We start from the raw sequence: 461373 nt of genomic DNA, 5'->3' as shown, positions 1-461373 counted from the left end.
TCGTCTGGCAGTTCTTTACCTGCGGAAATATTGTCAAAGTTCATAATCTGTACTTTCCATTCTATTAAAAAGCTGGGCAGCAAATTATAGGAGCTTTGCCCCGCTAAAACCAATAAGGCGTCTGTCCGAGCTTAGAGACCGAGTTGCTTGGCGATAATCTCGTTCATGATTTCGGTGGAGCCGCCGCCAATGCTGAGTATGCGGGCGTCCCTGTACAGCCGCTCCACTACGGACTCGCGCATATAGCCCATGCCGCCATGAATCTGCACGGCTGCATCCGTTACCTCTTGGGCGGCCTGAGCACAAAAGTTCTTCGCCATGGCGACTTCTTTGATTGGGTTATCGCCGTTTTGTATGCGTTGAGCAATGTTTAATGTGTAGTTGCGAGCGATCTCCACCTGCGTCGCCATCTCGACCAGGCGATGCTTAATGACCTGGAACTTGGCTATTTTCCTACCGAATGCATCTCGCTGGCAGGCATAGTTCAAGGCTTGCTCGTAGGCGATTTGCGCGGTCATGTAAGCCATGATGGAAAGCGCGAGGCGCTCCATCAGAAAGTTGCTCATGATAGCGATGAAGCCGCTGTTTTCAGGACCGATGAGGTTTTCAGCCGGAACAAGGCAGTCATTAAAGAACAGCTCTGAGGTATCGCTCGCCCACCAACCCATCTTCTTCAGTGGTTGACCCGTGCTAAATCCTTCTCGCTCCCGCTCCACCAAAATCAGGCTGATACCTGCGTGGCCTTCGCCGCCGGTGCGTACGGCCACCGTGTAGAAGTCCGCCCGATGGCCGCTGGTGATGAAGGTCTTGGAGCCATTGATGCGGTAAAGATCTCCTTCCCGTACGGCGCGCGTTTTTAAATTGGCGACGTCAGAACCGCCGTCAGGTTCTGTGATGGCGAGGGCGGCGATTTTGTCTCCATTGAGTACGGGGGGAATGACTTTTTCTTGTAACGTCGGGCTGCCCCAGCGTGCGATGGGAGGCAGAGCGATATCCAATGACCCAAGGCTGGCGACAAATCCGCCAGAATTGCTGCGCATGAGCTCTTCGCTGACAGCGACTTTCATCAATATATCGCTTTCGCCGGAGCCTCCCCACTTTTCATTGAAACCAACGCCGAGCACGCCGGCCTCTCCCGCCAGACGATAGATCTCCCGAGGAAACGAGCCCGCTTCCTCCCATTCCTGAATATAAGGCGCGACATGTTGTTTGATGAATGCGGCGGTGGTGCGCCGCGCCATTTGATGAGTCTCGTTGAACATGCGCAAGTCCCATATCTAGTTGTTATCAGGGCTCAGCTTATCGATCAATTTAAAACCAAGCAAGCGCTTGTTTTTTGTGGGGGCTTGGATGATTTAAAAGGGGGGAGCGCTGTGGATACATCAAAGAAACAGGAGAGATCTGTAAACGAGACTGCAACAGAAGGGAGGGAGCGAATGGCGCGGCCCTGGCTAGATGGCGCGCGCCAGACTAAATCAGGCGTCAACCTTGATAGTTTTTACGCCTTCCTGTGATCCCAGCAGGAGTACGTCAGCAGGGCGCATGGCGAACAGGCCGTTGGTGACCACGCCAGTGATTTGATTGATCTGTTGCTCCAGTTTTACGGGCTCCAGAATACGCAGGTTGAACACGTCCAGAATAATATTGCCATTATCCGTCACACAGCCTTCGCGGTAGACCGGGTCGCCGCCCAGCTTAACCAACTCCCTTGCTACATAGCTGCGCGCCATGGGGATAACTTCTATTGGCAATGGGAAATCGCCAAGTACATCCACCCATTTAGATTCGTCGGCGATACAGATAAAGGTTTTGGCGTTGGCGGCGACAATTTTCTCTCGCGTCAACGCGGCGCCGCCGCCTTTGATCAACTCCAGGCGTGGGTTGGTTTCGTCTGCGCCGTCGATATAGAACTCCAGGCCGGAAACGGCGTTAAGTTCATAGACGGGAATATTGTGTTTCTTCAAACGTTCGGCGGAAGCCTCTGAGCTGGCGACCGCGCCCTCGAACTGAGTTCTTACTTCCGCCAAGGCGTCGATAAAATAGTTGGCCGTGGAGCCTGTCCCGATACCAAGAATGGTATCTGTCTGCAGATGGGGTTTGATGTATTCCAACGCCGCTTTTGCGACTGCCTGCTTTAGTTCGTCCTGGTTCATAAGCCCGCCCTCAAAAATTGGGGAATTATAGACTTCGCATCCTATCAATAGTAGACGTTGGGTCCGTAATGCCGATATTATTTGGCGCTTAATTCCGCTAGCGACTTAGTAAGTTCCCATCATGCCCCACCGATATATAAAAAAGATCCTGGACGCCAAAGTCTATGATGTTGCGATAGAGTCTCCTTTGGAGTCGGCCCACCTGCTGAGCCACAGGTTCAATAATCATATTTTATTGAAGCGTGAGGACCTGCAGCCTGTTTTCTCTTTCAAGTTGCGCGGCGCCTATAACAAGCTGGCCCAACTTTCAGCGATTGCTAAAGAAAAAGGCGTGATTGCGGCGTCTGCGGGCAACCACGCCCAAGGGCTGGCGCTGGCGGCGCAAAAGTTGGGCGTCAAAGCGACAATTGTGATGCCGCAAACCACGCCGGAAATCAAAGTAAATTCCGTGCGGGCGAAGGGCGCGAAAGTGGTGCTGAAAGGGGACGCCTTTGACGAAGCGGCGGCGCATGCGCAAACGCTGGTCAAAGAAAAAGGCTACATCTACATACCTCCCTATGACGACGAAGAGGTGATTGCGGGGCAGGGTACGGTGGGCATGGAGATTATGTGGCAACACACGTCTCCTATTCATGCGGTGTTCGTTCCCGTTGGCGGCGGCGGTTTAATCGCCGGCGTAGCGGCGTACATCAAATATCTGCGTCCCGATGTCAAAGTCATAGGCGTGGAGCCGGAAGACTCCAACTGCCTCCATGCTGCATTGAAGGCGGGCAAGCGGGTGACGTTGCCGGAAGTGGGCATCTTCGCCGATGGCGTCGCCGTCAAACAGATTGGCAAGGCTCCTTGGGAAGTTTGTCGTCAGTATGTGGATGAAGTCGTTCTTGTCTCCACAGATGAAATCTGCGCGGGCATTAAAGATGTCTTTGAGGATACCCGCTCTATCGCGGAGCCAGCTGGCGCATTGGCCATTGCCGGTTTGAAGAAGTACGTGGCGAGAGAAAAAATTCAGGATCAAAACCTGATCGCCATCGTAAGCGGCGCGAACATGAACTTCGACCGTCTGGGTTACATCACTGAGCGCACCGAAGTCGGTGAAGAGCGTGAGGCGATTCTGGCGGTGAGAATCCCAGAGCGCCCAGGCAGTTACAAGCGTTTCATTCAGGCGTTAAGCCGCCGTAATATCACCGAGTTTAACTATCGTTATTGTGATGCGACAGAAGCGCAAATCTTTGTAGGCGTTCAGATCAGCTCCGGTCTGGAAGAGCGCAAAGAGCTGGTTGGCGCGTTGGAGGAAAAAGGTTACTCGGTGCTTGATCTCACTGATAACGAAGTCGCCAAAATGCACATCCGCCATATGGTGGGCGGGCACTCGCCGGCGTTAACCAACGAGAAGGTTTTCCGTTTTGAGTTTCCAGAGCGTCCTGGAGCGTTGATGAAGTTCCTTATGGCGTTTGGCGCACGCTGGAATATCACCATGTTTCATTATCGTAATCATGGCGCCGCTTATAGTCGTGTTTTAATGGGCGCGCAAGTGAACGATGACGAAATGACGGAGTTCCGGAAAATGCTGGATACCGTTGGTTTCAGGTATTGGGAGGAAACCAATAACCCTGCCTACAAACTGTTTCTAGGCGCCTGATAATTAAGAGGTTTTAATGTAAAGGCAGAAACGGTCACACTATTGCGTTTTAAAGCTTTGATTTAAATCAGGCAGGAGTTACAATACTTTTCTATAATTTCAAGTTAAGACAATTACCTATTTGTCTGATTTATAAAATTAAAAAACGCCAATGAAAATTAGGGGGATGCATGAAGCGCAAGCCTGACGTCATGCTTACGCTTGTGATCGTATTTTGCCTTGGGTTGGTCGTCAGCGGCTTCACAACCTTTGGCCACAAGGAAGCACGTACGTCGCCCACATATGTTTCCGTCGCTGGCGAGGACGTTAATTAGTCCCTGTCTTCCCGACGATCCGAAATAGCCCTGTTAACGCAGGGCTTTTTTGTTTCTAAAGCGGAGTAATTGTTGGTCCGTGGCGACAGCAGAGAGTGGAATGTCCCAAGGTTCGTGAGGCAACTCTGGAAGCTGCTGGAAATGATGAGCGAACCCAATCAATTTCGGCCTTCTGATGATGACCCTGCGATCCGCGAAGGTGCGATCATAATAACCCCCTCCCATTCCCAATCGGTTCCCTTGTTTATCAAACGCGACTAATGGAAAGCACACCACATCCAATGACCAGGGCGGAACTCGTTTGGCTCCTCGCAGTACAGGTTCAGGGATGCCATATTTGTTGGGTTTGAGTTTGGCTCCGGGCTGATACCGAACGAACCATAGCCGGTTGTGGTAGAGCGGGTGTAACACGGGGAGGTAGCAGGCTTTTTTTCTACGCCACAGGCGCTGAATAGTTGGAAGCGGATTGATTTCCCCGTCGTTGGCGAGATATAGACCCCAACGGGCGCTACGACTGAGATGGACGGCTGAGTTAAGTGATTTTCGCAAGCCGGAGGCGGCGGTGCGTTGTTGGGCGGGTGTCAGCGCTCTGCGCTTTTTACGCATGGCGCGACGAATAGACGCTTTATTCATAGCAGAAAAAGTAAACTCCCCGAGACAGCCGCTGTCTGACGTGGCCCTTGAACCCTTTGGTTCAAGGAGGTAACCGCTGGAATGAATTAGGCTTTCCCTTCAAGAGGGACTTGCACACATCACTCGCAGGAGGTAACCAATAATAAAATTCATCGGCTCGAGGACGTATCTGACTGGCGAGCAGTTCAGGGAGCTTGGGTCCTATTATAACGAAAAATGTAAAAAAAGCAGTGGGGTGAACCAGGAATATTCAATATTTTTTTCTTTTTTGATTACGTAATTGTATGTTTTGTAAAGTTATTTATTTCTCAATGCGGCATCCAGCTTTTCATGAAGCGTGCTTAGGGTGGTAGAGACCTGCTCGGTCTTCTGCCCTTGCTGCATTAGATCATACGTCAGGTTCAGGGCGGCCATGACCGCAATTCTCTCGGTGCCGTAGACTTTTCCCGATGCACGGATTTCTTTCATTTTCTGATCCAGCGCCCGCGCAGCGTCTTCCAGTTGGCGTTGCGCTTCCGGAGGACAGGCGACCAAGTACTCCTTGTCCAGAATAGTGACGGTGGCGGTGTTGTTGGTGCGACTCATTAACGTTGCTCCAAAGCTTTCAAACGACTGATCATGGCCTCGATTTTGGAGCGGGCCAGATCGTTTTTCTGTAATAGTTGCATGCGTTCCTTTTGCCAGTCTTCCTGCAGCTGGCGTAGCGCCTGATTATCTGCTTCGAGCTGTTTGCACTTCTGTATCAGGCGGTCAATTTTATCGCTTAACTGCTGCAACTGAGAAACATCCATAAGTTTTTCCAGTGGTATTGCTAGGGTTCTTCAGGAAGAGTTTTCTAACATGACTCGACTTATGACGGACGCAAATCAAAGTGGAAAAATGTTAGAAAACCAAACTGTAGGCGCATGGGCGTCCAATTAAATATAAGTCGCCGATGTAAGGGGGTCAACGTGCGCACCCGCGTGGCGATGTAAGTGGGCGTCATGTTAGCATACACAGCATTATTCTGGCGTGAGTCGATCCTGATAAAGTTGACGTCAGAACCGTAAAAAACATGATGGCGAAAGCTTGAGCCGTCGCATATATATTCAATTGCGCCCGATGCGCTTTATTAAAGCAGAGCGGGCGTTTTTGCCAAATGAATTCTATTTAATAAGGTTACGCCATTCGCCGTTGCGAGTGATATTGGCTAAACCTTTGGAAGCGGGTGGTTTCCGCCCGACTGGAGAGTTAAACGAATGTCCCAACCCTACCATGCCCTGCAACAACTATTAAACCGCATCGACGCAGACGCCACTCCAGCAGGAGTTCACGGTCTCTGGTGTGGAAGAATGGCTGCGGGAGATCGGGCGCAGGATAATGACTGGTGGAGCTACACGCAGCGTTTCGCCGGCAGCGTCAATGCGATTGAAGAAAATCTGCAAGCGGCTTTCAAAGCCGTATACGGCTACGCGGAAGCGGCGCTGATGCAGGATAATATGAGCTTTCAGCCCTGGTTGCCGGAAGACGCTGTTGAATGTTCGCTGCGCGTTGCGGCGCTGGCGGACTGGTGCAGGGGCTTCGTCGAGGGGCTGACGTCTGTCTTGGGTAGCGGCTTGTCCTCCTGCTCGGCGGATGTTCAGGAAATTCTTCAGGATCTGGTGGATATCGGCGAAGTGGACCCAGAGGTGGATGGCGACGAGCAGGATGAAAGAGAACTGCTGGAGCTGACTGAATTTGTAAAAGTGGCTGCGTTGAATGTGTTGCAGGAACTTACCGCAGCCAAAAAGAACGCCGCCCCGGAAAAGAAAACGCTACATTAACGGCCCAAGGACAAGGCCCGCCGGCAGTTTGTACGGATGTGCGCCATATATGGATAACTAAAAGTTTAAGAGAGATAGACGTGCAAGCATTATCGATTCGTGAATATCAGAAACGTCGGCGCCACCTGCTTGATGTGATGACGCCCAACAGCATCGCCATTCTGCCCGCGGCGCCAATTCGCGTACGCAATCGTGATTCGGAATATCCCTACCGTCAGAACAGTGACTTTCATTATCTCAGCGGGTTTGCGGAACCGGATGCGGTAATGGTGCTGATCCCCGAGCGTGAGCACGGCGAATCCATTTTGTTCTGCAAGGAAAAGAACCCTGACTACGAACGCTGGAATGGCAAGTTGGCGGGACAGGAAGGGGCGATCGAACAGTATCTCTTCGATGACGCCTTCCCCATCGACGATGTTGATGAAATTCTACCTGGCTTGCTGGAAGGTAAGCAGCGGGTTTACTACTCCATGGGACTGGACGAAAAGTTTGATCGCAGGGTCATGGAATGGATCAATGTCATTCGCAGCAAAATCAAGAACGGCGCGCATCCGCCCGGAGAGTTCGTGGCGCTGGAACATACGTTGCATGATATGCGCCTGTTCAAGTCATCCGCTGAAGTCAAAATCATGAAGCAGGCGGCGCGTATCAGCGCTGAGGCGCATAACGAAGCCATGCGCATTTGTAAGCCGGGGATGTATGAGTATCAGCTTGAGGCCGCTATTCAGCACGTGTTTCTACGTGAAGGCTCGCGGGCGCAGGCGTACAACTGTATTGTCGGCGGCGGTGAGAATGCCTGTATTCTTCATTACGTCACCAATAACGACAAGCTGAAGAGCGGCGATCTGGTGTTGATCGACGCGGGTTGTGAACTGGACTGCTATGCATCTGATATCACCCGGACATTTCCGGTATCAGGCCAGTTCAGCGCGGAACAGCGCACCATCTATGAAATCGTACTGGCGTCTCAGGAAGCAGCCATTAAAGAAGTGCGTCCCGGTCGTCATTGGAATCAGCCGCACGAAGCGGCATTGAAAGTGATTACTGAAGGTCTGTGTGAAATCGGCCTGCTCAAAGGCGAATTGAGTGAGCTGATTGAAACCGAGGCCTACAAGAAATTCTTTATGCACCGCACGGGGCACTGGCTGGGCCTGGATGTCCATGATGTCGGCGATTACAAAGTTGGCGGCGAATGGCGGGTGTTAGAGCCCGGTATGGCGCTGACTGTCGAACCAGGTATTTATATTGCGCCGGAATTGGAAGATGTCGATCCTCGCTGGAAAGGCATTGGCGTTCGTATCGAAGACGATGTGATCGTGACCAAACAGGGCGGTGAGGTCATGACCTCGGGTACGCCGAAGAAAGTCGATGAAATTGAGGCCTTGATGCGGGGTAAATGATGACCCGTCACTACGATATCGTTATCGTCGGCGGAGGTCTGGTCGGCGCAACCCTGGCTTTGGCCTTACAGCAGTCTTCCCGGCGTCGCTTTCAGGTGGCGCTGGTGGAGGCGCACTCCTTGCGGACCTCGTCAGAGGGACCCTTTACACCCAGTTTCGATGCTCGCTCCACTGCGCTGTCTCACGGCTCTCGCCTCCTTTATGAGCGTATGGGAGTATGGTCCGCGATGGCGCCATACGCCGGAGGCATCAGCACTATCCATGTGTCCGAACAGGGCAAATGGGGCGCGACCCGCCTGCAGGCAAGCGAACAGGGCCTGGATGCTTTTGGCTATGTGGTTCCCAATGCGGCCATCGGACGCAGTCTCGTTGCCTCGTTAGAGGGATGGGCGGACTTGACCGTACTGGCGCCCGCCGAGGCGGTGTCTGCGCAGTGCTGTCCTGAGGGAATGACGGTGCGTCTGCGGGAAGGGGAACATGAGAGGGATATCGTCGGAAGATTGCTGGTGCTTGCCGACGGAGGACGCTCCAGTCTGGCGGAGGGCTTTGGCGTCGCCAGCCATCGCGTGGACTATGGCCAACATGCGCTGGTGGTCAACGTGGGCCTTTCCCGTTCACACGACAATATCGCGTATGAGCGCTTCATTGATGGCGGCGCCGTCGCCTTTTTGCCGCTGGCGTCTGTGCGTAATGATCGCATGGCGGTGGTCTGGACAGTTCCGAGCAATCGCCTGCAGGGGCTGCTATCTCTGGACAAGGTCGGTTTCGCTGAGGCGCTGCAATCTCAAATCGGCTACCGCATAGGTCGTATTGTCCAGGTCGGTGATATCAACCATTACCCGCTTACGCTGCAAACTGCCCAGGAACAGGTTCGAGAAGGACTGGTGTTGCTGGGTAACTCAGCGCATACGCTGCATCCTGTGGCGGGACAGGGATATAACCTGTCTTTGAGGGATGCGCTGCATCTGGCGGAAGCGTTGAATGAAGCGGTCACCAGTGAAGAATTAGGCGGACTGCCGATACTGAACAAGTACCTGGCGCGCCAGCAGGCGGATCAGAAGCGCACTGTGACGGCCAGTGATGGACTGATCAAGTTATTCGGTGAAAAGTCCGCCTGGCTGGAGAGCGTCAGGCAGTTTGGCCTGATCAGCCTGAATTTGGCGCCTGCAGCGAAACGCCGGTTCGCTGAGTATGCCATGGGCGTCGCCGAGCGCGCGCCGCAATGGCGTTGAATACTGATTATTCGAAATCTGCAAAGCAGAGGCTTCCTATTGTGAAGACACAATTTCCTGTCGCCGTCGTTGGCGGCGGCATGGTCGGCGCGGCAATCGCATTGGGCTTGTCTGCGCTGGATATAGAAGTGGCCCTGATCGATCCTGGTGGACTGAACACGGCGACGCCTCCCAAGTGCAATGACGCGCACAGCTTTGACCCCCGTGTCAGCGCTCTGACGCTGGCGAGTGAGAAGCTGCTGCGCGAGTTGAATGTCTGGGCGGAGATAGAGCCATATAGCCTGCGCTACACCGACATGGACGTTTGGGATAGCGCGGGGAGCGGACGGATAGTGTTTTCCTCGGCGGAAGTGTATGAAAGCAGCTTGGGGTTGATCGTCGAAAACCGTGTGGTGACCTCCGCTTTACATAAACGCATTGCTGAGCGCTCTAACATCCACGTCATCAAAGATCAGGTGCGTGCGTTGAAGCCGGATGCTTCTGGTTACTCCCTTGAAACCGGGAGCGGTGAGACGGTTTCCTGCCGAATGTTGGTTGGCGCGGACGGCGCTCTATCCCGTATTCGTCAGTGGTTGCACATCCCGACTCGGGAATGGGATTACGGACAGCAGGCGATTGTTGCGACGACTACAACTGCCCGCCCTCATGATTTCACAGCCCGGCAGCGTTTTCTGCCCACAGGCCCTTTAGCTCTGCTGCCTTTACTGGATCAGGATCAAAACTACCGTTGCTCGTCCATTGTCTGGTCGGCGGATTCTACGGAAGCGGACAGGTTAATGGAGCTGGACGACGCCAGCTTCAAAGCGACTCTATTCGACGCCTCCGAGCAGGCGTTGGGGGAAGTGGTCGATATCAGTCGACGCTTTGCTTTCCCGCTCAGGCAGCGACACGCTAAGCGTTACTTTGATGGCGGCGCGGTGCTTATTGGCGATGCGGCGCATACGATTCACCCCTTGGCGGGGCAGGGTGTCAATCTGGGATTTGAAGATGTCGCCGCCTTGCTGGATGAGGCGCGGCGCGCCTTGGGGCGGAGCATTCCTCTAGGGCACGAGGAGATGTTGCGACGCTATCAGCGGCGACGACAGGCTGGGAATCTTTCCATGATGACGTTGATGGAGGCGTTCAAGCGCGGCTTTGGACATCCTTCTCCCATGATTGCCGGAGTAAGGAATGCAGGACTAACGCTGGTGAATAAAACGCCGTTCATCAAAAAAGAACTGATTCGTCAGGCTATGGGCGTCTAACGCTAGAGGCGGTGGCGGGTCCATGGCGGCGAAGGCTTTCTGATAGCGCTCACCGCCGTGCGATTTACAGATATAGCTTGCCGATCAGCGCAGGAATAACCGTTTCTACGCGAAGTATGCGCTTACCCAGGGTGAAGCCCTTAAAACCGATTTCCTCCAACTTTTTCACTTCATAAGGCGTAAAACCGCCTTCGGGACCTACCGCCAAAGTCAGCGGCCCGTTGACTTGGGGCGACTGCGCCTCAGAGGTGGGATGCGCCACCCAGGCGTCGCTTCCAGCGATGATTTGCGACAGCTCGTCTTCCACAAAGGGTTTGAACAGTTTACGCATGTGGATTTCTGGAAGCACGGTATCCACTCCCTGCTCGAGACCCAGAAGACAGTTTTCCTTCAGTGAGGCGGCCTCCAGCCAAGGAGTTTGCCAATAGCTTTTTTCCACCTTGTAAGAGTTGATCAGGTAGATGCGCTTTACTCCCAGAGATACCGTGCTCTGAATCACTCTGCGCATCATCTTGGGGCGGGGTAGCGCCAGGATCAGGGTCAGGTCCAATGGCGGCGGCGCTTCGGCGTTCAGAGTCACTTCCAGGCGCGCGCGCTCTTCGTTGATATCAAGTAAGCGAGCGGTTCCCATCTCTCCATTGATCTGGCCAACGCGGATGTCGTCGCCGGCCTGGGCTTTCAATACTTTGCGCAAATGCTCCGCGCGTCTGTCGGTGAGCGAGAGCTGACCGGACGCGGAAAGCTCTTCTGCTGAGAACAACAGGATATTCATAACGTCTGAACTAAGTCGGGAATCAGGTGTTGATGGACTCTGAGTTGGAGTCCGCAGTTGGCTCCACCCAGCGGCTACATAAGACGCCGACTTCGAACAGCAGCCACATGGGCACCGCCAGTAAGGTCTGCGAAATAACGTCAGGGGGCGTCAACAACATGCCGATGATAAAGCAGATAACCACAATGTAAGGGCGTTTTTCCCGCAGGCTGGCTACGTTTGTTAAGCCGACCTTCACCATCAACACGGTGGCGATAGGGATTTCGAAGGCGAAGCCGAACGCGAAAAACAGCTTGAGGATGAAATCCAGGTATTTGTTGATGTCTGTCATCACCGTTACGCCTTCAGGGCTGGCGCTGGCGAAAAAGTTGAACGCCAGAGGAAACACCACGTAGTAGGCGAAGGCGACGCCCAGATAAAACAGAAGTACGCTGCTTACCAGAAGAGGGATCGCCAGCTTTTTCTCGTGCTTATACAGCGCGGGAGCGATGAACGACCAGATCTGATAAAGGATGAATGGGATCATGAGAAAGATCGCCAACACCATAGTCAGCTTGAAGGGCGCCAGAAACGGCGACGCCACTTCGGTTGCGATCATGGTGGCGCCTTCCGGCATCGCCGCGCGCAGCGGTTTGGCCAGGTAAGCGTAGATTTCATTGCGAAACGCATACAAGGGCAAGAATGCCACCAGCACCGCTAAAACGGAATGCAGCAAGCGGTTGCGCAGTTCAACCAAGTGATCAAATAACGGCAGTTCTTTATCTGCGTTGTCGTCGCGCGGAGTCATTTCAGGAGCGGTCATGCTGCTTGGGAGCGTCGTCGGATTGGGTGTGGGATTCTACCGGTTGTGAGTCTGACCTGGAAGACGGCGTTTGGGGCGGGCTGGCCTTGGAGGACATCGGCGTAGCCGGGTTCTTCTCAACCATGTCCTCATATTTCTTTGCTTCAGCCAGCGCATCGTTGACGGTTTGCTGGATTTTCTCCAAGCCAAGGGTATCGCCTTCTTTGCGCAGTCGTTCCCGCATTTCCTCAGCTTTTAATTGCCGGTCTATTTCAGAAGACATCTGACTGACCATACGGCGAATGCGGCCTACCCACAAGCCGGTTTTGCGCGCGGCGTAGGGCAAACGCTCCGGGCCGAGCACAAGCAGGCCAATGACAGCAACCAGCGCTAGCTCTGGAAATCCGATATCGAACATAAACTATAGTCGTCCGATATGGGTTAGCTGTGTTTGGATTCAGTCTTCGCGTCGTTGCGCTCTACGGAGCCTTCGATGGTGCGGCTCTCATTTTGCGACAGCTTCTTGGGTTCTTTGTCTTCCTCGGATTCGCCATCGCTCATGGCTTTTTTAAAGCCTTTCACCGCTCCGCCCAGATCGCCGCCAATGTTCTTCAGCTTTTTCGTACCGAATAGCAGCACGATGATTAACAGAACGATGAGTAGTTGCCACATGGATATGCCCATGATTGTGCTCCTTTGAAGTATTACTGCCTGATTACCAAATCCTACAAGTCCAGCGTTAGCGCCGGTGCGGACTGTCCGCGGTTATTTCTTGCCTCGCGAGGCTTTTTCCTCAAGCCCCGAAATGTCAAAGCGCCGGGCCAGCTCCTGCATGATTTCCTGTGGACCGATGTTCAGGTGACTCAACATCACCAGGCTGTGAAACCACAGGTCCGCCGTTTCATAAATTACATTATGCGTTGAACCGTCCAGTTCCGCATCTTTGGCGGCGAGGATGGTTTCGGTGCATTCTTCGCCGACTTTCTCCAGAATTTTATTCAATCCTTTCGCGTGCAGACTGGCGACGTAGGATGAATCCGGATCGGCCAGCTTGCGCTCTTCCAGTACTTTGCCGAGCTGGGTCAATATGTCGTTCATGTTGCGCTTTTCCAAGCCTCTGAAAGCAAATTGTCTAAATTTTTATATCGCCTGTCGGGTCGCTGCTTCGCCAATCAGTGTGATAGCGGGTGAAGCGGAGGGCGGGCGCCTATCCGTAGATATCTTTCGGATCTTTCTTCACCGGCGCGTTGACCTTCCACTCTTGTGCGTCAAGAGAACGGAAAAAACAGTTCTCACGCCCGGTATGACAAGCAATTCCGCCAATTTGTTCAACTTTCAGCAGCAATGTGTCGCCGTCACAGTCCAGTAGAATATCTTTTACTTTCTGTACGTGCCCGGAGGTCTCGCCTTTATGCCAGAGTTTTTCCCGGGAGCGGGACCAATACACCGCTTCCTGTTTGGCAATCGTTGCCGACAACGCGTCTTCATTCATCCACGCCATCATCAGCACGGTTCCGGTGTCGTTGTCCTGGGCGATGACGGGGATAAGGCCGTCGTTATTCCACTTTATCGCGAGGCGCCAATTCTGCTCTGTCATTGTTACCGTTTTATTTCTTAAATAGGAGGTTGTCACAAATTTGTAAACTGCACCCTTACTATCGCGCTATTTGGGGCGCATAAGCAAGTAAAGACCGGCGACAGCGAGCGTAACGGAGGGCCATGGCAGCTCCGTCAGGCGCAAGGGCTGATCGCCAATCGCCATCGCCGCAGCGGACGCGAGCACCAGGCCCGCGAGCCAGAAGTCGCGCCGTTGCTGCTTATCCTTTTCAAACGCGCGACTCAAACTCGCCAGACTGTCCTGATTAGCTTGATTGTAGCGATCCAGATGACGCAGTTGATCAAAGGCTTCGTACAGAATCTGCGGCAACTCCGGCGTTTGCTCAATCCAGTCCGGCGCATGCTGCTTAATAGCCTTTAGAAGTCCTGGCGGCGCGATGCGCTGTTTCATCCAGTTTTCCAGGAAAGGCTGCGCGGTGGACCACAGATCCAGGTCTGGATAAAGCTGGCGTCCCAGTCCTTCAATGTTCAACAAGGTCTTCTGCAACAACACCAATTGCGGCTGAACTTCCATATCGAAACGGCGCGCGGTCTGAAATAACCGCACTAGGAACTGCCCGAAAGAGATGTCTTTCAGCGGGCGTTCGAAGATCGGCTCACAGACCGTGCGAATAGCGGCTTCAAATTCATTGACGCGAGTATGTCCCGGAACCCAGCCGGAGGAAATATGCAGCACCGCCACCTGACGATAATCGCGGCGGAAAAAGGCCAGCAGGTTCCTGGCTAAATAAGACTGATCTTCTGGCGTTAGTGTGCCGACGATACCGCAATCGATGGCGATGTAGCGTGGATTGGCGGGATTGCTGACATCCACAAAAATGTTGCCGGGATGCATGTCTGCGTGGAAGAAACTGTCTCGGAACACCTGGGTGAAGAAAATTTCCACTCCACGCTCCGCCAATAACTTCATATTAACGTTGGCTTTGCGCAGCTGCTCTACGTCCGCGATGGGTACGCCGTAGATGCGCTCCATGACCAGAACGCGGGAGTGGGTCATTTCCCAGTAGACTTCCGGGATATAGATCAGCTCGGAGCCAGCGAAATTGCGCTTGAGCTGGGACGTATTGGCGGCTTCCCGCTGCAGGTCCAGCTCGTCCAGAATCGTGTGTTCGTAGTCACGCACAACCTCTATCGGATGCAGGCGCTTACCGTCTTCCCAGTAGTTTTCGACCAGGCGCGCCACCAGCAACATCAGCGCGATATCCAGGCGAATGGTCTTTTCTATATTGGGGCGGATAACTTTCACCACCACTTCCTTGCCGTTTTTCAAGGTGGCGGCATGCACTTGCGCGATGGAGGCGGACGCCATCGGGTAAGTCTGAAAATCGGCGAAGAGCTCTGAAATCGGGGACTTCAGCGACTCCTCGATGATTCGTACGGCTGAGTCGCTGGCGAAGGGAGGCACTTTGTCCTGCAGACGCTTGAGCTCGTCCGCCAGATCTTCCGGCAGCAGGTCTTTACGGGTGGAGAGTATCTGGCCGAATTTGACGAATATTGGCCCCAACTCCTCCAGCGCGCGTCTCAGGCGTTCGCCGCGGGGTATTTGCGGTTTGGGAAACAGACGCCAGGGCGCCAGCAAAAACAACAGACGCAGAGGCAGCGGCAATAAGGTCAACGGGGCGAACTCATCCAGCCGATAGCGGCAGATCACCCAGACGATTTGAATAAGGCGGTTGATTCTTCTCACTTATCAGTGTCTTTTACTGCGGGATTAAGGGCTTGTTGCAGGCGTTGCAGACGGGCTTCCAGACGATCGTAATCCATCCGGACGCGGTCGACTTCATCGGCCCAGTAGCTCATTTCATCTTTGCTTGGCGCGGTGCGCGCTTCATGGTGTACATACTCTTCCGCGTCACGGCGAAAGCTGTCGCCGACATGTTTCACCCAGCGACCGAAACCTCGCAATCGCGTACCCAGGAAGTGGGCGGGCATATCGCCAAGATGCTCGGCCAGTTTGGCTTCCCAGTCTACTTCCAGATTGTTGGCGATGGCGGCGATGCGTTGCGCCAGGCCCATATCGCCCTGGATGTGGATGTTCTGCGCGCCTCCTTTGTTCTGTAAATAACTCAGGAAGTCGCCAGGGGAGCCTTGGATGACGAGATCGACGTCGCCGCCGGCCTCATCTGCAAAGCGGGGACGCTCGCCCAACCTGACGTACAAGGACAGATTGAAGGGCGTTAACGACAGCTGGGCCCACTTGCCGTCCAGCTCCGCCAGACGCGCGGAGGACCCTGCGTCGTAGCGGAGTATCTCCGCCGCGATGCGCTCCGCCGTCGCATTGAGGGCGGTGAGGAGAAGCGGGTCGAAGGGGCTCATATCAGGCTTTGACGCCAGTATGCAGCGCGACTACGCCGCTGGTGAGATTGTAGTACTTGCACAAGCAGAGTCCGGCCTGCTCCATCATCGACTTGAGCGTCTCCTGGTCAGGGTGCATGCGGATAGACTCGGCAAGATAGCGATAACTCTCACTGTCCTGCGCGACGAGACTGCCCATCAGCGGTAAGGCGGAGAAGGAGTAGGCGTCGTAAGCTTTGGAGACAATAGGGTTGGTGGGCTTGGAGAACTCCAGCACCAGCAGGCGTCCGCCAGGACGCAGCACCCGTTGCATTTCCCGCAGCGCCTGATCTTTGTCCGTCACGTTACGCAGACCAAAGGCGATGCTGACGCAATCAAAACTATTGTCAGGGAAGGGCAGCGCCTCAGCGTTGGCCTGCACAAATTCGATATTGTCGCCGTAACCGTGATCCAATAGCTGGTTGCGGCCAACCTGCAGCATAGAAGCGTTAATGTCTGCGAGAACCACTTTGCCGGACGGACCGACCAGACGTGAGAACTTTTTGGTCAGGTCGCCGGTGCCGCCGGCGATGTCCAGAACCGATGCCCCGGCGCGGACGCCGCTTTTATCGATAGTGAAGCGTTTCCAGAGGCGGTGAATGCCCATCGACATGAGGTCGTTCATCAAGTCGTACTTGGCGGCGACCGAGTCGAACACTTTGGCCACATGGCTTTCTTTATCTGTGACCGGCACCTGTTTGTAACCGAAGTGGGTGGTGTCCCGCTCTGTCATTAGGTTGCTCCCGTAAAAATAATTGTGCGGTATTCTACCTGTGTCCCGGGGAAAGTCCTACCCGCGATTCGCAGCCCAAGGCGGGATTTTTTTGCTTGATTTACATGGCGAAAACCCATAAACAATAGCCTCCGCAATTAACCAAAGAGTTTTATAGATGTCAGTGATCGAACTCACCCGTGAACATAATCTTGATATGGATCATGCCGTACAGGCGGCGGACGAACTGGCGCAGAGCCTGTCCGAGCGGTTCAGCGTCGACTATGAGTGGGAGGATAAAGTTCTGCGCTTTCATCGCAGCGGAGTTAAGGGGCAGCTGGAAGTGGCGGAGAGCCAGATTCATCTGCACATGGAATTGGGCTTCTTATTCCGTCCCTTCAAAGACCGCATCGAGCAGGAAATTCACAGTCACTTGGACGGGCTGCTGAAGAAAGCCTGATAAATCCGGCTTACGTCTCGCTATAGTCAGGCGTAGGCGCGCAGATTATCCGGCAGGGTGAAGGGAGAGTCCGCGTTAACCTGGATTTGCTCCAGGATGTGGCTTTCCCTCTGCATGATCACGCGCAATAGCTGACTGACTCCGCCCATTTCCTTGAACGCCTTGAAGCCTCTGGACAGGAAACTGTGCAGCTGGTCCAGACCCGCCATTTCCGCCGGACCCTCGGTTATCTTCAGACTGAAGCTGATGAAGCGACTCTTCACATACTTTTCCAGTTCGTGGCCGGTTTTGTCGATCAGCGTGATCTGACGGCGTCGTGAGGCGAAGTTGTCGCAGCGCCTGAAGGCCTCCGCATAGTTGTCCTCAGTAATGCGTTCGACGCGCATCTCTCGTAAAACGGCGGCGATATGCTCATCCAGCTGCTGCGTGAGCAGATTTAATTCAACCAGATCGGCGATTGTGTGCAGCGCGGAATCGGGGAGCAGTTTCACCATCACCGGAAATACCCTTTCCAGGTCGGCGTCACGACGGGTGAACTCTTTTGGGGAATAGAGGTCTTTCAGCAGGAAGTCTAACGCTTCGTGATAACGCTGGTTGCTGTAAAGATCGTTATGGGTTCTTTTGAGGCGATCCGCCTGCCAGTCGCACAGTCGGTCAATGTCCTGCGCCAGGGGATGTTCGTCTCTCTGCAGCCGGTAATTATGGTAGTCCAGCAGTAACTGTTGCAGGCGTCGGGCGTTGGCGGTTCTTGCGTTGACGCTTAACAGTTTCTCTTTGGACATGAGTGATCCCCGCCATTTGGCTTCAGAAAACAGTCTTTTCGGCGTTAATGCGATGACTCATCGCAACCTATGAATGATTGGCGGCAAGTTTACTAAAGATAGATTAGAAAAGCCTACCTAACTTTTTGTCGCGTTCCCGCAGTTTGTGATTGGTTACTCAGTTGTGAGCGCTTGGAGGTGGTTAACCCGGCGCGTCCCTGGCCGGAGCGGGAAGATTGCGGAAGGTCAGGCGCCGGCGGCGGCCGCATTGGGAAGCAGGGATAAGGGCGGAACCCACTCCTGGCTATCCAGCGTGACAAAGTGGCTGGTGGCGCTGGTTTCAATGATGCGTATGGCGTTGGGGGAATTTTCGGCGCTTTGCAGCATGGCGTCCCGGTCCAGAATGCGGTCGATCTTGGGAATCAGGATGGTGCCGTGACGCATGTGCTCGTAAGCCGTCATGTCGCCTTTTTCCATCCAGGCCAGAATATTCTCGATATTGCGCACAATGGTGAGATGGTCTCGCGTGGATGAAAACAGACGATCCAACAACACCCGCTTGCGGGGATTCATTCTGCCGAAGAAGGTTTGACCGTAGGTGGTGGAAGGGGCGCTGTTGACCAGGCGGATCACCCAGGGCCACATGCCGTGGCTGACCGGGTCGAGCAATGCGCGGGCCAATGCGTGCAGCTTGCCTTGCGGCAATACCGGCGCTTCCAGCACCACATCCACATTGGCGTAGAGTTCGGGCCACTGCTTGATGGCTTCCAGAATAACTGCGCCGCCTCGAGAGTGACCATGCACCCGCACCCGATTGGTGCTGGGCATATTCTGCAGCACCTGATTAAGAATGGCGGCGTCGTATTCGATGGTCGCTTCAAGATATTTGATAGGCGTCTGCCAGGGGGCGGACTCCAATGTCGGCCCGCTGACGGGAATATGATAATTGCTGCAGGTGAGCAGGATCAGCTCCGTATCAGGAGCCTGATAGGTCTGGGTGAAGTAACAGTGATTTTCGAGGAATCCGTGGACGCCGATGACGGTGTTTTCCGCCGGAGCGCTATGATTGCGGAGGGATACCGCGCCTTTTCCCACGGAATAGACCTTACCGGAAAACATCTCGGTATAGGCCGGATCAATTGGTCGTAACAACTTACGGGCATGGACTGCTTTCATGGTAGTAACTCCCACCGTCGCGCCGCCCCGTTTTCCGCACGCTTGGAGACGCTCGCCTCCTGTGGCTGAAACTACAACGGGTTTATTATATTTGTATGTGCTCGCAACTGGACGACACTTTGGCTGTTTGCGCCTATAGGTTAATTATGGCGCCTATTTCGTAAGTCTGGAGGTAATCTTAAGTCTTATATATAAAGTGTCGCCTGATGCTCTATGGTTTCCCCATGGACACATCAGTTAAACTGCCAGGGCGCATTCCGCAAACTCGCCGGTTTCTGCTCGAAAAATCCGGCAAAATCCAACCAGGCAGTCAGGTTGTCGCACTTTGATTATAGGATTGCCGCTTTTGAGCCAGTGTTAAAATTTGTAATCGCTCTGTAAAGAAGTTTGCGATTTTCAGCCATTATGGCTAATGACCGAATTGTAGGGGGAGGTGCGGCGAAAGCTCATGTCAGATAATCACTTTGAGCCGGTAAGCGGCGTTGATTCAGCCTGGTTACGGTTGGATCGTCCGACAAACCTGATGGTGATCACCGCGATGGCGGTGGTGGAGCCGATTCCCTTCAACAAGCTGAAAGAACTCATCAACGCCCGGTTTCTGGCCTTTCCCCGCTTTCGGCAAAAGCCGGTTAATCATTCCGGATTCTATTTTTGGGAAGAAGATCCCTACTTCTCTCTGGATTACCACGTTCGCAAAGTCGCTCTGCCGCAGCCGGCGGATAAAGGCGCTTTGGAAAAATTCATTGGCGACCTGATGAGCACGCCCTTGGACCCGGGTAAGCCGTTGTGGCAGGTCTTCCTCATTGAAAATTATGGCGACCATCATGTCTGCGTGATGCGGGTGCATCACTGCTATGCGGACGGTTTGGCGCTGGTGGCGGTGTTTGGTTCGCTGTCCGACCAGTCTCCCAACATCAATCCATTTCCTCTGGACCCAGGCAAGCAGCGAGACGCGGGCGTCCGTGCGCGGCAGTCTTTCGTCATGGGCATGGAGACGCTGTCCCGGGCGGTGGAAAAGTGCACCAAGCTGCGCTATCGCATTGCGGAAGAGGGTAAAAGTATCCTACGGGAACCCGGTTATGCAGTGGAAGGCGTCAGACAGGGGCTGAACGGGGCCGCGGAGATTGCGCGTCTGGCGGCGCTGGAGGCGGACGATCCCACGCCTTTGCGTGGCGAGTTGGGCGTCATGAAATGCTGCACTTGGTCCGAATTGATTCCCCTGCATAAGTTCAAAGAAGTCGCTCAGGCGTTTGGGTGCAGCATTAACGACGTGTTGCTCAGTTGCGTCAGCGGCGGCTTGAGACGCTTGTTGCAGGAGCGCATGGATCAGGTGGACGGGGTGCGTTTGCACGCCACTTTGCCTGTCAACCTGCGGCCATTGGAGACTCGATTAGGCAGAGAACAGTTACAGGAATTGGGCAACCAGTTCGGTACAGTCTTCGTTCCGCTGGCGGCGGGCATTGGCAACCCCATTGAGCGTCTGTACAAGATCAAGCACGATATGGCGGCGCTGAAAGAATCGATGCAACCCAGTCTTTCCCATGCATTGCTCACTGCGATGGGACTGTTTCCCCAAGGCGTGCAACAACCGCTGCTGGAGTTGTTCAGTAATAAGACGTCGATGGTGCTCTCTAATGTGCCAGGCGCGCGTCGCGCTCGCTATCTGGCGGGCAGCCAAGTGAAAGAGCTGATGTTCTGGGTGCCGCAAACCGGCGATATCGGACTTGGCGTCAGCCTGCTGAGCTATAACCAGTCCGTGCAGATCGGCATCAATGCGGATCGGGCGCTACTGCCGGAACCCGCTGAATTGACCCGCGCAATGATCGATTCTCTGGAAGAATACTGCTCACTCACCGGTATGTCCTGGCAGGCGGCGGAAACCCGCTCCCATCGCAAAGCTTGAGCTCAGGCGGCGCTATGCGCCGCTTTTGCCAATTGCATCAATGAATTTATCTTTGTGTAACCTAAGATTGCAGTTGGTAACTCCCCACTGAGCTCATTGATTGCGATGAATAACAATAAATACAACCTGGGGCCTGTGCATTGGTCCCGAAGTGCGCTTATCGTCGTAGCGGTTGCAGTGACGCTGCAGGGCTGCGAAAAACTGGAAACTAAACCTAAAGACCCTACCGTACCAAGCCCGGACTTTGTTCTCAGTGGCTTGCAATATGCATCGGAAATCTCGCTGCAGCGCGATCAGGCGCGCGTCATGCGCTCTATCATCAGCGGCAACTCACGCGCAGGGTTGGGCGATCTGCTCGATAAAGGCGGCAATGGCGGTTACGCCAAGATCAACACGCCTAAATACAAATTTGACGACGCGGGTTTCATGAATGCCTCCGGATCGCGGTATGGGGGCATCAGTGCGGCAGGCGATCTTTTCTTCCTGACGGATGTCGCCGCCATCAGCACCACTTTCTACGCCGGCGTGAAGGTCGACGAAACCGCTACCGCCGAGAATCCGGACGGCGATATCGTCTATCAGAAACCAGACCTCACCCAGGGCGATTATCTCTGCATTGAAGAAACCTATTTCCCCAGCGGCGCTGACAACAAGCTCACCGTGCAGATTCATAAAGCTACCTTGGATACAGACGGAAACGGCGTCTTACAGCGCATCGGCAGCACCGGTGCGGGCGCAGGATCGGAAAGCAGGTCGATTGCTTACTCTTTTGACGACGAGGCTGTTCTAAGCTGGTCCGATCCGCCTTTGGACGAGGCGTTTGATGAGGTCGTTCAGAACGCAGGCTATACGTTGGACTGTCCTGTCGATAACGACGGCAACCCGGTATATGACCCCTGTCGCTGGAGCGTACGCACACTGGGAGGCGCCTCGCCTGATGGTCGGGTATTCCATTTTTCCAGGGTGGCCTGGAAAGAACAGGTTCCCGTTACGCCACCTGAAGATGATAGTCCAGGCAACGCGGAAGTCGGCGGCTGGCGACCCGTGGCAAGCTCCGCGATATGTCTGCGCACCGCCACGGATATGGCGAATAACGCTCTGCTGGGGGAATACTGGCTGGGCGTTGTGATTGAAGATCAGGACATCCCCCAGGCGACGTTCAGTCGTTTGACGCTGGATGGCGCGGGCGCAGGCGTTGACAGTCAGATACGCGCCTCGGCGGGGATTGCGACGCGAAATCTGAGCGTCTCCTATAACGTGGAGCCGAACGGCGAGCTGACTTACAGCGGCCGTATGGGAATTGCATCCGCCGATGGCGAGTTGCTGGTGTTTGACGCCAGTGATCCTGCAAACGGTAAGATCGGATTTGGCGTCGCCATGAAAAATCAGAAACCGGCGGGGCAGGAAGAGTAACTGGAACGATAAGGTTGGGACAGATAAAGAGAATAAAGGCCATCATGCCGATATATCTGCAATTTTCACGCAAGATTTCCGTCTGCAGGGATGTGTGAACGCGCAAAATACGCTAGGATTTTGCGCGTTTATATTCAGATTACCTGATGCCCGGAGAGCGCTCCTGCTTTTCGGGTCTTGCCGGAGATATCCTATGCCTACCCATGAAATCCGCCACCCCTTGGTCCGTCATAAAATCGGACTGATGCGGCGGGCTGAAATCAGCACCAAAAGCTTTCGCGAACTTGCTCAGGAAGTGGGAGCGCTGCTGACTTATGAAGCGAGTAAAGATTTCAATCTGGGCACGGAGGTGGTGCAAGGCTGGGCCGGGCCGGTGGAAGTGGAAAAGCTGAAAGGCAAGAAAGTGACGGTTGTGCCTATTCTGCGCGCAGGACTGGGTATGCTGGACGGAGTTTTATCTCTGATTCCCGCGGCTAAAGTCAGCGTAGTGGGCCAGGTTCGCAATGAAGAAACCCTGGAAGCGAAAACCTATCTGGAAAAGCTGGTGGGTGAGCTGGATCAGCGTCTGGCGTTGATCATCGACCCCATGTTGGCGACTGGCGGCTCCATGATTTCCACTATCGATCTGCTTAAGAAAGCAGGCTGCCCCGAAATCCGCGCATTAGTGCTGGTGGCGGCGCCGGAGGGCATTGCCGCTGTGGAGAAAGCCCATCCTGACGTGCACATCTACACCGCCGCCATTGATGAAAGGCTCAATGAGAAGGGGTATATCCTGCCTGGTCTGGGCGACGCCGGCGACCGCATTTTCGGCACCAAGCAGAAGAGCTGACGTTCGCGTTTTCTGCTTGGGAGAGGCCGGCTCTTAGAGCCGGTCCACCAGCGGAGTTGAGTAGTTCAGCTCCATGTCCCAGGGGAAGCGCATCCAGGTTTCCTGAGACACTTCTTTAATGCACAAGTCCACAAAAGGCCGTCCCAGCGGTTTTGCGTACAGCGTGGCGAAGAACGCGTTGGGTATCAGGTTGCGCACTACTTTGGCGGTTTTACCCGTATCCACCAGATCATCCACCAGCAGATAGCCTTCTCCATCGCCAATGACGGAAGCGTCAAAGCTCTTGATGACGTTGACGTCATCGGATTGCTTCTGCTCTTCATAACTGACGGCGCAAACGGTGTCGATGTAGCGAATGCCCAGTTCGCGGGCGATGATGCCGGCGGGGATCAAGCCTCCGCGGGTGATGGCGATAATGCCTTTCCAGCGGCCCATATCGATCAGCTTGCGGCATAACATCCGCGTGTCCCGATGAAGTTCTTCCCACGAAATAAAGATGGTTTGATGGTATCTACTGTCGCTCATAGTCTGCTTAGGTCACTTTCAGGCTGGCCTGCGACCCCGCCCGGGATCGCTGAGGCATATAAAGGGTTGCATATGCTAGCCGCGTTTTTTACCCAGGAACATTCTCCTTTGGATAAAAAACGCCGCCGGACTTATTCGGTTCCGCCGCCCTGTTTGATCCAGGCGCCCAATTGTTGGCGCTCTTCATCCGTCATTCCGGTCAGGTTGCCCAGAGGCATGTAGTTGGAATCCACCGCCACCTGCTGAATCTGTTGGAGGTGGCGCATAACGCCACTGGTGGTGTCCAGAAGTACGCCGGCAGGGGCCTCTGCAAATCCGGCCTGGGTTGGTTTGGCCGCATGACAGCTGGCGCAACGGTTGTGAATGATCGCCGCAGCCTGCATGAAGCCGACCTTATCCGCTGTGTCGGCGGCTTGCTCAGCGTCTGCGCTGTCTGCTTTCCCTGTGCTTTTGACGATCACCGCCAAACCGATGAACATCACCATGGCTATCACCAGAATAGCAGGTTGTTTTACGCCTCTGTGTTTGAGGTTGAAATAATGACGCGCAAAGGCGGTAATGACGACCAGCGCCGATAGAATGGCCCAGTTCCACTCGTGACCGTAGGTCATGGGATAGTGGTTGCTGATCATGATGAAGATCAGCGGCAGCGTCATGTAGTTGTTATGGGTGGAGCGCAGTTTGGCGTTTTCGCCCAGTCTGGGGTCTGGCGCTGCGCCAGCCTTGACGGCGTTCACCAGCGCTTTTTGGGACGGAATGATGATCATCAATACGTTCCCCGCCATCAGCGTACCCATCAGGGCGCCTACATGAATATAGGCGCCGCGGGCGCTGAAGACCTGGGTCAGGCCCCAGCTGGCCAGAATAGCGAGACCCAATAACAGACTGCCGAAGACGTAACCATTGCGAGAAAGGGGGGAGCGGCACAAGCCGTCGTACAGCGCCCAGCCCGCCACTAAAAGGCCGACGCCGATGCCGATAGCCTGCCATTGGCTAAGCTCCATCACGGACTTATCGATCAGGTAGGTCTCCGCCCCGAAGTAGTACATCAGGGACAACAGCATGAAACCGGTCAGCCAGGTAGTGTAAGCCTCCCATTTGAACCAGTGCAGCGTGGCCGGCATTTTTTCCGGCGCCAGCCGGTACTTGGCGACTTCATAAAAGCCGCCGCCATGAATGGCCCATAAATCGCCTTTGATTCCCTTTTCTTTTTTCCAGTCCGGCGGGTCCTGCAGGGAGTTGTCCAGCCAGACAAAGTAAAAGGAAGCGCCAATCCACGCCACGCCTGCGATAACGTGAAACCAGCGGATGAAAAGATTAATCCAGTCGATGTAATACGGGTCCATTCTGACCTCAAAGCAGAGTCTAATTGTTATTGGTCAACGAAGCCGCGTCCGCGGCTTCCAGTGTTTTTGTTCTTTATCCGACAGACAAATAGCGTCCGGCTATTCGTCTGTAAACGACAGAACCTGCACAGGTCAGGCCGTGTTATTGCTTCTTGTGCACGCAGCGTCCAGCGGCGTAAGTCGCACGTATGGCGCGATCGTCTCCCAGGATGCTGAAAGCGAAAAGTTGCTCGGCCAGACTGCGACAGTTTTCCATGCGCAGTTGCAGCAGCGGCGTGGCGCGTTTATCCAGCACCACGAAGTCCGCTTCTTTGCCGGCGGTGAAGCCGCCCAGGCAATGGTCCAGCTCCAGCGCTCTGGCGCCGCCCAGCGTAGCCAGATAGAAGCTCTTGAACGGCGTCAGCGCATGTCCGCGCAACTGCATGACTTTGTAAGCTTCGTTCAGAGTTTGCAGCAGGGAGAAGCTGGTGCCGCCGCCCACATCGGTACCCAAACCCACTTTGACTTTGTGTCGCTCGGCTTCTTCCAGCGCAAACAGGCCGCTGCCGAGGAACAGGTTGGACGTTGGGCAGAACGCCAGCGCGGAATCCGAGCTGTGCAGCCGTTTCCATTCGTCTTCGCATAAGTGAACGCCATGGGCCAGGACGGCGCGTTTGCCGAGCAGGCCGTAATGGTCATAAACATCCAGATAGTTGGCGCATTGCGGGAACAGTTCTTTCACCCAGTCGCACTCGGCGGGGTTCTCCGACAGATGCGTATGCATATAGGCGTCGGGATATTCCTCACGCAGACGGCCCGCCGCCGCCAGCTGCTCCGGCGTGCTGGTGGGGGCGAAACGCGGGGTCACGGCGTAGAGCAGCCGACCTTTGCCATGCCACTTCTCAAGCAGAGCCTTACTGTCCTGATAGCTGCTTTCCGCGGTATCGCAAAGATAATCGGGCGCATGGCGATCCATCATAACTTTGCCACAGATCATGCGCAGATTGCGTTCGAGAGCTTCCTCGAAAAACATGTCCACTGACTCGGGGTGCACAGTGCCGAACACCAACGCCGTGGTGGTGCCGTTTTTCAGCAGCTCATCCAGAAACACCCGCGCCACTCTGCGCGCATGTTGAGGGTCCTTAAAGTCGCGTTCGGTGGGAAAGGTGTAAGTATTCAGCCACTCCAGCAACTGCTTGCCGAAGGCGCCGATCATCTCGGTTTGCGGATAATGGATATGGGTGTCGATGAATCCCGGAACGATAAGGCTGTCGGGGTGCTCTTCGACCGCCGTTCCTTCTGGCAGCGTCGAAGCCACATCGCTATAGGCCCCTGCGGCGGTAATTTTGCCGTCTGCGACAGCAAGCAGGCCGTCTTCCCAGTACTGATAACTGGCTTCTTCGCCCACTTCAGCCGGATCGGCGATCATGTGGAAAAGCGGGCCGCGATGGGCGCTGATGGAGCTGGTCATGGTGTGTCAGGGTTCCTCATTTCGTATCAAAATCAACGGATTATAAATCAATTGTCCAAGGCGCGTCGGGCAGTTCGACTTCGTCGCAGTTATTACCCGGTCCTTTGCGGTCAATGACAAGAAAGTCACTGACGTCTTCCAGGGCCAGACAGAAGTGATGCCAGACGCCCTTGTGGTAGTTCACGCCTTGTCCCGGTTGCGCCAGAAAGGCTTTCACTTTGTCGGCGTCGAAGTCTCCGGGAGGCGCCACCACCACCAGATAAGGGCGGGGGCTTAGTGGGTAAAACGCCTGACTGCCCAGTGGGTGCCGCTCCATGATGCGGAGACTGATCGGTTGCGCTAAGGGCGTGGAACGAAACAGGCTGATAATGGGCGCGCCATCGGACTCCGCCGCATCTACCGTCGCCAGTTGGTGATAGCGCTCCGTCTGCCCGTAGTTAATGGTGAAATGCTCGCTGCCAGCGTCGGCGACGATAACGTCGCCATAGGGCGCGAAGGCTTCCCGGGTCAACGGCCGCGGATGCAGGCGACGCGCAGGCATGTTAGCTGCCCCGGTAAGTGGAGTAGCCATAGGGAGAGAGCAGCAAAGGAATATGGTAATGCTCGCCATCGCCGCTGATTTCAAAGACGACGTCCACATACGGGTAGAAACAGGTTTCAGCGCCGCGATAACCGGGTGTGTGCGTGAGCTTTTTGAAATATGCCGCGGTATCGAAGGCCATCAGATAACGGCCCGCGGGCAATACCACGTTTTCTTCCAACAGGTTAGGTAGACGGCCGTCGGCGTTGGTTTCGCCGCCGCCGATTTGTTCCCAGTCATCGTCGACAAAGGCGAAGAAGCGAATGGGAACGCCGGCGGCGGGCTTGCCCTGGGCGGTGTCCAAAACATGAGTGGTGATCTGGCTCATAGCAGTTTCTCCAGGCGGATGCGGGTGATTTTACGTTGCTCTTCCGCAGCGTTTTTAACTTCCTCGCTACGCGCGTTGGGGAGTCTCGCCTCCAGCAGCGACAGCATTTCCGCCGCACTTTTACCGGTGGCGCAGACAATGAAAATAAAGCCGAATTTCTCTTCGTAAGCCTGATTACCAGTGGCCAGGCGCTGTAGGGTGTCCTCGTCGGCGCTGTTGACGCCGGACTGTTCGCCGGCGGCCAGGGCCTTGGTGTGAGCGTACTTGGCGCGCAAAGAATTGACGTCGCCGATCTTGGGATGTCCTGAGAAGGCTTCCAGGTAGTCCTGTTCGGACAGTCCCGCCCAGATGCTGTCGGCCGTCTCGTAAACGGTCGCTACGTCGGCGAAAGGACGCGCCGCCGTCATGCCGCGCGCCCAGGCTTCGCTGGAGCAGCAGGTCAGGAAGGTCGCATGCGCCGTTTGCTCCGGCATGGCGTTGAGTTGATCCAGGGTGACTTGGCTCATTTGGGATACCCCAGCACGCGCAGACGGCTGACGCCGCCGTCAGGGTAAATATTCAGGCGCAGATGGGTGAACGCGGTGGCTTTGTCCAGGATTTCGTCCATGAACAGGTGCTCGCGGTGCGCATGCAGTTTGGTTTCAGCAATGACGACTTGCCAGTCCAGGGCTTTCAGGCTTTCTGCGTCCGTGCTGTTCGGGTCCGCCGCCACTGCGCCTTCCAGAGAAAAGCGGTCAGGGTAGTTGCCTTTGAAGTGGCAGGTGTCGACGATCACTTTCTGCAAGGCTCCCGGAGCGGCCAGACGCATGATCAGCCAGTCGTAGCCTGGGCCGCGACGTCGTTTGGTTTCCCAGCCGTCGCCCATATTGACGCCGCGTCCGGGCATCAGAAGATTTTGCATGTCGCTGAAGAACATATCACTGCACAACAGTGCGCGACCGCCATTGGCGATAGCGGCCAGATCCACCAGCTCGCCGGGCAGGGTGCGCGACCAGTCCACCTGGGGAGAGCCGTACACTCTCAGCCGCGCCACGCCGCCGTCAGGGTAGATATTCAAACGCACATGGGTCCAGTTTTCTGCGTTGTCCACTTTGATCAGGTTCTGGCTGTGAGCGCTGACATTGGTCTTTGGCAGAATCTCCGTCCACTGTGTGCCGGCGTCCGGCTCGCCCAGACAGTAGCAGGCGTCCAGCGACACTGACGCGGGCGCGTTGCCGCGGAAATGATTGGTATCAGCGTCGATAAAATCGATGCGGCCAGGCGCGCCCAAGCGCACTGTGCACCAGTCGTAACCGTCGTCGCGGCGACGCCGTGATTCCCAGCCATCCATCCATTTGCCGTTATCCGTGTATTTGTCGGCGATGAAAATGCCGCGTCCGGACTTGATCAGGTTGTCCTTGGAGGCGAAGAAATCGTCGCTGCAGGACAACACCTGGGTTCCCAGGCGTTCGGCCGCCAAGTTCAGGGCGCCAGGATAGGGCAGTTCAAAATCGATGGCGTGACTCATACAGAGAATTCCAAAATAAGTGTGGAGGTTAATCGTTGTTGTGTGTCGTTCATTGCGTCCGCGCTCAGCCTGCTTTGCTTTCTCTCAGCAGCGGCTGGCCTTTGGCGGCGCCGATAAACTGGTCGTCCTTGTAAATGCATTGTCCGCGCAGCCAGGTCTGGCGAATGGCGCCGGTGGCCTGCATGCCTTCATAAGGCGTAATTTTGTGGCGATGCTTGATCATGTCCTTGCTGATGGTGACCGCCTGATGGTCGTCAAACACCAGTACGTCCGCGTCATATCCTGGAGCCAGACGACCTTTGCGATGAGCCAAGCCGGCGAAGCGCGCGGTTTCCCAGCTCATCAGACGGGAAATAAAGGGCAGCGACAGTCCTCTTTGGTGGGCTTCATGCCATACCAGCGGCAGGCTGAACTGCAAGGCGGAGATGCCGCCCCAGGCCTTTTCAATGTCGCCGCTGTCGATCTCTTTCAGTTGCGGCGTACAGGGTGAGTGGTCGGACACCACGAAGTCGATCAGACGCTGCTCCAGGGCTTGCCATAAGTGCTCACGGTTATCGTTTTCACGAATGGGCGGGCAGCACTTGAACAGCGTTTTGCCGTCAGGGATAGCTTCGGCGAACAGGGTCAGATAGTGCGGGCAGGTCTCCACGGTAAAGGACAGGCCTTCTTCTTTGGCGGCGGCGATGGCGGCCAGGGCCTCTGCGGATGACAGGTGCACGATATGCACCTTGCAGTCCACGCCCTGGGCCTTGAAATCGCGGGCGGCGCCGATCATCAGATCAATGGCGTCGTTTTCCCAGGCTTTGGGGCGCGAGGCGAGAAAGCTTTGGTAGCTGGCGCCGATAGTGGGCGCTGGGCTGTGCTCTTTGTCCAGTTCGGCGTGGATCAGATAAGGAACGTTGTAACGCGCCAGTATCGGCATGGCGCGTTTGACGTCGCTCTCCGTCACTGGCGGAAATTCATCAATGCCGGAGTCGATCAGAAAAGACTTCACCCCCAGCACGCCTGCGTCCAGCAACGCCGGCAGGTCGTCGATATTCTGCGGGACAACGCCGCCCCAGAAGCCACAGTCGACCCAGAGTTTGTCGGACACGGCGTCCAGCTTGGTGCGAAAGGCGTCGGCGGTAGTGGTGACCGGTATACAGTTCAGCGGCATGTCCACCAGGGTAGTGATGCCGCCTGCGGCCGCCGCCTGGGTGGCGGTGTTGAAGCCTTCCCATTCGGTGCGGCCAGGCTCGTTGATATGGACATGGGTGTCCACCAGACCCGGCATCACCACGTCATTGCCGACATCCACCAGCTTGTAGTCGGCGTCTATCGACATATCATAAGGCTGCACTTCCACGATTTTGCCGCCGGCCATCAGCACCGTTGCAGGCTGCATGCCCTGATCGGTGATGACTCTGCGGCTGCGAATGGCGACGCCACTCATAAAGTCTCTCCTGAGGATGTTTGCGTTGACGTTGAAGCGTCCGTGTCGCTGGCGTCGCGCGGCTCTGCCTGATCGGCGGCCCAGCTTTTGATGTCTTTCCAGGCCACGCCCTGTTGCGTGGGGCTCTCGGAAGTGTGGTACAGGCCGATCAGTTCAGCGGCGATGGACACCGCCACTTCCATCGGCTGCTTGCCAGGGACGGCGGACAGGCCTACCGGACAGCTCACGCGCTCGACCTGACTGGAGTCCACGCCGCGATAGTCGAATCGCTGGCGGAAGCGCGCCCACTTGGTGGTGGAACCGATTAGGCCCAGATAGGCGAAGCGGTCCTGGCGCAGAATCTTTTCCGCCAGTTCGTAATCCAGCTGATGGTTATGGGTCAGGATCAGGTAATAAAAGTTGTCCGGCAGATCGTCGATCACATCGCAGGGATAGGCGTCTACGCGTTTTTGAGTATTGGCGGGAAGGGTTTCAGGAAACAGCTCTTCCCGGGAGTCGATCCAGGTTACTTGCACCGGCAGATCCGCCAGGATCGTCACCAGCGCTTTGGCGACATGGCCGGCGCCGAATAGTGCGATCTGCGTGGGGCAGGGCGCAAAGGCTTCGAACAGAACGGTGGCGCTGCCGCCGCAGCACTGGCCCAGGCTGGCGCCCAGAGGGAAGTTTTCCATGCGCTGACTGTAATCCTGCTTCGCCAACATCTCCCGCGCCATGGCGGTGGCCTTGAACTCCAGGTGACCGCCGCCGATGGTGTCGAAGGTGGCGTCGGCGGACACGACCATCTTGGTTCCACTGTCCCGGGGCGTAGAGCCGCGCGCGCCGATTAGCGTGATCAGCACAAAGGGCTGCCCGGAGCGGCTGAGCCGCTGGGTGACTTCGAACCATTGCTCCCTGTACATGGCTTATTCTCCCTTGGCGGCGCTCAATGTCGCCTCAACCGCCGCCAATACCCGTTCTGGCGTCGCCGGCGTATGCAGCGGCGCGTCAATGCGGTAATCGCTCAGGCTGGAAATCGCGTCTTTGAGGGCGCACCAGACTGACATCGCCAGCATGAACGGCGGCTCGCCCACCGCTTTGGAATGATAAATAGTTTCCTCTCGGTTGGGTTCGTCCGGCAATAGCTCAACGTTCAGGACTTCCGGCAGATCTCCCAGGGTGGGAATCTTGTAGTTCGCCGGGCTGTTGCTGAGCAGACGGCCATTGGCGTCCCAGCACACCTCTTCGGTGGTGAGCCAGCCCATGCCCTGAATAAAGCCGCCTTCAATCTGGCCGATGTCGATCGCCGGGTTCAGCGATTTGCCCACGTCATGCAGAATGTCCGCCCGCAGCACTTTGTACTCGCCGGTCAAGGTGTCGACCACCACTTCCGCCGCGGCGACGCCATTGGCGAAGTAAAAGAAGGGGCGGCCGGACGCGGTGTCGCGATCATAATGGATCTTCGGCGTTTTATAGAAGCCGGTGGCGGACAGAGACACACGGCCCATGTAAGCCTGCTGAATGAATTCAGCGAACGGAAATGTCCGCTCGCCCACATGGACGTGATTATCCGCGAAGTGAATCTGCTCCGGCGTGGCCTGATACTGCTCGCAGGCGAATTCGATCAGGCGGCCTTTGAGTTTTTGCGCGGCGTTCTGCGCCGCCTTGCCGTTCAGGTCTGTGCCTGAGGACGCTGCGGTCGGCGAGGTGTTGGGAACTTTATCCGTACGCGCGGCGGAAACAATGATGTGCTCCATATCGACCTGGAATTCCTGCGCCACGATCTGCGCCACCTTGGTGTACAGGCCCTGGCCCATTTCAGTGCCGCCATGGTTCAGGTGAATACTGCCGTCGGTATAGATATGAATCAGCGCGCCAGCCTGGTTAAGGTGCTGCACGGTGAAGGAGATGCCGAATTTCACCGGCGTCAGCGCCAGACCCTTTTTCAGGATCGGGCTGGATTTGTTAAAAGCGCGAATGGCATTTTTGCGAGCATGATAGTCCGCATCCGCCATCAACTTGCGAGTCATCAGCGGAATGAGGTTCTGCTCTACTTTCTGATGGTAGGGCGTGACGTCATAACCGCCCTGCTTGAAGTCATAGCGCTCATGATCTTCCCGGTAATAGTTCAACAGGCGTACTTCCGCTGGATCTTTACCGACGCGACGGGCGATCGCCTCGATCATGGCTTCCGCCGCCATCATGCCCTGCGGTCCGCCGAAGCCGCGAAACGCGGTGTTGGACACTGTGTGAGTCTTGCAGCGGTTGCCGATAATGTTGGCGTTAGCCAGGTAGTAAGCGTTATCCGCATGGAACATGGCGCGGTCGACGATAGCGTCGGACAGGTCCGGTGAGTACCCGCACAGGCCATTCACGGTAATATCGGCGGCGAGTATGCGGCCTTCGTCGTCAAAGCCCACATCGAAATGGTTATGGAAGTGATGGCGTTTGCCGGTCATCTCCATGTCGTCGCTACGGCTGAGGCGGAACTTGACCGGACGGCCGCTTTTACGCGCCAGCACCGCAGCGAGGCAGGCCCAGGGCGCGGCCTGCGTCTCTTTGCCGCCGAAACCGCCGCCCATACGCCGTACGTCGACGGTAATGCGATTGAAGGGGACGTCGAGCACTTCCGCCACCAGTTTCTGTACTTCCGAAGGGTGCTGGCTGGAGGAGAAAATCTGCATGCCGCCGTCTTCATCTGGAATCGCCAGGGAAATCTGACCTTCCAGATAAAAGTGTTCCTGTCCGCCAACCTCAATATCGCCGCTTAACCAGTTAGGCGCGCTGGCGAGCGCCGCTTCCGGTTCGCCCAGACGCATTTGATGAGGCGGACGCACAAACAGTTGTTGTTGCAGGGCGTCTTCAATAGTGAGGGTCGCTGGCAAGACTTCATAGTCAACTTCCGCCAGTTTAACGGCGCGGCGGGCGGCATTATGGCTTTCCGCGGCGACGGCGAACAGAGGCTGACCGACAAACTCCACCTTATCCTTGGCCAGCAGCATATCGCCAGGGAACACCGGACCGATATCCAGATGTCCGGGTATGTCGTCGGCGGTAATCACGCACAGGACGCCGGGCGCCGTGCGTACTTTGTCCAGATTCATGGAAAGGATGCGGGCGTGGGCGTGAGGGCTTTTGCCCACACAGCCATAGAGTTGACCCGCGTGAGAGAAGCGGTCGTCGATGTATTGGGCTTCGCCGGCTACGTGTTTATGCGCGCTGTCGTGCTTGGCGTTGCGCCCCGCTTTGGGAGTACCTTGGGTTTGTTCCAGATGCGTATCGGCAGTCGGTGCGCCGTCCAACTTCACCTCAAGTGGTTTGCCGAGCTTGTTCAACAGATCACGCATAGTGAAATACCCTCGTCGCCACCGCCCCATTGGCGCTTTCAATATACAACCGCTGCAACAGATTCGCAGCCACTTTACGCCGGTAATCAGCGCTGGCGCGGACATCGCTCAAAGGCGAAAACTCCTGTGTTATGGCCGCCTGAGCGGCGCTGATAGTGTCCGACGTCCAGGGTTGGCCAAGCATGGCCTGCTCGGTGAGCGTGGCCCGCTTGGGTATCGCCGCCATGCCGCCGACGCCAAGTCGGATGTTAGCCACTGAGCCGTTTTCGATTTGGATATAACACGCCAGGCACACGGCGGAAATATCATCCTCCAGACGTTTACTGACTTTATATAAATGCAGGCTGGCGTTTGCTTGAGCGCGGGGAATGCGGATAGATGCAATGAATTCGCCAGGCTGCAACGCCGTTTTCTTGTAGTCCAGGAAAAACTGATCAATAGGAAGCCGACGACTCTGGTCGCCTTTGCGCAGCGTCAATTCCGCATTTAACGCCAGCAGTACGGGCGGCATGTCGCCGATAGGGGAGGCGTTTCCGATGTTGCCGCCCAGGGTGCCCTGATTGCGCACCTGCATTGAGCCCAGGCGTTCCAGAAACGGCTCCATATCGGGATATTCCTGTGACAGCGCGGACATGGCGCGTTCATAGGTGACGGCCGCGCCGATTTCCAGCGTGTCTTCAGTCACTGTCAACGCGTTCATTTCGTCGACCGCGCCGACATAGATAATGTTGTCGAGTTGCTTCAATTGCTGAGTGACTTCCAGCGCCAGATCGGTGCCTCCCGCCAGCAGGCGGGCGCTTGGGGCCGCGTCGTAAAACTGGGCGAGCTGATCCAGATTCGTCGGCAGGTGAAAGTGCTTGGCGACGCCTTGGTCGTCACGAGTCACGGAACCAGGCCCCTGAGCTTTGATAGCGGCCAGTCTGGCGCAGATGGCGGCCTCATCTTCTTTGATTTGCGCCAGTTGCTCAGCAGAGGTGGCTTGCCGCGCGGCGTCCAGAATAGGCCGATAGCCGGTGCAGCGGCACAGATTGCCGGCCAGATAGGCCTCTCCTTCCTGACGTGAGCAGGCGCGCGTGTCCGCCTTCTGCTGTTTATGCTGATACAGGGCGTACAGGGACATGACGAAGCCCGGTGTGCAGAAACCGCATTGAGAACCGTGCTGATCCACCATCGCCTGCTGTACGGGATGCAGGTTTCCGCGCCGGTTAAGATATTCAACGGTGATGAGCTGTTTGCCGTGCAGTGCGCCCAGGAAGGTAATACAAGTATTGATGGAGCGGTAGGTTAATACGCCGTTCTCTTCTGTGGCGAGCACTGCAGTGCAGGCGCCGCAATCGCCGGATGCGCAGCCCTCCTTGGTTCCGGTTAGCCCCTTATTGGTGCGCAAGAACTCTAAAATGGTCAAATCCGGGTCAAAATTGTCGAGCTCTAAGGCGTCGTCGTTGAGTAAAAATCGAATCACCGTGGCGTACCTTGATCTTTTTATATACAGCTTACTAAAATTTTTTTGTTATAACGTCCACATGACGCCGCTTAATATTACACGCAGGCAGTCGCTGGTTTTTCACGCCTGTCCTTATAGCTTACGCCCTTTAAAAAACTTGTCTACATGGTCAGGTTATTATTTACATACAAATTCGGTCAACCTATAGTTCAAGTCAGATCTGATCGAACATTAGGCGATTAATGGCGATAATGTAAGGTTAGCAAATGTTTTGCCAAAGTTGATCAATTGGTCAAATAAGAAAAAACTGACCAATTGGCCAAAAATTTGCATTCGGAATGAACGCAAACCGGCATAAGGCGGTCTGAGCCCACTGAAATAGCGGGCTCGGGCGGTTGAAATTGCCGGGGTTTATGTTGATGATGCGGCCCCTGTTTGACCTGGGCCGGCGTCAGACCCCGGAGCCGGACAGAATAAAAACAGCAGAAATATTCCAAAGAGGCTTGGCAGCGCATGACAATCGATATTGATCTTCCTCCGCCGAGTAAGGACTACCGGCTGCAGCTACAGGGAATCACCAAGCAGTATCCTGGCTGCCTGGCCAATGATCGCGCTCATCTAAACATCCGTCCTGGCGAAGTGCACGCACTTCTTGGCGAAAACGGGGCGGGCAAAAGCACCTTAATGAAAATTATCTACGGGGTTACCCGGCCTGACGCCGGCGTCATTTATTGGGAAGGCGAGCCGGTGGAGATCGCCGATCCGGCGGCGGCGCGCAGATTGGGCATCGGCATGGTGTTCCAGCACTTCTCTCTGTTTGAAACGCTTACCGTCGCCGAGAACATTTCTCTCAGCCTGCCCAAAGAACAGGTGCGCGACCGCGCTGCTTTGTCCCGCCGCATTAGCGAGGTCTCCGACAAATACGGCATGGCGTTGAACCCGGACCGGCTGGTGCATACCTTATCTATCGGCGAACGTCAGCGGGTGGAAATCGTGCGCTGCCTGCTACAGGATATCAAGCTGCTGATCCTGGATGAGCCGACCTCAGTATTAACGCCTCAAGAAGTCGACCAGCTATTCGCCACTCTGCGCCAACTGTCCCGGGAAGGCTGCAGCATTCTATTTATAAGCCATAAGCTGAATGAAGTGCGCTCCCTGTGCGACAGCGCCACCATTTTGCGGGCGGGCAGAGTCAGCGGTCATTGCGTTCCGGCGGAGGAAACCAATCACAGCATCGCTCGTCTGATGGTGGGGGATGATACGCCGGTGCATGCGGAGCATGAGAAGACGACCGGCGGCGAAGACTATTTAATTGTAGAGAACCTGTCGGTGAAGACGGATGACCCTTTTGGCGTCAATCTGGAGTCCCTTAGCTTCACCGTGAAAGCCGGTGAAATTCTCGGTGTGGCGGGTGTGGCCGGCAATGGGCAGGAAGAATTGCTGGCGGCGCTGAGCGGGGAAACGGTGGTGGTGGACTCCCCCGCAGCGATTCGTCTGCTGACGCAGCCGGTGGCGGCGATGACGTCCGGGCAGCGCCGCAAACTGGGAGTGGGCTTTGTGCCGGAAGAGCGACTGGGCCGCGGCGCCGTGCCGGATATGAGCCTGAAAGAGAATGGACTGTTGACCGGTTATTTTCAGGGGTTGACCAAAGCGGGCCTGATCAGCATGCCGGCGGTGCGCAAATTCGCTGAAACCGTGCGTGCCCGCTTCAACGTCAAAGCGCCCAACACGGAAACGCATGCTAAATGCCTCTCCGGGGGCAACCTGCAAAAGTTCATCATTGGCCGCGAAATCCTGCAGAATCCTAAGCTTCTGATCGCCGCGCATCCGACATGGGGCGTGGATGTGGGCGCTGCGCTGGCGATTCACAAAGCGTTGATCGAACTCCGCGATCGTGGCGCTGCTATTCTGGTGGTGTCAGAAGATCTGGACGAGTTGTTCGCCATCAGCGACCGCATATGCGCTCTTTACGTGGGTAAGATCTCGCCGATTAAAGAGACCAGGGGAACAACCATCGCAGAAGTCGGGGGTTGGATGGGGGGCGACTTTCTGGAGTCGTCCCAGCCCGCGCCGCAACACGCGGTGGGGGCCTGAGGGATGAGAGAGCATAACGAAGCAGACGTGTTAGCGAAGGGGGCCGGGCAATGATTTTTAAACTGGAGCGTCGCGTAGACGACTCCCGCTGGATGGCGTATCTCTCTCCCATATTGGCGGGAACCTTGACGCTGATTACCGGCTCCATCTTGTTTTGGGCGTTGGGTAAAGACCCGCTGCAAACTTTATATACCTTCTTTATAGCGCCGGTATCGGACTTGTACGGCTGGACCGAGCTGGGAGTGAAAGCCGCGCCGATCATGCTGTGCGCCCTGGGGTTGGCGGTGTGTTATCGGGGTAAAGTCTGGAATATCGGGGCGGAAGGACAGCTCTTATTGGGCGCGTTGGCCGGCGGCGCCTTAGCGCTGCAGTTTCTGGAAAGCGATTCCGCACTCGCTCTGCCGCTGGTGTTGGTGGCGGGTGCGCTGGCGGGCATGGCGTGGGCGGCGATTCCCGCACTGTTGAAAACCCATTTCAACACCAATGAGATACTTACCACCATCATGCTGAACTATATCGCCCTGAATTTGCTTCTGTTCAGCGTGCATGGGCCTCTCAAAGACCCGGGCGGTTTCAATTTTCCCGAGTCCGCTCTATTCACTGAAGCCGTGACTTTGCCTTTGTTGCTGGAAGACAGCCGCATGCATATCGGTATTCTGTTCGCATTGTTCGCTCTGGTGGCGGTGTGGGTGCTGCTGAGCAAGACCTTCGTTGGATTTCAGATCAAAGTGCTGGGACTGGACACTCGCGCCGCTCACTTCGCCGGCTTTAAAGAACGCCGTCTGGTGTGGCTGGCGCTGCTGCTGAGCGGCGCTTTGGCCGGGCTGGCGGGCGTATGCGAAGTGACGGGGCCGATCGGGCAGCTGGTGCCTCAGGTATCGCCGGGCTACGGCTACGCAGCGATTATCGTCGCCTTTCTGGGGCGTTTGCATCCAGTAGGCATTCTTCTGGCGAGCATGTTGATGGCGCTGATCTATATCGGCGGCGAGCTGGTGCAGATTGAGTTGAACCTGCCGCTGGCGCTGACGGGCCTGTTCCAGGGCATGTTGCTGTTTTTCCTGCTGGCCTGCGATGTGCTGATCGCTTATCGCATACGCCTGAATCCGCGTTTCAACGCCATGCGCAAGCCGTCGTCCGCGGCTCTGGTGAACGGCGCTGACGCAAACCTCTCCACGCATTCACAATAACGGGGCGTCGTCATGGATTATGATCTGATAGTCAACATTCTGTACGCCACCGTGCGCACGGGCACGCCGTTGATCCTTGTCGCGCTGGGCGAGATGGTGTGTGAAAAGTCCGGTGTGCTCAATCTGGGCCAGGAAGGCATGATGCTGATGGGAGCGGTGATTGGCTTCATTGCCGCCCTGGAGACCGGCAATCTGTGGCTGGGCGTCACCTTCGCCATGGCGGCGGGACTGATGATGTCTCTGTTATTCGGCTTTATCGCGCTTAACTTAAGCGCCAACCAGGTCGCCACGGGGTTGGCTTTGACTATTTTCGGAACCGGTCTCAGCGCGTTTGTCGGCAGCGACTATGTCGGCACGCCGCTGGTTGGCATCGAGCCCTGGCATATTCCTTTACTCTCCGACATTCCTTTCGTTGGTCGCATTCTGTTCAGTCATGATCCGCTGGTCTATCTTTCATTCGGGCTTTTTGTCGGCGTTTACCTGTTTTTGAATCGCTCGCATGCCGGATTAGCGCTGAAAGCAGTGGGCGAGTCGCCGCAATCCGCCAAGGCTACGGGCCTGCCGGTGTTCAAGATTCGCTATCTGGCGGTGATGTTCGGCGGGGCCATGGCGGGACTCGCGGGCGCCTACTTATCGCTGGCCTATACCCCGTTGTGGGCGGAGAACATGACCGCCGGACGCGGCTGGATTGCTCTGGCGCTGGTGGTGTTCGCCAGTTGGAAAGCCGAGAGGGTATTGCTGGGGGCATACTTGTTTGGCGCTTTCAGCATCATGCATCTGGTCGCGCAGGGGCTGGGCTTTTCGGTGTCGCCGAATTTGCTGGCGATCATGCCGTACCTTGCGACCATCGTGGTATTGGTGCTGCTGTCCTCGGATAAAGCCAGGGTAAAACTCTACGCCCCGGTATCGCTGGGCAAACCGTTTCACCCGGCGGACTAACGGTCGATGGATTACGCGCCAGGCCCGGAAGGCCTGGGTCAGGCGATGCGCAAGGAGCTGCGGATAACTCAAAAACTATCCTGCTGAAGGGGTTACATTGTATGAAGCAAGAAATGAAATCGTTGGCGCAGCGCTTCGCCAAAGCCGCAGGCGTCGCACTGGCGCTGTTTATGTCGGCGCAGTCCGTGACGGCGGCGGAACCGGTGAAAGTCGGTTTCGTCTATGTCGGACCTACGGGCGACGCGGGCTGGACATACTCTCACGACAAGGCGCGCAAATACGTTGAAGAGCAGCTCGGCGACAAAGTGAAAACCACCTATGTCGAGAGCGTCGCGGAAGGCGCGGATGCGGAGCGCGTGATCCGTCAGTTGGCCAAGTCCGGCAACGATCTGATTTTCACCACCTCCTTCGGCTACATGAATCCAACCCTGAAAGTGGCCAAACAGTTTCCCAAAGTTAAATTCGAGCACGCCAGCGGTTACAAGCGCGCCAAGAATGTGGGCACTTACTTCGACCGTATTTATGAAGGCCGTTACCTGACCGGCGTTATCGCTGGCAAGATGACTAAGTCCAATGTTATTGGGTATGTCGGCTCTTTCCCGATTCCCGAGGTGGTGCGCGGCATCGACGCCTTCACGCAAGGTCTGCGCAGCGTCAATCCGAAAGCGGTAGTGAAAGTGGTTTGGGTCAGTTCCTGGTACGATCCGGCGAAAGAGCGGGAAGCGGCGGAAACATTGATTCTGCAAGGCGCGGATATCATTAACCAGCACACGGACTCCCCTGGACCTATACAGGCGGCGCAAGCCAAAGGCGTGTATGCGTTCGGCTATCACTCCGATATGTCTCTGTACGGCAAAGACGCGCATCTGACAGCGGCGACCCATAACTGGGGACCGGTCTATCTGGAGAAAGTGAAATCAGTGATGGACGGCTCCTGGACGTCAACCGACTTCTGGGGCGGCCTGGCGAGCGGGGCGACGGCGCTGGCGCCTTTAAACCCTGCGATTCCGGAAGATGTCGTCAAACTGGTGGAAGAGCGCAAGCAGGCGATCATCGACGGTAAACTGCACCCCTTCCAGGGACCGGTCAAAGATCAAAGCGGCGCAGTCAAAGTGCCTGCCGGCGAAGTGATGAGCGATGAGGATCTGCTCTCCCTGAACTGGTATGTGGAAGGCGTGGAAGGAGAGCTTCCCAAGTAGGCGCCCGTCCTGCTTTAAATTATGATGGCCCCGGCGCCGGTATTTCCGGCGTCTGGTAATCAGGGCGATCAAAATACGGGTGATCAGATGACGACTCTCTGGATAAAGAATCCACTGGCGATATACGGTCAGGAAGCGAACTGCGATGCAGGCGGCGGCGTGGTGACGCGCGGCTCGCAAATCGTTGAGCTGGTGGCCGCCGGCGGCGCGCCTTCTACTCCTTATGACGAAACCTTCGACGCCTCGCAGCATGTATTGCTGCCGGGGTTGATCAACACCCATCATCATTTCTATCAAACACTGACGCGGGCGTTGCCCGACGCCCTGAACAAGCCCTTGTTCCCCTGGCTGCAGAGCCTGTACAAAGTGTGGGCGCATCTGGATGCGGACATGGTGCGTCTGGCCACGGAGATGGCGTCAGCGGAACTCTTATTATCAGGCTGCACCACGGCGGCGGATCATCATTATCTGTTTCCCATGCAAATCGACAACGCCATCGATATTCAGGCGGAAGCGGTTCGCAGGATGGGCATTCGTGCGGTATTGACGCGGGGCTCCATGAGTCTTGGCGAAAAAGACGGCGGCTTGCCGCCCCAGTCAGTGGTGCAGGACGAGCAGTCGATCCTGGATGACAGCCTGCGTCTTATCCGCGCCTATCATGACGCCAATGACGGCTCCATGCTGCAGATCGCCCTGGCGCCTTGCTCGCCATTTTCCGTAACGCGCGAACTCATGCAGGAAACCAATCATCTGGCGTCTCGGGAAGGTGTTTTGCTGCACACCCATCTGGCGGAAACCGAGGATGAAAACGATTTTTGCATACGGGTATACGGGGTGCGGCCGGTAGAGTATCTGGCGGAAGTGGGCTGGATGCACGAAGGCGTCTGGCTGGCTCATGGCATTCACTTCACCGACGAAGAAATGGACGAACTCGGGCGGCGCGGCGTGGGCGTGGCGCATTGCCCCAGCTCCAATATGCTGCTTGGCTCCGGCGTATGTCAGACGCTGGACTTGCAACAACGAGGGGCGCCAGTGGGGCTGGCGGTGGACGGCTCCGCCTCCAATGATTGCTCCAACATGATTCAGGAAGTGCGTCAGGCGCTGCTGATACAGCGTTTGCGCTATGCGCCAGGCCAGATTACTCATCAATGGGCGCTGGACCTGGCCACCAAGGGCTCGGCGAAGCTGCTCAAACGTCCTGAGCTGGGCGTGCTGGGCGTTGGAAAGCAGGCGGATCTGGCGTTGTTCAAGCTGGATGAGAATCGCTTCTCCGGTTCCGGCGATCCGCTGGCGGCGCTGGTGCTGTGCGGCGCCCATCAGGCGGACGCCGTCATGGTTGCAGGGCGCTGGCGCGTCAAAAACAGTGAACTTATGGATGTGGATATGGCTCGATTGCGCGCGGAACATACCGCTGCGGCGCTGCGTTTGCGCCAAGCCGCTTGCAGTTGACGCCATAACATGAACAATACGTTAATTCAGTGAGTTAACCGTGGGCGTCGTCGCCGTTGTCGCGGCGGCCCGCGAACTGTTCACCCATTAAGCAGCAGGGGATGGTTAGGGCGACTATGGTATTGAAAACAAACCGTGTGGAGAATCCGGGCCGTATCAGGCAAAAGAATGAAATGCTTATCCTGCGGGCGGCGGAAATTGAATTCGCCCGCCACGGTTTCAAGGGCGCGACAGTTCAGCAGATTGCAGACACGGCGGGGCTGCCCAAGGCCAATGTTCATTATTACTTCAAGAGCAAGCACGACCTTTATCTGGCGGTGTTGAGCGACATTGTCGAACTCTGGAACTCCGCTTTTGACGCCATCCGCCCGGAAGACAGTCCGGCGGACGCCCTGGGACGTTATATCCGCTCCAAGGTGATGCTGGCGAAAACCCATCCACTGGCCTCCAAAATCTTCGCGACGGAGATCATCAGCGGGGCGCCCACGCTGGGCAAATACCTGAAATCCAATAACCGGCAGTGGGTCAGGGAAAAATCAGCGGTGATTCAGTCCTGGATCGACCAGGGCAAAATTGACCCCATTTCCCCGGAGCACCTGATTTTTCTGATCTGGAGCGCCACCCAGCATTACGCGGACTTCAGCACCCAGATTGAAGCGGTGCTGGGACGTAAAAAGCTGACCTCCAAGGATTTCGACTTCGCGGCGGACAATCTCATTCGCATCATCCTGAAAGGCTGCGGCGTCAAAACTCCCTGACATAACCTTTATGCGATAATTTGTTCGCTTTCAGGGAACTTCCTTCTTTTACCGGAGTCTAACCACGGCAGACGTGGTTAAGGCTTCGGGCCTCGCGTCCGAGCCGGTTTCCTCAGTTGATCATCGTAATCCCCGGGGAGAACCTGTATGAAGATACTGCTGTCCTTAATGCTGGCGCTGTTTCCCGCGCTGGCTTCTGCACAATTGGGCCCTCAGTCGGACTGGGGCGATATCTATCGGAACCGTTTCTATTCGCCGGATATGCCGGTAGTGATCTTTCACGCTAAATCTTCGAATGGCGTGGGTTCAAAGTTAATATTCGCCAAAGTGAACCAAGTCAGCCGTTTTGTCGGGGCGGATGGCGTGGAGTACCTGTATGGCGGGACCGCTGAAATCTGCAATAACTATGCAGTGACTGGCAGCCTGAGCGACAGCGACCGGGTTTGTCTGACGACGGAGACAGTAGAGCTGGTGCGGCCGCGCGCCTATCAGTTTGAGTTTTGCATTTTTCGCAGCGATGGCGTTTGCGCTGGCTATGCGACATCCGACAAGCAATACCCACTGACCTATGATGTAGCCGTCTACCGGAGGCTGAGTGAAAGCGACGCCTTTCACAGCGCTGCGCCGCCGGCATTCACCAAGCGCGTACAGGTGCTGGAGTGCGCGGATTGCGCCGGTCGACTACGCTAAGGCTCGATTCCAGAGCGATGTGCGGCCGCCTCGTTCAGGCGGCCCGCCAGTCGGGAAAGTCCAAAGGCAAGCCGTGCTTCGCCCTGGCTTTCAGGCAGCCCTCTGAGCCGGCTTCGAACTCTCGGCAGGGAGAAGGCCTTTGATCATAGATAGAGCAAGTCGTATAGCCGCCGATATCACCGCATAACGCGCTACAACGGGGCTGCGGCTGATTGGTGCCAGCCATCACACTACGCCAGGGATTCAGCTTCTCGGTAAATTCCAGCGGTACTACTCCGCCGGACTCAGCATCCGCCTCAGCCCAATAAAAAGACACGCGAAAACTGGCGCAACAGGCGCCACAGGACAAACAGGGGTTGTCCACACTCATTGCCACACACTCCGTGCACAACAACCAGCGCTAACTCTGGATGGTTTGATAGATGAATCTGCTTGGGCGACGACCGGGAAATCGGCATGGAAACCGTTCGGCCGCCGTAAATCGGAGGCCATTATCTGTTCAATTCCCCATTTTGGCAATATAGTCAGTAAATAGAGGTATAAACTGAGGGAGGAGGCAGTCGACTCCAGCTCGGGCATTCGGCCTAAGTGCAAGGCGGGATTACTATTTTTTTAGGATTATGCACAATCACACACCGGCTGAAGCCCGCCGTTAAGAGATCGCTGTTCGCTTGACGGTTAGGGGAAGACCGAGCAAATGGAAGTAAAGTGTAAATCGGGTCATCAACAGGAATGGCAATGAGAGTTTTTCATGGTTGGCGCTTTGAATAATCATTGGTGGTCAGCGCTTATCCTCTTCATGTTTACTGCGCCCCTGGCGGCGGCGCCTTCTGTTTCTCCCTATGGCCATAAAGGCGAGATTTCCGGGGAACATCAAGACAAAGACGGCTTGCGTCCCATGGCGTATTCCCTGCGCTGGGAGCTTTATCCGCTGTTGAGCGGACCCGCCGTGAGCGGCTCCATTAAATGGAAGGCGCAACCGGGGCTCGTTGACACAGAGTTGGGCGCGGGCATTCAGGGCGACAGCATTCCTCCGGAGGTCGCCGCCACTATCTTGCCTTACGATATCACTGTTTATTTGTGTGGACCCAGCAATGCTTTCAAACAGCCTGTGTGTATTGATGTGGACCCAGGCATGGCGAAACCGGGCGGCGGCGACTGGTCGCTTTCATTGCCACATCAGTTCAACTGGAGCAATCTGTTCTGGACGCCCGGCGAAGACGGCCGTCTCTGGTTGACGGAAGAGCAGGCCAAAGGTGTGGTGCGCAAAGGCTTCAAGCCGACCCGAGTGCGAATCGCCGAGATGAGTTGGGATTTGTCCGGCGTGCGTCGCTGGGCGGCGGAATTCTATCCATTTGAAGAAATTCGCACTCTGGAGACGCGTGTGTTCAGCCAGCTCGACGTCATCGCCCGAGCGCATCGCTTATCCCTGTCTCCTATCCGCGAAAAGCTGGATGCCTATAAAACCGCGCATACGCCCATTGTTTACCGGGATAAGCTGAAGGCGATTCTCGCCAGCTTTGACGCAGGACTGTTGGACCCCATGCTGGAGCCTGGACGTCGCGACGCGCTGTCAAAACAGGCGCTGCTGGTGCGTTCCGATATGGCGCGTGAAGACGTCGCTCACAGCAGAAGGGTGACGGAGCTGGACAAACAGGCGCGGGCCCAGAAACTGGAGTGGGAGCAGGCGTTGTATCGACGCGTATGGCGGGATGAAACCAATGAAGCACTGCGTCTTCAGGCTCAGTATGACTATCTGTTGCAGCAAACGGAGCGCTTCGGCGTGAAGTCGCCGGACGCCTTCGGCTGTGAAGAGTATCTGTTGGCGTTCGCGGAATCCGGCGAAGAAGAATTGCGTGAGCGACTGCAATGCGTACAGGAGTACGATAGCTACCTGCTCAACAAGCTGGCGCAAACGGAAGCATTGCTGGACCTGCACGACGCCACGGCGGCGAAGGGAAAATTGCGGGGTAAAATTGAAGAAGCCCACGAGCAAGTCAAGAAAGAGATCGCCGATAATTTACTGGCGATGGAACAATATTATGACCGCCTGAGCAGGGATAAGGGCCAAAAAGACGCTTTTTCCGCACAGCGCAAAGCGGAGCAGGAGCGCCTGTTCCGTCATTGGCTGGAGAAATACGCGAAAGGGGCGCTGGCGCAGGCGGAGCAGTCATTGAATAACCTGCGCCGGGTGCTGATGGCGGGGGGCATGACCCCAGACGCCGCTCCAGACGATGCCGCCAATCGCGCCGATAAGAAAACTCCGCCCCCGACATTATCCGGCGGAACCCTGTAAATCCATGCGTTCTGCCTGGGACGCGACTAAGATCAACGAGACCTTGTGCTGAACAAACGATAGGTGACGGCGGATTACGACGGAATGGAAAAAGCGCAGATCGAAGAATTTATAAAGTCCCGTGGAACGGTGGATGACATCCTGTCGCCATCGGCCTGGCGGGCGTTTTGGACGCGCTTGCAGAATGAACTGATCGGCAGGGCGATGAGCAACAACCGGGCGGCGGACTCGGAAGAGTTGCAGACGGCGATGGCGCAGGTGGAATCAGTCTGGCGCAAATTGGGCGAACAGTTGCAGGAGCGCCTGGGCGTAGTGTTGCTTGATGCGCCCGGCGGGCCGGACAAAGACAGCGGGATTCACGACGCCATTAACCAGGGGATTGTCGATAGCCTTTGCAGGCAGGGGCTGGAGCATAAGTTCTGGAACCTGCAGCTGAAAAAGTCTGCCCCTAAACCCAAGCCGCAACCGCAGCCTTCGCCTTTTAAAACCGGCAATGGCGTCGTTGCTGAACCCAAAGCGATGAACCGGGCAGTGCGGGTTGTGCGCCCGGACGTAAAAAAAACGCTTACCTCCCACCTTCGTTCACGGCGCTTTGTCTTCGCCGGCGTCGCCATCCTGGCGGCGATTGGCGTGTTGGCGTTGCCATTCGGCTGGGTGACGCCGACGGCTATTATATGGTGGCTGGCGTTCGCTGTATTTTGCGCAGTCGGTGTCATCCTTCCCAACCTGTACGGTCGGCGCACCACGCAGTTTTTTATCGTATTCGCGGTGACCCTCGGCCTGATCGGTTTACTGGGCAAGGCGGCGGAAACGCCACGCTGGAGCGGCCTCAAAACCGCTATCGTCGCCGTCACTTATCCTGCTTATAACCTGCTGGGACTACACAAAGTCATCGATATCAGTTCCGTGCGTCAGTTGATGGTGGACGGACGTACGCGTATCAGTGTTGATAAACGCCTGTACGACGAAGTCGTGGGGCAGGGCGAGCTGGTGGTGCAAGTGGAGAATCAAAGTCCCTGGCGGCTGTCTCCGAGGGGGCTGCGGGTCTTTGCGCCTGAGCAAGGCTGGCTGCGCCTGCGGGCGTTCGGCCTGGACGCGCCTGGATTGTGGCGGGGAGAACCGGTAGCGCCGTACAGCCGTGGCGAATGGCGCCTGCTTATCCCCTCGTCGGGAGAAAGCGCCGCTGCGCTGACGCAGGCCGGTTTGCAGGACAACGCCTCTCTCACAGAGGCGCAGAATGCCTTGGAATCACTACGTGGCCTGGCTCGTTACGGCGAGGACTTATCGAGCGCCCTGGAGCCTCAATATCAGATTTCCTATTATGATCGGCAGGCGGAACTGGAAAAAATGTTCGACCGCCTGCTCGCCAATTGAAAGAGTGCGGCGGAGCGCTTGATCAGAGCAGGTCCGTCAGCAACACGCCGATGCCGATGCGTTCCACTGACGCGTTATAGTCCATCAGGTTTTCGCCGTAACCATTAAAGTACTGCACGTAACCGCGCAGTCGCTTCCATAATGGGAAGGTGAACCCCAGTTCCACCGCGCCTTTGTTATCTTCGCGCAGGTTGTTGCGCAGCATGAGACTGGCTTCGTAGTTATCCCAGCGATAGGCGGTGGTGAACTCGAAGTGTCCCATGTAGTCGTCGATATCGGGATTGTCGTCGCCTTTGGGATCGAGCTTGTCCTTTTTCGGGTCTTCCGGAATTCTCCACCAGGGCTTCAGACTGAATACGAAGCGGCTATGCTCCCAGATGAAGTTGGCGTAGATACGATTCCAGCTCCGCGACAGCGGCTGCGAACGACCGTTGGACTGGTGGCTGAAGCCAACCGCCAGCAGACTGAAATCCGCGGTGGAAAAGGTCCAGTCCACCGGCGCGATCCAGAACACCTCCGGCTCATAATTGGTCTCCCGGAAGGGGGCTGAATAGTCGTGGTTGTATACCTGCCAGAAGGACTTGAGGGTGACGCCGAAAAATATCCCGTCCGAATCGATGAAGGTTCCCTGCGCCAGCGGCACTTTCAGGCTGATCTGAAATTTCGCCTCCAGATTGTCCAGCTCGGCGTCCTCTCCGAGGTCGTAAGCCTCGCGTAACGGTTCGCTGTTAGGGTTTTTCAGGTAAGACACCGGCATCAGGTAGTTGCGCATGTGGGGAGTAATCACGCTGCGACTGTTGCTGGAAAGCTGCTCCCGCATAATGCGTTCGGCAATAACGCTTTCTCCATTTTTCACCTTGGGGCTGGCGTCTTCAGGAATTTTGGGGATTTCTACGCCGCAACGGCTTTTCAGCTCGTCGATGGTCATATCTCCAGGGCCCAGGGTCAGCGCTTTGAAGACGCAGGTTTCGGTTTCATCCTGATCTTTTTCTTGCAACTGAGCCTGTGCGGACAGGGCGTTGGCGCCCAGCGCCAGGGCGCAGCAAAAGGTAATAGTATTCAGTCCATTAGGCGCTGATTTAGAAAATTTCATACTCTGGTAATATCCGCGTTGGGCAGGTTATGGAAGCATACGTGACAGAGAGCCGCGATTGTAAATCTAACCCGGATTTATGACAAAACCGCTCCCATCTCATAGGACGTTATAACTAAGGAAATTTTCAAACGCGCCGTCAGGTCGTGAGGCATGCGTTCGTCGTCGGCCCGTCTGCGCCCAGCGGAGGAATGATACATGTTGATGGGTAAAACCCTGAGTGGATTGAGATTATGTGTACTGGTCGCCAGCGTCGGCTGGGCGGCCGCCAGCGCCGCCGCGCTGCCTTTGGCCGACTCACAGGGGCAGCCCTTGCCCACCTTGGCGCCCATGCTCAAGGAAGTGAACCCCGCTGTCGTCAACATCGCGACCTACGCCAAGCAGGAATCCTACAGCCCCTTAATGCAAGACCCTTTCTTTCGTCACTTCTTCAATATTCCGGACAACCGTCGGCCTCGCGAGCAGCGTCGCCAACAAAGCGCCGGGTCAGGGGTCATCGTCGACAAAGATAACGGCACGGTGGTCACCAACTATCACGTCATCAAAGGCGCGGATGAGGTGCATGTGTCGTTGACGGATGGTCGCACCCTGAAGGCGGAAGTGTTGGGCGGCGATCCTGACGCCGATATCGCCGTTTTGAAAATTGAAGCGGACGACCTGAGCGAAGTGAAGATGGCGGATTCAGACAGACTGGAGGTTGGGGATTTCGTGGTCGCCATCGGCAACCCCTTCGCCCTGGGGCAGACCGTCACCACTGGAGTGGTCAGCGCATTGGGACGCACAGGACTTGGCATCGAAGGCTATGAAGACTTTATTCAGACCGACGCCTCCATTAACCCCGGCAACTCCGGCGGCGCTCTGGTCAACCTGCGTGGTGAGCTGATCGGCATCAACACCGCTATTCTGGCTCCGACCGGCGGTAATGTCGGCATCGGGTTTGCGATTCCTATCAATATGGCCAAGGCCAGCATCGATCAGATCGTAGAGCACGGTGAAGTAAAACGCGGGCAACTGGGCGTGGGGATTCAGGACATCACCCCGGATCTGCGCCAGGCCTTCAAGCTGCGTAACGGCCAGCGCGGCGTTCTGATCACCAGCGTCGGCAAGGATTCTGAAGCGGAGAAGGGTGGTTTGAAGACCGGAGACATCATTATCGCCGTTGACGACAAGCCCACTCGTAGCGCAGGTCATTTGCGCAGCCAGATTGGACAACGCAAAATCGGCGACAAACTGCGTGTGACTATTTTGCGTGAGGGCGACGAAGAAGTCGTGAAAGTGACCTTGCAGGAGCCGCCCAACAGCATCGCTGGCGACACTCGTATCCACAAGCTGCTGGAAGGCGCCTCGTTTGAGGATAATCCAGATGGTTCCGGCGTGGTGGTGACCGGGTTGGCGCCCAATTCAAACGCCGCATACAGCGGACTGCGTCCTGGCGATGTTATCATCGGCGCTAATAATCGCCGGGTAAATTCCGTTGGCGACCTGCAAAAAGTAGTGGACGTAGGGGAGACCAAATTGCTCCTGCTGGTGCAGCGGGGCGGCGGCGCGTTTTATCTGGTAATACGCTGATTTGATCTGAGAAAAAGGTTATGGCCGAAATAAATCGGCCATAATCTGCATGCATCGGGGCGTTGAGCTTAGTGTACTTTCATACTGTGAATGTGAAGTTTATAACCCCGATCATAACCCGATTCACTGACTTTCTTTTCCAGCTCTGCGGTAGCCTGTATGGCTACAGGCTCCTCTCGACCATCAACCGCTAGCCGCCCGGAAATATCAAAAGTGCAGGCGTGGCCTATCGAAACTTATTGACGATATATCTCAGCAATAAAAAGCATGTATTTCAGATTATATAACTAACGTAAAAAGGCAAGTCAGACTCCTTTCTGTACAAATAAAAATGTCCTTGCGCTTGTATATAAAGCAATGTGACGAGTGAGGCGAAAGTATAGTAACTCAGGACGACTGACAAGCCTGATTTGTCGTTTTTGCGATTATGATGTTCGGATCAGGTAATTGATTAGTATGAAAAATATATAATTGTGAGTATGATTCGCCTTCACCTGGACAGGTGAGGAGTACTTATTAAAAAGGAGAAGTCAGTATGACCAAAACACTAGCAGGGCTACTTTTAGCAATATCCACTACTGCATCCGCACAGTTTAATGTGGAAGAGAATATCTCTTATCTGTTTCGTCATAACCAGATTGTTGCAATAACTCCCGATCTAAAACTGGGAGAATCTATATACACAAACAAAGTTTCATTCTGCCGTGAACCTGATGGTTCGCTCTATGTTGGCGGCCAGAACTTTCAACGCTTTCAGACCCCAGAGACGCCTTATAAATTAACGTTAGTCAGTGAAAAGGGCGTTGCGTTGACTCATGCGTTAGAACCAAACGGGTTTATGCTGGATGGTCCCGCTGTTAAAACTCTGCATGCGCTTAAGTCGAATGAACTGATTAAATCCGAGAGCTGTAACATGGATAATATGGAGCATATGCTCGGAACAGTTTGGCAGCCCTACAAGGTTGAGACTTTATTTGGCCACGTTAGCTATATAGGGTTGGCGGAAGCTGTTAAGAGAGACCTGGAGACTCGATATGGTACTGACATTGCCTTTACTCTAATCGCTCGTACATTAGACGAGCAGCCTTCAGAGTAATCATCTATAGACGTCCGCTGCTCTCCTCGCCGGCGGGCGTTCCCTTCAATTCGTGACATTCTGTCTTACCCGGATAACTGCGGATTTTTCCTTGACCGGATACTGCGGTATCATGGCCGCCATTTCCATCAGTTTCAGCGGCGGACTCCCGTTGCTGTGAGTAACGAAGATCTTCCTATGAATCTGCAACAATTGCTTGAACAGAAAATCAGCGCAGCGCTGCATGCGGCGGGCGCTCCAGAAGGCTCCCCGGCGATCGTGAAGCCGTCCGGCAAGCCTCAATTCGGCGACTATCAGGCCAATGGCGTGATGGGCGTCGCCAAAGCGCTGAAAATGAACCCGCGCGAATTGGCCGCCAAAGTCCTGGACGTTCTGGATCTGGGCGACATGGCCGAGAAAGTTGAAATCGCCGGCCCTGGCTTTATCAATATTTTCCTGAGTAAAGACTGGATGAGTCAGAGCCTGCGTCAGGTGCTGGCCGATCCGCGCCTGACCATTCCTCTGGACAGCCCCAAACAGACCGTGGTGGTGGATTATTCCGCGCCTAACCTCGCGAAAGAGATGCACGTTGGCCATCTGCGTTCCACCATCATCGGCGACGCCGTCGTCAGAACACTGGAGTTTCTGGGGCACAGGGTGATTCGTCAGAACCACGTGGGCGACTGGGGCACTCAGTTCGGCATGTTGTTGGCCTACATGAACAAGTTGAAGACGGAAAACCAGCAGACCCTGTCCATGGAGCTGGCTGACCTGGAAAACTTCTATCGTCAGGCCAAGAAGTGTTTTGAGGAAGATCCTGAATTCAAGGATAGCGCGCGTCAGTATGTTGTTAAGCTGCAATCCGGCGATCAGGAATGCCTGTCGCTGTGGAAAACATTTATCGATATCTCTCTGCAGCATTGTGAAGACGTATATGAACGCTTGAATGTCAGCCTGACGCGGGCGGACGTGATGCCGGAAAGCGCTTATAACGAAGACCTGCCGAACGTTATCGATGATCTGCGCGCGAAAGGCCTGCTGACCAACAGTGACGGCGCTGAGTGTGTCTTCATGGACGAGTTCAAAGGCAAAGACGATGAGACTGTGCCGTTGATCGTGAAGAAGTCTGACGGCGGTTACCTGTACGCCACCACTGATCTGGCGGCTCTGCGTTACAGAGAGCGGGTTCTGAAGGCGAATCGGGTGCTTTATTTCGTCGATGCGCGGCAGTCATTGCACTTGAATCAGGTCTATGCAGCCGGTCGCAAGGCAGGCTTCGTCAGCCCTGATATGTCTCTGGAGCATATGGCGTTCGGCATGGTTCTGGGAACCGATGGCAAGCCCTTCAAGACTCGGGATGGCGGCACCGTTAAGCTGGCGGATCTGCTCACCGAGGCGCAAGGTCGGGCATACGCCGTCGTGAAAGAAAAGAATCCGGAAATGCCGGAAGAAGAGCTTAATCGCATTGCTCACGTCGTCGGTATGGCGGCGGTGAAGTACGCGGATCTGTCCAAGAACCGCTCCAGCGATTACATCTTCAGTTTCGACGCCATGCTCAGCCTGGAAGGCAACACCGCGCCATACGTACAGTACGCCTACAGCCGGGTTGTGAATGTCTTCAAGAAAGGCGAAGTCGGCAATCTGACCTTTGAAGGTGACCTGCAACTGGCGGAGCCCATTGAGCGTGCGCTGGCGGTCAGACTGTTGCAGTTCAATGAAATATTGCACTCTGTGGCGTCTGAAGGCTGTCCGCACATTCTGTGTGGCTATCTCTATGAATTGTCCAAAGAGTTCGCCAACTTCTATGAAGCTTGTCCGGTGCTGAAAGCGGAAGAACCTGTACGTAGCTCGCGTTTGATGCTTTCACTGCTCATTGCCAAGACCCTGAAACAAGGTCTGGATTTGCTGGGCATCGAAACCCTGGAGCGGATGTAATCCCTATCCGCTTTTTTCTGTCCCCCCAACGGAATTGCTCGTTGGGGACCAGTACGAATACAGAATTGCATTGACGCTATATTTGTCCCCTGAAATAATCGCGCGATGATTTACATCGATATTCATATTGTTTCCCGAATTGAGGGCGTTCCTGGTGGGGCGTCCGTAATTCGTGAGCAAATCTAAGTTCGCGTAATTGCGAAATCAGCCCCGCCGTATCAACGGACGGGGCTTCGTCACGCCTGTAGGAAGTTGTATCCCGTTCGTTGCCGGCATTTTTCAAACGGAGTACACACTAATGACACAAAATATTTACGACACCGATTCTTTCTTCGAAGGCTACAGCCAGTTGCCACGTTCCCTGAATGGGCTGGACGGAGCGCCGGAGTGGGCTTCGATTAAGGCATTGATGCCCCCGCTGGCGAACGCGAATGTTGCAGACCTGGGCTGCGGATTTGGTTGGTTCTGCCGCTGGGCGCGTGAGCAGTCCGCCGCCAACGTGCTGGGCGTCGACGTTTCCCAGAATATGCTGAGCAAAGCAGAGGAAATGACGTCGGACGCCCACATCCAGTATGCGCGTGAGGATCTGGAGACGCTGACCCTGCCGGTGAACAGTTACGACCTGGTATACAGTTCGCTGACGCTGCATTACATCGCCAATCTGCAAGGCTTGTTTGAACAGGCGTATAACAGTCTGAAACCCGGCGGCTGGCTGATCTTCTCTGCGGAGCATCCGATCTATACGGCGCCCAGGAATCCTGGCTGGGCGGAAGACCAGCGCAAAAACACGCTTTGGCCTATCAACCAGTATCTGGTGGAAGGGCCAAGAACCACTGACTGGTTAGCGGATGGCGTGGTTAAACAACACCGTACTCTGGGAACCTATCTGACGATGCTGATTAATACGGGCTTCACCCTGAAGCATCTGGAGGAGTGGCGACCCAGCGCAGAGCAAATCGAGGCATGTCCAGAACTGAAAGTCGAGCTGGAACGCCCGATGTTCTTTATTGTGGCGGCTCAACGCGTTGAATAACGTCTGATTAAAACGCGGCTCATCTAAATGAAAATCAAGGCGGCGATCTCTGTTTATGAGGCGCGGCCTTTTCTTTGCTTTTTTGCTCCGACGCATGGCGTCAGCCTGGCGGGTTGACATCCTTTTGTTCGGACGCATAATGTCCGGCATGATTACTTTCAACATCCATCCAAAGCATCTGCATCCACTGTCGCATCGTCGGCTGGGAGAGCTATTGCTTGGTTGAAAGTTAAGCCCGTTCACTGAGAAAGCCCTCCCAGCGTTGCTGCGAGGGCTTTTTTATTGTTTTTAATTCAGTGAATGGGAATTTGTTATGGAATATAAAATTGAAGGTCTGGCCAAAGGCGTAAGAATTATCAGTGGCGATACGGCGAAGAAGCGCAGGGCGTTGCTGAATCAGATGATTGCGCTGGCGGAAGCCAGTGGGTTTGAAGAAATGATTCTGCCTTCCATTGAACCTTCTCAGGTCTACATCGACAAGGCGGGAGAAGAGATACTTGGGCAGATGTATGTGTTTCCGGATAAGAAAGGCCGCTCTTTGTGTCTGCGTCCAGAAGGAACAGCGACGGTGCAACTGGTGGCGGACAAACACTTCAAGCGCAGAAAGAACGTGCGGCTTTGGTATTTTGAACGCTGCTGGCGCTATGAGCGTCCTCAGGAAGGCCGCTACCGGGAATTCTTTCAGTTCGGGGTTGAGGTCATTAATCCCACCTCCGCTGAGGTTCGGGAAGAACTGATCGCCCTGGCGGAAAACATGGTGGCTTTGCAAACCAGGGAGTACGAAGTGTTCAGCGCCGTGAAGCGCGGGCTAAGTTACTACATGGAGGATGGCTTCGAAATCTCAGTACCCAAGCTGGGTGCACAAAAGCAAGTGGTCGGAGGCGGCGCTTATAAGCAAGGAATTGGCTTCGCGATTGGCTTTGACCGCCTGATGCTTTGTTAGGTAACCCATCGACCAATCATCTGCGGTGCACTATGGATGGGGAATATCAGGCATCTTGAAATTCTACTCTTCGGCGTAGAATGCCCGTTCTGCATTCCCCCCGTTCGCCCTGAGCCTGTCGAAGGGCTTCCCAGAGCGACGAGGAAAAAATAGTCCACTTTCCTGATGTTGATTAAAGATCATTGCCTATGGATTAGCTCTCTGGAAGGCCCTTCGACAGGCTCAGGGCGAACGGAGTAGAGATAGACTGGGGAGAGAAGGAAAGGTCGTATTCGGATATGCCGGTTATTTCACGTATACACCAAAGGCCCTTTTGCGGGCCTCTGGTTGTCTATCTCTCTTAAATGAGGGGTATCTTATCCGGTTACCTTTTCACCAACTCAACCCGGCGATTTTTGGCTTTGCCTGCTTCGTTTTCGTTGGAGGCGACAGGGGCCGCCATACCGACGCCTAAGGCGGTCATGCGTTCAGCGCCAACCTTGTACTGACTCACCAGGGCGTCCATCACGGCTTTGGCGCGGTGCTCTGAAAGGCTGCGGTTGTAATCGAGCGCGCCAGCATTATCAGTGTGGCCGACAATTAAGACCTTTAGCGACGGCTGGGACTTCATAAGCTTGGCGATTTCCGCCAGGGTTTCCGCTGATTCCGGTTTGATATCCGCCTTGTCGGTGTCGAAGTAGGCGCCATACAACGCGATATGTCCCTCCGCATCCAGGCCTTTGGCCATGGCCTCTGCGTCCACCTTCACCATGCCGGATTGCATGGGCGCTGATTCCACCACCTGCGTATTCACGAACACCCGGTTTTTATCCTGTCCGCCGATGGAGTAAGCCTTGGTGATGTATACCGCCACATGCACGGTTTGATCTTCCCGGGTCAGGCGCGCCAGCAGGTAGCGTTGGTCCTTCTCATGAAACATCATTTTTACAGTGAGGTCTTTGGGCGTCACGATTTCGTTGAAGGGGCGCCCGGCGGGTTTACCGCCGCATTCTTCATTTTTGCAGCTGAACAGGATCTCGAAACCCGCTCCGCGTAGCGCTTCCTCGTAGTTACGATAAACTTCCAAGGTACTGCGCCCCTCGGGAATGCGGTAAGCCACGCGGGTCAATTTTCCTTCCAGCTCCAGAAACGCACCGGGATTTTTGTCCCTGCCGCCTCGCTGTTGGATCGGGGTCTGCGCCAGGGATATTTCAGTGAAAGCCTGTTTTTCGTATTTGATGATTTCCGCGCCGGCGTACCGGGACACCATGGGATGATCCTCTGAGCCGGGTATGTCGCCCGCCATCGCCAAGGACGTAATGAAGAGACAGAGCAGTGTCGCCGAGCGCCAGAATAAGCGAGCCGTCATAACGATAAGCCTCCACTATGAATAGAAGAAAGATAGCTCACATCGCCAAAATACTGCATGGGCGTTTCAAGATTACTGCGTATTTCGGGTTGCTGACCAGCTATTATTCAGGGATAACGAGTGCAATATTTCATTGACGTGCGGACGATATCCTGTGACGGCTGAACCATCCGGTACTCTCACTTTACTTCTTCTTGGCGGCGGGCATACCCACGCTTTGTTGCTGCTGGCGCTGGCGAAGGACCCTCTGCCGAACGTGCGGGTGGTTCTGGTCTCCGAGCGGCCGCTGAGTCCTTATTCAGGCATGTTGCCTGGGTTGGTGGCGGGGCACTATGACTATGCGGAGGCGCATATTGATTTGCTGGCTTTGTGCCGTCATTCGGGAGCGGAGTTTCTTGAGGGACGGGTGAAAGGGCTGGACTGCTTGGGGCGCATGGCGCTTCTGGAAAGTGGAGAAGCGCTGCGTTACGACTATCTATCCCTCAATATCGGCGCGGTTCCTGACTTGAGCACGCCAGGAGCGTCTGGCTATGCGATTCCCGTTAAACCCATCGCTGACTTCTGGCCCCGCTGGCGTGAGACCTATGCTAGCCTGCGCGCCGATCCGGCAGTGCGGAATATTGTCGTGGTGGGCGGCGGCGCGGGCGGAGTGGAATTGGCGTTCGCTATTGCTCATGCGTTGCAGTCGGCTCCTGTCGCCCATTGTGTGGCCCTTGTGGCGCGCAGCGAGCCGGTGGCGGATTATCCCCAACGTATGCGGCGTTGGCTGCAACGCCGCTTTGATCGCTATGGCGTGAAGACGCAGGCAGACTTCGATGTCGCGGAAGTGAGGTCGGAGAGCCTGGTGGATAAGACGGGGCGGACGCTGCCGGCGGATCATGTGTTCTGGTGTACGCAAGGCAAAGCGGCGCCCTGGTTGACCCAGACGGAGTTGCCTTTAACCTCCAAGGGCTTTATTCGCGTCACGCCCAGCCTGCAAAGCATCGCTTTTCCTGAGGTGTTCGCCGTCGGTGATTGCGCCTGGATTGATGCCTCCCCTACGCCCAGGGCGGGGGTGTATGCGGTGCGTCAGGCTCCTTTCTTACTCGATAACCTGCATCGCCTGCTGCGTGGCCTGCCGATGCGGGCCTATCGTCCACAGCGGCGCTTTTTGAGTTTGCTGGCCTGCGGCGGTCGTGATGCGGTGGGCGCGCGAGGATGCATCAGTCTGGCGGGGGAGTGGGTATGGCGTTGGAAAGACGTTATCGACAAGCGCTTTATGCGGCGTTTCCCTCGCGCCTGAGCATTTAGTCATCTGTGGAGTCACGGGCGTCATAGTCGCCGCGATAATAGGCGTCTTCCATTTCCTGATACCGACCGCTTGCGCGCAGGCGGCGCAAGCCTTCGTTGAACTGCAGGATAAATCTGGCGTTCATGGGTCGCTTGCGGGATAGCATAAGCCGGTATTCATGGCGATCGAACACGGCGGCGGAGTGAGTGATGAGCGCTTGCTCCTGAGGCGAAAAGTGCGCACGCAGTGCGCTGTAGCCTACTGCTTTGGCGAGCGGGAAGGCGTCTACCCGTCGTCGCAGCAACATATTCATCCCTACTTCGATGTCCCGCACTCCGAACTCCATCACCTGTCCGGACTCCACAGCCTCTTTCCAAACGCCGAGTTTGGAGCCCAGGGGGACGGCGATAGATTCGCCGTGTAGATCGGCGGGCGACTTTGGCTCTAAGGGTAGTACGCGCAGGTGAAACAGCACTTCATCCTGGGTGACCACCACATCGCTGAAATAAGCGAACTCACTCCTCTGTGGCGTTTGCGTCCAAAGCAGAGAACCGTCGATCTGTCCGCCTTCCACCATCGCTTCTGCGCGCGCCCAGGGATAAAACTGGTATTCCACCTGCACGCCTACCGCGGCGAACGCTTCCGTGACCAAGTGTGAGGCGAAGCCATAGTGGGGCAGGCGTTCGGAAAGAAAGGGCTCCCACTCCCCGTTGGCCAGAATCACCTGCTGGTCTTCTTCCGCCATAACGGTGGTGGCGCAAACCAGCAATAAAAAGAGACGAAGCCAATAGAGCATGGGGCGTAAAAGGGTTTGTGCGACGTACTTTTAACTATAGCTGAATCGTGGCCGGGGCTTATTGCAGGCATGTGACGACAGGGAAATACAGGGGATAGGAAGCGTTAGCAAAGGCCCGCACCAGACTTGGGCCTTTGCATTGAATGAACGGGTCAGGTTATTCCTGAGTTGGAGAACCGACTTCTCTCACCAGCTTTGAACTCCAGGGACACCAGATATTGCCAGGGAGAAAGGCTCCACCGACTTCATTCAGGTGTTCCTGCACGTATTGCATGGAGGCGTCGCACACTTCGATCGCAAATTCGAAGAAGCTGATGGTGTCTGTGTCCAGGTGGTATTGCCATCTGGGGTTGTAAGGCGCAGGAGAGGGAGTGACATAGCCCATAACGTGATAAAAGTCTTCCTGGCCGTTAGCCAGAATATCCCGCGCCTGCTGAATTTTTGCTTTATCCGTTAATTGGATGACAAAGGTCTGCTCTGGTTCGACGTCGGTGAATTCGAAATAGGCGACGTCTGCGGAAGCGCTCGCTGCGCAGAACGCCAGTGGGGCGACCCACATTTTTCTTAAATGCTTTTTGATGGACATAAGATACTTCCTTTTAATGTAAGACTTTCCGGTGATAACGCTCGTGATTGGTTCACGGGGCGGATTCTACTGCGTTTTATACGCCTTCAGTACCGTGCTTTTCCCAATATTTATCTCAATTTCGCACCGATAATGGGCGTCGTTAGCGGCGGCGCCCCATGAAGGCGCACAGCCTTATCGCATAAGCAGATGAAAGTTTTATGACGACCTAGTGAATCGGCGATAGGGGAGTGGCTGTGAGAGGTGGTGTTTTATCTGTAATTGCAATTATTAATAAAAAACGAGTCAAAAAATGATTAATCATTTTGATTCTTTTTTGAGGTGAAAATATAAATAAAAGTCAAAATATGTTGTCACTATTTTTTTGATAAAAATGGATCGCTGATAACACCCGTTAGATAAATCTTTTAAAACATAAAAGTAAGCCGTTTAAAATTTATAAAATACGTATAAATGCTTATTCTTTTTGGTCTATATTGTGGATGATTAAAAAACGCCCAAACTGCTGAATTAATAAAAGTTCTCTGGCATAGGAATTGCCATCCGTCTTCGTCATCACTCAGGACAACATTCAACTTGGAGAAGAAGTAAAATGACGGAGAAGTCGTCCATAGCATCCTTTAAGGCTATATCACTTAATTTATCTCGCGGGGCGCTGGTTTCTGTATTAACCATGGGTGCGGCCGCCAATCTTTATGCGGAAGAACCTGTCGATGCGGATGCCTCCACCGAGGCGGAAACCGAAAGCGCGCCGGTGGAAAAACTGGAAAAGATTCGCGTCACGGGTTCACGCATTATGCGGGCGGACATGGAAGGCGCCCAATCGGTGCAGGTCATCACGCGCGAGGATATTGATCGCACGGGCGAACTGAGCATTGCGGACGTGCTGCGCTCCGCCGCCGGCAACAGCTTTGGCTCGATCTCGGAGTCCTCAGGCTCTACGGCGCAATCGCAGTCGACCATCAGCCTGCGCGGCCTGGGCGAGGGCAGAACCCTGGTGCTGATTAACGGCATTCGCGTTCCGGTTTCTCCCAGCGGCTCAGACACCGGACCCGCCGGCGCCGTCAACTTGAATGCGATTCCCGCCGCTATTGTCGAGCGTGTTGAAATCACCGCCGATGGCGCATCTGCGATTTATGGTTCCGACGCCATCGCGGGCGTCGTTAACATCATCCTGAAGGAAGATCTGGACGGCGGCATCATCTCTTATGGCAAAGGCCTGCCGAAACATGAGGGTGGGGAAGAGGAATCCTATAACCTGGCGCTGGGAACGACGACAGAGAAAGGCAACCTGCTGTTCTCCTACGAGCATGACTCCAAAGGCATCGTCAATCTGCGTGACCGTGAGTACCTGAAAGCGACCGGCTTTGGCTCCGAATTCTTCTCCGACACCAGCGGACAAAGCTACTACGGACGCAACGTACTCGACCCCGCCAACGGCTACGCCATCAAGCCGTTGGCCGGTTCCCTGGATGGAGACGGCAACTGTAAAGGCCCTTTCCATGGTCCGTATCGGGATAGCAAAACCGATCCCAGTCAGTTGGTTTGCGCCTACGACTACACTGGCGAAGCCGCCAAAACCGCCTCCTTGAGCCGTGACTCGGTGATGCTGACGGGACGTCAGGAGCTGAAGGATAATCTGGACTTTGTGGCGCGGGTTATTTTCAACCAGAACAAAAGCTTCAGCCGCTTCGCGCCGGTTGCGGACCAGTTTGAGATAGACCAGAACACCTCCGGCGGCGCTGCGTTCTTTGCGGAAAACGGGCTGGACCCGGACACTAACGGCGATGGCGTGGTGAACGGCGATGACGATCCTGCCGTTGTGCTATACCGCTTCTCACCCATCGGACCTCGTGACGATAAAGTCTCCGACACGCAGTTGGATCTGGTTTTCGGTCTGGAAGGCGAAGTGGAGACACAATTGGTGGGCGATCTGAGCTGGAACGCCAACTATCACCATAACTACGCCAACAACACCAAGACATCCACCGGTTACGTGCTCAAGCCTCTGATTCAGCCCTTGCTGGATTCCGGTAAGTTCACCGGCGGCGAGTTTGACGCGGAAAGCATCCAGAGCCTGAAATACTCGCCGTTCTCGCAAGATCAGATGACGTTTGAACAGGCGACCGCCGGTGTGTCTTTTGACCTTGGCGAAATCGGCGGCAGATCGGTTTCCTGGGCCCTGGGTACGGAATACGCGAGCTGGGATTTCTCCTCCAAAGTGGATGACCAGTCGGAAGCCGGCAACGTGCTGGGCAGCTCCGGCAACTCTTCCGCAGGGGAACGAAACATGCGCGCGTTCTACATTGAAACCGTGGCGCCGATCACCGACCAGGTGGAACTGAATCTGGCCGGACGTTATGACCGTTACAGCGATTTCGGCTCCGCCTCCACCGGTAAAGCCACCGTCCGCTATCAACCGCTGGACAATCTGACGCTGCGCGCCACCTACGGCACCGGCTTCCGGGCGCCGACCTTGAGCGACCTGTACGCGGCGGATTCATTCTCGGCGGATTACGCGGTGGACTACGTCACTTGCGGCGGCGATTGCGATGAACGCCAGTACAACGTCACCCGTTCCTCCAACGAAGATCTGAAGGCGGAGGAATCCACCTCCTTCACTGCAGGGGCCGTGTGGAACATCACTGAATCCATGGACGTTTCCGTGGATTACTACTCCATCGAAATCGAAAACGTCATCCAGTTGCTGGAGCTGCAAAACTCCATCAACCAGGAAGTCGCCACTGGCGAATCCTCACCTTACATCACCCGCTCCGATTCCGGACGCATCCTGTCCGCCGTCGCGCCCATGGTTAACTTTGGCGTGAACAAAACCGAAGGTCTCGACGTCAAGTTCAACTGGGGTGAAGACTATGGTTTCGGCGCGCTGCGTTACGACTTCTCCGGCACCTATATCCTGAGCTTCGAGAAAGACGAGTTCCCCGGCGGACCTGTGAACGACTACGTGGGCCGTTGGGAATATCCCAGCTTCCGCTTCAACACGGGCGTTGGCTACACCACGCCTAACAACGCCCATGATGTTTACCTGAACGCCGAAGTCATCGGACCGCAGTCGGATTCCGCTATAAATGAGCGCGACGGGCACGTCGACTCCAACACCGTGTGGAACGTTCACTACAGCTACAACACGCCCTGGGACGCCACCATCGCTCTGGGCGTACGTAACCTCTTCGACGAAGAGCCTTCGTTCCGCGCCGATGGCGTCACCTACTCAGAAGAGCTGTACAGCATTCAGGGACGGGTCTCCTACTTCAAGTACACCCAGACCTTTTAGTAATGGATGAGCCGGCTAAGCCGTCCGTAAGGCGGCCTGGTCGGACTACAACGGTCGTTTTCCTGTAGTCGCCCCGCTTTCGGGCGGGGTCTTTTTCAGGAGTCGACGATGATAGTTTTTGCAAGATTATTGAAACTTATGAAGATCAGATCGATTTCCAAACTGCTAATTGCAGCGCCCCTGGCGGGACTGACGCTGTCCCTGCCAGTCTATGCCGATACTCTGGGCGAGTCCGTCGCCGCGCAAACCGCCATGGTTCAGTCCTCGCAGCAATCTCAGGCGCGGGTGGACAAACTGGCGGACCAGTCCGACGAATTGTTGTCCGAGTACAAGAACGTCATCCGCCAGATCGAAGGCCTGAAAGCCTATAACGATCAGAATGAGCGCATTGTCAGCTCGCAACAGGCGGAGTTGAGCTCTCTGAATACGCAGATTTCCGCCTTGGAGCAGACGCGTACGGAAGTGGTTCCGCTCATGCTGCGCATGGTGTCGGCGCTGGAGCAGTTCGTGGAAGCGGATGTGCCCTTCCAGATGGATGAACGGCGCAAGCGGGTGGCGGATCTGCGCGCCCTGATGGATCGCGCTGATGTGTCCACGTCAGAGAAATTCCGCAAAATTCTGGAAGCTTACGAGGTGGAGAACGAATACGGTCGCACCATCGAAGCCTACAAGGCCAGCCTCGGCGAAGGCGAGCAACTGAGAACCTACGAATTCCTGCGCATCGGCCGTATCGCGTTGATGTATCAAACGCCGGATGGCGCGGAAACCGGCCACTGGAACAAAGATAAAAAACAATGGGAAGCGCTGCCGGAAACCTACCGCTCCGCCGTGTCGCAAGGGCTGAAGATCGCCAAGAAACAGGCGCCGCCCGCGTTGATTAAATTACCTGTGCTGGCTGCGAGGGCGAAGTGATGAGAATACTCAAACATTTAACTGTCTCCAGTTGCATTCTGGCGGCGGCGTTGGCGACTACCGCTGTCAAAGCCGGCACCAATGAAGACCTACAGGCGCTGTTACAGCAGATCAAGGAAGACCGGGTCACCGAGTCCAAAGAAAACAAAAGCCGCGAAGCGAAATTCAAAGCGGAGAAAGATCAGCGTCAGGCGCTGCTGGCAAAGGCTCAGGCGGAATTGAAGGCGGAGCAGGCCCGTATGGACAACCTGAAAACCGCTTACGATGACAACGAAAAACAGCTGACCGAACTGAAGGAAACCCTGGAGCAGCGTAAAGGCTCCCTGGGCGAGATGTTCGGCCTGGTGCGGCAGACCGCCAACGACACCAAAGGCGTGTTTCAGGCGTCCATGGTCACGGCGCAATACCCGGAGCGCATGGCGCTGATGAGTTCATTGGCGGAGAGCACGGCGTTGCCATCTATCGATGAGCTGGAGAAGTTCTGGATTGAGCTTTATCAGGCCATGACCGCCTCGGGAGAAGTCACCCGTTTCGACGCCACCGTGGTGTACGGCGAGGGCGATCAGGCGGAGAAAAGCGTCACCCGCATCGGCACATTCAACGCCATCGCGGACGGCAAGTACCTCAACTATTCCGCCCAGACCGGCAAATTCGAGCAGCTCTCACGGCAGCCGGAAAGCGCCATGCTGGAACTGGCGGCGGGTCTGGAAAACGCCAATGACGGTTATCAGCCGTTTTTCATTGACCCCTCACGGGGCGTGATCCTGTCGCTGCTGGTGCAGAGTCCGAGTTTGGAAGAACGCGTTCAGCAGGGCGGCGCCGTAGGCTATGTGATTCTCGCGCTGGGCGCGGTGGGTCTGCTGCTGGCGTTGTTCGGTTACCTGCGCCTCAGCTACATCCAGTCCGGCGTGAAGAAACAGCTTAAGTCCAAGGACGTGATTCGCGGCAATCCCATGGGCGACATCATGCAAACCTATCAGGATAACAAAGACGCGGATGTGGAGACGCTGGAGCTGAAACTGGATGAAGTGATCATGAAAAACGCCCCCAAACTGGAGAAGGGCGTCGGCTTCATCAAGCTGTTCGCTTCTGTTGCTCCGCTGTTAGGGCTGCTGGGAACGGTCATCGGCATGATCGCCACGTTCCAGGCCATCACCCTGTTCGGCACCGGCGATCCCAAACTGATGGCGGGCGGTATTTCCGAAGCCCTGGTCACCACCATGTTGGGGCTGATTGTGGCGGTGCCCCTGGTTTTCGCCCACACCCTCGTCAACGGCAAGAGCCGCCGTCTGATTCAGACGCTGGAAGAACAGAGCGCAGGCTTTATCGCCTTGCATAAAGAAGCGGAAGCGGCGCGCTAGCCGGAGCTGGAATTATGGTTTGGTTCATTCTTGACGAAATTGAGTCCATCAAGCGCTTTCTGGGCCTGGGCGGCGACGTGCTGATCGCCATCTTCGTCCTGACCGTGCTGTTGTGGACGCTGATTCTGGAGCGTTACTTCTTCTTCGCCATGAGCTTTCCGGCTCAGGCGAAGAGCATTTTGCTGCAATGGAGCGAACGTGTTGAGGCCGCGGCCTGGAACAATCAGCAAGTGCGCCGCGCGTTGATCTCGCAGGCGTCCATTAGCGCGCATCAGTCACTGCCCTTGATCAAGACGCTAATCGCGCTCTGTCCTTTGTTGGGACTGTTGGGAACGGTGGTGGGGATGGTGCAGGTGTTCGACGTACTCGCCGTCACCGGCACCGGCAGCCCCAGGGCGATGGCGTCCGGCATTTCCAAGGCGACGATTCCCACCATGGCGGGAATGATGGCGGCGCTGTCCGGCATTTATTTCGCCGTGCAATTGGAAAAGCGCGCCCAGAAAGTGACCCGGGAGCTGACCGACAAATTACAGCATCACTAACGCCTGCGACGAATTGACGCAGCAAACAGACGCACACGCGGATATAGACTAGAGGCGGCCCGGCGGGGAGTCGGGCCAGGGGATAGAACAATGAGAAGAAGATATGCTTCCGCGGAGTCGGAAGACACCGCCATCGACATGACGCCGATGCTCGACATCGTATTCATCATGCTGATTTTCTTTATCGTCACCACGTCGTTCATCAAGGAAGCGGGCATTGACGTTAACCGCCCCAGCGCCAATACCGCGCAGACGGTGAAAAAGGGCAACATCATGATCGCCGTCGCGGATGATGGCGCGGTGTGGATCGACAAGCGCAAGGTGGAAGTGGCCCAGGTGCGTCCCAATGTGGAGCGTCTGCGCGCGGAAAACCCGGAAGGCGCGGTGGTGATTCAGGCGGATACGGAATCCCGTTCCGGCATCGTGGTGGAAGTGATGGATCAGGTGCGGATGGCGGGGGTGCAGAACATCTCCATCGCTGCAGTGAAAAAGTAGGCCTCGTTGAAAATCGTTATGAAATTCAGATTCGCAGCAGCATTAGGCCTGGCCTTGATCACCGTACTGGGGTTGTTTCGGCTGATGGATCAGCTCATCCACAATGACGGCAAGGAACTGGCGGACAAGGACGACATCGGTATGATCGATTTCGTGCGGGTGCAGAAGGAAGACCCGGTCAAGGAACGCAAACGGGAGCTGCCGAAACCGCCGCCTCCGAAGCGTCCGCCGCCTCCGCCGGAAATGAAGACCACGCAGAGCGCCTCGCGTCCGCAGACGCCGCAACTCAAAGTGGACATGCCCCGGGTTGACGCCAACCTGGGACTGGCTCTGGGACAGATGGGGCAGGTCGGGATGGCGGCCAGTTCCGCCGGAGACAGCGGCGTCATCGGTAAAGCCACCTTCCCGCCGGACTTTCCACGGGAAGCGGCGCGCGCCGGAATAGAAGGCTGGGTGGAAGTGGAATTCACCGTCAACGCGCAAGGTCGGGTGGAAGACATCAAAGTGGTGGCGTCGGAGCCGCGCAAGATATTCGACAAAGCCGCCAAGCAGTGTATTTCCAAATGGACTTTCAAGCCCGCCATGGTGGACGGCAAGCCCGTCGCCACCCGGGCTCGACAACGTATTGACTTCACTCTTTAGGAACGGGGACGCAGATGACAACACATATCCGTTCATATTCGATGAAACAAGCAGTCCGCACGGGCGTGCTGATCTGTCTGTCCGCATGGTTGCTGACCGCCGCCGCGCTGTGTAGCGCCGAAGGCATGGAAATCTCCCCGCAAACCTACAAAAAAGTGGTGAAAGCCAGGGAGTACATTTCCGAGGAAAAATACGGCGATGCGGAAGCATTGCTGCTGGAGCAGAAAGAACGCAGCAAGCGCAAAAAATTCGACCATATCGAAGTCTTGCGTACTTTGGGCTATCTCTACGCCGCCCGCAGCCAGTATGGGAAGGCCATGCAGGTGTTCGAGGAAGCCATGAAGGTGGAGGGATTGCCGCCTGAGCTGGCGCGGGAGCTGCGCTACAACCTGGCGCAGATGTATATGGCGCAGGACTTGTTCGCGAAAGCGGCGCCGCAGCTGGAGATCTATCTGCAGGAGAGCGAGCAGGCCAAGCAGAAGCCCGGCTCCGCCGTGTATCTGGCGCTGGCCAATTGCTACTCCCAGCAGAAGCAATACGCCAAGGTGATACCGGTGGTGCGCAAGGCCATTGCAACGGAAAGCAAGGCGCAGGAATCCTGGCTGCAACTGCTGCTGGCGGCCCATTATGAACTCAAGGAATATGATCAGGCCGTCAACGTGCTCAAGGAGTTGCTGCTTGCATATCCGGAGAAAAAGCAGTATTGGAAGCAGTTGTCCGGCGTGTATATGCAACTCAAAAAGGACGCCGCGGCGGTCGCCGTTCTCGAAATGGCCTACCGACGCGATATGCTGGAGGAGGAAAAAGAGTTCGTGAATCTCGCCAACTATCTCGCCTACCAGAATGCGCCCTTACGCGCCGGCAAAATCATGGAGGACGGCATGCAACGCGGCGTGGTCGTCAGCAACGGCGACAACCTGCGTAAGCTGGCCGGCTTCTGGCGTCAGGCGCGGGAACGCAAGCGCGCCATCGACGCTTACAAAGCCGCCCTGCAACAACAAGTCACCGGGGACACCCAACTGGATCTCGCTTATCAGCTGTATGAGAACGAAGACTATCGCGCGCTGGTTGATTTGCTCAACGCGCCCGCGACAGACATGAGCGAGGAGCAGAAAGGCCGGGCGTTGTTGTTGAAAGGGCAGGCCTATTACAACCTGGAGCAGTCCCAGGAGGCGTTGGCGACGATGCGAGAAGCATCGCGCTTTGACGCCAGCGCTCCTGCCGCGAAACGCTGGATCAGCTTTCTGACCGCGGGCGCGGAGCAGTAAAGGCGGCGCGGACTCCCGGGCGATTTAAGCAACGAGCGCCCCGTCCAGGTAGTCATGGGACGGGGACTGTATGAGTGAATGGAAACCAACGGATGTATAAAGCGAAGTTAAAACTGTATTCCTGCGTGCTGCTGTCCACCTTGAGCCTGGGCGGCGGCATTGTCACTAATGCGGCCTGGGCCGCGGAGACAGGGAGCGTACCCGCGATGGCGCAGACAGAAGCGTCGGATCAACAGGCGGAAGCCTTGTTCGACCGTATTTTTAAAGGCTGGGTGTCGCGCAGCCCCACCTTCCAGTCCTATCTGGGCATCAAAACTGACTACGACAAATGGGACGACATGAGCGAAGCGTTCGCCGAGGAATCGCTGCGTATCGCCAAGGCGGATTTACAGGATCTGCTGGCGCTGGACCCCTTGCGTCTCAATTCGTCGAACCAACTGAGCTATCAGTTGATGCAACAGCAACTGGAAGCGCAGATTGAAGACTACCGCTGGCGTCACTACGACTATCCGGTAAACCAGATGTTCGGGACCCATTCCGATACGCCTTCTCTATTGATCAATCAGCACAGCATTGACGACGTGAAGGATGCAGAGGCGTATATCAGTCGACTTAACGGCATTCCCGCTCTGTTCGATCAGCTTATTGAGCAGCTGGCGTTGCGGGCGGACGAGGGTGTGATTCCGCCGCGTTTTGTCTTTCCCAAAGTGATCCAGTCCAGCCGCAACATCATCAGCGGCAAGCCCTTCGGCGGCGAGGAAGAGAGCGCCCTGCTTGCGGACTTCTCTGCGAAAGTCGCTACGACGGACATTCCCGATGCGCGTAAAAAGGCTCTGATCGCGGAAGCCAATAAAGCGCTGCTGACGTCGGTGAAGCCGGCCTACGAAAAACTGATCGCCTATCTGGCTGACCTGGAAAAGCGCGCTGACGACAAAGCCGGGGTCTGGAAATTCCCCGATGGCGATGCGTTCTACGCCAACGCGCTGCGTCGCATCACCACCACGGATATGAGTGCGGAAGAGATTCATCAGCTAGGCCTCAAGGAAGTCGCCCGTATCCATGATGAAATGCGCGCCATCATGCAGCAGGTGAAATTCAAAGGCGACCTGCAGGCGTTTTTCGCCTTCATGCGTGAGGACAAGCAGTTCTATTACCCGGAAACGGAAGAGGGCAAACAGGCGTATCTGCAGAAGGCCACAGCGCTGATCGACGATATGAAAGCCAACCTGCCCAAACTGTTCCTGACGCTGCCCAAGGCGGACCTGAAGGTCAAAGCGGTGGAGCCGTTCCGAGAGCAGGAGGCGGGCAAGGCGTTTTATGAAGCGCCAGCGCTGGAAGGGGATCGCCCGGGTCTGTATTACGCCAACCTCTACAAGATGAGCGAAATGCCCATTTATGAGATGGATGCGTTGGCCTACCACGAAGGCATTCCTGGTCACCACATGCAGATCTCCATCTCCCAGGAGCTGGATAAGCTGCCCACCTTCCGCAAGTTTGGCGACTACACCGCCTACATCGAAGGCTGGGGACTGTACTCTGAACTGCTGCCGAAAGAGATGGGGTTCTACAAAGATCCCTATGCGGATTTTGGACGTTTGTCCATGGAACTGTGGCGCGCCTGCCGTCTGGTTGTCGACACTGGCATTCACGCCAAGCACTGGACGCGGGAGCAGGCGATCGACTATCTGGCGGAGAATACGCCTAACGCCCGCGGCGACGTGGTCCGGTCCATTGAGCGTTACATTGTCATGCCCGGGCAGGCCACTGCGTACAAGATCGGCATGCTTAAATTCCAGTCGCTAAGACAAAAAGCCAAGCAGGAATTAGGTGAGAAATTCGACATTCGCGAGTACCATGATATTGTATTGCGTGACGGAGCCGTTCCGTTAAATGTTTTGGATGGACTGGTGACCGATTGGATCGATCACAAAAAAAGGGATGTTCTCGCCAAAGAAAAAGATGCGCTTCAGGACGGGAAGTCATGAAGTCTCTGAATCTGTTTTTCTTCTTGTTGAAAACATTCACACGACATATCTGAGTCATCGTCCGTTCAGGAGCGGTTATACGTAAGCTTTCCGGCCACTCGCCGTTGGTTCCCCTGTGAGAGCAGGGGGCTGACGGCATAGTGCGTGGCGATGCGCGATGCAGCTAACCGTTCAGGAACAAAATAAATAGCTAAGGAGTTTGCGAGTATCTATGAAAACATTACACCTGTTTGCCGGCGCGACCATGTTGGCCGCTGCCTTTACCTTGTCAGGATGCGGCGGTTCCGGTGATGAACCGGTTTCCGTCGCGCCAAAAGCGGAAGCCGCCCAAGTCAGTCAGATGGAGACAAAGTCGGGGGCGAAGCAATCTGGGAGCGCAACAACGCGAATGCACCCGACGACAGGAGAGCCGTTGTCCGCGGAGCAGGTGCTGGTAAGGGGTAATGGTTCGGAGCCCGGCTCCATAGATCCTCAACTGGTGGATGACAGTGTCGGCGGCGCCGTCGTTAATGATTTGTTCGAAGGCTTGACCAGCAGTGGTCCCAACGGCCAGTTGCTGCCCGGAGTGGCGGAGAGCTGGAGCGCCAGCGAAGACTTCAAAACCTGGACCTTCAAGCTGCGCCACAACGCCAAATGGAGTGACGGCGAACCCGTCACCGCCAATGATTTTGTCTATTCCTGGAGACGCGCGGTTAATCCTGAAGTCGGCTCCAACTACGCTTACTACATGGAAGTCGCCGGCGTCGCCAACAGCACCGCCATCGTCAACGGCGAAAAACCGCTTACCGATCTGGGCGTGAAAGCGCTGGATGATTACACCCTGCAGGTGTCTCTGGAAGTGCCGGTGACCTATCTGCCCATCATGGTGTCCCACTACACCACTTTCCCTTCGCCACAGAGAGCCGTGGAAAAATACAAAGGCGACTGGACCAAGCCTGGCAACATCGTCTCCAACGGCGCCTACAAGCTGAAAGAATGGAGTGTCGGCGAAAAAATGGTCGCCGTACGCAATGAACACTACTGGGGCAATGAGAACACCATCATCAATGAAGTGGTGTACCTGCCCATCGACGACACCGTCGCCGAAATGCAGCGCTTTGAAGCCGGTGAGATGCACCACACCAACACGGTGCCGGTTTCCCAGATGGAGCGCATCAAGCAAGACATGAACGATGAGCTGATCTCCGTGCCAAAACTGGCGACTTACATGTATCAGTTCAATCTGCAGGAAAAACCCTTCGACGACGTGCGCGTACGTAAAGCGCTGAGCTATGCGATCGACCGCGACATCATCGTCAAATACATCACCAAAGGCGGGCAGACTCCCGCTTACAGCATCACCCCTCCAGAAGTGAACGGCTTCCATTATGTCGCGCCTGAAATCAGCAAAATGACCCAGGCGGAAAGAGACGCTGAAGCGGTTCGTCTGCTCAACGAAGCCGGCTATAACAAGGACAACCCCCTGGTGTTCGATCTGGTGTATAACACCAGCGAAGGCCACAAATCCATCGCCGTCGCCATCAGCCAGATGTGGAAGGAAAAACTGGGCGCCATCGTGACGCCGACCAACATGGAATGGAAAACCTTCCTGACCGAAAAAGCCGCCGGTAACTTCAAAGTGGCCCGCTACGGCTGGAACGGCGACTATAACGAAGCCTCCACCTTTCTGACCTTGATGTTGTCCAACAGCGGCAACAATGATGGCAAGTGGAGCAATGCAGAATTCGACAAACTGCTTGCAGACGCGCGCAACTCCACAGATCCTGCGCCTTTCTATGAGAAAGCGGAGCAGATCCTCAGCGAAGAAATGCCTGTGGCGCCCATCTACTTCTACCGCGGCCTGCGTATGGTCAGCCCTCAGCTCGGCGGATACGCCACTAATAATCCTCTGGACATCGCTTACGCCAAAGATATGTACATCAAGGCGCAATAAGTCAGTTTTAGCCGCCTGCGCACGCAGGCGGCTCTACTCTAGTGGGAAAATAAAAACATGCTGAGCTTCATCATCAGAAGATTGTTGGTGGCGATTCCTACGCTGCTGATACTCGTCACTATTTCATTTACGTTGATGCACGCCGCGCCCGGCGGACCTTTCACCAATGAACGCAAGGTCCCGGAAGCAGTGATGAAAAACATCGAAGCCAAATACCATTTAGACCAGCCACTGTGGAAACAGTATCTCTATTATCTTGGCGATCTGGCGCAAGGAGATTTGGGGCCTTCCTTCAAATACAAAGACCATACGGTCAATGAACTGATTTCATCGAGCTTTCCCAGATCCGCCTACATTGGGGTGCTCTCTTTCGTAATTGTCGTGTTTCTCGGCATCGGCATTGGGGTAGTGGCGGCGCTCAATCAGAACCGATGGCCTGACTACGCGGGAATGACCTTCGCCATGTCTGGAGTCATGCTGCCCAACTTCGTGCTGGCGCCGTTGTGCGTCATGATCTTTGCGGTGTACCTGAAATGGCTGCCCGCCGGCGGCTGGGAAGGCGGGCGCATCGAGTATCTGATTCTGCCTATCGTCGCCATGGCCACATCCTATGTGGCGCAGGTCGCCAGGATCACTCGCGGCAGCATGATCGAAACTATCAACAGCACCTTTATCCAGCGCGCCCGCGCCAAAGGGCTGCCGCGCAGTCATATTATTTTGCGACACGCCCTCAAGCCCGCGATGATTCCGGTCATTTCCTATTTAGGGCCGGCGTTCGTTGGCATCGTCACTGGCTCGGTGGTGGTCGATAAAGTGTTCTCCACTGGCGGCATTGGCCAGCACTTCGTCAACGGCGCGATTAATCGCGACTATTCCCTGATTCTCGGCGTCACCATTCTGGTGGGCGCGTTGACCATTTTCTTCAACGCGTTAGTGGACATCCTCTACACCGTGCTCGACCCGCGCATCCGCTACTGATAGCGGCGAACCTAGCGAATCGGATAACAAGGAATACGAATCATGCTGTTGATGGGCAAAGACAAAGGCGTGGCGGCGATGGCCGCCAACATGGGTAAATACAAAGGCCGCAGCCTGTGGGCGGACGCGGCCAGACGCTTCGCGCGCAACAAGGCGGCGTTGATCAGCCTGGGCGTGCTGGCGCTGCTGCTGGCGTTCTCTCTTTTGGGGCACTATGCCTCAGATTGGAGCAACGAAACCATTGATTGGGGGCGCCTGAGCAATATCTACGAACAAGGGCAGCCCAATTTGGAAAGCGGGCACTACTTCGGCCTCGATCATGTGGGGCGCGATCTGTATCAACGAGCAGTGCAGGGCAGCCGGATCTCATTGATGATCGGCGTGCTCGGCGCGTTTGTGGCGGTGGTCATCGGGGCCCTGTACGGCGCGGTATCCGGGTTTGTCGGCGGTAAAGTCGACAGCCTGATGATGCGGCTGGTGGACGTGCTCAGCGCGTTTCCGTTTATGTTCCTGGTCATCGTGTTGATGGCGATTTTCGGGCGCAATGTGCTGTTGATGTTCGTCGCCATCGGGGCGGTGAGCTGGCTGAACATGGCCCGTATCGTGCGCGGTCAGACCCTGAGTTTGAAGCGTAAGGAATTTATTGAGGCTGCGTTCACCGTTGGGGTGCATCCCATGGTGATTATCCTGCGACATGTCATTCCCAACCTGCTGGGCGTGGTTATCGTTTACGCCGCGCTGCTGGTGCCGGAAATGATCATGTTCGAATCATTCATTTCCTTCCTCGGCCTGGGCGTCTCCGAGCCGCAGACCTCCTGGGGCGCATTGATTTCTGAGGGCGCCGACAACATGCGCAGCACCCCCTGGATGCTGGCGTTTCCCATGACGCTGCTGATCGCCACGCTGTTCTGCTTTAACTTCATCGGCGATGGGTTGCGCGACGCATTGGATCCCAAGGGTAATTGAGGCGAAGGTTATGACATTGTTGCAAGTAGAAAATCTAAGCGTGTCCTTCAGCACTCCCGAAGGATCGGTCAAGGCGGTCAGCGGACTGAGCTACAGCGTCGAAAAAGGCGCAACCCTGGGCATTGTGGGGGAGTCCGGCTCCGGCAAAAGCCAGAGCGTGTTCGCCATTCTCGGGCTGCTGGCCAGCAACGCCCATGTGTCCGGCAGCATCAAATTCAATGGACGTGAACTGATTGGCCTGAGCGAGCAGGAGCTGAATCGCATCCGCTCGAAAGAAATCGGCATTATCTTTCAGGACCCGATGACTTCGCTGAACCCCTTTATGCGGGTCAGCGATCAGCTGACTGAAGTGCTGATGCACCATAAAGGGATGTCGAAAAAGGACGCGCTCAATGAAGCCATCCGTATGCTGGACGCCGTGCGCATCCCGCAGGCGCGGGAGCGGGTGAACATGTATCCCCATGAGTTTTCCGGGGGCATGCGGCAACGGGTGATGATCGCCATGTCGCTGCTGTGTAATCCGCAGATGCTGATCGCGGACGAACCGACCACGGCGTTGGACGTGACAGTTCAGGCCCAGATTATGCATCTAATGAGAGAGCTGCAGCGGGAACTCAGCATTTCGATCGTTCTAATCACTCATGACCTGGGCATTGTCGCCGGCGCCTGTGATCACACCATGATCATGTATGGCGGGCGTATGATGGAATACGGCTCTACTTTGGATATTTTCAAAACGCCGTCCCACCCCTATACCCAGGGACTGTTGAAAGCGATTCCCAGACCGGATGACGAGAGCGATGAGCTCTACTCCATTCCCGGCAATCCACCGAATCTGCTGAATCCGCCGACGGGATGCCCGTTTGCGGAGCGTTGCTGCGAGGCGAGCGAGCAGTGCGAGGCGCGCGTCCCTGCGCTGGAGGCGTTGTCCGGGTCGCGTTTGCGGGCCTGTCATAAGCCCTGGACGCCGCCGCACAGAAAAGAGCCGCCCGCCGCCGGCGCGCGTCTGGAGCTGGAGGCCGGCGTGCGCGGAGATGTGTTATGAAGAAGTTGCAATATAAGAACAAAGGTAATGCCGACATGATGATAGGAGCCGCCCAATGAGCAGCGCCAACCCGATATTGAGAGTTCAGGATCTCTGCGTTCGCTTCGATTTGCCGCGCGGCGGCGTCTGGCCTTGGCGGGGAGAGGCGTTGCAGCTGAAAGCGGTGAACCACATCAGTTTCGACCTGTATCCAGGGGAAATTCTCGGCATAGTAGGGGAGTCCGGCTGCGGCAAGTCCACCCTTGCGCGTGCGATTCTCGGCATGCTGCAGAACGTGCAGGGCAAAGTGGTGTGGCAGGGAGAGGACATGCTCGGACTCTCGCCTTCGCAGTTGCGCAAGCGGCGCCAGAAACTGCAAATGGTGTTTCAGGACCCCATCGCCTCGCTGTCGCCGCGCATGACTGTGGGGGAGATCATCGCCGAACCGTTGAAGACCCATTATCCAGAGATGTCTTCCGCGGAGCGGGAGGCGAAAGTAGTCAGCATCATGGAGACGGTCGGTCTGCACGCCAATCAGGTCAACCGTTATCCCCATGAGTTCTCTGGCGGACAATGTCAGCGTGTGGGCATCGCCCGCGCCCTGGTGCTGGAGCCGGACCTGATCATCTGCGACGAGCCGGTGTCCGCCCTGGACGTATCCATTCAGGCGCAGATCGTCAATCTGCTGAAAAAGCTGCAGCGGGAGCTGGGCCTGTCGCTGATTTTCATCGCCCATGACCTTAACCTGGTGAAGTACATCAGCGACCGGGTCATGGTGTTGTATCTGGGACATGTTATGGAAGTGGCGAACAGTCGCGATCTGTATCGGGAGCCGCTGCATCCTTACAGCAAAGCGTTGATCTCCGCGGTGCCGATTCCAGATCCGGAACTGGAGCGCGGCAAGGACGTACTGTTGCTGGAAGGGGATTTACCGTCGCCCATCAATCCCCCGCTGGGATGCCCCTTCGTCACCCGTTGCCCCATGGCGACGCAGGTCTGTGAAGAGACCAAACCGGAACTGCGTGAGGTAGCGGACGGCCAACGCCGCGTCGCCTGCCATCACGCGTGATCATAAGGACGTAATCGATTTTAGTTGTAGTAAGGAAGTGTCTATGTCGTTCGTAAAACAGGGTGTTGAGCCATCTATTCACTGTAGCTTCGTATTCTCATATCTCGCTTATTTACGAGAGAGCCGGCTTGATGAGCAGGCGTTGGTGGACGCGGTGAAGGGGTTAAGGGAGTTGTTGGACGAACGTTGCTGGGTTCCCGCGCGCATGCTCAACGAGCTGACCGCACGGGCGCTGTCGGAAACCCGCGATCCCTATATGGGGTTGAGGTTCGGGGCGGAAATCGACGCCTCGACCTATTCCATTCTGGGCTATATCGTCAGCTCAGCGCCTTCCGTAGAGGAGGCGTTGTCCGTGCTGCGCAAGGCGCAACGGGCGGTCAGCTCCATCGGAGAGTTGCAACTGGTGGTGGAGGAAGACGCCGTCACCTGCGTATTCAAAGACAACTGGCCGCGCAAACTCATGCTGGATCATCTGGTGGAGGCGTTTATCAGTTGCTGGAAAGCGCTGGGCAGCCGCATCTCCGGCATCAAGGCGCGAGCAACACTGGTCACCTTCAAGCATGCGCCCGTTGGCGATCCGGTGCAGTATGAAAAAGAGCTGGGCTGCCGGGTGAGCTTTCACAGCCCGGTGGATTCGGTGCGCTTTTCCCTGGAAGGCGCCAATCGCGACACCCTCTGCGTGGGTGACAGGCTTGTCTTCGAAGCGCTGAAAGAGCGTCTGCTGAAAATGCTTGGGCCGGGCTCCCGCAATGTCTCTGCGCAGGTTAACCGAGTGCTGGCGAATCTACCGGGAGAACTGTTTCCCAGTATGGAAATGGTGGCGTCGCGACTGGGCATGGAGCCGATTGAGCTGGGCAAACAACTGAAAAGCGAGCACGCCAGTTTCCGCATGTTGTTGGACCGCCGCAAGTTCATGCAAACCCTGGCGCTGATGCAAACCACAAAACTCGACCTCGCCGCGATTGCTGTGCAGGTCGGCTTCTCTGAGCAAAGCGCCTTGAGTCGCGCATTTCAACGCTGGACCGGCATGCCCCCGGCGCAATACCGGGAGATGTTGCAACGACAGGAACGCTGGTTGCGGCGTCAGCGCGGAGATTCTTCTCTGGGCTCGCTATCGCCGGAGCTGTCCTGGGCGCCTGCGCTGAACAACCGTAATCTGCCCACGCCGCGATCGTTTGTTCCCGAAGAAGCGTTCTCCCGCTGATCCAGACTGTGTAATCTCACCGCGCAGAACATTCTGCATGCTTCGTCTTTGGGGCAAATTGGGCGGATAGTCTATTGTTTAAGACGTTGCGGACGCATTAAGCGTCCGCGCGTCAGACTATTGGTCTTGATGGATATCCCCCAGCAGACGGAGTGGCTCATGAAGCTCAATTTCTTTCAGAAGCTTGTTTTACTGGTGGCGCCCGCCGCCGCCTGTCTCTTGATACTGGCCTATGTGATTATTTCCGAGTCTCTGCGCGAATACCGGCAAGCGGATGACCTTACCTACATGGTGGCGCTGGCGGGGAAAAGCAGTTATCTGACCCACGAACTGCAAAAAGAGCGCGGCGCCAGCGCCGGGTATCTGGGGTCGGGAGGCAAGTCATTCGGCGACACCCTCAAAGAACAGCGCACTTTGACCGATCAGCGCCGATCTGAATTATCCGACTTCCTGAAAATGCACCGCCACATGATCGTCAGGCCGCAACTGCTGGAACTGATGAAAACCGTGGATGATTTGTTAGCGCAAATGCCGCAGATTCGGCAACGGGTGGACAGTCTGAATATTCCCGCCGCCGAAGCCATTGGCTTTTACACCAAGGCAAACGCATTGCTGCTGTCCTCTGCGGCCACGGTCGCCGATGACGCGGTGACGCCCCAAATCAGCTCGGCGCTGATGGCTTACTATAACTTTCTACAGGGCAAGGAACGGGCGGGAATCGAACGCGCCGTGCTCAGCAATACCTTCGCCGCAGGAAAGTTCGCGCCTGGAAATTATGAGAAGTTCATTAGGCTGATCAGCGAGCAGAATGCCTATCTGGAAACCTTCGATCAATTCGCCCAACCCGAGCAAGTTGAATATCGTAAGCGCACCTTACAGGGAGGCGCGGTGGAACAGGTAGAGAAGTATCGCCGTTTCGCCCTGAGCGGTGAGTTGCAGCAGGATGCGGCGGACTGGTTCAAGCAGTCCACTGGTCGTATTAACCTGCTGAAAAACATTGAAGAAAAACTGACGAATGACGTCCTGGCGCTGGCGGAAAAGGTGAAGAACGATGACTTGAAGTTATTGTGGTGGCATTGCACGCTGACTCTGATTTCTCTGGCCATCGTCGGGGGCATGGCCGCCTTTCTGACTTATGGTGTGCACAAGCAGGTGAGCAGCTTGATGGAGACCATGCGCGCGGTGTCCATTCGCAAGGATCTGCGCAGTCGGGCGAAGATTCTGGCGGGAGATGAGCTGGGGGAAATCGCCAGCTTGTTGAACGACATGCTGGATAACTTCCGCGACGCGGTGCACCGGATTTCCGCCTGCAGCGGGCAATTGGCGTCGGTGGCGGAAGAGAGCGCCGTCACAGTGGCGACGACGGCGGACAGTCTGAGTACGCAGAAGCAGGATACGCTCATTGTCGCCTCCGCTATTGAGGAAATGAGCGCTTCTATCAAAGAGGTCGCGGAGAACACATCCAGCGCCTCTAGCGCGGCCGGCTCCGCGGATACGTTGGTGAGCAAAGCCAATCAGCTGAACTCGGAGGCGGCGACGACTATTGATACTGTCGCGGCGCAGGTCGGTGAGGCGTCGGCCAGCATTCGTAGTCTGCGCGATAGCAGCGAGCGCATTTTCCAGGTGGTGGACGTCATCAAAAGTATTGCGGAACAAACCAACCTGTTGGCGCTCAACGCCGCTATTGAGGCCGCGCGCGCGGGCGAACAGGGACGGGGGTTCGCCGTGGTGGCGGATGAAGTGCGCTCTCTGGCGCAACGCACTCAGAGTTCAACCACGGAAATTGAAGACATGATCCGCGCTTTCCAGGACGAGAGCGGCCGGGCGGTGTTGAAAGTGGAGGCAAGCAAGGACTCCGTCAGCAAGAGCGTGGTGGGCGCTGGTGAAGTGCGTAAGGTGTTGAACGACGTTCTGGAGGCGATTCATGATATCAACCAGCGCGCGTTGCAGATCGCGGCGGCGGTGGAGCAGCAGGCGCAGGCCAGCGGCGATATCGCCGCCAAGATGCAGTCGATTGGCGAAAAATCCCAGGTTGCTGCGGAAGCCGGGGATCAAATCTCCGCCGCCGCCGGCGAGCAAAGTCGTCTGGCGGATGAACTTAAAACCCTTTCCACCGCGTTTCAGGTGTGATTGTTCAGAATAAAAAAGCATAAGGGGTCTGGCCTCTTATGCCTGTCGCTTTGTTTTTCCTTTCTGTTCCACTCAATTAAATAACGCTTGCCCTAAGCGAAAATCAAATAAAACAAACTGTTGCGTATTGCCTTTCAGTCTTGGCGGCCACTCACTTCATCCGCCAAATAGCATAGAAAAAATACCTTTCTGGATGATACCAATTCGTGTACTAATATATACCATTGAGATACCAATAATAAGTAATCTCATGTGGTAGGTAGGTCCATTGATATAAGTGGTACGGTATAGGCGGTCCAATATAGCCCTAACGAGGCGTACAAGGCGCAGCCCAGTAAACCGGCTCGGGCCGCTTATTACAAAAATCCAATAAGGAGTCCCGTAAACGCCGGGACGTTTTGCCTCAAGGAAATAACTATGCGTACTCAATTCAGATTCGGAATGGGGATATTAGCCTCTGTATTCTGTCTATCCAGCGCAGTGGTCATGGCTGCTGTGCCGGAATGGAAAAACAACGCTGTTTATCAGGGCGGCGATCAAGCGCACACCGCCAATACGATTTTTCAGGCCCGCTACTGGACGCAGGGAGATGATCCCACCGCCTCAGGAGAGTGGGGCCCCTGGAAGCAAGTAGGACTTTGCGACGCCTCCTGCAGTGGTGGCGACAGCCCCGGCGATGGCGGCGATAATCCGGGAGATGGCGACGACAGCGCCAGCGATTTGCCGCAACCGCTGCCGGGCGGCGGCTACAGCATGAAAGCGTCTGCTCTGGACGCCGCGGAAGCAGGCCTCACCGATACGCCCCAGTTCAACAAAGTCAAAGACTCCGTCAAAACCCTGGATAACGCTCAAGTCGAAGCGATTGTTCCCGGCGCCGCTTCTAATCCGGCGAACGTCAAGCGCGTGGAGAGCATCATGTCTTCCACACAGTTCGAAGAGACCTTCCCGCAGCGTCATGAGTCCTACACCTACACCCGCTTTCTGAGGGCGGTCGGCAAGTTCAAAGGATTCTGCTCCACCTATGATGACGGCCGCGACAGCGACGCTATCTGCCGTAAATCCCTGGCGACCATGTTCGCTCACTTCACTCAGGAAACTGGCGGCCATGATGGTAATTCCTCTATTCCACAGTGGCGTCAGGGTCTGGTGTTCGTCAGAGAAGCCGGATGCGACGCGAATAACTCGGGGTGCGGTTACAACGCGGAATGCAGTCCGGACACCTGGCAGGGCAAAACCTGGCCTTGCGGGAAGGACGCCAGCGGCGACTATCTGAAATATTTCGGCCGTGGCGCCAAGCAGCTCAGTTATAACTACAACTATGGCCCCTTTTCCCAGGCCATGTACGGCGATGTGAGAGTGTTGTTGAACGATCCTGAAAAAGTCGCAGACACTTGGCTCAACCTGGCCTCCGCCGTGTTCTTCTTTGTGTATCCGGCGTCTCCGAAACCCAGCATGTTGCACGTGGTGGATGGAACCTGGACGCCTAACGCTCACGATGCGCAACTGGGCATCAAACCCGGCTTCGGCGCCACCACCAATATCATCAATGGCGGCATCGAATGCGGTCATGGCTATGAGAAGCCGCAATCCGTCAATCGCATCGACTATTACCGCAACCACGCCCAGGCGCTCAACGTCGCCATCGGCGCCAACGAAGAGTTGGGATGTAAAGATCAGAAAAGCTTCGACACCCAAGGCTCCGGCGCATTGCAGGTGTACTGGGATCAGGATTGGGGTTACTACCCGGACATGCCCGAAGGCAAATCTTTCGCCTGCAAGCTGGTCGGCTATCAGACCCCGTACTTCGCGCTGGCGCAAGGCGACTATCGCAGCTGCGTGGAGAACTTTTTCGACGTCACCGTCGTGACTGATGAAAAACAACAAACAGCGGGACAATGAAGCCCGCGACCGCAAAAGGACTATAAATTATGAAAATGAAATTGCTGACCGCCACCTTGATTGCTGCGGGAGCCCTCAGCCAATCGGCGTTCGCCTATGATTGCGCGGGCCTTTCCGACTGGGACAGCGGCGCCGTATATAACGGCGGCGCGAAAGTGAAGCACAAAAACAGCGCCTATCAGGCGGCCTACTGGTCGCAGGGCGCTGATCCTGAAACCCATTCCGGCGACTGGCAGGAGTGGAAGCCTTTGGGGCAATGCGATGATGGCGGTCCTGTCGACAACAAACCGCCCAGCGTGACGCTGACAGCGCCTAAGTCCGGCTCTGAATACGCCGTCGGCGACACTGTCGTGCTATCCGCAGACGCGTCCGATGAGGACGGCTCCGTCGCCAAAGTAACCTTTATGGTGGACGACAAAGTGGTCGGCGAAGACGACAGCGCGCCTTATTCCGTTGAGTGGAAGGCGGAGCTGGGCGCCCACACTGTCAGCGCCGCCGCTGTGGATGACGATAATGCGGACGCGACGACCGGCAAGGCCAGCATTAAAGTCACCGACGGTGATACGCCACCGGATAATCAAGCGCCTACGGCCAGCGTCACCTCACCCAAAGCGGGTGAAGAATTCAATGTGGACGACAACGTCAATATCAGCGTTGACGCCGCGGATGCGGACGGCTCTGTGAGCAAGGTGGAGTTCTATGTGGACAACGCCCTGATCGGCGAGGACGACGCTGCGCCTTACGAAATGGCTTGGAAAGCCAAGGCCGGCGGCCATAGCATCGCCGCCAAGGCGATAGACGATAAGGGGCTGAGCGGCATGGCGCCGGCGGTCGCCATCAAAGTGAACGGCGGAACCGATCCCGGCGGTGAAGACTGCCGTCCTGAAGGTCTGTATCAGACTCCCGGCGTCGATGTGCCCTACTGCAGCATCTATGACGAGAATGGCCGCGAAAAAATGGGCGCGGATCATCCCCGTCGCATCATCGGCTACTTCACGTCCTGGCGCACTGGTAAGAATGGCGCGCCGTCCTATCTGGCCAGCGATATTCCCTGGGAGAAGCTGACCCACATTAACTACGCCTTTGCTCATGTAGACGGAAACAACAAGATCTCCGTGGGCAATGTGAATAATCCGGACAACCCCGCCACCGGTCTCACTTGGGATGGCGTGGAAGGCGCGGAAATGGACCCGAGCTATTCCTATAAGGGCCATTTCAACCTGCTGAACAAGTTCAAGAAGCAGTATCCCAACGTGAAGACCCTGATCTCCGTTGGCGGCTGGGCGGAAACCGGCGGCTATTTCGACGATGACGGCAAGCGCGTCGACAGCGGCGGCTTCTACACCATGACCACCAATGCGGATAACAGCATCAACCAGCAGGGCATCAACACCTTCGCCGATTCGGTGGTGGCGTTCCTGCGTTCTTATGGCTTTGACGGGGTGGATATCGACTATGAATATCCCACCAGCATGAATGACGCCGGCAACCCGGATGATTTCGCCATCGCCAACGCCCGTCGCGCTGGTTTGATGGCCTCTTACGTGGAACTGATGAAAACTCTGCGTGAGAAGCTGGACGCCGCCTCAGCGGAAGACGGCAAGCACTACATGCTGACCATCGCTTCGCCTTCTTCAGGATATCTGCTGCGGGGCATGGAAGTGATGCAGATCACGCCGTATCTGGACTACGTCAACATCATGTCTTACGACCTGCACGGCGCCTGGAACCAGTTCGTTGGTCCCAACGCGGCCTTGTATGACACCGGCGAAGACGTGGAGTTGAAAGCCTGGAACTACTACAACACCTCTCAGTATCAGCGCATTGGTTATCTGAATACCGACTGGGCCTACAAGTATTTCCGTGGAACCATGCAGGCGGGGCGCATCAATATCGGCGTGCCTTATTACACCCGCGGCTGGCAGGGCGTGAACGGCGGCGACAACGGTCTGTGGGGCACGGCTTCCGCGCCGGATCAGAACAACTGTCCTCCCGGCACCGGCTCTGGCGATAAGAATGACTGCGGCCATGGCGCCGTGGGCATCGACAACATCTGGCATGACCTGGATAAACAGGGCAATGAGATGGGCGCCGGCTCCAACCCGCTGTGGCACGCCAAGAACCTGGCGGAAGGCGTGGCGGGCAGTTACATCGCGGACTACGGCCTTGATCCGGCCAATGATCCTACCGATGTGCTGACCGGTTCCTACAGTCGCCACTATGATTCGACCGCAGTGGCGCCTTGGTTGTGGAATGCTGAAAAACGCGTGTTCCTGTCCATCGAAGATGAAGAGTCTATTGGCGTTAAAGCCAAGTATGTCGCGGATAACGGCATTGGCGGCGTTATGTTCTGGGAACTGGCTGGCGACTACGACTGGAACGCGGACAAGGGTGAGTACTTCATGGGCGACACCCTGACTACGCAGTTCTATGACGCGTTCAAAAACGCGACGCCATACGGTGATCAGGTCGGCTCCGACGTGCCGGCGACCAGTCTGGACATCAAGTACAGCATCAGCGGCTTCAAACTGGGCGATCAGAACTATCCGATCAATCCCAAACTGAAGATCACCAACAACTCGGGTCAGACCATCCCTGGTGGAGCCACCTTTGAGTTCAACGTGCCTACGGCGATCCCTGACACTATCAGCGATCAGAGCGGCGTCGGTCTGAAAGTCATCGCCAGCGGCGCTAACAGCTCCGGCAACAACATCGGCGGTCTGGACAACGATCACCACAAGGTGGCGTTCACCCTGAAAAACTATCAGGCCCTGGCGGACGGCGAGAGCATGGACATCACGCTCAACTATCAGCTGCCCATGTCGACGCCTTCCAGCTGGAGAGTGAAAATCGGCGGCGCCACCTTCGCTCTGAAACAAGAGCACCCGGAACTGCCCGCAGGCTCTCTGGATGGCGGCGATAATGGCGACGGTGGAGACAACGGTGGCGATGATGGCGGTAACGACGGCGGCTCCTGCGCCGACGCCAACGTCGATCCCAGCAAAGTGAACGTCTATCCCAACTGGACCCAGAGCGACTGGCAAGGCAATCCCACCCATGCCGGCTCCGGCGACCTGATGTCCCACAACAAGGTCGTCTACCGCGCAGGCTGGTGGACCCAATCCACCCCAGGCAGCGACGGCAGCTGGACCCTGGTGTGCCGCTTCTAAACTAAACCCACCCAGTCCGCCCCTTTAACCGGGGGCGGACTCAGTACCATCCCGCCTTGTAGCTTAACGGCTTTTCCTTTTGAACCAGTTATTGGCGCTAATAGCTGGTGCGATTCCAAGTCAGTCTTCTGAGACTTATGGTTATCTTTTTCTGACAATTTGGTAGCTTTAGTGATCAGAAAGTTTCTTTGCTATATTCTTTTGTGGTTCCTATAATTATCAAAATAACACCTTTTGATAACTGTAGTGATCACTCTATATGCCTGGTGAAAAAAGAAGCGCTATTGTTTTTCCCAAGAACCAAAAGGTTCTCTCACAGTTAGGTGAGAACATAAAGTTGGCCAGAAAGCGTAGAAACTATACTCAGACTCTGATTTCCGAGCGGACTGGGCTCAGTCGGTTAACTATTCGCAGAATCGAGCAAGGAGACGCCAAAGTGTCTATGGGGCATTATGTGGCGGTATTAGGCGTACTAGGATTAGTAGAGGACTTGGCGAAAGTGGCTAGTGACGATGAATTGGGACGCAAACTACAGGATATTAAGCTTCTGAGTAAGCAAAAATGAACACTGAAGTCTTTGTATTTGCTGACTGGGAGGAATTCGATGAACCAGTTTTGGTTGGGAGACTCCGCTCTACTGTCACCAAGAATAGAGAGCATTTCAGCTTTCATTATGATGAGGGGTGGCTGAAGCTTCCCAGCGCACAGCAAATAGACCCTGACCTCCATTTGTTCTCCGGCGAGCAACATAGCTCAAACTCAAATAACTTTCGCGCATTTCTGGACTCTTGTCCTGATCGTTGGGGACGCTTGCTGATGAACCGTCGCGAAGCGATCTTAGCGCGTCAGCAGGAAAGGCGCCCCAAGGTGCTTCATGAGATGGACTATCTCCTCGGCGTCCATGATCTTTATCGCCAAGGCGCCTTGAGATTTAAACAGTCAATAGAGGGCGCCTTTCTTGATAACGACGAGCGACTGGCGGCCCCGCCCATATCCTCGTTAAGGGAGCTGGAGTACGCCGCCCAGCAAGTAGAAGACAGCAACAGTGATGATCCCGAGTATCTAAGATGGCTCTACATGTTGATGTCGCCAGGCTCATCACTAGGTGGCGCTCGCCCCAAGGCAAGCGTGGTGGATGAGGCGAATCACTTGTGGATCGCTAAATTTCCGAGTCGCCATGACGACCATGACATTGCTGCGTGGGAGTTTACGGCTTATCAATTGGCGTTGGCGGCGGGGATAGTGATGGCTCCGTGCAGAATTGAGAGATTCAATAGCCATCACCACACGTTTTTAACCCAGCGTTTTGATCGCACTGCTACGAGTCGCCTGCATTTCACCTCAGCATTAACGCAGCTTGGTTACTATGATGGCGACTACGACGCCAGTTACATCGAATTGGCGCAGTTTCTTACTGAGAGAGGCTCCAACACCAGAGATGATTTGGCGCAACTATGGCGTCGTATCATTTTTAACATTGCGATTTCCAATACGGATGATCACTTGCGTAACCATGGGTTTATCTATCAAAAGGGAGGATGGGTTTTATCTCCGGCTTACGATATTAATCCTGTTACACCCTCTAATGGGCTGCATTTGAATATTACTGATAATGACAATAGCCTGGACTACGATTTAGCGATGGATGTGATCGAGTTTTTTCAACTAGGCGTCAGTGAAGCGAATGCGATAAAGGATGAAGTGCTGCACAGTGTTAGCCAGTGGGAATCGGTGGCCAAAAGCGTCGGTATCAGCCGAGCTGATCGACAAATGATGGCTTCAGCATTCAATGTCGGATAAATGAATCGCGGTTCTCTATCCTGATTCAAGCCTACATTGCGCAGGCTTTTTCTGCTTCTCTCTTACAAAAGCTTCCGGCTCACATCACCCACAAATACACGCATAACGCCATCACTGGCCAGCCTACGTAGGGGCCCAGCGTCCAGCGCCAGATTGTCAGGCGCGGGACGTAGCCGACGCCGTGGACGAAGCCGGCGCTGACGCCCCACAGGCATAGCGTCAGCAGGCCGTGTTTGAGTTCCGCTGAGCTGGCGGCGATGAGCTGCGGCGCGGCGAACGCCATGGCGGCCAGCGCCAGGGCGCTCAGCAATGACAAGCCCCGCGCCCATCCAGCGTAAAGTGGCCCGTAAGCCATGTAGTCGACGGGATGGCTCATGGGTTAATCCTTGATGTCGGGTTCGCGGTCGAAGTTCTCGGTGACTTCCAGCCACAGGGCGTTGATCAGGCCGAATGAGCACGCCAACAATACGCCCAGAATCCAGGTGAAATACCACATATCCGGTTCTCCTCTAAATCGTAAATGCCGTTTCAGTTCGCCATTGCGGGCTCAATAAACGCCGTGTTTGTTGCTTTCGATAAAGTCCGTGCTCAGTCGTCCCCACATCTTGTAGTAACCCCAGAGGGTGTAGGACAGCACGATCGGCACGAAAATCATCGCCACCCAGAACATGATGTTCAGGGTTTTCTCACTGGATGTGACGTCCCACAGCGTCAGGCTGTGTCCCGGCATGAGGTTGGAGGGCATCACAAAGGGAAACAGACTGAAGCCGGCGGTGCAGATAATGCCGGTCAGCGCCAGGGAACTGCCCACAAAAGCCAGTCCGCTGCGCTGGGCGGCGGTCATGACCAGCGTCAGGAGCAAGCCTGTGTAGGCCAGAATAGGCGCCGCCAGAGTGATTGGATATTTGCCGTAATTGGCCAGCCAGGCGCCCTCTTTCAGTTCGACGGATTTCTGTAGAGGCGTCATGGCGGCGCCGACATCAGCGCTGGCGGTGACGACGTATCCTTCAATGCCGAAGTACAACCAGATTCCCGCCAGAGTGAAGCCGGCCGCCACCACCAAAGCCAGCAGACGCGTGTAACCACTGGCGCGTTGACGCAGCTCGCCCTCGGTGCGCATTTGCAGATATGCGGCGCCGTGCATGGCCAGCATGCTTAGACTGACGACCCCGCACAGAAGCGCGAACGGATTCAGCAACGCCCAGAACGAGCCAGTGTATTCGGAGCGCATCAACTCATCCAGTTTGAATGGCGTTCCCAGGAACAGGTTGCCGAAAGCGACGCCGAACACCAGCGCGGGCACGGCGCCGCCGGCGGTCAGTCCCCAGTCCCAGGCGTTGCGCCAGCGTGGATCTTCCATTTTGGAGCGGTACTCGAAGCCAACCGGACGGAAGAACATGGCGAACAACACCAGCAGCAACGCCCAGTACAGACCGGAAAATGCGACGGCGTAAACCACTGGCCAGGCCGCGAAAATGGCGCCGCCGGCGGTGATGAACCAGACTTGGTTGCCATCCCAGTGCGGGCCGACGGTATTCAGCAGCACCCGCCGCTCGTTGTCGTTTTTGCCGATGATGCGTAGCAGCGCGCCCACGCCCATATCGAAGCCGTCGGTCACCGCAAAGCCAATCAGCAATACGCCGACCAGCACCCACCAGGTAAGTTTCAGCGTTTCATAATCAAACATACATTGACTCCTGATATCCGTAAGGGCTTAGGCGTTGGCGGCTGCAGAGGCGGCCGGCTGTTCGAGGTCATAGCGCCCGGTGTGCAGACTGGAGGGCCCCAGACGCGCATAGCGAAACATCAGGTACATCTCCGCCACCAGCAGCAGGGTGTAGAATCCGATGAAACCGGCCAGACTCATGTACAAATCCGTCGCTGAGCGAGTGGAGGCGGACAAGTAAGTTGGCAGCACCTCACCGATGGACCAGGGTTGGCGCCCGAACTCGGCGACGAACCAGCCCATCTCTGAGGAGATCCAGGGCAGGGGAATGGCGAACAGCAGCGCCTTCAGCAGCCAGCGCTGACGCTCCACGTTATGTCGGGAGCTGTGATAGAACGCCAGTCCTATAAGGAAAAGCATGGCGAATCCCAGGCCGACCATGATACGGAACGTCCAGAACATGGGGCCTACGGAGGGAATGGTGCCTTGCGCCGCCTGCTTGATCTGCGCTTCGCTCGCATCCACCACATTGTCCGTGTACTTCTTCAGCAACAGGCCATAGCCCAGGTCTTTTTTCAGCGCATCGAAGGCCGACAGGGTTTCCGCAGACTGATCGCCGCCTTTGAGTTTTTGCAGTAGCGCATAGGCCTGCATGCCGCGGCGAATACGCTCTTCATGCTCGACGATCAGATCCTTGATGCCCGTGACTTCTTCATCAATGGAACGGGTCGCGATCAGGCCCAGGGCGCCAGGCACTTTGACTGCATAATCCGTCTTCATGTTTTCGCTGTCGGGAATGCCGAAAAGCGTAAAAGCCGCCGGCGGTTCAACCGTTTCCCACTCCGCTTCGATGGCGGCGAGCTTGGTGCGCTGTACGTCTCCTAATTCGTAACCTGACTCGTCGCCAAGCACGATGACGGAGAGTATGGACGCGAAGCCAAAACTGGCGGCGATGGCGAATGAGCGTCTTGCGAAAGGCAGGTCGCGCTTTTTCAACAGATAGTAGGAAGAAATTCCCAGCACGAACATGGCTCCAGTGACATAACCGGCGGAGACGGTGTGAACGAATTTCACCTGCGCCACCGGGTTGAAAATCAGTTCGCTGAAGCTGACCATTTCCATGCGCATGGTCTGATAATTGAATTCGGCGCCGACCGGGTTTTGCATCCAGCCGTTGGCGATGAGAATCCACAGTGCGGACAGGTTGGAGCCGATCGCCACCAGCCAGGTGACCGCCAGATGCTGGACCTTGCTGAGGCGATCCCAGCCGAAGAAAAATAAACCGATGAAGGTGGACTCCAGAAAGAACGCCATCAGTCCCTCAATGGCCAGCGGCGCGCCAAAGATATCGCCCACATAATGAGAGTAATAGGCCCAGTTGGTCCCGAATTGGAACTCCATCGTCAGGCCGGTGGTGACGCCGAGCGCGAAGTTGATGCCGAACAGCTTGCCCCAGAACTTGACCATGTCCTGATAGACCTGCCTGCCGGTCATCACATAAGCCGACTCCATGATGGCGAGAAGAAACGCCAGTCCCAGGGTTAAAGGCACGAACAGAAAATGGTAGAAGGCGGTGATCGCGAACTGGAGCCGCGACAGGTCCACCACGTTTTCACTGATCATAGTGATCCTCCGATTGAGTAGGAATAACGCCGAACTGCTTGGAAATGCTTTCCTCTGGATGGGATAAATCCACAGGATCAGAGAAGTAGGCCGCCTTGATGGCGAATATCAGAATCAGTTTGAGCAGCAGAAACAGACTGAGTTCGCGCACCAGAGGAATGGAAAAAATGGACTTGCGCTCAGGCATTGGGGAATCTCCCTGACGTCTCCCGCTCCGCAATCGCCTTTTCCTGGCCAAGGCTGGTGATGCGTTGTCCGCCGACGATGCGACCGGGGTAGATTATGGTGTCGTCCGCCAACTCCAGCAGGGACTGCAACAACGCGGGAGAAGGTTCCTTTACTGTTGTTAAGTAAAGCAGGGCGCCAGGAGAAAACCACTGGCCGGTGAAGGCGAATCCCTCGCAACGAAATCCGCAACACTCACCGCCTGCGTCAGGCAAGGTCCATAAAATGGTTTCCCCCAAAGGCAGACTCTGAGGCAATCGCTCCCCTGACGTCGGCGCAATGCGTAGTCCTGCAATATCAGAAACATCCGATGTTTCCGCGGTGGTATACAGCAGATATTGATTACTGAGCCCCTTGCTGGTCAGAAAGCTCCGATAGCTGTCCGAAAGGGCGGGAAGGGCGTCGATCAGAGCGCTGCGCCGTGAGATGGGCTCGAACAGCAGATAGCTGAGTCGCTCGCCGTAAATCCATTGTTTCACTCTGGCCATGATTAATCGTCGAATTTGCGGTAAAAGTTTTTGTGGTCTGTGACGAGGATTTAGCAAGCGACGGGCCAGAGGCGGGAATGTCCTGTATTCCGCGGAGATGGCGGCAAAAACAGGGGCTGCGCCGCTTTACTTTATGGTGATGGCGCGCCATATTTGTCATGAGTTATGACATAAATGACGGTCTGTTATGACAGAGTCCTCCTATCCCACACTCCCCGCTATCAGCTCCATGCTGGAAGCGATTCCTGCACCTGCTGTGTTGCTGGATCGCGACTACCGTATTCGCGCCGCCAATGACGCCTATCGCCGCACCTTTCAACAGGACGGCGCCTTGTTAAATCGCCATTGCTATGAAGTGTCCCACGGCTACTCCGTGCCTTGTGATCAGGCGGGGGAGACCTGCCCTTTGCGTCAGTGCCAGGAGAGCGGTCGACGACAGCGCATGCTGCATATTCACAACACGCCGAAGGGGCGCGAGCATGTGGATGTGGAGCTCAGTCCGATTCGCGACGAAGAAGGCGAAATTCGCTTCTATGTCGAGATCATGCAGCCGGCGCATCCTGGCCGCAGGGAGCGCAGCGAACGCCGCATGATCGGGTTCAGTAACGCGTACACGCATATGCTGGAGCTACTCAGCCGGGCTGCGCCAGCGGATATCAGCGTGTTGTTATTGGGGGAGTCGGGAACCGGCAAGGAGCTGGCGGCGGAATACCTGCATGAACGCAGCCCTCGCGCAAGCAAACCCTTCGTCACCGTGGAGTGCTCCGGGTTGACCGACAGCCTGTTTGAAAGTGAATTATTCGGGCATGAGAAGGGCGCTTTCACCGGCGCGACGCACCGCAAGATGGGACTGGTGGAGGCCGCAGCGGGCGGTACGCTGTTTCTGGATGAAGTGGGCGATATTCCTCTGAGCATGCAGGTTAAGCTGTTGCGTCTGCTGGAATCCGGCGCCTATCGTCCGGTGGGTGGGGTGACGCCCAAACAGGCGGACTTCCGCCTGGTTTGCGCCACGCATCAGCCGTTACAGGAACTGGTGCGGGAAGGGCGTTTTCGTCAGGATCTGTACTATCGCATCAGTCCTTTTCCTGTGCGCTTGCCGGCGTTGCGCGACCGCTGCGACGATGTGCTTCATCTGGCTCGGCATCTTCTCGACAGTCTTAGCAAACAACGTATTCTTAACTTCGCAGAAAATGCGGAGCATTGGCTGCGACAACAGTCCTTTCCCGGTAACATCCGGGAATTGCGGAACCGGATTGAAAGGGCGATTCTGCTCTGCGACGGCTCGAACATCGAAGCCTCTCACCTGCAACTTGCTGAAGAGGCGGCGACTGATGACCGCTCGCTTATCGAGGCTGCAGAAGAGAAGCTTCTGACCTTGGAAGAAGCCGAGCTTCGCTACTTGCAACAGGCGTTTGAGCGACATCAGGGCGATAATGCGTCTCTGGCCAGAGCACTGGGCGTTAGCGAAAGAACGTTATATCGGAAAATCAGGACATTGAAACAAGGGTCAGCCTCGCCCCACCGATAGCCTGTCGGCGTTTTTGGACCTGTGTGCGTCGTTGAAAAAGGGAGTATGAAAATGGGCGTTATTCTTCGAAGACTGTTTGCTTTCTTCGTGATTGTTCTGGGCGGAATTGTTTTTATGTGGGGGGCGTCAGACTTGTTCACGGTGAAGAGCATCATGGGCGATAAATTTGTCGCAGGCGGCAAAGATAGCGCAAGAGATGTCGTTATCATGCTTGCGGGGCTGGCGCTGATTGGTTATGGCGTTTTCGACATCAAGCTAACCGGTAATTAAAAGTCTGCTCTCTGCTGTACATTAATGAGAGGCGACGCCTCTCAATCCGCCGAAAAACCAAGTCGTTAAATTGCGTAAAAACTTTCCAGTCGTTTATAGGGGAAATTAATCCTCCTGTGCTAAGATGCCCCGGATTTTTTGGACGTTATACACGCGTTCGCTGCATTTTTTGATATATGGACGCTCAAGCCGAACATTTCCGAGCGTCATCGCCGGCGTTAAACCGGTCACTCTTCATCCAAAATACAAGGAGGTAACCCGACAAGACGGATATTTGTAACCCCTCATTTTTCTTGCATAAAAAATATACATACGACATTGGCTAACGTACAAAGAAATTAAAATGAAAAAGTTGAAATTAACTCTGGTTATGCTGGCGACCTTGATGCTGGCTCCATCTCTTTCCTACGCAAAAGGCATCCCCATGTTCTTCAACACGGGCGACGAGATTTTTGAAATCGAAGGCGCTCCGCAATATGAAGAAGGCTACTCGCTAGGTTACGCCTGTAAGCGTTTCGGCTTGTTTGGCGCGGATATCTGGACGTGGGACTGCAAGATGATGGCGGTGAACCTGAACTTGTTCTCCGTAGCGGATATCGACGAGTCCGATCTGACGGAGTTCTCCGCCAAATACTCCCTGAGCGACCGCAAACGTAACTTGTGGAATCACTATGGCATCGCGCTGTTGCTGGTAGTGATTGTCGCCTTCGGTCTGCTTAAGCGCAGAGCCTGATGGGTAATAGGGCGAAGGGAGGCGCGACTGAATGTGGCGCTTCCCTTCGCCGCTCATATTGGGCGTTCTAAAACCCTCTCTATCGTTTCTCTGATCTTACTGAACTCCATTTTCCCGCAAATAACCGCGGCGCCTGCTTCCTGAATTTTCGCGTTTCCTGGCGCATGAGATGAAACCGCGATGATTTTCAACTGGGGAAAGCGCACGCGAATCTCCCGCGTAACCTCATCGCCTTTGCAGTCGTCCAGATCAAAATCGATCAGCGCCAGGTCAAAGCGTTCCGCTTCCAATACCGCCATGGCGGACGCCTTATCCGGCGTCACAGTGACCTCACAGTCCGACAAAAAGACATCCTGCGCCGTAGCGGCGAAGACAGGGTGATTTTCGATATAAAGTATGCGGGTTTTCATTGCGTGTATTGTGTCGATGATGGGGGGGACGATGGTCTATCAGACTCGCTATTCAGCCTCTTTCTCATTTCTTCCAATAATAAGTTTCTTTTGCTCAACGTGGTTATCAACAGAAGCGCCAGGAAGCTCAATAGAAGCATGCTGATGATGGCGCTGACGTGATTGCTTACCGGGAAAAATAGGTTGATCAGCAGCCACATAAACGCAGCGCCAAGTATAAAACCTTTTATCCCTCCCGATGGAGATCCTGCAATCTTCAGTATGAGTTCGTCATTGCTCAGTGTATCGAGCGGCTTAGTGAGTCGCTCTATCCAGCGATCAATGAGAGTGCGGGGAAGAAGACTGGCTGGTTTGTTCTGCTGATTTGGGTGCTTGAATATGCGGGCGTAGAAAATAATAGTGACCAGATATATCAGATAGGCGACTAGCCCGTAGGCGATCAGCCGCTCGGAGTTCAATGTTTGTTCTGACGCCTGAAATATAAAATAAGCGCAGGCTTCCAATAACAGGCAATAGCCAGCGCCAAGCGCTGCAAAGGCGCCGAGTTCCACCTTGGCGAGAGGCTTTCCACTGACTTTGCAGTAATAGTGAGCGCTCAATACCGCGCTAACCATCGCGCAGGAAAGCAAACCGATTTCCACAAAGGCGTAGGAGAGCAGGGCAATGATCGGAGCTAACGCCAAAATGGAGAGTGCGAATAAAGCCAATGCACGAAGTAAGGGATAGGATTTCATTCTGACCACGCCTCAAAACAGAGCTTATGAAGAAACAGGGTAGTCATAGTTTTCAACGGCAACCAACCCTGTGCGCCTGCATCGGCGGCAGGAATTCGTCTGACTTTCTGACGATCATGCGCGTTTAACTGCGCAAATTCTCCGCCAAGTAATCAATAACGGCTTTGACGCGCTTTATCTTCGCTTTGTCCTTTGAGTAAACCAGATACATGCCATTTTCAAACCGGTTGGGCGTGATGGCGTAGTTTGGCATCAGGCGTATCAATTCGCCGCGTTTCACTGAATTTAATACGCCATGATCCGCCAGCAGGCCGATGCCGCCGTGGTTCAACGCGCAATGCAGGATGCTTTCGGTATTGTTGGTGAGTAGATAAGGGCTTTGCATGGCGATGCGCTGTTGCGATGCGCCATCATCAAAGATCCAGCTGCTGTGCGGCGATGTAAATCGGTATGCAAGCAAACGATGTTCATGCAGATCCTTGGGGTGTCGGGGCTCTCCGTATTTCTCAATATATTGGGGGGACGCTATCAACCAGAATTCGTAGGCGCCGAACTTTTTCGCCAGCAGGCGGGAGTCGTTCAGTCTGCCGAAGCGAACGTAGATATCATGTAACCCCTCGTTGGGGTCAATGACGCGGTCGTCGCAATCCAGAATCACCGTCAGGTCAGGGTAGTGGTCTCTCAACCCTGCGAGAGCCGGAGCGATGAAATAGGACGCGAACCACCAGGGAGCGGACAGACTCACTCTGCCTCCCACTTCCTCTTTTTGCTGGCGCAGGCAATCACTGACTTCATCCAAAGAGGTGACCAGCGGCGCCGCCTCTTCATACAGACGCTGGCCCTGTTGGGTTAACGCCACCATCCGCGTACTGCGGGTGAACAGCGCCACATTCAACTCTTTCTCCAACTCGGTTATCTGTCGGGACACGGACGATGCGGACAAATGCAGCTCGGCGGAAGCCTGGGCGAAGTTCAAATGTTTGGCGACGGACAGAAAAACGCGGAGGGCATGCAGGGATCGGATCATTGTTGCGAATATTCAAAGTATGAAAAAGATAATTCGAGATTAAACAATAATGCCCGCCTCGCTAATCTACAACCCGTTTATATAGCCAAGGCGCTACGAGTTATGAGTGGCGGCGCCGAATAACAGGAGCATGACGGATGAATAAGGTATTGATCGTAAACGGCGCGGAACCCAAATCCGGGGTGGCGGACGGAAGCTTCAATGAGGGACTGATCAGCGTGGCGAAACAGGCGCTGCAGCCGTTTGCAGAGGTGCGGACCAGCCGGGTTATGGACGGCTATGATATCGCCGAGGAGCAGCAAAAATATCAGTGGGCGGATTTGATTATTCTTCAGTTTCCCGTGTATTGGTTTTCCGCCCCGGCGGCGTTGAAACGCTACATCGACGATGTGTATGCCCATGGCGTTTTCTTCGCCGGCGCAGAGCGATACGGCGAAGGCGGATTACTCAAAGGCCGCCGCTATCTGCTTTCCACCACCTGGAACGCCGCTGAAAAAGCCTTCCATCCTGACGGCGGCGTACTGGCCGGACTGGCGGCGGATCAAGTGCTGACCTCCATGCATATCACCCAGCGATACGTTGGCCTCACCTCATTGGAGAGCTTCGCTGCGTTCAATGTTATCAACGAGCCGCGTTTCGATTACTGGGCGGAAAGATGGCGGGCGCACCTGAACTCTGTGGTGAGGCCGATCAGCGCAGTTAAGACGTTGGAGGCGGCGATCTAGAACTTTTTGAGTGGATGGTTATAGTGTTTTTGGTCTGCCTAAGTGAATGATTAACTGAGCTTGATCAGCGCATAAAACCAGAATTTGTCTCGACTAGTAGTTGTCTGTTGTGAGTATGTATTCGCCTTCGTCGTTACATACTCCCTCATCGATAAGCCTGATAGCTCTGATTAATATGTGTTTTCGATTATTATCAAAGCCTAGCTCAGCCCCTTCCTGAGAATCTTCTGATCCGAGACAACTAGCGATAGCCGTTTGTGTAATCCCACAAACTTCTCTTTGACCGCTTTCACTGTTTTCAACTCGGAACTTTAGTGTCTCTGTGGCGTGGTCCCACCATTCACTACCGGTAAAATCCCAGTTTTCCATAACGTATAAACCTCAATCGAAGCCAGTCGTAGTTTTAGTTTAGGTGGCTTTGGCGGAATGTTTAAACTTTGTGCTCTAGATCTCTTTTGATCTCAACAAAAAGAAGGTGACGCGGGTAATGGGTGAGGCCGCTATAATGTCTGTCGCGTTACGCAAAATATAACAACGAAGGTAAACAAATGACCCTGACCGGCGCTACCCGCAGTAAATTGTCCCGCAACTATTCTCTAATGTGCCCCGATTCCCACGTGCCGTTAAATCTGCCGCAGTGGAAAAACTGTCAGGTGATTTATACGGCGTCGCCGGAGATGGGAGCGAAGTTTTGTCAGTTTCTGGTGAATATGAAAGCCGGCGGTAGTTTTTGTTCGGAGAGTTCGTCAGATGAATTTCTGTTGTTGGTGCTGGAAGGAGAAATAGCGCTGAGTTTTAGTGGTGAGACTCATCATTTACAGCAGGACGGTTTCGCGCACTTGAAAGCGGGTGAACGTTTTGAATTGGCGAATCGAAGCGAGTCGTCGCGGCTGCTGGCGTTTCAGAAGAAATACGCGCCGATGCCGGATACGGGGGATGCGGTGACGTCATTTGTCAGCTCCCTGCCGCAAATCCCTGCGAAACCCTTTCTTGGCGATGATGGCGCGTTGCTACAGGCGCTGCTGCCGGATGCGCCTGCATGGGATTGGGGCGTCAATGTTTTTGAGTTTCAACCTGGCGCCACGCTGCCAATAGTGGAAATGCATTTCATGGAGCATGGTCTGTACTTTCTGCAAGGGCAGGGCGTCTACCGTCTGGGAAGCGACTGGCATCTGGTGGAGCAGGGCGATGCGATCTGGATGGGGCCTTATCTGGAACAATGGTTCGCCGCGACGGGGAAAGTCTCCAGCAAGTATATCTACTACAAGGAAATGAACCGGGCGCCAAGGTTGTAGCGCTGCTTGCAACCACTCGAACGAGTGGACACCTGTCCACAGCATGTCGTTTAGGCGACGATGCAGGCTCCACATCCCGGCGTGTGAGGCGAATAGTGATTCGCCCCTGACTGCTCACAGTCAGGTAACAAATCTAGAGCGCTGGTAGTGGTGTTCGCCTTTGTGATTCTTGGCGCGTAGTGCGGTTTAGTAATCGAAGAAGAAAAATAAGGCTCAGGCACATCCCTGTTAGCACAGTAGAAGAGGGCTCCGGCACTTGGAAATGTATGAGGCTTTCCACCTGGGCTTTGCCGGAAAAGTACGGCAGCGACTTGACATAATCAGTGTCCAAAAGCAGTCCGGCGGCCAATACTCGGTCTGAGGGGAGAAGTGAGCCGTCGAAGAATCGAATGTTGGGGGTTGTGGAGGCGTCACTGTTACTGACTTCCACTGTGTCGCCAATATTCAGTGTGAGTCCTTCAGACAGGAACGCTTCGGTATTGAAAAGAGGAACCAGATTAAGTCCAGTTTCCGTATCACTGAATGTAGGAATTGCAAAGGGCTCCAGGCCGGTAAGGCCGCCAATTCCCAGGTCCGCGATGTTGATAATAAGCTCTTTGCCTTTGTATTCTGTGATGATAACGCCGATATCCACATCTTCTTGCTCGGGAATCGTAAATCGTATGGCGCCGTCTCCATCGCGGTCGAAAATAGTCTGAATTACTTCCCCGTCATTTTTGTATTTCACGCCAATAGCCGCAGTTCCGCCAGGGTCGACGATGACATCAATGACGCCTGCGAATACAGGCTTGCATATGACCAGAAATGTTATAAGAACTCCAAGTAATGTGCGCATCATGCTGCTGTCCTTTTTCTTGAACGCTAATCCGGCAACCAAATCGCTTCCTTCTATTTGGCTGAAACGACAGGGCCTGCACCTGTCAGGCCTGTCTCTCGCGGCTTGTCGCCGCGCAGGCGCGTCCATGCGCCTGGTGATTAACATGCCAATATCATTGCCATGTTAATAATATTGCTGTATCGGCAAGAATAACTGCAGCGTCTGGCCAATGATTCCATACTGTTGGGGTTCCATTGGGGGAGTGCTGTTTTCTCTAACCGGCTCTTTAGTGGCTGAGCTGCTGGGGCGTTATAGGGAATGAGTGAAAGTAACCGCCGTGCAGACCTTGGAAAACGTCAAGGAATACGGCTGTCTGAAACCATCATACTCTCTGAATTGGAGTAAGATATTTAGGTTTTTTCCTGACCAAGTATGGGGCGATACTCTACTTTTCAGTTAAGGAGTAGTATTGTTGAGGCAGAAAATAATTTGTCATTCATGCAGTTATCGCCATCCCGGCGAAGAAACGCTCTCAGTTTTCGAGTAAGGTTGATGTTAAAAAAAGTGCTGTTTTTATTGGGTTGTTTACTCGTCATTGCGATCGCCTGGTGGGCGTTCAAATTGATCGGCAAGCTAGTGTTTTTCGCTGTGCTGGCCATTGGCGCTTACCTGCTGTGGACCAAGGTGATCAAGCCCAGTTCGGGCGGGTAAGGTCCTCAAGCAAGTGGCAGTCTAATCCAAATGCTATTAATCACGGGCTCTCCGCCGCGCAGGCGCTACTTGCCCGCGTCGGAGTTTTCCTCGTTGTTCGCTCCTACATTCGCATCAAACGCATAAAACAACTGCCAATAGCAATAAAGCGCTGCGCCGCTGGCGAGCATGCCCCACAGAGGTTCGCCGGTGGCCCATTCCAGCGTCGCCCAGAACAGGCAGAATACCGTGATGGCTACGCGTCTCCATACCGGGCGAAAGAATTCCAAATCTCGTTGCTGCATGGGCGCTGTCTCTGTGTTCCGGGTGGTGAGTTGACGCGACGTTTCGGGTAAACATCGACGGGACGGATAGTTTGCAGTATCCCGAACCGCTTGGCCAGTTCAGGATACTTAAAACTTATTGTCGCCAGAAAGCGTCTACTTCATCGTCGGCATGGAAAACTCGGCGCCGGCGCGGAGGCCTGTTGGCCAGCGGCTGGTGATGGTTTTCATGCGGGTGTAGAAGCGTACGCCGTCCGGGCCGTGCATGTGCAGGGGACCGAACAGGGAGCGTTTCCAGCCGCCGAAGCTGTGGAACGCCATGGGGACGGGAATGGGGACGTTGACGCCGACCATGCCGACCTGGATTTCTTCACAGAATTGACGGGCGGTGTCGCCGTCGCGGGTGAAGATCGCCGTGCCGTTGCCGTATTCGTGTTCATTGATCAGGCGAATGGCCTCCGCGTAGCTATCGACGCGCACCACGCACAACACCGGCCCGAAGATTTCCTCTTTGTAGATGCGCATGTTCGGCTTCACATGATCGAACAGCGTGGGACCGACGAAATATCCTTTCTCATTGCCGGCGCAGACGAAGTCGCGGCCATCGCGAATCAGCGCGGCGCCCTCTTCGATGCCTGAACCAATATAACTGCGCACCTTGGCGGCGTGCTCTTTTGACACCAGCGGTCCCATATGGGCTTCTTCCGGCAGGCCCAGGCCGGGGCCGACGCGCATGTTGTCGATTTCGCTTTGCAGGCGGCTGACCAGGGTGTCCGCGACCTCATCGCCCACACAGACCGCGACGGAAATCGCCATGCAGCGTTCACCCGCGGAACCATAGGCGGCGCCCACCAACGAGCCGACGACCTGCTCAGGATCGGCGTCCGGCATGACCACCATGTGATTTTTGGCGCCGCCGAGAGCCTGCACCCGCTTGCCATGCGCGGACGCGGTGGCGTAAATGTATTCGGCGATAGGCGTGGAGCCGACGAAGCTGACCGCCTGTACGCGCTCGTCGGTCAGCAGCACGTCGACGGCTTCTTTGTCGCCGTTCACTACATTGAAAACGCCGTCGGGCAGACCGGCTTCTTTCAGCAGTTCAGCCAGACGTAAAGGCACGGAAGGGTCTTTCTCGGACGGCTTCATCACAAAAGTATTACCGCAGGCGATCGCCACCGGGAACATCCACATGGGCACCATGGCCGGAAAGTTGAACGGGGAGATGCCGGCGCAAACCCCCAGAGGCTGCATCAGGCTGTAGCTGTCGACGCCGCGGCCCACGTTCAGGCTGTGCTCGCCTTTTTGCAGATGGGGAATGCCGCAGGCGAATTCCACCACTTCCAGACCCCGCACCAGTTCGCCCTGAGCGTCGGAGAACACTTTGCCGTGTTCCAGCGTGATTAACTCCGCCAGTTCGTCAGCGTGCTTCTCCATCAGCTCCTTGAATTTGAACAGGACGCGGGCGCGGCGCAGCGGCGTGACTTCCTTCCAGCTGGCGAACGCGGTTTGCGCTGCGGTGATGGCGGCGCGGGTCTCGTCAGCGCTGGACAGGGCGACGTTCAGGCGTTGCTCGCCGGTGGCGGGATTGAAAACCGGACCGACGCGGCCCGAGGCGCTGTCGCAACGAACGCCGTTGATGAAGTTACCAAGAGTTTGCATGTCGAATACCTTTTTCATTTGCTGCGGCGCACCTGCGCAGAGGCGCGCGTCATCGGAGATGCAGGGCCCATGCCGGGCCGGATTTTGCTATTTGTCTGCCTGATTAATAGGGGGTAGATGCTGGCGGTTATTCCGATAGCGTAATGCCCGCCTCGGCGCATAGCCGCTTCAGGTTGTTCGCGCCCAGGGTGGCGTAGGTCAGCGGATGGGCGACGGCGGGGTCCTGTTCCGCTTCCACCACCAGCCAGCCGCTGTAACCGCTGGCATGCAGGCCTTTGAACAGGGTCGCGTAGTCAATGCCGCCGTCGCCGGGAACCGTGAACACGCCGTTGAGCACCGCATCCAGAAAACTCAGATCCCGGTTTTTGGCGTCCGCCAGCACTTGCATGCGAATGTCCTTGCAGTGCACATGATTGATGCGGTCGGCGTGACGTTGCTGCACCGCAATGGGGTTGCCGCCCGCGTAGGTAAGATGCCCGGTGTCGAGCAGCAGGCCTACGGAGTCGCCGGTGTTGGCCATCAGCGCGTCGATCTCCTCTTCGGTTTCCACCACGGTGCCCATGTGATGGTGATAGGCGATCTTCACGCCTTGCTCCAGGCAGTAATCCGCCACTTGCGTCAGCTTGGCGCCGAAGGTCTCCCATTGATCTTCCGCCAAGCGCGGACGGTGGGACACCGGCGTGTTTTGATCTCCATGCACGCAACCGGTGACCTCGCAATACACCATCGCCGTGGCGCCCAGGGATTTCAGCAGATGCAGATGATCCTGAATGGCGGCGATTTCCGCTTCCACGCTGCGCTCCAGCAGTTGGCCGCTGAACCACCCGGACACCAGACGCAGTCCGTGATGGTCCAGAATCGGTCCCAGCACTTCCGGCTTGCGTGGGAATTTATGGCCCAGCTCAAAGCCGGCGAAGCCCGCTTGTTTACCCTCGCTGAGGCACACTTCCAGCGGCGTGTCGCCGCCCAGGGAGGGCAGGTCGTCGTTAGTCCAGGTCAGAGGGTTGATGCCGATACGTACGCTCATGAGATATCTCCAGATATTCCGCCAAAAGTGATTACAGATTTTTGAACTGACGAGCTTTGAAGCTCTCGTAACGGCGGCGGGCCTCTTCGACCTGCGGACGTTCGGACACTTCCGCGACCGCCACGTCCCACCAGGCCCCGCCGTCTTCAGTGACTTTCAGGGGATCAGTGTCGATGGCGATCAGATAACTGATGTCGGATGCCTTGGCGCGCTCCAGGGCGGCCTCCAGCTCCTTGATGTTGCGGACGCTTTCCGATTTCGCGCCCAACGCGGCGCCGTGTGCGGCGAAGTCGATTTTGGGCGCGCCGCCATCAGCGGTGAGGCAGTCGTCCAGCAAATTGTTGAAACCGGGGCCGCCGCAGGCCTGTTGCAGCCGATGAATGCAGCCGAAGCCACGGTTATCCAGCACTACGATAATGATTTTCTGGCCCAGCATGACCGAGGTGGCGATTTCGGAGTTGAGCATCAGGTAAGATCCGTCGCCGACCATGATGAACACATCGGAATCCGGCTTCGCCATCTTGACGCCGACGCCGCCGGCCAGCTCGTAGCCCATGCAGGAATAGCCATACTCCAGGTGATAGCCTCTGTCATAGCGGGTGCGCCAGAGCTTCTGTAGATCGCCGGGCAGGCCGCCGGCGGCGCAAACCACAATGTCTTTTTCCCCTGCAGCGCGATTGACCGCGCCGACCACTTCTGCATCCGTAGGCAGGTCCGCCTGATGGTCGGCGGTGGCGTTGTCTACGGACTGGCGCCACTGTGCGCGCAAGCGCTCGGCCTTTTCAATCCATTCGCCGTCAGGGCGCCAGTCGCCCAATGCGTCCTGCAATTGCGCCAACGTCAGTCTGGCGTCGCCCACCAAGGGCTGTCCCTTGTGTTTGACGGCGTCGAAAGAGGCGACGTTGATGCTTAGCAATCTGGCGTCGGGATCAATGATCGCGCGGGAACCGGAGGCGAAATCGCCCAGGCGCGTGCCGACGGCGATGATCAGGTCCGCCTCCGCAGCGAGCGCATTGGTGGACGCAGCGCCGGTGACGCCCAGCGAACCGATGTTTTGACGATGATCCCAGGGCAGGGCGCCTTTGCCGGCCTGGGTTTCTCCAACAGGCAATGCATAAGTAGAGGCCAGGCTGTCCAGCTCCGCCAGCGCGCCGGAGTAATGCACGCCACCGCCGGCGACCAGCAACGGCTTCTTCGAGGCTTTGATCATGGCGATGGCGTTAGCCAGCTCTGTGGCGTCCGGCGCCTGACGACGCAGGCGATGGACTTTCTCCGCAAAGAAATTTTCCGGGTAATCGAACGCCATGGTCTGCACATCCTGCGGCAGCGCCAACGTCACCGGACCGCACTCGACGGGGTCCGTTAAGACGCGCAACGCTTGCGGCAGTGACGCCAGTAATTGTTCGGGACGAGTGATGCGATCGAAGAAACGGCTCACCGGTTTGAAGCAATCATTGGAGGTCAGCGTGTAGTCGTGAAAATTCTCCACCTGTTGCAGCACCGGGTCGGGAATTCGGGTGGCGAAGGTGTCGCCGGGCAGAAACAGCACGGGAATGCGATTGACGTGCGCCACGGCGGCGGCGGTCACCATATTCACTGAACCGGGACCGGCGGAGGCGGTGCAGGCCATCATCTGGCGGCGGTTCTGGGTTTTGGCGTAGGCGATTGCGGCATGGGCCATACCCTGTTCATTGTGGGCGCGATAGGTGGGAAGCGCGTCGCGCACATGATGCAGCGCTTCCCCCAGACCGGCGACGTTGCCATGGCCGAAGATCGCCCACATCCCTGCGAATAAAGGTTTGATTTCGCCATCCACGTCGACCTTTTGCGCGATCATATATTTGATCACCGCCTGCGCCATGGTCAGTCTTATTGTTTTCATTCGGCTTAGCCTCTCGTCTTTGCTGATCCGGACCTTGGTCCGTTCGCCATCCCCACCTGTTTCATGCAGGGATGACCGGCTGTTATTAACATGGCCATGATATTGGCATGTTGATAATCAGACGCATGGATGCGCCTGCGCGGCGGCTGGCCGCGGGAGACAGGGTCTGACCTGTGCAGGACCTGTCGTTGCAGACAAATAGAAGGAAGCTATTTGTCTGCCTGGTTAATAAGTAAGTCGTTTAGGGCTGCAGACTGTTGCGTTGCTTCCAGCAGGCGACCAGCTCCAGATAATTGGCGGCGACCGCGTCGATCAGCTCCTGGTCATTGAACTCGCCGCGCAGCCACTTGCGACTGGGCGCGCTGAAAATCGTGCGACCTACGGCGAAGCCTTTACAGATATCGAAACCGGCGCTGTCCATGAAGCCTTTTTTCAGTTCTTCCGCCGGCGCGTCCAGCCCCAGCATCACCACGCCGCGGCAATGGGGCGAGCGTTGTGCGATCAGGTCGCTGATGCGGCGCCAGTTGGCGGGCGATTGCGGCGGCAGTTTCCACCAGTCCGGCTTGACGCCCAGGTTGTAGAAGCGCGCCATGGCGTCGATGTAAACATTGTCGGTGACGTTCTGGTCGCGGGGCGGAATCAGCTCCAGCAACATCTCATGGCCGGAGTCGCAGCAGGCTTTATACAGCTCGCGCACCTGACGCTCCTGCGCCATGCGCAGGTCGATGCAATCTTCCGGGTGATAGAACACCAGACATTTGACGATATGTTCTTTGGGCCAGGTTTTCAGACGCGCGCTGACGCTGCGGCCGCCTTCCAGCTCCAGTGGGCGGGAGCTGGGAAACTCCACCGGGCGACCAATCCACCACCCGCGCCCGCTGACGTCATTGAGCGCGTCCTGCCCATAGGTGTCGTCAACCAGGACGCCGACCTGACTGTCGCCGATGCCTTTGGCGCCCAACTCAGTCGCTTTTACCAACAAGCGTTTTAGCTGCTTGATGCGGGACAGGTCTGCGCCTTCTTCCCGCGCCATGTCGAACAGTTGCTTGCGATGATCGAAAGCCAGAATGCACAGGTCGCTCCACTGGGCGCTATTGCGCTGGGTGGTGACCCGATGCAGGTAATTGAGTCGCTCGTCCAGATCTGGGCGCGGAATGGACTGCGCCCGCGCCATATAGTCATCCAGCTCTTCCGCGCTGGGAATGGCCGGTGCGCAGCCATGCCGGGACACCACCAGGGCGCCGCAGGCGTTGGCGTAAGCGCAGCAACGCTCATAGGATTCGCCGCGCAGCCAGCCGCGCAGAAAACCGCTCATGAAGGCGTCGCCGGCGCCAAGTACATTCAGCACGTCTACACGCACGCCAGAATACACCTCGAAGGCCTCGGCGCTGGCGGGAATTTCGCCGTCAAGCACGGTGCAGCCCTGAGCGCCCAGTTTCAGAACAATAGTGGCGCCGGTCAGCGCGCGAATCGCCTGCAGGGCGGTAATCGTGTCCGTGCTGCCGCCGGCGATATGCACTTCTTCCTCAGTGCCCACAATCAAGTCGAAGTGGGGCAGGATGCTTTGCAAATGCCGGGTGACGCCTTCGCTGGAAATAAAGCGGGTTTCGCCGTCGCCAAGGCTGGTCAGTCCCCATAATACGGGGCGGTAATCGATATCGAGAATCCGTCTGGCGCCGGCGGCTTTCGCATATTCCAGCGCGGTCATGCTGGCGCGGTAAGTCTGATCGGTGGAGAAATGAGTTCCGGTGATCAATAAGGCTTTGGAGGAACTGATAAATTCGGGGGTGAAGTCACCGCTGTCCACCGCCATGTCGGCGCAGTCGTTGCGATAGAAAATCAGCGGGAATGTGTCTTTGTCCTTGATGCCGAGAAGCACTAAGCCGGTCAGACGTTCTTTGTCGGTGACCACATGGCTGACATCGACGCCGGCGCGGGCCAGTTCTTCGCGAACGAAACGTCCCATGTGCTCATCGCCGACCCGGGTCAGCATGGCGGATTTCAGGCCCAGGCGGGCGGTTCCATATGCGATGTTGCCGGAGGAGCCGCCAAGGTATTTGGCGAAGCTGCTCATGTCTTCCAGGCGGCTGCCGATTTGTTCGCCGTAAATGTCGACGGCGGCTCTGCCGAGGCAGATCAGGTCCAGAGTTTTGTCTGTACTCATATTATTGTTTATCTCCCGTGGCCGGGAACTGCGGCTCCCATAACCATACATCGAATTCCCCCGGCCTGTCTCCGTACTGACGCAGACATCGCCGACATTTCATTTTTTCAAAAGAATAGAATAAAAATTCCATAATGACAATAGATGGAAAATACTTTCTTTTTTACGAGGAGAATGGGCCGTAAGCCCTGACGCAGGCGGGGCAAAACTTAAGTAAGGCGATCTTGGGCGACATCGTGAAGAGGGACTTTTCATACTACTACGGGTGGAATAGGAAGGATTTTCAACGAACTGTGGAATAAATATTCCAATGGGAGCCTGGTTGTAGCATCGACGCTGGATGCTTATTGGCGGAGCGCCTGCCGGATATGCGCCATGCTCTCTTTCACGGCGTTGAGCGGATCTGCAAGACTCCACACCGTTTCGGAAAAGGGTTCGAAGGAGATGGGGCCGCGATAGCCGGCGACCAGCATTTGTTGTAGTTGCTCAATATTGCCCAGTCTGTCTTTAGGGCCAACCAATACGCGGTCGCCGTCCAGCATGTCGGTGAAGTTGAGAGACGGGTCTTCAACGCCGGATATATGCATCAGTCCAGTACGCTGGGGATACAGGCGCTGCTCGCCCGCGCTGCGATGATGGAAAGTGTCATGGAGCAACTGAAAGCAATCCACCCCATCTATGGCGTCAATGGCCGCCAATGCTTCCTGCTTAAAACGCAGAGAGGAAACGGGGAAGCCGAGCGGCTCGACGTAGCCCTGAAGCCCATGCGGCTCCAGGATTTCCTTTAACGCTTGCAGAGCCTGGCGAAGTTCTTTGTCTTTGCTGGCGCTGGGGTCCACCTGGGTTCCATCATTTAAGGGGCACAATACCAGCGCTTTAGCCCCGCAGGCGGCGGCCAGGTGCGCCAGCTCCTTCGCCTGTGCAACGCGTTCGTCATTCCAGATATTGAAAGGGTAGAGGGCGTTGACGCTAAGGACCTCGATGCCCATTGCCGCGGCCTTGGCGCTAACGGCTTTAGCCTGTTCAAGATGGGTGAGGCTGTTGTCGCCGATATCGTTGCGCAGCTCAACGGCGTCGACACATAGGGACGCGGCGGCGTCCAGCAACGCAAGCGGCGTCAGGGACGGGCATACCATGTGATTCAGCGCGAAACGCAGCAAATCGGGAGAGGGATGGGACATAGTCGGTCTACCTTGTTGTTGTTATCTGTGTGCGCCAGGGACGTCACGATTGTCGTATCTATCCCCTGTCGTCAGCGGAAATGTCGCATCGCGCATTTGCTGAGCGGGGCTCAAGATACGTGTGAAAAAACTAAATCGACTTTCCGTTTTGCGTCAATCAATCCCATCACCGAGCCATCAAATCACCTCAAAAAGCGTCATTTCTTGTTGCGGCCGGTTGCGCTGGTGAGGCAATCGCATCAAATCGAAGGCGGCGGAGATGGGATCGCCTTCAGGCAGTGGCGTTATTTTGCCCTTTCCGCTGCAGATAAAATTGTAATGAAATAAATATTCCGTTTATAGCGAGCCGTCGCCGCGGCCTTTATACGGCGGGGGCTGAGGGAAAACGTTTAGGGGTGCGGAAAAAGGGTTGACAAATTGGGGCGGCAGGTGCAAATTGGAATATATGTTCCATCGTATAAATATCTGGAATAAAAATCTCGATATCAAGGAGTCGGAACTGCACTGAGGCGAAACGGCGGCGGTTGGATCTGCGGCCTATGCGGACGCACAGAAATTGACCACAATACGCGTTGCGCCGATGTGATTCAAACCGGAACCAACAATAAAAAAGTGAGTGCAACGGGTACTCGAAATCAAAGAGGATAATTATAAGATGAAAAAGTTAGCCTTGAGTGTCTTGGCGTCAGCCATGTTTGCCGGCTCCGTTGCGGCCGCTGATCTTAAAATTGGCGTATCCATGGCCGTATTCGATGATAACTTCCTGACCGCTTTGCGTAACGGCATTGAAACCGCCGCTAAGGATAAAAGCGTAGATGTACAGATTGAGGACGGTAAGAACGAAGTCGGAACGCAGCTCAATCAGATTCAGAACTTTATTGCGTCAGGCGTGGACGCGATCATCGTCAACCCTGTCGATACCGACGCCACCGTGTCCATGAGCAGCGATGCGGAAGCCGCCGGGATTCCCCTCATTTATGTCAACCGTCAACCTATCAACGTTAACCAGCTCCCGGACAACCAGGCGTTTGTCGCCTCCAACGAAGAAGTATCCGGCACCCTGCAGGCGGAAGAAGTGTGTCGTCTGCTGGGAGGCAAAGGCAACGTGGTGGTCATGATGGGGGAACTCTCCAATCAGGCCGCTATTCAGCGTACCAAAGACGTGCATGACGTCATCAAGCGCAAAGAATGCTCCGGTATGAAAATCGTTGCGGAGCAGACCGCGGAATGGTCGCGTTTGAAAGGCAACGATCTGATGACCAACTGGCTGTCCGCAGGCCTGGAGTTTGACGCGGTTATCTCCAACAACGACGAAATGGCCATCGGCGCCCTGCAGGCCCTGAAAGCGGCGGGCCGCAAGATGGATTCCGTTGTCGTCGCAGGCATCGACGCCACCCCTGATGCGCTGGCTGCGATGAAGTCCGGCGATCTGGATGTGACCGTATTCCAGAGCGCCAAAGGTCAGGGCGCGGGTGCGGTAGACACCGCCGTTCGTCTCGCCAAAGGTGAAAATGTTGATCAGAAAGTTTGGGTGCCCTTTGAGCTGGTAACGCCGGCCAACCTGGATAAGTACCTGAGCAAGTAAGTCGATTTTCCACCTTAGGCAATGCGGAGGGATTGCGTTATGAGTAGCGCATCAGTAGTGGAGGCGGTGTCTGTGAACAGCGCAATTCCCCAAAATCGCAATTATGAATACGTGCTCGAAGTGGCCAATGTCCGTAAAGAGTTTCCAGGTGTGGTGGCTCTGGACAACGTCTCCCTCAGGATTCGCCCCGGGACGGTGCATGCGTTGATGGGGGAGAACGGCGCGGGCAAGTCGACGTTGATGAAAATCATCGCCGGCATTTATCAGCCCGACAAAGGACAAGTATTGCTGCGGGGCGAACCGGTGCGGCTGGAGAAGCCGCTGGACGCACAGGAAGCCGGCATCGCCATGATTCATCAGGAGTTGTTGCTGATGAATCCCATGACTGTGGCGGAAAACATCTGGATTCGCCGCGAACCCAAGGGGCGATTCGGGCTGATTGATCATGACGAGATGCGGCGGCGGACTCAGGACCTGTTCGACCGTCTCAATATCAGCCTTGATCCGGATGCGGAAATCAGCGAACTGTCGGTCGCCAACCGGCAAATGGCGGAGATCGCCAAAGCGGTGTCCTTCAATTCCGACGTGCTGATCATGGACGAGCCTACGTCGGCGATTACAGAAACCGAAGTCGCTCACCTTTTTGAGATTATTCGCGACCTGCGCGCCAAGGGCATCGGCATCGTCTACATCACCCACAAAATGAATGAGCTGTTCGAAATCGCCGATGAGTTTTCGGTGTTTCGCGACGGCCAGTACATCGGCACGCATCTGTCCTCCAACGTCACTCGCGACGACATCATTCGCATGATGGTGGGAAGGGAGGTATCGCAGATGTTCCCGAAAGAAGAGGTGGCGTTGGGCGATGTGGTGCTGTCCGTGAAGAACCTGAGCCGGGAAGGCGTATTCCGCAACGTGTCCTTTGATGTGCGGGCGGGCGAGATCGTCGGCTTTGCGGGACTGGTTGGCTCCGGCCGCTCCAATGTGGCGGAGGCCTTGTTCGGCGTGGCCCCGGCGGACGCCGGCGCAATTCAGATCAATGGGGAGTTTGTGCAGATCAAGTCGCCTAATGAAGCGATTCGATATGGCATGGCGTTTCTCACGGAAGACCGTAAGGAGACGGGCTGTTTTCTGCCTTTGACCATTCAGGAAAACATTCAGTCGGCGGTGCTGCATCAGAAATTCGTTAACAAGGGATTCGTGGCGGAAGCGGAACTGGCGAAAGAAGCGGTGGAAATCTGCAATAAGTTGCGGGTGAAAACGCCGGGTATGGATGAAGTGATCGAGAACCTGTCAGGGGGCAATCAGCAGAAAGTACTGATCGGCCGCTGGCTGTTGACCCATCCGAAAATCCTGATTCTGGATGAGCCTACGCGGGGCATCGACGTCGGCGCCAAAGCCGAGATACACAGCCTGATCACTCAGCTGGCCCACAAAGGCGTAGCGGTGGTGATGATCTCTTCCGAGCTGCCGGAAATACTCGGTATGAGCGATCGGGTCGTGGTTATGCATGAAGGGCGCGTCACCGGCATTCTGGACCGGGCGGAAGCGGATCAAGTGAAGATTATGGATCTGGCGGCGCAGTAAACCGCTGGTGACTAATATTGAGAGAGGTTGAAATGGCAACGACAACAACGAGTGGTCCCATGACGACGGATAACGGACGCCTGACGCCCACGTCGAAGAAGCGCATGCCGCCCGAGCTTAGCATCCTGATGGTGCTGTTCGGCATTGCGGCATTGTTTGAAGTGCTGGGCTGGTTCATCGTCGGGCAGAGCTTCCTGGCCAATATGAGCCGTCTGCAGATTATTATTCTTCAGGTGTCGGTGATCGGCATTATCGCCGTCGGCGTCACCCAGGTCATTATCACCGGCGGCATTGATCTGTCCTCTGGTTCGGTCGTGGCGATGACCGCCATGATCGCTGCGACGTTCGCCCAGGACAGCAACTGGCCCAAGATCATTTACCCGGCGCTGGTGGACATGCCCTTTGTCGTGCCGCTGGTGGTGGGATTGGCCCTCGGCGCCCTGGCTGGCTTCATCAATGGCTGGTTAATCACAAAAACCAAGATTCCTCCTTTCATCGCCACCCTGGGCATGATGGTCTCCGCTCGCGGCATCGCCCGCTGGTTTACGGACGGCAGCCCTGTGTCCGGTTTCACTGAGAGCTTCACGATGCTTGGCAGTGGTCTGGGACGCTGGGCGCCGGTAGTGGTGTTTCTTCTCGTCGCGGCGTTTTTCCATGTCGTCATGCGCTACACCCGCTTTGGCAAGTTCACCTATGCCATTGGCGCGAATCCCCAGGCGGCGCGGGTATCCGGCATCAATATCGACGCCCACCTGATCAAGGTCTACATGATTGCGGGACTGCTGGCGGGACTGGCGGCGATGGTGGCGATCGCCCGCATCAAAACTGCGCAGGCGGGCATGGGTCTGATGTACGAATTGGACGCTATCGCGGCGGCGGTAATCGGCGGCGTGTCGCTGTCCGGCGGACGCGGACGCATCACCGGAACGGTTATCGGCGCGTTGATACTGGGCGTCATGTTGTCTGGCTTCACTTTCCTGAGAGTGGACGCCTATTATCAGGACATTATCAAAGGCGCGATTATCGTGTGCGCGGTGGTGGTGGACCAGCATCGGCAGAACAAGCGCAAGAAGACCAGCTGACCTGTCGCAACAACTACTACACCTGCATGAAAAAGCCCGACGCGGAAAGCGTGCGGGCTTTTTCTTTTGATTCTGAAGACGCTATGGGCCCTGCCTGCGCTAAATGTTTTCCCGAATATGAAGTTCCGGCGCCAGCAATACCGGCGCAAAGCACTGTTCGCCTTTGGCGTTGAAGGCGCGCGCGAACAAGGCCAGGGTTTCAGCCGCCAGACGTTCCACCGGCGTGGCGATCACCATGTCCACCAGCCCCTCGTTCAGGGCCTCCCGGGTGCTGGGCGTCAGCTCGTTGCAGATAACCACTAAATCGCGGTCAGGGGCTTCGCTGCGCAGTGCGGAGATCATCCCCGCCATACCGCCGCCGGCGCTGTACAGCGCCACCAGATCAGGATGCGACGCCAGCAAATTAGCGGTGGCCTCGGCGGCGAGGCGGTCGTCGTCGAGATTGAGAATCGGATCAAGCAGACGGAAGCTGCGGCCCAGCTCGCGAAAGTAACTGATAAAGCTGATCTCGGATATTTCCTGATTCAGATAGCGATGACTGCCCAGCAGTATCCCAATGTCGCCCTCTTTTTTCGCCAGTCGGGAAATCGCCCAGGCGGCGCTGCGTCCGGCTTTGCGACTATCCAGACCGAGATGCCCGGCGCAGGCCTGAGAGGAGAGTTGCGACAGCAGGGTGATGACGGGTTTGCCCTGGGCGGCCAGTTGCTCGATAACCTGGTTGATCGAGTGATGGTCTAACGCCACCAGCGCCACCGCGTCCGACTCTTCCGCTACCTGCCGCAGGCGCTCCGCGATATAGGCGGGGGCGACTTCGTCCATGAAAATCAAATTCGTCTGGATCTGATAATCGCGCTGTCGCGCGGCGGCGTTGACCAGCGCGGCGCCCAACGCCTGATAAAAGGCTTCGGCGCTGCGTTGCAACAGCAGGGCGATGGTCTTGCGAGGCTTGGATTCCTGAAAGCGTTTTTTCAGTAATCCGGAGGCGTGATAGCCAATATCCTCCGCCGCCAACAGCACTCGTTGCGCCGTCGCTTCACGTACTTTGGAGCGGTTATTCAGCACCCGGTCCACGGTGGCCGGACTGACCCCCGCTGCCAGGGCGAGATCGGTGATCGTTGGGCGTCTGGACATGGCGCCGCGCCGCCTCAATCCGCCTTCAGCGCCACATAACGTCCGGTGAAGCGCACGGCTGTTTCGCCGTCCGCGAGAATCTCCGCCACCAGCTCCCGACGGGCTTTGCCCCGTTGCTGATAAACGCTGACGAATTCATCCACCTGCTGCGGCTCCGCAAAGGCGCAGCGCACCGCCAGACGCGCTGAGCGCAGCGGCTTGAGAAACTGGATCTGGCTGTCCTGAATCACGATGTCGCCCTTGAGGTCATGAGACTTCAAGGTCAGCGTCAGCAGACCCCAGCCGGACAATACGCACATGGAATACAGACTGCCGCCGAACGCCGTCGCTTTGTCGTTGATGTTGTTTTCCAAAGGCGCCGACAGCGCCAGCGCCTGTCCGTCATACTGATCGACGCGTAACGCCATCGCACGGGTAAGGGGAATCTCATCATCAAAAATACGTTGCAATTGCGCAGCTAAAGACGCGTCACTCATAGCTTTTCCTTGGCGTAGTTGGATGTAGGCTAGGAGGTATTATAATCAGAGCGAGCCCACAGGGACTTAGCCATTCGTCGGTGTCTGGCGGTATTCGTTTTGGGGCGCAGCGCCCTCACAACCCTTCTTCCCGCACTTCCTCGCTGACTAAACGGTATTGTCCTTCCCGGGACTCGCGCAGGTATTGCTCAATTTTGCCCTTTGCGTGCAGTTGCTGCAGGCCGGCGTTGAAGCGTCTGAGGCGGTCGAGACTTTCCGGTTTTTCCATGGAGAACAGGAGATGCATGGTGGTCAGCGGTTTTAGTGGGTGGGGGTGGTGCGTCACGCGGTTGGCTTGTTCCGCCGGGAACAGATCGCGTAGCTCGGCGTAGCCTGCTTCGACGTCCGAGGGAAAAATGTCGAGGCGTCCCGCCAGCAGTTTGCGCCAGTTCAGCTCGTCAGAGTGCACCCACTCAATCTCATACAGTCCGTCCTTTGATGCATTCACAAAGTCTTCGCCGTAGTTGTAGCTGTTGGTGCCGCCGACTCTCAGGTTGCGCAGATCGCTGAGTTCACGCCATTCAAACGTCGTGGTTTTGAGGTGGAAAAACACATATCCATATCTGCCGATGGAATCGCTGTAGTAATGATGGGCTTCCCGCTCCGGTTTGTGGCTCCAGGGAAATGAGGCGTCCGCCAGCCCTTCCTCCGACATCAGCAGCGTGCGTTTCCAGGGAAAGAACTGGAACACGACTTTATCTCCCGCCGCCTCAAAGGCTTCTTTGACGATGCGCGCAGTGACGCCATAGTGTTTTAGCTGCGGCGACACATAGGGAGGCCAGTCTCCGGTGGCCACGGTCAGGGTTTCCGAGGCGACCGGAGCGGCGATCAGAATCAGACTGTATAACGCGGCGAGAACAGTGAGGCATGGGCGGCCGGTGATGACGGGCGAGGACATGGGATGCACCTGCGACGTTAAAGCTGTCTTAGTAATTATAGGCGCTTCGGGCGGGATTACATTTCTTAACGGAATGATGTCTGGCGTTACCCGGTTTCGTGATGCAGAGACCGTTTCCCGCCCCTGCGTTAGCTATAGTCATCATGGAGCTATTTGTCTGCCTGGTTAATACTGTTGCAAGCGCAAAGGAATCGCCATGAAAACTTTAATATCTCTCCTTCTCGCGGCGACGCTGTTCCTGACGTCCGCCGTCTACGCGGCGCTGACGCCCATCAACGGCAAAATGGAAACCCCGCAAACCCTGAATGGTTTTGTTCACCTTCCCACTGATTATGATCCCCAGCGTGAGGAGGGTTATCCTCTCTTGATTTCCTTGCATGGACTGGGCGAGTGCGGTGACGCCACCGTGAGTAACGGTGATGGAACTTACTCTCTGAACATGCAAATCCTCAACAAGGTTTCGGGCGCAGGCGTTCCCAGAATGATACGGGACGGACTCTGGGAAGCATCGTCTCCGTTGATTGTGCTGGCGCCGCAGTTACCAGCCGGCGGATCGGGAATTTGCGGCATGCACAAAAGCCGTTATGAACAGATCTATAACCACGTGGTAGCCAATTACAACGTGGACCGGAATCGCGTCTACGTCACTGGTTATAGCCAGGGCGGCAATGGAACCTACAACGTGCTGCGGGACCGGCCGGACACCATCGCCGCAGCCGCCCCTGTCGCCGCCTGGTATCCACAGGAGTTTGACTGCGAAGCCATTCATCACATCGCCGTCTGGGCGTTTCATGGCGATGAAGACGCTGTTATCGGACATAACTCCGGTAAAAACGCCGTGGATAAAAAGCTGAACGGCTGCGGCGATCCGGATTACCCACCGATGTATCCCGCCAAACTGACCAGTTTCGCGGGCGTTGGGCATAACTCCTGGGATGGCGCTTATGGCCTGAAGCTGAATCACACGTTCAAAAACAGCGATGGCCAGGTTGTGGACAGCAAAAATTACTATCTGGAATTGGCCTACGACCACAATGATCCCAATGTCGACGCCGCCGGCGCCTATGGCGGCGACGGTTATTACTATCATTACAACGAATTTGGCCGTCATGTTCTGTTTCACTGGTTGCTGAGTTTCGCCAAGGACGCGGGCGCGCCTCCCGATCCAGACCCGCAGCCGGGAGAGGGAGATGGGCTGTATCTGCGCCTGCATGGAGACTATGTGCAATGGGATCAATTTCGCCTGTTTGAGAGCGCCCTGTGGAGCGGAGAATTCGACTTGCCCGCCATGGGGCTGGATAAGCTGTCGCTGTCCTTCAAGACGTTGAACGGCGTTGCGCCGTCGCAATGGTACGTGCAGTTGTGGGATACACAGGTGAGAAAAGACCTGGGTGTGTCGTTGAACGACTACCTTCGCGTCGGCCCGGTTTGGAGTACGGTGGATATTCCACTTGCTGATTTCGCCGCTCAGGGCGTGGACTTGCGCCATGTGCAATGCGTGCGTTTGTTCTTTGGCGCCTCGGCGCAGTTGGACCTGGGGCTGGATGAAGTGAAGTTCACCGGCGCTGGAGAGACCTTGGTATTTTTCGGCGCGCAGCATCAATCCTCTGCATACCGAGCCAATGGCGCGCTCTCAGTGGATCTGGTCTCCGGCGAAGATAGCGGTGGCTGATGCGCGTTGACGTCGATAAAAGAAGAGGACCGGCGATGGCTACGGTCCTCTGAACGCGCTTGCGCGCGGGGGTGGGTGGGAATATCAGGCTGCGGCGACGGTGTCGGCGCGTAGCTGTCTGGCGGCATTGACCATGTTCTGCAATGCCGGGCGCACTTCTTCCCAGTTGCGGGTCTTCAGGCCGCAGTCCGGGTTCACCCACAGGCGGTGGGCGGGTATACGTTCGGCGGCTTTACGCATCAATTGGACGATATGCGTTTCGCTTGGAATGTTCGGCGAATGGATGTCATACACGCCCGGGCCGATTTCATTCGGGTATTTGAAGTTATCGAAGGCGTCCAGCAACTCCATGTCGGAGCGAGAGGTTTCGATGGTGATGACGTCCGCGTCCATCCCGGCGATGGCCTCGATAATGTCGTTAAACTCGGAGTAGCACATGTGGGTGTGAATCTGAGTTTCGTCTCCCACGCCGTTGGCGGCGATGCGGAACGAGCTGACCGCCCATTGCAGGTATTCCCGCCATTGCGCGCGTCTTAACGGTAAGCCTTCCCGTAACGCCGCTTCATCGATCTGAATGACGCGAACGCCGGCGCGTTCCAGATCCTGCACCTCGGCGCGAATGGCCAGCGCCAGTTGATAGCAGGTGAGGGCGCGAGGCTGGTCGTCCCGTACGAAAGACCAGTTCAGAATGGTCACCGGACCTGTCAGCATGCCTTTCATCGGGCGGTCGGTGAGTGATTGCGCGTACTTGATCCATTCCACGGTCATCGCCTGCGGGCGGCTGATATCGCCAAAAATAATAGGCGGTTTGACGCAGCGGGAGCCGTAGGATTGCACCCAGCCGAACTGACTGAACACATAGCCGTCCAGCTGTTCGCCGAAATACTCCACCATGTCGTTGCGTTCCGCTTCGCCGTGCACCAGCACGTCCAGACCCAGACTTTCCTGTTCTCTTACGCAACGCTCGATTTCCTGTTGCATCAGCGTGCGATATTCGCTGTCCTGCAGCTCGCCCTGACGGTAACGGCGGCGCGCATTACGAATGTCCGCAGTTTGTGGGAACGATCCGATAGTGGTGGTCGGGAACGCGGGCAGTTGCAGCCTTTGCGCCTGTCTTGCTGCGCGGGTTTGATAATCGCTGCGACGATCGCCCATGTCTGCGGTAATCGCTTCCACGGCCTCTTTCACGGCGGGATTATGCACGCGAGAAGACCCTTTGCGGCTGTCCACGCAGGCCTGATTTTCCTGCAAGGCCTCTGCGACAGTGTTGCGGCCTTCGCTTAATGCTGTCGCAAGAATCTTCACTTCATCCAGCTTTTGCAGAGCGAACGCCAGCCAGGATTTGATCTCAGCATCCATCTTCTCTTCGCTGTCCAGATCCACTGGCGAGTGCAGCAGTGAGCAGGACGGCGCTAGCCACAGACGCGATTGCAGCTTGTCATAAACTGGTTGCAGCCAGTCCAGGGTTTGATTGAGATCGGTCTTCCAGATATTGCGTCCGTTCACTACGCCCAGAGACAACACTTTATGGCTTGGCAGCCAGTCGATCAGTTTGCCGATTTCCGCGCGGCCATTGATGGCGTCCACATGTAATCCGCCTACAGGCAGTTCGCAGGCCAGTTGCAGGTTGTCCTGCAGTTGTCCGAAATAGGTCGCCAACAGCAGTTTGGCTTTACTGGACTTGAGCGTGTGATAGGCGAGGTTGAGCGCATATCGCCAGTTAGCGTCCAGCTCGGTGACCAAAATGGGCTCGTCGATCTGCACCCACTCCACGCCCTGGCTCGCCAGCACGTCCAGCAGCGCGGCGTAGACCGGCAACAGGCGCTCCAGCAGGTCGAGCTTATTGGAGTTGTCTTTGCTTTTGCCCAGCCACAGATAGGTCACAGGCCCAATGATGACGGGTTTGATATTGGCGCCGGTTTGCTTCGCTTCCGCAATTTCCGCCAGTAAACGCGACGGATTGAGAGTGAATGCGGAGTCCGCAGTGAATTCCGGCACAATGTAGTGATAGTTGGTGTCGAACCACTTGGTCATTTCGCCGGCGTGAACGCAATGGCAGTCGCTGTCCTGCGCCGAACGGCCGCGGGCGACCCGGAAGTAGTTATCGAGTTCATCGCCTTGCAGACGGCTGACCCGTTCAGGGATGACGCCTAGGGTGAAACTCATATCCAAAACTTGATCGTAGAAGGAAAAATCGCCTGCCGGAACCAGGTCCAGTTGGGACTGATTACGCCAATGGCGCTGCCTCAGTTCCGCGCCCACTTTCAGCAGCTCTTCCTGGGGAATGCGTCCTTTCCAATAATCTTCCTGAGCGAATTTCAATTCCCGTTTTGCGCCAATGCGGGGGAACCCCAGGTTGTGAGTGGTAATCATGTCATGCCTCCTATGTCGATGACGTCATCATAGAGACTCAGAATTATGAAAAATAATGTTAAGATTTCATCTATCTATTAAATAAATTCATGAGTTGCTGACATGCTGGAACGTAATCATCTCGCCATCCTGCGGGAGGTGGACCGTTTAGGTTCGCTGACCGCCGCTGCGGAAAGCCTTTGTCTGACGCAATCCGCCCTTAGCCATGCGGTAAAGAAACTGGAGCAGCAATTGGACGCGGCGGTCTGGACCAAGGAAGGCCGCAATCTGCGCTTTACCCAGGCTGGAGAATACCTGTTGGCGTTGGCCAAACGGCTGCTGCCGCAATTCGAACACGCCGAACTGGTGATGAGTCAGTTCTCCCAGGGGCAGCGAGGCGCTCTGCGCATTGGCATGGAGTGCCATCCCTGTTATCAGTGGCTGCTGAAAGTGGTGGCGCCCTACCTGCAGCGCTGGCCGGATGTGGATGTGGACGTCAAACAGAAGTTTCAGTTTGGCGGTATCGGGGCGCTGATAGGGTATGAAATCGATGTGCTGGTGACGCCGGACCCGGTGCGTAAGGATGGATTATCCTTTCAACCGGTGTTTGATTACGAGCAGGTGCTGGTGGTGGGCGACAATCACCCTCTGGCTCAGACTGCCTTCGTCGAACCTGCTCATCTGTTGCAGGAGACTCTGATTTCTTATCCCGTGGATATCGACCGCCTGGATATCTACAACCAGTTCCTGCTGCCCGCCAATTGCTATCCCAGGCAACACAAGACGATTGAGACGACGGATATCATGCTGCAAATGGTGGCGGCGGGGCGTGGCGTGGCGGCTTTGCCGAAGTGGCTGGTGGCGGAGTATGCGCAGAAGATGCCAGTGCGTCCGGTGCGACTGGGGCCGCAGGGCATCGCCAAACAGATCTTTTTGGGCGTGCGCGAGGAGGACGCCGGCACGGACTACTTGGCGTCCTTCGTCGCCATGGCGCGGGATGCGGAGTGGAAGGGCTAGCCGTCGTCTGCTTAAACGCTCTGCTGGAGCGTTCAGGTGTCCTCGCGTCCAAAGGGGCGTCGGGTGGGGAAGCTGGAGGTTTCTTTCTGCTCGGCGCCGGTGTCTGCGCTATTGCGCTGAATATAGCGGCTGTATCGCTGCGCCAGCGGCGCGGCGGTGACGCCATGTAACAGTACACTGAGCAGGATGGTCAGCACGGCGACGCTGAAAAGCTGATCTTTCCCCGGCGCATGATCTTCCTGCATGACCAGCAACACATAAAGCAGGGAGGCCAGTCCCCGAGGCCCGAACCAGCCCAGAAACAGTTTGCTGGTGAACTGTAACTGGGTGCCAGTCAGGCTGACAATGACAGGGATAATGCGAATGACCGTCAGGCTCAGCAGCGCATAGAAAAAGTGCGTCCAGGTAAGGTCTGGCAGGGCGTGGGGAATCATGATGGCGCCGAACAGCAGAAAGTTGATCAGGCTTAACAACTGGCCTTCGGTTTCCGCAAAGCGATGCAGCGGCGCGCAGAAAACGTGGGTGCGCGTGCCTACCGCGGCGCCGGCGCAGAAAGCGGCGATGAAGCCATTGCCGCCGCACAGCTCCGCCAGACCGTATGAGGACATGGCGATAGCCAGCAGCCCCAGGCGCTGATAAGTCGGGCTTACCCAGCGTCGCTGTACGCCGACGTCCAGTGCGCGTCCCGCCGCCAGACCTACGGCGACGCCATAGATCGGCCCCAGCAACAGTTGCATCGACGCCAGTTCCAGCCAGTGACTTGCGCTGTGGTTTTCGCCAATCAGCCAGGACAGGCCGATAATCAGCAAAGGCAGCGCCATGCCGTCATTGAGTCCGCTTTCCACATTGAAGGCCTGACGGATGCGCACCGGTACGCGTTCGTTATTGATGACCGCCTGTCCCAACGCCGCATCCGTCGGCGCCAGGATCACCGCCAGGGTGAAAGCCCCCGCCCAACCCAGCTCGGGAAACATGGGATAGGCGACTAAAGCGCCAACGCCAATACACAACGGTAACCCGAGGCCAAGCAGACGCAGTGGAATATTGTGCCCTTCCTTGAGCTGACGCAGATTAATGCGCGACGCGTCGGTAAACAGCACCCACACCAAGGTCACCTCCGCCAACCAATGCGCCAGACTCCACTCAGGATCGGCGGCCAGCAGACCCAGACCGCGATCGCTGAGCAGCAATCCTGCCAGTGTGAAAAACAAGGGAGCTGTCATTGGCCCCTGCTGGGACCAACGGGAAATAAGCGCGAAGGCAATCACAGCAGCGCCGAACAACAGGAGCGTCAATTCAAAGTTCATGGATGCTTAGTCATATCCACCAGAGCGGACCAAAGATGAAAGTTTGCGGCTTCATGTCTTTTATTTTGTACATACGTCAGCGACTTAGCGCAACCCAACGCACCAGTTCCGCTCCTCATTCGCTTAATCCATGCAACAAAGTTGTGCGGATTTGGCCGTTTTTCTGCGCTTATTTGGAAATTATAGTGCTCCCATCAATTATTCATATGAGGAGTCACTGATCATGTTTCGCAAATTGCTTTTAGCCGCATCCATCGCTGTTTCATTTACTGCCGCTGTTGAAGCGAAAGAGCCGCTGCAATTGAAGGTTTACAACGCTGACGGCAACAGCTTCAACGTTACTTCCACCGTCATCAGCGGTGAGACCGAAGCGGTGGTAGTGGACGCTGGATTCACCCGCGCCGACGCCTATCGCATCGCCGCCAATGTGCTGGACTCCGGTAAAACGCTGAAAACTATTCTGGTCAGCAACGCCGATCCGGACTATTACTTTGGCGTGGAAGTGCTGAAGGAAATCTTTCCTAAAGCCGACGTCGTGGCGCCGCCTGCGGTGCTGGAGCACATCAAGGCCAAACTGCCGTTCAAAGTGGAATTCTGGGGCCCGAAAATGGGCGCTAATGCACCGCGCAACCCGGTTGTCCCGGCGGCGCTGAAAGGTAACTTCATCACTGTGGACGGAGAGAAACTGGAAGTGCGCGGCATGCAGGGCGAGCTGGCGCACCGTCCATACGTGTGGGTGCCTTCTTTGCAGGCGATTGTCGGCAACGTTGCTGTACTGGCGGACATGCATGTGTGGATGGCTGATACGCAGAAGCAAAGCGAACGCGACGCCTGGGTTGCGCAACTGGACGAAATGAAAGCGCTGCACCCGGCTATCGTGGTGCCCGGACACATGCTGCCGGATTCCGATATGGACGTGAGCGCCATCGATTTCACCCGCACGTACCTGAAGCGCTTTGAAGAAGAAGCCAAAGACGCCAAGAATGCGGACGCGCTGATGCAGGCGATGGAGCAGGCGTATCCGAAGCTGGAAACCGGCATTGCTCTGGAAATCAGCGCGAAAGTAGAGAAAGGTGAGATGAAGTGGTAGAACTCGACTACTTTTACGATCCGATCTGCGGGTGGTGCTACGCCGCCGCCCCGTTGATCCGCAAAGCGCGCGAGTTGATGCCGGTTAACCTGCGCGCTGGCGGGCTGATGATCGGCGCCAACAGACAGCCGGTGAATGAGTCGCTGCGCCGTTATGTCATGCCCCATGACCAACGGATTCAGGCGCTGACAGGTCAGCCTTTTGGAGACGCCTACTTCAATGGCCTGTTGCGGGATCAGGATGCGGTATTCGATTCGGAACCGCCGATTCGCGCTGTGCTGGCGGCGGAGAGCCTGGGCGGCGACGCACTGGCGATGTTGCACCGCCTGCAACAGGCGCATTATGTCGAAGGCGAGCGCATCGCCGACCTGGCGACCCTGACCCGTCTGGCGCAAAGCATCGGCCTCGACGGCGAACGTTTCACCGCGCAGATGTCCGTTAACGCCAGCTCCGCCGCCGCCCATATTCAGGCGACGCGACGGGAGATGACGCGCCTGAGCCTGCGCGGCTATCCCTCACTGGCGCTGATTATCGACGGCTCAGTGGTTCCGGTGACTGTCGGTCCCTATCTCGGCAAACCCGACGCCTTCGCCGCTCATCTGGAAGCGTTGATAGGAAGCAAGACGCAGAATGACGACACGGACGAGGCGCCTTTCTGTACACCTGACGGCTGCTCCTGAACTTTCATCTATCCGGGCAAGGACGCCCGGATTAATGAATCCCCGTATAACTTTGGCTTCAAGTCAGCCCGCGCCGCTTGCGTAGGAAGGGTAGTCCGTATATCCCGCCGCATCGCCGCCAAACAAGGTAGAGGGATCGGTGATGGCGTTCAGCTCCAGATTGTGTTGCAGGCGGTAGGGCAGGTCCGGATTGGCCAGGAACATGCGTCCGAAGGCGACATAATCGGCATGGCCTGCTTTGATGATCGCGTTGGCTTTGTCGGCGTTGTAATTGCCCGCCACGATCACCGCGCCGCTGAAGACTTCCCGCAGTTGGCGGCGGAAACTGTCCGGCACGGGCGGTGCGTCGTCCCAGTCCGCTTCCGCCAGATGAATGTAAGCCATGCCCAGTTCGTTGAACGTTCTTGCCGTCGTCAGGATGGCGACAGGCGCTTCTGGATCGTTCATGCCTCTTTGAGTGATGAACGGCGATAAGCGGATGCCGACCCGATGCGCGCCTATGGCGTCGCATACCGTACGCGCAACTTCCTGTACGAAACGGATACGGTTGTCGAGGCTGCCGCCATAGTCATCGTCGCGCTGGTTGGCGGTGGCGCGCAGGAACTGGTCGATCAAATAACCATTGGCGCCGTGAATCTCCACGCCGTCAAATCCCGCCTCCATCGCGTTAAGCGCCGCCTGACGGTAATCCCGAATAATCGCCTGGATGTCCGCCTGAGTGAGGGCGCGCGGGGTGGGGCAATCCAGCATCTGACCCACTCCGTCCTCGCCTACGATCCAGACTTTGGCCTCAGGGGCGATGGCGGAGGGCGCAACCGGCATGCCGTCTTCATGCAATGAAGCGTGCGACATTCTGCCGACATGCCAAAGCTGGCAAAAAATCCGTCCGCCAGCGGCGTGGACAGCGTCTGTGACTTTGCGCCAGCCGGCGATTTGTGCGTTGGTATAGATCCCGGGGGTGAAAGAGTAGCCTTTTCCCTGTGCGGAAATCTGCGTGGCTTCGCTGACGATCAATCCGGCTTGCGCCCGCTGGGCGTAATAGGTCGCCATGAGATCGCGTGGCGCGTCTTCAGGTTGAGCCGTACGGGCGCGGGTCATCGGCGCCATGACAATGCGGTTGGCGATGTCCAGTGCGCCAATTACACCCGGGTTAAACAGTAATGGATAATGCATGGGAATACTCCGCTCAAGAGGGATAAGGGGTTTTGTCTTCGGCGAACAGCAGTTCCAGCTTCAGTCCCTCTGGACCTTCCACAAAAACCTGATGTTCCCGTGAGGCGGGTACGGTGCGCTCGCTATAAGCCGCGCCGTGGCGCCGTAAACGGGTTAAGAGTTGCTCGTAGTCGGCGCCCGCCAGCGCGACATGATCAACGGCGCCGCGTCCTTCCAATGTGTTATCGCCAAGATAGGCGGCCTGCTCTTCATCCGACGCATCCGCGCCGACCAAATGAACGATGGGACGGCCGTCGCTGTACAGCCAGGCGCCGGGAAAGCGGAAGCCGGGACGATCGCCATTCCTGAGTCCGATGACCTCTACGAGAAACGTCGTCATGGCCGTCAGGTCTTTGCTGCGAATCAGAACATGATTGATATACATGGGAGTCACTCTGTTGACGGATGCTGATGTCATGCAGCCTAATGCTTATAGAAAAGGTTGATAATCGCCGTGTATATGTAATCTGTTTTCGTAAAAGCTGAATAATATGAGCAAGATTGACGACATTGAGCTGTTTGTCAGAGTGGTGCGCGCAGGCGGACTGGCGGCTGCCGGACGGGAAGTAGGTCTGTCGCCGGCGAGTATGACGGCGCGCATGAATGCGCTGGAGGCTCGTTATCAGACCCGGTTATTACAGCGCAGCACCCGCAGCACCGCATTGACCGAGGCGGGCGCGCGTTTTTACGAGGCTGGTCAGCGGGTTGTGGCGGAAATGGCGCAGGCGGAAGCGGCACTGCTGGAGAAAGAAGGGGAGCTGCGCGGCTCACTGCGCGTCACCGCCACTTCGGATTTTGGCCGGCAGTACGTGGCCCCGGCTCTGGCGCAGTTTGTCAGCCTGCATCCCCAGGTGCGACCCGCTTTGCATTTGCATGACGGGGTGGTGAATCTGATTGAAGAAGGTTTTGATCTCGCCATTCGTTACGGCAATCTGCCGGACAGCAATCTCATTGTGCGCCCTCTGGTGGCTGACAATCGTCGCGTGCTTTGCGCGTCGCCTGCGTATGTGGCGTCATTTGGACAGCCTCAGACGCCGGAAGACCTGCAGGCGCATCGTTGTCTGGTGATGACGCGTTTTGGCGAAATGTTGGCGGAGTGGCGCTTTCAATCCGATTCAGGCTGGCGAACGCTGACGGTGGAGGCCTTTCTGGCGAGCAACGATGGCGCGTTGATCCGTCAATGGGCGTTGGCGGGGCTGGGTATCGCGCTGAAATCCTGGTGCGATGTGAGTCGGGATATAACGGAAGGACGTCTGCTCCAACTGTTGCCGGATCAGGTCGTCGGCCTGCATGGCGCAGACACGGGCGCAGTGGGGCTGCAGATGATCTACCCCAGCCGCAAGTACACGCCAGCCTGCGTAAAGGCGTTTATGGATTATCTGGGCGAGTTCGTAAACAGTGAAGCCGGCCTGTGAGGCCGGCATATCGGTTAGCCGCGGGAGATAGGGCCTGATTAATACATCAGATTTCAATCAACTTGCGGTCATTTTGCCCCGGCAGTGTTTTATAACTGACGGAACGCGCGGCGGCCAGTTGGTAGGTCGGGCTCTTCACGGTGTCGACGAAACGCCAGTCCGCCCTGGCTTCGTCTGCGGTGAATGTCGTCAGCAGGTAGCCGCGCTGATTGACGTTCAGGTATCGCAAGTCGCTCACCAGCGTGGTCACGCCCAGTTCGGTCTGGGCAATCGTGGTCGCGTCATCGGGCAGGGAAAGGTAAGTTTCCAGGCCGGGAGAGGACACCGAGGCGGTGGCGAACTCCACGCCGACATGGTCGCCGGACAGGGTTTTCAGATCGCTGGCCCAGGCGTTGTGAGTGTCTCCCGCCAACGCCACCAGATTCTTGTTCATGGCTTTCGCTGTTTCGAACAAAACTTCCCGCTCTGCAGCGTAGCCGTCCCAGGCGTCCAGGTTGTAAGGCAGTACGGTTTCCACTCTTGCGCGTTCCGCATCCGTCACGCTGGGGTCGCCCATCAGGATACGGCCCTTGATATTCGCCAGCTCGGCGAAAGCAGGCAGGATGGTGTTGGGGTCTGGGTCCAGCAGTTGCGTCAGCAGTTCCGCTGGCAACAGCATGCGCCCCATCAGTATTTGCTGGCCCAGCACCTGCCAGGTGGCGTTAGAGGCGGCCATGGCGTTTTGCAGCCAGTCCCGTTGTTCCGCGCCCAGCAGCGTACGATTGGCGTCGCTGACGTCGGCGCTGAACTGAGGCGCGTTAAAGGCGCCGCTGACCGGGTCCAGATAGTCGAGATAATCCAGCTGTTTGTCGCGGGCGAGAACCCGGGTGTCGAGCATGTAGAGGGACACCAGATCGCCGAACTGAAACTGGCGATAGATGATCTCCTGGCTATCATCCACAACCGGTCGAATCGGCATCCACTCGAAGTAAGCCTGCAGCGCCGCTACTTTGCGGTCCTCAAACTCGCCTTCGCCCTCATTGTGGTTTTTAGCGCCGGACTTCCAGGTGTCGTCGGCAATCTCGTGGTCATCCCAGACGGTGATGAACGGCGTTTTACGATGCAGCGCCTGGAGATTGGCGTCGCTGCGATAGAGCGCATAGCGCTTACGGTAGTCTGCGAGGGTAAGGATTTCGTTGGCGTTGTTGTCCGGCAACGTGCGTCCGATGGCGGCGGCGTCTTCCGTCGCATAACCGCCGGCGCCATATTCGTAAATGTAGTCTCCCAGATGTATCACCGCGTCCAGGTCGTCATGCAATGCCGCTTCCGCGTACACGTTGAAGTGTCCGGCGGGATAGTTGGCGCAGGAAAACACGGCGAACTTCACCTGTTCCGGGCTGACCGTCGGTAAGGTTTTGGTGACCCCCGCCGGTGAGGTAGCGCCGTTTGAGGTGAAGCGGTAGTAGTAAGTCGCTCCAGGCTGCAGATTCAACACGTCCACTTTGACGGTGAAGTCCTGCGCGGCGGAAGTCTGTGTGCTTCCGGTGTGGAGCAGGTTAGTGAAGCCGGCGTCGTCCGCCACTTCCCAGGATACGGACACGTCAGCGCCGGTATCGTCGGGGAGGGCGCGGGTCCAGATGATCACCCGGTCGCTGAGCGGGTCGCCGCTGGCGACGCCATGACTGAAGGTCACCTGATAGGGCGCATTGCCGTCGTCATCGGAGCTGCATCCCATCAGACCAGTGGATATGGCCAACGCCCCCATGCCGGCGGCGGTGACTTTGATAAAGTCGCGTCTGCTTATTTTTTTCATTATTCCTTTCTCTGTCCTGCCTGTGAAAGTCGCGCGGAAGATAGAGGGATAATGTTACATAAATATTTAATTTCGCTAGAAAATGCGGTCTTATTTCAGAAACTTGTGGAGAATGTCACGAAATCAAATCCCAATAGGGCGGATCGCCAAAACGATCCTGCATGAACTTGACGAAGACGCGGACTCTGGCCGCCAAATGCCGGTTAGGCGGGTATAACAGGCTCAGATAAACCGGTGGCGCCTGATATTCCGGCAGCACGCTCACCAGACGCCCCGTCTGCAACTCCGGGCCAGCGATAAACGTGGGCAACAAGGCGACGCCAAGCCCCGCCACGGCGGCGTCGCGCAGGGCTTCCGCGTTATTGCAGCACAGCACCCCGTTCACCCGTACGCTGGTTTCCGCGGCGTCGCCGCGACGTAGTCGCCATGTGTAGCCGGAGGCGAGGTTGCCGTAATGCAGACAGGGGCGGCTGGCGAGTTCTTTGATCGTGCGGGGCCGACCATGCTGTTGCAGATATCCCGGCGACGCGCACAGCAAACGTTTTGCTTCCACGATGGTGTGCTCAATCAACGATGGCGCTTCGCGGGTTTCCGCCACTCTCACTGTAATGTCGAAGCCTTCCGAAACCGGATCGACGAAACGGTCGTCCAACACCAGGTGTACGCGGATGTTGGGGTAGCGTGTCATGAAGTCCGCCAGGGCGGAACTCAAATGCATCGTGCCGAAAGACATGGGCGCGTTGATTTTCAAATCGCCTTGAGGCTCCGCATGATCGGATTGAATGGCGGTTTCCGCTTCCTGCAGATCGTTAAGAATGGATTTGGCGCGCAGATAAAACGCCTGTCCGGTTGGAGTGAGGGAGACCTGACGCGTCGTGCGAGCCAGCAGGGTGACGCCTAGTTCGTCTTCCAGCGCAATCACCTGTCGATTCACCTGAGAGCGGGACAGTCCCATCTCGCGCGCCGCTTTGGCGAAGCTCTCTGCTTCGGCCACCTTTACGAAGGCTGTGAGCCCCGCCAGTTTGTCCATTGCTTCCTCTCAATCGCCGTTGATGTTTGCGGTTCAGCCTTTGTTTTGCGTGTACAAATACTGTTGTGCGTGCACAGATATTGGCTTGAGTGCTCAAAAATTGTCGCATATTTTGCGACACTATGGCTTATTTATGACTAATTGTTTACAGATTTGAAGCGCTTAAACTGTCTCCATGCAACGAATACAGGAGGAGACAGTATGAACATTCGTCGAGCACACGAGCGTGGCGTCGCCAACTTCGGTTGGCTGCACTCAAAACATACTTTTTCATTCGGACACTACTTCGATCCTGCACACATGGGCTTTGGTCCCTTGCGCGTGATCAATCAGGATCAAGTGACGCCTGGCGCAGGCTTCGATACGCATGGGCATAGCGATATGGAAATTATTTCCTATGTCGTTTCCGGCGCGTTGGAGCACAAAGACAGCATCGGCAACGGCTCTATTATCGTACCGGGTGAACTGCAACGGATGACCGCGGGAACCGGCATTCGCCATAGCGAATACAATCATTCGCGCACAGAAGGCGTGGAGTTCCTGCAAATCTGGATTCACCCGGAGCAAAAAGGGCTGAAACCGGGGTATGAACAGAAGGCGTTCGCGCAGGAATCCATGACCGGCGTCTTTCGTCTGATCGGCAGCCGCAATGGCGCGCAAGACTCGGTGACGATCCATCAGGACGTTAATCTGTACGCCGCCCGTCTTAATGGCGCAGAATCTGTCTCTCTCGATATCGATCCGCAGCGAGGCGTGTGGGTGCAGGTCGTCAAAGGGAGTGTGGAGCTGAACGGGGAAGCGCTGACGGGAGGCGATGGCGCGGCCCTGGAAAACGTCAGTCAGCTCACTTTCACCAACGCGGATAATGCGGAAGTGCTGGTGTTTGATATGAAAATGCAGGCGTAGGAGAGTAAGAGGCTCGATCCTTCAGGAAGAAACCCGCTAATATTCATGGGGTTGTCAAAAGCGAGTAAGGATAGGTGTCGATGCTGATTCCCTATGAATTAACCACGGCGAACGAGCGCCTGCTGTTACGGTGGATTAATCCCGACCGACTGGCGTTGCGGCCGGGATTTTTTCATGAGGCGGTGGAGGCGCTGCCGCAAGAGGAGCAGTGCGCCGGGCTGACCCCTTTTGATGAGCTGCTGATTGGGGAAGGCGTGGAAACTCAACCTGCGGGCTTGATCTTTCATACCAGTCGATGCGGCTCCACTTTAGTGTGTCAGATGTTGAAGCAGCATCCGCGAACACTGGTGTTGGGTGAGCCGTTTCTGCTCAACCAGATTGTGCGTCATCAACGGCTATCCCCCTCGCACAAGGTAGCAGCGCTGCGCCGTTGCGTTGGCCTTTGGGCGCAGTGGGCGGGGGAGACCGGGCGGCGTCTGGTGATCAAGTTGTCTTCCTGGAACCTGATGCATGTTGATCTTTATCAGCGCGCATTTAGTTGCCCGTCGCTTTGTCTTTATCGCGATTATTTATCCGTGTTGGAGTCATTGCTGCGGGGAACCCCCAAATGGCTCACCGCAGACTGGCCGCCACCGCCATTATTTACTGGCGCCAACGCTGAGCTACTACCGGATGCGTCTTTGTTGGCTCCGCAGCAATCAGAGGCGCAATCAGCGGATGTAAAATTGCTTGGCGCCGCGGCTGGGACGTACTTGGGATTCGCCCAGGCGATGTTGGCGGCGTTGGCGTCTGATGCGTCAGCGCGGGTGATGGGGTATGAATCCATCGCAGGCGCGTCAGCGGCGCTGGCGGAGCATTTCGGCTTGGAGCCGTATTCAGGTTTAGAGCAGGATATGCTGGCGGCGACCCAGCGCTATTCGAAAGGCGAGTCTACATACGCAGCGCGTGACGCAAAGGACGAGATAAAACGTCTGGATGCGCAGCTTGAGCAACACTATCCAGCCATGAGATTGGCCTTGCAGGAGATTTATTCACGCCTGCAATCACACCGACAATTACTCGGATGATAAAACGCGCGGCAGGTAGGTGGAAGCCTTCACATAGCTCTCGCTGTCCGCTCCGCCGGTAATGATGGCGTCATCGACTCTGAGCCAGGCATGGGCTTTCAAACTGCCGCTGGAACTGCTTTCTTTAAGAACGCCCAGGTGGATGACGTAAGGCGTCTTATAAAACCCCAGTAGCGTCCTGGCCATAATCGCTTGCGCCAGACACTTGCACTCCCACGGCGTATAGCGGGCGACCAAACGGCAGACGGCGCCGATGCGTCGCGCCAATAATTGCTGCTCCGCAGGGGCGTGAAACAGCGCCTCATGATTCGCAGTCACGCGCCCCAATATCCAGGCGAAACGTCGAAACGGTAAACTCCAAATCATCACACGCACCAGCGCGCTGTAAGGAAACAAAAACGCCAGCCACAGCTTCTCCTGACGCGGAAGTCGCCACGCGGTTTGGAGTTTATGGTAGATGCGCAGTATAGAACGAGTTGTCACGAGAATAGGCTCCAAGACAATCAACGACTATTTCCTATGACCTTTAGTGTAGTTGAAGAATGACGCTTATTAGCGGTTCCAGAAAAACGCGCCAACTTGCCCCCTGGAGTGTCGCTGTTTATGCTTTTTAGACAGAATAACCTCTGAAGAGTCTCAGTAGCTTATGGCGCGAACTCGTAGCGTAGTCCTGGCATTGTTGCTCATCCTCGCCGGGCATACCGCATCCGCCGCTGAGACGGCGCGCATCGCTATTGGCGAATGGCCGCCCTATCTCCCCGAAGAACTACGGCATTACGGCCTGGCGGCGCATATTGCGGAAGTCTGTTTCAATGCCGCGAATGTGGAGGTGGAAGTTGGCTTTTTCCCGTGGAACCGGGTGGCGTTGTTTGTGGAAAATGGACTTTGGGATACCTCTATTCTTTGGGTGAAAACCGAAGAACGGGAAAAAATTTACCTGTTTTCCGATGTGATCTTTGAAGGCTCCGCCGTGTTCTTTTACGCCAAAGCGCGGCCTATGCAGTGGCGTGACTACAAAGATCTTGTAGGACTCAAATTCGGCGGACTGATGAGCGCCAGCTACCCCTGGTTTGAAGCCGCCAAAGAGCAGGGAATTAATCTTGAAATGGAAGTCGTATCCGATGAGCGCCTCAATTTCGCCAAGCTGCTCAACGGCCGCATCAACGCCTTCTCCCTGGATAAATACGTCGGCCTGTATATCCTGCACAAAAACTTTCCCCAGGAATCCAATCTCATCACCTACCACCCGACCCCCATCGAATCCTGGCCTTATCGCCTTATCTTCACCAAAAATCCACGCGGAGAAAAAATGCGCAACGCCTTCAATAAGGGACTCAAAATAGTCCAGGAAAACGGCTTGCTGGAACAGCTGTTGGATGATGCGGCTAATGGGCGGTATGTTGCGCGTTAGGTGAGATAGAATGTCGACCTCATGTAGCAGTGGAGAATAGTGATTCTTTATCTTTTGGTGCGCCGGAAGTAATGAAAGATATTCGTGATAGGTATGATGGAAAAAATAAGCAACTTAAATGAATTTCCAGACTTCTTGCTTGAAAGAATAAGAAGAATTATGCGGGAAGATAAATTTTCAGCATACCGGTACTTGGAAAGTGTTGTTGATGAGAGCCAACGAAGATATTTGATGGCATTCTTTCGCGATGTTATCGGAGGAAAAGTGGAGGCTGCCGAATGGCGGCGCGCAAACTGCAGAGTGATATCCATATCAGTTGAAAGTATGTTGCGTACGCCTGTGAAGGAGTGGCCATTGATTGATAGAGGAGATGGGATATTTATTCAGATTATGCCTAACCTGTCATATGACGATGCAGATACTGTTGCTGGTTCTTTGGCTTTATATGATGAAAGTTTAAGCTACCGCTCGGAGAATGTTAGATTTACAATGCGTTATCGAGAATTCTCTCCCGTATTTGTCAACGACGTGGTGGCTTCATCCAGGCGATATATAGCATATAGGTTTTATAGATGCTTTTTAGTGGAGAATGATGCTTTCTTAAAAAGCGCAACAGTTGAAGATATGGTTGAATTGGCCTATCCAGGTTTCTCTATGGATAGTCTTTCAATAGATGCAAGAGTCGCTTTGACTGGGCTCCTTGCCGAGGTTAATAGCTCAGAATATAAAATTAACTATACTCCAGGGTTTTGGGGAAAAGATGAGGTTTATCAGTAATTTTATAAGCGAGGAAATAAAGATAATCGAGGGCTTTGATGATGGATACATTCTAGTGATAGAAGATGTTGGTGAGCGTATCGGAAAGGTTGTGATGGCAATTATACGCCTGACCGGCATGTCTACAGTGGAAGTTAAGAGCCTCTTGAAAGAGGAGCCTGTTGTAGTGTCGAAAGGTGGAAAGAGACAGCTTATATTAGACTCCATTATGCTTGAAAGTGCTGGCGCGGAAGTGGCGATAAGGCTTTACGCTGGAGTAAATGGCTCGTAAAAGTATTCTTTGAGAACTCATGTTGTTTCATTGGGTGGATAATGCTAAGAGTTTTAATCGATAAGCTAACCGAAAAAAATGGAATCCTTCTCTATAAACACGAAGTGTTCACCGGCGTTGCGTTTACCCGATTATCAGATGGACATGTGAGAGGGGATGTAGTAGTAAATGGGAAAGTGGAAGAAGAGTATAAAAATGTATATTGGTCTAATATTGCGTCATCAGACATATATCTGGATATGGCTTTTTTAGAAATTGATAAAGAGCCTGTTTCTTATAAAGGTAAGCCGCTGTCTGGTAATGTATTTGATTTTGATAGAGGTTTCTGCGTTGAAGAAAAATACTATAGTGAAGGAGTTCTTATTCATGAAGCTAACTGGACATTTTTGGGGGGCATAGAGTTTCTTATGCTCCAAGAAAATGACCTTTCACAAGAGTATGTGTGGCGGAATGGTGCGCCTGTTTCATTAGAGTTATATAGTGAGGATAATTTTAATTTTCGAATTGGGCTTGGTGATACTGGGAGAGTATACGCTATCCTAGCAAAAGGGAACTACTTCGAAAAAGCAAACTCTTTACAGGGGAGGGTTGGCTTTGATTTATGGAGGGGCCGGGAATGGTTTGAAATGCAAAGCATATCTGATCGCTTGGCGATTATGGGAGATGCTTCTGATGATAAACTGCTGCGCTACATTAAAAAAACTACCGGGTACGAAAATATATCTAGTCTGGTGCTAGATGATAGCTCTATTTCAGCAGAGAGTATTTTAAGCTTTTCGGAGTTGAAGCTTCTTGATTCTTTTGATGTTAGAGATGTTCGACCAGAAATTAGAGATGTGATGATCGCATTTAAAATAACGAATAAAGAATGTCGGGTGGTGTGCAATAGAGAGGTTATTGTCGAGCTGACGTTACACTAAGATTATAAAGTTAGGGAGCTTCTATAGTCGAAGTAATTTATGTATGAAAGAAAAGGGTCTTCACTGTCGATAAATGTAAACTCCGCTGAGCATCCGTCCAAGACGAGTATGCCCCATGAACCCTTAATAATTTTTTCCTTGGACGAGTCAAACTTGAAGTGCTCCAGCCCGATCAATATGTTGCCTGCAGGCCCTTCACAGGGTGGAATGACTTTGTGGTGGTGCCCAAAGATATGAATTTTAGGCTTTATCCTTTCCGTTAGTTCTGTCAAAAGAAGTGAACCTTCCGAAAGAGAAGCGCATTTAGGCCCTGCATGAGTTAATAGAATATCCAGCTTGTTTTCTTTATTGAAAGCTGTTCTAGCAAACTCTTCAGTGAAAAGCCTTGGATCATTCAACGACTTTAATTTTGACTTTTTATAGGTCTTCTTGCTCTTTTTTCCTCTTCGTTTTGTTTCAATAACAGGAGGGATTCCTCCAAATGCTCCAATTGTAGTGTGCGAAGCCAGATGTACCCAATGTCCATCAGGGATAAAGTTTATTTTTCCATATTTGTCTACATGTGCAGGAGACTTAAACTGTGATAGATAATCAAAGTCTTCGTGATTACCCCTGACAAAGTATGTTGGAGGAGAGTTAGCAGGCTTAAGGAACAGTTCTGCGTCTTGGCTGTGTGCACAGAACTGACTGAAGCCTAATTCATCAGGATCAACTTTTGCGTGCTGTCTGGTTGCGTCGTCGACATTAAGGGGATCTGGGAAAGCGCCCATATCGCCCACCTGCAGAATGCCTGTGAGCTGAATTCCCGTTTCTCTCTGCCATAATAGCGACGCGGCATACATTAACGCGACTCTTCCATGGACATCCCCGAAGACGGCAAAGTATTGCTTTGTATTTTTGCTCATTTGGATCGAATAATTTTGAGAATCTATTTGAGGTAGCAAACTTAGGTTAGGTGTAACGAACGACAAACTGTTAATTTTATTGCCTACAAACTCCACCCATACAGCGCCAACACTCCATCGCCTTCATTACAAACAAATTCTCTACTTCCCGGCAGATAGTTAACAGGAAGGTCGCAAGGAAATTCATATAGCAGTGCGCCGCTTTCCAGGTCCCAGATGGTGATGGCGTCGCCTTTTTCCGTGGTTGAGAACAGGTATTGGTCGTAGTAGAAGGCGTTTATGGTGGGGCCGGCGAACCATTTGATTTGGTCGCCGCTTTTGACGTCGAAGATGGCGGCGCTGGCGAGGGGGACGTCGTAGTCGGTATGCAGGTCCTGGCATCCCCAAATACAGATGCGGTCTTCGTCGATCCAGAAAAAGGGTGCGGACCAGAAGTAATCCCAGCTGGCGTACATGACTTTGGATTCGCCGATGTCCGGTTCCCAGGGGTTGTGGTTAAGCCAGTGCTGCAAGTCCCAGCTGTAGGCGACGCCAACAGGGTGCCATACCCAGCCGATCGTGGCGATGCGTTGGCCGTTCGGCGAGATAGCGAGGGCGCCGCTCCATTCACTCATAAAGGTAGCGTCTTCATCATGTTCTGGCGGCTTGTCGGAATGGCGTGGGGTTAGGCATTCTCCCGTTCTCGGGTCGAAGATATCCAGTTGATTCCAGTCGGTGGCGCAGACTAATAAGGTTTTCCCATCATGTTCGGAAAAAGCAACGGGGAAGTCCGCTTCTTCCATATGGTAGTCGCCAGCGTCAAGCTGCATGAGGATCTCGCCAGAGCTGAGGTCCAGCACTAAGCCTTTATTGGAAGAGCCTTCGTCTGCATGCCGATATAGCAAAGAGGTGATGGCCAGAAACTGATTGTCAGGACTGATCTTCAGGGTAATTGCCCCAGTGGGATGGATCTGCTCAGCAGGCAACGTTGCGACCTGGACGGATTCGCCATTCTGGAGATTCACGCGCCACAATCCGCCATCGTCGGTGAAAAGAATGGCGTCCGTGGGATGGTTCTTTAGCGGCTCAAGGTCAAGAAGGGTGCGTCCGTTTAGTAAGTCGAGATGAATTTCCCGCCGGGTAAAATGGAATTCTTTCGGTTCCCTTTTGATTTCCAGCATGCCTGCTATCGACCAATAACAATTGGCGTCCGCCGCCACAAAGCAGTCATCGCACCAATAGCAATGTTTAAAGTTTTCCGCATTGGCGCATTCCGCACAAAGATATTCCGCTTGCTCTCCAACTCCGATAAAGCGTTTAACGCCGCTTTTAACTGACATGTCGAAAACATGCGGGCAGACGCAAATGTGCGGGTTGTTGTGTGAACAGTGTTGAGTTGTCATTGTCATCCTTTGAGCAGACTGCGTTGAGGCAGGAGTCGATACGCTTTCGGATTTGTTTGGTCCGCCTGGGGCGAATAGCGTTAGTCTGGCTAAGCTATCGGTTGGAGCGTGTGGAGTCAATCACCGTTGAGTGCCGGGTGACTGCGTTCGCATTCGGCTAACCTTTGTGCGAAACCTGCATAATTTGTACGGATTTCTCCTTTCACATATCCACACAACCTGTGGATATCTCTTTGGAAAACACTGGAATCCCTTTATTTCGTAGGGCTTGCGCGGATTTTGGTATTTTATGATCAGGATGTTTTTTACACTGACATGACGGTATCGGGAAAAGTTTATTCGACGTAGGACTTCAACACTCTTTCGTAGGTTGAAAGTCCATCATCGCCAGGGTCATTTTTCAGCTGATCCAGGACATGCTGAAAGAGTTGGATCGTCTCCTCGGGCGTGTCTTTGTGGAAGGCGAAATAGAGGTCGCCTGCCGAGCCAAAACTCCAGACCGGTTCATAATCCTCCACCTTGGCGCCTTGTTGTTTGAGCAGCCACAGAGCGGTTCTTTGTCCATAGGACCACATGTGGATGCGGCGAAAAATCAGCATGCGGGCGGCAATATCCGGATGCGAGACAGTCTGACGGATATCTTTAGGAATATGGTAGGCGTCCAGCACTTGCTCTCCCATATCGCTGGCGACCGCGACGACGGAGAGGTCGCCCAGGTCCGATAACTGTTTTACTTCAAAATCCCGACGTTTTCTCGCCATCAGCACCACCGGCGATGTGGCGACCGGGCCGACCCAGCGGAACAAGTCTTCGCGGTCTGGATTACGACGGGTGCTGAACAGCATAGTATTGGGCTCATTCAAGACCATGCGATATCCCCGCGCCCAAGGATGCACCTGAATATCTTTGCGCGTCTGTTTTGAGCCGATAATTTGCAGCACCGCTTCCAGCAAGTCTACGGAGCTTCCTTTGAGCTGGCCATTTTCGGTGTAGTTATAGGGAGGCGACTCTTCGGTGATAAACCGAAGCCCGGCGGCGGGGTCCGCAGCAATGGTCAGGCTTGACTGCGCCAAGAGTGAGAATGTAAGGAGCAGGCTCCGCCACTTCAACGTCTTTGATCTGAACATCAGAACGCCACCTGCTTAGAAGGCGAACACCGACGCAAGGCCAGGATATCTGCGGCGCCGGCAGTAATTGCTTAAAGTATTGTATCGATATGGTGAAGCGTCAAACGGGCAGGGAAGAGGGGGCAGCATAGGATTAAAACGGACTTAACGGCGCTGACAACCTTTTCATTCAGCATATTCGCTCAGAGCGGCTTCCTTGGCCATAACCGAATACTCTCGTTTAGAAGTAAACGCTCGAACTTACCCCGAAGCACGTTTGATAAAACTTCGTTCGAATAGACCACAAGCTGCTTCTCAAATGTTTCGTATTACGGGATTCACCTACAAACTTATTGACTCCAATCAAATTAAATCTGCGTCAACAGTATTCCGTACCGATATTAATATAATGCGCGGGTATTAAAATGGCCTCGCCTTTTAGGGGATTGTAGCCATGAAAAGGTATTCATAAAAAATGGCTGTGATTTTTTGGAATAGAGTATTAAGTCCGTTGTATTGACTTAACTCAAAACAATGATGTCGCAGCTCTTTTTTTGCACGAAGAAAATAGGTGGCTTTTAATTTTGTTGATATTTTTCAAGTAATTACGTGAATTTTTGATGGCGTGAGATGCGGTGTTTCAAACGCTTGACCAAATGGCCTAATCCTGATAGATTGCCGCCCGGCTAACCTAGCCGGTAAAAGGATATGGAACGATCCGCATATAAGGAGATACGTTGTTTGGTCTGGCATAGGCTTATATTTATAAGTGGATGTATATGCCTGATCCCCGCCTTTTATACATATAAAAAATGGCTACGCACAATATCTGAACAGTTAAACGGAAAGATATAAATACTGATTTATTTAGGTTAAAAGGAGTTATAACCGTGAACAAAAACACGCTTAAACGGGCTATTACATTTTCTGTCTCCACTCTGGCGCTGAGCGTCTCGGCCGTCACCTTGGCCGACGTTTCCGGTCAGGACGCGCAATACGTTCGCGACTATCTGGAGCGTTTCCACGCCAACCCTGCCGCAGTCATGGACGAAGTGCCTGTCAAAGAAGCCGCCAACGGCGATCTGGCTATGCCAGTATTCAGCGACGAAGCAATTCTCTCCGGCGACTTCGTAGAAGATAAGGATGAACTGCGCAGAGACTTGTTGAATGGCTCCCGCAGCAATGGCTTCATGATGATGCGCTCCATGGAGCTCAGCAACGACAATGCTGCGCGTCTGGTGGACAATGGCGATCAACTGATCGGCAACGTTCACGCAATGGACAACGCGAACCTGACTAAAGCCTCCCTGGCCAGCCAGCCTTGGTCCGATGACTACTGGGGTCTTTACAAAGGCGCGCTGGGCATTCGCTACGCCGATCCCAAACTGAGTGAATCCTGGCCGTCCAACTGGTACGACCACTGGATTTTCGCCACCAGCACTCACAAGCCGCAAGAATATATCGACGCAGGCGAAATCGATAACCTGTCTCCGTCTGAAAAGTACGACTTGCTGGTGGGCGACTCCAACTTCACCCTGACTCAGAAAATGTGGGAGTCCGGTAAAGGCTACTGGGATCGTTACGGTTCCGTTGAAGCTTGGATGGGGCTGTGTCACGGTTGGGCGCCTGCCGCCTATATGTTGCCGCGTCCTTCCAGCTCCATCACTGTTAAGTCGGCAGAAGGCAAGGACATCAAGTTCTTCCCATCCGACATCAAAGCGTTGGGTACATTGTTGTGGGCGGAAGCGTCTCCAGGCGTACGTTTCATCGGCGGACGTTGTAACTCCAAAGATCCCGGCAAAGATGAAAACGGCCGTATCCTGGATCAAGCCTGTTTCGACAGCAACCCAGGCAGTTGGCACAAAGCGGTGGTCAACCAGATTGGCGTAAGCAAGCGCAGCTTCGTTATCGACGCGACATTCGACTATGAAGTATGGAACCAGCCAGTATTGAAGTACGAATATACTTACTTCAACCCGCAAACTGGCGCTTCCTACAACACTGCGCAAGAAGCGGTTATCGCCATGAGCGACTACACCCAGGACAAGTTCTCCAAGTATCGCGCTCAGGAAGCGAAGCAAGTCGTCGGCGTTCAGATGAAGCTGACTTACATCGTGGAAACCAGCCCGACTCACAGAGACAAAGACTATCCGTCATACGACCGTACTTACACCGTTCGTTACGTATATGACCTGGAGTTGGATTCCAACGGCGACATCATCGGCGGCGAGTGGTACAACAACCGTCACCCTGACTTCCTGTGGACGCCTGGACCTGGCGCGCACGCTGTCTCTTACTACAATCCGACTGGCTCCACCAGCGAGACCAAGACAGAGCAAAAAGCAGGCGTAATCGAGCAGAACAAGTGGGCGTTCTACGGTCCGTTCACCACTACTGGCTCCTTCAAAGTCACCATGACTGGCGACAGCGATGCCGACCTGTACGTGAACAAAGGCGCTCAGCCAAGCGATACCGCCTATCAGTGCCGTCCATACCTGGAAGGCTCTAGCGAGGAGTGTTCTGCAAACGAAGCTGGAACTTACTACGTTGGCGTTAAAGGCTACAACAACAGTTCCAACTACAACCTGAACATTCAATACACCCAGGGCGGCTCTGGCTGGACGAAAGGACAACCTATTCCTTCCAGCTGGAAAACCAACGCGAAAAATGCGGCAGGTTACAGCCAGCCTCTGACCACTATCGTTGAACAACTGTTCAACTGGTCTGCGGAGTAATTACGTACTCGCTACGTTATTCATGAATGCATGAGAGGGTCCGGTATTTAAGTCCGGGCTATTTTCCGGGGCGCAATTTTGCGCCCCTTTTTTTATGATTTTTACAGCGGTGTTGAGCTTTGATGACCGGCGCATTGCGGTTTTCATAAAGCTTGTCCATGTTTTGTGTTTTTGTTAGAAGTCCTAGGCAAAATTCGCTAGAGTGCTCTACTTTGGAGCAACCCCTCAGATCAACGTCGCCCCTGGCGGATACCGGGTTCACGGCGACTTCAACATATCTGTGTTCATTAATTAACTTCTTGTGTAATTCGCATGGCAAAGAAAACGCGTCGTCCTGCTGTGGTGGGAGTGGTCATTTTTGTTGTTTTGGCCGCTGTCGGCTGGAACGCCCAGAGTTGGTTCGAGCCTGAGCCCGTTGAATACGTCACTGCCCCTGTGGAAAAGCGGGATATAGAGCAAACGGTGCTGGCCACCGGCGTCCTGGAAGGCGCCAAGCAAGTGGCGGTGGGCGCTCAGGTTACCGGACAGTTGAAGTCAATGAATGTGTCCGTCGGCGATAGAGTGACCAAAGGTCAACTGCTGGCGGAAATCGATCCGGTTTTGCAGCGTAATGAGTTGAACCGCGCCATGGCGGAATTGAAAAACGCCAAGGCGTCGCGGCGCGCCCGTGAGGCCATGCTGCGTTACTACGAGCTGGAGTTTAAACGCCAGCGTGAAATGAACGCGCAGGCGGCGTCGTCCGTGTCCGAACTGGAAAACGCACGCGCCCAGCTGGAAAGCGCGAAGGCCGACATTGAAGCGCTGGAGGCCCAGATCAGTCAGGCGGAAATCCAGGTTGAAACCGCGAAGGCTAATCTCGGATTCACCAAGATCGTGGCGCCGATGGACGGCGTGGTGATCGCCACTAAATTCGAGCAGGGACAGACCCTGGTATCGACCCAGGAGGCGCCGACGCTGCTGATTCTCGCCAACCTGGATACGATGACGGTGAAGGCGCAAATATCCGAGGCGGACGTCACCAAAGTGAAGTCCGGTCAGGAAGCGAACTTCACGGTTCTGGGCGATCCAGATCGTCAATATAATGGCGTCCTGCGCACCATCAAGCTGGCCCCGGACAATATTTCCGATAACGGCTCCGTCAGTAATTCCACCACCGCCGTCTACTACAGTGGCGTGTTGGACGCGCCCAATCCTGATTACTCCCTGCGAGTAGCCATGACGGCGCAAGTGTCCATCATTATTAACAGGCAGCCACAAACGCTGAGCATTCCCATTTCGGCGTTAGATCCCGATCAAGAGATCAGCGGCGCGCAACATAAAGTACGTGTGCTGGTGAACGGCCAGCCGGAAGACAGAACGATTGAAACCGGCATCCGCGACAACGTATATGTGCAAGTGCTGTCTGGCCTGAATGATGGCGACAATGTGATCCTCGGCGACAGCCTGTCGGTTCCGGCTGATGGTGAAGCCTCTGTCGTAATTGGGGGCTGATGTCGCCGTATGAAGGAACCTTTGATTGAAATCAGCGCCCTGAACAGGATTTTCCAGGCAGGGGAGCAACAGGTCGCAGTGCTTAAGAACATCGACCTGAAAATTTATCCGGGGGAAATGGTCGCTATTATGGGGACGTCGGGCTCTGGAAAGTCCACGCTCATGAATATCCTGGGATGCCTGGATCGCCCCAGCAGCGGCAGCTACAGAATCAGCGGCCGTGAAACCCGGGAGCTGGATGACGACGAACTGGCGGCGCTGCGCCGCAATCACTTCGGGTTTATTTTTCAGCGCTATCATCTATTGTCCCATCTGGATGCGCTGGGCAATGCGGAACTGGCGGCGGTGTACGCCGGCGTTTCTAAAAGCTCGCGACGGGAGCGGGCGCATATGTTGTTGTCGCGCCTGGGACTGGAAGAGCGTTGCGAGCATAAGCCCAGCCAACTTTCCGGCGGTCAGCAACAGCGGGTGAGCATCGCCCGAGCCCTGATGAACGGCGGCGAAGTCATTCTGGCGGACGAGCCTACTGGCGCGTTGGATACGCGCAGTGGCCAGGAAGTCATGACGGTGTTGCGAGAGCTGCATCAGCAGGGGCACACCGTCATTATCGTGACGCATGATCCGCAAGTGGCGGCGAAAGCGGAACGCATCATTGAGATTCAGGACGGCGAAATTATCGCCGACCGGGTGAACCCTGCTTCGGAAATGGAAACGTCCGCGTCGACTGCGACGGATGCTGCTTCGGCGGTGGGCCGCAAAGAAGCGAGAGGCGCCTGGCTGGGGCGTTTCTCGGAAGCCTTCAAAATGGCGTGGGTCGCTATGACCTCTCACAGGTTGCGAACGCTGCTGACCATGCTCGGCATCATTATCGGCATCACCGCTGTCGTGAGTATTGTCGCCATCGGCGAAGGCGCCAAGCAGAAAGTCATCAGCGACATCAATTCCATCGGCGTCAACACGATCGAGATTTTTCCAGGCAAAGACTGGGGAGATGAGCGAGCCGCCGCCATTGATACGCTGGTCGCCGCTGACGTGGAAGCGTTGCAGGCGCAGCCTTTTGTCGACAGCGTCACCCCCAGCATCGCCAACAGCCAGCAATTGCGCTACCGCAATGTCGCCGTCAATGTGAACGTCAATGCCGTCGGTGAGCAGTATTTCCGGGTGAAAGGGCTGGTCGTTGCGGAAGGCCGGCCTCTGCTGCGGGAAGATGTTCGCACGCAGGCGCAGGTAGTGGTGATCGACAACAACACCCGCAAGAAACTGTTCGCCGGCAGTGATGATCCCATAGGAAAAGTGATTTTAATCGGCGCCTCGCCCTGGACCGTGATCGGTGTGGCGGAGGATAAAAGCGATATGTTCGGAGGCGGCGGCAATCTGTCAGTGTGGATGCCATACAGTTCCGCGACGACTCGTCTGATTGGCCGACAGAATTTCAGCTCCATTATTGTTCGCACGCCGGATGGGCTTTCCAGCGCGGTGGCGGAACAAGGCATCATTCGCCTGTTGACCGTACGCCATGGCGTGAAGGACTTTTTCACGTTCAGCACTGACAGTATTTTGAAGGCGGTTGAGAAAACCACCACGACCCTGACCTTATTGGTGTCCTCCATCGCGGTCATTTCCTTGATTGTCGGCGGCATCGGCGTCATGAATATCATGCTGGTTTCCGTCACCGAGCGCACTCGCGAGATTGGCATTCGTATGGCGGTTGGCGCCCGGCAGAGCGATATATTGCAACAGTTCCTGATTGAAGCGGTGATGGTATGTCTGATCGGCGGCGGCATTGGTATTTTGCTGTCTTTTGGCGTGGGCGGCCTGTTCTCGTTGCTGGTGCAGGATATGCAAATGTCATTTTCCGTCACGGCGATTGTCTCGGCGGTGGTCTGCTCCTCCCTGATTGGCGTGCTGTTCGGCTTTTTGCCTGCGCGAAATGCGGCCCGGCTTGATCCGATTGAAGCTTTGGCGCGGGAGTGATTGATGTACGGTAATCGCATGAAGTTTGGAGTAAAGCGAGTGAGTTCCATAAACGCGAGCGGAAAAAAACACATAGTTCTTTTGTTGCTGTCTTCCATGCTGTTAACGGGATGTGAAGGCTTGGCGCGCTCGCAATATACTCGGCCTCAATTGGATCTGCCCGCCTCTTGGAGCTATGCGCCGGTGAATGGGGAGCAGGCGTTGGCGTCAGGGCAATGGTGGCGGGCGTTTCAGGATCAGGAATTGAATAGCTTGATCGAACGGGCGCTGCAGAGTAACAGCGACATGGCGTTGGCGGCGTTGAAGGTGCGACAGGCCCGGCTGCGCGCAGGCATCGCAGACGGCAATCTGACGCCGGATGTCACGGCGCAGCTCAGCGCTTCCCGGGAGCGCAATATTGACGCTCATACCAACAGTAAATCCTTTGGCGCTTCTCTTGGATTGAGCTATGAAATTGATCTGTGGGGTAAGTTGTCCAGCGCGCGCGACACCGCCCATTGGGAAGCGATGGCGACCGAGCAGGACAGGGCGGGCGCCGCGTTGGCGTTGATCGGGACCACTGCGAATCTGTATTGGCGTTTGGCCTATCTGAATGAATCTATCGCTGCGAGCGAGGCGTCGTTGGAATACACGGCCAAAGCGTTGGAACTGGCTCAAGTGAAACATCGTAGCGGCGCGGTCTCCAATCTGGACTTGATCCAGGCCGAACAGAACCTGGCGAGCCAACGGGCCTCTTTGACCTCATTGCTACAGGAGAAGGTGGAAGCGAAAAACGCCCTGGCGATTCTTTTTGATCAGGCCCCGGAAAATTCCGTCCCCGATCCCCAAACTCTGCCTGCGATGGCGATGCCCACTTTGCCTTTGGCTACCCCCGCTGCGTTATTGGCGCGAAGACCGGATATGCAAGCGGCGGAGATGCGTTTGCGCAGCGCTCTGGCGGATACGGATCATAGTCGCGCCAGTTACTACCCGAGCTTCAGTCTCACTGGCTCCCTGGCTACCGGCGGTTCGGATCTGGCGGATATCTTGCGCAATCCTGTTGCATCTCTTGGCGCGGGGTTAAGTCTGCCTTTTATCCAGTGGCGACAGACGCAATTGAATATTCAGGTTTCCGAGGCGGCCTATGAGCAGGCGGTAATTGAGTTCAGGCAGAAACTCTATTCGTCGTTGGCGGAGGTGGAAAACAAACTTTCCGCCAGGTCACAACTGATGGCTCAGGAAGACGCATTGCGTACTTCGTTCAAGCTGGCCTCTGAAGCTGAGCGTCTGGCGGAGGTTCGTTATCGCTCCGGCGCCACTGGCGTGCAAGCCTGGCTGGATCAGCAGGAGACGCGACGCTCTGCGCAGCTGCAGCTCACGGCGAACCGTCTGGCGCAATTGCAGAATATGATGGCGTTGTATCAGGCGCTGGGCGGAGGCTTCGCAGAGGGACTGGATTAACTGGCGGACCGGGCTTTGGCCAGCGTTTGCAATTCTGCAAATGCGTCGACAAAGTGGCTGGCCAGTTTGTCCGGGTCGGGTATCAACCCCTGATCTACCGCGACGCCGAACTGAATTGCACTGTCATAGCTGATAATGCTGAGACTGACGCCCACCTCTCCCGATTGCGGCGCCCAAATCATGGGCGTCAGTAATTTACTGCCTGCCAGATATAGCGCTTGTCTGGGGCCGGGCACATTGGTGATCACTACAGATGCTTTTCTGCTTAGCATCTCCAATGCAGTCTGCTCCAGAAAGTCCGGGCCTTTGCCAAGCAACCCCAGTAATCCGTAAAACGCTTTCGCCTGTTGAGAATGCTTAAGCGCCAGCATATCGCGACGCACCGCTTCAAAACGTTCCTCCACGTCATGAATTCCGATCGGCAATGGCGCAATCACCAGGCCAAACTGGTTGCCCAGAGCGTTGGCCGGCTCTTCTAATGGGCGCAGGTTGAAGGGTACGGCGGCGTGAATTGTTTCCACATCCAGCTCAATGCAGCGTTCCACCAGATAACGCCGCAAAGCGCCGGTAGCCGCGCATAACAAGACATCATTAATGGTTGCCTTCAGCGCCTGCGCAGTCTGCTTTACTTGTGGAAAGTTTAATGGCTGCGCCCATGCGAGGCGCTTTCTCCCGCTCAGATCGCCTTTAAAACAGGTGGCTGGATCAGCCGGCAGTGCGGCGACGCGGGCGACCTCCGATCCCATTGCGACGCCTTGGCGCGCTATGGCCAAGAGTTGTTCTGGATGGCGCGCCAGAGACTTACCTTCTTCTATTATTTCCTGCCCGATATGCATGGCGTTATGCAAGGCCTTGGCGGCGACGCCACTCCAAGAGGCTGGCTTTGAAGTCGTGCTGACATGTTGAGACGCTGAGCAGCCTTCATTCTGATCCGCTAAGGACAGCAGGACTCGGATCAACGCAATTCCGTCCGCAATACAGTGATGAACTCGAATAATCATCGCGGAGCCGCTTTGGTAACGGTCAACCAAATGCACTTGCCAGAGTGGCTTGCTGAAATCCAGCGGCGTGCTGCTGATATCGCTGGCCAGATCTTGCAGATTCTGTTGACGACCTGCGCCGGGCAGTCCAACCAAATGCACATGATTGTCGATATTAAAGTTGGCCTCGTCGCGCCAGAAGCAACCATGCTCGGTTTTATGCACTGTCTGTCGGAAGCGGGGCAGGGGCAGTAATCGCTGGGTGAATAACTGCTTGAGTTCGCTGGCGTGGACTGGGGTCTCCATGACCAGCACGATACAAATCATCATCAGGTTAGCGGGACGCTCCATGCGCAACCAGGCGGTGTCTACCGCCGATATCGGCTCTCCATGTGATTTCATAGCCGCCTCGTCAAAGCTGTCTGTGACTAAATGAGGTTAGATTGGGCGTTATGCGTGGTTAACTAATTACAGGCGTGCGCAAACGCTTGCTTTGACGGGTAAGTATGGTAGGGGAGTGGCGTTAGCTCAACCCGATACAGCAATGAAGTGTGAGAAAGAAGAGAATCAGGATAAGAATGTCTTTCCTATCCTGACTGGGTCACTGCTTAACATGATCGCGGATAACGCGTTGTTTTTGACGATTCCAGTCGCGCTCTTTTTCGGTCTCACGCTTGTCGAAATCCTTTTTGCCTTTCACCAGGGCAATTTCGCATTTCACTTTATTGCCTTTCCAGTAAAGAGCCAAAGGCACGCAAGTGTGGCCCGTCTGCGACACGGCGCCGATCAGATTGTTGAGCTCACGACGATTCAACAGTAGTTTGCGAGTGCGAGTGGGATCTGCAATGACGTGAGTGGAGGCTTCCTTCAACGGTGTGATATGGGCGCCTAACAACCAGGCTTCACTGTCTTTCAGTAATACATAGGAATCCACTAACTGACACTTTCCGGCGCGTAGGCTTTTGACTTCCCAACCGGTCAGCGCGAGGCCTGCCTCGAACTTTTCAACGATGTGATAGTCGAAGCGGGCCTTCTTGTTCAGGGCGATGGTGGACCCGGTATTTTTGTTTTTGGCTTGACTCATATTTCCTTAAGATTCTCGGACAAAGTCGGCTATTGTAAATTAACCTGATCCATATGGCTAAGGTCTCCTGACTTGGGTCAGCATAATCCGCTACAATGCGCCATCGTCGTCGACGTAGAATTCCGTCGAATCTCTCAATTGCTGTGAATTAACGGATGTCTGAGTGCCTTTGAATTCTAAAGTTGGAATGTTGTTGCAGGGTCGTGACCGCTGGGTCAGGCAGCGCACGTTCGTCATGGCGGGCGTGGGCGCCGTCGTGGGGTTCGCCAACATCTGGACATTCCCCTCCCTGATGGCGGAATACGGCGGACTGGCTTTTCTTATCGCCTATGCGTTGGCGCTGCTGACCCTGACCTTGCCGCTGGCGGTATTGGAAATAGGTCTGGGGCGCTACGTGCGTCGCAACCCTGTCGACGTTTTGCAGAGCGTGGGTGGTCAAAGCTCAGGCTTCTCTCTGTGGCGCTGGACCGGAGCCCTTATGGTTATCGCCGCGTTGCTGACGGTGGTGATCTATTCATTAGTGGCGGGAATGGGGCTGTCTTACGCACTGAAATCAGCCTTCAGTGAGTTTCAAGGTATTGAGCCCGGCGCCATGCCGGCTGTATTGAGCGCTCTACAACAAAATACCACCGTTATGATCATCTGGCTAAGCGTGTTCATTGGTCTGGTGTTTCTCATTTCAGTTAAGGGCGTTTATCACGGTCTGGAAAAAGCGATGTTGTTCATCGTTCCTCTGATGTTCGTGATACTTGCGCTGATGCTGGTCTATAGCGCGCGTTATGGCGATTTGGGCGGGGCCCTTAGCTATCTGTTTTCATTCGAGTCGGTTTCTCTTTCCTGGGCGGGCGTGCTGGCCGCCTACAAATACGCCTTTTTCTCTTTGTCCATTGGCGCAGGCGTCATGATGGTGCTGGGCGCTTACATGCCTAATCACGGCAAAGTCGGGCGCTCAGTACTGATTATCTCTTTTGCTGATCTATTAGTTGGCGCTGTCGCTGGGCTGGTGGTGTTGTCCTGGCTGCTAAAAGCGGAACTGCCTCCTGATCAAGGATTCTCCCTGATCTTTCAATCGCTCCCACTGGCGTTGGGGCAATTGCCGATGGGGTCGGTGCTTGGCGTTTTATTCTTTATCTTTTTCACGCTGGCCGCCTGGAGTTCCGCCGTTTTCCTGATCGAACCCGGCGTCGCCTGGTTACAGGAACGGTACTCTTTATCTCGGGTGAACGCCGCGTCCATCACCCATGTTGCGTTATGGGGGCTGGGCGCATTGCTGGTTATGTCCATGGCGGGACATCGGCACTGGCAATTGGCGGGTATTCCGCTATTCAGTCTGCTGCAGTTCGTGGTGTCCACGATCTTGCTGCCGGTGGCGGGATGTCTGCTGACAGTATTATGCGGCTATGTGCTTCCCTATGAGCGGCTTGCACAGGCCTTGCGGCTAAGCCCCGAACAGCGACTGTTTCGTTGGGGCTATCCGCTACTGAGATACTTTTGTGTTCCTGTGTTGATTGTTATACAAATCTCCATGGTTTTTGACTTGCTGCTACATAGCTGTGAGTTCACCGCCCCGAAAAACGGCGGGCTTTGCTCGGAAGAAGTCGTGAGTAGCAGCAAGGAAGTCCTGGAAGAGGCCGAACCGGAAGAGGTGGATTTGGTGAAATCCGCTCCGGTGAACCCGGAAGTGAATGTTGAAAACGTTGAAGAGGAGAACGAGGTTGCCCCAGATTAGTCGTAGTGCGCTGGTCACATACTCTGCTGAGCGCATGTATGATCTGGTGAATGACGTGCGCGCCTACCCCGAATTCTTGCCCTGGTGCGGAATGACGGAAGTGATTCAAGAGAGTTCTGATGAAATGCTTGCGCGCATCCAGGTCAGTAAGGGCTCGGTAAGACACGCTTTTACTACCCGCAATAGTTTGGTGCGTCCTTCGGAAATTATCCTCACATTGGTGGATGGACCTTTTCGCAAGCTTCAGGGCCGCTGGAGTTTTCTGGCGCTGGACGAGGCAGCCTGCAAAGTAGCATTGGCGCTGGAGTATGAGCTGACTGGCGCATTAACCGGGATGGCGCTTGGCCCCGTATTTTCTCAGGCCGCCGGAACCATGGTTGATGCGTTCTGCAAGCGCGCGCAGGTGATATATCGCTAGGCCGCGCCTATTTTGCGTTATGAATCGAACTCTCTGATGAATGGCGAAAATGCTGATGTGTAGAAGTGAGCGTGAGCATGGATAAATTAAAAATTCAGGTGGAGGTGGCCTACGCCTTACCTGAGCAGCAGAAGATCATTCCCCTGGCTGTGGTGGAGGGAACGACTGCTTATGAGGCGGTCCAGATGTCTGGCGTCACTCACTTCTTTCCACAAATAGAGCTTGAGTCGGCGAAGATGGGGATATTTGGTAAGACCATTCCAGACCCCAAATCCCATGTATTGAGAGAGGGCGACCGAGTGGAGATATATCGGCCGCTCAAAATAGATCCGAAACAGGCACGACTAAATCGGGCTAAAAAGGGTTAGCCAAATTTAATCTAACCTGTTTTGCTTAACGCTTAGTTGGTCGTTTTGTAAACGTCAGTCTCTTCGACAGTCTCAGAAGGCTCAGCTTGGCCACGTAGTTTGTAAGCCTTGCCGGGGTTCGCCAAATCAGCTGGCAGCAGCTTTGCTTTGGCAATATTCACCAGAATGTCATTCTCATATTCCAGAGTGATGTTCTGACGATAAATCTTACCGCCCGACAGCTGGATAGAATAGAAGTAGGTGTCGTAGCTGGGGTCGAGCGTGCTCTCCAATACTGGGGAGCCTAATAGATATTGAACCTGACGACGGTTCATGCCGACCTTGAGTTGGTCCACAGCTTCTTTCTCCACGATGTTTCCCTGTTGGACATCTATTTTGTAGACGCCTGGGAAGGTGCAGGCTGTGAGAGTGTGTATAATAAGGAGGATTACAAGGGATCGTAACTTTTGCATCATGGATATTTTTAAACTATCTTGGCGTGACGTGGAATGATAACTGATTGCCAACGATACTGGTATTGGGTTTCCCGGTAAAATGACGAACGAAAACGTAGAACTGAAGAAAGCAGGCCTGAAAGTAACCCTTCCGCGGGTAAAGATTCTCAGTATTCTGGAAAACGCTGATAACCGGCACATGAGTGCGGAAGATGTTTATAAGGCGCTGCTGGAGGCGGGAGACGACGTAGGTTTGGCCACAGTCTACCGGGTTCTGACGCAATTTGAATCCGCAGGACTGATTCTTCGCCACAACTTCGAAGGCGCCCATGCGGTGTTCGAGCTCAATCATGATGAACATCACGATCACATGGTTTGTGCGGAAACCGGCGATGTGATCGAGTTCTTCGACCCGGTTATCGAAAAGCGCCAAAAGGAAATTGCGGAAGAGCACGGCTATGAAATTGTTGACCATAGCCTCACGCTGTACGTAAAGCCAAAGAAGAAATAACTTCCAGTTTTTTTTGGATAGCGCTGAGTAAACCCTGGAGCGCTATCCTGTCCTCTCATTGCTCCATCGCATTCCCGCATATCTCCCTAAATTTATCGAGCCTCCTTCTATATAGAAGGTAACAGAAGGTAGCCGTCAGACAGCTATACGGACCGCGCGGAAATAAAGCTATAAGCAGGTCCTTTTGACGTAGAGAGTCTTACTGGAGTTGGCTGGAAGTCAGCATTTCATGAGCGTGCGCCAGACTGTGCTCAGTAATATCCACGCCGCCCAGCATTCTGGCGATTTCGTGTATACGGTCGCTGCCTTCCAGTTTGAGTATGGCTGATTGTGTTTGGCCACTGCTTACATGCTTGGTTACGAAAAGGTGGTTATGAGCCTGGGAAGCCACCTGGGCTAAGTGAGTGACGCAGAGAATTTGCGCTTTCGCCCCGAGCTCTCTCAGCATGCGTCCAACGATTTCCGCCGTACCGCCGCCAATGCCGACATCCACCTCGTCAAATACTAATGTGGGCGTATCTGAGGATGCGGCAGCGACGACCTGTATCGCCAAACTGATTCGCGACAATTCACCGCCGGATGCGATCTTTTGCAAAGGCTTGGGTGGTTGGCCAGGGTTCATGCTGATTAACATTTCAGCTTCTTCGTCTCCCAGCGCAGACGGGGACTTCAGTGGCGAAAACTGGATGATGAACTCAGGGTTCAGCCCTAGTTTCACCAATTGCTTTTTCACTGCGCCTTGTAGCTTCTCTCCTGCTTTTGTTCTCATTGAGGTGAGCTTTTGCGCCGCCTCATTGTATTTCTGCTCCAGCTCTTTGGACTGGGCTTCAATCTTTTCCAGATTCTCTTCTCCATCAGTCAAACTGTTGAGTTCGCTCGCCAGCTCAACATGGCGCGTCATCAATTCTTCAGGAGCGACACGGTGCTTGCGTGCAAGGTCATAGATGGCGGTCAGTCTCGCTTCCACTTCTTGCAGGCGTTCAGGGTTAATTTCCACGCTGTCCAGTACATGGCGCAGCTCACCGTTGGCTTCATCAAGCTGGATCATGGCTTCGTTCAGCATCTGACGAGCAGTCTGCAGAGAGGCGTTGTTGAGATTAATTTCTTCCAGCAGATGAATGGCGCGCCGTAGTTGGTCAATGCAACCGCCATCAGCTTCCAGGCAACCTTCGCCGACCTGCTGAACTTTCATGATGATATTTTCTGCGTTGGCGAGCTGCTCCTGCTCTTGCTCCAATTGCTCAATCTCGCCTTCCAGCAGCGCCAGGGCGTCTAACTCCTCTACTTGATAAGTGAGTAGTTGCACGCGCGCTTCCTGTTCTTCGCTGTGGCTGAGTTTCTCTTTCAGTTTGGCGGCGACTCGACGCCAGGATTGAAAGTGGTCCCGTACCTGTTGAAGTTGCTGGGCGTGGCCTCCAAAGTCATCCACCATTTTCAGGTGAGTTTCCTTTTTTAACAGAGACTGGTGCTCATGCTGACTATGGATATCCATGAGCGTTTCGCCAAGCTCGCGAAGGTCTTGCATGGTGACGGGCTGCCCATTCAGGTAGCCACGAGATCGACCTTCGTTGGTGACAGTGCGGCGTAAGATGCATTCCGCGCCATTATCCAATTCTCTGGATTTCAGCCAGGCCAACGCCTCCGGCAGACGCCTTAAATCAAAGACTGCGCTTACCTCCGCCCGCTCGCAACCGTGCCTCACTATGTCCGCAGAACTTCGATCGCCAAGGGTCAGGCCCAGAGCGTCCAGAACAATGGATTTGCCTGCGCCAGTCTCCCCGCTGATAGCTGTCATGCCTTCAGCGAAGTCCAGTTCCAGATGGCTGGCGATGGCTAGGTTCCGTATCGACAAATGAGTGAGCATAGGGCGTTGTCCTATAAGTGCGACTGTTTATATATACAGTTATTTGTGCATTTATACAGTGAAATTCATGGCGCAACAAGAGGGCGAACAGGGTATTTTTTTGTGTGATTTGCGGTCATTTTCGATGTCTGCTGGAGTTAATGTCGGGTGACTTGCGTCATTTCCTGACGATTGTCGATATTTGGCTGGTTGAAACCGGTTTGATCGACCCCATATTGAGGGCAATTCAAAAGTATCGGATGGATTTTGGGAGATTCGATCTAATGGCTGAAGATTCTAAGAGTCAAGTAGAAGAACAAGTCGTCGCTGACGATCAGGCGCAAGCCGCAATGGCGGAGCAAGGTGAAACGGCTCAAGCGAGCGGCGAACCTGCTGACCGTGACGAGTTGATCGAGAGATTGCAGCAGGAGCTCGGCGAACAGAAAGAGCAAATGTTGCGTGTGCATGCTGAGATGCAGAATGTACGCCGTCGTGCTGAAAACGATGTTGAGAAGGCGCGTAAATTTGCTCTGGAGCGTTTTGTGAAAGAGCTTTTGCCGGTAGTGGACAGCCTGGAAAAAGCAGTGGAAGCCTGTGGCGCCACTGAGTCTGCTGAGCCCCAGGTCGCCACTTTGAAAGACGGCGTGGAAATGACGCTGTCTCTGTTCAACTCTGGTCTGAAAAAATTCGAAGTGGAAGTGGTTGATCCCATGGGACAGCCCTTCAACCCGGAATTTCATGAGGCCATGTCTATGGTGCCGCAAGCCGATGTAGAGCCGAATACCGTTATTGCGGTATTGCAGAAAGGCTATCTACTGAGCGGACGTTTGGTCCGGCCCGCCATGGTTATGGTGTCAAAAGGCGTCTGATCGCGCTTTACACGCGTTTAGCGCTGGTTGAAAACGTACAAAATCCCGCCAGCTGCGGGTTGAAAAATTGAGATCAACTCCAATATTAGCTGGTAATCAATTAGCGAGATTTTTTCAGGAGTAGAAATTATGGGTAAAATTATCGGGATCGACTTGGGGACTACAAACTCCTGTGTAGCGATTCTTGAAGGCGACAAGCCGCGCGTTATTGAAAACTCTGAAGGCGGACGCACTACGCCTTCCATCGTTGCTTACACTGACGATGAGACGCTGGTAGGTCAATCCGCCAAGCGTCAGGCGGTAACCAACCCCACGAATACTCTTTTCGCCATCAAACGTCTGATTGGTAGACGTTTTGAAGACGATGTAGTGCAAAAAGACATCAAAATGGTGCCTTACACTATCGCCAAGGCTGACAACGGCGACGCTTGGGTCGACGTGAAAGGCAAGAAAATGGCGCCCCCCCAGATTTCCGCCGAAGTTCTGAAAAAGATGAAGAAAACGGCGGAAGACTTCCTGGGCGAGAAGGTGACTGAAGCGGTTATTACTGTGCCGGCCTACTTCAACGACGCGCAGCGTCAGGCTACCAAAGATGCAGGCAGAATCGCCGGTCTGGAAGTTAAGCGTATTATCAACGAGCCGACTGCGGCGGCGTTGGCTTACGGTATGGACAAGAAGGGCGGCGACCGTAAAGTAGCCGTTTATGACTTGGGCGGCGGAACCTTCGATATCTCCATTATCGAAATTGCTGATGTAGATGGCGAGATGCAGTTTGAAGTGCTGGCCACCAACGGCGACACTTTCCTGGGTGGTGAAGACTTTGACTTGCGCTTGATCGACTATCTGGCGCAGGAATTCAAGAAAGATTCCGGTATCGACCTGAAAGGCGATCCGTTGGCGATGCAGCGTCTGAAAGAAGCTGCAGAGAAAGCTAAGATCGAGCTTTCCAGCAGTCAGCAGACGGATGTGAATCTTCCGTATATTACTGCTGATGCAAGTGGTCCTAAGCACCTTAACGTTAAAGTGACTCGCGCCAAACTGGAAAGTCTGGTGGAAGAACTGGTTGAGCGTAGCCTTGAGCCATGTCGCATCGCATTGAAAGATTCTGGCTGCAGCTCTTCAGAAATCGACGAAGTGATTCTGGTTGGCGGTCAGACTCGTATGCCTATGGTGCAGAGCAAAGTGGCCGACTTCTTTGGTAAAGAAGCGCGTAAAGACGTTAACCCTGATGAGGCGGTCGCTATCGGCGCAGCTATCCAGGGCGCGGTATTGTCTGGCGATGTGAAAGACGTACTGCTGCTGGACGTGACGCCGTTGTCTTTGAGTATCGAAACCATGGGCGGCGTTTCCACGCCGATCATTGAGAAGAACACGACTATTCCGACCAAGAAGTCGCAAGTGTTCTCTACTGCGGAAGACAATCAGACTGCTGTGACTATCCACGTTCTGCAGGGCGAGCGCAAGCAAGCGCAAATGAACAAGTCCTTAGGTCGTTTTGACTTGACTGGTCTGCCGCCCGCGCCTCGCGGAGTGCCTCAGGTTGAGGTGACGTTCGATATCGACGCCAACGGTATCATGCACGTATCTGCGAAGGATAAAGCGACTGGTAAAGAGCAGTCCATCGTTATCAAAGCCTCTTCTGGCTTGAGCGAAGACGAAATCGATAAGATGGTGCAGGATGCGGAAGCGCATGCGGCGGAAGATAAGAAGTTTGAAGAGTTGGCGTCCTCGCGCAACCAGGCTGACGCTCTGGTTCACGCTACTCAGAAAACGCTTAAAGATGCTGGCGATAAAGTGACTGCTGAAGAAAAAGTGGCTATTGAAGCAGCTATCAAAGAGCTGGAAGAAGCGATCAAAGGCGACGATAAAGAAGCTATTGAAAGCCGGATGCAGAAGCTGAGCGAAGCATCTTCTTCCATGGCGCAGAAGATGTATGCTGAGCAGGCCGCACAGCAAGGCGGAGACGCTGGCGCACAAGCTGAAGACGCCGCTGGCAAGCCAGCAGATGACGCAGTCGACGCCGAGTTTGAAGAAGTTAAGGACGGCGATAAGAAATAGTCCGGATTCTTGCATGCCTGAGGCAGTGCGGAATTTAACCGCACTGCCTTATTGTGTTTAGGTTATAATCCGGTTTTTTTGCAGTTGGCGCATAAGATTAAGTTATGGCAAAACGCGATTATTACGAAGTGTTGGGCGTTTCGCGGGACGTAGACGGTAAAGAGGTCAAGAAGGCTTACCGGCGTTTGGCGATGAAATATCACCCGGACAGAAACCCCGGAGACGCTTCGGCTGAAGAGATGTTCAAAGAGGCTACTGAAGCCTATGACGTGCTCTCGGACGATCAGAAAAGAGCGGCCTATGACCAGTTCGGTCACGCTGGAGTAGATGGCAATGCTGGAGCCGGCGGCTTTGGTGGTGGGGCCAGTTTCAGTGACATATTCGGCGACGTTTTCGGCGATATATTTGGCGGGGGCGGCGGAGGTCGTACTCGGGCGAATCGCGGCTCTGATTTAAGATATACCCTGGATCTCGATTTGGAAGAAGCGGTACGCGGCACAACCGTGAAGATTCGCGTTCCTTCTCAAGTAGAGTGTAACGGTTGCGGCGGAAGCGGCGCGGAAAAAGGCACGCAGCCTGAAACCTGCGGCACTTGTAACGGCGCTGGCCAGGTTCGCATGCAGCAGGGCTTCTTCTCTATACAGCAGACGTGTCCTCGCTGTCGCGGCGCTGGAAAAATTGTTCGCAACCCATGTCGCACCTGTCACGGCAGCGGCTATGTGGAAGAGCAGAAGACACTTTCGGTTAAAGTGCCTGCTGGTGTGGATACTGGCGATCGTATTCGTTTATCCGGTGAGGGCGAGCCAGGAGTAAATGGTGGGCCGCCGGGAGATTTGTATGTTCAGGTCGCTGTGCGTGAACATAAGATATTTACCCGCGATGGCAGAAATCTATATTGCGAAGTGCCAATCTCCTTTGTGGACGCGGCATTAGGTGGAGAGCTTGAGGTTCCCACGCTTGATGGGCGGGTGAAGCTCAAGATTCCAGAGGAAACGCAGACCGGCAGACTGTTCCGCCTGCGCGGAAAAGGCGTGACTCCGGTTCGCGGTGGCGCGCCAGGGGATTTGCTGTGTCGGGTGGTGGTGGAAACGCCTGTAAACCTGACGAAGAAACAGAAGGATTTGCTGCGCGAGTTTCAGACCTCAATGGAGGAAAGTGGTGGACAGCAAGCGCCAAAAAAGCATAGCTGGTTTGAAGGCGTTAAAAGCTTTTTTGACGATATGAAGTTCTAGCAGTCTGCATGTGCAACGAAAAACCGGCGAACGCCGGTTTTTTTGTATTGGGGCGGTGGCGGAACGCCTGTAACAGTAATATTCCAGAGAAAACAAAGGAATAAGCATGACCAGAGTAGCGATAGTGGGCGCTTCCGGGCGCATGGGTAAAGTGTTGGTTGAAGCGGTCTGCGATAACCCGGATGCTTCTTTGGGGGCTGCCTCTGTGCGAGTTGGCAGCTCTTTGGTTGGCGCTGATGCCGGAGAAATCGCTGGTATGGGTAAGAAGGGCGTGGCCTGTGTCGATGACTTGGCGCAAGTGCTGGACGACTTTGATGTGATTATCGATTTCACTTCGCCGGAGACCACGCTTGAGTTGCTGGCGCTTTGTCGTAAAGAAGGCAAAGCGATAGTGATTGGTACGACAGGATTCAGCGAGCCGCAAAAAGCGTTTCTGTCTGAGGCGGCGAAGGACTGTCCGGTAGTATTTGCCCCCAATATGAGCGTGGGTGTGAATTTGCTGTTGAATATTCTTGCGCTGACCGCGAAAACGCTCGGTGACGATTACGATGTGGAAGTAATCGAAGCGCACCATCGTTTTAAAAAGGATGCGCCGTCAGGTACTGCGTTGAGGTTGGGCGAGGTTGTCGCTGAAGCGCTGGGGCGCGACTTGAATGAGTGCGCAGTCTATGGTCGTGAAGGTATTACCGGAGAGAGGGATAAAAAGACCATCGGGTTTGAAACTATTCGCGCGGGGGACATCGTTGGCGACCATACGGTGATGTTTGCGACTATGGGTGAGCGTATAGAAATAACGCACAAGGCGAGTAGTCGAATGACGTTTGCAAAAGGCGCTGTTAAAGCTGCCTTATGGTTGCATGGCGTCGCTCCAGGGTTGTATGACATGCAGGATGTGCTGGGTCTGAAATAGGACAATCTGGCTTCACAGTGGGGCGCGCGCAGGGTTATGGACGTGCGGAACTCGGGAAAGAATAAAAGCGCCAGAGGAATTGGAAAATAAATAGACAACCCTGCTCAAATCCAATAGAATATTGGGGTTTGTGCGCAAGTTGCCCATACACATCGGACATCACTAAAAAGCGGGACGGAGTTTAAATCTCCCTCTCGCTTTTTTGCAAGTTGAGTCCACCTTCATAAGTGTTTGATTAGACGTTTTCAACTGGCGAGCTATGGAATTGACTACACCCGCAATACTAGCACTTGAAGACGGAAGCATATTTCATGGGATCTCTATCGGCGCAGCCGGCGAAACCACCGGCGAAGTGGTTTTCAACACTGCGATGACCGGATACCAGGAAATTCTTACCGATCCTTCCTACGCAAAACAAATTGTCACTCTCACCTACCCCCACATAGGCAACACCGGAATTAACGAAGAAGATGTCGAATCAGATCAAGTCTGGGCGGCAGGTCTGGTGATTCGCGATCTTTCCATGACAGTTAGCAACTGGCGCAGCCAAAAGAGTTTGTCGGAGTATCTCCGGGAAAACGGTATTGTCGCCATCGCTGATATCGACACCCGTCGCCTGACTCGTATTTTAAGGGAGAAAGGCGCGCAGAACGGATGCATCATGGCGGGCGAAGGGGCTTCGGCGGAGGCGGCGTTGGCTGCGGCTAAAGCCTTTCCCGGACTGAAAGGGATGGACCTCGCCAAAGAGGTGACTCGTACGGATGTTCTGAATTGGACAGAGTCGACTTGGGTTCTTGGAGAAGGGTATCAGACTCTAGGGGATGCCGAGTTTCATGTTGTCGCGTACGACTTTGGCGTGAAAAAGAACATTTTGCGCATGCTTGCTGAGCGTGGCTGCCGCGTAACTGTGGTGCCGGCGAAAACGTCTGCGCAGGATGTATTGGCGATGTTTCCCGACGGCGTATTCCTATCTAATGGACCAGGGGATCCTGAGCCTTGTGATTACGCTATCGAGGCAATTGCTGAGATTTTGAAGTCCCAGACCCCTGTCTTCGGTATCTGTTTGGGGCACCAGTTACTGGCGCTGGCCAGTGGGGCGCGCACAGAGAAGATGAAATTCGGACATCATGGCGCCAACCATCCGGTGCAGGACCTGCGCACGGGGCAAGTAATGATCACAAGTCAAAACCATGGTTTTGCGGTGGATGAGTCCTCCTTGCCCGCCAATCTGGAGACTACACATAAGTCTCTGTTTGACGGCTCATTGCAAGGAATTCGACGCACTGACGTCGCCGCCTTCAGTTTTCAGGGGCACCCTGAAGCGAGCCCGGGCCCGCACGATGTGGCTCCCTTATTTGACCAGTTCATTGACTCCATGCGGGAAGTCAAATACCGATCAGTCTAATTCTCGGATTTCAGCGTCGGCGCCCGACGGCGCCGCGTCTGAACCGAAACAGGCGTAATTCTGGGTGATGTCGGCGGCCTGCGGGGCGTCGCAAGATTCGAGCGAGTAGAAGAGCACACATGCCAAAACGTACAGACATCAATAGTATCCTGATTATTGGGGCCGGTCCTATCGTCATCGGACAAGCCTGTGAATTTGACTATTCCGGGGCGCAGGCGTGTAAAGCACTGAGAGAAGAGGGATACCGCGTTATCCTTGTGAACTCCAACCCCGCCACCATCATGACTGATCCGGCCATGGCCGATGCCACTTACATCGAGCCGATTAACTGGCGCACAGTCGCAAAAATCATTGAAAAAGAACGCCCGGACGCGCTATTGCCAACCATGGGCGGACAAACGGCTTTGAACTGTGCGCTCGACTTGGCTCGTGAAGGCGTCCTTGAACAGTATGGCGTAGAGATGATTGGCGCCACGCAGGACGCCATTGATAAAGCTGAAGATCGTGAGCGTTTTGACAAGGCTATGAAAGCCATTGGCCTGGCGACCCCTCGTTCAGCGATTGCGCATAGCATGGAAGAAGCTCTGCAGGTGCTGGATCAGATCGGCTTCCCAGCTATTATTCGTCCCTCCTTCACTATGGGAGGCTCTGGCGGGGGCATTGCTTATAACAAGGAAGAGTTTATTGAGATTTGCGAACGAGGTTTGGAGTTATCGCCAACTCGTGAGCTGCTGATCGATGAATCGTTAATCGGTTGGAAAGAGTACGAGATGGAGGTTGTTCGTGATAAGAAGGACAACTGCATTATCATCTGCGCAATAGAAAACTTTGACGCAATGGGCGTGCACACGGGTGATTCCATTACAGTCGCGCCAGCGCAGACGTTGACGGATAAAGAGTACCAAATCATGCGTAACGCCTCGGTGGCGGTGCTGCGTGAAATTGGTGTGGAAACGGGAGGGTCCAACGTTCAGTTTGGTATGGACCCCGAAACTGGTCGCATGGTGGTAATTGAGATGAACCCCCGTGTATCCCGTTCATCCGCGTTGGCGTCCAAGGCGACGGGATTCCCTATTGCTAAGGTTGCTGCAAAACTGGCGGTTGGATATACCCTGGATGAGCTGAGCAACGACATCACTGGCGGCGTCACGCCGGCTTCTTTTGAGCCGAGTATTGACTATGTGGTCACCAAGGTGCCGCGCTTCACATTCGAGAAGTTCCCGCAAGCCAATGCGACGCTGACAACGCAAATGAAGTCAGTGGGGGAGGTGATGGCGATTGGGCGTAACTTCCAAGAGTCTCTCCATAAAGCATTGCGTGGACTGGAAGTCGGTTCGGCGGGCTTTGAGCCCATAGTGGATCTTGGGTCTGAAGACGCTAGTGACGTTTTGACCCGCGGCTTGAAAGTTCCTGGCGCAGAACGGATTTGGTTTATTGGCGATGCGTTCAGGGCAGGAATGAGCGTTAAGGAAGTCTATGAGTACACCAAGGTTGACCCATGGTACTTGGTGCAGATCGAAGATTTGATCAAAGATGAAGTAGCGCTTGGCAATATGGCGTTGTCTGACTTGACTGCGGACCGTTTACGTCGACTGAAACGTAAAGGCTTCTCTGATCAGCGCCTTGCCGAGCTGCTGGGCATCAACGAAAAAGCCTTGCGTAAGCAGCGTTTGGAATACGGCATCAAGCCGGTATTCAAGCGTGTAGATACCTGCGCGGCGGAATTTGCTTCCTCTACAGCTTATATGTATTCCTCTTACGACGAAGAGTGTGAGGCGCAACCGAGCGATCGTGAAAAAATTATCGTGATCGGCGGTGGCCCTAACAGAATTGGCCAGGGGATTGAGTTCGATTACTGCTGTGTTCACGCCGCCTTTGCATTGCGCGATGACGGCTATGAAACCATCATGATCAACTGTAACCCTGAGACCGTTTCTACGGATTACGACACTTCTGACAGGTTGTATTTCGAGCCAATTACCCTGGAAGACGTTCTGGCTATTGTTCACTTGGAAAAGCCGCGTGGTGTAATTGTTCACTACGGCGGCCAGACTCCGCTTAAATTGGCGAGAGGGCTGGAAGAGGCGGGCGTACCAATTATCGGGACGACTCCCGACGCCATTGACCGTGCGGAAGACCGCGAGCGGTTCCAGCAGATGGTGGTTCGCTTGGGCTTGCGTCAGCCGCCGAATGCAACGGCTCGCAGCCAGGAAGACGCGCTGAGCAAGGCGAAGGAAATCGGTTACCCCTTGGTTGTTCGTCCTTCTTATGTATTGGGTGGGCGCGCCATGGAAATCGTCTACGACGAAGTCGAGCTGCAGCGCTATATGCGAGATGCGGTGCGTGTCTCCAACGACAGCCCTGTATTGCTGGATCACTTCCTGAATGCAGCGATCGAAGTCGATATCGACGCGGTTTCTGACGGCGAGAAAGTGGTGATTGGCGCTATTATGCAGCACATCGAACAGGCGGGTGTCCATTCTGGTGACTCGGCTTGTTCGCTGCCTCCGTACAGTTTGCCTGCGGATGTTCAGGACAAAATGCGCGAAACGGTCATCAAAATGGCCCTTGAACTGCAAGTTGTCGGCTTGATGAATGTGCAGTTGGCCTACCAGGATGGCGAAATTTATGTAATAGAGGTGAACCCCAGAGCCTCTCGTACCGTACCGTTTGTTTCCAAAGCGATAGGCGTGTCGCTCGCCAAGGTGGCTGCGTTGTGCATGGCGGGTAAATCTCTTGAAGCGCAGGGCTTTACTAAGGAAATCATTCCCAGCTTCTACAATGTCAAAGAATCGGTGTTCCCGTTTAACAAGTTCCCGGGCGTGGATCCGATACTTGGCCCGGAAATGAAGTCCACAGGCGAAGTTATGGGGGTTGGCAAAAGCTTTGATGAGGCCTTTGCCAAGGCTGCGGCGGCTGGCGGAGACTTTTTGCCAACAGGCGGAACTGTGTTTCTGAGCGTCAGGGATGCGGATAAAGCAGGAGCGGTGTCTTTAGCTAAAGAGTTAAATGCTGTAGGCTTCGAGATTATGGCGACTGCGGGAACTGCAAAAGCGATCGAAGAAGCGGGCATTCCCGTAAAACGGATCAATAAAGTGCGAGAAGGCAGACCTCATATCGTAGACGCCATAAAAAATGAAGAAGTAGATTTGATTATCAATACTACGGAAGGCCGGAAGGCGATTGCGGATTCTGCGGAAATTCGTAAGTCGGCCCTACAATACAAGGTGACCTATACCACCACCCTGACGGGAGGTGAGGCATTCTGCCGTGCTATCAAGGTTGGGCAGGATCACGCTGTGAATCGTCTTCAGGATATTCATGCAACCATTCAAGGCGACAAATGAGCAAAATACCTATGACAAAAGCAGGGGAGCAAGCCCTGCGCGAAGAGTTGAATCGTCTGAAGACTGTGGATCGGCCGCGAGTAATCACGGCCATCGCGGAAGCCAGAGAACACGGAGACTTAAAAGAGAACGCTGAATATCACGCTGCACGTGAACAACAGAGCTTTATCGAGGGCCGCATTGCGGAAATCGAAAGTAAGTTGTCAATGTCTCAGGTGATTGACGTTACCTCTATTGAGAATACAGGGAAGGTTATTTTTGGCGTAACCGTGAATATCATCAATCTGGATACAGATGACGTCAGCTCTTATCAGATCGTGGGTGATGATGAGGCGGATATTAAGAAAGGCAAAATCTCAGTGTCTTCGCCGATTGCGCGCGCATTGATTGGAAAAACTGTCGGCGACGTCGTCGTTGTGCAGGTGCCGAGCGGCATGGTTGAATATGAAATTGATGGCGTGCAGCACCTCTAATCAGGGCGGCGCGTAAATAAAAAGCCGGCGTCAGCCGGCTTTTTTAATTTACTTGCTTGCGCCAGATTGGTGGCGTAAAAGGTTTGAAAGCTTGGGATTGGGTCGGGGATTTTTGCGAAGCAATATCGCTGTACGCCCAATCACTTGAACTAATTCTGAGCGAGACATCTCGCAAAGCTCTTTGATAACCTCGGCTCTTTCTTCTTTTTCGCCGACAGCAATTTTAATTTTGATCAACTCATGGTCGTTCAATGCGCGCTCAAGCTCATTGATAACGCCTTCGGTAATGCCCGCGCCGGCAATAGTGACGATCGGCTTCAAGTGATGTGCAATAGCGCGGTACTGCTTGCGTTGCTCTATGGGTAGAGTCATGTCTGTGTGGAAACCTTCTTGCGTATGAAAAGCGTGTATAGTAGCGCATTATGGCGCACTTTCTGAACAAAAAAACACAGTATCAGCAAATGTGCCTATACTAAAATAATCGTGTCAGAGGCAATAAAGTGGGACGTTCTAAATCCAGCTCTCGGTGGCTGAATGAGCATCATAGCGATGTCTATGTAAAAAAATCCAAAGAGGACGGATTTCGTTCTAGAGCCAGCTACAAATTGATTGAGCTCGACCGGCAGGACAAATTGTTGAAGCCGGGAATGACCGTGATAGATCTCGGTGCGGCTCCTGGAGGTTGGTCTCAAGTCGTTGCTGACGTAGTGGGCGATCAGGGGAAAGTAATCGCGTGCGACCTGCTGCCAATGGACAGTATTGCTGGCGTGACGTTTTTTCAGGGGGACTTCACTGAGGAAGAAATGCTGGATGCGATCCTTAACGAAGTAAACGGTCGGCCCGTTGACCTTGTAATTTCCGATATGGCCCCCAATATGAGTGGGATGAAATCGGTCGATATACCGAAAGCGATGTATCTGGTTGAATTAGCGCTTGATTTGGCGTGTCGCGTTCTTAAGAAGAATGGATGCTTTGTCGCCAAGGTCTTCCAGGGGGAAGGCTTCGATCAGATTATGCAAGAGTCCAGGGGCAGGTTTAGTAGCGTAAATATACGCAAACCTGACGCGTCCCGTGCTCGGTCACGTGAGATTTACCTAGTTGCCAAAGGGTTTCGAGGATAAACTTTCGTAATCGTCCTGTTTGGTAAAATTAATGTAAATAGCGGCGATAATGGACATATAGTATGGTTTGGTGTTATCTAAACCCTGCGAATGCATAGAACCGAGCGACAAATTACTATTCGAGTCTGTAAGAAAAGAGGGATGGCCCTTGAACGATATGGCTAAAAATTTATTACTTTGGTTGATTATCGCAGCAGTGCTGCTGACGGTATTTAACAATTTCAATGTCCCCTCGTCCGCCCAAAAGCTCAATTACTCTGAATTTCTACAGATGGTCAACAGTGGCCAGGTGAAAAAAGTAGTCATAGACGGCGTGGCGATTGACGGGGAAAGACAAGATGGGTCTAGGTTCGCAACCATTCGCCCTGAAATTCCCGACCTGGGTTTAATTGGCGACCTTATGAAAAATGAGGTGGTCGTCGAGGGGCGCGAGCCAGAAACTCAAAGTATCTGGACTCAACTATTAGTCGCCTCGTTCCCGATATTGGTCATTATTGCGGTCTTTATGTTCTTCATGCGGCAGATGCAGGGGGGGGCTGGCGGCAAGGGCCCTATGTCATTTGGCAAGAGTAAAGCCCGGCTTATGGGCGAGGATCAGATCAAGACGACCTTTGCTGATGTGGCTGGTGTTGATGAAGCTAAAGAAGAAGTAAAGGAAATCGTAGACTTCTTGCGTGACCCTAGCAAATTCCAACGCCTTGGCGGAAGAATTCCCCGTGGCGTACTGATGGTAGGTAACCCCGGAACTGGTAAAACTTTGCTGGCGAAGGCCATTGCTGGTGAAGCGAAAGTTCCTTTCTTCTCAATTTCTGGCTCCGATTTCGTTGAGATGTTTGTTGGGGTTGGCGCCTCGCGTGTCAGAGATATGTTCGATCAGGCGAAGAAGCAGGCGCCTTGCATCATCTTTATCGATGAGATTGATGCTGTCGGTCGTCACCGTGGAGCAGGTCTGGGCGGCGGACATGACGAGCGAGAACAGACTTTGAACCAGTTATTGGTTGAAATGGACGGTTTTGAAGGTAATGAGGGTGTAATTGTAATCGCTGCGACCAACCGTCCTGATGTTCTCGACCCTGCGTTATTGCGTCCTGGTCGCTTTGACCGTCAGGTGGTCGTGGGGCTTCCAGATATTGTTGGGCGTGAACAGATTTTGAAAGTGCACCTCCGTAAAGTGCCGCTTGAAGATGATGTGAATGCTTCGGTTATTGCGCGTGGAACGCCAGGATTTTCCGGCGCCGACCTCGCAAACTTGGTCAACGAAGCTGCACTATTCTCGGCTCGCGCTAATAAGCGCACTGTAGGCATGCATGAAATGGAGTTGGCGAAAGACAAAATCATGATGGGCGCAGAGCGCAAGTCTATGGTTATGTCAGAGAAAGAGAAGCGTAATACGGCTTATCATGAAGCAGGCCATGCCATTGTTGGTAGGTTGGTGCCTGAGCACGACCCTGTTTATAAGGTAAGTATCATTCCGCGTGGTCGCGCTTTGGGTGTAACTATGTTTTTGCCGGAAGAAGATCGCTATAGTCATACTCGACAGTACCTTATTAGTAATATTTGCAGTTTATTTGGTGGTCGAATCGCTGAAGAGTTAACTTTGGGTGTTGATGGGGTAACCACAGGTGCCTCTGACGATATTAAACGCGCGACGGGGTTGGCTCGCAGTATGGTTACCAAATGGGGGCTATCGGAAAAGCTTGGGCCTCTTTTGTATGATGATGACAATGAGGAAGTCTTCCTCGGTCGCTCTGCCGGTCATGCGCAGAAAGTGTACTCTCCAGAGACGGCGCAGCGCATTGATGATGAGGTTAGAACATTAATTGATGACTGTTATGAGCACTCTCGTAAATTGCTAGTTGAGAATATGAGTAAGTTGCATATGATGGCTGACGCGTTGATGAAATACGAGACCATTGATGCGGAACAGATAGACGCTATTATGGCTGGGCAAGAGCCGCGGCCTCCGAAGGGGTGGGGGGATTCTAATCCGCCTGGCGGGGCTCAGCCTGTCAAAGATGTCGAGGCGAATGCGAATCCACCGAAAGGAGGTGAGATTGGCGGAGCAGCCGGATCTCATTAATTCAATAAGCATTTCAGTCTAGCTAAATGACCCGGTTTTACCGGGTCTTTTTATTTTGTATAACCCTCTCCAGATTTTGAATGAGATAACGAATGAAGCTGACACTTCCAAACTCTATATTGGACTTGAGCGCCCCTGTGGTAATGGGGGTATTGAATGTCACTCCTGATTCTTTTTCTGACGGGGGACGGTTTTTGTCCCCGGATGACGCTTTAAGCCAAGTTGAAAAGATGGTTTCTGAAGGCGCCGTCTTTATAGATATTGGGGGCGAGTCCACTAGGCCGGGCGCAGCTCCGGTGACGGTCAGTCAAGAGTTGGATAGAGTTTGTCCATTAGTTGAGGCTGTTCGCGCGCGCTTTGATGTAAATATTTCCGTAGACACCAGCACACCTGAAGTAATGAGTGAATCCGTGGCGCTCGGGGCGGATTTAATTAATGATGTGCGTGCATTGACTCGGGATGGTGCTTTGGAGGCGGCTGCATCTTCAAAGGCGGCTGTTTGTCTGATGCATATGAAAGGTGAGCCTGGGGCTATGCAGGATAATCCAACCTATACTGATATTGTTCAAGAAGTCTCATCATACTTAGATGTGAGGCGCTCGGCTGCTCTCGAAGCGGGAATCAATATAGATAGAATAATGTTGGATCCGGGGTTTGGTTTTGGCAAAACCTTGGAGCACAACCTCGCCTTAATGAAATATTTGCAAGCTTTTGTGGACATGGGGTCCCCTGTGTTGGTTGGAGTTTCACGCAAAAGCATGCTGGGAATGATAACCGGTAAAGCGGTGGAGGAACGCTTAATTGCAAGCATTTCCGCTGCGGCAGTCGCCATATATAACGGCGCTCGAATAATTAGAGCGCATGACGTCGGAGCCACTGTCGATGCAATTAAAGTGGCTGCAGCGATTAGAGGAGTCTAAACAGATATGAGTAAAGAGTATTTTGGTACCGATGGGATACGTGGAAGAGTAGGTGAAGGCCCAATTACCCCAGAATTTATGTTGAAACTAGGGTGGGCGGCTGGGCGTGTTTTCCGTCAGGAAGGGCGTCGTAACCGGGTCCTCATTGGTAAGGATACTCGTATATCTGGATACATTTTTGAGTCCGCGCTGGAGTCCGGGTTGGCGGCAGCTGGCGTGGATGTGGCGATGTTAGGGCCGATGCCAACGCCTGCGATTGCATACCTTACTCGTACATTTCGTGCTTGCGCAGGTATTGTCATCAGCGCTTCACATAACCCTTTCAATGACAACGGCGTTAAATTCTTCTCGGCTGAGGGAACCAAGCTTCCTGACTCAACAGAGGAGCAGATTGAGCACTTCATTCGGCAGCCCATGGAAATCGTGCCGTCAAGCCAGTTAGGTAAGGCTGCTCGATTTGAGGATGCAAAGGGTCGATATATAGAGTTCTGTAAGAGTACAGTCCCGTTTCATATGTCCTTTGCTGGGATGCGTGTTGTTCTGGACTGCGCGCAAGGCGCCACCTACCAGGTTGCGCCCAGCGTGTTTAAAGAACTTGGCGCTAAAGTGGAGACTATTGGCGTGACGCCTGATGGCTTGAACATTAATCATGAAATCGGTTCTACACACCCTGAGCAGTTGGCCGCCAAAGTTGTTGAAACTGGCGCAGACCTGGGGATTGCCTTCGACGGTGACGGGGATCGTGTTGTCATGGTTGACCACAAAGGTGAGATTGTTGATGGCGATGAGATTCTGTATATCATTGCGCGCGATAAGATGCGTAAGGGGCGTTTAAAAGGCGGGGTTGTTGGAACGCTAATGACGAACTTCGGGGCGGAGCTTGCGTTTGGTGAGTTGGGTATTCCCTTTGAGCGCGCTAATGTTGGCGATAGATATGTCATGGAGGCGTTGTTGCGTAACGATTGGTGCCTGGGTGGTGAAGGTTCCGGGCATATTGTTTGTTTGGATCGGACTACAACGGGAGATGGCGTCATTTCCTCTCTGCAGGTTTTGGCTGCGCTTTCTGACATGGGAATTACGCTCCACGAAGCTAAAAAAGGCATGAGTAAGCTGCCTCAGCATATGGTAAATGTGAGGGTGAGCCAGAAAGTGGATATAAAAGGGCATGAGACAATCCAGTCTGCAATTGCTAGTGCAGAAAAACAATTTGCAGGCAAGGGGAGGGTGTTACTGAGGTCATCAGGGACAGAGCCTGTTATTAGGGTAATGGCTGAAGGTGAAGATGAGGCGAAAGTCCGATCTATAGTTGCGGAGCTGGCCAAAATAGTTGAAGGGTCTGTGTGAAGACCTTCAGCGTATTGAGTAGTTAGATAATAACGGCGTGCTACTTGTAACTTATAGGGAGTTTGGTTAGTATGTGCGCCTCGCGCGAACTGGAGGGTTGAATGCGAAAAAAACTGATTGCCGGAAACTGGAAATCTAATGGAAGTCTTGAGCGTAATGCTGATCTATTAGACGGTATAGTTGGCGCAAAAGCGCTAGGCTCAGTGGATGTGGTGGTTTGTCCTCCTTTTCCGTATCTTTCGAGTGTTGGAAGTGCAATTTCTGGCTCTAAGATTGAGTTAGGGGCTCAGAATTGCTCTGCAACCGAGGATGGCGCATATACTGGTGAGGTTAGCGCAAGAATGTGCGCCGATATGGAGTGCTCTTGGGTTATATTGGGGCATTCGGAGCGCAGGGCGTTATACGCTGAAAGTGATGATGTCATCACTTGCAAAGTTAAGCGAGCCGTTGATTCAGGATTGAGACCGATACTGTGTGTTGGTGAAACGTTGGAAGAACGTGAATCGGGACAGGCTGAAGAGGTTGCGCTGAAGCAACTTAATGCTGTGTTTTTGTCTGTCCAGCCTGATGAATCATGGGTTGTAGCGTACGAGCCAGTATGGGCTATAGGCACAGGTAAGACTGCTTCGCCAGATGACGCGCAGAGTATGCATAAAGTATTGCGGGATAATATCCGCAAGCATTTTCCGCAGACTGCGGATAAAATTAGAATTTTGTATGGCGGCAGTGTTAAGTCGTCAAATGCGAAAGAACTGTTCTCAATGCCGGATGTAGATGGGGCGCTGGTTGGTGGGGCCTCGTTAGTCTCGGAAGAATTCGTCTCTATTATCGAGGCTGCGGTAGAGTAAGGTAGATTAAATGGAACTGTTTGAAACCCTGATTGTTATAGTTCATGTGATCGTTGCAGCTGGCGTTATTGGCTTGGTTTTGATTCAGCAGGGTAAAGGCGCTGATATGGGTGCTTCCTTTGGCGGTGGTGCATCTCAAACAGTTTTTGGGTCTGGTGGTAGTGGTTCTTTTTTGACGAAAATGACAACCACATTGGCCATTGTTTTCTTTCTGAGTAGTTTTGCATTAGCTTATGTTGCTAAGCAAAAAGCTGGTCAGGTCACTGCAAGTGGAGTTCCTGTTGTTGAAACGGTATCTGGCTCTTCCTCGGAGTCCGATAAAACTTCAGCTGATGCAGGTTCTGTCAGTGCTGGTGAGTCTCAGGGCGCTTCGGAAGCTGCTTCCGATAGCAAGCCTGAGTTAGAGTAAGGTTTATGCCGAAGTGGTGAAATTGGTAGACACGCTATCTTGAGGGGGTAGTAGCCTATGGCTGTGCCGGTTCAAGTCCGGCCTTCGGCACCATATTAAAGAGAGGCGAGCCCGTTGCTCGCCTTCTTTGCAGCAACTATAATTTTGCTGCCGTATTTTCTGGGATACGCGTTGTAGAACCCCTTTTCAGGGGTTTTTTATTAACTGCACTATGGTGTGGTCGGAGGATGGGCTTAGTGCCCATTTTTTGTTTGGCGACTTAGCGTAGGTCACGCTGGGTGTGCTCCCTATCGGAGATAATCTATTGGCTCGTAAAGACGATCTATACCAACTTCTCAAGCCCGTGGTAGAGGGAATGGGCTGCGACTTTTGGGGGGTGGATTTCATTGCCCAAGGGAAGCGAAGTTTGTTGCGAATCTATATCGACAAAGAGTCCGGGGTGTTGGTTGATGACTGTGAAAAAGTGAGTCGTCAAATTAGCGCTATTTTGGATGTTGAAGATCCGATAAAGGGGGAGTATACCCTGGAAGTTTCTTCGCCGGGGTGGGATCGGCCGCTCTTTAGCATTGAGCAATATAAAGCATATATAGGCTCTGTTATTGAGGTCAGGCTGCAAGCGCCTTTTAACGGGCGGCGTAAATTCAAGGGCCTTTTGGCGGCTGTTGAAAATGATGAAATAGTGCTCCAAGTGGACGCGGAAGAATTTATATTTCCTGTGGAAACGATAGATAAAGCGAATGTTGTGCCGCAGTATTGATGGGATTACGGGGTAAAGATGAACAAAGAAATCTTGTTGGTTGTGGAAGCGGTCTCCAACGAAAAAGGGGTAGATAAAGACGTCATTTTCGAAGCTATTGAATTAGCTTTGGCTACCGCTACTAAAAAGCGCTATGAAGACGAAGAGGCCGATATTCGAGTGGATATCGATAGAAAAACTGGTGAATACCAGGCATTTCGTCGTTGGCTGGTGGTAGATAATGATGCCGTTCCTGCTTTAGGAACCGAGCTTACTTTGGAAGAGGTGCATGAAAGCGGCCTTGACCTGAAGCCTGGCGACATCCATGAAGAGGAAGTTGAGGCGGTCGCTTTTGGGCGAATTGGCGCACAAGCAGCCAAACAGATCATTGTTCAAAAGGTGCGCGAGGCGGAGCGGACTAAAATCGTCGACAGTTATCGTGAAAAAGTTGGCGATTTGGTAAATGGCGTCGTCAAGAAAGTGACCCGAGATAACATAATTGTTGACTTGGGCGCCAACGCCGAAGCGCTGTTGCCAAAGGATCAATTAATCAGCAGAGAAACCTACCGTGTAGGCGACCGTGTTCGCGCGTTGCTGCTGGATATACGAATGGATAACCGAGGGCCTCAATTAATTTTGAGCCGTGCTTGCTCTCAAATGCTGATTGAGCTTTTCCGAATTGAAGTTCCTGAAATCGCGGAAGAAGTTATTGAGATCAAAGCCGCTGCACGTGATCCCGGCTCGCGGGCGAAGATTGCGGTTAAGACCAATGATGGACGTATAGATCCAGTTGGCGCCTGTGTAGGTATGCGAGGCTCGAGAGTACAGGCAGTTTCCAGTGAACTTGGTAATGAGCGTATCGATATTGTTCTGTGGGACGATAACCCCGCTCAGTTGGTTATCAACGCTATGGCTCCAGCCGAAGTGGCCTCCATTATTATTGACGAAGATAGTCATACGATGCAGGTGGCCGTCTCAGAAGATAACTTAGCGATGGCTATCGGTCGTAGTGGTCAGAATGTCAAGTTGGCCTCAGAAATGACAGGATGGGAAATCAATGTTTTGACTGAGGAACAGGCAGGGCAGCAGCAGGAAGAAGAGTTTAGACGTTATGTCGACTGTTTTATCGACCATCTGGGCGTAGAGGAAGATTTGGCTGAAGTGTTGGCTTCTGAAGGCTTTACGTCCTTGGAAGAAGTCGCCTACGTCCCGATGGAAGAGATGCTCGCTATCGAAGATTTTGACGAGGACCTGGTGTCTGAGCTACGCAAGCGTGCAAAAAACGTTCTGATTAATCAAGCTCTAGCGAGCGAAGAGCAACTGGAAAAATCGGAGCCTGCGGAAGACCTGTTAAACATGGAGGGGATGGACCGGCACTTGGCGTTTGTGCTCGCAAGCAAAGGTATTGTCACGATGGAAGACTTGGCCGAACAATCTGTTGATGACCTCCTCGATATAGATGAAGTTGATGAAGAACGAGCTGCGCAGCTAATCATGACGGCGCGTAAACCATGGTTTGAGGAACAACAGTAATTCGGGGGCAAACAGGAGACAAGCATGGCAGAAGTTACTATTAAGCAGCTTGCCGAAGACGTCGGGGCTCCCGTTGAGCGTCTGTTAAAGCAGATGGTTGACGCGGGTCTGGAAAAGCGCGGTGAAGGCGATATTGTTACTGACTCAGAGAAACAGAAACTATTGGCGTTTTTAAAGCAAAGCCATGGTGAATCATTTTCTGAGCCAAAGAAAATCACCTTGAAGCGTAAGACCACCACTACGCTGAAAGCGTCAGGAACAGGGGCCAATCGCTCTATTAACGTTGAAGTGCGTAAGAAGCGGACCTACATCAAGCGTAGTGATGCCGTCAACGATATAGACGCACAGAAACAACAGGATATACAGAAAGCTGCTGAAGAAGCAGCGAGAGAGCGAGAAACAGAGGTTGAAGCTGTGCTTCAGAATGAGCCGGTTGTAGAGGCTACTGCTGAAGTCGTTGAAAACGTGCAGCAGGAAGTGGCGAATTCAGCTGCTCAAGAAGCCGAGAGAGCGTCTGATGCTGCAGCCAATGAGGCAGCTGGCGTTGCAACTGCTGAAAGTGTGCAGGAGAAGGCTGGCGGAACGGCTGACCAGGAAGAGGATGACGATCAAAAGTCAGAAGCAAGAAAAACGTCTAAGCATAGACGTAACAAAGAAGACTCCGAGGTGCGCCGTGAGCCTGCCGACGCGGAAGACCTTAAGCGTCGAGAGAAGCATAAACCCAAGCCCGCGCCTCAACTCAAGTCTTCAAAAGTCATTGCAGTTGAAGAAGATGACTCAAGTGAAGATGCCCCTAGGCGGGCTCGTCAACGTAAAAAGAAGAGCAAGGTGGTTCAGGACCGTTCTGTCCAACCAATTGTTCGGGAGGTTGTGATTTCGGATACTATTACAGTCGCAGAACTAGCCCAAAAAATGTCCGTGAAAGGCGTAGAAGTTGTTAAACGCCTGATGGGTATGGGGATCATGGCGACTTTAAATCAGGCGATCGATCAAGATGTCGCTCAGCTGGTTGCTGAAGAAATGGGGCACAAAGTTAAGCTGCTTCAAGAGGATGCGGTAGAGACGGAAGTACTTGAGTCCATTTCTTTTGACGGTGAATCAAAATCGCGCGCACCAGTTGTTAGTGTCATGGGGCATGTGGACCATGGTAAGACCTCACTGCTCGATTACATTCGTCGCGCGAAGGTTGCGGCCCAAGAGTCTGGTGGGATTACTCAGCATATTGGCGCATATCATGTAGAAACACCTCGAGGGATGATCTCGTTTCTGGATACGCCCGGGCATGCCGCGTTCACCGCTATGCGTGCTCGCGGGGCGCAATGTACTGATATTGTTATACTTGTTGTCGCTGCGGACGATGGTGTCATGCCGCAAACGCAAGAAGCGGTTCAGCACGCGAAAGCTGCCGGTGTACCTCTGGTAGTGGCAGTCAACAAAATGGACAAAGAGCAAGCAGATCCTGATCGTGTTAAGAACGAGTTGTCTGCTCTTGATGTTATTCCTGAAGAGTGGGGTGGCGACGTTCAGTTTGTTCCCGTATCCGCACACACTGGCGATGGTATTGACGACCTTTTGGAAGCGGTGCTGCTACAGTCGGAGATGTTGGAGCTGACAGCGGTGCCTGATGCGCCAGGTAAAGGCGTGGTCATTGAGTCCAGTTTGGATCGTGGTCGCGGCTCGGTTGCTACCGTACTTGTTCAAAACGGAACTTTGCGCCATGGCGATATCGTTTTGGCTGGAGAGTACTATGGCCGAGTAAGAGCCATGGTGAACGAAAATGGTCAGAATGTTCAGGATGCCGGGCCTTCAATCCCTGTGGAAATTCTAGGGTTGAACGGCACTCCAGATGCGGGTGATGAGTTTATTGTTGTGCCTGACGAGAAAAAAGCGCGTGAAGTTGCCGAGTTTCGTCACAATAAAGAGCGCCAGACTCGCCTTCAGCGTCAGCAGGCTGCGAGTCTTGAAAACCTGTTTGAAAATATGGGTAAAGGCGGCGTAAAAGAGCTAAATATTGTATTAAAGACCGATGTGCGTGGCTCTTTGGAGGCGTTGATTGGCGCTCTGGCGGAAATTGGTAATGAAGAAGTTCAGGTCAAGATCGTAGCGAGCGGCGTTGGCGGCATTACTGAAACTGATGCTAACTTGGCGCTTTCTACTCAGGCGATCATAGTGGGCTTTAATGTGCGTGCAGATGCAAGCGCTCGTAAGATCGTTGAAAAAGAAGGCATAGAGCTCCGTTACTACAGTGTCATCTACAACATTATTGATGATGTTAAGAAGGCTCTAACTGGTATGTTGGCTCCTGAGTTCCGGGAAGATATCGTCGGTACTGCAGAAGTGCGCGATACGTTTAAGAGCCCGAAATTCGGACAAGTTGCTGGCTGTATGGTTCTGGAAGGCGCTGTATACCGCAACAAGCCTATTCGAGTTCTGCGCGACAACGTGGTTATTTTTGAGGGTGAGCTTGAATCTCTGCGCCGCTTCAAGGATGACGTAGCAGAGGTGCGTGCAGGTACCGAATGTGGTATTGGTGTTCGCAACTATGAAGTTAAAGTCGGCGATATTATCGAAGTATTCGACAAGATAAGGGTTGAGCGTTCTCTGTAACGCTCATCCATTTCTTGGATAGTCGCTGCATGCAATTAAGAGTAAAGATATAGATGGCTCGAGAGTTCAGTCGATTAGACAGAGTTGCGGAACAAATTCAAAAAGAGCTTGCGCAGCTGATCCAAAGGGAGTTGAAGGATCCCCGTTTGGGAATGGTTACTGTAAACAGCGTTAAAGTGAGCAAAGATCTCTCTTACGCTGATGTATACGTAACTGTTCTGAATTTGAAAGATGTGGAAGATGGCGATGCTTCCAAGGCTTCTCTGAAAGTTCTAGAGAGCGCTGCAGGGTTCTTGCGTTCCGAGTTGGGACGTGCAATCAAGCTTAGGGTCATGCCTCAACTACGTTTCCATTACGACGCTTCCGTTAGTAATGCTCAACGATTAGGAGCGCTGATTCAGAAAGCGCGCGCTAAAGATGGCGGCGCTCCTGACACTAAAGACGATAGTCTCAACTGAGGGTATCGTTGGCTGTGGCAAGGCGTAAGAAAGGCGTGCCTTTAGATGGCGTATTAGTTGTTGATAAACCGCAAGATTGGACTTCCAATGCAGTTTTGCAAAAGGTTAAGTATGCGCTGAATGCCCAGAAGGCAGGCCATACCGGCGCCTTGGATCCCCTTGCGACCGGGGTGCTTCCCTTGTGCTTCGGTGAGGCGACCAAGTTTAGCCAGCTGCTGCTGGACTCAGATAAAGAGTACGTGACCTGTGCTTACCTTGGGCGCACTACCACCACGTCTGACGCCGAGGGTGAGATCATTAGTGATTCGCCTGTTCCTGATCTGTCTATTTCCGAACTGGAAAATATCCTCGAGCAATTTCGAGGGAGTCTAAAGCAGATTCCCTCGATGTATTCCGCGCTTAAACACAAAGGAACCCCACTTTATAAGCTTGCCAGACAAGGTATTGAGGTCGAGCGGGAAGCGAGGGATATTGTGATCCATGAGCTTGAGCTTCTGGAATATACTCAACCATATTTACGCTTGCGGGTTCTCTGCAGTAAAGGGACCTATATTCGAAACCTTGTGGAAGATATTGGTGAAGTTATAGGATGTGGCGCGCATGTGACGGAATTGCGTCGTACTCGTTGCGGACCATTTACGCTGGAGGATGGCGTCAGCTTTGCGCCATTTGAGGACGAAAGCGGGCGTCAGGTTGCCGCAGAGGAATATCAGCAACGTTTGCTGTCTGTTGATTCATCGGTCCGGCAATTCCCTGAAATATTGCTGGATGAAGCTAATACAGGCTCGATTATCCAGGGGCAAACGGTTAAAATATCGCCTCTCTCAAGTGAGGGTAGGGTGCGTTTGTATTCATACGGACGTAGGTTTATCGGTTTGGGAGAAGTGATGAGTGACGGAACGTTAAAACCCGTTCGGTTACTGAATGTGAGCGCATTAAGCGCTGAATAAATGGGGCGGCTGTTAATATGCGCGGTCGTTTCCGCATTAATCGCATATTTGGAGAAAAATCATGGCATTATCTGCTACCGAAAAGTCGGCTATTGTTAAGGAATACCAAGTAAAGGAAGGTGATACTGGCTCTCCTGAGGTTCAAGTTGCTCTGTTGACTGCAAATATCAACAAACTGCAAGAACACTTCCAGGCGAACAAGCACGACCACCATTCACGTCGTGGGTTGATCCGTATGGTTAACCAGCGTCGTAAATTGCTTGATTACCTGAAAGGCAAAAATACCCAACGTTATGTTGACCTGATCCAGAAACTGGGTCTGCGTCGCTAAGAAGACAAAGGTATTGCTTTAGTATCCGGGGTATCAAATATTTGATACCCCGTTACTTTTTGAGGAACCTCCGATTTATTCGATACTTGATGATTTTTTGAAGGTGCTGAGCCGGATGAATTGAAGCAAGAGGGTCGGGCGCTGACGGAAATTTTCTGTACACACCTGCTCCTTAAGTGTTGGAGAAGTCTGCGATCTTGTTGAGAGATCGAATAAATCAAAGGTTCCTTTGTTGGGTATCTAAGGCTCGAATCGGTAAGTAGCAGCTGATTCCGGATTAAAACTTAAGCTTAAAAATTAAAAACACTCGTAAGGAGTCAAAGTGAACCCAGTTCGTAAAACATTTCAATACGGCAACTCAACAGTCACTCTGGAAACTGGCCGCATAGCTCGCCAGGCTACTGGAGCCGTGTTGGTGACAATGGACGATACTGTTGTTTTGGTCACCGCTGTTGCAGAGAAAGAAGCCGTTCCAGGTCGTGATTTCTTCCCTCTTTCTGTTCACTATCAAGAAAAAACCTATGCCGCTGGTCGTATTCCTGGCGGTTATTTCAAGCGTGAAGGACGCCCATCGGAGAAAGAAACTCTGACCTCCCGTCTGATCGACCGTCCTATTCGTCCGCTGTTTCCAAATGGTTTCATGAATGAAGTGCAAATCATCTGTACCGTTATGTCCGCGAACAAGGATGTCGATCCAGATATCGCATCCATTATTGGCGCTGCGGCGGCATTGGAAATATCCGGCGTTCCCTTCCAGGGCCCATTGGCGGCTGCGCGCGTTGGTTACTCTGAGGAAGACGGCTACCTGTTGAACCCTGGTTTTAAAGCAATTGAAAACTCCAGCTTGGATATGGTTGTCGCAGGTACTGAAGATGCGGTTCTGATGGTTGAATCTGAAGCGAAAGAGTTGACTGAAGACCAGATGCTTGGCGCAGTATTGTTCGCCCACCAGGAAATGCAAGTGGCTGTGCAGGCGATTAAAGAGTTCGCTCAGGAAGCTGGTAAGCCTAAGTGGGATTGGCAGGCTCCAGAGGTTAATGCTGAACTTTTAGATGCACTGAAGGCCAAATTTGCTGGCTCTATCAGCGAAGCATATGCCATCCGTGTTAAAGCGGATCGTTACGCCAAGTTGGGCGAGCTCCGTCAGCAGGCTGAAGAAGCGTTGGCAGGTGAAGAAGAAGGCAAATTCGAAGCCGAATTGGTCAAAAAGTATTTCAGCAAGCTTGAAAAGGCCTGTGTCCGTCAGAACATTCTGAAGGGCGAACCACGTATTGACGGCCGCGACACTAAAACTGTTCGTGACCTGAAAATTGAAGTTGGCGTACTGCCGAATACCCACGGTTCTGCACTGTTTACTCGCGGTGAGACTCAGGCTCTGGTGACGGCGACTCTGGGCACTATGCGTGATGTATTGATGGTGGACGCGTTGGAAGGCGAGAAGAAAGACTCGTTCATGTTCCACTATAACTTCCCTCCATACTCTGTGGGCGAAGCATCCCGAGTTGGCGGCGTAGGTCGTCGCGAGATCGGTCACGGTCGTTTGGCGCGTCGTGGCGTACAAGCGTTGATGCCGAATCTTGAGGAATTCCCCTACGCAATTCGCTGTGTTTCTGAGATCACGGAGTCGAATGGTTCTAGCTCAATGGCCAGCGTTTGTGGCAGCAGTTTGGCTCTGATGGATGCTGGTATTCCTGTGAAGGCTCCTGTTGCAGGTATTGCAATGGGCTTGGTTAAAGAAGGCGAAAGCTTTGCTGTATTGACCGATATCCTGGGTGATGAAGATCACTTGGGCGACATGGACTTTAAAGTGGCGGGAACCGAAAAGGGCGTCACTGCACTGCAGATGGATATCAAGATCAACGGCATTACTGACGAAATCATGGAAATTGCGTTAGAGCAAGCTCTGCATGCGCGACTCCATATCCTCGGTGAAATGAATAAAGTGATTTCCGCTCCACGTGACTCCGTTGCGGATAACGCGCCGAAGATGGAAACCATCAAGATTGATCCAGATAAAATCCGCGACGTTATTGGTAAGGGCGGCGCTACTATTCGTTCTATCTGTGAAGACACAGGCGCTTCTATCGATATCGACGACAGCGGCACTGTGCGTATCTACGCGGAGAGCAAACTGGCGGCGGACGAAGCAATTTATCGCATCACCGAGATTACTGCTGAAGCGGAAGTCGGTAAGCTGTACCGCGGTAAGGTTGAGCGCATCGTTGAGTTCGGCGCATTTGTGAACATCTTGCCCGGTAAAGACGGTCTGGTGCATATTTCTCAGATCGCGCAAGAGCGAGTAGAGAACGTCACTGATTATCTGAAAGAAGGCCAGGAAGTCGTTGTTAAAGTGTTGGATATTGACGCTCGCGGCCGTATCAAACTTTCTATCAAGGAAGTGACTGAAGACGAAAAAGCTTCAATGGCTGGTTAATTCCACTCTCCTCAAGAAAAAGCCGCATTATGCGGCTTTTTTTTATGCCTGTGACCCGTCCTGAATAGAGTTGGCGCCTACTTCAGAGCTAGATACAAACTTAAAGTGGCGATTGCTCGGGGTTGGCGAGAAAGTTCAGTAATACTTGGCGATATTCAGGAATACTAAAGGTGGCTGTGTGAGGCGTATCGGTGCTTAAGAAGTATTTTGGGTCGCCTGCACGCTGAAATACTCTCTCTCCATGGTGATAAGGAATGACTTGATCTGAGGTGCTGTGAATTATCAACAAAGGAATGGGTGAGATATTTCTAACGTAATCTACAGGGTCGTAATTCGCTGGAAGCATATAGGAAAAGGGATATTGAAAAGCCCAGGTCAGCCAACCAGCAGCAAGCTTCTCACGTGCTATATCTCTCAGTTCGCTAAAAGGAGCGTCGGCGATGACGGCGGTGGGTTTGACTGCATTGGGGGGAATCTGCCCCACAAAATCAATGCTGAGCACTGCGCCGATACTTTGTCCAAGTACAAAGAGGGGCGTGCTTGCACCTGAATATTGTTCTTTCAACCATTCATAACCGGTTTCAACATCGCTAAGAGCGCCAGCCATATCAGGCTTGCCGGAAGATAAACCAAAGCCCCGGTAGTCCAGGCAAAAGACGTCATAGCCCTGCTGAGGAAGCCATATCACGTTACCGCAGTGAGTACTGATATTCTCTGCATTGCCATGCAGGAAATAGACAACGCCTCGCAATGGCTTAGAAGCATGAAGCAGCCATCCATGAAGACGCTCGCCATCTGGCGTATCGAGAAATATGTTCTCATAACGAACTTGTGCTTGATCGGGTGTGCGGTAGATATGTTTGTCGGGGTAAAAAAGCAGTCCACTGCAAGCACTAAGAAATACCAGCGCCCCTAATAATCCGAGTTTGAAAACAGTTTTCATAAAAGTATTAAATTTATCTGATCTGACGTTCACAATTTGATCTGCCTGTATACCTGAACTAGGCTTACCTCGGGCCATGTGATGGCGCCGAGTCTGTACGCCCTGGTGAGAAATGACCAAGCGTTTCTGTTTCAGCATAGCTGTTTGATGTCTATTTCAGAAAGAGTTTGTCGCAACTCGTTTAAACGAGTTGGTTGGCGTTTGTTACCGGGATGGGCGCTGATACTTGCAAAAATGGTACACGACGAGAATAAGCTAACGTTGAAAGAGGAATCGTTATGAGAAAAATGATGCTCGCTGTTGGGTTTTTGTCGATGACTTCCGGTGCATTTGCCGAAGCTCCAGGGGGACCGGATTGTGGATGGGGTAATATGTTGTTCGCTGGGGAAAGCGGATTGCCTATCCATCTTTTGGCCACCATTACTAATGGCACTTCAGGTAATAACACATTCGGCATGACCTCAGGAACCAACGGATGTTCGGCTAATGGCGTGCTGACCTATGGTGGAACATCCCTGGTTAACCTCACGCCAATTATGGATGAGTTTTCTGAAGACGTGGCGAGAGGTCATGGTGATGCTCTGACCACTGTTGCTGTCGCCCTGGAAGTGAAGCAGGAAGACCGTGCACGTTTTAACCAGGTTATGCATGATAATTTTAATCAGCTATTCCCAAGTGAAAATGTAACGGCGGAACAAGTGATGCAGTCCGTCATTGATGTGATGAAGACAGACGCGAGGCTTTCCAAGTACGCCGCTTGAAGTCAGAATATGAAGCGACGCCCGGTGGTCCGGGCGTTGATTCCTATCTCTTACCCCATCTCAATTAAGAGCGCATGACGCCCTATGCGGTTGAAGCATTCTCTGTCCGTTTTCCTTGTTGCTGTGTTTCTTTTTATCAATCCTGTGTTTGCCGCTTTTTCTGAAGTCGCTCCAGATGGCTTGAAGGAGCGGCAATCGTTGCTGGAAACCTTGGCTTCTTCTTCTGAGTGGTTAGGATTGTTGCATTTTCGCACTGACTCCTTGAGCCCGAGCGGCTATTCAAGTTTCATCGATGATCCAAGCTTTTTTCTGGCGGAAACAGGAAAGGTTGATGCCGAGGCGGAACTTGAGGCGACTCTGGAATCAATGGTGAGCGAGAATGGAGATATAAGAGAAAGTATTGTCTGTCGTTTTCCTTTGCGTAAGAAATGGCTTGAGGCGCAGCTCCCGAATATTTCCGCCTTGCGCACGCCTTTGTCTTGTCCGGAATACCTTCAGTGGCGAGAGGAAGTAAATGCGGCCAAAGTCTCTCTGATCTTCCCGGCCGCATACTTGAATAGTCCATCGTCGATGTTCGGACATACTTTTCTAAGATTCGATCCTGCAAACGTTGAAGATGACTCGGAATGGTTGTCGTGGGCTTTGAACTTTGGGGCGACTATCAATGGTGACGACAACTCTATTTTCTTTGCTTATCGAGGACTTGCCGGCGGCTATCCTGGTCAGTTCAGCATGATGCGTTACTTTGAGAAGATCAAAGAATACAGCTATATGGAAAACCGGGACATGTGGGAATACCGCCTTAACCTGACTCCGGAGGAAGTAGAGCGTATGTTGATGCATTTATGGGAGCTGAAAGACGTGCGCTTTAAGTATTACTTTCTGGATGAAAACTGCGCCTTCCGTCTTCTTGAGTTGCTGGAGATAGCGCGTCCGTCTTCGCCTCTGACATCTAAGTTTCCTTTGACTGCAATCCCGGCCGACACTGTACGCGCGGTCATTGAAGGGCGTTATGTTGCGGAACGGCGTTATCGTCCCTCTGAGGCGATATTATTGAAGGAAAGAATACGCCGGCTGGCAGAGCCAGAAAGAGATTTGGCTTACCTGGTGGCGGAAAACCCTGAGATGATGGCGTCCATGGACTTCAGGGCTTTACCGCCTTCCCGACAAGGCGCGGTTGCGCAGACTGCATACAGCTATACTCGTTACGAGCAGAGAAAGACGCAAAGGAGCCCGGATCTGGCGCGCCGTAGCTTTAAACTACTACAACGGATAAGCCAACTGCCTGCGGACAGCATTGCGCCTGAAACCCCTGAGCCACCTGAAACTGGGCATGGCAGCACCATGATGAGTATTGGGGGCGGCAGTCGTGATGGGGATGCATTTACTCAGCTTCAATTCAGATACAGTTATCATGATTTACTGGACCGTCAGGAAGGCTATCCACGAGGCGCTCAAATAATTGCAGGCGACGCTCAGTTTCGCTTTTACGAGAACGACAATTGGGAGCTGCATCGTTTCGACATTATTAATATTATCTCGCAGTCTCCGGTTAATAAGTTTCTGCGTCCATTGTCGTGGAAAGTTCAGGCTGGCTTTGAGCGCGTCTGGAGTGACCTTGGTAGCGACAAGGCCTACCAGGTAAATGGCGGCGCTGGGCGCAGTTATGACGTGGCGGAAGGATTGAGTCTGTTTGGCTTTTTGACTGCGCGCTTGGAGCATGATCCGGAATATAAAACCTGGATCACTCCGGCTGCAGGAGTAAGTACAGGCTATTTATTGAGTTTTCCCTGGGGCTTTCAGTCCACAAGACTGGAGGGCGAGTACTTTAGTAGTGATGAAATACGCTATCGCGGCGTGTTGGAGCAAAACTTCGATTTGGCGCAGAATCATGCTTTCAGAGTGCATTTATCTCAAGAATGGAATCGCAGTGATGGCAGGTGGGAGGCCGGTATAGCCTACCGGTATTACTTTTAAGAAAAGAAGGCGGCGCTCAGGATTAGCCTGCTACGCCGCCGGAAGATGAGGCGGTGAAGTTTAGCCGCCCAGGTAAGCTTTGCGGACGTCCTCGTTTACCAACAGGTTTGCGCCAGTATCCTGAAGTACGACTTTGCCGTTTTCCAGTACATAACCGCGATCCGCCAAACGCAGCGCCTGATTGGCGTTCTGTTCCACCAGGAAGATAGTCATGCCTTCTTCTCGGAGCTTGCCGATGATCTCAAATATCTGGTTAATGATAATCGGGGCCAGACCTAAAGATGGTTCGTCCAGGAACAACATTTTAGGATGACTCATCAGGGCGCGCCCGATCGCCAGCATTTGCTGCTCACCGCCAGACATTGTGCCAGCGCGTTGGCTGTGGCGTTCGCGCAAGCGTGGGAACAGGTCATAGACGTATTCCAGCGTGCGCGCAAAGTCGCTCTTGTCAGAGAAAAACGCGCCCATCTGCAGGTTTTCGACTACCGTGAGGCCAGAAAAAACACGACGACCCTCAGGCACAATGGCTATGCCGCTGCGCATGATTTCGGAAGTGGGCGTTTCGGTGATGTCTTTGCCCATAAAGGTAATGCGGCCATCACTGGCTCTCGGGTCGCCACAGACCGTCATCAACAACGTGGTTTTACCTGCGCCGTTGGCGCCGATCAATGAGACGATTTCACCTTGATTGACTTTCAGACTGATGCCGTGCAGAGCTTCGATCTTGCCGTAGTGGGTGTAAACATTCTCGAGTGTAAGCATTAGTCTTCTCCCAAGTACGCCTTGATGACATCTGCGTTCGTTCTAATTTCATCAGGCGTGCCGTCGGCCAAAGGCGTGCCCTGGCTGACAACGTAGATGCGATCAGAAATGCCCATTACCAGTCCCATATCGTGCTCTATTAACAGAATGGAGACGTTGTAGTCGTGCTTTAGGCTGACTATCAGTTCGTCGAGATCCCGGGTTTCTTTCGGGTTCAAGCCGGCTGCGGGTTCGTCCAACATCAACAGATCTGGCCCTGTCACCATGCAGCGAGCAATTTCCAGACGGCGTTGTTGGCCATAAGCCAGGTTACCCGCTTCGCGGTTGGCGAGTGGCAGCAGATCGACTTTCTTGAGCCAATAGGCGGCTTTCTCCATGGCTTCGCTTTCTTTCTTGCGATAAGAAGGCGTTTTCAATAAACCGGAGAGGAGGTTCGTGTTGACATGGCGATGTTGCGCCACCAACAGATTCTCAATCACCGTCATGCGGTTGAATAGACGCACGTGTTGGAACGTGCGAACCATGCCAAGGCGGGAAATCTTAAAGTCAGGCAGCCCTTGTACCTGCTTACCTTTGAAGGTGATTTGCCCTGAGGTCGGCTTATAGAAGCCGGAGATGCAGTTAAAGACAGTCGTTTTACCTGCGCCGTTAGGGCCGATAATGGAAATGATTTCCCGTTCGTTGACGTCCAGCGATACGCCATTTACTGCGAGCAGGCCGCCGAACCTCATGGATAATTCGCGAACAGACAGCATTGTCCTACTCCTGTTTCAACTGCAGATGTGGGCGTTTCATCGGGATCAGGCCTTGCGGACACCAGATCATCATCAACACCATGACCATTCCGAAGGCGAGTAGACGATACTCGTCGAACTCCCGCGACAGTTCCTGAAGCAGCACCACCAGAACGGCTGCGACCATAACGCCGATTTGCGAGCCCATACCGCCAAGAACAACGATGGCGAGGATAATAACGGACTCGAAGAATATGAACGACTCAGGGCTGATATGGCCTTGGCGAGCGCCATACAGGGAGCCGGCAAAACCTGCGAATGCCGCGCCGATGGTGAAGGCGGACAGCTTGATAGCGGTGCGGTTCAAGCCCAGCGAGCGGCATGCGATCTCGTCTTCACGCAGGGCTTCCCATGCACGTCCTACAGGCATGCGAATCAGGCGGCGCACGATAAAGATCGTCACCAAAGCCAGCACTAGTGCGATGAGGTAAAGCACGACGACTTTCAAGGATGAGTCGTAAGGAACGCCAAAGAACTCATGGAATGCAACATTGCCTTCAGCGGCTCTGCGACTGAATTCCAGGTTCACGATGGAGAACTCAGGATCGAACTGCAGCATCGGGATAGTTGGCTTAGGAATGCCGCCAATACCGTTAGGCCCGCCGGTCAGGCTGGTCAGGTTGTTCAAGAGAATACGGATGATTTCCCCGAAACCTAAAGTCACGATGGCGAGATAGTCTCCACGTAATCTCAATACCGGGAAGCCCAGCAGGAAACCGAATGTCGCAGCAAGCAACGCTCCGATAGGCAGACACACCCAGAATGACAAACCAAAGTATTGCGATAACAGAGCGTAGCTATAAGCGCCGACAGCGTAGAAAGCGACGTAACCAAGGTCTAACAAGCCGGCCAGGCCCACTACGATATTCAGACCAAGGCCAAGAATAACGTAGATAAGCGCCAGAGTGGCTATGTCAGACCATATGCGTCCGGTATTGAAAGGAACCAGAACAGCGGCGATAAGCAGGACGACAAAAAAGATTTTGCCGGCCATGGCGCGCTTTTCTTCCGGCGGCATTAGCTTGGCCAGAATATTTCCTTTTGGCTTGACCGCTGCTTTGGCGGCATTTAGCTGCTCTCTAAACAGCTGGCTCAGGAAAACCACTGCTGCGGCGAGTAAAATGTACACGTAGGTGCTTTGCGTAGCGCCTTCGAGTACGAGTTTGGTGCCTTCATGAGTTAGCTTCAGGCCCAAAATAGGCAAGGACAGAACCAGAGTAATGACGGCCGTGAATAAAGCGAACGGCAGATTCTTGCGCATTAGATTTTCTCCACTTCCGGCTTGCCGAGTATGCCTGTCGGCTTAAACAACAAGATCAGCACCAATAGCGCAAAAGAGACAACGTCTTTGTACTCAGTGCTGAAATATGCGGCGGTCATGCTTTCGGTGACGCCGAGAATGATGCCGCCCAGCATTGCGCCAGGGATACTGCCGATGCCGCCAAGAACGGCTGCAGTAAAGGCTTTAAGACCGGCGATAAATCCGACGAATGCGTTCACGACGCCGTAGTACATGCCGAGCAGCGTGCCCGCAACCGCCGCTAGCGCAGCGCCGATGACGAAAGTGGAAGCAATTACGCGATTGGTGTCGATGCCCAGCAGGTTCGCCATTTTCAAGTCCTGTGCGACGGCGCGACAGGCTCTGCCCATTCTGGATCTGGAGATAAACAACGTCAGCACGGTCATGGAGATGATAGTGACAACGAAGATCAGAACCTGAATATAAGAAAGGGACGCCTGGAAGCCGTCTTCCGGACCGAAGCTCCAACCGCCGCTGATCTGAGATGACATGGCGATATCCCGTGAACCTTGCCCTAAACGAACATAGTTCTGCAGGAAAATGGACATCCCGATGGCCGAAATAAGAGGGATCAGACGGTTGCCGCCGCGCAGTGGGCGGTAGGCGATGCGTTCAATGGCCCAACCGAAGCTACTGGACACCAACATGCTTGAAAGCAGGGCGACCAGGAAGATTAATGGCAGAAACTCAATGCCCAGCATGGCCATACCAGAAATAGCCATGAACGCGACGTAAGTTCCTATCATGTAGACTTCGCCGTGAGCGAAGTTGATCATTCCTATGATGCCGTAGACCATGGTGTAGCCTATGGCGATGAGAGCATAAGTGCTCCCAATGGTAATTCCGTTAATTAATTGCTGAATGAAGTAAAGAATCACTTCTAGCATGGGTGTTACTCCGGAAGATTTGAACCGGCCTAGAAACTGACAGGCTTTGCTAATAAAAACACCCTCTTCCGGGGAACCGGAAAGAAGGTGTTGTTATGAAGCGATACGGTTTATTTTACTACGGTTTTGGAACCGTCAGCGTGCCAGGTATAGATTTCGAAATCGAAACCTTTCAAGTCGCCTTTTTCGTCAAACGCAATTTCACCCATGGGGGTTTTGAAGGAGTGGCTACGAAGGTAAGCTTGGATTGCATCAGTATCGGTAGAGCCTACGCCTTTGATTGAGTCAGCGATAGCCTGAACTGCTGCGTAGGAAGTCATTACGAATGCGCCGCTGGCGTCTTGGTTTTTCGCTTTGAACGCGTCAACCAGAGTTTTGTTTTCTGGTCTCTGATCGAAAGCGGGAGGCAGGGTCACGTACAGACCTTCGGAAGCTTTACCCGCGATCTGACTGATGTCTTTGTTACCCACGCCTTCAGGACCCATGAACTTGATGTCCAGGCCTTTCTCTGACGCTTGGCGCAGAATCTGGCCCAGCTCAGGGTGGTAGCCGCCGTAGTAAACAAAGTCTACGTTCTCTTTCTGCAGTTTTGCGATCAGAGGAGAGAAGTCTTTGTCGCCTTTGTTAACGCCTTCGAACAGAACGACGTTGACGTTCTTCTCTTCCAGAGTTTTCTTAACCGCAGTTGCGATGCCTTCACCGTACTGTTGCTTATCGTGAATAACTGCAACGCGCTTGGGCTTGACTACAGTCGCGATGAATTTGCCGGCAGTCGGACCCTGATGGCTATCAAGACCGATGGTGCGGAAGATCATCTGGTAGCCGCGCTCAGTGATGTCCGGGTTGGTGGAAGCCGGCGTGATAGTGATGATGCCTTCGTCTTCGTAGACGTCGGAAGCCGGTTGAGTGGAACTGGAGCACAAGTGGCCCACTACAAATTTAACGCCGTCATTAACGATTTTGTTGGCTACGGCCACCGCTTGCTTGGGTTCGCAGGCGTCGTCGTATCTAATCGCCTCAAGCTTGTCGCCGTTTACGCCGCCAGCAGCGTTGATCTGCTCAACAGCCATTTCCGCGCCGATTACCTGCATGTCGCCATACTGAGCAACGTCACCGGACTGCGGGCCGGCGATGGCGATTTTGATAGTCTCTGCGTTAGCCAGGTTCAAGCCGCCCATTAATAAAATTGAAGCGCCAACACCTAATACTTTCCGAGCGATCTGTTTCTTCATTATTGTCTTCCCGATTTAAGTTATTAGTTATCCCAGGTTCAGACGCCGCCGAGTAGAGTGAGCTCTGAGGCTCTTTTTCGGACGGGGCTTCATACTGGCATATTATGGTCTAATCGTTAATAGACTTTTATTTTAAGGCCATTGGCCTATTGACCAGTTGGAATACTAACCTCAAAGCGTCGCGGTGAAAAGATGCGCATTTGTCTTGGATATAAGGATTTCGCGCAGTTTTTTCGGAGGCAAAAATTTAAGGCAAAAAAAAAGGTGCTTGGAGAGCACCTCAAACGCTTTTCTATACTAGAAAGACAGGACAAAACATCATCACAACTGGTAAAGGTCAGTATAAAACTCCACCATAAAGCCGCATAATACGTGATTTCCGATACGGTATGCGGCCTAGGAATAATAGGCGCTCCAGCGCGTTATTTAGCATCCATTTCCAGGATGATGAAGTGAGATAACTGCTATCCAAACATGACTTTGTAGACGTCCTGGAATGTGCTGGCGAAATGCATCGTCAAACCGGAGCGAATGTGTTCCGGAAGTTCATCATAATCCCGACGATTGGCTTCGGGCAGAATGATTTCATTTACGCCGCTGCGTTTCGCCGCAATCACTTTTTCGCGAATGCCTCCTACCGGAAATACCTGGCCGGTCAGGGTTAACTCTCCCGTCATCGCAACATTGCTTTTGGGTGTTTGGTTGCGCGCCAGGGACAGCAACGCCGTCGCCATTGTAACGCCTGCGCTGGGGCCGTCTTTTGGCGTGGCGCCTTCCGGCACGTGGAGGTGGACGAAGGCGCGCTCAAAAAATTCGGGATCGCCTTTGAACTCTTTCAGGTGAGCGGAGACATAGCTGTAAGCGATTTCCGCAGACTCGCGCATGACATCGCCAAGCTTGCCGGTCAATTTGAAGCCCCGGTTACTGGAATGAATTAATTGGGCTTCAACCGGAAGCGTGGCGCCGCCCATCGCGGTCCAGGCCAGTCCGGTGACCACGCCAACGCCGCGCAGATTTTTCTCTTTGCGGAATAGTGGTTGACCAAGGAAGTCGACGAGGTTGTTAACGCCTATCCTTATCGGTTCTTCTGGTTGCTCCATCAGGCGAACGATGGATTTACGAATCAGTCGATGCAGTCTTTTTTCCAGATTGCGCACGCCGGCTTCTCTGGCGTAGCCGTCGATCAGTTGGCGCAGCGCTGCGTCAGTGATGGATACCTGTTTCTTTTTCAGCTTCATGCGCTTCAGAAGCTTCGGCCAAAGATGGTTCTTGGCGATGGCTATTTTTTCTTCCGTGATGTAACCGGACAGACGCAATACATCCATTCGATCCAATAACGGGCCTGGAATCGTATCTAACTGGTTAGCGGTGCAAACGAATAGCACTTTCGACAGGTCCAACCTGACATCCAGGTAGTGATCCAAGAACTCATTGTTTTGTTCCGGGTCCAGCGTTTCCAGCAAGGCGCTGGCTGGGTCGCCTTGGTAAGAAGCGCCAATTTTGTCGATTTCGTCGAGCATGATGACGGGATTGGCGGAGCCGACGTCTTTCAGCGCCTGCACCATTTTGCCCGGCATTGCGCCAATGTAAGTACGTCGGTGGCCTTTGATTTCCGCTTCATCGCGCATGCCGCCCAGGCTGAAGCGATAGAACTTTCTGCCCAGCGCCGCTGCGACGGATTTTCCGATAGAGGTTTTGCCGACGCCGGGTGGGCCGATCAGCAATAGAATCGAGCCGGATACCTCTCCTTTAAAAGAGCCTTCCGCAAGGAATTCGATAATTCTGTCTTTAACGTCATCCAGACCATCATGTTCTTTATCGAGAATTTCCCGGGCGCGGGCGATATCAAGTTTGTCCTCAGTGTGCACGCCCCAGGGGACCTGGGTAAGCCAATCAAGATAGTTGCGGGTGACGCCATACTCCGGCGAACCAGTCTCCAGCATGGACAGTTTTTTGATTTCTTCGTTGAAGCGTTTACGTACATCGTTCGGCGGATGACGTTCACTCATACGCTGCTGGAATTCCTCTACGTCCGCCGTTCGATCGTCTTTAGCAAGCCCGAGCTCTTTCTGGATAACCTTAAGTTGCTCGCGTAAAAAGAATTCGCGTTGACGCTCGTTGATCTTCTGGTTCACTTCAGCGCTGATCTGGGTCTGCAACTTGGCGACTTCCAGTTCCTGCTTCAGCAGAATCAATACTTTTTCCATCCGCCTGAGCAGCGGCACGGTATCGAGTACCTCCTGCAGTGCTGGACCTTCCGCCGTGGTGATGGCGGCGGCGAAGTCAGTGAGTGCGGAAGGTTCGTCAGGGCTGAAGCGGCTCAGATACTGTTTCAGCTCTTCGCTGTACAGCGGGTTAAGCGGCAGCAACTCTTTGATGGTGTTAATCAGGGCGATCGCATAAGCCTTGAGCTCCTTCTCCGACTCTTTCGCCGGCTCAGGGTATTCGACTTCAACCAGATAGGGCGGCGTACGACGCAGCCACTGCGTGATGCGGAAGCGCTGTAAACCCTGGGCGATAAACTGCAGTTTGCCGCGTTCGTTAACGACATTATGCGCTTTCACCACACAGCCGATATGGGCGAAGTCATTGGTATCAGGCGGTTCATCCGGGGAGGGGATTTTTTCTACGTAAGTCAGTCCCAGAATCTGGTGTTCGGTCTTGCCAACGCGTTTCAGGGTTTCTTCCCATAGGTTGGCGTTAATGACCAGTGGTTGAACTTGTGCAGGGAAGTAGGGCCGGTTGCTGATGGGAAGCAAATAAATGCGCTTGGGCATTACCTGACCGGGAAGCACCAGCGCGCCGCCAGGGCGGCTGTCTTCGGCTTCGTCCTTGCCTATGTATTCGGAATGCTTGGAATCGGAGTCAAAATTACTTTCTGTCATGTGCGGTGATCTTGTCAGTAATGAATAACCATTTGCTCATGGCGAAATAGATGGGGGACGAATAACGCGAGTTAAAGTGAGGCGCGCCAATAAAATAGGTGAGTAAGTTGTAATGCTGGCGGGGGAAATTAGTTGAGCGCCCGCAGCTCGGGCGCTCCGGCGACGTTAGTTATGCGCGCTGAAAGTGCCGTGGGGGCAGCTCTTCATCATCTCCATGAAATCATAGTGAGAGATGTGCACCAGTTCCTGATGATCGCCGCCTTCCAAGTAGAAATCCGGTTCATAAGCCAGTTGCTCATCCCAGATAGTCGGCATGCCGAACGCCTCTCCGACAGCGGGAATGGCGCCGGCGGAACAATCCCCGAACAGCTCACATAACTCCTCCTCACTGGCCAGAGCTAATTGACGTTTCATCGCCTGATTAATTTCGCGCAGATTGAGATGATTGGTGGAGGGAATGGCTGCGATGACGTAGCCTTTTTCATCTTTGAGGACGACTGCTTTCACCATTCTTTCCACGGGAACATGGGCTGTTTGCGCGCTGGCCATGGATGTTTCACTGTACGGATGGGTAATGACCTCATAAGTCACGTTATGACTGGTCAGAAATCGTTGGAGCGTATTGGAAATAGACATATTGTATCCTCCTCAGCATGACAGCCGCTCGTGGCGGCTTTGTTGCACATGTGGCGGTCTGGCCGTCGGATTCCGGCGTCGCCCTGCTGTACATCTGATGAAGCTGGTTAAATTATAGTCTCTTGGCGGCGATGGGGCTATGACGCCTTGTTTTTACAAGAGGCCGCCCTCACATTCTTAAGCATTGTTTCTTCCCGACAATTCAGGCGCATGAAGTCCTTCGTCGCGCCTGGCTTTTTTATAAACCGGAGTCATATCTGACATGGCCGAATCTCCCTATATCATCGAAGCGACCCTAGAAAACTTTCCGGCGGAAGTGCTGGAAAAATCCATGCAGGTTCCCGTATTGGTGGATTTCTGGGCGGACTGGTGCGCCCCTTGTAAGCAACTGATGCCGATTTTGGAAAAGCTGGCGACGGAGTATCAGGGCGCTTTTATTCTGGCCAAGGTGAATGCGGATCAGCAGCAGGAACTGGCGTCGCACCTGGGCGTGCGCAGTCTGCCTACGGTTAAGCTGGTTCATCAAGGCAAGTTGGCGGGGGAGTTCAGCGGAGCGCAGCCGGAATCCAAAGTGCGCGAGTTGTTGAGCCGCTATATCCAAAGCCCGGGCGCAGAATTGCGTGACCAGGCCCGTACTTTGGTCGAGCAAGGCCAGGCCGAGCAGGCCTTGGCGATGTTGACTCAGGCGAACCAGGCGGACCCTAACAACATGGAGATTCTGGTGGATATCGCCGCAGTAAAGGTCGCACTGGGAGAGAAGGACGAAGCCGCAGCGATTCTGTCCAGTTTACCGGCGGATATACAGGGGCGTCCGGACGTCAAACAATTGCTGGCGCGTATACGCTTTGTGGAAAAGGCCGGCGCTATTGCGCCATTGGCGGATATCCAACAACGTTTGCAGTCGAATGCGGCCGACTCCGAAGCGCGCTTTCAGCTCGCTTTGCACGCTATCATGAACAACAAGTTCGAGGATGCGGTGGAGGCCTTGTTGAACTTGATGCAGACGGATCGGAGTTATGGCGATGACGCCGCCAGGAAAACCCTGATCGAGCTCTTCGACATGCTGGGCGCTGCGCATCCTTTGGTGCGGACATATCGTCGCAAGCTGTACGCTTTACTTCACTGAGGTTGTACGACGCTGAAAGCAGATTCGAAAATGTTGGATTCAGAGCGGAATTATCCCCGTGATGTTGACGGCTGCCAGTTGTGCCGTCGTGAAGTATCATCTCTGACTCGCCATCATTTGATTCCCAAGACGCTGCACGGCAAGAAAAATATTCGCCGTCAGTATGATCGGGATTATCTCAACAAGGCCATTGTCTGGGTTTGCCGCTCCTGCCATAGCTTCATCCACGGATTGAAGTCTGAATCTGAGCTGGCGGCCCACTACAACAGTCTTGAAAGCCTGCGGGCGCTGCCTGAAGTGCAGGAGTTTACGCAGTGGCTTGGCTCCAAGCCCGCTGGTTTTTCGCCCAAGAAAAAGCTGCGTAAGAAAGGGGGCTGAGCCTGGAGAGCGTGACTGCTCGCCGGGCTTTGCTAAGCTTAAGGATAAACGCCACCTGCATTTCATGATGGGGCTCCGTTATGAAGTTGATCATTGTTGGAATCGCCTTTTTCGCCTGTCAGGTCGCATGGGCCGCCGGCCCGTTGAAAGTCATTTTTCCCGCTTCTGAATCTTTGCAGGACACCCGGTTTATCGATCTGGTGGAGATGTTGAAAGTCTCCCTGGATAAAACCGTGGAGCAATACGGGCCCTATTTGCTGGAGGAGACGCCACTGGCGATGAGCGAAGCCCGCTATCTGGCGGAATTGGATAGAGGGTCGTCCGTTCTAAATGTGGCCTGGAGTTCTACCTCGGAGGAGAAGGAACGTTTGATGCGCCCTATCCGCATTCCCTTACGCAAAGGGCTGCTTGGTTATCGCATCAGCCTGATCACGGAGGAAACTCAGGCCAAATTCGACGCCCTCGAAAACCTCTCCGATCTGCGCTTATTAAGCATCGGCCAGGGCCTGGGGTGGGGAGATATCCAGGTCTACGAGAAGAACGGTTTTCAGGTGGTGACGGCCAGTAGTTACGAAGGCTTGTTCAAGATGCTGGCGCAACGCCGGTTTGATCATTTTCCCCGGGGCGTGAACGAGATTTTCGCCGAGTATCTGGCCCGGCGGGATTATCTGTCACAGATTCAGATTGAGCAGCACACGCTGATTTATTATCCGTGGCCATACTATTTCTTTGTCTCCAAGCAGAACGCCAAGCTGGCTGAACGCATCGAGCGGGGGCTGAATATCATGATCGCCGATAAGACGTTTGATCAGGTTTTCCTCAAGCATCATGGCGACTCCATCAATAAAGCGCGTTTGTCCGAGCGCCGGGCTTTCGTCATCAAAAATCCGCTTTTGCCGAAAGAGACGCCAGTTCGTCGCAAAGAGCTCTGGTACGACCCGTTGAATCTGATGTCGCAGATTTAGCGGCGTTTACTCTGTTCTGAGCGCGTCGATAGGATTCAATCGCGAAGCTTGTAGCGCCGGGACGACGCCTGCGATAAGTCCAATCAGCGAAGACAGTAATAACGCAATCAACAGAAACGGGACGTGGGGACGGATAGGGAATTCGGGCGCGAACAGAAAAGCCAGTGTTGTAACGACTCCCATGAGCAGCAGCCCGCATATCCCGCCTATAGTCGAGAGCGTGACAGCCTCCGCCAGGAACAGACTGAGCACTTGCGCGCGGGTGGCGCCCAGCGCCCGTAGCAAACCGATTTCGCTGGTGCGCTCCCTCACGCTGGTGGTCATGGTGGTGAGAATGCCGACGCCGCCGACCAACAGGGAAATAGAGCCGAGCAAACCGACGGCAAGCGTCAACACCGATAAAATGCTGTTCAGACTAGTGAGCATTTGATCCTGTGTGATGAGTGTAAAGTCTTCGCGGCCATGGCGTTGAATCAGCATCTTTTTAATAAGGGCTGACATGTAGGTGGAGTCTGTGGCGGGGGAAAAAATAACGTCAATCTCCATCAAGCCTTCGCGGTTGAATAGGTCCAGCGCCAGATCGGCGGGAATGTAGGCGGTGTCGTCAAGGTCGAACCCCAGCATATCTCCCTTCGGCTCAATCACCCCAATCACGCGAAAACGCATGCCGCCGATTCGGATGAGCTGACCCAATGGGCTTTCGCCCTGAAACAGCTCCTGCTTGACCTTGTGTCCGATCACCGCATAAGGGCTGGAGCGCGCATCGTTGTTACGGGGCAAAAAACGACCCTGCGCCACGGCGAAACGCCAGGCCGCGGGCATATCCGCGCTGACGCCGAAGATATCCACATTGCGGGTGCGCTGTTTGTGCTCTATGGCTCCAGCCCCTTGCACCACCGGCACCACATATTCCACATAAGGCGCCTGACGCAGGGCTTCCGCGTCCTGTAACGATAGAGGACGCACGGTGCTGAGAATGCCTCCCATACCGCCAGTGACGTTTTTACCCGGGTTAATCGCGATGATACGCGCGCCAAACTGGGAAAACTCATCCATCACATAGCTGCGCACGCCTTCTCCGATAGAGGTGAGCAAAGCGACTGCGGCGATGCCGATGGTGATGCCGAGCGATGTGAGCACAGCGCGGGTGCGGCCAAAGCTGATGGTGCGGGTCACCATTTTTAGTAAGTCCGGCGCGTTCATATCAGGGACCTTGCTTGTGCGTCAGCGCTTCGACGGGCGCCAGGGCGGCGGCCTTGCGTGCGGGCAGATAGGCGAATAGCAGAGCGGTGACAATCGCAACGCCTACCGCCGCAATCTTCACCCATACTGGCGAGCCCAATGGAATCTGGTCGTAGAGCAGACGGCCCGCCGCCAACAAGGATTCGCTTATCAAGAGCCCGATCAGACTGCCGATTATCGCCAGCAATAGCGCCTCACTGAGAAATAACCGGCGGACGGTGGCGGCGCTGGCCCCAAGCGCTTTCAGCAGTCCTATTTCCGCTGTGCGTTGACTGACGCTGATCAGCATGACATTCATAATCAGCACACCCGCCACAGCCAGACTGATCCCGGCGATGCCGCCTACCGCCAACGTCAGTGTGCGCAGAATTTCATCGAAGGAAGACAGTAACGCGTCTTGCGTGATCAGTGTGATGTCTTCCTCGCCGTCGTGTCTTTCCTTGATGATGCTGAGAATGGTGTTGCGAGTAGGCGTCAATTCGCGTTCGGAGCGGACTTCCGCAAACAGTCGAAATAACCCTTCCTGGTTGAATAGCATCTGGGCGCTGGCGACGGGGATCAGCATGGCTTCATCAAAGTTCAGGCCCATGGCGACGCCTTTGCCTTCCAGAATGCCTATAACCCGAAAGCGACGATCGCCGGCGCGCACCCATTGGCCTAGAGCGGGCTCAGGGCCGAAGAGTTCTCGTTTAAGTGTTTGCCCCAGCACGCAGACTGCATCGGCGAAGGTCGGATTTCCCGGCGGCAACGCCCGTCCTTGCAACAGGCTCAGCTTGCGGATTGCAAAGAAGTCATGGGTGGTTCCCACCACAAAACTTTCCCGCAGTCGGCTTTGATAGGACAGCTCCGCCATACCTGCGATAAGCGGCGCCGCGTGGTTGATAGCGGAAAGCCGCGTCAGAGCCTGCATGTCCTCCAAAGTTAGATCCCGTGGGGCTTCACCTGTTATGGGAGGCATGCCGCCAGTGGTCTCTTTCTTGCCGGGCATGATGATCAGCGTATTTTTACCGAGAAAGCTGAACTCGCCCAAGACAAACAGGCGCGCGCCTTCTCCAAGCCCGGTCAGCAGGTTGACCGCCGCTACGCCAATGATGAGTGCGATCATCAGCATCAGTGTGCGGAAACGGTGTCCGACCATGACCTGGATGTTGAAGCGCGCTAGGTCCACGGCGCGCATGCTTAAGCGCCTGTGTTGCTTTGGCGCAGGTCGCTCTGAATGCGGCCGTCCACCATTCGCAGCTGACGTTTGGCGCGTTTGCCCAGCTCGACATCGTGAGTGACCACCACCAGAGTAATGCCCTGAGCGTTCAACTCTTCCAACAAAGTTACGACGTCAGCGCCGGACTGGGTGTCCAGGTTTCCTGTTGGCTCATCCGCGAGGAGCAGCTTGGGCTTCATGATGATGGCTCTGCCGATGGCGACCCGTTGTCGTTGCCCGCCGGACAACTGATTGGGCAGGTGATTGGCGCGAGCGGTCAGGCCCAGTCGTTCGAGCATCTCGGACACCATACGTGTGCGTTCTTTGGGCGCTGCGCCGGCGAGAACCAGTGGCAATTCAATATTTTCCCGTGCGCTCATGCGGGGGATAAGATGATAGGACTGAAACACGAATCCGATATTCTGTTGCCGCAAACGCGCCCGCTTTTCCTCGCTGAGATCCTGGGTGGGCTCTCCGTTCAACAAATAGGCGCCGGCGTCTGGTCGATCCAGTAATCCGAGTATATTCAACAGGGTCGACTTACCGGAGCCGGAAGGTCCCATGACGGAGACATAGTCTCCGGCCAGCAGTTCCAGACTGACTGCATCCAGAGCTTTGACGGTCTGTTCGCCAAGTTGGAAATGCCGATTGATCTCATGCAAGGCGACGACAGGCGCCGCCGACTTTGACTGGTCTGGGGGCGTTGACGAACGGTTCGCGACGCTCATGGTTGCGGGCGCACCTGCACGCCATCTTCCGCCCCTTCCTGATCGAGTGCGGAGAGGACGCGATCGCCTTCGTTCAGGCCGCTTACAACCTCTGTGTACACCCAGTTGCCGATGCCGCCCTGGAAGGCGACTTTATGCAGGCTGCGGTCGTTCGGGTCGAATTTCAGGACGGCGTCGCCTTCCAGAATCATCTCGGTAGGGATACGCAATGCGTTTTCCCGGCTATCGATGATGATCTCAATGTCCGCGCTGTAGCCCACCAGTAAATTCATGTCCTTGGGAAATTCGCTGATTTCCACTTCCACATCGACGGTGCGCGCCTGCTTTTCGTACTCCTGCACATAGGGCGCGACCCGCGTCACCACCGCCTGCAGCGCACGGCCGCGAAAGGCGTCCAGCGTCACGCGCGCAGGCATGCCGACCTTGATGCGCGCCGTGTCGACTTCATCTATGGGGGCGCGCACATACAGACAACTGTCGTCTATCAGGTCGACGGCGGGGGGAGTGGGAACGCCGGGTGGAGAAGGCGTTACGTATTCGCCAATTTCCCCATTGATTTCCGCAACGACGCCGCTGAACGGCGCCCGTAACGCGCTGCGCTCCAATTGGGCGGACTGCAGCGCTACGACAGCCTGGCTTTCTTCAATCTGCGCCGCGGCGGCCTTACAGGCGAGGGCGGACATTCCCGCCTGGGTGCGGGCGGCGTCCAGAATATCTTCGGAGGATAATTTCTTGCTGGCCAGGGTCTGTTGGCGTTGCAGCTCACGCTGGTCCCGCTCGGCGCCGAAACAGACCTCCGCCTTTTTCCGCTCGGCGACGGATAATCCGGCGCGGGCCTGATCATAGAGCGCGCGCAGATCCTTGTTCCAAAGCTCCAACAGCAGTTGCCCGGATTCGACTCTGTCCCCCGCCTTAACGTGGAGGGCGGATACCGCGCCGCCAGTCGGCATGGAGAGTTTGGAGCGCTGACAGGCGCGCACGGCGCCGGCGCGAGTATTGGCTACGGTGCTTTCCACTGAGCCTTTGCTGAGCGTATGCAAGGAAACAGGCAAAGGTTGCGGACGCCATTTCCAATAGCCCAGCCCGAGTATCAACGCCGCGGCAATCAGCGTTATCAAAGCCTTTTTCACTACTCCCCCTGTGTCGCTGGCGCGGATTCACCGATCAATGACGTAGGGGACATTGTGTCCGATCATCCGCGCGCTTAACCCGATACAAATCAAGTTAGCACTGAATTGGCGTTGGCGTAGGGTCTGCTAATCTTTAGTATATGCAGGCTCGATAAGAAAAGGCTAAGGCGCGACTCGGGGGCTGGAGCGACAGACCCGAGAATGGAGTTCATGCGCCGGTATTGCGACATCCCACTAAGCTGGCGAAACCGGAGAATGCGATGAGCGATGCTCCTGAGCATGATGGACGACGCAGTCCCAGGCGGAACGCGTCATGGCGAACGATAGTCAAAACCCCCGACAAAAAGATGTACATGGGCAAAATCGATAATGTCTCCGCCCATGGTTACCTGTTTGAGTTTCCTGTCCCCGTTCCCGTCGGGGCGACCTTAATCATGAAAGTCGAGATCGTGCATCACGCCAAACGTTGGGAAAGTATTGCGTCAGTGATCGTGCGACACGTCGTCGTGCGCACATCGTCCTATCTGGTTGGCGTGGAGATCACCGATATCGACGATGAAACCGCCCACTTCCTTAACGATTACGCCAATGGGCATGCGTAGTTTTACACCCTTGCCGCCCCCGCCAATTTTTCGCTGACTCTGTCCACCAGATAAACAATGCTGTGATAGTGCACTCCCGCATGCAGTGATAAGCCGATTTCGCAGCTACGGCTATTCGAGAAGCCTTCACCGCATCCTTTTTCCTGTACTTGCGCTTTCAGCGGCGCCAAGGCAGACGCGTTCAATTCGGGGTGACTGAAGCCCCTGTCGCCGGCGAATCCGCAGCAGGTGATATGTTCCGGCGTCACCACTTGATGACTGCAGCGTTTGGCGATCGCCAGGAGCTTGTCGCCAATCCCCATTCTTTGCGCGCTGCAGGTGACATGAATGGCGATGGGCGCATCTTCTTTTTGAATACTCAGGCGATCGAGCACGTAGTCGTGAATAAACTCGACGGAATCGTAAATCTTTAATTTCTTCCCGGCATCGGTTTGTTCAATCGCTTCCTTCAATTTCTGTGTGCATGGGCTGGCGTCGCAAAAGATAGGGAGTCGCCCGCCTTCACTGGACGCCAGCAGCGCTTGCGCCAACTCTTCGGCCTTATGCTGGGCGCTGTCGGGAAAACCTTTGCTGGCGAAGGGCAGGCCACAGCAAAGTTGGCCGATATTGGACGGGAAGCGAACCTGAAAGCCGGCTTTTTCCAACAAGCGCAAACAGGCTTCCGTGAGAGAGCGTGTTTCCGCATCGCCCCGGGCAGGGCCCATCGTACGGGAAGCGCAACTGCTGAAATACACTACGTCCGCCGCCTTTTCATCTGCCCGACATGAATGGGCGGCGGTGGGAAGGTAGGGGTGCCAGAGCGGTATCCGTTCGCCGCTTATTTTGCGCGCGGCCTCGCTTAACGTGGACATTGCTCCTGCGCCTAAAACCCGGTGCATGGCGTCAGCGCCGCCGAGCCCCAGGCGTGTGGCTTTAGTTAGCGTGGAAAAGTGTTCGGCGGCCCATTGGGCTTTACCAACTTGCGCGGCGTTTTTCTGTTTGCGATGCAGGCGGGTGAGATCGCCGGTGTTAATGCTCACAGGGCAACTTAGCGCGCATAGACCGCACGCGGCGCAAGTGTCGTCACCGGCGTAGTCATAAGCGTCCATTAATGTCCGTAATTGTTCGGCGTCTTCTCCGCTTGTCTGCAGGCGGGCGATTTCCCGGGAGGCGACGATGCGCTGGCGCGGCGTTAGGGTTAGTTCGCGAGAAGGGCAGGCGGGCTCGCAGAATCCACACTCGATACACTTATCTACCAGCGGGTCGGCGGCGGGTAGCGGCTTGAGATGGCGTAAATGCGCCTCCGGGTCGTCATTAATGATAACGCCGGGGTTGAGTATGCCTTTGGGGTCGAATAGTTCTTTGATGCGACGCATAACAGCATAGGCTTCCACGCCCCATTCCAGCTCAACAAACGGCGCCATATTACGGCCTGTGCCATGCTCAGCTTTCAGGGAGCCGCCAAAGCGCACCGCCACTAACTGCGCCACAGCATCCATCAGTCCACGATAACGTTCAATGGCGAGATCGGAGGAAAATTCCTGGGAAAACACAAAGTGCAGGTTCCCTTCCAGAGCGTGGCCAAAAATCAGCGCGTCAGGATAATCGTACTCGTTGAACAGGCGCTGCAACTCCAGGACGCCATCCGCCAAGTGCTCTATCGGAAAGGCGATGTCTTCGATGATAACCGTCGTACCAACGTCCCGGGCGGCCCCCAGTGCAGGAAACAGGCCTTTGCGCAGGTTCCACAATTGCGCGCAATGATGAGGGTCTTTGCTGAAAGGAACTTGGTTGAGCAGTGAAAACTCATTGAGCAGTTGCTGAATCTGCTGGATCTGGGTATCCAGCGTCAAAGCGTCAGCGGCGCGGGTTTCAATCAACAGCGCCGCCGCGCCAGGGGGCAGGTCGCTCACAAACTCCGGCGTGCCGGGCTTGCTCTGCACAGAGGCAAGGCCGCGTCGGTCAATCAGCTCCACCGCCGCCACGGGGGAGGTCTTTAACTTCGACACCGTCTGACATGCGATATGGATGTCTGGAAAAAACACCAGGGCGGTGGCTTTGTCAGGATGATCCGCCACGGTGTTGTAAGTAATGGATGAGATGAATCCCAGCGTCCCTTCGGAACCGATCAGCAAGTGCGCCAGAATATCCACCGGGTCGGTAAAGTCCAGAAGCGCATTGATGCCGTAACCGGTGGTATTTTTCAGACGATACTTGTGTCGGATTTTCGCCGCCAGCTCGGGCTTGGCGAGAATCTCCGCGCGCAGTTTCGATACGCCTCGCAACAGCGTTTCATGCGTCTGCGCAAATGCCTTGCGGGAGCCCTCGTCGGCAGTATCCAGGACAGTTCCGTCCGCCATCACGGCGCGAATATGCGCCAGGGTGTGATAACTATTTTGTTTGGTTCCACAGCACATGCCGCTGGCGTTGTTGGCGGCGATGCCGCCGATTTTCGCTGCATTAATAGACGCGGGGTCAGGGCCGATCTTGCGTTGAAAGGGCGCCAGATAGCGATTGGCGTGAGCGCCGATCACGCCGGGCTGCAGGCGAATGCGGTCGCCGTTATTTTCAATGTGATGCTCGCGCCAGCCCTGCAGCTGCACTAAGACAGAGTCCGTTACGGCCTGGCCCGACAGGCTGGTGCCCGCCGCTCTGAAGGTTAGCGCAATACGGTGCGTGTCAGCCTCCTGCAACAAGCGGACGACTTCGTCTTCGTTTTCCACCCGCAACACCAGTTGCGGAATCAACCGATAAAAGCTGGCGTCCGTCCCATAGGCGAGACGGCGCAGCGGATCGTCGATCACTCTGGCGGCGGGAATGAATTGGCGCACCGCCTGAGAGAAGCGGGTGAAGGACTCAGTCACGATCGCTTTCCTCCGCAACAATCAGAACGACGATAAGTCGCTTGGGACCATGGGCTCCGTAAGCCAGCGTCTGCTGAATGTCTGCGGTTTTGGAAGGGCCGGAGATAAGCAGCAGGTTTGTCGGCAACGCGGATTCGACTTGGGTTTGATGAAACGCTTCGGGTAGATCCGCATACAAGTCTTTGGCGTGGATAATCAGGCTGTGCGTGGAGGGAACCAAAGACAGAGCGCGAGGCTCATCGGGGCCGGTTTTCACCATCAGGGTTCCCGTCTCGGCGACGCCCGCCATGGCGGCGCCAAAGCCTCCCTGGATGTGGTTGAACAGCGCGTCTTTACAGTTCTCGATAGGGCTCTCATAGGCGTGAAGCTGTAGTTCGGGAAACCCGGGGGCCGCAGATTTCAGGCTGGCTCCATGTGGCGTGTTCGGGGAGTAAGTCACGCTATGAACGCCCGTTTCCCGCCACAGAGACAAAAGGCGCTGCGCCCAATCCTCTTGTGTCGCCGTGATCACTTCAGCGTGCGCCGCATGCAGGTTTTCGGTAAAAAGGCGCACTTTCTCCGCCATACTGAGCGCCGCCGATGCCGTGGCGGAGGCCCTGTCCTGCGCGGGCTGGGAAGGCTTGGGTTGACGATAAGTGCGTAAACGATTGAGGATGGCTTCGCGGCTACTCATTCCTACCGTGCTCCTGTGATGACGCGTTTGATTGAGAGCGCTGCGCCGCCAGTTCATGTAACGAGCGCGCGGCGGGTTTGGGAGCGCTGCGATAGAGGGTCCAGGGACCGATGTGTTTTGGCGTCAGCGCGCGCAGCCGGGTAGCGAGCAGTAGCGCCAGTTTGTACAGTCCGGGCTTGCGCGACAGCAGCGCCCATAACTTCCAGGTAACCGCTTCCGAGCGTTTGCGTAATGAGCCTTGGCCTCTTGGGGCGGGTACGGTCGTTGGTTCGTCGTTGTTGGATTCATAACGCAAGCGACGGATCAGGTCCGCTAATGGAATCTTGACTGGGCAGGCTTCGCCACAGGCGCCATTGAGGGAGCAGGCCTTGGTGATGGCGCCCGCCGTGTGCAACCCCCAAATCTGCGGCGAGACTACTTGGCCGATGGGGCCGGGATAAGTGGTTCCATACGCATGGCCGCCGATACGGGTATACACCGGACAGTGATTCATACAGGCGCCGCAACGAATGCAGCGCAGAGTCTCTTGCAGTTGCTTATCTGCATAGATGCGCGAACGTCCGTTATCCAGCAGTACGACATGCACCTCCTGCGGTCCGTCTTTTTCATCCGGTTTGCGTGGACCACTGATCATATTGAAATAAGTGGTGATGGCTTGCCCGGTTGCTGAACGGGTAAGCAGGCGCAACAGGGGAGGAATGTCCTGTAGCGACTCAACCACTTTTTCAATCCCGCAAAGCGCGATATGTACAGGCGGAATCGTGGTGGTCATGCGACCATTACCTTCGTTTTCCACCAGACAGAGCGTGCCGGTTTCCGCTACGGCGAAGTTCACGCCGGAAAGGCCCACCTCCGCCTCGAAAAACTTCTGCCTTAGCACATCGCGGCCAATGCCGATCAGGCGGTCGACGTCTTCACTATATTCCATGCCGTCTATTTTCTGGTTGAACAGGCGGGCGATCTGCTGTTTGTTCTTGTGAATGGCGGGCATGATGATGTGTGAGGGCGTTTCGTCCGCCAGTTGGACGATGTATTCGCCCATGTCGGTTTCCAGGCACTCGACGCCATGATCGGCCAGGAAATGATTGAGCCCAATCTCCTCCGACGCCATGGACTTGCCCTTCACCATTCGGGTGGCGTCATGCTTGTGCATGATCTCCAAAATGATGGCGTTGGCCTCCTGTGAAGTTTCCGCCCAATGCACCTGTATGCCGTTTTCCGTACAGCGTTGCTCGAATTGCTCCAGTAGCTCAGGCAGCTGGCTCAGACAACGATTGCGGATGGCTTCGCCTTGACTGCGTAAGGCTTCCAGGTCTTCTTTGTCAGGAAACATGGCGGCGCGTTTGCCCATCAGGAAGTCCATGGCGCCGCGGAAATTAGCGCGCAGTTCCTGGTCTCGCAGGGCGTCGTCGACGCGTTTGTCGAACTCAAGATTGACCGTGGCGGGCTCGAAGCGGCTCATTGCGTACGCTCCCATATAAAGGAAGCGATATGCTGCGCCGGGAGCTTATCTTTGCGCTTTTCCAGGGCTCCGCTGATATTCATCAGACAGCCGCAGTCGCCAGAAACCAGATCATTGGCGCCGGTGGCGAGCAGGTTGTCGCATTTGTCCTGCACCATCGCATTGGAAATGTCCGGCGCTTTCACGGCGAACGTACCGCCAAATCCGCAACATTCGGAGGCGCGCTCCTGTTGTACGATGGCTACGTTGCTCATCTGGCGCAGCAGGGAGATGGCGTCCTGCGCTGTCTTCGTACCGCGCTGGGCGCTGCAGGAATTATGGATGGCCACGGTGGCGGCAGGTCCATTATCCTCAAGGCGAATTTTACAGACATGCACCAGAAATTCGGTGAGTTCGTAGGTGCGCGCAGCCAATTCCAGCGCCTGTTTATGCAGGGGCGTATCGGCGAACAGGTCAGTATAGTGATGGCGGAACATATCCGCGCAAGAAGCAGAAGGGACTACAATTGGCAGTTCTTCTCCCAGACAGGCGATTTGCGCCGCCGCCACCTTGCGCGCCTCATTGTCGTACCCTGAGTTATAGGCGGGCTGGCCGCAGCAGGATTGCTGTTGCGGATAGACCACCTTGACGCCTTCGCGCTCCAGCAATTGAATGCCCGCCATACCCGCTTCGGGGTAGAACAGATCAATGAGGCAGGTGCCGAAAAAATACACCTGCTCGGGTTTTTCCGGATAGGCTCGTTGCATGTCTGATCTCTGCGTTGTCTTCCCCTGAGCTAAAGCTAACGGTCAGTATTGGCTGCCGTGGATTTTGTGCGAGGAATTGTGGTTTTAATAATTGGTAATACCAGTTTACCAAAAGTGTTGAGGCTAAAATAACGCGGGGCTCCCGCTGGTGTCAATTAGCGGCAATAAACCTCGTGCATGGCTAATAAATGTACTGGTTGGTAGGGTGTTAATACTTTGGTCTAAGCAATAATGCGTTTGCAGGACAGTTGTGTTAGCCTGCGCGTCGTTTGGATTGGTCATACCAGTTTGTTGGTCAAGCCGTCAGCGGCGAATCCGCCGCGGTTTCCAAAGAAACACCAGGATTATAGGCGGCGCGCGGGGCGCCGGGGCTATTGGAAAGTGGCCGCATACGCCTCCCGTGCTAAGCTTACTTGCGTACATCGCTGCGCGCATGCTCGGCCTTTCAAGCGCCTGCGGCTAAATGTCCTGACATCCGCCCGCGAGGAACTTGATTCCACAGACTGCGGGGTAAGGGAGCGTCGGAAAGTGAAACGTTTAGCGTCTGTCTGGAGCCACAACACCGTCTCGGTGACATTTTAATGCCTGTAATGAAGCCCCTCAAACAACCCAAGTTGTCGGATGTTATCGTCGATAGCCTGGAGCAAATGATATTGGAAGGCAGCCTGAAACCAGGTCAGCGGTTGCCTCCCGAGCGGTCGTTGGCGGTGCAGTTTGAAGTATCCAGGCCCTCTGTGCGAGAGGCTATCCAGAAATTGGAGGCCAAAGGGCTGGTGGTGAGGCGTCAGGGCGGGGGCAATTTTGTGTCCCAGGAACTGGGCGCCAGTTACACCGAACCGTTGTTCGCCCTGATCGGGCAGCATCCGGAAGCGCAGTATGACCTGTTGGAGTTCCGTCACGCGCTGGAAGGCGTGGCCGCTTACTACGCCGCGATTCGCGGGACGGGGGCGGATCGCAAAATTATTGAAAAACGCTACAATGACTGGCTGAACTATCACGAACAACGCGTCTCTGATCTAGAGGCGAAAGCGGATGCGGAGTTTCATCTGTCCATCGCAGAAGCGGCTCATAATGTGGTGCTGCTTCATACTATGCGCGCATTGTTCACCTTGTTGAAACAGAATATTGTTAGCAACCTACATTACCTCTACGAAGAAGAGGCGATGCGGCTGAAAATAAAAGAGCAACACTTTCGCCTGAAAGAAGCCGTACTGGCGAGAGATCCGAACGCCGCCCGAGCCGCGGCTCACGAGCATCTCGCATATGTGGAAGAAATCGTATTGGAAAAAGGCAAGGCCGATTCCAGAAACATGCGCTCCCTGCGGCGCCTGCAAAATCTGGATGAATAAAAAAATCCTGCCGCGCGACTACTTTTTAAAAGATCCTGATGTGGGTCGATGGGGACTCCGGAACATTTTTTTATGGTGCGTGGGCGCTCACGAGGCGTCGGCGCGTCCGGTAACACAATTACAATCAATCTAGCTCTACAGGAGTAACCTCTATGCATGATGATGCCGATCCTATTGAAACCCAGGAGTGGTTGGATTCGATGGAATCCGTCCTGGATACTGAAGGCGTCGAGCGTGCAACCTACCTGCTGACACGGTTGGCGGAGCGGGCGACGCGCGACGGGACGCAACTGCCTTATTCCATTACGACACCCTATCGCAACACTATTCCGCATACTAAAGAAGCGCGTATGCCTGGCGACCTGTTCATGGAGCGCCGCATTCGTTCATTGGTGCGCTGGAACGCTCTGGCGATGGTATTGCGTGCGAATAAGAAGCCTGGCGAGTTGGGCGGACATTTGTCCTCGTTCTCCTCCATCGCCACTCTATATGATGTAGGCTTCAACTATTTCTTCCACGCTGGCGACGACAAGCGCGAAGGCGATTTGGTTTACTTCCAGGGCCACACTTCCCCTGGCGTATACGCGCGTTCTTTCCTGGAAGGCCGCTTCTCTGAAGAGCAGATGGACAACTACCGCAGCGAAGTTGACGGTAACGGTCTGTCCTCTTATCCGCACCCTTGGCTGATGCCTGATTACTGGCAGTTCCCGACGGTATCCATGGGTCTGGGGCCGCTTCAGGCGATCTACCAGGCGCACGTCATGAAATACCTGCACAGCCGTGAGCTGACCAATATGGAAGGCCGCAAAGTGTGGTGTTTCGTTGGCGACGGTGAGTGCGACGAGCCTGAAACTCTGGGCGCCATCGGTTTGGCCGGCCGTGAGAAGCTGGACAACCTGATCTTCGTCATCAACTGTAACCTGCAGCGTCTGGATGGACCGGTGCGCGGCAACGGCAAGATCATCCAGGAACTGGAAGGCATCTTCCGCGGTGCGGGTTGGAACGTATTGAAAGTCGTATGGGGACGCCTGTGGGACCCTCTGTTCGAAAAAGACGACCACGGTCTTATGCAGAAGCGTATGGACGAAGCGGTCGACGGCGAAATGCAGAACTTCAAATCCAATGGCGGCGCTTACACCCGTAAGCACTTCTTTGGTAAGTACCCAGAACTGCAGAAAATGGTTGAGAACATGTCTGACGAGGACATTTACAAACTTAACCGCGGCGGTCACGACCCTTACAAAGTTTACGCAGCCTATCACAATGCGGTGAATCACAAAGGTCAGCCGACTGTAATTCTGGCGCATACCGTTAAGGGGTATGGTTTCGGCGAGCAGGGCGAAGCCCAGAACACCACGCACCAGTTGAAGAAACTGGATATGGAGACGGTCAAGAAATTCCGTGATCGTTTCGGCGTGCCGATCTCCGACGATGAGATCGAGAATCTGCCTTACTACCGTCCGGCGCCGGATTCTCCTGAAGCGCTGTACATGAAGAAAATGCGTGAAAGCCTGGGGGGCTTCCTGCCCAAGCGTCGCAAAGACAGCCAGCCGTTGCAGATTCCGGGTCTGGATGCGTTCGACGCTGTACTGAAAGGCAGCGAAGGTCGCGAGATCTCGTCCACCATGGCGTTCGTACGTGTGCTTAACGCACTGGTTAAAGACAAGCAGATCGGCGGTCGCGTTGTTCCGATCGTTCCTGACGAAGCCCGTACTTTCGGTATGGAAGGCATGTTCCGTCAGTTGGGTATTTATACTTCCGAAGGTCAGAAGTATGTGCCGAACGACCGCAATCAGATCATGTACTACAAGGAAGACAAGCAAGGTCAGATCCTTGAGGAAGGCATCAACGAGGCGGGCGCCATGTCCGCGTGGATTGCAGCGGCGACGTCCTACAGCACCAACGATTACCCGTTGATCCCGTTCTACATTTACTACTCCATGTTCGGTTTCCAGCGCGTTGGCGATCTGGCCTGGGCTGCTGGCGACATGCGCGCGCGCGGCTTCCTGCTGGGCGGCACGGCTGGCCGCACCACGCTGAACGGCGAAGGTTTGCAGCACCAGGATGGTCATAGCCACATTATCTCGGCGACCATCCCGAACTGTATTTCTTATGATCCGACTTACGGCTACGAAGTAGCGGTTATCGTTCGCGACGGTCTGCGTCGTATGTATGGCGAAAACGAAAACGTCTACTACTACCTGACGCTGATGAACGAGAACTACGAGCATCCCGCCATGCCGGAAGGCGCCGAAGAAGGCATCCTGAAAGGGATGTACCTGTTCGAAGAAGGCGCGAAAGACGGCAAGGCGCGAGTTCAGTTGCTGGGTTGCGGCGCTATTTTCAACGAAGTGCGTGAAGCGGCGAAACTGCTGAAGGACGACTTCAGCATCGACAGCGATATTTGGTCCGTCACCAGCTTCACCGAGCTGGCCCGCGAAGGCCATCACGTACGTCGCTGGAACATGCTGCATCCGGAAGAACCGCGTCGCGAGAGCTACGTGAAGCAGTGTCTGAAAGACCGCGAAGGTCCTGTTATCGCGTCTACCGATTACATGCGTTTGTTCGCCGATCAGGTGCGTCAGTTCATTCCACAGCAGACCGTACACGTACTGGGCACAGACGGGTTTGGCCGCAGCGACACTCGTGAGAAGCTGAGACAGCACTTCGAAGTCGACCGCTACTACGTTGCGGTGGCTGCGCTGGATTGTCTGGCTCGGGAAGACAAGATCGAACGTTCTGTGGTGACTGAAGCGATCCGCAAATACGGCATTGATCCTAACAAACCGAACCCAATCTACGCCTGATAGAAGGAGACTGACGTGAGTAATATCGAAGTCAAAGTTCCTGACATCGGCGGAGCGTCCGATGTTGAGGTTATTGAAGTCTGCGTTAAGCCTGGCGATGAGGTGAGCGCGGAAGACTCTCTGATTGTTCTGGAGTCTGATAAGGCCACTATGGATATCCCTTCTCCTCAGGCGGGTAAAATCGCCGAGTTGAAAATCAAGGTGGGGGATAAAGTATCCGAAGGCGACCTGATTCTATTGATGGCGGGCGAAGGCGCTGCGGAAGCGTCTGAACCTGCGCCGGCGCAGGAAGAGAAGCCAGCCCCGGCCCCAGCGCAAGAACCGGAACCCGCTGCGCCTGCAGCGGCTCCCGCGGCCTCCGGCGGCGTACAGACGATTCCTGTACCGGATATCGGCGGCGCGGAAGGCGTAACGGTTATCGAAATCTCCGTAAAGGAAGGCGATACCGTTAAGGTCGACGACCCTATTCTGGTGCTTGAATCAGACAAGGCGACGATGGAAGTGCCGTCTCCAGTCGCTGGCGTTATCAAGAAACTGCTGATCAAAGCCAACGATTCCGTCAACGAAGGCGACGCCATTGCGGAAATTGAAGTAGAGGGCGCCGCGCCTGCGGCGGCTCCTGCTGAGCAAGCTCCCGCGCAGTCTAAAGCGTCCGCGGAGCCTGCTAAAGCCGCTCCTGCGCCAGTGAGCGCGCCCGCGCAGCAAGAGTCCGCTCCTGCGACATCAGGCAAAGTGCACGCTGGTCCTGCTGTGCGTCGTTTGGCGCGTGAGTTCGGCGTTGATTTGGCCATGGTCAAAGGCACGGGTCCGAAAGGCCGTATCCTGAAGCAGGATCTGCAAACTTTCGTCAAGAACGGCATGCAGCAGCTTAAGGCTGGCGCTGCCGGCGGCGCAGTCAGCGCTGGCGTTGGCTTGCCGACGGTGAAATTGCCTGACTTCTCGCAATTCGGACAGATTGATCGTCTGCCGATGAGCAAGATCCATCAGGTGACCGCTGATAATATGGCGCGCAATTGGTTGGTGGTTCCCCATGTCACCCAGTTTGACGATGCGGACATCACCGATTTGGAAGACTTCCGCAAAGCGCAGAAGACGGCTGGGGAGAAGAAAGGCGTCAAGCTGACTCCGCTGCCCTTCCTGTTGAAGGCTTGCGCTTATGCGCTGGAAACTTATCCTCAGTTCAACGTGTCGTTGGATATGGATAAGAAAGAAGTCATTCAGAAGCATTACATCAACATCGGCGTGGCGGTGGACACTCCCGCGGGCCTGGTGGTGCCGGTTATTCGCGACGTCAACAAGAAGAGTCTGTGGGAACTGGCGCAAGAGTGTGCGGAAATGGCGGCCAAGGCCAAAGATCGTAAGCTCAAGCCGAACGAAATGCAGGGCGGCTGCTTCACTATCTCCAGCTTGGGCAGCTTGGGCGGCACTGCGTTCACGCCTATCGTGAATACGCCTGAAGTGGCGATTCTGGGCGTGTCCAAAGCGCAGATGAAGCCTGTGTATGAGAACGGCGGCTTCGTGCCCCGTTTGATGCTGCCGCTGAGCTTGTCCTACGACCACCGCGCCATTAACGGCGCCGACGCTGCGCGTTTCACCTCTTTGCTGGGTGAATTGCTGGGCGATATCCGTAAGTTGCTGCTGTAGTCCTTATAGCGCCAACAGTGTGGAAAAGGGCCGGGTTTACCCGGCCTTTTTGCGTTCTGGCGTCGCCTTTCTAGCGCGAAACTCTTCTCTTTAGTCTTCATTGAGCAATCCATCACAGCTTTAATGTCTGCGCGGAATTTCGCTTGTTCTGGCCAAACGGCTTTGCTAGTTTTTTCTGATCGTCGGCTGCGCGCGGTGATCTCAAGGCGGAGAAGCGGGCGCAACCTTAGGCGTTATCGAACAAGAAGTATAAAATTGCGTCACCTTGCCTGTTATCTACGAGGCGAGGGTGGCAAGGTCGTTTCTCGGGGACAAGACATGGTCAGACGAATCTTCAAGCTCATCACCACCGCAATCGCTGTTGTGCTGCTTTCTACTCAGGCGGCGTTCGCCGTCACTATGACGGAAGTGGCGGAGGCTATTAAGAAGAACGACATGGACAAAGCGTTCGATGGCCTGCAGGTGTTGGCGAATCAAAAACATCCTGACGCCCAGTTCCTGCTGGCGATGATGTACGAGAAAGGTCGCGGTACGGAAGTGAATCAGGAAAAGGCGGCGGAATGGTATAAAGCCGCGGCGGAACAGGGACACCCTTCAGCGCAGAATAATCTGGCGCAGCTCTATAATCAGGGGCGCGGCGTGCCTCAGGACTATAAAGAGGCGGTAAAGTGGTTCTCCAAAGCCGCTGACGCCGGCAACGCCACCGCCCAATATAATCTCGCGCTACGTTACGCCAAAGGCGAGGGGGTGGAAAAAGATTTGGGCAAGGCGTTTGAGCTTTATCGCAGTTCCGCCGAGCAGAACAATGTATTCGGCCAGTTTAATCTGGCGTATTCCTACGCCACTGGGGAAGGCACGGATAAAAACATGGTGGAGGCGCTACGCTGGGCTATGTTGAGCGCTGAGAAGAAGTTTCCTCGCGCCATTCAGTTCGTCTCTTTCCTGGGGTCAAAGATGTCGCAGGAAGAAATCTCCAAAGCGGAAAAGCTCGCCAACGAATGGCGTAAAGACAAGGGGATTGGCGCTCAATAAGGTTCAGCTTCCGTGGTAAGCGTCGGCTGTGTGGGCGCTTGCGGCGCCATCCGTATCGTTGTGCTGTTAAGGATTGGCGTACCACAATCTTGGATTATTCAGCGGCGTATCGGCAGGTAATAACGGATTCTCCAGGTCGATGACCGTACGTTCCTGCAAGCGGGCGCGCTCAATCGCCTGCAAATAAAATTCATTGAACAGGCGGGTGAACTCGCCGTTCGCCATCATTTTCTCCAGCCCGTCTTTGATCGCCTGGTACAGACTGGGATTACTGCGGCTGACAAAGTAATACACCGCCGCAGGATAGCGGATCAATAAGTGCGGCTCTGCGCGCAAACTGGAGTAAGTTTCCAATTCCGGCCAGATCTCGATCAGCGCTCGGGGGAAGGCGTCAACCCGCTCCATTTCGATCATTTTAAACATAGAGTGATAGTTGGCGTTGCTCTCGACCTGCAAACCGTTGTGCTGAAAAATATCCAGATCCGGCCAATCATGGCCTTGCACAAAGGTGATTGTCCGTAAGTCCTCCAGTGAATGGATGCGGGCAAACTTCTTGATATTGTTGGGATGGACAATACAAAGTCGCCAACCGATCAGGCCTTTATAAATCGGGATGCGTATGGGGGACAGTTCTGTTTCCCGCTCTTTGCTGGTCATGGCCCAGAGAACGTGAATGCCCTGGTTATTGCGGATCAGGTTGATGGCGCGGCCCTGCAGAATGATATCCTGGCTGGATTGTAGTTTGATGTCTGCGCCGCTGGTTTGCAGGGCATGCTCCAAGAGTTTTACAGGATATTCATTACGGTCATCGAACTGGGTATGGGAACGGGCGTAAACAGCGACCTCCTGCGCAGACGACCAGTTCGGCGTCAGCATCCAGAGTAGAAAGCCAAACAAGACCACCTTCTGTGCCATTACTCCGCAGACCTCGCTATTGAACCCACCACACCTACATAAAAAGTGTAGTTAATGCTGAGTCTTTGTCGTTAATTCGAGGCGCCTTGCAGCGCCAATGTGATTTCCTGATTCCATTTGGCGTATTACACTTCTCACATTGGTCGCTGCGGACAATGGCGCAGGAGCGTCCACTCGCTGACGTAACTGGGCGTATGAGTCATCTGGACGCATCATGGGATTGGTCATACGGCTGTGCTACGCCAGGGCCTGGAGCGATGTTCAAGGTGCGAACGCAAATCGTGAAGCCATTAATCGTTGCGATGATCATGCTTATATTCGCTACGCACAGGGCATGGGGGCAGGGTGCGACGGAGTTGTCTTTGCGCTACGGCGAAACTCTTCGCTACGAAGGTATGGAGTTTGAAGTCGCCTATATTATCGATACGCTGAGAGCGGATAAACGCGTCTCGGAGTACTTGATTGGGCTGCATATCGCCAACGACAGAGGGCGCGAACTGATAGAGCTATCGTCAGAGGAGCCTACTTATTGGCGTGAGTATGTGCTGCGATACAGCTACGCCGACCGTGAGCATGTCAGAGTTAATATCATGTCTGAGCTATCGCGATAGTTTGCGACGGAGGGAGCTTGCGCCCGCTATTCCCGAACAGGGTTTGGCGGAATCTGGATAGGGTGGAAGTGCGGCGATAGCGCCAACAGGATATGGAGAGCTGGGCGGCTCAGTCAAAGTAGAGGGATGCGGTAAACGCTATCCCTCGTTCTTGGAGAAGTAATGCAAATTAGTCACGGCGTTGTCCACCGCCAGGCGTCGCACTTCCTCCATTTGCTTGGAGTAAAGAGGGGAGCCTTGTTTGACTTCTCCATCGTTCAGGCGTAACTCATTTTTCAGACGGCCTTTGCGTTTTTGTAATTGCGCCATTTCTTCCGGTGGCAACCCCAGCTTATCGTCAAACGCTTCATAGGCCCGAATGGTCTCATAGGCGCGTTTATACTCTTTCTGGCTCTCCAGTAAGGCAGAGAGTTCGTTGACCGGGAAAATCACGCGACGCCAGTGATCCGCCAACGGGTTTTCAAAATGCAGATCGATAATGTCGTTGATGGCGTCCTGATAGAAAGCCAGTGCGATACTGGGCTGGCGCTTGCTGAAATGAGCCGCCTCTGTAATTTTGTAGGCGATTTCATTATCACGCTGGATGATCGGGTCGATCAGACTCCAGTCCAATCCATCCGGGCGCACCTCTATCAGGGCGGTTTTCAGCTGGCCTTTCTTGGCGGGTAGAAATGACAAGCCAGGACGGTTGATTATCTTGGCGCGGGCTTTTCCGCCAGCCTGCAGGTATTTGGCGATCAGCGTATTGCAGATCTGTCCCAGGCGCGCCCCGGTATCCAGGCGCGCTTCCAGCACATCAGAGCCTGCGCTGGCTTCCAGCGCGCGTTTGAATATGACGGCTTGTCCTTTACGCCAATCAGCGTCAGGGTTATCGATGACGACTGACAGCGTCAGCTTTTCTTCGACCCTAAAAGGGTCCACCGCCGTCGGCGGCTTACGGGTTGTATTCATTGCGGCGATCCTGCGAATTGTTCCGAATTGTTATTATTTTGTCAGTAAATGTTGGACCGCAGATCATACAATGAACTTATTTAAATTCGAATCATTTTTAACGAGCGGCGCTCAATTCTGTGAACGCCGCCAGCCCTCGCCATCAGGGGCTGTGCGGGTTGGCGGCGACTTCGCCGCGGGCGCGTAAAAACTTGCGGATTTTATCGACAGAGCCTTGCAAAATGAGATTGCCCGACAGTACTAGAATCAGCCCCGCGATATTCCACCCATCCCACTCGTATCCCTCGTAAACAGACGACAGACTTAGTGCAACTACCGGGAATAACACAGTGGCGTAGGCGGCGTTGTTGGCGCCAATGCGTGACACCAGCATCAAGTAAGCAGTGAACCCCACGATGCTGCCGGGAATAGCCAGATAGAGCAGACTGTAAAGATAGGCCGGCCGCTCATCCCAAACGATGGGGGTATCGGAAACACAGATAAGCGTCAAAAGAATAGCGGCGCCGTACAGCATGGCGAAGGCGTTGCTGGTCAAAGGCGTCAGCCCCTGACGGCTGTGCCGCACGCTGATCATATTACCCAGAGAGAAGAAGTAAGCGCCGACAGCCGCAAGCCCGAGGCCGGTCAGCGCCTCTATAGACAGTGTATTGACGCCCAGTTCGCGCCAGAACAACAAAGTCAGCCCCAATACGCCGACGGCCCCGGCCACATAAACCCGTCCGGCGGGCTTTTCTTTCCATATCATCCAGCTATTGAATGCGTTGTAGAGGGTGGCGGCGGAAAAAACAACCGAAATGACGCCGCTCGCCACATACTGAGCGGCGTTGTAAAAGCAGATGAAGTTCAGAGAAAACAGGCAGGCGCCCTGAAGCAGAAAAAACAGGTGGTCCACCGTTCGCGTAGGCTGTAGGCGGCGGCATAGCAGCAGGATTGGCAATAACAGGCTCCCCGCCAACGCAAAGCGGAAGAACACTGACGTCAAAACCGGCGTTGAACCCAGTTGCAAATGGATGGCGATCCAGGTGGTTCCCCAAATGAGGACGGTGGTCAGATAGAGCAGGGCGTTCATAGATGCTTCCCATCATGCATGACATTGATGCGTGAAAGGTTAATAAGCCCGAGAGATTGCGTCTTTTCTGAAATTGCTCTTTTTGCATAATCTTGCGCATTTCTGGCCGGTGTTGGCTTGCCAGTCAATCATCGACCGGTTAATTTCTGAGTTAACCCCATTTGTTGTCATGTTATGCGTAAATCCTTCACCAATAGCGTTGATCTCACCTTGAGTCGTTCGTCCGCAACACGACTGGATTATTTGCGCCTGAATGAGGATCTGGCGCTGGCGCGTTGGGCGAACCGGCAGGACCGGGTGCGCTATCAGATGGTGGGACATCACACGCTGAGCATCTATTTGCGTGGCGGGACGGAAACCTGCCGTATCGACGCGCCTGATCGTTGCGGCGGTCCGGGTAAAATCTGCCTGATGCCGGCGGAGCATGACTCTACATGGCAGGTCAGCGGTCCCCTCGAGTTTGCGCATCTCTATTTTTCCGAGGCCAGCTTCAAGCAGATGGCGCTGAGCTTATGGGATATGGACCCTCGTCGCGTAGAGCTGCCGGACCTGGCTTATGCGGACGATCCCGAGCTGACGAGACTGGGACATATCGCGGCTCTGCAGCCGGAAGGGCTGCTGGGCGCGGATAATCTGGCGTTGCAGCAAATCAGTTATGAGATGATGGCGCACGTGCTGCGTCGTTATGCGGTTTTTCGCAAGCCTGAAGCGGCTTACAAAGGCGGGTTGGCGCCAGCGACGAAAAGAAAGGTGCTGGAATATATGCAGGCGCATTTCGGCGAAGATCTATCGCTGGAGTGCTTGGCGTTGGTAGCGGGGCTCAGTCCTTTCCACTTCGCCCGGATGTTTAAAATCACTATGGCTGAGGCGCCGCATCAGTATCTGCGCCGGCTGCGCATCAATGCAGCAAGAGAGCTTCTGGCGCAAGGCGTGGATCTGGCGGAAGTGGCTTTGATATGCGGATTCGCCAATCAAAGCCACTTTACGCGGGCGTTCAAACAGATGGCGGGCGTCACGCCGGGGAGCTATCGTCGCCAGACGAGGCTCCCATGAGTCATGGCTTATGCGAAAGACTTGATATAGTCGCGCACTGACTGTGGTTTGCGCCCCAGGATACGTTCAATATCGCCGGATACCGCTGCATATTCATTCTGTTTGGTGGCGGCGAAAATACCCAGCAGCGCCTCCACCATGAATGGCGGCAAGCCAACTGACTGCAATATTTCACCAAATCCCGCCGGCTCCGCCTCAATAACCGTTACTTGTGCGCCCCGGGCTTCACTCAGGATGTCTGCGACATCGTACAGACTCAACGCCTCTGGACCGGTCAACTCGTAAGTGCGGCCTTCGTGTCCTGACTCCAGTAACACAGCGGCGATGGCTTCAGCGATATCTTCATGCGTGATAAACGCCACTTTGCCTGCGGCGCCAGGCTGCGCCAATTGATTGGTTTCTTTTGAGTGAGCCAGGCCTGAACTCAGGTTGGCGACATATTGATTGTTGCGCAGGATGCTGTACTGCAATCCAGATTCCTTCAGGTACTGTTCTGTGTCCTCATGGATACGGGCGAAAGTGAACTGGCTTTCTGCGGTTGGGTTGACGAAACTGGTGTAAACCACACGTTTGACCCCCGCTTTCCTGGCGGCGTCGATGGCGTTGCGGTGTTGACGAATACGCACATCCACTGGGGCGTCGCCGGAGATGATCAGCACGGTGTCGGCGCCGTTGAAAGCGATGAGTAAGGTCTCCGGCTGGTCGAAGTCCGCCTTGACTATTTCATTGCCCGGCGCAGCCAGTGCGGCGATTTTTTCAGGAGCGCGTGCGGAGAAGGTCAGCTGATCTGCGTCGCCTGCGCGCGCTATCAACGCTTTTGCGACCAGTGAGCCCAAGCGTCCGCTGGCGCCAGTGATAACGATTTTGCGGGTAGAAGGAATCGATGTGTTCATAGTCTGCTCCTCATATAGTCTTGTTACTAAGCGAAAGCCGGTTTGGCTAAAAGATGGACACACTATAATTTTCTTTATGCGTCCAATAAATGCAGTAAAATGACCTTCTTTGTTGCTTAATTTGAACAAATAAGATTTCTGTTCACATATCGGGGAGGCGCTGAAGATGGATAGACTGACGGCTATGAAAGTGTTCGCCGAGGTCGCGGCCCGCAAAAGTTTTACTGCGGCGGCGGACAACCTGGACATGTCGCGGGCGATGACCACCCGGTATGTGAATGAGCTTGAAAGCTGGCTGGGCGCGCGCCTGTTAAACCGTTCGACTCGGCGCATCTCTTTGACGGAAGCGGGAGAAAGCTGTCTGTTGCGCTGTCGACAGATTCTGGATCTGACAGACGATGTGGAAGCTGTCGCCGGTAAACGGGAGACTGAGCCCTACGGGCTGATCCGAATCACGACAAGCGTCGCCTTCGGACAAGTACATTTGGCGCCGGTGGTGGCGGAATACCTCAAGCGTTACCCGAAAACCCGCGTAGACATGCAATTGCTTGATCGTAGCGTCAATCTGATAGAAGAGCGTATTGATCTGGCCATACGCACCACGAACGATCTCGATCCCAACCTGATCGCCCGTAAGTTGACGGACTGCCGTTCCGTCATCTGCGCTTCCCCACAATATCTTAAAGAGCGGGGCGCGCCCAAAACCCCAAGAGAGTTAACGGAACACAACTGTCTGACTTATTCGCACTTTGGCAAAAGCCAATGGCGCTTTACGCACAAGAAGACCGGCGCCGTCGACGCCGCTGAAGTGACGGGCAATCTTAGCGCCAACGAAGTGCTGGCGTTGACCAACGCCTGTACGGCTGGCGCGGGGATCGCCATGTTGCCGACCTATATGGTGACGGATTATGTAAAGCGTGGAGAGCTGACTGCGTTATTAACTGATTGGGAGGCGCTGCGGTTGGGCATGTTTGGCGTTTATCAGTCTCGCAAGCATATGCCCGCCACCTTGCGTACGCTGCTGGATTTTCTGGTGGAGCGCTTTGGCGATACGCCGCCCTGGGACGACGACATTTTAGGCTAGCGGTACCGCCGCCAGGACTTCAAGGAGCAACTGATGTCTCTGCGAAAGCTATGGCGGTCAATGCCGGGAAGTTTGTCCAACACTGACTGTAAGCTCTCGTCGGAGAGTTCATTCTTTTTCTGTTCGACTTCTTCCATGAGCAAGTCGCGAGCGAAACGGCCGCCGCTGGCGTTAGAGCCTCCAATTTTCAAACGCTCTTCTTCTGAAACCGGACGATACTTGATCAACGAGTCCAACTCATCGCAGTCGATATTTTTGTCCTTCTCGCATTTTTCCGGCGCATTGAGCAGCCAGTCTCCAACGACGCCGCAGCTTTCTCTGTAATCCTTTTGACATTGTGTTTCCAGGGCCAGTTCATCGCAGTAAAAGCCGCTGTGTTGCAGGCAGTTCCAGTCCTTTTCGGAGACATTGGCGCGCAGCGGGAGTGAACGCCCGAGATCCCGCACGCCTACGACAGGGGGACGCCAATCGATAACAAAGCGCGCGTTGTCGCAACGATCAGTCGTACACATCTTTTGTAAGGCGCAAACCTTCCAGAGATACACCTCCTCGCAGGGTTTGCCGAACCTGAGCTTACAGACGCGGGTGTCTTCCTCGGTAAAGCAGTCTCCGTTGACGTCATCGCACAATATATCCTCGGTCTGTTTGGGGTCCTGTGCGCTTGCAACGGGGCGTGTCGAATTTGCGACGGGCGGACTTCCTGGTTCAGGTTCTGACGGATGGTTTTTGTAACGCGCTTTCGCCTCATCCGATAGCAATCTGACGCCGTCAATGGCGGATGTGGGGGTAATGACTTGCGCGTCGTTGTCAGCGGGGGCTGCGTCGGAATAGTGCACAGTGCCTTTGGCGTCGGTCCATTTGTAGATTTCAGCCCTGCCGACTGCAGAAAGCGTGAATAAGACGACGGGAATGAGCATCACTAAAACACGCGTCATTGATCGGAGAAGGGGCTGACGGCGTCCGAAAAATCCCATCGCAGTTTGAAGTGAATAACGCATATAAACAGTCCTGTGCGACATTGACTCAGCGATTTTGAAGCTGACGACTAACTGGCAATTAAGCTATGGAATGATAAGCTTTCTTTGATGCGTGAATAATAGTAAATGCCACGTTTTGTCTGGTCATAAATATCCGCTATATACGGGCTCTGTGCTGTGAAAACATAGTCTAACCCACGCTTGAAGGTGCTCGGTATATTCTCTAAATTGGAGATTCAATCTTTAATAATAAGGCCCCAATCAACTCACGGGGTCGTCGGACTTTCCTTCACCGCCTGAGAAGTCTCAATCCAGACATGATAGTCAGGGTTGCGAAGAGGTTTGCGTCAACGGACCTAACGCGTCGGTTTGATGTCCATCATGAAAGCAGACGCCCGCTTGCGCTATAAAGAGCCCGCTATTGCTGTGGCTCTTCTGAAACAGAGTACGTTGCGGAAAGAGCGATGACGCAAACCAGGAATTAAGGGAAATACGGAGAAGGACATGAGATACATTGCGACAATCGCCCTGGCGCTAATACCCGCACTGAGCCCCGCCTATGCTTTGCCCACTTTCAATAGCGCGCCTGCTTATGCGGATGTCGGCCACGATGAGGTGGTTGACGATCATCCGCCGTCATCAGATGAGTGGCTATATGCGCCCTTCGCCGGAAATATAACCCCACGTAATTTGATCCGCGCTGTGACGGACTCTGCCTTATCTGCGCCAGGGCTCTCAAGCTCGCACTTCTCATTCTCCAACTGGGCGGCTACGCGGGAGTTGTATTATGCATCCGGCGTTAACAGCGGTGCGGGTTGGTATGAAAAGTTGATCGTGATTCCAGAGCCAGCTACTAATACGCTCCTGCATACGGCGCTGCTTGTTATGTTGGGAATGAGGATGCGCAGGACTATTCCCAATGAGAAGCTGGTCGCACTATTCGCTGCGTTTTCTTGTAGAAACCGATCTTTGGGATGACGTTAACATGTTTGTAAAGTGACAAAATATCACCTGAAAACAATGCGTTGAATGTCTCTCAGCGATACATTATAGTGCTTGAAATAACAAAATAACTTATCGGCTGTAGAGCCCTCTACAAGCCAGTTCAACTTCTCTTCACGCCAATAAATAAATCCTGCGTCATTACGATGCAAGATACCGTCTCGCGCCAAATTTGGGTTGTATTGGCGTTGGCGATATTAACCCTCGTGAGTTTGCTTTTGACACCTTACGGAACGTCCAATGAGGGAGTGTCGGCATGTCTCACGATCATATGGAAGATCAATAGGATTGATAATGAAACTCTCCAGAACTTTACTATGCGCAGCGATGGCTGCGGGATTGGCCGGGCAAGCTAATGCAGCCCTGATTGAACTGGGCTTTGAAGGCGTTGTTGACACTGTGACGAATGGCGCTGGTAGCGCGCCATATTCTTATGCGGACTGGGTGACTGGAAAAATTCAGTTCGACTCAAACTCTCCTGACTTAGACCCCGTTGATGTAGTGGAAGGTCCTGTGGTAATCACACATGGCTTATATCTGAATGCGTTGACGGATATGAAGTTGAATATCAACGGTGATAACTTTGCGTTTGATGCTTCGAAAGAAAATCAAATCGAAGTGACAAGTGACACTAGCGCTGCGCTTAACTTTAACTTCGATGTTACAGCTTGGTTAACTGCAGAAAGCGGTATGAGTCTGAAGGTCTCCTTTAAAGCGCCGGATGCATTTAGAGGAATGATCGATTACCCGGAATACCCAGACTATATATTGGACGCCCTGCCAGAGAGTGGTTATGGCGGCTCTGGCGTATGGTTTACCGCCGAAGCATACGATGACGAAGATGAACTGCTATACACATTGTTTACTCCAGGCTTCGGCTATATGAATGCTACTGAGTTCAAAAAGGTTCCAGAGCCTTATACGGCGGCCATCTTGCTGATGGGCGCTGCTGGACTGGCGGCTCGACGCTTGAAGAAAGTCTAAAAGATGACGTATATGCCGCTTTGCGTTCAGCAAAGCGGTTTTCCCTCAAAAATATAATTTTGTTTTTCTTCACATAAGATCAATAGGAATGATAATGAAGCTTACTACTACTCTCTTATCCGCATCTGTATTTGCCAGTATGGCTTTTCAAGCCAATGCGGCTTTGGTTGAAATGGACTTTGAAGGTGTTTTTAGCGAAGTGGAATCTGGCGAATCTCCTTATGAAATATGGGGCGATATTTTTAATGTAACCATTCAATTTGATTCGCGCACGCCTGTTTCGGAATACAGTACTGAGTCTACTAATCACTCTGGCGATGTGTGGGTGGATTATTCAGGGAAGTACAATAATGCAATTACAGACTTTAGCTTTTTGGTCGGCGGAGACGAGTATCATCTTGATGACGCTGCTTCCAATGATGTGACGATTGCTGGGTATGTAACTTACGACGAAGAAGGAAATATGTCTGGATACAATTATTATACATTTTCCTTTTCTGCGTGGCTGGAGTCGGTTGATGGTAAAAAAGTGAAAATAAGCTATCTGGGGTCAGATGCATATAGAGAAGATGGTTCTGGTAGCGATGTTCTCTATGCTTTGCCTACCGGCGGATATGGTCCATCCAGTATGACTGGAATTGACTTCGAAGGGTACGATGCAGGCGGAAATATGACGTACAAAATCAAGTCGATATTCTCAGATAGCGCTAGTTATGAGTTCAAGAAAGTTCCAGAGCCCTATACTGCTGCAATGTTGCTAATGGGGGTTGCAGGATTAACCGCAAGACGGTTTATAAAGGCATAGTAACCTAATGACTTGCTGCCCTGGTATTTGCTGGCGCGACTTATTCTATTATTAATCAGGCAGACAAATAGCTTCCTTCTATTTGTCTGCAACGACAGGGCCTGCACATGTCAGGCCCTCTCTCCCGCGGCTTAACGCCGCGCAGGCGCGTCCATGCGCCTGATTATTAACATGCCAATATCATTGCCATGTTAATAATCAAAGAAAGTGGTTTTTGTGCCAGCGCCTGTATTATCAATTTTTCTTGGCCTGATTGGCTTAGTATTTAGAAAGTATAAATTTTAAATGGAGCAATCGATGAAATTAACTACAGTTTTTCTGACATCTGTCTGTGCTTTGGGCATTTCTTTTTCAGCGCATTCTGCTCTTATTGAAGCAGACTTAAATGGTGTCTTTGATACATTAGAGATTGGAAGCGGCCCATATCAGACTGGTGATGATATATTCTCTGGATTTTTTCAGTACAACTCAAACACACCCGTCTCTGAGTATAGCTACAAGGACGAAAAATATGATTTTAAGTATTATTCTGGCAGCTATGCTGATGCGTTTACTGAGTTTTCCTTTATGTTAGGAGGGGATCGTTATCATCTGAGTGATTATGGCCCTAATAGCATAACGATAAGTGGCTATGTTCAGTACGCGGAAGAGGATGGGACTGAGTTTCACTCCGAGTATTATGATATGTCATTTTCTGCATGGTTAGAAACAGATAGCGGCGATAAAGTAAAAATTGGCTTTCAAGCATATGATGGAATAAGGAATACTATTACCGGCCCATTGTTTTCTCTTCCAATTGATGGAAATGGCCCTAATTCAGGCAGTTATATGTATCTTGAAGGGTATAATGTGGATGGCGAGATGACTTACCGCTATGGATCAACCTATAACAGCGATTATTTTGTTTTCCGAGAGGTACCCGAGCCAGCAACATACGCGATGTTGTTGTTGGGCGGTTTGGGCCTGGTCGCGAGACGCCTGAAACGAGCCTGATTTTACCTTTTCTTATTAATAAAGAGGCCTAAGGCCTCTTTATTTGTTTTCAGCTCGGCCATTTGCAAGGCTTAATTTCTCAGCGGCGGCTAAAATAATTTGAATTCATACGCCAGTGAGCAGTTGTTATGCCCAAAGAATACCGCCTTCCCAATCAAGTCAATCGGCTGTTGAAGCGCTGTCTCCTGCACGCCTTTGTTTTGGTTGCGGTGTGGATGGCGTTATTCGGGCCATGGCGAAACAGAATCATTGATTGGCTTCCCTATTTGGAGAAGCATGGGACGGAGCTTTTCGTCGTTTTCATATTTATCTGGTCGGTGCAGTTGCTACGTTTTATACGCAGAGGCGCTATTTCGGCCATCGCGTTGCAAGACCATGCGGTTCGCTTGACTTATAGCGGTTATTTTTCTGATGAGCCTATTACTGAAAGAACGCTAGAGGCCAAAGATATTTATTACATTGGCAGGCGAGGTTTTAACCTGGCGCTGGTCACCTCTGAGGGGCGTGTTGAGCTGGGCGCCTCTGCAGTCGTGAATGAGTTTCTAAGAGATCTGCAAAATGCTTTCCTGCTGAACAAAATGCACTATCAAAGCCTGGATAAATCTCGCTTGTATGACATCTTTCAAGCATTGCCGGCGGGGGCGCAGGCGGAGTTGGTGGGAGAGGTCATTAACGAGAAAACAGAGGCCGAGGCGCTTGAGCGCCAGCGGGAGTACTTTACGGAAAGTGAAGAGAGCGAGTCTTTTGTTCAAGTTGGAAATGTTTATAAGCCTCGTCGTCTCAAAGCGCTGCCAGAACTTTCCGTTTCTGTTTGTCCCCGGTGTGCGAGCGAATCGATGTTAAGTGGTGAGTTGCGTCATGTGCATGCTGTTCCGCTTGAACTCGACGACGCGAAAGCGAAGGGTATACGCCAGAGACTAGCTAACACGCTTCCGCTGTTGGATACTCGAATACGCGCCTGCCTGTCATGTGGGCTGGTGGTAGGTCAAACGCCGTCTGCTAGTTTGCAGGCGCAGGTCAGGAAGTATGGTTCGGATGAGCTTCGAGCCAGACTGGAGGAAATATCCGACTCGGGGGACTTTACTTCGAATGTATCTGATCGCTCAGACGCATCGTGACTTTATCGATACCCTCGCCAAATCCGTCAATCTCTGATTTTTCTATCGCAAAGCCATAGCGGGCGAAGAAGCCTTGGGTGTGTTGTGATGTTTCAATCACAATCTCTTTTCCATGATGCAGGCGTGTTGCTTGCTCCAGCCGATGTTGTAACAGTTTTTCACCCAGCCCTGTTTTATGTTTTGTTCGGGTGAGCATGCCCCAGGATAAATAGACCGTATCCTGATAGAGGCGTAGTCCGCCGCATCCCACGAGCAGGCCATCCAATAGGGCGACGTAATACAGATTATCGTCAGCCTGGGTCACGCTATCGAGGAACTCATCGAATTGTTCTTTTTCATGAGGCGCGAAATATTTGTCGAGATTGCTGTCAAAAATACGGAGGCAATCTTGTTTGTGGATAACGGAATAAAGTTTGATTTCCATGGTGTGCGCCCCTGATTTTGTCACGTCCTGCCTGTTGGCCATACCGATCATAAGATTAAGTTGCAAGCTGCTGTTCTGCAAATGATTATTAGAGCCTGTCGGATTTGATTCCACGTTTGTCGAAAAGGACGTTAGGAATGATGTTGTCCGCTTTTCAAAAGAAGTCACTCAGCGAGGAGAATGATGGATATAAAGCTTTTTCAGGTTGACGCCTTTACCGATGAAGTCTTTGGCGGTAATTCCGCGGCTGTGTGTCCATTGGAGGCCTGGTTGCCTGACTCTGTGCTGTTGAAGATTGCACAGGAAAACGCTTTGGCGGAAACGGCCTTCTTTGTGCGGGAAGGGGATGCGTTTCATCTGCGTTGGTTTACGCCGGAAATAGAGATGGATTTATGCGGCCATGCCACCCTCGCATCCGCTCATGTTTTGACGACACATCTTGGTTATGAGCGTGACACCATAATATTCCGCTCCCTTAGCGGAGAATTGCGAGTGACCAGGAGAGATGGACGGTTGACCCTGGACTTTCCCGCCCGGCCGCCGAGCGTGGCGACAGCGCCGGTTGAGGTGCTGGAGTCGCTTAATATCCAGCCGCTGGAAGTCTTGCGCGCACGGGATATCGTGCTGGTTTACGCCGATGAGGGCGCGATTCGGGCGCTGCAACCAGATCGAATGTTGATGGATCGCATAAACCTGGACCCTGGTGGCGTAGTGGCGACGGCGCCGGGCAAAGAGGTTGATTTTGTCTCCCGGTTTTTTACGCCCCAGGCGCACATTTTCGAAGACCCGGTCACTGGGTCCGCGCATTGTTCTCTGGCTCCGTATTGGGCGGTCCGGTTCGGCAAAACTTCACTGAGCGCCGCGCAGTTATCCCAGCGCGGAGGTCGTCTGGATTGTGAAGTGGCTGGCGACAGGGTGCTGATGTCCGGGTCGGCAGTGACTTATCTGAGAGGCGTTATTTCGATCTGAACAAACTCGTTTTCGTCAGCTCTAAGAAGCGTTTTTCTTTTGCGCCGGTTATGCCATTATCCGACTCAGATTTTTGATTTTTGTTGAGATAGCGGCGTAGCGAATGACTCCTGGCGAATCAGAAAAACTGGTGCTTGAACATGATGCAGCTCGTTTGTTCATGCGGTGTTATGAGCGGCTGACGGGGACGCCAATCCGGCATATCTGGCACAACCAGCCGATCAAACCGGATGTTTCCTGCTTTCTGAACGGCGAGCGTCTGGATATGGAAATTGCGCATTTGTATGGCTCAGAAAAGGAGGCCATGCAATTACTGGGGCGCGACCTGGACCGCAATACGCTCCATGAACTGCAGATGCTGGAGGAATCGGACGCCGACGGACGTTTGCTGCGAGCGTTGAACCGCATACTCGCCAACAAAGCCTTGAAGACATACAAAAGCGAGCGGGTTTGGCTGGTCATCCGCAATGCCCATCCGGCATGGCGCGCCGATGAAATTCGCGGTTTGCAGCACTGTATTCAGGTGCCGGACAGTCATCCTTTTGAGCAGATATGGATGGTGGCGGATATGAAGGCGGAAAGCGGTATCGTACAGCTGTTTCCTTGAAGTGGAGACTGCGGCGCGATCGAATCGCCGCAGTCAAAGGCCCTTAGCTTTGCGTGTCGTCGTCCATGGCGGCGGTCTGGAATACGCCGGAATTTTTCTCCTGTTCGTATTTGAGCGCCGCTCCCGCGACGGGCGCGCTTTTTCCAGTGACCATCCATTGCTTGATGCGGTTGGCGTCGCCAATAGGCGTGCGTCTGCCATAGGAGTCCAACAGCACGATTGCTACAGGACGTTCGCCTACATCGGCCATCATCACCAGGCAACGACCGGCTTCATTGATAAATCCGGTTTTACTGAGTCTGATGCCCCACTCACCTTGGCGCACCAGAAGGTTGGTGTTGCGGTACTCCATTTCGTTTTCCGTTTCGCCGAGCTTGATCAGGTGGCTGGGGGTCGTGGTGTAATCACGGATGAGTTTATAGCGCGACGCGGCGGAGACCATTCTGACCAAGTCCGACGCGGTGGACACATTCTCCATGGACAATCCGCTGGGCTCGACAAAGCGGGTGTCGCGCATGTTCAGCGCTCTCGCCTTGTCATTCATGGCGTTGACGAAGGCGCTCATACCGCCGGGGTAGGAGCGTCCCAACGCCAGCGCAGCGCGGTTTTCCGAAGACATCAGTGCGAGTAGCAGAAGCTCGCTGCGGGGCAATACCGCGCCGATACGCATCCGCGAGTAAGTGTTTTTCCAAGTGTCGACGTCCTCTTCCGTAATCGTCACCATTTCATCAAGGGGCAATTCCGCATCCAGCACCACCATGGCGGTCATTAGCTTGCTGATGGATGCGATGGGCGCCACCGTTTCCGGATTTTTGGCGAATAACGTAACGCCGCTCTCCACATCCACCACCTTGGCGTTCACGGAACCCAAACTGATGTTGGACGTATCCAGGCTTTGCAGGTTTTCAGGGAGAGTGGTTTCAGAATCAGCGAGCACAACCGAGGAACAGAATAAAAGAGACAGAGCGATCAGGATGTTTTTCATAAATGGCGCAACGTTGTAGTCAGGTCTGAAAAGTATCTTGCCGCACGAACCCCGACCGTAAACGGGTGTAAGGCGTTAAACAGGGTCTATTGCTCTAGCATAGACCAATTGTGTGATTTTGCACCCATGGAGCGACAAAATTACACAATTCTATACCTTTTTAATCAAAAGATTATGGTCTTCTTTTAATGTGGTTTAGGTCAATGGGAAATCCGGTATAAAGCAAAGGTTTAGCGTGGATTAGGTCACGCCGGGCAGGGTTGTTTATTGGCTTCCATGAATACGGATATGTTGGATTTTTTCCGGTGGAAAACTGGCTATGTGGCAGAGAAAGTCCAGCCTCATACAGTTTTAACATTACTGGCTTTTGCTATTTGCTGATATCGACTTGAAAGGCGCGGTGGGACGCGCCTTATTGATGAAACAACCTACTTGCTGCGTTTCTTCGCTTTTTTAGGCGCTGGTTTTTCCTGACTGTAGCCAAGAATCATGGCCTCAAACGCCATGGATTGCGCCAGTAATAGCGCGGCGTTTTCATTCTGGACGGGGATCTGTCCCGCGCTCTTCAACTCCTCGTCCTCCATACAGGTGCGGAAGTAGAGATTGTGCACGCTGCACTCAAACATGACGCTGTCGCTGGTGGGGGTAATCGTCAGCGTGTAGATGGCTTCGTCATCGTCGGGGCCTTTAATAGGCTGCTTGAAACGGATGGTTTCGCCTTTGACTATTTCAAGCGCATTTGCATCGGGTATGGCGCGGCGGCGGGACAGGCGGCTGACGTCGAAAGTGTACAGTTCCGCCTTGTCTACACAGCGCTTAAGTTTCTTTAAGCTGCCATCTATGCGTTTATCGCCTTTGAACCGCGACAGGATCTGCGGCAGCCTGATCAGCGTCGGTTCTTCATCGCTCCAGTCCCCCAGGGGAAATGACAAGCGGTGTTCCATCGCTTGAGAGAGCGCACTGAGCAACGGCTCCGAATCCTGATTTTGATTAATGGCGATGGCGCGCGCGGCAATTACATCCAGCCAGGGTAGAAAACGGGGAGCTGGATGGGTGAGTTGCGCCAACAGCTCAGTTAAGTCTGCGCCGTATAACCACTCGCGTAAGCTGGCTTCAGGCTCCACGAAACGCATGGTGTAGAGAATTGTGTTGAAATGGTCCGTCGCCATATGCTCCAGTTGCAGGAGGCTCGCCAATGCAGGCTGTGCCTCAACTCCCTGAATGCGTAAGGCGCGCAGTCCTTCCCTTGCTTCGACTCTATCGGTGTCGTCAGCACTGTATTGCAACAGGTCTGTTAAATATTTGGATAAAGCAGGTATGGCTTCCGGAGAGACGTGGTTTTCCTTGTAGATGCGTTTGCATACATGGTCCGGATCGTGTCTCTCAGGATGACCCAGAGCGTCAGCGAGCTTGTCCACTTCGACATAACGGGCGAACTGGTCTTTCTTCCTTTGAGCAGGGGCCTCGATGCCATCTTTATTGAGCGCGCGATAACTGTCCCAAGCGATTTCTTTGAGCAGAACTTGTTCGGGAAATAAGTCATTGTGATCAGAATAAAGGTGATAACGGACGTCCTCCATCAGCGACGTCAGCTTAAGTTCCCCCGCTGCGCGCAGGGGGCCGCAAATGCGCGTGGCGTTACTGCGATTGCCCAGCAGCCGACGCGCCCAGCTCAATAATTCAGCGTTATCTTTATCATCCGCCAACAAGGCGTAGAGCTGCCCGGATTTGATTTCCAGGTCGAAATACGCACTCTCAGTTTTACGTTTAAATAGTTTTTTAGCGGTGGCTTTGGCCGCTTTGGGATCTAATTTGCACCAGGCGATGGCGGCCTCAATATAGTTCAGCAGTGTGAGGTCTTCGATGGTCATTTCAGTATCGTTAACTTCAATCGCTGCGACGCGCGTTACGTAATATTTAGCGAATTCCGCATGCTCTTTCAGGTTGTGGTTCCCGGCGAGCCTGAAGGCGTCTCCCAATATGTGCTTGAACAACCTGAAATGCTCACGGTTACCGAGAAGCTTTTCCGCGACCTGTAAGGCTTCGCTGGAGTTTTCCTGCAAAAATATATGCGCTGCCGTTAGATAATGGTTTTCCACATTGATCATATTATCCAGCGTCGGGCCTTCCTCTCTGCGCTGCTGGGCCTGCTCCTGCTGATTTTTCAACGCGACATCCAGAATATCGAACAGTCGCCAGGCGGCTTTGCCCATCATTTCGTTGCGACGGGGATGCTGGCTGTTCTGCAAGCATTGAATGACATATTCCAGGCGATCATCGTCCGGAGGCAGTTGTGATACTGCCGCTTCCAGCGCAGCCATTGCGTTGTCGTCGTCATACTTACCAAGAGTCAGGGTGATGCCTGAGTAAGCTTTTTTATGATCTGCGTCGTACTTCAACCCGGATTTAAACGCAGCGGCCAAAGGCAGTGACAAGCGCCTGTCTATAAGCTCTGGCTGTCGCTTGTAGGGCCACTCATTAAACGCGTCTTCAGTTCGCTCCTTGAAATAGGCGGTGACTATTTTATTGAATTCACTGTCTTGTTCTCCCAAGGCGGCCAGCGCTAAGTCATGTGTTGCGACGTCATCGGGGTATTCTTCTATCAGAGTAAGCGGGTCGACGCCACTGGCGAGACGCTGTTTGCACTCTTTGGGTTTTAGCCGTTTAAGCTGGGTCTCGCCTCTGGCTTCCAACAGGGCTGCGCGGCGCGCAGGTTCAAGATGCTCAGGTGAGCTATTGGCTTGAGTCTGGCTTATGAGGTCAGTTATTTTCTGATGATCAAGACGTCCGAATTGCGCTGAGTCCGGCTTGGTTTCCAAGGCGGTCAGTGTTTCATACAGGGCTTCCGCCAGCGCTTGCGTAATGCTTCCGAGGGCGTTGGCCTGTCTGACCAGATTAATCGTGTTGCGACAGGCGACATGATTGCCCAGAAAGAAATGCGCGAGCATCCAATAGTTCGCCAGCGCAGGTTCTTTATCGAGTAATGATTTCTCCCGCTCGTACACTTCAAACGTTGGGGCTTGATCCATTTTGGAGGCGAAGGCGTAAGTGGGGCGGCCGGAGGGATGGCCATGCAGCCAATCTGTGCGGCTGAATAATTGTTTGGGGTCGTGATAGTAAGGGCGTTGTTCTATTTCCGCTTCGGCGAAGGAGTTGAAGTCTTCAATGGCTTGTTTGGCGGCGTCGGAGTGTTTGCTGAACCATTCTTCTTCCTGGAAGTCTTCTTCGTACTCCTCCTCTTCATCTTCATCCTTATCATCCATGTCATCGTCGTCCGGCTCTCTAAGGCAGTCCTCCTCCCAACGGTCTGCGACGAAGTCGGCGATGGAGAAATACTCTTCGGAGGACGGCTCCCCGGTTTCGTGATCATAAACTATCACTCGGGCCGTACCGAGAGGAGAGGGGAGCATGTTGAGAAAGCAGGTATCGCCGCTGGGGTCCCGGCCGATAATTTCGAGCCCGGTGAGCAGGCGCATAATCAGTTCGAAGTCACGGAGAGAGGTAGCGATGTCTTTGGCGCTGACTTGGTCAGGCAGGCTCATCATTTCGCCAGCAAGCATCCAGACGTCTTGGGCGACGCCACTGTACCTGTCATAAGCGGTCATGCACTCTTCCGCTTCGATAACTTCAGCAGGGACGGGATAGCCGAAAAGCGCCTCTACACGTTTGGCTTTGTCCTCGAATTTACCTTTTTGCTTGCGGGCGATGTTTAAGAAGTCCTTTCTGTCCGCGTCCTGCTGCAGCATGTAGTAGCTCATGATTTCCGCCAGCTTGCCGCCCAGCAGATTGTCTCGCGTCAGTATGGGATTATTCATTCTTTCTTCCAGAAAATGCAGGTCTCATAAATGAATGGCGTGTTTGTTCTGAAAAACAGCATAACTCATATTTCGACATATCCCGAACCGACACCCGGGCCAGGAAGAATCCGTGGCGCTTGAACATCAGATAGGAACGGAACACGACGAAACTGATCGACTCCGAGGTGACTTGCGGGGTGATCTCGTCAGAGCCATGGCCAGTGTAGGCCTCGATTCCGGCCCAGTATGGCGAGTTGGCGCATACCAGCTCTCCCATATGATTGAGTTTGCAGAGTATTTCCGCCATGCCTCTGGTTTGCGACGGCGAGAAATGGCTGACGAATACGCCGTTTTGGATCAGCAGGTTGTTCAGGTCCGCAATGTCGCAGACTTCTTCTTCGATATTATCGTTGGCGTACACCAGCTTGAAGCGGGTGAGCCGGGCGATATCCTGATAGGTGGCGCGTTCCTCAAACTCGCTCACTGAATAAAGAGTGAGCTCCCAACCAACGCCACAGATTTTTCCCGCCACTTTTGTCATTGTCTTCTTCCAACTCCCTCAATCGGCTCGGTCAGCGTTGAGCGTCGCTATCGCATCCGGTCGGCGCCGGATGCAGAAACATAATAGACGCTCATAACCGCACGCCACCTGGGGTGTACCCTAGGCTGCGGTAAAGAAACGCTATGCAACGCCGGCTGACTTTGCCGATTCCCTGAAGAACTACGTTATATATGTACTGAATTTACAAAATTATCCCGATTTCATGGAAATTTTGTCAAAAAAGTATAATTTTTTCGATGGTAGGTATTAGAGTTGGAAACTGGATTGACGCATAGTAATTCTGCTTTAAGTCATTAAGGCCCCCTTTGAATATAAAAATAACACTTCTTCGGAGGTAACCTATGAAGTTTCTATCCCGCGCTGCGCTGGTTTCGGCGGCGACCATTTCCCTGGGGATCTCGTCTCTCGCGTCAGCGGTTGAGGAAATCACAATCGCTACCGTCAACAACGGCCACATGATCGAAATGCAGAAGCTGAGCAGCCATTTCGAAAAGGCCAATCCAGACATCAAATTGAAATGGGTGACGTTGGAAGAAGGCGTTTTGCGCCAGAACGTCACGCAGGACATCGCCAATAAGAGCGGCTTGTACGATGTGATGACCATCGGCATGTACGAGACGCCGATCTGGGGCAAACGCGGTTGGTTAAAGGAAATAAATACCGACGCGTCCTATGATGTGGACGATATTCTACCGGCGGTTCGTAAAGGACTGTCTGTCGACGGCAAACTCTATGCGGCGCCTTTTTACGGCGAAAGCTCCATGATCATGTACCGCAAGGACCTGGTCGAAAAAGCGGGCATGACCATCGAAGATCGACCCACCTGGGGGCATATCAGAGATGTGGCGGCGGCGCTGCACAAGCCTAAGGAAGGCGTCTACGGCATCTGCCTGCGCGGCAAATCCGGATGGGGCGACAACATGGCGTTCATCTCCACCATGGCCAACTCATTTGGCGCGCGCTGGTTTGATGAAAAATGGAAGCCGCAGCTGACCACGCCCGCCTGGACCCATGCCGTCAGCTTCTATGTTGATCTGCTGAAGAACTACGGCCCGCCGGGCTCCAGTTCTAACAGCTTCAACGAGATCCTGGCGCTATTCAACGAAGGCAAGTGCGGCATCTGGATCGACGCCACTATAGCGGCGTCATTCGTCAGCGATCCCAAACAGAGCAAAGTTGCAGACAAGGTCGCCTTTGCGCAATCCCCCGTCGCTGTGACCGATAAGGGCGCCAACTGGCTGTGGGCATGGTCGCTCGCCATTCCCGCCGCGACCAAGCATGCTGAAGCGGCGCAGAAGTTCGTCACCTGGGCCACTTCCAAGGACTACATCCAACTGGTGGCGGATACGCAGGGATGGGGCTCGGTTCCTACCGGTACGCGCACCAGCACCTACGAAAATCCTGAGTTCCTGAAAGCGGCGGTATTCGCATCAGCGGAGCTTAAGGCCATTAACTCCGCTAATCCAGAAGACAACACTCTGGAGCCGTCGCCCTATATCGGCGTGCAGTTCGCCGCCATTCCCGAATTTCAGGCGATTGGCATGGCGACCGGGCAGATGTTGACCGGGGCGTTGACGGGCAGCGTGTCCGTTGAAAAAGCGCTGCAGTCCGCCAATGTGTCGGCGGATCGTCAGATGCGTCAGTCCGGCTATTACTGATCCGCTCTTCGCGACATGAGATAAGCCGTCTGCGCCGCCGTGTTTATGGGCATTCACGGCGGGCTGCGGGCGGCGGTTCGAACCGCGAAGCCGTCTTCGGATCTTAAGAACCCAGTTACCAGAGAGTGTTTCGATGCAACGTGCTGTAACGCGAACGTTACTCGCTCCGTCCGTCATCTCACTGTTGTTGTGGATGATCGTGCCCCTGGCGATGACGATATATTTCTCCACCATCCGTTATAACCTGCTGTACCCCGGCGAGCATAACTTCACTGGCTTGCTGAACTACGAGTTTTTCGTCACCGACCCCGGCTTCTGGCCGGCGGTGAACAATACGCTGATCCTGCTGGGATCGGTGCTGGCTATCACTGTGGTGCTTGGCGTGGCGTTGTCCGCCCTGATTGATCAGCCTTTCTTTGGTCGCGGCGCGGTGCGGGTATTGTTGATCTCGCCGTTTTTCGTCATGCCTACGGTCAGCGCATTGATCTGGAAAAACATGATGATGAACCCGGTGTATGGGGTCTTCGCCTGGCTCTCGCAAATGGTCGGGATGGAGCCGATGGACTGGCTGGCGGACGTCCCCCTGTTTTCCATCATCATCATGGTGAGCTGGCAGTGGCTGCCGTTTGCGATTCTGGTGTTCGTCACTGCGTTGCAGTCCCAGGATACGGAGCAAAAAGAAGCGGCGCGGATGGACGGCGCCACCAGCTGGCATATTTTCCGCTATCTCACCATTCCCCATCTCGCTCGCCCGGTCGCTGTGGTGATCATGATCGAAACCATTTTTCTGCTGGTGGTGTTCGCTGAGATTTATGTTTCTACCGGCGGTGGCCCCGGCTATGACAGCACCAACCTGGCGTATCTGATCTATTCCCAGGCGCTATTGCAATTCGATGTGGGCATTGCGTCCGCAGGCGGTTTGTTTGCGGTGGTGTTGGCCAATATCGTGGCGTTTTTCCTGATTCGCGCCATCGGCAAGAACTTAACGGTGTGAGGCGGCTATGAATCTGAAGCAAAAATATAAAGTGCGTACCTGGATCGTAGGCGTTTCCGCCTGGGGAATCGCTTTGCTGCTGTTTTTTCCCATTCTGTGGATGTTTCTGACCTCATTCAAAACTGAGCTGCAGGCGATTTCCTCGCCGCCCACATTGGTGTTCGAACCGACTCTGGAGAACTTTTCTCTGGTGCAGGAGCGCAGCGATTACCTGAAGCACGCCATCAACTCGATTGTGACGTCCTTCGGCGCGACTATTCTGGCGCTGCTGATCGCCATTCCCGGCGCTTACGCCATGGCGTTTTATCCCGGAAAGCGCACCAAGGATCTGTTGCTGTGGATGTTGTCCACCAAAATGCTGCCCGCGGTGGGCGTACTGGTGCCGATTTACATTCTGTTCCGTGATTACGGGCTGCTCGATACGCGTATTGGTCTGATCATCATTTTCACCATGATGAACCTGCCCATCGTGGTGTGGATGCTGTTTTCCTACTTCAAAGACATTCCCAGGGAAATCCTGGAAGCCTGCAGAATGGATGGAGCCAGTCCCATGGGAGAGGTAGTGAAAATCGTCATGCCGCTGGCCTGGGGAGGCATCGCCTCCACTGGTCTGTTGTCCATCGTGCTGTGTTGGAACGAGTCATTCTGGTCTCTCAACCTGACCGCGGCGGACGCCGGCACGCTGACTTCCATGATCGCCTCATACTCCAGCCCGGAAGGCCTGTTCTGGGCCAAGCTTTCAGCGGCTTCCACACTGGCCTGCGCCCCCATCGTCGCGTTCGGCTGGTTATGTCAGAAGCAGTTGGTGCAGGGCCTGACGTTCGGCGCCGTGAAATAGTTTTCGAGGATTTATCCGATGAGTTATCTGAATATTAAAGATCTGCATAAACATTACGATCAGTACCATGCTATTCGCGGCGTCAATCTGGAAATCCAGGAAGGGGAGTTTATCGTTTTCGTCGGCCCGTCCGGGTGCGGTAAATCCACGTTGTTGCGTTTGATCGCGGGGCTTGAGCTGGTCTCTGAAGGCTCTATCCATCTGGACGGAAGGGATATCACCGAAGCGCCGTCTTCCAAGCGGGATCTGGCGATGGTGTTCCAGTCTTATGCGCTGTATCCGCATATGACCGTGGCGGAAAACCTTTCCTTCGCCTTGCGTCTGGCGAAACGGCCGCAGGCGGAAATTGATGAGAAAGTGCGTTCCGTCGCCGCCTCGTTGCAACTGGATAAGCTTTTGGCGCGCAAGCCGCGCGAGTTGTCCGGCGGACAGCGGCAGCGGGTCGCCATTGGTCGCGCTATCGTACGTCAGCCTAAAGTCTTCCTGTTTGATGAGCCGTTATCGAACCTGGACGCGGCTCTGCGGGTGCAGATGCGTCTTGAGCTGGCGCGTCTGCATAAACAGCTTGGCACGACGATGATTTACGTGACGCACGATCAAGTGGAGGCGATGACCCTGGCGGACCGGGTGGTCATCCTTAATCAGGGCCAGATCGAACAGTGCGGCTCTCCCATTGACCTATACCAACAGCCGGCGAATCGCTTTGTCGCGGAATTTATCGGCACGCCGAAGATGAATATGCTGGCCATCGATCAAGTGATTCAGGGCGGCGAAAGCGTCGAAGTGCGCGCCGCTGACGCCCATCTGCGTCTTCCTGCGCGGGTGTTGGCGGACAACGTAGGCGCTGGTTGGAGTCTGGGGGTGCGGCCTGAGCATATCCATATCGCTCCGATAGGCGATGGACCGGTGCAGGGGCGCATTGAACTGATTGAAAACCTGGGCTCGGAAGCCTATTGCCATGTGCAGGTGAACGGCTGCGGCAATCTGGTGGTGAAATCCGCTGCGCGCAGCGGTTTGATGGAAGGTCAGCAAGTGAGCCTGAATTTTGATGCGGAAGAGATGCGTTTATTCAATCCGCAAAATCAGGCGGTGTATGTGAATGGCGGGGAGACGGCTCATGTCTGATACGCGTTCTGGGGTGAACGACGCGACGTTGCTCAAGCTGTCTTATGATCGTTCGCAGGTTAGCTCATCGGTCGTCCATTTAGGCGTTGGCGCTTTCCATCGGGCGCATCAGGCTTATTACTTCAATGCGCTGCTGGCCTATGAGGACTGTCAGGACTGGGGCGTTACCGGCGTGAATCTCCGGCCCGCCGACAGCCCCGCGTTCGCTGCGCTGCAGGCGCAGTCCGGAAGCTATGTGCTGAAAACCGTTTCGCCTGAAGGTGAGGCGCGTTATGAAGAAATTGGCGCGCTGATTCGTCTGTTGGATGGCGCTGTGTCTCCGCAAAGCGTGGATCAATGCCTGGCGGATGCGCAAACGCAATTGGTCACCATCACGGTGACGGAGGGCGGCTACTATTTGCAGGAGGATGGTTTGCTGGATGTCGCCCATCCTGAAATCGCCGCAGATCTGCAGGGTAGTGGACGCAATACGCTATATGCGTTTCTGCATGCGGGTTTAAGAGCGAGAATGCAGTCCAGGCAAGGGCCCATCACTCTGCTGAGCTGCGACAACCTGCGTCATAATGGCGATACCCTGAAGACAGGCTTTACTCAATACCTGCAGCAGGTCGGCGATGCCGAGCTGTTGTCCTGGCTGCGTGATAACGCCAGTTTCCCCAACGCCATGGTGGACCGTATTACACCGCGTCTTGCTCCTGAACATTCCCGTGACGTAAGGGCGCGATTCGGCGTCGCCGACGCGTTGACGGTGATGGCGGAAGACTTCGTGCAGTGGGTGGTTGAGGATGATTTCGCCGGGCGGCGTCCGCCGTTGGAGCGCGTCGGCGTAACGCTGGTGGATCATGTGCAGCCTTATGAGGAAGCGAAAATCCGTATTCTCAATGGCGGCCACACCGCACTGTCTTATCTCGCCGCTCTGCGCGGATTCCCCACTTACGACGCAGCGGTGCATGATCCAGAGTTGAGAGCCTTTGTCGAGGCCTTTGAAGTGCAGGAGGCGATTCCGGCGTTAGGCGATTCGCCTCTGGATTTACACGCCTACTGGCGCAAAGTGCTGGCCCGATTCGGCAACCGCAATATCGGCGATCGTATTGAACGCATTTGTGCGGACGGCGGCAGCAAGTTCCCGATATTCATCCTGCCGACGTTGCAAGGCGGCTTCGCCGCCGGTCGCACGCCGGAGCGAACGCTGCAGGCCATTGCGTACTGGTATGTTTTCATGCAGCGAGTGCGCGCCGGGCAGGCTCCGGTTCCTTATTACGAGCCGGAATGGCCGCGGCTGGAAAAACTATTATCCGCCCCGGATGCTTTGGAGCGCTTTGTCTCCGACGCCAAGCTCTGGGGAGATCTGCCGCAGCGCTATCCCGCTTTCGGCGACTTGCTGCGACGTCATATCGAGTCGGCTTCCCGCGCCTTTAACGATATCCCCTCTTTTGAAAGGAAAGACATTGTGAGTTACCCAATCGAAAAACTGACCAACCTGCAGGGCAAAACCGCACTGGTGACCGGCGCTGGCGGCGGTATTGGCGCAGCGGTGGCGGAGGCGTATCTGGCCGCCGGCGCTTCTTGTGTGCTCTGCGACTTGCCTGCAACGCCGTCGAAAGAAGCTGCGGCAGTGTTGGAGCAGTACCCCGAAACTGCCTGTTATGTGCAGGCGGACGTGACGGATATGGCCTCTGTGGATCGCTTGCTGGCGCAGTCGGTCGAACGTTTCGGCGGCGTGGATATCCTGTTCAATAACGCGGCGGTATTTGATCTGGCGCCGCTGTTGGAATCCAATGAAGCCATGTATGAGCGGATATTTTCCGTAAACGTGAAAGGGGCTTTTTTCACGATGCAGAAAGTGGCGCAACACATGGTAGACTCGCAAAGGCAGGGCAAAATCATCAACCTGGCGTCCCAGGCCGGGCGTAGAGGTGAGGCGTTAGTGTCGCACTACTGTGCGAGCAAAGCGGCGATCATCAGCTATACGCAGTCGGCGGCGCTGGCGCTGGCCAAACACAATATCACTGTTAACGGGATCTCCCCCGGAGTGGTGGATACTCCCATGTGGGAGCAGGTGGACGCGTTGTTCGCCAAATATGAAAACCTGCCTCTGGGCGAGAAGAAAAGGCGGGTGGGATTGGATGTGCCGCTTGGACGCATGGGCGCGCCGGAGGATATCTGCGGGATGGCGCTGTTTCTGGCGTCGCCGGCCTCAAACTACATTACGGCGCAGACATTCAATGTGGATGGCGGCAACGTCATGAGCTGAGCAGTAGGTTAAGTCGATGCGGAAGATGAATAAAGGCGTGCCGGAAATCGAGTTGACGGACCGCAGCGCGGGCACCGTGCGTTATATCGAGCATGGATTTCCCAGCGATTTGATTCGCTGGCATGTGCACGAGGAGTACGAGTTGCACTTCATCGTCGCCACTACCGGCAAAGTCTTTATCGGCGATTATGTGGGGCTGTTCGGGCCGGGGCAGTTGATTCTGACCGGGCCCAGGCTGCCTCATAACTGGATCAGCAAGAATGACCCGGAGTCCGAGGTGGAGCTACGGGACATGTTGCTGCACTTTAATCACGACACGATCGAGCAGGGCATCAAGGTCATTCCCGAATTGAGCCAGCTGCTGCCGATGCTGGAACGCGCGCGCTCCGGCATCGAATTCATCGGCGTCGATCTTGATGAGGTGCGCAACCGCTTCGCTGAGATCCGCGACGCCTCCGGTCTGACCCGCATTGTGCTGTTTTTTGATTTCATGAATGAGCTGGCGGCCTGGCCGAATTACCGCATGCTCTCCACCATGCAGATCAACTCCAAAGCCAACGAGACCATGCAACGCAAGATCAACACGGTGGTCGAGTATGTGATCAACAATATTGAGTCGCCAATCAGCTTGCAGGAGGTGGCGGAACTGGTGGGGATGACGGACAGTCACTTCTCACGATTTTTCCGCAAGGCTACTGGTAATCGCTTTGTGGAGTTTCTCAATCGCATCCGCGTCAGCCGCGCGTGTTGTCTGCTGGCGGAAACCGATGAACAGGTGGCGAGCATCTGTTTTCAGGTGGGCTTCAATAATGTCGCCAACTTCAATCGGCGTTTTCAGGAATTGAAAGGGCTTACGCCCAGAGAGTACCGGCAGCAGGCGACTCAGCGTTTTTAATAAGGCTGGAGAGCGTTACTCGTTCTCCACTTTCGCCCTGACGGCCTGGATTTCATCCAGTTTGACTTTCAGTATGGCCTCCAGCTTGATGAGCTTTTCAAGCGTGTCGACGTCTTTTTGCCGTTCATACAGTTGTGTGAAAGTGCGGGTGATTTCATTAAGAATCGGATGCAGTTTTTCGAACTCCTCAGCCATGGCGTGCCCTCCTACATTCTGAATCAGCGCCTGATACAGTTTCGTACCCAATACTAATTTTATAGAAGCAGAATACTGCTTTCGCCAGCTTGCTGAGACTGTGCGCTATCGCGCAAGGAATGCCGCGTTAATGCAAACAGATGGACGTTAGCGCTGCGCGAGTCCGCAGGAGACAAGGCCTGGCATGCCCAGGCCCTGTCGTTTTCCGGCTCTTAGAAGGGCTTTATCTGTTCGCCGGACTAACTTACTTTCACTATTCTTACTATTCTCATGTCGGCGTTATTCACCCACCCGAAGGTTAAACATGTCTGTACATTTTAGAATGCCCTCGCTACTGAGGCGCGTAAGTCGCCGGCAGGCTTAAATCGCCGGAAGTCACATCCCATACATTGGTCACGCACAGTAACGGACTGTGCACATTGGCGTTGACCCGCAGGGCGGCGGTGACGCCGTCATACTGAAACGCTTCCGGAAACCCTATGTCTTTGAGAGGAACCCTGGCGCGAACCTGTTCTCCCTTCAGTTCAGGCTCATAACCTGGGCTGTCGATAAACAGGGGCAGTCCAGGCCAGGTTGCAGGCAGGTTGGGGTGGGCGTCAGCGGGAATGTCCTTCACCTTCAACGCGCCAGGGCCGCACTGCTCGTCCGGCGTCAGCACTACCCAGTGGCTGTGCCAGAGGTCGCCGTCATTATCGAACTTGCCGTCGGCGTTCTCGTCGAACTTCGGCGTGTCGTCAAAGTCTGGATGCGCCGTTAGCACGAAGGCGAGAATGCCCTGGGCCGCTGCAAACCCTACCGCACTGCTATTCAGAGAAGTCGGCCAGACATAGCTGAACACTTCACTACCCGCCAACTGGCCGATGGCGTTGGGTTTCAGCGCGCCTGCGCCATAGCGAACGCTGTGTTCAAAAACAGCATAAGGGCCATCACGGTAAACACGGGTTTGGATCAGATCGAACTCCCCTGGTATCGCCTTATTAGCCGCGGATTCAAACTTCGTGGGGGACGGCGTATGAGCGCAAGCGCCAACAGAGACCAGTAGAACGCTGCAAGCAAGTAATCGGGACGTAAACATAGAAACCTCTTTTTAGTATTGACTCGAAACGTATTTAATTTATCTCCACATAAAGTTTCGAGTCAATACTATATCTGGATCTATAGCGCCTAATTGTTCTTATCACCTTGATAGAAATTGCATATCAGATGGCTTGATCAGAAAATCGCGTTATCGGGGCGGTTGTGATTACAGTATTGTGTCGATAGTATTTGCGTATGCCTGATAATCTTATTTTTGAATTCATCGAACGTATCGGTTACGTCATCCGCACGGAGTGGCGCAAGGCGTTGCTGGAGTACGATCTGCAGCCAGTACATCTGGATGTGCTGCGTTATTTGGCGGCCTGCAACCGCTATTCGGATACGCCGCAAGGCGTTGCGGAATATCTAGAAATCACCAAAGGCACGATATCCCAGAGCATCAAGCAGCTTGAGTCCAAAGGCTTTGTGGAAAAGCAGGCGGACGCCTCAGATCGGCGCATGGTGCACCTGCATCTGACGGAAAAAGCGCAAGCGCTGCTGGATAAATTGACGCCACCGCCGGGGTTCGACGCCGCCATGCGCAACTTCTCCGGAACAGAAGAAGCCGCCTTACTTGGGAGCCTGCGCGATATCCTGGCGCAATGGCAGATAGCGCGTAAACGGCAGCGCTTTGGCGTGTGCCACACCTGTCGGCATTACCAATCCGGCGGCGCTGGGACAGGACAATGCGGACTGACGGGTGAAGGACTGTCTGCGGAAGATTCGCAAAAAATCTGTCGCGAGTTCACCTGATCCTTTAGCCCTGGCATGGGAATGGCTAGGCTAGGTCGGTCACCTATTCTTATGCGGAAACAAATAATGAAAGTTCTGATTGCTCCAGACTCGTTCAAAGAATGCCTGTCTTCCCGGGAAGTCGGCGCCGCGATCATGGAGGGCGTATTGCGAGCTGCGCCTCACGCTCATTGCGAAGCGATACAAATCTCCGATGGCGGCGAAGGGTTTGTCGCGGCGATTCTCGCCAATAAGGGAGGACATGAGCGCTACGCGACGGTGCGTAATCCACTGGGAGAGCCGGTCACCGCCATGTGGGGATTGCTGGAGGATGGCGCCACAGCGGTGATAGAAGTCGCGGCGGCGACGGGGCTGCATTTATTGACGCGGGAGCAGCGTAATCCCTTTTTGGCGGGCAGCTGGGGCAGTGGTGAAGTCATTCGCGATGCGCTGGACGCCGGCGCCAGGCGCTTCATGATCGGACTCGGCGGCAGCGCCAGCAATGATGGCGGAGTCGGGATGTTAATGGCGTTGGGCCTGCGCGCGCTCAATACGGCGGGCGAATCAATTGCTCCCTGCGCGCAGGGGCTAAAGGAGCTGGTCACGCTGGATTACAGCGGTCTGGACCCTCGCTTGCGCGAATGCGACATCACCATTGCGCTGGATGTGGATAATCCCCTGTGCGGGGAACAGGGCGCGTCAGCGGTTTTTGGTCCGCAAAAAGGCGCTACGTCCGCTGATGTGCAGGAACTCGATCGCTTGTTGTCTCATTGGCTGGCGTTGAATGAGCGGGCGCTGGGACGAGAGTTGCAGGCGATACCCGGCGGCGGTGCGGCGGGAGGATTAGGGATGGCGTTTGTCGGCGTGCTTGGCGCTCAAGGGCGCAAGGGCATTGATTTGGTGCTGGAGCTCAGTGGATTTGACGAAAAGCTGAAGGGAGCGGATCTGGTGTTTACCGGAGAAGGCTGTATGGACAGTCAAAGCCTGCGAGGCAAAGCGCCACTGGGGGTGGCGCAGAGAGCCCAAAGAGTTGGCGCGCCCACCATTGCGCTGGTTGGCGCGCTTTTAGGCGATGCGGCGGCGGCGCGAACAATGGGATTGACGGCTGTCTTTCCCATTGCGCCGGGCGTGGTCACTCTGGACCAGGCCCTGGCGGATGCCGCCGTCAACCTGCGTCGCAGCGCGGAAAATGCGACAGCCTGCTTCCTTGCTGGACGAGGCTGACGAACGCTTAAGCGGCGGCGACATCCGTTACAGCGGCGATCTGCTGCTGCGCGTCGGCCAGAATGGACTCCGGGTCAACCTTGATGCGGTCGGCGTTGATAAAGGTCACATCCTTGATGCCGATGAATCCCAGCACCTGACGCATATAGGCGGACACAAAGTCTGCCGCGCTGTTGACGGGCGTACCTCCGGTGACAGCCACTACATACGCCTTTTTATTTTCCAGCAGTCCAACCGGGCCCTGCTCTGTATAGCGGAACGTTACTTGCGCACGGCAAATTTGATCGATGTACGCTTTCAAGGTAGCGGGAATGCTGAAGTTATACATGGGCGCGGCGATAACCAGCGTGTCGGCCGCCTGTAGTTCCTCGATCAGGCTGTCTGACAGCGCCAGCGCCTGGTTTTGCGCTTCAGTGCGCTGATCCGCCGGGGTGTAACTGGCGCCGATCCATTCTTCTGTAACGAAAGGCAATCCGCCGGACACATCGCGGTTAACCACTTCCGCGCCAGGGTTGGCCGCCACCAGTTGTTCAGTAAGTTGTTGCGCCAGCTTGCGGCTCATTGAACTTTCCGCACGGGCGCTGCTATCGATTTTCAGAATGCGAGTAATTGATTGGGTCATGGAATATCTCCCGAAACTTGGCTGTCGTTTAGATGGGCTCACTATATTTGTTGAGATTAAAGGGATAAACATGGCTGTAATGAAAATTCTGTTGCTAAAATAAGAACAATTAAACGAAGCATATTTGGAGAGGGCGCATGAGTCGTTTTGAGGAAATGCAGATCTACGCCAAAGTGGTGGAGACTGGCAGCATCACCCGCGCGGCGCAGGTTCTGGACATCGCCAAGTCGGCAGTGAGCCGCCGGTTGGCGGAGCTGGAGGCCCGTCTGGGCGTGCAGTTGCTGGTGCGAACCACCCGCAAGTTGACCCTGACCGAAACAGGGCGCAGTTATTACGAGCGCTGTTTGCGACTGTTGGAGGATCTGGCGGAACTGGAAGAGGCGGTGACCAGCGAGCACAAGTCCCTCAGCGGCAAGCTGAAGATCGCTGCGCCGTTCACGTTCGGGATGATGCACTTGGGCTGTGTTTTCAATGACTTTATGCAAATGCACCCGAACCTGAATTTCGATATCAATTTTAATGACCGTCAGGTCGACATCGTGCAGGAAGGGTATGATCTGGCCATACGTATTGGACGCCTGGTGGACTCCACTTTGATCGCCCGCCCGATCTGCAAAATACACTCGGTGATCTGCGCCAGTCCCGCTTATCTGGAGAAGTTCGGCGAGCCCAAAACCCCGGAAGAATTAACGCAGCATCGAGTGATTCATTACTCCAATCTGCCCAACAGTATCTGGCGCTTCTGGAACAGCAAGGGCGAATGTATCGAGGTGAATGTGAATCCCTGGCTACAAGCCAACGCGGGCGATTATCTGCGGCAAGCGGCGGTGAACGATTATGGGATCGTGACGCAGCCTAATTTCATTTTGTATAAGGAAATCGCCAGCGGCGCCCTGAAGCCCATACTCACGGAATACCAACTGGTGGAGGCGAATGCGTATCTGATTTATCCCCATACCCGCCATCTTTCTCACCGGGTGCGCACCTTTGTGGATTACGTTCTGGAGCGCTTCAACGGGACGCCTTATTGGGATCTGCCCCTGAATGAGTTCTGCGAGAGCGCGGGCTGTCCGTCGCCTTCCGACTTCAAGCCGCGACCGGAGGACGGGGCGCCAACCATGAAATAAAGAACTCGGCCAGTCTTGAACTGCCGCGGGTCTGCGCCACGACGAAAATTTCCGGCAGCTCAGGGAGTCCTTCCTCTGGTCCCACCACCCGGGTTCCCGGCTGCAGCGCGTGCTGGGTGCGGGCGCTGACCGCCAGATTGCCCCGCACCGCAGACATCAATGCGTTGAGATTGTTGGTGGTGTACGCTTCCTGCCACACAATGCCAGCGGCCTTAAGCGCCTTTTCACTGATTGAGCGGAACTGGCAGGGCGTGGTGAAGTTGGCCATGCGCAACGGGACGCTGGGATCGAACTGAAACTTATCCGACGCCACCCAGACCATCTTTGCTTTGCTGAGCACTAACTCGTCTGCGGAAGGGTCCTGAGTCAGGCGAATAATGCAGTCAAACTCCTCTTGTTCGAATGCGTTATGCAAATGCATGCTGGATGCGGAGCGCACGTTAAGTTTTATCAGCGGATACTGCATGGCGAACTTGGACAGTTCATTAGTCAGGTCCCCGTCCACCAGAGAACGGGAAATGCCGATGGTCAGCTCGCCTTCAAACTGCACGCCCTGAATGGCCTTCAATGCTTCGTTCTGTAGATCCAGAATCTTGCGGGCGTAGATCAGCATGGTTTCGCCTTCCGGCGTCAGCTCTTTACGGCGTCCCACCGTTCGGAACAAGGCGACGCCGAGGCGCTCCTCCAGACGGCTGAGCTGCATGCTGACGGTGGATTGGGTTTTGAACAGACGTTCGCTGGCGCGTAGCACACCGCCGCTGTCCACGACCGTGACGAAGGTTTGCAGTAATTCCGTGGAAATATCAGGAAGCTTCATATATCAAATATCTTGAACTATACCATCGAAAAATATCGATTTTTATGAATCATAGAACGAACTAAGATGAATTAAAAGTTCAGTACAGATCCAAGAGGGTATGAATATGAAAGCTCTGACTATGGCGGAAGTGTTCCTGATGACGGAAACCGTTCGGGAAAATCCCGCGAAGAAAGCCCGTACAGTGGACTATCGAATAGAGGAGGATGGAAGCATCGACTATCACTACTACATCAATCGGGCTCATGAAATGCGAGCCGAGTATGCTAACTCTTTAGTGCGTAAGTTGTGGAGGAAGCTGCGTGGTTGAGCTGAGTTTCCAGTCTACGGGAACGTCTTCCATCGCCAGTCTGCCGTCTTTGTCGCTGGAATAGCGGATTTTGACAGCGCCGCCTTCCACGACAAAGCGGATCGGCCACTTAACGATTTTTCCTTCCTGACCGTACTCCACTGGCGATGAAGCCAGCGCTTTTTGTAAAGGTTGTCCGCAGGCGTCAAAGGACGCAGGAGGACTGAACAGAGAAATGCTTTCTATTCTGTCCGGCCAGCCGCTTACATGAAGATACAGCTCATAGACGTTATCGCCGACTTTCTGGCTTTCCAGCAATTCGTAAATATTGCCGAACAGGCACTCCTGCGAAGCCGCGTTACCGCGACTGTTAGCTTTGAAATACAAAGCGAGTCCCATCGCCGGCAATATGATCGCCAGCGCAGCAATTAATTTTGAATAGTTCGAAATCCCCATGCCTTCATCATGCGCCTTCACCGACTAGCGCTCGTATGTTAGCAGAAAGAATTAGGATGAGGCGTTTCCTCCGCATTAAACTGGGTTAACCTTTGACGTAGTATTGAGCATGAGCTTTCGGCCTTGTGGCCGCTCATATGGCGCCGTACTGTCGGCGTATATTTTGTAGAGGTCTGACCGGGCGTTATGGATTTGTTGAGAGTGTTGTTGTCGCTGGCGTTATTCGTTGGCGCGGTGATAGGCGTTGTAAGTCAGTTCACCCAGGGTTTTAATGGATGGATACTGGCGGCATCTATCGCGGGATTTATCCTCGCTCATTATGTCTGGCCAAGTAAAAAGCATCGCCACAGCGATAGCGGCTGGCTGGACGCACTGGATTGGCTGGAGTTCATCATTGATATCGGTTTTGAACTGGTCATGCTGCCTTTCCGTCTTATTCGCATGCTGTTCCGCGATGGAGATGTCGACATCGATTTGTAGGAAAGCTTCAGAAGAGGTGGTCGATCATGCAGGAAGCCTTTGTTTTCGATGTTAACGATGGGAAGCAATGTCATGCTGCGACCATTCAGGACGTAGAGGACGGCTTATTGCTGGCTTGCTTTGCAGGCCCTGGAGAAGGATCGCAGAAAACGGGGATTTGGGGCGCTGAGTATCGTGACGGACGCTGGCGCAACCAGCGCCTCCTGGTTGACCCCCTGCAGCCAAGCGGACGCCGTTACCCCTTATGGAATCCTGTTTTCTCAAGGTCTGGCGATGGTCGCTTGCTGCTGTACTATCAAGTGGGGCCAAGTCCTTCCCGCTGGTGGGGCGCCTATATCGAATCAGTGGATGAGGGCGCGACCTGGTCGCAGCCGCGCTTGCTTGATAGCGGCAGAATAGGGCCGGTGCGTGGGCGTCCAGTCGTGTTGCCTTCCGGCGCAATGCTTATCCCAACCAGCACAGAAAATGAGGTGTGGCGGATCTGCTTTGAGCGCAGTGAAGACAGGGGTAAAACTTGGAGCGCGCATGGACCGAAGGCCTCGTCTTTGCCTGCGATTCAGCCCGTACTGCTGATTCATGGGCAAGCCATTCAGAGCCTTTGCCGTACGACGGAAGGTTTCCTGGGTGAATGCTGGTCGTTTGATGAAGGCCGCAACTGGACCGATTTGCGTCTGACGCAAATACCTGCGCTGGACGCCGCCATTGATGTGGTGCGCGCCAACGATGGCCGGTTTCTCTTGTTGCATAACTCCGGCGCGGCAGGTCGCTCCGTGTTGATTATGTCCGCCTCAACGGATGGCGAGCAATGGCGACCTGTTCATGTGCTCGAAAACGGCGAGGGAGAGTTCTCTTACCCATGCGCCTGTTTGACTCGCTGTGGCGATCTCCATATCGCTTACACATGGCGGCGCAAAACGATCAAGCATGTCTCTTTCACCGCGGAGGAGTTACGCAGCCTGTTGGATGCGGTCTGATTCTGTCTGTATTGATAAGGCGGCGCTGATTGATTAAATCGCTGCCTCGCTGGCCAGAATCTCCTTTAGAAGCTTTTCCAGACTCTCCACTTGCAAAGGCTGACTGTCGATCACCTCGATGCGGCTGTCTGGCGCTTCGGTGACGGTATAAACGGTAACTCCGCCATTCTCCGCGTTGATCACCGCAGCGCCTTCCGCTGTGCGAAACACGCCTTTGCAGCGCTCCACATCCAGAGAGTAGACGAGATTCAGCACTTCCTTCAAATCGAAACAGTATTTGGGCGAGAAAACCCAGCCGCAACTGAAATAACCATCGCCGCGATTTTCTTTGCGTACGATATCCTGTTGGGGGGCGGGAGCAATGTCGATAAATGGCAGCTTGCTTTCCGGCGCCGCCGGAATGCTGTAGTCGCTGGGGGCGGAGGAGTGTTCCAGCCAGCCCGGGTTCACGCGCCCGTGATTGACCCAGCCAATGGCGTCTTCATGCAAGTCGGGTCTGGTGGTCTTTACCCATTCATAAAACACCCGCTTATCCTCGTCAGAGCATAAGTCGGTTTTATTGGCGACCAGGATGTCCGCGACCTGAACCTGTTTCCTGAAATTCTCATTCTCGTAATAACGTGGGTCTGTGATCTTTCTTGGGTCCAGCAGGGTCAGGGTCGCTTGAATACTAACGATATCCCGGTAGTGCTCGCCGTTAAGCGTTGCGATGATTTCATCGGGATGCCCAAGTCCGGTCGGTTCAATCAGCAAACGATCTGGCTTGCGCGCCAGCAGCATGTTCAGCCCGATTTGCATTGGCAACCCGTTCACGCAACACATACAACCGCCAGGAACTTCTTTCACTAACGCGCCCTTGCTGGAAAGAATGGCGCCGTCGATGCCGACTTCACCGAACTCATTCACCAAAACCGCCCAGGTCTCATTGGTGGGCTTATGGTCCAGAAGGTGAAGAATGGCGGTGGTTTTTCCGGCTCCCAGAAAGCCGGTGATAATACTGGTGGGGATTCTGTTAGGCACTGCTTTCTGTTCTTTGGTTGGCATTATGCGAGTCCCTTTGCGTCGTCGGTCCGTGGAAACGGGTGTTATATTATAACAAGTCTTTCCCTTGGGCCAGACGCAATCTACTCGTAAAGGCTTCGTTCGATGAAGCCCTACAGCTCCCCGGGAGTGGCGCCGAAGGCGCGCTTAAACGCGGTGACGAAATTGGAAGGATGGCGATAACCGGCTCTGTAAGCGGCTTCGCCAATGCTGAGTTCTTTCTTCAGCAACGCATCGCGGGCCGCCTCCAGTTTTCGTTGCCGTACGTATTCGAAGACCGTGCGTCCATAGGCGAGCTTGAAGCGACGCTGTAAGGTGCTGACGCTCATGCCCACGGCGGCGGCGGTTTCTTCCAGTGAATCAATGGTATCCAGATGAGCTTCAATAAACTCTCTGGCGGTTGCGATGCGGCGGCTTTCCTGAGGCTTCAGGGCGCCAGCGGTTTCCGTATGGGGCTTGCTGACATGTTTCGGCAGCATCAACATGCCGTCGCTGAGTAATTCCATTGCGCGACTTTCAATATAAAGGCTCATGAGCAGACGACTCAGGGGAGGGGGATTGAGGATTTGCTCCGCCAGCCCAATCAGGCGGGCGGACGCTGGCCACTTGGCGAACGCCACCTCCTCACTGAACAGCTCCTCCAGATCAAGAGCCGCGCCGCCTTCTTCCAGACTGCGACATTCCAGCCACTCGCGACTGACGGAGATATTCACCTTGGTGAGGCAGCGATTGGCGCGCAACCGGCGGTGGAAGGTTTGCTGTTTGGGAATGCATAAGGCGAAACATTCCGGACCTGCGCCACCGGCTTCAAAGCTGGCGTCTCCCAAAGCGAAATCCAGCTTGCCTCTCAGTATGACCGATAAGGTCAGCTTTGGCGGTAGCTCCATGCTGGTGGACAGCGTTTGCAGCTCTTTAAGGTCGCTAAGATGCACGGAAAGACCTGACGGATAACTGGTCAGCGCGAAGCGTCCTTCCATGATTGCGTCTTTACGATGGGACTCTGAATACTCGACCTGCTGCCGGTAGCCGGCGTCGTTTGCCAGTCTGATCAGCTCATCCGCGTTGATGCGCGGGCCGGTTGACTGAGCCGCGTTTGCCATTTGGCGATACCTCATAACGTTTCGACGATTTTGCATAAGCATTGAGCCTTAATCGCAGCTCATGTTAACGATAATATAATTGATAATAATTCTCATTAATATATTCCGGCGTCTAATATCGCATCCGGACGGCTTTTTGTTGTCTGGGGCGTTATTGCGCGTCGATCCGGCTGGTTCTTAATTAGAGGTATTGAAATGTCCTTTCATGTTGTCCGAAGGTTAGCGCGTTCCGCCCACGTTCCTTTCCCTCCCGCCAAGCTGCCGCTGGCATTGCGTTGTGCGTCTTTGGCTGTCGCCCTGGCGCCAGTGGCTGGCGTCGTTCAGGCGGAGGAGAGCACCAATCTGGCGCCGGTGACAGTCTGGGGGACGGAGGTTTCCAGCTCGTCCGTGTATCTGGGTGAAGAAGACATTTCCATCAAACAGGCGGACCACCTCAGCGACCTGTTACGAGACCAGCCCGGCGTAGAAGTAGGCGGCACTCACTCCGTCAATCAGCGCATCAATATTCGCGGTCTGGACGATACCGACCTGGACATCCGTATTGATGGGGCCAGCCAAAGCAATTTCATGTACCACCACATGGGCAATCTGCTGATCAACGCGGATATTTTGAAAGCGGTGGATATTCAGGTGGGAGCTAATTCCATCGTTCATGGTGGATTAGGCGGCGGCGTCAAATTCGAAACCAAAGATGCGAAAGACCTGCTGAAGCCAGGCCGCGACTTCGGCGGCAGAGTTTCTTTTTCACATTTCACCAATGACGCCACACAGGGCTCACTGACCGGCTACGGAAAATTGGGCGACAGCTTTGACTTCCTGGCCTATATGCTGGTGAACGACAGGGACAACCCGAAAGACGGCGATGGAGTGGAAAACGTCGGCAATGACGGCAAAATCAAAGACCACCTGATCAAGCTGGGTTATGACATTGGCGAGTATGATCGTCTGGAATTCGGCTATGGCGCATACCGGGACGAAGGCGACTACACCTATCGTCCGGATATGGGACCGGCGACAAACACCAATATCCCTGGTAGCTCATTGCCCTATCCAACGGAATATAACCGTGACACTTACACTCTGAACTACGACATGGATCGCGGCGATATGCTGAATTTGCGTCTGAGTCTGTCTCACAATGTACTGGACTTAAGGCGGGATGAATCCATCGTATCCGGCGGCATCATTGAAGGCGAGGCGATCAACTCAGGGGCGAACGCTACAGCGCAGACGTTGACCGAAGCGTTCGGTCTGGAACACTTGTTCACCTATGGCTCCGATATCCTGCGTCAACAGGGTGTTTCCAATAAAGACGGGGAGCAGCTGACGAAAGAGAAGGCGCTCAACATCGCTGTGTTTGCGGAAGACCGCGCCACCTTCGACAGCGGCCTCGCCATTACGCCTGGCGTCAGAGTTGATCGATATAACCTTGATTCTGTGAATGCGGACAAGACATATACGGAAGTATCCGGCGCGCTGGCGGCTGAGATGCCGGTGACTGATGCTCTGACGGTTCGTGTTTCAACCACTCAGACGTTTAAAGGTCCTGAATTGTCTGAGATTTTCAATAACGCAGGGGGAATAAAAACGCCTAATCCGGACATTAGACCTGAGGACGGTCATAACGAAGAGTTTGGCGTTAACTATTTCAAGCCTGACGTATGGGGGGCTAAGTCTATCGCTGGTGGGGTGACTTTATACCGCACCAAGATCCATGATGTGATTCAGGCTTCAGAGACCAGCGACATGGATGAAAATGTGGGAACCGCCGTTATCGATGGCTATGAAGCCAGCTTTAAGTACTCGTTGACGGATTTATCATTGATGCTGACCTATGCCTCCATGGACTCAGAAGTGCGTCGTCATGATGGTTCAACTACGCCCCTGGATCGGGAAATCGGAGACACTATAGGCGTTATCGTAACTTACTACGTACCCAGCTCTGATCTGACATTTGACTGGAACGCTCAATTCGTATCAGAGGAAGACAACGTAGCTGAAGGTTCGGAAAATAAAGACGGCTATCAAGTGCATAATGTGTCCATGCAATGGCAGCCGAAAGGTCAACTTGACGGTGTGGCGGTGACGTTTGGTATTGAAAACCTGTTTGATGAGCGATACACCGCCCACGCTTCACGCACAGGGAGAACCAATCACCCTGTATTTGGTGAGCTGTTGTTGAATGACTATGAGCCAGGCCGTAACTACAAATTGACGCTGGCGTATTCGTTCTGATGCTTGTGTAACAAGGACGCTTATCAGTGATTCCGGCCCCGGACGCGTTGCGATGAACTTCGAAAAGTAAGCTCCGGGCCGTCGGCTCTCTTCGTTGAGGGTCTTAACATAAAAAGGAAACACCAATGCTTAAATCTGTCGCGACTGTACCTACGGACTCTGCGAGCCTGTACCTCAACAAACTTTGCAAACACTTTCGCCACAAAGTGCCGGCGGAGTGGGACGATCATGAAGGTCGGGTGCAGTTCAAGCCCGGTACTTGCGTGATGAAAGCCGATCAGGCGACGCTGGAAATGGTTTGCGAAGCGGAGAACGAGGAAGCGCTTGGCGTGGTTCAATATATTCTTGACGATCACCTGGTGCGCTTCGCACGCAAGGAAGATATCCAGATTAACTGGCGTCGCGTCGATTAAGCCGGCAACGGTCTTAGCTGTATTACGCGTTCGTCCGACGTCTTCCGGGCGGCGCGTTTTTTCGTTTGTGGAGGCGTGCTTTTAACGCAGGCTGAAGCATTCGTTGGGGTGTGGTGGCGGAAAAGCGTAGCGGATGAATTAAAAAAGGAGCAACAGAGCGTTGCTCCAAGAGGGGGTACTAAATCGCTTGCGCAATAAAGTTCTTTAACTGCGCCATACCCACGGCGCCGCTGTGGTTAGCTACGGCCTTGCCATCCTTAAAGACAATCAGAGTCGGGATGCTGCGAATGCCCATGGCGCTGGCGATCGCCTGATTATCATCCACATTGACTTTGACGACCTGAATATCGTCCGCCATCTCTTCCGCTAATTCGTCCAGCACCGGCGCAATCGCCCGGCATGGTCCGCACCATTCAGCCCAGAAATCCACCAGCACTGGCTTGTCTGAATTGATGACGGCGTCTTTAAAATCTGCATCTGAAACATGCTTTACGAATGCGCTCATGGCTCACCTCGAATCTGAAAATGTGTAACTGAGGCAATAATGGGGACGAAACGCAAACAGGACTAATTGACCTTTTATATGGGGCTGATTAGTAAAGGTGATGATGGTTTGGGTTTGGGGCAGAGCGCTGGCTTAAGGTTTAAAGTGCGCCGCCAGCTCTTTTAGTCTTGCGGCCAATTGATGCAGGTTGCGCACGGTTTCCTCCACCTGTCGGATACCGCTGACATTACCTTGGCTCGCTTCCCGGATGCTTTCTATCGCCTGGGCGATTTGATCCATGCCGCTGATTTGCTGCTGACTGGTGGCGGCGATCTGTATCGCCATCTGGCTGGAGGTAGTGGCGTTGTCCATGAGCGCTTTGATTGCTTCGCCGCTGAATTGCGCCCGCTGGGTTCCAATCGCGACCGCTTTGTGGCCTTGTTCTGCGACTAATACCGTCTTGTTCATCGCCTTCTGAATATCCGTCAGAATAGCGCGCACCTGCTTGGTCGCGACTTTGGACTGCTCCGCCAGGGATTTAACCTCCTGCGCTACGACGGAGAAGCCGCGCCCGATTTCCCCGGCTTTAACCGCTTCAATAGAGGCGTTCACGCCCAACAGGTTCGACTGCTCCGCCAGATCGTTCACGGCGGCGACCACATCGCCGATGGTCTGGGTTTGATCGCACAGTTGCGTAATGCTTTCGCCAATGCCCTCCATCTGGGTGCGGATTTGCTGCATTCCCTGCAGCGCGTCATTCACTGCGGCGTGCCCTTCTTTGGCGACTTTACGGGTTTGTTCGGCGCTTTCGACGACCGTCTTGGCTTTACTGCCCGCCATCAATGCAGTCTGCTTTACCTCTTCAACTGTGGCGGCGATTTCACTGATGGCGGTGGCGGTGTCCTGGCTGCTTGTCACCGCCTGATTAACAGAGCACATGATTTCATCGTTGGCGGTTGCAAGCACGGAAATGACGTCATGCAGTTCTTTGCGTAGTTGGGAGGCCTTTTCGTCCGCCAGCTTGCGCTCGGAGATATCAAAAATACTCGCCAGCACCATCGGGCCTTCTTGTGACGCCATGGGATTCAAGCCAATCTCGACGGGGAACTCAGTTCCGTCTCGTTTGCGCCCGTATAGTTCGCGACCTGCGCCCATGCTGCGGGTGCTGGGATAGGCGAAAAAGGAGTTGATAAAGCTGGCGTGGCGACTGCGAAAACGCTCTGGAATAAGAGAGTCGACAGGCTTGCCAATCACTTCGCTCCTGGGATAGTCGAATATCTTTTCCATTTGCGCATTCACCAACATCACCTCGCCCTGTCTATTGACGACCACAATGGCGTTGGGAGCGGATTCGATGACCTGGCGAAAACGCTCCTCGGCGCGCTTGCGCTCAGTGATGTCGATAATGCTGGCCATCGCCAGCGTCTTGCCTCCCGAGGGAACAGGCGTCAGGCCGATCTCTATAGGGAATTCCGCGCCGTCTTTGCGCAATCCGAACAGGTCGCGCCCTGAGCCCATAGCGCGACGCTCAGGATGCGCAAAAAAACTGTTGCGTTGTACGGGGTGAGCGTTACGGAAACGGTGAGGAACCAGTATCTCAACCGGCTGACCAATCAATTCACTGCGTGAATATCCAAAACCCAGTTCGGTCTGCGCATTCACCATTTGAATGAGTCCGTCCTGGTCGATCAGTATGATGGCGTTAGGGGCGTACTCCACTACATTGTGCAACGTCTCCCGCTCGGCTTTGCCACGAAACAGGCCCGCTTTGAACTGCTCCCATAGAGTGTTCTTCATACGCATATTCCCAGCGACTATAGCTTTCCTCTAAGCAAGAATAGACAAGTTTTGCGGCAGTTGTTGGCATATACGTGATATCAGATTAGGTTTTTGTGGCGCCAACGGGAACCGGGTTTTTGGTAGGCCGCATGGACAGAAAAATACCTGATACGGTGATGATGGCCAGTAACGCTTGCAGGTCCTGAGCTTCATCCAGGAACGCCCAGGCCATCAGGCTGGCTGAGATGGGTGTGGTCATGCCAATGATATTGTGCAGGGTTGGGCTCAATTCCATGGAAGACAGGTTGTTCAGCAAGTTGGGCAGGAAGGTGGCGAGCAGTCCTAGTCCGATGATTAATATCAGGTTGTGCTGAGTGACTTGCGCCTCTCCTGGCTGAAGAAACAGGAACGGCAGTACAAGCGCGGCGCCCAAGCCAAGCGCAGAACCAAGTAATATATCTTTGATAGCGTAACCTTCCGCAGCATAGTCTTTGCCATAGAAATAGAACGCCAGACCGGCAAAGGCGACAAGAAATCCGACGAGTTCATTTTGATTGAACTCTCTCTGCAGGAAAAAGCGCAGAAGAAAAGTAAACAGCGGAGCGAGGGCGATCAACAGCGCGGCGACAGCGACAGGAGCGTAATAGAAAGAAAACGTCGCCAACACATAATAAAGCGTCATCATCAACGCCAATGGGAATTCTTGCGCCTGATAAGAGGAGCGCCCACTGCGCCTGAAAGACCTCGCTTTTAGTATTAACATGGCAATGATATTGGCATGTTAATCATCAGGCGCATGGACGCGCCTGCGCGGCGTTAAGCCGCGGGAGACAGGGCCTGACATGTGCAGGCCCTGTCGTTGCAGACAAATAGAAGGAAGCTATTTGTCTGCCTGATTAATAATACTGCGCCGAAAATGAAAGCGACTAAAAAGCGTCCCCAGATGATATGAAAAACGCTCATACCATCAATAAACTTAACGAAAATCCCTGTCGACGCCCATAAAGTAGCGCATAGAAATCTGTATAGCATCCTGTTTGCCCTGATAAGTCCTTAGAATGTGTAGGAAGTTAGGTTGAACGCTCTACATGCGTTGTTAGCTCAGCCCAATTGCTGGAGCAATTATGCGAAGCCCTATATAAACGAGTCAATTTCTGATTGGTCCGTGTGTAAATGCTAAATGGATTAATGGGAAGGTTAAGGCTGGCGGGATAGTGATGAATAAAAAAATGCGCGCCACCTCCTTTTTGCGGACAAGAAGTAAGTAGCGTAGAGGCCTATGAGGCCATTAATCTTATCGAGAAAGTTCGACCATTTATTTGCTATAAAGGATCTATGAAATGCAGTTAACTTGTCACTGTGGGAACGTCAGGCTATCAATTGAAAAGCTGCCGGCTGAGGTTGGTAAGTGCAATTGTTCGATATGCCGTAGGTATGCTGCTTTATGGGGATACTATTCTCCTGAAGAAGTAGAGATTGGATATGAGAAAGAAAAATCTGTCTTTTATATATGGGGAGACAGGGAATTGGAGTTCCATCGCTGCAATCTTTGCGGATGCGTTACCCACTATGTCACGACGCCTAAATGCCCGGGGGAAATCGTGGCGATTAATATGAACATGGCGCCTTTGGATGTGCTTGCGGCTATTCCTGTGCGTGAAATTGATGGCGCCGATTGATAGATATATATATGGGTACGGAAGTGAGTATGGATGTAGATAAAGATAAACAGATTATTTTTGACGTTATTGAAAGCGAGCATAGCGAGGGACTGGAAATCGTTGGCGTCCACTATGATTTGCAGTTTTTACGGGTCGACTTGGCGTCGCCGACGCTGGATGGCCGGATCAGCATGACTTTCGAGCGGCCTTCGGGATTCAGAGTGCTTGATGAGGGAGATCTGCTGGAGTTCTGGGGTAGTCTCACTTCGGAGCAGGGATGGGCGTTCAGGATTCACGCCGGCGGCTGGTTGGAACAGGAGTCGCAGCGGTCGGGGTTTGTTTCGCAGCACCATGAAGGTTTGCAGGAGTACCTGATCATTGGCGAAAACGACTGTATCAGTGTCCTGTCGCACTCTTATCCGACAATTGTCTTTCCTGAAGTCGCCTAGCAGCGTTGTCTCCCCCTGTGTTGGCGGGCGTTATTGGGTGGACGATTTTTGTTTATCCAAAGCGCCTGGGCTCGGAATATAATAGGGCGAATTAATACAACAAAAACCAACTACACCTCTTACTACATCCCTGACTTAAGGATTAACGAATGGCATTTGATTATGGCTCCATCGACCTGGGGCTGAAAAATCCTTTCAAACTCGAAGGCGCCGTGACGGCGGGCAGAGGCGCGATTCAGGTTTTGGTCGCTCTTTATCTTCTGGTGACGGCGGCGAGCGTGGTCAAAGGCGACGCCGCTTCAGGCTGGATTCTGATGGGCTTTGGCGTGCTCGTTCTGAGCATGGGCGTCATCGCCTTATCCTCGGGCGTCTATGCGATGCTGCGTTATTTTGTCGGGCGCAATCACCCCACATCACTGGCGATAAATCAGAGTAAATCCCAGGCCAGCACGGCGCAGGAAGAAAGGACTTACGTGGGATATGACCATCGGCAGCTGGAAGAAATGCTGATGGGGCGCAAGAACATCACTTTTGTGGAGCCGAAAGGTTTGCTGGCGCGTCTGATTCACAGTCTGGTTCCCAAACTGTTATTTATGCCGTATCCGGTCAGGAATATGTCGCAGCGCCTGTTCGGCGCCTGGGTCAATACAGTGGTGATGCTGGTCGCCTACGCTTTTGTCGCATTTGTGTCTCTGGCCGGTTTTGCGGGAGAGGCGGGAGAATTGGCCTTTCCCGTGTATACGGCGCTGTTGATGGCCTATTTGTTGTTTACCTGGAGAGCGGCGGGCAAACCACTGGACCGCAAAGCGGAGAAGCAGGTTGAATCGCTGGGCGGCGGTTCTCTCGCCAAGGTGATTGCACTCTCGTTCATTATTCCATTGATCGTTGGTCTGGCGCTGTCCTGGGCGATGTCACAGTGGAAGATCGCGCGGACGGACGTTGAAGGTTGGCTGGCGCAGCTGCCTGACTTGCATGCTGGGCTTTATATAGTAGGCACATTGCTGATCGCCGCCGCCTGCAGTGTGATTGTATTGCTGATGTTGAAGCGGCGCCTGAGCAGCGCTGAGCCTGTCGCCGAAGTGTCCGAGCTGCGGGAGAACTGGCAGGAATCTGTCCATCCCAAGGAAATTTTCATCAATCTCGACAACCTTGTCATGGCAAATCGCCGTTACAAAGAAGTCCCTAACCGCGTATATCGCGAACTCGATCCGAAACTGGACGAGCAGGTGGACGGTAAAGGCGGCTTCAGAGGGGAAATGATTCAGGAAGTGCAGCCCAAAGTCAGAACCCTGGAACTGGGCGAACTCTTCAAAAAGCTGCGTCTGGCGGCGCTGGTGGCGGGCAATATTCTATTCGTTGCTGCGACTGTCTATACCTTGATGCTGGCGTATGCGCTGGTGGATCTATACGCCTTTACCGCGCAGTCAGGTATTTCTTCATTGAAGCAAATTTGGGGGACGCCGCGTTTTGAGGAGTGGGCGGGGCTGCTGATGAGTTGTGCGCATATGTTTCTGATCGGCTTTCTGCTCAAGTCTTTCGCCAAGCTGCTCAGCGGCGCGGCGCACTTGTTCTTTGCGGAAATTCAGTTTGAATCGCTGCTGGTCTACTTCAAGTGCGAAGGCACCTTTACCGAGTCGAAAATCTCCACTGGCACAGGCATCCACGACAGCACCCGGTCAGAAAATACCTTGGTGCGCTGCAGCATTACGCCATGGGTCATCGTCTCGCGCATCGTCTCAACCACTTTCGCCGCCACCGGTATGAGAAACCTGGAGCATCCCAGACACATTCTGGAGATGCATCGGGATGAAGAGCAGTTGCAGGAGATCAAGCACGACGTGGTGGCGTTCTTGAAAGACAGAGAGTCCATTGCGGCGATCACCAGCGAGCGAGATCTGGGCAACGCGTCGCAGATACACCAGCTTAATCAGCAAACCCGGGCTATTCCGACCCAGCAAACCCTGGCGCATGATGAGGCGGCCGCTGGCTACCTCAGGCAGGAGTCACAACGGGACGATTCGCATTAGCCGTCAGGCGAAGCGAGGCCGCCATCTGCGGCGGCCTGGTTGATGTCTCTTCAATGAACCTGTGAGCAGCTCAGACTGCAAACCTGGTTACGGCCATTATTCTTGGCCTTGTATAGCAGCTCGTCCGCCACGGCCAACATGTGTTCAAAATGTTCGCCGTTGGTTTCATCACAGATGCCGAAGCTCATCGTGACAGTCAAGCCATCGGCGGTCTTTTCCCACGGATGTTGCTCAATGGTTTTGCGGATTCTCTCCATCATTTCCATCGCAGCTTTGGGAGAGGTGTTGGGCAGCGCCAGCACCATTTCTTCACCGCCGTAACGGGCCACGATGTCGCTGTTGCGGATGCTGTTCATGAGGATTTTCGACACCTGCTTCAGCACCTCGTCGCCAATGACATGGGAATAGCCGTCATTAATGCGTTTGAAGAAGTCGATATCTCCCAGCACCAGACAAAAGCCGTTGCCGTAGCGCAGCGCGTTGGCGTGAAGCACTTTGACTTCTTCATTGAAAAAGCGGCGGTTATAAAGCCCGGTGAGTTCATCGCGGATACTGAGTTCTCTTAGCTGTTCCGCCTGCTTGGCGACTTTGTTGCGAGAGTCCTCCAGGTTCTTGTAGGCCTCGCGCAACTGGTTGTTCATCAGGTTGAACGCCTTCGCCAGAACGCCGACTTCGTCTTCTGACTTGACCGGCACCTGCTGCTTAAAGTCTCCCTCCGCCATGCGGTTAACCGCGGATGTCAGGTGATTCAGCGTGCGCACGAGACGGCTGCCTTCCCAGATCCCAAATGGAATGATGAATACGATAGCGCCTAATGCGGAGAAGAACAGCGTTTCCCTCAGCGTATGCAAATAGGCGAGATCGGCTGTCGACAGATCTGGTTCGCCGCTGGAAAGCGCATAGGCCACAAGGCGGCCTTTCAACCACAGAGAATCAGCGCCTGAGAGCTCTTCTTCTGTGAGCTTCTGACCAATTTTATAATCCTTGCCTCCGTGCAGAATATGGCCCTGGGTGTCCGTCAGCACGAATGCGAAGGGGCGTTCATCTGAGGCATTGGGGTCAGGGCGCAGCATAGGCGGGGGGAGCCCGGAGAAATAGGGCGCGTCCCCCTGGCCCTGTGGCCTCATCGGCGGAGGATTACGAGGCGTGCGATGCAACTTGCGGTTATTCTCTTCCGCTATGGCGAAACGCAGCGCGTCTTTTTCCGTGTCCCAGGAATTATTCTCCCGGATATAGCGTTCAATAGCGGCTTGAAAGCGCCCATAATGCGCGTCCTTGGCATGCTCGACGAATTCGTGCTCCACCATAATGGGCGTCATAATGGCGATGATGATTACGACGAGGAGACTGGTGGAAATCAGGGCCAAAACGAGTTTTGCTTTTAATGAGGTCACGGCGCTCTCAAAAAGTGGACGTGGTGAATTATTGTAGCCTTTCTTGAATAGGTGTTCCTACTTATTATAGCCCGGCGTGATAACGCTGCTCAGGTATGGCCGGAAAGTGTAAGGCCAGCCTGGACTCTGCTGATTTAGTACCGCCGCTTAAAATTTAAGGACTGTCTGATATGAATTTTTTCTGTGTCCTCGAAGATCTTTTAAGTGCGAAAGGGTTTGAAAGAGAGAGAAAATGGAAAACTCAGTGAGCAGTTATCTTCAAAATAACTTCAAAGGGCTCGCGCTGGCGCCGCCCTTGTTTTACAGGTGGCCGATTGGAGTCCGCTTCGAGATCGGGGCGCCGGAAACAGGTGTCTGGAGCGATTTTGAAAACGGCGTTTTGAATACCCATTACTTTGAAAATGCGGTACGGCGAGCGCGCTCTATCTGTCATGCAGCCTTTTCAGAATCCGATGACGTGGACGTTGTATACGAAATCATTGGCCATCGTCGCCACAAGATAAAAAGGAAGAGTTATGTTTTACGTCAGATATCTGATTCGGCGCGTAAGAATGTAACCTTTGAGTCGGAAAAAGTGGACGGCAAGAGGGGCTTATATCGGAAAACTGCGTATGTGACCGGAGTAACCTCTGGAGAAGTGGACTACGCAAACATATTCTTATCCATTGTGAACACGGACTTTCCTCAACGGAGTCCGTCGTTGCGCGGGCGTTGTTACTTCGTAAACCGAACTAAAGACATGATCCTTCATATGTACGATGATCGTGGCATGGATGTTATTGCCACAGATCGAAGCGCTCTGAGGAATGTATACGTTCGCTGTAACGACTGGATTCTGGAACAGGATAAGCCGAGCATCGATGCGCTGTTCCTGAATGAGTCGCCACACCCCTAAGCGCTAATCCGCCTGCAATAGTCGCTTGGTTTGCAGCCTCCCACCCGAAAACTCACACTGACAGGCCAGCCGGAAGAACGGCGCCTGATGATTCAGGATGCTTACTCTGTCTGACGCGGCGCCGTCGCGCATCACAGTGAATCCCTCGGCCTCGGCTTCCTGAATGACGGTCTCCATTAACGCGCCTTGCGGGAGGTCATCGCAAAATGTCTGGATTGAATGCTCCAGACCCCATCGCAGGGCGATAACGGAGCAGATCAACGCCGCTACGATGGCGAGGGGGATGATGATTTCCCTGAACAGTTGAGATAGAAAGCCAGACATACTCATAAGCTGAAATATCCTCTAACCAGCGTCCTAACCTGCTTGTTGAAGCACGCAATAGGGCTGCCGTCCAGCCCATCCGTCATTAATTTGATCCCTGCAAAATAACTTTTACAAACATGACCTTATAACGTCACTTTGCACTTTTACGATGTACACTCCTTAGCTCAAGACAAAGGAATTCATGCAACAAAAGGAGGCATTGTGAAAACCATAACCCCATTCATTATAGGCGTGAGCACGGCGTTCGCCGGGCTGGCTGATGCGGCGCCGACGGTATCAGCGGACGCTTTCAACGGGTTGGGCGGACGCCAGGAACTGTACCGTGGCGGAGTGGAAGTGATTCCCTCCGACAACGGTGAGGTCACGCGGGAGTTTGCGGAAGGTCGGGTTTTTGAAGATCGAAATCGTAACGGTAAACTGGACCGCGGCGAACGCGGATTGCCGCGCGTGCGAGTGTCGAACGGATATGATGTGGCGCTGACGGATCATCGCGGTTATTACAAATTACCTGCGAAATCCCGCGGCTTGAATGCATTCACCTTGTTTGTCACCAAGCCGGCCGGTTTTGAGTTGCCGGTCAACGAAGACAACGTCCCGCAGTTTTCCTATCACCATATTCCCAACGGTTCGCCTGAACTGCGCTTTGGCGGATTGCCGGCCAGCGGACCGCAGCCGAAGGCGGTGAATTTCCCCATGGTGAGGGGCCCTTATAAGAAACGCTTCAAAATTGCTGTATCCGGCGACACGCAGCCTTATTCCAACAACGAAGTCGGCTACGTGCGCGACTCTCTGGCCGCAGAGCTGGCGGCGAGGGAGGATCTGGAGCTGGTGATGATTGAAGGCGACATCATTGGCGATGATCTGGGGCTGTATCCCCGTCTGAAGAAAACGATGAGCGTAGCCGGCGTGCCGGTTTATCTGACGCCGGGCAATCATGATATCGACAATGACGCCACCAGCGATAAGCACAGCCTGGATACGTTCAAGCGTGAGTGGGGCCCCGCCTACTACTCCTTTGAAGTCGGCGACGTGCATTTTGTGGTGCTGGATAATGTGCGCTATCCCTGTACGCCGGAGTCGGACAATGCTGACGGCAAGCACGACTATTGCGACAATCCGGCGACTGCTCCCACCTATAACGGCGTCATTGACGAAGCGCAGGTGGAATGGCTGGCCAATGATATAGCCGCGACGTCGGAACATAAGTTGATCGTGCTGAACATGCATATTCCGTTGGTGTCGTTCTCGGATATGGGCTCCACCAAGCATCAGACGGATAACGTCGCCTGGCTGTATGAACTGTTGCAGGGGCGTCCCGCGCTGGCGCTCGCGGGGCATACGCATAACCTGGAAAACATCGTCGCCGGCGAGTTCTATCAGGGCTGGGATGAAGCAGTAGGAGCGGGGCCAACGCCGATTCCGCACATTATTACCGGCGCCACGGCGGGCTCATGGTGGTCCGGCGACTTTGACGATAACAACCTGCCGATGTCCATCCAGCGCATGGGAGCGCCGCGCGGATATATGCTGTTTGAGTTTAAGGGCTCGCAATTCACCAGTACTTTCAAAGCCGCCGGTAAAGGTCCGCAGGAGCAAATGTCCGTGGACTTTTTGTCGCCGACCTTTATGAACTGGTATCAATCCCTGAAAGAGTGGGCGTTGACTCCCGAAGGGTCTCGTTCGCCAACGCCGCCATTGAATCTGAATGACTTACCGGACACCAGCATTTTGACCGACGCTGATTTCGCTGGCGGCGTCAGTGCGATTATCAATGTGTGGAACGGCTCCAAGAATACCCAGGTATGGACGCATATCGACGATGGTCCCCTGGTTGAAGCAGTGCGTACTCAGAGTGGGACTGGTGAAGGCAAGAGCAATAGTCTCGATCCTTTCGCCCTGAAGAAGCAGATGTATGTATACCGCTATGCCGCTAGGAGCGAGTCAGGAGAGGAGCGGGCGCAGGGATTTGAGTTGTTTAACGGCTCCCGTTTTGGCGTCGCCGATCCACAACCCTCCGGCGCGTCCATGTGGACGGAATCCTCTAATCATATCTGGAGCGTTGCTATTCCCGCGGACCTGGAGCAAGGCGCGCACATATTGAGAGTCATCGTGAGTGACGGCTACGGCCAGATCTTCACCAGCGTTAAAGCCTTTGAAGTGATGGACGAGCGGCCGGCGCCGTATTTCCGCAAGGAAGTGTTTGAGTAGACTGACATCAAGCTGTTAGCGCCACTGCCGGGATTGGACTCCGGCAGTGGCGAACGTCAGACTGGCCCTTTATACGACCTGTGCGCCTCGTTTACGCAATCCCGCCATACCGATCCACATCAGACCGCCGATAAACAGACTCTGCAATAGGCCGGGCTCCGCCACCACTGTTACATCGCCATTATTGACGGTCGCCGCAATAGGATTGCCGAGAGAATTTCCCAATGCGTTGACGACCACGGAGAAATAGCTGAATCCCGACGACAGGGCGGTGAAACTGAGAGACGCTAGCAGAAAGGAATTGTCCTGATGGGCGTCCAGGTCCGCCGGAATATCCAGAGATAGATCGAACAGGTTCAGCTCCCCGGGTGCGAGAAGCTCGGCGGACATGGGATTGAGCCCAAGTCCCAGAACATCCAACTGGCCGCCAGGGTCCAGCGAGACGCTGTCCATCACGCCATTGCCGTCCGCATCGGTGGCGTCGATAGCGACGGCGCCGGGATCAAAGTTTAAATTCAGATCAAAGGTGGATAGCGATGGCGCGCCGCCCGGCGCCAGGCCGCTGATAGAAATATCCACAGTAAACAGCTGGCCCGGCAGCACGGTGGAGGAGGAGGGCAGAACGGTAATGACTGCGGCCTGGGCCTGCATGCCGCAAAACACCAGTATGCCGAGAGTTAATAGAAGCGACGCCAGAACGCTTTTCAACACATGTGCGATAGACAAAAACCGAGAGGTGGACATAGATGCTCTCCCTGTGGGGTTGAGGCCGGAGCGGGCGGCTTGCGCCGTCGCTCCGGTTTCCGGTTAGTGCTTGTGAGTGAATATAAACGTCAAAACGACAGGGCGACGGCGCTCAGTGCGTCGCGCAGTACGGCCGGGTGCACAGTAGCCGCAGCTGGCGGGCGTCCAGACTGGTGATCATGCCGTCGCCATCCAGATCCCTGGGGTCATCACTGCCTGTCGCCGGTGTGTTACGGGCGGACACCACGGCGTCCAGATCATCCCGATCCACATCGCCGTCGCCATCAATATCGCCTTTGACCGGGCCGACAAAGCCCTCAAACTCGCTGGCGGCGTAACTCTTGGTCGTCGCTACACTGCTGGCCACCAGATTGCCGCCGCTGGAGCCGTACATCAGTAAGCCCCGCACGTAGTAAGGGCCGGCAATGCCGTTTTGGCCGATGGGAAGTCCGGCGAAATTGAATTCAATTTCTGAATCTCCCTTATTGAGCGCGCCGGTTTTGGCGTTAAAGCCGATCTCATTGCCCTTAACGTCCACCAGCCTTGCGCTCCAGGTGTAAACGTCGGACTTGGCGAGAGAGACGCCGACCTTGACGCGAAGCAAGTCAAAAAGCCCGTTGCCGTTGTTATCGACTCCGGCGTCGCTGGAAGCGCCGGTCAGCACGATGGCGCCAGGGGTTGATATAGGTTCAAAGTCGCTGTGGCTATAAGGTGCGGTTGCATCGCTGATGGCGACCTGGTCGATAATCTCCAGTGTATCGGGATGACGCAGCGTTACTCTGACGAAATAGGGGCCATCCAATTCCAACTGGTTAATCTCAGGGCCGGAGAAGTTCAGCGTGACGGTTTGTTCGCCGTGGCTGAAGGTCTTGACCTCATCCAGGTAGACCGCCAAAGGACCGGATGCGTTGCGCAACGCGGCGGACGCCAGGAAGGTTCCGGCCGCTCTCAGGTCTGCGTTGAACTGGATTTTCAGTTGCTCGAACAGTCCGTTGCCATTGGTGTCCACGCCCTGATCGGAAAAGGCGCCGGTGACGTCCAGTAATCCCTCGAACTCGCCATGGTGATACGCCTGAGTCATCGCGCCAATATCCGCCTGACGCTCTCCATCTGCATTGAACAGACCGACCACCAGCTCGTAGGGACCATCTTCGCCGGAACGGAATATGGTAGAGCCGAGGAAGCGCAGGGACAAACTGTGGGAGCCGTTGTCCAGGGAGAAGCGCTCTATGGTGTTGGCGACGGTTTTGCCTGCCTTCATCAGGGTTCCTTGCAGGACGTATTCGCCCGCTGTGGCGACTTTCGCCTGCACGATAGCTTCAAGATAGTCATAGCGGGCGTCGCCGTCGGTATCCACCGCCGTATCGGTCATATCAGTCAGATAGGAGCCTTTTTCGCCGAATTGAGTGTAGGCGTACGCGGGGGTGGGCAACATGGCCTGCACCGGCGTAGAGCCTTCCGCAAAGGCGATCACCTTGACGTCATAGGGCCCGTTTTTACCGGCGCGCAGGATCTGCTCGCCGGAAAACTTCAGCTCGGCGGTATACGTTCCCGGGGCGTTGCCAAGGGTGTCCTGGGTGAATTTCATCGACTCGAACTCAGGCATATTGGCGACGACTTCGCCGTCTTTGTTCAATGTCGCCATCACCAGATAGACGCCTGCGCGATTGACGTCCACACGCACATTGGCGATCAAGGCTTCATACGCCCCGTCGCTGTTGGAGTCCGGCGTCACGTAGTCGACATCGCCGGGGATACTGAGGTCAGGCTCTATCATCATTACTCCCTGATCGTTGTTGGCTGAGGCGAGCAAGGCCAGTGGCGCCGGCGCTTTGTATTTGTAATCCCCCCATGAATCGTAAGAGTGGGCGCCGGGAACCGGATACACCTTGGCGCCTTCGAAGGTTTCCAGATAACCGCCGTCGGCGTCATAGTCGACCGCGCCGTTATGGTTCCAGAGGATGAACTCATCCACGGCGGAATAAATGCCGTTAAAGGTGGCGTCGTAATAATCGGGAAAGAAAAAACCGCGACTGCGCAGGCTGTGACTGGAGAACTCATACTTGTCATAAGGCCCGCCGGCGAAGGGGCGGGCGCTGCCGGTAAAGGCGGGATCGAGCGACGGCGCGCCAGTAGTGACGAAGCCATTGCCGCGCCCGTCAGTGCGAACAGCGCTGAGGCCGCCGATTCCCAACGTGGCCGCCATGTTTTCAAACACATCGCTGAATACATAGCAGTCGGAGTAGTCGCAGGTAATCGGGTCGGCGCTGAGCTGGGTCCAATGGCACTTGGCGACGGCGCCGAAGCTGTAGCCGTAGCGCCAGTTCAAGCCGCCGTAGGCGTAACCGCCGCTGAGCAAGTGCTCCAGTACATCGGCCTCGTCAATCAAGCCGCTGGCCCAGTCAGTGGCGTGTTCGTACCAGGAAATACGGGGAGCGCCGACGGTGATTGGCGTGGTCTTGGTGACATAGAGTTTGCGGGTGACCGTAGGCAGGGCGTCGCCGTCGACCTTGTATTCGAACTCGACATCATAACTGCCGATGACGTTCGGCATGGTAAGCGTCATGTCGCCTTCCGGTCCCGACCAGACTTCCGTTCCGTGCAACGACGTGCCGACGATAGTCCATGAGGCTTCGACTTCCGCATCCGATGGCAGGCTGCCTGTGGGGCAGGCGTCCAGACGAGTGCGTATTTTAACCTCGCCGGAGCCGAACCAACCGGACTCCGCCGGACCTGAGAACGGGTAGTCGTCTTTCGGCCCAATCACTTCCGTCAGGTTGCAACTGGCGTCGCTGGTTTGCTGATAGATCACGTCAATCAAGTCATTAGAGGCGAGGTTATTGACGCGCACGGGGTTGGAGATAGTGGGCTCCAGCGTAAGCGCGACTTTCGGCTCCACCGGGAGAATCAGCGCAACCCAATCGACGGCGGTGCACCAGCGGCCGGTGCTGAGCGTATCGACATTAATTTGAATGCGGTTGGCGCGCGGGGTTGGCGGAGAGCCGGGCGCGGGCGGCGCCGGGAACTTGATGTTATCGATACTCACTGTGAAGGTGCTTAACTTCCAGACGTTGTTGTCGCCCGTCAATAGCCCCAGGCTGGTCCCGTTGAAAATCACCTCATCCCGCTCAGGAGGCGGTGAGCCGTTATAATCCACGTCGTAGCCGGGCATGATGATGTCCACGGTAGCGGGAATGATTCCCTGGGCGATAAGGGGAGCGGGATCGATCAAATAGCCGTCCCCGTCAACCGGCCCGACGGAGACGTCAATCATGACGTCGATCATGAGCGGATGCTCAGGGCTGGTATTGAACGTACATCCCGTATCCAGACCAGGGCCATCGTCCGCGACGAAACTGTCAGTGTCCGGAGGATCGAACGGTGAGCTGCGGGTCAATAGCATCGAGGGCGCGAGAAGCCCGTTCGGCGTGGGCCAGACGTCGCCATCTTCTTGTGCGAAGGATGTCTGAATTAACAGACAGCCAATCAGAAAAACAAAAACATGAACTGCAATATACAGGAAGGAGATCGTGCGCTTTTTGTCCACCATATATCCCTTCTCCTTGGTAGATCTTATCGGAGCAGCGCCTGGATACAGCGAGTGGCGCCCTGACTTTTATAATCACGTACTTCCACTGCTAATGTGATGAACTGTGACAAGCAGCAAGTCTTGAGCCAGTCAGGGGTATGGGCTTTATAAATCGAGTAATTGTCAGCTTTTGGGCGAGGTTGATCAGGGCTGGTTGTAAAGTAACCTGACGGGACTGTCTGGGAATTCGGAGGCTGGGAAAGATCCCATCAAAGAAAGATCAGCTTGCGGACCCTTGCAGATATGCATTTGGCGGGTGAGAAGGCGACTGCCAATTTTTTCGACGCGCCCAAATCAGGTCGCGGCGAGCGCGTAGAAGAACAGGTGAAGGTTGAGTGGAAGGCGCAGCTTAACTGCCGCGCTCAGGCCAGACGGGCTCATGGTCTTCGTCAAACACATAGCCGAGGTTAATGTGGGTCAGACGGCCGTCGTTGAACTGGAACTCTGTCCAGATACCGTGATAGGTGTGGCTTGCGAACGACAGGAACTCATCTATTTCAGACTTTCCTGCATGATGATTTTGGATCACTGTGAGGACCTCTCCCTGGGGTTCTCCGATCAGTGTTTGTCCAAACAAAACCGCCTTGGGGTTGTGACACTCAATCCACGACAGGCGCAGGTCGCTGTCATGGTCAAACCTCAGCGCCAGTTGTTTTTCGTGGTAATGCAGGAAGACGTCGTTGTAGTCGTTGACATGTTCTTTATCCGGCGCGCCCAGCAATTTTTCCACGTCTTCTCTGCCGAGGCCGAATATCAAATCGCCGATGCCAACGCCGGGTTGGATATGGAACTGTTTGTCGCTGTGCTCTGCTGTCATGAATATGTCCATCAATGTCAATGTCGGCCGTTTTGTTCAGACCTGGATCTTGCTGCGAAATTTAACCCTTGGCGTCATGAAAAATCACTCCCAGCGCGTAGCGCCTGCCTGAGCGCACCCGGCTGACGCCATGGCGCATGGTGACGCGATACACGCCTCGGACGCCTCGTACCGGGCGGTGATGCACTGCGAAGATTACCCCATCGCCCTGCCGCAGTGGAACCACTTCCGCGCGAGACTGCATGCGCGGCCGCTGTTCGGTCAGCACAAACTCACCACCGCTAAAGTCGCGCTCTGGCGCGGACAGCAACACCGCCAGTTGCAGTGGGAAGACATGTTCACCGTATAAATCCTGGTGCAGACAATTGTAGTCGCCTTTCTGATATTGAAGGATCAGCGGTGTGGGGCGCGTCTGCCCATCATTGTGGCAGCGCGCGATAAAGTCCTGGTGCGCTTCGGGGTAGCGGATGTCCAGATTCATGGCGGCGTTCCATTGGTTCGCCACAGGCGCAAGATAGGGATAAGCCAGGCCCCGCAGCTCCGAGACCAGATGGGGCAGGGGATATCGGAAGTATTGGTATTCGCCCTGTCCGAAGCCGTGACGCGCCATGATCACTTTGCTGCGATAGAGTTCCGCCTCATCGTACAGGGAGATCAGTGCCGCGCACTCCTGTTCCCTCAGCAATCCGCCAAGCAGGGTCGCGCCGCGTTGAGTTAACTCATGACTGGCTTGCTCCCAGTTGTAGCTGCTCAAACGCGCGGACAGGCTTTTAGCGGGCGTTGGCATCACTGCGGAGTCCGTAAAACCGTTCATTCCTGCGCCTCCCGCTCCAGCAGCGCCTGCTTGCGCTCGACGCCCCAGCGATAGCCCGACAGAGCGCCGTCACTGCGCACTACACGATGGCAGGGAATGGCCACGGCCAGCAGGTTGGCGGCGCAAGCCTGCGCCACGGCGCGAACGGATTTTGGAGAGCCGATGCGCTGGGCGATATCGGCGTAACTCGCCGTCGCGCCTGACGGAATCTCCTGTAAAGCGCGCCACACGCGCTGTTGAAAGGCGGTGCCGCGCACGTCAAGGGGAAGGTCGAGCCCGATCTGAGGCGCCTCCACAAATCCCACGACTTTGGCGATCAAGCGCTCGAAGTCGGCATCGTCGCCTATCAGTTGCGCTTTGGGAAAGCGATCCTGTAACTCATGCACAAGGGCTTCCGGTTCGTCTCCCAGTAAAATGGCGCAGACGCCGCGGACGCTTTGCGCCACCAGGATAGCTCCCAGGCCGCATTCGCCCACCGCGAAACGGATTTCCGCATTGGTCCCGCCCCGACGATAGTCACTTGGCGTCATGCCGAGAAAGTGATCCGATTCCCCATAAAAATGCCCATTGGAACTGTACCCGGCGTCATAAATGGCGTCCGTCACCGTCTCTGCATTCTGCAGGGCGCTGTTGAGGCGTTGCTGACGTTGTGCGGCGGCGTAGCCGCGCGGGGTGAGGCCGGTGATCTGTTTGAACAGTCGATGAAAGTGAAACTTGCTCATGCCTACGCTTTGGGCCAATTCATCCAGACTGGGGATGGCTTCTGCGTCAGCGATCAACCGGCAGGCTGCAGCAATTTTTTCCGCTTGCCGCGCGGCCAGTGAAGGCGCGTCAGGGCGGCAACGCCGGCAGGGACGGAAACCCGCTTGCTCCGCCTCCTCAATACTGTCGTAGAAGCATACATTCTCCGGGCGCGGCGTCCTGGCGGCGCAGGACGGACGACAATAAACGCCGGTGGTCTTCACTGAGTAATAGAAACTGCCGTCCGCCTGGGCGTCGCGCTCCAGCAGCGCGCGCCAGCGGGGATCATTTTCTGTGGCGATGGCTTTGGTTGGTGCGTTCATGGTGGCGCTCCTTGGTTAAGGTCTACCTGATGGCGGAAAATTTAGCAATGGACGTTTTTGCTCGCACTCTGAGGATTGCTTTCAAATTCGAATCGTCCACCAACGCGCCGGACCATAAGCCTGATTCAGTCCAGGCGTAGCTTTTTGCGGATGCGGCTGAGCGCCACGGGGGTAATGCCGATGTAGGAGGCGATGTATTGCAGGGGAATTTTGTCGCTCAGTTGAGGATTTTGTTCCAGGAAGTTGAGATAGCGTTGCTCCGCCGTCAGTTGCACAAAGCCATAGATACGTTCTTCTTTGCCAATGAACAGGGCTTCCAGCATTTTGGTGTAAGTGGCGAGCAGCCCGGGATGACGTTGCAGGCTCTGGCTGAAATGACTCCAGTCGAACTCCAGACAAAGTACGTCGTCCAGCGCTTCTATGCTGAATAACGCTGGGGCATTGAGCACCATGGCGCGGGTGGAGCCGGCGATATTGGGCGAGCAGGCGAAGGACTGAGTAAACTCTTTGCCTTCAGGGGAGACGCAGACATAGCGGGCGAAACCTTTGGCGAAGTAGTAAAGCTTGGGGGCGGGTCGACCTTGCTGAATCAGCAGGTCGCCCTTGCGGTAGCAATGCACTTCGCCCTGCAGATCCAAATCCGTCAGGTCGACGGCGTCAATCAGGTGGAATGATTGCTTGAGAAAATTCAGGAAACTCCGTTCGATTTCCCGCTGATTCATCGTGTCCCCTCATCTCTACATCAATTTGCCGGTGCGTCGCTAACATGGGGCTTACGCGCCGCTGGCGACCAGGCGCCGGAGATCAGCAGCAGGGCGAGCAGCGTCAGTGCCACGCCGGGCAGACTGTACCACAGCCCTGGGCCTTGCATGAAACCCTGTCCGATGGCGACGAATGTAGGGATGAGATAACTGAACGCCAGCAGACGGTTAGGGCCGACTTTCTGCACCAGATGCTGCTGCAGGTAAAAGGTGGCGATGGTGGCGAACAGCGTCAGATACAACAATACCCGCCAGAAGTCGAACTCGCCCCAGGCGACCTGCTCAATATCGCCGGCGACAATCATAACCGGCGCCATCAGGATTGCGCCCATCAGCATGATGTAGAAAGCGCCCTGAATGGGAGGCGTATTGGAGCCCCATTTCTTGACCAGCGTGACATGCAGCGCAAGGCTTGCGCAGGCGAGCAGGAATAGCGCGTCGCCGTCGTTCCAGGCGAGCGTTTCCGCGCTGTTTCCATGAGTGGCGAGCAAAACCCAGAGCGCGCCGCCGGCGCCGAGAACGAATCCACATAGCATAACGGCGTTGACGCCAGCTCCCAGAAATAGACGGCTGATCGCTACGCTCATCAGTGGAACCAACGTGTAGATCACGGAGGTATTCAGCGCGGTGGTGGTTTTCAGCGCTTCAAACAATCCGATAAAGAACAGCACCAGGAACAGGCTGATCATGCCGTAGCGCATGAGCAGGCCAAGGTCGCGGAACAAGGCGTAACGGGTCAGCGCCAACGGCGCCAGCAGCAGTGTCGCTAAAATAAAACGCAGCTCAGTACCGGCGATAGGGCTGGCGTATTGAGGCAGGTCGGCTGAAACCACGAAGGAGGACGCCATCAGCGCCACCCATAGCAACAGCGTCAGCGTATCTTTCGTGAGCGCGTGCATAAGTCGAATCCAATTGAATGAATAATGTCAGGGTAAAACGGGAGGTTCGCGCGCCGCGCGAGGGGCGTCCGCGGTTAAGCGGACTTTTCAGCGATAAACTTATTGAACAGGAATTCCGAGACGGCGGCGTCTACGTTCAACTCAAATGTCTGCGTCAGGTGGCGGTGCAGCGTTTCAATGTCGGCGACCGGTTCTACGGTGGTTTCACCCTGGCGCATGCGATGCAGCTCGCCATTACGCAGAGACTGCACGTCGTTGAAGTACTTGCGGCATACCACCAGATTGTGCAGAAACGCGGCGTTCGGGTGCTTGTGGGAGTAAAAATGTCCCGTCAGGCAATCCGCTTCGGTATAGCGTCCCAGATCAAAGGTGTACAGGGTGAAAAACACGCCGTCTTTAAGAATCTGGTAGCAATAATCCCCCCGCGCATTTTTGACGATGCGATAGATGGCGTCTCCCAGATCCTGTTCCAGACCTTCTTCAAGTTTGATAGGAAAGCGCGCGCCGAAGTGACCGAAGCCGGTGTCGACAATGTACTGAGCGTCATCCAGTGTGAGTAAGGTGATGCGATGAGTGCGGGGAACGTCGTTGTCGGTGTTATACACCACGCGCGCCAGCAGAATGCGTACATCCAGGTCCAGCGCGGAAAGCGCGTCGAATGTCAGTTTGTTGTGTTCGAAGCAATAGCCCCCGAAGCCCTGACGCACGATTTTGTTAAACACAGACTCACTGTCTATCTGGATGTCCTGGGACAACGCCACCGCCAGATTATTGAAGCTGTACTTGGCGATATGCCGACTCTGCATATCGCGGATCACTTCCAGGGGCGGAAGGTTTGGATTAACGTCCAGGTCAGTAAAATAGGCGTTGGAGATTTCGGTCAAAGTCATTGAATGTATCCTTCTTCAATCAATTTTCCCTAAGCCTACCCTGAACGCTGCAGTAAGTAATTAACCTGGGTTTAGTGGGCGCTCTCAGCCACGGCGGGTTTTTTGTTCGCATACCGACCGCTGGACTTCGGTTTTCCTGAGCGTCGGCCGGGCGACTTGTCATTACTGCGTCGTCTGCCGCCGGAGACGTTTTTGCCGTTACCAGACGCTTGCCAGCGACCATCCATTTCAAGTTCGATTTTGCGCTGCTCCAGATCAACGCGAACGACTCTTACCTGAATCGCGTCCCCAAGCCCGTAGCTTTTTTTACTGCGTTCGCCAGTCAGGCGCTGCTTGGCGGCGTCGAATTGATAATAGTCGCCCTCTAGCGCAGAGATATGAATCAAACCTTCGACCATCACGCCTTTCAGCTCCACGAACAGGCCGAAGTTGGTTACTCCGCAGATTGTGCCGGCGAAGGCGTCGCCAATGCGATCCTGCATGTATTCGCACTTCAGCCATGCTTCCACATCCCAACTGGCCATATCCGCCCGGCGGGATGCGAGAGAGCATTGCTCACCCAGCTTCAGCATCTCCTCCAGGTTGTAAGGATAACTTTGCGACGGCGATAAAGAGGCGGCGCTGTCGACGCGGCGAACGGGATCCACGCCCAATCCGGTGATCGACTTTAATGCGCGCTTTAGCTTGCCGCCGCTTTCATCCCCCCTGATCACCGAACGAATTGCGCGGTGCGTCAGAAGATCAGGATAACGCCGGATCGGCGATGTGAAATGGGCGTAAGCGCTGTAAGCCAGCCCGAAATGTCCTTGGTTATCCGGACTGTACGCTGCCTGGCTAAGCGATCTCAGCATAATGGATTGTATGACGTCCGCGTCAGGACGCTCGCTGATGCTGTTCAACAGGCGGCGATAGTGCGTGGCCGTCGGTTGCTTGCCGCCACCCAGAGACAATCCCAATTCCCCGAGGAACGCACGCAGGCTTTCCAGCTTTTTCTGCAGAGGTCCCTGGTGAACCCGATACAGCGCGGGAAGCTTGAGCTTCTGCAGGAAGCGCGCCGTCGCCACATTGGCGCATAGCATGCATTCTTCCACCAGCTTGTGAGCGTCATTGCGCACGACGGGGTCAATGCGGCGAATCTTGCGTTGAGCGTCGAATTGAAACTTGCTTTCTGTGGTTTCAAAGTCAATAGCGCCGCGTTTGCTGCGAGCCTGCCGTAGCGCGCCATACAACTGATGCAACGCCTGCAGGTGCGGAACCAGATCGCTGTAGCGCTGTTGGACCTGCTGACCAAGTCTGGATTCCGGTTGCTCCAGCAACGCGCCGACTTCTGTATAGGTCAGGCGGGCATGAGAACGCATGATCCCTTCGTAGAACTGGAACTTGCCGAGATTGCCAGCAGAGTCGATGAACATTTCGCAGACCATGGCCAGACGATCCACATTGGGATTCAGTGAGCACAGTCCATTGGACAGCGCCTCCGGCAACATGGGTTCTACGCGACCGGGAAAGTAAACGGATGTCCCGCGTTTCTGAGCTTCCAGGTCCAGCGGGCTGCCCGGCTTCACATAGTGAGAGACGTCTGCGATAGCGACAAACAAACGCCATCCGCCATTGCTGCGCGGCTGGCAGAAAAGCGCATCGTCAAAGTCCATGGAGTCTTCGCCATCAATCGTGACCAGGGGAACGCTGCGTAAGTCATACCGGTGTAGTTTGTCTTCTTCAGAGACCGTTGAGCCCAGTTTCTTCGCCGCCTGAATGGCTTCTTTGGGCCAGACAAAGGGGATGTCGTGATTACGGAGAGCTATGTCGATTTCCATGCCCGGAGCCATGGCGTCGCCAAGCACTTCAATCACTTCCGTCAGCATTGGCGAACGGTTTCTGGCGTACTTGGCGATGCTTACCACGACATACTGTCCGTCAACAGCGTCGCCAAGGCTTTCCGGCGCAACGATAATCTCGTTGCAGATGCGGTCATTGTCAGGAATCAGAGTATGAACGCCGGATTCGGTTTTCAGGCGACCCACCAACTGCGTGGTGTTGCGCTCCAGTACGTTGACGATCTGGGCCTCCTGTCGGCCTCGGTGATCGACGCCACTGATGCGAACCTGGACGCGATCGCCGTCCATCGCTTTGCGCATTTGGCTTTTGCCCAGAACCAGATCATCCCCCCCTTCATCCCGAGCCAGAAAACCGTGTCCTTCGCGGCGGCCGATGACGCGACCGCTAATCAGCTCATTCGGGTTGATTGGCGTGTAGTCTCCGCGATCGAAAAGGATCTGTCCGTCACGCTCCATTGCGCGCAGGCGACGTCGTAGCGCTTCCAGGTCCTGATCGCTGCTCAGCTTGAGGCGTTCAGCCAATTGTTCACGGTTGAGACGTCCGCCTTGCTGACTGAGCACATTGAGAATGAACTCGCGGTTGGGGATCGGATTATCGTATTTTTGCGCGTCTTGCGCGCTAATTGCAGTTATTGAGGCTGTGCTCATGGTGTTTCCTCTTTGGAAAAGACAGCCGATAACTTGCTCTGGATAATATATGAAGGAAGGCTTCAGTGTAGTTCAGATAAAACTCGACAAGATATATTGGCTGGTAATGCTTTAATTTATTAAGAAATAAGCGGCGGGCGCTTATAAAGATATGTTCGTGGAAGGCGATGGCGAAAGGCCGAGTAGCTTTTAGCGGATAAAAGCGGAACAAATTTAGTTTAAACTCATGCGGCCGGGGCGGCGATATATCCGCCCCGGTCTCGCATTGAGAAAAAGGGCTAACAAAAAGAATATTTTTGATAGCTCCGATTATTGCTGCTTATAAGCAAACAATGTTCTCAGCCTGCGGACCTTTTGGACCTTTGGCGACAGTGAACTCAACCTGCTGACCTTCCGTCAGGGTTTTGAATCCGTTGCCAGTGATTGCGCTGAAATGAGCGAAAACGTCTGGGCCGGATTCTTGTTGAATGAAACCAAAACCTTTAGTTTCGTTGAACCATTTAACAGTGCCTTTAACTGTATCGGACATAAAAATCTCCTGAAATAAATGAATAAAAATTTGCCTTGCGGGCGATTTAAAGTGGAAAAACAAGACTGGAATTTAAAACTACAGGACGAAGATTATGACTAAAACATCGAGCGGAGTGTTAAATAAAACTAGAGGCTTTCTTTCTACCTTTCCACGAGTCTATAGTTTTGATTCTGATTGTCAATGAATAAATTATTAAAAATATTATTAATGTCAGCGCCGTTATCTCAAATGTCGAAGGATATGCTTTGAATAGAACGGGTTGCGAGTAATCCGGCGGCGAAACTGGAGCGCGGGTGAGCGTGAGCAATCCAACATTGCATTCGATCATTGGCTCTGGAACCATGTTGTCGGTTTGGAAAAGGACTGAGTGATTGGTATCAGATGAAGCTGAATGAGCTGGTCATCCGCGCTGCAACGGCGGCGGATACGCCTGATTTGAGCAGGATATTTTTTGAGTCGCGCAAGGAGACGTTTTACTGGATTGAAGCTGATACGTTTTCGATTCATGACTTTTTGGGCAGCGTTCGGGACGAAGAGGTGTATGTCGCCGATCACGCAGGCGTGGCGGTGGGATTTATCTCTATCTGGAAGCCGGAAAGCTTCATTCACAACCTGTATGTAGACAAACCCTTTAAAAACAAAGGCGTTGGTACGGCGCTGCTGGAGTATTGTCGCCAGCGCTTTGACTCTCCCCTGCAACTGAAAGTCGCCGCCAAAAATGAGCCGGCAGTGGCCTTTTATCGCCATCGGGGCTGGCGCGAGATCGAACGCGGCGTGGATATGCCGACGGGCGAATATCTGTTGATGCACTTGACGTACGCCTGACTCGCCCCCACAAGAAGTGATCTGCGTCGTTACTTCAACTGCGTAAAAATGATCAGATGCGCTGCTGGCGATTGGCGCCCCCTGCGGCAAAATCGTTATGATGAAAACTATCTCCATAGTAAAGATGGAAACCCTATGAATCTGCAATTGATCGACCTGTTCTGGCTGACGCTTTGCGCCATCGCGCTCTGGGGATGGTGGGAAGCGCTAAAGGTGCGGGAGATCGCTCTTGGCGCCGCGAGGCGTCAATGTCAGGAGCTTGATCTGCAATTTCTCGACGGCAGCGTGGCCCTGCGTAAGCTGGGTTTGCGACGGGATACGCGGGGCTCCATGCGTCTGGCGCGAACCTATACGTTTGAGTTTTCCTCAACCGGGGAAGAACGCTACAACGGCGAAGTGGACACTTTGGGGCGCTGGGTCAAGGATGTGCGTCTGGATGCGCATCGCATCAGCTATCATTAGCCGCCAGCGAATATTTAGCTTACAGGTTCCAGTTCGCGGCGATATTGCCCCGGCGTTCGCCCGGTCCAGCGTTTGAACGCTCGCTGAAACGCGCTTTGATCCGCGAACCCGAGAAAGAACGTAATTTCCGACAGGTCCAGACGCTTATCGCTGATTTGCCTGAGCGCCAACTCCCGGCGCGTGTCGTCGAGAATCTGCTGATAGTTGCATCCCTCTTCCTGTAGCCGACGTTGCAGCGCCCTTTCAGAAAGCTCCAATGTCTGCGCCGTTTTCTTCAGACTGATATCGCCGGCCTGCAGCAGATCCGTCAGCGCAGCTTTCACTTTATCCCTGAAGTCCGCCTCCGGGTTGAGCTGCAAGAGCAGGCGGTCCGCGTATTCGTCCAGCAACACCAGCATGGCGGGGTCATGTTGGCGTAAGGGCAGATCCAGATAGGCGGCGGGAAAGCGCACTTCAATGCTGTCGCAGGAGAATTGCAGGGGGCAACGGAAAAGACGCTCGTGCTCCTGAATATCCTGTGGGCGCGAATGTTGAAAGCGGATGAGCGCAGGGGACACATCCGCGCCGGTAATCCAGCGGGCGAATGTGGTCCAGCTGGCGATATTCTCTTCCGCGATATGCCGCGACAGGTCTGGCGAACAACTGTCCCAACTTAGAATGACTTCATCGCCGGCGAGCCGGTAAGTGGTATGTCCGACATCACATACCAGTCGTTCGTAGCGCTCATGTCTTACGATTGCTTCTCGCAGGGTTTTACAGTTCATGACGCTGAGTCCGAGGACGCCGTACTGCCCAGGTTTGATCTGTTCGCCGACATGCAGCCCGATATTTTTGTCATTTAGCAAAGCGCCGGCGGCTTCCAGCATGGCCCCGAATAATCGGGTCGGCAGGCGTTGTTGTGGTTCGCCAATGGCCGCTTCGGAAATCTGGAAAGGCTTTAGAAATAAAGACGCATCCTGTCGTTTCAGAATGAGATAATCTACCAGGCCGCGGAGATAGGCGGCGGAAATCTGACTGTCTCGAATAATCATGGCGCGTCTTTGAGCTGCTTGTTGGAACGAGTTTGTGTTTTTATACGGTCACGGGCGAACTTATTCTAACCAACCTTCGCCCGTGAAGCGCAAATATGAATTATGAATGACGGCCCTATACAATTACCGCCGATTCTGTTTTAAATAAGCCGCCGCTCGTCACTAATCAACCACCCATACTGGAAAGTTGTAATTCGTGTCCTGGAATCAAGAACAAATTATCGCCATGGCGCCGGATAGCGCCTCAGTCAAAGCCGCACAGAAACTCACCAACACAAGTAAGTGGCCGTTATTGGAATATAACGATGAAGCCATTTGGGGACACTGTCAGGGAAGCGGATCGAAGCCTTATCTGTCCCGTATCGACCTGTCCGGTCCTGCATTCAAATGCTCCTGTCCGAGCCGTAAGTTTCCCTGTAAGCACGGGCTTGCGCTCTTTCTCCTGTATGCCCAGCAACAGAATGGCTTTACTCGCCAGCAAGACGCGCCCGATTGGGTCGCTGAATGGCTGGATAGCCGCGCCGACCGGGAACAGAAGAAAGTCGAGCGCGCCCAGAACAAGAAGCCGGTTGACGCCGCCGCGCAGGAAAAACGTAAAGAGCAGCGCGAGCAAAAAGTCAGTCGCGGGGTGGAAGAACTCACGCTCTGGGCTGAAGACGTAGCTCGTACCGGGTTGGCGGACTTGCAGAACAAGAATTACCAGTACTGGAAAAATCTGGAGTCGCGCATGGTGGATGCGCAGGCGCCGGGCTTGGCCAATCATGTGCGCCAGATGGCCTCTCTGGCTATTACCGGCGATCGCATGTCAGAGCTGGCGGCGTCGCTGAGCCGTTTGTATCTGCTGTTAAACGCCTACGGCAGAATGGAGCAATTGGCGGATGATCTGCAGGCGGACATCCGTACGCAAATAGGCTGGCCATGGAGCCAGGACGAGCTGTTGGCCACGCCTCCGGTGGAAGACGTCTGGCTGGCGTTGTCGCACAGTCAGACCCAGGAAGAGCGGCTGGTGATGCAGGTGATCCATCTGGTGGGACTGGACAGCGGGCGGATGGCCAAAGTGGTTAATTTCGCGCATGAAACGCAACGCGCCAGCCTGGTGATGGGATGGCGCGGCGGTCAGCTGATTCGGGGCAACGCTCACTTTTATCCCTCCGGTTCACCGTTGCGGGCGATATTTGCGGACGCTGCGACCCTGTCGCCGGAGCATGTCGGCGATACGCCGGCGACTCCAGCCGGAATAAGCCTGGACGCGATGTTCAACCAGTATGAGCAATTGCTCGCGCGGAATCCCTGGGTAGGTCCTTACCCCTTTATCGTCGACGCAGTCATTCCCTGGCGGCAGGATGACGCATTCTGGCTGGTTGACGCTGACGGTAAAGCCGTCCCGCTGGCCGAGCGCGCAGGGGATCTTTGGAAACTGCTGGCCGTCAGTGGCGGCCACCCGGTGCGCGTCGTAGGCGAGTGGTGCGGGGATCGTTTCAATCCCCTCGGCGTATGGGCCGAACACCAGTATTTCGATGTTACCTCGCGTCAGGCGCTCGCTGCTTAAGCGACGCCTGAGCCGTCGGATCTATTCAGAAATTATCATGTAGGTCAGGAATCATCATGCAGGAATGGAACGATAGCGTTAAGCGCCTGATATTGGGCTGCGACGCCCAGGATGCGCCCTGGACCGCGCCATCAGCGGAGTTGGGCGCGGCGCTGGATAAAATGGCCGCAGAGCCGGCGGAACGTCGCCTGCTGAAGGCCGCCGTTATGTTCAACTTTACGCGTTTGGTGGGACAGTCTCATCAGCGCGCTTTAGCGGTGGCGCCGGCTCAGAGTGACAGCGTTGAGCAATGCAGCGAACGTGCGGAAGAATTACTACGCGCCGCCTTGCGCGCCAAAGATACGCGTTTGCTGGCGGAGTATCTGACTACGCTGGCCGACGCCGGACGGGTGTCGCCTCCGGCGGCGTTGGCGGATCTGTTTGACGCGGCGCTTAACCAGCCGCGATTGCAGGTCAGTCTGCGCCACGTCATGGGTGAGCGCGGGCGCTGGCTATGCGGGCTCAATCTCAAGTGGGAGGCGTTGCGCAGCGACGCTCCCGCATCGGAGGAACTAGCTCACCTCAGCGGCGTGGCCCGAGTGGATGCGTTCCGTCGTCTGCGTGAGGCGGACCCGGCCGCAGCGCTGAATCAGTTGAGTGCGATTTGGAAAGATGAGCCCGCCAAGGAACGCGCCGCGTTACTGGAAGTGATGAAAGTCGGTCTGAACCCCAGCGACACTGTATTTCTGGCCGCCTGCGTTGATGATCGCAGCCTGCCTGTGCGATATCAGGCGACGCGGTTTTTAGCGCAGTTGGGCGATGCGTCCGTGTTGACGCCGTTACGGGAGTGGCTCGCCAGTTCTTTGCAGCTAAAGAAAGCTTTGCTGAAGAAGTCCCAACTGAACATCGAGCCTCCCAAGGAATTTGATAAAGCCTGGGAGAAGTGGGGCGTTAAAGAAGATCTGACGCATTTGCCCAACCGCACCAAGGTGGGCAAACGGGCGGGCTGGTTCTATCAAGTGCTGGCTTTGCTGCCCCCGCGTGTCAGCGCTGAGATTTTGCAAACGTCTTTAGAACAGACCATTGATCTGTATCGTCGCAGCGACTACGCGGAGGCGGCGCTGCTGGCCTTGTCCGAAGGCGCTATGTTGCACGGCGACGTGACTTATTTTGAAACGCTGTTTCCTGCGCTGACGGAAGTTGAACGTACCGAATATCTGGGTGGGTTGGCCGCCGGTTTCGCCGCCGAAAAGATCGAGCCGCTGATATTGCCCGCGCTGCAGGCGGCGATGAAGAAGGACAGCCAGTTCTGGCTGCCGGTGCTGTATCAGCTCAAAGCCTTCTCCCGTCTGACGCCCAAATTATCCGAAGCCATCGCAGAGATGATTCGCGCCAAGATCCTCGAAGGTGAGAGTTGGTATTACGACGCTCACCAGACTATTGATCAACTGGCTTACCAGTTCTCGTTGACGTCTTACGAAAAAATTCGCTCCCTGCTGGAGCCCCTGCAAGACGATCGAACCAACCCTTTGCTGGCGGTGTACAAGAACCGCGTTGATTTCCATAAGGAGCTACAGTCATGACCGAACAAGCCATTTTAAGACAGCACGCGGAGCAACTGTTCCAGCAGGAACTGGAGGCATTGCGTGAAGTGGACAAGCGTCAGCGCCCTGCTAACTGGGCGCTGTCCCCTTGGGCGGTCTGCACTTATTTGATGGGTGGCAAGCTGGATAACGGTTTTGAAGTAACGCCCAAGTACATCGGTTCGCGCAGGCTGATGGAAATCGCGGTGGCGACGCTGACTACCGATCGCGCGCTGCTGCTTTACGGTGTGCCCGGTACGGCCAAATCCTGGGTGTCCGAGCATCTGGCGGCGGCGGTGTCGGGCGACTCCACGCTGGTCGTGCAGGGCACCGCCGGCACCAGCGAAGAAGCCATGCGTTACGGCTGGAACTATGCGCAACTGTTGGCTCATGGCCCCAGCCGGGACGCACTGGTGGAATCGCCGCTGATGCGCGCCATGTCTCAAGGCAAGATCTGCCGTATCGAGGAATTGACGCGAATTCCGTCCGACGTGCAGGACACGCTCATCACAGTCCTGTCGGAAAAACACCTGCCTATCGCTGAGCTCAATGACGAAGTGCAGGCGGTGCGCGGCTTCAACGTTATCGCCACCGCCAATAACCGCGACCGTGGCGTCAACGAACTGTCCAGCGCCCTCAAGCGTCGCTTCAACACGGTGATTCTGCCTACGCCCGCCACCATCGAAGAAGAAGTGAGCATCGTCTCCAAACGCGTCAGTGATATGGGGCGCGCGCTGGAGTTGCCGGTGGAGGTCAACGCTATTGCGGAAATCCAGCGCGTGGTGACCATCTTCCGCGAACTGCGTGAAGGCAAAACCCTGGATGGCAAGGAAAAACTGAAGTCCCCCAGCGCTACGCTCAGCACTGCTGAAGCCATTTCTGTCATGAACAGCGGCATGAGTCTGGCCCATCACTTTGGCGACGGAAAGCTATCGGCTTCGGATCTCGCATCAGGTTTGATTGGAGCCGTGGTGAAAGATCCTGTGCAGGATGCAGTGGTTTGGCGTGAGTATCTGGAAACCGTGGTGAAAGAGCGCGACGGTTGGAAAGACGTATATCGCGCCTGTCGCGAACTGAGCTGAAACATCCGGTCTGACGAACGCGCGCCTTAGGCAATCGCTGCTATTTGCGGCGGGGCCATGACGGTTTGAAGGCGTGCGCCAATAAAGGGCGACAAGCGAAGCATGCTTATCAACGACAAGATTTTATACCTCGGTATCCGCCATCACGGGCCGGGCTCCACCGCCAGCATGCTGAAGGCGCTGGCGGATTTCCAGCCGGAGATTCTGCTGGTGGAGGGACCGCAGGAAGCGGAACCATTGTTGGAGCACCTGCACAATGATCAGTTGCAACCGCCGGTGGCGCAATTGATATACGCCAGCGATGACTATCGCGACAGCGTGTTTTATCCATTCACGGAATTTTCGCCGGAATGGCAGGCCATGCAGTTTGCGCGACGCAACAATCTGCCGCTGCGTTTTATAGACCTGCCGCAAATCCACAGTCTGGCGTTGGCGCGACAAGCTCGACAGGAAGCCGCGGCGGCTGTGGAAGCGGCCGAGCGGGAGATGGCGCAGGAACAGAACGCAGAAGCGTTGGATAAAAGTCCAGCGAGCCAGAATGAGACGGAAACTGATGCGCCTGCGGCGGAAGAGCTGACCGACGAGAATGTCTGCTCTGAACTAGACAGTGAGCCCAGTATTGATTCATTGGCCCTCAGCGGCGATCCCCTCGACGCGTTGGCGGCGGCGGCCGGTTTTTCCGATGGCGAGCGCTGGTGGGAGCATGTGGTGGAGCAGCACAGCCAGGGCGCTGAAGTGTTCGCTGCGATTGCGGACGCCATGGGCGCCTTGCGCGCGGAAGCCTCCGCACAGAAGCTTAGTGACCGGGAAGCGCGGCGTGAGGCCTGGATGCGCTCAATGGTGCGCAAAGCGGAGAAAGAGGGCTTTCAGCGCATTGCGGTTATTTGCGGCGCCTGGCACGTCCCGGCGCTGGTGAAAAAAGTTGCGATCAAAGACGACAACGCCCTGATCAAAGGCTTGCCCAAAATCAAGTTGAGCGCAACATGGATTCCCTGGACCTATGACCGGATCAGCTATCGCAGCGGTTATGGCGCAGGGGTGGACGCCCCAGGATGGTATGAGCATATCTGGCGCTACGCGGTGCGTAGCAGTGAAAACGGTGAGCCAGTGCGCGACGGTATTTCCGCTTCCTGGCTGACGCGGGCGGCGCGGGAGTTACGGGAGCAAGGTTTTGACGTAGCGCCCTCCAGCGTCATCGAAGCGGTGCGCATGGCGGATACGCTGGCGGCGTTGCGGGAAAAACCGCAGCCCAGCCTGGATGAGATGAATGAAACCATTCAGACCCTGTTTTGTTTCGGCGACGCCGCTCCTCTGACGTTATTGCAACGCAAGTTGCTGGTCGGCGACCGCATTGGAACCGTGCCGGAAAACCTGCCCAAGACGCCGCTGCAGGCGGACTTGCAGGCGCAACAGAAATCTCTGCGTCTGAAAGTCTCAACGGTGGAGGAGGACCTGGAGCTGGATCTGCGTAAGGACAACGGCAAGCTGCGCTCCGCTTTGTTCCATCGACTGAACCTGCTGGGGGTGAAGTGGGCGCGTCTGGTCAGCGATCGCAGCGGCAAAGGCACGTTCAAGGAGATCTGGCGTCTGCAGTGGCGGCCGGAGTTTGAACTCAACCTGATCGAACAAAGTCCGTGGGGCAATAACATCGCCACCGCCGCCATGGGATACGCATTGGAGCAGCTGCGCAACGCCAGCAAGTTAAGCGATATCACCGCCTGGGTGGATCGACTGCTGCTGGCGGATCTGCCAGACGCCATACAGGATGCGATTATCTTCCTGCAACAGCAGGCCGCCACGGTCAATGATGTGGATCAGTTAATGGCGGCGCTGCCGCGACTGGTGAACATCGTGCGTTACGGCGACGTGCGCGGCGCGGATACCTCAATATTGCATCATGTCATCGAAGGCTTCTGCGCCCGCATCAATATCGGACTGGTGTATCAGTGCCGCAATGTGGATGAGGACGCCGCCAAGGCGCACGCCAAGCTGATCGCAGACGTTTCGGACGCTCTCAAGCTCTATGCGGATGCAGAGCGTCTCACTGAGTGGTGGCGAGAGCTGTCTCGTCTGGCGCGGCAAACCGAAGTGAATGGCGTGATTCTGGGACGCTGTTACCGATTGCTGCTGGGGGCGGATCAGATCAGTGGCGAAGACGCTGCGAATGCACTGTCCTTTGCGCTGTCTGCGGCGGAGGAACCTTCTCACGCAGCGGCCTGGATCGAAGGGTTGCTGGAAGGCTCCGGGTTGCTGTTGATTCACGATGACCGTTTGTGGACTGTGCTGGACGCCTATTTATGCGCCCTGCCGGAAGAACGCTTCATGCTGTTGCTGCCGTTACTGCGGCGGACTTTCTCCAGCTTCGCCGATGGCGAGCGGGCCAACCTGAAACGCAAATCTCGCTCTGCTACGGCGACCGCCGCGGGGATTATTGCTGATCCTGATTTTGACTACACCAGGGTGAACGCCATGTTGCCTTTGCTGGAAACCCTGCTTGGCCTTGGGGCTAACAACGATACGGAGAACTCATCCTCATGACTCTGCTTTCCGAACGAGAAAGACGCTGGCGGTTGTTGCTCGGCGGCGATAATCAGGACAACGCGTCGATGAGCGCTGAGGATATGCAGCTGGATCAGATTCTCAACGCGCTGTATGGCTCTGATGATGAGCGCGGCGCGGATTTATCCTCCTCCGCGCCGAAGGTTGCGCGTTGGCTGGGAGATATTCGCGAGCGTTTCCCCAGCTCTGTTGTGCGGGTAATGCAGAAAGACGCTTTCGAGCGTCTGAATCTGGAGCGCATGTTGTTGGAGCCGGAGATGCTGGAAGCGGTGCAGCCGGATATCCATCTGGTGGCCAACCTTATGTCGCTGGGGCATCTGATTCCCGAGCGCTCCAAGGAAACTGCGCGGCAAGTGGTGCGCAAGATAGTCGAAGAGTTGATGCGCAAGTTGCAGAGCAATACTGAGCAAGCCATTCGCGGCAGCCTCAATCGCGCCATGCGCAAGCAACGTCCGCGTCACGCGGATATCGACTGGGCGCGCACCATTCGTGCGAATCTCAAGCACTATCAGCCGGAATATCGCACTATCGTGCCGGAACGTTTGATCGGATACGGCCGTAAACAGCCGAGCGCGCTGAAAGAAGTGATGCTGTGCGTGGACCAGTCAGGCTCCATGGCGTCGAGCGTGATCTACGCCAGTATTTTTGCGGCGGTGATGGCGTCCATTTCTGCATTGAAAACCCAGCTGGTGGTGTTCGACACCGCTGTGGTGGATCTGACGGAAAAACTGCAGGACCCGGTGGACGTCTTATTCGGCGTGCAACTGGGGGGCGGCACGGATATCAACAAAGCCGTCACCTATTGCCAGCAGCAAATCACCAAGCCGCAGGACACCTCGTTCATTCTGATCACGGACCTGTATGAAGGCGGCGACCAGAAGCAACTGGTGCAGCGCGTGGCGGAGCTGAAGCACGCCGGCGTTAACGTCATCACTTTGCTGGCGCTCAATGATGACGGCGCGCCGTACTTTGATAAACGTCTGGCGCAACAGTTCGCCAGTCTGGATGTCCCCACTTTCGCCTGTACGCCGGACCAGTTCCCGGATCTGATGGCGGTGGCTCTTGGCGGCGGCTCGGTCGCGGACTGGACGGCGAGTCAGGATATTGTGATGGAGCGGCAAGGGTAGCGCGCCCTTGCCGCGCGCTGCGCTCATCCAGTGCAGGCCATCACAACTTCTTGCTGTCGTCTCATGTCAATAATCCCGGCGTGAAACATCTATAATCAAACTGTCTCCGCAACAGAAAATGTCCACACTGGCGCAGGCCGGTTATGTATGGACTTAACGGAGTGTTCGGATGCAGTTTGAACTTCAATATTTGCTACTTGCGTTAGCGCCCGTATTTCTCGGCTTTATCGCCTGGGAAGCCTGGTATCTGCGAAGCAGAGGCGCACGCTTTCCGACCGCGCGCTATACCTGGCCGGATACGCTCAGCAACGCTGCGTTGGCGCTAATGCATGAGGGTTCCGAGGCGGTAGCCGCCATCGTGCTGATTTATGTTTACGATGCGGTTTTCTCGATACGCCTGTTTGATATTCCCGCTACCTGGTGGAGTTTCATCCTGTTGTTTGTGCTGCAGGATTTTTGTTACTACTGGTTTCACCGCGGAAGTCATCGCATTCGCTGGATGTGGGCGTCCCATGTGGTGCACCATTCTTCGGAATCGCTTAATCTCTCCACTGCGTTTCGGCAGAGTCTGACTTATCCTGTTTCCGGTATGTGGCTGTTCTGGCTGCCGGTAATACTGGTTGGGTTTACGCCACAGCAAGCCGTAACAATGGTGATGCTGAGTCTGGCGTTTCAGTTCTTTATTCATACCCAGGTGGTGAAGCGACTCGGCTGGCTGGAGGCAATTTTTAACACTCCTTCCCATCACCGCGTACACCATGCGCGCAATCCGGAGTATATCGACAAGAACTTCGCCGGCATTCTGATTATCTGGGACAAACTGTTCGGCACTTTTGTCGCGGAAAAAGATGAGTTGCCTTGCGAGTATGGAGTGGTGAAGCCGGTGCGCAGCCATAATCCGCTCTTGCTAACGTTTCATGAATGGCGGGATATGTGGCGTGACGCCTTTATGCCCGGACTTTCTCTGGGGAACAGATTAAGGGCGCTGTTCGGTCCGCCGGAGGCTGCGTCATCTGATGCGCAATCAGAGAGTCAGACTAAAACGCCGATGAACGCAGCCTCGACCTGAACGCATACTTTTTCGACTCCCTGTCCCTGAATCCACTATAGTTAAAGGACACACAGGCGACGTCCGCTATGCGTCGTAAAGAGTATGGGAATCAGAGGGTTGTAGCATGTTTGAAGCAGTGGAGCTGGGGCGCAAGCTGGACAAGAAGGACTACAAGAAGCAGGCCGCGTATTACAGGGACAAGCTGTTGTTCGCGCAGTTCGCCCTGGTCAATGCGGGCGTGCCTGTGTACATCTTGCTGGAAGGCGTCGACAACACATGCAAAGGTGAAGTCGTCAACCTGCTGAATCAATGGCTGGATACACGGGGGCTTGAGGTTACCGGCTTTGGTCCCAAAACGGATGAAGAGGCGGAACGGCCCCGTTTCTGGCGTTATTGGCGCACCTTTCCCGCCCGTGGACGCGTTGGCTTGTTCTATGGCTCCTGGTATACCGGGGAGTTGATCAAACGCTCCTTGGAAAAGCAAAGCAAGGTCGACTTCGACAGCCATATGCTGCGCATTAATCGTCTTGAAAGCATGCTGGCTCAGGACGGCGCGCTGATTCTGAAGTTCTGGCTGCACACCTCCAAGGCGTATCAGAAGCGCAAGTTTAAAGAACTGAAAAAGGATAAACACGGCCGTTGGCAGGTGTCGGAACTGGACGAGGCGCTGCACGAACGGTATTCCGATTACATCAAGGCCGCCGAACGCGCGGTGCGCCTGACCGACCAGCCTGAAACCCCATGGATCGTGGTGGAGTCCGAGGATGACTACTTCCGCAATATCATGGTGGCGAAAACGATTCTGCAGGCGTTGGAAAAGCGTCTGGCTGAGGAGAAGGAAGAGGTTGCAACAGTCAAGGCCGCCTCCAGCAAAAAGCCTCCCGGCGACTTTCCGACGGAAACTGTACTGAACCAGATCGACCTCTCTGCAGATCTGTCGCGGGAGGAGTACGAAGAGCGACTGGCGCTGGCGCAGACGCGGCTGAACAGTCTGAGCTGGCGCGCTTATCACCAGGGCGTCTCTACGGTCTTGTTGTTCGAAGGTTGGGATGCCGCGGGGAAGGGCGGCGCTATCCGGCGCATTATGGAGGCGGTCGATGCGCGCATCGCCAGAGTCATATCCATCGCCGCGCCGACGGATGAGGAGAAAGCGCATCACTATCTTTGGCGTTTCTGGCGGCATGTGCCGCGGGCGGGGCGCGCCACCCTCTATGATCGTAGCTGGTACGGGCGGGTGCTGGTCGAGCGTGTGGAAGGATTCGCCAGCGTAGACGAATGGCGTCGCGCTTATTCTGAGATTAATGATTTTGAAGAGCAGCTTTGCGATCACGGTAACGTGCTGCTGAAGTTCTGGCTACATATCGATCAGGAAGAGCAGCTAAGACGGTTTGAAGAGCGTAAGGCGACGCCTCGTAAGCGCTACAAAATCACGGATGAGGACTGGCGCAATAGAGAAAAATGGCCGGCTTATGAGCAGGCGGCTCACGAGATGATCATGCGCACCAGTACGGACTATGCGCCCTGGACGCTGGTTCCGGCCAACAGCAAACGACATGCCCGAGTAACTGTGCTTGAGACGTTGTGCGACAGGTTGGAGAAAGCGTTGCAGGAAAAGCGCGGGTAGCCAGGGCGGTCTGCGCCCTGACTCCTTCGATGATGACTCATTCCAGCCTAGATCGCCGGCGCGGGTGCGCTGGCTTCACGCTGAAACGTCGGCTCTGCGTCCCGCAGGAAGTCGGCGATGAGAGGGCAAACCTCCACGCCCTTGTCCTCGGGCAGGAAATGGCCAGCGTCATCGAAAGTCACCGCAGTGTGGTGATTGAGCAGCTGCATCCAGGTGCGCAACTCCCTCTCCTGAAAGGCGAAGTCTTTCATCCCCCATAATAACAACGCAGGAATGTTGGCGATGTTGGCGCGCTTTTCCCAGAGCTCTTCCAGCCACTCGTCCGCTTTGATGATCTGCTTGGGAAACACCCAGCAGCCTTTGCGCTCCGCAGGGTTTTTCAGCGGCTCCGAATAGTGTTTGTAGACATCTGCGCTCAGCTTTTGCTGCACCGCCTGCTTGAGCAAGACGCTGACGAAAACATTGAAGCGCTTGATCATAAAGCGCCCGAACAGTCCTCCCATCAAGGCGCTGAAGGTCTCATATTTGACGTCGCCGTGCGCGGACCACATCCAGGTGTTCATAATCACCAGCCGGCGCACGTTATGAGGGTTGTTCAGGGCGTAGGAAAGGCCGATTGGGCCGCCCCAGTCCTGCACCACCAGCGTGACGTCCTGCAGGTTCAGCCGCTCAATTAGCGTTTCCAGGTTTTTGGCGTGATCTTGCGGCAGATAAGACCAGTTGCGAGGCTTGTCGGATAAGCCGAAGCCGATATGATCCGGGACAATACAGCGATACTGTCCGGACAAGCCTTTGATCATGTTGCGATACAGAAAGGACCAGGTGGGATTGCCATGCAGCATGACAATAGGCTTGCCCTGACCTTCGTCGACGTAATGCATACGTCCCGGTCCGAGCTCAATATAGTGCGATGCGAAAGGGTATTCCTCTCTATTTATCCATTGATCGTCCATGGCGGCTCCATTTTTTCGGATTTCAGCCTGATTAAAGGAGTAATCTTCTTGAAAGCTATAGGATTAATAGTTATACGTACGGCGCTTATCCATCAGGTGAACAACTGCGCGCTTCACGGAAACTCCTTGTCGCCGGGAAGTCTGTGGGAGTGATGGAAAGCCTTTCTACTTTAAATGAGACCGCTGCTTGCGACCAGAGGAAAATTGCCGGGAAGGCGATGCCGAGGCGGGTGAGCAGTGGTCTGCGCGTGTCGATCTGGTGCGGTGAAAAATGATAGAGCGGAGTTTGGAAATAAAAGCGTCTCCCGAGATGCTGTTTGACCTCAGCCAGGACTACAGTCAACGCATGGCATGGGACCCGTTTCCAGAATCTTATCGTTTTTTAAATGGGAACCAGCCTGCAAAGGGATTGCAGCTTGAAATCGTAGCGAAAAACGGTTTCTCCATGACCGTGGAGTATGTTTCTTATAAACGACCATCCGTTGTCGCGATAAAAATGATGCGAGGTCCCTGGGCGTTCGCCAAATTCGCCGGCTCCTGGACATTTCAGCAAATATCCCCTGACAGCAGTAAAGTGACCTTCAAATATAACATCACTGGCGCGCCATCATGGTTGCGTTATATTGTGACGCCAGTAATTAACTTTGTATTTGGTCGTAGCGCTGAACGTAGACTGTCCGCGCTTAAACATTATGCTGAAGCTATCCAGTAATAATTCAAACAAATTAATCTTCCAAAGGACTAATATGTTAAGTGGTTTTTTTAAGCGCCGTGCGCTGAATAAATACTTGCGGGTGCTCCCGTCTGCGTTGCGTAAGGATTATGGCGGTGGACCTCAATATACAGTTGGACAGATTATGACAGCGATTTCTAAATACGGCTTGTCTGGCAAGTATACTCATTACGCCGTCGCGCTGTTTGCCGTTCAGGAAAATATTGAGGCGGCTTTCACAGAGCACTTTCCAGAATTGGAGTACGAGAGAGTTCGGAAAGAGTTGGCGGACAGGTTTTTCGCTGGCGATTTAGACTTTAAAGTGAATATCAGAAGGCTCTCCTCAGCTGGAAATGCCCCAGGAGGTACGCCCACCTGTGGCGGATCGGATTAAAAGCGTACGGGAAGTTTAATGAACAAAATCCACAATATGATATTGGCGCTCCTGATTGCCTTATCCATTCTATATGCGCAGTCTCAAGTATATTTGAATCTGCAGGGTTTCGATGTTTCTAACTCGACAGATATGTTATGGAGTTTTGTATTTGCAGCTTTAATCGCTCTTTGGGTATCGAAGAAGCGAAAGAGACAATTGTTTAAAGCGTCATTTGGGTTTCACGCCTTCATGCTTTTCTTATAGCTGGTTACTTTGCCTTACTATCTAATTAAAACTTGGGGCGGCATCGGTATCGTTCAGTATTTCGGGTCTCTTGGGATGAAGCTGCTTTCTTTTTTCTTGGACTGGCGGTTTACCTTTATTAAAAAAAACAGGAATCAACTTGAAGGTGTTGTGTGAGATGGGGCTTTGTGGGGCCTACATTAATGGACGCTGAACAGGGTTAAACTATAAGGTTTGCCTGCCAAGTTAACATTTGTTTAGAATGCAGGACGTGAGATTTGGTCGTTAAATTTTCCTCTCTCACTTATCCTTTAATTCAATGTGGATGAATTCCAAAATTTCCAGAGATATCAATATGAAAATCCAAACTTTGGCATGTAGTCTTCTTACGCTTTCCGTTTCTTTAGTCGGTTGCGGTGGTGGAGGCGGCGGTGGCTCCAGCAGTAATCAGCCAGCCAACACTCTGGTTATCAATGAAGATAACGCGCCGGCAGTGGCTGCGATTGTTGTGGCTTCCGATTTTACTGGAGGGATTGAAAGCGGATTCGATGGCGCTGCGGCAGTGTCCGCTATCCCTGAGCAAAAGAAATATTTTGAAGCGCTGGAGGCGGGACGGTCCGCCAATGCGACGGAGAGGTTTAACGAGACGTTCGCCTGCGACGTCAGCGGCACGTTGAATCTTGATATCACAGGTTCCTCTAATGATGGCGGCGATACGGTCAACTTTTCTGGTAAGTTCGGCTTCAATAACTGCTCCAATGATGGAGACTTTTTTATTAACGGTGTGTTGTCTACGTCTGGAAACCTATACGGAGGTGGCGACAGAGGCAATGTAAATATGGGTGGAAGCGTGAGTCTGAGAGAGGCGTCTTCCAGCAAAAGTGTTACTATCGGCGGCTTAAGTTTGAAAATGGACTTGGAATATGACGAGTATAGCTATACCCAGTCTTATTATGTGACGGGCTCTTTGGTTGAAGGCAATACTTTCAGTGTCATGACCAGTCGAAAAGTCACTGGCTATATAGGAGCTGCGCCCACCGACGGCGTATTGACAGTAAATGGCGCTGAAGGCTCCAGTATGACGATTGAGTTCGATTCAGGCGGCGCTGGTGTGTGGGTGAATGAAAACGACCATGGCAGGAGCTATTACAGCTACGAGGACCTGGATACGTTGAGTGAGGATTGATCTTCGGTCGAATTTCTTTTTGTAAACTTCTTGGACTTGAATTTTAGATGCATCAAAACCGACAAGCACTGGCGTTAGGATCTCTGATATTTTTGGCTGTCGCATTTGTGGCGTTCATTCTTCTGGCGTTATGGGGATGGCCAAAGTACAAAATCTACAAAATGGAGGCGGACGGATTAGCCGCGCTGCGGGAAGCGGAATGGACCAAGAAGATTCTGATAGAAGAAGCCAAAGCCAAGGAACAGGCGTCGCTTTTGCAGGCGAAAGCTCAAGTCACGTTGGCCGAAGCGGAAGGCAGGGCGACGATTGCGCGCGCCAAAGCCGAAGGGCAGGCGGATATTGAAAGAGCCAAAGCCGCCGCCGAAGCCAACAAAATAATCGGCGCGTCACTGAAAGACAATGAAGCCTATCTGCGCTACGTCTGGATTAAAGGCTTGCAGGACGGGAATGGCGAACGGATTTATATTCCCACTGAAGCCGGGCTGCCGATACTGGAAGCCGGTAAGGCCAAGTAGGGGCGCCGCTGGTTTATTATTGCCCACTTGAGCACGATGAAGCCCTGCGTCAGTGTAAGTAATGACGAACTTATTGCGCTTCATGACCGGCGCAGTGGCGATTGCCAAAACAATGCATGGAACACATGAAATCAAAGACCCCCATTCCACAAGAACGCAATGAAACGGTCAGGCGGGAACTGATGTCCGTGTTGCAGGATGGCGCTTTTACAGTCGGCTCTTTATCCAAGCTGATAGGAAAATCCGAAAAAGAAATTTATGGTCATCTGGAGCATTTGCAGAAGACTGGGTCTCTGAACATTGAACCTGCCCGTTGCGGCAAGTGCGACTACGTATTCGAAGACCGCTCCCGAGTCAAAAAGCCGGGCAAATGCCCCAAGTGCAAAGGCACGTTTATTGACGAGCCGGTATTCTCCGCAAAGTCCCGATAGGGCATAGATAAAACGTTTGGAGGCGACTCATGCAAAGCGAACAGGCGTTGCGCGAAACAATACAAAGCTATCGGCAAGCGCTGCGCGGGTATCTGCTGGACTTGATCGCAAAGATCAAGCAGTCGCCCTATAACGAAGATATCTACGCGTTCATTATCGATGTGCGCGTACATCACTATTACTGTGTGGTTGGCGTAAATAATCTGGCTGGCTATCAGTCTTTTACCGAAAGTGAGAGTCACTCCGCCGCAGATTTACTGGGTTTTAGCGGACGCAAATTCAATGTGGACGACTTTTCCATTCGGGCGGAAGGCAATGATGAGCTGGGAGAATTCAGCGTATTGCTTAATGAGCTCTGTCGTGACTATTTTGATGTGTCGGAAGACGAGGACGCAGGAACGGATGAGCGGGAAACCGCCGGACGTCTTCTCTCGCTCCTCCCTGATCTCTACCTGGAGGCGCACGTCGACGCTCTGAAAGAAGCAAGCGCGGAGTTGCGTACAATGAATACGGTCGATGATTTCGTGGCGTTTGTTGCAGCAAGTTGGGACCTGGATGAAGCGGAAAGTGTGGCTTTGGCTAAACAAACCATCGCCGATGACGTGTTCGATAAAGTGTTCGGACCTACTCAAGTTATCACCGTGGAAGAGCAGGACCTGTCCGACTTTGACGCATTGCTGCAAAAGGTCGCTGATTATTACCTGTATACCGGTTCAGACCGGCCGGTCCTGCATGCCGACCTGATTAGCAAATATGAAAGTGCGCTGGCGGACGCCCGACCGCAGATAGATGACGCATTGATCGGCCGAATCAACGATCTTCTCGTAGAGGCGAAAGCTAAGAGCAGGAATCAGGGCGAACCTTGCTTCATCAATTTGTTTGAAAAAGAGGGCGCCTTTCTGTCTGCTATCTGTGGTCTCTTTTTCGCTAATCCTGCGCCTTGCCAGGCAACGGAAAAGCGACTGCTGGAGCTGCTTGCCCTGGTTTGCGCAGAACCTTACCGCAATACCGGCGACACCATGTCCATCGCGCCTTCTCTTATAGCGGATGTCCTGCATGCGCTGAATGCAACGCGCTTTCCTCTATCGGACTCCTGCATCTCGACGTTCTATCTGCAAAACTACAAAGCCTACTTGTCGTAACCGTTCACACCATTGGCGTCGGTATGTTGTCGGAGGCGAGAAAAAACGATTAAGATCAATTCGATAGGCGCTATGGCCTGACAGTCTGTCTGATTGTCGATCCAGGCTGCGCCGAACAGCGCAGGAACCGCGCGCCCACTAAAATGGACTGGTTTGAAGATGTTGAAAGACGCCATTTATTTCACCTGTACAGAAATGTCACCCCTTATCCGTCGTTCTGATCCTGCGCACAAGTCCGCAGCACAGGGCGCAGTGGGGGTGAGATGGCCCTTACCTTGATTGCTCAGCGGAACCTGAGCGTTCGCAGCAAACTTATCCTGATCTGCCTCAGCCTGAGCGTGCTGCCGTTGTTGTTATTTGCGGCGATCCTCGCGTTTACTTTTTCGGAAAATATGACGGCGCAGGGATATGAACACCTGGCTTCCGTGCAGGACGTTAAGCGCAATCAGGTGTCGGAGCTGTTCAAAGAACGGGTGGCCACTGCGCAAGTGTTTGTGGGCGAAGCCCCCAGCCATGGGATGTCAGAAAATAACACGCCGGCTCTGCATTATCTGAAAGAGTTCAGTATTGGCGTCATGCATCTGACGCCTGATGACAGTGAACGCACGGCTATCCTGAAGTCCTTGTTCGCTGAACGGGCGGCGGCTTCCAGCGCGTCATCATTATCGACCTCTGCAGGCGGCCTCATTCGCCGCGCCTATTACGATAATATTCACGCCGATTTCCATACCCGGTTGCGTTCGTTCAGCGAACGCTTCGCCATTGACGATATGTATCTGATTGAGCGACGCGGCCGGGTAGTTTACTCGGTAAAGAAAGGCGCCTATTTCGGTGAAGACCTTAAATCAGGGCGTTACTCAACCGGTGTTGATGCCGGTTTGGCGAGCATGTTCGAGAAAGTGGCCACTCACACCGAAGCCCTCTCTACCGATAGCGTGTTCACCGGATTTTATCCCTATCCTGGCCGCAACCACTTCGTGAATTATGTCGCCAAGCCCTTGTTTGAATTCGGCGAGCTGGTGGGTGTAGTGGTTTTGCAATACAGCAATGAAAGCGTCTGTCGTCTGCTGGGCGGGTTTGCGCATCTGGCCGGCTTGAGCGAAACCTATCTGGTCGCGCCGGATCATCGACTGCATTCCGCCTTGACGCGAATAACCGAGCGCCCCGCCAGCATGGATAATCCGGCGGTTGCGTCCGCTTTGGCGGGACTGAGCGCGCGACAGACGTATTCGTCCTATGATGGCGCCCAGGTGCTCGCGGTTTCCACGCCGGTGGACGTCTATGGCGAAACCTGGGCGCTGGTGACGGAGATACCCAGTCAACCCATTTTCAATGAGATGTACGCCACTTTGGGCGTTGGGCTGGCTATCGTCATCGGCGTGATCTTTATCATTGGCGTCGTCGCCTGGCACTACTCGGGGGTGATCACTCGCCCGATAAAGCAGTTGACGCTGCTGGGAGACGAGTTGTTGGAGCAGCAGGGCGCGGGGGCGAAGGGCGACGAGCAGCAGGATGATATTCGCCGCATAGAGCGTTATTTTTACGCCATGCGGGAAGCGATGCTGTCGGAGGAAGCGTCCAATCAGGCGAAGTCCCGTTTTCTGGCGGCGGCCAGTCATGATCTGCGCCAGCCCTTGCACGCCATGGGACTGTTTATCTCTGCGCTGGAGCCTTATGTGGAGGACGCCACTGGCGCCAAGCATATGCGTCGACTCAAGTCCTCCCACGATTCTCTCACCAAACTGTTTAACGCCCTGATGGACATGGCGCGGCTCGAAGCCTGCGCAGTGACGGTGAATAAAGAGACGTTTTGCGTGGACTCCCTGCTCAGCACTTTGGAGGGCGAGTATCGCGCTCAGGCGAAAGCCCAGGGCGTACGGCTGCGCGTCGCGCATTGTGGCGTCTATATTCACACGGATTCTCTGCTGCTGGAGCGTATGCTGCGCAATCTCCTGACCAACGCCTTACGATATGCCGAGGGCGGCAAGGTGCTGATGGGATGTCGACGCCGGGGCGACAGGCTATTTATTCAGGTCTGTGACAACGGCGTGGGGATGACGCGAGAGCAGCAGCAGGAAGTATTCAAAGCGTTTGTGCAATTGGATAAGCGCAGCGATGGGTTAGGGCTGGGCTTATCCATCGTGGAGAAAACTGCGAAATTGCTGGAGCTTCCGTTGAGCCTGCAATCGGCATCAGGCAAAGGCTCTGTCTTCACTCTCGAAGCGCCGCGGGTCGCCAAACCGGACATGCCGCAAGTTGACGCGCAGACAGAGCTGGCGGCCGTCCCTGCGCGTCAATTGGTCATCGTATTGGATGATGACCAAGAGATACTGCAGGCGATGGAAGCGTTGCTGACAGGGTGGGGTTGTGACGTTGTGCTGGCGCGCAGCCTGATGGAATTAGGCGATAAACTGGATACGCTTTCCGGCGCGCCAGACTTGCTGCTTGCGGATGTGGAGCTGGCGAATGGCGAGAACGGCGTGGCTGCGATTGAACTTATGTCGCAGCGGCTGCAAACGCCGTTTACGCCAGCATTGATCACTGGAGACACTTCTGTGGCGCGCATGCAGGAAGCGGCGAAGATGGGATTGTTGATGTTGTACAAACCTGTCGCGCCAGCCCAGTTGCGCTCTTTGTTGATGCATGCGCAAAACCAGCGGCAGTCCGAAACGGTATGAGCGCCGCGTCAATGAACTCATTAGAGATAAGAAATGTCGTCGATGATCCGCCGATTCCTCTGCCAACGTTGGGATATCCTACATTTGCAGGATTGGAACCAAGAGGGGTTTTGACTAGGCTGCGCGCATTATTCCGGCTGGGGGTATCAGCTGGGCGGCTACCTGTTTGGTCTAATTTAAGGGACTATTGAGAACTTTCCTTATGATGGCTTCAAAAAAAATACTCATCGCCGAAGATCATGACTTGTATCGAGACGGCCTGCGGCACTTGGTTATGGAAATTTTTCCGGACGCCAAGATCGTGGAGGCGTCTGACTTTTATAGGGCGAGCGAGCAGCTCGTATTACATCCGGATCTGTCTCTGTTGATTCTGGATATCCAGCTACCCGGCACGCAACGCCTGGATGGCGTGAAGCAGTTGCGCGGCGCTTATCCGTTGTTGCCGATAGTGGTGGTGTCCGCGTTGGAAATGGGGCCTAACGTGCAGAACGTGATGGCGCTGGGCGTGAATGGATTTATCGCCAAATCCGCCAAAAAGCATGAAATGCAGGAAGGCTTATTGGCGATATTGCGCGGAGAGCTGGTGACCGTGACGCAATGTCATGATCAACTGCCATCGTTTTCGCCTCGGCATCTTGAGACCCTGGAGTACCTGACTCAGGGATTATCGAATAAAGAAATCGCCAGGAACCTCGGCATTTCTGATATTACCGTTCGGCAGTACGTCTCCGACATTATCGATCATCTTGGCGTGGAGAACCGCACGCAGGCGGTGATGGCGGCGAAAAAGCGCGGCATCATTATCGACTGAGAACCGCTTGGCCTTTTAACTCTCCCTCTTTTGACAACCTGTTTCCCGGCGCCTTACCCTTCCTTACCCGTATTTCTTTCTGTTGCGCGCACTTAACTGTCTGATTCGTATTGCAGAAAGCGGCGGATGTTGCTTCCGGAACCTTACTGGAAGCGTTGAGTTTAGACGGTCGATACACGTGGTCATGCAATGGATTTCGCCAACCGATGTCGCCATTTCCGGCGGCTGCTTTCCCTTACTGTTTTGCTCGCGCCGCTGTCATTCGCGCAAGGCGCTGAACTTCCTGCTGAAGCTGCAAGTCAGACCGGTCCGGCGACTAAGCCTCTGATTTTATACAGCGTGCTGTCGGAGTATCCGAATGTGGTGAGTTATGCATTCACCCGAAAAACGGGGATACCTGTGGAAATCATTGAGATGCGCGGCAGCGGCGCGGCGATGGCCAGACTGCAGTATGAGCGGCGTTCCGGTAATGGCGATATCTGGTTCGGCGGCAGTCTGGGGTCGCATATTCAGGCGGGCGCGGAAGGATATCTGGTCCCCTATGTCTCGCCGCAGACGACGAAGCTGGAGCCTTTGCTGGGCGGCCCTTTTATGGAGGGAACGGTGAATGGATTGTATGGCGGTATTCTGGGAATTGTCGTGAGTAAGCCGTTCCTGCAGGAGAGGGGCGCGCCGATTCCGCAAACATGGAAGGATCTTGCAGACCCTGTGTATCGCGACATGATCGGTATGAAAAGCCCTCTGGTTTCAGGTACGGCTTTTACCACCCTGATCAGTATGATCGCGTTGATGGGAGAAGACGCCGCCTTCGATTACTTCAAAGCACTGCATCAGAACGTGGAATATTACGGCAAAGGCCAGACTTATCGTGTTTCGACGGGACAGATCGGCATCGTCATTACCTTTTATCATGAGGTCGTGAAGTCCATCGAGGACGGCGATGTGGCGTTTATCGTCCCACCTGAAGGCGTGGGATATGAAATTGGCGGATTGAGCATCATCAAGCACGATGGCCAGGATGTGCAGAAAGCGCAGGCGTTTATTGACTTCGCGCTCTCCTGGGAAGGCCAGTCGTTAATAAAAAACGCGGGCAGCGATCGCATACCCACATACAGCAAGCTGTATAAAGAGCAAAACCAGCAGATTAAATTGCAGGATGTAAAACTGCTGCCATTGGATTTCGAGTGGGCGGGGATAAACCGACAACGCCTGTTGGATCGCTGGACGCAAGAAGTTGCATCGCAGGAGAAGAAAAGATAGTCCAAAAAAAGCGCCAATTAGCTCCACTGCAAGGCTGGCTCAAGGAGCTAATGGCGAATAAGGAGTTATGAAAACGTCTTAGTTGTTGAAATTACCGCCCCACTCAAAAATCTTCGTGATCGGATTTTTAGCCGTAAAGTTCTCGTTATTTTCAAACAGTCCGTCGTCTTGCCCGCAGTTCTGGATGGCTCTGCGGTTGCTCTCGCTCTCACTCGCTTTGTACTTGGTCGTGAATATCTGCATAAAGCTATCCTGATGGCTGGGATCGCTTGATCCGAAGATGACTTCAGGAACCTTTTGCAGCCAATGCACCTGAGCTTGTTCCGGCGTCATCGTGTGAGACTGGAAATAAGCGTTGTTCATAGGGCTGCCCATATCCCAGGCAGGATAAGGGTGATAGGAGTACTTGGAGTTATTGGGCAGCGTATCGGCGAATGGAATCACCAGGGAGCCGAACTGCGTGATATCCCAGAATGTGCTGGCCCCGTCCAGAAAGCTATGGTTGCCCGCCTGCGCATAAGCCTCATGAGTCCCCAGCGCGAGATAGACGCCAACGTGATGTTTTCCGCTCTGTCTCGCTGCGTCAAAGCCCACTTCTTTCAATGATGGCGTACTTGCGTTCAGGTTGGCGTCGTAAAAGGTCAGCCGGCCGTCGTTCGCCGCGAAATGCTCGCCGCCTGCGTGCGCAGAGAAATAGTACTCAGCAGGAATATATTTTCCGCCCTGATTCGTTAACTTGACGGAAATATGTCCCCAGTCAGCAAAGTGATTGCCTGCGATGGCGCTGCCAGGGTTGGTGGCGGAGGTGTCATTGTAGCCTGCGAAGAGGAAATATCTGATCCAGACTTCCCCGCTTTGGGTTTCGAGATAAGTGGCGTAGGTGGGCGCAGCCTGCGGCGCCATGGAAGAGACATTGACGTCGCTTCTGTCTCCCATTCTGTCCACGAAAATATTGGGCGTAATTCTGTTTTCGCCGGGTCTGACGGAATTTTGGGAACCGTTTTTGTCGTGATGACGCTTGTCCACCCACGCGCGCAGATTGTAGTAAACGCCGTCAGCGCGGCCGAACTTTACGTCTGCGGATAAATATTGCTGGAAGGCCTTCGGATAGTAATCCTCGGAACCGTGCAATATCCAGATGGGCAGGTTATCGCGAATCAGCGCCTGACGTTGCGCCAGGGGAAGCTGCGATACTCTCGCCACCGGCAAGTGTTGCGCAAGATACTCAGCCTTGTCGCCGTTTAGTTCCTGATACTGCTGATCCGTGGTGAGCTGTTCGATTCTTGTTTTTTCGCCGTAGCCCACTCTGTTTAGCAGGGACAAATATGTTTCTCCGCGTGCGACAAGGTCCTCGTCGCTGCGCTGTTGCAGGCTGGCGATATCGTCGGCGCTGCGATTGTACAGCTCCACGATCAAGGTATTGCGCTTGTCGCCTTCGGACATGTCATCCAGGTATTGATAAGTGCGCCATCCCGCTTTCAGGAGGATGTCTGACAAGGAGGAAGAGCAAGGCTTGTAGTTGATCGACTGAGTTGCGCCTCCAGGTGTGACGCAGACGTAGCGCGCGGCGCCGGCGGTTGTCATGGCGGAGCCTGCGCCAAACTGGGCCTGGCAGGCCAGGTTAAGGGCGTTATTGCCCGATACGTTATTGAACTGGCCCGTCACGCCGTTCCAACAGGCCTGCGACTCTCTGTTTTCCCGCAGACGCAATAACGTGCTGTGGCTGTAGTCGCCGGAAATCCACGCTTCGTTATTGCTGTTTACCGTCAACTTGCTATTGGGGGAGTTAAACGAGTTAAGCGTTTGGTCAGAGCCAAAGCAGAATGTGGCGTCTTCTTTGAATGGTTGTGAATTATCGCTCTGGGAAATACGTAATCTTGATCCGGTGTGACGGATGAAATGATTCGGATAGTTTTTGGATTCAAATGAGTAACAGTTACTCTCCGCCAAGCCTGCTCTCAAGACAAACGTAGCGTCCTGAATATCCAGCTCACTGGCGCCCACCGGCAAGGGATTTTGCCACAGCCAGTAACTGCTGTGCCTGAAAACGTTCTGGTTGGTGATGTCCACCAATTTCACTTCATCGCCTAACTCCGCCGCCATTGTTCCTGAAGCAATGGTAGCGCCGGCAATAAGCAGGCTAATGTTCCGTATTAGTTGCAACTTCTTGTTCTCCATCGTGGATTGTTATGGGAGGATCAGCCGCACCTGCAACTGATCCTCTTTTTGAGTGGGGCGGCCTTTATGCGTTAAAGCGGAACGTTAGTCTCGCCATCAGCATTTCTGCCCCAGCATTGGACGGTATTGTCAGAAGTAACGCCGCAAGTGTGTCTCATGCCGGCGTGAACTTCGGTGAAACTTTGATTGGGGGGCGTCGCCTGGCCGTCTTCATTTAGGCCCCAGCAATTAATTGCCCCATCGGCGCGAAGAGCGCATGCGTGACCCCAGCCCATGGATACGTCTACGAAGTTTCCTGCAGGGGAATTAGTCTGACCGTAGTTGTTCTGTCCCCAGCAGGTGACGTTTCCATCAAAGCTTACTGCGCAGTTTTGAGAGTAGTTCGTGCTGAGTTTGGAAAATTTACCGGCAGGAGGCGTTGCGGAACCGCTGAAGTTGCTTCCCCAGCATTGAATAGAGTCATCTAACATAATGGCGCAACTATGATAAGAGCCTAGTTTTAGCTGCTTCACCTTAGTTTTCTGTGGAGGCAGGTAACTTAATCTACCCCAGCAAACCGCTTCGTTATCGTTATTAATGCCGCAAGTCGCATAGTCTCCGCCGACAATATTTTTGTAGACGCCCTGAATGGGCTGGGTTTGACCGTTACCGTTGTAACCCCAGCATTGCACTTCGTCGTTTAATTTGATCCCGCAAGAGTGGAAGTTGCCGACAGTAACCTGCTTGAAGCTTTCCATAGGCGCGTCCGTTCCGCCGAATGAGTTACTTCCCCAGCACGAAACAGAGGCGTCATCCTTTAATTGACAGCTGTGGTAATGTTTGGCGGCTACTTTCTCAGGCGCTTCACTTTTAAGAGCGGCTATAACGGCAAGGCCTTTAAAAATGAGCTCTTTAACTTGGTTTTTGTAACATTTTTGAGTGCAGCTGGGGTCGGTCGTATTTGTATTGATGCTGACCTTATCCATCGTTGCCAGAGATACCTGAAATGAAGCGCCAGCATCGATATTCAACATCCCGAATGAATCGCTATCAAGACCACAGCTCAGTCTGAATCCATACTTATAGTTATAGTTCTGATTTAATTCGTTTACGGATTCATTGATATAAGCGTCATATTCATCTGTGTTCCCAGTCCAACATATATTGACGGGTTTGCGAGAAGCGCGGGGAGGGTTGGTTTCACCTGCGCCGAGCAGAAAGTCGGACAAACCTCCCGCATTTAATTTTCCTTTTCCTTTGGTGGCTTCCCAAAAGTTATTGAGTCTTTCAACTGCGCTATCGCCCAGTTTATCCGCGAATATACTGTCATCTCCGGGGTGACTGAACCAGCTTACCTGAGTGCTGACCTCTTCCCACTCTGACTGGGTTAGTGGACTGACCGTGGCGACAATGTGAATGGAGCGGAAGGATTTGCTGGCGCTTGATCCTGTAAATCCGTTGACGTTGCTGAACGCCAGTTCCTCTATGTCCTCAACAGAGTAAACGTGCTTGTCGGCATTGAAGGTAATGGCGTCGGCGCCAATAGATACATTGCGTGGATTTCTGTAGACATTAAGAGGGGAAACGGATGTCTTATCCATTATGCCCATCATGTACAACTCAAGGTCTGAGTACGGAATTGCGTTCGTTCCCCACTGGGTGTTAATGCTGGACCCGGCGTAGCGGTAGACGCCTGATGAGAATGTGAGTTTATCTGGATCGAAACCGCCAACTGCGCCATTAGCGTCTGATAGCCCCCAATGTCCGCCCACGGACTTGCCTTGCAGATCGTTGGCTTCAACGATGCGATTGGACCAAGTATGACCTATTTCATGCAGACTGGCGCCATAAGCGATGTTGCTGCGATTAGGGTAAAAGATTGTGGCGAGTTGAGTATTCGAATTTCCAAGTCGATGGTAGTTAGTCTGATTGGCTCCGTCGCTTACGCTTCTGTCCAAGTTTCTAATTACGTTCACAAAGTGAAAGTCGTCTTGAAAGCACTCGTATACTTTGTTGTTGATATTGGCAAGCACAGCCGCCCTCAAGTCCTTGGAAGCCAGCGAGCTAAAGTCGGAGGCGCTGACCTGGAGAGAAACCACGTTATCTGGAAGGTTGTGATCCTTTGAAAACTGAAAGTCACTGGCGCAGTTGGTCAAGGCCAGCGCATCGGGGCTGATGAGCGTCGGAAGCGAGAGGGCGAGCGCCTTGATGAGAGTATTATTGTTCATGATCTATACCCTATTTCCATATTGAATAATTTCCTGTTGGATGTCCTATCCCCTTCGTAAACGTCACTCATGCTAGTGCCTGTATGAAGACGAAGGAGCACGTATTCTCATCGACATCAGCCAATCTGATAATCCTACAGTTGTAGGATGCATAGAGGTTGCGAGGTCTGACCGGCTTATTGTTGCGGCGAGACTAAACCATCGTTTACCCATAACGCGGGATGCCTATTCTTAGGGCGCAGTCGTAGACTTTAAGTCAGGGGAAGCCTGTGAGCGATTTCGAATTTTATGCGAAACGGAGAGGCTGCTCCGCTGATATATCGTTGTGTGACTGATATACCGGTATGTAACCAAGATACAGTTTTGCGGCGCTCTCCGAATGTAACAGGGAAGCACGGCGTTAACAGGGAAATTGTTGATCTCGCTTCTTTTCCCGCTGAGTCCAATGCTTTTGGCAGGAGCGGCTGGGATTATGTTGAGTGTGCGAATCAACCGAATATTGTTGGCGGAGGAGAGTCCGGTTTTATGCGCCAGGCTGCGGCATACTCTGGCGCAAATGGCGCCTCATGCGGACATCCACGTTTCCGCATCGGTAGAGCAAACCCGCCGGGAATTACTGGAGTGGCGCCCGGTACTGGCGGTGATCAACTTCACGCTGGAAGGCGGCGGCGTCGCCTCCCTGCTTAATGATATAAGGTTATTTCCCGTCGCTCCCTTTGTCCTTGGCGTTACGTCCAACGGCTCACGGGCGGATACTGTCCTGGCGATGCGCTGTGGCTTTTCTTACGTTATCGATAAACCTTTTGATCTGGGTACATTTGAGCAAGCTGTGCTGCAGACGGTTTCCTCTCCTATGTCATTGGCTTCCAGCATCAACAGAATCGTCAGCCCGCTGTTATACAGCGATGATGATGAGCTGGACCTGAAAAAACTTACCGCGGAAATTGAGACGCTGATATTTAAGATGGCGATCGCCATCACCGGCTCCAAGAAGGGGCTGGGGCGTCTTTTGGGGATTTCCCGCCAGTTAGTCCAATACCACCTGAAAAAGCTTTGATAGGGTCTTGGCGAACGGTCTCAATCACTAAGGGGCGCCAAAATCTTTGCACTTTTCATGATTTGTACGTGAGTTATTATCACCTTTGAGGGCTTTCATGCCCTCTGCTAGTAACACCCACCTCATTTCTCTAAAAGGAGATTGGAAATGAAGAAATTACTCCTACATTCAGGTGCGGGTCTGTTGCTCCTTCCATTGCTCGCCGCATTGATGCTTGCGGCTACCGCGCAGGCGACGACGTTAATCTACAAAGACTTTAATTCGTTGGTCGCTGAGGCGCAGGGCATTGTGGTTGGAACGGTGAAGGAAGTGGTATCGCAACGGGCTGAAGACCGGCAGTTGTACACCTATGTCCGCCTGGCGGACGTTGAGACCCTGGCCGGGGTTTATCACGATAATGAACTTACGCTGATGATGAGCGGCGGTTATGACGGTCGTACTGGCCTGCACGTTGAAGGCAGCCCTGAGTTCAGCGCTGGCGAACGGGTCGTCTTGTTTGTCGAAGGCAACGGCCAGCGCATGGTGCCTCTGGTTGGCTGGGGGCAGGGCGTATTCCGCCTGCAGAATGATGAACGCGGCGCCGCTATCGTCACTGATGAGGTTGGCAATGAAGTATTTGGCGTCGGCAAGAAAGGCGAAATTCTGAAGTCGAACCGTCATGCTCAACGCGCGCAAATCGCCAGTTCGGCGCATCTGGCCAACGCCAGCAGCGCGCAAGGCAAAGCCAGCGCCGGTCGTTCTGACGGCGGCGCAGCGATGCTGGCGCCGCAGGAAGCTAAAGGCGAGCCGATGAGCGCCGAACGCTTTCTTGGCATGGTGCGGAGCCAGGCGCAATCGCGCGCGTTCGCTCAGGAGTTGCGCTCCGTGAAAGTGGGACAGGGGCTTGAACGTCAGGCCCGTGATGCAGGCTCCGCCGCCTCCGCCAACACCATGAGCGACGATTCCGCCGCCTCCGCATTGCCTCGTAGAACTCTCCAAGGGGCAAGGTCGTCCATGGATCGGGACTGATCATGCGCGTCAAGCGCAAACCAGTCACGAGCGGCTATTCGAAGACAGGTACGTTTAGAAGGAGGACTTTCTATGTATCGTCAAGCTATTCACACATTTCTATCGGGGCTGAGCGACGTCCGGCTGATTTTGCTGGCGACTCTCTGCCTGGCGGCGCCGTTCGCCGGAGCCTATACCTACCGCACTTGCGACGGCAATGCGATCAAGTGGAACGGCAACCAGACCACGATGTATATCAGCACTACCTCATTCCCGGCAGGCAGCACTTGGGATTCGCGGTTGCAGAACGCCATGTGGCATTGGAATAACGTTAAAGGCTCCCGCTTTCTTTACTATGTCAATCGCGATACGGATGGCAGTCATAACGATAATAACGGGCGTAATGAAGTCTATCTTGATAACAGCCTGGGAGGCAGCACCCTGGCGGTGACCCTGACCCGTTACCACTGTTACTGGCTGTTCGGCTATCAGTATGGCATTGACGAAACTGATATCGGTTTCAATAACAATATCAGTTGGAACCTGGGAGACCTGAATTACGCCAGTCTGGGATCGCCCTACAGCTTTGAAAGCGTCGCTCTGCACGAACTTGGGCATGCCCTGGGTTTACTGCATGAAAACCGCTGGATGGCCACTATGAACTCCTATTACCCGAATAGCGGCCCCCTGGGTCACTACAAGGAATGGGACCCCTTGGCGGATGATCGTCTTGGCTCACGGGTGATTTATCCAGACAGCACCACGGAGACCGACATCGCCGGCTCGGCATTTAAACGCACCGGCACAGGCACATCCGGATTGGTGTCCAGCCCTACCTACGCTTATCGCGGTACGAACGTCACTATCCAGTTCACGTTCAGCAATCAAAGTACGGCGACCAAGACATTCGATATCAACTTCTATCTGTCCACAAATAATTACATCAGTACAGGAGACACGTATCTAGGCTCCAACTACGGCGCCTGGGGCTCCGAGGGCGCGATGGGGACATTCAGTCGTACGTTGTATATCCCCACTACGGTGGCGCCGGGGACCTATTGGCTTGGGTTCATAGTCGACCCGAACAATGCGATATCAGAATCGGTTGAAAGCAATAACTATATGGAAATGCCCAGAAGCATCACGATCTATTAACAATGAAAAAACGTCGTATCCCTGGCTCCTGGGACGGACCTGACGAGGTCCGTCTTCAGCGCATTTTCTATTTTTCATGATCATGCGTGTAAGAATTACAAATCAGCCCCAGGAGGGGCGCATCAGGACTCGGCGGTATTCGCCGTGGACTTTTTCTTCTTGGACTTGTCTTTATCGTCTTCCTCATGCTGAGGCGGGCCGGAGTGATCCACTGGCGTGAAAGAGGGCGGATCGCTGGCGGGAAAGGACTGATCGGAGACTTCGTCTACGATGTCTGTTTCTGTGTTATCGGGTGTTTTATCCGTGTCTTTTTCCTTGGTTGGCTTGCTCATGGCGTTTCTCCCTATGGCTTGTATGAATGTGATGATCACTTAAGCTGCTACAAGCTTTATGCCAGGATGAAAACTCAGGCGGGAAGGTCTGTCAGCGCGTAGCGTTTGCGCAGTGCCTGCAGGCCGCCGGGAGTAAAACGGATCACCCGAGAATCCAGATCTTTCCGCGCCCAGCCCCGATTGAGAATGTCCCGTAAAACCCATTGCCCGAGCGAGCCCGCCAGGTGGTGTCGACGTTCGCTCCAATCCAAACAGTTTTTGCATACCGGTCGGCGCAGTTTCTCCAGATTGCCCACATCCGCGCCCAATGAATTAAACAGATCGCGACCGCTTGAGGTCAGCAGCAGTTGCTGATCCTGTTCGATCAATACGGCACTACTTTTGAGGGCGTCCAACAGGCTGACGCCAACTTCTCCCGCCAAGTGGTCGTAGCAGATGCGGGCATGCCGCAACGCTGGATCTTTTGGGCCAGTCAGCGTGCGGCTGTGCTCCATGGTGGCTGAAACATTCAGCAGCGTTTCCAGGAACTCGGCGATTACGCGACTGCGAAGTTGAAAGTATTTATGACGCCCTTGTTTTTGCGCGATCACCAGGTGGGCGTCTGTCAGCTTTTTCAGGTGACTGCTGGCGGTGGCGGCGGTGATGTCCGCTTCAGCAGCCAGCTCTGTCGCCGTCAGCGCTTTTCCGCCCAGCAGGGCGATGAGCATGTTAGCGCGAGCGGCGTCGCCGATAAGGGCTGCGACTTTTGTTATGTCCGGAGCCTGGTTTGGGTCTGGGCTGAAATGCGGTTCGTTCGGCATGAGAGGTTCAATGACAGTTCGATGAGCGTCGAAGCATGGCTTCCTGGTGCGGTTAGACTGCCGGAAAACCCAAACAGAGACAACGATGATGAATCTGATCTGCTTTATTGAATACAACATCGATCCTTTCCAGTTGGACGCATTCAGAACCTATGCGGGAAATTGGGGGCGTATTATTCCGGAGTGCGGCGGGGAACTGATCGGTTATTTCCTTCCTCATGAGGGAACTAACTATGTCGCCTACGGACTTATTGGTTTCGACAGCCTGGCCGCCTATGAAGCTTATCGGACCCGCCTGAAAAGCGATCCCGCCGGTCGGGAGAACTTTCAGTTCGCCCAGGCGCATAAATTCATTCTGCAGGAACGTCGCACGTTTCTCACTGCGGCGCCGGATACGTTATTGAAGTTGAGTGCTCAGGCGCTTGGGAAGGTAAGCTGATGTTTGCGGTTATCTTCGAGCTGGAGCCCAAGCCGGAGCGAAAAAACCAGTATTTGCGTCTAGCCGAGGACCTCAAGCCTCTGCTGGAAAACATCGACGGTTTTATTTCCATCGAGCGTTTTCAAAGCCTGAGTCAGCCGGAAAAACTGTTGTCCCTGTCTTTCTGGCGGGATGAAGAGGGGGCGAAAGTCTGGCGCAATCAGGTGGAGCACCGCATGGCGCAGCAGTGTGGCCGTGCGGATGTGTTCTCTGATTATCGGCTGCGTGTTGCTGCGGTGGTCAGAGACTATGGCATGACGGACCGGGCGCAGGCGCCGGAGGACAGCCGCGCTGTCCACCTGGATTGATTGAGACGGTTTATCTGTGAGACGCCATCAGGCCCACGCCCATCGCCATGAGGGCTCCGCCCAGGGCGCGGCCGATATGGCGTCCGCCTGCCCGCAATTTTTCCAACACGCGCTGGTGCGTAATGCTGATTGCCAGGATCGAGAACCACAGCCCGTGCGCCAGGCTGATGATCAGTCCATAGAGTAACTGCGCCGCCAATGAGGTGTCCGGTTTCACTACCTGGGTAAAAATACTCAGGTAGAAAAGGGTGGTTTTGGGATTCGTGGCGTTGGTGATGAAACCCTGGCGGAAATACGCCCAGTCTGATTTTGCGCTGTTCGAAAGCTCATGCTGTAGTGGGATTTCCAGGCGGCTTTTCCAGGTTTTCCAACCGATATAAACCAGATAAAGCCCGCCCATCCACTTCACCGCCGTAAATAGCCATACCGAACTCGCCATCAAGACGACCAGTCCGGCGAGGGTATACGCGGTATGCACCCAGGTGGCGCTGGCGACGCCGAGCGCCGCCGAGCGCCGCCATCAGGCCGGCGCGGCGCGAATAGAACAGGCTGTTGCGGGTGATCATAGCGAAGTCGGCGCCGGGGCTGATCGCCATAAACACCGCGATCATGCTGACCTGCACCAGTTCTGCGGAGAGCAGGGTATCGATCATGACTTACCCCTCCATGATTTTGGCGACGCCGCCGATCCATAGACGATGCGGCAAACCGTCTGTGATTTCCAGCTCCGCCTCGATCAGGCTGGGGGAGCGCGGCGTCATCAAACGGCCCTGCTCGATGAGGTAATGCTCGCTTCGCTGGCCCAGAACTTCATACAGGTATACCGAGGCGCAGCCGGCGCCCATGCCGGTGGCGGACTCTTCCTCTATGCCGTAATAGGGAGCGAACATACGGGCGCTGATGGTGCGTTCGCTGACTTCCGTCTCCGGGCTGATAACATAAAAGCCGATAAGATCGAGCGTTTCGCTTAAGGCGGCGATGCGTTGCATATCAGGTTTGATACGGCGTAGATCATCCATGGTGTGGAGCGCAATCACCAGAAAAGAGACGCCGACATTGACTACATGGGGCGCCGCCAGCGCGTTTAACTGCTCCGCTTCCAGTCCCAGGGCGTGGGCGGCGGCTTCCTGTTGCTCCGCCGTCAGCGGCGTCACATGGCGACGAATTTGCTCCAGATAGGCTTTGTCGCCTTCGATGCGGATATTGCGCAAACCATCGACAGTTTCTTTACTGTGACGGCCTTGAGCGACCTTACCCTGCTGCGCGAGCACGGAAAAGGCGGCGACCGTGGCGTGTCCGCAGTGGGGAATCCGCTTGGTGGGGGTAAAAAAATCCAATTTCACCGTGGCGACATCAGAGTGCGAGACGAATGCAGTTTCCGGATAGCCGGCTATGCTGGCCAGGCGTTGCATGTCCGTTTCCGTCATGCCGTCTGCTTCCAGCACGACTCCGGCTGGGTTACCGCCAATGCCATTATCGACGAAGGAACTTATTAGTTTGACTGAACGATTCATCGGTTCGCCTCCGCTATACAAGATGTAGTTAATAAAACATTTGCGCTTTATTGACAGGTTTTGAGAGGATTATGAGACGAACTGACCACCATATCGAACGATATACTTATTAGTATTGCTTATGAATTGTCGCGATGCTCATAAGTGGTGAATGGCGCTTTGATCAAACCTGAGATTCCTGACAGTGGATAGAAAACTTCTTGCCGACCTGCTTTACCTGGAGGCGATAGCGGAGCAGCAAAGCTTCACCGCCGCCGCATCCGCCATGGGCGTCAGCCAGAGCGCTATCAGTCAGAGCATCAAGCGCATGGAAGCCCAGCTCGGCTTTCCTCTGTTGGAGAGAACCACGCGACGCATGCGGTTTACGCCTCAGGGAGAGCGTTTGCTGTTAGGCGTGCGTAAAGCCCTGGGCGAGATCAAAGGCGCGTTGGATCAGATCCATAGCGAGCGGGAAGAGGGCGTGTTGCGGGTGGAGACTTTCGCTACCTTTGGAATGTACTGGCTATTGCCTCGCTTGCCTGAGTTTCACAAGCTGCATCCCGGCATTCGCGTGTATCTGAATACGGAAGAAAGTATTCGTCCCGCCGGGTCAAGCGACGCGGATGTGATGCTGCGTTTCGCATCCGCGCCGCCGAGCGGGTTTTACAGTCAGGCGCTGGGAACGGAACAGATTTTCCCTGTCTGCAGCCCGTTGTTATTACAGCAGTATTCCGATATGAACGGAGCTCAGGTGTTGCAGCAGGCCACCTTGCTGGCCACTGCCAACGATGGTTCCGATAACTGTATGAAAAGCTGGGAGCAATGGTCGCAGCGCGCAGGCGTCAATGTCAGCAAAGATATTATCTATTTCAGCCGGACTGAACTGGTGCTGCAAGCGGCCCAGGCGGGCCAGGGCATAGCGCTCGGCCGCACCTACATCGTCGCGGACGCCATCGCCAACGGCAGCCTCATCGCCCTGGATGCAGACCCGATCCCGGCCCCTTTCACCTACTACTTCGCCACTCCCTATGAACGGGCGGACTGGCCAAAAGTGAAGAAATTTCGGGACTGGTTGACGAGGTTGTTGGTGAGTTCATCGGACTAATATTGCGGAGCTCTGAGAAGAATATGCACTTGAACAAACGCAAGCGGCTGGATCAGGAAGCTATTGATCTGAATTATCTTCAAAAACTGATGCGCTCGTTATTCCCTAAAAACAATGACTGTGCGTCACAGTCGGACCTGAGCGAGGTCTTGGACGAACTGTTGCAGTTTGGCGTGCGTAGCAAAAAAGAGCTTCGGCTGCTGATGAAGAAATATCGACACTGCTTATTAGCGATAGATAAAGAGCCGCTTGATCGAATTCATCAACGGATTTACCGCGAAGATATGGGCGACGCCGCTTATTTGGACGCAATAAGGCGGCAATACTGGTTTGGCTACCCCGCTCTGGTCCGCATCGCCATGGAAAAGGAGTTTGGAGAGGCGTATGAACGTTACAGTGAAGCAAGGGATCATAGTGTCTGAACTTGCCTGACACAGTAGAGGTTTGTGCATGATAAAACGCTCTGTGAAGTGAGAATAATGCTCAAAAAACTATTCGAATCAGATGTCCCCCTGTTCATGATCATCATATTGCTAAGTGTGCATACTCTTCCCTTAGCATGGGCATGTAGAGTTGCCTGGGGGCTTGAGGACGCTGGCGATATACTTACCGTCGCAGTTTCTAATTTCCTGGTGGGTGTCGTTATTCTTCCCGCTTGCCTTGTGTTGGTTGGGCTGTTTCTCAAGTGGCTGGACCGGGAGTTTAAACTCGGCAATATGTATTTTCTGGGGGTGTTTATGACGGCGGCGGCTAAGTTTAATGGATCTTTGTAGCCGAGGTAGAAGGAGCGGCTGATGGAAATGCTTCCATGTCCAGAATGTGGCGCGAATATCGAAGTAAGGTGGTGGCGATTTATGTCCTTCCACTGCCCAGCTTGTAGTGCGCACCTTCGTATTGAAGGCAAGGTGGTTGATCAGTCTCAATACAATAAGCGCAGAATGGTTGTGCTGATATATTTAGTGACTATTCCCTGGCTTAATCTGGCTGCTGAGCAATTTATAGATAAGGTCTACCTGATCGTCATCTCTATCGGAATTGCTTTGTTTTTATTTTGGAGGATGGGGCCGAATAAAAGTGTCTCTGGGAAGGAGATAAAGTATGTCAAAAACACTGAGACGTCTGTAAAACATTGGGTTTCAGCAGTAGCTGTAATAGGGTTTATCGTCTTTATATTTTTCATGCTGCTATTACCCTGGCTTAAATAGCTTCGGTATCAGTTAGCTGAAGTATCTATGCGGCTCTCAGTGTCAAAGGGCAGTGATTGTCGGAAAGTTTCAACAAGGAGTTCGTACCTCATGTGCGGCAGATTCAACGCCACTGCATCCGCTGAAATCGTTGCGGCGATGGAAGGTTTTGGTTTTGACGCCACCGGGCTGCGCAAACGCTGGTTTGGCGATATGTTTAATATTGCGCCGACGGAAGCGGTGATGGTGGCGATTCAGGAGGGCGGCAAGCGCTATTTGCGGGAAATGCGCTGGTGGTTAACGCCGCATTGGGCGTCGGAAATTTCCAATAAGTTCAGCATGTTCAACGCCAGGGCGGAAACGTTGGAGAAAAGTCGCGCGTTCATTGGCCCTTTTAAATACCGGCGCGGCGTCATCCCTGCGTCAGGATTTATCGAGTGGCGCATCGAGAAGGGCGTTAAGCAGCCCTACTATCTCAAACCTGCCTCAGGGAATTGCTATTTCGCCGCGCTTTGGGATGTCTGGTTGAAAGAAGAGCATTATCTGGAGACCTGCGCCATTATCACTACCGAAGCCAGCGACTCCATCCGCTGGCTCCATGACAGAATGCCGGCGCTATTATCGCCGGATCAGTTCGACGCCTGGGTTGATCCTGCGACGCCGTTGAGTGAAGTCCGCGAGATATTGATCCCACGCGATTTGAGCGACTGGGAAGTCATACCTATTAATCCTTCAATCGGCTCCGCAACCAACAAAAGCAGCGACGCCATCCAGCCGATCAATACTGGCGTCAGAGACGTCAAGCTGAATCAGTTTGAGCAGGCAGAGCTGTTCTGATGATAGTAACCAGAGACCACTCAATCTACTTCCATCATATCCGCCGGCTCCCTCAGGTTGGCGATCACCTGTTTGCCGCCGTCCCATGAAAACAGATATTTGGTGTTATCGCCTTGATGCCGGTAAGGCTCTCCAAATCCGCCGTAGTTAAAGCGGGTTTCCTTCTGTCCCTGCGCGTTGACGATCATGGTCGCCGGACGGGCGGTGACATTCGCTATCACCCCGTGGTCCTGCTTCAGTGAGTTATGAAACTCCGCAGCGAAACTGTTGGCGGGGTCGAAGTTTGGCTGGGTGGCGTTGCCGGCGGCGTAACAGACGGTCAGACTGATTTTCTTGATTTGCTTCAGTCCCGGCGCGGCTTTATTGGCGATGAAAGTCGCTAGCGCTTTGCCATACTTCCCTGCGCAGGACACGCCATTCAAGTCGCCGTGTCCGACAAGCTGGATGCGTGAGTTCTCCGTCAGCGCGCCCAAGCCGGCGCTATTGATGACGACGTGGGTTTTGGTCGCCACGTCATACTCCACCAGTTCCGATTTGTCAGGGTGCTTTCGATAGAGATTGTTCCCAAAAGACCGCAGGTTATCCTTGGGCTCAGTTAACAACACAATAATCAGCTGTTTATCGTAGTTCATCCTTATCCTCTCCCTTGTTTGTCGCCCGTTTTTTGCGTGATGACCGCGCACTTCAGGCTAATTCTCCAGACGAAAATTAGATAGTTAAGGTTATTCAATGATCACTGTTGTTTGGATCAGGGAGTCGTTTGGAAGTTCAACTCTTTTAGTGCGGAGGGGCTGGGCGACTGACCATGCAGCAGAGCCCACAAGGGCCGCGCGGCCACATCCGTGTGGGAAAAGAGATAGCGTTCGCCATAGATCTGTTGCGCCAGCTGCTGTTGCTCCAGTATTTGTTTGTCCTGGACATAGAGCGTGTGAACGAAGGGCTTGAACAGCGCAAAACGCAGGGCGGCGGGTATCCAGGAACGGGGAGCGTATAGCCTGACGAAAATCCCGGTGTCGTCGGCGCTGTGGGGGACAAAGTAGAGGGCGGAGCGAAACAGCAGGCGTCCATTTTTGAGATAGTCCAGTTCCACCAAGCCGGGAAGTTTGAAGCGTGCGATGTTCTGATCCACCCCCGGATCGAACAGCCGGTTGATCCAGCCATTCTGCTTCTGCGTCAGTCTGTAATGGGTTGCAAAACCAGCGGCGTTGACGGTCTGCTCAATCTGCATTTGCTGAGGCCCCTGACTGCGTAACAGGCCCTGATGGATATAGGGGGTATGACAGGGGTCGAGAAAATTCTCAATGGTATGAAACAGGCTGCAGCGGATACGGCGATAAGCCTGAGTCCAGACATAACCGGGCAGCTCGGAAAAGCCAACCAGCGATTCGACTGGCGTAGGTTTCAGGCTGCCCCATATCAATCCATCCCGCTCCTGTAGAGCATAGCTTTGCAAGGTCGCACGCGCGCCGCACTCTGTGGCGCCAGGGGTGTGGCGCAGGCGTCCCGTCGCGTCGAATTCCCAACCGTGATAGCGGCAGGCCAGGCGATCATTGCAGATATTTCCTTGTGACAACGGGATCAAGCGATGAGGGCAACGGTCCTGAAACGCGCGGGCTTTGCCTTCCAGTCGCGCCAGGACCAATGCTTCCCCCAGCAAACTCGCCGCTACCGGCTTGTCGCGTAATTTCGCCGCAGGCAGCAAAGGAAACCAGCCGCCAGTGACGCCGGGATAAGGAAAAGCCTCCGGCGCGCTCATAACTCGAACTTCTCCAGAATAGGCCGGTAGAGCTTCTCCGTCAGCAGAGACAAGCCGCGCCAAACTGCGCGTTGGTAAGGCCCAAGATGAGCGACGTAGACATAACTGTACTCAATCGCCGCTTCAGCCCCTCGCAGCTTTTTGAAGTCCGGCGCGCCGGAGCTGAGGTTAAGCTGCAGATTGTTGTCCATGGCGTAGCGGATCACGAACGCCATGATGCGTCGGTATAGCGCCATTTTGGCGGGCAAGCGGGTGTCATAACCGACAACGGGCGCAGTCAGGGTCTGGTCGACGCCGAACAGGCCCGCCACGCCTAACAGCTCATCCCGATGAAACAGGCCGAACAACTTCAGCAAACCATTGCGACTGAATGCGCTCAGATAGGCGGCGCTAAAACGCACATTATGGAGACTGTACTTCTCCAGATATAGCTGGTTGTAGAGCTGTTCCGCCCGCGCCATCTGCGTTTCGTCATCCGGGTCCAACTCTTTGAATGACCAGTTCGGTTGACGCAGGAGACGATCATCCGCGCGGGTGTTGTTTCTGTTCCACCACTGCTCACGATCAAGAAACAGATATACCTGGCGACTGATGATCGGCAACCAGCCGTCCTCGCGCGCCTGTGCGATGATGTCAGGGTGCTGTCGGGCATTTAGCGAGCGTAACATCAGTGCGTGTTGGGGAAAGCGTGATAACGCCTGCTCGCGCAATTCGCGCAGACTTAGATCTCGCCAGTTGGCGCTGTAAAAATTAGTGGAGAGACATTGATTGTTGAGCACCTGCAATCGGTCCAGCCGCGCCAGCCTGAACGGCCACTCCAGCAAATGCGTAAGGCCAAAGCAGAAATAACGTAACAGCGCCGACTCCACTTTCGGCAACTCATCGCGGGCGTAATAGATAATCTGCGTCAGCGGCGAAACCACGTAACAGTTTTGCGGGTGGTAGTCATTGACGCTGGCGGGCGCCACCACGCCGTTTTGTTCGTAGGCGACAATATCCGTAGTGAGATTGCGGATCAGTCCGGGTTGCTGCATCAGCGCGACGAAGCGGCGATGCAGCTCATTGGCCTCTAGCATGAGGCGTCCTGCGCGGGATCTGCGTCGACGTTGACGTCAGGGCCGTCCCATTCAATGTCGAAGGTGCTGGCGTCGGTTAATGGACGCCTAAAGCGGGCGGAGCGATAAAACATCTCCGTCAACGCCAGCCATTGCGCTCGTTGCAATAAGGGCGTTTGCTCGTCGGCGAGGGCGTCCTGGGCGCGGCGGTAGTCATGCAGCAAACGGCCGAACTTGCCTTGCAGCAGGGACGGCGCGCCAAAAAACAGAGGCAGCGTGGCGCCGATTCGAAATGGTTGAGCCGGACCCGGCGTGTATGCAAATCGGCCCTGTTCATCAATGCGCAGGGTCTGCCGCAACAAGTGCAGGCCGCTGGTGGCGCGAGGGTTACACTCCAGAACATAAAGCCGCCCGTCTTCTTCAATGAAGTCGAAGGCGGCCTGTCCGTGATACCCCGTGCTTTGCCCAAACTGGCGGGCGAATTCTTCCAGACGTGGGTCCGTATAGGGCTCAAAATAACTGGCGGCGGCCTGATTGAAACAGTATTCCGGCAGATAGGCCTGATGCGCGATCAGCTTGCCCTGATCGAAAAGCGCGTAGTTGCAGATCGCCTGACCGACAATTTTGCGCTGCTGCACCCAGGGGCGGGCGGCGCTGATCTGCGAGGGCGTGAGTGCTGCTTGATGCGGACTGCGGATCACCTGACGACCGAAGCGGGAGTACACGGGTTTCAGGATAGTGTCAGGATTGTTCTCTATTTCATCGGGGCTGCATCGCAGATGGGTTTCCGGCGCTTGCACTTCCCCAAGACCATGCATGATCGACAGACTGTCCAGCTTACTGTGCAGGCGGAACAACAGCTCCGTTTCCGGCATGAACCAATGCGCGTCAGCCTGCACATGGGGACGCGCCTGGGCCAGATAAAAAATTTCTTCGCAGGTAGGGATCAGCAGATCGACCTTGTGTTTCCGCAGCAGATGCTCCAACGCGTGGGCGTAAGCGCTCAGGTCGCCTTTGGGCGGCGGCAGACGCAGGTAGCCCTGCACCCCTTGCAGGTAACGCCCCAATGGCCAACGCAGGTTATCCGCGAGCCAGACCTGATGACCGGATTTAATCGCGATGCGGGCCCAATCCAGCGCGACAGGCGCACGGGCTCCAGTGATCAGGACGACCATAAATTGATTACTCTGCGTTGTTTCTGTGAGGGCGTCCATTGTGGACGCGGACTGTGCTCAAAACTAAGGGCTTCGATTACGCCCAACTTTGTCAGCGCGGCGCGTATGGCCTGTTCGATATCACCGTGGCGGCGGTCGCTTTCAATGCGTAACCGCGTGGCCTCAATTTGGCTGATGCGGTAGTCCAAAGGCTCTGGGCAGGCCAGGGCGGCGGCGCGATACAATAAGTCGGGTAAAACCGTCACCGTCGAAGACGCCCCCGGCAGTTGCAGTACATCGCCCGTACGGCCGCCGATGCTGCGGAGGGCGCGAAACACGCCGGGCTCATCGCCGGCTTCGATCACGTCGTCCAACAGGTAACGAATAATCGGCTGGGTGCGGCGGCGGAAGTCGGTGACGATAGGGGAAAAGTGCGTCTTCTCCGGATTCAGCCAATGCGGCTCGATATGCACAAAATCTTCGTTCCATCGCAAGACGCCATCCTGTTGCGTGCAGGCGAGAAAGCCTTCGGTGCACTGATAAATCTCTTTGATGGGACAGGCGAACCGCTGTTGCAAAAGCGCTCTGTCGGAAGGCGTGAGCACCTCAGCGCCGGATATGATCAATTGCGGTTGCAGCCTGTCGCTATTCTGCGCGCACAGCTGCAACGCCTGGGCGCTGCCCACCAGCAGGGTGGGTTGAAACGCTTCCAGCGCCGCCAGCCATTGTTCCTGTGGTTGTGTCAGATCGGCATAGTGGAACTGGATGCGTCCTCGATTGACGGTCTGATACAGAGGACTGTCCGCTCGTAACAGCAAGGCTATGCGATGGCGTCCCAACAGGCTTGGCAAGAGCTTGGCGAAGATAACGCCGGCCCATTCCAGACGTTCCGCACGGGAGGCCAGAAACAGCCCGCGTCGGCCGGACGTACCGGAGGAGAGTCCCACGGTGACGTCGCCCAGCTGCGATCGGCTGAAGTCCCGACTTTGTTCCGCTTCAAGTGCGATATCGAACAGATGGTCCCGCTGTAAGCCGCGCGTGTTCAGCTGATCGAAGTTGTCCATCATCAGCGCTTTGGACATGATGGGAAAATCCTGAAGCGGCTTTCCCATATATCCCTGATAGAACGGCGCATTGCGGCACACCCAATCCAGATGGCGGCGCAGTCGCCGCGACTGCCAGGACTCCAGCTGCTCTCGTGACTGAAAGCGTCGATAGCGGCTGGCGAGAAAGTGGCGGAGGATGATGAGCTTTTCCATCAATGAGCCTTAACTAAGCCAGCCTTGCTGTATTAGTGCGCCTAGCGTGTCCTGGCAATGGGACGGCGCGAATATGACTTTGTCCGCCATGTCGCGATAGCAGCGACGCAGTTTTTCCAGCGTGTCGCGATAAGCCTTGCGGTCATCGCAGATAATGTTCGCCAGCCAATGCTGATCCACACCGTCGCGCAGGTTGTCCACCAGCCAGCAGGCGTCTGCGAGCAGAAACAGGAATTTGTCCTGCAAGCGAACGAGTAGTCCCATCTGGCCGGCGGCGTGGCCGGGCAGGGCGACAAGATACAGCGTCTGATCGCCGAACAGATCGCGAGCGCCCAGTCCCAGAGGTTGCGTCGGCATTTCCAGGATATCGGCCAGATCCAACGGAAAACTCTCCGTGAATGACAGGCGCGCTTCCGCCTGAGCGGGAAGTAAATCTCTCAGATAGCCTTTACGCAGACGACGCAGTCGTCCGGTTTGCGTCAGAAATCGGTGGCCAGCGGGATGGCAGTGCAGGGTCGCCTTTTCAAAGTCGCAGACGCCAGCGATGTGGTCGGCGTGAAAGTGGGACAGCACCACATGTCTGACCTGATCCGCGAGGATTTTCTGCGTCGCCAATTGCTCTTTCAGGCTTTCTCCGTGTTGCAGCGAGCAGGGCGTCGCCAGCGCATAAAAGCGCTCAGGATAATGCTGTGTGCATTGGGAAAAGCGCTGGTGGTAGCCAGTATCAAACAGCAGGACGCCTTCCTGGGGATGCTCGACCACGGCGACTCCGGCGGGGAACTTGCGCGGCGCCAGGCCTAACCCCGGTTTCACCATAAAGCCGGGGTGCACGCAATGGCCTGCCTCAAACAGCCTGACTTTGACGCCAGTGGACATAGCGCTCGATTCCTTCAGCAATGGATACGGCGGGCGCGTAGCCAAGCTGGGTGCGCGCTTTGGAAATATCCAGGGTTTGATGGTAGTGGAACAGGCCCGCGCTGTAGCGGGTCAGCTTGGGCTCAGGTCGTCCGGGCAGGTGCGTCCGCAGCCACTCTGCGCCGGCGATCACTGGCGCCAGCGCGCCATAGGGGAGCGTTTTAATCGGCGTAGGCCGCCCCATCGCGTTGAAAAGCTGGGTGAGCGCATCCAGCAACCGCACAGGCTCACCATTGCTGATGTTGAAGACGGAGCCGCGTTCCACTGGCTGTTGCAACGCCAGGATCGCCGCATCGGCGACATTATCGACGTAAGTGAGGTCAATTTCGGGATTGCGGGCGGAAGGCAACCAGAGAACGCCTTTGCGCACAGCGCTTATGATGCGGGGCAAAATGGCGTTGTCATGAGGGCCGAATATGCCTCGTGGCCGCAGGATAACCGTATGCAGCGGACTGGCGGTGACAAGATGCTCGGCACGGGCTTTGGTGGCGGCGTAGTCATTACAGAAACGAGGGCCAAGAGGCTGGGTTTCTGGAATATTCAGCGCATCGCGGAACTGAAAATACAGGCTGGGGGTGGAAATGTGCACGAACTTCTGCACCCCGTTAGCCTCCGCCGCTGCGAGGATATTAATGGTTCCGTCGACATTGGCGGCTTCGAACTCCTCGCGCGCTCCCCAGGGGCTCGATAGCGCCGCACAGTGGATGACCGCGTCTACGCCTTTGCAGGCTTGATGCAGAAGCGCCTGCTGCTGCAGGGCCGCTGGGGAAAATTCAGCGCCGGTCTCCGAGGCGATTCGCGCTCCCAGAGATTGATTCCGGCCCATAAAACGGATGTCGAAGCGATCCTGATACTTGCGCACGATAGACTGGCCTAACATACCGGTCCCGCCGGTCACCAGTATCTTCACAGACTTAGCACTCCCAACCCCAGCGACAGGCCCGCCGCTGAGCCGAACAACATCACTAGCTCACCGCGGGCGACGTGCTTGTTGCGCAGCAGGTGGTCCAATGCAATGGGCAGTGACGCGGCGACCTGGTTGCCCATGGTCGCAAACAAGTTAACCACTTTGTCCTCATCCAGACCGAGCCGGTGAACCAAGTGCGCGAGACCTGCGTGACTGGCTTGGTGAGGCACGATATGGGCGATATCGGATAGCGTGAGCTGTGCTTTTCCCAGGCCTTGGCGGATGAAGTCTGGCGCGAGTTTGGAGACCATTTTGTAGAGCGCTTTGCCATGCATTTCGAAGTAGCTGCCTTCCGCAACCGCGTCCATGGGATTACGCGTGGGATGCAAGCCGCTGCCGCCTGCGCGAATCTGACATAGGGAATATCCCTCCGGGTAAGTCTGAAACAGACTGGTCAGCAATCCCGCGCTATCCTTGGAGGCTTCCAGCACAAACGCGGCGGCGCCGTCTGCGAACAGGGTGGCTGTCTCGGGTTTGGTGTCCTGAACGCCAATCTTGGCCACTTCGCTGGAGACGATCATCACCCGGCGATAGCGGTCGCTGGCGATGGCGCAATGACTGAACTCAAGCGCCGCCAGGAACGACAGGCAACTGGCGTTGACGTCCATTGTGGCCAACGACTCTGCGATCTGCAGTTCCGCTAAGACGCCGGCGGCGTTGTAGGGAAGCGCCTGATGGGAGGTGCCGCTGGCGCACACCAGCAAGTCGATGTCCGCCCACTGTAATTCTGCTCTGTCCAGGGCGGCGCTGGCGGCTTCCGCTCCCATAAACAGCGCGGACTCGCCTGGGGAAGCGTAATGGCGGTAATCCACGCCGTAGCGTCTACGGCTGGTTCCAGGCTCCAGACTTAATCGTTGATCCAGTTCTTCCGCTGAAATCCTGCCCTGTGGGAGATAAGAGGCGCTGGACCGTATAACAAATGACATCTTAAATCTCGTGCAAAGTGTTTTGAGAAACCACGTACAAACACCTTTCTACCGAATCCGGTATTCCGCGTCAGTGTACCCTTTGTCTTTAAACTCCTGTTTCGGTGGCGACCACCCGCCATGCTTGGCCGATAGATCCTCATCCATACTTGATTTTTGCGAAACTGTCGAGAAATTAAGCGATATTGACGTTGAAGATGTTTTGTCAAAGCCCTGCGTCGCAACATGGAATGAGGCCTAAACCTGGACAGGCTGGCCGGTTTCAAACATTGCGACGGAGCGTGGCTCGGGCGGGCATATTAGTGGAAAACCGAGGGGACCGAAACAGCAAAATTGAGGCGAAAGTGTTAGGGTTTGTAGAGTCTGCTTTAGCTTTTGGTCAACGAGCAGGTCGCCCCTGATCTTAAGGCGGCCTGCTTGAGGTAGGCGAGCGGTTACTCGTTGAAGTAGTCCTTCATTTCCTCGTCGATTTCCTGACGCAGGCTCATCAGCTTCAAGGCGTAGTCGCGCAGCTTGACGTCTTTCTTGGTTTTCGGCTCCCAGGTTGGCACTTTCACCGGTTTACCATCACGATCAATGGCGACGAAGATCATGATGCAGTGCGTGGCTTTTTTGCGTTCTTGCTCAATAGGATCACGGCAATATACGTCGATAGCGAGGTGCAGACTGCTCTGGCCGGTGTAGATCACCTTGGCTTGCACTTCCACCAACATGCCGATATGGATAGGGCAAATAAAGCGGATGCCGCCCACATAAGCGGTCACGCAATAGCGTCCGCTCCATCCGGCTGCGCAGGCGTAACCGGCGAGGTCAATCCATTTCATCACCACGCCGCCGTGCACTTTGCCCCCGAAGTTGACGTCGGTGGGCTCCGCGAGAAACTGCAGCGTCAGTTGTCGTTTATCCGTCGTTTGCGATGACATGGCTTTACCTTGTTAACTGCTCAAAAACGTCAGGCAATGCGCTCTGTATATCAAAGTATTTGTCGCCTGATTAAATAATAGCTGTCGAAGCACTATAAAGCCCGCTAACTGTCTGGATAATTAGACATACGATCTAAGCATTAACCCTGTCGGACTAAAGGTTAAGTGAGCAGAGGGGAGCGGAGATTGATGATTGGGAGGAAGGAGAAACGGCGCACCATGCAATGCGCCGTTTGAAGTTACTTGTACTTCTCCATTTCCGCCAGAGTTTCTGGGGAATATTGGATGTGGAAGTGTTCGAGGAAGTCATCAATATAGCCATCCAGCATTTTGTCCACTTCCTCCTTCGGGGCTATATGGTCTTCTACAAATCCGGAAAGTATGATCGTAAAGTGAAGGCATAGATCACTGGTAATAGGCGTGTTTACCCAGTAATAAAGACGGTGAATATCCAGACTTCCAAATCGTCCTTTCAACCAAGGCATTCCGTCTTTTTTAAATGCCTTTAAATCACCGGTGTTGGTGGGCCGCCAAAAGGATGGACTGCCTTCGCCAGCACTTTGAAATACCGCTTCAAAATAGTTCAATAGCCACTTTTGGTAGTCTTGGGGGTCTAATAGGCTTTTCAAGTTATGCTGGTTGATATCTACTCTCCATAGATTCATGCCGAGCATGAAACTTCCAGCTAATAAATCACTATTTATGAAACGATATTCCCAGTTTGCATCTACAAGCTCTAGTGAAGAAAATCCGATGCTAGCGTGACTTTCAAAACCTGAATCGCACGACAAATCAATGTGAGACGCAATATACGGATTACTATTGGAAAGCTTTTCGGGCAGTCTAAACGTTACAGCTATATCCGATGCGTCAATAGTTGTTATTGGTGCATTCTTATAGTCTGGGCCTGAAATAGGGCCTAGGTTTACCATTTATACATTCCTGTTGCTTGTTTTACGATTTCATCAAAAGTGTAATGTCTTGGCAAGTGCATCGAGTTATGGGCTTTGCTAAAGGTTTTGCTTGCATCGTGCGTGTCGTTTAAGAACGATAGTGCGGCTCTACTATAGTCCTTATTTTGATTTTTACTGAGTTCTTGGATCTCACCAGATATGTTTTTTCTGGAAATTGCCATATTGATGGCGCTTGCGCGAGACATTTTGCTTGTTGCCAGGACTGGTTGATCGTCAAAATGTGCACCAAGCTTATTGAGTCTTCTTAGGACTAAGCTGGGGTCTGTACTAGGGTCTACTATCTGAAATTTATGCTGCTCAAGCAGATCCTTTCTTCCAGAAAGGCCTGCCGGAATGCTGTTTATAGCCATTTCAAGCAATTTAACTCCGTTGCCAATAATAAGCCAACTTAGCTTTTTACTTTTCCCCATAATCCGCCTGTGCTTTGCTGTATCTATGAATACATCTACTAGCTTCTTGGCTGCAGACTCAGGATCGTGGGTTTTTAAGGCCGGAGTTATCCAAACCCCAAGGTCGTTTACGAAGTGTGTTGGGTTGTAAAATAGGCTGAACCCTTGCTTATCTCCATAGTCTGTCTTTGGTATATGCGTTTTTAATATGTTGTTGGCGGCTGCTTCTATTCCTTCGCTTTCACCATTTATCGCCGCAAAATTATATTTGCTGTCTATGTAGCTGTTAGGGCAATGAGTTATGGATGCGCGAGATGATCCCGGTAGAGGGTTTACATTATATAGCCCGGATTGGTTGGTATCTTGAGTGTATGCTGGACGAATATTTGTAATGTAAACGCCAGCTTTGACAGGTCCATCCTGAATTATCTTGTAAAATATTTGGACGTGCTTGATTAGGATCATATGCTCAAATGCGCTTTTGAGATTACTGCAGCTTTGCAAGCCACCGGCTATTCCTTTAAGCGCGACTATTTGCTTAATAATTTCTGTGCCGTCAAAAGTGTCAGGATTAATAAGGGTCATGAATATTGGAATTAGACCTGTATTGATGAAAACCTTTCGGCCTGATTTTCCCTGAGTATCTTTGCTAAAGAATATGAACTCACCTTGCTGACCACCTTGTCTCAAGGGTTTTTGGGGAGCGAAAGGGGCGATGCCGAAGCGGGCTTGACTGTCAAAACTCATCTGCAAACATTCCTGTTAAGTATCAAAAAAACAAAAGATTAACAAGATGATGAGACAGCCGTGGGGGATTGCAGTAGTAGCTCTTGGCTGTGCAGGTTCGGCGCCTCATCCCTAAGGAAAATTGGATGAAATTTTATTCGATTCACCGATTTCTGAAACTGGGCATGGGGGTTAGGCTATATGGATTAATTCTCGTCTGACTTGTTTTTGGCTGGGGCGCGAACGAAAGTCGCTATGAGTGGATTCGGCTAGTATCATGGCGCTTTTGTATGGCCAAGGGGCACGGAAGTGGACGACCGCGTGTTGAGCGATTCAACTGACCTGTACATCAAGCATCTCTCTGAGCGAAAAATTCCCGGGTTTCCGGGGGTATGCTTCCAATGTGAGTTTTCTGTGGATCGCTATTCAGATGACATGGTGAACCATCTTCTTGGGACGGACTTGCCTGCCTCAATGGACAGGGCGGTGGTGAAACGCAGAGCTGAGTTTTTAGCAGGACGCTATTTGGCGCGGCGAGCGTTAATGTCGTTAGAGGCGACTGATCTTTCTGTCGGGATTGGCGAGAACCGTGCGCCTGTTTGGCCTGAGTCATTCACCGGATCAATCAGTCATGCGCAGGACATGGCTATTTGCGCTGTAGCTTGTAGTGATCGGGTAAAAAGCGTCGGCATTGATGTGGAGAATATGCTCAGCGAAAAAGTGGCTGCGGATATTGTTGGATCTATTCTCACCAAAGCGGAGCATGGGTTTGTTGGTAGTGCTGAACGCCCTGATCCTAAGGCGCTGACTTTGATTTTTTCGGCCAAAGAAAGTTTATTCAAAGCGCTCTATACAGAGGTTGGCTATTACTTTGGATTTGAAGCGGCGAAGATGCTCTCTATTGATTGGCGGTCGGGCATGTTTCGCTTGGAATTACTGCAAACGCTCACTGATGCGCTACCTTCCGGGAGTCAGTTTGAGGGACGTTTCGAGATTGATGAGCAGCGTGTTTTGACTGTCATCGTACGCAGCCATGAGTGAATTTTTCAGCTTATTCCGGTAAAGGAATAAACTCCTCCTCATCCCCTGGAACCTTCGGAAAACATCCGTTTTTCCAGTCTTGTTTAGCTTGTTCAATACGCTCATTGCGACTGGAAACGAAGTTCCAGTCGATGAAGCGTTTATGGAAGGATTCGCCGCCGATAAGAACGAGGCGAGTGTCCTGAGTTGCTTCCAGGGTGACGTTGGGTTCGTTGGAGAAGAACGCCATAGCGTATTGTGGAAGCAAGTTGTCCCTGGCTCTCAGTTCGCCCTGCGCCACATAAACGGCGCGTTCTTCCGTCTGTGGCAGTGTGAAGGTTTGTCCCGGTTGCAGGTGGGCTTCCAGGTATAAGGTTTCTGCAAAGACTTTGACCGGGGAGGCCACGCCGCATGCGCTGCCCATCATCACCCTCACGTCGACGCCGTCAACGGTGACCTGTGGAATGCTTGCGCCGGGGTAATGGTAAAAAGCCGGTTCGATTTCCTCCTGGTCTACTGGCAGCGCAAGCCAAAGTTGCAGTCCATGCACGCTGTGATCCTTATTGCGTATTTCCGGTCTTTCACGCTCTGAATGCACAATGCCTCGTCCTGCGACCATGAGATTTATATCTCCGGGCTGGATTGGCTGAACGCTTCCCAGAGAGTCCCGGTGCAGTATCTCGCCGTCAAACAGATAGGTCACAGTCGCGATGCCAATATGGGGGTGTGGGCGGACGTTAATGCCATCTCCTGTGGGGAAATGGGCTGGCCCCATATGATCGAAGAAGACCCATGGCCCCACCATTTTGCGTTTGGCGGTAGGCAATGTCCTGCGCACCGAAAAGCCGCCGAGATCTTTCACCCTGGGCTCGATAATCAGCTGGATTGCGCCGCAACAGTCTTTGACGTCACATTCATATTCGTTCTGTCTGGTCAGATTGCTCATCGTGTCTCCTGGGCGGCTGCTTCACATTGGTAATGCGGGGTGGATTCTATTCAGGATAGTTATTTTCGCGCCACTCCGCCCAGGCGTTTAGCCTTTGCTCTGTTTGTAAGCTTGATAGGTTTTCTGCGTAGGCATGACTTTGAGCGTCTCCCAGGCCGCCATGGCGTCTGCCCTTGTTGCGCTCATATTTGCTGGGTCCGCCAGGAAGTCGGTAATAAAGTTGTTGAAGCGAGTTGAGGGAATGCGCGGCAACTTTCCAGGCGTCGTCATTAACTGGAACAGCTTATCCACCAGATCCTGATAAGTGATGCGCTGGTTGGCGCCGATCTGCGCCTTGCGCCAGTCATTCAGCCAATACCACTGACCGGATTTGTCTTTCAGTTGCGGATCGCGCTTGGCGATTTCCTCACGCAAAAACGCTTTGGTGGCTTTATCGCTGACGTAGTTAACGACGAAGGAGTCCGCCGCCAGTTTATCGCGAGCGCCGCTGGCCTGCCGATTAGCGACGTTCTTTGGCAGCTCGCCCTGATCGACGCCGAACAAATGAGATTTAATATGCTGCTCAATTTCGTTCTTGCGTAACGAACCGGTTTTGATCCCCAGGGACTGGGCGAACTCTTTTAATTCCGTGGCGTAGAAATACCCGTTCTCGAATTCTTCCTGTGATATGCCTTTATGAAGTTTGGTCAAAACGGCTCCTTGCTAATTTTTTATTCCCTGCTAGGGGTCTCAAATTCAGCTTAACTTGATTTTCTACTAAAAATTCACTTTCTGCGCGCAGCTAAGTATACAGCTATGCAGGTTATGATCGATGTGACGAGAAAGAGTGATAATGTAACGCTCATTATATAGTCTGCGTTATCAGCTCGTTGTTCTTCATGCAAAAATGGAGTCGCCAGAAGGTTGTAGCTAAATATAAATATCAAAAAATTGGCAGCGAAGCTGAAGATAGAAATTGTGGCGGTAAATACGAGTTGTTTACGCACTATTTTAGCTCCCAAAACCATATTTCTTTACTTTTGTTTAGATCTGAGACGATGCCAAAGAACTCAATGACAGAACGGTATAGCATTGATCCTCCTGTTATCTCACTTTTATTCCATAGAAAGGGCTCCGTCTCGTATAACGAATCGACTTAAAGTAAAACATCTATGATTTACTGGCGCAATCAGATTTAGTTTGCCTATGTGGACTAGTCCGGGAGAGGTTTCTACAGAAATGGTTATGATATTGGAATGTGGCTCTTCGTCGTCTCGTCCGGATAAATTCCTTACAAGACAATAAAGATAAGGCGAGCGTAGTTTTATATCTTCTCGCCTTACTTTGATGGGACTAATAGGGACTAATTACTATCTCAAACCCCTATATCTTCGCCGACTTATAAATACTCCCCTTCATACTAAACAGGTAGAAGGCGTCTTCTTTGACGAGGGGGTCTGCGTAGATGAGTTCGTCCTGGGCGAAGTCTACGTTTTCCCGGACTTCGCCGCTTTTCATGTTGATGATGAGTACGCCGCCGGTGCGTTTGGCGTAGATGATTTCCTTGTCGTTATAGAATTGTAGAGAGGAGTAAGAGCCTTTTTTGATGTCTGACTCGATTTCCCACTCAAGTTTGTTGTTGATGGCGTTCCAGGCGTACAGATTGCCGTAGTAGTCATTGAAGTAGATGGTGTCGTTTTTAACGATAGGTTTGCCCACGACAGGGTAATTGATGACGAGAGAATGGGCTCTTTCTCCAGATTGGGTGAAGCAAGAAAGACCGCCGACATGGGTGTCGATATGAATTTCGCCCTGGATAAAACAGACATCATCCTTTACTTGAACGGGACCATACCAGGCGGATAAAGGCAGTTCTTTTTTCCAGACGATAGAACCGTCTTTCAGGTTCAATTTGTAAGCGAACGGTCTGTTGATGCTGAAGCCTTCTCTGGGAATGCCGCTGCCGATATAGACGTAGTCGCCCTGCACCAGCGCGAAGCCGTCCATGTGGCCGCCTTTGAACTGCCAGATCTCTTCCATAGTATCGGGATTAATAGCGTAAAGGCCATCATCTCCCGCTGTCTGCAGCAGGTAATCCTTGCCATCGGCATTAGTGAATACGGGAAATATTTCTGTGTGGCCGTTGGTCCTGAAGTGCGCAACAACCTGCTTTTTCTCCGGGTCGAACTTATACACGCCCATGCTGTGAGACTGATGCAAGCCTTCCCCAAAATATAGATACCCCTTATAAAGAGTGGGGCTGGGAGAGAGAAACTTGCCGAAGAACAGCTTGTTTTTGATCGTGCCAGTGTCGGCGTCGGCGACGTATAAGTAACCTTCATTGGTGCCGAAGAAAAGCTCGCCATCAACAATAGTCCCCCGCGCGAACACTCCTTCGTTTTCCAGGGACTGTTGCCAAAGCGTCCGGTCGCCCTGTTTGGCTTTCTGGTGATAGGTGGTGTCCGAGTTGGCGAACTTCTGCACCGCCTGCGGCACGGGGCCGTTTTTCACGTAATCAACGCCAAGGTAGCCGCCGTAAATCGCCAGATTCAGCGCCGCCGCGGCCAACAGCACTTTCGGCTTGAGCAGCAGCTCCAGCAGCTTTTTGGGGCCTTCGGCTTTCAGCTTCACGCCGAACATTCCGGCTATAAAGGTGGCTACCACACTAAGGGCGGTTCCCAAAAAGGCCAGGGGCAATAATACCGTTGGAACTATAGCGTATTGATAACCTTCGCTGAGGGTATTAGATGATGCGGATAGTTCCATCATTTCCGTCAAGCCAAACATTCTCTCCTCCTTTAAATTTGTTATGGCAGTTGATGATTCCACTGACAGCAGGAATTCCCATTTCTCTCGCAACAATGGCGCAGTGCGACAGCACGCCGCCTTTTGAAACAATAATGCCCTTGGCCTTGGTGAAGATCGGCGTCCAGCCTGGATCAGTGGATTCCGCCACTACAATCGGGTTCGCCGGCCATTTGATATTTTTCCATTTGTTTGGATCGTTGATGACCAGCACTTCTCCTTTGACCAGCCCGGGAGAGATGCCTTCGCCTTTCAGGTTATCGTTCTGTGGTTGCTGGTTATTCAGGACATTCTCAATTTCCTGAATGGAGGTGACGGCGGAAAAATTGAAATGCTTGAACAGCTTGGATTTGAGTTTGCGTTCTTCAATGCGCGATGCATACGCGGCTTTATCGAAGCGGATGATTTCTTCCGCGTTCAACCAGAAAATATCATTGGAAGGCAATTCATAGCGCTTGCCGAATTCCAGCAGGATGTAGCGGAAATGGGCGAAGGGTTTGAGGATCGCCATTTTCCATTTTTCCCGTAATTCCAGCAGCTCTTTCAGAAGCTGCCATTCTTCTAGAACCAGTGTTTTTTTGAAGGTTTTAAACTGGTTTATTTCTTCTTCGACATCAATAAAGGTGTGGTTGTTTTTGCCTTTTTCATATTCCTCCACGCTGAGATCGTAGAAGGCGTCCTCACCCAGTTCGATCCAGCGTTTGGATATCAGATCCAGTTCGCCAGGGCCGCGATGACCGTATTTTTCCAGAAACATGCCCCGTAACTCAGGCTTGGCGCAGGCCTTTTTGAAATAGCGGCCCATCTCAAAGGTTTCGGTTCTAATGCCGTTGCCGGTCCATTGCCGTATCAGTTCCGCGGCTTTCTGATCGTTAAAGATGTTCGCCAACAGTGAGTGCAGGGTTTGAATCGTGGTCTCGGTCAGGGAAATCAGAATGTATGGCCAGACCAGGGTATCTCGGGTGAAAACGATCATCTCTTTCAGCAGGCGGCCTTTTAGGTCGTCGTCGCTCCAGGTCTGGTAGTAGCTAAGATCATTTGGCCTGTCCATGATGGTGGAGAAACTTATCAGATCCTTGCTGGCGAGATTGATGAACTCTTTCCTGTGCGTGTTCACGCTCAGGCCCGCCGAGACCATTTTGAAGACGGTCTTGGGAGTGTAGAGAATGGTCTTCAGATTGATCTTGGAGACATGGAACTTCAGGTGAGGTCTGGGCAGCGGCTCGATGGAGTAGGGCATGGGCCCGAAATAGAGCGGCGCCAGTTGTGTGAGGTTGACGTAATTCTTGCCAAAGACGTTATCCAGAATCGACTCGCCTTCTTTCATGTCGCGAAAGCCCAGATAGCCGATTTTCTGCAGCGCTTTATCGAAGGCGGCGTTCTTCTTGAACGAGTCGCTCCAAAGCTCGGTGGAGAAAATGCTCGGGTTGATCGAAAGCTCGGCGAAGGTTTGTCCATCCCAGGTGGTGTCTTTGCTGTACTGGGTTTTCAGGCGCTCCAGCTCCTCCAGGCCGAATTTCTTGATCTGCGAGATGGAATTCTTGGCGGTGATGGGCCGGGCTTGCAACAGGTATACGATGTCCTTGTCGTCAATCGCCCACTCGATATCAAAGTCCTGGTTATATTTTTCTTCCAGTTGTCGCGACACGTTGACGATCTCATCAACCAGCTCCGGTTTGATGTCGTCGCTGTGGCTGTTTTCATGGATCTGCCTGGGCGTCTTTTTGCCGGAGACAAGGTCTTCTCCCACGCCGTTGATATATTCCAGCAGCCAGCCGTTGTCTTCATCTCTGGGATCTTTGGTGAAGAAAACCCCAGCGTATTTGGCGTCGATCATTTGCTGGATCACGACATTCATCGGGACGGCTTTGGCGGAACCGAGGAAGTGTTTGCGGTAGGTCGTGGAAGACTCCTTGAGAATAGAGTCAAAGCAGTTGTTAATAGCGTTGTTCAGGTCTTCCCGTGTTCTGATAAACAGGAACGTGGAATTTTGCCCGGCGAAGCTGTGTTCTTTGGAATCCTCTCCGGTTGCGGAACTGCGTACGGCGACGCAAAAGTTATCGCCTAATGTTTGGTAAATGGTTGCAAGCTCTTCCTGGCTGGGTTTGGCGTCCAAGATAAAACCATCGGGGACGCGTATTCCCATTTGCGTCATCATCGCCAGCATATAAGCCTTGCCGCCTACCTCTGTTTTTTCTTCTGGTAGTGACGAAAAAGAATAAATCACAATAACTCCCTTTAATTGCAAAATATATTTTAATTAAATTTTGTCGAGCTACAACATACCATGGCTGTTTTAAACTTCATCCGTATTAAATGCGGGTTGTTTGTTTTTTTGAGGTTATGATTTTTTAATTTTAAATTAATGTCTGGCAGGAAAGTGTTAACCCATTAGATGTGTGGGTTTTCTATTTGTTTGAAGTTGTTTTTCCTGACCAGGAATAAATTATAGGTAATGCTTTGGGGGAGGCGTATCTGTATTTTTCATTGTTATTTTTTCCTTAGTTGTATTACCCGGAAAGGTAGCACTGGCTTCCATTAAACGTCCTGATTTGGATCAGTTTTATTGGCGTGGTCCAAAGCGGTGTGGGATGTTTCATGTTAGAGCCACTTCATAGAAATTGGTGGGCAGGCTTCGCTGCTGGGAGGAATAAGTTTCATTGAGGACATTACATACTCAAATACTTGGCCAAAGTACGGCTCTTCAACATATTGCACCATATCCAACGCCACAAATTGCTCTCTAAGCTGGCTTGCGGCTATCCAGCGCCAGCGCTTTTCCCAATCTTGGGATTTCTTCTCTTTGAGTAAACACGCCCGGAAATCTCCTTGCTTGTAACACACTGCGCTTTCAGCGAGCCGGTTATACTCCGCCCCTGAGTGATTGAAGACAATTTCAGGGAGTGTTAGCTCTTGTGAGTGCATACAAGTCACTCTTATCTCCGCCAGAATTTTATCGTCCTGTGAAAAAGTGAAATATAGAGAGTTTGTCGACTCCATATGATTTTCCCGCCATTCGTCTGGAATGGACAGTGTTATGCCTGGCGTCGCGTCATGGTGAACACCCGCATTTTGGTCAAACTGTCTGGTAGGACGGAATGGCGGCTGTCCATCAAAATACCCCGTGTGCAGGGAAATTGCGCTTTTCAATTCCCTGTCGAACTCTGCGGAAACCAAGTAGCCGGCGATAAAGAGAATGACGCTAATTGAGCTGTGCACAAATATTGCTTTGGTGGCGAAGCGAGTGAATCCGATTACGACAATAAGAAGAAGAGGGATGAATAGGAGGGAATATTTTAGTACTGAGCTGCTTGCAGATGTTTCTGAGTAAAAGTGGATATAAGGAGAAACAGTAAAAAGCCATAATCCTAGTAGTGCGCCGATCATGGTGCGAGCGTGAGGGTTGTGGTTTTTATAGCCGACGTACGCCGCAAAAAATAAAAAAGGTATGAAGAATAAATCCATTTTATACAGTCTAAATTCGTTTCAGTGGTGAGGATAAATAATAAGTATAAAGACTGATCGTTGCTTTCACTATCATGCACATTGCATAGGCGACTGAATAATTTGTATATCTGAAAGCCAGAGCAAAATAGTGAGCAATGCTAAAGCCATAATTCGAAATTTATTTACCTCGCACAGGAATGCTGTGATCCATTTTTGTCTATTTTCTTTTGCTGAGCCTTATCCACCACATTCAAAATACGCAGAAAAGTAGGACATTCCAGATGGCTGGGCGCAGGACACTCTGCGGCGTGACGCAGGCCGTCGCGCATGACGGAAAGCCGCTGTATCTGCCTGTCAATTTCATCCGCTTTCGCAATGAGCCGCCTGCGGTCGATATCAACGCCTTTCGGTGTGAGCATGGCTGCGATTTCCTCCAGAGAAAATCCGGCGTTGCGTCCCAAGGAAATCAGCGCAAGTCTTTGCAGAATACCCGCGTCATATATCCTACGCAGGCCATTTCTCCCAATCGGCTGGATAAGCTGTTTCTCTTCGTAGAAACGCAAGGTGGAAGCGGGCAGTCCGGACAGTTTGACGACCTCGCCGATATCCATGGTTTTTCTGTCGGGCATTTATGCTTGACCTCAAGTCGACTTGAGCTTGTATGCTATCTCCACACATTCAGAGGAGCAACGCGCAGTCTTGTTAGATATCGGCGCGATGTCCCTTTATCGGCTACAAGAGGAATGATTATGGATGCAAATTTCTGGCATGAAAGATGGGCGGAAAACAATACTCCCTTCCACCAAAGCGATGCCAATCCACAGCTGGTCGCTAACTTTGACAGGCTTGATTTAGACGAAGGTAGTCGCGTTTTTGTACCTCTGTGCGGTAAAACCCTGGATATTTCCTGGCTGCTCTCAAAGGGCCATCCCGTGGTCGGTTGTGAGCTGAGCGAAATGGCCATCGAGCAGCTCTTCGAGGAACTGGGCGTGACGCCTGCAATATCAGAAATCGCCGCCGGCAAACACTACAGTGCAGAGAATCTGGATATTATCGTTGGCGACTTCTTCGATCTAACCGTTGAAACACTAGGACATGTCGACGCCACCTACGATCGCGCCGCCCTGGTGGCGCTACCAAAACCCATGCGGGACAGCTACGCCAAACACCTAGTGGCGCTCACCAATAACGCCCCCCAACTCATGCTCTGTTATCAGTACGATCAAACCCAAATGGACGGCCCTCCATTTTCGATAAGTGCCGAAGAAGTCCAACATCACTACGCCGACAGCTATGCGTTAACAGCACTTGCAACGGTTGGGGTGGAAGGCGGCTTGAGAGAACTGACTGAAGTGACGGAGACGGTTTGGTTGTTGGAGAGCAGGTGAGCTTCGACACCCAGAAGCACTCAGGGCTGACTCGTTCAAGTGTCAGCCCTATTCGTAAAAGTACCTCAGAGAATCACCAATCCGCCCATATCGGTACGGACGCGGGATTTGAACAGAATCTATCACCAAGCGTATCGACCAGGGAGATCACGTCAGGGCTGTTCTCATCCAGAGTCAGATTAGCCGCTGTTGCTTTGATGATGTACAGCGCGCCGCGACAGGGCTGGATTGCGTCATGAGCATCGATTCCGCGAGTAATGGCCAAATGCTTACCATCAGGTGACCATGCGGCCCCGTGGATATCGTGCTCTTCGTTGTTCACCATAACTCTAAGATTAGTTCCATCAACATTCATGACGTATAAATCGAAATATCCGCTGCCCCGCGTCATTGATGTTTGACTCATACTGAAAGCCACCTGCATTCCATTGGGACTGATCGATAGGGTGTCCCAGACATGGCTATCATTAAACTTTCTCACCAACTGCTTTTCTGGCCCAACCTGGAAATCAACCTTATAAATCGAGTCGTCCTCGGCAATATACAATACGCCGCTAGGTGACCAGTCAAAGGCTCTGATGTGGGAATGTTGATCCTCATAATAGCGGAGCGTGTCGCCATTTCTGTTCACTAAAACCAGCGCAGGTATACCCAGGTTTTCCGGTTCGTAATACATCGCGATAACGCTGCCATCTGGAGAGACTTTGGGATCAACGTCGAGCGTAAAACTACCTGGCTTGACGAATGATGAAATGACATTGCCATTACGATCCATGGTATGAGTGGTTACCCGAAAATTGACTCCGTCCCCCTCAACCTGAAAGTCATCTTCCACAAATATCAGGTTTTGTGACTCATCAACGCCTATTACGCCATCTAGTTCCAACACTTCCTTTGCTTCGTTAGTCGCCAAATCGTACTGATGAATCTTGTTGACCACTTTCTCAAAAATGAGCGTGCCTTCAAGCCCCGTCGAGCCCCCTGACGAACCATCGCCATCGCTGGAAGAGCTTTCACCGTTTGAAGAGCCTCCACCGCCGCCACAAGCGGCATTCAAAAACGCCAGGCTGCAGAGTATAAAAATCCTGTATAAGGATCGGGTTTTGGTAACTATAGGGTTATCTGACATATCCACATATCCTTCCAATATTCAGCCACCGCTCAGCCATCAGCACCCGCCTTCACAAATACAAAAAATCAGATCGCCTCGCTTACAAGACACTCCGCTTAACTGTTTGAGACTAGGCTGTTCTGAACGACGCTGTTAAATCTTTAGCGACTACCGTCATCGTGGTTTTGAAGAAATTAGAGACCAAGCCAACTACATGAGCGCCAGCGGAAAACAAGGCGAGAACACCGCGGACATGACTATCGGCGCCTTCCAAACGCTCTAACGAGATCATCGTCATCTCTAACGTATTATTTCTCAAAAGGACTTGAGATCCATCTAGGGGTAACCCTGTAGGGGGGGGAGATGTATTGATCGAGGCTTGCATTGAAGCTATGCGAAAAATGGCGACAGCCGCCTTTCATTGGAAAGAGGGGCTATTTCAAAGGATTAATATGCCAGAAAGAAGGCATGCAATGCTGTCTGTGCGAAATATATCTGCCCGATTTTTCAAGGGAAAATATTACCCAAGGGTATCCACTTAGGCTGCATGGCATAACCCCTCGGACGCCTTGTGTCTGTGGGAAGGCTTTGTTACTTTTAGTTTCAACTATAAGCAATAATCATTGCGCACAACTCAATGCTATTCGCCGCCACAACTCGCAGCCCTGGCTATAAGCCAATGGATTCCTCTGTCTATCTGTTTTGGTAGGGGGGCGTCCGGGCAATCAGCTACTTTTAACACTTAGGGATTAACTATGAATCAAGCTGTCAACATGACTGCTCAACGTATTGGTCAGCCCGGTACTGGAAAGAAGGTAATGGTTTCGGCTCAGCTCGTTTCCACGTACAACAAGCTTATTGATCTATCAAAGAAAGGCGACTATTGGGCGACATATATTGTAAAAGAAATTGGCCAACTTACTTCCGGCGTCAGCAGGGGGAAAAGTGTGTATGTACACGAAGACTTTAGTATAGCTGGGTATAAGTTATATCGAATGATGCTTCCCGGTTGTGTTGCCAACATAGTAGAAACGCCTAGTAGAGAGTATCAAATTGAAGCCTTGGATATAGACTTCAGTTTTTTTGAAAAGCAAGTTGACTTCAAAAAGCCAGGTTTGTTGTTTGCAAAACCTAAGAGAACCGGCGGTTGGAATGTGTCGCTCATTATGGACAAAGAGGTTCGAGGAACAGATGGGAAGGCTGGTAGAACGGGTTATGTCAAACCTCAATCAAAAAATAAAGAAGATTGGATAATTGTCGGTGTTGCGGACTTAAACCCTTCCCCTCATGATGCAGCCAGAGAAGTAGCCGCCCACATATCCGCTAGCCATTTTAAATCTGAAATAAGCAAACTTGGCTTTAATCTCATGTACACTCCAGGCGAGGGCTCTGTCGGAGGTTGGAGATTGGCTGAGGCGAATAACGCGCAAAAATCCGAACGCATTCATGAGAGTGCTCAGGTGCTGGCTGATGTAATGGTAAAAGCGCAGAAGCAGCGTAAACCTGTAGCATGGGTAACACAATATGGCGGCTCTGGCGTATTTACCCAGGCTCTTCAAATTGTTCGCGACAGGGGAGTTCGGCTGGATAGCCATACAGCCTTTTTGAGTGGAGCAACAACTAATACGGATAGAGCATTTGTTCTTTGTCGAGATCTGGGAATGCATGTCAGCCCAGATGATAGCTTCGCTAAAAATCAAGTGCTATCTGTAAGGCAAGCTCTGGGAGGCATGGCGTTAGGTTGGGCGCCAGTAAAAACGATGGTAAGACGTTTGCGCTCTCAGAAAGGTTACGGACTTAAGCAAGTAACTAGCGATGCATTAGGGCTATTCACAAATGGTAAGGACGTACAAGGGATAGGAACCGCAGTAACAACCATGGTTGCGGCGTTTGGGGCCGGTCCTTTGTATGGTGTTTGCGGCGCTATTGCCGCCAGTGCTCCTGTAATTTCTGCCGTAGCCACAAATATCCCAGCATTTGACAGGTACCCCAACTTACAGGCGGCCATTCAAAATACGGATCGCAAATTATGGTAACCTCCAAAAGGTCTCGATTAGAGAAGGAGAGCATATGAGGCTGCTAACGCTTAAATTGAGAACAGCGAAAAAGCCGTGTGTCCCGATTGGCCCAGATTTTGGCAAAGCTGAAGCTATTGAGCTGGATCTCTCTGGCGCCAAGATTAAGCTGCAGCTCAATCCACATCAACCGCCTAGCTCACATGAGGAAGAGATAGCTCCTGACGGCAGCTACAATCTTTATGATGACTCTCTCTATGAAGAAGATGAGACAGGGCTTTTCTGGTTTTTTAGGCCGCTAAAAAGATGTTGGGGGTTTCGTGGACCTATTTTTTCCGGCTATGTTGCGGAGTTGGGAGCAACATTGGTGGTCAAGCGCGTCAGGCCTGGTCGACAGGATTATTCTTTATTGAATGCCCAGGACTTTCAGCAGTTTATCACTGATTGTCTAACCGCTGACTATGGTGATGAAGTGTTGTTTGGCCGTAGCCTCTATGACGCTCCTGTTGACTGGACTCCGGCGAATTTAGGTGGCAATGTGCCTGCGGTTACTTTTGAAGTTCGTTCTGGTCCTGTTAGGGGAGGGTATAGAGAAAAAATTCTGGCATTTCCCATTGAGCACGACGTTTGTGTTTGGATTTATTTTCATTTTCACCAATACGCGCCGGGTAAGTTGGTAGAACAAGACAGTCTGATACCGCCCCGCCCCCTTGAAGAGCTATGCCAAAATATTATTGGGAGCGTTTGGCTAGAACTTACTCCTTCTGCTAAGCAAGACTTTGAAGAGATTCAAAGCAAGCATCCGGCGTTAAAGCTGAGTCACGTTGCTCCAATAAAGTGGACTACATCTGAGCAGGATGCTGAGTGGGAGGAGTACTGTAAGGACTTAGCGGAAAGGGAACGATTCTCCACTATGAAATAGTGGTGATTGCCCAAAGATAGGAGCATTCTACATTAGGGCTGCTCGACTTCGTCCCAGAAGTCCCGGTAACGGCCGTCGTTGTCAGAATAGTATCTGAGCGATGGCCTCTTTATACAATTCCCGCGCCTTAGAAACACCATATGCCAAAGCCAAGTCCTCACTCGCGCATACTACAATTGGCTCGCTGGGCAGATTAACTTTACTGATATCAATAGTATCAACAACCTGATCAAAGTTTTGAAAATGATCAGGCTTCGGCTTGAGCGGGGGCATTTACCGCCAGGAACCGGCAATATTTAAGTCTGAAGGGATAAATAATGACCCTAGATGTATTTTATGCTGATCAGTAAATGGTTTTCTTTTTCAAGAAATAGTAGTGAAGCTCATCCCAGAAAGGTCATAAGCCATGAGTTTGCTTACACTTAAGCTCCGAAAAAAGCGTCCTTGTATCCCAATAGGACCAGATTTTTCAAAGGCTGAAGCTATTCAGATTTCCTTGTCAGGAACTAAAGTCAGCTTTTTAATGAACCGCCATCTTCCTGATGGCTTCTATGAAGAATATATTTCTCCTTCTGGCGAATATAACTTATTTGACAGTAACCTATACGAAACTGACCGTAGAAAGATTGGTGAGGAAGCCTGCTATAAAGAACTAAGATATATAGTTCCTCTGCGGCGTTGCTGGGCTTTTCGAGGACAGGCGTTTACCGGCTATGCCGCCCAAGTGGACGCCACAGTCTCGGTTCAGAGAATTACCCCGTCAAGCAAAGATTTTTCGCTATTAAGGCCTGACCATTTCCAGCAGTTCATAACGGATGCTTTAACTACTGAATATGGCCACTTGGTTTCGAATGGACGCAGCAAATTTGATGCGCCGGTTAACTGGAAACCAGATAGTCGCCATCCAATACATGCTGTGTCATTTGAAGTGACGCCTGTGACCAGTGGCGATGACCGAAAGGTTATATATGCTTTCCCGGTTGATCATGAAGTCTGCGTCTTTATATATTTTCATCTTTTGCAATATGAGCCGGGAGAGCTCTCGAAGAAAGACGCAATGGTGTCGCCCAAACCGCTCTACGAGCTTGTAGAAAGCATCATATCCAGCGTTAAGATCGAGCTATCGGCCTCCGCACTTAATGAGTTGGAGCAAATTAAGTCCACTCACTCCAGCGCAAAAATCTCTAAAACTCTCAGTCCTTTGAAGTGGACGACACCAGAGCAAGACGCGGAGTGGGAGGAATATTGCAAGAACCTGGTTGAGCTACGCAGGCTTAGTTACTCAGACCAGCAAGTTCCTAAATCCGAGAAAGATAAACTCCTCAATAAAATGAACGCAGCCACGACCGAAGAGGAAATGCTTAAGTTAATGGAGCAGGCTGCTGAGATGGAGGCTAAACACTCTAGCCAAGGTAAAAAGAGTTAAATCAGCTATCGGATCAATACTGAAAACACCTTTGAGCTAACGCTCGGGTGTTTTCAGTACCTCTGTTCTCAGCAACTAAGCAGAGCAAACTAATCCCTTCGCAGACTCCCCACTTTCCAAGCGGTCAATGCAGACCATTCTCATATAGTCGCAATCCGGAACAGTGTAGGCCAACCTATCGGCGGCGGATAACCTGAACCTGACCACCGCCGCCGACTTTAACCAGGCCATCGCCCGTAACCGACAAGCGGCAATCCAAGGCGACGACAGCGCCACCGCGGGCGGCTCGCGCTCCGCAACGATCAGCGACAGCGACACGCAAACCTGCGCCAACAAAACTATAAACGTTCAAGGAAGCCATACCGATATCGCAAGCGCGGCCAGGAAGATTCAGGCGCAAATCATCGAACTGAAAGCCAGCGCAGCCGTGACCATCCAAGCGCCGGCCATCGCTATAGGCAGCGGTGGCGTGGACGTGTTGCAGGTGATTGCGGATCTGATTGGTGTGGTTCAGGAGTTGGCGGCTACAACGGCGAGCCACACCCACGGAGACGGAGGAAGCGGGACGCCATCAAGCAGTGGGAGCCATTGCAGCCAAGCGAGCCGCGCGGGCGTATTGAAAGGTCAGATTACTGGGGTGATGCCATAAGATCAAATAGCCACCTCCCGTAGCATATGCTGATGCGTGTGCTATCTTTTTATTCAATGTTAAATAGTGAATGACTGTTTTCGATCCAAAACGGACACTAAGGATGCCTGAATATAGTTGCGTTGCAACACTTTTGAATATGTAAAATGCCGACAAAAATATAAATACTATATAAATTATAGCGCACTTAAAAGTTACAAAATAATTGGTATTTTAATGCAAAAAATTATCAATATTGGCTCAAATACAAACATTGATTTTATATCAAAAAACTGGATCGCCGATAATTGTGATGAATTGGTCTTTGTGGTGTCAAAAACTTCTTCCTTTGCTTTGTTTGCTGAAGGGATAGCACTCGGTTATTTGCAGGAATTTCTTTTCTCTGGAAAAAGACTAATTATTAAATTTCATAATTTATCAAAGAAGATTTCTTTGTCTAGTCTGCGAAATAGGCACATTAATAGTTATGCGGACATTATTAATCTTGATATACCTGAGATTTTATGTGGGATATTTGGTCTCCAGCTTATATACAAATCTAGTGGTATATACGATGCTTTTAGCGATTTGAACGATCCTGTACAAGCCAGAGGACATATCGGTTCTGTTATATGGAAGGTGCTACAAAATAATAAAGGTCAACTAGGCGATGGAAAAAGCCAATATCTTATTTGTAGACATGACTACAGAATTCCTGCTGTTCTCAGAGGAAGGGATGCTCTAAGTTTTCCAGAATCAGATATTTTTAGAAATAAAATTTCTCCGATAATTAAAACAATAGGCGATGAAAAAGTTTCGTCTGTGGATGCCAAGACTCTTGTCGGCTCATGGATATATCATATTGCTGAAAATGCGTTTGAACATGGGTGCGTTGATACTAATGACAGCCTAATAAATGGTTATAGTGGAATACTTATACAAAAAATCACGACACCCAACGAAGCTGCAATTGACAAGCGTGAAGATCTAGATACCGATTCCAAGGCTTATCTTCATAGGCTATATAAAGATCACGGATTTTCAAGTAAAAATACACTTACTGTGGTTACAGTAATGGATTGTGGGCAAGGCATTCATAATACACTTCCTGAAAAATATACGACATTGAGTGATAAAGAAAGGTTGGAACATGCCTTTAAACGTGGAGTTACAAGACACAAAGTAAGCGAAGGGAAAAGTGGTTATGGTTTATTTGACTCAATAAGAGCCGCAAGAAAATTGAATGCACTTTTTGTTGTCTGCTCTGCCAACTTATATTCAGTTAAATCATTTAACGAGCTTGGCGGCGATGCTATCAAATTTAGTAAAAACGCAATTATCTTAACTAAGAATGTAGGCTCTAGCCTATCAATTATCTGGCCTTCCAAATCAAATTACTTGAGACCTTGAAATGGAACGCAACAAGAAGATAATTATAAAAAAAGTACCGGACAGCGGTATGTTTGCCGACCTGGACTCTCGACTAAAAAAAATAAACTGTAGCGGTGTAGAGTGTATAGTGTTCAAGGTTTCTTCTGAAATTATAGATCACCTAAAGTGTGATTTTAAAGACAGGGATCAAATTGTACGAAGGGCTGGAGATGGAGTTCCGGTATATCTTTTAGAATTAAATAACGAGTATAAAGACTACTATATTTATCTCGTTCAAAAAGAAGGCTGCTTGAAAATTGATGATAAAGAATTACTAAGAAAAATTAGACAGGCCGATTTCATTGATGTTTTAGAGCGCTCAGATGGAGAGTGCTTCCACATTGCTGACGATGGGTTACACTATCAAACTCCATCTGGAATGCATACTAAAGCCTTTTTAAGGCTTGCAGATGCCGTACACTCTTTTGGTCGTATGGATCGAATTAGTTATTGGATGTTGACTAGTATTAATCGCGCAGATGCAGTTTTATTTGACAATTGGAGCTTGGCCTCGCTAGTTCTTCATTCACAGAGTATTTTAGAAAAACGAATAAAGTTTGATTGTTTGCATCAACACATGAATTCCAATGCCGAGGATGCTCAAAAGGTTGCTGAAGGTTTATTAGGAAAATTAGAGCCTTCTAGCACGGCTCTAGTGCTTGTCAGTGTTAATGCAAGCGGTGGACACTTGAGTTCGCTCTTGGATATGTGTAAGCGTATCAGACCGGATATTTCGTTTCAAAGTGCAAGTATCTATCAGATGCCTTGTGACAAAGATACCACACCAGCAGATATCACCTTTTGCGAATTAAGTTCACAAGAAATGGTTTCATATGAAGAAAACAGTTGTCCCTATTGTGATCACAACGATGAAGTTATCTCAATAGACGAAAGATATTATTATCCAAAGCAACGGAAAGAAACCCCAGTAAGCCTTCCCGCTAGATACGTAGATAAAAATAGTGATATTCGGCCCTCTCTCGACATGCTTGGAAGTGTAGAGGGTGCGCTTTGTGTTCATAGAGATGATCCAAATGACGAAGAGAACCCGAGACATCACGCCTTTTATGTGGATGTTACGGAACTTGCCAAAAATGATGCTTTTATTTCTATCTTTACAGAAAGAATGAACTTGATTGAAGAGGAGTATGGTATTCCAGATGTAATTGTTTGCCCTCCTCATAGTGCCGCAAAAAGTATGCTAAATATAATTTCTCAGCGCTGGAAAATAAAAGCTATTGTAACGCACAATTTATTGAATATATCTGAAGAAGAAGAGAATATATTAAAATCCTCTAAACATATTTGCATTTTGGACGATGTAATAATAACGGGGTCTAGAATTGATCGGTATGTCAGAGCAATGCGTGAAAGACTCAGTCTTAACACTAATATTTTCAAGTCGCTTTCGATTTTTATTGCTGTTCTGAGGGGAGAAAATGAATCGTGTGTTAAAAAATTGAAAGATGGTGCCCTTAGCAGGAGAAATGGCTGGGCGTCAGGCCTATATTCGGTTGCTGAGATATATCTACCAAACTGGGGGGAGAAAGAATGCCCATGGTGTAAGGAGGCTAATATATGGGGTGAAGTTCCCCCGCCTTTTGATGAACCGGATTATTACAGATCTCGCATGACAGCTCTTAATTCAAGTTTTTCATCAGGGATTGTTGATAATCCGATAATTAAGATAGACCCCAGTTATCAGGTAACTCTCGGTTCTTCTTCACCTTTGGCAGATGCTGGTGCCAATGAAATGCATGTTTTATTTGTGGTGGCAGTAGCTCTCCAAAGAATGAGGTCTGATCCAGAAGGTAAGAATAGGTTAGTGCGAACCTTAGTTAACAATAACGCATTGGATGTTACAAATAACTCTTTGCCATGCGGAAAAGAAACTAATGTTTTTAAGAGATATAGTGAGCCTTTAATTCAGGCTTGCTTACTTCGGTGCGCCAAACCTTCTGAATGGTCGAGCGACATATTGAAACATGGCATTCCATTTCTTATTTCAAATTTAAAAGACAATGTCAGCAAGAAAATATTACTATTAGAAATTATTCTCTATTTGAAAAGACGTACTTATTGTTCTGCTGCTGCGCAGGATCTTGAAAAAGCTTATGAGCCATTTGCATTGGGATCAGATGATCCGGTTTTGGCTTTATTGAAAACTATGATTAAATAGCCTCCCTTTCACACCATCAATGTCAGCCCTTAGCCGAAAGGGGCCTGATACTAATCGATATTGACTAAAACAGTAGCACCTCCTCCTAACGTCTGCATTCGGCCTGGTATTGGGCATTGATGGCTACTCGAGCAGTTCAAGCACCTCTCTAATCCGTAAGCAGGCACCAAAGCTTCTGCATCGGCCAATATTTCTCACTAAAATCTGCAAGCCCTTACGTAACTAAAACTCACTCCTCCCCACGCCTGCGCGATTTGAGTTAATGCCAAGTTTATGAAATTGGGGTTAGGCCCTACGCCCCAAGGGGACAGGCTTTTGGAAAGATCAGGGCTTCAATTATTGAATAATTTGGAACTAAGTTGTAACAGTTAATCTGGTGTAAGACGTTGTGATGGGGACAGGTAATTTTTGTGTTTGTCTGTGTATAAATACAGTTGTTTCTCACGTGACTGGAAAGTCGCACGCTTTTTCGTAGTGAATGGCTCGGTTTCTGATGATGTTGTCCTGAAAATATCTTTGATTCAATAAGTTGCGAGCTAGCCTGTTGTGATAACGAGACACACTAAGAAAGTGTATATGCGCACGCACGGTTTCTTGTAAGTGAGGTAGTTTGACTTTCTGGGGTTTTACACTGGAATCAGTGGGCTGGAGGAACTATCTTCAAAATATTGGAATGGAAAAACGCGCATGCGCGATATAAAAATGTTAGGCATGCAGAATGAGCAAGAACCTAGATCTCAATGCTGAAATAGTTGCCGGAGAATCGGCAGCTGGCTTCTATATTGGAATGAATCTCAGAGAGATAGATCACTTACTTAAAGAAGCTGAAACTATTGAGTACTATCAAGGCTTCAATCTAGTGGAGAAAATTCATAGTACTAAAGGGTACTTTGTTCTAAAGCACATTACTGGAGATAAGGGAAGCTCTGTATATTATGGTAATGGCCTTCTGCACTTAGAATTCAACAATAGCTCAGAGCTTTTCTGTATTTATGTATATCGAGGTTACTTGGGGAGTTACAAGAACATCATGGTTGGGGATTCCCTCAATGAACTGAGAGCTAAAGAAGCGCTGCAATATGATGAGGGTGACGATATGTACTATCGTCTAGACCAAGAAAAATACGTCCCTGGACTAGCTATTATAGCTTTGGGCGATGAAAATAACGATGACCCAATTGAAGGTTTTTGCGTTCACAATTGGAGCATGCAAAATGCCTAACCAGTAGCTGCAGCGGACCGTCGCTTCGCGACTCCCGCTGGGTTGAGCGTTATGCGTAAAGGAAGTGCGATGAGTCAAATTGATGAAAGTCTCTTAGAATTCAATGATGACGATCTTCTTGTGTTTGAAGGTAAACCATATACTGGTGAGACTTTTTTAAACTATGCTGGCGGCAATATAAAAAGGGCAATGTCATACGACAACGGATTGCCTTCAGGTTGTTGCAAAGAATGGTATGAGTCAGGTCAACTCAAGAGAGAGTGGCTAGCCGTCCGCAGCCAAGGTGCATCAGAAGAAAAACAGTATTATGAAAATGGAGTCACGTTATCAATTAGGCTGACTGAGCATAATATAGAGACTTCGTACGAGAAATATAACGAGTCTGGCGAGCTTGTTGAGCAGCGAAAATTAGAAGCTAATTCGCCTATGGCAAAGGTATTGGAACGTATGCGCAATGTTCACGCATAACAAGGCAAGCCAAAATCGCCTTGCGGGCTGGATGCGCTAACACGCGCCTTTGCTTGCGGCGTTAGGCCTCCGAGTTACCCAAAAAAAGGGAATAGAGCATGACTAAAGAATCTATTAAAGAAGGTGCTTTACTAAAAGCAGTAAATGATGCTCTCGAATCTGAGTGGAATCATGACAAAACATACTGTCGTATAGAATCCATCCGTAAATCACCAGTCGGTAATTGCAACTGGGAGGTAGACACCCTTAGTACAGGAGGGAGAACACTGCAATATGCAGATCAATGTAGTCAATTGCAAAGTAAAGTACTGAAAGAATTTTCTGAAAAATATAATGTTGACTGGGAATAGGTAAATGCATAGGCCATCACTATGGCCTAACAAGCGCAATAATGTTCGCGGCATTTCATGTCGCTGGACCTCCTTACGCTACGCTTCAGTCGGCCCATGTTACTGGCGTTAGACATCAGAAGGAGCGAGGATGAAGTTTGAATTTGGAGATCTATATAAATTTATAGTATCTCTAGGTGTAGTATTGATAACCCTATCTATTTTGGCTCCTTGGATGTTTCTCAGGGAGCCTTTCGATCTATTCCGACCAGAGTCAGATATAAACGCACTGTCAGATGTGGCTAAGGCGGCGGTAATTAAAAGGCAGGACGCGGTTTCGTTTGTCGTTAGCTTTATTCCATGGTTCTCTTCTATCGGCTCTACTGTAGGAATGATATTCATCTTCTTTGGCCTGAAAAACTGGAGGAAAAACCAGCTTCATCTTGACGAACAAACAAGGCTCGACGTCGAAATAAAGAAGCAATCACTTCGCGATGCAACCAAAGATGAAATAGAAGGGAAAGAAACTTCAGAATACGAGAGTCTTCAGGTTGCGGAGTCCGGAATTTCCGATTCCTACATTGTTAATTCGTTTAGATCACAATACTCAAAAGTGGAAGATCTCGTCTACAGCAGGTTATCAAAGGTGTATGGGAATAAGTTTGACGTTAGTCACAACAAAATGGTGGCCAACGTTGAATTGGATATATTACTTCGTGGTAAGGCTATGTTAGCCAAGGACTATATAGTTGAAGTGAAATATATAAGAAAGGGGTTTAACTTCGGTTGGCTTCGCGAAGTATATTTGAAAAATATATATGCAAAGAGCGTATATGCTCAAATAACAAACAGACTGCCTAATACACTTCTCCTCATTGTCATTGATTCGGAGGCTCACAATGAAAAAAAGTACAATCAGCTAATAAATCGGCTGGCTGGAGAGTCTGAAGGTCGAAAAGGAAAAGATCTAGTTTGCATTATTACGAAACAGGAGCTTATGAGTATTGATGATCAAGCTCTTCAAGAAAAGCTGGCAATCCATGCCTAACAAACGCAAACATGCGGAACAATTTTCCGCGGCGCTCCAAATTGTCCGGTGTTGCGGGCGTTAATCTCTCAAGGGCAGATTAAGCAATTCTCCCTATCCAGCCATATCGGCTTCAGTTCCGAAATCTGACTAGACGACCACTTTGGTGACCTGCGTGGACGTTATGTGGACAGGTACGTCCAGTTTTTGAATTTTTGATATTTCTATGATTTTTAATTCATTGAAAATTAGAGGAAAAGATTTGGATGATATTTTATATAAATGTTGAAGTGCCGGATTATGAGTCCAGCCATCTCATGCAGAGGATACGCTAGGGCGAAATGGGCAGGCTGATCTGCAACGACTTTATGTAGTACGGATGACGTCCCGATGCGAATTTGCTTATTCAGGGCTACACCATGCCATTTTCCGGAGATGGTTAGGCAATCTCTCGGCTGGCTGAGTGAGCGCGTCTATTAGGTTGTTGTACAGCCTAAATAGAGGAGGGTAGGTAATTATGCGTAACAAATGAGACATTGAGGCGATCAGGCCCTTTTGAGTGTATGAGGTGAATTTGCGTTGACACTTTGTTGACACATCCACTCATGACGATAAAAAAAGAAGGGCTGGTTTCTTTTACTTTTTTTGGGGGGTTGAAAGGGCAGGGGGGGTGTTGAGCTTGCCGGGTGTGTGAATTGCTAAGCTCTTTATTTGCGTGGATTTTCTTGGGCTAGAAACGAAAAAAGCCCGCATATAAATGCAGGCTTTTAGAATGGTGGTGCCCAGAGGCGGAATCGAACCACCGACACGGGGATTTTCAATCCCCTGCTCTACCGACTGAGCTATCTGGGCGACGGCGCGTATTTAAACCTCTGGGAGAAAAAAGGTCAAGCATATTTTTTTAATTTTTTAGTCTTTAGGAACAAAGCCTTCCGCAGCGTCGAAATTTTCGTTGTTGAGGAACTTCTCCATCTGCTCGGTGAGGTAGGTGCGAGTGTCCGGGTCCATCAGGTTTAAGCGCTTTTCGTTGATGAGCATGGTCTGGTGTTGCAGCCACTCCTGCCACGCTTTCTTGGAAACAGTCTCGAACAGTTCCTTGCCGCGGGCGCCCGGCATGGGGGGCAGGGCGAGGCCTTCGAGTTCTTGCTGATACTTTTTGCAGAATACCATTCGCGCCATGTTGCTTATCCTTTATTGGGTTTCGTGTAGTTTCAATTATCTGAGTGTGATTGGGTTCGATTATAACAAAGCTGTCAGAGCAGGCGCTTTTGCCTGTCCAGTGATTTCTGACTGAGCCACTTCTCTATAGGAGCGGGCAGGCCGGGAAGTTCCTGGTCAGGATCGAACCACTGGCTGTCGGATTCTCCAACGATGAACGCAGCGCCCTCCTGCCGCTCAATATCGGCTGTAGAAGCGATGATGGGCTTCAGTATCAGATGATAGTGAGAAAAGGTGTGGCGGAACGGCGACGCCAGCTCATATTGCTTCAACTGTAGGTGCTTCTGCTCTTTCCAGCTTTGCAGGGCGTCCGGCAGGTCCATATTCTTATCGCTTTCCGGCAGAGACCAGAGCCCGCCCCAAATGCCAGTCGGCGGTCTGCGCTCCAATAGAATGTGTCCGTCCTCATTTTGCAGCACCAGGACAAAGCGCTCGTGGGTGGGGATCTTCTTGCCGGCTTTGGGCGTTGGCAATTGGTCTGTCATGTCTTGAGCCAGCCCCTGGCAGGTGTCCTCCATGGGGCATCGACTACAGGCGGGTTTGCTGCGGGTACAGAGGGTGGCGCCGAGGTCCATGACCGCCTGAGTGTAATCTGTGACTCGCTCGACAGGTGTGTAAGCGTCCGCTAACTCCCATAGGCGAGTTTCAATTTCGCGCTTGCCCGGCCAGCCTTCTACCGCGTCATGGCGACAAAGTACGCGCTTGACGTTGCCGTCCAGAATGGGGGCGCGAATGCCGAAGCCCATGGACAGAATCGCGCCAGCGGTGGAGCGACCGATACCGGGTAGCTCCTGAATCGTTTCCAGTGTGTTGGGAAACTCTCCGTTGAATTTCTCCACTATCGTCTTGGCGGCTTTATGTAAGTTGCGCGCCCGTGCGTAATACCCCAGACCGGCCCAGTGAGACAGCACCGTATCCTGATCCGCCTCCGCTAACGCTGTGACCGTGGGAAAGCTCTCCATGAATTTGATGAAGTAGGGGATCACCGTGCTGACCTGGGTTTGCTGCAGCATGATCTCCGATATCCACACGTGATAAGGCGTGCGTGGATCTTGCCAGGGCAGGTCATGGCGGCCATGTTGGTCGAACCATGTCAGCAGGCGCGTAGCGAAGCTGTTTGTCGCCGTGGCGACATCCTGATCGCCAGCGGAATCATGGGATAGAGTAACAGGCTGTTTTTTTTGGGGATTCGACGGATTGTTCATGTAAGTAGATAGACTTGTGGCAATTAGCGTAGCAAACTATGGGCCCTGAAGGATCGATTTGTCGGGCGTACTCCGGCGGATAGCGCGTCCCGTCCGCTGTTGCAGCGGCCGCTTAGATTGCGCGTCCGTATATAAAAGACGTGTCCGTATATAAAGACGTATCCGTATATATAGAACAGTACTTCGCGGAGTGTACAGGATTACGCCTGATAAACCACACCAATGAAAACCCGCCGATAATAAAGTGTGCAGTCTTAAGGAGATAGCTTGTGTCTGTAAACATCACAATTGAAATCAGCCGAACCTTCGAAACATCCGCCAGTTACGACAGGGTGTTCGATTTGCTGGCCGACGTGCCGGCTTCCGTATCCCACTTTCCCAAAGTGGAGCAGTTGGTGGACCTGGGCGATAACGCCTATCGCTGGGAAATGAAGAAGATCGGCGTCGACAAACATGCTATCCAGACTGTTTACGCCTGCCAGTACAGTGCAGATAAAGAACGCGGCAGCATCACCTGGGCGCCTATAAAAGGAGAAGGGAACAGCGAAGTGCAGGGTTCCTGGACCGTGGTGGACAAAGGCGGTCGCGTGGAAGCGCGCTTCCAGACCAAAGGCTCACTGACTTTACCGCTGCCTAGCCTGCTGAAACTGGCCATCAGCCCCGTGGTTAAACACGAGTTCAACTCCCTGGTCGACGTCTATATGGACAACCTGCAAAAAGAATTCGCCTCCTGATACCTGCGCGGATGCGCTGGGACCGGACGGATTATCCGCGACGGTCCCCGGCGCTGTAGGCTAAGCGGAGATTACACGCTATAATGCGCGTTTTCTGCATTGGCTGGAGTAACGCATGGCGGAGCGCAAGGCGGAAGTCACCCGCAATACGCTGGAAACCCAAATCACCTGCAAGATTAACCTCGACGGCAGCGGTCAGGCCCGTTTCGAAACCGGCGTGCCGTTTCTTGACCATATGCTGGACCAGGTCGCCAGACATGGTCTGATCGATATGGACATCGTCGCCAAAGGCGACCTGCATATCGACGCTCACCACACAGTTGAAGACATCGGCATCACATTAGGACAAGCCGTCGCCAAAGCCCTTGGCGACAAGAAAGGCATCCGCCGTTACGGTCATTCCTACGTTCCCCTGGATGAAGCACTGTCCCGCGTGGTGATCGACTTTTCCGGCCGTCCAGGCTTGGAAATGCACGTCGAGTTCACCCGCTCCATGATTGGCCAGTTCGATGTCGATCTGTTCTACGAATTCTTCCAGGGATTCGTGAATCACGCACAGGTGACCCTGCATATCGATAACCTGCGTGGACGCAATTCCCACCACCAGATTGAAACAGTGTTTAAAGCTTTCGGCCGCGCTCTGCGCATGGCGCTGGAGCTGGACCCTCGTATGGCCGGCATTATGCCGTCCACCAAGGGCGCGCTGTAACTCCGTTACCCGAGGCCGTCATTGAGAGCGGCCTTTTTTACGTATAGCGAATAAAACAGGAACGGTCATACCAAGCATGAATACGATCGCGGTCATTGATTACGGAATGGGTAACCTGCACTCGGTGTCGAAGGCGTTGCAGCATGTGGCTCCGGATGCAAAGGTGCTGGTGACCGCCGACCCGAAGATCATCGCTGAAGCGGATCGCGTACTGGTCCCCGGTGTGGGCGCAATGCGTGATTGCATGGGCGAAATCGTACGCCTTGGCTTCGACAAAATCATTCTCGACGCAGTAGCTTCCGGCCGTCCTATGTTGGGCGTATGCGTCGGGATGCAGGTGCTGTTGCAGCGCAGTGAAGAAAACAACGGCGTCGACTGCCTTAAAGTTTTCCCCGGCGACGTAAAGTTCTTTGGTTATGATCTGACCGAGAACGGCGAGCGCCTGAAAGTGCCGCACATGGGCTGGAACGAGGTCAAACAGACAGTTGACCACCCCATGTGGGACGGCATCGCGGACAACGACCGCTTCTACTTCGTACATTCTTATTATGCTGCGGGCGATCATCCCGAAGTCGTCGCGGGTACCTGTCGCTATGGCGTGGATTTCGCCGCAGCCATCGCCCGCGACAATATCTTTGCGGCGCAATTCCACCCGGAAAAGAGCCAGCACGCCGGGCTGCAATTACTGAAGAACTTTACCCGTTGGAATGGCCGTCCTTGATCGTGGCGGTCGTAAACTCCCATACAGCCAGACATCCGAACGACTGAGAACCACAATGCTTATAATCCCCGCGATAGACTTGAAAGATGGTAAGTGCGTGCGCCTGAAGCAGGGCCGCATGGACGACTCCACCGTATTCTCCGATGATCCCGTGGCCATGGCCGCGCAATGGGTCGACGCAGGCGCTCGCAGACTGCATCTGGTGGACCTGAACGGCGCTTTCGCCGGCAAACCGGTGAACGGTGAAATCGTCTCCGCCATCGCCAAAGCGTACCCGGATCTGCCTATTCAGATCGGCGGCGGCATTCGCGAACTGGACATCATCGAGCAGTATCTGGATGCAGGTGTGAAGTATGTCATCATCGGCACGAAGGCGGTGAAAGAGCCGGCTTTCGTTGAAGAAGCCTGTCGCGCTTTCCCCGGCGCAGTCATCGTCGGCATTGACGCCAAAGACGGCATGGTCGCGACGGAAGGCTGGGCGGAAGTCAGCTCCGTAAGCGCTGTGGATCTGGCGAAACAGTTCCGCGACGCGGGCGTTTCCTCCATCGTTTACACCGATATCGCCCGCGACGGCATGATGCAGGGCGTGAACGTGGAAGCCACTGCTGCGCTGGCGCGGGAGTCCGGTTTGCCGGTTATCGCTTCTGGCGGCGTCACCAACATGGACGATATTCGTCGCCTGGCGACAGTGGCGGACAGCGGCGTTATCGGCGCAATTACCGGGCGAGCCATTTATGAAGGCGCGCTGGATCTGCGCGAAGCGCAAACGTACTGCGACTCCATTGGCTAACGCAGCACACGAACACCCGTATCAGACAGACACATAGGTAAAAACATGGGCTTGGCGAAACGCATTATTCCTTGCTTGGACGTAGATAAAGGAAGAGTGGTCAAAGGCGTTCAGTTTGTGGACATCCGCGACGCAGGCGACCCAGTGGAAGTGGCGAAGCGCTACGACGAGCAGGGCGCGGATGAAATCACTTTCCTGGACATCACCGCCAGTCATGAAGGCCGCGACACCACTGTGCATACGGTGGAGCGCATGGCCAGCCAAGTGTTTATTCCCCTGACTGTCGGCGGCGGCATTCGCAAGCTGGAGGATATCCGCACTATGCTGAATGCCGGTGCGGATAAAGTCAGCATCAATACTGCAGCCGTTTTCACCCCTGAATTTGTGGGTGAAGCGGCCGCCAAGTTCGGCAGTCAGTGCATTGTCGTGGCGATCGACGCCAAGAAAGTCTCCGCGCCCGGCGAAGCTGAGCGCTGGGAGATATTCACCCACGGCGGTCGCAAGCCCACCGGGTTGGACGCGATTGTCTGGGCCAGAAAAATGGTGGAGTTCGGCGCAGGCGAAATCCTGTTGACCAGCATGGATCGCGACGGCGCCAAAAACGGTTTTGACCTGGCGCTGACACGTGCGGTCAGCGACGCCGTGTCTGTGCCTGTAATTGCGTCCGGCGGCGTAGGCAACCTGCAACATCTGGTCGATGGCGTTAAAGAAGGCGGCGCTGACGCCGTGTTGGCCGCCAGCATTTTCCACTTCGGCGAATACAGCATCCCTGAGGCCAAAGCGTTTATGGCCAGGCAGGGCGTTGAAGTGCGCATTTGATTTTCGCTGACGTATTCCTGCGCGACCACTGAACCGCAAAGGTAAAGTGTCGCGCTTTGAAGAGCGGGTATATACTTTTTTAGGAACAGCTCTTGGCTTGTTGAAGTTGATGTGTGAACAGGCCCTGCTTCGGCATTTCCTGAACAGGTTTGTATATGCTCGACGTCGTCCCCGGAGAAAATGCCGCTTGCGCCCGGCTGATCCTGCAACCCAATAACTCCGCGGGCTGGAAAGGCAATCGCGTCTTTCTCTTTGCTGTAGGCGGCGTCGCCTTAACTATCTCTATCGCTTTTTCTTTCTTTGGCGCGCTCCCTGTGCTGGCGTTCTGCGGTATGGAGCTTGCGCTTCTGGCGGGGATGTTGCGGGCGGTCAGCAAACGCTGCGCCTCGCAGGAAGTGATCCTTATTACCCCTCTGGAAGTCTGCATTGAAAAAGGCATGGCGCAGCCGGAACGCACCTGGACGTTTCCCCGTTGGTACACGCGCATCGTGCTGGTGGAAGGCAACCGCAATGGACATCTCTGTGTGGTGTTCGTCTGTAAAGGAGAGGAAGTGGAAGTGGGCGCCTGGCTGGCGGACGGCGATAGAAAAGCTCTGATCGCCACCTTGCGCTCGCTGGTGGCGCATTATCAGCATCTATATCACTAATCCTGGAAACTCGGCTCTAAGTGGACTCTGGCGACGAATAACCTGGCTTAGTTGACGCTCTTCTTGGGTTCGCTGTCGTGATGACGCTCCGCCAGAATCGTCGGGGGCGTGGTCTGGAACATGTCCTGGGCGTTATTGCGAATCGCCCATAAACCTTTAATGGTGGCGATGGCGACGCCTTGCTCTCCCAGTGAGGGAAGCACTTTTTCCAGATATTCGATAGTTTCCTTGTGAGGATGGCCGATGGCGATGGCCGTGCCTTTTTTGCGGGCGATGTCCAGCAGGCGTTTGAACTGGAAGTCGATAGCTTTGGTGCTGATGACATGGTCCAGGAAAACATCCCGATCCAGAGTGGGGATGGAATGACTGACGGCGACAGAGTGTGCGACGGAAGAGGCCGTGGTGCGACTGTCGACAAAGTACAGAGGATAGCCCTGCAATTCTCCCATCACCAGATTCATGGCGGCGCGGTTCTGCGTCAGGGCGCTGCCCATATGGTTGTTGACGCCGCTCACGTATGGAATCGCCTTGATCGCCTGTCGGAACGTCACCACCATGTCCTGCTTGCTCATGTCGCTGGTCAGTCCGCTGGCTCCGAGAGGAATACGCTTCACGTTCTCCATGGGAATGTGCAGCATGATTTCTTTACCAGCGGCGTAAGCCAGTCTGGCTTGAGAAATGGTATGAGGACGAAAGGGGAGAAATGACAGCGTCAGCGGAGCGGGAATGCGGATGGCGCGCTCCCCCATGTTCTGATAGTTGCCCATATCGTCGATGATGATGGCGATGGTGGGCGGATGATCTTCCAGAGGGGCGGAGTGCATGATTGCAGGAGTCACCGCCGCTTGAGGCGGCGTGGCGTCAGCGGCTTCCTCCGCTTTCGCCGCAGCATGCGTCAAGAGCAAGAGAAGGCCGGCCCTGACGCCGGCGCGGAGTAGGTTGATTAGCGAAGACCTCAAACAGTTCAGCCTTTCGCGGACGCCTTCATAATAGTGAGGCCTTTCAGCAGATTTAGCGCTTCGCGCAACTGGAAGTCCTTGGCGATGATTTCCTGTACGCTGCTATCCCGCTTGGCTGATTTGCCGTCGCCTTCGCCATTCTCGTTGACCAGGTGGCCGGACAGGTCCGCTTCTTTAAAGAAGGGTTGTGATTCCTCTTCAGTGATCTGGGCGCGCTGCACCTGAATGTCAGGCACGATGCCAAGAGCCTGAATCGAGCGGCCGCTGGGCGTGTAATAACGCGCGGTGGTCAACTTGAGGCCATATTCTTCGTCCAGCGGCAATACGGTCTGAACGCTGCCTTTACCAAAACTTTCCGTGCCCAGGATGATGGCGCGATGATGGTCCTGTAAGGCGCCTGCGACAATTTCCGAGGCGGACGCGGAGCCGCCGTTGATCAGTACGACCATCGGAGCGCCGGCGATTTCATCGCCAGGCGTGGCGGTGAAGCGCAGTTTGGAGCTTTTGATGCGGCCATCGGTGTAAACAATCAGGCCTTCATCCAGCAGAGAATCCGCCACATCCACCGCCGCTTGCAGAACGCCTCCGGGGTTGTTGCGCAGATCCAGAATCACGCCTTTCAGACCCTGCGGCGAAGCGTCTTTCAGCTTGTTGATCGCTTTAGTGAAATCAGAGCCGGTTTGCGCCTGGAACTGGGTGATGCGGATGTAGCCGTATCCCTTATCCAGGTTCATGGTTTTCACGCTGGCGACGCGAATGACGTCGCGCAACACTTCAAGCTCAACGGGACTGTTTTCGCCTTTTTTCACCAAGGTCAGTTTGATCGGGGTGCCGGGTTTGCCGCGCATCATATTGACGGCGTCTTCCAGCGTCATGCCTTTAACGGTTTTGTTGTCGAGTTTGATAATCAGGTCGCCGGCGCCAATGCCCGCTTTCTGCGCGGGGGTATCGTCGATAGGGGTGATGACTTTGATGAAGCCATCTTCCAGGCCGACTTCAATGCCGAGGCCGCCGAACTCGCCGGAAGTGGATTCCTGCAGGTCTTCAAAAGCGCTGGGCTCAAGGTAGGCGGAGTGGGGATCAAGTCCGGACAACATGCCGCGAATGGCGTTGTTCAACAGGGTGGTGTCGTCGACGTCTTCCACATAGGCGCGTTTGATGCGGTCAAACACTTCCGCGAATTTGCGCAGATCGTCCAGAGGCAGACTGCCGCGTTCAGCAGTGGCCGCGTCTGTTACGCTGACGTCGTCGATGGGAGTCTCTGGTTCCTGCAGGGGCTCGTCAGCCCAACCATGTGGGACAACGGCGAGAGAGAGAATGATTCCGGATAGCGCATTTCGAGTAAATTTTGACAACATATTAAATTCCCTGCATTCACCTTTATTTCTTGAACCATCGGAGAGGGTCGTCAGGCTTGCCGTTATGCCTTATTTCAAAGTATAGCCCGGTTTCGGACTGGCCTCCGCTGCTGCCGGCGCTGGCGACGGTCTCGCCGCTGCGAACCCAATCGCCGGTATCCTTGAGTAAAGCTTGATTGTAGCCATACAGGCTCATATAGCCATCGCCATGATCAATGATCATCAACAGGCCGAAGCCCCGCAGCCAATCCGCAAACACGACGCGTCCGTGATGCACGGCGGAAACAGGGGTGTTCAGTGGGGTTTGGAAAAATACCCCGGACGGTCTGAAACCACCGCCGGATTGTCCTTGAAGCTGCTGCAATGCGCCCTTCGTAGGTTTGGGTAATTTAGCACGGAGTTTGGAGAAAGGCACAGAGTCTTGGGTTAACTCTAAGTTAGATATGGCCTTTTCCACTTCTTTGACCAGCGTTTCCAGTTGCTTCTGGTTTTTCTGCATGCGGGTCAATTCGTTCTGCTTGTAATTAAGGCTGGAGTTGAGCTTGGCCAGCGTCGTTTCCCGCTCTTTGCGTTTGGACTCAAGCGTTTCTTTGCTGAGTGCCAGCGCATTGCGGGATTCCAACAGCGCTTGGTTGCGCTTGAGAATTTCCGCGCGGGTCTGCTTCAGCTCTTCGATGGTCTGGCGATATTTTTCGATATGCTCGCCGCGGGCCACATTCAGGTAGTCATAGTAGGCCAGCATTCTTTGCAGGGTGGTGGGATCTTCCGCATTGAGCAGTAATTTGACGCCTTGCTCGCGGCCCATGCCATAAGCGGCTTGAATCTGTCTGGCGAGCAGGCCTTTCTGTTGTGAAAGAGAGGCCAGATGCTCTTTCTCCTTGTCCTCCAGCTCATCGACCTGCTTTTCAGTGTCATTGATAGAGGTTTGGAGTTTGTTGATTTCCCGGACTTTATCCTGGATTTTTTCCTCGGTGGCGCGCAGCTCTTTTTCAAGATCGCTTTGCTCACCCTGGGCGTCATGAATCCAGTCTTTTAATTTGCTGATATCGCGCTTGAGTTCCTTCAGCTTCTTTTCATGGTCGCCCTGGTCCTGCCAGCCGCTGTCAGCCCTGACATTCTCGGCGGCCGCGGGCGCAAGCATCAGAACTGCGATAACGTAGAGGACGATACGGCTAAGCTGCATGCGATCGGTATGAAAATTCTTTTATTAATAATTATGTACGCCTCTGTAAGGGGAGGCTCCGGGATTTGGCCCCGGCAAGTATAGAGGAGTTTCGGTCTGCGGCGCAAAACCCGGTGGTCAGGTAAGGGAAGTTAGAGGGTTAAAGAAAGAGGGCTATAAGAAAGAGGGGGAGAATAGATCCACTATTCTCCCCCTCTGGATTATTTCGACAATCAGTTCGGAACGATCAAGGATTCCCCTGTCATTTCCTGCGGCTTTTCCAGCTGCATCAGATCCAGCAGGGAGGGCGCAATGTCGCACAGTCTGCCGTCTTTTTTCAGGGTAATGTCTTTTGGTCCGATGTAGATCAACGGCACTGGGCCAGTGGTGTGCTGTGTATGCGGCTGGCCGTTTTCGTCCACCATTTGCTCCGCGTTGCCGTGGTCGGCGGTAATCAGGCATTGGCCGCCAACTTCATCCAGGGCTTCGGCGATGCGCTTCAGACACTGGTCGATACATTCCGCCGCTTTCATCGCTGCGTCGTAGACGCCGGAATGGCCAACCATATCGCCGTTAGCGTAGTTGCAAACGATCAAATCGAATTTGCCTGACTTAATCGCTTCCACCAGTTTGTCGGTAACTTCCGGCGCGCTCATTTCCGGTTTCAGGTCGTAAGTCGCTACGTCGGGAGATGGCACCAGAATACGCTCTTCACCTTCGAACATGGCTTCTTTGCCGCCACTGAAGAAGAAAGTGACGTGGGCGTATTTTTCCGTTTCCGCAATGCGCAATTGAGTTTTATGCAGGTTAGCCATGTACTCGCCGATGCTGTTGGTCAGCTCCGTGGCGGGGTAGGCGCAAGCAGTGTTAATAGTGGCGGCGTATTCGGTCAGCATGACAAAGTCCGCCAGCTTGGGCAGCTTGCTGCGTGCAAAGCCATCGAAATCCTGCTCGACAAAGCAGCGGGTCAGCTCGCGGGCGCGGTCGGCGCGGAAGTTCATGAAGATGACGGCGTCGCCATCATTGATAACCGCGTCGTTATCAGCGCTTCCTTTTATAAGGGTGGCTTTCACGAATTCGTCGTCTTCGCCCCGCTCGTAGGCGGCGGTCAGCGCCTGCACTGCGCTTTCTGCGTGATAAGGCGCTTCGCCCAGGGTCAGCAGGTCGTAAGCGGCCTGCACGCGATCCCAGCGGTTGTCGCGGTCCATGGCGTAGTAGCGTCCGATGATGGAAGCAACCCGGCCGCAACCCAGTTCTTTCAGCAGTTTATCGGTGCGCTCCAGTGAGGGCTGTGCGCTACGGGGCGGCGTATCGCGGCCGTCCAGAAACGCGTGCACATAGACTTTGTCAGCGCCGCGCTCTTTGGCGACTTTGCAGGCCGCTAAAATGTGATCTTCATGGCTATGCACGCCACCGGGAGAAAGCAGGCCAAGCAAGTGGACTGCTTTACCGTTGCTGACCGCTTTGTCGATAGCGGAGCTGATGACGGGGTTCTGCGCGAATACGCCATCTTCGATGTCTTTGGTGATGCGGGTGAAATTCTGATAAACAATACGGCCGGCGCCCAGGTTCATGTGGCCGACTTCAGAGTTGCCCATCTGGCCGTCGGGAAGACCCACCGCCATGCCGGAAGTGTGTATCAGGACATGTGGGTTTTGGCTGGATATCTGGTCCCAGAACGGGGTGTTGGCGTTGGCGATAGCGTTTGAATCTTTGCCTTCGCGATATCCCCAACCGTCTAAAACGAGTAAAGCTGTAGGTTTGCGTTTTGCAGTCATTTTCTGTCCGCCATTAGTAATTTTACGAGTATTCTACTTGTAATTAGCGCCCATGTCTTGAAAGCCGTCAATCGGAGAAACGGCTAAATCAGTTGTCCGCCCAGACGGCGTCTGGCTTCAGCTCGGGCGCGGGGTTGGGATTTTCGTTAGGCTCAGCATACTGTGTTTTGTATAGATAGTTTAAATTTAAAACTGCTTTGCAGTTGATAGTTATTGTTTATTCGTGAGTTGTCGTTGGGAATCGGCGACACGGCCGGGGCTTTGTCTTCTGAAACCTATGGCGGCTGTGTATAATGCCCGGGCTTTTCAGGCGGAGACAGGCGCCGATTGCGAACAGATTTTAAGTCACCGACATCGCCGGGGTGCGGTGTGGGGGCTGTGACATCGAAGCGGAGCAGGGCGGCGACGCTTCCCCAGAAGATTATTAAAGAAAAGGCGGAGTTATGGAGAAGTATCTTTTATTTGCTCTCGATCACTGGATTTTAAGCTCATTATTCGTCGGTCTGGCCGTCGCACTGCTTCTTACTGAGCGTTTGCGCGGCGGTAAATCACTGTCTCCGCAGCAAGTGGTCAGGCTGATGAATAATGATGAAGCCGTCATTATTGATGTGCGTGAGAAGAAGGATCTGGCGGAAGGTGTGATCAAAGGCTCCATTCATATGCCCGTCACCAGCTTGAAAGAGCGCGCCGGCGAACTGAAAAAGCACGAAGGCAAGACTATCGTCATCGCCGACAAGATGGGGCAGCATTCCGGTATGGCGGTCAGAGCGTTGGCGGCGGCTGGCGTTAAAGGCGTTCAGCGCCTGTCAGGCGGGATTGTCGAATGGCGTAATGCAAATTTGCCATTGTCAAAAAAATAAAAGCCCATATGTAATAGAAGTGACGTTTTAAGCGGTATTCTTTATGGCTCAGTTCAAGCCCGTGACCATTTACACCACGGAGTTCTGCCCGTATTGTATCCGGGCTAAGCGTCTCCTGGAGGCCAAAGGGGCGTCTTTCGAAGAAATTAAAGTTGATTTCAATGCCGCCCTGAGGCAGGAAATGATGCAGAAAAGCGGACGCCGCACGGTGCCGCAGATTTGGATCGGTGAGGAACATGTGGGGGGCTGCGACGAACTCTACGGTCTGGAGCGCGCCGGCATGCTGGATGCGCTGCTGCAATCGGGAGCGTCGGACTAATCAGTCTCCCCTTCCTGAATAATTGAAAAATAACGACAAGTGTCGGCTTCATGGCTATTGCGTTTGCGGACGCACGCCGACGCGAGTTAACCAAGGGGGGTTCGCTGCTGCGAGCCGCAAACCAATATAAAGAGATCAAGGTAGAGTCATGTCTGAGAATGCAGAAGCTCCCAAGCAGCCAGTATTCGCGCTGCAACGTATTTATCTGAAAGACCTTTCTTTCGAGTCGCCAAATTCACCGGCTGTTTTCCAGTCTGAGTGGAAGCCCCAGGTCAATATGGACCTGAACACCGAGAACAAAAAAGTCAGCGACAACCAGTGGGAAGTCGTTTTGACCCTGACCATCACCGCCAAACTGGCTGATAAGACTGCATTCGTTATCGAAGTACAGCAAGCCGGCGTATTCATGATCGACGGTTTGAGCCCGCAGCAACTGGCGCAAACTCTGGGCGCTTTCTGCCCGAACATCCTGTTCCCGTACGCTCGCGAAACCATCGACATGTTGGCGGTTAAAGGCAGCTTCCCTGCATTGATGCTGCAACCAGTCAACTTCGACGCTATCTATGCGGAAGCCGTGAAGCGTCAACAGGCGCAGCAGGCTGCTCCTGCGGAAGAAGCCAAGCACTAAGCTGAGCGTTTCCTTATTTAAGAAGCCGGTTATCCGGCTTTTTTTTCGTCTTTTATTTGGGGTATCTAGTCCTGAAATAGGCGCCAACTCTATTCAGGGCGGGGTAGTGTTTCAGGGATAGCGAATGGCTATGGTTCTGATAGGAAATTAAACTTATCGCGATAACTATTGTTGCGATAATATTCCTTTGTTCCCGGATGGTCCAGTTGACCAAAAATATCAGAGCACGAAAAAGGAAACCCCAATGAACGTACTATATAAAGCAGCAGTTACTTCCACTGGCGGCCGTGATGGTCATGCGAAATCTTCCGACGGCGTACTGGATGTGCGATTGACGACGCCTAAAGAGCTGGGCGGCGCTGGTGGGGAAGCCACCAACCCTGAGCAACTGTTCGCAGCGGGCTATTCCGCATGTTTTATCGGCGCGTTGAAGTTTGTAGCGAGTCAGCAAAAAGCCGCGCTTCCGGCTGACGTGAATGTCCGCGCTGAGGTGGGAATAGGGCAGATTCCTGGTGGTTTTGGTCTGGATATCGACCTGTTTATTGAACTGCCCGGTTTAGAGCTGGAAGCGGCGCAAGCGCTGGTCGATAAGGCTCACCAAGTGTGCCCATACTCCAATGCGACAAGAGGCAATGTGGACGTGCGTCTGCATGTCGCGAACTGAATCAGATTGGGCGCCGCTACGCTCTATGCTTCGACGCGGCGCCCAGGATAAAGCCTCCTTCGGGAGGCTTTGCCGCGTTTAAAGCCCGCCTTCGAATCCCAACTGGCGCCAGGCTTCATAGGATACCAGCGCGACGGTGTTGGACAGGTTGAGGCTGCGGCTGCCTTGTCGCATGGGAACACGCAAGCAGGACTCGGGACCCAGGTCGTCCAGCATCTGCTGGGGCAGGCCGCGAGTCTCAGGCCCGAATACCAAGGCGTCTCCCGCCGCGAAGGACACTTCGTGGTAGTAGGATTTGCCGCGAGTGGATAATGCGTAAACCTTGTTGGGGCGCGCATCGTCCAAAAACTGTTGAAAATCCCCATGTCGTTTTACTGGCGCGTACTCGTGGTAGTCCAGGCCCGCGCGTTGCAATCTCTTGTCGTCCCAGGTGAATCCAAGGGGCTCGATAAGATGCAGGGCGAATCCGCAATTTGCGCAGAGTCTTATGATATTGCCGGTGTTAGGCGGGATTTCCGGTTGGAATAAAACAATATTCAGCACGTTCTGGCTCTTTTTGATTGGGCGCTCCGGTGGCTCCGGGGCGTTTGAGTAAAGCGTTTATCTCATCATGGCGGGCTGGGCGCGCCGAAAGGCGTCTATTTTTTCTCTTACTGGGTCTTTCTGCAATCATTTGAGGATCGAACCTGCGTATTCTTCTGCTAATGCCTCTCGTCTTGCTTTAAGTAGTTTGTATTAATAATTTTAGTTGTATAACTACTTTTTCTGAGTTCTGTAATGTTTCTTTGTCTGGTAGACGTATTTCTGAGCAATCCTATCGCAAAAACTACTTAAATTTATCTGGCAATCGTCTGTATTTTATGCGGTTTGTAGGGTTTTTGTTTCTGCCGGCCAAACGTGGCTAATTGGTGCGGATTGGTTAAATGCTTAAATATTAGTTAGAATTGAAAGCTGTTTTTTAATTGAGTCTAACAATAATGCGTAGCCGCACCCCTATTGGAGGCGTTTCTGACAATGCCGCCGAGCCCTTGCCGCAGAAGGCGTCCGGGATGGCGCGGCGGCATAGACAAGCAACAGAAGCCACTGATGAAAAATAAGTTAGTTGTTAAGAATTTGTACAAGATATTTGGCGCTGAACCGGACGCTGCGCTGAAACTCCTTAACCAGGGCGTGGATAAGTCGGAGATATTTTCCCGAACCGGGCAGACGGTAGGCGTCTGCAACGCCAACTTCGAAGTCAGGGAAGGCGAGATATTTGTTGTGATGGGGTTGTCCGGCTCCGGTAAATCAACGTTGGTGCGTTTGCTTAATCGATTGATTGAGCCATCTTCCGGCAATATTCTGGTGGACGATGAAGACATTATCGCCATGAATGACGAAGCGCTTCTCAATGTCCGCCGCACCAAAATGAGCATGGTGTTTCAATCCTTCGCGCTCATGCCTCACCTCAATGTCCTGCAAAACACCGCTTTTGGCCTTGAGCTATCCAGCGTCCCCTTGGCCGAACGCGAATCCAGGGCCATGGAAGCGCTGGAAAAAGTCGGTTTGAGCGCTTACGCCAACAGTTACCCGGATGAGTTGTCCGGAGGCATGCAGCAACGGGTCGGCTTGGCCCGCGCGCTCGCCAATGATCCCCATATCCTGCTGATGGATGAGGCATTTTCCGCGCTGGACCCGCTGATTCGTACGGAAATGCAGGACCAGTTGCTGCAACTGCAGGAAAATGACAAACGCACCATCATATTCATCTCTCACGACCTCGATGAAGCCATGCGTATTGGCGACCGCATCGCCATTATGGAGGGCGGCCGGGTGGTGCAAGTGGGCACGCCGGAGGAAATCCTCAACAATCCGGCGGATGACTATGTGAAATCCTTCTTCCGCGGCGTAGATGTCACCTCCGTATTGAGCGCTGGCGATATCGCCCGTAAAACTCAGGTTACTCTAATCGAAAGAGAAGGGATGGGAGTTCGCTCTGCATTGCAGCGTTTGAAAGAACATGACCGGGATTTTGGTTATGTAGTCGGTCCGGATAGGAAGTTTCATGGCGTTGTGTCGGTGGATTCACTGCGCGCCAGCAGTCAGGCGGAGGCGCAGAAAATCACCAGCGCCTACTTGTCTGAAGTGGAGCCGGTGACGTCGAACGTCTCATTGGGCGATTTGATTGGCGCGGTTGCGCAGGCGCCCTGCGCCCTCCCTGTGGTGGACACCGACGGCCGCTACGCCGGCGTTATTAATAAAGCCACGCTGCTTGAAGCGTTGGATCGCAGCAATGCAAACGGTCATAGCCGGGCGTAAGCCGGAAATAGTTATTAGAGGTATTCATGGCTGACGATAAACAAGCTTCCAATCCCTGGTCCACTCCGACGGAAGATACGCCGGAACCATCCGCCAATCCATGGGGCGCTTCGGCGGGTGATGGCGCAACGGCGAACGAGCCAGCCGCAGATACGGCGGCGGGATGGCTGGACGCGCCGGCGGATGCGCCGCTACAAGATACTCCTTTCGATATTCTCGATCCCTTTCAGGATGCGGTGATTCCCCTCGACAGTTGGGTTGAGCAAGGGCTCGACTGGGTGGTGAATCATTTTCGTCCCGTATTTCAGGCCGTTCGCTGGCCAATCGACATCACGCTCAGTTCCATTGAAGCGGGACTGCAAGCTATTCCTGCAACATTTGTGATTCTGTTTTTCGCACTGTTGGCGTGGCAGTTATCCGGTCGTAAATTGGCGGTCGGGTCGCTTATCAGCCTCACTCTGGTAGGGTTGATCGGCGCCTGGAATGAGGCGATGGTGACCTTGGCGTTAGTACTCACTTCCGTTCTTTTCTGTCTGCTTATAGGCTTGCCCACTGGCATCTGGCTGGCGCGCAGCGAACGCGCCGCCTCTGCAGTGAGGCCATTGCTCGACGCCATGCAGACCACTCCTGCGTTTGTCTATCTGGTGCCCATCGTCATGTTGTTTGGCATCGGCAATGTGCCGGGCGTGGCGGTGACGATTATTTTCGCCTTGCCCCCGCTGATTCGATTGACCAGTCTTGGCATTCGACAAGTGCCGGAGGATCTGGTGGAAGCGGCGCGTTCTTTTGGCGCCAGCCCACGTCAGCTTCTGTTCAAGGTGCAGTTGCCATTGGCCACCCCGACCATCATGGCGGGCGTCAATCAGACACTGATGCTGGCGCTGTCCATGGTGGTTATTGCGTCCATGATCGCGGTGGGCGGTCTGGGACAAATGGTGTTACGCGGAATTGGCCGTCTCGATATGGGATTGGCGACAGTCGGTGGCGTTGGCATTGTTCTGCTCGCCATTATGCTGGACCGAATGACTCAGGCATTGGGTCGCGACGCCCGCAGTCGTCCGACCCGTCACTGGTATGACGCCGGCCCGGTTGGGCTGGTGCGTCGCTGGATGGGGAAAACCGTAGAGGCCTCCTGACGACGCAACTTATATCGGGCGGCGCGTATAAAGCGCGTCGCTTTGATTCATCCCTCGATAAATAAGTCATCGAAATTACTGATAACAAACAGGAGAAATTGATGAGCTTGAAAAGTATAAAGAGCTGTTTCGCTGCGCTGGTTATGGGCGCGCTGTCTTTCACGGCGTATGCCGAGAGCATGCCGGGCAAGGGCGTGGAGGTGCAGCCTCTGAAAAGCTCCATAGCGGAAGAGACGTTCCAGACCTTACTCGTCATGAAAGCCCTGGAAAAACTGGGTTATGACGTCAAACCTATTAAAGAAGTCGAATACGCGACCGGCCATGTTGCACTGGCCAACGGCGACGGTACATTCATGGCGGATCACTGGGACCCGCTGCACGTGGACTTCTTCACCAAAGCCGGCGGTGACGAGAAACTGTACCGTGAAGGCGTCTATTCCTCTGGCGCGCTGCAGGGCTACCTGATCGACAAGGCCACGGCGGACAAGCACGGCATCAAGAACATCAAGCAGCTGCAAGATCCAAAGCTCGCCAAGTTGTTTGACGCAGATGGCGACGGCAAAGCGGATCTGGCTGGCTGTAACCCCGGATGGGGCTGCGAAAAAGTCATCGAGCATCACTTGGACGCATACGGTTTACGTAAGACCGTGGCTCATAACCAGGGCAGCTATTCCGCCATCATCGCGGACACCATCGCCCGCTACAAGCAGGGGCAGCCGGTGTTGTACTACACTTGGACGCCTTACTGGGTCAGCGGCGTGATGGTTCCCGGCAAAGACGTAGTCTGGTTGCAAGTGCCGTTTTCTTCTTTGCCGGGTGAACGCAAAGACATCGACACCAGCTTGCCAGACGGCAGCAACTACGGCTTCCAGGCGAACAATCAGCGCATCGTCGCCAACCTTGAGTTCGCTAAGAGCAATCCTGCGGCGGCCAAGCTGTTTTCCATTATGAAAATCAGCGCTAACGATATCAGCGCGCAAAACCTGCGTATGCGTGATGGCGAAGACAGCGCTGCGGAAATCGAGCGCCATGCGGACGGTTGGATCAAAGCCAATCAGAAGAAATTTGACGGCTGGTTGGAGCAGGCTCGTGCTGCGGCCAAGTAAGTTCTGAACCGGCGTCTGTGGTCGGACGGAGAAGCTGCGCAGCCATGCGGGCTTCTCGACCACAGACTTTATTTTCCTCTCATCTCATTTCCTCTCCTCTCCTCTACTCACATTTCCTTTCTCGTCCTTATATCCTGCACTTATTCCGCATTTAAGCTGGCGAGCACGCCTGCCGTTTGTCCCTGTTAAGCGGTGTCTCTATCGGATGTCTTTGTCGTAGAGCGTAAAGGCTGAGATGAAAACCTCCCCTATGAAAGAGGAGGCCTATAGTGAGTGCGAGATGAGGTGATTATCTCTCTACCGCCAGCGCTACGCCCATGCCGCCGCCGATACACAGTGTGGCCAGACCTTTCTTGGCGTCGCGCTTGATCATTTCGTGCAGCAGGGTGACCAGGATGCGACAGCCGGACGCGCCGATGGGGTGACCCAGGGCGATGGCGCCGCCGTTAACGTTCACTCTGGCGGTGTCCCATTCCATATCGCGATTCACCGCAATGGCCTGGGCGGCGAAGGCTTCGTTGGCTTCGACCAGGTCCAGTTCGTCCACGCTCCAGCCGGCTTTGTTCAGGCAGCGGCGGGTGGCGGTGACCGGACCGACGCCCATGATGCTGGGATCAACCCCCGCGTTAGCGTAAGCGGCGATGGTGGCGATGGACGTCAAGCCAAGCTCTTTGGCTTTTTCTTCGCTGCACAGCATGACCGCTGCGGCGCCGTCGTTCAGGGAAGAGGCGTTGCCTGCGGTGACGGTTCCATCTTTTTTGAAGGCGGCTCTCAATTTGCCCAGCGATTCCGCTGTGATTCCTGGTCTTGGATTTTCATCCTTGTCGACGATGATTGGATCGCCTTTGCGTTGCGGTACGCTAATGGCGCAGATTTCGTCTTTGAATCGGTCTGTTTTCTGCGCGGCTTCCGCTTTTTGTTGGGATTGAGCGGCGAAGGCGTCTTGCTCTTCGCGGCTGATGCCGTACTTCTCGACGATATTCTCCGCCGTGACGCCCATGTGGTAATCGTTAAACGCATCCCAGAGGCCGTCTTTTATCATGGAGTCTTCCAGCGTCCAATTGCCCATACGCTGGCCATCGCGGGACTTTGGCAGCACATGGGGCGCCTGGCTCATATTTTCCTGGCCGCCGGCGATCACGATGTCGGCGTCGCCGAGCATGATGGATTGGGCCGCCAAATGTATGGCTTTCAAACCAGAACCGCAGACTTTATTAATCGTCATGGCGGGGGTGGAGTTGGGCAGGCCGGCATTGATGGAGGCCTGACGCGCGGGGTTTTGGCCGCAGCCTGCGGTAAGCACCTGACCGAGCAGCACTTCATCGACTTTGGCGGGATCGACGCCGGTTTGCTCCAGTAACTTTTTAATCACCGCCGATCCCAGTTGGTCGGCGCTGAGCGTGGCGAGGGAACCGCCGAATGCGCCCACGGGGGTGCGGGTGGCGGCGACAATGACGACCTTCTTCATATGAAATCTCCTTTCAATCCGTCAGTGTGTGAACTGATGCTTTGTCATCCTCAAGGCGTTGACGTTTCCGGGCCTGGAGGATGAGCATACTTATTGATGTTGTTTTTTATAATAACGCTTTGGTCGAAGATGCAGGCAATCGTCCGCCGGCTTGAGTCAGGTCAAGCTGTCGTCTGCGTCGTCATCCTCGTATGTCTCTGGCGCATAGTCGCGCTTGAAGCGTTTAACCGCGCTGATGCGGCGGCGCTGAATTTCCTCTCCCAGCCTGGCGCCGGTATAACCCTGGGCCACCAGTTCCTGCGGCTGGATCTGCTGACACGCCTCCAGGACGCCGCGTAGATAGTCCGCCTGAGGATAAGGCTTTTGCTCCCATCCAGTACGGCCACGGGCGTCCGCCTCGCAGGCGAGCAAGAACAGTTCGAAACGATCCGGCCGGCGCCAGGCGTCGCAGGACTGCAGCAGCTTCACCAGGGTGTTGGCGCGCAACTCCAGAGCGCGATGGCAATGGGTATGATACTGGCAGGCCATCAGAGCCAGTTCTTTAAACAGCTTCGGCGCTTTGACCCGCTCCGTCAGCGCTTTCACGAGGTCGACCCCGGCCGCTTCATGGTTATGATGCTTGGGCCATTCCTCCTGTGGCGTGACGCCTTTGCCCAGATCATGTATCAGGGCGGCGAAGCGCACTTCTTCACGCTCGCTCAACAGGCAGGCTTGCTCCAACGCCATCAGGCTATGCAGGCCGGTGTCCACTTCCGGGTGGTATTGCGGCGTTTGCGGCACGCCGAACAAGGCGTTTAATTCGGGGAAAATATCCTGCAATGCGTGGGCGTCTTTCAGCACTTGAAAGTAAACGCGAGGCTGTTTTTGTCCCAGGGCGCGCACGGTTTCCTGCCATACGCGCTCCGCAGTCAGTGCTTTCAGTTCTCCCGAAGCCTGAATGTCCTGCATGAGTTGTAAAGTTTCCGGGGCGACAGTGAAGCCAAGATCGGCGTAACGGGAGGCGAAACGGGCGACCCGCAGCACACGCAGGGGATCTTCGGTAAAGGCGGGGGAAACGTGGCGCAGAATGCGCGCTTCCAGGTCCTGGCGTCCGTTGAAGGGGTCCACCAGAGCGCCGTCGTCGTCCATGGCCATGGCGTTGATCGTCAGATCGCGCCGCAGCAAATCGTCTTCCAGAGAAATATCCGGAGAAAAGTCGCAGATAAAGCCCGTATAGCCCTTGCCGTTTTTACGCTCCGTGCGGGCGAGGGCGTGTTCCTCTTTGCTGTCGGGGTGTAGAAACACAGGAAAGTCCGCGCCGACCTGCTGATATCCTTGTTCCAGCATCTGCTCAGGGGTAGAGCCAACCACGACCCAGTCGCGGTCTTTGACAGGCAGGCCAAGTAAGGCGTCACGTACAGCTCCGCCCACTAAATATCGTTGCATAGGGTCTCGAATAGGTAATGGTTGAAAGGGTAGGTTACTTGGAATGACCAGGGGTCACAAGGTCGCCTGACGGGTGAGGCAAGATCGTTCCGCTATATGGGCGCATGAGTTTGCCCAGCGCCGCATAAGAGATCATCAAGAACTCGCCTAATAGTCTGATTGTTAATGTAATTTTATTTATTGCTCCGCTCTTTTGGTCGTCTTGGCACGAACTTTTCTATAAGACTCTATACAACGCGTGCGTCTTCGGACGTCGCCGCAGGAATTGTATTGGTACTGAGGGCTTCCAGCGTGAGTAAGCAGATTCAAGCAGTTGTATTGGCGGCGCTCGCCAGCCTGTTGTCGGCCTGTGGCCTGTATGGTCAGAAGCAAGAGCCCATCGACGACAATATCGGCAAAGATCCCATCGTGGTGAGGGTGTCAGGGTACGCCACCTATGAGGACCCCCGCCACGCTACCTCCCAGCGTCACCGCCTGCTGGCGATGCGCGCGTCGAAGCTGGACGCCTATCGCGCTCTGGCGGAGCGTATCTACGGGACGGTCATCTACGGTTCTTCCACAGTGGAAGCGCTGGTGATGCAGAATGACGGCTTCAAAACCATGGTGGACAGCGTGATTCGCGGCGCCAGGGTGATGAGCGTGTCCGAGTTGCAGGGCGGCGGATTTGAGACCGTACTGGAGGTCGTGCTGGAGGCAAGATTTCGCCGCTGCCTGACCAACGTCAACTACTTCCGCTACACCGAAGAGTGCCGTATGCCGTTGCCCCATAGCGACCCGGACTTGCGCGCAAGCATGGACTCTCCGGCGGGCGCGGCGGGAAGCAGCACAGGAACGGGGCTGTACTTTCTGGATGGCGATGTGAAGAAGTGAAACGCGGGGGCCTGTCATGATGCTGTTATTCAACCGAAGACTGTCGATGCTGTCGTTGTCCGGCGCACTCGGATTGCTGCTGACTTTGGGTGCTGGAGCGGCGCATGCAGAGTGGGTGCGGGTCACGGGGAGGTCTTTGATATACGGTGGCGATTACCAGCAGGCGCGCAAGGTGGCGCAGGAAGACGCTTTGCGGCAGGCGGCGCTGATGTTTGGAGCGGAGGTCTCCAGCACTGATCAGATGGAGTTGGGGCGTTTAACCCAATCCAGCGTGAGCGTCAGCAGTCGCGCCAAAGCCAAGCGAGTTGTTCCAGTCAGCGAAGAGGTGGAAGACGATACTTTGGTGCTAACCGTAGATGCGGACATGTACGAGCAGCCATTGTGCGACGGCGCTTCCGTGAATACGTATCGACGCAAACTCGCGCTGTTGTCTTTCTCTCTGCAAGACCCTCGACAAGCCTCCGTCGGCGGCTTGTATGGCGTGGAGCGGGACATACCCAGTTATCTCAATCAGCTTTTGCAGTCCTCGCCGCGTCTGGCGGTGCATGAGGCCAGCCAGTTGCATCTGTACGATGAACTCGCTAATGCGCCGACCCATGAGACGGAGCAGCGCACGTTAACCAAAGCGGTGGCGGCGTCGCGGGATCTGGGCGTGCAGTTTGTGGTGTCCGGCGTGGTCAGGAATATTACCCTGCGCGACCCGGAAGGGCTGAAACGCTCCGTTCTTAATAATACGCTGCGCTTTGTCGGACTGAAGGATACCTACCGGGTATTCGATGTGGAGATGTTTATCCATGATGGTTTCAGTGGCGCGATATTGTTTCAGAAGCGCTACCGCACTGGCGCCGATTGGGAGGCGCGGGCGGATGAGCAGTATGGTTTGTTGTCCGCCGGGTTCAATCAGATGGAATACGGCAGGGCGGTGAAGCGAGCGCTGATGAACATGGCGGGGGACATTGAAGATAATGTGTCCTGTCAGCCGTTCATGACCCGCATCTCGCGAGTGGAAGGGCGTCAGATTATGTTTGAGGCGGGCGCCAACGCAGGCATCCGCCCCGGAGATACATTCCAGATCTATCGTTCGCGCCAGCTGTTTGACGCAACCCGGTTTCAGGGGACCGAGCTGCGTGATGTTAAGCTGGCCTTGCAGGTGGATCAGGTGCAGCCTGAATTTTCTATTGGCCGCCTGAATATCGACCCCACCCGTCTGAACATTCAGATGGACGATGTCCTGATCCGCTGGTGATCTGTACTTGTATACCCAGACTGGCTTACAGGTCGCTGTGCGGACCAAATACTTCATAGTGGATGCGTTCAGCATCCACGCCGCATGACAGTAACTGCTGTTTCGCCATGGCCATGAATGGCGTGGGTCCGCACAGGTAGAAGCGGGCCTGCTCTAGCGGAAGCGTTGCCGCAACACTGGGAATATCCATCAGACCCTGCGCATGATAGTCGTGATCCGGTTGATCCTCGCTGCGGGGCTCGCGATACCAGACATGCACGGACAGGTTTTTCTTCTTACCCAACAAGTCGCCCAGGCGATGCTTGAAGCTGTGCTGAGCGCCGTTTTCGCAGGCGTGCAGATAGTGAATCGGCGCCTCGTCGTCTGTTGCGCTCAAACGTTCCAGCATGGACATCATGGGCGTCAGGCCGACGCCGGCGGAAATCAGGACGGTGGGGCGGCCGCCTTCCTCATGTAGAACAAAGTCGCCAGCGGGCGCCATGAGTTCCAGTGAATCTCCCTCTTGAACATGATCATGCAGATAGTTGGACACCAGCCCAGGCTGTTCTCCGGACTCCCGTTTCACGGAAATGCGATAGGTGGCGCCGTTAGGCGCTGCCGACAGAGAGTACTGACGAATCTGCGCATAACCCTCAGTGGTGGGTTTGACCTTGACGCCGATGTACTGGCCCGGTTGAAAGTCGATGACGGGGCCGCCATCCTTGGGCGCCATCACAAAACTGGTCACCAGCTCGGACTCCTTTTGTTTTGACTGCACGATAAACGTTCTAGTTCCTTTCCAGCCCCCTTGGGCGCTGACGCGCGTCTGATATAGCTCGCCTTCCTTCGCAATAAAAATGCTGGCGAGAAACTGATAGGCCTTGGTCCAGGCGTCTCTTATTTCTGGCGTAAATGCGTCGCCGAGCAGCTCTTGCAACGTTTCCAGCAGGTGATGGCCGACAATATCATACTGCGCGGGCTGGATATTGAAGCTCGTGTGCTTGTGAGCGATGCGCTCGATGGCGCCTGCTAGCGCTTCAGGCGTTTCAATGTGCTTTGCATAGGCTGCGATCGCATTGAACAGGGCGACTTGTTGCCCGCCTGAATGTTGGTGGCTGCTGTTGAAAATATTCAGCAGCTCAGGGTTGTGGCTGAACAACCTGCGGTAAAAATGCTCAGTGATCGCCACGCCCCCGCTTTCCAATACCGGGATGGTGGCTTTGATGGTTGCGATAGTGTTGGAATCTAACACTCTAACTCCTTCTTGGATGGTGAATAATCGTAGTGATATTAAAAGAAGAGCGCCGCCGGGTTTTGGGGCGGCGCTTTCATGAAAGTCAGCTGGAACATCAGTCAGTTAGATTGAAAAACAGACGAGCCGACAAATAGACGAACCGACAAGTAGACGCTTGCTTCAACCAGGTTTTCCGTCCATACGCGGCGCATTAAGAATGCCGGCGTAATGAATAACGAAAACCAGATACGCCAGCACCCATAGTGCGGCGGAAATGCGCCAGGCAGCGGGAGCCGCCATGACTAAAGGCAGTCCGGCGCGTACGACCGCCGCCGCCAGGATTAGCGCAAACGCCCAGGCCATCAGCGCTGGCGGCTGCAGAGGTCGGCCGGTGTGTCCTAATGAAACCCGGGACATCATCGCCAGAATCATGCCGCCGATGGCGCCGACAGTCACCAGATGCAGGGCGTCCGCGAAGTGCGCCCCCTGTGACAGCAGACTCAAGCCCATGCCTATCTGCCCGAGAGCAAGCGCCAGATAGGAAAAGTGCAGTGACCACAGCAAGGGGACGCCGAATGTTTTCAGGCTGCGCCAATGCGCGATCCGTAGTAGCTGCAACGCGCCTGTCGTCAGCAACAGCCATGCGGTGACAGAAGCAAGTACAGGTAGAAAGCGCCCGCCGAAAAAAGCCAGCGCCGTCAGTGGCGTTAATAGCGCCAGAGATTTTTCCAGCCAGCCGGGCGTCGTGATGGCGTCAATGCTTAATCCACGTTGTGTGAAAAACGGAATGACGCGTCCGCCCAAGAGAGTGATCAGAACACACATCATCAGGACGCCGGTATTAAGAAGATGCAGAGCCAGCCCTGCATCGCTGACGGTGGCGGAAGCGATGTCCAAAGTCGCCATCAATAGCAGAACCGGCGCGATGATCAGGTTGCGATGATTGCTTGAACGAACCAGCAAGTTGATGAAAGTCAGGGCTGACAGCGCCCACCACAGTATCTCTGCGACTATGGCCAGACGTAGCGCGCCGCCGCCAAGAAAGAAGGCGATGCGGGCTGTCAGCCAGAGCAGAACCAGCGCCGCCAGCGCCTTGTTATTCACGCTGGGCAAGCCCGTCCAGGTTTGCACCGCCGTCAGCAGAAAGCCAATTACAATCGCTCCGCCGAACCCGAACACCATTTCATGGCCGTGCCATACGACCGGCGACATGGCGGTGAGCCAGGGCGCTGCGCCATTCAGCAGCAATATCCAGTAGGCGATGGCGACGATGGAGAACAGTGATCCAAACAGGAAAAACGGACGGAACGCCAAACCCAGTAAAGGCAGGGTGGGGCGTGGATTGCGGTCGCTGGCGATTTGCGTCATGAGAATTTATTCAGCCTCCATTCAAAGCGATGCGACGATTGCCGATCAGTCGTAAAACATAGCCCAGTTTTAAGGCTCCGGCTGACACGACCATGGTGATATGAGCGGCGACCTGCTGTCCGATGCTGAAGCTGTCGGCGTAGGGGTAGCAAATCAGTGCGGTGGCGACGATAACGAAAATTGACGTTACCAGTGTTCTGTCGCCGATCTTCATCAGTCTGGCGGCGAAACCGTCGAGGGTTACGTTGGCCTGGTTCATAGCATTCCTCCTCAAGATGCGTATTAACCGGAAGTGTTGAGTCTGTATTTGCAATTGCTTTGCCAGGTTGGAATGCCCTGAAAATAAAGGGAAAAGCGCTGGATTTAAGCGGCGATAGGGTTAAAATGACCCTGATAGAAAGAGTCAAAAAGACACATAAGAGTGTATTTGATATGACCGACGCGCCCCTCTCCGTGTTAGTGGAGATCGCTGTGGATCTCGCCAACAGCCTGACTAATGAAGACCGCTTTGATCGCTTATTGAGCGCCGTGCGCAGCGCGATACCCTGTGATGCGGTGGCGCTGCTCGCCTTGCGTGAGGACGTACTGGTTCCATTGGCGGCGCAGGGGTTGTCTCCGGATATTCTGGGGCGGCGCTTCAAGGCGGATGAACACCCGCGTTTCGAGCGTCTGACGCAATCGCGGCAGCCGGTGCGTTTCGCCTCCGACTGCCAGTTGCCGGACCCCTATGACGGTTTGCTGCTGGCGACGCAAGGAGATCTGCCGGTGCACGCTTGCATGGGGTTTCCCTTGTACTCGGATAATCGCCTGATCGGCCTGCTGACGCTGGACAGCCTGAGCGCTGGCGTGTTCGATGATATTTCCCAGAAGACGCTATCTATTCTCAATGCATTGGCCGCCGCAACCCTACGATCCGCTGAGCTGCTGAACATGCTGGAATATAAAGCCAGTCACGCCCATGAAGTGGCGTTGGCGTTGGCGCTGACGCAGGAGGCATTGAGCGGCGAACTGATCGGCGAGAGCGCCGCCATGGCGCAGTTGCGGCGGGAAATCCGTTTGGTGGCGTCCTCGGACTTCAATGTGCTGGTGACCGGGGAAACCGGCGTGGGGAAAGAGCTGGTCGCCCGCACTCTACATCAGCAGTCGTCCCGCTGTAATGAACCATTGGTGTACGTTAACTGCGCCGCCGTGCCGGACGCTTTGGCGGAAAGCGAGCTGTTTGGCCACGTGCGTGGCGCTTTCACCGGCGCAAACAGTGATCGTATGGGCAAGTTCATGCTGGCGGATGGGGGCACCTTGTTTCTTGATGAAATCGGCGAGTTGTCTCTGGCGGTGCAGAGCAAACTGTTGCGGGCGCTGCAAAGTGGAGAAGTGCAGAAAGTAGGGCGGGACAAACCAGAGAAAGTGAATGTGCGGGTGATCGCCGCGACAAACCGCGATCTTGCGCGGGAAGTGAAAGCAGAAACCTTTCGCGCAGATTTATACCACCGTTTGAGCGTCTATCCCATTCAGGTTCCGCCTTTGCGAGAACGCGACCAGGATGTCTTGTTGCTGGCGGGCTATTTTATCGCTGCGACGCGCCGCAAGCTGGGCATGGAGCAAATTCGCCTGGCTCCGGCGGTGAATGAGGCGCTGCTGGCTTATCCCTGGCCGGGAAATGTGCGAGAGCTGGAGCACACCATTAGTCGGGCGGCGCTGCGCGCCAGGAGTGAACAAGCCGGTAAGCGTATCGTGACGATTCTGCCGGAGCACTGTGATCTTTCCGTTCCGCCTTCCTCCTCAACTATGCTGCAGTCGGATCACACCGTCTCTGCTGAGCTGGCTTCATCGCATAAGCCTGTTAACCTGAAAGAAGAAACAGAACGGTTTCAGCGCGAGCTGATTCATCGCACTCTAACCGAAGAGCAGGGCAATTGGGCCGCCGCCGCACGCGCCCTGTCTCTGGATCGCGCCAACCTGATCAGGCTGGCCAAGCGGCTGGGCGTTCATGTTGAAAGGCGGCATGCCGTCGTGCGCGACAAGCCGTAGTTCGCAACAACAATAATTCGCAACAACAATAATTCGCAACAACAATAGTTCGCAACAACAATAGTTCGCAACAACAATAGCGCGCGAACAAAGACCGGAAATCGAAAACTGGAGTGGTCGTTTATGATCTGGAACAAGCAAGACAAGAATGAGAAAGAAACCGAACTGTTGAGGGACCCCAGGCCGCATCATTACACATTCGCCCACATCGCCATGCGTAAGTTTTGCGAAAGCGATCCGTTGCAGTTGTTCGCCCTGATCCCTACCGAGGAGCGAGCGCATCTGATTGACTTTCTCTGGTCCAAAGTGTGCGAAAACTGCGACCCGGAGGGGAAAGCGGATTTTGATCCCAATGACATTGAGTTCGCCACATTACGGGTGAAAGACTACCCGACCATTCTGATGAAAATGCCTGAGGCCAAAGCCGTCGCCGAGGCGATGCTGGTGGCGATTGTGTTGACCGCGGGACCGGAGATGAAAGTAGAAAATGGGACGCCCCCATTCCGCTATTTCACTCTGGAGCTTGGCGTAAGCACGGGAGGCGGACAGCGTACCGTAATGTGTGAGTGGCGGGGGAATTCTCACGCCAATATGGGGGATGGGCCTGAGCCGGAGGCGCGCGCGTTTTTACAACGTGTGGAGAGTCTGGTCTGAGGGCCTGTCGCCAAGCGTGAGGCTATCCATTTCGATGCGCCATAAAGCCAGGAGCATTTCAGTAAGCTCCAGATCTGTCACAGTATCTCCGTAAATACTGAACAACGCTTTGGCGTAAGCGATACGCAGATCCTGGCTGTTTGGCTGTGAATACTCCGGGTTCTGCATCAATTCGCCAGTCGCCCGCATCACGTCGGCCTGCCACCGGGCGGAGGTCTTGGGACCTCCGTCGGTGTGCTGAATCAACTTATCCTGCTCTAATCGCAATAACGTAGGGTCCTTGAACGCTTCATGCCGCTTGAGAGGTTTGCTGGCTTTTAACATGGCGGACAATATCAAGCGTTTCCTGTTTGAATGTGTCGTAGTCAATTTGCTGGGCGTTGATAAAGGTGCTGCCCATCATGGAAAGCGCGCCCATCAGGCTGGCTTCGGCGATCTCATCGTCAGTGGCTCCAAAAAGCCGGGCGGCTTCGGTATGGAATAGCGCGCAGTATTTACAGCGGGTCGCGCCGGACACCGCAAGACCAATCAGCTCTTTGTATTTATTAGGGACTTTGGTTTCCGACAGCCAGAAATCCCGGGCCATTGTCCAAAAGCCGTTCACACCGCTTTCCGGCATCTGTTTGATCCATTCTGGAACCAGTCCCAAAGTTTGCTCGATTTCGCGATAGGTTTCTTGAATTGTCATGTGCCCCCCATACTCCCCCGTTAGGGAAGTCAGACAAGTATAACATCAGGGGTGACCGGTTTTTCCCGGGCGGTGGCAGGCGCTGAAAAAACGCCCACTTTTCAAAAGGTTGCCTTTAGATTTTTGGGCGCCTAAAGAGTGGTCGGTTAGAACATTGCGGCAAAAGCAAAGAGGGCGGGAAACTCAGTTTTATTTGACTTCAACCCGTTGAATCAAAGAGAAAAAACCGTCTGTAATGTAGCGAGTGTCCCAAAATACGGAAAATGATGTATTATTGCGGCTCGTTTTCAGACGAAATCCTGACAGCGCCCGATGATATACACAGACGAAAAGCGAATCCTGAATCCCACAGGCAAATCAATGACCATATGGATAGAGCCCTGGGCTCTTGAAGTGGAAGTCCCACCGGGAAAAACCGCCTTATTCACCGCCGACAGCGAAACGGCAGGTCAATTCGAAGTGCGGATCAAAGACGACACCTACACTATTTACGCCTGGTGCGGCAGCAGCCTGAAAGTCACCATCGACGGAGAAAAAGTCTGGGACCTGGACACCCTTAGAGTGCCGGAACTCCCAGAAGGCGTCACCGTACGCAACTTCGTGGAGATGAGCTTTGAGGGGGAGAGTGGGGTTGTTTGAGGTGGGTGCTTAATGCGCTAACTCGTGCGGCAGTGGCTAAAAAGTTGTGATCGACTTGTTAGCTGCGCCGCGCCATCAATCATTCGCAGCTGGCTTTCCTATCTTGTTAAGAAAGTGAAATAAAATTCCGCTGGCGCCTCCACATATAGCCAGCACAAAAATTACAATCAAACCAGAAGTTTCCGCCATATTTGGAACATTCCACCCTAGGAATACACAAACAACATAAGGCGTAATAGTTACAGTCATCCCCCCAACTCCACTGGTTGTGTAATTAACGTAAGAATAATGCTTGGCTAATAAATACAACGGGAAACCTATAGCTAGGCTGAAAAAAGTTGAAATAATAAAGCCAATCGTAAAAAACAGTAGGCCATTTTCAGCATAATTTTTAAGTTGGTAGCCTAGCGACTTCCACTCAAACTCTGGAGACAAGTAATAGAAGAAAAACATATAAAAGTTGAACGCCAGAAAAAGTCCTGAAAGTATTGATAAAAGAAACGGCTTATTAAGAGTTTTCATACAAACCTGCATCAATAGGGTCAGAGTCATTGATCTTTCATCACGTGAAATTTCTCAGACTTCCTATCTCCTCCTCGTCCCAATGGCTTTGCCCGTCTTCCAGTTTTAGCTTCTATCTCAGCCTTAAAACGATCATTACCCAACACCCAAGCTTTGTTAGTCGCTTCCCGGATCGTGGATAAATCTTGTTCTGGTATCCGGCCACGAAATAATAGTCGGTAATGCTTCTGGCGTTCTTCCGCGGTTTTACCCAGTTGCTGGTAAATCGAATGCGGCTTGATCAACTGAATCATTCTCCCAAGGGCATTGTGCCGATAGCTTGACCAAGGATACTCAGAAGCATGCTCCACCATCTCCGCTCTGACAGGGTTTAGCTCAATATAGCGATAAACTGTTAACAGGTATGTCTCAGAATCAACTAAGGTGGACTTGTAACGCCCTTCCCACAGAGTGCCGGTGCGGCTATGGGTGTAGTTAAAGTACTGAACATACTTGCGTCCTTGCGCCTGCATCATTCGACCTATTCCCCGGTCGTTTACAGGGGTGGCAAGCATATGAACATGGTTGGTCATCAAGACAAAAGCATGGATGTCGACCTGATATTTGTCTGCCGCATCCTTTAGAAAAGAGAGACAAGCTTTGTAGTCCGCCTCATCGTAAAAGCAGGGTTCGCGATTGTTGCCCCGCTGAATGATGTGGTGAGCACAGCCTGGGAGATAAAGGCGAGGTAAACGAGCCATCAGAATAATCCGTTTCTGAAATTGAGGCTGGTAGGTTAACTCTTAAGCATGTAAGAATCAATGACTCTGACCCTATTGATTGACCCTATTGATTCAACCCATTGAATCAAAGAGAAAAAATAGTCTGTAATGTAGCGGCTGTCCCAAAATACGAAAAATGATGTATTATTGCGGCTCGTTTTCAGACGAAATCCTGATAGCGCCCGATGATATACACAGACGAAAAGCGAATCCTGAATCCCACAGGCAAATCAATGACCATATGGATAGAGCCCTGGGCTCTTGAAGTGGAAGTCCCACCGGGAAAAACCGCCTTATTCACCGCCGACAGCGAAACGGCAGGCCAATTCGAAGTGCGGATCAAAGACGACACCTACACCATCTACGCCTGGTGCGGCAGCAGCCTGAAAGTCACCATCGACGGAGAAAAAGTCTGGGACCTGGACACCCTTCGAGTGCCGGAACTCCCAGAAGGCGTCACCGTACGCAGCTTCGTGGAGATGAGTTTTGAGGGGGAGAGTGGGGTTGTTTGAGGTGGGTGCTTAATGCGCTAACTCGTGCGGCAGTGGCTATAAAGTTGTGATCGACTTGTTAGCTGCGCCGCCCATTAAAGGGCGCGATACTTCGCTGAAAGCTCCTGATAAAGCTTATTTAAATAATCATCTTCCGGATAGTTCTCTAAATCCTTCCTGAATTTCTCTAGCCAGTATTTTGAGCGGACAGTATCGTTACAATTATCGATGTATAATTCTGCAATGGTGCTGCTTATGAATGCTCTGTTATTCAAGTCACTTATTTCGCAAGAGTTTATGTATGCTTCTTTAAGTAATGTAAGCTTTAGCCTAAATTCATCTATGTATTCCGCCTTCGTGCTGAGTATAGACGGTAGCGGGCCATACTTTTCTTCTAATTTATCAAGCTCTAAAATAAGCTTCCTTTCTATCAATGATGCATCCACGTCAATTGCTGTCATGTTGGCGATTTCACTGGCTAATTCAACGATGGTTTCCCATTCGTAAATATTTATACCATCACTGGTGGTTTTCATTGTGTTGCTGTCTCTATTGGCTGTTTGGGCGACTTGGAATGAGTGAGTGTAGAGTAAGTCAAGAGTCTCTCTGTTGAGAACAGTTTCAGCTCACTCTATTAAAACTATTAGCTTCGCTCTTGAGTAGATAACTCCTTTGATGACTAAAAAGATACTAAAGCCTAGCAACGCAATCCATATGCTGTCGAAGCATACTAAGCTGTAAAGCACTAATGCTAATATAACGATGCTGGATGATATGTGGTCAATATACCAGAAGATTATCCCTCTTCTCATAATGGAGGGGGTTACTAGCGTATAACAGTTGGCGCAATGCACTGAGTACCCTGGGATAACTGCAGAGATGGCGATTTTATAGCTTGAAATTGACTGTGTTAAGCATGAAGGACACTTTCTCATATATATTTCCAATTGAGTAGTGATAAGCTAAGTTTGAACTTACTCTGACGCATAGTATATAGCTTCCGTATACTGAGAGCTGAAAGTAAGTGAAATGCAGGTCATGAGAATTATGGCGACGAAAAATAAAATCCCGATGCATGTTGTTTGTAGTGGTCTAATAGTCCCGGACACATTAATAAGAGACAATGCCCGTCAACGATTAAGGTGTCAGCATGAGTCAGAAAAGGTCGTATAAACAGTATACAAAAGAGTTTAAAGAAGAGGCCGTTTCCTTGGTGCGCGACCAAGGTTATTCCGTCCCAGAAGCGGCTAAATCCCTCGGCATTAGCGCCAATATGCTCTACAAGTGGAAGGAAAAAATTGAAGCCCAGCTTGAAAACCAGGTTCTGGCTGAAGACGAGCGCGCCGAGTTAAAACGGCTTCGCAAAGAAAACAAAGAGCTGCGCATGGAAAAGGAAATTCTAAAAAAGGCTTCGGCCTTCTTCGCGAAAGAAATGAAATAAAGTTCGCCTTCATTCAAGCAGAGTCGAATCGCTTCCCTGTGAAAGTGCTTTGCCGGGCTCTGCGTGCAAGTCGATCAGCATTCTATGCCTGGCGTCGGCGCTCCGCGCCGGTGATCCATTTTGATGAGCTTCACCTGCATCGGCGAATGAAGCGACTGTTTAAAGCTTCTCGATGCAGTCTGGGCAGTCGAGAGATGATGAAGAATCTACGCGAAGAAGGCTTTCAGGTGGGACGCTACCGGGTTCGCAAGCTCATGAGGCGGCTTGGTCTTCAGGTCACGCAACGCGTTGCTTACAAACCCACTACAAGGCGCAAACACCATCATGCGGTGGCGGATAACTTGTTGAATCAGAATTTTAATCCTACAACGCCCAATCAGGTTTGGGCTGGCGACGTGACCTATCTGAAAACAGGAGAAGGCTGGATGTATCTGGCCATTGTCATGGATTTATATTCCCGAAGAATCGTCGGGTGGCGCATCGACAAGCGCATGACAACGAGCCTGGTCAGCCAGGCGCTGATCAAGGCTTATAATTTGCGGAAGCCGCCCAAGGGCTTGGTATTCCATAGTGACCGAGGCTCTCAGTACACCAGCGGACATTATCGAAAACTACTGGAAAAGTATGAAATCAGGGCAAGTATGGGCGATGTGGGAGCCTGTTGGGACAATGCGGTGGTTGAACGCTTTTTTGGGAGTCTTAAGCATGACTGGATATTCAAAATCCCCCAGCCCACCCGGGAACACATGAAGCAGGATGTCGCAGCCTACATGAGATATTACAACCTCGAAAGACTGCATACGGCGAACAATGATATGTCGCCGGTTAATTATGAAAATTCTCTAAAGAAAGTGTCCGGTGGGATTTGACCAGAACAGTTTCCTCGACAATGCCGTTCTATCAGGCTTGGCTTCTTTGCAGCTACATAGTGCGATTTTCCTGGACTCTGCCCCATTACTACACAGGCCGGCAGAGCGATGTCTTTTAACAATATTGGATAATAGTTGCTGCTACAAGTTACTTAGATAATGTTTTTATCCAGCTTTCTATTTCCTCATGTTCTTTCTGTGTTACATTAAATGAGTTTAGCCGTGGAGGGTACGACTTTTCCTTTATTCCAAGTAGAAGAAACCTTACTTCTCTATCAATGTCTGATGGTCTGCTACCAAGACTTGAAGAAGAGTAAGAGGATACACTCATACAGGATGCCTTGTTGCCTAATAAATTTTTTAAGTATTTAACACTCTTGATGTCTGGCCAACCTATCGTGGCGCCTTTAATGAAAATGTGTCCATCTGGCCTAGATAATAGTAATTCCAAAAACTCTTGAATGCTTAGCTTATATAGATCGTTAGAATCTAGATGAATACTAGACGGCATATCCGATTCAAAAGAGTGTGCTTCCAGACTTATCGAGAGCAACAAGCAAAAAATTAATACTGTTTTCATTTGCTAGGGAACCTCTGGATAACCTATGGTTATCCCAATATCCATCAACATTGTATGTTTGACCCAACCACATCTGGCTTTTTTCAACAACTTTCGTTCTATGTCCGCAGCTCTTTCCACACTATAAGAAGATTACTGAAGGCCGCCAATTGATATAATCGATTTCTGTTCTTCGCCAGGCCTCGATAGCGGACTTTGTCATAACCAAACACTTGCTTGATGTTGCGGCATGGATACTCCACTTTGGCCCGGATGACGGATACGGCGGCCGACCATTCTCACCCTTAGGATAATGACGGGCGACCTTCTCTAACCATTCCCGGGGAATCAGCTTATCCATCTGGTCCAGAAAGATTTCTCGACGGGTCTTACGCTTTTTATTCTGGTATTCGGCTTCGGAGAAAGTCATCTGTTCCATGAAAAGTGTTCCTGCTGAGTTGGGCTGCCGTATTATGACTGATTCTTGGGGGTATTCAGAGGTTCCCTAATTCTTTCTGGTTCATTGTCTACCTATCCTTAACCTGCTATAGGGTACTAGTGACAGGCAGATACACAAATTAAATTACAGTCTCGTGTGAGGCGTTTCTACTCATCTGGCGCATACATGTACTTTAAATAGTGCTCTTTGTAGAACTCATCTAAACTCAGGTCCGATTCGTATAACTCTGACCATAACTCATATCCATCAATTAATTTTTTTCCATCTTGTTTGTACGCATGCTGTTCATTGTGTGCTTCAAATTCATTTTCTAATGCATAGGCTTCAGACTCTTCTTTTCCTTTTTTATGAGCTTCTTCAAAGTCTTTTGCATGAATGCAAACGATTCTTTCTTCGAATACGTTGGTGCCTGACTTTTTTACTCCAAAATGATATAGGTTTCTAACTGCATACCAACTCATAAAAATATCACTTCGATTAAATGTATGCTGATAAATGGCTTTGCTCGTATTCCAGCTGTCATTTTTTATCCCCTTTCTTCCTGAAAATTAGAAGGAAATATAAATCTAATATAATTATTAGGGAAAGACTAATGAAATAAACTAACGCTCCATATATTTTTTCCTCTAATTTCATGCATAGGCATCGGGGCCCCATTAACAATCCGGTAAAGCCTAAAATTACTCCAATAAAAACAAATCCGAGTCGCTGTCTGTTAATTAACCTAGGCATAAAAAAGCCGCACGCAGAGAATAAAATAATTGGTACAGCTAACCAAACTATACTTTCTATACTCATGTTTCATGTATCAATAGGGTCAGAGTCATTGATATTTCAGAGTCATTGATATTTCATAACGCGAAACTTCTCAGACTTCCTATCTCCTCCTCGTCCCAATGGCTTTGCCCGTCTTCCAGTTTTGGCTTCAATCTCAGCCTTAAAACGATCATTACCTAACACCCAAGCCTTGTTAGTCGCTTCCCGGATCGCAGATAAATCTTGTTCCGGCATCCGACCACGAAATAATAGTCGGTAATGCTTCTGGCGTTCTTCCGCGGTTTTACCCAGTTGCTGGTAAATCGAATGCGGCCTGATCAACTGAATCATTCTCCCAAGGGCATTGTGCCGATAGCTTGACCAAGGATACTCAGAAGCATGCTCCACCATCTCCGCTCTGACAGGGTTTAGCTCAATATAGCGATAAACTGTTAACAGGTATGTCTCAGAATCAACTAAGGTGGACTTGTAACGTCCTTCCCACAGAGTGCCGGTGCGGCTATGGGTGTAGTTAAAGTACTGAACATACTTGCGTCCTTGCGCCTGCATCATTCGACTTATTCCTTGGTCGTTTACAGGGGTGGCAAGCATATGAACATGGTTGGTCATCAAGACAAAAGCATGGATGTCGACCTGATATTTGTCTGCCCCATCCTTTAGAGAAGTTGTAGTCCGCCTCATTGTAAAAGCAGGGTTCACGATTGTTGCCCCGCTGAATGATGTGGTGAGCACAGCCAGGGAGATAAAGGCGAGGTAAACGAGCCATCAGAATAATCCGTTTCTGAAATTGAGGTTGGTAGGTTAACTCTTAAGCATGTAAGGATCAATGACTCTGACCCTATTGATGCTGACCCTATTGATGTAGCCATTTAGATTTCTTCTGACCAGCTAAATAGGAATCACTGATTCAACAACAGCAGGCATCTTAACAACTAGCCATAATCGACAAAGCCCAGTGCAATGACTGGGCTTTGGTGGTTTTTTCAGCTAAGAAATAAATCTGAGCTGTTTTCTCTAATCGAGAAACCAATTTAGCAGCCCAGCAAGGTCAATAAGATAAATTAAAAAAATAGATAAGCTTATTAATGTTTTTATTGGAAAACCTGAAGCTTTAATTTTAGCCCTATATGACAAAACGCATTTAGCGACTTCTGCCAACAACCCCAAAACGGCTAATCCGTAAGAAACGATAAAAAAACAGGCTAATAAAAAAAATGCTTTACTACCGAGTTCCAAATATGACCATGACTCTGGATTTCCATAAGACGGCCAGCGCCCAAACGCTATAAAGGTATAGATAGCTAACCCATACAGCGCGATCAACGCGCTTGCAGTAAAAAACAAACTTACTTTGGAAGCTAATTTGAGTATGGCTGACTTTCCATTGCTCACAAAGAAAAAGCCCTCCTAAAAGCATCCAGAGAAGTCGTATCTATATCTCTTTTGGACTTCACCGCATGCATTTGTATATTCTTCAACATCAATAGCATCAATAGGGTCAGAGTCATTGATCCTTTAAAGCACTGGATGATTGGGCGGCCACCCACCCAGCTAATCACAACAACCTGAATAAGAGGTTATTATGACTAAGCCGCATCATGCACGGGCCGACCGCCCGTCAAAACCCTTCCCCCAACGCCGCCTCAAGGTCCGCGAGGGTTACCACACCTACCAGCTCCACCAGAACCGTTGAACTAGGCTGAAGGAGGCGGGCTGGTGTAGAATCTCGATGGCGGAAATATTAAAGTTTGGGATTATCTTTTTCTTGTGCTGATTTATCAATCGCACATTTAGGGTGGTTGTCACAAATCCAACGTGAGTATGCCTCAAAAGCCTTTCGATATGAGTTGTCATCAGAAAGAGTTTTTGTTATGAGATAAGGATAAGAGTAAAAAGTCTTATTAAGGGCAGGGTTGCTATTAAACTCAAGAACTAAAAGAAACATCCAAAAAGGGGAGAATAAAACAGCTCCTGCTAATAAAGCAATTATTGTTGTCAAGGTAATAGTTTTGGTATTTCTCTCATGTTTCACTTGAAAGCTTCCTTTATCAATAGGGTCAGAGTCATTGATATTTCATAACGTGAAATTTCTCAGACTTCCTATCTCCTCCTCGTCCCAATGGCCTTGCCCGTCTTCCAGTCTTGGCTTCTATCTCAGCCTTAAAACGATCATTACCCAACACCCAAGCTTTGTTAGTCGCTTCCCGGATCGTGGATAAATCTTGTTCTGGTATCTGGCCACGAAATAATAGTCGGTAATGCTTCTGGCGTTCTTCCGCGGTTTTACCCAGTTGCTGGTAAATCGAATGCGGCTTGATCAACTGAATCATTCTCCCAAGGGCATTGTGCCGATAGCTTGACCAAGGATACTCAGAAGCATGCTCCACCATCTCCGCTCTGACAGGGTTTAGCTCAATATAGCGATAAACTGTTAACAGGTATGTCTCAGAATCAACTAAGGTGGACTTGTAACGTCCTTCCCACAGAGTGCCGGTGCGGCTATGGGTGTAGTTAAAGTACTGAACATACTTGCGTCCTTGCGCCTGCATCATTCGACCTATTCCCTGGTCGTTTACAGGGGTGGCAAGCATATGAACATGGTTGGTCATCAAGACAAAAGCATGGATGTCGACCTGATATTTGTCTGCCGCATCCTTCAGAAAAGAGAGATAAGCCTTGTAGTCCGCCTCATCGTAAAAGCAGGGTTCGCGATTGTTGCCCCGCTGAATGATGTGGTGAGCACAGCCAGGGAGATAAAGGCGAGGTAAACGAGCCATCAGAATAATCCGTTTCTGAAATTGAGGGTGGTAGGTTAACTCTTAAGCATGTAAGGATCAATGACTCTGACCCTATTGATTCTAAGCTTTTTGTGCGTTTTAAGATCAGGCCGCTACTGCTCTGCCAACTGCTTCCTTTTGGAGCAACTGGGGGGGGTATGCCTAAGTCAAGGATAAGTCGGCGCTTATTGTCGCCTTCATAGACCTTGCCAATAACTAACTGAATGTTTACCGATCTACAGGATTCAAGGCTCTTTGCAGCTTTCTTTGTTGGGGAGGGGCCGCTCTCGCCTTCTGCAGGCATACGAGTATGCGGACATCCTTTGTGCTTCCGCCAGGCAACTCTAACTGAGTTTTGCTGATGGGTATGCAAGGAGGAAACTGAGGTTTTGCAGTTGAATTGACATAACTTTTGCCGGAATACTTCATACTTTCCTGTATCTGATTATAACTATTGCTACGCCTATAATAAAACCTAAAGCGAGCATACCTACAGCCTGCTCCAACACGCCTGTGACACCATTGGAAATTCCACCGAATATGATGCTTGTTGGAATAAAACAGATCCAAAGTATTGGGGTGAAGATAACTTCTGCAAGTGATTTCAATCCATAACCTTCATAGGCCCAGTCCAACACCAAATTAACAAATATAGGTATCGTTGAAGATGAAAGGCTAATTAATAGTATGAGTAATATGCTTTCTATGTTTCTCATTTTTTATCTTTTAAATTATATTTGTCAATGGGGATGTTGTTGTTTCATCGATAGAATCTTCCCAGATTTTATACCTCCTCGTTCAAAAGGTTTTTCCCATCTTCCAGTTTTGGCTTCCATCTCAGCTTTAAAACAATCACTGCCCAATATCAAGCCTTGTTAGTTTCTTTCTAGATATCTGGTGCATCATGCTCTGACACTCGAGCACGAAATAATAGTCGGTAATGCTTCTGGAGTTCTGGCGTCGTATTACTCGGATATTGGTAAATCGAATGCAGCCTGATCAACAGGATCATTTTCTAATGGCATTGTGCCGATGGTCAAACCAAGCATGGACATCGACCTGATATTTGTCTGCCGCATCCTTTAGAGAAGTTGTAGTCCGCCTCATTGTAAAAGCAGGGTTCACGATTGTTGCCCCGCTGAATGATGTGGTGAGCACAGCCAGGGAGATAAAGGCGAGGTAAACGAGCCATCAGAATAATCCGTTTCTGAAATTGAGGGTGGTAGGTTAACTCTTAAGCATGTAAGGATCAATGACTCTGACCCTATTGATACATTGATTCGCAATAGCTCCCGATGAGGATAAGCCTCATCAGGAGCTTCGTGGAAAATGCTAGTTAAAATAATAGCCGAGGATCATTGCTATTTCTATATGTAACGTAGAGTACTGCGAAAAATGTGCTAACTATATTCCAAATTCCTCGTATTTTTGCTGTTAGTCCTTTCTTGCTTTTTAGTCGCCAAAATCCTAAGTCTCTCTTCGCGCGTAAACATCCTAGAGATGATGACTTTATTAACAAGTCTTCGATTGATGCATTTGAATAGTCATCACAATGAATATGCATCCAAGCTAGCCGATATATTGCGGCAGGAAACTCTTTCTCTGCCGCTTTTTTAAACCACTTATAGGCTTCTTGCCAGTTTTCATGGCCCATTGATTGATAGAGCCATCCTATAGCAAACATGGCTTCATCGTCATCATGCTTAGCTGCGTAACTTAACCACTTTAATGCTTCGCTATAATTGACATCTAAGCCTTCACCTAGCAAATACATCCACCCTAGTCTACGAGCGCTTCCATAATGCCCACTTGATGCTAGACTTCTATAATAACAAGCTGCTTCATTAAATCTATTGTTTCGATATAAATAGTTAGCTTCTTCAAGTAATCTAGCATTGTTCATGTTAATTATTTTTCACACTTGTATGGATTATAGGGCCATTCGCAGTAAGGGTTAGTATATCCCCAAAGCTTACAGATATCACAGGGAGCTTTACCATTTACACAAGCAGCCCAAACTGGGAAATCATATGGTGATAGACTGGGAAGTTCCCCGTCTCCTTTTGGTTTTCGTTTTCTTGGCGCTTTTGTCTGCCTTTTCTTTCGTTCGTGTTCAACCTGCTCGGTTGGGGTAGGTTCCCTTCGTCCACTAGCTTTGTCTGGTGTATGGGGGTTTCCGTCACCACAAATGAAAAGTACTGCACATAAAAATGCCTCAGCAAGCCCCTTTTTTCTTGAAAGGCCTTCAGGATCTGAATAAAGAAGAGGATTCTGTTCAACGTATGCATATGTATTTATTCCTCCTGCTAACCCTATTGGATCTGATTGTAGGTAACGGCCAATCGTAGGGTCGTAGTCTCTAAAATAGTTATAATTGAATTCCGACTCTGGATCAGCATACTGCCCCGGAAAACGCAGAGGCTGAACGACTGAACCCGTCTCTTCCACAGTCTCCCCAAACGGAGTCTGCTGGGTATTCCAAACCACATTTTTTGCGCTGTCGGTCATCGCCTGAGGTGTGCCCAGGTGGTCTGAGTGGATAAAGTACAGATCGGCTTCCGCGTGCGCTTGTGCGCTGAGCAGGGTGGCCAGTGAGAATAGGGCGCTGAATAAAATCGTTGTTAATTGGTTTAGGCTTTTCATGTCTGTTACTCCTTACTCGCCGGCCCATTCCACTTTGATGGCGTCTGCAATGACGTAGCCGTTGGCGTTGTCAGAGACGGAGACTTTTGCGTTGGCGTCCAGGGGGAATACGCCGATCTGGCTCCAGGAGCCGCCGCCCTGTTGTTGGTTCACTTGCACGCTTTGCGTTCCTGATTGGGTTTTAATGTCGTACTTCACGTTACTGCCTCTGGTTGAACCGCCGTTCCAGTAGGCGTAAACGCGGTAATTGCCTGCCCGCTCGATGGCGAGGTTCCAAGTGAAGACTTTGCTTCCAGTCCCGGCGGGAGCGTAATGATAGTTATCGCCATAACGGTTGGAAGAGAAGGTGGAAATACTCCAGCCGCCGGTTTGCGTCGCTGCGGCGTCGTTATTGTCTACCGTAATGGGAGCGGGGTCTGGTGTTGCGGTCGCTCCGACCCATTCCAGCTTGATGGCGTCTGCAATCACAAAACCGTTAGCGTTGTCGCTCAGCGTGATGGCTGAGGCGCTGTTCAGCGAGTAGGAGCCTAGTAATCCCCAGCCGCCGCCTTGTTGCTGGTTGGCGGTGATACTTTGCGCGCCAGCGCTGGTCTGCAGGCTGTAAGTGGCGTTGCTGGCACGGGAGTCTCCTGCGTTCCAGTAGGCGTAGACTTTGTAGACGCCAGCTTTGCTGACGGGAAGTTTCCAGGTGAAGGATTTCCCGCCGCTGCCTGCGGGGGCGTATTGATAGTCTGCGCCATGGCGGACGCTGGAGAAGCTGGATGAGCTCCAGGCTCCGACAGTGGTGACGCCGCTGTCATGGTTGTCGACGATGATGTCGGACACGGGCGTTGTTGCCCCGCCACCGCCTTCCGCCAGCATGGCCACAGGAACGCCGTTGAGGTAAATCATTTCGCGAATGACTTCGCCGCTTGGCTTGGTCTCCGCCAGCAATTGACCGCTTTGGCTGTAGTGGAAGTGCACGTTGGCGGCAGGGTCGGTCGCGACTTTGATGACGCGCTGGCCGAGGGCGTTGTGTACGTACATGGCCAGCTGCTCGCCGCCTTTCTTCACTTCTTCTAAACGGTTCTGCTGGTTGTAGATCAGCTCCAGATTGCGGGAGTTGTTCTGATCCTGACGGATATTGCCATTGTCGGTGTAGGCGAACGTGCGCTCGCTGACGGCGCCGTCGTCATTGGTGTCGACGCGGGTCAGACGGTTGCTGTCGCTGGCGTATTCATAGCTCTCTGACAGGGTCTTACCGTTTTGCGTGCGGGTGCGCGCAGTACGGTTGCCCACTGCGTCGTAGTCGTAACGAATATCGCCGTATCCACCGTCCGCGGTTTCCAGGCGCGACAGGGCGTCATAGCCGAAACTCTGGCTTTGCGCGCTGTCGATCTGATCCGTGATGCTGGCGATATTGCCCAGCGGATCGTACCCGTAGCTGCGACGCATTACGCTGCTGTCAATGCCGGTCAATTGGTAGTCCTGATCGTAACTCATGGTGCGGGCCAGGCCGTTGCCGTAGGTCAGGCTCTGCATGGGGCCGAAGGGCAGGTAACTGACGTTTTCCACCACGATTTTTTCCGCAGCACCGCTGCTGGCCAGTGTCGTGACGCGATCTATTTGACCTTCTTCATTGTAGTGATAACGCACGATGCGACCGCTGGGGTAGGTGATGTCCGTCAACTTGTTGGCCAAGTCGTAAGCATACTGAGTGACGTAGGTCTGGCCCTCTATTGCGCGGCTTTCCTTCACCAGGTTGCCGCGGTCGTCGTAATGGAAGCTGATGGCTCCAGACTGATCGCTGATGCGGGTCAGGCGGCCGACGCCTTTGTTGCCGTTGGCGGTGTCGTCATAGCTGTAGGAAATGTTTTCGGAGGGGTTCGCGGGATAGCGAACCTGAGTCACGCGATTCAAGGCGTCATAGCTGTACTCAGTCACCACGCCGCGGGCGTCGGTGCGGGTCAGCGCATTGCCGGCGTCATCATGAGTGAAGACGGTCAGGCCAGTATCTGGACTGTTCTGCTCGTACATGTTGCCGGCGTAATCGTACTTGTAAGTCGTCTTCAGGTTGCGCGGATCGGTAACCGCAATGAGGTTGTCCTGAGCGTCGTACTCATACTGGGTGACGCCCAGTTTGGCGTCGGTCACCTTGATCAGCCGGTTCAGCGCGTCAAAGCCTTGCACGGTTTGCTGGTTGTTGGCGTCGGTGACGGACGTCATATTGGAGTTTTTATCGTAGCCGTAACGGGTTTCGTGATTGGCGGCGGTGATGCTTCGGATCAAACGTCCCAGCTCGTCGAAGACCTGGCGCTGCACGTTGAACAGGTTTTCGGCGCCGTCTTTGATCTCCACCTTGGTGCGGTTGCCCATGGGGTCGACTTCATAGACGATCTTGTCGCCGGCGCGGTTGGTGACGCTGCGCAGACGACGCGCGGGATCGTATTCGTAATGCAGGAAAGTTCCATCCGCCAGAGTGATCTGCTCCAGCAACCCGACCTTGTCGTAAACGAAGACGGTGATGGCGTCGCCCTGGCTGCTTTTTACGGTGCGCTTAACCGGCTGGCCGCGCCAGTTGTATTCCAACAGAGTCACGACGCCGTTGGCGTCAATAATCTTCTGCGCCAGCCCTGCGCCGTTGTAATTCTCCAACGTGGTGACCTGAGACAGCGCATTGGTGATGGTGTGCAGGTTGCCGTCGTCATGATAGCCGTAAGTGGTGACGTCGTTGACGTCCGTGCGGGGGCCGTCCTGGGTCTCCATCAGATTCTGGCTGTTATAGGTGTAACTCCAGGAGCGATCAGCCCAGCTGTTGGCGCTCATGAATACGCCGGCGATAGCCGCCGCCAAGGCGGTTTTCTTTGCTAACATCATGTGTGTATAACCCTTAATCAAAAACGTAACATCCCTGTGCGCTTAATTGGCGGCCACAGGCTGGATGGATTTACTCTTCAGTTTGCCGTCATCGTCGTAGGTGAATTCGGTGATGCGATCCGGCTCGGTGATTTTGATGGGAAGACGCAACGTTGGATGCCACTCGGTAAGAATTACACGCTCTTCCGGGGTTCCTTTGGCTTCGATGCGTTTTACTTCCAGGCCGCGTTCGTTGTGGTCGTAATCGGTGATGTTGCCTTCCCAGTCTGTAACCGTATCCACGAAACCCTTGTTGTCGTAGGTATATGCATTGTTGGAGGCGACACAATTTTCGGAGGCATGGCCTTCCACTTGTTTAACTTTGCGTGAGCCATTTACCCACTGAAAATGGTAAGTGGTTTCTTTGCCTAGTGAATTCTTATAAGTGACTCTTGGGTCCGCTGCATCATCTGTATGGGCAAAATCGATCGAAACCTTATCTGCTTCGTTGTGATGCTCAGAAGAGATTGCCCGTCCTTTTTCGTCATAACGCCATGTTGCGTAGCGCAAGCCTTTTTCATCCGTGATGCCTGTTAATGCAGATACGAAACGAGAGTCTTCGTAATGGTAAGTGACTGTGGCATTTTCAGGATTTGTCACAGTTTTAAGGTTGCCGTTACTATCGTACGTATATTTATATTGAAGGTTATTGGCGCTAGTGAACTCGGTTATCCGTCGGTCGTCGTCTACTTTGTACCTGACGGAACGACTTTTGCTGTCAGTTACCACGACTTCCTCAGCGTTACGGGTAAATGTAGTGGTTTCTCCTGTAACTAAATTTCGTTCTTCTACTAAATCGCCGGATTTGTTGTAAAGCTCTTGTATGTTGTCAGAAGTAATTAACTTCCATCCTATTTGACCATCACTAAGATGTGTTGGTAGGAGGTTTTCTACGACATTGGATGTTTTAAAATAGGGTTGGTCGTCTACCCATGTTCTATTGCTTCTGTGGTATTCCAGCACCCTTCCATCCGGCCGATAAACATCTACAGTTCCGAGTGCAGGTGTGTATATAAGGTGTTTTTCAAAAGAGAATATCCACCGTCCGAGAGTTGATGAATAAAGCCTTGTTAAGGACAGGGAAGGTGTCTGCGAGTCTTGGTAATCTGTTTCTCTTTGGACCTTTTTTCCTGACAGAATTAGGACTGGATTGCCTGCTTTTGGGCTGCCGCCAGAAGGTGACCGGCAGTTGTCGTCGTCTTCATCTGGGCGTGGTTGACAGCGGCCTGCGCCATCTGCATCAAGGCAGGTAGTAGAGCCAAACATGAAAAACTCATTCGTGTTATTCCCTGTGCTACATACAAACATGCTAACCAAGCCATGTTTGGCGTACTCATCGGTCTTAAACCATTGTTCGGTTCCAATGTTTGTCCAAGCGCTGCCACACTTGTTGTAAGCAGCTTTAATTGCATCGTTCCTTGTTTGATAGGAGGCTACGCCAGCTAATGAGTTTAGACTGGCGCATAAAATCGCCATAGAAACGGATGATCTTATTAATAAGTGAGGCCGATGAGTTATCGCCCTTTTATTTATACGCATTAATGGAACTCCATGTGCGGTAATCTCTAGCTGTGAATAACTAACTACCAGCCACAGGCTGGATGGATTTACTCTTCAGTTTGCCGTCATCGTCGTAGGTGAATTCGGTGATGCGATCCGGCTCGGTGATCTTGATGGGAAGACGCAACGTTGGATGCCACTCGGTGAGCGTCACTCGCTCTTCCGGGGTTCCTTTAGCTTCAATGCGTTTTACTTCCAGGCCGCGTTCGTTGTGGTCGTAGCTGGTTGCGACGCCGTTGGCGTCAACTTTTCCAGAAAGTAGCCCTTGGTCGTTGTAGCTGTAGCTGCGATTGGACGCTAGGCAATTTTCGGAGTCTGCGCCCTTTACCGCCTTGATGCGTTCATAGCCATTGAAGTTTTCGAACTCATAAGTAGTAACTTTGCCAAGAGGGTTGGTGACCTCAGTAGTAAGAGCGTCGGGGTAGGCAAACTGATACCGATCATTGCTACCGGCGTGCTCACTTAAAATGCCCCTACCTTGCTCATCATAGTCCCAAGTGACATATCTGACTCCCGACTCGTCGGTGATGCCGGTTAAGAGGGTAGGAAAGCCGGTTTTTTCGTAGTGATAGGTCTTAGTATGGAGAGGGACTTCGTAGTTAGGCGCCTGATAGAAACTAGCAGTCTCCACCAAACCTTTTGCGTTATAGGTATAGGAAACTTTTCTTCCATCCGAGTGGGTAATACTTTCTACCGTCAGACGGTCAGACTTGTATTTCAAAGTTAAGGTCTGGCCATGCTTGGAAGTGATAGTTGTGAATGTGCCGTATTGCACTTCATAGTTTGTACCGTATGGGCCTGAAACGGATAACAGTCGGCCAAACCGATCATACTCTTCAACTTCATTGCCTAAGTGGAGTTTATAGCCCGTAGGTTTGTCTTTCTCATCGACAAAGCCTTCTAGTGACATGAGGGTGTCTGTGTAAGTGCTGTATTGTCCAGTCGCATTGTCCCTTCGGAAATGATATTCGGCGCCATCATCTCTCACGACACGAATAAGTCTTACGTAGTTATCGGCGACAGGTACTTCAATCATCGCAATTTTGCGTGAAAAAGGCAGACTCCAACTCCCATGGGCTTGAGGCGCCTCTACTTTGCTCTTGTAAGTTCTGACATAGTGGCTTCCGGGGCCAAAAGCATTTTGAAAGTCAACTTCTGTTTGAACTTTTTCCCCACTGGAAACAATTATTGGGTTGCCTTTTGTGCACTGCTTGGCGGGATATGGAGAGCGACTGGTACAGGCTTGGGTATCTGCTTCAAATTTTTTGTTTGATGGGCAGTCATCCCCAACCCTTTTTACGAAAAAAGCGAAAATATACTTATCCTTTATAGCTGGGTGTGAGGCATTGCCCATAAAGCCCTGACAAGCAAGTTTGCCAACAGCATGATTAGTAAGGCGAGTAGTAGTGACGCCTGAACCTATTGTTGCCGACGCATTGTAAGTATTACAGATGGACATTGGGCTATTAGATGAGTCCCCATATGGACCTCCAATCCAATAATACTCCTGAGCTGAAGTGGGTAGTGATAGCAATAGCGAAGAAATAATAACAACTGATTTAGTTAGCATGATGTGTGAATAAATTCCTTTACTAAACAAAATATTGAATTCAATTAGCGCACAACTTGTCAGCTGCGCTAATTATTGAATTTCAATCGGTAAAATAGACTTGCTTTTAAGTTTGCCATTATCGTCATACGTGAATTCAGTAACGCGATTCGGCTCGGTGATTTTAATCGGCTGTCTTAACGTCGGGTTCCACTCAGTTACAGTAATGCGTTCATCTGATGTGCCTTTTGCCTCGACTCTCTTTATCTCCAGGCCTGTGGGGCTGTAATCGAAATCGGTTATGTTCCCTTTCCAGTCGGTAACCAGGTCTTTATAACCATATTGGTCGTAGGTGTAAGAGGAGTTTGCTGCGATGCAATTCTCCGACGCATGTCCTTCCACTGACGTTGGCTTATTCGTTCCATATAGATGAGTAAAGTGGTAAGTGGTTTGCTTGCCCAGCTCGTTAGTGACGGTGGTTGAGCCATCGGAATTGAAGCTGAGAGTAACCCTCTCTGCGCCATCAGCATGCTCTGAAAGAACTGCGCGACCCTGGTCATCGTATTTCCAGGTGGCGAAGCGAACGCCTTTTTCATCGGTAATGCCTGTTAGGGCATGGGGAAAGCGAGAATCTTCGTAATGGTATTGTTTTGATATATCCGCGGAATTATCAAGGCGGGTTAGATTCCCATCGATATACGTATAATTAAACGTCACCCCGGCAGGTGTAATCATCTGCGTCACATTTCCACTCGCATCTTTACTCATGCGAAGTGTTCGCCCCAAGTTATCCGTGACGATAGTATCCGTATCCTCATAGGAGTATTCGGCGTATGCTCCCGTAGCCAACCTCTCTGCACGAGTTAACTTTCCATCACTGTTATAGGTATAGCGCACTCCATTTTCATCTAATGTAATGCCGGAGGTGTTTTTTGTGGTGGTTGGTGTAATGCCGCCAGTCGAAGGCTTGATGGAAATGTATTCAATTTTTTTTGCATTTCCTGTGGCTAAATAATAAGTGGATGTGCCATCGCTTAGATTAGATTTTATCCAGGGCCTAACAAGGACAGATCCGTCAGTGCGAAGTACTTTTTTGTCTGTCGTACTGCGGGATAAATTATCTCTCCATTGGCCTGTGGCGCTTGAGTATGTACGTGAAAAAGTAAGAAGCCCTGACTTGGCATCCTGATAGTCGACTTCTGTTTGGCGTTTTTCGCCTGTAGATACATCTATAGGATTCCCCGCACAGACTTCTGGTGGTTTGCTCTGTGGAACCGGCAAACAGGAGTTGTTTGAGTATGACTCGGTTCCAGTAGGGCAAGACTCTTTATTTGGGTAGTAAAACGAAGCGTAGTATTCGATGCTTACACCATCAAGTTTGACGCTTTTCCAAGCTTTTCTGAACCCTAACTCGTGATGACTACAGCAAATTCCCCCGCCATCTGAAGAATCTCTTGGCTGTTTCTCAACAGCTAGCCTGGCAGCCTCATAGTTAAGAAATTTACCAGGAATCGTGATACTTTCTCCTGCTTTTGCGGCATGAGAATAAATTATAAGCAGGCCCAGTAGAGATAGCGCAGAACAATTACGAGAGTTGCCTTTCAAAAAGTGTTTCAAACTAAGTTCCTTGTATTCGAGTTTGCATAGCATCTGGCGCCTTAACTGAGTTCGCAGAAAGCCGCAACGATTTAAGCGTGTGAAATATTGCAGGAATGAAATATGAGTTTGCCTCCATGCTTAACATTGATAGCAGCTATAATCCTTGCGCTTTGATCAGAAATTAGAACGAAACTGAAATGGCTGAAAATCATAACGAAAATTTAATGGTCTCTCTATATGCCAAAAGTATTATCTCTCTGGGCGGTGGTTTTTTATCGCCGATTCTGAGGATAAGGATCGAAACGACATTACTTTATTTAAAAGGAAAAATATGAACTTCGTATTAACGGATTCCCCCACACAAGAAGATATTGACGTTATTCATAATGGTTTGATTGCTTACAATCTGAACTATATGGATATGCGGGAGTTGAAGGATTTGGCGGTTTTTTATTCTGATGATCAGGGCGGTAAGTTGGCGGGGGTGGTTGGAGAGACGCTTGGGAATTGGCTTAAGGTTAAATATTTATGGGTATCCGAATCGTTGCGGGGTAAAGGGGTTGGCGGGGAGTTGTTGGCCCGTGCTGAGGCGGAGGCGATAAAGCGTGGTTGTCGTTATGCCGTCCTGGATACGTTCAGCTTTCAGGCATTGCCTTTTTATGAAAAGAAAGGATACACGCTGCAATTTACTTTGGAGTCCTACCCCAAGCACAATCAGGCCAAGCATTTCCTTACCAAAGAATTGATTCAATCAGACAATGAGAACGCTTGACGATTTATATCGGGATACGATGGCTCTGTTGCAGAAGGCCAATGTGAGTTATCGCGAAGAAACACATGAGCCCGTGTTCACCTATGAGAAGGCGGAAGAGGTGGCCAGGCGTTTTGGTTTCACTGGCGCGGAAAGCAAAAGTCTGTTCATGAAACTGAAAGACGGGCGCTTTTGCATGTTAGTGACGCTGCAGCATCAGCGTTTGGACTGGAAGCAGTTAAAGAATGCGCTGGGCGGTAAAGCGTCCTTTTGTAATGATGAGGAGTTAAAGGAAAAGACCGGGTGTGAGCCGATGTGCGCCTGTCCTATTGGGCATCCTGCTGATATCACGCTGGTGATTGATGAGTGCATATTCGCCAGCGAAAGGCTGGTGTTTTCTCCCGGGCCGCCTGGGAAGACGGTGGAGATCAGTATTGAGGATGTACGCAAGGTGCTGGACTGCTGTGATAATCCAGTAGTGTATCTGACTGAGCGAGAGGCGGGGTAGACGGAGCCATTCGGCCCCGTCTGAGGCAGGTTTGTGGCGTCGGGTAATTAAACCGCTTGATCCATCGTCTCTGTCCGATATTTCACCAAATCTTCAATGGTTAAGACCGGCATGGCTTGTTTCTCTGCGAATGCGACGATTTCCGGCAGTCGCGCCATCGTGCCATCGGGATTGGTCAGTTCACAGAGCACGCCAGTGGGCTTCAATCCCGCCAGACGCATCAGGTCAACTGTGCCTTCTGTATGTCCTCGACGGGAGAGTACGCCGCCGGGTTGCGCGCGCAAGGGGAAAACGTGACCCGGGCGGGCCAGATCTTCCGGTTTGGCGTCGTCAGCAATAGCGGTGCGGATGGTGGTGACCCGGTCCGCGGCGGAGACGCCGGTGCTGACGCCCTCGCGCGCTTCAATGGTGACCGTAAACGCGGTGCCGTTTTTACTGGAGTTCTCCGACACCATCATCGGCAATTGCAGGCGGCGGATAACGTCGTCAGTGAGGCACAGGCAAACAATGCCGCTGCACTCGCGGATCAACAAGGCCATTTGCTGCTCAGTGAGCGTTTCTGCGGCGTAAACCAGATCGCCTTCGTTCTCGCGGTCTTCATCGTCCACCAGCAGGACGCCCTGACCATTGCGTATGGCTTCCAGGGCTTTTTCCACCCGGGTAATAGCGTCGCCGAAAGGCGTTAATAAGGAAGTTTGTGGCTGATTCATGGGATCTCCATTTGAGTTACCAGAATCAGGGCTGTGGGAATACGACCGACTTACACCGGTCAACAGGCGTACGACCGCAACAGGCCGTGGTGAAATCCGCGGCCCCGCTGCGACATTGGCCTTATTCTCTCCCATCCGGACTGTTACCGTCGGCTCCGGCCTCTCACCGGATCTGCTGACCCTGCTGTACGGCAGCAGGCGCTCGCGGGCTCGTCCTCTGGGGACATACCGCCGGTAGGGAATTTCACCCTGCCCTGAGAATAAGTTGATTAAGAGTTCGCTTTAAAAAAGCGGAGGCAGAATACCCCAGCAGAGGCGGGTTCACAATGTTCAATCTGAGAGGCGGGCGGCCTGAACGACTGGGTCGCCCGCACTGTTAGCGGACGTATTTACTGCAACGCTAGCGGCTTACAGCAGTTGAAACTTCACCGCCAGCCCTCCCATCAGCGTTAGAATCAGGCCGGTGGTGCCGAGCCGGATCAGCGTATGCCAGGCGGTCTGCTTGGCGTGTCGCAGCGCTTGCAGCAGCGCTCGTAGTTCACGGATATCGGAAAAAGCGTCTTCTCCCGTCAGACCGAGGTCGAGCAGCGCCCGTCGGGCTCCTTTTTCTGCAGCGCAGTCCAGCAGCGCATCCAGTTCGTCCCGGGCGAGGCTCACCATGAGTTGGGCTTTTGAGGTGTCCATGTTCTCCTCCTGAGGTGTATTGGCGGATCGATGACTTGCATTGATGATCGAAATTCCTTCTTCGTTTGCGTTCTTCGCGCGCCCTTCTTAGAGAGGGCTATGTTGTAGCTTATCGATTGAAACGACCAAAAAGCGCAGGAGCGAATGACGCAGGTGAGTATCAGCGGAGTGCGGCAAAATGTCGCATAGGGCGCGGATAGCTTCGCTAGTGGTATCATGCCCACAACTCTGGGGTTTGATCGTTATGAACACTACAAAATATTTCGCCTGGCTGGCGACGCCCTTGCAGCGGGACAGCCTGCGTTATCTGGCTTATTACCTGGTCATGCAGTCCATCTCCCTGGTGGCGCTGCTGGCCCTGTTCAGCGGCCATTGGCGGTTGGAGTTGCCACCGCGTTTGCCCTGGGCGGTCATGCCGGCGCAATTGGCGATTACCGCGTTAACCTGTCTGGCTTCCGTCCGGATAAGGGAGTTGACCACCGGGCGCTATTTGGCTGTGCTGCTGGCTTCCACTTTGTTGTTGGGCTGGTTTCTCCATGACACCGGCGGACATACGAATCCATTCATTTCATTACTGCTTATGCCGGTGGCCATGGGCGCTGCGTTGCTTGGGTGGCAGTCCAGCCTGATTCTGGCGGCAGTCTGCGTGAGTATCTATTTTGCGCTGACGCAGGATTTCGTCGCGCTGACCAGTAGCCGCCCGGACGGCTTACAGAACTTTATGCGTCTGCATTTGGCGGGGATGTGGCTGACGTTTTTGTTGTCCGTCGCCCTGCTGCTGATTGTGGTGGCGCCGCTGACCCTGGCCATTCGGCGGCAGCGTGAGCAGATCGCCGCGCAACGGGAACAGATGCTGCGCGACGAGCGGCTGGTGGCGACGGCTATTTTCGCTGCTGGCGCCGCTCATAAACTTGGCGCGCCGCTGGGAACCCTGGCGCTGTTGGTGGACGATCTGCGTCATGATGTGGCTGACGCTCAGGCGCAGGAGGATTTGCGCTCCATGGCGACACAGATCGATTTATGCAAACAGACCCTGTCGTCGATGATGCGTCAGGCGGAGGACATTCGTACTGGCGTGGTGCGCAGTGAGTCGTTGGAAGGCTTCGTGCAGCGTTTGCGTGAGGAATTCTCCCTGCTGCATCCGGCGGGGGCATTGCGTTTGGCGAGTATTGAAAATCCGCAAGCGGAAGTGCGTTCGGAAGAAATGCTGGATATGGCGATTCTTAATCTGCTCGACAATGCTGCTAAAGCCAGCGCGGAGGACCCCGTGCTGGAAGCGCGTCTAAGCGATGGCGAACTGCTGTTGCGCATCCATGACAAAGGGCCGGGGCTGCCGTCGCTGGTAAGGCAGAATCTGGGCAAATCTTTTGTTTCAATGCGGGAAGGCGGCAATGGCCTGGGGCTGTTTTTGTCCCACTCCACCATTGAACGCCTGGGCGGCAGTTTGAGTCTGCTCGACGTCGCTGATGGAACCATTACGGAAATCCTGTTGCCGATGCCTCAGGGCGCTCGCTGCGACGGGGAGAATGCGACCCTTTCACAAGGAAATCCAAACGGTGAATACGCCGCTGCTACTAATCGATGACAATCAGGTTTTTCTGCAAACTCTCGCCCGCTCTCTAAGTCGGCGTGGCGAGTCTGTACTCACCGCCAGTTGTGGCGACGAGGCGCTGGCTCATTTGGAAGACAGTAGTCCGAGTCGGGCGGTGCTGGATCTGAATCTGGCGGGGGATAGCGGATTGCAACTGCTCAGCGAGATGCTGCAGCGCCAGCCGCAATTACAGGTCGTGATGTTGACGGGCTACTCCAGCATCGCCACTGCGGTGGAGGCGATCAAGCGCGGCGCCTTGAATTATCTCTGTAAACCGGTGACGGCGACGGAGCTGCTGGCGGCTTTTGGCGAGCCCCGCGAAGAAGCGCCGGTTGAATCTGAAGTGGATACGGATGCGACCCTGTCCGTGCGGCGTCTGGAGTGGGAGCACATTCAACGGGTGTTGCAGGAGAATGAAGGCAATATCTCGGCGACGGCGAGAGCGCTGAACATGCATCGCCGCACTTTGCAGCGGAAACTACAAAAAAAACCCGCCCGGCGCTGATGGCCGGGCGATAAAGTTTCCGCAGAGTTTCGGGACGCTGAATGCCCGCCGTGAAGCCGGACAAACGACGACCCTGGGAAGGAATGCGTTCGGAACTGCGCAAAGGGGAGTTTGCGCCGAACGCTCTGTACCTTGCTGTGAGAGGAAGTTTAGAAGGAGTCGGTCACTGTCGGGAAGACGGCAAATTGTCGCACCCATAATGGCTTAGATCGGCAGGCTGAAAATGATCGAACGGAGTGGTTTGGCGAACGCCGTCAAACCACTCAGTAGACAAAGAATTTAAGCGTAGTAGGACGCAGCGATGCGCGCCGCCAGGGCTGCGTTATTGAACACCAGCTGGATGTTGGCTTTCAGGCTGTCGCCGCCGGTAATTTCCGCCACTTTCGCCAATAGGAATGGCGTGGAGTCTTTACCGCTGACGCCCTTGTCGTCCATCTCCGCCAACGCTGAGCTGATTGCTGCGTCAATTTTAGTGCGATCCATGGCGTAGGCTTCTGGGATCGGGTTGGCGATCACCACGCCGCCGCGCAGACCCATTGCCCATTTTGCTTTCAGCGCCGAAGCGATCTGCTCTGGCGTATCCAATTGATAATCCACATCGAAATCGCTGTCGCGGGTGTAGAACGCAGGCAGGGTGGAAGTCTGATAGCCCACCAGTGGCACGCCATGAGTTTCCAGATATTCCCGGGTCAGTCCCAGGTCGAGAATGGATTTGGCGCCGGCGCAGATGACCGCCACGTCGGTGTGCGCCAGCTCCTGCAGGTCGGCGGAGATATCAAAGGTTTCCTGGGCGCCGCGATGCACGCCGCCGATACCGCCGGTGGCGAAGACTTTGACTCCCGCCATGGCCGCCAGGATCATTGTTGAGGCGACAGTCGTGGCGCCGTCGCCGCCACGGGCGACGATAAAGGGAATATCGCGGCGGCTGGCTTTGGTGACGCTCAAACCGGCCTGGCCCAGGTATTCAATCTCTTCCTTGCTTAAACCGACTTTCAGGCGGCCTTTGATGATGGCGATAGTGGCGGGAACGGCGCCGTTGTCGCGTACGATCTGTTCCACCTGCAATGCGGTTTCCGCGTTTTGCGGCCAGGGCATGCCATGGGAAATGATAGTGGACTCCAGCGCCACGACCGGTTTGCCGGCCGCCAGAGCGGCTTGTACTTCGGGAGATACGTCCAGATAAGTATTCATAAAAAAGTTTCCTCTAGTAAACGGTTCACGGTCGCCAGGGACATATTCGGATTGATGGTCGCCTGGTGCGACATGGCCACCGCCGAGGCGGCGATGGCGAAGTTAACGGATTTGGGCGTGGGCCATTGTGCGAGCCAGCCATAGGCGAGCCCGGCGAGAAACGCATCGCCGGCGCCGTTGGCGTTAACCGGCTGGATTGGCGGCGGCGGATACAGTTGGTGACGGCCGGCTTCGCTGACGTAAACGCCCTGGGCGCCCAGACTGATGCAAACACGCTGCACGCCTTTCTGATGAAACCAGGAGGCCAGTTGGGATAGCTGTCCGTCATCCTGAGCGTCCAGCCCGGAGAGGCGCTGCGCCTCCGCCAGATTGGGCTTGAAGGTGTGGAGGGCGTCGAGCAACCCGCGTAACTTGTCCGACTTGGGACCAGATACCGGATCAGCGAATATCGGCAGATCTGGGAACTGGCTGAGCAGGTACTCCAATACGCCGGCGGATAGGTTGGCGTCGACTATCAGCAGGCTGGCGCGTCGGATCATGTCGGCATGGCTGCGCAGGTATTCGACGCTGAGACGATCCAGGATCTGCATGTCGTTGATGGCGACGGACATGTCGCCGCATGCGTCCAGCACTGACAGATAGGTGGAGGTGACAGCGTCGTCCAGTTGCAGGCAGTGGCGCATGTCGATGCCGCATTGCTGGCCTTGCTCCAATAGCGTCTGCCCGTATACATCCTTGCCCAGAGGCGCGATCAAACGCACGTCCACGCCCAGCCGCGCCAGGTTTTCCGCAATATTGCGGGCGACGCCGCCGGGAGAGCAGCTGACATGCCCCGGATTGGAGTCGCGGGGCAGCAGTTTGTCGCTGGGCTGCCCGAGGATATCCATGTTGGCGCCGCCAATCACCACAACGTAAGGATTGTCCGCGAGGATGTAGCCTTTGCCGCGAATCGCGCCTTTGTTGGAGAGGTTCATAATATGGCCCGCCACGGCGGAGCGGCTGACGCCCAGACGGTCGGCCAGGGCCTGTTGAGAGATAAGCGGGTCCTGGCGGATTAAATCCAGGATCTCCTGTTCGCGTTCGGTTATCACAAACAAATGTCCGTATGTCTAACATTTGTTTGTCAGTCTACCGGTATTTCTCCAACAGGCAAGCAAAAATCGTTTTAAGTTGCGCGTCGACGCGTCAGCAGATAGATGAAGTAACCGCCGCCAAGCAAAGACGCGATCGCGCCTGCGGGCATTTGCGCCGGGTATAAAAGTGTGCGTCCCAGCCAATCGGAGAGAATCATCAGCAACGCCCCCAACAGGATGGCGAGAAGCAGTTGCTGCGCCGCTTTGCGGGCGCCGAGCATGGCGGCCATGTGTGGCGCAAGCAGGCCTACGAAGGCGACGGGGCCCATCACCGCAGTGACCAGCGCGCAGGCGAGAGAAGCCAGAAACAGTAGCGCCAGCCGGGCGCGTTTGACATTCAGACCACGGGCCAGCGCCACCTGGTCGCCGGCGGAGATCAATGTCAGCCAGCGGGAACAGAGCGCGCATACCGTAGCGAGGATGATAACGCCGGACAGCAGAAGCCATGCCTTGCCGTCGGTGGTTTGGTAAGTGGAGCCGGCCAGCCAGCCCAGAATCGAATAGGCGCTGTCGCTGCCCTTGGCCAGGGCGAAACGCACGAGGGCGTCGATCAACGCCGCCAGGGAGATGCCGGTCAGCACCATGACGCCGGGGGCGTAGTGATGTCGGCGTCCCAGCAGCAATAGCAGCAAAAGTACGCCCAGGCTGCCGGCGAAAGCGATTAAAGGGCCGGCTTGATAGATCGAGCCGCCAAACGCCAGCACGGAAAGCACTAATGTCAGCGATGCGCCGGCGGACATGCCCAGAATATCCGGGCTCGCCAGGGGATTGCGAATCAATCGCTGAAGGATGACGCCCGCCAGGGCCATACCGCCTCCAGCCGCCGCCGCGGTGACAATACGCGGCCAGCGCAGAGAGAAGACCAGGTCGGACGGCCAGCCAAAGCGCCAGCTGACGGAGCCGGCCCCCTCTGGAGACCACAACAGCGCTATGGTTGCTGTGACAGGCACGCCCAGCGCCAGCATGATCAAGGCGGTTTTGGAGAGTTTCATGACGCCGGCAGGCAGCTGTAGAGAGCTGTGATCAGCGGCGGTTAACTTGCGCCGGGTGAACCAGATTAGCCCAGGCGCGCCGATAAGCGCCGCCGCGGCGCCGCTGGGAACCAGATCGGTTGTCCATTGGCTGGCCAGAACGGCGATGGCGTCCGTTCCCAGTAACAGCAGTCCGCCAAGCAACAGGCTATACGTCAACTCGTCACCAGCGCGGCGCGCGCCCAGTGCGCGAGCGAGGTTGGGCGTCAGCAAGCCAATAAAACTGATAACTCCTACGGCTGTGATAGAGCACGCCACCAGCCAAAGCGCGGCGGGAAGCAGTAACGCCAGGGTGGCGAAAACGCCCATGCCGCGTCCTCGCGCGCCGGCTTCCCCAAGGCGCAGCAAGGTCAGGGGGCGATGTGCGAAGAGTAAAATCAGCAGGGCGATGCTTAGTTTGGGGGCGAGCCAGATCACCCAGTTCCAGTCTGTTTGCGTCAAGTCGCCTGCGCCCCAGATGAACAGGTTGCGCGCATACTGATCGTTGAGCAGCACGATGGCGGAAGCCGCTGCGCCCAGCAGGATATTGACGGCCATGCCCGCCAGCACGACAGGCAGTCCGGCAAGACCTCCGCTGCCGGCGATCAATAACACCAGCGTGACAGATAAGCTGGCTCCCGCCATGGCGATCCAGGCGCCGTAATTCGCCATCAGGACGGGCGCCCAGACGCTGGCGCAGACCAGCGCCAGCCAGGCTCCTGATGCGGCGCCCAGGGTCATGGGGGAGAGCAGGCGATTCTGCGTGATTTGCTGCAACAGACTGCCGACCAGTCCCATGGCGCCGCCGACCAGCAAGGCCAGCGCGGCCCGGGGCAGAGTGGCGTAAAAGAACTGAAAGTCCTCGAACTCCACGGCCGCTCCGCCGCTGAGCAACGTCCATTGCAGGCTGAGCGGCGGCGGTGAGCCAAGTTGCAGGTAGGCGAACAGCAGAACCGGCAATAACGCCAGGGTGACCAGATAGCGGCGCATACGACTTCAACCTGTAGCGATAAGCGGTTCCGGTTTGATCACGGCGTCAGTGTTAATAAGGCGTCGGTGATGGATTCCGCCAGATATTGCACCGACAGCGGTCCGCCGTAAGTCCAGGTGGAGCGGGCGGCGGCGAAGCGGCCGCTGCGAACGAAGGGCATTGCCCGCCACAATGGAGTGGAGAACAGGTCGTCCGCCTGTTCGAAAGGCTCAATATAAATCACCACGCCGTCTTTGATGCGCCCCAGATCCGTCACCTTTTTCTGCGTAATGCCCCATTGGGTCGCCGGCTGTGGCAGGGCTGGCTGTAGACCCAGTTTGGCCATGGCGGCTTGCGCCATGGAGTTGTCGCCAAAGATGCGCAGGACCGAGGGCGTGGTGAAGCGCACTGCCGCCACTTTGGGCAAGTCGCCGTGATAGTGCGCTTTCAACTGCTCCTGCAGTTCGCCAAAACGAGTGTCCATGGCGTCCAGTTTTTGCTTCGCCGTGGTTTCTTTGTCGAACAGCCGAGCCAGTTGCAGGAAGATCTGCCTGGAGACATCGAAGTTATCGTGGTCAGCGCGGAAAGAGTCGAAAAACAGCACCGGCGCTATTTGCTCCAGTTTTTCCACCATGCCTTCCTGCATGCTGGAAAGCAAAATCACATCCGGTTGCAGGGCCGCAATGCGCTCCAGGTTTGGTTCGGAGCGCGTGCCCACGTCAGTGATGGAATCCGTCAGTTGCGGTCGCACCACCCACTCCTGATAGCCCTTGATATCGGCGACGCCGACGGGCGTGACGCCCAACTCCACCAGATTTTCCGCCATGGACCAGTTCAGCGCGATGACCCGTTGCGGCGTTTGCGCGAATTCATGCTCGCCGCGACTGTCGGTAATGGTAAGCGCCTGGGCGCAGACGCTGATCGTCAACGTCAGGATAGTGGCGAGAGCGATGCAGGCGCGGCTGCGCGTGAGCGGGCGACGGGAAGGGCGAATCAGGTTGGAAATTAAAGTCATGGGCATACCCGGATGGAAGGCGAAGGGTTAATCGAAGTGCAGTAAAAAATTATGAGCGTCATGCCACTACCGCGATTTTGCCGTCCTGGCGCGGATGATCGACGAGGTCGATATCAATGCCGTACAACTCTCCTAACAGCGACGCGGACAGCAGTGTTTCCGGCGCGCCGTCGAACGCCAGTCGTCCTTGTTTCAGAGCTACGATGCGGTCTGCGAAACGGGCGGCCAGGTTGACGTCGTGGAGGATGACGATAACGCCGCGTCCATGCTCCTGATTAAGACGGCGCAGCAACCCCATCACTTCGTATTGATGAGATAAATCCAGAGCGGAAGTAGGTTCGTCCAGCATCAGCAAGGGCGCCTGCTGGGCTAACAACATGGCGATCCAGGCGCGTTGACGCTCGCCGCCGGATAGCTGGTCCGTCAGGTGCTCCGTATAGCGGGACACGCCTGTCTGCGCCATCGCCGTCTCGATAATCGTCGTATCTTCCTGGCGCCAGCGTCCGAATGTCCCACGCCAGGGAAAGCGGCCCAGGCGTATCAGCTCCCTGACATTAAGGCCGGCGACTTCCGGCGGATTTTGCGGCAGAAACGCGATATTCCTCGCCAGATCTCGTTGTGAGTAATCGTCCAACGGGCGGTTTTGCAGCCTGATGACGCCGGAGTCCGGCTGGATTTGCCGAGCCAGCAAATTGATCAGGGTGGATTTTCCAGACCCGTTATGCCCCAGGATGACGGTGAAGCGGTGTGGGTCCAGAGAAAGCTGAGGCAGAGACAGGATGTCACGCCCATCGCGGCGCACGCGGATATCTTCAAGCTCAAGCATAGGCGTTCCACTCTTTCGTCAGTCGTTGTACGCGCACATGCGGTTTCTGTTTTGGACATGACGCGCACAGTTCGCCGTCCTGGCGCAGGTAGTGCAGGCAACAGGCTTTGCGGTCCAGGGTCAGTTGCTGTCTTCCATTGCTCAGTGGAATGGGCGTCAGGCTGCTGTATCCAACAAGATTCATGGCTTTCAGCCAAGCTTGCGCCCACTGTTGAATCTCGTCGTTGTCGGGAGGCGCGCTTAGCAGGCTGAGGCGGGAGAGGGCGGATAACAGACTGTCCGCAACCAGGCGCTTGGCGATCAGCGGTTTGACCTTGGCGATGGGGTTTAGCTGATCCAGAAAGACCTCGCACACTTGCGCCAGCTCTGCGCCGCTGAGTTCGATCAAGCGTTCGATGGCGGCGGTGGGCAAGGCCACGGGCGGCATGCGAAAACCCGCTACTACACCCTGGGCGTATTTCTGCCCCAGTTCTGATAAAGGCGCGGCGGTTCCGACCAGATGCACCGCTGCGACGGCAAGAAAGGTCGGTTGCCATACCAGCATGGTCCAACTGCGCACGGCCCAGTATGGGGCGCCGGCCTCGGGGCAGGCATCGCGCCAGTGGTTGTGTAATTGCGTCAGAATCTCCTGGTTATCCGCCTTTGCGCAAATCAAACCGGCGTTATCGACGCCAATCTCTCCCGTTAACGCAGGGTGCGCCAGAGCGGAGGCGCGCAGCAATGCGTCCAGTGGAACGGATGCGGCGCCGGGCTGATTGGTGTGCATGGGCGATGATGGTCTCACTGGATGATTGGACGGTCCGATTTAATGGCTGCAAATGAATGATGGCTTACTCAATGGCGCCGGCGCCTGATTGAGTTAGGTGGCCGGATGAGCGATGCGTTACGGCGACTGTTCTCTTCAGGTTGACGCGAAATTCAATTCAAATGATAATGATTTGCGTTTAGATTATCAAATAGTGCATCGCCGTATTGGCCTGGACGCCACTCAGATTCCCACTCGCTATCGGCCTGGCAATGAATCGACAGGCCGATAGCCAGGCGCAGGGATGCGCCTGTGCGGCGACAAGCAGCGGAAAGCAGGCCTGGCCATGTGGCGTACGCAGGCCCTGCCGTTTCAGACAAAGAGAAGGAGACTGTTTGTCTGCCAGATTAATTGTTACCTGAGAGGAACCCGCAGTATGGCGACGCAGCGTTGTCCCGGTAAATTTGCGCCCCGTTTATTCCCAAGCTCTTCCCAAACTTGCAGCGCCAGACGCTCTGTTCGTCACGCGCCGCCCTATGTCGCCAACGGACTGGCGTACTGGATTGCGGCGTTGTCGTTGGGGTTGCTGGCTTCTGGAGGCGTCGCGGCGGAAGATAGCGATGACGTGCAGGTGTTGCAGCCGGTGACGGTAAACGCTAAAACGAGCGAGGCTGCTCCCAGCGAGGGAAGTGGCTCATATCGGACCAAGTCGAGCAATACCGCATCGCGAATGAACCTGTCTCTGCGGGAGACCCCGCAGTCGGTGTCGGTGATCACCCGAACGCAACTGCAGGACTTTGCGCTGACGGATATCAACGATGTGCTGGCGTACAGTCCCGGCGTCACCGTGGAGCAGGTGGAAACCGACCGCACCTACTTTACGGCAAGAGGGTTTGATATCACAAACTTCCAGCTCGATGGCATTGGCGTCCCTTTCGTATACGGCAACCTGTACGGCGATATTGATACGGCAATATACGACCGTATTGAGGTGCTTCGCGGCGCCAATGGACTCATGACTGGCACGGGAACGCCCTCCGCCACGGTTAACTTCGTGCGCAAGCGGCCGACAACGGACCCCCAGGCTTCCGTGGGGCTTTCTTATGGCTCATGGGACAACCGTCGTGTCGACGCGGATATTTCCGGCGCTCTGCTGGAGTCGGAGAGAGTACGTGGCAGGCTGGTCGTTTCCTATCAGGACAAAGAGTCCTATCTGGATCGCTATGAGCAGGAAAAGACCCTGTTTTATGGCGTAGTGGAGGCGGATCTGAATGACAGCACCACGCTGACGCTAGGACACAGCCGCCAGGATACGCTCTCGAACAGCCCAATGTGGGGCGCATTGCCGCTGTACCGGACGGATGGTTCGGCGACGGATTACGATGCGTCCGTCAGCACGGCGACGGACTGGGCGTACTGGGATGGTCGTATCGACAGCTCCTTTGCTGAGCTGGCCTATGACTTCGCCAACGGCTGGCGTGTCAAAGGCGTGCTCACTCGTCAGCAGGTCAAGGCCGATACCAAGCTGTTTTATGTCTATGGGACGCCGAATCCGGATACGTCCGGGTCTGATCTTTACGCGTATCCCAGCCTGTACGGTTTTGATAACGAGCAGTGGATCGCCGATGTCTATGCGACAGGGCCATTCACCCTGGGAGGACGGGAACACGAAGCGGTGATTGGTTTGAACTGGTCTAAATCCGAGGTGTGGGACGAGTCCAAATATGGCGCGGGAATCGGGACGGAAATCGATGACATTGACGATTGGGATGGCGATTATCCCGACCCGGAATATAACGCAGGTGTCGCTGGCAGCGAATTCACCGATAAGCGCAGAAGCCTGTACGCCGCTACGCGGCTCAAGCCCATGGATCGTCTGACCTTGATCACAGGCTTCCGTGTGACGGACCTGGATAGCAGCGGCGTTACCTACGGCGACAGCAAAAAAGAAACGCAAAGTGGAGAAGTGGTTCCTTATGCCGGCGTTGTGGCGGATATACACGAAAATCATTCGGTATATGTCAGCTACACCAAAATATTCGATCCCCAGTTCAAAGACGACATCGACCATAACCGCATCGCACCAGTGAAGGGCGACAATATCGAAGCAGGGTTGAAGAGTGAGCTGTTTAACGAGCGCCTCAATACCACCGTCGCTGTCTTCAAAACCGAACAGGACAACGTCGCGGAAGTGGCGGGCGTTTATCCTGGAACCAGTACGAATTACTACAAAGGCGTGGATGGCGTTTCCAGTCAGGGGTATGAGCTGGAGATCGCCGGAGAAGTGTCTCCCGGCTGGGAAGTGGCGGGCGGCTTCACCTACGTTTCCATTGAAGACAAAGACGGCGAGGACGCCAAGACCTACGTGCCCCGGCGTATGCTGCGGTTGTCGTCCAGCTATCGCGTTCCCGGACTGGAGCGTCTGAAAGTGGGCGCCAGTTTGAGCTGGCAGGACGACATATACAGGGAGCAGGGCGTGGCTACGACGGGTCCGAATGCGGGCGAATCCATCCGCACCACTCAGGAGGACTATATGCTGGTCAATCTGATGGCCAAGTATGATTTTATGGATAACTGGAGCGCCACTGTGAATCTGGACAACATCACGGATGAGAAATACCTGAACAGTCTGTACTGGGCGCAGAGTTATTATGGCGCGCCCCGCAGCGCCAAGCTGACGGTTAACTGGACCTATTGACCGCTGCACAGTCTTCGGGCGTCGCTGCACAATGAATGCGCAGCGGCGTCTTTAATCCTCCGCTTTTTTGTGTTTCCCCCGCCGCCGGAACCCTGTTGTCACTGTTCAACTCATTGATTTTAGTACTCGCATAGTACTCGCGCCTATTAGTTGACTGCTTGGTCAATTACTGGAATGAAATCTGCAACATATTAGGTTTACAACCTCGACGACCTGTCGTCGATAGCTGAGGATGTGGCTATGGGGGTAGACCAGCAAGTGCGCGCGATAGCGTTGACCTCGCATACGCGCAACGGGGTGAAACATCCCGTCAAATGGGGGGCTGCGGATATTGGCGAGCGTGGGCCTATTATCGGAACGCTGTCCAATCCCGCCTGTAAAAACACCATCGGTTCTCATGCCGGCGCTTATAGTTTGTATCGCGCCCTGGCGGTGGCGAAGGGCGATTTATCGCCGCTGCACCGGCCGGATCTTACCAATACGGAGCCGGTTATCGACTTGGGGCCGCACCCGCAATGGAGCGACGCGGACAAGATTGTCTCCCTCGACCCCTGGGGCCATCGCGTGGCCTCAGATTTCAAAACGTCTCTGCAACAAGGCTTGGATATCCGACCCACTATCGCCGTCACCAAAGCGCGCATTGCGGTTCCCGAAATTCAATATGCGGTGAAGCAAGGGCTGATTCCCGCCGACGGCAAAATATTGCTGGCGACCGGCGAAGCCAATGTCACCAAGGTCGCCATTGAGCCGGTTTGGCATCTGCCTGGCGTCGCGCGACGCCTGGGTGTGGCGGAGGCGACCTTGCGCAAGGCGATGTTTGAGCACACCGGCGGCATGTTTCCCGAGCTGGTGACGCGGCCAGACTTGTCGGTGTTTTTGCCTCCCATCGGCGGCGTGACGCTATATCTGTTCGGCGACCATACGGCTATCTCCGATCCCGAGCGGGAAGTCGCCTGCCGGGTGCATGACGAGTGCAATGGCTCCGATGTTTTCGGCTCGGATATTTGCACCTGCCGCCCCTATCTCACCCACGGCATCGAAGTGTGCATTCGCGTCGCCCAGCGCGGCGGCGTGGGGATCATCCTGTATAACCGTAAAGAGGGAAGAGCCCTCGGAGAGGTGACCAAATTTCTGGTGTACAACGCCCGTAAGCGGCAGGTGGGCGGTGACCGTGCGGACGCCTACTTTGAACGTACGGAATGTATCGCCGGCGTGGAGGACATGCGCTTTCAACCGTTGATGCCGGACCCGTTGCACTGGCTGGGCGTGACTCGCATCGATCATATGGCGTCCATGAGCAACATGAAGTTTGAGGCGCTGACCAGTCAAGGCATCGAGGTCGTCAATCGCATTACGATTCCCGATGACATGATTCCGGAGGACGCCAAGGTGGAGATCGACGCCAAAGTAGCGGCAGGCTATTTCTCACCGGGCGGCCCGCTTTCCAAAGACGCGCTCAGCGTTAAATCCGGCAGGGATCTGGAGGCCTATTGATGTCGAACTTGCAGGAAAACTTCGCGACGGCGCAGGAAGCGTCCGTCTATACGGCAACGCAATTACACCTGTGGCGCGCGGAAACCGTGCGCTCGCGCTGCGGCGAAATCTTTGACCGCGCATGCGCTGGCGAACTGCTCGCATACGATTATCGGGCCGAACGGGTTGAGGCGGCGGCGGAGTACGTCATGAGCGTCATATTGGAGAATTATCCTGACCTGAACATACCGCCGCACAGCCGCTGGCGTCACTTTTCCTGCGGCGGCGTGGACCGGTGGTCTCCTATCGCTGACGGCGCGGGAGATCTGAATGAACTGAAAATGCGGGCGACGGAGCTGACCATGATCAGCGTGCTGCTGGATGCCGGCGCCGGCGCCGATTGGCGCTATGTCGAGTTCGCCAGTGGGCTGACGTTATCCCGTTCTGAAGGGCTGGGGGCCGCCAGCGTGGCGCTCTACGCGCAAGGGGCGTTGTGCTCAGGGGGAGCGCCTTTCAGAGTGGATGCGGAGGGCTTGAGGAGCTTGACGACTGCGCAATTGGCGGCCTGCTTTCAAGTCAGCGAACGCAATCCGCTGATTGGTCTGCAGGAACGGGTGACCTTGTTGCGTCGATTAGGCGATGTTGTGGCGAGCGCGCCGGGCGTCTTCGGCGGAGAGAGCCGACTTGGCGCCCTGGCGCAGTATCTGGAGGCTGCCAGTGTAGCAAGAGGGGCGGGAGTAGCGGGCGGTTTGTCTGTGGACTTCGCCTTCCGTGAATTGCTGAAACTGTTGTCCGGCGTCTGGCCAGTGCGAAACCCTGAGCTGGGCGCGCTCGGCGATGTCTGGGCGTACCCTGGCGTCGGAGCGAATGAGCCGGGCGCCGGGCTGGTCCCCTTCCATAAGCTTTCCCAATGGATGATGTACTCCCTGACGGAAGCCTGGCGTATCGCCGGCATGGAGGTCATTGAGGACGATACGCTGACGGCGCTGGCGGAATATCGCAATGGCGGGCTGCTGCTGGATATGGGCGTGCTGGCGCCGAAAAATCCCGCCTTCGCGGCGACGGAATTTGAACCGGGCGCGCCGGAAGTGGTGGAGTTGCGGGCGATGACCGTCGCTGTCGTTGATCAGCTCGCCGCGCGTTTGAATGCGCAGCTCAGAGAACGTGGCGTGGCGCTGACGATGTCGCAAATACTGGAAGGCGGGACCTGGAGCGCCGGGCGCAAACTGGCCTTTGCGCGCTCGCAAAGCGGCGCGCCGCCGATCCGTTACCGCGCGGACGGCACTTTGTTTTGAGGCGAGGGAAGTCGCTTCAGGTTTCCCGCAAATCTATATCAGCAATGGTTGAGAGACAGCTATGACAATGACTTCATTAGTGGAAAAGCATCCCGGCGTGTACATGGTCAATCATCCCTTTGTGCAGCATAAGCTCACCAGTCTGCGCGACAAAAACACCTCCACCCGGGAATTCCGCATGCTGGTGCAGGAGTTGGGCGTATTGATCGGCTATGAGGCCACCCGGGATCTGGAGACGGAACTGGTGGAAGTGGAAACGCCTCTGGAGAAGACAATGTCGCCGACTTTGAAAGGCAAGAAGCTTTGTATCGTCACCATCATGCGGGCGGGCAATGGCATGACTGAAGGCGTGCTGCAACTGTCGCCGTCGGCGCGGGTGGGGCACATCGGACTTTATCGCGATCCGCAGACCAAAATGCCCATTGAATATTACGTCAAGATGCCGCCGGACCTGGATCAGCGGACGGTGATCTGCGTTGACCCTATGCTCGCCACGGGGCATTCCGCAACGGCGGCGGTGCATAAAATCAAGGATCTGGGAGCGCAGGATATTCGCTTTATCTGTCTGTTCGCCGCCCCCGAAGGCGTCAGCCTGTTTCGGGAAGAGCACCCGGACGTGCCGGTATATGCGGGAGTGATCGACAGTCATCTGGACGATCATGCCTATATCCGACCCGGCGTGGGCGACGCCGGGGATCGGATATACGGCACGAAATAGCGCTTCGCCCCGCTCTTAACGGGCGGCGGCGGATCAGGCGCTGGTCAATGTCGGCGCCCGGGGAGCGGGACGCGAAGCTTCCAGGTTTTTAACGCGTTGCCCTATCGGCGGAGGAGTTTCTTTGTCCACCACAACATCCAGCAGGACGGGCCCCGGGCGTTTAAACAAGGAGGCAATATCCAGACGCGCCAGTTCTTCAAAGTCCCTGATGCGATAGGACTCCACGCCCAAGGATTGGGCGAGCATGGCGAAGTTGGTTTGTGGTAACTCATTGCCGAAACTCTTCATGCCGCGCATGCGTTGTCCGTGCATGACTGTGCCCAACACGCTGTTATTCAATATCAGAATCACGACGTTTAGATTGTGTTGCTTGGCGACGGTGATTTCCTGCGCGGTCATCAAATAACTGCCGTCCCCGGTGATGCAAAGCACCGGAATATCCGGATTGGCGAACTTGCCGCCGATGGCTGCCCCGATCGCCCAGCCCATGGCGGCGAACCCCATGGAGATCGGCATTTTATTCACGTCAATGACCGAGGCTGAGCGAGGATGCCAGTAATGGGTAGCCCAGAAAAAAGCGTTGCCGGCGTCCGCGTAGAGATGCACGTCTTTGGGGGCGCATTGGCTCAAACGCCAAAACAATCGGCGCGGGTTGATCGGCGTGGAGTCGGTATTGCAGTCCTCGATATGCAGCACGCTGATATTCTTGGGCAGGTTGTTTTCATTGCGCAGCGCGGGAAGGACTTCTTCGCTGGCGTCCACAGCGGGAGCGGCCTGGTTTTCCTGATTGAGATAGTCGAAGACGATGCGTGGACTGCCCATCAGATTCATTTGCGCCATATGGGATTTGGCGAGGTGCTCCGGATTGTTGTTGATGTGCACCAGACGCCGCGACAGGATAGTGCTGCCGTCCCAGCCGCAGGTGGCGTGCTCGTCCAGATTGGCGCATACCACCATAATGATGTCCGCTTCCTCCGCCGTCAGGGTTTTGCGGGCGGACTCATGCCCCGCCGTGCCGAACACGCCCCGATACAGGGGATGATCGGCGGACATCAGGCCGCGCCCCATCGGCGTGGTGACGATGGGCCAGGCGCGTCGCTCCGCGTAACAGAGAATTTCCCGCATGGCGCCGGCGCATCCGTTGCCGATGACGATGACGCCGCGCTGGTAGCCTCGCAAGATAGTGTTCAGGCGTTGCAGCACGACTCTGTCCGGGGTGATCTCCTGTCCCAGAAACGTATGCAGGGAGATGGGGTTGCGGCTGGATGGTATCGGAGTTTCGAAAATATCCAGCGGAATGCTGATATGTACGGGACCGGGAGTCGGGCCGGTGGCGTGACTCAAGGCCGCCAGCAGGTTGTGCTCCAATTGTTCGGGATGGGATACCAGTGTGTTGTAGCGGGTGCAGCCCTTGAACATAAGTATGGTGTCGACGCCGGAAGCGCTGCTTTCCTGCATGGCGCCGCGGCCGAAAGTGCTGATGGTGCTCTGTCCCGTGATGACCAGCATGGGAACGCCGTCCACGAAGGCGTTGCTCACAGGCGTCAATAAATTAGTGCAACCAGGACCGGAGGTGGCGCTGCACACGCCGATGACGCCGCTCTCTCTGGCGAAGCCGTCCGCCATAAAGCCAGCGCCGGCTTCGGAGCGCGTCAGTATCCAGCGGACATGGGTATTCTCCTCGTGGCGGGCGAGCGCGCTGCCCAGCGGGTCGATGTTGCCGCCAGACACGCCGAATACAAACGGCACTTTTAACAGACTGAGATATTTAACAATTAATTCTGCGCAACTGATCGCGTTGGTCCGACCAGTTTGGGTAATAAGGGGTTTTGATTCCATGGGCGTTGTCCTGTGTTGAAAAAGTTAAACAACAGGCGCGAAACCCCACCTGGGCTCAGCTTCCGGCATATCTTCGCGGAGCCCATCGGTGCGGCGTCTTTCTTGGGGGGGACTGGCAGGCTTGTCGAAGCTATCTACGCGTCCAACAAACTCTACTCACAGACATCAAGCGCTTTTTTATCCCTAACAGCATAGCAAAAGCAGGCGGAAATCCAGGGCGGGAGAAAAATAATTTCCGCTTACGAGTGATTTTTGTGACTTTCTTTGCTTATCCAGGCGATCCAGACCAACGCCAGGGTGGCCAGATTGACGGTCACCGGGTTGAATGCGTCCACCAATAAGCCAGGGGAAAACACCGCTACATCCGCCAGGAGGCCAACCAGCGCGACGCCAGCGGCCAGCAGCGGAAGGCTGCTGCGCAGCGGCAGTGCGATCAGCAGTCCCAGGATAATTTCCGCCACGCCGCCGGCCATGGCGATCTGCGGCGCATACTGGCCCAGGCCCTGGGCTTCAATCATGGCCAGCTCAGTTGGGCTGAGCCACAGTATTTTGGGAACCAGGCCGTGATAAAGAAAAACGCCGGCTACGCTGAGGCGCGCAACCCGGTGAATTCGTTGCAATACATCCATTATGAGTACGTTCCTGTCTGCTCGAATTGAGTCATTTATTGGTTAGATTTTCGGCCATGGGCTGCGTTGGCGCGCCTTGCAGAAAGCGGCAGTTATGGTCCGGCGCAGGCAGCAGGCAATGATCATATTTGCCGAAGAGGCGATATCGGTTCTGGGCGATAAGGTCGTAGCCCCAGTCCCTCAGAAAGCGCGGCAGTATGCGAAAAACTTTCAGGTAGCGCCAGGGGGCGGGAAATTGCGCGATGATGCGCAGGAAGGCCTCGGATTTCTCATAGGCGCGGTCGCCTTCGACATAAAGCATGGTGTCAAAACGGTCCAGCGGCATATCAAACCAGGCCAAAATCGCCTGTCCCTCGGGAGATTGCACGGAGGCCATTTTGAACCGTCTGCGCCTGTCGTATTTGATCAGGAATTTTGACCAGGCGTTACAGAGCTTGCAGACGCCGTCGAACAGGACGACCCGGTCGTCGCTTTGCATGTAGGGAGGAATAGTGGCGCGAGGCGTAGAGGACTGAGTCATAGCCGACTACTCCGTTGTAATGGGAGCGTGCAGCGGGCGCAGCCGATAATGCAGTATCGCATCGAAAGGGTAGCCTTTTTGCGAAGGAACCCAGGCAGGGTTTTGCGCAACATCCGGGCCGCTGATGAGCAGCTTTTCAATACTGGCGGCGTCGATTTCCACGCTACGGGAGCGTAAAGCGTCATTCCAAACGGATACCAGCGGTTCGCCTGAGAGATAGGCGCTAACATAGGCATAAGTGTTTGGCGCGCCGCCTGCCTGACTTTCAGGACGGGCTTGTGCAGCGTTCCAGTTTTTATCCTGCGCGGCTTGGGCGACGAGGGCTGCGCCAATCCAGTCATAATCGATCAGTCTGCCGATAGAGAGGTAATCGAGTTGCGCACCCTCAGGCAACGCCTTTAGCGCAGAATTCAGTAGTGCGAGAGTTTCCTCTTGACTGGCGCCGCAATAAAAAGTGTCTCCGTGAGCCAGTCGAAACCCTAGCGCTTGCGCCTTGGCGTTGTATTCAATGGCGCCCTGACACTGTCCCATTTTACCCGTCGCCATGGTCTCCGCATGGGCCGACAAAGTGAAGAGGGAGGGATATAGCGCCAGGCTGGCCAGCGCTAACGTGCGCAGTTTTGATAGGACTTGATGCATGAGTGCTTTGGGGGAAGCGGTCTCCATAAAACTCCTTGGAGTAGCCAAAAGGGGATATGTACTCAGTATGCCCCACAATGGTGAGACGACAAACCCCGGCATTAAATCCCTTTAACAACCCGCCACAGGCCTTTATTTTGCAGGAGGCTGGTTGCAGAATCTGACATAACGGATGGAGACAGGAGCGCTGTCATGGAACAGATTGGAAAACTCACCGCCATACTGCTGACTTTGGCCTGTATCGCAGCCTCTTCCGCCTGGGCCGAAGAAAACCGGGCTGCGTCGCAAGAGGCGCCTGCAGCATTGAAATCACCGGCTCAGGGCGAAGAAAAGAATACGCCCCCAAGGGGAATATACAGCAGCCATGTGATAGGTAAGGAAGCGGATTCGTTACGCCCGGCCTTCGTGAAAGGGGGACTGGTCAGAGTGTTCTGGTCGGATATAGAACCCAAACCCGGACAGTATGATTTCTCCGTCATCGAAGCGCAGCTACAAGGCGTCCGTCGCTATGGCAAACTATGGTCCCTCGCCGTGCTGGCGGGTCCCCGGGCGCCGGACTGGCTGTTCGATGAAGGCGCAGGCTCCATGGAAATACGCTTTCGCGGAGAGCGCACGCGTATCGTTCCCTACTGGGATCTGCTTTTGCAGGCGCGTCTGAAATTACTGGCGGAAGCATTGGGCAAGAAGTACGGAAACGACGAAACCCTGAAACTGGTCTATGTGCCGCAAGCCACGTCCAATGGCATTGAAGGGCACTTCAACGGCAACCGCTATGAAGACCTGCAGCGGCAGGGCTTCACTCCCGACAAATGGGTGCGCGCGGCGGGAGAAGCCATCGACTCTTTTTACCGGGCGTTCCCGCAAAAGTACCTCGCTTTCGAGGTGCATGAAATCGGCACGGTGGAAACGCCGGAACGCATCATGCGGCTGATAGAGAAGAGCTACCGCGACCGGGTCGGCATCGCCGTCTGGTGGCTGTCAGGACGAGAAAACTACCAGAACGCTCTGCTGCAGGAAGTCCGCGACTTTCGCGGCTACAAATACGCACAAGCCATCGGCCGCTCCGACCAGGGCCGCCGCTTCGGCGCCGGCGGCTACGGCGGCATGTTCGAACAAGCCAAAAAACTCGGCATCCGCTACATCGAAGTCTGGAACTACGAAATCACCCGCAACCGCAACCCGGAAGTCACCCAATCCATCGAGGGGTTCAGTCGCACGCAACCCGGAAGTCACCCAATCCATCGAGGGGTTCAGTCGCAGTGAGGCCGTGCAGGGAGAGCCGGGAGCCTGATCATCGGTCTGTCCCTGCGGAAAGACATTCCCCCGATCTGTGCAATACTTGTTTATAGGAGCGTTATTCAGGGTTGCATGTAGACCATATTGCACGGGGTGAGTGGAATGATTGAGTTTCTATGCGGCGACATCACCGAGTTGGAGGTGGACGCCATCGTTTGTCCCGCCCATAAATACCTCAGTAAAGGCCGGGGTTTGTCCGCGCAGATTTTTGAGCAGGCGGGAGAAGAGGCTTTGCAGGCGGCCTGTTCTCAAGCGGGGGAATGTAAGGTGGGCGATGCTTGCCTGACGCCGGGATTCAAGCTGCCCGCCAGGCATATTATTCATACGGTGACGCCGCAGTGGACGGGCGGAGACCAGTGGGGCGGTTCCGATCTGCATTTGCTGGCCAACTGTTATGAGAGCGTGGTTCGGCTGGCGCTGGAGCAGGACGTTAAAACCATTGCTTTCCCCGCCCTCGGTGCGGGAACCAATAAAACGCCGCAATCCATGGCCGCCCATGAAGGGCTGGAAGTCTTGGTGAAATACGCGGACAGCTTTGAACGTCTGATCATCTGCCTGCACTGGGAAGCCGGACTGGATACCTGGCGGCGCACCTACGAGGATTTCTTCGCCAGAAGAATGGAGCAGTCCCGCAAAACCGGCTGAAGGCTGGTCATGTTCGCATGAGTCGTTAGAATAGGTCGTTCAAAGGCGCTGTATTTAGGGCGTCGTTGCTTGATTCGACTTGGCGGACAGGAAAACGGTACTGTGAAACCTCTTAACATACTGGCCATCTCCGGCAGCCTCAGGAAGGTCTCCTACAACACGGCGGCGATAGAAGCCTTAAGCAGACTGGCCCCGGATCAGGTAACGGTGAAAGTCTACAGGGGACTGGGTGACCTGCCGCTCTTTAATCCCGATCTGGAAAGCCAGTTACCCGCCGCTGTTGCGGACCTTAAATCCGCGCTGGCGCAATCGCAAGGATTGATTATCGCCAGTCCGGAATACGCTCATGGGATCAGCGGCGTTATGAAGAACGCCCTTGATTGGCTGGTGAGCGGGGAGGAGTTCGTATACTTGCCTGTCATGCTCATCAACACCTCGCCCCGGGCCAGCCACGCTCAGGCGGCATTGCGCGAAGTGGTCGCCACCATGTCCGGCCGCATCATAGACAACGCCTGTGTTTCCGTGCCTCTGCTCAGCTCAAACCTGGACATGGAGGGGGTCATACAAACCCCTGAAATTGCCGGCCCCTTGCAGAAGGGACTACAACAGTTTGTCGCCGGTATTGAGGCGCAGGGCGAAGCCGACGACTGGGCCTCAGTCTGAAGGCGCGAGATTAGGGATATCAATCGCAAAATCGGTGATGCCGATATCCTTCCCAGCCTGTGACAACAGTGTGCTCGCCTGTCCCCGATGATGTGTCTGGTGATTGAAGAAGTGCGCCAGCAGTTCGCCGAAGTTGCGTATGCTTTTACCGCCGGTCATGCTGCTGTAATGGAGATTGAGAGCATAGTCTTCTTCCTCGACTTCATCGGTAAGCCAACGAATGATCAAGTCGTCCAGTTGACGTCGCTTCTCCGATAACGCATTGAAATCCGTATGTAAAATCTCACTCAGCGCTTTGGGCTTGGAGAACTGCGATAGTTCCTGCAGGGACTGGTAACGGTCGGAAAGTGATCTGTATCGCCCCAGCCAGACCAGGTCAGCCACCATTATGTGGTTCAGTGTGCCGAGAATGGAGCCGAAAAACGCTCCGGAATCTTTCGCCAGGATGCTCTCGTCCAGCTTTGCCGCCGCCGCATAAACCTGATTGTTCATGCGCTGGTTGTATCCGGCCATAAGTTGATAGTGTTGTTTGAATCCCATGAAGTGCTGCTCCCATTTTTATCGTCGTTTTTTGTAGTCTAAGCAGAATGGGGACGCAGGCAAGCGTCTTGAATGAGACCTTGCCTTTTTGCTGGGATAAGGGAGTGGTGGATAAAGTAGAGAGGGCGCTGGTGAGCTGTGCGGAGCTACTTGCTTCGCTGCGTTTCATCTATCAGTACGGTCTCTAGATCTCCCGCATTGAGTGCGCGAAAGGGCGTTGTCAGCACGCCGCGGTATTGCAGTTCCCGCATGTAATCAATGGGAGATTTTTCCGTTTTAAAGGTTCCCCAGAATACGAAGCCAAGTTCGTGCAGACGCAAGCAGATGTCCCTGAGGCGTTCGTTGTGAGTAAACACGTAAGTCGTGGGGCTGAAGGCGTCGTAAGTGGGATAGGGGATATAGTAAACGTTTGGCGTAGCGCGGCTGTGCTTGGAGGTTTTGTTGAGCTTGAAGCCTAACCGAGTCAGCAGCGCCTTATCAAAGTCCTGGGCCAAGGCGACTTCTATCTCGTCGTCAAAAATCCATTTAACCAAGTTCATGGCGTTGCTCAGATTCCTCGCCTTGGATGATTAGCCGTCCACAACTGGCCGTCCACAACTGGTCGTCCACAACTGGCCGTCCGCTATAAAGCGCTGCGGGCGGCGTCCTGAATTTTTTTCACCATGGCGCGCAGACCGTTGCCGCGGGTGGGGCTCAAGTGGCGCATCAGGTCCAGCTCCGTGAACAGGGCGTCCATATCAAAGCTTACGATGTCCTGTGGGGACTTGCCGTTGAAGGCGCACATTACGACAGCGGCGAGGCCCTGCACGATCATGGCGTCGCTGGCGACCAGGACGTACATGGTGTTGGTTGTGGAATCCAGGTGGTGGATAAACCAGACCTGACTCTGGCAGCCGTGCACAAAGTTTTCCTCTACTTTGTGTTCCGCTGGCATGGCGGGGACCTGTTTGCCAAGGTCAATGACGTAGCCGTAGCGCTCTTCCCAGTCATCCAGAAACTCAAAGCTGTCTTTGATGTCTGCAATGGTGGTGTCTTTTCCCAGCGGGTTGGCGGTAAAAATATCGGCTTGGTCTACAGCGGTCATGGTTATCAGTTCTATCTTCTTGATTCATCGTCTGCAGGCGGTGAACTTGGCGCCTGCGGTTAGCTTATAGCATGCCTAGTTCGAGTTTGGCTTCCTCGCTGAGCATGTCGTTGCTCCAGGGAGGATCGAAGACCAACTCCACTCGCGCTTCATCCACATTGGGCACCAGCGTGAGTTTATGCTTTACGTCATCAGCGATGACGGGGCCCATACCGCAGCCGGGCGCCGTCAGGGTCATTTCCACATTAACGCAGTTCTTGCCGTCTTCTTTGTTGACGGCGACATTGTACACCAGGCCGAGGTCAACAATGTTTACGGGAATTTCCGGGTCGTAAACAGCGCGTAATGCTTCCCAGACATGACGTTCGTTGACTTCGCCTTCCGTGATGTCGTCAAAATTAAAGTCAGCGACATTTTTGCCCAGCGCGTCTGCGTCTCTGCCCTCAACTCGGGCCAGGTTGCCGTTGACGACAACGGTGAACGTGCCGCCCAGCGCCTGGGTGATGGTGACGAATGTATCCGCCGGGATGGTGATCTCCGTGCCCGCGGGAACCAGGCGCGCGATGCAGTCCCGTTTGGTGAGTACAACCTCTCTTTCCATATCGATCAGGCGTCCTCTTTTATGGAAAAGCTTTCCCCGCAGCCGCAGGATGAGTCTACGTTGGGGTTGTTGAACTTGAAGGCGTAATTCAGGCCTTCTTTGACGAAGTCGATCTCAGCGCCATTAATGTAGGGCAGGCTCTTGGCGTCAACATAAACAGGAATGTCGTCAGCGAGCACGAACTTGCGATCATCGTCGGAAGGGGCCTTGACCAGATCCACGATATATTTAAAGCCGGAGCAGCCGCTGGCTTTGAGGCCCAGGCGAAAACCCTGGGCGTCGGGATGCTGGCGTAACTGCTTGCGGATGTGTTGAGCCGCAGCGTCGGTGATACGCAATCCCACTTCAGGCGTAAAGGTTTGCGCGGACATAGTGGTCTATCTCCTAAATAAACAGTCTGGTTATCTTCTGTAGGGCGGCGAACAGTTTTTCAACCTCTTCGCGAGTGTTATAGAACGCGAAAGAGGCGCGGGTGGTGCCGGGAACGCCCAGGCAGTCCATTAGTGGCTGCGCGCAATGGTGTCCGGTGCGTACGGCGATGCCTTGTTGATCCAGCAGGGTGCCCAGGTCGCTGGGATGCAGGCCGTCCACCAAAAAGGAAAAAACGGAAACTTTGTCTTTCGCCGTACCCACCGGACGTAAGCCGGGGACGGTCGGAGCCAGCTCCGCCGCAAGTTGCAGCAGGCTGTCTTCATGGGCCTTCAGTTGCGCTTTGTCGAACTGGTTCAGGTAGTCCAGCGCCGCGGCGAAACCGATGGCTTCAGCAATCGCTGGCGTACCGGCTTCAAACTTAAAAGGAGGTGCGTTGAACGTGGTGCCGGAGAAGGATACGCGCTCAATCATTTCGCCGCCGCTTTGATATGGAGGCATGGCTTCCAGCAGTGCTTTGCGGCCGTATAGCGCGCCGATGCCGGTAGGACCAAAGGCTTTATGGGCGGAAATCGCATAGAAATCACAGTCCAGGTCCTGCACATCGATTTCAAGGTGCGGCGCGCCTTGTGCGCCGTCTATCAACGTCACCGCGCCGACGCTTTTCGCCAGACGAATCATCTCTTTGACGGGATTCACAGTGCCCATCGCGTTGGATGCATGGTTCACCGCGACGATGCGGGTTTTTTCGTTCAGCAGGGCCTGATAGGCGGCCATGTCCAGCTCGGCGTCAGGCGTAATCGGAATGACTCTGACTTGCGCGCCAGTCTGTTGCGCCACGATCTGCCAGGGCACGATATTGGCGTGATGTTCAAGCTGGCTGACGATAATTTCGTCGCCGGGTTGCAGGGTGCTGCGGGCGTAAGATTGCGCCACCAGGTTGATGGCTTCGGTGACGCCGCGCACCCAGATGATATCTTCACGAGACGGCGCGTTGACGAAAGCGCGCACTTTATCGCGGGCGGCTTCAAACTCGCCTGTCGCGCGGTCGCTCAAGCTGTGGGCGCCGCGATGCACGTTGGCGTTAAACTCCCGATAATACGTGTTCATCGCCTCGATAACCGCCAGCGGCTTCTGCGCGGTGGCTGCGTTATCCATGTATACCAGAGGTTTACCGTTCACCTGCTGTTGCAGGATAGGGAAGTCCTCGCGGACGGACAGAACATCAAAGGGACGTTTAATCGCCTGGGTCATGCTGTAGCCTCCTGCGCTCCTTCATTGTAGAAACGCTCCGCCAGTTCGAGTACGTAGGCGTGAGCCGTTTCGATCTCCATTTCCGCCATGACGGATTCCACGAAAGCGCGGCTCAGCATGCGGTGCGCGTCAGACCGGGTGATGCCGCGGGACTGAAAGTAGAACAGCGCCATGTCGTCCAACTGGCCCACGGTGGCTCCGTGCGCGCATTTGACGTCGTCGGCGTAAATTTCCAGCTCGGGCTTGGTGTTCACCTCTGCGGTATTGGTCAACAACAGGTTGTTGTTGTTCATCGCCGCAGAAGACTGCTGGGCGTCGCGATGGATGTGCACGCGCCCGTTGAACACCGCTTTGCCTTTACCGTTGATAATGCCTTTGTAGGTTTCTTCGCTGACGCAATGCGGCGCCACGTGCTCAATCGTAGTGTGGAAGTCCACGTGCTCACGACCGCCCGCCAGATAAACGCCATTCAGCTTGCAGGACGCCAGTTGCCCCAACAATTTCACGTTGATATCACGACGTTTCAGTGCGCCGCCGGTGGCGAACGCATGCTGCTCGTAGTGGCTGCCGCCATGCTGTTCGACGAACACGCAACCGGTATGAATCTGGTTGGCGCCTTCGCAGTTCAACGCGTAGTGCGTCATTGTGCTGTTGGCGGCGAGAAACACTTCCGTCACGGTATTCTGGAAAACTTTACGCTCATGGGTGTCGACGTAAGTTTCCAGCAGTTCCAGTTTGGCGCCGGACTCAACTACCACGAGCACGCGGTTATAGCTGGATGCCGCTTCGCCGGAAACGTCCGCAGTATGGACGATTTGCAGCGGCTTGAGCGCTTTGCTGTCTTTTTTGACGCGGATAAGCGCGCCGTCCTGCAGCGTGCCTGCATTCAGCGCGGCAAAGGGGTGCTTGGCCGCGTCGAATGTTTTGCCCAGATATTCTTTGATCAGCGCCTGACCGGCTGCGTCCGCTGACGAGAAGGGGATCACTTCCAGAGCGGAGTCGTCGGTATTGGATGCGCCCAGCTGACCATTGTGGAATGTCAGAGTATAAAAGTCGCCAGCAATGCCTTGCGGAGCGTCAGCAGATTCCGTTGTCCGCAATCGCAGAATATCGCCCTGAACGATGGGGGCGATAGGCGTATAGCGCCAGGCTTCTGTTTTACGGGTTGGAAGCTCCAGACCGGCGAAAAGACTGCGGCCTTCACTGCGGGCGTCGTCAAGCCAGCGCAGGCTGTCGCCCAGTTGTTCACTCCAGGATTGCGAGGCTTCCACACATTGGCGGTGAAAGTCTGCGTAGGGGTTGCTTTGGGTCGCCATGAATACCTCGCCTACGCTACTTTGTCGTCGTCCAGATTCAACCAGCCGTACCCTTTCTCTTCCAGTTCCAGAGCAAGTTCACGACCGCCGGATTTGACGATGCGGCCATTGGCCAGAACGTGTACGTAATCCGGTACGATGTAGTTCAGCAGACGCTGATAGTGGGTCACCAGAACCACGGCGCGATCAGGGCTGCGCAGTGCGTTGACGCCGTTGGCGACAACCTGTAATGCGTCGATGTCCAGGCCGGAGTCGGTTTCATCCAGCAGCGCCAGCTTGGGCTCCAGCATCAACATCTGCAGAATTTCGTTACGCTTTTTCTCGCCGCCGGAAAAGCCTTCGTTGACGCCGCGCTTCAGAAACTCAGGGTCCAGGTTGACCATGCCGATTTTCTGGCGGGCCAGTTTCAGGAAGGTCGCCGCGTCCAGCTCTTCTTCGCCGCGATGCTTGCGAATGCTGTTCATCGCTGTGCGCAGGAATTGAATATTGCTGACGCCAGGGATTTCTACTGGATACTGGAACGCCAGGAAAATGCCTTCGCGGGCGCGTTCTTCCGGCTCCATGTCCAACAGATTCTGGCCGAAATAATTGATTTCGCCGGAAGTGACGTCATAACCTTCGCGCCCGGACAATACGTGGGTCAGGGTGCTTTTGCCGGAGCCGTTGGGGCCCATGATGGCGTGGACTTCGCCGGGTTTCACGTCCAGCGTCAGTCCTTTCAGAATCTCTTTTTCTTCTATCCGAGCGTAAAGGTCTTTAATACTTAGCATGTTTGATCCCATGTATCAGAAAGACAACTCTGCGACCGCCACTTTAATTGGTCTATTAGGCCGCGGAATTTAACTCATCAAATATTCGCTGCCTGCTTTTGGCGGCTGCTTGATTGCGCATCGCAGCCCGCCGCAGGCGTTTATGCTTTCGCCGCTTATTAGCCGACGGAGCCTTCCAGACTGACTTCCAGCAACTTGCCCGCTTCCACCGCAAACTCCATGGGCAGCTCTTTAAATACTTCCTTACAAAAGCCGTTGACGATCATGGACACGGCGCGTTCTGCGTCAATGCCACGCTGACGACACAGGAACAACTGCTCATCGCTCACTTTTGAGGTGGTGGCTTCATGTTCAACCACTGCGCTGTTGTTCTTGCTTTCGATGTAAGGGAAGGTATGCGCGCCGCATTTGGCGCCAATGAGCAGCGAGTCGCACTGAGTATAGTTGCGCGCGTTGTCGGCGTTGGGGCCGATTCTAACGAGTCCACGATAGCTGCTGTCGCTGCGGCCGGCGGAAATACCTTTGGAGATGATGGTGCTGCGGGTGTGTTTGCCCATGTGAATCATCTTGGTGCCGGTATCCGCCTGCTGCAGGTTGTTGGTCAAAGCGACGGAGTAGAATTCGCCGACGCTGTGATCGCCTTTCAGCACGACGCTGGGGTATTTCCAGGTGATGGCCGAACCGGTTTCCACCTGAGTCCAGGAAATCTTGGAATGCGCGCCGGCGCACAGGCCGCGCTTGGTGACGAAATTGTAGATGCCGCCTTTGCCTTCTTCGTCGCCGGGATACCAGTTTTGCACCGTCGAGTATTTGATTTCCGCGCCTTCCAGCGCCACCAGTTCAACCACGGCGGCGTGCAACTGATTTTCATCGCGCATGGGAGCGGTGCAGCCTTCCAGATAGCTGACGTAGCTGCCTTCGTCGGCGATGATCAGCGTACGTTCGAACTGACCGGTTTTCGCCGCGTTAATACGGAAGTAGGTGGACAGCTCCATCGGGCAGCGTACGCCCTTGGGAATGTAGACAAATGAGCCGTCACTGAATACGGCTGAGTTAAGGGCGGCGAAGTAGTTGTCGCGGACGGGAACCACGCTGCCGAGATACTTCTCCACCAGTTCTGGGTGATTTCTGACTGCTTCAGATATAGAGCAGAAAATGACGCCGGCTTCAGACAGCTTTTCTTTGAAGGTTGTGGCGACGGAAACGCTGTCGAACACTGCATCTACCGCAACGCCAGCGAGGGCGGCGCGTTCGTGTAGGGGGATGCCCAGCTTTTCGTAGGTTTTCAGCAATTCGGGGTCGACTTCATCCAGGCTTTTGGGGCCGTCTTTTTGTGACTTGGGCGCGGAGTAATAGATGATGTCGTTGAAATCAATTTTGGGGTAGTGCACGTGAGCCCATTGCGGCTCAACCATGTTCAGCCATTCGCGGTAGGCCTTGAGACGCCAGTTGAGCATGAACTCGGGTTCGTTCTTTTTAGCGGAGATAAAGCGGATAACGTCTTCGTTTAATCCCGGCTCCAGGGCTTCGCTTTCAATGTCGGTGATAAAGCCGGCCTGGTATTCCCGTTTGATATATTGGTCAACTGAGTTTTCTGGCGTGCTCATGAGAGGGCCTCGATGATCGAAAAGAGTATTTTAACAGCGCGCATATAAAAGAAAGCTCCGAGTCATCCGTGCCTGAGATTTTTTAGCCTTTTCACCGTGGCTAAGGGCGCTGACAAATCAGAGTTTTCTTATTCTTGACTTGATTGCTAGGGTACTGAAAAGCCCATTTCAAATCAATACTAAATTGGTAATCAATCGGGAATGCGGTTAGAATCGAAAAGGCGTGTATTCCTTGCGCGGCGGGTTCGTTTGGCGAATCCTGAGCCATGCGTTTATGAAGCTGATACAGGACTTCAATTATGTTGCGCTTAGCTAGACTTGCCGATTATGGGCTATTGATCGCCTCCTCCCTGGAAGAGCCCGGTAAAGCGCTCGTCAAACTGGATCAGGTCGCCGATCAGACCAAGTTGCCCATTCCCACCGTGCGCAAAATCATGAAGCTGCTGGTGGATGGCGGAGTCGTTCATTCCGAGCGCGGCGTTAAAGGCGGCTACTGTCTTTCCGACGCGGCTTATAATATCAGCATTGCGCGCATTCTCCGAGCCGTGGAAGGCGGTGTGGCGCTGACTGACTGTTGCGCTGAAGAGCGCGTCTGCGACGTCATGCATGCCTGTACGGTGCACAGCAACTGGTCGGTGATCAACCAGACGGTCAATGAGATTTTTGAGCGTCTCACACTGCGCGATATGTCCCGTCGCCTGAGCAAGGCTGATGTCATCAGCAAAGTGCGTACGGACGATGACGTTGATCTCGTTATGTTGAGCGAGCTGGCTTCTTAGAGGCGCACGCATTTCATAACTCATATCTATCCGTTCATATATCCATTCGTTTCAAAGTTAGCGCATTTGGCTCTAACGGCGATTTAATTCTGATTATTTCTGAATTTTAACCAATTCCGAAATTTCCTCGCAGCCCAGTTATTTAGGCGCTTTTCGGCATCTGACTACAGAAAGAAAATAAAAAATCAAGACTTTTTTCCTATAAGCACAATTTTTGGTTGTACTCAGCGCATTGTTTGCAGATAATCGCGCCCAACAATATGGACTATCCTTACAGTAATCGCCGGGAAACAAGCGGTTTAGCTTAGTATCCGGGTTTTGGTTTTATGCTTCTTGCGGAAGGGGTTGATTTATGAACCAAAAAGATTTTGCAAGCAGTAAAGTGTTTTACGATACGAAGCACTTTCCCAGAGGATTCAGCCGGTCTGGTTTCTTTTCCAAGAAAGAAGCGGATTTGCTGGAGCGTTCCGGGTATGCATTGCAAGAGCTCACAAACGGCAATCGCAAACCTGCGACACCGGCGGAAGAACAACTTCTGACAGTGTTGAGAGGTGAAAGAGCGCCTGGGACGGACATTGAAAAGGTGTGGATCAAGTATCTCAAGCATATCAGCACCAAACGCGTGTCCTACACCACCGGCATGGCCTTCGCCATGTCTGAGGGCGGCGACTTTACCGACGTCGAAACCGATTGACGCTCACTCTTGAAAAAAGGCGCTTTACAGTGCCTTTTTTCTTTCTCGACTCTATACTCAACTGCATTTCCATGCAGAATCCTTTTCTATACTCATTCAATGTCATATTCAGAATTATTACCCGCCAATCGGGCTGTGCTGTTTGCAAACCTGGGACAGGCGTTTCTCAACGGCGAGAAATTTCCCGGAGTGTTCGACTCCGCCGCAGATATTTCGCCTCGCTGCTACATGGCTAAATTGAATCAGTTGGCGGAAAGCGTCAGACAAGAGGCGGATAAGCCTTTGCTGGAGCTTATCCGTGAGAGCGGCGTGTTCCTGCCCTGGGAAGTGCGCTTTATTCAGTTTGGCCTCGCTACCCTGCGTATCGCGGAAGTCTTCGCTCGCCTGTGTGATTATTATGTGTTGATCGGTCGCTCATCTCGCCAGTTATCCGCCTGGTTGGCGGGTTCCTGGTTGTTGTGTTGCTTTACATTGGCCTACCTGCTGTATTTTTTCGCCTTTGGCGCACAGACAACGCTGACCTCCATGAGCGTTTGCGCCTCGGCGGCGGTGGCGGGGCTGGTTGTCGGCGTACGGCTGGCGCCGGTTTTCCTGCGTAATTGGGTGGAGCCGGATTCGCGTTTCTGGAACGCGGCCTCCCGTTTCCCGCAGATTCGGTCATTGGTCGTGGCGCGTAGCGTGTATCAGTATCTGCTGAATTTAGGGTTATGCGTCCAAGCGGGGATGGATCTGCCGCGCACGCTTGGCGTATGCGCGAAATCTGAGCCTGTGGACTGGTTGCGTCAGAGATACCATATCGTGGCGGCGTCTGTGGGTAAGGGGAAAAATCTTTCTAGGGCGTTTCTGGAAAGTGGCGTACTGAGCGAGACCCGCATCACTGCGCATCCAGATGAGAGCAAAGGCAAGCCGGCGCGTTTGTGGGATCCGGGAATTATTGAAGTCGTGCGGCAGTCATTTGATGAACAGTTGCGATATGCGTCGAAAGTGGCTCCATTGCTGTTGTTGGCGCCGCTGACGGTTGTTTGGCTGGTGATGGCGTTTAGCGTCGGCTGATACAGCGACGATTATCCGGCGCCCCCGTTAAGTTGCTCTTGTGCGTGCGTTGAGCCGGGAGCGTCGGAAGGGGCGGCTTAGTGGTGGTGTCCGCCGGGGCCATGTACGTGGCCGTGATCAATTTCTTCTTTCTCCGCATCACGCAGACTGACGACTTCCAGGGCGAAAGTCAGCGTTTGACCTGCGTAAGGGTGGTTGATGTCGACGTCGACCATGGAGTGGCCGATTTTCGTAACCGTGACCACTTGCACGCCTTGTTCGGATTTAACCGGAATAGCGTCGCCGACCTGATAACGGCCCGCATGCTTTAAATACTTTTTGGAAATACGCTTGATGCTGTCTTCCTGACGCAGACCGAAGGCTTTTTCCGGGGGCAGGGTGATTTCGAACTTGTCGCCGGCGTCTTTGCCTTCCAGCGCTTCTTCTAAGCCTTGCAGTACGTTGTCATAGCCGTGCAGGTAGGTAATGACTTCGTCTTCGTAGGTGTTTTCCAGCTCTTTGCCTTCTTGGTCTTTCAGAACGTAGTGGAACTGGACCACTTTATTTTTGCTAATCGCCATAATAGGTCTCCGTAAAAAACTGGCCGGATTTTAGCGCAATTGCGCGCCGGTTACAGCAATTTTGCAGACGCGTTCGTCACAGATAAATAATGTCCTTCCTCATTGGCGCTAGACGCTTCAGCAATCGATTTTGCGTGGGATAAGGCACGCCTTCCTTGTTCATTGCGTTGATCAGCAAGTCTACGGTTTTGTTGAAGTCCGCTTCGGAAATCGACAAGCCGGCGTGGCTGTCGCGCATGCTGTCGCCGGTATATGCGCAGGGACCTCCGCTGATATTGCAAAGTTGCTCAGACAGTTTCTCTTTGAAGCGGTCGGGGTCTGTGTCAGCGAAGAAGGGCGCGATATCTTTTGAGTAGCTGATTTCCTCCACGAAGCGGTCAACCAGACGGGCGATTCCTTGCTCGCCGCCCAGTGCGCGATATAAAGAGGCATCCTGACTGACGCTTGCGCAGCCAGCCAGGTATAACGTCACCGCGGTGAGTGCGATGGCGATAGTCTTTGCCGCATCGCGGAGTAATGAATTTGTTTGAGAATCGGCTTGCGTCATCTGCGTTCTCCGCACACTGAGAGTCAATGAAAGGCTCACCATAGATAACCGGTCAGGGACAAATAAGCGCCTCGCTGGTTATCCTGGCCGGCGATGTCGCCCAAATCCAACCAGGCCAGAGTGATGTTCATGTGCTTGTTGGGAAAATACGCGATAAAAACATCGCTCCAGTCTTCCTCTTCAGCGAATCCCAGGTTATCGGGCTTTTGGCGGTACTCCGCCCCGACTGCGACATGGGCGTTAAGCATGACGGCTAGGGCGGCTTCCACTTGGGCGCTGTAGCTGTCGCGCTCGTCGCCGCCAAACCCGAGCAGGCCCAGTTGATTGGCTTTGGTGGCCCTCACGCCGAGGCTCCACAGCAGGTTGTATCCTCCGACAGCGCCAAGGTGTAGCTTGCTGGCGGTTAGATAAAAGTCCGTTCCATGTTCCTCATCCGCGGCGCCGACCGCCTTGGCGATCGCCGTGTCCTGCAGGCGTTTATACTGAACGCCTGCGCTGACCTGAGGCCATTCGCTATATATCAGATCGCCATAAAGGCGCACTTTGGCGCCATAGATGTCCTGGCGAATCTCCGCGCCAGCCTTTTTCAGGTCAAACTTCTGATGCGCGACGCTGACCTCGACCCGGTCATAGAAGTTCAGCGCGCCGCCCCATACATCCAGGCGATAGTCGTCGACGCCAACGCGGGAGCTGAAGACGCTGCCGGCGATGTCGTCCCGGGAGGCATAGCCCGCCAACACCGCCCAGGGCGTCAGGCCGCCGCCTGCGCTGCCTTCGATCTGCGTGACGCCTGGCGCCGCCAGTATTTTGCCTTCTCCGGCGTGGGCGGCGGGAAGCATTACAACTGCGGTGCTAATTAAGGTGCAGATCTGAATGATTGCGCCAGGAGAGAAAAACCATCGATGGCAAATACGACTTAGACCTTGCCGAAAGCTTGAGTGGGAAGTTGCTGCGCGCGTTGTCGTAGCCATGGAGCCAGTTCCTTTGCAGGCATGGGTTTGGATAGAAAGTAACCTTGAATATAGTCGCATCCCATTTCCGCCAGCAGATCCATACTGCGTTGAGTTTCAACGCCTTCTGCAATGACTTTGAGATTAAAGCTGTGACCCAGCTCAATCGTGGAGCGGACGATAATCTTGTCGCTGGCGGATTGTTCCAGAGGGATTACGAAGCTTTTATCAATTTTGATCTCTGCCACCGGCATTTGCTTCAGTTTGGAGAGGGAAGAGTAGCCAATGCCATAGTCATCTACGGACAGAGTGAATCCGCGCTGCCGGAAACGTTGCATGAGCGCGATGGCGTGGTCAGCGTCGCTCATCATGTCTCTTTCGGTCAGCTCAAAGGAAACGGCGCGAGTGGGCAGCTTCAACGTCTCCAACTGGTTCAGTACGTTGTCCAGTAACTCATCACGCTCCAGGTCCTGGGCTGACAGGTTGATCGCCGCTTGCAGGTCGATACCCTGGTCACGCCATTCTGCGACCTGGTTGATGACGGTGCGCGTCACCCAGTCGGTGAGAGAAGCAATAAGTCCGGCTTGCTCCGCCAGCTCCACAAAGATATCCGGAGGAATAAAGCCTTGCTCGGGGTGGCTCCAGCGAATCAACGCTTCGCATTTGTCGACCCGGCCGGAGGCAAGATGCATCTTGGGCTGGTAATACATGCATAGCTGGCCGTCATCTTCGGCAATGGCGAGCTTCAGGTCTTGCAGCAGTTGCAGTCTGCGCAGGTGGGCTTCGTCTTCGCCAGATTCATAAAAGCGCAGGGCGCAACGTTCGCTGCGGGCTTTATCCAGAGCGATGCTCGCGCGACGCAGCAGCTCCTCAGCCGCCGCCGCATGCTCGGGGTATTGGGCCACCCCGATGCTGAATGACAGGGTCAGGCGTAAGTCATCCACCTTAAACGGACGGGCCAGATGGGCCAGCAACTTGTCGCAGATGGCGCGGGCGTTCTCGCTGCCAAAGACATCCACCAGACACAAAAACTCGTCAGCGCCCAGGCGCGCGCAGATAGGATTTTTGGGGATGAACTCGACCAGTCTTTGGCCTACTGCGCGCAGGCAGTCGTCGCCGACTTTGGGGCCAAAGGTGTCGTTGATGTTTTTAAAGCCGTTGATGTTCAGGCTGATAATCAGGAAAGGGGCGTTGTGCCGTCTGAGGGCGTCTTCGACTTCCGCGATGACTTTGTTGCGGTTGAACAGGCCGGTGAGTCCGTCATGGGTGGCTTGATAGGTAATTTTGTATTCCCGTTCTTCAATATCCGAGCCCATTTTGATGAAAGCCTGAAACAGGGTTTTGATTTCACTGGTGGCGATGGATATAGGCGTGAGATTGCGATATTGGCCGCGAGACAGGTCACTGGCGATTTTCACCATGCGGCCAAGCGGCTTGGTCAGGTTGTGTGACAGCACCATGCTGCCGGCGATGGAGAGCAAGAACGTCAACGCGGATATCAGCAGAATGCGGTCGCGCAATATTGCGAATTCTGCGAAAGCGTTATGCAGGGGCACGCTCAGTACTGCCTCGATGGCGTTGTCGCCCATCCCCGACAGTGGTCGGCGTTTGCTGCTGAAGGTTTGCTTTTGCTGGATCAGAGACAGCAGCGTATCAGGGATGGTTTCCGGAGCGCGCAGCGCTTCTTCCAGTTGGTCGCGGGGCAGGGTGGACACCACTTTGGCGGCGCCTTGATCTCGCCACACAAAGGAAATGTGCACATTGGTGATTTGGCGCAGCTCTTCCGCCAGTTCACTGTCCAGTCGGAAGCCAATGGCGGCGAACCCAATCGGCGCCGGCGCGTAAACCGGCAGAATGATCATCTGATACAGCTCTCCCTGGTAGGCGACGAAGGCCGCCGCGCCGCTGTGAGTCAATGCTTCTCGCAGCAGATCCTGATGGGCGAACTTGGCGATAGGCGATGGCGAATCCTGAGTGGACGCCTGCAAGGTTCCACTTAGATCAAGCAACAGCATCAGGTCGGCGCTGATGCGCTCGCTGTGATTGTTTAGAACGCTCTGGATGGTCTGCGTGTCCCGGGTGGCCACAGCTTGTTTGAAGCCGAAATCCGATGTGAGCACCTCGGCGGTGGTGGTCAACTGCACCTCGCGGGATTCAAGCAGTTGTCCAAACACCTTGGCGGCGCCGCTGAAGTCCTGATTGATGCGGTCGCTGGTGTAGTGGCCGATAGATATCCAGTAGGCGCCGAGGATGGTGAGCGACGCCACGCAGACTAAGCTGACGGAGAACAGAAGTATCTGGTTACGCAGACTATTCATGCTGTTGCTTGCGGAATTTACCGCCGAAGCCGGACTTGCTCTGCGTGCGCTCCACGCTATTTCCCTGCATGTTCAGTCGGATAATGTAAGCGCCGCGGTCCGCCGCGCTGGTAGGGAGTTCAGATAGAGTCAGTCGCAATATGGTTTGAGAATCAATGGAAAGTTCAGGGCTCCAGACCAAAATGTCCTGCGGCGCAGGTTTGGCGTCCGGGAAGGTCAACGTTGCTTTGCCGGATGCGTCGGTCTGGGAGAAGTAGGGCGTCTCCGCGACGTAGATGTAGCCAAGCATACTGTCGTGGATGTTGCACCCCAGCACTACGACGCCGGGCTGCTGAAACAGCAGAGGCGCTTCCGGCTGGCCGCTGTAGAGCTTCAGTTCAAATGCTTTGGCGGGAGAGAATGAGTAGACGTGATGACGCACGTTATCGCTGTTGGGAAATGCAACTTGAGTTCCCGCCGCTACAGCCAGAATCTTGGGGCGGAACTGCTTTTTCACCTGATCCATGATGGCGGGGGCTCCCGCATAAGCCGGTGCGGGGGAGGGTGTTTGGTCTGCTGGCAGACTGATGACCACGTTCTCCACAGGAACGTCATGATCGCTTAAGGCCAGGAAATGAAGCGTTTGCGCCGTGACCGCCGGACTCGCCAGGACGAACGCCAGCGCTAATGCTCGACATGGACGAACGGGGGATGTGGCGGCTCGGGCTGGGTCGATGCGGCCCCTGATTACACGTCGCTCATTTGGAATTACCAAACTTCGTTCCTCACGCCTTGATTGACGGTTTCCCAAGCGCAGCAGTGACGACGCCGAAACGTCAACAGACCCTAAATCTCTTGATAAATTTCAGTATAGCAAAGGGTTTTGGCGACGAAGTCCGCAGGTACGAACTGTTTCAATGTTTTACGAATGAGGGGACGTCAATGGACGTCCCCTGAGACAGAAAGAGAGGAAGGCTGTTCCTGGCGGCGAGGTTTATTGACCGACTTTGTATAATTCGGGGTCAATGCCGTGCTTTTTCACGATTTTGTAGAAATCTGAGCGATTACGGTCCGCCATGCGAGCGGCTTCCGGGATGTTGCCGTTGGTCATGCTCAGCAGCTTTTCCACGTACTCTTTCTCAAAGATTCGCTTGGCCTCAGATAGCGTCACCTCTTGATTCTGTTCGCGCTGGAAGCGGGGCAGCGCCTGCTCGATCAATTGGCGGGAAATGACGGCGCCGGCATTAAGGGCGTGACACTTCTCGCTCAGATTGATCAATTCGCGAATGTTGCCAGGCCAGGAGTAGGAAATCAGCGCGTCCAGGGCGTCCGGCGCAATGCGCTTGCAGCTCTGGCCGTAGCGCTGGGCTACGCGCTCCATAAAATGGTTCAGCAGCAGAGGAATGTCCTCACGGCGCTCGCGCAAAGGCGGCAGCACCAGATTGACGACGTTGAGCCGGTAGTAGAGATCCTCGCGGAATGTCTGCTCTTCGATCATGTTGAGCAGGTCTTTGTGGGTGGCGGAGACGATGCGAATGTCCACGTCGATATAGGTGGTGGAGCCGATAGGCTTGATTTTGCGCTCCTGCAGCACCCGCAGCAGTTTGACCTGCAGATGCATAGGCATGTCGCCAATCTCATCAAGGAATACGGTGCCGCCGTCAGCGGTTTCAAACAGGCCCACATGATCGCGAACGGCCCCGGTGAAAGAGCCTTTTTTATGTCCGAACAGTTCAGACTCCATCAACTCATCCGGGATGGCTCCGCAGTTGATCGGTATGAATGGCTTGTCCCGGCGCGGACTGGCGTCATGAATCGCTTGCGCCAGTACTTCTTTACCAGTGCCGCTTTCGCCCTGAATCAAGACGTTAACGTCGCTCTGCGCCACCATTTTCGCCTGCTCCAGTAGCTGGTAGAGCTTAGCGCTGCGGGTGACAATGGATTGAAACACATTGGCGGCGCTTTCGTTGGCGGAGTGGCCAACCAGGGCTTTTTCAATGGTGGTGCGCAGCTCTTCGCGGTCCACGGGTTTGGTGAGGAACGCGAAGGCGCCTTTTTGGGTGGCCACTACCGCCTCTGAAATCGAGCCGTGGGCGGTCAGCATGATGACCGGAGTGCCGGGCCAGTCCCGTTGGATATGCTCCAGCAGCTGAATGCCGTCCATGCCGTCCATTTTCAAGTCGGAGATCACCAGTATCGGTTGCTTGCGGCGAATCTCCCGCAATGCTTCCTCGCCGCTCTCTACTAACCGGGAAGCGTATCCCAGCGCTTTCAGACGCATGGACATTAGTTGCAATAACCCGGAGTCGTCATCGACGACGAGAATATCGTTGTTGCTGGCGATAGGATCGTTCATTTGGGAGACTCTTCCGTACGTTGGTTAATGCCTTCTTCGATGGCGCCTATAGCTTCGATGGTTTGTTCGAGTTTCAGTTTCAACTTCTGGTTGTAAGCCAGCATGCGTTGCTGGGAGTCGGATACGTCTTGCATGAGCTTGATGAAACTCTGCGCGCCCCAGTTCCAGTCCTGATATTTACGCAGTGACTGCAATGCGGTTTGCATGACGCCGGGATAATAATCCGGCTCGCAACTGGCGATCATAATCGTCTCAAAGGCCTCCGCCCGGTGTTTTGACGCCATGCGCTCCAGGCGTCGGGAACGGGCTTCTTTGCTTCTTTGGCAATGTTTGTCGCGTTGCTCAAGGATATCGGCGAGGTCAGGGTTGGGAACCCGCTCAAGCAGCAGCGGCGAGTTGGGATCGCCTCCCACTGCGTTCGTCACCAGAGCCAGGTTTTTACAACCTGACTGGACCAACAGGCCCAGGGCGACGCCAAGGGAAAAAATCACTTTTCTTGAGTTCAATGCTGTCATGTGTAATCCGTGAAACTGATATAAAAGCGGGTCCCATTGGGCTCCTCATCCATGACCTGTATGTCGCCGCCAAGATGGCGCAGGCACTCGGCGACGATCGCCAGCCCGAGTCCGCTTCCTTTCGTTGCTCCCTGACGCTTATTGTCGCCCTGGAAGAACGGTGTGAATATTTTTTCTTTGTCATGTTTGGAAATCCCCGGTCCCTGATCGCGAACTTCCAGCCACCATCCTGGCTGCTCGCCATCGGCGTCTTCATTCCCCCATCCCAGAGCGATGCGGCTGCCGGGTGGGGAAAAGTGAATGGCGTTGCTGAGCAGGTTATTGAAGATCATCTCCAATAGAACCGGGTCGCTCTCCACCGCAATGGACGTCTTGGGAATTTCTATGTAAACCTGATTGGCGTTAGCCAGCGAACGGTAGCGCTCAATCGACTTATGCAGGAATTCAGGCAGCTCCAGCGTTTGGCGCGGGCCGCCGGCGGCCAGGCGGACGCTGTTGAAATTCAGGAGCTGTTGTATCATTTCCTGCAAGCGGATGGCGTTATCGAACAGTATCCCCACCACCTTTCTCTGCTCGCCGGTCAGTGGGCCGGGAATCTCTTCCGTCAACAGCGCGCTGGCTTCGAAAATCGCCGCCAAAGGGGTTTTCAGTTCGTGCGTGACATGGCGTAAAAAGGCGCTTTTCTGTTGCTCGATCAGCTCTAGGTTCTCACGCAGCCACTCCAGTCTTTTTCCCAGTACTTGAAACTCTTCAGGTCCTTCCACTTTGGCGCAGCCTTCCAGTTCGCCCTCTCCGATGCGGCGTATTGTCTGCGAGAGGTTATTCAGGGGGCGCGTTATGACGTAGGACCAGATCACCATGATCACAAAGGAGGCCGGCAGGGCGAGCAAGCCCAGAATCGCCAGCCACCATTGGGTGGTGCGAAAGCCCTCTTTTTGCTCCGCCAGGGAGGCGTTCATGGCCTCATTGGCGAGAGCGGTGATATTGGAGGTAATCTCCGCCGCGCTGTTAAAAATAGCCGTCAGACGCCCCAGACTGTTTGCTTCAAATTCGGGTCCTACGACTTCATTGAGGGTCTCTTCGGCTTCAACCCCTTTGGGCGTCGACAGTTGCTCAGGCGCGGCGTCGCGCTTGGCTGGCGAGTTGATGGAAAGCGCGCTCCGGTGGGTGACCCGCAGCAACTGACTGACCATGTCGCTCATTTTGGCGGAGCCGATGTTACGCTCCAGCGCCGTCGCCTGCTCCTGCAGCTTGGCGTACTTCTCTCCATAGATTTTCTCGAATCGCGCGTCCTGCAAGACGACAAACTGGCGTGCAGAGCGCTCCAGTTCTTTCACCAATTCTTGTAAAGCTGACATTTGCCGGTTAATCGCAGCGGTGGATTCCACCAATTCGTTCTGGCGACGGTTGTGCTTGTCCATCGACCAGATCGCGTAGCCAACCGCCACGATCAGCGGCGCCACCGCCAGCAGCATGCCCAGGGCCCACTGCCGGGTAAGAGAGATAGAGTAAAAAGGAAAACCCATTGGTCGTTTTTGCAATCCGGAAAGTTTTCGCAACCATACCGAGTTTTCTTCTTCATTCCTAGAGTTGCAAAAAAGCAACACATTAACTTATTGAAATATATGGAATTATAGGGTTTGTCGCAAAATGGGCTGTGTCCGTTAGGCAACAGTTTACAAGCCTGAGGAAAAAGCGTTAACAAATGAAAATGTTTTTAACTGTTTGATTTTAAATGGTTAAGTTTTTTATGGATCGAAAATTGTTAGTGTTCTTGTATTGTTAATCGGACTGGCGATAACCAAGTCGTTCATCCATTTGCTGAAACTTGTCCATGACTTTATTAGTCCACGACCTTATGAGGAGCCGCATCATGAAATCTCTGCTGACCATAATTCTGGCGCTGTGCGCTGCAGTTAGCGGAGCGCAGGCGGCGACAGTCGATAATCAGTTCGACATCACCATTCCAGGATTCGTGGAGATGGACAAGGATGCAGACGCCTTGATCACCCGATTTGAGGCGCGGAATCGACAGGATCTGATGGATGCTTTTGAGATGTTCGATATGGATCGGAGCGGAGATATCTCCCTGGTTGAGTATGCGGACTTTATGTCTTCGGCGCATAACAAGTCGGCGTCAGTAAAGCCTGACGCCACGCCAGAGATCAGTTCGTAGCGCTAAATGTAGTGCTAAAGAGTTATTTAGCTGAACAGGCTAACGAGCCCGGGAGGGGCCGTCGGGTTGGCTGTAAGGGAGAAGCAATATGTGTTCGAGAACGGTTACGCAGTGGCTAAAGATGTTCGTCCTGGTGGCGCTTACCACTGCGACGATAGTCGCCAAAGCCAATGACAACGGACGCAGCCCCTTCGCCGAAGGCTGGAAGGAAGGGGTGATTCAAACCCGCTATTTATTGAACCCGGCATTGCGCGCCTTCGCAATCCAGGTGACGGTGATTCGCGACAGAGCGGTATTGGAAGGCGATGTCGACACCGCGATAGAAAAAGTGCTGGCGGAGCAAGTTGCGCTTTCAGTCGAGGGAGTGTCCCGGGTGGATAATCGACTGCTGACTTGTGAAGAACGCCAGGAAGCCGATCCCTCTTTTGAGCCGGCTCGTGATGAGGGGATAACGCCCCATACAGAGTTCAGGATGAGGAGAGGGACTGGTGGACGAGAATTACAGAAACCGCTTGGTGATTTAACCGGGCGCCCAAAGATAGGGAGCCGCCTAAGGAATGGTTGCCCCGCAATTAGATAGTAGAAATGAGGAAAAAACATGAAAAACCTGTCTAAATTCAGTTTGTTGGCGGCTGCTGTGATTGGTCTGTCCGCGTGTGCGTCCAGCCAGCCGGAGCCTGTAGTTGAAGAGCCGGTGGTGATTGAACCAGCCCAGCCAGAGCCTGTGGTTGAGCCGGCTCCAGAGCCAGTAGTGGAAGCCGCGCCAATGCCAAGCGCGAATATTGAATTTGCTTTTGACTCCGCCAAGATTGGTCCTGGCGAGCAAGGCGACCTGCAGCAGTGGGCGAGCTACATCCAGGAAGGCGCCTACAACCGCGTTGAAATACACGGTCACGCAGACGACACAGGTTCCGCAGACTACAACCGCAAGCTGTCCGCTGATCGCGCCAACAGCACCGTACAGGCATTGCGCAATCTGGTTTCCGGACAGGTTGATTTCGTAGTGGTTCCTCACGGCGAAGAGCAACCGCTGGCTGAAAACTCAAATGAGCAAGGCCGTCAGATGAATCGTCGCGTGGAAATCGTTCCACAGGGCGCGAGCCTCTAATCAGCCCTGAGTTCGCGACGGATTGCGCAACCTGAGCTGCCGACGCCGCAGGTCCGGCGTCGGAAATAATGTAAGCGCCCTGTTGTGAATAAATATCTCGCAGCAGGGCGTTTGCACTTTCGTAATTCCGTTGCGACACTTAGAATTCTGTTTCTTTCGTCAACGCGACGCGATGTCGCAGTAATAACTCCAACGAATCTCTTACTTAAGAAATGAGGAATGACTATGAAATCCAAACGCCTGATTAAGCAAATTACCGCTGTATTGCTGAGCATGAGCATGTTCGTATTGAGCTTGCAGAGTGCTGCGGTGCGTGCGGCGATGGTCTCAACTGATACTCAGATTCAGGTTGAGCAGCAAAACTATGATCGCGAGCAGATTATGCGCATTACTGGCTCTGATGAGGCGAAAGAAGTGTTGCTGAGCCTGGGCGTAAGCCAGGAAGACGTTGAAGCTCGCGTGGCGAACATGACTGCGGATGAAATCGCGGAATTCAATAAGCAAATCAATGAAATGCCAGCGGGCGCCAGCTCTGCTTTGGGCGTGATTCTGGTTATTTTTGTGATATTGATCGTGCTGGATCTACTGGGCGCCACCAATATTTTCCCGGTTATCAAGCCCATCGGCCGTTAAGGTGCGCTGAGCTTCTATGCGGTTTGGCGATAAACGTTGTTTGTAGTTCGGACATTGTTTAAGCAAATACACGCAAAGGCCGCGGCGATTATAGTTGTAATCGTCGCGGCGCTCTCTGGCTGTGGTTCTTTACCGCAGTCGGCGGCGCTGATGGCGGAACCGCCCAGCGATATCCCCTTTCAGGCGGAACTTACCGCAACGCCTTTTTATCCTCAGTCTGAATATCAGTGTGGCCCTGCGGCGTTGGCGACAGTGCTGACAGCGCCCGAACAGCCTGTTGTTCCCGACGATCTGGTTGGTTTGGTGTATGTGCCGGACCGGCAGGGGAGTTTCCAGGTGGAGATGGTGGCGGCGGCCCGCAGCTATGGGCGACTCGCCTATCCATTGCAGCCTGAAATGGAGAATATCCTGCGCGAAGTGGCTGCGGGACACCCTGTTTTGGTGTTTCAGAACCTGGGGTTGAGCTGGAGTCCGGTCTGGCATTTCGCGGTAGTGGTAGGGTATGACTTCGGCAGCGCGGAAATCATTCTGCGTTCAGGCGTCACTGAACGTGAAACGCTGTTGCTGCGCACCTTTGAGCGCACCTGGAAAAATGGCGGCTATTGGGCGCGGGTCATTTTACCTCCCGGAGATTTGCCCGCCACAGGAGAGCCCTTTCCTGTCGCTAAAGCGGCGCAGGACTTAGCGAATACCGGACATCCGCAGCAGGCCCGCGCCACTTACGCCGCGGCGGTGAAGCGTTGGCCGGACTCTGTTATTTTGCAACTGGGATTTGGCAATCTCGCCTATGCCGCCAAAGATTACGCTGTGGCGGAGGCTGCGTTTCGACAGTTGGTGGCGCTGCAACCGCAGAAGGCGGAAGGCTGGAATAATCTGTCTTATGCGCTTGCCCAGCAAGGGTGCGAGGTTGCGACAGAAGCGGCGAAATGCGCCAGTGCGCTGGCCCCTGACGACGCCACTATCGCCACAACATCGAAGGATGTGGCGAATATTCTGGCGCGCAAGACTGCCGCCTCCTGTGCGATTCCTAAATGTCCCAGCCTGTAATCTAACGATCGCTGTTTAACGGGAACCTCACGGTGACGCGGGTTCCCTTGCCTTTCTCACTGTCGATGCGCAGTTCGCCGCCATGCGCTTTGGCGATCTGTCGACATAGATAGAGGCCTAGTCCAAGGCCGCCAGTGTGAGCGCGTGATTGGTCTCCGCGATAGAAGGGATCTGTCAGCGCTGCTAAATGCTCCGACTCGACGCCTTGTCCTTTGTCTTCGACAATCAATTCGCCGTAATCCGGTAGTTGTCGCCAACTAGCGACAACATTCTTGCCCTCCCCATGCTTCAACGCGTTATCTAGCAGGTTGGCCGCCAGCAGTTTGAAGCGAACAGGGTCCAGGTGCGCCTGGTTGTTTGCGGAGCAATCCAGTCTGATCAAGGCGCGCTGTCTGGCGAAGCGCTCATCGATCAGCTCGCATAACAGTCTGGCGGCGTCGATGTCGTGCAACTGGAGCGCGTGATGGCCTGTTTCCAGTCTTTCGCATTCCAGCAGTTCAGTGATCAGTCTGTCCATATGATGTATTTCACGCACCAGTTCATCGCGTTGCGCTTCGTCGTCGATCATTTCGCCAGCGACGCGCATTCGGGTGAGAGGCGATCTGAGCTCGTGGCTGATAGCCAGCAACAACTGGCGTTTGGCGTTAAGCATGGACTCAATCTGCGCGGACATGGTGTTGAAGGTGTCGCTCAACTGTCCCAGCTCATCCTGCCTCAGAGTGGGAATGCGTTGCTGGAAGTCGCCGCCAGCCACCTTTTGCGCGGCCTGGGTCAGCCAGCCGATAGGCTTGAGTAAGCGTTTAATGCTCAGAAAGCAGAGAAAGATCACCAGTAAGATCGACAGCAGCAGGGCGATGCCGGTGAAAGTCAGGCCGTTCTCGCCTTCAAATGGTCTGGCGTAGAAATAGATGGTGGCGTCTTGGCGCGGAATGCGCAGGACAAAGTAGCGTCTCCAATGAGTGTATTCGATACGGCCATCGCCAGCGTCGCGGAACTCAAGATCTGCACCGGCGAACGGAGGTGTTTCGTGCGCCCAAGCTCCATCGGTATTCTGGACGCTGACTTGAGTATGGGTGCGGCTCTCTATGGACGCTATGAACGCCGAGTCGTAAGGGGGCTGAATGTCTTTGCTGAGGGAGTAAAAGTAATCTGAAAAAATATCTTTCCAGAAAACATGGGCGCGTTCCTGCGAAATATTCTGAAAAGCCGCCGCGATGAGCACAAGGACTGCAAAGGCGGTGGCCAAAAATATCAAAATCAGCCTGACTGACAGAGAGTGACGACGCTTTCGTTTGTGTTTGAGCATTACAGCGCTTCTCCGACAAATCGGTAGCCGGCTCCCCAGACAGTCTTTATGAACTCCCTTTTGCTTTTTGTCTTCATTTTTTGCCGCAGGCGGCTGACCGTAATATCGATCGCGCGTGAGAAAAGCTCTACTTCTGTACCTTTGAGGCTGTTCATAATCTCGTCGCGGGAAAACACTTTACCGGGAGCCGAGGCGAATAACTGAAGCAGGCGGAATTCGGACGTGGTCAGTGTAAGCGGGCGTCCAGCCACAAGCGCCTCCTGTGTCGTCGGGTTAATCTCCAGATCGCGGAACTGCATCAGGGGTGAGGGCTTTTCCACCGAGACGTGACGACGGGTAATGCTCTGGATGCGCGCAGCAAGCTCCCGTGGTTCGAAGGGCTTTGGCAGATAATCATCGGCGCCTAACTCCAAGCCAACGATGCGATCCGTCACTTCACCGCGGGCCGTCAGCATGATGATTGGCGTCGTGTAGTCATGGCGAAGCTTGCGACATACGGCGAATCCATCTTCCTCCGGCAACATGACGTCCAGAATAATCGCGTCAGGCTGGCTTTGCTTTAACTGCGCGTAGGCGATTGACGGCGCGGAAGCATGTCGAAGCTCCCAGCCAAAACGTTGAAAGTAGCGGTTTAACAGGCGCGCCAGATCATTATCGTCATCTATCAGCAACAAGTTCATAAGCATTCGTAGCGGGAAAAGGGAAATCAGAATTACATGATAGTGCGACTGTAACCGGCGCTGTAGCGGCAAAGTTTCAAGGATTTGTCTCTCTGTCAGAAAATCCCTTTTTTATCATTAGGATAGATCGTTACAAAGTGAAACAAGCCGATACCGCGGTGAAAAGAATACCCGCCAGCGTAATCCTACACTGAGCACGTTGATCATCATGTTAAACATCACGAGGAAACGCGCTATGAACGCTACGAAAATGGGTAAATACGTCAGAAAACCGCTGTTGTGGATACTGGTCGCCGCGATGTCTTTAGGAGCGATGGCCTGTCGCTATGATCCTGAAAAACGCTGGGAGCACGCGAAGGAGTGGGTCAGCGATGAACTCGAACTCAATGCGGAGCAACAGGTCATCCTGGATGAACTGTTTACGCAGATCCAGGCGGCGAAACAAAAAATGAAATCAGAGCGGGAAGGCGCCCATGAGCTGCTGATCGCGCAGATCAACAGTGAGCAACTGGATGAAGCAAAAATCCTGACGGCATTCGAAGCGCATCAACAGCAAATGAACGAAGCGGTCGCCAGCGTACTGCCAACGCTTGCACGGCTGCACAGCACCCTGACTGCCGAACAGAAAGCCACGCTGGTGGCGTTTATAGAAAAACACGGCGAACGCGGGTTTCACGGGGGAAGGGACTGGTAAGCAACAGTTTTATAAAGGCCCTTTAAAGTGGGCCTTTTCTTTCATCTTCTTGTCGCAGCTAAATACAAAGCGCCATAAAAGCTGTTGTGACTCTGCGTGGTTTCCTTCCCGATAAATCGTTCTTTAGCCTCACTTCTACTATGGCGTCCGATCAGCCGATTTCATTGTATTGGCTGACGCTATAGATTCATCTGCAAAGACTTGGCTTTCAATTCAGTATATCCCGTGGGGATTGTGCGGCTGCGGTATTGCGCAGATTACACAATCGTTTACATAGGATTGCCTGCTGGGGTTTGGTTTAAAGTTTTCCTGCTACTAAACTCAAGATATGAGAAAAAAGTCGGCCACATATAGAACCTGTTAGATGTGAAGGAAGGTTGCGCAATGTTAGAAACCGAAGACCAGTTATGTGAGATTCTCAGTGGGATCGGTTATGACGAGCATGAAGTCGTGATGATGGATGTGCCGGGCGTTGCACGGAAGGCCTTCGCTGTTGAAATTACCGCCGGGGAGGCGATGGATTTGTGGGCGGAGTTTCGTACTATTTCCGATCAGACCGGCATGTGGCCGGTGTTGCATGCATGCTGGTTGAATGATACGGGCAGCTGGCGCGAGGCGGTGCTCAACGAGGATGCGTTTATGCGCCGTCCTTATGGATGGGAGCCGTCGGGAGCAGACAGGGATCTCTCGCCGCAGGCCATCTGCGCCGGCGCGGAAATGGCTGACATACAGGCGGTCCTGGACGCCCATAATCGCCTGTACTCTGAAGATCTGGAGGAGAATTTCGAGTACAGTATCGGCCATACCAAAGAGCGTTTTGGCAAAGTTCCCTCTCTGGATGAAATCAATAAATTGATCGCCGAGAAGCAGATCACCAGTTACTTTGAATTCGAGCGCTGGATGTTGGAATGGGAGATTCAATACTCAGGCGCCAGCGATGTGCTGGAGCCCGAGTATTGTGACCATATCGACTGGTACGAGCCTCAGGGGCAGGCGCAGGCGTTAATGCTGTTGCCGACGACAAAACCCTGGGAGGCGCTGGCGTATATGCATTGGTACGGCGCTGAGAATGTGGGGTCGGAAGCCTCTATCGCCATGTTGCGGCATTGGCATGACAAGTACGGCGCAGAGCTGGTGGCCCATTACGGAACCATGCTGCAGTTCAACGCCAGGTCGGGCCCAAAGGATATTTTCGAATCCTTCGATCTGGCCTTTGAACAGGAAGCGCTGGCGCCTTGCACCACGGCGTTGGCGGGGGTTCTCCTGCGTGATCACGCCCGTTCGCTCATGAAAACCCGCCGCTGGTTTTTACACGAACGTCCCTGAGCAATAGTGTATACAAACGATTAACCGCCCCGGCGTTAGCCGGGGTTAATCCTGCTCCAATAAGCGCGGCCCTGGGCCCTGCGCCGCCAATTCATCCCAGGGATTGCGCAGCGGGCAATCCTCCATCGACAGGCAACCGCAACCGATGCAGTCGTCCAGCTGATCCCTTAACTGGGTGAGTTTGCGTATTCGGTCATCCAGCACTTGTTTCCATTGTTCTGATAAGCGTCGCCAGTCCGCCGCATTGGGCGCGCGACCTTCGGGCAGAGTCGACAAAGCTTCTTTGATCGCTGACAACGGTACGCCAGTGCGTTGCGCCACCTTGATGATCGCCACTCTCCGCAGGACGCCTCTTGGATAACGGCGTTGATTGCCGGAGTTGCGACTGCTCTTCAGCAATCCTTTGGATTCGTAGAAATGCAGGGTGGAAACGGCGACGCCGCTGCGCTTCGCCACTTCGCCGACGCTGAGTTCTTTGTAAGCGTTACTGGCGTTGAGCTTCGCCATGGAAATACCTCTTGACCTAAAGTTAAGTTGAGGTTTTACACTGCCGCAGACTTGATAACAACCTCTTTGGAGTAGTGATTTATGGGCAGTGATATTAACGTGGCGTTGATCTATGGCAGCACTCGGGAAGGACGCTTCTGCGACAAAGTGGCGCGCTGGGCCGGCGGGCGCATTCTTAATCGTCAGGGGCTGAATCTGGATATGATTGACCCGGCGGAACTGGCGCTGCCCCCGTACCATCAACGTGAGCGTCTTCCCGCGGTCGAAGCGTTATGCCATCGTGTGGGACTGGCGGATGCGTTCGTCATTGTGACGCCGGAATATAACCACGGCTATCCTGCCCCCTTGAAGTTCGTCATTGACTCCGTGAACAGCGAGTGGCGCGCCAAGCCGGTGGCGTTTGTGTCTTATGGCGGTATTTCCGGCGGTCTGCGGGCGGTGGAGCAGTTACGTCTGGTGTTTGCGGAGCTGCATGCCGTGACTGTAAGGGATACCGTCAGCTTCGTCAGCGCCTGGGAGCAGTTTGATGAGCATGGCGAACTGTTGGCCCCTGCGCGCGCGCAAAAGTCCATGGACATTATGCTGGATCGACTGGTCTGGTGGGCGCAGGCGTTACAAGGGGCGCGTCAGACGAGGCCATACGATGGCAAACAGGCCGCCTGATGGCGTTTGTCAGAGAGTGGAGCGCCGGCGCAAAAACAGCGCCATCGCTCCCAGCCCCAGAAGCGCGAGATAGGCCGGCTCTGGGGCGACCAGATTCTGTGGCGGCGCCGACTGTGCGTTGGCGTGGTATATCGGCAGGTCCGCACTTGGTAACTGGGTCTCAGCTTCAAGCGGGATCGGCGTCTGATCGCCAGTATTGGCTTGCGTCCTAAGTGTGGACGCCGCCGCTGTTGCGCAAAGCGATGAGGCCGCAATGAATAGAATTGCTTTGAACTGCATAAGCCTTTTATCTTCAGTGAGTTGGACGAATATTGGATGACGGGCTCTCTCAGGGAGAGCTGAAATGATACCTTTTGATACGACATGGAGTGTCGTAGCGGCGGCGAATGAATGAAACTCAAAGTGCGTGATAGACAGGAAATCCTGGCGTCGATGTAAGCCGTCAGCTTCTTACACCAAGCCTTTGTCCCTTGCGATCGCCAGCGCCTGAGTGCGGCGACGCACCCCCAGTTTAGCGTATATGTTGCGCAAATGCGTCTTTACCGTGGAGGCGGCGATGTTCAGCGCGACCGCGATTTCCTCATTACTGCGCCCTGCGGACAAGTGATTCAGAATGGTGGTCTCCCTTTGGCTGAGTTCTTCCACTAACGGATATCTGCTGTGGCCGTGTTGCGGGCGGACTTGAGAGGGCGAGTAAGCCATCAGTTCTGAGATAAAAGTCGCAGCGTGTCCGCGTCGCGTCATATCCATTAATAGCGGTTGCAGAAAGGCGATTTCTTCCTGGAAGGGACGGCGTACGCCGAGAGGCGCGGCGGCGTTTACGGCCTGACTGAGAAACTCTCGCGCGCTGCTGGGGCGCGCTTGAGCCAATTCGTTAAGGCAGCACAGAACCAAGAGATTAATAGAAAAGTACAGGTTTCCAGCTTGCTGGATGAGCTTGAGCCGTTCCTGAAGTATGTCCAGCTCGTCCGCTTGCTGATAGATCCTGATGCGGACGTACATCATCAGTTCGATGGTTTGCCGTTGCAAATTGACGATAGGCGCCTGGGTATCATAAGCCGCAGCCCATTGCGCCAAGGGGAAAGGGTTGCCTGATAAGGCGTCGAGAAGAACTTTGAGCGTGGCGGGGTTGGGGATGACAAAATTCCACTGACTGAAATGCTGCTGAAAATAGGCGTCCAACTGATTCAGCGCCTTTTCCGCCTGCAGATAGTCTTGCTGAGCCAGACGCAGGGCGAGCTCGCCCCATTTATGGTAGACCCGGTCCACCGCCATGACGCGGTCGTCGGTGGCGTCCCACAGGCGCTCTAACTCCTGATTGGCCGCCTCGGGTTGTTCCAGCTCAAGCAGAATCAACAGGCGTAGATAGTGCAGGGCGCCCCAGTTTGGCAAACAGTGCATGTGGCGGCTTTCCAGCCAGGACTGCTGTTCCTCCAGGAGTTCTTTGGCGAATTGCAGCTTACCTTGTTGCAGAAGCACGGGAATTAACCAGGATAAGGTGGCGAGCAGGCAGAAACCCTCTTCATATTTGCGGCTACTGCGCAGGGCGCGCATCAGCAGGTATTGCGCCGCATGCAACGAGCCGCGGATATACTCGTCCGCGCCCAGGCCCTGAAACAGCCAGGCGGTGAAGGGCGAGTCCTGTTCAGGAAGAAAGTCGCGGGTTTGCTCAAGCTGTTCGGTGGCGAGCTCGGGTCTATCCGTCATCCGGGCGATGTGGCTGCGTCCGAGAATGATCATGCATTTCAGTTCTCTGACGGATTCGGATTCCTGTAACCCGTACTGGCGTTTCAACTGCGCCAGTGTCTGAGCATTTTGGGACTGCTCCAGCATGGCGTCCACATAGCGCTCCGCCAGATCCAGATCAGTCTCGACTTCATAGAAGCGCATTCGCGTCAATTGTAAAAACGCCCGCTGGACCAAAAGCTTGGGATAACGGTGCAGTTGTTCGTGGGGGATTTTCGTCAGTAGTCGCGCTACTAGCGGATAATGGCCCATACGGAGAATTTCCGGCAGCGCGCGGCCTGCGCATAAAGCGGTTTGCTCCCAGTCGCCGGCAAGGGTCCATTGCTCCATGGCCTCTAAAAAGTAACTTTGCTCCGCATACCATTGTGCGGCCTGTCCATGCAGCATTTGCAGTTCCCCGGGCGGGCGGTCTTGATTGCGCAATTGCAGCCAATCCCTCAACAAATCGTGGAAGCGATACCAGGCTCCATCGGCGCTGGTTTCGGATAAAAACAACTGGCGCTTCAACAAAGTCTCCAGCAACAAGGCGGCGTCCAGGCCGGGACAAAGCTGGTTGGCGAGCTGCAGGTTAAAAAGGGGAACCAGGGCCAGATTCAACAAACCTGTCTGCACCCAGTCGTCCTGTTGCTGAAAACACTCTTCCGCCAGATAGGCGGCCACATTCTCTGGCTGCGCGCTTAATGTCAGCAGCCGGTTGGCGGGTTGCGACTGCAGGTTCAAACCATACAGTTGCAATGCGCCGATCCAGCCCTCGGTAAGGCGATGCAGTTTTTTCATATCCGATGCTTCCAGGCTTATCCCCAGGCGGGTTTGCAGGAATTGCGGCGCTTCGGTTTCAGAGAGCCGCAGATGCTCCGCATTCAGTAACAGAACGCTGTCGCGGACCTGACGACGGGGAATATGCAGCGCCGGTATCGTGCGACTGATCAGAGCCACATGAAGGTAAGGCGGCAGATGATCCAGAAAGTAGTCCAGCTGCTGTAACAAGGCTGGGTCGTTGAGGTAATGCACATCATCAATCGCCACCAGCATGCTTTCCGGACGCCGCCAGGTGCGTCCCAGTTGCGTCAACTCGTCCAGCAGGCTGCGCACAGCGTTCAAGGCGTCGTCATCTACAGACAGGATGCGCGCGCTGCGCGGGCCGATTTTGGGGAAGACGGACTCGAATCCCGCGCAAACATAACGCCAGAAAATCCCAGGGACATTATCCTGTTCGTCCAGGGCGTACCACAGGTAGGGGAGTTGTTCGCGATGAAGAAATTGCGCCAGCGCCGTGGTTTTGCCAAAGCCCGGCGGCGCGGACACCAATGTGACCGGCTTTCTTATTATGCCGCCAAGTCGTTGCTGTAAGGCGTCCCGAGGCAAAAGTTGCGCGGGAAGTTGAGGCGGTTGCAGTTTGCTTGTGAGGATCATGATGATGGCCGCGACGTCCTGAGTCGCGCTCAGTATCCGTCTGGGGTTCAACGTCTCGCAAGGGAAATGCGTCAGCGCGTGGTCAGGAATGTCGAACAATTCCCGTTTTGAATCATATGAGTACGCCTTTTGGTGGAGGGCCGCGAAGCCGACTGCAGGCATTGCGATGCCTTCTGACGGCGCCTATAGTGTCTCACTGGAATCCATAACAACCCATAACCTTAACCCCCAGGGAGCTTAATATGAAATCACGCGCAGCAGTCGCATTCGCCGCCGGCCAGCCGCTCGAAATCGTCGAGGTGGACGTTCAGGGGCCAAAAGCCGGGGAAGTGCTGGTCAAGATTGTCGCCACTGGCGTCTGTCATACCGACGCTTATACGCTCTCAGGAGATGACCCCGAAGGGCTTTTTCCCGCTATTCTTGGCCATGAAGGCGGCGGTGTGGTGATGGAGGTCGGTGAAGGCGTAACCTCCGTTAAGCCGGGCGATCACGTTATTCCTCTTTATATTCCGGAGTGCGGACAATGCAAGTTCTGCGCGTCCGGCAAAACCAATCTCTGTCAGGCGATCCGGCTCACCCAGGGCAAAGGCCTGATGCCGGACGGCACTTCGCGCTTCTCCTATCAGGGCAAGCAGCTTTACCACTATATGGGCACCTCTACTTTTTCCGAGTACACCGTGCTGCCGGAAATCGCGCTGGCCAAAATCAATCCTAAGGCGCCGTTGGAGAAAGTCTGTCTGTTGGGCTGCGGCGTCACCACTGGCATTGGCGCGGTGTTGAACACGGCGAAAGTAGAGCCAGGCTCGACGGTGGCGGTATTCGGCCTGGGCGGCATTGGCTTGAGCGTCATCCAGGGCGCTGCAATGGCCAACGCCGGGCGGATCATCGCCGTTGACGTTAATCCGGATAAGTTTGAGATGGCGAAAGCCCTGGGCGCCACCGACTGTGTGAACCCCAAGGAATTGTCCGCGCCAATCCAGGAGGCGTTGGTGGAAATGACCGATGGCGGCGTGGATTATTCGTTCGAGTGCGTCGGCAATGTGCAATTGATGCGCGCGGCGCTGGAATCCTGCCATAAAGGGTGGGGGACGTCCGTGATCATCGGTGTGGCGGGCGCCGGTCAGGAAATTTCCACGCGTCCTTTCCAGCTGGTCACTGGCCGTACCTGGAAAGGAACCGCGTTTGGTGGCGTTAAGGGACGCAGCCAGCTGCCAGGTTACGTGGATAAATATCTCAGCGGCGAAATCAAAGTAGACCCGATGGTCACTTACAGTTTGTCTCTGGATGACATCAATAAAGCTTTTGACTACATGCACGAAGGCAAAAGCATTCGCTCTGTGATTCTTTTTTAACGCACCGGGAGGAACCCTATGCACTTGATTCAGGAAAATAAATGCCACGGCGGATATTGGCGCCGCTATCAGCACGACTCGGAAACCTGCGGTTGTCTGATGACTTTTTCCGTATTCGTTCCCGCTGCTGCGGAGGAAGGAAAGTGCGCCACCTTGTTCTGGCTTTCCGGTTTGACCTGCACAGACCAGAACTTCGTGCAGAAGGCGGACGTCGAATCCGCCGCCGCGGAATACGGCTTTATCGTGGTGGCGCCTGACACCAGCCCCCGCAATGTGGGCCTGGACGGCGAAGATCTCAGCTATGACTTTGGCTCCGGCGCCGGGTTTTACGTGGATGCGACGGAAGCGCCCTGGCGTTCCAACTACCGTATGTATTCCTACGTGACGGAAGAGCTGTACTCGCTGGTGGCTGACAACCTGCCCATGGACCCGGAGCGCACTGGCGTATTCGGCCATTCCATGGGCGGGCATGGCGCGCTGACTATCGCGCTTAAGCAACCGGAAAAATTCCGTTCAGTCTCCGCCTTTGCGCCGATTTGCGCACCCATGTCCTGCCCTTGGGGTAAGAAAGCCTTGGCGGGCTATTTGGGAACGGACCAGGAAAACTGGAAAGCCTATGATTCTGTGGCGCTGATCGAATCCGGGGCGAAAGTGAAGACGATTCTGGTGGACCAGGGGGATAAGGATGAGTTCCTGGCGGAGCAATTGAACCCAGAGCTGCTGAAGGCCGCCTGCGCGGAGAAAGACATTCCGCTGACCCTGAACTATCGCTCTGGATATGATCACAGCTACTTTTTCATTAAGACATTCATTCGCGATCATGCGAAGCATCACCACAGGATGCTCAATGACGTAAATAGATGAGAATGTATCGTTAACCTGAATAAACTCGGAGATAAGTGGGATATGAAAGGAAGTTGTCTGTGCGGCGCCGTGCAATATGAAGTAAAGACCTTTGAAGAAAACGTATCCCACTGTCATTGCTCCAAGTGCCGTAAGTTCCACGGCGCGGCGACGGGAACTTACGGCGTGGTGAGCATGGCGAATTTCACCTGGACCGCAGGTGGAGACCGCATCGCAGTATACCGCTCATCGGAAAAGGCGGAGCGCGGCTTCTGCCCCCAATGCGGCTCCAGCCTGTTCTTCAGGTTTCTCAGCAATCCCGATTATATCGACATCGCCCTGGGAACCCTGGACGAAGAACCGGACCAACTGCCGAAAGACCACATTTACACCGCATCCAAGGCGAAATGGTGCGTGATTGGCGATGACTTGCCTCAGTATCTGGGGGGACGGGGGTCAGATGTGGAGTGACGATCATGCGGAGCTTCTTCTAAGAGACTCCCTACACAAGGTGTAGGGAGTCCACCCGCACGAAACGCACACTATTTCTTGATGGAAAAGAAAACGTTTCGTCACAAAAAATACTTTTAACAGGCCATGTCCGCCAATAAAATGCCTGCTCGTTTCAGGCAGCCAGTGGTGGATAAAGCCGTGTCCGATAATCTATACAATACTCCCTCCAGTGATTTGAAATCCGACGATGAGAACGTCTTTGCGCCGGTTAAGCGGCCTTGGCCGATATTCGTCATCGCAGTGTGGATGCTTCTATGTTTCATGTTGCTTTCGAGTAATATCAAAATCATGTTGTCTTCTTTGCTTGAGGAGACATCCAAAGCTGGAAACACAGTGGGCACTGTTTTTTTACTTGTAGGGCTCGCCCTGACTGTCGGGGTGGTTAAGCTGCACAAATGGTCCGTCTATATTGCTGGGGCCTTTTGCATACTGCTTGGCGTATTGGAACTCTATCAAGTATTTTGGGCGCTGACTCAAAGTGAAGATTTGATTCGCTTTGCATTGGTTGTTCTATTTTTATACACAATCCCTTCACTCTTTTCTGCGTGGTATATGCTTCGGCCTGAATTTCGGGGCTTAGTTGAAAGAAATAGAAAATACAAACAAATGGTTAGCATGAATAAATATGTAGCTAAGAAGCTGGGTAAATAATAAGCCTGTCGCTTGGCGGGTATAGTTTATGGGTGATACTTATGAAAAAACGTAGCCTCCTTTTCATAGTCTTCATGCTTATTTCTTCGGTCGCTTATACTGCTGAATCTGAATCTGAATCTAAATATAAAGACACGCCTACAAATATTGACCTTGAGCTGAAGGGACTATTGGAAAAATATGTCGCCCGCGCTCGCGAGACTCTCCCATATTTTAAGGAACGCTTTCATTCAAAAAGCGAGAAGTCTTTTTATGTGGTGACAAAGCTTTACCAGGGCGTGAGTTATGAACAAATATTCGTGCGCTTGCAGGAGATTCGTGAGGATGTTTTTGTCGGCGTTATTGCCAGTGAACCTGCTGGAGAGATCCAGTTTAATAGCGGAGACAGAATTGACGTTCCAAGTGCGAAAGTGGTGGACTGGTTGATTGTCCATGAGGACGGAGAGGAGGAAGGCAATCTGCAGGGCAAGGTTATGGATTTGGCCCAGGCGGGACAGGCCTTTTTTATATCAAAAACCACGCCGCGAGACGGAAAGTATGTCTCATTTGAGGTTGTTTCAGTTATTAACCCTTACACCCGACAGGATGTGACTGATATTGTTCCACACAGCGCCATGGACTTGATCACGGCGCAAATAAATGACGCCTATGCAGGAACACCTGCTGAAAATGACGAAGAGCAATACACATATACAGTTGTATCATTCCCCGGCTGGAAGATGGTCCTCAATCCACAATAATTCTAAGCAGAGCGCGACTTCGTCTTTGGGTTGCGCTTTGTCATATCTTGCGGCTACGGCTCTCCTTTTATTTTTTCGCTGTAACCATTCACCACCCATTCAGTTCCAACCCACTACACTTAATTAACCAAAGTTAATCGCCCATTGTGCGTTCGCGGTGGACGCCGCTTTGCGCCTCGGCGTATAAATAGGCCTAGTCCCCCTCGACCAGACAGTTGCCCGGAAGTCAGATGTTAAAGAAAGTCCTGCCGTTAGCGGTGTTAGCCTTGTTTGTTGGCGTTGCTTATCTCGCCACTGAGTTCAAACCTCAGGCAAAGCCTCAAAAAGAGCACCCGCAGCCCGCTATCAGCGTTGAAACCCAAACGCTGCAAACCGAAGTGTTTCCAGTACGTATTTCCACGTTCGGCATTGTGCAACCGCGTACGCAAAGCTCCATTGTCGCCCAGGTGTCCGGTCAGGTGATCGAGGTGTCGCCAAACCTTCGTGATGGCGGTTTCTTCGTCAAAGGCGAGGTGCTGCTGAAAATTGACCCCGTGGACTATCAGGTGCAATTGCGCATTGCTGAAGGCGCCGTAACGGAAGCGAAGTTGGCGCTGGCGGAGGAAGAAGCGCGAGTGCGGCAGGCGAAGAAGGACTGGGAAAAAATCGGCGGCGTCAAAAACGCCTCGGATCTGGCGTTGCGCAAGCCGCAGCTGGCAGCGGCTCAGGCCCGGGTGCAAACGGCGATCGCCCAACATACGCAGGCGCGCATCAATCTGGAGCGGACCGAAATCAAAGCGCCCTACGCGGGCCGCGTGCTGAAGAAACAGGTGGATCTGGGTTCAGTCGTGTCGCCGCAGACCACACTGGCGGAAATCTACGCCACGGATTACGTTGAAGTGCGCCTGCCTCTCAACAATACCGATCTGGGATTTATCGACCTGCCTGAGCAGCGTCGGGGAGGCGAGCCGCCAGAAGTGACGATTTTTAATAACCTCGCCGGCTCGAAAGAAAAATGGCGCGGTAAGATAGTGCGTACGGAAGGCGCCATTGACGCTACCACTCAGCAGCTTTATGTAGTCGCTCAGATTGATGACCCTTTCGGGCTTCAGGACACGAATCGATATCCTCTAAAAATAGGTCAGTACGTCAGTGCGGAAATTCAGGGCCGGCGCTTGCCGGAAGCCTTGGTTGTGCCCGTTTCATCCATTTATCAGGGCAGTTATGTGTACATCGCCAAAGGGGAGGTGTTGCACCGGCAGAGCATTGAGATCGGCTGGCAGAGCGGGAAGTCCGCGCTGATCAGCGAAGGGCTGCAGGCGGGCGACGAACTGATTCTCACCCCGCTGGGACAGGTCAATAGCGGCGTGCGTATCAAACGCGCGCAGAACGAATCGGAAAAGGTGGCGCGCCGCAACGGAGAAAAGCCTGCTGACGCAGCGGTTGGAGACGTGCAGTGATTGCCTGGTTCGCTCGTAATCATGTCGCCGCCAATCTGTTGATGCTGACGATCCTGGCTTTGGGGCTGGGGTCTTTGAGTCATCGCCTGCCCTTGGAAGTATTTCCTTCTGTTGAACCCTCCACCATCTCAATTTCCGTTTCGCTTCGCGGCGCTACTCCGGAAGAAGTGGAGGAGGGCGTCAGCGTCAAAATTGAAGAAGCGGTGCAGGACCTGGAGGGCGTTGAGAAAATTGTCAGCCGTTCCTCTGAGGGCAGCGCATCGGTCACGGTCGAAGTGGACAGCGACTATGATCCCCGTGAGCTGCTGGCGGATGTGAAAAGCCGGGTGGACTCCATCAACTCCTTTCCGGGGGACGTGGAAAAACCGGTTATCAGTCTGGCGCAGCATACCCGGGAAGTGATTACCGTCGCTATCGCCGGGCCGTATCCCGAGTCGGAAATCCGTACGCTGGCGGAGCATGTGCGCGATGACATGTTGCGCCTGGATGGCGTCACTCAGGTGGCCCTGGATGGCGTGCGCAACTATGAAATCTCCATTGAAGTACCCAAGGCGACGCTGCAACGCTACGGCATTACGCTGCAAACCATCGCCCAGGCTATCAGCAAAAGTTCCCTGGACGTGTCGGCGGGCAATATCCAGACCGATGGCGGAGAGGTTTTGATTCGTTCCAAAGGTCAGGCCTACCGCCGCGATGACTTTGAAGACATCGTCGTACTGACCCAGCGCGACGGCAGTTTCGTGCGCGTCAGAGATCTGGCCGCCGTCGTGGACGGGTTTGAAGAAGGACGCGTGCTCACCCGTTTCAACGGTCAACCGGCGGCGTTTGTGGATGTGTTCCGGGTGGGGGATCAAAGCGCCATTGGCGTCGCCGACAAGGTCAAAGAGTATATCGAGCGTAAGCAGAGCAGCCTGCCAGTCGGGGTAGAACTGACCTATTGGCGTGATTTTTCCAAGTTGGTGAAAAAACGTCTGCAGACCCTGACGGACAATGCGATCCAGGGCGGTATTCTGGTGCTGCTGCTGTTGACGCTGTTCTTGAGGCCATCGGTGGCGTTCTGGGTTTTTTGCGGCATTCCTATCTCCTTTATGGGGGCGTTCCTGGTGATGCCGTACTTTGGCGTCACCCTTAACATTTTTACCTTGTTCGCTTTTATTCTTGTGCTGGGGATCGTCGTGGACGACGCCATCGTCACCGGCGAAAGCGTTTATACCCACTTGCGGCGCGCGGAAAACGGCTTGCAGGCGGCGATTCAGGGCACCCAGGAAGTGGCGGCGCCGGTTACATTCGGGGTGCTGACCACCATGGCCGCCTTTATGCCCATCGCCTTTATCGAGGGCGTACGCGGTCAGTTATTCGCGCAGATTGTGGTGGTGGTGCTGCCGATTTTCGTGTTCTCGCTGATCGAGTCCAAACTCATCTTACCCGCACACTTGAAGCATGTGCGCATCAATCCCGATCCCAATGCCGGATCGCGCCTGGAGCGCTGGCAGCGCGCCTTTGCGGACGGATTTGAAAACGCGATTCTGCGCTACTATCACCCGGTATTGCACTGGACCCTGCGTAATCGTTACCTGTTTTTGTCGTTCGCAGTAGGCTCTTTTATCCTGCTGAGCACGCTGGTGGCTTCCGGCTGGATCAACTTCGTGTTCTTCCCGAGAGTACAGAGCGAGATCGCCAGGGCGTCGCTGACCATGCCTCAGGGCACGCCTTTTGAGGTGACGGATCGCTATGTCTCCAAAATGGCGGATGCCGCCTTCAAGCTCAAGGAGAAGTATCGCGATCCGCAGACGGGAGAAGATCTGATCCTGGATGTACTGGCCACCAGCGGCGGCTCCAGCGGTTCCCATGTCGGGCGAGTGATCTTCGAGATCGTGGCGCCGGAAGAGCGGGACACGGCGGTCACCAGCAATGAACTGGTCAACGAATGGCGTCGTTTGATCGGCGTGGTCCCCGGCGCCGAATCGTTGACATTCCGCGCTGAGATCGGGCGGGTGTCCGACCCCATCGACATTCAGTTTTCCGGTAATAATTTCGAGACGCTGGAGGCGGTGGGAGAGCAGGTGAAAGCGCGACTGGCGAGCTATCCCACAGTGTTCGACATTACCGACAGCCTGTCTGACGGCAAAGAAGAGCTGCAGGTGGAACTGAAGCCTGAGGCCTACGCGTTAGGATTGAACAGGGCGGACGTCATCAATCAGATTCGGCAGGCGTTTTATGGCTACCAGGTGCAGCGTATCCAGCGGGGGCGTGACGACGTGCGCGTCATGGTGCGCTATCCTCGCTCCGATCGACAATCCGTCAGCGATTTGCAGAGCCTGCGTATCGCCGCCTCTGACGGGCGCTTGATTCCGCTGGGCGAAATCGCTGAACTCAAGCCGGGCCTGAGTCCCACCACGATCTATCGCATTGACCGCTACCGCACCATGAACGTGCGCGCGGATATCGATAAGCAGAACACCAATATGCTGGCCTTGCAGGAAGACATGACCCGTTTCCTCGACGACCTGATGCTGCAACATCCGGATATTCAATACACTTGGGAAGGCGAGGCGAAAGAACAGCGGGAGTCCTTCGGCAGTCTCAAATGGGGGCTGTTGTTTGTGCTGTTTATGATTTATAGCTTGTTGGCGATTCCATTCAAATCCTACGTTCAGCCGTTGATCGTCATGACCGTGATTCCGTTCGGCGGCATTGGCGCGGTGATCGGCCACTGGATCATGGGGATGGATCTGAGCCTGACCAGTTTGCTGGGAATGCTGGCGCTGATCGGGGTGGTGGTGAATGACAGTCTGGTGCTGGTGGATTTCATCAACAAGCACCGCAATGATCGGGAGAACGGCGGCAATCTGATGACCGCGGTGCTGAATGCGGGCGTGGCGCGCTTCCGCCCGGTCATGCTCACGTCATTGACCACGTTTATCGGATTGATGCCTTTGTTGTTCGAGAAGTCCACTCAGGCGCAGTTTTTGATACCCATGGCGGTGTCACTGGGCTTTGGAATATTGTTCGCCACCTTCCTGACGTTGCTGCTGGTGCCGGTGAACTACGTGGTCATCGAAGATCTGAAACGGCTGTTCCGCCCCAACCAAGCCCTGCGCGAAGACGCCGCCTGAAAGCGGCGTCAGTTGCTCAGCCAGTCCGCGTCCTGGCCCAGGTAGTTGCGATACAACTGCCGAATGGACTGGTCCTGATACATGCTCTTCAGCTCGTTTTGCAGTCGCTCCACCAGGGTGGGCGACGTACTCAGGTTGCAGCCCATCGCCCTTAGTGTGGTAAGGAAGACATGCTCCAGCTTGATAGGAAGACTGCTCTGATTGATGATCACCGCTGCTGAAACGGTGTCGCTGGCCCACAGGTTGACCCGTTTGAGCTGTAACTTGCGGATATTCAGGTCATTGCTCGAAGTGAGATCCACATTGAACCCCAGCTTCTCCAGATACTCGCCTACGCCGCTCCCCAGGTAGCTGCCTATCACCAGAGGCTTGGCGTCGTTGAGCGTGCGGATATTGTAATTGTCCGTCAGATTGGAATAGAAACCGTGCCGGGTGATGAGAATAGGGCTGACCCATTGAAACAAGGCTTCCCGCGCCTGACTGCGCTCGATCGCCAGCACGCAGTTGTTGGGTTCTGACAAGGCGGTGACGTAGGCGCGTTTCGGCGGCAGAAACAGAATGCTGTAGTCCACCTCCGCGCGTTGGAACAACATGTTGAGAATGTCGATAGCCAGACCCGCGGGCCGGTCATGGCGCAGCTCCATAAAAGGCGGTTGCGCATACGCCAGCACTTGAATTTTCTCTCCTTCCGCGAGAGCGGGAGCGGCGTGAAGCAGGACCCAGGTTACGCAAGCGGCCAGCAGTCGCGTCATGGGGCTAATTCCAGACTTTGATTGACTCTTCATAGCTTAACGTCTTTCCAGGAGGATGTTCGTTGCGTTCCGGTTTGGGGGCTCCCGGGGCTTTCAGCCAGAACTCGCGGGAGGACTCTGGATTCAGGCGGGGTGAACAGACGCCGGGCTCTTCCCGTCCCACTGCGTCCAGACCTCGGTCCATCGCACGGGCGAGATCCTGCATGACCTCATCCACCGGGCGGGCTCCTTCCAGGGCCAGAGAAATATATTTCCACCATAAAGGGGACAGCTTGGCGTAATTGGGCACATTGGAGCCGGTCGGCGTCCAGTAGTTGCGGGCGTTGGAGCGATAAAACTCCACTAATCCCCCCAGCATGGGAGCCTTCTCAGACATGACTGACGAGTTGATGTCCGACAGGCGGATGGGCGTCAGTCCCACCAGGGTTTTCTTGAGGGAGACCGTTTTGGATACGGTGAACTGGGCGTAAAGCCAGGCCGCCCGACGACGGTCTGCAGGCGTATTTTTCAGCAGCGTCCAGGAACCCGCGTCCTGATAGCCGGACTTCATGCCTTCCTCCCAGTAAGCGCCGACCGGGGAAGGGGCGATGCGCCATTTGGGCGTGCCGTCGGCGTTGACGATAGGCAGGCCGGGTTGCGTGGCTTGGGCGACGAAAGCGGTGTACCAGAATATCTGCTGCGCAATCTGCCCTGTGCCAACCCAGCCGCCGGCTTCAGTGAATGTCAGGTTAGCCGCCTGAGGCGGCGCGTATTTAAACCAGTCGACGAACTTATGTATGGCGTAATTCGCCGCCGGGCTGTCCAGCGCGCCGCCTCGTTTTACGCTGGCGCCCGCCGGGCGGCAGCCCTCCACCCGGATGCCCCAATCATCTACGGGAACGCCATTGGGAATGCCGCGATCCCCCATGCCCGCCATGGACAGCCAGGCGTCGGAGATGCGCCAGCCCAGAGAGGGATCGGTTTTGCCGTAATCCATGTGTCCCCAGACTGGATGGCCGTCCAACTCTTTGACATGGACGGTGAAGAATTCCGCAATATCCTCGTACGCGGACCAGTTAACCGGCACCCCCAGCTCATAGCCGTACAGACGCTTAAAGCGTTCACGCAGGTCCTTGCGGTTGAACCAGTCATAGCGATACCAGTACAGATTAGCGAATTGCTGGTCGGGAAGCTGATAAACCTTGCCGTCCGGCGCAGTGGTGAAATTGAGGCCGATGAAGTCCTGCAGATCCAGCGTCGGCAGTGTGACGGCGGCCCCGTCCTGCTGGATATAGTCGGAGAGCGCGACCACCGCGCCGCTGCGATAGTGGGCGCCGATCAGGTCGGAATCACTGATGAAAGCGTCGTAAATATTGATCCCGGTTTCGATTTGCGAAAGCAGTTTGCGGACAAGGTCATCTTCCCCTGTGATTTCATGCACGACGCGGATGCCGGTGACGTCTTCGAAGGCTTTGGAGAGAATGTTGGCTTCATACCAGTGCGTGTCGATGGTTTCTGACACCACATAAATGGTCATGCCGCGAAAAGGCGCGGCGGCTTGATGAAACCAGGCCAGTTCCGCAGCTTGCTCTTTCTTGCTGAGAGTGGAAACGGAAAACTCGCCGTCCAACCAATAGGAGACGGTTTCCTCCGAGAGCCTGGGAGCTGTGAGGGCCTCGCCGCACAACGCGAGACAGAGCACTCCAGAGGCGAGAATTTGGGGCGCCACGGATGCGCTGCGACACCGTATGTTGGAAAGCACCGGAATTGAACGCTCGCTTGTCATTGGGGGTTATTATTGTCGCTCTAATACAACAATCTAGCCCAATATGCGGCTTTCATCCATGATCTGGATCGGAAAAGCGATTGAAAGTCGTTAAATTACAGCGGCTAAGCAGGTTACCTTGAGCGACGCAGCGAGTGGCGCATTTCATTCAGCAGGTGACTGCGCAGCGCGCCGACGAGTCCCAGGTTGAGATCCGGTTGACGGCGGTTGGCCAGATGCAGAATCTGCTGATAATACCAGGCCGCCTGAGCTTGATTGTTGAGCGCCCGCACCAGTTTGGACGGACTTTGAGGTCCCCAATAGCCGGCCAGGGCCAGCTCTTTCTCTGTCGGGTGCGTCCGGGCGATGGCGCCGGCGAACAGCTTGCGGGGAAAGTCCGGGTCCGTACAGAAAGGGCGGGCGACGCCGATCATCTGTGTGGCGCCGGCGGCGATGGCGTCATTCATGCCCGGACGGCTGCGGAAGCCGCCTGTGACCATCAGCGGCGTCGTCACCGCTTTGGCGACCGCTTCCGCATATTCCAGGAAAAACGCCTCCCGACGCCATGCTCCGGCGGGGCGCTTGTCGCTTTCCGTCGCCAGAAAAGCTGGGTTTTCGTAGGAGCCGCCCGACAGCTCCAGTAAATCCACGCCGGCCTGTTGCAGCCAGCGCGCGACTTCTACACATTCTTCAATCGCGAAGCCGCCTTGCTGAAAATCAGCGGAGTTCAGCTTTACCGCCACGGGAAAGTCGGCGCCAACCTGCGCTCTGACTTCCGCCACGGTCGCGAGCAGAAAGCGGGCGCGATTCTCCAGCGAGCCCCCCCATTCATCTTTGCGCTGGTTGGTCCGGGGCGATAAGAACTGGCTGCCCAGGTAGCCATGGGCGCTATGTATCTGCACGCCGGTGAAGCCCGCCTCTCGCGCCAGGGCGGCGCTGACGCCGAAGCGCCGGATAATGGCTTTGATCTCGCTGTCCGGCAGGGCGCGGGGCATGGCGAAATTGCCCGCCATACGCAATTGCACGGCGGAAGGCGCGACGGGCTTGCTATTGCTGAATCGGGAGCATTGTCGCCCCGGATGATTGAGCTGCATCCACAGATGAACGTCGCATTCGGTGACTACCTCCGCCCACAGGCGAAAGCGGGAAAGGGCGTCGGCATTCTCCAGCACTACGTTGCCGCTGCGCTCCAGATAGCGGCGATCCACCATGACATTGCCGGTGATCAGCAGTCCGGCTCCGCCTTCCGCCCAGCGTTGGTAAAGCTGGTTAAGCTGCAGCGTCGGGAGATCATCGCCGTCCGCCAGTCCCTCGGTCATCGCTGATTTGGCGATACGGTTGGGAATCACGGCGCCGCAAGGCAATGTCAGCGGCGAAGCAATATTCGCGGCGACGGCGGGCGTGGGCGTTGAAGCAATGGCGAGGGACATGAAGGGCTCCTGACAACCTGATCTGAAATCAAAACGCCGCTCGGGTTATGCTGAGATGCGTCGGCGGCATGGAGTTTATAACCGCAAATGCGTTCAGGCGCCAGTATCTGGCGGCGCGGTGGAGTTTATCCTGCGTCGTTGTTGCCGGCGCCTTCCGGCGTCTCGTTGCTGTTGACCGGGCGTCGGTTGGAGCGTTTGTCGTCCCAGCTAAGGTTTTTCGGATCATACCAGCCGATGCTGTGCAGCACGGCCTGACGGGTATGTTCGGAAAGGGTGTCCCAAAGCGCCTGGAAGTTTTCCAGGCCGCGTTCGCGGCGAACGGCGACTTTGCTGTTTAATTCGGAAGTGATGGTGGGAAGACGCAGCGCGTCGCCCAATTGCCCGGGCCTGACGATCACCTGGCCCCACACTTTTTTCTTGTGGGTGCGCGCAGCCAGCACCTGTTTGAGTGCATCGGCGGCGAGGCGGGCGCTGATAATATCGAAGTCTTCGCTGAGCATAACAATCGTGTTGGCGATCAATAAAAGATCGCAGTATCACAAAACGTATAATTTTAGCACGCTTCCTCAGGGATTGCGTCAGTGGGTGAGCATCTATAAATTGTCATATTTCAGTCATATGACACTGTTAGGTTGACGTGGTTTGCTGACCTGAATCGGCGACGGGGTCTTTTGTACCGCGCTTTACTGGGAAATAAGGAAAGATCATGAAGAAAGTATTTAAGAGAGCATCCCTGACGTTATTAATCGGCGCTTTGGCAAGTAGTGTCGCCAATGCTGAAACTTTACGATTGCTGACCTGGGGCGGTTATGCTCCGGATGAAGTGGTGGCGCAGTTCGAGAAGGAAACCGGCATCGACGTGGAAGTCACCAAATCCAACAATGAAGATATGATCTCCAAACTGCGCGCCACCGGCGGCTCCGGATTCGATCTGGCGCAGCCGAGCCAGGATCGCGTCACCAGCGCCCAGGCGGACTTCAACATCTACAAACCCATCGACCTGTCTAAAATCGACGCTGACAAATTCATTCCCTCCATGCTGGAAGCGACCCGCAAGAACACGCAGCTGGACGGCAAAGTATACGGCGTTCCTCACGTGTGGGGCACCAGCGGCCTGATCGTCAACCGTAAAAGCGCGCCTGCCGTGGCGGACTACACCGACCTGTGCGCCGCCGGCCTGAACGGCGACGTGTCTTACCGCTTGAAGCGTCCGACGCTGATCGGATTCGCCTTCGCAATGGGCGAGGACCCGTTCTCCGCCTACAACGACAAAAACAAATACCAGGCCATTCTGAATAAAGTCGAAGAAAAGCTGATTTCCTGTAAAGGCGCGGTGAAAACCTACTGGAGCGGCGGCGACGACCTGCTCAACCTGATTCGCTCCGGCGAAGTCAAAGCGGCTATGGCCTGGGATTCCGGCGGCTGGAAGCTGAACAGCGAATTGCCGGACGTCACTTTCGTGGCGCCGAAATCCGGAGCGCTGGGCTGGATCGACACCTTCGCGCTGCCGCGTAAAACCAAAGCGGAAGAGGCTGCTTATAAGTGGATCAACTT

Annotated in this window: 429 protein-coding genes, 2 tRNA genes, 1 other RNA gene, 1 pseudogene and 1 riboswitch (2 of these 434 running past the window's edge); of the genes and pseudogenes, 220 read left to right on the top strand and 213 right to left on the bottom strand. The window is 53.9% G+C overall.

Going from position 1 to position 461373, the window contains the following annotated elements:
* From ppa to rpiA, 3 genes are all read right to left on the bottom strand, one after another.
* Positions 1-44, bottom strand: partial view of an inorganic diphosphatase gene (ppa, locus tag EUZ85_RS27930; RefSeq protein WP_127973406.1) — the 5' end (the start) only. Its footprint begins 484 nt before the window's first position; the window shows 44 of its 528 coding nt (coding positions 1-44); it begins with the start codon at positions 42-44; the stop codon falls past the left edge of the window.
* A gap of 87 nt (positions 45-131) precedes the next feature.
* Positions 132-1262, bottom strand: coding sequence for an acyl-CoA dehydrogenase family protein (locus EUZ85_RS27925; protein ID WP_127973405.1), 1131 nt, complete (start codon positions 1260-1262; stop codon positions 132-134).
* A 213-nt stretch (positions 1263-1475) separates the two neighbouring features.
* Positions 1476-2153 carry a ribose-5-phosphate isomerase RpiA gene (gene rpiA, locus EUZ85_RS27920; RefSeq protein ID WP_127973404.1) on the bottom strand — a complete coding sequence of 226 codons (678 nt, stop codon included), beginning with the start codon at positions 2151-2153 and terminating at the stop codon, positions 1476-1478.
* A 121-nt stretch (positions 2154-2274) separates the two neighbouring features.
* On the opposite strand from rpiA, the gene ilvA reads away from it, so the two are divergent.
* Positions 2275-3792, top strand: coding sequence for a threonine ammonia-lyase, biosynthetic (ilvA, locus tag EUZ85_RS27915; RefSeq protein ID WP_127973403.1), 1518 nt, complete (start codon positions 2275-2277; stop codon positions 3790-3792).
* A gap of 347 nt (positions 3793-4139) precedes the next feature.
* Here ilvA and EUZ85_RS27910 read toward each other — a convergent pair whose 3' ends face one another.
* The 4 genes from EUZ85_RS27910 to EUZ85_RS27895 all read right to left on the bottom strand — a co-directional run bounded on the left by EUZ85_RS27910 (position 4140) and on the right by EUZ85_RS27895 (position 5530).
* Positions 4140-4739, bottom strand: coding sequence for a 5-formyltetrahydrofolate cyclo-ligase (locus EUZ85_RS27910; RefSeq protein WP_127973402.1), 600 nt, complete (start codon positions 4737-4739; stop codon positions 4140-4142).
* Positions 4740-4751: 12 nt separating this feature from the next.
* Positions 4752-4934, bottom strand: a non-coding RNA gene (ssrS, locus tag EUZ85_RS27905) — 6S RNA.
* Between the two features lie 102 nt (positions 4935-5036).
* Complete coding sequence (locus tag EUZ85_RS27900; RefSeq protein ID WP_127973401.1) at positions 5037-5324, bottom strand: cell division protein ZapA; 288 nt, start codon at positions 5322-5324, stop codon at positions 5037-5039.
* Positions 5324-5530, bottom strand: a complete 207-nt coding sequence (locus tag EUZ85_RS27895) for a TIGR02449 family protein (RefSeq protein ID WP_011395022.1) — start codon at positions 5528-5530, stop codon at positions 5324-5326. Before EUZ85_RS27895 ends, EUZ85_RS27900 begins: the two co-directional genes overlap by 1 nt.
* Before the next feature lie 447 nt (positions 5531-5977).
* Here EUZ85_RS27895 and EUZ85_RS27890 point away from each other — a divergent pair, with 447 nt between their 5' ends.
* The 4 genes from EUZ85_RS27890 to EUZ85_RS27875 all read left to right on the top strand — a co-directional run bounded on the left by EUZ85_RS27890 (position 5978) and on the right by EUZ85_RS27875 (position 10417).
* Positions 5978-6541, top strand: a complete 564-nt coding sequence (locus tag EUZ85_RS27890) for a UPF0149 family protein (protein ID WP_127973400.1) — start codon at positions 5978-5980, stop codon at positions 6539-6541.
* 80 nt (positions 6542-6621) lie between these two features.
* The gene (gene pepP / locus EUZ85_RS27885; protein WP_206617965.1) at positions 6622-7941 is read left to right on the top strand and encodes a Xaa-Pro aminopeptidase; all 1320 of its coding nucleotides are present in this window, start codon (positions 6622-6624) and stop codon (positions 7939-7941) included.
* Positions 7938-9173: a 2-octaprenyl-6-methoxyphenyl hydroxylase gene (ubiH, locus tag EUZ85_RS27880; RefSeq protein WP_206617964.1), complete on the top strand. Its 1236-nt coding sequence runs from the start codon at positions 7938-7940 to the stop codon at positions 9171-9173. The genes pepP and ubiH overlap by 4 nt, the downstream gene beginning before the upstream one ends.
* A gap of 41 nt (positions 9174-9214) precedes the next feature.
* The gene (locus tag EUZ85_RS27875; RefSeq protein ID WP_164887384.1) at positions 9215-10417 is read left to right on the top strand and encodes an FAD-dependent monooxygenase; all 1203 of its coding nucleotides are present in this window, start codon (positions 9215-9217) and stop codon (positions 10415-10417) included.
* A gap of 64 nt (positions 10418-10481) precedes the next feature.
* On the opposite strand, the gene EUZ85_RS27870 is transcribed toward EUZ85_RS27875, so the two are convergent.
* From EUZ85_RS27870 to ubiE, 9 genes are all read right to left on the bottom strand, one after another.
* Complete coding sequence (locus EUZ85_RS27870; protein ID WP_127973397.1) at positions 10482-11189, bottom strand: 16S rRNA (uracil(1498)-N(3))-methyltransferase; 708 nt, start codon at positions 11187-11189, stop codon at positions 10482-10484.
* Positions 11190-11211: 22 nt separating this feature from the next.
* Complete coding sequence (tatC, locus tag EUZ85_RS27865) at positions 11212-11991, bottom strand: twin-arginine translocase subunit TatC (RefSeq protein WP_241566879.1); 780 nt, start codon at positions 11989-11991, stop codon at positions 11212-11214.
* Positions 11978-12388, bottom strand: a complete 411-nt coding sequence (gene tatB / locus EUZ85_RS27860; protein ID WP_127973396.1) for a Sec-independent protein translocase protein TatB — start codon at positions 12386-12388, stop codon at positions 11978-11980. Before tatB ends, tatC begins: the two co-directional genes overlap by 14 nt.
* 23 nt (positions 12389-12411) lie before the next feature.
* Entirely contained in the window at positions 12412-12654 is a 243-nt protein-coding gene (tatA, locus tag EUZ85_RS27855) for a Sec-independent protein translocase subunit TatA (protein WP_011395032.1), read from the bottom strand.
* 81 nt (positions 12655-12735) lie between these two features.
* Positions 12736-13068 carry a phosphoribosyl-ATP diphosphatase gene (locus tag EUZ85_RS27850; protein WP_127973395.1) on the bottom strand — a complete coding sequence of 111 codons (333 nt, stop codon included), beginning with the start codon at positions 13066-13068 and terminating at the stop codon, positions 12736-12738.
* A 109-nt stretch (positions 13069-13177) separates the two neighbouring features.
* Positions 13178-13567, bottom strand: a complete 390-nt coding sequence (gene hisI / locus EUZ85_RS27845; RefSeq protein WP_127973394.1) for a phosphoribosyl-AMP cyclohydrolase — start codon at positions 13565-13567, stop codon at positions 13178-13180.
* 66 nt (positions 13568-13633) lie between these two features.
* Positions 13634-15274, bottom strand: a complete 1641-nt coding sequence (ubiB, locus tag EUZ85_RS27840; protein ID WP_127973393.1) for a ubiquinone biosynthesis regulatory protein kinase UbiB — start codon at positions 15272-15274, stop codon at positions 13634-13636.
* Positions 15271-15903, bottom strand: a complete 633-nt coding sequence (locus EUZ85_RS27835) for an SCP2 domain-containing protein (protein ID WP_127973392.1) — start codon at positions 15901-15903, stop codon at positions 15271-15273. The genes ubiB and EUZ85_RS27835 overlap by 4 nt, the downstream gene beginning before the upstream one ends.
* Position 15904: 1 nt before the next feature.
* Positions 15905-16654, bottom strand: a complete 750-nt coding sequence (gene ubiE / locus EUZ85_RS27830) for a bifunctional demethylmenaquinone methyltransferase/2-methoxy-6-polyprenyl-1,4-benzoquinol methylase UbiE (protein WP_127973391.1) — start codon at positions 16652-16654, stop codon at positions 15905-15907.
* A 157-nt stretch (positions 16655-16811) separates the two neighbouring features.
* Here ubiE and EUZ85_RS27825 point away from each other — a divergent pair, with 157 nt between their 5' ends.
* Positions 16812-17093, top strand: coding sequence for a polyhydroxyalkanoic acid system family protein (locus EUZ85_RS27825; RefSeq protein ID WP_127973390.1), 282 nt, complete (start codon positions 16812-16814; stop codon positions 17091-17093).
* A gap of 26 nt (positions 17094-17119) precedes the next feature.
* Here EUZ85_RS27825 and EUZ85_RS27820 read toward each other — a convergent pair whose 3' ends face one another.
* Together EUZ85_RS27820 and EUZ85_RS27815 are read right to left on the bottom strand one after the other, a co-directional pair.
* The gene (locus tag EUZ85_RS27820; RefSeq protein WP_127973389.1) at positions 17120-17875 is read right to left on the bottom strand and encodes a hypothetical protein; all 756 of its coding nucleotides are present in this window, start codon (positions 17873-17875) and stop codon (positions 17120-17122) included.
* Between the two features lie 225 nt (positions 17876-18100).
* Entirely contained in the window at positions 18101-19030 is a 930-nt protein-coding gene (locus EUZ85_RS27815) for an alpha/beta hydrolase (RefSeq protein WP_127973388.1), read from the bottom strand.
* Between the two features lie 448 nt (positions 19031-19478).
* On the opposite strand from EUZ85_RS27815, the gene EUZ85_RS27810 reads away from it, so the two are divergent.
* The 3 genes from EUZ85_RS27810 to upp (EUZ85_RS27800) all read left to right on the top strand — a co-directional run bounded on the left by EUZ85_RS27810 (position 19479) and on the right by upp (EUZ85_RS27800) (position 23175).
* On the top strand, positions 19479-20933 hold the full coding sequence (locus EUZ85_RS27810) for a wax ester/triacylglycerol synthase family O-acyltransferase (protein ID WP_127973387.1): 1455 nt from the start codon (positions 19479-19481) through the stop codon (positions 20931-20933).
* 105 nt (positions 20934-21038) lie between these two features.
* A complete protein-coding gene (locus EUZ85_RS27805; protein WP_127973386.1) occupies positions 21039-22346 on the top strand; it encodes a hypothetical protein in 1308 nt (435 codons plus the stop codon).
* A gap of 193 nt (positions 22347-22539) precedes the next feature.
* Entirely contained in the window at positions 22540-23175 is a 636-nt protein-coding gene (upp, locus tag EUZ85_RS27800) for a uracil phosphoribosyltransferase (protein WP_127973385.1), read from the top strand.
* Positions 23176-23208: 33 nt separating this feature from the next.
* Here upp (EUZ85_RS27800) and gpt read toward each other — a convergent pair whose 3' ends face one another.
* From gpt to xdhA, 11 genes are all read right to left on the bottom strand, one after another.
* Entirely contained in the window at positions 23209-23700 is a 492-nt protein-coding gene (gene gpt / locus EUZ85_RS27795) for a xanthine phosphoribosyltransferase (protein WP_127973384.1), read from the bottom strand.
* Positions 23701-23831: 131 nt separating this feature from the next.
* Complete coding sequence (locus EUZ85_RS27790; RefSeq protein WP_127973383.1) at positions 23832-25046, bottom strand: urate hydroxylase PuuD; 1215 nt, start codon at positions 25044-25046, stop codon at positions 23832-23834.
* A 142-nt stretch (positions 25047-25188) separates the two neighbouring features.
* The gene (gene guaD / locus EUZ85_RS27785; protein WP_127973382.1) at positions 25189-26496 is read right to left on the bottom strand and encodes a guanine deaminase; all 1308 of its coding nucleotides are present in this window, start codon (positions 26494-26496) and stop codon (positions 25189-25191) included.
* Positions 26497-26536: 40 nt separating this feature from the next.
* On the bottom strand, positions 26537-27037 hold the full coding sequence (locus EUZ85_RS27780; protein ID WP_127973381.1) for an ureidoglycolate lyase: 501 nt from the start codon (positions 27035-27037) through the stop codon (positions 26537-26539).
* 1 nt (position 27038) lies between these two features.
* The gene (gene uraH, locus EUZ85_RS27775; protein ID WP_127973380.1) at positions 27039-27404 is read right to left on the bottom strand and encodes a hydroxyisourate hydrolase; all 366 of its coding nucleotides are present in this window, start codon (positions 27402-27404) and stop codon (positions 27039-27041) included.
* A complete protein-coding gene (uraD, locus tag EUZ85_RS27770) occupies positions 27401-27910 on the bottom strand; it encodes a 2-oxo-4-hydroxy-4-carboxy-5-ureidoimidazoline decarboxylase (RefSeq protein ID WP_127973379.1) in 510 nt (169 codons plus the stop codon). Before uraD ends, uraH begins: the two co-directional genes overlap by 4 nt.
* On the bottom strand, positions 27907-28911 hold the full coding sequence (gene alc / locus EUZ85_RS27765; protein ID WP_127973378.1) for an allantoicase: 1005 nt from the start codon (positions 28909-28911) through the stop codon (positions 27907-27909). Before alc ends, uraD begins: the two co-directional genes overlap by 4 nt.
* A 64-nt stretch (positions 28912-28975) precedes the next feature.
* Positions 28976-30343 (bottom strand): allantoinase AllB, encoded by a 1368-nt coding sequence (gene allB / locus EUZ85_RS27760; RefSeq protein ID WP_127973377.1) that lies wholly within the window; start codon positions 30341-30343, stop codon positions 28976-28978.
* Positions 30340-31242, bottom strand: a complete 903-nt coding sequence (xdhC, locus tag EUZ85_RS27755; RefSeq protein WP_127973376.1) for a xanthine dehydrogenase accessory protein XdhC — start codon at positions 31240-31242, stop codon at positions 30340-30342. The genes allB and xdhC overlap by 4 nt, the downstream gene beginning before the upstream one ends.
* A 3-nt stretch (positions 31243-31245) precedes the next feature.
* Positions 31246-33666 (bottom strand): xanthine dehydrogenase molybdopterin binding subunit, encoded by a 2421-nt coding sequence (gene xdhB / locus EUZ85_RS27750; RefSeq protein WP_206617963.1) that lies wholly within the window; start codon positions 33664-33666, stop codon positions 31246-31248.
* The gene (xdhA, locus tag EUZ85_RS27745; RefSeq protein ID WP_127973375.1) at positions 33659-35128 is read right to left on the bottom strand and encodes a xanthine dehydrogenase small subunit; all 1470 of its coding nucleotides are present in this window, start codon (positions 35126-35128) and stop codon (positions 33659-33661) included. The genes xdhB and xdhA overlap by 8 nt, the downstream gene beginning before the upstream one ends.
* Positions 35129-35623: 495 nt before the next feature.
* Here xdhA and EUZ85_RS27740 point away from each other — a divergent pair, with 495 nt between their 5' ends.
* The 7 genes from EUZ85_RS27740 to EUZ85_RS27710 all read left to right on the top strand — a co-directional run bounded on the left by EUZ85_RS27740 (position 35624) and on the right by EUZ85_RS27710 (position 43426).
* Positions 35624-37204, top strand: coding sequence for an ABC transporter ATP-binding protein (locus tag EUZ85_RS27740; protein ID WP_127973374.1), 1581 nt, complete (start codon positions 35624-35626; stop codon positions 37202-37204).
* Positions 37205-37254: 50 nt separating this feature from the next.
* Positions 37255-38391 (top strand): ABC transporter permease, encoded by a 1137-nt coding sequence (locus tag EUZ85_RS27735; RefSeq protein ID WP_127973373.1) that lies wholly within the window; start codon positions 37255-37257, stop codon positions 38389-38391.
* Positions 38392-38403: 12 nt separating this feature from the next.
* Positions 38404-39330, top strand: coding sequence for an ABC transporter permease (locus EUZ85_RS27730; protein WP_127973372.1), 927 nt, complete (start codon positions 38404-38406; stop codon positions 39328-39330).
* A 101-nt stretch (positions 39331-39431) separates the two neighbouring features.
* Positions 39432-40529, top strand: coding sequence for a BMP family ABC transporter substrate-binding protein (locus EUZ85_RS27725; RefSeq protein WP_127973371.1), 1098 nt, complete (start codon positions 39432-39434; stop codon positions 40527-40529).
* 87 nt (positions 40530-40616) lie between these two features.
* Entirely contained in the window at positions 40617-41978 is a 1362-nt protein-coding gene (locus tag EUZ85_RS27720; protein ID WP_127973370.1) for an 8-oxoguanine deaminase, read from the top strand.
* Between the two features lie 116 nt (positions 41979-42094).
* Positions 42095-42736, top strand: coding sequence for a TetR/AcrR family transcriptional regulator (locus EUZ85_RS27715; protein ID WP_011395061.1), 642 nt, complete (start codon positions 42095-42097; stop codon positions 42734-42736).
* 147 nt (positions 42737-42883) lie between these two features.
* Positions 42884-43426, top strand: a complete 543-nt coding sequence (locus EUZ85_RS27710) for a hypothetical protein (protein WP_127973369.1) — start codon at positions 42884-42886, stop codon at positions 43424-43426.
* Between the two features lie 34 nt (positions 43427-43460).
* Here the strand turns inward: EUZ85_RS27710 and EUZ85_RS27705 are convergent, their stop codons facing one another.
* The gene (locus EUZ85_RS27705; protein WP_127973368.1) at positions 43461-43796 is read right to left on the bottom strand and encodes a YkgJ family cysteine cluster protein; all 336 of its coding nucleotides are present in this window, start codon (positions 43794-43796) and stop codon (positions 43461-43463) included.
* A 381-nt stretch (positions 43797-44177) separates the two neighbouring features.
* On the opposite strand from EUZ85_RS27705, the gene EUZ85_RS27700 reads away from it, so the two are divergent.
* Together EUZ85_RS27700 and EUZ85_RS27695 are read left to right on the top strand one after the other, a co-directional pair.
* Positions 44178-45722: a hypothetical protein gene (locus tag EUZ85_RS27700; RefSeq protein ID WP_127973367.1), complete on the top strand. Its 1545-nt coding sequence runs from the start codon at positions 44178-44180 to the stop codon at positions 45720-45722.
* Positions 45723-45806: 84 nt separating this feature from the next.
* Positions 45807-47096, top strand: a complete 1290-nt coding sequence (locus EUZ85_RS27695; protein WP_127973366.1) for a hypothetical protein — start codon at positions 45807-45809, stop codon at positions 47094-47096.
* Positions 47097-47118: 22 nt separating this feature from the next.
* Here the strand turns inward: EUZ85_RS27695 and EUZ85_RS27690 are convergent, their stop codons facing one another.
* The gene (locus EUZ85_RS27690; RefSeq protein WP_127973365.1) at positions 47119-48189 is read right to left on the bottom strand and encodes a phospholipase A; all 1071 of its coding nucleotides are present in this window, start codon (positions 48187-48189) and stop codon (positions 47119-47121) included.
* 198 nt (positions 48190-48387) lie between these two features.
* On the opposite strand from EUZ85_RS27690, the gene EUZ85_RS27685 reads away from it, so the two are divergent.
* The 5 genes from EUZ85_RS27685 (at position 48388) to EUZ85_RS27665 (ending at position 54744) form a co-directional block, all read left to right on the top strand.
* Positions 48388-49758 (top strand): DegQ family serine endoprotease, encoded by a 1371-nt coding sequence (locus EUZ85_RS27685; RefSeq protein WP_127973364.1) that lies wholly within the window; start codon positions 48388-48390, stop codon positions 49756-49758.
* Between the two features lie 535 nt (positions 49759-50293).
* Entirely contained in the window at positions 50294-50854 is a 561-nt protein-coding gene (locus EUZ85_RS27680; protein WP_127973363.1) for a hypothetical protein, read from the top strand.
* A 177-nt stretch (positions 50855-51031) separates the two neighbouring features.
* Complete coding sequence (gene argS / locus EUZ85_RS27675) at positions 51032-52768, top strand: arginine--tRNA ligase (RefSeq protein ID WP_127973362.1); 1737 nt, start codon at positions 51032-51034, stop codon at positions 52766-52768.
* Between the two features lie 298 nt (positions 52769-53066).
* A complete protein-coding gene (locus EUZ85_RS27670; protein WP_127973361.1) occupies positions 53067-53801 on the top strand; it encodes a bifunctional 2-polyprenyl-6-hydroxyphenol methylase/3-demethylubiquinol 3-O-methyltransferase UbiG in 735 nt (244 codons plus the stop codon).
* Between the two features lie 313 nt (positions 53802-54114).
* The gene (locus tag EUZ85_RS27665) at positions 54115-54744 is read left to right on the top strand and encodes an ATP phosphoribosyltransferase regulatory subunit (RefSeq protein WP_127973360.1); all 630 of its coding nucleotides are present in this window, start codon (positions 54115-54117) and stop codon (positions 54742-54744) included.
* A gap of 364 nt (positions 54745-55108) precedes the next feature.
* On the opposite strand, the gene EUZ85_RS27660 is transcribed toward EUZ85_RS27665, so the two are convergent.
* Positions 55109-56092: an OmpA family protein gene (locus EUZ85_RS27660; protein ID WP_127973359.1), complete on the bottom strand. Its 984-nt coding sequence runs from the start codon at positions 56090-56092 to the stop codon at positions 55109-55111.
* A 154-nt stretch (positions 56093-56246) separates the two neighbouring features.
* Here EUZ85_RS27660 and EUZ85_RS27655 point away from each other — a divergent pair, with 154 nt between their 5' ends.
* Positions 56247-57374 (top strand): FAD-dependent oxidoreductase, encoded by a 1128-nt coding sequence (locus tag EUZ85_RS27655; RefSeq protein WP_164887383.1) that lies wholly within the window; start codon positions 56247-56249, stop codon positions 57372-57374.
* A gap of 4 nt (positions 57375-57378) precedes the next feature.
* On the opposite strand, the gene EUZ85_RS27650 is transcribed toward EUZ85_RS27655, so the two are convergent.
* Entirely contained in the window at positions 57379-58158 is a 780-nt protein-coding gene (locus EUZ85_RS27650; RefSeq protein ID WP_127973357.1) for an ABC transporter substrate-binding protein, read from the bottom strand.
* 157 nt (positions 58159-58315) lie between these two features.
* Positions 58316-58744, bottom strand: a complete 429-nt coding sequence (locus EUZ85_RS27645) for a calmodulin-binding protein (RefSeq protein ID WP_206617962.1) — start codon at positions 58742-58744, stop codon at positions 58316-58318.
* A 592-nt stretch (positions 58745-59336) separates the two neighbouring features.
* Here EUZ85_RS27645 and EUZ85_RS27640 point away from each other — a divergent pair.
* The 19 genes from EUZ85_RS27640 (at position 59337) to EUZ85_RS27550 (ending at position 85417) form a co-directional block, all read left to right on the top strand.
* Entirely contained in the window at positions 59337-62039 is a 2703-nt protein-coding gene (locus EUZ85_RS27640; protein WP_127973356.1) for a TonB-dependent siderophore receptor, read from the top strand.
* A 138-nt stretch (positions 62040-62177) separates the two neighbouring features.
* Positions 62178-62951: a DUF3450 domain-containing protein gene (locus EUZ85_RS27635; protein ID WP_127973355.1), complete on the top strand. Its 774-nt coding sequence runs from the start codon at positions 62178-62180 to the stop codon at positions 62949-62951.
* The gene (locus tag EUZ85_RS27630) at positions 62951-64312 is read left to right on the top strand and encodes a MotA/TolQ/ExbB proton channel family protein (RefSeq protein WP_127973354.1); all 1362 of its coding nucleotides are present in this window, start codon (positions 62951-62953) and stop codon (positions 64310-64312) included. Before EUZ85_RS27635 ends, EUZ85_RS27630 begins: the two co-directional genes overlap by 1 nt.
* Before the next feature lie 14 nt (positions 64313-64326).
* Positions 64327-64854 (top strand): MotA/TolQ/ExbB proton channel family protein, encoded by a 528-nt coding sequence (locus tag EUZ85_RS27625; protein ID WP_127973353.1) that lies wholly within the window; start codon positions 64327-64329, stop codon positions 64852-64854.
* A gap of 90 nt (positions 64855-64944) precedes the next feature.
* Positions 64945-65349: a biopolymer transporter ExbD gene (locus EUZ85_RS27620; protein WP_127973352.1), complete on the top strand. Its 405-nt coding sequence runs from the start codon at positions 64945-64947 to the stop codon at positions 65347-65349.
* An 18-nt stretch (positions 65350-65367) separates the two neighbouring features.
* Positions 65368-65991 carry an energy transducer TonB gene (locus EUZ85_RS27615; RefSeq protein WP_206617961.1) on the top strand — a complete coding sequence of 208 codons (624 nt, stop codon included), beginning with the start codon at positions 65368-65370 and terminating at the stop codon, positions 65989-65991.
* Between the two features lie 14 nt (positions 65992-66005).
* On the top strand, positions 66006-67259 hold the full coding sequence (locus EUZ85_RS27610; protein ID WP_127973351.1) for a lipopolysaccharide assembly protein LapB: 1254 nt from the start codon (positions 66006-66008) through the stop codon (positions 67257-67259).
* 92 nt (positions 67260-67351) lie between these two features.
* Positions 67352-69244, top strand: a complete 1893-nt coding sequence (locus EUZ85_RS27605) for a DUF885 family protein (RefSeq protein ID WP_241566878.1) — start codon at positions 67352-67354, stop codon at positions 69242-69244.
* Positions 69245-69455: 211 nt separating this feature from the next.
* Positions 69456-71177, top strand: coding sequence for a peptide ABC transporter substrate-binding protein (locus EUZ85_RS27600; RefSeq protein ID WP_127973349.1), 1722 nt, complete (start codon positions 69456-69458; stop codon positions 71175-71177).
* A 57-nt stretch (positions 71178-71234) separates the two neighbouring features.
* On the top strand, positions 71235-72155 hold the full coding sequence (gene oppB, locus EUZ85_RS27595; RefSeq protein ID WP_127973348.1) for an oligopeptide ABC transporter permease OppB: 921 nt from the start codon (positions 71235-71237) through the stop codon (positions 72153-72155).
* A gap of 42 nt (positions 72156-72197) precedes the next feature.
* On the top strand, positions 72198-73121 hold the full coding sequence (locus EUZ85_RS27590) for an ABC transporter permease subunit (protein ID WP_127973347.1): 924 nt from the start codon (positions 72198-72200) through the stop codon (positions 73119-73121).
* Between the two features lie 10 nt (positions 73122-73131).
* Complete coding sequence (locus EUZ85_RS27585) at positions 73132-74166, top strand: oligopeptide/dipeptide ABC transporter ATP-binding protein (protein ID WP_127973346.1); 1035 nt, start codon at positions 73132-73134, stop codon at positions 74164-74166.
* A gap of 55 nt (positions 74167-74221) precedes the next feature.
* Positions 74222-75214, top strand: a complete 993-nt coding sequence (locus EUZ85_RS27580) for an oligopeptide/dipeptide ABC transporter ATP-binding protein (protein ID WP_127973345.1) — start codon at positions 74222-74224, stop codon at positions 75212-75214.
* A 43-nt stretch (positions 75215-75257) separates the two neighbouring features.
* Positions 75258-76418 (top strand): AraC family transcriptional regulator, encoded by a 1161-nt coding sequence (locus tag EUZ85_RS27575; protein WP_127973344.1) that lies wholly within the window; start codon positions 75258-75260, stop codon positions 76416-76418.
* Positions 76419-76577: 159 nt separating this feature from the next.
* On the top strand, positions 76578-78548 hold the full coding sequence (locus EUZ85_RS27570; protein ID WP_164887382.1) for a methyl-accepting chemotaxis protein: 1971 nt from the start codon (positions 76578-76580) through the stop codon (positions 78546-78548).
* Between the two features lie 417 nt (positions 78549-78965).
* Positions 78966-80447: a glycoside hydrolase family 19 protein gene (locus EUZ85_RS27565; RefSeq protein WP_127973342.1), complete on the top strand. Its 1482-nt coding sequence runs from the start codon at positions 78966-78968 to the stop codon at positions 80445-80447.
* A 29-nt stretch (positions 80448-80476) separates the two neighbouring features.
* Positions 80477-83617 carry a chitinase C-terminal domain-containing protein gene (locus EUZ85_RS27560; protein ID WP_127973341.1) on the top strand — a complete coding sequence of 1047 codons (3141 nt, stop codon included), beginning with the start codon at positions 80477-80479 and terminating at the stop codon, positions 83615-83617.
* Between the two features lie 259 nt (positions 83618-83876).
* Positions 83877-84182, top strand: a complete 306-nt coding sequence (locus EUZ85_RS27555; protein WP_127973340.1) for a helix-turn-helix domain-containing protein — start codon at positions 83877-83879, stop codon at positions 84180-84182.
* A complete protein-coding gene (locus tag EUZ85_RS27550) occupies positions 84179-85417 on the top strand; it encodes a type II toxin-antitoxin system HipA family toxin (protein WP_127973339.1) in 1239 nt (412 codons plus the stop codon). The genes EUZ85_RS27555 and EUZ85_RS27550 overlap by 4 nt, the downstream gene beginning before the upstream one ends.
* Positions 85418-85496: 79 nt before the next feature.
* Here EUZ85_RS27550 and EUZ85_RS27545 read toward each other — a convergent pair whose 3' ends face one another.
* The 6 genes from EUZ85_RS27545 to EUZ85_RS27520 are packed head-to-tail and all read right to left on the bottom strand — an operon-like array spanning position 85497 to position 89419.
* Complete coding sequence (locus tag EUZ85_RS27545) at positions 85497-85793, bottom strand: cyd operon YbgE family protein (protein WP_206617960.1); 297 nt, start codon at positions 85791-85793, stop codon at positions 85497-85499.
* A gap of 3 nt (positions 85794-85796) precedes the next feature.
* Positions 85797-85913: a cytochrome bd-I oxidase subunit CydX gene (cydX, locus tag EUZ85_RS27540; protein WP_127973338.1), complete on the bottom strand. Its 117-nt coding sequence runs from the start codon at positions 85911-85913 to the stop codon at positions 85797-85799.
* Positions 85914-85964: 51 nt separating this feature from the next.
* On the bottom strand, positions 85965-87104 hold the full coding sequence (cydB, locus tag EUZ85_RS27535) for a cytochrome d ubiquinol oxidase subunit II (protein WP_127973337.1): 1140 nt from the start codon (positions 87102-87104) through the stop codon (positions 85965-85967).
* 27 nt (positions 87105-87131) lie between these two features.
* On the bottom strand, positions 87132-88706 hold the full coding sequence (locus EUZ85_RS27530) for a cytochrome ubiquinol oxidase subunit I (RefSeq protein ID WP_127973336.1): 1575 nt from the start codon (positions 88704-88706) through the stop codon (positions 87132-87134).
* Entirely contained in the window at positions 88696-88893 is a 198-nt protein-coding gene (gene cydP / locus EUZ85_RS27525) for a cytochrome oxidase putative small subunit CydP (protein WP_127973335.1), read from the bottom strand. The genes EUZ85_RS27530 and cydP overlap by 11 nt, the downstream gene beginning before the upstream one ends.
* Positions 88886-89419 carry a hypothetical protein gene (locus tag EUZ85_RS27520; protein ID WP_127973334.1) on the bottom strand — a complete coding sequence of 178 codons (534 nt, stop codon included), beginning with the start codon at positions 89417-89419 and terminating at the stop codon, positions 88886-88888. Before EUZ85_RS27520 ends, cydP begins: the two co-directional genes overlap by 8 nt.
* 187 nt (positions 89420-89606) lie before the next feature.
* Here EUZ85_RS27520 and EUZ85_RS27515 point away from each other — a divergent pair, with 187 nt between their 5' ends.
* From EUZ85_RS27515 to EUZ85_RS27505, 3 genes are all read left to right on the top strand, one after another.
* Positions 89607-90947, top strand: a complete 1341-nt coding sequence (locus EUZ85_RS27515) for a sigma-54-dependent Fis family transcriptional regulator (RefSeq protein WP_127973333.1) — start codon at positions 89607-89609, stop codon at positions 90945-90947.
* A 51-nt stretch (positions 90948-90998) separates the two neighbouring features.
* A complete protein-coding gene (locus EUZ85_RS27510) occupies positions 90999-91217 on the top strand; it encodes a hypothetical protein (protein ID WP_127973332.1) in 219 nt (72 codons plus the stop codon).
* Between the two features lie 343 nt (positions 91218-91560).
* Positions 91561-91950, top strand: coding sequence for a hypothetical protein (locus EUZ85_RS27505; protein ID WP_127973331.1), 390 nt, complete (start codon positions 91561-91563; stop codon positions 91948-91950).
* A gap of 53 nt (positions 91951-92003) precedes the next feature.
* On the opposite strand, the gene EUZ85_RS27500 is transcribed toward EUZ85_RS27505, so the two are convergent.
* The 3 genes from EUZ85_RS27500 to EUZ85_RS27490 form a co-directional block, all read right to left on the bottom strand.
* On the bottom strand, positions 92004-92360 hold the full coding sequence (locus EUZ85_RS27500) for a response regulator (RefSeq protein ID WP_127973330.1): 357 nt from the start codon (positions 92358-92360) through the stop codon (positions 92004-92006).
* Positions 92357-93094, bottom strand: coding sequence for a hypothetical protein (locus EUZ85_RS27495; RefSeq protein WP_127973329.1), 738 nt, complete (start codon positions 93092-93094; stop codon positions 92357-92359). The genes EUZ85_RS27500 and EUZ85_RS27495 overlap by 4 nt, the downstream gene beginning before the upstream one ends.
* A gap of 124 nt (positions 93095-93218) precedes the next feature.
* Entirely contained in the window at positions 93219-94121 is a 903-nt protein-coding gene (locus EUZ85_RS27490) for a LysR family transcriptional regulator (RefSeq protein WP_127973328.1), read from the bottom strand.
* A 137-nt stretch (positions 94122-94258) separates the two neighbouring features.
* Here EUZ85_RS27490 and EUZ85_RS27485 point away from each other — a divergent pair, with 137 nt between their 5' ends.
* Entirely contained in the window at positions 94259-94846 is a 588-nt protein-coding gene (locus EUZ85_RS27485; RefSeq protein ID WP_127973327.1) for an NAD(P)H-dependent oxidoreductase, read from the top strand.
* 93 nt (positions 94847-94939) lie between these two features.
* On the opposite strand, the gene EUZ85_RS27480 is transcribed toward EUZ85_RS27485, so the two are convergent.
* On the bottom strand, positions 94940-95215 hold the full coding sequence (locus EUZ85_RS27480; protein WP_127973326.1) for a DUF1488 family protein: 276 nt from the start codon (positions 95213-95215) through the stop codon (positions 94940-94942).
* A 179-nt stretch (positions 95216-95394) separates the two neighbouring features.
* Between EUZ85_RS27480 and allE the strand changes: the two genes are divergently transcribed.
* Positions 95395-96141: a (S)-ureidoglycine aminohydrolase gene (gene allE / locus EUZ85_RS27475; protein ID WP_127973325.1), complete on the top strand. Its 747-nt coding sequence runs from the start codon at positions 95395-95397 to the stop codon at positions 96139-96141.
* 133 nt (positions 96142-96274) lie between these two features.
* Here the strand turns inward: allE and EUZ85_RS27470 are convergent, their stop codons facing one another.
* Positions 96275-96979, bottom strand: a complete 705-nt coding sequence (locus EUZ85_RS27470) for a hypothetical protein (protein ID WP_127973324.1) — start codon at positions 96977-96979, stop codon at positions 96275-96277.
* A gap of 531 nt (positions 96980-97510) precedes the next feature.
* Between EUZ85_RS27470 and EUZ85_RS31295 the strand changes: the two genes are divergently transcribed.
* Positions 97511-97669 (top strand): hypothetical protein, encoded by a 159-nt coding sequence (locus EUZ85_RS31295; RefSeq protein WP_164887381.1) that lies wholly within the window; start codon positions 97511-97513, stop codon positions 97667-97669.
* Positions 97670-97734: 65 nt separating this feature from the next.
* On the opposite strand, the gene EUZ85_RS27465 is transcribed toward EUZ85_RS31295, so the two are convergent.
* The 6 genes from EUZ85_RS27465 to EUZ85_RS27440 all read right to left on the bottom strand — a co-directional run bounded on the left by EUZ85_RS27465 (position 97735) and on the right by EUZ85_RS27440 (position 105845).
* Positions 97735-97953, bottom strand: coding sequence for a hypothetical protein (locus EUZ85_RS27465; RefSeq protein ID WP_127973323.1), 219 nt, complete (start codon positions 97951-97953; stop codon positions 97735-97737).
* A 135-nt stretch (positions 97954-98088) separates the two neighbouring features.
* Positions 98089-99591: a CoA-acylating methylmalonate-semialdehyde dehydrogenase gene (locus tag EUZ85_RS27460; protein ID WP_127974591.1), complete on the bottom strand. Its 1503-nt coding sequence runs from the start codon at positions 99589-99591 to the stop codon at positions 98089-98091.
* A gap of 127 nt (positions 99592-99718) precedes the next feature.
* Entirely contained in the window at positions 99719-100618 is a 900-nt protein-coding gene (gene iolE, locus EUZ85_RS27455) for a myo-inosose-2 dehydratase (RefSeq protein WP_127973322.1), read from the bottom strand.
* A gap of 31 nt (positions 100619-100649) precedes the next feature.
* Positions 100650-102500 (bottom strand): 3D-(3,5/4)-trihydroxycyclohexane-1,2-dione acylhydrolase (decyclizing), encoded by a 1851-nt coding sequence (gene iolD, locus EUZ85_RS27450; RefSeq protein WP_127973321.1) that lies wholly within the window; start codon positions 102498-102500, stop codon positions 100650-100652.
* Positions 102501-102741: 241 nt separating this feature from the next.
* A complete protein-coding gene (gene iolC / locus EUZ85_RS27445) occupies positions 102742-104664 on the bottom strand; it encodes a 5-dehydro-2-deoxygluconokinase (protein WP_127973320.1) in 1923 nt (640 codons plus the stop codon).
* Between the two features lie 344 nt (positions 104665-105008).
* Positions 105009-105845 (bottom strand): TIM barrel protein, encoded by an 837-nt coding sequence (locus tag EUZ85_RS27440; RefSeq protein ID WP_127973319.1) that lies wholly within the window; start codon positions 105843-105845, stop codon positions 105009-105011.
* Between the two features lie 655 nt (positions 105846-106500).
* On the opposite strand from EUZ85_RS27440, the gene EUZ85_RS27435 reads away from it, so the two are divergent.
* Genes EUZ85_RS27435 through EUZ85_RS27425 form a run of 3 tightly spaced genes read left to right on the top strand, consistent with a single transcriptional unit; the run spans position 106501 to position 110099 of the window.
* Complete coding sequence (locus tag EUZ85_RS27435) at positions 106501-107430, top strand: sugar ABC transporter substrate-binding protein (RefSeq protein ID WP_127973318.1); 930 nt, start codon at positions 106501-106503, stop codon at positions 107428-107430.
* A gap of 39 nt (positions 107431-107469) precedes the next feature.
* Complete coding sequence (locus tag EUZ85_RS27430; RefSeq protein WP_127973317.1) at positions 107470-109017, top strand: sugar ABC transporter ATP-binding protein; 1548 nt, start codon at positions 107470-107472, stop codon at positions 109015-109017.
* A gap of 59 nt (positions 109018-109076) precedes the next feature.
* On the top strand, positions 109077-110099 hold the full coding sequence (locus EUZ85_RS27425) for an ABC transporter permease (protein WP_127973316.1): 1023 nt from the start codon (positions 109077-109079) through the stop codon (positions 110097-110099).
* Between the two features lie 99 nt (positions 110100-110198).
* On the opposite strand, the gene EUZ85_RS27420 is transcribed toward EUZ85_RS27425, so the two are convergent.
* The 3 genes from EUZ85_RS27420 to EUZ85_RS27410 form a co-directional block, all read right to left on the bottom strand.
* Entirely contained in the window at positions 110199-111230 is a 1032-nt protein-coding gene (locus tag EUZ85_RS27420; RefSeq protein WP_127973315.1) for a LacI family DNA-binding transcriptional regulator, read from the bottom strand.
* Positions 111231-111244: 14 nt separating this feature from the next.
* Complete coding sequence (locus tag EUZ85_RS27415; RefSeq protein WP_127973314.1) at positions 111245-111706, bottom strand: thioesterase domain-containing protein; 462 nt, start codon at positions 111704-111706, stop codon at positions 111245-111247.
* A gap of 115 nt (positions 111707-111821) precedes the next feature.
* Positions 111822-112643: an ABC transporter substrate-binding protein gene (locus tag EUZ85_RS27410; protein ID WP_127973313.1), complete on the bottom strand. Its 822-nt coding sequence runs from the start codon at positions 112641-112643 to the stop codon at positions 111822-111824.
* A 196-nt stretch (positions 112644-112839) separates the two neighbouring features.
* On the opposite strand from EUZ85_RS27410, the gene EUZ85_RS27405 reads away from it, so the two are divergent.
* Entirely contained in the window at positions 112840-114315 is a 1476-nt protein-coding gene (locus EUZ85_RS27405) for a hypothetical protein (protein WP_127973312.1), read from the top strand.
* 84 nt (positions 114316-114399) lie between these two features.
* Here EUZ85_RS27405 and metE read toward each other — a convergent pair whose 3' ends face one another.
* On the bottom strand, positions 114400-116688 hold the full coding sequence (metE, locus tag EUZ85_RS27400; protein ID WP_127973311.1) for a 5-methyltetrahydropteroyltriglutamate--homocysteine S-methyltransferase: 2289 nt from the start codon (positions 116686-116688) through the stop codon (positions 114400-114402).
* 102 nt (positions 116689-116790) lie between these two features.
* Here metE and EUZ85_RS27395 point away from each other — a divergent pair, with 102 nt between their 5' ends.
* Positions 116791-117684, top strand: a complete 894-nt coding sequence (locus EUZ85_RS27395) for a LysR family transcriptional regulator (RefSeq protein ID WP_127973310.1) — start codon at positions 116791-116793, stop codon at positions 117682-117684.
* 32 nt (positions 117685-117716) lie between these two features.
* Here the strand turns inward: EUZ85_RS27395 and EUZ85_RS27390 are convergent, their stop codons facing one another.
* On the bottom strand, positions 117717-118991 hold the full coding sequence (locus tag EUZ85_RS27390) for a sodium:proton antiporter (RefSeq protein WP_127973309.1): 1275 nt from the start codon (positions 118989-118991) through the stop codon (positions 117717-117719).
* 223 nt (positions 118992-119214) lie between these two features.
* On the opposite strand from EUZ85_RS27390, the gene EUZ85_RS27385 reads away from it, so the two are divergent.
* Together EUZ85_RS27385 and EUZ85_RS27380 are read left to right on the top strand one after the other, a co-directional pair.
* A complete protein-coding gene (locus EUZ85_RS27385; protein ID WP_127973308.1) occupies positions 119215-120081 on the top strand; it encodes an MBL fold metallo-hydrolase in 867 nt (288 codons plus the stop codon).
* Positions 120075-120761: a DsbA family protein gene (locus tag EUZ85_RS27380; RefSeq protein WP_127973307.1), complete on the top strand. Its 687-nt coding sequence runs from the start codon at positions 120075-120077 to the stop codon at positions 120759-120761. Before EUZ85_RS27385 ends, EUZ85_RS27380 begins: the two co-directional genes overlap by 7 nt.
* A gap of 63 nt (positions 120762-120824) precedes the next feature.
* Here EUZ85_RS27380 and EUZ85_RS27375 read toward each other — a convergent pair whose 3' ends face one another.
* Positions 120825-121934, bottom strand: a complete 1110-nt coding sequence (locus EUZ85_RS27375; RefSeq protein ID WP_127973306.1) for an alkene reductase — start codon at positions 121932-121934, stop codon at positions 120825-120827.
* A 13-nt stretch (positions 121935-121947) separates the two neighbouring features.
* Positions 121948-122391 carry a VOC family protein gene (locus EUZ85_RS27370; protein WP_127973305.1) on the bottom strand — a complete coding sequence of 148 codons (444 nt, stop codon included), beginning with the start codon at positions 122389-122391 and terminating at the stop codon, positions 121948-121950.
* A gap of 73 nt (positions 122392-122464) precedes the next feature.
* Between EUZ85_RS27370 and EUZ85_RS27365 the strand changes: the two genes are divergently transcribed.
* Positions 122465-123388 (top strand): LysR family transcriptional regulator, encoded by a 924-nt coding sequence (locus EUZ85_RS27365; protein WP_127973304.1) that lies wholly within the window; start codon positions 122465-122467, stop codon positions 123386-123388.
* A 46-nt stretch (positions 123389-123434) separates the two neighbouring features.
* Here EUZ85_RS27365 and EUZ85_RS27360 read toward each other — a convergent pair whose 3' ends face one another.
* Both EUZ85_RS27360 and EUZ85_RS27355 read right to left on the bottom strand, forming a co-directional pair.
* Entirely contained in the window at positions 123435-125180 is a 1746-nt protein-coding gene (locus EUZ85_RS27360; protein ID WP_127973303.1) for an alkaline phosphatase, read from the bottom strand.
* 115 nt (positions 125181-125295) lie between these two features.
* On the bottom strand, positions 125296-126210 hold the full coding sequence (locus EUZ85_RS27355) for a LysR family transcriptional regulator (RefSeq protein WP_127973302.1): 915 nt from the start codon (positions 126208-126210) through the stop codon (positions 125296-125298).
* Between the two features lie 201 nt (positions 126211-126411).
* Here EUZ85_RS27355 and EUZ85_RS27350 point away from each other — a divergent pair, with 201 nt between their 5' ends.
* A complete protein-coding gene (locus EUZ85_RS27350) occupies positions 126412-127116 on the top strand; it encodes a pirin family protein (protein ID WP_127973301.1) in 705 nt (234 codons plus the stop codon).
* 80 nt (positions 127117-127196) lie between these two features.
* Positions 127197-128183: a hypothetical protein gene (locus EUZ85_RS27345; protein ID WP_127973300.1), complete on the top strand. Its 987-nt coding sequence runs from the start codon at positions 127197-127199 to the stop codon at positions 128181-128183.
* Here EUZ85_RS27345 and EUZ85_RS27340 read toward each other — a convergent pair.
* Positions 128172-128666: a lasso peptide biosynthesis B2 protein gene (locus EUZ85_RS27340; protein ID WP_164887380.1), complete on the bottom strand. Its 495-nt coding sequence runs from the start codon at positions 128664-128666 to the stop codon at positions 128172-128174. The two genes, EUZ85_RS27345 and EUZ85_RS27340, sit on opposite strands and share 12 nt — an antisense overlap.
* 163 nt (positions 128667-128829) lie before the next feature.
* Between EUZ85_RS27340 and EUZ85_RS27335 the strand changes: the two genes are divergently transcribed.
* From EUZ85_RS27335 to EUZ85_RS27320, 4 genes are all read left to right on the top strand, one after another.
* Positions 128830-129594 carry an ABC transporter substrate-binding protein gene (locus EUZ85_RS27335; RefSeq protein WP_127973298.1) on the top strand — a complete coding sequence of 255 codons (765 nt, stop codon included), beginning with the start codon at positions 128830-128832 and terminating at the stop codon, positions 129592-129594.
* A 93-nt stretch (positions 129595-129687) separates the two neighbouring features.
* On the top strand, positions 129688-130371 hold the full coding sequence (locus EUZ85_RS27330) for a hypothetical protein (RefSeq protein ID WP_127973297.1): 684 nt from the start codon (positions 129688-129690) through the stop codon (positions 130369-130371).
* Positions 130355-130642 carry a hypothetical protein gene (locus EUZ85_RS27325; protein WP_127973296.1) on the top strand — a complete coding sequence of 96 codons (288 nt, stop codon included), beginning with the start codon at positions 130355-130357 and terminating at the stop codon, positions 130640-130642. Before EUZ85_RS27330 ends, EUZ85_RS27325 begins: the two co-directional genes overlap by 17 nt.
* A 41-nt stretch (positions 130643-130683) precedes the next feature.
* The gene (locus tag EUZ85_RS27320; RefSeq protein WP_127973295.1) at positions 130684-131562 is read left to right on the top strand and encodes a hypothetical protein; all 879 of its coding nucleotides are present in this window, start codon (positions 130684-130686) and stop codon (positions 131560-131562) included.
* A gap of 2 nt (positions 131563-131564) precedes the next feature.
* On the opposite strand, the gene EUZ85_RS27315 is transcribed toward EUZ85_RS27320, so the two are convergent.
* The 3 genes from EUZ85_RS27315 to EUZ85_RS27305 all read right to left on the bottom strand — a co-directional run bounded on the left by EUZ85_RS27315 (position 131565) and on the right by EUZ85_RS27305 (position 134976).
* Entirely contained in the window at positions 131565-132467 is a 903-nt protein-coding gene (locus EUZ85_RS27315; RefSeq protein WP_127973294.1) for a metallophosphoesterase, read from the bottom strand.
* A gap of 83 nt (positions 132468-132550) precedes the next feature.
* Positions 132551-133786 (bottom strand): WD40 repeat domain-containing protein, encoded by a 1236-nt coding sequence (locus EUZ85_RS27310; protein ID WP_127973293.1) that lies wholly within the window; start codon positions 133784-133786, stop codon positions 132551-132553.
* Between the two features lie 398 nt (positions 133787-134184).
* Positions 134185-134976, bottom strand: coding sequence for an ABC transporter substrate-binding protein (locus EUZ85_RS27305; RefSeq protein ID WP_127973292.1), 792 nt, complete (start codon positions 134974-134976; stop codon positions 134185-134187).
* Between the two features lie 869 nt (positions 134977-135845).
* Between EUZ85_RS27305 and EUZ85_RS27300 the strand changes: the two genes are divergently transcribed.
* The 4 genes from EUZ85_RS27300 (at position 135846) to EUZ85_RS27285 (ending at position 142595) form a co-directional block, all read left to right on the top strand.
* A complete protein-coding gene (locus EUZ85_RS27300; protein WP_127973291.1) occupies positions 135846-137690 on the top strand; it encodes a pre-peptidase C-terminal domain-containing protein in 1845 nt (614 codons plus the stop codon).
* Between the two features lie 312 nt (positions 137691-138002).
* Complete coding sequence (locus EUZ85_RS27295) at positions 138003-139181, top strand: efflux RND transporter periplasmic adaptor subunit (protein ID WP_127973290.1); 1179 nt, start codon at positions 138003-138005, stop codon at positions 139179-139181.
* A gap of 9 nt (positions 139182-139190) precedes the next feature.
* The gene (locus tag EUZ85_RS27290) at positions 139191-141155 is read left to right on the top strand and encodes a MacB family efflux pump subunit (RefSeq protein ID WP_127973289.1); all 1965 of its coding nucleotides are present in this window, start codon (positions 139191-139193) and stop codon (positions 141153-141155) included.
* 39 nt (positions 141156-141194) lie between these two features.
* The gene (locus EUZ85_RS27285; RefSeq protein WP_241566876.1) at positions 141195-142595 is read left to right on the top strand and encodes an efflux transporter outer membrane subunit; all 1401 of its coding nucleotides are present in this window, start codon (positions 141195-141197) and stop codon (positions 142593-142595) included.
* Here EUZ85_RS27285 and EUZ85_RS27280 read toward each other — a convergent pair.
* Both EUZ85_RS27280 and smpB read right to left on the bottom strand, forming a co-directional pair.
* Positions 142592-143977, bottom strand: a complete 1386-nt coding sequence (locus EUZ85_RS27280) for a wax ester/triacylglycerol synthase family O-acyltransferase (protein ID WP_127973287.1) — start codon at positions 143975-143977, stop codon at positions 142592-142594. The genes EUZ85_RS27285 and EUZ85_RS27280 overlap by 4 nt on opposite strands.
* A gap of 199 nt (positions 143978-144176) precedes the next feature.
* On the bottom strand, positions 144177-144659 hold the full coding sequence (smpB, locus tag EUZ85_RS27275) for an SsrA-binding protein SmpB (protein ID WP_127973286.1): 483 nt from the start codon (positions 144657-144659) through the stop codon (positions 144177-144179).
* A gap of 163 nt (positions 144660-144822) precedes the next feature.
* Here smpB and EUZ85_RS27270 point away from each other — a divergent pair, with 163 nt between their 5' ends.
* The 3 genes from EUZ85_RS27270 to EUZ85_RS27260 all read left to right on the top strand — a co-directional run bounded on the left by EUZ85_RS27270 (position 144823) and on the right by EUZ85_RS27260 (position 147174).
* Entirely contained in the window at positions 144823-146388 is a 1566-nt protein-coding gene (locus tag EUZ85_RS27270) for a sodium-dependent transporter (protein WP_241566875.1), read from the top strand.
* Positions 146375-146806, top strand: a complete 432-nt coding sequence (locus EUZ85_RS27265) for a type II toxin-antitoxin system RatA family toxin (RefSeq protein WP_127973285.1) — start codon at positions 146375-146377, stop codon at positions 146804-146806. Before EUZ85_RS27270 ends, EUZ85_RS27265 begins: the two co-directional genes overlap by 14 nt.
* 77 nt (positions 146807-146883) lie before the next feature.
* A complete protein-coding gene (locus EUZ85_RS27260; RefSeq protein WP_127973284.1) occupies positions 146884-147174 on the top strand; it encodes an RnfH family protein in 291 nt (96 codons plus the stop codon).
* Positions 147175-147206: 32 nt separating this feature from the next.
* Here EUZ85_RS27260 and EUZ85_RS31290 read toward each other — a convergent pair whose 3' ends face one another.
* On the bottom strand, positions 147207-147524 hold the full coding sequence (locus tag EUZ85_RS31290; protein ID WP_164887379.1) for an outer membrane protein assembly factor BamE: 318 nt from the start codon (positions 147522-147524) through the stop codon (positions 147207-147209).
* A 184-nt stretch (positions 147525-147708) separates the two neighbouring features.
* Here EUZ85_RS31290 and fur point away from each other — a divergent pair, with 184 nt between their 5' ends.
* On the top strand, positions 147709-148119 hold the full coding sequence (gene fur, locus EUZ85_RS27250) for a ferric iron uptake transcriptional regulator (RefSeq protein ID WP_011395166.1): 411 nt from the start codon (positions 147709-147711) through the stop codon (positions 148117-148119).
* 199 nt (positions 148120-148318) lie between these two features.
* Here fur and recN read toward each other — a convergent pair whose 3' ends face one another.
* Positions 148319-149983: a DNA repair protein RecN gene (gene recN / locus EUZ85_RS27245; protein WP_127973282.1), complete on the bottom strand. Its 1665-nt coding sequence runs from the start codon at positions 149981-149983 to the stop codon at positions 148319-148321.
* A 263-nt stretch (positions 149984-150246) separates the two neighbouring features.
* On the opposite strand from recN, the gene grpE reads away from it, so the two are divergent.
* From grpE to greA, 7 genes are all read left to right on the top strand, one after another.
* Positions 150247-150831, top strand: coding sequence for a nucleotide exchange factor GrpE (grpE, locus tag EUZ85_RS27240; RefSeq protein WP_127973281.1), 585 nt, complete (start codon positions 150247-150249; stop codon positions 150829-150831).
* Between the two features lie 129 nt (positions 150832-150960).
* A complete protein-coding gene (gene dnaK, locus EUZ85_RS27235; protein WP_127973280.1) occupies positions 150961-152889 on the top strand; it encodes a molecular chaperone DnaK in 1929 nt (642 codons plus the stop codon).
* A 104-nt stretch (positions 152890-152993) separates the two neighbouring features.
* Positions 152994-154121, top strand: a complete 1128-nt coding sequence (gene dnaJ / locus EUZ85_RS27230; RefSeq protein WP_127973279.1) for a molecular chaperone DnaJ — start codon at positions 152994-152996, stop codon at positions 154119-154121.
* A gap of 106 nt (positions 154122-154227) precedes the next feature.
* Positions 154228-155031 (top strand): 4-hydroxy-tetrahydrodipicolinate reductase, encoded by an 804-nt coding sequence (gene dapB / locus EUZ85_RS27225; RefSeq protein ID WP_127973278.1) that lies wholly within the window; start codon positions 154228-154230, stop codon positions 155029-155031.
* 265 nt (positions 155032-155296) lie between these two features.
* Positions 155297-156436 carry a glutamine-hydrolyzing carbamoyl-phosphate synthase small subunit gene (gene carA / locus EUZ85_RS27220; protein WP_127974589.1) on the top strand — a complete coding sequence of 380 codons (1140 nt, stop codon included), beginning with the start codon at positions 155297-155299 and terminating at the stop codon, positions 156434-156436.
* A gap of 119 nt (positions 156437-156555) precedes the next feature.
* Positions 156556-159783, top strand: a complete 3228-nt coding sequence (gene carB, locus EUZ85_RS27215; RefSeq protein WP_127973277.1) for a carbamoyl-phosphate synthase large subunit — start codon at positions 156556-156558, stop codon at positions 159781-159783.
* Positions 159780-160256 carry a transcription elongation factor GreA gene (gene greA / locus EUZ85_RS27210; protein ID WP_127973276.1) on the top strand — a complete coding sequence of 159 codons (477 nt, stop codon included), beginning with the start codon at positions 159780-159782 and terminating at the stop codon, positions 160254-160256. Before carB ends, greA begins: the two co-directional genes overlap by 4 nt.
* A 48-nt stretch (positions 160257-160304) precedes the next feature.
* Here the strand turns inward: greA and yhbY are convergent, their stop codons facing one another.
* Positions 160305-160628 carry a ribosome assembly RNA-binding protein YhbY gene (gene yhbY / locus EUZ85_RS27205; RefSeq protein ID WP_127973275.1) on the bottom strand — a complete coding sequence of 108 codons (324 nt, stop codon included), beginning with the start codon at positions 160626-160628 and terminating at the stop codon, positions 160305-160307.
* Between the two features lie 128 nt (positions 160629-160756).
* On the opposite strand from yhbY, the gene rlmE reads away from it, so the two are divergent.
* The 14 genes from rlmE to pnp all read left to right on the top strand — a co-directional run bounded on the left by rlmE (position 160757) and on the right by pnp (position 176027).
* Positions 160757-161377 (top strand): 23S rRNA (uridine(2552)-2'-O)-methyltransferase RlmE, encoded by a 621-nt coding sequence (gene rlmE, locus EUZ85_RS27200; RefSeq protein ID WP_127973274.1) that lies wholly within the window; start codon positions 160757-160759, stop codon positions 161375-161377.
* Between the two features lie 157 nt (positions 161378-161534).
* The gene (gene ftsH / locus EUZ85_RS27195; RefSeq protein WP_127974588.1) at positions 161535-163457 is read left to right on the top strand and encodes an ATP-dependent zinc metalloprotease FtsH; all 1923 of its coding nucleotides are present in this window, start codon (positions 161535-161537) and stop codon (positions 163455-163457) included.
* Between the two features lie 92 nt (positions 163458-163549).
* On the top strand, positions 163550-164377 hold the full coding sequence (gene folP / locus EUZ85_RS27190) for a dihydropteroate synthase (RefSeq protein ID WP_127973273.1): 828 nt from the start codon (positions 163550-163552) through the stop codon (positions 164375-164377).
* A gap of 6 nt (positions 164378-164383) precedes the next feature.
* Entirely contained in the window at positions 164384-165721 is a 1338-nt protein-coding gene (glmM, locus tag EUZ85_RS27185; protein ID WP_127973272.1) for a phosphoglucosamine mutase, read from the top strand.
* Between the two features lie 101 nt (positions 165722-165822).
* A complete protein-coding gene (gene tpiA / locus EUZ85_RS27180) occupies positions 165823-166569 on the top strand; it encodes a triose-phosphate isomerase (RefSeq protein ID WP_127973271.1) in 747 nt (248 codons plus the stop codon).
* 10 nt (positions 166570-166579) lie between these two features.
* On the top strand, positions 166580-166978 hold the full coding sequence (gene secG / locus EUZ85_RS27175) for a preprotein translocase subunit SecG (RefSeq protein ID WP_127973270.1): 399 nt from the start codon (positions 166580-166582) through the stop codon (positions 166976-166978).
* A 7-nt stretch (positions 166979-166985) separates the two neighbouring features.
* Positions 166986-167071 (top strand) — tRNA-Leu (locus EUZ85_RS27170).
* Between the two features lie 211 nt (positions 167072-167282).
* Positions 167283-167735 (top strand): ribosome maturation factor RimP, encoded by a 453-nt coding sequence (gene rimP / locus EUZ85_RS27165; protein WP_127973269.1) that lies wholly within the window; start codon positions 167283-167285, stop codon positions 167733-167735.
* A gap of 18 nt (positions 167736-167753) precedes the next feature.
* Complete coding sequence (gene nusA / locus EUZ85_RS27160; RefSeq protein ID WP_127973268.1) at positions 167754-169247, top strand: transcription termination factor NusA; 1494 nt, start codon at positions 167754-167756, stop codon at positions 169245-169247.
* 24 nt (positions 169248-169271) lie between these two features.
* Positions 169272-171854 carry a translation initiation factor IF-2 gene (gene infB, locus EUZ85_RS27155; protein WP_127973267.1) on the top strand — a complete coding sequence of 861 codons (2583 nt, stop codon included), beginning with the start codon at positions 169272-169274 and terminating at the stop codon, positions 171852-171854.
* Between the two features lie 53 nt (positions 171855-171907).
* A complete protein-coding gene (rbfA, locus tag EUZ85_RS27150) occupies positions 171908-172312 on the top strand; it encodes a 30S ribosome-binding factor RbfA (protein ID WP_127973266.1) in 405 nt (134 codons plus the stop codon).
* A 14-nt stretch (positions 172313-172326) separates the two neighbouring features.
* A complete protein-coding gene (gene truB / locus EUZ85_RS27145; RefSeq protein ID WP_127973265.1) occupies positions 172327-173262 on the top strand; it encodes a tRNA pseudouridine(55) synthase TruB in 936 nt (311 codons plus the stop codon).
* Positions 173263-173323: 61 nt separating this feature from the next.
* Complete coding sequence (rpsO, locus tag EUZ85_RS27140; RefSeq protein WP_127973264.1) at positions 173324-173593, top strand: 30S ribosomal protein S15; 270 nt, start codon at positions 173324-173326, stop codon at positions 173591-173593.
* Positions 173594-173915: 322 nt separating this feature from the next.
* On the top strand, positions 173916-176027 hold the full coding sequence (gene pnp / locus EUZ85_RS27135; RefSeq protein ID WP_127973263.1) for a polyribonucleotide nucleotidyltransferase: 2112 nt from the start codon (positions 173916-173918) through the stop codon (positions 176025-176027).
* Between the two features lie 100 nt (positions 176028-176127).
* Here pnp and EUZ85_RS27130 read toward each other — a convergent pair whose 3' ends face one another.
* Positions 176128-177108, bottom strand: coding sequence for an alpha/beta hydrolase (locus EUZ85_RS27130; protein ID WP_246842213.1), 981 nt, complete (start codon positions 177106-177108; stop codon positions 176128-176130).
* A gap of 140 nt (positions 177109-177248) precedes the next feature.
* Here EUZ85_RS27130 and EUZ85_RS27125 point away from each other — a divergent pair, with 140 nt between their 5' ends.
* Together EUZ85_RS27125 and EUZ85_RS27120 are read left to right on the top strand one after the other, a co-directional pair.
* Positions 177249-177731 carry a DUF3015 domain-containing protein gene (locus EUZ85_RS27125; protein ID WP_127973261.1) on the top strand — a complete coding sequence of 161 codons (483 nt, stop codon included), beginning with the start codon at positions 177249-177251 and terminating at the stop codon, positions 177729-177731.
* A gap of 84 nt (positions 177732-177815) precedes the next feature.
* Positions 177816-179708, top strand: a complete 1893-nt coding sequence (locus EUZ85_RS27120) for a DUF4105 domain-containing protein (RefSeq protein ID WP_127973260.1) — start codon at positions 177816-177818, stop codon at positions 179706-179708.
* 60 nt (positions 179709-179768) lie between these two features.
* On the opposite strand, the gene EUZ85_RS27115 is transcribed toward EUZ85_RS27120, so the two are convergent.
* From EUZ85_RS27115 to EUZ85_RS27085, 7 genes are all read right to left on the bottom strand, one after another.
* Positions 179769-180470, bottom strand: a complete 702-nt coding sequence (locus EUZ85_RS27115; RefSeq protein ID WP_127973259.1) for an ABC transporter ATP-binding protein — start codon at positions 180468-180470, stop codon at positions 179769-179771.
* Entirely contained in the window at positions 180470-181225 is a 756-nt protein-coding gene (gene livG, locus EUZ85_RS27110) for a high-affinity branched-chain amino acid ABC transporter ATP-binding protein LivG (protein WP_127973258.1), read from the bottom strand. Before livG ends, EUZ85_RS27115 begins: the two co-directional genes overlap by 1 nt.
* 4 nt (positions 181226-181229) lie before the next feature.
* The gene (locus EUZ85_RS27105) at positions 181230-182525 is read right to left on the bottom strand and encodes a high-affinity branched-chain amino acid ABC transporter permease LivM (RefSeq protein WP_127973257.1); all 1296 of its coding nucleotides are present in this window, start codon (positions 182523-182525) and stop codon (positions 181230-181232) included.
* The gene (gene livH, locus EUZ85_RS27100; RefSeq protein ID WP_127973256.1) at positions 182525-183451 is read right to left on the bottom strand and encodes a high-affinity branched-chain amino acid ABC transporter permease LivH; all 927 of its coding nucleotides are present in this window, start codon (positions 183449-183451) and stop codon (positions 182525-182527) included. Before livH ends, EUZ85_RS27105 begins: the two co-directional genes overlap by 1 nt.
* A gap of 110 nt (positions 183452-183561) precedes the next feature.
* Positions 183562-184683, bottom strand: coding sequence for a branched-chain amino acid ABC transporter substrate-binding protein (locus tag EUZ85_RS27095; protein ID WP_127973255.1), 1122 nt, complete (start codon positions 184681-184683; stop codon positions 183562-183564).
* Positions 184684-185147: 464 nt separating this feature from the next.
* Positions 185148-187568: an endopeptidase La gene (lon, locus tag EUZ85_RS27090; protein WP_127973254.1), complete on the bottom strand. Its 2421-nt coding sequence runs from the start codon at positions 187566-187568 to the stop codon at positions 185148-185150.
* A gap of 165 nt (positions 187569-187733) precedes the next feature.
* Complete coding sequence (locus tag EUZ85_RS27085) at positions 187734-188204, bottom strand: aminoacyl-tRNA deacylase (RefSeq protein ID WP_127973253.1); 471 nt, start codon at positions 188202-188204, stop codon at positions 187734-187736.
* Positions 188205-188466: 262 nt separating this feature from the next.
* Here EUZ85_RS27085 and EUZ85_RS27080 point away from each other — a divergent pair, with 262 nt between their 5' ends.
* The 3 genes from EUZ85_RS27080 to EUZ85_RS27070 all read left to right on the top strand — a co-directional run bounded on the left by EUZ85_RS27080 (position 188467) and on the right by EUZ85_RS27070 (position 190673).
* On the top strand, positions 188467-189330 hold the full coding sequence (locus EUZ85_RS27080; protein ID WP_127973252.1) for a co-chaperone YbbN: 864 nt from the start codon (positions 188467-188469) through the stop codon (positions 189328-189330).
* 30 nt (positions 189331-189360) lie between these two features.
* Positions 189361-189708, top strand: coding sequence for a hypothetical protein (locus EUZ85_RS27075; RefSeq protein WP_127973251.1), 348 nt, complete (start codon positions 189361-189363; stop codon positions 189706-189708).
* An 80-nt stretch (positions 189709-189788) separates the two neighbouring features.
* Positions 189789-190673, top strand: coding sequence for an ABC transporter substrate-binding protein (locus EUZ85_RS27070; protein WP_127973250.1), 885 nt, complete (start codon positions 189789-189791; stop codon positions 190671-190673).
* 6 nt (positions 190674-190679) lie between these two features.
* Here EUZ85_RS27070 and EUZ85_RS27065 read toward each other — a convergent pair whose 3' ends face one another.
* Genes EUZ85_RS27065 through EUZ85_RS27050 form a run of 4 tightly spaced genes read right to left on the bottom strand, consistent with a single transcriptional unit; the run spans position 190680 to position 194971 of the window.
* A complete protein-coding gene (locus EUZ85_RS27065; RefSeq protein ID WP_127973249.1) occupies positions 190680-191876 on the bottom strand; it encodes an ABC transporter permease in 1197 nt (398 codons plus the stop codon).
* Position 191877: 1 nt separating this feature from the next.
* The gene (locus EUZ85_RS27060; protein WP_127973248.1) at positions 191878-193092 is read right to left on the bottom strand and encodes an ABC transporter permease; all 1215 of its coding nucleotides are present in this window, start codon (positions 193090-193092) and stop codon (positions 191878-191880) included.
* 2 nt (positions 193093-193094) lie between these two features.
* The gene (locus EUZ85_RS27055; protein ID WP_127973247.1) at positions 193095-193841 is read right to left on the bottom strand and encodes an ABC transporter ATP-binding protein; all 747 of its coding nucleotides are present in this window, start codon (positions 193839-193841) and stop codon (positions 193095-193097) included.
* Entirely contained in the window at positions 193838-194971 is a 1134-nt protein-coding gene (locus EUZ85_RS27050) for an efflux RND transporter periplasmic adaptor subunit (protein WP_127973246.1), read from the bottom strand. Before EUZ85_RS27050 ends, EUZ85_RS27055 begins: the two co-directional genes overlap by 4 nt.
* Positions 194972-195231: 260 nt before the next feature.
* Here EUZ85_RS27050 and EUZ85_RS27045 point away from each other — a divergent pair, with 260 nt between their 5' ends.
* Complete coding sequence (locus tag EUZ85_RS27045; RefSeq protein WP_127973245.1) at positions 195232-195573, top strand: PilZ domain-containing protein; 342 nt, start codon at positions 195232-195234, stop codon at positions 195571-195573.
* 2 nt (positions 195574-195575) lie between these two features.
* On the opposite strand, the gene EUZ85_RS27040 is transcribed toward EUZ85_RS27045, so the two are convergent.
* The 4 genes from EUZ85_RS27040 to EUZ85_RS27025 are packed head-to-tail and all read right to left on the bottom strand — an operon-like array spanning position 195576 to position 201297.
* Positions 195576-198416 carry an FAD-binding and (Fe-S)-binding domain-containing protein gene (locus EUZ85_RS27040; RefSeq protein ID WP_127973244.1) on the bottom strand — a complete coding sequence of 947 codons (2841 nt, stop codon included), beginning with the start codon at positions 198414-198416 and terminating at the stop codon, positions 195576-195578.
* The gene (locus EUZ85_RS27035) at positions 198409-199089 is read right to left on the bottom strand and encodes a lactate utilization protein (protein WP_164887378.1); all 681 of its coding nucleotides are present in this window, start codon (positions 199087-199089) and stop codon (positions 198409-198411) included. The genes EUZ85_RS27040 and EUZ85_RS27035 overlap by 8 nt, the downstream gene beginning before the upstream one ends.
* Positions 199082-200551, bottom strand: coding sequence for a LutB/LldF family L-lactate oxidation iron-sulfur protein (locus tag EUZ85_RS27030; protein WP_127973242.1), 1470 nt, complete (start codon positions 200549-200551; stop codon positions 199082-199084). The genes EUZ85_RS27035 and EUZ85_RS27030 overlap by 8 nt, the downstream gene beginning before the upstream one ends.
* Positions 200548-201297, bottom strand: coding sequence for a (Fe-S)-binding protein (locus EUZ85_RS27025; RefSeq protein ID WP_127973241.1), 750 nt, complete (start codon positions 201295-201297; stop codon positions 200548-200550). The genes EUZ85_RS27030 and EUZ85_RS27025 overlap by 4 nt, the downstream gene beginning before the upstream one ends.
* 581 nt (positions 201298-201878) lie before the next feature.
* On the opposite strand from EUZ85_RS27025, the gene pdhR reads away from it, so the two are divergent.
* From pdhR to EUZ85_RS27005, 4 genes are all read left to right on the top strand, one after another.
* Positions 201879-202646 carry a pyruvate dehydrogenase complex transcriptional repressor PdhR gene (gene pdhR, locus EUZ85_RS27020; RefSeq protein ID WP_127973240.1) on the top strand — a complete coding sequence of 256 codons (768 nt, stop codon included), beginning with the start codon at positions 201879-201881 and terminating at the stop codon, positions 202644-202646.
* A gap of 152 nt (positions 202647-202798) precedes the next feature.
* Positions 202799-205453 (top strand): pyruvate dehydrogenase (acetyl-transferring), homodimeric type, encoded by a 2655-nt coding sequence (gene aceE / locus EUZ85_RS27015; RefSeq protein WP_127973239.1) that lies wholly within the window; start codon positions 202799-202801, stop codon positions 205451-205453.
* A 15-nt stretch (positions 205454-205468) separates the two neighbouring features.
* A complete protein-coding gene (aceF, locus tag EUZ85_RS27010; RefSeq protein WP_127973238.1) occupies positions 205469-207097 on the top strand; it encodes a dihydrolipoyllysine-residue acetyltransferase in 1629 nt (542 codons plus the stop codon).
* A gap of 318 nt (positions 207098-207415) precedes the next feature.
* The gene (locus EUZ85_RS27005) at positions 207416-208129 is read left to right on the top strand and encodes a tetratricopeptide repeat protein (RefSeq protein ID WP_127973237.1); all 714 of its coding nucleotides are present in this window, start codon (positions 207416-207418) and stop codon (positions 208127-208129) included.
* Positions 208130-208195: 66 nt separating this feature from the next.
* On the opposite strand, the gene EUZ85_RS27000 is transcribed toward EUZ85_RS27005, so the two are convergent.
* Positions 208196-209044: a transporter substrate-binding domain-containing protein gene (locus EUZ85_RS27000; RefSeq protein WP_127973236.1), complete on the bottom strand. Its 849-nt coding sequence runs from the start codon at positions 209042-209044 to the stop codon at positions 208196-208198.
* 65 nt (positions 209045-209109) lie between these two features.
* On the opposite strand from EUZ85_RS27000, the gene EUZ85_RS26995 reads away from it, so the two are divergent.
* Entirely contained in the window at positions 209110-209655 is a 546-nt protein-coding gene (locus EUZ85_RS26995) for a hypothetical protein (RefSeq protein ID WP_127973235.1), read from the top strand.
* A gap of 138 nt (positions 209656-209793) precedes the next feature.
* Here the strand turns inward: EUZ85_RS26995 and EUZ85_RS26990 are convergent, their stop codons facing one another.
* Together EUZ85_RS26990 and EUZ85_RS26985 are read right to left on the bottom strand one after the other, a co-directional pair.
* On the bottom strand, positions 209794-210606 hold the full coding sequence (locus EUZ85_RS26990; RefSeq protein ID WP_127973234.1) for a hypothetical protein: 813 nt from the start codon (positions 210604-210606) through the stop codon (positions 209794-209796).
* A 142-nt stretch (positions 210607-210748) separates the two neighbouring features.
* Positions 210749-211675, bottom strand: coding sequence for a DMT family transporter (locus EUZ85_RS26985; RefSeq protein ID WP_127973233.1), 927 nt, complete (start codon positions 211673-211675; stop codon positions 210749-210751).
* A gap of 174 nt (positions 211676-211849) precedes the next feature.
* Between EUZ85_RS26985 and EUZ85_RS26980 the strand changes: the two genes are divergently transcribed.
* Entirely contained in the window at positions 211850-212728 is an 879-nt protein-coding gene (locus EUZ85_RS26980; RefSeq protein WP_127973232.1) for a helix-turn-helix domain-containing protein, read from the top strand.
* 8 nt (positions 212729-212736) lie between these two features.
* Here EUZ85_RS26980 and EUZ85_RS26975 read toward each other — a convergent pair whose 3' ends face one another.
* The gene (locus EUZ85_RS26975; protein WP_164887377.1) at positions 212737-213621 is read right to left on the bottom strand and encodes an SDR family oxidoreductase; all 885 of its coding nucleotides are present in this window, start codon (positions 213619-213621) and stop codon (positions 212737-212739) included.
* A 166-nt stretch (positions 213622-213787) separates the two neighbouring features.
* On the opposite strand from EUZ85_RS26975, the gene EUZ85_RS26970 reads away from it, so the two are divergent.
* The gene (locus EUZ85_RS26970) at positions 213788-214705 is read left to right on the top strand and encodes a LysR family transcriptional regulator (protein ID WP_127973230.1); all 918 of its coding nucleotides are present in this window, start codon (positions 213788-213790) and stop codon (positions 214703-214705) included.
* Here EUZ85_RS26970 and EUZ85_RS26965 read toward each other — a convergent pair.
* A complete protein-coding gene (locus EUZ85_RS26965) occupies positions 214702-215703 on the bottom strand; it encodes a DUF4124 domain-containing protein (protein WP_206617958.1) in 1002 nt (333 codons plus the stop codon). The genes EUZ85_RS26970 and EUZ85_RS26965 overlap by 4 nt on opposite strands.
* Before the next feature lie 483 nt (positions 215704-216186).
* On the opposite strand from EUZ85_RS26965, the gene EUZ85_RS26960 reads away from it, so the two are divergent.
* From EUZ85_RS26960 to EUZ85_RS26940, 5 genes are all read left to right on the top strand, one after another.
* Positions 216187-216660, top strand: a complete 474-nt coding sequence (locus tag EUZ85_RS26960) for a hypothetical protein (protein ID WP_127973229.1) — start codon at positions 216187-216189, stop codon at positions 216658-216660.
* 318 nt (positions 216661-216978) lie between these two features.
* Positions 216979-217668 (top strand): PEP-CTERM sorting domain-containing protein, encoded by a 690-nt coding sequence (locus EUZ85_RS26955; protein WP_164887376.1) that lies wholly within the window; start codon positions 216979-216981, stop codon positions 217666-217668.
* A gap of 94 nt (positions 217669-217762) precedes the next feature.
* The gene (locus EUZ85_RS26950; protein ID WP_164887375.1) at positions 217763-218473 is read left to right on the top strand and encodes a PEP-CTERM sorting domain-containing protein; all 711 of its coding nucleotides are present in this window, start codon (positions 217763-217765) and stop codon (positions 218471-218473) included.
* 297 nt (positions 218474-218770) lie between these two features.
* The gene (locus tag EUZ85_RS26945; protein ID WP_206617957.1) at positions 218771-219466 is read left to right on the top strand and encodes a PEP-CTERM sorting domain-containing protein; all 696 of its coding nucleotides are present in this window, start codon (positions 218771-218773) and stop codon (positions 219464-219466) included.
* Positions 219467-219594: 128 nt separating this feature from the next.
* On the top strand, positions 219595-220584 hold the full coding sequence (locus EUZ85_RS26940; protein ID WP_127973225.1) for a hypothetical protein: 990 nt from the start codon (positions 219595-219597) through the stop codon (positions 220582-220584).
* Here the strand turns inward: EUZ85_RS26940 and EUZ85_RS26935 are convergent.
* Positions 220547-221008: a GNAT family N-acetyltransferase gene (locus EUZ85_RS26935; protein WP_164887374.1), complete on the bottom strand. Its 462-nt coding sequence runs from the start codon at positions 221006-221008 to the stop codon at positions 220547-220549. The two genes, EUZ85_RS26940 and EUZ85_RS26935, sit on opposite strands and share 38 nt — an antisense overlap.
* A gap of 183 nt (positions 221009-221191) precedes the next feature.
* Between EUZ85_RS26935 and EUZ85_RS26930 the strand changes: the two genes are divergently transcribed.
* Both EUZ85_RS26930 and EUZ85_RS26925 read left to right on the top strand, forming a co-directional pair.
* Positions 221192-221977, top strand: coding sequence for a PhzF family phenazine biosynthesis protein (locus EUZ85_RS26930; protein WP_127973223.1), 786 nt, complete (start codon positions 221192-221194; stop codon positions 221975-221977).
* A 103-nt stretch (positions 221978-222080) separates the two neighbouring features.
* Positions 222081-222584 (top strand): hypothetical protein, encoded by a 504-nt coding sequence (locus EUZ85_RS26925; protein WP_127973222.1) that lies wholly within the window; start codon positions 222081-222083, stop codon positions 222582-222584.
* A gap of 43 nt (positions 222585-222627) precedes the next feature.
* Here EUZ85_RS26925 and pbpG read toward each other — a convergent pair whose 3' ends face one another.
* The 3 genes from pbpG to EUZ85_RS26905 form a co-directional block, all read right to left on the bottom strand.
* On the bottom strand, positions 222628-223569 hold the full coding sequence (gene pbpG / locus EUZ85_RS26920; protein WP_127973221.1) for a D-alanyl-D-alanine endopeptidase: 942 nt from the start codon (positions 223567-223569) through the stop codon (positions 222628-222630).
* A 428-nt stretch (positions 223570-223997) separates the two neighbouring features.
* Positions 223998-227384, bottom strand: coding sequence for a hypothetical protein (locus EUZ85_RS26915; RefSeq protein ID WP_164887373.1), 3387 nt, complete (start codon positions 227382-227384; stop codon positions 223998-224000).
* A complete protein-coding gene (locus EUZ85_RS26905) occupies positions 227377-227907 on the bottom strand; it encodes a hypothetical protein (RefSeq protein WP_127973218.1) in 531 nt (176 codons plus the stop codon). Before EUZ85_RS26905 ends, EUZ85_RS26915 begins: the two co-directional genes overlap by 8 nt.
* Positions 227908-228269: 362 nt before the next feature.
* Here EUZ85_RS26905 and EUZ85_RS26900 point away from each other — a divergent pair, with 362 nt between their 5' ends.
* The 6 genes from EUZ85_RS26900 (at position 228270) to EUZ85_RS26870 (ending at position 235692) form a co-directional block, all read left to right on the top strand.
* Positions 228270-229586 (top strand): sugar ABC transporter substrate-binding protein, encoded by a 1317-nt coding sequence (locus tag EUZ85_RS26900; RefSeq protein ID WP_127973217.1) that lies wholly within the window; start codon positions 228270-228272, stop codon positions 229584-229586.
* Between the two features lie 133 nt (positions 229587-229719).
* The gene (locus tag EUZ85_RS26895) at positions 229720-230580 is read left to right on the top strand and encodes a carbohydrate ABC transporter permease (protein ID WP_127973216.1); all 861 of its coding nucleotides are present in this window, start codon (positions 229720-229722) and stop codon (positions 230578-230580) included.
* A 7-nt stretch (positions 230581-230587) separates the two neighbouring features.
* A complete protein-coding gene (locus tag EUZ85_RS26890) occupies positions 230588-231418 on the top strand; it encodes a carbohydrate ABC transporter permease (RefSeq protein WP_127973215.1) in 831 nt (276 codons plus the stop codon).
* 18 nt (positions 231419-231436) lie between these two features.
* Positions 231437-232543, top strand: a complete 1107-nt coding sequence (locus EUZ85_RS26885) for an ABC transporter ATP-binding protein (RefSeq protein ID WP_127973214.1) — start codon at positions 231437-231439, stop codon at positions 232541-232543.
* Entirely contained in the window at positions 232536-234797 is a 2262-nt protein-coding gene (locus EUZ85_RS32070) for an L-iditol 2-dehydrogenase (protein ID WP_370454863.1), read from the top strand. Before EUZ85_RS26885 ends, EUZ85_RS32070 begins: the two co-directional genes overlap by 8 nt.
* Positions 234798-234813: 16 nt before the next feature.
* Positions 234814-235692, top strand: a complete 879-nt coding sequence (locus EUZ85_RS26870; RefSeq protein ID WP_127973213.1) for an AraC family transcriptional regulator — start codon at positions 234814-234816, stop codon at positions 235690-235692.
* A gap of 15 nt (positions 235693-235707) precedes the next feature.
* On the opposite strand, the gene EUZ85_RS26865 is transcribed toward EUZ85_RS26870, so the two are convergent.
* Positions 235708-235887, bottom strand: a complete 180-nt coding sequence (locus EUZ85_RS26865; protein WP_127973212.1) for a hypothetical protein — start codon at positions 235885-235887, stop codon at positions 235708-235710.
* Between the two features lie 331 nt (positions 235888-236218).
* A complete protein-coding gene (locus EUZ85_RS26860) occupies positions 236219-236962 on the bottom strand; it encodes a hypothetical protein (RefSeq protein ID WP_127973211.1) in 744 nt (247 codons plus the stop codon).
* A 197-nt stretch (positions 236963-237159) separates the two neighbouring features.
* Here EUZ85_RS26860 and EUZ85_RS26855 point away from each other — a divergent pair, with 197 nt between their 5' ends.
* Together EUZ85_RS26855 and EUZ85_RS26850 are read left to right on the top strand one after the other, a co-directional pair.
* Entirely contained in the window at positions 237160-237717 is a 558-nt protein-coding gene (locus tag EUZ85_RS26855) for a MarR family winged helix-turn-helix transcriptional regulator (protein ID WP_127973210.1), read from the top strand.
* Between the two features lie 66 nt (positions 237718-237783).
* On the top strand, positions 237784-238920 hold the full coding sequence (locus EUZ85_RS26850; RefSeq protein WP_164887372.1) for a glycerate kinase: 1137 nt from the start codon (positions 237784-237786) through the stop codon (positions 238918-238920).
* A gap of 7 nt (positions 238921-238927) precedes the next feature.
* Here the strand turns inward: EUZ85_RS26850 and EUZ85_RS26845 are convergent, their stop codons facing one another.
* Positions 238928-239542: an FMN-dependent NADH-azoreductase gene (locus EUZ85_RS26845; RefSeq protein WP_127973208.1), complete on the bottom strand. Its 615-nt coding sequence runs from the start codon at positions 239540-239542 to the stop codon at positions 238928-238930.
* A 137-nt stretch (positions 239543-239679) separates the two neighbouring features.
* Here EUZ85_RS26845 and EUZ85_RS26840 point away from each other — a divergent pair, with 137 nt between their 5' ends.
* Positions 239680-240669 (top strand): LysR family transcriptional regulator, encoded by a 990-nt coding sequence (locus EUZ85_RS26840; RefSeq protein ID WP_127973207.1) that lies wholly within the window; start codon positions 239680-239682, stop codon positions 240667-240669.
* Here EUZ85_RS26840 and EUZ85_RS26835 read toward each other — a convergent pair.
* A complete protein-coding gene (locus EUZ85_RS26835; RefSeq protein ID WP_127973206.1) occupies positions 240629-241486 on the bottom strand; it encodes a LysR substrate-binding domain-containing protein in 858 nt (285 codons plus the stop codon). The genes EUZ85_RS26840 and EUZ85_RS26835 overlap by 41 nt on opposite strands.
* A 106-nt stretch (positions 241487-241592) precedes the next feature.
* Between EUZ85_RS26835 and EUZ85_RS26830 the strand changes: the two genes are divergently transcribed.
* Complete coding sequence (locus EUZ85_RS26830) at positions 241593-241796, top strand: RSP_7527 family protein (protein ID WP_127973205.1); 204 nt, start codon at positions 241593-241595, stop codon at positions 241794-241796.
* Here the strand turns inward: EUZ85_RS26830 and EUZ85_RS26825 are convergent.
* Positions 241761-242252 carry a hypothetical protein gene (locus EUZ85_RS26825; RefSeq protein WP_127973204.1) on the bottom strand — a complete coding sequence of 164 codons (492 nt, stop codon included), beginning with the start codon at positions 242250-242252 and terminating at the stop codon, positions 241761-241763. The genes EUZ85_RS26830 and EUZ85_RS26825 overlap by 36 nt on opposite strands.
* A 165-nt stretch (positions 242253-242417) precedes the next feature.
* Here EUZ85_RS26825 and EUZ85_RS26820 point away from each other — a divergent pair, with 165 nt between their 5' ends.
* Together EUZ85_RS26820 and EUZ85_RS26815 are read left to right on the top strand one after the other, a co-directional pair.
* Positions 242418-242711, top strand: a complete 294-nt coding sequence (locus EUZ85_RS26820) for a hypothetical protein (RefSeq protein WP_127973203.1) — start codon at positions 242418-242420, stop codon at positions 242709-242711.
* A gap of 26 nt (positions 242712-242737) precedes the next feature.
* On the top strand, positions 242738-243685 hold the full coding sequence (locus tag EUZ85_RS26815) for an exo-alpha-sialidase (RefSeq protein ID WP_127973202.1): 948 nt from the start codon (positions 242738-242740) through the stop codon (positions 243683-243685).
* Positions 243686-243718: 33 nt separating this feature from the next.
* Here EUZ85_RS26815 and EUZ85_RS26810 read toward each other — a convergent pair whose 3' ends face one another.
* Both EUZ85_RS26810 and EUZ85_RS26805 read right to left on the bottom strand, forming a co-directional pair.
* Positions 243719-244729: a GTP-binding protein gene (locus tag EUZ85_RS26810; protein WP_127973201.1), complete on the bottom strand. Its 1011-nt coding sequence runs from the start codon at positions 244727-244729 to the stop codon at positions 243719-243721.
* Between the two features lie 110 nt (positions 244730-244839).
* Entirely contained in the window at positions 244840-245826 is a 987-nt protein-coding gene (locus EUZ85_RS26805; RefSeq protein WP_164887371.1) for a helix-turn-helix transcriptional regulator, read from the bottom strand.
* A 195-nt stretch (positions 245827-246021) separates the two neighbouring features.
* Between EUZ85_RS26805 and EUZ85_RS26800 the strand changes: the two genes are divergently transcribed.
* Together EUZ85_RS26800 and EUZ85_RS26795 are read left to right on the top strand one after the other, a co-directional pair.
* Positions 246022-248061, top strand: a complete 2040-nt coding sequence (locus tag EUZ85_RS26800; protein ID WP_127973199.1) for a TonB-dependent receptor domain-containing protein — start codon at positions 246022-246024, stop codon at positions 248059-248061.
* A 125-nt stretch (positions 248062-248186) separates the two neighbouring features.
* On the top strand, positions 248187-248474 hold the full coding sequence (locus EUZ85_RS26795; protein ID WP_127973198.1) for a DUF2218 domain-containing protein: 288 nt from the start codon (positions 248187-248189) through the stop codon (positions 248472-248474).
* Positions 248475-248652: 178 nt separating this feature from the next.
* Here EUZ85_RS26795 and trxA read toward each other — a convergent pair whose 3' ends face one another.
* From trxA to EUZ85_RS26780, 3 genes are all read right to left on the bottom strand, one after another.
* Positions 248653-248979, bottom strand: a complete 327-nt coding sequence (gene trxA / locus EUZ85_RS26790) for a thioredoxin (RefSeq protein WP_127973197.1) — start codon at positions 248977-248979, stop codon at positions 248653-248655.
* A 132-nt stretch (positions 248980-249111) separates the two neighbouring features.
* On the bottom strand, positions 249112-250755 hold the full coding sequence (locus tag EUZ85_RS26785) for a PAS domain S-box protein (protein WP_127973196.1): 1644 nt from the start codon (positions 250753-250755) through the stop codon (positions 249112-249114).
* 85 nt (positions 250756-250840) lie between these two features.
* On the bottom strand, positions 250841-251500 hold the full coding sequence (locus tag EUZ85_RS26780; RefSeq protein WP_127973195.1) for an EamA family transporter: 660 nt from the start codon (positions 251498-251500) through the stop codon (positions 250841-250843).
* Between the two features lie 577 nt (positions 251501-252077).
* On the opposite strand from EUZ85_RS26780, the gene EUZ85_RS26775 reads away from it, so the two are divergent.
* From EUZ85_RS26775 to EUZ85_RS26765, 3 genes are all read left to right on the top strand, one after another.
* Positions 252078-252416: a GFA family protein gene (locus EUZ85_RS26775; protein WP_127973194.1), complete on the top strand. Its 339-nt coding sequence runs from the start codon at positions 252078-252080 to the stop codon at positions 252414-252416.
* A 29-nt stretch (positions 252417-252445) separates the two neighbouring features.
* Entirely contained in the window at positions 252446-252847 is a 402-nt protein-coding gene (locus EUZ85_RS26770; protein WP_127973193.1) for a hypothetical protein, read from the top strand.
* A gap of 149 nt (positions 252848-252996) precedes the next feature.
* Entirely contained in the window at positions 252997-254874 is a 1878-nt protein-coding gene (locus EUZ85_RS26765) for a hypothetical protein (protein ID WP_127973192.1), read from the top strand.
* Between the two features lie 50 nt (positions 254875-254924).
* On the opposite strand, the gene EUZ85_RS26760 is transcribed toward EUZ85_RS26765, so the two are convergent.
* Positions 254925-256268, bottom strand: a complete 1344-nt coding sequence (locus EUZ85_RS26760; RefSeq protein ID WP_241566874.1) for a diguanylate cyclase — start codon at positions 256266-256268, stop codon at positions 254925-254927.
* Between the two features lie 232 nt (positions 256269-256500).
* On the opposite strand from EUZ85_RS26760, the gene EUZ85_RS26755 reads away from it, so the two are divergent.
* A complete protein-coding gene (locus EUZ85_RS26755) occupies positions 256501-257163 on the top strand; it encodes a DUF3885 domain-containing protein (RefSeq protein ID WP_127973191.1) in 663 nt (220 codons plus the stop codon).
* A gap of 3 nt (positions 257164-257166) precedes the next feature.
* Here EUZ85_RS26755 and EUZ85_RS26750 read toward each other — a convergent pair whose 3' ends face one another.
* Positions 257167-257493 (bottom strand): hypothetical protein, encoded by a 327-nt coding sequence (locus tag EUZ85_RS26750; protein WP_127973190.1) that lies wholly within the window; start codon positions 257491-257493, stop codon positions 257167-257169.
* Between the two features lie 198 nt (positions 257494-257691).
* On the opposite strand from EUZ85_RS26750, the gene EUZ85_RS26745 reads away from it, so the two are divergent.
* The gene (locus EUZ85_RS26745) at positions 257692-259698 is read left to right on the top strand and encodes a calcineurin-like phosphoesterase C-terminal domain-containing protein (protein WP_127973189.1); all 2007 of its coding nucleotides are present in this window, start codon (positions 257692-257694) and stop codon (positions 259696-259698) included.
* Positions 259699-259767: 69 nt separating this feature from the next.
* On the opposite strand, the gene EUZ85_RS26740 is transcribed toward EUZ85_RS26745, so the two are convergent.
* The 10 genes from EUZ85_RS26740 to EUZ85_RS26695 form a co-directional block, all read right to left on the bottom strand.
* Complete coding sequence (locus tag EUZ85_RS26740; protein ID WP_127973188.1) at positions 259768-260442, bottom strand: hypothetical protein; 675 nt, start codon at positions 260440-260442, stop codon at positions 259768-259770.
* Positions 260443-260554: 112 nt separating this feature from the next.
* Complete coding sequence (locus tag EUZ85_RS26735; RefSeq protein WP_127973187.1) at positions 260555-263992, bottom strand: hypothetical protein; 3438 nt, start codon at positions 263990-263992, stop codon at positions 260555-260557.
* A 388-nt stretch (positions 263993-264380) separates the two neighbouring features.
* Positions 264381-264848 (bottom strand): hypothetical protein, encoded by a 468-nt coding sequence (locus EUZ85_RS26730; RefSeq protein WP_127973186.1) that lies wholly within the window; start codon positions 264846-264848, stop codon positions 264381-264383.
* Positions 264849-264909: 61 nt separating this feature from the next.
* Positions 264910-265662 (bottom strand): 2OG-Fe(II) oxygenase, encoded by a 753-nt coding sequence (locus EUZ85_RS26725; RefSeq protein ID WP_127973185.1) that lies wholly within the window; start codon positions 265660-265662, stop codon positions 264910-264912.
* The gene (ada, locus tag EUZ85_RS26720; RefSeq protein ID WP_127973184.1) at positions 265659-266726 is read right to left on the bottom strand and encodes a bifunctional DNA-binding transcriptional regulator/O6-methylguanine-DNA methyltransferase Ada; all 1068 of its coding nucleotides are present in this window, start codon (positions 266724-266726) and stop codon (positions 265659-265661) included. The genes EUZ85_RS26725 and ada overlap by 4 nt, the downstream gene beginning before the upstream one ends.
* 125 nt (positions 266727-266851) lie before the next feature.
* The gene (locus EUZ85_RS26715; protein ID WP_127973183.1) at positions 266852-267448 is read right to left on the bottom strand and encodes a Crp/Fnr family transcriptional regulator; all 597 of its coding nucleotides are present in this window, start codon (positions 267446-267448) and stop codon (positions 266852-266854) included.
* 20 nt (positions 267449-267468) lie between these two features.
* Positions 267469-268386: a DMT family transporter gene (locus EUZ85_RS26710; protein ID WP_127973182.1), complete on the bottom strand. Its 918-nt coding sequence runs from the start codon at positions 268384-268386 to the stop codon at positions 267469-267471.
* A 74-nt stretch (positions 268387-268460) separates the two neighbouring features.
* Positions 268461-269276, bottom strand: a complete 816-nt coding sequence (locus tag EUZ85_RS26705) for an arylamine N-acetyltransferase (RefSeq protein WP_127973181.1) — start codon at positions 269274-269276, stop codon at positions 268461-268463.
* A 71-nt stretch (positions 269277-269347) separates the two neighbouring features.
* On the bottom strand, positions 269348-271762 hold the full coding sequence (gene rnr, locus EUZ85_RS26700; RefSeq protein WP_127973180.1) for a ribonuclease R: 2415 nt from the start codon (positions 271760-271762) through the stop codon (positions 269348-269350).
* Between the two features lie 319 nt (positions 271763-272081).
* Positions 272082-272291, bottom strand: a complete 210-nt coding sequence (locus EUZ85_RS26695) for a cold-shock protein (RefSeq protein WP_127973179.1) — start codon at positions 272289-272291, stop codon at positions 272082-272084.
* Between the two features lie 384 nt (positions 272292-272675).
* Here EUZ85_RS26695 and EUZ85_RS26690 point away from each other — a divergent pair, with 384 nt between their 5' ends.
* The gene (locus tag EUZ85_RS26690) at positions 272676-273119 is read left to right on the top strand and encodes a GNAT family N-acetyltransferase (RefSeq protein WP_127973178.1); all 444 of its coding nucleotides are present in this window, start codon (positions 272676-272678) and stop codon (positions 273117-273119) included.
* 135 nt (positions 273120-273254) lie between these two features.
* Positions 273255-273581, top strand: a complete 327-nt coding sequence (locus tag EUZ85_RS26685; RefSeq protein WP_127973177.1) for a DUF3301 domain-containing protein — start codon at positions 273255-273257, stop codon at positions 273579-273581.
* Positions 273582-273595: 14 nt separating this feature from the next.
* On the opposite strand, the gene EUZ85_RS26680 is transcribed toward EUZ85_RS26685, so the two are convergent.
* A complete protein-coding gene (locus EUZ85_RS26680; RefSeq protein WP_127973176.1) occupies positions 273596-274612 on the bottom strand; it encodes an AraC family transcriptional regulator in 1017 nt (338 codons plus the stop codon).
* A gap of 196 nt (positions 274613-274808) precedes the next feature.
* Between EUZ85_RS26680 and EUZ85_RS26675 the strand changes: the two genes are divergently transcribed.
* The 7 genes from EUZ85_RS26675 (at position 274809) to pap (ending at position 285166) form a co-directional block, all read left to right on the top strand.
* Positions 274809-276161, top strand: a complete 1353-nt coding sequence (locus tag EUZ85_RS26675) for an SWIM zinc finger domain-containing protein (protein WP_127973175.1) — start codon at positions 274809-274811, stop codon at positions 276159-276161.
* Positions 276162-276217: 56 nt separating this feature from the next.
* A complete protein-coding gene (locus EUZ85_RS26670) occupies positions 276218-277723 on the top strand; it encodes a DUF5691 domain-containing protein (RefSeq protein ID WP_127973174.1) in 1506 nt (501 codons plus the stop codon).
* Positions 277720-278805 (top strand): AAA family ATPase, encoded by a 1086-nt coding sequence (locus tag EUZ85_RS26665; RefSeq protein ID WP_127973173.1) that lies wholly within the window; start codon positions 277720-277722, stop codon positions 278803-278805. The genes EUZ85_RS26670 and EUZ85_RS26665 overlap by 4 nt, the downstream gene beginning before the upstream one ends.
* Positions 278806-278907: 102 nt before the next feature.
* The gene (locus tag EUZ85_RS26660) at positions 278908-281343 is read left to right on the top strand and encodes a DUF5682 family protein (RefSeq protein WP_127973172.1); all 2436 of its coding nucleotides are present in this window, start codon (positions 278908-278910) and stop codon (positions 281341-281343) included.
* Complete coding sequence (locus EUZ85_RS26655; protein ID WP_127973171.1) at positions 281340-282491, top strand: VWA domain-containing protein; 1152 nt, start codon at positions 281340-281342, stop codon at positions 282489-282491. The genes EUZ85_RS26660 and EUZ85_RS26655 overlap by 4 nt, the downstream gene beginning before the upstream one ends.
* Positions 282492-282660: 169 nt before the next feature.
* Complete coding sequence (locus EUZ85_RS26650; RefSeq protein ID WP_127973170.1) at positions 282661-283560, top strand: sterol desaturase family protein; 900 nt, start codon at positions 282661-282663, stop codon at positions 283558-283560.
* A gap of 106 nt (positions 283561-283666) precedes the next feature.
* Entirely contained in the window at positions 283667-285166 is a 1500-nt protein-coding gene (pap, locus tag EUZ85_RS26645) for a polyphosphate:AMP phosphotransferase (RefSeq protein ID WP_127973169.1), read from the top strand.
* A 47-nt stretch (positions 285167-285213) separates the two neighbouring features.
* Here the strand turns inward: pap and EUZ85_RS26640 are convergent, their stop codons facing one another.
* Positions 285214-286119: an alpha/beta fold hydrolase gene (locus tag EUZ85_RS26640; RefSeq protein ID WP_127973168.1), complete on the bottom strand. Its 906-nt coding sequence runs from the start codon at positions 286117-286119 to the stop codon at positions 285214-285216.
* Positions 286120-286405: 286 nt separating this feature from the next.
* Here EUZ85_RS26640 and EUZ85_RS26635 point away from each other — a divergent pair, with 286 nt between their 5' ends.
* From EUZ85_RS26635 to EUZ85_RS26610, 6 genes are all read left to right on the top strand, one after another.
* Entirely contained in the window at positions 286406-286831 is a 426-nt protein-coding gene (locus EUZ85_RS26635; RefSeq protein WP_164887369.1) for a type II toxin-antitoxin system RatA family toxin, read from the top strand.
* A gap of 34 nt (positions 286832-286865) precedes the next feature.
* Complete coding sequence (locus EUZ85_RS26630; protein ID WP_127973166.1) at positions 286866-287225, top strand: DUF6559 family protein; 360 nt, start codon at positions 286866-286868, stop codon at positions 287223-287225.
* Between the two features lie 580 nt (positions 287226-287805).
* Entirely contained in the window at positions 287806-288636 is an 831-nt protein-coding gene (locus EUZ85_RS26625) for a hypothetical protein (protein ID WP_127973165.1), read from the top strand.
* A 92-nt stretch (positions 288637-288728) separates the two neighbouring features.
* Positions 288729-289151, top strand: a complete 423-nt coding sequence (locus EUZ85_RS26620) for a hypothetical protein (protein WP_241566873.1) — start codon at positions 288729-288731, stop codon at positions 289149-289151.
* Positions 289152-289276: 125 nt separating this feature from the next.
* Entirely contained in the window at positions 289277-289582 is a 306-nt protein-coding gene (locus EUZ85_RS26615; RefSeq protein ID WP_127973163.1) for a transcriptional regulator, read from the top strand.
* 29 nt (positions 289583-289611) lie between these two features.
* Positions 289612-290724: a hypothetical protein gene (locus tag EUZ85_RS26610; RefSeq protein ID WP_127973162.1), complete on the top strand. Its 1113-nt coding sequence runs from the start codon at positions 289612-289614 to the stop codon at positions 290722-290724.
* Here the strand turns inward: EUZ85_RS26610 and EUZ85_RS26605 are convergent.
* A complete protein-coding gene (locus EUZ85_RS26605) occupies positions 290712-290900 on the bottom strand; it encodes a hypothetical protein (protein ID WP_127973161.1) in 189 nt (62 codons plus the stop codon). The two genes, EUZ85_RS26610 and EUZ85_RS26605, sit on opposite strands and share 13 nt — an antisense overlap.
* A gap of 87 nt (positions 290901-290987) precedes the next feature.
* Between EUZ85_RS26605 and EUZ85_RS26600 the strand changes: the two genes are divergently transcribed.
* From EUZ85_RS26600 to EUZ85_RS26590, 3 genes are all read left to right on the top strand, one after another.
* Positions 290988-293402, top strand: a complete 2415-nt coding sequence (locus EUZ85_RS26600) for an ATP-binding protein (RefSeq protein WP_127973160.1) — start codon at positions 290988-290990, stop codon at positions 293400-293402.
* 202 nt (positions 293403-293604) lie between these two features.
* On the top strand, positions 293605-294213 hold the full coding sequence (locus tag EUZ85_RS26595) for a response regulator transcription factor (RefSeq protein ID WP_127973159.1): 609 nt from the start codon (positions 293605-293607) through the stop codon (positions 294211-294213).
* Positions 294214-294402: 189 nt separating this feature from the next.
* Positions 294403-295473, top strand: coding sequence for an ABC transporter substrate-binding protein (locus tag EUZ85_RS26590; RefSeq protein WP_127973158.1), 1071 nt, complete (start codon positions 294403-294405; stop codon positions 295471-295473).
* A gap of 78 nt (positions 295474-295551) precedes the next feature.
* Here the strand turns inward: EUZ85_RS26590 and EUZ85_RS26585 are convergent, their stop codons facing one another.
* Entirely contained in the window at positions 295552-297636 is a 2085-nt protein-coding gene (locus EUZ85_RS26585) for an AbfB domain-containing protein (protein ID WP_206617956.1), read from the bottom strand.
* 86 nt (positions 297637-297722) lie between these two features.
* The gene (locus tag EUZ85_RS26580; protein WP_168199906.1) at positions 297723-299663 is read right to left on the bottom strand and encodes a hypothetical protein; all 1941 of its coding nucleotides are present in this window, start codon (positions 299661-299663) and stop codon (positions 297723-297725) included.
* A gap of 667 nt (positions 299664-300330) precedes the next feature.
* Here EUZ85_RS26580 and EUZ85_RS26575 point away from each other — a divergent pair.
* The 3 genes from EUZ85_RS26575 (at position 300331) to EUZ85_RS26565 (ending at position 303057) form a co-directional block, all read left to right on the top strand.
* The gene (locus EUZ85_RS26575) at positions 300331-300915 is read left to right on the top strand and encodes a response regulator (protein ID WP_164887368.1); all 585 of its coding nucleotides are present in this window, start codon (positions 300331-300333) and stop codon (positions 300913-300915) included.
* Positions 300916-301062: 147 nt separating this feature from the next.
* Entirely contained in the window at positions 301063-301923 is an 861-nt protein-coding gene (locus EUZ85_RS26570) for a hypothetical protein (RefSeq protein WP_127973154.1), read from the top strand.
* Between the two features lie 72 nt (positions 301924-301995).
* Entirely contained in the window at positions 301996-303057 is a 1062-nt protein-coding gene (locus EUZ85_RS26565; protein WP_127973153.1) for a matrixin family metalloprotease, read from the top strand.
* Between the two features lie 122 nt (positions 303058-303179).
* On the opposite strand, the gene EUZ85_RS26560 is transcribed toward EUZ85_RS26565, so the two are convergent.
* Positions 303180-303389 carry a hypothetical protein gene (locus EUZ85_RS26560; RefSeq protein ID WP_127973152.1) on the bottom strand — a complete coding sequence of 70 codons (210 nt, stop codon included), beginning with the start codon at positions 303387-303389 and terminating at the stop codon, positions 303180-303182.
* A 74-nt stretch (positions 303390-303463) separates the two neighbouring features.
* Complete coding sequence (locus tag EUZ85_RS26555) at positions 303464-304189, bottom strand: helix-turn-helix transcriptional regulator (RefSeq protein ID WP_127973151.1); 726 nt, start codon at positions 304187-304189, stop codon at positions 303464-303466.
* Between the two features lie 85 nt (positions 304190-304274).
* Between EUZ85_RS26555 and EUZ85_RS26550 the strand changes: the two genes are divergently transcribed.
* Positions 304275-304628: an NIPSNAP family protein gene (locus EUZ85_RS26550; protein ID WP_241566872.1), complete on the top strand. Its 354-nt coding sequence runs from the start codon at positions 304275-304277 to the stop codon at positions 304626-304628.
* Positions 304628-304975, top strand: a complete 348-nt coding sequence (locus tag EUZ85_RS26545; RefSeq protein ID WP_127973150.1) for an antibiotic biosynthesis monooxygenase — start codon at positions 304628-304630, stop codon at positions 304973-304975. Before EUZ85_RS26550 ends, EUZ85_RS26545 begins: the two co-directional genes overlap by 1 nt.
* A 10-nt stretch (positions 304976-304985) precedes the next feature.
* Here the strand turns inward: EUZ85_RS26545 and EUZ85_RS26540 are convergent, their stop codons facing one another.
* Positions 304986-305453: a LysE family translocator gene (locus EUZ85_RS26540; protein ID WP_241566871.1), complete on the bottom strand. Its 468-nt coding sequence runs from the start codon at positions 305451-305453 to the stop codon at positions 304986-304988.
* Positions 305454-305631: 178 nt separating this feature from the next.
* Positions 305632-306489 carry a PhzF family phenazine biosynthesis protein gene (locus tag EUZ85_RS26535; RefSeq protein WP_127973149.1) on the bottom strand — a complete coding sequence of 286 codons (858 nt, stop codon included), beginning with the start codon at positions 306487-306489 and terminating at the stop codon, positions 305632-305634.
* Positions 306490-306673: 184 nt separating this feature from the next.
* Between EUZ85_RS26535 and EUZ85_RS26530 the strand changes: the two genes are divergently transcribed.
* From EUZ85_RS26530 to EUZ85_RS26510, 5 genes are all read left to right on the top strand, one after another.
* On the top strand, positions 306674-307573 hold the full coding sequence (locus tag EUZ85_RS26530; protein WP_127973148.1) for a LysR substrate-binding domain-containing protein: 900 nt from the start codon (positions 306674-306676) through the stop codon (positions 307571-307573).
* Positions 307574-307596: 23 nt separating this feature from the next.
* A complete protein-coding gene (locus EUZ85_RS26525) occupies positions 307597-307995 on the top strand; it encodes a hypothetical protein (RefSeq protein WP_127973147.1) in 399 nt (132 codons plus the stop codon).
* Between the two features lie 24 nt (positions 307996-308019).
* Entirely contained in the window at positions 308020-308346 is a 327-nt protein-coding gene (locus EUZ85_RS26520; protein ID WP_127973146.1) for a hypothetical protein, read from the top strand.
* A gap of 21 nt (positions 308347-308367) precedes the next feature.
* Positions 308368-308778 (top strand): hypothetical protein, encoded by a 411-nt coding sequence (locus EUZ85_RS26515; RefSeq protein WP_127973145.1) that lies wholly within the window; start codon positions 308368-308370, stop codon positions 308776-308778.
* A gap of 90 nt (positions 308779-308868) precedes the next feature.
* Positions 308869-309594 (top strand): SOS response-associated peptidase, encoded by a 726-nt coding sequence (locus EUZ85_RS26510; protein ID WP_127973144.1) that lies wholly within the window; start codon positions 308869-308871, stop codon positions 309592-309594.
* Between the two features lie 20 nt (positions 309595-309614).
* Here the strand turns inward: EUZ85_RS26510 and EUZ85_RS26505 are convergent, their stop codons facing one another.
* The 11 genes from EUZ85_RS26505 to EUZ85_RS26455 form a co-directional block, all read right to left on the bottom strand.
* Positions 309615-310226, bottom strand: a complete 612-nt coding sequence (locus EUZ85_RS26505; RefSeq protein WP_127973143.1) for a C80 family cysteine peptidase — start codon at positions 310224-310226, stop codon at positions 309615-309617.
* Positions 310227-310342: 116 nt separating this feature from the next.
* Positions 310343-311350 (bottom strand): Rieske 2Fe-2S domain-containing protein, encoded by a 1008-nt coding sequence (locus tag EUZ85_RS26500; RefSeq protein ID WP_127973142.1) that lies wholly within the window; start codon positions 311348-311350, stop codon positions 310343-310345.
* A complete protein-coding gene (locus tag EUZ85_RS26495) occupies positions 311347-312426 on the bottom strand; it encodes a GNAT family N-acetyltransferase (protein ID WP_127973141.1) in 1080 nt (359 codons plus the stop codon). The genes EUZ85_RS26500 and EUZ85_RS26495 overlap by 4 nt, the downstream gene beginning before the upstream one ends.
* Positions 312420-313580, bottom strand: a complete 1161-nt coding sequence (locus EUZ85_RS26490) for a carbamoyl-phosphate synthase large subunit (RefSeq protein ID WP_164887367.1) — start codon at positions 313578-313580, stop codon at positions 312420-312422. Before EUZ85_RS26490 ends, EUZ85_RS26495 begins: the two co-directional genes overlap by 7 nt.
* Positions 313568-314818, bottom strand: coding sequence for a F390 synthetase-related protein (locus EUZ85_RS26485; protein WP_127973139.1), 1251 nt, complete (start codon positions 314816-314818; stop codon positions 313568-313570). The genes EUZ85_RS26490 and EUZ85_RS26485 overlap by 13 nt, the downstream gene beginning before the upstream one ends.
* A 9-nt stretch (positions 314819-314827) precedes the next feature.
* Positions 314828-315694 (bottom strand): MBL fold metallo-hydrolase, encoded by an 867-nt coding sequence (locus EUZ85_RS26480; RefSeq protein ID WP_127973138.1) that lies wholly within the window; start codon positions 315692-315694, stop codon positions 314828-314830.
* A complete protein-coding gene (locus tag EUZ85_RS26475) occupies positions 315663-316643 on the bottom strand; it encodes an NAD(P)-dependent oxidoreductase (protein ID WP_127973137.1) in 981 nt (326 codons plus the stop codon). The genes EUZ85_RS26480 and EUZ85_RS26475 overlap by 32 nt, the downstream gene beginning before the upstream one ends.
* Positions 316640-317626 carry a 3-oxoacyl-[acyl-carrier-protein] synthase III C-terminal domain-containing protein gene (locus EUZ85_RS26470; protein WP_206617955.1) on the bottom strand — a complete coding sequence of 329 codons (987 nt, stop codon included), beginning with the start codon at positions 317624-317626 and terminating at the stop codon, positions 316640-316642. Before EUZ85_RS26470 ends, EUZ85_RS26475 begins: the two co-directional genes overlap by 4 nt.
* A gap of 434 nt (positions 317627-318060) precedes the next feature.
* Positions 318061-318549, bottom strand: a complete 489-nt coding sequence (locus EUZ85_RS26465; RefSeq protein WP_127973136.1) for an acyl-CoA thioesterase — start codon at positions 318547-318549, stop codon at positions 318061-318063.
* Between the two features lie 239 nt (positions 318550-318788).
* On the bottom strand, positions 318789-319481 hold the full coding sequence (locus tag EUZ85_RS26460; protein ID WP_127973135.1) for a hypothetical protein: 693 nt from the start codon (positions 319479-319481) through the stop codon (positions 318789-318791).
* The gene (locus EUZ85_RS26455; RefSeq protein ID WP_127973134.1) at positions 319475-320659 is read right to left on the bottom strand and encodes a hypothetical protein; all 1185 of its coding nucleotides are present in this window, start codon (positions 320657-320659) and stop codon (positions 319475-319477) included. The genes EUZ85_RS26460 and EUZ85_RS26455 overlap by 7 nt, the downstream gene beginning before the upstream one ends.
* Before the next feature lie 288 nt (positions 320660-320947).
* Here EUZ85_RS26455 and EUZ85_RS26450 point away from each other — a divergent pair, with 288 nt between their 5' ends.
* Complete coding sequence (locus EUZ85_RS26450; RefSeq protein ID WP_206617954.1) at positions 320948-321679, top strand: 4'-phosphopantetheinyl transferase; 732 nt, start codon at positions 320948-320950, stop codon at positions 321677-321679.
* A 10-nt stretch (positions 321680-321689) separates the two neighbouring features.
* On the opposite strand, the gene EUZ85_RS26445 is transcribed toward EUZ85_RS26450, so the two are convergent.
* From EUZ85_RS26445 to EUZ85_RS26420, 6 genes are all read right to left on the bottom strand, one after another.
* The gene (locus EUZ85_RS26445) at positions 321690-322604 is read right to left on the bottom strand and encodes a pirin family protein (protein ID WP_127973133.1); all 915 of its coding nucleotides are present in this window, start codon (positions 322602-322604) and stop codon (positions 321690-321692) included.
* Between the two features lie 87 nt (positions 322605-322691).
* Complete coding sequence (locus EUZ85_RS26440; protein ID WP_127973132.1) at positions 322692-323294, bottom strand: SAP domain-containing protein; 603 nt, start codon at positions 323292-323294, stop codon at positions 322692-322694.
* Between the two features lie 672 nt (positions 323295-323966).
* Positions 323967-325370, bottom strand: coding sequence for a PQQ-binding-like beta-propeller repeat protein (locus tag EUZ85_RS26435; RefSeq protein ID WP_127973131.1), 1404 nt, complete (start codon positions 325368-325370; stop codon positions 323967-323969).
* Entirely contained in the window at positions 325327-327615 is a 2289-nt protein-coding gene (locus tag EUZ85_RS26430) for a PEP/pyruvate-binding domain-containing protein (RefSeq protein ID WP_127973130.1), read from the bottom strand. Before EUZ85_RS26430 ends, EUZ85_RS26435 begins: the two co-directional genes overlap by 44 nt.
* A 374-nt stretch (positions 327616-327989) precedes the next feature.
* Positions 327990-328853, bottom strand: coding sequence for a hypothetical protein (locus EUZ85_RS26425; RefSeq protein ID WP_127973129.1), 864 nt, complete (start codon positions 328851-328853; stop codon positions 327990-327992).
* 164 nt (positions 328854-329017) lie between these two features.
* Positions 329018-329464: a helix-turn-helix domain-containing protein gene (locus EUZ85_RS26420; RefSeq protein WP_255509298.1), complete on the bottom strand. Its 447-nt coding sequence runs from the start codon at positions 329462-329464 to the stop codon at positions 329018-329020.
* A 120-nt stretch (positions 329465-329584) separates the two neighbouring features.
* Between EUZ85_RS26420 and tmpT the strand changes: the two genes are divergently transcribed.
* The gene (gene tmpT, locus EUZ85_RS26415; protein ID WP_127973128.1) at positions 329585-330223 is read left to right on the top strand and encodes a thiopurine S-methyltransferase; all 639 of its coding nucleotides are present in this window, start codon (positions 329585-329587) and stop codon (positions 330221-330223) included.
* A 73-nt stretch (positions 330224-330296) separates the two neighbouring features.
* Here tmpT and EUZ85_RS26410 read toward each other — a convergent pair whose 3' ends face one another.
* Positions 330297-331352 carry a PD40 domain-containing protein gene (locus EUZ85_RS26410; protein ID WP_127973127.1) on the bottom strand — a complete coding sequence of 352 codons (1056 nt, stop codon included), beginning with the start codon at positions 331350-331352 and terminating at the stop codon, positions 330297-330299.
* Between the two features lie 737 nt (positions 331353-332089).
* On the opposite strand from EUZ85_RS26410, the gene EUZ85_RS26405 reads away from it, so the two are divergent.
* The 3 genes from EUZ85_RS26405 (at position 332090) to EUZ85_RS26395 (ending at position 335697) form a co-directional block, all read left to right on the top strand.
* Positions 332090-333370 (top strand): hypothetical protein, encoded by a 1281-nt coding sequence (locus tag EUZ85_RS26405; RefSeq protein WP_127973126.1) that lies wholly within the window; start codon positions 332090-332092, stop codon positions 333368-333370.
* 34 nt (positions 333371-333404) lie between these two features.
* Entirely contained in the window at positions 333405-334271 is an 867-nt protein-coding gene (locus tag EUZ85_RS26400) for a hypothetical protein (RefSeq protein WP_127973125.1), read from the top strand.
* Positions 334272-334677: 406 nt separating this feature from the next.
* Positions 334678-335697, top strand: a complete 1020-nt coding sequence (locus EUZ85_RS26395) for a hypothetical protein (protein ID WP_127973124.1) — start codon at positions 334678-334680, stop codon at positions 335695-335697.
* 175 nt (positions 335698-335872) lie between these two features.
* On the opposite strand, the gene EUZ85_RS31285 is transcribed toward EUZ85_RS26395, so the two are convergent.
* Complete coding sequence (locus EUZ85_RS31285) at positions 335873-336238, bottom strand: hypothetical protein (protein WP_164887366.1); 366 nt, start codon at positions 336236-336238, stop codon at positions 335873-335875.
* Positions 336239-336562: 324 nt separating this feature from the next.
* Between EUZ85_RS31285 and EUZ85_RS26385 the strand changes: the two genes are divergently transcribed.
* The 6 genes from EUZ85_RS26385 (at position 336563) to EUZ85_RS26360 (ending at position 343002) form a co-directional block, all read left to right on the top strand.
* Positions 336563-337735, top strand: a complete 1173-nt coding sequence (locus tag EUZ85_RS26385) for a hypothetical protein (RefSeq protein ID WP_127973123.1) — start codon at positions 336563-336565, stop codon at positions 337733-337735.
* 1 nt (position 337736) lies between these two features.
* Entirely contained in the window at positions 337737-339935 is a 2199-nt protein-coding gene (locus EUZ85_RS26380; protein WP_127973122.1) for a phosphoribosyltransferase, read from the top strand.
* A 718-nt stretch (positions 339936-340653) separates the two neighbouring features.
* Positions 340654-341157, top strand: coding sequence for a hypothetical protein (locus tag EUZ85_RS26375; protein WP_127973121.1), 504 nt, complete (start codon positions 340654-340656; stop codon positions 341155-341157).
* Positions 341158-341226: 69 nt separating this feature from the next.
* On the top strand, positions 341227-341625 hold the full coding sequence (locus EUZ85_RS26370; RefSeq protein ID WP_164887365.1) for a toxin-antitoxin system YwqK family antitoxin: 399 nt from the start codon (positions 341227-341229) through the stop codon (positions 341623-341625).
* Positions 341626-341723: 98 nt separating this feature from the next.
* Positions 341724-341975, top strand: coding sequence for a hypothetical protein (locus EUZ85_RS26365; RefSeq protein WP_127973119.1), 252 nt, complete (start codon positions 341724-341726; stop codon positions 341973-341975).
* 130 nt (positions 341976-342105) lie between these two features.
* Positions 342106-343002: a hypothetical protein gene (locus EUZ85_RS26360; protein ID WP_127973118.1), complete on the top strand. Its 897-nt coding sequence runs from the start codon at positions 342106-342108 to the stop codon at positions 343000-343002.
* A 755-nt stretch (positions 343003-343757) separates the two neighbouring features.
* Here EUZ85_RS26360 and EUZ85_RS26355 read toward each other — a convergent pair.
* From EUZ85_RS26355 to mutY, 3 genes are all read right to left on the bottom strand, one after another.
* Positions 343758-343833: transfer RNA gene (locus tag EUZ85_RS26355), tRNA-Phe, on the bottom strand.
* A 57-nt stretch (positions 343834-343890) separates the two neighbouring features.
* Positions 343891-344160: an oxidative damage protection protein gene (locus tag EUZ85_RS26350; protein ID WP_127973117.1), complete on the bottom strand. Its 270-nt coding sequence runs from the start codon at positions 344158-344160 to the stop codon at positions 343891-343893.
* A 74-nt stretch (positions 344161-344234) separates the two neighbouring features.
* The gene (mutY, locus tag EUZ85_RS26345) at positions 344235-345404 is read right to left on the bottom strand and encodes an A/G-specific adenine glycosylase (RefSeq protein WP_127973116.1); all 1170 of its coding nucleotides are present in this window, start codon (positions 345402-345404) and stop codon (positions 344235-344237) included.
* Between the two features lie 269 nt (positions 345405-345673).
* On the opposite strand from mutY, the gene EUZ85_RS26340 reads away from it, so the two are divergent.
* From EUZ85_RS26340 to EUZ85_RS26315, 6 genes are all read left to right on the top strand, one after another.
* A complete protein-coding gene (locus EUZ85_RS26340) occupies positions 345674-346138 on the top strand; it encodes an SRPBCC family protein (protein WP_127973115.1) in 465 nt (154 codons plus the stop codon).
* A 115-nt stretch (positions 346139-346253) separates the two neighbouring features.
* Positions 346254-346847 carry an imidazoleglycerol-phosphate dehydratase HisB gene (gene hisB / locus EUZ85_RS26335; protein ID WP_011395282.1) on the top strand — a complete coding sequence of 198 codons (594 nt, stop codon included), beginning with the start codon at positions 346254-346256 and terminating at the stop codon, positions 346845-346847.
* 76 nt (positions 346848-346923) lie between these two features.
* On the top strand, positions 346924-347568 hold the full coding sequence (gene hisH, locus EUZ85_RS26330; protein WP_127973114.1) for an imidazole glycerol phosphate synthase subunit HisH: 645 nt from the start codon (positions 346924-346926) through the stop codon (positions 347566-347568).
* A 55-nt stretch (positions 347569-347623) separates the two neighbouring features.
* Positions 347624-348358 carry a 1-(5-phosphoribosyl)-5-[(5-phosphoribosylamino)methylideneamino]imidazole-4-carboxamide isomerase gene (hisA, locus tag EUZ85_RS26325; protein ID WP_127973113.1) on the top strand — a complete coding sequence of 245 codons (735 nt, stop codon included), beginning with the start codon at positions 347624-347626 and terminating at the stop codon, positions 348356-348358.
* A gap of 45 nt (positions 348359-348403) precedes the next feature.
* Complete coding sequence (gene hisF / locus EUZ85_RS26320; RefSeq protein ID WP_127973112.1) at positions 348404-349177, top strand: imidazole glycerol phosphate synthase subunit HisF; 774 nt, start codon at positions 348404-348406, stop codon at positions 349175-349177.
* A gap of 155 nt (positions 349178-349332) precedes the next feature.
* Positions 349333-349824 carry a DUF2244 domain-containing protein gene (locus EUZ85_RS26315; RefSeq protein WP_127973111.1) on the top strand — a complete coding sequence of 164 codons (492 nt, stop codon included), beginning with the start codon at positions 349333-349335 and terminating at the stop codon, positions 349822-349824.
* A 47-nt stretch (positions 349825-349871) separates the two neighbouring features.
* Here EUZ85_RS26315 and EUZ85_RS26310 read toward each other — a convergent pair whose 3' ends face one another.
* The 4 genes from EUZ85_RS26310 to gpmI all read right to left on the bottom strand — a co-directional run bounded on the left by EUZ85_RS26310 (position 349872) and on the right by gpmI (position 355081).
* Positions 349872-350729 (bottom strand): divergent polysaccharide deacetylase family protein, encoded by an 858-nt coding sequence (locus EUZ85_RS26310; RefSeq protein ID WP_241566870.1) that lies wholly within the window; start codon positions 350727-350729, stop codon positions 349872-349874.
* A gap of 59 nt (positions 350730-350788) precedes the next feature.
* Positions 350789-352141: a S41 family peptidase gene (locus EUZ85_RS26305; RefSeq protein ID WP_127973110.1), complete on the bottom strand. Its 1353-nt coding sequence runs from the start codon at positions 352139-352141 to the stop codon at positions 350789-350791.
* A 22-nt stretch (positions 352142-352163) separates the two neighbouring features.
* Complete coding sequence (locus tag EUZ85_RS26300; protein WP_241566869.1) at positions 352164-353282, bottom strand: murein hydrolase activator EnvC; 1119 nt, start codon at positions 353280-353282, stop codon at positions 352164-352166.
* 254 nt (positions 353283-353536) lie between these two features.
* A complete protein-coding gene (gene gpmI, locus EUZ85_RS26295; protein WP_127973108.1) occupies positions 353537-355081 on the bottom strand; it encodes a 2,3-bisphosphoglycerate-independent phosphoglycerate mutase in 1545 nt (514 codons plus the stop codon).
* A gap of 443 nt (positions 355082-355524) precedes the next feature.
* Between gpmI and EUZ85_RS26290 the strand changes: the two genes are divergently transcribed.
* The 4 genes from EUZ85_RS26290 (at position 355525) to EUZ85_RS26275 (ending at position 357552) form a co-directional block, all read left to right on the top strand.
* Positions 355525-355941 (top strand): rhodanese-like domain-containing protein, encoded by a 417-nt coding sequence (locus EUZ85_RS26290; RefSeq protein WP_127973107.1) that lies wholly within the window; start codon positions 355525-355527, stop codon positions 355939-355941.
* 43 nt (positions 355942-355984) lie between these two features.
* Entirely contained in the window at positions 355985-356260 is a 276-nt protein-coding gene (gene grxC, locus EUZ85_RS26285) for a glutaredoxin 3 (protein WP_127973106.1), read from the top strand.
* A gap of 148 nt (positions 356261-356408) precedes the next feature.
* The gene (secB, locus tag EUZ85_RS26280; protein WP_011395294.1) at positions 356409-356888 is read left to right on the top strand and encodes a protein-export chaperone SecB; all 480 of its coding nucleotides are present in this window, start codon (positions 356409-356411) and stop codon (positions 356886-356888) included.
* A gap of 244 nt (positions 356889-357132) precedes the next feature.
* Complete coding sequence (locus EUZ85_RS26275) at positions 357133-357552, top strand: organic hydroperoxide resistance protein (RefSeq protein ID WP_127973105.1); 420 nt, start codon at positions 357133-357135, stop codon at positions 357550-357552.
* Between the two features lie 78 nt (positions 357553-357630).
* Here the strand turns inward: EUZ85_RS26275 and trmL are convergent, their stop codons facing one another.
* A complete protein-coding gene (trmL, locus tag EUZ85_RS26270; RefSeq protein WP_127973104.1) occupies positions 357631-358095 on the bottom strand; it encodes a tRNA (uridine(34)/cytosine(34)/5-carboxymethylaminomethyluridine(34)-2'-O)-methyltransferase TrmL in 465 nt (154 codons plus the stop codon).
* A 543-nt stretch (positions 358096-358638) separates the two neighbouring features.
* On the opposite strand from trmL, the gene proV reads away from it, so the two are divergent.
* From proV to proX, 3 genes are all read left to right on the top strand, one after another.
* The gene (gene proV / locus EUZ85_RS26265) at positions 358639-359850 is read left to right on the top strand and encodes a glycine betaine/L-proline ABC transporter ATP-binding protein ProV (RefSeq protein ID WP_127973103.1); all 1212 of its coding nucleotides are present in this window, start codon (positions 358639-358641) and stop codon (positions 359848-359850) included.
* Between the two features lie 26 nt (positions 359851-359876).
* Complete coding sequence (proW, locus tag EUZ85_RS26260) at positions 359877-360986, top strand: glycine betaine/L-proline ABC transporter permease ProW (protein WP_127973102.1); 1110 nt, start codon at positions 359877-359879, stop codon at positions 360984-360986.
* Between the two features lie 101 nt (positions 360987-361087).
* Entirely contained in the window at positions 361088-362092 is a 1005-nt protein-coding gene (gene proX, locus EUZ85_RS26255; protein WP_127973101.1) for a glycine betaine/L-proline ABC transporter substrate-binding protein ProX, read from the top strand.
* 289 nt (positions 362093-362381) lie between these two features.
* Here the strand turns inward: proX and EUZ85_RS26250 are convergent, their stop codons facing one another.
* On the bottom strand, positions 362382-363560 hold the full coding sequence (locus EUZ85_RS26250; protein WP_127973100.1) for an acetyl-CoA C-acetyltransferase: 1179 nt from the start codon (positions 363558-363560) through the stop codon (positions 362382-362384).
* 156 nt (positions 363561-363716) lie between these two features.
* A complete protein-coding gene (locus tag EUZ85_RS26245; RefSeq protein ID WP_127973099.1) occupies positions 363717-364985 on the bottom strand; it encodes a multifunctional CCA addition/repair protein in 1269 nt (422 codons plus the stop codon).
* Positions 364986-365276: 291 nt separating this feature from the next.
* Between EUZ85_RS26245 and EUZ85_RS26240 the strand changes: the two genes are divergently transcribed.
* Entirely contained in the window at positions 365277-365855 is a 579-nt protein-coding gene (locus EUZ85_RS26240; RefSeq protein ID WP_127973098.1) for an LPP20 family lipoprotein, read from the top strand.
* Positions 365856-365871: 16 nt separating this feature from the next.
* Positions 365872-367101 carry a flagellar assembly protein FlgT gene (locus EUZ85_RS26235; protein WP_127973097.1) on the top strand — a complete coding sequence of 410 codons (1230 nt, stop codon included), beginning with the start codon at positions 365872-365874 and terminating at the stop codon, positions 367099-367101.
* 25 nt (positions 367102-367126) lie between these two features.
* Here EUZ85_RS26235 and hmpA read toward each other — a convergent pair whose 3' ends face one another.
* The 3 genes from hmpA to EUZ85_RS26220 all read right to left on the bottom strand — a co-directional run bounded on the left by hmpA (position 367127) and on the right by EUZ85_RS26220 (position 369941).
* Entirely contained in the window at positions 367127-368332 is a 1206-nt protein-coding gene (hmpA, locus tag EUZ85_RS26230) for an NO-inducible flavohemoprotein (RefSeq protein WP_127973096.1), read from the bottom strand.
* Positions 368333-368494: 162 nt separating this feature from the next.
* Positions 368495-369682 carry an NnrS family protein gene (locus EUZ85_RS26225; protein WP_127973095.1) on the bottom strand — a complete coding sequence of 396 codons (1188 nt, stop codon included), beginning with the start codon at positions 369680-369682 and terminating at the stop codon, positions 368495-368497.
* A gap of 10 nt (positions 369683-369692) precedes the next feature.
* On the bottom strand, positions 369693-369941 hold the full coding sequence (locus EUZ85_RS26220; protein WP_206617953.1) for a hypothetical protein: 249 nt from the start codon (positions 369939-369941) through the stop codon (positions 369693-369695).
* A 173-nt stretch (positions 369942-370114) separates the two neighbouring features.
* Here EUZ85_RS26220 and norR point away from each other — a divergent pair, with 173 nt between their 5' ends.
* Positions 370115-371710, top strand: coding sequence for a nitric oxide reductase transcriptional regulator NorR (gene norR, locus EUZ85_RS26215; protein ID WP_127973094.1), 1596 nt, complete (start codon positions 370115-370117; stop codon positions 371708-371710).
* A gap of 123 nt (positions 371711-371833) precedes the next feature.
* Positions 371834-372364 carry a hypothetical protein gene (locus EUZ85_RS26210; RefSeq protein WP_127973093.1) on the top strand — a complete coding sequence of 177 codons (531 nt, stop codon included), beginning with the start codon at positions 371834-371836 and terminating at the stop codon, positions 372362-372364.
* Here EUZ85_RS26210 and EUZ85_RS26205 read toward each other — a convergent pair.
* Both EUZ85_RS26205 and EUZ85_RS26200 read right to left on the bottom strand, forming a co-directional pair.
* The gene (locus EUZ85_RS26205) at positions 372338-372688 is read right to left on the bottom strand and encodes a hypothetical protein (RefSeq protein ID WP_127974578.1); all 351 of its coding nucleotides are present in this window, start codon (positions 372686-372688) and stop codon (positions 372338-372340) included. The genes EUZ85_RS26210 and EUZ85_RS26205 overlap by 27 nt on opposite strands.
* Positions 372654-373052, bottom strand: coding sequence for a carboxymuconolactone decarboxylase family protein (locus tag EUZ85_RS26200; RefSeq protein ID WP_127973092.1), 399 nt, complete (start codon positions 373050-373052; stop codon positions 372654-372656). Before EUZ85_RS26200 ends, EUZ85_RS26205 begins: the two co-directional genes overlap by 35 nt.
* A gap of 360 nt (positions 373053-373412) precedes the next feature.
* Between EUZ85_RS26200 and EUZ85_RS26195 the strand changes: the two genes are divergently transcribed.
* Positions 373413-373691 carry a hypothetical protein gene (locus EUZ85_RS26195; protein WP_127973091.1) on the top strand — a complete coding sequence of 93 codons (279 nt, stop codon included), beginning with the start codon at positions 373413-373415 and terminating at the stop codon, positions 373689-373691.
* A gap of 75 nt (positions 373692-373766) precedes the next feature.
* Here the strand turns inward: EUZ85_RS26195 and EUZ85_RS26190 are convergent, their stop codons facing one another.
* Positions 373767-374243, bottom strand: a complete 477-nt coding sequence (locus EUZ85_RS26190) for a hypothetical protein (RefSeq protein ID WP_129498769.1) — start codon at positions 374241-374243, stop codon at positions 373767-373769.
* On the bottom strand, positions 374240-374953 hold the full coding sequence (locus EUZ85_RS26185; protein WP_127973089.1) for a transposase: 714 nt from the start codon (positions 374951-374953) through the stop codon (positions 374240-374242). Before EUZ85_RS26185 ends, EUZ85_RS26190 begins: the two co-directional genes overlap by 4 nt.
* Before the next feature lie 254 nt (positions 374954-375207).
* On the opposite strand from EUZ85_RS26185, the gene EUZ85_RS26180 reads away from it, so the two are divergent.
* Positions 375208-375486 (top strand): hypothetical protein, encoded by a 279-nt coding sequence (locus EUZ85_RS26180; protein WP_127973088.1) that lies wholly within the window; start codon positions 375208-375210, stop codon positions 375484-375486.
* A gap of 74 nt (positions 375487-375560) precedes the next feature.
* On the opposite strand, the gene EUZ85_RS26175 is transcribed toward EUZ85_RS26180, so the two are convergent.
* Positions 375561-376001, bottom strand: a complete 441-nt coding sequence (locus EUZ85_RS26175; RefSeq protein WP_127973087.1) for a hypothetical protein — start codon at positions 375999-376001, stop codon at positions 375561-375563.
* A gap of 614 nt (positions 376002-376615) precedes the next feature.
* On the opposite strand from EUZ85_RS26175, the gene EUZ85_RS26170 reads away from it, so the two are divergent.
* Positions 376616-377775 (top strand): IS3 family transposase gene (locus tag EUZ85_RS26170; protein ID WP_127973086.1). Its coding sequence is split into 2 segments (ribosomal slippage): positions 376616-376880 and positions 376880-377775, totalling 1161 coding nucleotides; the frame shifts between segments, so codons are not numbered across the junction.
* 678 nt (positions 377776-378453) lie between these two features.
* Here the strand turns inward: EUZ85_RS26170 and EUZ85_RS26165 are convergent.
* The 13 genes and pseudogenes from EUZ85_RS26165 to EUZ85_RS31755 all read right to left on the bottom strand — a co-directional run.
* Positions 378454-378609 (bottom strand): annotated as a pseudogene (locus tag EUZ85_RS26165) (transposase); the annotation flags it as partial.
* Positions 378610-378940: 331 nt separating this feature from the next.
* Positions 378941-379255, bottom strand: a complete 315-nt coding sequence (locus tag EUZ85_RS26155; RefSeq protein ID WP_127973085.1) for a DUF4288 domain-containing protein — start codon at positions 379253-379255, stop codon at positions 378941-378943.
* Positions 379256-379634: 379 nt separating this feature from the next.
* A complete protein-coding gene (locus tag EUZ85_RS26150; protein ID WP_241567102.1) occupies positions 379635-380252 on the bottom strand; it encodes a transposase in 618 nt (205 codons plus the stop codon).
* Between the two features lie 333 nt (positions 380253-380585).
* Positions 380586-380963, bottom strand: a complete 378-nt coding sequence (locus EUZ85_RS26145) for a hypothetical protein (protein WP_127973084.1) — start codon at positions 380961-380963, stop codon at positions 380586-380588.
* 349 nt (positions 380964-381312) lie between these two features.
* Positions 381313-381603 carry a hypothetical protein gene (locus EUZ85_RS26140; protein WP_127973083.1) on the bottom strand — a complete coding sequence of 97 codons (291 nt, stop codon included), beginning with the start codon at positions 381601-381603 and terminating at the stop codon, positions 381313-381315.
* 31 nt (positions 381604-381634) lie between these two features.
* Positions 381635-382348, bottom strand: a complete 714-nt coding sequence (locus EUZ85_RS26135; RefSeq protein WP_127973082.1) for a transposase — start codon at positions 382346-382348, stop codon at positions 381635-381637.
* A gap of 425 nt (positions 382349-382773) precedes the next feature.
* Positions 382774-383064 (bottom strand): hypothetical protein, encoded by a 291-nt coding sequence (locus tag EUZ85_RS26130; RefSeq protein ID WP_127973081.1) that lies wholly within the window; start codon positions 383062-383064, stop codon positions 382774-382776.
* A 620-nt stretch (positions 383065-383684) separates the two neighbouring features.
* Complete coding sequence (locus EUZ85_RS26120; RefSeq protein WP_127973080.1) at positions 383685-384251, bottom strand: tetratricopeptide repeat protein; 567 nt, start codon at positions 384249-384251, stop codon at positions 383685-383687.
* A 5-nt stretch (positions 384252-384256) separates the two neighbouring features.
* The gene (locus EUZ85_RS26115; protein ID WP_127973079.1) at positions 384257-384991 is read right to left on the bottom strand and encodes an RHS repeat domain-containing protein; all 735 of its coding nucleotides are present in this window, start codon (positions 384989-384991) and stop codon (positions 384257-384259) included.
* Positions 384992-385003: 12 nt separating this feature from the next.
* Entirely contained in the window at positions 385004-387847 is a 2844-nt protein-coding gene (locus EUZ85_RS26110; RefSeq protein ID WP_127973078.1) for an RHS repeat protein, read from the bottom strand.
* A 42-nt stretch (positions 387848-387889) separates the two neighbouring features.
* Positions 387890-389362 carry a DUF6531 domain-containing protein gene (locus EUZ85_RS26105; protein ID WP_164887363.1) on the bottom strand — a complete coding sequence of 491 codons (1473 nt, stop codon included), beginning with the start codon at positions 389360-389362 and terminating at the stop codon, positions 387890-387892.
* 103 nt (positions 389363-389465) lie between these two features.
* The gene (locus EUZ85_RS26100) at positions 389466-391016 is read right to left on the bottom strand and encodes a DUF6531 domain-containing protein (protein WP_127973076.1); all 1551 of its coding nucleotides are present in this window, start codon (positions 391014-391016) and stop codon (positions 389466-389468) included.
* Between the two features lie 72 nt (positions 391017-391088).
* Positions 391089-392612 (bottom strand): DUF6531 domain-containing protein, encoded by a 1524-nt coding sequence (locus EUZ85_RS31755; RefSeq protein ID WP_127973075.1) that lies wholly within the window; start codon positions 392610-392612, stop codon positions 391089-391091.
* A 313-nt stretch (positions 392613-392925) separates the two neighbouring features.
* On the opposite strand from EUZ85_RS31755, the gene EUZ85_RS26090 reads away from it, so the two are divergent.
* Together EUZ85_RS26090 and EUZ85_RS26085 are read left to right on the top strand one after the other, a co-directional pair.
* Positions 392926-393366, top strand: coding sequence for a GNAT family N-acetyltransferase (locus EUZ85_RS26090; RefSeq protein ID WP_127973074.1), 441 nt, complete (start codon positions 392926-392928; stop codon positions 393364-393366).
* Positions 393353-393853: a YbaK/EbsC family protein gene (locus EUZ85_RS26085; protein ID WP_241566868.1), complete on the top strand. Its 501-nt coding sequence runs from the start codon at positions 393353-393355 to the stop codon at positions 393851-393853. Before EUZ85_RS26090 ends, EUZ85_RS26085 begins: the two co-directional genes overlap by 14 nt.
* Positions 393854-393900: 47 nt before the next feature.
* Here the strand turns inward: EUZ85_RS26085 and ribB are convergent, their stop codons facing one another.
* Entirely contained in the window at positions 393901-394563 is a 663-nt protein-coding gene (gene ribB, locus EUZ85_RS26080; RefSeq protein ID WP_127973073.1) for a 3,4-dihydroxy-2-butanone-4-phosphate synthase, read from the bottom strand.
* A 119-nt stretch (positions 394564-394682) separates the two neighbouring features.
* Positions 394683-394829, bottom strand: a riboswitch (FMN riboswitch).
* Positions 394830-394971: 142 nt separating this feature from the next.
* Positions 394972-395247, bottom strand: coding sequence for a DUF6127 family protein (locus EUZ85_RS26075; protein WP_127973072.1), 276 nt, complete (start codon positions 395245-395247; stop codon positions 394972-394974).
* Between the two features lie 244 nt (positions 395248-395491).
* On the opposite strand from EUZ85_RS26075, the gene EUZ85_RS26070 reads away from it, so the two are divergent.
* Positions 395492-396832 (top strand): ATP-binding protein, encoded by a 1341-nt coding sequence (locus EUZ85_RS26070; protein ID WP_164887362.1) that lies wholly within the window; start codon positions 395492-395494, stop codon positions 396830-396832.
* A complete protein-coding gene (locus tag EUZ85_RS26065; protein WP_164887361.1) occupies positions 396774-397343 on the top strand; it encodes a response regulator transcription factor in 570 nt (189 codons plus the stop codon). Before EUZ85_RS26070 ends, EUZ85_RS26065 begins: the two co-directional genes overlap by 59 nt.
* Before the next feature lie 279 nt (positions 397344-397622).
* On the opposite strand, the gene EUZ85_RS26060 is transcribed toward EUZ85_RS26065, so the two are convergent.
* The 6 genes from EUZ85_RS26060 to EUZ85_RS26035 all read right to left on the bottom strand — a co-directional run bounded on the left by EUZ85_RS26060 (position 397623) and on the right by EUZ85_RS26035 (position 404254).
* A complete protein-coding gene (locus EUZ85_RS26060; RefSeq protein WP_127973069.1) occupies positions 397623-398534 on the bottom strand; it encodes a pseudouridine-5'-phosphate glycosidase in 912 nt (303 codons plus the stop codon).
* The gene (locus EUZ85_RS26055) at positions 398531-399625 is read right to left on the bottom strand and encodes a PfkB family carbohydrate kinase (RefSeq protein WP_206617952.1); all 1095 of its coding nucleotides are present in this window, start codon (positions 399623-399625) and stop codon (positions 398531-398533) included. Before EUZ85_RS26055 ends, EUZ85_RS26060 begins: the two co-directional genes overlap by 4 nt.
* A 74-nt stretch (positions 399626-399699) precedes the next feature.
* A complete protein-coding gene (gene fhuB, locus EUZ85_RS26050; protein WP_129498768.1) occupies positions 399700-401667 on the bottom strand; it encodes a Fe(3+)-hydroxamate ABC transporter permease FhuB in 1968 nt (655 codons plus the stop codon).
* 38 nt (positions 401668-401705) lie between these two features.
* Complete coding sequence (locus EUZ85_RS26045; RefSeq protein ID WP_241566867.1) at positions 401706-402662, bottom strand: ABC transporter substrate-binding protein; 957 nt, start codon at positions 402660-402662, stop codon at positions 401706-401708.
* A gap of 58 nt (positions 402663-402720) precedes the next feature.
* The gene (locus EUZ85_RS26040; protein ID WP_127973067.1) at positions 402721-403488 is read right to left on the bottom strand and encodes an ABC transporter ATP-binding protein; all 768 of its coding nucleotides are present in this window, start codon (positions 403486-403488) and stop codon (positions 402721-402723) included.
* On the bottom strand, positions 403481-404254 hold the full coding sequence (locus EUZ85_RS26035; protein WP_127973066.1) for a siderophore ferric iron reductase: 774 nt from the start codon (positions 404252-404254) through the stop codon (positions 403481-403483). Before EUZ85_RS26035 ends, EUZ85_RS26040 begins: the two co-directional genes overlap by 8 nt.
* Positions 404255-404669: 415 nt before the next feature.
* Between EUZ85_RS26035 and EUZ85_RS26030 the strand changes: the two genes are divergently transcribed.
* The 4 genes from EUZ85_RS26030 (at position 404670) to upp (EUZ85_RS26015) (ending at position 410417) form a co-directional block, all read left to right on the top strand.
* Positions 404670-406931, top strand: a complete 2262-nt coding sequence (locus EUZ85_RS26030) for a TonB-dependent siderophore receptor (protein ID WP_127973065.1) — start codon at positions 404670-404672, stop codon at positions 406929-406931.
* A gap of 240 nt (positions 406932-407171) precedes the next feature.
* Positions 407172-408425, top strand: coding sequence for a GTP cyclohydrolase II (locus EUZ85_RS26025; protein WP_127973064.1), 1254 nt, complete (start codon positions 407172-407174; stop codon positions 408423-408425).
* Positions 408425-409699 (top strand): DUF1688 family protein, encoded by a 1275-nt coding sequence (locus tag EUZ85_RS26020; protein ID WP_127973063.1) that lies wholly within the window; start codon positions 408425-408427, stop codon positions 409697-409699. The genes EUZ85_RS26025 and EUZ85_RS26020 overlap by 1 nt, the downstream gene beginning before the upstream one ends.
* Before the next feature lie 61 nt (positions 409700-409760).
* A complete protein-coding gene (upp, locus tag EUZ85_RS26015; protein ID WP_127973062.1) occupies positions 409761-410417 on the top strand; it encodes a uracil phosphoribosyltransferase in 657 nt (218 codons plus the stop codon).
* 33 nt (positions 410418-410450) lie between these two features.
* Here the strand turns inward: upp (EUZ85_RS26015) and EUZ85_RS26010 are convergent, their stop codons facing one another.
* The 4 genes from EUZ85_RS26010 to EUZ85_RS25995 all read right to left on the bottom strand — a co-directional run bounded on the left by EUZ85_RS26010 (position 410451) and on the right by EUZ85_RS25995 (position 414071).
* The gene (locus EUZ85_RS26010) at positions 410451-412256 is read right to left on the bottom strand and encodes a thiamine pyrophosphate-binding protein (RefSeq protein ID WP_127973061.1); all 1806 of its coding nucleotides are present in this window, start codon (positions 412254-412256) and stop codon (positions 410451-410453) included.
* A gap of 239 nt (positions 412257-412495) precedes the next feature.
* Positions 412496-412885 (bottom strand): DoxX-like family protein, encoded by a 390-nt coding sequence (locus EUZ85_RS26005; protein ID WP_164887360.1) that lies wholly within the window; start codon positions 412883-412885, stop codon positions 412496-412498.
* A gap of 31 nt (positions 412886-412916) precedes the next feature.
* Positions 412917-413405, bottom strand: a complete 489-nt coding sequence (locus EUZ85_RS26000) for a thiol-disulfide oxidoreductase DCC family protein (protein ID WP_127973059.1) — start codon at positions 413403-413405, stop codon at positions 412917-412919.
* 6 nt (positions 413406-413411) lie between these two features.
* Positions 413412-414071: a hypothetical protein gene (locus EUZ85_RS25995; protein ID WP_127973058.1), complete on the bottom strand. Its 660-nt coding sequence runs from the start codon at positions 414069-414071 to the stop codon at positions 413412-413414.
* A gap of 165 nt (positions 414072-414236) precedes the next feature.
* Here EUZ85_RS25995 and EUZ85_RS25990 point away from each other — a divergent pair, with 165 nt between their 5' ends.
* The 3 genes from EUZ85_RS25990 (at position 414237) to EUZ85_RS25980 (ending at position 416648) form a co-directional block, all read left to right on the top strand.
* On the top strand, positions 414237-415307 hold the full coding sequence (locus EUZ85_RS25990; protein WP_127973057.1) for a beta-galactosidase: 1071 nt from the start codon (positions 414237-414239) through the stop codon (positions 415305-415307).
* A gap of 135 nt (positions 415308-415442) precedes the next feature.
* The gene (locus EUZ85_RS25985) at positions 415443-415985 is read left to right on the top strand and encodes a macro domain-containing protein (RefSeq protein WP_127973056.1); all 543 of its coding nucleotides are present in this window, start codon (positions 415443-415445) and stop codon (positions 415983-415985) included.
* A gap of 102 nt (positions 415986-416087) precedes the next feature.
* Positions 416088-416648, top strand: a complete 561-nt coding sequence (locus EUZ85_RS25980; protein WP_127973055.1) for an NADPH-dependent FMN reductase — start codon at positions 416088-416090, stop codon at positions 416646-416648.
* On the opposite strand, the gene EUZ85_RS25975 is transcribed toward EUZ85_RS25980, so the two are convergent.
* The 9 genes from EUZ85_RS25975 to sufB form a co-directional block, all read right to left on the bottom strand.
* Positions 416640-417188 (bottom strand): DinB family protein, encoded by a 549-nt coding sequence (locus EUZ85_RS25975; protein WP_127973054.1) that lies wholly within the window; start codon positions 417186-417188, stop codon positions 416640-416642. The genes EUZ85_RS25980 and EUZ85_RS25975 overlap by 9 nt on opposite strands.
* A 146-nt stretch (positions 417189-417334) precedes the next feature.
* Positions 417335-417727 carry a hypothetical protein gene (locus tag EUZ85_RS25970; RefSeq protein ID WP_127973053.1) on the bottom strand — a complete coding sequence of 131 codons (393 nt, stop codon included), beginning with the start codon at positions 417725-417727 and terminating at the stop codon, positions 417335-417337.
* 83 nt (positions 417728-417810) lie between these two features.
* The gene (locus EUZ85_RS25965; RefSeq protein WP_127973052.1) at positions 417811-418272 is read right to left on the bottom strand and encodes a SufE family protein; all 462 of its coding nucleotides are present in this window, start codon (positions 418270-418272) and stop codon (positions 417811-417813) included.
* A gap of 64 nt (positions 418273-418336) precedes the next feature.
* A complete protein-coding gene (gene sufT / locus EUZ85_RS25960; RefSeq protein WP_127973051.1) occupies positions 418337-418873 on the bottom strand; it encodes a putative Fe-S cluster assembly protein SufT in 537 nt (178 codons plus the stop codon).
* A gap of 5 nt (positions 418874-418878) precedes the next feature.
* Complete coding sequence (locus EUZ85_RS25955) at positions 418879-419244, bottom strand: iron-sulfur cluster assembly accessory protein (RefSeq protein ID WP_127973050.1); 366 nt, start codon at positions 419242-419244, stop codon at positions 418879-418881.
* Positions 419245-419257: 13 nt separating this feature from the next.
* A complete protein-coding gene (locus EUZ85_RS25950; protein ID WP_127973049.1) occupies positions 419258-420496 on the bottom strand; it encodes an aminotransferase class V-fold PLP-dependent enzyme in 1239 nt (412 codons plus the stop codon).
* Positions 420493-421812 carry a Fe-S cluster assembly protein SufD gene (gene sufD, locus EUZ85_RS25945; protein ID WP_127973048.1) on the bottom strand — a complete coding sequence of 440 codons (1320 nt, stop codon included), beginning with the start codon at positions 421810-421812 and terminating at the stop codon, positions 420493-420495. Before sufD ends, EUZ85_RS25950 begins: the two co-directional genes overlap by 4 nt.
* A gap of 11 nt (positions 421813-421823) precedes the next feature.
* Positions 421824-422582 (bottom strand): Fe-S cluster assembly ATPase SufC, encoded by a 759-nt coding sequence (gene sufC, locus EUZ85_RS25940; RefSeq protein WP_127973047.1) that lies wholly within the window; start codon positions 422580-422582, stop codon positions 421824-421826.
* A 158-nt stretch (positions 422583-422740) separates the two neighbouring features.
* The gene (sufB, locus tag EUZ85_RS25935; protein ID WP_127973046.1) at positions 422741-424189 is read right to left on the bottom strand and encodes a Fe-S cluster assembly protein SufB; all 1449 of its coding nucleotides are present in this window, start codon (positions 424187-424189) and stop codon (positions 422741-422743) included.
* A 299-nt stretch (positions 424190-424488) separates the two neighbouring features.
* On the opposite strand from sufB, the gene EUZ85_RS25930 reads away from it, so the two are divergent.
* The 3 genes from EUZ85_RS25930 to EUZ85_RS25920 all read left to right on the top strand — a co-directional run bounded on the left by EUZ85_RS25930 (position 424489) and on the right by EUZ85_RS25920 (position 426715).
* Positions 424489-424968 carry an SUF system Fe-S cluster assembly regulator gene (locus EUZ85_RS25930; protein WP_127973045.1) on the top strand — a complete coding sequence of 160 codons (480 nt, stop codon included), beginning with the start codon at positions 424489-424491 and terminating at the stop codon, positions 424966-424968.
* 352 nt (positions 424969-425320) lie between these two features.
* Positions 425321-425662 carry a DUF413 domain-containing protein gene (gene maoP / locus EUZ85_RS25925; protein ID WP_127973044.1) on the top strand — a complete coding sequence of 114 codons (342 nt, stop codon included), beginning with the start codon at positions 425321-425323 and terminating at the stop codon, positions 425660-425662.
* Between the two features lie 99 nt (positions 425663-425761).
* Positions 425762-426715, top strand: coding sequence for a hypothetical protein (locus EUZ85_RS25920; RefSeq protein ID WP_127973043.1), 954 nt, complete (start codon positions 425762-425764; stop codon positions 426713-426715).
* A gap of 77 nt (positions 426716-426792) precedes the next feature.
* Here EUZ85_RS25920 and EUZ85_RS25915 read toward each other — a convergent pair whose 3' ends face one another.
* The 8 genes from EUZ85_RS25915 to EUZ85_RS25880 form a co-directional block, all read right to left on the bottom strand.
* Entirely contained in the window at positions 426793-427275 is a 483-nt protein-coding gene (locus EUZ85_RS25915) for a peptidylprolyl isomerase (protein WP_127973042.1), read from the bottom strand.
* Between the two features lie 76 nt (positions 427276-427351).
* Positions 427352-427822, bottom strand: coding sequence for a group 1 truncated hemoglobin (locus tag EUZ85_RS25910; protein WP_127973041.1), 471 nt, complete (start codon positions 427820-427822; stop codon positions 427352-427354).
* A gap of 35 nt (positions 427823-427857) precedes the next feature.
* Entirely contained in the window at positions 427858-428661 is an 804-nt protein-coding gene (locus EUZ85_RS25905) for a DUF3034 family protein (protein WP_241566866.1), read from the bottom strand.
* 77 nt (positions 428662-428738) lie between these two features.
* Complete coding sequence (locus EUZ85_RS25900; RefSeq protein ID WP_127973039.1) at positions 428739-431090, bottom strand: bifunctional diguanylate cyclase/phosphodiesterase; 2352 nt, start codon at positions 431088-431090, stop codon at positions 428739-428741.
* Positions 431083-431844: a methylamine utilization protein gene (locus EUZ85_RS25895; RefSeq protein ID WP_127973038.1), complete on the bottom strand. Its 762-nt coding sequence runs from the start codon at positions 431842-431844 to the stop codon at positions 431083-431085. Before EUZ85_RS25895 ends, EUZ85_RS25900 begins: the two co-directional genes overlap by 8 nt.
* 219 nt (positions 431845-432063) lie before the next feature.
* Positions 432064-433425, bottom strand: a complete 1362-nt coding sequence (locus tag EUZ85_RS25890; RefSeq protein ID WP_127973037.1) for a sigma 54-interacting transcriptional regulator — start codon at positions 433423-433425, stop codon at positions 432064-432066.
* Positions 433422-433940 carry a hypothetical protein gene (locus EUZ85_RS25885; protein WP_127973036.1) on the bottom strand — a complete coding sequence of 173 codons (519 nt, stop codon included), beginning with the start codon at positions 433938-433940 and terminating at the stop codon, positions 433422-433424. The genes EUZ85_RS25890 and EUZ85_RS25885 overlap by 4 nt, the downstream gene beginning before the upstream one ends.
* The gene (locus EUZ85_RS25880; RefSeq protein WP_127973035.1) at positions 433937-435466 is read right to left on the bottom strand and encodes a HAMP domain-containing sensor histidine kinase; all 1530 of its coding nucleotides are present in this window, start codon (positions 435464-435466) and stop codon (positions 433937-433939) included. The genes EUZ85_RS25885 and EUZ85_RS25880 overlap by 4 nt, the downstream gene beginning before the upstream one ends.
* A gap of 347 nt (positions 435467-435813) precedes the next feature.
* Here EUZ85_RS25880 and EUZ85_RS25875 point away from each other — a divergent pair, with 347 nt between their 5' ends.
* The 5 genes from EUZ85_RS25875 to EUZ85_RS25855 all read left to right on the top strand — a co-directional run bounded on the left by EUZ85_RS25875 (position 435814) and on the right by EUZ85_RS25855 (position 438904).
* Entirely contained in the window at positions 435814-436116 is a 303-nt protein-coding gene (locus tag EUZ85_RS25875; protein ID WP_127973034.1) for an EF-hand domain-containing protein, read from the top strand.
* An 88-nt stretch (positions 436117-436204) separates the two neighbouring features.
* Positions 436205-436696 carry a BON domain-containing protein gene (locus tag EUZ85_RS25870; RefSeq protein WP_127973033.1) on the top strand — a complete coding sequence of 164 codons (492 nt, stop codon included), beginning with the start codon at positions 436205-436207 and terminating at the stop codon, positions 436694-436696.
* A gap of 18 nt (positions 436697-436714) precedes the next feature.
* A complete protein-coding gene (locus tag EUZ85_RS25865; RefSeq protein ID WP_127973032.1) occupies positions 436715-437224 on the top strand; it encodes an OmpA family protein in 510 nt (169 codons plus the stop codon).
* Between the two features lie 225 nt (positions 437225-437449).
* A complete protein-coding gene (locus EUZ85_RS25860) occupies positions 437450-437857 on the top strand; it encodes a PA2779 family protein (RefSeq protein WP_127973031.1) in 408 nt (135 codons plus the stop codon).
* Between the two features lie 150 nt (positions 437858-438007).
* Positions 438008-438904 carry a PA2778 family cysteine peptidase gene (locus EUZ85_RS25855; RefSeq protein WP_127973030.1) on the top strand — a complete coding sequence of 299 codons (897 nt, stop codon included), beginning with the start codon at positions 438008-438010 and terminating at the stop codon, positions 438902-438904.
* 1 nt (position 438905) lies between these two features.
* Here the strand turns inward: EUZ85_RS25855 and EUZ85_RS25850 are convergent, their stop codons facing one another.
* Positions 438906-440210, bottom strand: a complete 1305-nt coding sequence (locus EUZ85_RS25850) for a HAMP domain-containing sensor histidine kinase (protein ID WP_127973029.1) — start codon at positions 440208-440210, stop codon at positions 438906-438908.
* The gene (locus EUZ85_RS25845; RefSeq protein WP_127973028.1) at positions 440210-440890 is read right to left on the bottom strand and encodes a response regulator transcription factor; all 681 of its coding nucleotides are present in this window, start codon (positions 440888-440890) and stop codon (positions 440210-440212) included. The genes EUZ85_RS25850 and EUZ85_RS25845 overlap by 1 nt, the downstream gene beginning before the upstream one ends.
* A gap of 235 nt (positions 440891-441125) precedes the next feature.
* Here EUZ85_RS25845 and EUZ85_RS25840 point away from each other — a divergent pair, with 235 nt between their 5' ends.
* Complete coding sequence (locus EUZ85_RS25840) at positions 441126-441584, top strand: Spy/CpxP family protein refolding chaperone (protein ID WP_164887359.1); 459 nt, start codon at positions 441126-441128, stop codon at positions 441582-441584.
* 384 nt (positions 441585-441968) lie between these two features.
* A complete protein-coding gene (locus EUZ85_RS25835; RefSeq protein WP_127973026.1) occupies positions 441969-442910 on the top strand; it encodes a DUF4253 domain-containing protein in 942 nt (313 codons plus the stop codon).
* A gap of 45 nt (positions 442911-442955) precedes the next feature.
* On the opposite strand, the gene soxR is transcribed toward EUZ85_RS25835, so the two are convergent.
* The gene (gene soxR, locus EUZ85_RS25830) at positions 442956-443417 is read right to left on the bottom strand and encodes a redox-sensitive transcriptional activator SoxR (protein ID WP_127973025.1); all 462 of its coding nucleotides are present in this window, start codon (positions 443415-443417) and stop codon (positions 442956-442958) included.
* 81 nt (positions 443418-443498) lie between these two features.
* Between soxR and EUZ85_RS25825 the strand changes: the two genes are divergently transcribed.
* Positions 443499-444080 carry an NADPH-dependent FMN reductase gene (locus EUZ85_RS25825; protein ID WP_127973024.1) on the top strand — a complete coding sequence of 194 codons (582 nt, stop codon included), beginning with the start codon at positions 443499-443501 and terminating at the stop codon, positions 444078-444080.
* A gap of 9 nt (positions 444081-444089) precedes the next feature.
* Here the strand turns inward: EUZ85_RS25825 and EUZ85_RS25820 are convergent, their stop codons facing one another.
* Entirely contained in the window at positions 444090-444359 is a 270-nt protein-coding gene (locus EUZ85_RS25820) for a PEP-CTERM sorting domain-containing protein (protein ID WP_127973023.1), read from the bottom strand.
* Between the two features lie 171 nt (positions 444360-444530).
* Positions 444531-447401 (bottom strand): LuxR C-terminal-related transcriptional regulator, encoded by a 2871-nt coding sequence (locus EUZ85_RS25815; RefSeq protein ID WP_127973022.1) that lies wholly within the window; start codon positions 447399-447401, stop codon positions 444531-444533.
* Between the two features lie 80 nt (positions 447402-447481).
* On the opposite strand from EUZ85_RS25815, the gene EUZ85_RS25810 reads away from it, so the two are divergent.
* From EUZ85_RS25810 to EUZ85_RS25780, 7 genes are all read left to right on the top strand, one after another.
* The gene (locus EUZ85_RS25810; RefSeq protein WP_127973021.1) at positions 447482-448591 is read left to right on the top strand and encodes an S-(hydroxymethyl)glutathione dehydrogenase/class III alcohol dehydrogenase; all 1110 of its coding nucleotides are present in this window, start codon (positions 447482-447484) and stop codon (positions 448589-448591) included.
* A gap of 18 nt (positions 448592-448609) precedes the next feature.
* On the top strand, positions 448610-449455 hold the full coding sequence (fghA, locus tag EUZ85_RS25805; RefSeq protein WP_127973020.1) for an S-formylglutathione hydrolase: 846 nt from the start codon (positions 448610-448612) through the stop codon (positions 449453-449455).
* 42 nt (positions 449456-449497) lie between these two features.
* The gene (locus EUZ85_RS25800; protein ID WP_127973019.1) at positions 449498-449905 is read left to right on the top strand and encodes a GFA family protein; all 408 of its coding nucleotides are present in this window, start codon (positions 449498-449500) and stop codon (positions 449903-449905) included.
* Between the two features lie 126 nt (positions 449906-450031).
* The gene (locus EUZ85_RS25795; protein WP_127973018.1) at positions 450032-450598 is read left to right on the top strand and encodes a hypothetical protein; all 567 of its coding nucleotides are present in this window, start codon (positions 450032-450034) and stop codon (positions 450596-450598) included.
* A 41-nt stretch (positions 450599-450639) separates the two neighbouring features.
* Positions 450640-451338, top strand: a complete 699-nt coding sequence (locus tag EUZ85_RS25790) for a DUF2314 domain-containing protein (protein ID WP_127973017.1) — start codon at positions 450640-450642, stop codon at positions 451336-451338.
* A 230-nt stretch (positions 451339-451568) separates the two neighbouring features.
* Positions 451569-452777 carry an efflux RND transporter periplasmic adaptor subunit gene (locus EUZ85_RS25785; protein WP_127973016.1) on the top strand — a complete coding sequence of 403 codons (1209 nt, stop codon included), beginning with the start codon at positions 451569-451571 and terminating at the stop codon, positions 452775-452777.
* A complete protein-coding gene (locus EUZ85_RS25780) occupies positions 452774-455893 on the top strand; it encodes an efflux RND transporter permease subunit (protein WP_127973015.1) in 3120 nt (1039 codons plus the stop codon). The genes EUZ85_RS25785 and EUZ85_RS25780 overlap by 4 nt, the downstream gene beginning before the upstream one ends.
* A gap of 8 nt (positions 455894-455901) precedes the next feature.
* On the opposite strand, the gene EUZ85_RS25775 is transcribed toward EUZ85_RS25780, so the two are convergent.
* From EUZ85_RS25775 to EUZ85_RS25760, 4 genes are all read right to left on the bottom strand, one after another.
* Complete coding sequence (locus EUZ85_RS25775; protein WP_164887358.1) at positions 455902-456645, bottom strand: ABC transporter substrate-binding protein; 744 nt, start codon at positions 456643-456645, stop codon at positions 455902-455904.
* A 4-nt stretch (positions 456646-456649) separates the two neighbouring features.
* Positions 456650-458410, bottom strand: coding sequence for an ABC transporter substrate-binding protein (locus tag EUZ85_RS25770; protein ID WP_127973013.1), 1761 nt, complete (start codon positions 458408-458410; stop codon positions 456650-456652).
* 113 nt (positions 458411-458523) lie between these two features.
* Positions 458524-459819 carry an NADH:flavin oxidoreductase/NADH oxidase family protein gene (locus EUZ85_RS25765; RefSeq protein ID WP_127973012.1) on the bottom strand — a complete coding sequence of 432 codons (1296 nt, stop codon included), beginning with the start codon at positions 459817-459819 and terminating at the stop codon, positions 458524-458526.
* A gap of 125 nt (positions 459820-459944) precedes the next feature.
* Entirely contained in the window at positions 459945-460319 is a 375-nt protein-coding gene (locus EUZ85_RS25760) for a hypothetical protein (protein ID WP_206617951.1), read from the bottom strand.
* Between the two features lie 206 nt (positions 460320-460525).
* On the opposite strand from EUZ85_RS25760, the gene EUZ85_RS25755 reads away from it, so the two are divergent.
* Positions 460526-461373, top strand: the 5' portion of a protein-coding gene (locus EUZ85_RS25755) for an extracellular solute-binding protein (protein WP_127973011.1). It continues 223 nt past the right edge of the window; the window shows 848 of its 1071 coding nt (coding positions 1-848); it begins with the start codon at positions 460526-460528; its stop codon lies beyond the right edge, outside the window.

This window comes from Hahella sp. KA22 (assembly GCF_004135205.1).
In the GTDB taxonomy this organism is placed as follows: Bacteria; Pseudomonadota; Gammaproteobacteria; order Pseudomonadales; family Oleiphilaceae; genus Hahella.
Note: the sequence above shows the minus strand (reverse complement) of the source record. Positions and strands in the feature narration are given on the sequence as shown.

Bases quoted from the DNA above. Each gene is read 5' to 3' on its own strand.
- EUZ85_RS27925 (WP_127973405.1), bottom strand. From the start codon at position 1,262: ATGTTCAACGAGACTCATCAAATGGCGCGGCGCACCACCGCCGCATTC.
- rpiA (WP_127973404.1), bottom strand. From the start codon at position 2,153: ATGAACCAGGACGAACTAAAGCAGGCAGTCGCAAAAGCGGCGTTGGAA.
- ilvA (WP_127973403.1), top strand. From the start codon at position 2,275: ATGCCCCACCGATATATAAAAAAGATCCTGGACGCCAAAGTCTATGAT.
- EUZ85_RS27910 (WP_127973402.1), bottom strand. From the start codon at position 4,739: ATGAATAAAGCGTCTATTCGTCGCGCCATGCGTAAAAAGCGCAGAGCG.
- EUZ85_RS27900 (WP_127973401.1), bottom strand. From the start codon at position 5,324: ATGAGTCGCACCAACAACACCGCCACCGTCACTATTCTGGACAAGGAG.
- EUZ85_RS27895 (WP_011395022.1), bottom strand. From the start codon at position 5,530: ATGGATGTTTCTCAGTTGCAGCAGTTAAGCGATAAAATTGACCGCCTG.
- EUZ85_RS27890 (WP_127973400.1), top strand. From the start codon at position 5,978: ATGTCCCAACCCTACCATGCCCTGCAACAACTATTAAACCGCATCGAC.
- ubiH (WP_206617964.1), top strand. From the start codon at position 7,938: ATGATGACCCGTCACTACGATATCGTTATCGTCGGCGGAGGTCTGGTC.
- EUZ85_RS27870 (WP_127973397.1), bottom strand. From the start codon at position 11,189: ATGAATATCCTGTTGTTCTCAGCAGAAGAGCTTTCCGCGTCCGGTCAG.
- tatC (WP_241566879.1), bottom strand. From the start codon at position 11,991: ATGACCGCTCCTGAAATGACTCCGCGCGACGACAACGCAGATAAAGAA.
- tatB (WP_127973396.1), bottom strand. From the start codon at position 12,388: ATGTTCGATATCGGATTTCCAGAGCTAGCGCTGGTTGCTGTCATTGGC.
- tatA (WP_011395032.1), bottom strand. From the start codon at position 12,654: ATGGGCATATCCATGTGGCAACTACTCATCGTTCTGTTAATCATCGTG.
- EUZ85_RS27850 (WP_127973395.1), bottom strand. From the start codon at position 13,068: ATGAACGACATATTGACCCAGCTCGGCAAAGTACTGGAAGAGCGCAAG.
- hisI (WP_127973394.1), bottom strand. From the start codon at position 13,567: ATGACAGAGCAGAATTGGCGCCTCGCGATAAAGTGGAATAACGACGGC.
- EUZ85_RS27835 (WP_127973392.1), bottom strand. From the start codon at position 15,903: ATGAGCCCCTTCGACCCGCTTCTCCTCACCGCCCTCAATGCGACGGCG.
- ubiE (WP_127973391.1), bottom strand. From the start codon at position 16,654: ATGACAGAGCGGGACACCACCCACTTCGGTTACAAACAGGTGCCGGTC.
- EUZ85_RS27825 (WP_127973390.1), top strand. From the start codon at position 16,812: ATGTCAGTGATCGAACTCACCCGTGAACATAATCTTGATATGGATCAT.
- EUZ85_RS27820 (WP_127973389.1), bottom strand. From the start codon at position 17,875: ATGTCCAAAGAGAAACTGTTAAGCGTCAACGCAAGAACCGCCAACGCC.
- EUZ85_RS27815 (WP_127973388.1), bottom strand. From the start codon at position 19,030: ATGAAAGCAGTCCATGCCCGTAAGTTGTTACGACCAATTGATCCGGCC.
- EUZ85_RS27810 (WP_127973387.1), top strand. From the start codon at position 19,479: ATGTCAGATAATCACTTTGAGCCGGTAAGCGGCGTTGATTCAGCCTGG.
- EUZ85_RS27805 (WP_127973386.1), top strand. From the start codon at position 21,039: ATGAATAACAATAAATACAACCTGGGGCCTGTGCATTGGTCCCGAAGT.
- upp (WP_127973385.1), top strand. From the start codon at position 22,540: ATGCCTACCCATGAAATCCGCCACCCCTTGGTCCGTCATAAAATCGGA.
- gpt (WP_127973384.1), bottom strand. From the start codon at position 23,700: ATGAGCGACAGTAGATACCATCAAACCATCTTTATTTCGTGGGAAGAA.
- EUZ85_RS27790 (WP_127973383.1), bottom strand. From the start codon at position 25,046: ATGGACCCGTATTACATCGACTGGATTAATCTTTTCATCCGCTGGTTT.
- guaD (WP_127973382.1), bottom strand. From the start codon at position 26,496: ATGACCAGCTCCATCAGCGCCCATCGCGGCCCGCTTTTCCACATGATC.
- EUZ85_RS27780 (WP_127973381.1), bottom strand. From the start codon at position 27,037: ATGCCTGCGCGTCGCCTGCATCCGCGGCCGTTGACCCGGGAAGCCTTC.
- uraH (WP_127973380.1), bottom strand. From the start codon at position 27,404: ATGAGCCAGATCACCACTCATGTTTTGGACACCGCCCAGGGCAAGCCC.
- uraD (WP_127973379.1), bottom strand. From the start codon at position 27,910: ATGAGCCAAGTCACCCTGGATCAACTCAACGCCATGCCGGAGCAAACG.
- alc (WP_127973378.1), bottom strand. From the start codon at position 28,911: ATGAGTCACGCCATCGATTTTGAACTGCCCTATCCTGGCGCCCTGAAC.
- allB (WP_127973377.1), bottom strand. From the start codon at position 30,343: ATGAGTGGCGTCGCCATTCGCAGCCGCAGAGTCATCACCGATCAGGGC.
- xdhC (WP_127973376.1), bottom strand. From the start codon at position 31,242: ATGTACAGGGAGCAATGGTTCGAAGTCACCCAGCGGCTCAGCCGCTCC.
- xdhB (WP_206617963.1), bottom strand. From the start codon at position 33,666: ATGCGTGATCTGTTGAACAAGCTCGGCAAACCACTTGAGGTGAAGTTG.
- EUZ85_RS27740 (WP_127973374.1), top strand. From the start codon at position 35,624: ATGACAATCGATATTGATCTTCCTCCGCCGAGTAAGGACTACCGGCTG.
- EUZ85_RS27735 (WP_127973373.1), top strand. From the start codon at position 37,255: ATGATTTTTAAACTGGAGCGTCGCGTAGACGACTCCCGCTGGATGGCG.
- EUZ85_RS27730 (WP_127973372.1), top strand. From the start codon at position 38,404: ATGGATTATGATCTGATAGTCAACATTCTGTACGCCACCGTGCGCACG.
- EUZ85_RS27725 (WP_127973371.1), top strand. From the start codon at position 39,432: ATGAAGCAAGAAATGAAATCGTTGGCGCAGCGCTTCGCCAAAGCCGCA.
- EUZ85_RS27720 (WP_127973370.1), top strand. From the start codon at position 40,617: ATGACGACTCTCTGGATAAAGAATCCACTGGCGATATACGGTCAGGAA.
- EUZ85_RS27715 (WP_011395061.1), top strand. From the start codon at position 42,095: ATGGTATTGAAAACAAACCGTGTGGAGAATCCGGGCCGTATCAGGCAA.
- EUZ85_RS27710 (WP_127973369.1), top strand. From the start codon at position 42,884: ATGAAGATACTGCTGTCCTTAATGCTGGCGCTGTTTCCCGCGCTGGCT.
- EUZ85_RS27705 (WP_127973368.1), bottom strand. From the start codon at position 43,796: ATGAGTGTGGACAACCCCTGTTTGTCCTGTGGCGCCTGTTGCGCCAGT.
- EUZ85_RS27700 (WP_127973367.1), top strand. From the start codon at position 44,178: ATGGTTGGCGCTTTGAATAATCATTGGTGGTCAGCGCTTATCCTCTTC.
- EUZ85_RS27695 (WP_127973366.1), top strand. From the start codon at position 45,807: ATGGAAAAAGCGCAGATCGAAGAATTTATAAAGTCCCGTGGAACGGTG.
- EUZ85_RS27690 (WP_127973365.1), bottom strand. From the start codon at position 48,189: ATGAAATTTTCTAAATCAGCGCCTAATGGACTGAATACTATTACCTTT.
- EUZ85_RS27685 (WP_127973364.1), top strand. From the start codon at position 48,388: ATGTTGATGGGTAAAACCCTGAGTGGATTGAGATTATGTGTACTGGTC.
- EUZ85_RS27680 (WP_127973363.1), top strand. From the start codon at position 50,294: ATGACCAAAACACTAGCAGGGCTACTTTTAGCAATATCCACTACTGCA.
- argS (WP_127973362.1), top strand. From the start codon at position 51,032: ATGAATCTGCAACAATTGCTTGAACAGAAAATCAGCGCAGCGCTGCAT.
- EUZ85_RS27670 (WP_127973361.1), top strand. From the start codon at position 53,067: ATGACACAAAATATTTACGACACCGATTCTTTCTTCGAAGGCTACAGC.
- EUZ85_RS27665 (WP_127973360.1), top strand. From the start codon at position 54,115: ATGGAATATAAAATTGAAGGTCTGGCCAAAGGCGTAAGAATTATCAGT.
- EUZ85_RS27660 (WP_127973359.1), bottom strand. From the start codon at position 56,092: ATGACGGCTCGCTTATTCTGGCGCTCGGCGACACTGCTCTGTCTCTTC.
- EUZ85_RS27650 (WP_127973357.1), bottom strand. From the start codon at position 58,158: ATGCTCTATTGGCTTCGTCTCTTTTTATTGCTGGTTTGCGCCACCACC.
- EUZ85_RS27645 (WP_206617962.1), bottom strand. From the start codon at position 58,744: ATGTCCATCAAAAAGCATTTAAGAAAAATGTGGGTCGCCCCACTGGCG.
- EUZ85_RS27640 (WP_127973356.1), top strand. From the start codon at position 59,337: ATGACGGAGAAGTCGTCCATAGCATCCTTTAAGGCTATATCACTTAAT.
- EUZ85_RS27635 (WP_127973355.1), top strand. From the start codon at position 62,178: ATGAAGATCAGATCGATTTCCAAACTGCTAATTGCAGCGCCCCTGGCG.
- EUZ85_RS27630 (WP_127973354.1), top strand. From the start codon at position 62,951: ATGAGAATACTCAAACATTTAACTGTCTCCAGTTGCATTCTGGCGGCG.
- EUZ85_RS27625 (WP_127973353.1), top strand. From the start codon at position 64,327: ATGGTTTGGTTCATTCTTGACGAAATTGAGTCCATCAAGCGCTTTCTG.
- EUZ85_RS27620 (WP_127973352.1), top strand. From the start codon at position 64,945: ATGAGAAGAAGATATGCTTCCGCGGAGTCGGAAGACACCGCCATCGAC.
- EUZ85_RS27615 (WP_206617961.1), top strand. From the start codon at position 65,368: ATGAAATTCAGATTCGCAGCAGCATTAGGCCTGGCCTTGATCACCGTA.
- EUZ85_RS27610 (WP_127973351.1), top strand. From the start codon at position 66,006: ATGACAACACATATCCGTTCATATTCGATGAAACAAGCAGTCCGCACG.
- EUZ85_RS27605 (WP_241566878.1), top strand. From the start codon at position 67,352: ATGTATAAAGCGAAGTTAAAACTGTATTCCTGCGTGCTGCTGTCCACC.
- EUZ85_RS27600 (WP_127973349.1), top strand. From the start codon at position 69,456: ATGAAAACATTACACCTGTTTGCCGGCGCGACCATGTTGGCCGCTGCC.
- oppB (WP_127973348.1), top strand. From the start codon at position 71,235: ATGCTGAGCTTCATCATCAGAAGATTGTTGGTGGCGATTCCTACGCTG.
- EUZ85_RS27590 (WP_127973347.1), top strand. From the start codon at position 72,198: ATGCTGTTGATGGGCAAAGACAAAGGCGTGGCGGCGATGGCCGCCAAC.
- EUZ85_RS27585 (WP_127973346.1), top strand. From the start codon at position 73,132: ATGACATTGTTGCAAGTAGAAAATCTAAGCGTGTCCTTCAGCACTCCC.
- EUZ85_RS27580 (WP_127973345.1), top strand. From the start codon at position 74,222: ATGAGCAGCGCCAACCCGATATTGAGAGTTCAGGATCTCTGCGTTCGC.
- EUZ85_RS27575 (WP_127973344.1), top strand. From the start codon at position 75,258: ATGTCGTTCGTAAAACAGGGTGTTGAGCCATCTATTCACTGTAGCTTC.
- EUZ85_RS27570 (WP_164887382.1), top strand. From the start codon at position 76,578: ATGAAGCTCAATTTCTTTCAGAAGCTTGTTTTACTGGTGGCGCCCGCC.
- EUZ85_RS27565 (WP_127973342.1), top strand. From the start codon at position 78,966: ATGCGTACTCAATTCAGATTCGGAATGGGGATATTAGCCTCTGTATTC.
- EUZ85_RS27560 (WP_127973341.1), top strand. From the start codon at position 80,477: ATGAAAATGAAATTGCTGACCGCCACCTTGATTGCTGCGGGAGCCCTC.
- EUZ85_RS27555 (WP_127973340.1), top strand. From the start codon at position 83,877: ATGCCTGGTGAAAAAAGAAGCGCTATTGTTTTTCCCAAGAACCAAAAG.
- EUZ85_RS27550 (WP_127973339.1), top strand. From the start codon at position 84,179: ATGAACACTGAAGTCTTTGTATTTGCTGACTGGGAGGAATTCGATGAA.
- EUZ85_RS27545 (WP_206617960.1), bottom strand. From the start codon at position 85,793: ATGAGCCATCCCGTCGACTACATGGCTTACGGGCCACTTTACGCTGGA.
- cydX (WP_127973338.1), bottom strand. From the start codon at position 85,913: ATGTGGTATTTCACCTGGATTCTGGGCGTATTGTTGGCGTGCTCATTC.
- cydB (WP_127973337.1), bottom strand. From the start codon at position 87,104: ATGTTTGATTATGAAACGCTGAAACTTACCTGGTGGGTGCTGGTCGGC.
- EUZ85_RS27530 (WP_127973336.1), bottom strand. From the start codon at position 88,706: ATGATCAGTGAAAACGTGGTGGACCTGTCGCGGCTCCAGTTCGCGATC.
- cydP (WP_127973335.1), bottom strand. From the start codon at position 88,893: ATGCCTGAGCGCAAGTCCATTTTTTCCATTCCTCTGGTGCGCGAACTC.
- EUZ85_RS27520 (WP_127973334.1), bottom strand. From the start codon at position 89,419: ATGGCCAGAGTGAAACAATGGATTTACGGCGAGCGACTCAGCTATCTG.
- EUZ85_RS27515 (WP_127973333.1), top strand. From the start codon at position 89,607: ATGACAGAGTCCTCCTATCCCACACTCCCCGCTATCAGCTCCATGCTG.
- EUZ85_RS27510 (WP_127973332.1), top strand. From the start codon at position 90,999: ATGGGCGTTATTCTTCGAAGACTGTTTGCTTTCTTCGTGATTGTTCTG.
- EUZ85_RS27505 (WP_127973331.1), top strand. From the start codon at position 91,561: ATGAAAAAGTTGAAATTAACTCTGGTTATGCTGGCGACCTTGATGCTG.
- EUZ85_RS27500 (WP_127973330.1), bottom strand. From the start codon at position 92,360: ATGAAAACCCGCATACTTTATATCGAAAATCACCCTGTCTTCGCCGCT.
- EUZ85_RS27495 (WP_127973329.1), bottom strand. From the start codon at position 93,094: ATGAAATCCTATCCCTTACTTCGTGCATTGGCTTTATTCGCACTCTCC.
- EUZ85_RS27490 (WP_127973328.1), bottom strand. From the start codon at position 94,121: ATGATCCGATCCCTGCATGCCCTCCGCGTTTTTCTGTCCGTCGCCAAA.
- EUZ85_RS27485 (WP_127973327.1), top strand. From the start codon at position 94,259: ATGAATAAGGTATTGATCGTAAACGGCGCGGAACCCAAATCCGGGGTG.
- EUZ85_RS27480 (WP_127973326.1), bottom strand. From the start codon at position 95,215: ATGGAAAACTGGGATTTTACCGGTAGTGAATGGTGGGACCACGCCACA.
- allE (WP_127973325.1), top strand. From the start codon at position 95,395: ATGACCCTGACCGGCGCTACCCGCAGTAAATTGTCCCGCAACTATTCT.
- EUZ85_RS27470 (WP_127973324.1), bottom strand. From the start codon at position 96,979: ATGATGCGCACATTACTTGGAGTTCTTATAACATTTCTGGTCATATGC.
- EUZ85_RS31295 (WP_164887381.1), top strand. From the start codon at position 97,511: ATGTTAAAAAAAGTGCTGTTTTTATTGGGTTGTTTACTCGTCATTGCG.
- EUZ85_RS27465 (WP_127973323.1), bottom strand. From the start codon at position 97,953: ATGCAGCAACGAGATTTGGAATTCTTTCGCCCGGTATGGAGACGCGTA.
- EUZ85_RS27460 (WP_127974591.1), bottom strand. From the start codon at position 99,591: ATGCAAACTCTTGGTAACTTCATCAACGGCGTTCGTTGCGACAGCGCC.
- iolE (WP_127973322.1), bottom strand. From the start codon at position 100,618: ATGAGCGTACGTATCGGCATCAACCCTCTGACCTGGACTAACGACGAC.
- iolD (WP_127973321.1), bottom strand. From the start codon at position 102,500: ATGAAAACAATAAGACTGACCATGGCGCAGGCGGTGATCAAATATATG.
- iolC (WP_127973320.1), bottom strand. From the start codon at position 104,664: ATGAGTACAGACAAAACTCTGGACCTGATCTGCCTCGGCAGAGCCGCC.
- EUZ85_RS27440 (WP_127973319.1), bottom strand. From the start codon at position 105,845: ATGTCCCATCCCTCTCCCGATTTGCTGCGTTTCGCGCTGAATCACATG.
- EUZ85_RS27435 (WP_127973318.1), top strand. From the start codon at position 106,501: ATGAAAAAGTTAGCCTTGAGTGTCTTGGCGTCAGCCATGTTTGCCGGC.
- EUZ85_RS27430 (WP_127973317.1), top strand. From the start codon at position 107,470: ATGAGTAGCGCATCAGTAGTGGAGGCGGTGTCTGTGAACAGCGCAATT.
- EUZ85_RS27425 (WP_127973316.1), top strand. From the start codon at position 109,077: ATGACGACGGATAACGGACGCCTGACGCCCACGTCGAAGAAGCGCATG.
- EUZ85_RS27420 (WP_127973315.1), bottom strand. From the start codon at position 111,230: ATGTCCAGACGCCCAACGATCACCGATCTCGCCCTGGCAGCGGGGGTC.
- EUZ85_RS27415 (WP_127973314.1), bottom strand. From the start codon at position 111,706: ATGAGTGACGCGTCTTTAGCTGCGCAATTGCAACGTATTTTTGATGAT.
- EUZ85_RS27410 (WP_127973313.1), bottom strand. From the start codon at position 112,643: ATGTCCTCGCCCGTCATCACCGGCCGCCCATGCCTCACTGTTCTCGCC.
- EUZ85_RS27405 (WP_127973312.1), top strand. From the start codon at position 112,840: ATGAAAACTTTAATATCTCTCCTTCTCGCGGCGACGCTGTTCCTGACG.
- metE (WP_127973311.1), bottom strand. From the start codon at position 116,688: ATGATTACCACTCACAACCTGGGGTTCCCCCGCATTGGCGCAAAACGG.
- EUZ85_RS27395 (WP_127973310.1), top strand. From the start codon at position 116,791: ATGCTGGAACGTAATCATCTCGCCATCCTGCGGGAGGTGGACCGTTTA.
- EUZ85_RS27390 (WP_127973309.1), bottom strand. From the start codon at position 118,991: ATGAACTTTGAATTGACGCTCCTGTTGTTCGGCGCTGCTGTGATTGCC.
- EUZ85_RS27385 (WP_127973308.1), top strand. From the start codon at position 119,215: ATGTTTCGCAAATTGCTTTTAGCCGCATCCATCGCTGTTTCATTTACT.
- EUZ85_RS27375 (WP_127973306.1), bottom strand. From the start codon at position 121,934: ATGCATTATCCATTACTGTTTAACCCGGGTGTAATTGGCGCACTGGAC.
- EUZ85_RS27370 (WP_127973305.1), bottom strand. From the start codon at position 122,391: ATGACATCAGCATCCGTCAACAGAGTGACTCCCATGTATATCAATCAT.
- EUZ85_RS27365 (WP_127973304.1), top strand. From the start codon at position 122,465: ATGAGCAAGATTGACGACATTGAGCTGTTTGTCAGAGTGGTGCGCGCA.
- EUZ85_RS27360 (WP_127973303.1), bottom strand. From the start codon at position 125,180: ATGAAAAAAATAAGCAGACGCGACTTTATCAAAGTCACCGCCGCCGGC.
- EUZ85_RS27355 (WP_127973302.1), bottom strand. From the start codon at position 126,210: ATGGACAAACTGGCGGGGCTCACAGCCTTCGTAAAGGTGGCCGAAGCA.
- EUZ85_RS27350 (WP_127973301.1), top strand. From the start codon at position 126,412: ATGAACATTCGTCGAGCACACGAGCGTGGCGTCGCCAACTTCGGTTGG.
- EUZ85_RS27345 (WP_127973300.1), top strand. From the start codon at position 127,197: ATGCTGATTCCCTATGAATTAACCACGGCGAACGAGCGCCTGCTGTTA.
- EUZ85_RS27335 (WP_127973298.1), top strand. From the start codon at position 128,830: ATGGCGCGAACTCGTAGCGTAGTCCTGGCATTGTTGCTCATCCTCGCC.
- EUZ85_RS27330 (WP_127973297.1), top strand. From the start codon at position 129,688: ATGATGGAAAAAATAAGCAACTTAAATGAATTTCCAGACTTCTTGCTT.
- EUZ85_RS27325 (WP_127973296.1), top strand. From the start codon at position 130,355: ATGAGGTTTATCAGTAATTTTATAAGCGAGGAAATAAAGATAATCGAG.
- EUZ85_RS27320 (WP_127973295.1), top strand. From the start codon at position 130,684: ATGCTAAGAGTTTTAATCGATAAGCTAACCGAAAAAAATGGAATCCTT.
- EUZ85_RS27315 (WP_127973294.1), bottom strand. From the start codon at position 132,467: ATGAGCAAAAATACAAAGCAATACTTTGCCGTCTTCGGGGATGTCCAT.
- EUZ85_RS27310 (WP_127973293.1), bottom strand. From the start codon at position 133,786: ATGTCAGTTAAAAGCGGCGTTAAACGCTTTATCGGAGTTGGAGAGCAA.
- EUZ85_RS27305 (WP_127973292.1), bottom strand. From the start codon at position 134,976: ATGTTCAGATCAAAGACGTTGAAGTGGCGGAGCCTGCTCCTTACATTC.
- EUZ85_RS27295 (WP_127973290.1), top strand. From the start codon at position 138,003: ATGGCAAAGAAAACGCGTCGTCCTGCTGTGGTGGGAGTGGTCATTTTT.
- EUZ85_RS27290 (WP_127973289.1), top strand. From the start codon at position 139,191: ATGAAGGAACCTTTGATTGAAATCAGCGCCCTGAACAGGATTTTCCAG.
- EUZ85_RS27280 (WP_127973287.1), bottom strand. From the start codon at position 143,977: ATGAAATCACATGGAGAGCCGATATCGGCGGTAGACACCGCCTGGTTG.
- smpB (WP_127973286.1), bottom strand. From the start codon at position 144,659: ATGAGTCAAGCCAAAAACAAAAATACCGGGTCCACCATCGCCCTGAAC.
- EUZ85_RS27260 (WP_127973284.1), top strand. From the start codon at position 146,884: ATGGATAAATTAAAAATTCAGGTGGAGGTGGCCTACGCCTTACCTGAG.
- fur (WP_011395166.1), top strand. From the start codon at position 147,709: ATGACGAACGAAAACGTAGAACTGAAGAAAGCAGGCCTGAAAGTAACC.
- recN (WP_127973282.1), bottom strand. From the start codon at position 149,983: ATGCTCACTCATTTGTCGATACGGAACCTAGCCATCGCCAGCCATCTG.
- grpE (WP_127973281.1), top strand. From the start codon at position 150,247: ATGGCTGAAGATTCTAAGAGTCAAGTAGAAGAACAAGTCGTCGCTGAC.
- dnaK (WP_127973280.1), top strand. From the start codon at position 150,961: ATGGGTAAAATTATCGGGATCGACTTGGGGACTACAAACTCCTGTGTA.
- dnaJ (WP_127973279.1), top strand. From the start codon at position 152,994: ATGGCAAAACGCGATTATTACGAAGTGTTGGGCGTTTCGCGGGACGTA.
- dapB (WP_127973278.1), top strand. From the start codon at position 154,228: ATGACCAGAGTAGCGATAGTGGGCGCTTCCGGGCGCATGGGTAAAGTG.
- carB (WP_127973277.1), top strand. From the start codon at position 156,556: ATGCCAAAACGTACAGACATCAATAGTATCCTGATTATTGGGGCCGGT.
- greA (WP_127973276.1), top strand. From the start codon at position 159,780: ATGAGCAAAATACCTATGACAAAAGCAGGGGAGCAAGCCCTGCGCGAA.
- yhbY (WP_127973275.1), bottom strand. From the start codon at position 160,628: ATGACTCTACCCATAGAGCAACGCAAGCAGTACCGCGCTATTGCACAT.
- ftsH (WP_127974588.1), top strand. From the start codon at position 161,535: ATGGCTAAAAATTTATTACTTTGGTTGATTATCGCAGCAGTGCTGCTG.
- folP (WP_127973273.1), top strand. From the start codon at position 163,550: ATGAAGCTGACACTTCCAAACTCTATATTGGACTTGAGCGCCCCTGTG.
- glmM (WP_127973272.1), top strand. From the start codon at position 164,384: ATGAGTAAAGAGTATTTTGGTACCGATGGGATACGTGGAAGAGTAGGT.
- tpiA (WP_127973271.1), top strand. From the start codon at position 165,823: ATGCGAAAAAAACTGATTGCCGGAAACTGGAAATCTAATGGAAGTCTT.
- secG (WP_127973270.1), top strand. From the start codon at position 166,580: ATGGAACTGTTTGAAACCCTGATTGTTATAGTTCATGTGATCGTTGCA.
- nusA (WP_127973268.1), top strand. From the start codon at position 167,754: ATGAACAAAGAAATCTTGTTGGTTGTGGAAGCGGTCTCCAACGAAAAA.
- infB (WP_127973267.1), top strand. From the start codon at position 169,272: ATGGCAGAAGTTACTATTAAGCAGCTTGCCGAAGACGTCGGGGCTCCC.
- rbfA (WP_127973266.1), top strand. From the start codon at position 171,908: ATGGCTCGAGAGTTCAGTCGATTAGACAGAGTTGCGGAACAAATTCAA.
- rpsO (WP_127973264.1), top strand. From the start codon at position 173,324: ATGGCATTATCTGCTACCGAAAAGTCGGCTATTGTTAAGGAATACCAA.
- EUZ85_RS27130 (WP_246842213.1), bottom strand. From the start codon at position 177,108: ATGCTGAAACAGAAACGCTTGGTCATTTCTCACCAGGGCGTACAGACT.
- EUZ85_RS27125 (WP_127973261.1), top strand. From the start codon at position 177,249: ATGAGAAAAATGATGCTCGCTGTTGGGTTTTTGTCGATGACTTCCGGT.
- EUZ85_RS27120 (WP_127973260.1), top strand. From the start codon at position 177,816: ATGCGGTTGAAGCATTCTCTGTCCGTTTTCCTTGTTGCTGTGTTTCTT.
- EUZ85_RS27115 (WP_127973259.1), bottom strand. From the start codon at position 180,470: ATGCTTACACTCGAGAATGTTTACACCCACTACGGCAAGATCGAAGCT.
- livG (WP_127973258.1), bottom strand. From the start codon at position 181,225: ATGCTGTCTGTTCGCGAATTATCCATGAGGTTCGGCGGCCTGCTCGCA.
- EUZ85_RS27105 (WP_127973257.1), bottom strand. From the start codon at position 182,525: ATGCGCAAGAATCTGCCGTTCGCTTTATTCACGGCCGTCATTACTCTG.
- livH (WP_127973256.1), bottom strand. From the start codon at position 183,451: ATGCTAGAAGTGATTCTTTACTTCATTCAGCAATTAATTAACGGAATT.
- EUZ85_RS27095 (WP_127973255.1), bottom strand. From the start codon at position 184,683: ATGAAGAAACAGATCGCTCGGAAAGTATTAGGTGTTGGCGCTTCAATT.
- lon (WP_127973254.1), bottom strand. From the start codon at position 187,568: ATGACAGAAAGTAATTTTGACTCCGATTCCAAGCATTCCGAATACATA.
- EUZ85_RS27085 (WP_127973253.1), bottom strand. From the start codon at position 188,204: ATGTCTATTTCCAATACGCTCCAACGATTTCTGACCAGTCATAACGTG.
- EUZ85_RS27080 (WP_127973252.1), top strand. From the start codon at position 188,467: ATGGCCGAATCTCCCTATATCATCGAAGCGACCCTAGAAAACTTTCCG.
- EUZ85_RS27075 (WP_127973251.1), top strand. From the start codon at position 189,361: ATGTTGGATTCAGAGCGGAATTATCCCCGTGATGTTGACGGCTGCCAG.
- EUZ85_RS27070 (WP_127973250.1), top strand. From the start codon at position 189,789: ATGAAGTTGATCATTGTTGGAATCGCCTTTTTCGCCTGTCAGGTCGCA.
- EUZ85_RS27065 (WP_127973249.1), bottom strand. From the start codon at position 191,876: ATGAACGCGCCGGACTTACTAAAAATGGTGACCCGCACCATCAGCTTT.
- EUZ85_RS27060 (WP_127973248.1), bottom strand. From the start codon at position 193,092: ATGCGCGCCGTGGACCTAGCGCGCTTCAACATCCAGGTCATGGTCGGA.
- EUZ85_RS27055 (WP_127973247.1), bottom strand. From the start codon at position 193,841: ATGAGCGTCGCGAACCGTTCGTCAACGCCCCCAGACCAGTCAAAGTCG.
- EUZ85_RS27045 (WP_127973245.1), top strand. From the start codon at position 195,232: ATGAGCGATGCTCCTGAGCATGATGGACGACGCAGTCCCAGGCGGAAC.
- EUZ85_RS27035 (WP_164887378.1), bottom strand. From the start codon at position 199,089: ATGAGTAGCCGCGAAGCCATCCTCAATCGTTTACGCACTTATCGTCAA.
- EUZ85_RS27030 (WP_127973242.1), bottom strand. From the start codon at position 200,551: ATGAGCCGCTTCGAGCCCGCCACGGTCAATCTTGAGTTCGACAAACGC.
- EUZ85_RS27025 (WP_127973241.1), bottom strand. From the start codon at position 201,297: ATGCAACGAGCCTATCCGGAAAAACCCGAGCAGGTGTATTTTTTCGGC.
- pdhR (WP_127973240.1), top strand. From the start codon at position 201,879: ATGCCTGTAATGAAGCCCCTCAAACAACCCAAGTTGTCGGATGTTATC.
- aceE (WP_127973239.1), top strand. From the start codon at position 202,799: ATGCATGATGATGCCGATCCTATTGAAACCCAGGAGTGGTTGGATTCG.
- EUZ85_RS27005 (WP_127973237.1), top strand. From the start codon at position 207,416: ATGGTCAGACGAATCTTCAAGCTCATCACCACCGCAATCGCTGTTGTG.
- EUZ85_RS27000 (WP_127973236.1), bottom strand. From the start codon at position 209,044: ATGGCACAGAAGGTGGTCTTGTTTGGCTTTCTACTCTGGATGCTGACG.
- EUZ85_RS26990 (WP_127973234.1), bottom strand. From the start codon at position 210,606: ATGAATACAACCCGTAAGCCGCCGACGGCGGTGGACCCTTTTAGGGTC.
- EUZ85_RS26985 (WP_127973233.1), bottom strand. From the start codon at position 211,675: ATGAACGCCCTGCTCTATCTGACCACCGTCCTCATTTGGGGAACCACC.
- EUZ85_RS26980 (WP_127973232.1), top strand. From the start codon at position 211,850: ATGCGTAAATCCTTCACCAATAGCGTTGATCTCACCTTGAGTCGTTCG.
- EUZ85_RS26975 (WP_164887377.1), bottom strand. From the start codon at position 213,621: ATGAACACATCGATTCCTTCTACCCGCAAAATCGTTATCACTGGCGCC.
- EUZ85_RS26970 (WP_127973230.1), top strand. From the start codon at position 213,788: ATGGATAGACTGACGGCTATGAAAGTGTTCGCCGAGGTCGCGGCCCGC.
- EUZ85_RS26965 (WP_206617958.1), bottom strand. From the start codon at position 215,703: ATGCGTTATTCACTTCAAACTGCGATGGGATTTTTCGGACGCCGTCAG.
- EUZ85_RS26960 (WP_127973229.1), top strand. From the start codon at position 216,187: ATGAGATACATTGCGACAATCGCCCTGGCGCTAATACCCGCACTGAGC.
- EUZ85_RS26955 (WP_164887376.1), top strand. From the start codon at position 216,979: ATGAAACTCTCCAGAACTTTACTATGCGCAGCGATGGCTGCGGGATTG.
- EUZ85_RS26950 (WP_164887375.1), top strand. From the start codon at position 217,763: ATGAAGCTTACTACTACTCTCTTATCCGCATCTGTATTTGCCAGTATG.
- EUZ85_RS26945 (WP_206617957.1), top strand. From the start codon at position 218,771: ATGAAATTAACTACAGTTTTTCTGACATCTGTCTGTGCTTTGGGCATT.
- EUZ85_RS26940 (WP_127973225.1), top strand. From the start codon at position 219,595: ATGCCCAAAGAATACCGCCTTCCCAATCAAGTCAATCGGCTGTTGAAG.
- EUZ85_RS26935 (WP_164887374.1), bottom strand. From the start codon at position 221,008: ATGGAAATCAAACTTTATTCCGTTATCCACAAACAAGATTGCCTCCGT.
- EUZ85_RS26930 (WP_127973223.1), top strand. From the start codon at position 221,192: ATGGATATAAAGCTTTTTCAGGTTGACGCCTTTACCGATGAAGTCTTT.
- EUZ85_RS26925 (WP_127973222.1), top strand. From the start codon at position 222,081: ATGACTCCTGGCGAATCAGAAAAACTGGTGCTTGAACATGATGCAGCT.
- pbpG (WP_127973221.1), bottom strand. From the start codon at position 223,569: ATGAAAAACATCCTGATCGCTCTGTCTCTTTTATTCTGTTCCTCGGTT.
- EUZ85_RS26915 (WP_164887373.1), bottom strand. From the start codon at position 227,384: ATGAATAATCCCATACTGACGCGAGACAATCTGCTGGGCGGCAAGCTG.
- EUZ85_RS26905 (WP_127973218.1), bottom strand. From the start codon at position 227,907: ATGACAAAAGTGGCGGGAAAAATCTGTGGCGTTGGTTGGGAGCTCACT.
- EUZ85_RS26900 (WP_127973217.1), top strand. From the start codon at position 228,270: ATGAAGTTTCTATCCCGCGCTGCGCTGGTTTCGGCGGCGACCATTTCC.
- EUZ85_RS26895 (WP_127973216.1), top strand. From the start codon at position 229,720: ATGCAACGTGCTGTAACGCGAACGTTACTCGCTCCGTCCGTCATCTCA.
- EUZ85_RS26890 (WP_127973215.1), top strand. From the start codon at position 230,588: ATGAATCTGAAGCAAAAATATAAAGTGCGTACCTGGATCGTAGGCGTT.
- EUZ85_RS26885 (WP_127973214.1), top strand. From the start codon at position 231,437: ATGAGTTATCTGAATATTAAAGATCTGCATAAACATTACGATCAGTAC.
- EUZ85_RS32070 (WP_370454863.1), top strand. From the start codon at position 232,536: ATGTCTGATACGCGTTCTGGGGTGAACGACGCGACGTTGCTCAAGCTG.
- EUZ85_RS26870 (WP_127973213.1), top strand. From the start codon at position 234,814: ATGCGGAAGATGAATAAAGGCGTGCCGGAAATCGAGTTGACGGACCGC.
- EUZ85_RS26865 (WP_127973212.1), bottom strand. From the start codon at position 235,887: ATGGCTGAGGAGTTCGAAAAACTGCATCCGATTCTTAATGAAATCACC.
- EUZ85_RS26860 (WP_127973211.1), bottom strand. From the start codon at position 236,962: ATGTTTACGTCCCGATTACTTGCTTGCAGCGTTCTACTGGTCTCTGTT.
- EUZ85_RS26855 (WP_127973210.1), top strand. From the start codon at position 237,160: ATGCCTGATAATCTTATTTTTGAATTCATCGAACGTATCGGTTACGTC.
- EUZ85_RS26850 (WP_164887372.1), top strand. From the start codon at position 237,784: ATGAAAGTTCTGATTGCTCCAGACTCGTTCAAAGAATGCCTGTCTTCC.
- EUZ85_RS26845 (WP_127973208.1), bottom strand. From the start codon at position 239,542: ATGACCCAATCAATTACTCGCATTCTGAAAATCGATAGCAGCGCCCGT.
- EUZ85_RS26840 (WP_127973207.1), top strand. From the start codon at position 239,680: ATGAGTCGTTTTGAGGAAATGCAGATCTACGCCAAAGTGGTGGAGACT.
- EUZ85_RS26835 (WP_127973206.1), bottom strand. From the start codon at position 241,486: ATGAAGCTTCCTGATATTTCCACGGAATTACTGCAAACCTTCGTCACG.
- EUZ85_RS26830 (WP_127973205.1), top strand. From the start codon at position 241,593: ATGAAAGCTCTGACTATGGCGGAAGTGTTCCTGATGACGGAAACCGTT.
- EUZ85_RS26820 (WP_127973203.1), top strand. From the start codon at position 242,418: ATGGATTTGTTGAGAGTGTTGTTGTCGCTGGCGTTATTCGTTGGCGCG.
- EUZ85_RS26815 (WP_127973202.1), top strand. From the start codon at position 242,738: ATGCAGGAAGCCTTTGTTTTCGATGTTAACGATGGGAAGCAATGTCAT.
- EUZ85_RS26810 (WP_127973201.1), bottom strand. From the start codon at position 244,729: ATGCCAACCAAAGAACAGAAAGCAGTGCCTAACAGAATCCCCACCAGT.
- EUZ85_RS26805 (WP_164887371.1), bottom strand. From the start codon at position 245,826: ATGGCAAACGCGGCTCAGTCAACCGGCCCGCGCATCAACGCGGATGAG.
- EUZ85_RS26800 (WP_127973199.1), top strand. From the start codon at position 246,022: ATGTCCTTTCATGTTGTCCGAAGGTTAGCGCGTTCCGCCCACGTTCCT.
- EUZ85_RS26795 (WP_127973198.1), top strand. From the start codon at position 248,187: ATGCTTAAATCTGTCGCGACTGTACCTACGGACTCTGCGAGCCTGTAC.
- trxA (WP_127973197.1), bottom strand. From the start codon at position 248,979: ATGAGCGCATTCGTAAAGCATGTTTCAGATGCAGATTTTAAAGACGCC.
- EUZ85_RS26785 (WP_127973196.1), bottom strand. From the start codon at position 250,755: ATGAAGAACACTCTATGGGAGCAGTTCAAAGCGGGCCTGTTTCGTGGC.
- EUZ85_RS26780 (WP_127973195.1), bottom strand. From the start codon at position 251,500: ATGTTAATACTAAAAGCGAGGTCTTTCAGGCGCAGTGGGCGCTCCTCT.
- EUZ85_RS26775 (WP_127973194.1), top strand. From the start codon at position 252,078: ATGCAGTTAACTTGTCACTGTGGGAACGTCAGGCTATCAATTGAAAAG.
- EUZ85_RS26770 (WP_127973193.1), top strand. From the start codon at position 252,446: ATGGATGTAGATAAAGATAAACAGATTATTTTTGACGTTATTGAAAGC.
- EUZ85_RS26765 (WP_127973192.1), top strand. From the start codon at position 252,997: ATGGCATTTGATTATGGCTCCATCGACCTGGGGCTGAAAAATCCTTTC.
- EUZ85_RS26755 (WP_127973191.1), top strand. From the start codon at position 256,501: ATGGAAAACTCAGTGAGCAGTTATCTTCAAAATAACTTCAAAGGGCTC.
- EUZ85_RS26750 (WP_127973190.1), bottom strand. From the start codon at position 257,493: ATGAGTATGTCTGGCTTTCTATCTCAACTGTTCAGGGAAATCATCATC.
- EUZ85_RS26740 (WP_127973188.1), bottom strand. From the start codon at position 260,442: ATGTCCACCTCTCGGTTTTTGTCTATCGCACATGTGTTGAAAAGCGTT.
- EUZ85_RS26735 (WP_127973187.1), bottom strand. From the start codon at position 263,992: ATGGTGGACAAAAAGCGCACGATCTCCTTCCTGTATATTGCAGTTCAT.
- EUZ85_RS26730 (WP_127973186.1), bottom strand. From the start codon at position 264,848: ATGACAGCAGAGCACAGCGACAAACAGTTCCATATCCAACCCGGCGTT.
- EUZ85_RS26725 (WP_127973185.1), bottom strand. From the start codon at position 265,662: ATGAACGGTTTTACGGACTCCGCAGTGATGCCAACGCCCGCTAAAAGC.
- ada (WP_127973184.1), bottom strand. From the start codon at position 266,726: ATGAACGCACCAACCAAAGCCATCGCCACAGAAAATGATCCCCGCTGG.
- EUZ85_RS26715 (WP_127973183.1), bottom strand. From the start codon at position 267,448: ATGAATCAGCGGGAAATCGAACGGAGTTTCCTGAATTTTCTCAAGCAA.
- EUZ85_RS26710 (WP_127973182.1), bottom strand. From the start codon at position 268,386: ATGCACGCGCTCACGAAAGATACGCTGACGCTGTTGCTATGGGTGGCG.
- EUZ85_RS26705 (WP_127973181.1), bottom strand. From the start codon at position 269,276: ATGACTTTGACCGAAATCTCCAACGCCTATTTTACTGACCTGGACGTT.
- rnr (WP_127973180.1), bottom strand. From the start codon at position 271,762: ATGAGCACAGCCTCAATAACTGCAATTAGCGCGCAAGACGCGCAAAAA.
- EUZ85_RS26695 (WP_127973179.1), bottom strand. From the start codon at position 272,291: ATGTCCGATACAGTTAAAGGCACTGTTAAATGGTTCAACGAAACTAAA.
- EUZ85_RS26690 (WP_127973178.1), top strand. From the start codon at position 272,676: ATGAAGCTGAATGAGCTGGTCATCCGCGCTGCAACGGCGGCGGATACG.
- EUZ85_RS26685 (WP_127973177.1), top strand. From the start codon at position 273,255: ATGAATCTGCAATTGATCGACCTGTTCTGGCTGACGCTTTGCGCCATC.
- EUZ85_RS26680 (WP_127973176.1), bottom strand. From the start codon at position 274,612: ATGATTATTCGAGACAGTCAGATTTCCGCCGCCTATCTCCGCGGCCTG.
- EUZ85_RS26670 (WP_127973174.1), top strand. From the start codon at position 276,218: ATGCAGGAATGGAACGATAGCGTTAAGCGCCTGATATTGGGCTGCGAC.
- EUZ85_RS26665 (WP_127973173.1), top strand. From the start codon at position 277,720: ATGACCGAACAAGCCATTTTAAGACAGCACGCGGAGCAACTGTTCCAG.
- EUZ85_RS26660 (WP_127973172.1), top strand. From the start codon at position 278,908: ATGCTTATCAACGACAAGATTTTATACCTCGGTATCCGCCATCACGGG.
- EUZ85_RS26655 (WP_127973171.1), top strand. From the start codon at position 281,340: ATGACTCTGCTTTCCGAACGAGAAAGACGCTGGCGGTTGTTGCTCGGC.
- EUZ85_RS26650 (WP_127973170.1), top strand. From the start codon at position 282,661: ATGCAGTTTGAACTTCAATATTTGCTACTTGCGTTAGCGCCCGTATTT.
- pap (WP_127973169.1), top strand. From the start codon at position 283,667: ATGTTTGAAGCAGTGGAGCTGGGGCGCAAGCTGGACAAGAAGGACTAC.
- EUZ85_RS26640 (WP_127973168.1), bottom strand. From the start codon at position 286,119: ATGGACGATCAATGGATAAATAGAGAGGAATACCCTTTCGCATCGCAC.
- EUZ85_RS26630 (WP_127973166.1), top strand. From the start codon at position 286,866: ATGTTAAGTGGTTTTTTTAAGCGCCGTGCGCTGAATAAATACTTGCGG.
- EUZ85_RS26625 (WP_127973165.1), top strand. From the start codon at position 287,806: ATGAAAATCCAAACTTTGGCATGTAGTCTTCTTACGCTTTCCGTTTCT.
- EUZ85_RS26615 (WP_127973163.1), top strand. From the start codon at position 289,277: ATGAAATCAAAGACCCCCATTCCACAAGAACGCAATGAAACGGTCAGG.
- EUZ85_RS26610 (WP_127973162.1), top strand. From the start codon at position 289,612: ATGCAAAGCGAACAGGCGTTGCGCGAAACAATACAAAGCTATCGGCAA.
- EUZ85_RS26605 (WP_127973161.1), bottom strand. From the start codon at position 290,900: ATGGCGTCTTTCAACATCTTCAAACCAGTCCATTTTAGTGGGCGCGCG.
- EUZ85_RS26600 (WP_127973160.1), top strand. From the start codon at position 290,988: ATGGCCCTTACCTTGATTGCTCAGCGGAACCTGAGCGTTCGCAGCAAA.
- EUZ85_RS26595 (WP_127973159.1), top strand. From the start codon at position 293,605: ATGATGGCTTCAAAAAAAATACTCATCGCCGAAGATCATGACTTGTAT.
- EUZ85_RS26590 (WP_127973158.1), top strand. From the start codon at position 294,403: ATGGATTTCGCCAACCGATGTCGCCATTTCCGGCGGCTGCTTTCCCTT.
- EUZ85_RS26575 (WP_164887368.1), top strand. From the start codon at position 300,331: ATGTTGAGTGTGCGAATCAACCGAATATTGTTGGCGGAGGAGAGTCCG.
- EUZ85_RS26570 (WP_127973154.1), top strand. From the start codon at position 301,063: ATGAAGAAATTACTCCTACATTCAGGTGCGGGTCTGTTGCTCCTTCCA.
- EUZ85_RS26565 (WP_127973153.1), top strand. From the start codon at position 301,996: ATGTATCGTCAAGCTATTCACACATTTCTATCGGGGCTGAGCGACGTC.
- EUZ85_RS26560 (WP_127973152.1), bottom strand. From the start codon at position 303,389: ATGAGCAAGCCAACCAAGGAAAAAGACACGGATAAAACACCCGATAAC.
- EUZ85_RS26555 (WP_127973151.1), bottom strand. From the start codon at position 304,189: ATGCCGAACGAACCGCATTTCAGCCCAGACCCAAACCAGGCTCCGGAC.
- EUZ85_RS26550 (WP_241566872.1), top strand. From the start codon at position 304,275: ATGATGAATCTGATCTGCTTTATTGAATACAACATCGATCCTTTCCAG.
- EUZ85_RS26545 (WP_127973150.1), top strand. From the start codon at position 304,628: ATGTTTGCGGTTATCTTCGAGCTGGAGCCCAAGCCGGAGCGAAAAAAC.
- EUZ85_RS26535 (WP_127973149.1), bottom strand. From the start codon at position 306,489: ATGAATCGTTCAGTCAAACTAATAAGTTCCTTCGTCGATAATGGCATT.
- EUZ85_RS26525 (WP_127973147.1), top strand. From the start codon at position 307,597: ATGCACTTGAACAAACGCAAGCGGCTGGATCAGGAAGCTATTGATCTG.
- EUZ85_RS26515 (WP_127973145.1), top strand. From the start codon at position 308,368: ATGGAAATGCTTCCATGTCCAGAATGTGGCGCGAATATCGAAGTAAGG.
- EUZ85_RS26510 (WP_127973144.1), top strand. From the start codon at position 308,869: ATGTGCGGCAGATTCAACGCCACTGCATCCGCTGAAATCGTTGCGGCG.
- EUZ85_RS26505 (WP_127973143.1), bottom strand. From the start codon at position 310,226: ATGAACTACGATAAACAGCTGATTATTGTGTTGTTAACTGAGCCCAAG.
- EUZ85_RS26500 (WP_127973142.1), bottom strand. From the start codon at position 311,350: ATGAGCGCGCCGGAGGCTTTTCCTTATCCCGGCGTCACTGGCGGCTGG.
- EUZ85_RS26495 (WP_127973141.1), bottom strand. From the start codon at position 312,426: ATGCTAGAGGCCAATGAGCTGCATCGCCGCTTCGTCGCGCTGATGCAG.
- EUZ85_RS26490 (WP_164887367.1), bottom strand. From the start codon at position 313,580: ATGGTCGTCCTGATCACTGGAGCCCGTGCGCCTGTCGCGCTGGATTGG.
- EUZ85_RS26485 (WP_127973139.1), bottom strand. From the start codon at position 314,818: ATGGAAAAGCTCATCATCCTCCGCCACTTTCTCGCCAGCCGCTATCGA.
- EUZ85_RS26480 (WP_127973138.1), bottom strand. From the start codon at position 315,694: ATGTCCACTGGCGTCAAAGTCAGGCTGTTTGAGGCAGGCCATTGCGTG.
- EUZ85_RS26470 (WP_206617955.1), bottom strand. From the start codon at position 317,626: ATGTCATTTGTTATACGGTCCAGCGCCTCTTATCTCCCACAGGGCAGG.
- EUZ85_RS26465 (WP_127973136.1), bottom strand. From the start codon at position 318,549: ATGTCATCGCAAACGACGGATAAACGACAACTGACGCTGCAGTTTCTC.
- EUZ85_RS26460 (WP_127973135.1), bottom strand. From the start codon at position 319,481: ATGGTAAACCTAGGCCCTATTTCAGGCCCAGACTATAAGAATGCACCA.
- EUZ85_RS26455 (WP_127973134.1), bottom strand. From the start codon at position 320,659: ATGAGTTTTGACAGTCAAGCCCGCTTCGGCATCGCCCCTTTCGCTCCC.
- EUZ85_RS26445 (WP_127973133.1), bottom strand. From the start codon at position 322,604: ATGAGCAATCTGACCAGACAGAACGAATATGAATGTGACGTCAAAGAC.
- EUZ85_RS26435 (WP_127973131.1), bottom strand. From the start codon at position 325,370: ATGTTTGGCTTGACGGAAATGATGGAACTATCCGCATCATCTAATACC.
- EUZ85_RS26425 (WP_127973129.1), bottom strand. From the start codon at position 328,853: ATGGATTTATTCTTCATACCTTTTTTATTTTTTGCGGCGTACGTCGGC.
- EUZ85_RS26420 (WP_255509298.1), bottom strand. From the start codon at position 329,464: ATGCCCGACAGAAAAACCATGGATATCGGCGAGGTCGTCAAACTGTCC.
- tmpT (WP_127973128.1), top strand. From the start codon at position 329,585: ATGGATGCAAATTTCTGGCATGAAAGATGGGCGGAAAACAATACTCCC.
- EUZ85_RS26410 (WP_127973127.1), bottom strand. From the start codon at position 331,352: ATGTCAGATAACCCTATAGTTACCAAAACCCGATCCTTATACAGGATT.
- EUZ85_RS26405 (WP_127973126.1), top strand. From the start codon at position 332,090: ATGAATCAAGCTGTCAACATGACTGCTCAACGTATTGGTCAGCCCGGT.
- EUZ85_RS26400 (WP_127973125.1), top strand. From the start codon at position 333,405: ATGAGGCTGCTAACGCTTAAATTGAGAACAGCGAAAAAGCCGTGTGTC.
- EUZ85_RS26395 (WP_127973124.1), top strand. From the start codon at position 334,678: ATGAGTTTGCTTACACTTAAGCTCCGAAAAAAGCGTCCTTGTATCCCA.
- EUZ85_RS26385 (WP_127973123.1), top strand. From the start codon at position 336,563: ATGCAAAAAATTATCAATATTGGCTCAAATACAAACATTGATTTTATA.
- EUZ85_RS26380 (WP_127973122.1), top strand. From the start codon at position 337,737: ATGGAACGCAACAAGAAGATAATTATAAAAAAAGTACCGGACAGCGGT.
- EUZ85_RS26375 (WP_127973121.1), top strand. From the start codon at position 340,654: ATGAGCAAGAACCTAGATCTCAATGCTGAAATAGTTGCCGGAGAATCG.
- EUZ85_RS26370 (WP_164887365.1), top strand. From the start codon at position 341,227: ATGAGTCAAATTGATGAAAGTCTCTTAGAATTCAATGATGACGATCTT.
- EUZ85_RS26365 (WP_127973119.1), top strand. From the start codon at position 341,724: ATGACTAAAGAATCTATTAAAGAAGGTGCTTTACTAAAAGCAGTAAAT.
- EUZ85_RS26360 (WP_127973118.1), top strand. From the start codon at position 342,106: ATGAAGTTTGAATTTGGAGATCTATATAAATTTATAGTATCTCTAGGT.
- EUZ85_RS26350 (WP_127973117.1), bottom strand. From the start codon at position 344,160: ATGGCGCGAATGGTATTCTGCAAAAAGTATCAGCAAGAACTCGAAGGC.
- mutY (WP_127973116.1), bottom strand. From the start codon at position 345,404: ATGAACAATCCGTCGAATCCCCAAAAAAAACAGCCTGTTACTCTATCC.
- hisB (WP_011395282.1), top strand. From the start codon at position 346,254: ATGGCGGAGCGCAAGGCGGAAGTCACCCGCAATACGCTGGAAACCCAA.
- hisH (WP_127973114.1), top strand. From the start codon at position 346,924: ATGAATACGATCGCGGTCATTGATTACGGAATGGGTAACCTGCACTCG.
- hisA (WP_127973113.1), top strand. From the start codon at position 347,624: ATGCTTATAATCCCCGCGATAGACTTGAAAGATGGTAAGTGCGTGCGC.
- hisF (WP_127973112.1), top strand. From the start codon at position 348,404: ATGGGCTTGGCGAAACGCATTATTCCTTGCTTGGACGTAGATAAAGGA.
- EUZ85_RS26315 (WP_127973111.1), top strand. From the start codon at position 349,333: ATGCTCGACGTCGTCCCCGGAGAAAATGCCGCTTGCGCCCGGCTGATC.
- EUZ85_RS26305 (WP_127973110.1), bottom strand. From the start codon at position 352,141: ATGTTGTCAAAATTTACTCGAAATGCGCTATCCGGAATCATTCTCTCT.
- EUZ85_RS26300 (WP_241566869.1), bottom strand. From the start codon at position 353,282: ATGCTTGCGCCCGCGGCCGCCGAGAATGTCAGGGCTGACAGCGGCTGG.
- gpmI (WP_127973108.1), bottom strand. From the start codon at position 355,081: ATGACTGCAAAACGCAAACCTACAGCTTTACTCGTTTTAGACGGTTGG.
- EUZ85_RS26290 (WP_127973107.1), top strand. From the start codon at position 355,525: ATGGAGAAGTATCTTTTATTTGCTCTCGATCACTGGATTTTAAGCTCA.
- grxC (WP_127973106.1), top strand. From the start codon at position 355,985: ATGGCTCAGTTCAAGCCCGTGACCATTTACACCACGGAGTTCTGCCCG.
- secB (WP_011395294.1), top strand. From the start codon at position 356,409: ATGTCTGAGAATGCAGAAGCTCCCAAGCAGCCAGTATTCGCGCTGCAA.
- EUZ85_RS26275 (WP_127973105.1), top strand. From the start codon at position 357,133: ATGAACGTACTATATAAAGCAGCAGTTACTTCCACTGGCGGCCGTGAT.
- proV (WP_127973103.1), top strand. From the start codon at position 358,639: ATGAAAAATAAGTTAGTTGTTAAGAATTTGTACAAGATATTTGGCGCT.
- proW (WP_127973102.1), top strand. From the start codon at position 359,877: ATGGCTGACGATAAACAAGCTTCCAATCCCTGGTCCACTCCGACGGAA.
- proX (WP_127973101.1), top strand. From the start codon at position 361,088: ATGAGCTTGAAAAGTATAAAGAGCTGTTTCGCTGCGCTGGTTATGGGC.
- EUZ85_RS26250 (WP_127973100.1), bottom strand. From the start codon at position 363,560: ATGAAGAAGGTCGTCATTGTCGCCGCCACCCGCACCCCCGTGGGCGCA.
- EUZ85_RS26245 (WP_127973099.1), bottom strand. From the start codon at position 364,985: ATGCAACGATATTTAGTGGGCGGAGCTGTACGTGACGCCTTACTTGGC.
- EUZ85_RS26235 (WP_127973097.1), top strand. From the start codon at position 365,872: ATGATGCTGTTATTCAACCGAAGACTGTCGATGCTGTCGTTGTCCGGC.
- EUZ85_RS26225 (WP_127973095.1), bottom strand. From the start codon at position 369,682: ATGACGCAAATCGCCAGCGACCGCAATCCACGCCCCACCCTGCCTTTA.
- EUZ85_RS26220 (WP_206617953.1), bottom strand. From the start codon at position 369,941: ATGAACCAGGCCAACGTAACCCTCGACGGTTTCGCCGCCAGACTGATG.
- norR (WP_127973094.1), top strand. From the start codon at position 370,115: ATGACCGACGCGCCCCTCTCCGTGTTAGTGGAGATCGCTGTGGATCTC.
- EUZ85_RS26210 (WP_127973093.1), top strand. From the start codon at position 371,834: ATGATCTGGAACAAGCAAGACAAGAATGAGAAAGAAACCGAACTGTTG.
- EUZ85_RS26205 (WP_127974578.1), bottom strand. From the start codon at position 372,688: ATGTTAAAAGCCAGCAAACCTCTCAAGCGGCATGAAGCGTTCAAGGAC.
- EUZ85_RS26200 (WP_127973092.1), bottom strand. From the start codon at position 373,052: ATGACAATTCAAGAAACCTATCGCGAAATCGAGCAAACTTTGGGACTG.
- EUZ85_RS26195 (WP_127973091.1), top strand. From the start codon at position 373,413: ATGACCATATGGATAGAGCCCTGGGCTCTTGAAGTGGAAGTCCCACCG.
- EUZ85_RS26190 (WP_129498769.1), bottom strand. From the start codon at position 374,243: ATGACTCTGACCCTATTGATGCAGGTTTGTATGAAAACTCTTAATAAG.
- EUZ85_RS26185 (WP_127973089.1), bottom strand. From the start codon at position 374,953: ATGGCTCGTTTACCTCGCCTTTATCTCCCAGGCTGTGCTCACCACATC.
- EUZ85_RS26180 (WP_127973088.1), top strand. From the start codon at position 375,208: ATGACCATATGGATAGAGCCCTGGGCTCTTGAAGTGGAAGTCCCACCG.
- EUZ85_RS26175 (WP_127973087.1), bottom strand. From the start codon at position 376,001: ATGAAAACCACCAGTGATGGTATAAATATTTACGAATGGGAAACCATC.
- EUZ85_RS26155 (WP_127973085.1), bottom strand. From the start codon at position 379,255: ATGAGTTGGTATGCAGTTAGAAACCTATATCATTTTGGAGTAAAAAAG.
- EUZ85_RS26150 (WP_241567102.1), bottom strand. From the start codon at position 380,252: ATGAGGCGGACTACAACTTCTCTAAAGGATGGGGCAGACAAATATCAG.
- EUZ85_RS26135 (WP_127973082.1), bottom strand. From the start codon at position 382,348: ATGGCTCGTTTACCTCGCCTTTATCTCCCTGGCTGTGCTCACCACATC.
- EUZ85_RS26130 (WP_127973081.1), bottom strand. From the start codon at position 383,064: ATGAGAAACATAGAAAGCATATTACTCATACTATTAATTAGCCTTTCA.
- EUZ85_RS26120 (WP_127973080.1), bottom strand. From the start codon at position 384,251: ATGAACAATGCTAGATTACTTGAAGAAGCTAACTATTTATATCGAAAC.
- EUZ85_RS26115 (WP_127973079.1), bottom strand. From the start codon at position 384,991: ATGAAAAGCCTAAACCAATTAACAACGATTTTATTCAGCGCCCTATTC.
- EUZ85_RS26110 (WP_127973078.1), bottom strand. From the start codon at position 387,847: ATGATGTTAGCAAAGAAAACCGCCTTGGCGGCGGCTATCGCCGGCGTA.
- EUZ85_RS26105 (WP_164887363.1), bottom strand. From the start codon at position 389,362: ATGGCGATTTTATGCGCCAGTCTAAACTCATTAGCTGGCGTAGCCTCC.
- EUZ85_RS26100 (WP_127973076.1), bottom strand. From the start codon at position 391,016: ATGCTAACTAAATCAGTTGTTATTATTTCTTCGCTATTGCTATCACTA.
- EUZ85_RS26090 (WP_127973074.1), top strand. From the start codon at position 392,926: ATGAACTTCGTATTAACGGATTCCCCCACACAAGAAGATATTGACGTT.
- EUZ85_RS26085 (WP_241566868.1), top strand. From the start codon at position 393,353: ATGAGAACGCTTGACGATTTATATCGGGATACGATGGCTCTGTTGCAG.
- ribB (WP_127973073.1), bottom strand. From the start codon at position 394,563: ATGAATCAGCCACAAACTTCCTTATTAACGCCTTTCGGCGACGCTATT.
- EUZ85_RS26075 (WP_127973072.1), bottom strand. From the start codon at position 395,247: ATGGACACCTCAAAAGCCCAACTCATGGTGAGCCTCGCCCGGGACGAA.
- EUZ85_RS26070 (WP_164887362.1), top strand. From the start codon at position 395,492: ATGAACACTACAAAATATTTCGCCTGGCTGGCGACGCCCTTGCAGCGG.
- EUZ85_RS26065 (WP_164887361.1), top strand. From the start codon at position 396,774: ATGCGACCCTTTCACAAGGAAATCCAAACGGTGAATACGCCGCTGCTA.
- EUZ85_RS26060 (WP_127973069.1), bottom strand. From the start codon at position 398,534: ATGAATACTTATCTGGACGTATCTCCCGAAGTACAAGCCGCTCTGGCG.
- fhuB (WP_129498768.1), bottom strand. From the start codon at position 401,667: ATGCGCCGCTATCTGGTCACCCTGGCGTTATTGCCGGTTCTGCTGTTC.
- EUZ85_RS26045 (WP_241566867.1), bottom strand. From the start codon at position 402,662: ATGACTTTAATTTCCAACCTGATTCGCCCTTCCCGTCGCCCGCTCACG.
- EUZ85_RS26040 (WP_127973067.1), bottom strand. From the start codon at position 403,488: ATGCTTGAGCTTGAAGATATCCGCGTGCGCCGCGATGGGCGTGACATC.
- EUZ85_RS26035 (WP_127973066.1), bottom strand. From the start codon at position 404,254: ATGCACACCAATCAGCCCGGCGCCGCATCCGTTCCACTGGACGCATTG.
- EUZ85_RS26030 (WP_127973065.1), top strand. From the start codon at position 404,670: ATGGCGACGCAGCGTTGTCCCGGTAAATTTGCGCCCCGTTTATTCCCA.
- EUZ85_RS26025 (WP_127973064.1), top strand. From the start codon at position 407,172: ATGGGGGTAGACCAGCAAGTGCGCGCGATAGCGTTGACCTCGCATACG.
- EUZ85_RS26020 (WP_127973063.1), top strand. From the start codon at position 408,425: ATGTCGAACTTGCAGGAAAACTTCGCGACGGCGCAGGAAGCGTCCGTC.
- upp (WP_127973062.1), top strand. From the start codon at position 409,761: ATGACAATGACTTCATTAGTGGAAAAGCATCCCGGCGTGTACATGGTC.
- EUZ85_RS26010 (WP_127973061.1), bottom strand. From the start codon at position 412,256: ATGGAATCAAAACCCCTTATTACCCAAACTGGTCGGACCAACGCGATC.
- EUZ85_RS26005 (WP_164887360.1), bottom strand. From the start codon at position 412,885: ATGGATGTATTGCAACGAATTCACCGGGTTGCGCGCCTCAGCGTAGCC.
- EUZ85_RS26000 (WP_127973059.1), bottom strand. From the start codon at position 413,405: ATGACTCAGTCCTCTACGCCTCGCGCCACTATTCCTCCCTACATGCAA.
- EUZ85_RS25995 (WP_127973058.1), bottom strand. From the start codon at position 414,071: ATGGAGACCGCTTCCCCCAAAGCACTCATGCATCAAGTCCTATCAAAA.
- EUZ85_RS25990 (WP_127973057.1), top strand. From the start codon at position 414,237: ATGGAACAGATTGGAAAACTCACCGCCATACTGCTGACTTTGGCCTGT.
- EUZ85_RS25985 (WP_127973056.1), top strand. From the start codon at position 415,443: ATGATTGAGTTTCTATGCGGCGACATCACCGAGTTGGAGGTGGACGCC.
- EUZ85_RS25975 (WP_127973054.1), bottom strand. From the start codon at position 417,188: ATGGGATTCAAACAACACTATCAACTTATGGCCGGATACAACCAGCGC.
- EUZ85_RS25970 (WP_127973053.1), bottom strand. From the start codon at position 417,727: ATGAACTTGGTTAAATGGATTTTTGACGACGAGATAGAAGTCGCCTTG.
- EUZ85_RS25965 (WP_127973052.1), bottom strand. From the start codon at position 418,272: ATGACCGCTGTAGACCAAGCCGATATTTTTACCGCCAACCCGCTGGGA.
- sufT (WP_127973051.1), bottom strand. From the start codon at position 418,873: ATGGAAAGAGAGGTTGTACTCACCAAACGGGACTGCATCGCGCGCCTG.
- EUZ85_RS25955 (WP_127973050.1), bottom strand. From the start codon at position 419,244: ATGTCCGCGCAAACCTTTACGCCTGAAGTGGGATTGCGTATCACCGAC.
- EUZ85_RS25950 (WP_127973049.1), bottom strand. From the start codon at position 420,496: ATGACCCAGGCGATTAAACGTCCCTTTGATGTTCTGTCCGTCCGCGAG.
- sufD (WP_127973048.1), bottom strand. From the start codon at position 421,812: ATGGCGACCCAAAGCAACCCCTACGCAGACTTTCACCGCCAATGTGTG.
- sufC (WP_127973047.1), bottom strand. From the start codon at position 422,582: ATGCTAAGTATTAAAGACCTTTACGCTCGGATAGAAGAAAAAGAGATT.
- sufB (WP_127973046.1), bottom strand. From the start codon at position 424,189: ATGAGCACGCCAGAAAACTCAGTTGACCAATATATCAAACGGGAATAC.
- EUZ85_RS25930 (WP_127973045.1), top strand. From the start codon at position 424,489: ATGTTGCGCTTAGCTAGACTTGCCGATTATGGGCTATTGATCGCCTCC.
- maoP (WP_127973044.1), top strand. From the start codon at position 425,321: ATGAACCAAAAAGATTTTGCAAGCAGTAAAGTGTTTTACGATACGAAG.
- EUZ85_RS25920 (WP_127973043.1), top strand. From the start codon at position 425,762: ATGTCATATTCAGAATTATTACCCGCCAATCGGGCTGTGCTGTTTGCA.
- EUZ85_RS25915 (WP_127973042.1), bottom strand. From the start codon at position 427,275: ATGGCGATTAGCAAAAATAAAGTGGTCCAGTTCCACTACGTTCTGAAA.
- EUZ85_RS25910 (WP_127973041.1), bottom strand. From the start codon at position 427,822: ATGACGCAAGCCGATTCTCAAACAAATTCATTACTCCGCGATGCGGCA.
- EUZ85_RS25905 (WP_241566866.1), bottom strand. From the start codon at position 428,661: ATGCTTCCCGCCGCCCACGCCGGAGAAGGCAAAATACTGGCGGCGCCA.
- EUZ85_RS25900 (WP_127973039.1), bottom strand. From the start codon at position 431,090: ATGAATAGTCTGCGTAACCAGATACTTCTGTTCTCCGTCAGCTTAGTC.
- EUZ85_RS25890 (WP_127973037.1), bottom strand. From the start codon at position 433,425: ATGAACGATCCTATCGCCAGCAACAACGATATTCTCGTCGTCGATGAC.
- EUZ85_RS25885 (WP_127973036.1), bottom strand. From the start codon at position 433,940: ATGACAGCATTGAACTCAAGAAAAGTGATTTTTTCCCTTGGCGTCGCC.
- EUZ85_RS25880 (WP_127973035.1), bottom strand. From the start codon at position 435,466: ATGGGTTTTCCTTTTTACTCTATCTCTCTTACCCGGCAGTGGGCCCTG.
- EUZ85_RS25875 (WP_127973034.1), top strand. From the start codon at position 435,814: ATGAAATCTCTGCTGACCATAATTCTGGCGCTGTGCGCTGCAGTTAGC.
- EUZ85_RS25870 (WP_127973033.1), top strand. From the start codon at position 436,205: ATGTGTTCGAGAACGGTTACGCAGTGGCTAAAGATGTTCGTCCTGGTG.
- EUZ85_RS25865 (WP_127973032.1), top strand. From the start codon at position 436,715: ATGAAAAACCTGTCTAAATTCAGTTTGTTGGCGGCTGCTGTGATTGGT.
- EUZ85_RS25860 (WP_127973031.1), top strand. From the start codon at position 437,450: ATGAAATCCAAACGCCTGATTAAGCAAATTACCGCTGTATTGCTGAGC.
- EUZ85_RS25855 (WP_127973030.1), top strand. From the start codon at position 438,008: ATGGCGGAACCGCCCAGCGATATCCCCTTTCAGGCGGAACTTACCGCA.
- EUZ85_RS25850 (WP_127973029.1), bottom strand. From the start codon at position 440,210: ATGCTCAAACACAAACGAAAGCGTCGTCACTCTCTGTCAGTCAGGCTG.
- EUZ85_RS25845 (WP_127973028.1), bottom strand. From the start codon at position 440,890: ATGAACTTGTTGCTGATAGATGACGATAATGATCTGGCGCGCCTGTTA.
- EUZ85_RS25840 (WP_164887359.1), top strand. From the start codon at position 441,126: ATGAACGCTACGAAAATGGGTAAATACGTCAGAAAACCGCTGTTGTGG.
- EUZ85_RS25835 (WP_127973026.1), top strand. From the start codon at position 441,969: ATGTTAGAAACCGAAGACCAGTTATGTGAGATTCTCAGTGGGATCGGT.
- soxR (WP_127973025.1), bottom strand. From the start codon at position 443,417: ATGGCGAAGCTCAACGCCAGTAACGCTTACAAAGAACTCAGCGTCGGC.
- EUZ85_RS25825 (WP_127973024.1), top strand. From the start codon at position 443,499: ATGGGCAGTGATATTAACGTGGCGTTGATCTATGGCAGCACTCGGGAA.
- EUZ85_RS25820 (WP_127973023.1), bottom strand. From the start codon at position 444,359: ATGCAGTTCAAAGCAATTCTATTCATTGCGGCCTCATCGCTTTGCGCA.
- EUZ85_RS25815 (WP_127973022.1), bottom strand. From the start codon at position 447,401: ATGCCTGCAGTCGGCTTCGCGGCCCTCCACCAAAAGGCGTACTCATAT.
- EUZ85_RS25810 (WP_127973021.1), top strand. From the start codon at position 447,482: ATGAAATCACGCGCAGCAGTCGCATTCGCCGCCGGCCAGCCGCTCGAA.
- fghA (WP_127973020.1), top strand. From the start codon at position 448,610: ATGCACTTGATTCAGGAAAATAAATGCCACGGCGGATATTGGCGCCGC.
- EUZ85_RS25800 (WP_127973019.1), top strand. From the start codon at position 449,498: ATGAAAGGAAGTTGTCTGTGCGGCGCCGTGCAATATGAAGTAAAGACC.
- EUZ85_RS25795 (WP_127973018.1), top strand. From the start codon at position 450,032: ATGTCCGCCAATAAAATGCCTGCTCGTTTCAGGCAGCCAGTGGTGGAT.
- EUZ85_RS25790 (WP_127973017.1), top strand. From the start codon at position 450,640: ATGAAAAAACGTAGCCTCCTTTTCATAGTCTTCATGCTTATTTCTTCG.
- EUZ85_RS25785 (WP_127973016.1), top strand. From the start codon at position 451,569: ATGTTAAAGAAAGTCCTGCCGTTAGCGGTGTTAGCCTTGTTTGTTGGC.
- EUZ85_RS25775 (WP_164887358.1), bottom strand. From the start codon at position 456,645: ATGACGCGACTGCTGGCCGCTTGCGTAACCTGGGTCCTGCTTCACGCC.
- EUZ85_RS25770 (WP_127973013.1), bottom strand. From the start codon at position 458,410: ATGACAAGCGAGCGTTCAATTCCGGTGCTTTCCAACATACGGTGTCGC.
- EUZ85_RS25765 (WP_127973012.1), bottom strand. From the start codon at position 459,819: ATGTCCCTCGCCATTGCTTCAACGCCCACGCCCGCCGTCGCCGCGAAT.
- EUZ85_RS25760 (WP_206617951.1), bottom strand. From the start codon at position 460,319: ATGCTCAGCGAAGACTTCGATATTATCAGCGCCCGCCTCGCCGCCGAT.